At 60.9% G+C, this 461,373-nt stretch carries 397 protein-coding genes, 1 tRNA gene, 8 pseudogenes and 2 riboswitches (1 of these 408 cut by a window edge); of the genes and pseudogenes, 190 read left to right on the top strand and 216 right to left on the bottom strand.

The window, feature by feature from the left end:
- Positions 1-675 carry the 5' portion of an ABC transporter permease gene (locus tag ACI5GA_RS28525; RefSeq protein ID WP_421425298.1) on the bottom strand. It extends 315 nt beyond the left edge of the window, so only the first 675 of its 990 coding nucleotides appear in the window; the start codon lies at positions 673-675; its stop codon lies off the left edge, out of view.
- Positions 672-2,357, bottom strand: a complete 1,686-nt coding sequence (locus ACI5GA_RS28520; RefSeq protein WP_421425297.1) for an ABC transporter substrate-binding protein — start codon at positions 2,355-2,357, stop codon at positions 672-674. Before ACI5GA_RS28520 ends, ACI5GA_RS28525 begins: the two co-directional genes overlap by 4 nt.
- Positions 2,358-2,567: 210 nt before the next feature.
- Positions 2,568-2,782, top strand: a riboswitch (cobalamin riboswitch).
- A 96-nt stretch (positions 2,783-2,878) separates the two neighbouring features.
- Here ACI5GA_RS28520 and ACI5GA_RS28515 point away from each other — a divergent pair.
- The 4 genes from ACI5GA_RS28515 (at position 2,879) to cobM (ending at position 5,028) form a co-directional block, all read left to right on the top strand.
- Positions 2,879-3,064, top strand: a complete 186-nt coding sequence (locus ACI5GA_RS28515; RefSeq protein WP_404638162.1) for a CbtB domain-containing protein — start codon at positions 2,879-2,881, stop codon at positions 3,062-3,064.
- 11 nt (positions 3,065-3,075) lie between these two features.
- Positions 3,076-3,795: a CbtA family protein gene (locus ACI5GA_RS28510; RefSeq protein WP_404638164.1), complete on the top strand. Its 720-nt coding sequence runs from the start codon at positions 3,076-3,078 to the stop codon at positions 3,793-3,795.
- Positions 3,792-4,214, top strand: coding sequence for a cobalamin biosynthesis protein (locus tag ACI5GA_RS28505; RefSeq protein ID WP_404638166.1), 423 nt, complete (start codon positions 3,792-3,794; stop codon positions 4,212-4,214). Before ACI5GA_RS28510 ends, ACI5GA_RS28505 begins: the two co-directional genes overlap by 4 nt.
- A 67-nt stretch (positions 4,215-4,281) precedes the next feature.
- Entirely contained in the window at positions 4,282-5,028 is a 747-nt protein-coding gene (cobM, locus tag ACI5GA_RS28500; RefSeq protein WP_404638168.1) for a precorrin-4 C(11)-methyltransferase, read from the top strand.
- A 177-nt stretch (positions 5,029-5,205) separates the two neighbouring features.
- Here the strand turns inward: cobM and nfuA are convergent, their stop codons facing one another.
- The 3 genes from nfuA to ACI5GA_RS28485 all read right to left on the bottom strand — a co-directional run bounded on the left by nfuA (position 5,206) and on the right by ACI5GA_RS28485 (position 9,569).
- The gene (gene nfuA, locus ACI5GA_RS28495) at positions 5,206-5,799 is read right to left on the bottom strand and encodes a Fe-S biogenesis protein NfuA (RefSeq protein WP_404638170.1); all 594 of its coding nucleotides are present in this window, start codon (positions 5,797-5,799) and stop codon (positions 5,206-5,208) included.
- A gap of 97 nt (positions 5,800-5,896) precedes the next feature.
- Positions 5,897-6,919 (bottom strand): acyltransferase family protein, encoded by a 1,023-nt coding sequence (locus ACI5GA_RS28490; protein WP_421425293.1) that lies wholly within the window; start codon positions 6,917-6,919, stop codon positions 5,897-5,899.
- 334 nt (positions 6,920-7,253) lie between these two features.
- Positions 7,254-9,569 carry a fatty acid cis/trans isomerase gene (locus tag ACI5GA_RS28485; RefSeq protein ID WP_421425291.1) on the bottom strand — a complete coding sequence of 772 codons (2,316 nt, stop codon included), beginning with the start codon at positions 9,567-9,569 and terminating at the stop codon, positions 7,254-7,256.
- 172 nt (positions 9,570-9,741) lie between these two features.
- Between ACI5GA_RS28485 and metH the strand changes: the two genes are divergently transcribed.
- Positions 9,742-13,452 carry a methionine synthase gene (metH, locus tag ACI5GA_RS28480; RefSeq protein ID WP_421425288.1) on the top strand — a complete coding sequence of 1,237 codons (3,711 nt, stop codon included), beginning with the start codon at positions 9,742-9,744 and terminating at the stop codon, positions 13,450-13,452.
- Between the two features lie 137 nt (positions 13,453-13,589).
- Here the strand turns inward: metH and ACI5GA_RS28475 are convergent, their stop codons facing one another.
- Both ACI5GA_RS28475 and rlmKL read right to left on the bottom strand, forming a co-directional pair.
- Positions 13,590-15,599: a diguanylate cyclase gene (locus tag ACI5GA_RS28475; RefSeq protein WP_421425285.1), complete on the bottom strand. Its 2,010-nt coding sequence runs from the start codon at positions 15,597-15,599 to the stop codon at positions 13,590-13,592.
- Positions 15,600-15,745: 146 nt separating this feature from the next.
- Complete coding sequence (gene rlmKL, locus ACI5GA_RS28470) at positions 15,746-18,010, bottom strand: bifunctional 23S rRNA (guanine(2069)-N(7))-methyltransferase RlmK/23S rRNA (guanine(2445)-N(2))-methyltransferase RlmL (protein WP_404638180.1); 2,265 nt, start codon at positions 18,008-18,010, stop codon at positions 15,746-15,748.
- A gap of 589 nt (positions 18,011-18,599) precedes the next feature.
- On the opposite strand from rlmKL, the gene rmf reads away from it, so the two are divergent.
- A complete protein-coding gene (gene rmf, locus ACI5GA_RS28465; RefSeq protein ID WP_010223328.1) occupies positions 18,600-18,815 on the top strand; it encodes a ribosome modulation factor in 216 nt (71 codons plus the stop codon).
- A 156-nt stretch (positions 18,816-18,971) separates the two neighbouring features.
- Here the strand turns inward: rmf and ACI5GA_RS28460 are convergent, their stop codons facing one another.
- Entirely contained in the window at positions 18,972-19,994 is a 1,023-nt protein-coding gene (locus ACI5GA_RS28460; RefSeq protein WP_404638182.1) for a quinone-dependent dihydroorotate dehydrogenase, read from the bottom strand.
- A gap of 266 nt (positions 19,995-20,260) precedes the next feature.
- On the opposite strand from ACI5GA_RS28460, the gene ACI5GA_RS28455 reads away from it, so the two are divergent.
- From ACI5GA_RS28455 to ACI5GA_RS28440, 4 genes are all read left to right on the top strand, one after another.
- A complete protein-coding gene (locus ACI5GA_RS28455; protein WP_404638184.1) occupies positions 20,261-21,469 on the top strand; it encodes a CmpA/NrtA family ABC transporter substrate-binding protein in 1,209 nt (402 codons plus the stop codon).
- A 10-nt stretch (positions 21,470-21,479) separates the two neighbouring features.
- Entirely contained in the window at positions 21,480-22,055 is a 576-nt protein-coding gene (locus tag ACI5GA_RS28450) for an ANTAR domain-containing response regulator (RefSeq protein WP_404638186.1), read from the top strand.
- A 332-nt stretch (positions 22,056-22,387) separates the two neighbouring features.
- On the top strand, positions 22,388-23,599 hold the full coding sequence (locus tag ACI5GA_RS28445) for a nitrate/nitrite transporter (RefSeq protein WP_421425284.1): 1,212 nt from the start codon (positions 22,388-22,390) through the stop codon (positions 23,597-23,599).
- 10 nt (positions 23,600-23,609) lie between these two features.
- Positions 23,610-25,295, top strand: a complete 1,686-nt coding sequence (locus ACI5GA_RS28440; protein ID WP_421425282.1) for a protein kinase domain-containing protein — start codon at positions 23,610-23,612, stop codon at positions 25,293-25,295.
- 124 nt (positions 25,296-25,419) lie between these two features.
- On the opposite strand, the gene ACI5GA_RS28435 is transcribed toward ACI5GA_RS28440, so the two are convergent.
- From ACI5GA_RS28435 to ppsA, 8 genes are all read right to left on the bottom strand, one after another.
- Positions 25,420-26,454: an OmpA family protein gene (locus ACI5GA_RS28435; RefSeq protein ID WP_404638192.1), complete on the bottom strand. Its 1,035-nt coding sequence runs from the start codon at positions 26,452-26,454 to the stop codon at positions 25,420-25,422.
- A gap of 107 nt (positions 26,455-26,561) precedes the next feature.
- Positions 26,562-27,152, bottom strand: a complete 591-nt coding sequence (sigX, locus tag ACI5GA_RS28430) for an RNA polymerase sigma factor SigX (RefSeq protein WP_404638194.1) — start codon at positions 27,150-27,152, stop codon at positions 26,562-26,564.
- A gap of 89 nt (positions 27,153-27,241) precedes the next feature.
- Positions 27,242-28,066 carry a mechanosensitive ion channel family protein gene (locus tag ACI5GA_RS28425; protein ID WP_421425280.1) on the bottom strand — a complete coding sequence of 275 codons (825 nt, stop codon included), beginning with the start codon at positions 28,064-28,066 and terminating at the stop codon, positions 27,242-27,244.
- 2 nt (positions 28,067-28,068) lie between these two features.
- On the bottom strand, positions 28,069-28,332 hold the full coding sequence (locus ACI5GA_RS28420) for a CrfX protein (RefSeq protein ID WP_404638198.1): 264 nt from the start codon (positions 28,330-28,332) through the stop codon (positions 28,069-28,071).
- A gap of 86 nt (positions 28,333-28,418) precedes the next feature.
- Complete coding sequence (locus tag ACI5GA_RS28415; protein WP_421425277.1) at positions 28,419-29,414, bottom strand: zinc transporter ZntB; 996 nt, start codon at positions 29,412-29,414, stop codon at positions 28,419-28,421.
- A 37-nt stretch (positions 29,415-29,451) separates the two neighbouring features.
- Positions 29,452-29,940, bottom strand: coding sequence for a ribonuclease E activity regulator RraA (gene rraA, locus ACI5GA_RS28410; RefSeq protein WP_404638201.1), 489 nt, complete (start codon positions 29,938-29,940; stop codon positions 29,452-29,454).
- 218 nt (positions 29,941-30,158) lie between these two features.
- Positions 30,159-31,151, bottom strand: a complete 993-nt coding sequence (locus tag ACI5GA_RS28405) for an alpha/beta fold hydrolase (RefSeq protein WP_421425275.1) — start codon at positions 31,149-31,151, stop codon at positions 30,159-30,161.
- Between the two features lie 196 nt (positions 31,152-31,347).
- Positions 31,348-33,723, bottom strand: a complete 2,376-nt coding sequence (ppsA, locus tag ACI5GA_RS28400; protein WP_404638205.1) for a phosphoenolpyruvate synthase — start codon at positions 33,721-33,723, stop codon at positions 31,348-31,350.
- Between the two features lie 195 nt (positions 33,724-33,918).
- Here ppsA and ppsR point away from each other — a divergent pair, with 195 nt between their 5' ends.
- The gene (ppsR, locus tag ACI5GA_RS28395) at positions 33,919-34,737 is read left to right on the top strand and encodes a posphoenolpyruvate synthetase regulatory kinase/phosphorylase PpsR (RefSeq protein WP_108238036.1); all 819 of its coding nucleotides are present in this window, start codon (positions 33,919-33,921) and stop codon (positions 34,735-34,737) included.
- A gap of 109 nt (positions 34,738-34,846) precedes the next feature.
- Here ppsR and prpF read toward each other — a convergent pair whose 3' ends face one another.
- The 5 genes from prpF to ACI5GA_RS28370 all read right to left on the bottom strand — a co-directional run bounded on the left by prpF (position 34,847) and on the right by ACI5GA_RS28370 (position 42,020).
- Positions 34,847-36,037, bottom strand: coding sequence for a 2-methylaconitate cis-trans isomerase PrpF (prpF, locus tag ACI5GA_RS28390; RefSeq protein WP_421425271.1), 1,191 nt, complete (start codon positions 36,035-36,037; stop codon positions 34,847-34,849).
- 264 nt (positions 36,038-36,301) lie between these two features.
- On the bottom strand, positions 36,302-38,896 hold the full coding sequence (gene acnD, locus ACI5GA_RS28385; RefSeq protein ID WP_421425268.1) for a Fe/S-dependent 2-methylisocitrate dehydratase AcnD: 2,595 nt from the start codon (positions 38,894-38,896) through the stop codon (positions 36,302-36,304).
- A gap of 184 nt (positions 38,897-39,080) precedes the next feature.
- A complete protein-coding gene (gene prpC / locus ACI5GA_RS28380) occupies positions 39,081-40,208 on the bottom strand; it encodes a bifunctional 2-methylcitrate synthase/citrate synthase (protein WP_421425265.1) in 1,128 nt (375 codons plus the stop codon).
- Positions 40,209-40,425: 217 nt separating this feature from the next.
- Positions 40,426-41,316 carry a methylisocitrate lyase gene (gene prpB / locus ACI5GA_RS28375; protein WP_404638213.1) on the bottom strand — a complete coding sequence of 297 codons (891 nt, stop codon included), beginning with the start codon at positions 41,314-41,316 and terminating at the stop codon, positions 40,426-40,428.
- Positions 41,313-42,020, bottom strand: coding sequence for a GntR family transcriptional regulator (locus tag ACI5GA_RS28370; RefSeq protein ID WP_421425264.1), 708 nt, complete (start codon positions 42,018-42,020; stop codon positions 41,313-41,315). Before ACI5GA_RS28370 ends, prpB begins: the two co-directional genes overlap by 4 nt.
- A 301-nt stretch (positions 42,021-42,321) precedes the next feature.
- Here ACI5GA_RS28370 and ACI5GA_RS28365 point away from each other — a divergent pair, with 301 nt between their 5' ends.
- From ACI5GA_RS28365 to ACI5GA_RS28345, 5 genes are all read left to right on the top strand, one after another.
- The gene (locus tag ACI5GA_RS28365; RefSeq protein ID WP_404638217.1) at positions 42,322-42,870 is read left to right on the top strand and encodes an ATP-dependent zinc protease; all 549 of its coding nucleotides are present in this window, start codon (positions 42,322-42,324) and stop codon (positions 42,868-42,870) included.
- 4 nt (positions 42,871-42,874) lie between these two features.
- On the top strand, positions 42,875-44,425 hold the full coding sequence (locus tag ACI5GA_RS28360) for an inactive transglutaminase family protein (RefSeq protein ID WP_421425263.1): 1,551 nt from the start codon (positions 42,875-42,877) through the stop codon (positions 44,423-44,425).
- Positions 44,425-45,393 (top strand): alpha-L-glutamate ligase-like protein, encoded by a 969-nt coding sequence (locus ACI5GA_RS28355; protein ID WP_404638381.1) that lies wholly within the window; start codon positions 44,425-44,427, stop codon positions 45,391-45,393. The genes ACI5GA_RS28360 and ACI5GA_RS28355 overlap by 1 nt, the downstream gene beginning before the upstream one ends.
- A 274-nt stretch (positions 45,394-45,667) precedes the next feature.
- Positions 45,668-47,011, top strand: a complete 1,344-nt coding sequence (gene pabB, locus ACI5GA_RS28350; RefSeq protein ID WP_421425262.1) for an aminodeoxychorismate synthase component I — start codon at positions 45,668-45,670, stop codon at positions 47,009-47,011.
- A 119-nt stretch (positions 47,012-47,130) separates the two neighbouring features.
- On the top strand, positions 47,131-47,865 hold the full coding sequence (locus ACI5GA_RS28345) for a phosphoadenylyl-sulfate reductase (RefSeq protein WP_421425261.1): 735 nt from the start codon (positions 47,131-47,133) through the stop codon (positions 47,863-47,865).
- Positions 47,866-48,010: 145 nt separating this feature from the next.
- Here ACI5GA_RS28345 and cysB read toward each other — a convergent pair whose 3' ends face one another.
- The 5 genes from cysB to ACI5GA_RS28320 form a co-directional block, all read right to left on the bottom strand.
- Positions 48,011-48,985: an HTH-type transcriptional regulator CysB gene (gene cysB, locus ACI5GA_RS28340; protein WP_421425260.1), complete on the bottom strand. Its 975-nt coding sequence runs from the start codon at positions 48,983-48,985 to the stop codon at positions 48,011-48,013.
- 152 nt (positions 48,986-49,137) lie between these two features.
- The gene (locus ACI5GA_RS28335; RefSeq protein ID WP_404638227.1) at positions 49,138-49,632 is read right to left on the bottom strand and encodes a universal stress protein; all 495 of its coding nucleotides are present in this window, start codon (positions 49,630-49,632) and stop codon (positions 49,138-49,140) included.
- 96 nt (positions 49,633-49,728) lie between these two features.
- Positions 49,729-50,649 (bottom strand): 5'-nucleotidase, encoded by a 921-nt coding sequence (locus tag ACI5GA_RS28330; protein ID WP_404638229.1) that lies wholly within the window; start codon positions 50,647-50,649, stop codon positions 49,729-49,731.
- A gap of 39 nt (positions 50,650-50,688) precedes the next feature.
- A complete protein-coding gene (locus ACI5GA_RS28325) occupies positions 50,689-51,645 on the bottom strand; it encodes a putative 2-dehydropantoate 2-reductase (protein WP_421425257.1) in 957 nt (318 codons plus the stop codon).
- A gap of 30 nt (positions 51,646-51,675) precedes the next feature.
- Entirely contained in the window at positions 51,676-52,011 is a 336-nt protein-coding gene (locus ACI5GA_RS28320; RefSeq protein ID WP_421425254.1) for a thioredoxin family protein, read from the bottom strand.
- 238 nt (positions 52,012-52,249) lie between these two features.
- Between ACI5GA_RS28320 and ACI5GA_RS28315 the strand changes: the two genes are divergently transcribed.
- Positions 52,250-53,326, top strand: a complete 1,077-nt coding sequence (locus ACI5GA_RS28315) for a 3-deoxy-7-phosphoheptulonate synthase (RefSeq protein ID WP_421425252.1) — start codon at positions 52,250-52,252, stop codon at positions 53,324-53,326.
- Positions 53,327-53,393: 67 nt separating this feature from the next.
- Here the strand turns inward: ACI5GA_RS28315 and ACI5GA_RS28310 are convergent, their stop codons facing one another.
- On the bottom strand, positions 53,394-53,675 hold the full coding sequence (locus ACI5GA_RS28310) for a GNAT family N-acetyltransferase (protein WP_404638237.1): 282 nt from the start codon (positions 53,673-53,675) through the stop codon (positions 53,394-53,396).
- Positions 53,676-54,312: 637 nt separating this feature from the next.
- On the opposite strand from ACI5GA_RS28310, the gene oprI reads away from it, so the two are divergent.
- Entirely contained in the window at positions 54,313-54,564 is a 252-nt protein-coding gene (gene oprI, locus ACI5GA_RS28305; RefSeq protein ID WP_025113130.1) for an outer membrane lipoprotei OprI, read from the top strand.
- Between the two features lie 155 nt (positions 54,565-54,719).
- On the opposite strand, the gene ACI5GA_RS28300 is transcribed toward oprI, so the two are convergent.
- From ACI5GA_RS28300 to ACI5GA_RS28290, 3 genes are all read right to left on the bottom strand, one after another.
- Positions 54,720-55,688: a L,D-transpeptidase family protein gene (locus ACI5GA_RS28300; RefSeq protein ID WP_421425248.1), complete on the bottom strand. Its 969-nt coding sequence runs from the start codon at positions 55,686-55,688 to the stop codon at positions 54,720-54,722.
- A gap of 85 nt (positions 55,689-55,773) precedes the next feature.
- Entirely contained in the window at positions 55,774-56,067 is a 294-nt protein-coding gene (locus ACI5GA_RS28295; protein ID WP_421425246.1) for a hypothetical protein, read from the bottom strand.
- A 136-nt stretch (positions 56,068-56,203) separates the two neighbouring features.
- Positions 56,204-56,809 carry an arylesterase gene (locus ACI5GA_RS28290; RefSeq protein ID WP_404638243.1) on the bottom strand — a complete coding sequence of 202 codons (606 nt, stop codon included), beginning with the start codon at positions 56,807-56,809 and terminating at the stop codon, positions 56,204-56,206.
- Between the two features lie 10 nt (positions 56,810-56,819).
- On the opposite strand from ACI5GA_RS28290, the gene ACI5GA_RS28285 reads away from it, so the two are divergent.
- Together ACI5GA_RS28285 and ACI5GA_RS28280 are read left to right on the top strand one after the other, a co-directional pair.
- Positions 56,820-57,503 carry an ABC transporter ATP-binding protein gene (locus ACI5GA_RS28285; protein WP_404638245.1) on the top strand — a complete coding sequence of 228 codons (684 nt, stop codon included), beginning with the start codon at positions 56,820-56,822 and terminating at the stop codon, positions 57,501-57,503.
- Positions 57,503-60,013, top strand: a complete 2,511-nt coding sequence (locus ACI5GA_RS28280) for an ABC transporter permease (protein ID WP_421425243.1) — start codon at positions 57,503-57,505, stop codon at positions 60,011-60,013. The genes ACI5GA_RS28285 and ACI5GA_RS28280 overlap by 1 nt, the downstream gene beginning before the upstream one ends.
- A gap of 42 nt (positions 60,014-60,055) precedes the next feature.
- Here ACI5GA_RS28280 and greB read toward each other — a convergent pair whose 3' ends face one another.
- The 6 genes and pseudogenes from greB to ACI5GA_RS28250 form a co-directional block, all read right to left on the bottom strand.
- Positions 60,056-60,544 carry a transcription elongation factor GreB gene (greB, locus tag ACI5GA_RS28275; RefSeq protein WP_404638249.1) on the bottom strand — a complete coding sequence of 163 codons (489 nt, stop codon included), beginning with the start codon at positions 60,542-60,544 and terminating at the stop codon, positions 60,056-60,058.
- Positions 60,545-60,690: 146 nt separating this feature from the next.
- Positions 60,691-60,894: pseudogene (locus ACI5GA_RS28270) on the bottom strand (ATP-binding protein); the annotation flags it as partial.
- Positions 60,895-60,918: 24 nt separating this feature from the next.
- On the bottom strand, positions 60,919-61,710 hold the full coding sequence (locus ACI5GA_RS28265) for an ABC transporter ATP-binding protein (RefSeq protein WP_404638251.1): 792 nt from the start codon (positions 61,708-61,710) through the stop codon (positions 60,919-60,921).
- 17 nt (positions 61,711-61,727) lie between these two features.
- Positions 61,728-62,465, bottom strand: coding sequence for an ABC transporter permease (locus tag ACI5GA_RS28260; RefSeq protein ID WP_404638253.1), 738 nt, complete (start codon positions 62,463-62,465; stop codon positions 61,728-61,730).
- A gap of 13 nt (positions 62,466-62,478) precedes the next feature.
- Positions 62,479-63,198, bottom strand: a complete 720-nt coding sequence (locus ACI5GA_RS28255; RefSeq protein WP_404638255.1) for an ABC transporter permease — start codon at positions 63,196-63,198, stop codon at positions 62,479-62,481.
- Between the two features lie 275 nt (positions 63,199-63,473).
- The gene (locus tag ACI5GA_RS28250) at positions 63,474-64,370 is read right to left on the bottom strand and encodes a LysR substrate-binding domain-containing protein (RefSeq protein WP_404638257.1); all 897 of its coding nucleotides are present in this window, start codon (positions 64,368-64,370) and stop codon (positions 63,474-63,476) included.
- Positions 64,371-64,473: 103 nt separating this feature from the next.
- Between ACI5GA_RS28250 and ACI5GA_RS28245 the strand changes: the two genes are divergently transcribed.
- From ACI5GA_RS28245 to ACI5GA_RS28230, 4 genes are all read left to right on the top strand, one after another.
- Positions 64,474-65,289: a HalD/BesD family halogenase gene (locus tag ACI5GA_RS28245; RefSeq protein ID WP_404638259.1), complete on the top strand. Its 816-nt coding sequence runs from the start codon at positions 64,474-64,476 to the stop codon at positions 65,287-65,289.
- Between the two features lie 75 nt (positions 65,290-65,364).
- Complete coding sequence (locus tag ACI5GA_RS28240; protein ID WP_404638261.1) at positions 65,365-66,222, top strand: transporter substrate-binding domain-containing protein; 858 nt, start codon at positions 65,365-65,367, stop codon at positions 66,220-66,222.
- A 295-nt stretch (positions 66,223-66,517) separates the two neighbouring features.
- Positions 66,518-68,020, top strand: a complete 1,503-nt coding sequence (gene proP / locus ACI5GA_RS28235) for a glycine betaine/L-proline transporter ProP (protein ID WP_404638263.1) — start codon at positions 66,518-66,520, stop codon at positions 68,018-68,020.
- Between the two features lie 340 nt (positions 68,021-68,360).
- Entirely contained in the window at positions 68,361-68,852 is a 492-nt protein-coding gene (locus ACI5GA_RS28230; protein ID WP_404638265.1) for a GNAT family N-acetyltransferase, read from the top strand.
- Between the two features lie 12 nt (positions 68,853-68,864).
- Here ACI5GA_RS28230 and ACI5GA_RS28225 read toward each other — a convergent pair whose 3' ends face one another.
- On the bottom strand, positions 68,865-69,572 hold the full coding sequence (locus ACI5GA_RS28225) for a tRNA (adenine(22)-N(1))-methyltransferase (protein WP_421425240.1): 708 nt from the start codon (positions 69,570-69,572) through the stop codon (positions 68,865-68,867).
- Positions 69,573-69,774: 202 nt separating this feature from the next.
- Here ACI5GA_RS28225 and ACI5GA_RS28220 point away from each other — a divergent pair, with 202 nt between their 5' ends.
- From ACI5GA_RS28220 to ACI5GA_RS28185, 8 genes and pseudogenes are all read left to right on the top strand, one after another.
- Entirely contained in the window at positions 69,775-69,921 is a 147-nt protein-coding gene (locus ACI5GA_RS28220) for a FecR/PupR family sigma factor regulator (protein WP_421425556.1), read from the top strand.
- Positions 69,894-70,022, top strand: a pseudogene (locus ACI5GA_RS28215) (GNAT family N-acetyltransferase); the annotation flags it as partial. The gene ACI5GA_RS28220 and the pseudogene ACI5GA_RS28215, both read left to right, overlap by 28 nt.
- Positions 70,023-70,141: 119 nt before the next feature.
- Positions 70,142-70,465 (top strand): hypothetical protein, encoded by a 324-nt coding sequence (locus tag ACI5GA_RS28210; protein ID WP_404638269.1) that lies wholly within the window; start codon positions 70,142-70,144, stop codon positions 70,463-70,465.
- A gap of 447 nt (positions 70,466-70,912) precedes the next feature.
- Positions 70,913-72,316: a sodium:solute symporter family protein gene (locus ACI5GA_RS28205; RefSeq protein ID WP_404638271.1), complete on the top strand. Its 1,404-nt coding sequence runs from the start codon at positions 70,913-70,915 to the stop codon at positions 72,314-72,316.
- Positions 72,317-72,382: 66 nt separating this feature from the next.
- Positions 72,383-73,336: a 2-hydroxyacid dehydrogenase gene (locus ACI5GA_RS28200; RefSeq protein WP_404638273.1), complete on the top strand. Its 954-nt coding sequence runs from the start codon at positions 72,383-72,385 to the stop codon at positions 73,334-73,336.
- 287 nt (positions 73,337-73,623) lie between these two features.
- Positions 73,624-74,268, top strand: coding sequence for an HAD family hydrolase (locus tag ACI5GA_RS28195; protein WP_404638275.1), 645 nt, complete (start codon positions 73,624-73,626; stop codon positions 74,266-74,268).
- 82 nt (positions 74,269-74,350) lie between these two features.
- Complete coding sequence (locus tag ACI5GA_RS28190; RefSeq protein ID WP_404638277.1) at positions 74,351-75,571, top strand: putative DNA modification/repair radical SAM protein; 1,221 nt, start codon at positions 74,351-74,353, stop codon at positions 75,569-75,571.
- Complete coding sequence (locus ACI5GA_RS28185) at positions 75,568-76,431, top strand: TIGR03915 family putative DNA repair protein (protein WP_421425238.1); 864 nt, start codon at positions 75,568-75,570, stop codon at positions 76,429-76,431. Before ACI5GA_RS28190 ends, ACI5GA_RS28185 begins: the two co-directional genes overlap by 4 nt.
- 13 nt (positions 76,432-76,444) lie before the next feature.
- Here ACI5GA_RS28185 and ACI5GA_RS28180 read toward each other — a convergent pair whose 3' ends face one another.
- Positions 76,445-77,485, bottom strand: coding sequence for an alpha/beta hydrolase family protein (locus ACI5GA_RS28180; RefSeq protein WP_421425236.1), 1,041 nt, complete (start codon positions 77,483-77,485; stop codon positions 76,445-76,447).
- 409 nt (positions 77,486-77,894) lie between these two features.
- Positions 77,895-78,500, bottom strand: a complete 606-nt coding sequence (locus ACI5GA_RS28175; protein WP_421425235.1) for an FMN-dependent NADH-azoreductase — start codon at positions 78,498-78,500, stop codon at positions 77,895-77,897.
- Positions 78,501-78,833: 333 nt separating this feature from the next.
- On the opposite strand from ACI5GA_RS28175, the gene ACI5GA_RS28170 reads away from it, so the two are divergent.
- The gene (locus tag ACI5GA_RS28170) at positions 78,834-79,757 is read left to right on the top strand and encodes a LysR substrate-binding domain-containing protein (RefSeq protein WP_421425234.1); all 924 of its coding nucleotides are present in this window, start codon (positions 78,834-78,836) and stop codon (positions 79,755-79,757) included.
- Here ACI5GA_RS28170 and ACI5GA_RS28165 read toward each other — a convergent pair.
- A complete protein-coding gene (locus ACI5GA_RS28165) occupies positions 79,754-80,857 on the bottom strand; it encodes a hypothetical protein (RefSeq protein ID WP_421425232.1) in 1,104 nt (367 codons plus the stop codon). The genes ACI5GA_RS28170 and ACI5GA_RS28165 overlap by 4 nt on opposite strands.
- Positions 80,858-81,067: 210 nt before the next feature.
- Between ACI5GA_RS28165 and ACI5GA_RS28160 the strand changes: the two genes are divergently transcribed.
- Positions 81,068-81,412, top strand: coding sequence for an MmcQ/YjbR family DNA-binding protein (locus tag ACI5GA_RS28160; protein ID WP_404638289.1), 345 nt, complete (start codon positions 81,068-81,070; stop codon positions 81,410-81,412).
- A 41-nt stretch (positions 81,413-81,453) separates the two neighbouring features.
- Here ACI5GA_RS28160 and ACI5GA_RS28155 read toward each other — a convergent pair whose 3' ends face one another.
- Positions 81,454-81,906, bottom strand: coding sequence for a DUF1294 domain-containing protein (locus tag ACI5GA_RS28155; protein ID WP_421425230.1), 453 nt, complete (start codon positions 81,904-81,906; stop codon positions 81,454-81,456).
- Between the two features lie 4 nt (positions 81,907-81,910).
- A complete protein-coding gene (locus ACI5GA_RS28150) occupies positions 81,911-82,741 on the bottom strand; it encodes an undecaprenyl-diphosphate phosphatase (protein WP_421425229.1) in 831 nt (276 codons plus the stop codon).
- 325 nt (positions 82,742-83,066) lie between these two features.
- On the opposite strand from ACI5GA_RS28150, the gene pnuC reads away from it, so the two are divergent.
- Together pnuC and ACI5GA_RS28140 are read left to right on the top strand one after the other, a co-directional pair.
- On the top strand, positions 83,067-83,630 hold the full coding sequence (gene pnuC, locus ACI5GA_RS28145; RefSeq protein WP_421425227.1) for a nicotinamide riboside transporter PnuC: 564 nt from the start codon (positions 83,067-83,069) through the stop codon (positions 83,628-83,630).
- Positions 83,631-83,636: 6 nt separating this feature from the next.
- The gene (locus tag ACI5GA_RS28140) at positions 83,637-84,173 is read left to right on the top strand and encodes an AAA family ATPase (protein WP_421425226.1); all 537 of its coding nucleotides are present in this window, start codon (positions 83,637-83,639) and stop codon (positions 84,171-84,173) included.
- A 149-nt stretch (positions 84,174-84,322) separates the two neighbouring features.
- Here ACI5GA_RS28140 and ACI5GA_RS28135 read toward each other — a convergent pair whose 3' ends face one another.
- Positions 84,323-85,642, bottom strand: a complete 1,320-nt coding sequence (locus tag ACI5GA_RS28135) for a sigma 54-interacting transcriptional regulator (protein ID WP_421425225.1) — start codon at positions 85,640-85,642, stop codon at positions 84,323-84,325.
- Between the two features lie 390 nt (positions 85,643-86,032).
- Between ACI5GA_RS28135 and ACI5GA_RS28130 the strand changes: the two genes are divergently transcribed.
- Positions 86,033-86,299 carry a hypothetical protein gene (locus ACI5GA_RS28130; protein ID WP_404638301.1) on the top strand — a complete coding sequence of 89 codons (267 nt, stop codon included), beginning with the start codon at positions 86,033-86,035 and terminating at the stop codon, positions 86,297-86,299.
- Between the two features lie 50 nt (positions 86,300-86,349).
- On the opposite strand, the gene ACI5GA_RS28125 is transcribed toward ACI5GA_RS28130, so the two are convergent.
- From ACI5GA_RS28125 to ACI5GA_RS28100, 6 genes and pseudogenes are all read right to left on the bottom strand, one after another.
- Positions 86,350-86,898 (bottom strand): vWA domain-containing protein, encoded by a 549-nt coding sequence (locus ACI5GA_RS28125; protein ID WP_421425223.1) that lies wholly within the window; start codon positions 86,896-86,898, stop codon positions 86,350-86,352.
- A gap of 110 nt (positions 86,899-87,008) precedes the next feature.
- The gene (locus ACI5GA_RS28120) at positions 87,009-88,016 is read right to left on the bottom strand and encodes an ATP-binding protein (RefSeq protein ID WP_421425221.1); all 1,008 of its coding nucleotides are present in this window, start codon (positions 88,014-88,016) and stop codon (positions 87,009-87,011) included.
- A gap of 87 nt (positions 88,017-88,103) precedes the next feature.
- Positions 88,104-91,868, bottom strand: a complete 3,765-nt coding sequence (gene cobN, locus ACI5GA_RS28115; RefSeq protein ID WP_421425220.1) for a cobaltochelatase subunit CobN — start codon at positions 91,866-91,868, stop codon at positions 88,104-88,106.
- Between the two features lie 3 nt (positions 91,869-91,871).
- Entirely contained in the window at positions 91,872-92,936 is a 1,065-nt protein-coding gene (cobW, locus tag ACI5GA_RS28110) for a cobalamin biosynthesis protein CobW (RefSeq protein ID WP_421425218.1), read from the bottom strand.
- A 121-nt stretch (positions 92,937-93,057) separates the two neighbouring features.
- Positions 93,058-93,278, bottom strand: a riboswitch (cobalamin riboswitch).
- A gap of 51 nt (positions 93,279-93,329) precedes the next feature.
- Positions 93,330-93,674, bottom strand: a complete 345-nt coding sequence (locus ACI5GA_RS28105; protein WP_421425555.1) for a response regulator — start codon at positions 93,672-93,674, stop codon at positions 93,330-93,332.
- Positions 93,675-93,734: 60 nt separating this feature from the next.
- Positions 93,735-95,027: pseudogene (locus tag ACI5GA_RS28100) on the bottom strand (ATP-binding protein); the annotation flags it as partial.
- A 468-nt stretch (positions 95,028-95,495) separates the two neighbouring features.
- On the opposite strand from ACI5GA_RS28100, the gene ACI5GA_RS28095 reads away from it, so the two are divergent.
- Positions 95,496-96,323 carry a formate/nitrite transporter family protein gene (locus tag ACI5GA_RS28095; protein WP_421425217.1) on the top strand — a complete coding sequence of 276 codons (828 nt, stop codon included), beginning with the start codon at positions 95,496-95,498 and terminating at the stop codon, positions 96,321-96,323.
- A 76-nt stretch (positions 96,324-96,399) separates the two neighbouring features.
- Positions 96,400-97,398, top strand: a complete 999-nt coding sequence (gene moaA / locus ACI5GA_RS28090; RefSeq protein WP_421425216.1) for a GTP 3',8-cyclase MoaA — start codon at positions 96,400-96,402, stop codon at positions 97,396-97,398.
- A gap of 78 nt (positions 97,399-97,476) precedes the next feature.
- On the opposite strand, the gene ACI5GA_RS28085 is transcribed toward moaA (ACI5GA_RS28090), so the two are convergent.
- Together ACI5GA_RS28085 and ercA are read right to left on the bottom strand one after the other, a co-directional pair.
- On the bottom strand, positions 97,477-99,165 hold the full coding sequence (locus tag ACI5GA_RS28085) for a PAS domain-containing hybrid sensor histidine kinase/response regulator (protein WP_404638315.1): 1,689 nt from the start codon (positions 99,163-99,165) through the stop codon (positions 97,477-97,479).
- A complete protein-coding gene (gene ercA, locus ACI5GA_RS28080) occupies positions 99,149-100,312 on the bottom strand; it encodes an alcohol dehydrogenase-like regulatory protein ErcA (RefSeq protein WP_421425215.1) in 1,164 nt (387 codons plus the stop codon). Before ercA ends, ACI5GA_RS28085 begins: the two co-directional genes overlap by 17 nt.
- A gap of 380 nt (positions 100,313-100,692) precedes the next feature.
- On the opposite strand from ercA, the gene purU reads away from it, so the two are divergent.
- From purU to ACI5GA_RS28045, 7 genes are all read left to right on the top strand, one after another.
- Positions 100,693-101,559 (top strand): formyltetrahydrofolate deformylase, encoded by an 867-nt coding sequence (gene purU, locus ACI5GA_RS28075; RefSeq protein WP_404638319.1) that lies wholly within the window; start codon positions 100,693-100,695, stop codon positions 101,557-101,559.
- Complete coding sequence (gene folD / locus ACI5GA_RS28070; RefSeq protein ID WP_421425214.1) at positions 101,556-102,467, top strand: bifunctional methylenetetrahydrofolate dehydrogenase/methenyltetrahydrofolate cyclohydrolase FolD; 912 nt, start codon at positions 101,556-101,558, stop codon at positions 102,465-102,467. Before purU ends, folD begins: the two co-directional genes overlap by 4 nt.
- A complete protein-coding gene (locus ACI5GA_RS28065) occupies positions 102,449-103,690 on the top strand; it encodes an FAD-dependent oxidoreductase (protein ID WP_404638323.1) in 1,242 nt (413 codons plus the stop codon). Before folD ends, ACI5GA_RS28065 begins: the two co-directional genes overlap by 19 nt.
- Positions 103,691-103,702: 12 nt before the next feature.
- On the top strand, positions 103,703-104,005 hold the full coding sequence (locus ACI5GA_RS28060) for a sarcosine oxidase subunit delta (RefSeq protein ID WP_421425213.1): 303 nt from the start codon (positions 103,703-103,705) through the stop codon (positions 104,003-104,005).
- The gene (locus tag ACI5GA_RS28055; RefSeq protein WP_421425212.1) at positions 104,002-106,899 is read left to right on the top strand and encodes a 2Fe-2S iron-sulfur cluster-binding protein; all 2,898 of its coding nucleotides are present in this window, start codon (positions 104,002-104,004) and stop codon (positions 106,897-106,899) included. Before ACI5GA_RS28060 ends, ACI5GA_RS28055 begins: the two co-directional genes overlap by 4 nt.
- Position 106,900: 1 nt before the next feature.
- A complete protein-coding gene (locus tag ACI5GA_RS28050; RefSeq protein ID WP_421425210.1) occupies positions 106,901-107,476 on the top strand; it encodes a sarcosine oxidase subunit gamma in 576 nt (191 codons plus the stop codon).
- Positions 107,477-108,110: 634 nt separating this feature from the next.
- Entirely contained in the window at positions 108,111-108,890 is a 780-nt protein-coding gene (locus ACI5GA_RS28045; protein WP_404638330.1) for an IclR family transcriptional regulator, read from the top strand.
- A gap of 15 nt (positions 108,891-108,905) precedes the next feature.
- On the opposite strand, the gene ACI5GA_RS28040 is transcribed toward ACI5GA_RS28045, so the two are convergent.
- The 5 genes and pseudogenes from ACI5GA_RS28040 to ACI5GA_RS28020 all read right to left on the bottom strand — a co-directional run bounded on the left by ACI5GA_RS28040 (position 108,906) and on the right by ACI5GA_RS28020 (position 112,393).
- Entirely contained in the window at positions 108,906-109,445 is a 540-nt protein-coding gene (locus ACI5GA_RS28040) for a methylated-DNA--[protein]-cysteine S-methyltransferase (protein ID WP_421425209.1), read from the bottom strand.
- Between the two features lie 109 nt (positions 109,446-109,554).
- Positions 109,555-110,155, bottom strand: a pseudogene (locus tag ACI5GA_RS28035) (putative adenosine monophosphate-protein transferase Fic).
- On the bottom strand, positions 110,155-110,322 hold the full coding sequence (locus ACI5GA_RS28030) for a YhfG family protein (RefSeq protein WP_404638334.1): 168 nt from the start codon (positions 110,320-110,322) through the stop codon (positions 110,155-110,157). Before ACI5GA_RS28030 ends, ACI5GA_RS28035 begins: the two are co-directional and overlap by 1 nt.
- Before the next feature lie 45 nt (positions 110,323-110,367).
- A complete protein-coding gene (locus ACI5GA_RS28025) occupies positions 110,368-111,048 on the bottom strand; it encodes a hypothetical protein (RefSeq protein WP_421425208.1) in 681 nt (226 codons plus the stop codon).
- Between the two features lie 208 nt (positions 111,049-111,256).
- Positions 111,257-112,393, bottom strand: coding sequence for an MFS transporter (locus ACI5GA_RS28020; RefSeq protein ID WP_421425207.1), 1,137 nt, complete (start codon positions 112,391-112,393; stop codon positions 111,257-111,259).
- A gap of 373 nt (positions 112,394-112,766) precedes the next feature.
- On the opposite strand from ACI5GA_RS28020, the gene ACI5GA_RS28015 reads away from it, so the two are divergent.
- The 7 genes from ACI5GA_RS28015 (at position 112,767) to ACI5GA_RS27985 (ending at position 120,186) form a co-directional block, all read left to right on the top strand.
- Positions 112,767-113,750, top strand: coding sequence for an aliphatic sulfonate ABC transporter substrate-binding protein (locus ACI5GA_RS28015; protein ID WP_404638340.1), 984 nt, complete (start codon positions 112,767-112,769; stop codon positions 113,748-113,750).
- The gene (locus ACI5GA_RS28010; protein ID WP_404638342.1) at positions 113,747-114,571 is read left to right on the top strand and encodes an ABC transporter permease; all 825 of its coding nucleotides are present in this window, start codon (positions 113,747-113,749) and stop codon (positions 114,569-114,571) included. Before ACI5GA_RS28015 ends, ACI5GA_RS28010 begins: the two co-directional genes overlap by 4 nt.
- Before the next feature lie 333 nt (positions 114,572-114,904).
- Entirely contained in the window at positions 114,905-115,921 is a 1,017-nt protein-coding gene (locus tag ACI5GA_RS28005; RefSeq protein WP_404638344.1) for a LacI family DNA-binding transcriptional regulator, read from the top strand.
- 105 nt (positions 115,922-116,026) lie between these two features.
- Positions 116,027-116,824, top strand: coding sequence for a sugar phosphate isomerase/epimerase family protein (locus ACI5GA_RS28000; RefSeq protein WP_421425206.1), 798 nt, complete (start codon positions 116,027-116,029; stop codon positions 116,822-116,824).
- Complete coding sequence (locus ACI5GA_RS27995; protein WP_421425205.1) at positions 116,817-117,797, top strand: sugar kinase; 981 nt, start codon at positions 116,817-116,819, stop codon at positions 117,795-117,797. The genes ACI5GA_RS28000 and ACI5GA_RS27995 overlap by 8 nt, the downstream gene beginning before the upstream one ends.
- Before the next feature lie 74 nt (positions 117,798-117,871).
- Entirely contained in the window at positions 117,872-119,188 is a 1,317-nt protein-coding gene (locus ACI5GA_RS27990) for an MFS transporter (protein ID WP_404638350.1), read from the top strand.
- A 14-nt stretch (positions 119,189-119,202) separates the two neighbouring features.
- Positions 119,203-120,186, top strand: a complete 984-nt coding sequence (locus tag ACI5GA_RS27985) for a 2-hydroxyacid dehydrogenase (RefSeq protein ID WP_421425203.1) — start codon at positions 119,203-119,205, stop codon at positions 120,184-120,186.
- Between the two features lie 145 nt (positions 120,187-120,331).
- Here the strand turns inward: ACI5GA_RS27985 and ACI5GA_RS27980 are convergent, their stop codons facing one another.
- The 21 genes and pseudogenes from ACI5GA_RS27980 to ACI5GA_RS27880 all read right to left on the bottom strand — a co-directional run.
- Positions 120,332-121,204 carry a CsgG/HfaB family protein gene (locus ACI5GA_RS27980; protein ID WP_421425202.1) on the bottom strand — a complete coding sequence of 291 codons (873 nt, stop codon included), beginning with the start codon at positions 121,202-121,204 and terminating at the stop codon, positions 120,332-120,334.
- A 32-nt stretch (positions 121,205-121,236) separates the two neighbouring features.
- Positions 121,237-121,650, bottom strand: coding sequence for a curli assembly protein CsgF (locus ACI5GA_RS27975; protein ID WP_421425201.1), 414 nt, complete (start codon positions 121,648-121,650; stop codon positions 121,237-121,239).
- Positions 121,647-122,069 carry a curli production assembly/transport protein CsgE gene (gene csgE / locus ACI5GA_RS27970; RefSeq protein WP_421425200.1) on the bottom strand — a complete coding sequence of 141 codons (423 nt, stop codon included), beginning with the start codon at positions 122,067-122,069 and terminating at the stop codon, positions 121,647-121,649. Before csgE ends, ACI5GA_RS27975 begins: the two co-directional genes overlap by 4 nt.
- Positions 122,066-122,686: a type II secretion system protein gene (locus tag ACI5GA_RS27965; RefSeq protein ID WP_404638360.1), complete on the bottom strand. Its 621-nt coding sequence runs from the start codon at positions 122,684-122,686 to the stop codon at positions 122,066-122,068. Before ACI5GA_RS27965 ends, csgE begins: the two co-directional genes overlap by 4 nt.
- On the bottom strand, positions 122,661-123,044 hold the full coding sequence (locus ACI5GA_RS27960; protein ID WP_421425198.1) for a type II secretion system protein: 384 nt from the start codon (positions 123,042-123,044) through the stop codon (positions 122,661-122,663). Before ACI5GA_RS27960 ends, ACI5GA_RS27965 begins: the two co-directional genes overlap by 26 nt.
- Positions 123,045-123,047: 3 nt before the next feature.
- Positions 123,048-123,527: a type II secretion system protein gene (locus tag ACI5GA_RS27955; RefSeq protein WP_404638364.1), complete on the bottom strand. Its 480-nt coding sequence runs from the start codon at positions 123,525-123,527 to the stop codon at positions 123,048-123,050.
- Between the two features lie 2 nt (positions 123,528-123,529).
- Positions 123,530-125,356 carry a secretin N-terminal domain-containing protein gene (locus ACI5GA_RS27950; protein ID WP_404638387.1) on the bottom strand — a complete coding sequence of 609 codons (1,827 nt, stop codon included), beginning with the start codon at positions 125,354-125,356 and terminating at the stop codon, positions 123,530-123,532.
- 17 nt (positions 125,357-125,373) lie between these two features.
- On the bottom strand, positions 125,374-125,895 hold the full coding sequence (locus tag ACI5GA_RS27945; RefSeq protein WP_404638365.1) for a hypothetical protein: 522 nt from the start codon (positions 125,893-125,895) through the stop codon (positions 125,374-125,376).
- Between the two features lie 2 nt (positions 125,896-125,897).
- The gene (locus ACI5GA_RS27940) at positions 125,898-126,446 is read right to left on the bottom strand and encodes a GspMb/PilO family protein (protein WP_421425195.1); all 549 of its coding nucleotides are present in this window, start codon (positions 126,444-126,446) and stop codon (positions 125,898-125,900) included.
- Positions 126,433-126,978, bottom strand: a complete 546-nt coding sequence (locus ACI5GA_RS27935) for a pilus assembly protein (protein WP_404638369.1) — start codon at positions 126,976-126,978, stop codon at positions 126,433-126,435. Before ACI5GA_RS27935 ends, ACI5GA_RS27940 begins: the two co-directional genes overlap by 14 nt.
- Before the next feature lies 1 nt (position 126,979).
- Positions 126,980-127,783, bottom strand: a complete 804-nt coding sequence (locus ACI5GA_RS27930) for a hypothetical protein (RefSeq protein ID WP_421425193.1) — start codon at positions 127,781-127,783, stop codon at positions 126,980-126,982.
- Positions 127,764-129,479, bottom strand: a complete 1,716-nt coding sequence (locus ACI5GA_RS27925) for a GspE/PulE family protein (RefSeq protein WP_421425191.1) — start codon at positions 129,477-129,479, stop codon at positions 127,764-127,766. The genes ACI5GA_RS27930 and ACI5GA_RS27925 overlap by 20 nt, the downstream gene beginning before the upstream one ends.
- A 123-nt stretch (positions 129,480-129,602) precedes the next feature.
- A complete protein-coding gene (locus ACI5GA_RS27920) occupies positions 129,603-130,145 on the bottom strand; it encodes a response regulator (protein ID WP_421425189.1) in 543 nt (180 codons plus the stop codon).
- 229 nt (positions 130,146-130,374) lie between these two features.
- Entirely contained in the window at positions 130,375-131,346 is a 972-nt protein-coding gene (locus ACI5GA_RS27915; protein ID WP_421425187.1) for a peptidylprolyl isomerase, read from the bottom strand.
- A gap of 14 nt (positions 131,347-131,360) precedes the next feature.
- Complete coding sequence (locus ACI5GA_RS27910) at positions 131,361-132,932, bottom strand: ABC transporter substrate-binding protein (RefSeq protein ID WP_421425185.1); 1,572 nt, start codon at positions 132,930-132,932, stop codon at positions 131,361-131,363.
- An 11-nt stretch (positions 132,933-132,943) separates the two neighbouring features.
- A complete protein-coding gene (locus ACI5GA_RS27905; RefSeq protein ID WP_421425184.1) occupies positions 132,944-133,567 on the bottom strand; it encodes an SCO family protein in 624 nt (207 codons plus the stop codon).
- A gap of 122 nt (positions 133,568-133,689) precedes the next feature.
- Complete coding sequence (locus ACI5GA_RS27900) at positions 133,690-134,343, bottom strand: SCO family protein (RefSeq protein WP_421425183.1); 654 nt, start codon at positions 134,341-134,343, stop codon at positions 133,690-133,692.
- Positions 134,340-136,361 (bottom strand): cytochrome D1 domain-containing protein, encoded by a 2,022-nt coding sequence (locus ACI5GA_RS27895; protein ID WP_421425182.1) that lies wholly within the window; start codon positions 136,359-136,361, stop codon positions 134,340-134,342. The genes ACI5GA_RS27900 and ACI5GA_RS27895 overlap by 4 nt, the downstream gene beginning before the upstream one ends.
- 105 nt (positions 136,362-136,466) lie before the next feature.
- Positions 136,467-142,286 carry a manganese-oxidizing multicopper oxidase MnxG gene (gene mnxG, locus ACI5GA_RS27890; protein WP_421425181.1) on the bottom strand — a complete coding sequence of 1,940 codons (5,820 nt, stop codon included), beginning with the start codon at positions 142,284-142,286 and terminating at the stop codon, positions 136,467-136,469.
- Positions 142,287-142,578: 292 nt separating this feature from the next.
- Positions 142,579-143,442: a methyl-accepting chemotaxis protein gene (locus ACI5GA_RS27885; protein ID WP_421425554.1), complete on the bottom strand. Its 864-nt coding sequence runs from the start codon at positions 143,440-143,442 to the stop codon at positions 142,579-142,581.
- Positions 143,437-144,189 (bottom strand): annotated as a pseudogene (locus tag ACI5GA_RS27880) (MCP four helix bundle domain-containing protein); the annotation flags it as partial. The pseudogene ACI5GA_RS27880 and the gene ACI5GA_RS27885, both read right to left, overlap by 6 nt.
- Before the next feature lie 623 nt (positions 144,190-144,812).
- Here ACI5GA_RS27880 and ACI5GA_RS27875 point away from each other — a divergent pair.
- Complete coding sequence (locus ACI5GA_RS27875) at positions 144,813-145,091, top strand: DUF1652 domain-containing protein (protein ID WP_404638890.1); 279 nt, start codon at positions 144,813-144,815, stop codon at positions 145,089-145,091.
- A gap of 7 nt (positions 145,092-145,098) precedes the next feature.
- Here the strand turns inward: ACI5GA_RS27875 and ACI5GA_RS27870 are convergent.
- A pseudogene (locus ACI5GA_RS27870) lies at positions 145,099-147,594 on the bottom strand (UvrD-helicase domain-containing protein); the annotation flags it as partial.
- 269 nt (positions 147,595-147,863) lie between these two features.
- Between ACI5GA_RS27870 and ACI5GA_RS27865 the strand changes: the two are divergent.
- Positions 147,864-148,559, top strand: coding sequence for a pirin family protein (locus ACI5GA_RS27865; RefSeq protein WP_404638886.1), 696 nt, complete (start codon positions 147,864-147,866; stop codon positions 148,557-148,559).
- 64 nt (positions 148,560-148,623) lie between these two features.
- Here the strand turns inward: ACI5GA_RS27865 and cobF are convergent, their stop codons facing one another.
- The 3 genes from cobF to ACI5GA_RS27850 are packed head-to-tail and all read right to left on the bottom strand — an operon-like array spanning position 148,624 to position 150,023.
- Positions 148,624-149,385: a precorrin-6A synthase (deacetylating) gene (cobF, locus tag ACI5GA_RS27860; RefSeq protein WP_421425179.1), complete on the bottom strand. Its 762-nt coding sequence runs from the start codon at positions 149,383-149,385 to the stop codon at positions 148,624-148,626.
- 16 nt (positions 149,386-149,401) lie between these two features.
- Positions 149,402-149,803, bottom strand: coding sequence for a type II toxin-antitoxin system HicB family antitoxin (locus tag ACI5GA_RS27855; RefSeq protein WP_404638882.1), 402 nt, complete (start codon positions 149,801-149,803; stop codon positions 149,402-149,404).
- Between the two features lie 37 nt (positions 149,804-149,840).
- On the bottom strand, positions 149,841-150,023 hold the full coding sequence (locus ACI5GA_RS27850; protein ID WP_404638880.1) for a type II toxin-antitoxin system HicA family toxin: 183 nt from the start codon (positions 150,021-150,023) through the stop codon (positions 149,841-149,843).
- Between the two features lie 149 nt (positions 150,024-150,172).
- Here ACI5GA_RS27850 and ACI5GA_RS27845 point away from each other — a divergent pair, with 149 nt between their 5' ends.
- From ACI5GA_RS27845 to ACI5GA_RS27805, 9 genes are all read left to right on the top strand, one after another.
- Positions 150,173-151,078, top strand: coding sequence for an AraC family transcriptional regulator (locus ACI5GA_RS27845; RefSeq protein ID WP_404638878.1), 906 nt, complete (start codon positions 150,173-150,175; stop codon positions 151,076-151,078).
- A gap of 241 nt (positions 151,079-151,319) precedes the next feature.
- Positions 151,320-152,645 carry an ABC transporter substrate-binding protein gene (locus ACI5GA_RS27840; protein ID WP_404638876.1) on the top strand — a complete coding sequence of 442 codons (1,326 nt, stop codon included), beginning with the start codon at positions 151,320-151,322 and terminating at the stop codon, positions 152,643-152,645.
- A gap of 78 nt (positions 152,646-152,723) precedes the next feature.
- The gene (locus ACI5GA_RS27835; RefSeq protein ID WP_404638874.1) at positions 152,724-153,656 is read left to right on the top strand and encodes a carbohydrate ABC transporter permease; all 933 of its coding nucleotides are present in this window, start codon (positions 152,724-152,726) and stop codon (positions 153,654-153,656) included.
- 10 nt (positions 153,657-153,666) lie between these two features.
- Complete coding sequence (locus tag ACI5GA_RS27830; RefSeq protein WP_404638872.1) at positions 153,667-154,500, top strand: carbohydrate ABC transporter permease; 834 nt, start codon at positions 153,667-153,669, stop codon at positions 154,498-154,500.
- Positions 154,501-154,672: 172 nt separating this feature from the next.
- Entirely contained in the window at positions 154,673-155,776 is a 1,104-nt protein-coding gene (locus ACI5GA_RS27825) for an ABC transporter ATP-binding protein (protein WP_404638870.1), read from the top strand.
- A 33-nt stretch (positions 155,777-155,809) separates the two neighbouring features.
- Positions 155,810-157,327, top strand: coding sequence for a mannitol dehydrogenase family protein (locus tag ACI5GA_RS27820; RefSeq protein WP_421425173.1), 1,518 nt, complete (start codon positions 155,810-155,812; stop codon positions 157,325-157,327).
- Between the two features lie 15 nt (positions 157,328-157,342).
- Positions 157,343-158,824 (top strand): xylulokinase, encoded by a 1,482-nt coding sequence (xylB, locus tag ACI5GA_RS27815; RefSeq protein ID WP_421425553.1) that lies wholly within the window; start codon positions 157,343-157,345, stop codon positions 158,822-158,824.
- Positions 158,825-158,855: 31 nt separating this feature from the next.
- Positions 158,856-159,803, top strand: a complete 948-nt coding sequence (locus ACI5GA_RS27810) for a carbohydrate kinase family protein (RefSeq protein WP_421425172.1) — start codon at positions 158,856-158,858, stop codon at positions 159,801-159,803.
- Positions 159,804-159,972: 169 nt separating this feature from the next.
- On the top strand, positions 159,973-160,377 hold the full coding sequence (locus ACI5GA_RS27805; RefSeq protein WP_421425552.1) for a type II toxin-antitoxin system HicB family antitoxin: 405 nt from the start codon (positions 159,973-159,975) through the stop codon (positions 160,375-160,377).
- Between the two features lie 63 nt (positions 160,378-160,440).
- On the opposite strand, the gene ACI5GA_RS27800 is transcribed toward ACI5GA_RS27805, so the two are convergent.
- The 4 genes from ACI5GA_RS27800 to ACI5GA_RS27785 all read right to left on the bottom strand — a co-directional run bounded on the left by ACI5GA_RS27800 (position 160,441) and on the right by ACI5GA_RS27785 (position 165,928).
- Positions 160,441-161,055 (bottom strand): hypothetical protein, encoded by a 615-nt coding sequence (locus tag ACI5GA_RS27800; protein WP_421425171.1) that lies wholly within the window; start codon positions 161,053-161,055, stop codon positions 160,441-160,443.
- Positions 161,056-161,243: 188 nt separating this feature from the next.
- Positions 161,244-162,272 carry an alpha/beta fold hydrolase gene (locus tag ACI5GA_RS27795; protein WP_421425169.1) on the bottom strand — a complete coding sequence of 343 codons (1,029 nt, stop codon included), beginning with the start codon at positions 162,270-162,272 and terminating at the stop codon, positions 161,244-161,246.
- 284 nt (positions 162,273-162,556) lie between these two features.
- Entirely contained in the window at positions 162,557-162,916 is a 360-nt protein-coding gene (locus ACI5GA_RS27790) for a winged helix-turn-helix transcriptional regulator (RefSeq protein WP_404638860.1), read from the bottom strand.
- A gap of 126 nt (positions 162,917-163,042) precedes the next feature.
- On the bottom strand, positions 163,043-165,928 hold the full coding sequence (locus ACI5GA_RS27785) for a sensor domain-containing phosphodiesterase (protein ID WP_404638858.1): 2,886 nt from the start codon (positions 165,926-165,928) through the stop codon (positions 163,043-163,045).
- Positions 165,929-166,236: 308 nt separating this feature from the next.
- On the opposite strand from ACI5GA_RS27785, the gene ACI5GA_RS27780 reads away from it, so the two are divergent.
- On the top strand, positions 166,237-167,301 hold the full coding sequence (locus tag ACI5GA_RS27780; protein ID WP_421425167.1) for an NAD(P)-dependent alcohol dehydrogenase: 1,065 nt from the start codon (positions 166,237-166,239) through the stop codon (positions 167,299-167,301).
- A gap of 51 nt (positions 167,302-167,352) precedes the next feature.
- Here the strand turns inward: ACI5GA_RS27780 and ACI5GA_RS27775 are convergent, their stop codons facing one another.
- Positions 167,353-168,699, bottom strand: a complete 1,347-nt coding sequence (locus ACI5GA_RS27775) for an MFS transporter (RefSeq protein ID WP_404638854.1) — start codon at positions 168,697-168,699, stop codon at positions 167,353-167,355.
- Positions 168,700-168,830: 131 nt separating this feature from the next.
- Here ACI5GA_RS27775 and ACI5GA_RS27770 point away from each other — a divergent pair, with 131 nt between their 5' ends.
- Both ACI5GA_RS27770 and ACI5GA_RS27765 read left to right on the top strand, forming a co-directional pair.
- Complete coding sequence (locus ACI5GA_RS27770; RefSeq protein ID WP_421425165.1) at positions 168,831-169,757, top strand: LysR family transcriptional regulator; 927 nt, start codon at positions 168,831-168,833, stop codon at positions 169,755-169,757.
- A gap of 307 nt (positions 169,758-170,064) precedes the next feature.
- Entirely contained in the window at positions 170,065-171,291 is a 1,227-nt protein-coding gene (locus tag ACI5GA_RS27765) for a carbohydrate porin (RefSeq protein WP_421425551.1), read from the top strand.
- Between the two features lie 233 nt (positions 171,292-171,524).
- Here the strand turns inward: ACI5GA_RS27765 and ACI5GA_RS27760 are convergent, their stop codons facing one another.
- Positions 171,525-172,886, bottom strand: coding sequence for a 2-hydroxycarboxylate transporter family protein (locus tag ACI5GA_RS27760; protein WP_421425162.1), 1,362 nt, complete (start codon positions 172,884-172,886; stop codon positions 171,525-171,527).
- A gap of 56 nt (positions 172,887-172,942) precedes the next feature.
- Positions 172,943-173,806, bottom strand: coding sequence for an HpcH/HpaI aldolase/citrate lyase family protein (locus ACI5GA_RS27755; RefSeq protein WP_421425159.1), 864 nt, complete (start codon positions 173,804-173,806; stop codon positions 172,943-172,945).
- A 199-nt stretch (positions 173,807-174,005) separates the two neighbouring features.
- On the opposite strand from ACI5GA_RS27755, the gene ACI5GA_RS27750 reads away from it, so the two are divergent.
- The 4 genes from ACI5GA_RS27750 to ACI5GA_RS27735 all read left to right on the top strand — a co-directional run bounded on the left by ACI5GA_RS27750 (position 174,006) and on the right by ACI5GA_RS27735 (position 178,636).
- Positions 174,006-174,881, top strand: coding sequence for a LysR family transcriptional regulator (locus ACI5GA_RS27750; protein WP_421425157.1), 876 nt, complete (start codon positions 174,006-174,008; stop codon positions 174,879-174,881).
- A gap of 133 nt (positions 174,882-175,014) precedes the next feature.
- Positions 175,015-176,205 carry a CaiB/BaiF CoA transferase family protein gene (locus tag ACI5GA_RS27745; protein ID WP_404638844.1) on the top strand — a complete coding sequence of 397 codons (1,191 nt, stop codon included), beginning with the start codon at positions 175,015-175,017 and terminating at the stop codon, positions 176,203-176,205.
- 229 nt (positions 176,206-176,434) lie between these two features.
- Positions 176,435-177,799 carry a TIGR00366 family protein gene (locus ACI5GA_RS27740; protein WP_404638842.1) on the top strand — a complete coding sequence of 455 codons (1,365 nt, stop codon included), beginning with the start codon at positions 176,435-176,437 and terminating at the stop codon, positions 177,797-177,799.
- A 3-nt stretch (positions 177,800-177,802) separates the two neighbouring features.
- The gene (locus ACI5GA_RS27735) at positions 177,803-178,636 is read left to right on the top strand and encodes an amidohydrolase family protein (RefSeq protein WP_404638840.1); all 834 of its coding nucleotides are present in this window, start codon (positions 177,803-177,805) and stop codon (positions 178,634-178,636) included.
- A 100-nt stretch (positions 178,637-178,736) separates the two neighbouring features.
- On the opposite strand, the gene ACI5GA_RS27730 is transcribed toward ACI5GA_RS27735, so the two are convergent.
- Positions 178,737-179,621: a LysR family transcriptional regulator gene (locus ACI5GA_RS27730; RefSeq protein ID WP_404638838.1), complete on the bottom strand. Its 885-nt coding sequence runs from the start codon at positions 179,619-179,621 to the stop codon at positions 178,737-178,739.
- Positions 179,622-179,698: 77 nt separating this feature from the next.
- On the bottom strand, positions 179,699-180,355 hold the full coding sequence (locus ACI5GA_RS27725; protein WP_421425155.1) for a peroxiredoxin-like family protein: 657 nt from the start codon (positions 180,353-180,355) through the stop codon (positions 179,699-179,701).
- 249 nt (positions 180,356-180,604) lie between these two features.
- On the opposite strand from ACI5GA_RS27725, the gene ACI5GA_RS27720 reads away from it, so the two are divergent.
- Positions 180,605-181,456: a CAP domain-containing protein gene (locus ACI5GA_RS27720; protein ID WP_404638834.1), complete on the top strand. Its 852-nt coding sequence runs from the start codon at positions 180,605-180,607 to the stop codon at positions 181,454-181,456.
- Positions 181,457-181,597: 141 nt separating this feature from the next.
- On the opposite strand, the gene ACI5GA_RS27715 is transcribed toward ACI5GA_RS27720, so the two are convergent.
- From ACI5GA_RS27715 to ACI5GA_RS27705, 3 genes are all read right to left on the bottom strand, one after another.
- Positions 181,598-182,221, bottom strand: coding sequence for a cell wall hydrolase (locus ACI5GA_RS27715; protein WP_421425153.1), 624 nt, complete (start codon positions 182,219-182,221; stop codon positions 181,598-181,600).
- Positions 182,222-182,332: 111 nt separating this feature from the next.
- A complete protein-coding gene (locus ACI5GA_RS27710) occupies positions 182,333-183,676 on the bottom strand; it encodes a dicarboxylate/amino acid:cation symporter (protein ID WP_421425151.1) in 1,344 nt (447 codons plus the stop codon).
- A 102-nt stretch (positions 183,677-183,778) separates the two neighbouring features.
- Entirely contained in the window at positions 183,779-184,834 is a 1,056-nt protein-coding gene (locus tag ACI5GA_RS27705; protein ID WP_404638828.1) for a tartrate dehydrogenase, read from the bottom strand.
- Positions 184,835-184,971: 137 nt separating this feature from the next.
- Here ACI5GA_RS27705 and ACI5GA_RS27700 point away from each other — a divergent pair, with 137 nt between their 5' ends.
- Positions 184,972-185,895 carry a LysR family transcriptional regulator gene (locus ACI5GA_RS27700; protein ID WP_404638826.1) on the top strand — a complete coding sequence of 308 codons (924 nt, stop codon included), beginning with the start codon at positions 184,972-184,974 and terminating at the stop codon, positions 185,893-185,895.
- A 226-nt stretch (positions 185,896-186,121) separates the two neighbouring features.
- Here ACI5GA_RS27700 and ACI5GA_RS27695 read toward each other — a convergent pair whose 3' ends face one another.
- Together ACI5GA_RS27695 and ACI5GA_RS27690 are read right to left on the bottom strand one after the other, a co-directional pair.
- A complete protein-coding gene (locus tag ACI5GA_RS27695; protein WP_404638824.1) occupies positions 186,122-186,730 on the bottom strand; it encodes a hypothetical protein in 609 nt (202 codons plus the stop codon).
- A gap of 76 nt (positions 186,731-186,806) precedes the next feature.
- On the bottom strand, positions 186,807-187,955 hold the full coding sequence (locus tag ACI5GA_RS27690; protein WP_421425149.1) for an ABC transporter ATP-binding protein: 1,149 nt from the start codon (positions 187,953-187,955) through the stop codon (positions 186,807-186,809).
- Between the two features lie 141 nt (positions 187,956-188,096).
- Between ACI5GA_RS27690 and ACI5GA_RS27685 the strand changes: the two genes are divergently transcribed.
- The 6 genes from ACI5GA_RS27685 (at position 188,097) to ACI5GA_RS27660 (ending at position 194,215) form a co-directional block, all read left to right on the top strand.
- Positions 188,097-189,128, top strand: coding sequence for a zinc-dependent alcohol dehydrogenase (locus ACI5GA_RS27685; RefSeq protein ID WP_421425147.1), 1,032 nt, complete (start codon positions 188,097-188,099; stop codon positions 189,126-189,128).
- A 60-nt stretch (positions 189,129-189,188) separates the two neighbouring features.
- A complete protein-coding gene (locus ACI5GA_RS27680) occupies positions 189,189-190,535 on the top strand; it encodes an ABC transporter substrate-binding protein (protein WP_421425145.1) in 1,347 nt (448 codons plus the stop codon).
- Between the two features lie 152 nt (positions 190,536-190,687).
- Entirely contained in the window at positions 190,688-191,593 is a 906-nt protein-coding gene (locus ACI5GA_RS27675; RefSeq protein WP_404638816.1) for a carbohydrate ABC transporter permease, read from the top strand.
- Position 191,594: 1 nt separating this feature from the next.
- Positions 191,595-192,461 (top strand): carbohydrate ABC transporter permease, encoded by an 867-nt coding sequence (locus tag ACI5GA_RS27670; RefSeq protein WP_421425143.1) that lies wholly within the window; start codon positions 191,595-191,597, stop codon positions 192,459-192,461.
- 32 nt (positions 192,462-192,493) lie between these two features.
- A complete protein-coding gene (locus tag ACI5GA_RS27665) occupies positions 192,494-193,474 on the top strand; it encodes a sugar-binding transcriptional regulator (protein ID WP_421425141.1) in 981 nt (326 codons plus the stop codon).
- A gap of 21 nt (positions 193,475-193,495) precedes the next feature.
- Positions 193,496-194,215 (top strand): SDR family oxidoreductase, encoded by a 720-nt coding sequence (locus ACI5GA_RS27660; RefSeq protein WP_421425139.1) that lies wholly within the window; start codon positions 193,496-193,498, stop codon positions 194,213-194,215.
- On the opposite strand, the gene ACI5GA_RS27655 is transcribed toward ACI5GA_RS27660, so the two are convergent.
- Positions 194,202-195,722 carry a xylulokinase gene (locus tag ACI5GA_RS27655; RefSeq protein WP_421425136.1) on the bottom strand — a complete coding sequence of 507 codons (1,521 nt, stop codon included), beginning with the start codon at positions 195,720-195,722 and terminating at the stop codon, positions 194,202-194,204. The genes ACI5GA_RS27660 and ACI5GA_RS27655 overlap by 14 nt on opposite strands.
- Before the next feature lie 475 nt (positions 195,723-196,197).
- On the bottom strand, positions 196,198-198,132 hold the full coding sequence (mrdA, locus tag ACI5GA_RS27650) for a penicillin-binding protein 2 (protein WP_404638804.1): 1,935 nt from the start codon (positions 198,130-198,132) through the stop codon (positions 196,198-196,200).
- Positions 198,133-198,814: 682 nt separating this feature from the next.
- Here mrdA and ACI5GA_RS27645 point away from each other — a divergent pair.
- Genes ACI5GA_RS27645 through ACI5GA_RS27635 form a run of 3 tightly spaced genes read left to right on the top strand, consistent with a single transcriptional unit; the run spans position 198,815 to position 202,554 of the window.
- Entirely contained in the window at positions 198,815-199,561 is a 747-nt protein-coding gene (locus tag ACI5GA_RS27645; RefSeq protein ID WP_404638802.1) for a gluconate 2-dehydrogenase subunit 3 family protein, read from the top strand.
- Positions 199,562-199,567: 6 nt separating this feature from the next.
- Positions 199,568-201,331 (top strand): GMC family oxidoreductase, encoded by a 1,764-nt coding sequence (locus tag ACI5GA_RS27640; RefSeq protein WP_421425134.1) that lies wholly within the window; start codon positions 199,568-199,570, stop codon positions 201,329-201,331.
- Positions 201,328-202,554 carry a c-type cytochrome gene (locus ACI5GA_RS27635; protein WP_421425132.1) on the top strand — a complete coding sequence of 409 codons (1,227 nt, stop codon included), beginning with the start codon at positions 201,328-201,330 and terminating at the stop codon, positions 202,552-202,554. Before ACI5GA_RS27640 ends, ACI5GA_RS27635 begins: the two co-directional genes overlap by 4 nt.
- Positions 202,555-202,628: 74 nt before the next feature.
- On the opposite strand, the gene ACI5GA_RS27630 is transcribed toward ACI5GA_RS27635, so the two are convergent.
- The 13 genes from ACI5GA_RS27630 to ACI5GA_RS27570 form a co-directional block, all read right to left on the bottom strand.
- Positions 202,629-203,399 carry an ABC transporter ATP-binding protein gene (locus ACI5GA_RS27630; RefSeq protein WP_421425130.1) on the bottom strand — a complete coding sequence of 257 codons (771 nt, stop codon included), beginning with the start codon at positions 203,397-203,399 and terminating at the stop codon, positions 202,629-202,631.
- Positions 203,396-204,178, bottom strand: a complete 783-nt coding sequence (locus ACI5GA_RS27625) for an ABC transporter ATP-binding protein (RefSeq protein WP_421425128.1) — start codon at positions 204,176-204,178, stop codon at positions 203,396-203,398. Before ACI5GA_RS27625 ends, ACI5GA_RS27630 begins: the two co-directional genes overlap by 4 nt.
- Complete coding sequence (locus ACI5GA_RS27620; protein ID WP_404638792.1) at positions 204,175-206,121, bottom strand: ABC transporter permease; 1,947 nt, start codon at positions 206,119-206,121, stop codon at positions 204,175-204,177. The genes ACI5GA_RS27625 and ACI5GA_RS27620 overlap by 4 nt, the downstream gene beginning before the upstream one ends.
- Before the next feature lie 276 nt (positions 206,122-206,397).
- Positions 206,398-207,612 carry an ABC transporter substrate-binding protein gene (locus tag ACI5GA_RS27615; RefSeq protein WP_421425124.1) on the bottom strand — a complete coding sequence of 405 codons (1,215 nt, stop codon included), beginning with the start codon at positions 207,610-207,612 and terminating at the stop codon, positions 206,398-206,400.
- Positions 207,613-207,755: 143 nt separating this feature from the next.
- Entirely contained in the window at positions 207,756-208,376 is a 621-nt protein-coding gene (locus ACI5GA_RS27610; protein ID WP_404638788.1) for an isochorismatase family protein, read from the bottom strand.
- Positions 208,373-209,419 carry a 2,5-dihydroxypyridine 5,6-dioxygenase gene (locus ACI5GA_RS27605; protein ID WP_421425123.1) on the bottom strand — a complete coding sequence of 349 codons (1,047 nt, stop codon included), beginning with the start codon at positions 209,417-209,419 and terminating at the stop codon, positions 208,373-208,375. The genes ACI5GA_RS27610 and ACI5GA_RS27605 overlap by 4 nt, the downstream gene beginning before the upstream one ends.
- A complete protein-coding gene (locus tag ACI5GA_RS27600; RefSeq protein ID WP_421425121.1) occupies positions 209,406-210,257 on the bottom strand; it encodes an alpha/beta fold hydrolase in 852 nt (283 codons plus the stop codon). The genes ACI5GA_RS27605 and ACI5GA_RS27600 overlap by 14 nt, the downstream gene beginning before the upstream one ends.
- Positions 210,258-210,272: 15 nt before the next feature.
- Positions 210,273-211,508, bottom strand: coding sequence for an FAD-dependent monooxygenase (locus ACI5GA_RS27595; protein ID WP_404638782.1), 1,236 nt, complete (start codon positions 211,506-211,508; stop codon positions 210,273-210,275).
- Positions 211,509-211,609: 101 nt separating this feature from the next.
- Entirely contained in the window at positions 211,610-212,566 is a 957-nt protein-coding gene (locus ACI5GA_RS27590; RefSeq protein ID WP_421425119.1) for a PDR/VanB family oxidoreductase, read from the bottom strand.
- On the bottom strand, positions 212,553-213,611 hold the full coding sequence (locus tag ACI5GA_RS27585) for a Rieske 2Fe-2S domain-containing protein (protein ID WP_404638778.1): 1,059 nt from the start codon (positions 213,609-213,611) through the stop codon (positions 212,553-212,555). The genes ACI5GA_RS27590 and ACI5GA_RS27585 overlap by 14 nt, the downstream gene beginning before the upstream one ends.
- Before the next feature lie 212 nt (positions 213,612-213,823).
- Complete coding sequence (locus tag ACI5GA_RS27580; protein ID WP_404638776.1) at positions 213,824-214,525, bottom strand: TetR/AcrR family transcriptional regulator; 702 nt, start codon at positions 214,523-214,525, stop codon at positions 213,824-213,826.
- A 129-nt stretch (positions 214,526-214,654) separates the two neighbouring features.
- A complete protein-coding gene (locus tag ACI5GA_RS27575; protein ID WP_421425117.1) occupies positions 214,655-215,839 on the bottom strand; it encodes a DUF1615 domain-containing protein in 1,185 nt (394 codons plus the stop codon).
- Positions 215,840-215,842: 3 nt separating this feature from the next.
- Positions 215,843-216,844: a GlxA family transcriptional regulator gene (locus ACI5GA_RS27570; protein ID WP_421425115.1), complete on the bottom strand. Its 1,002-nt coding sequence runs from the start codon at positions 216,842-216,844 to the stop codon at positions 215,843-215,845.
- A gap of 103 nt (positions 216,845-216,947) precedes the next feature.
- Between ACI5GA_RS27570 and ACI5GA_RS27565 the strand changes: the two genes are divergently transcribed.
- Complete coding sequence (locus ACI5GA_RS27565) at positions 216,948-217,493, top strand: cysteine hydrolase family protein (RefSeq protein ID WP_421425114.1); 546 nt, start codon at positions 216,948-216,950, stop codon at positions 217,491-217,493.
- Between the two features lie 125 nt (positions 217,494-217,618).
- Here the strand turns inward: ACI5GA_RS27565 and ACI5GA_RS27560 are convergent, their stop codons facing one another.
- The 4 genes from ACI5GA_RS27560 to ACI5GA_RS27545 all read right to left on the bottom strand — a co-directional run bounded on the left by ACI5GA_RS27560 (position 217,619) and on the right by ACI5GA_RS27545 (position 221,784).
- The gene (locus tag ACI5GA_RS27560; RefSeq protein ID WP_404638768.1) at positions 217,619-218,953 is read right to left on the bottom strand and encodes an MFS transporter; all 1,335 of its coding nucleotides are present in this window, start codon (positions 218,951-218,953) and stop codon (positions 217,619-217,621) included.
- A gap of 95 nt (positions 218,954-219,048) precedes the next feature.
- Entirely contained in the window at positions 219,049-219,897 is an 849-nt protein-coding gene (locus ACI5GA_RS27555; RefSeq protein WP_404638766.1) for an NAD(P)-dependent oxidoreductase, read from the bottom strand.
- Between the two features lie 11 nt (positions 219,898-219,908).
- Positions 219,909-220,910: a transketolase family protein gene (locus ACI5GA_RS27550; protein ID WP_421425113.1), complete on the bottom strand. Its 1,002-nt coding sequence runs from the start codon at positions 220,908-220,910 to the stop codon at positions 219,909-219,911.
- A gap of 1 nt (position 220,911) precedes the next feature.
- Complete coding sequence (locus ACI5GA_RS27545) at positions 220,912-221,784, bottom strand: transketolase (RefSeq protein ID WP_404638762.1); 873 nt, start codon at positions 221,782-221,784, stop codon at positions 220,912-220,914.
- Positions 221,785-221,934: 150 nt separating this feature from the next.
- On the opposite strand from ACI5GA_RS27545, the gene ACI5GA_RS27540 reads away from it, so the two are divergent.
- Positions 221,935-222,864 (top strand): LysR substrate-binding domain-containing protein, encoded by a 930-nt coding sequence (locus ACI5GA_RS27540; RefSeq protein ID WP_421425111.1) that lies wholly within the window; start codon positions 221,935-221,937, stop codon positions 222,862-222,864.
- Positions 222,865-222,906: 42 nt separating this feature from the next.
- Here ACI5GA_RS27540 and ACI5GA_RS27535 read toward each other — a convergent pair whose 3' ends face one another.
- Positions 222,907-224,307 (bottom strand): hypothetical protein, encoded by a 1,401-nt coding sequence (locus ACI5GA_RS27535; RefSeq protein WP_404638758.1) that lies wholly within the window; start codon positions 224,305-224,307, stop codon positions 222,907-222,909.
- A gap of 201 nt (positions 224,308-224,508) precedes the next feature.
- On the opposite strand from ACI5GA_RS27535, the gene csgH reads away from it, so the two are divergent.
- Positions 224,509-224,817, top strand: coding sequence for a curli-like amyloid fiber formation chaperone CsgH (gene csgH / locus ACI5GA_RS27530; RefSeq protein ID WP_404638756.1), 309 nt, complete (start codon positions 224,509-224,511; stop codon positions 224,815-224,817).
- 43 nt (positions 224,818-224,860) lie between these two features.
- Here csgH and ACI5GA_RS27525 read toward each other — a convergent pair whose 3' ends face one another.
- Positions 224,861-225,385, bottom strand: a complete 525-nt coding sequence (locus tag ACI5GA_RS27525; protein WP_421425110.1) for a nuclear transport factor 2 family protein — start codon at positions 225,383-225,385, stop codon at positions 224,861-224,863.
- A 61-nt stretch (positions 225,386-225,446) separates the two neighbouring features.
- On the opposite strand from ACI5GA_RS27525, the gene ACI5GA_RS27520 reads away from it, so the two are divergent.
- The 4 genes from ACI5GA_RS27520 to ACI5GA_RS27505 are packed head-to-tail and all read left to right on the top strand — an operon-like array spanning position 225,447 to position 231,262.
- The gene (locus tag ACI5GA_RS27520; protein WP_404638752.1) at positions 225,447-226,634 is read left to right on the top strand and encodes an ABC transporter substrate-binding protein; all 1,188 of its coding nucleotides are present in this window, start codon (positions 225,447-225,449) and stop codon (positions 226,632-226,634) included.
- A 46-nt stretch (positions 226,635-226,680) separates the two neighbouring features.
- The gene (locus ACI5GA_RS27515; protein WP_421425109.1) at positions 226,681-227,550 is read left to right on the top strand and encodes a branched-chain amino acid ABC transporter permease; all 870 of its coding nucleotides are present in this window, start codon (positions 226,681-226,683) and stop codon (positions 227,548-227,550) included.
- Between the two features lie 5 nt (positions 227,551-227,555).
- Positions 227,556-230,039 carry an ATP-binding cassette domain-containing protein gene (locus tag ACI5GA_RS27510; protein WP_421425550.1) on the top strand — a complete coding sequence of 828 codons (2,484 nt, stop codon included), beginning with the start codon at positions 227,556-227,558 and terminating at the stop codon, positions 230,037-230,039.
- Positions 230,036-231,262 (top strand): amidohydrolase family protein, encoded by a 1,227-nt coding sequence (locus tag ACI5GA_RS27505; RefSeq protein ID WP_421425108.1) that lies wholly within the window; start codon positions 230,036-230,038, stop codon positions 231,260-231,262. The genes ACI5GA_RS27510 and ACI5GA_RS27505 overlap by 4 nt, the downstream gene beginning before the upstream one ends.
- Before the next feature lie 136 nt (positions 231,263-231,398).
- Here the strand turns inward: ACI5GA_RS27505 and ACI5GA_RS27500 are convergent, their stop codons facing one another.
- Both ACI5GA_RS27500 and ACI5GA_RS27495 read right to left on the bottom strand, forming a co-directional pair.
- Positions 231,399-232,091: a GntR family transcriptional regulator gene (locus tag ACI5GA_RS27500; RefSeq protein ID WP_404638744.1), complete on the bottom strand. Its 693-nt coding sequence runs from the start codon at positions 232,089-232,091 to the stop codon at positions 231,399-231,401.
- A gap of 113 nt (positions 232,092-232,204) precedes the next feature.
- Positions 232,205-233,776: a gamma-glutamyltransferase family protein gene (locus ACI5GA_RS27495; RefSeq protein ID WP_421425107.1), complete on the bottom strand. Its 1,572-nt coding sequence runs from the start codon at positions 233,774-233,776 to the stop codon at positions 232,205-232,207.
- 222 nt (positions 233,777-233,998) lie between these two features.
- Between ACI5GA_RS27495 and ACI5GA_RS27490 the strand changes: the two genes are divergently transcribed.
- Together ACI5GA_RS27490 and ACI5GA_RS27485 are read left to right on the top strand one after the other, a co-directional pair.
- Positions 233,999-234,922 (top strand): amidohydrolase family protein, encoded by a 924-nt coding sequence (locus tag ACI5GA_RS27490; RefSeq protein ID WP_404638740.1) that lies wholly within the window; start codon positions 233,999-234,001, stop codon positions 234,920-234,922.
- A gap of 63 nt (positions 234,923-234,985) precedes the next feature.
- The gene (locus tag ACI5GA_RS27485) at positions 234,986-236,317 is read left to right on the top strand and encodes an MFS transporter (RefSeq protein ID WP_421425105.1); all 1,332 of its coding nucleotides are present in this window, start codon (positions 234,986-234,988) and stop codon (positions 236,315-236,317) included.
- A 628-nt stretch (positions 236,318-236,945) separates the two neighbouring features.
- Here the strand turns inward: ACI5GA_RS27485 and ACI5GA_RS27480 are convergent.
- The 4 genes from ACI5GA_RS27480 to ACI5GA_RS27465 all read right to left on the bottom strand — a co-directional run bounded on the left by ACI5GA_RS27480 (position 236,946) and on the right by ACI5GA_RS27465 (position 243,707).
- A complete protein-coding gene (locus tag ACI5GA_RS27480; protein ID WP_421425104.1) occupies positions 236,946-239,309 on the bottom strand; it encodes a DNA polymerase II in 2,364 nt (787 codons plus the stop codon).
- An 83-nt stretch (positions 239,310-239,392) separates the two neighbouring features.
- Positions 239,393-240,790: a class II fumarate hydratase gene (locus tag ACI5GA_RS27475; protein ID WP_421425103.1), complete on the bottom strand. Its 1,398-nt coding sequence runs from the start codon at positions 240,788-240,790 to the stop codon at positions 239,393-239,395.
- Positions 240,787-242,088, bottom strand: a complete 1,302-nt coding sequence (locus ACI5GA_RS27470; RefSeq protein ID WP_404638732.1) for a cation:dicarboxylate symporter family transporter — start codon at positions 242,086-242,088, stop codon at positions 240,787-240,789. Before ACI5GA_RS27470 ends, ACI5GA_RS27475 begins: the two co-directional genes overlap by 4 nt.
- Positions 242,089-242,351: 263 nt before the next feature.
- Entirely contained in the window at positions 242,352-243,707 is a 1,356-nt protein-coding gene (locus ACI5GA_RS27465; protein ID WP_421425101.1) for a class-II fumarase/aspartase family protein, read from the bottom strand.
- A gap of 115 nt (positions 243,708-243,822) precedes the next feature.
- On the opposite strand from ACI5GA_RS27465, the gene ACI5GA_RS27460 reads away from it, so the two are divergent.
- Positions 243,823-244,572, top strand: a complete 750-nt coding sequence (locus ACI5GA_RS27460; RefSeq protein WP_404638908.1) for a GntR family transcriptional regulator — start codon at positions 243,823-243,825, stop codon at positions 244,570-244,572.
- 202 nt (positions 244,573-244,774) lie between these two features.
- Here the strand turns inward: ACI5GA_RS27460 and ACI5GA_RS27455 are convergent, their stop codons facing one another.
- Both ACI5GA_RS27455 and ACI5GA_RS27450 read right to left on the bottom strand, forming a co-directional pair.
- Positions 244,775-246,208, bottom strand: a complete 1,434-nt coding sequence (locus ACI5GA_RS27455; protein WP_421425100.1) for an NAD-dependent succinate-semialdehyde dehydrogenase — start codon at positions 246,206-246,208, stop codon at positions 244,775-244,777.
- A gap of 140 nt (positions 246,209-246,348) precedes the next feature.
- Complete coding sequence (locus tag ACI5GA_RS27450) at positions 246,349-246,642, bottom strand: ArsR/SmtB family transcription factor (protein ID WP_404638726.1); 294 nt, start codon at positions 246,640-246,642, stop codon at positions 246,349-246,351.
- Positions 246,643-247,004: 362 nt separating this feature from the next.
- Between ACI5GA_RS27450 and ACI5GA_RS27445 the strand changes: the two genes are divergently transcribed.
- Entirely contained in the window at positions 247,005-248,477 is a 1,473-nt protein-coding gene (locus tag ACI5GA_RS27445; RefSeq protein WP_404638724.1) for a nucleobase:cation symporter-2 family protein, read from the top strand.
- Between the two features lie 58 nt (positions 248,478-248,535).
- Positions 248,536-249,015: an LEA type 2 family protein gene (locus ACI5GA_RS27440; protein ID WP_421425099.1), complete on the top strand. Its 480-nt coding sequence runs from the start codon at positions 248,536-248,538 to the stop codon at positions 249,013-249,015.
- Positions 249,016-249,102: 87 nt separating this feature from the next.
- Here ACI5GA_RS27440 and ACI5GA_RS27435 read toward each other — a convergent pair whose 3' ends face one another.
- Complete coding sequence (locus tag ACI5GA_RS27435; protein ID WP_404638720.1) at positions 249,103-250,029, bottom strand: carbon-nitrogen hydrolase family protein; 927 nt, start codon at positions 250,027-250,029, stop codon at positions 249,103-249,105.
- A gap of 93 nt (positions 250,030-250,122) precedes the next feature.
- On the opposite strand from ACI5GA_RS27435, the gene ACI5GA_RS27430 reads away from it, so the two are divergent.
- On the top strand, positions 250,123-251,040 hold the full coding sequence (locus ACI5GA_RS27430) for a LysR substrate-binding domain-containing protein (RefSeq protein ID WP_421425098.1): 918 nt from the start codon (positions 250,123-250,125) through the stop codon (positions 251,038-251,040).
- 6 nt (positions 251,041-251,046) lie between these two features.
- Here the strand turns inward: ACI5GA_RS27430 and ACI5GA_RS27425 are convergent, their stop codons facing one another.
- Entirely contained in the window at positions 251,047-251,304 is a 258-nt protein-coding gene (locus ACI5GA_RS27425; RefSeq protein WP_404634799.1) for a hypothetical protein, read from the bottom strand.
- Between the two features lie 215 nt (positions 251,305-251,519).
- Between ACI5GA_RS27425 and ACI5GA_RS27420 the strand changes: the two genes are divergently transcribed.
- On the top strand, positions 251,520-251,837 hold the full coding sequence (locus ACI5GA_RS27420; RefSeq protein WP_166598242.1) for a DUF883 family protein: 318 nt from the start codon (positions 251,520-251,522) through the stop codon (positions 251,835-251,837).
- A gap of 242 nt (positions 251,838-252,079) precedes the next feature.
- On the opposite strand, the gene ACI5GA_RS27415 is transcribed toward ACI5GA_RS27420, so the two are convergent.
- From ACI5GA_RS27415 to ACI5GA_RS27405, 3 genes are all read right to left on the bottom strand, one after another.
- Positions 252,080-252,433, bottom strand: coding sequence for a hypothetical protein (locus ACI5GA_RS27415; RefSeq protein WP_421425097.1), 354 nt, complete (start codon positions 252,431-252,433; stop codon positions 252,080-252,082).
- A gap of 222 nt (positions 252,434-252,655) precedes the next feature.
- Positions 252,656-252,781, bottom strand: coding sequence for a hypothetical protein (locus tag ACI5GA_RS27410; protein ID WP_421425096.1), 126 nt, complete (start codon positions 252,779-252,781; stop codon positions 252,656-252,658).
- A 164-nt stretch (positions 252,782-252,945) separates the two neighbouring features.
- On the bottom strand, positions 252,946-254,118 hold the full coding sequence (locus ACI5GA_RS27405; RefSeq protein WP_404634793.1) for a mandelate racemase/muconate lactonizing enzyme family protein: 1,173 nt from the start codon (positions 254,116-254,118) through the stop codon (positions 252,946-252,948).
- A gap of 120 nt (positions 254,119-254,238) precedes the next feature.
- On the opposite strand from ACI5GA_RS27405, the gene ACI5GA_RS27400 reads away from it, so the two are divergent.
- Positions 254,239-255,108 carry a LysR family transcriptional regulator gene (locus ACI5GA_RS27400; protein WP_421425095.1) on the top strand — a complete coding sequence of 290 codons (870 nt, stop codon included), beginning with the start codon at positions 254,239-254,241 and terminating at the stop codon, positions 255,106-255,108.
- A gap of 194 nt (positions 255,109-255,302) precedes the next feature.
- Positions 255,303-257,252, top strand: coding sequence for a sigma-54-dependent Fis family transcriptional regulator (locus ACI5GA_RS27395; protein ID WP_421425094.1), 1,950 nt, complete (start codon positions 255,303-255,305; stop codon positions 257,250-257,252).
- Between the two features lie 241 nt (positions 257,253-257,493).
- Here ACI5GA_RS27395 and ACI5GA_RS27390 read toward each other — a convergent pair whose 3' ends face one another.
- The 3 genes and pseudogenes from ACI5GA_RS27390 to ACI5GA_RS27380 form a co-directional block, all read right to left on the bottom strand.
- A complete protein-coding gene (locus ACI5GA_RS27390) occupies positions 257,494-258,900 on the bottom strand; it encodes an NAD(P)/FAD-dependent oxidoreductase (RefSeq protein ID WP_421425093.1) in 1,407 nt (468 codons plus the stop codon).
- A gap of 141 nt (positions 258,901-259,041) precedes the next feature.
- A complete protein-coding gene (gene aldA, locus ACI5GA_RS27385; protein WP_404634785.1) occupies positions 259,042-260,484 on the bottom strand; it encodes an aldehyde dehydrogenase in 1,443 nt (480 codons plus the stop codon).
- 191 nt (positions 260,485-260,675) lie between these two features.
- Positions 260,676-262,805: pseudogene (locus ACI5GA_RS27380) on the bottom strand (PQQ-dependent dehydrogenase, methanol/ethanol family).
- Between the two features lie 344 nt (positions 262,806-263,149).
- Here ACI5GA_RS27380 and ACI5GA_RS27375 point away from each other — a divergent pair.
- The 5 genes from ACI5GA_RS27375 (at position 263,150) to ACI5GA_RS27355 (ending at position 267,499) form a co-directional block, all read left to right on the top strand.
- Positions 263,150-263,782, top strand: coding sequence for a paraquat-inducible protein A (locus ACI5GA_RS27375; protein ID WP_404634781.1), 633 nt, complete (start codon positions 263,150-263,152; stop codon positions 263,780-263,782).
- Positions 263,779-264,393, top strand: coding sequence for a paraquat-inducible protein A (locus ACI5GA_RS27370; protein ID WP_404634779.1), 615 nt, complete (start codon positions 263,779-263,781; stop codon positions 264,391-264,393). Before ACI5GA_RS27375 ends, ACI5GA_RS27370 begins: the two co-directional genes overlap by 4 nt.
- Positions 264,386-266,068, top strand: a complete 1,683-nt coding sequence (locus ACI5GA_RS27365) for an intermembrane transport protein PqiB (RefSeq protein WP_404634777.1) — start codon at positions 264,386-264,388, stop codon at positions 266,066-266,068. Before ACI5GA_RS27370 ends, ACI5GA_RS27365 begins: the two co-directional genes overlap by 8 nt.
- Positions 266,065-266,676, top strand: coding sequence for a PqiC family protein (locus ACI5GA_RS27360; RefSeq protein WP_421425091.1), 612 nt, complete (start codon positions 266,065-266,067; stop codon positions 266,674-266,676). The genes ACI5GA_RS27365 and ACI5GA_RS27360 overlap by 4 nt, the downstream gene beginning before the upstream one ends.
- A 358-nt stretch (positions 266,677-267,034) precedes the next feature.
- Positions 267,035-267,499 (top strand): helix-turn-helix domain-containing protein, encoded by a 465-nt coding sequence (locus ACI5GA_RS27355; RefSeq protein ID WP_421425090.1) that lies wholly within the window; start codon positions 267,035-267,037, stop codon positions 267,497-267,499.
- An 86-nt stretch (positions 267,500-267,585) separates the two neighbouring features.
- On the opposite strand, the gene araH is transcribed toward ACI5GA_RS27355, so the two are convergent.
- The 5 genes from araH to ACI5GA_RS27330 form a co-directional block, all read right to left on the bottom strand.
- The gene (araH, locus tag ACI5GA_RS27350; RefSeq protein ID WP_404634771.1) at positions 267,586-268,554 is read right to left on the bottom strand and encodes an L-arabinose ABC transporter permease AraH; all 969 of its coding nucleotides are present in this window, start codon (positions 268,552-268,554) and stop codon (positions 267,586-267,588) included.
- Positions 268,555-268,606: 52 nt separating this feature from the next.
- Positions 268,607-270,142 (bottom strand): L-arabinose ABC transporter ATP-binding protein AraG, encoded by a 1,536-nt coding sequence (gene araG / locus ACI5GA_RS27345; protein ID WP_421425089.1) that lies wholly within the window; start codon positions 270,140-270,142, stop codon positions 268,607-268,609.
- A gap of 63 nt (positions 270,143-270,205) precedes the next feature.
- Entirely contained in the window at positions 270,206-271,210 is a 1,005-nt protein-coding gene (locus tag ACI5GA_RS27340; protein ID WP_404634767.1) for a substrate-binding domain-containing protein, read from the bottom strand.
- Between the two features lie 156 nt (positions 271,211-271,366).
- The gene (locus tag ACI5GA_RS27335; protein ID WP_421425088.1) at positions 271,367-272,245 is read right to left on the bottom strand and encodes an SMP-30/gluconolactonase/LRE family protein; all 879 of its coding nucleotides are present in this window, start codon (positions 272,243-272,245) and stop codon (positions 271,367-271,369) included.
- Between the two features lie 70 nt (positions 272,246-272,315).
- Positions 272,316-273,008 carry a FadR/GntR family transcriptional regulator gene (locus ACI5GA_RS27330; RefSeq protein ID WP_421425086.1) on the bottom strand — a complete coding sequence of 231 codons (693 nt, stop codon included), beginning with the start codon at positions 273,006-273,008 and terminating at the stop codon, positions 272,316-272,318.
- Between the two features lie 262 nt (positions 273,009-273,270).
- On the opposite strand from ACI5GA_RS27330, the gene ACI5GA_RS27325 reads away from it, so the two are divergent.
- On the top strand, positions 273,271-274,416 hold the full coding sequence (locus ACI5GA_RS27325; protein WP_404634761.1) for an aldose epimerase family protein: 1,146 nt from the start codon (positions 273,271-273,273) through the stop codon (positions 274,414-274,416).
- Positions 274,417-274,615: 199 nt separating this feature from the next.
- Here ACI5GA_RS27325 and ACI5GA_RS27320 read toward each other — a convergent pair whose 3' ends face one another.
- Entirely contained in the window at positions 274,616-274,999 is a 384-nt protein-coding gene (locus ACI5GA_RS27320; RefSeq protein ID WP_404634759.1) for a MerR family transcriptional regulator, read from the bottom strand.
- A gap of 69 nt (positions 275,000-275,068) precedes the next feature.
- On the opposite strand from ACI5GA_RS27320, the gene ACI5GA_RS27315 reads away from it, so the two are divergent.
- The 5 genes from ACI5GA_RS27315 to ACI5GA_RS27295 all read left to right on the top strand — a co-directional run bounded on the left by ACI5GA_RS27315 (position 275,069) and on the right by ACI5GA_RS27295 (position 293,306).
- Positions 275,069-275,518: a hypothetical protein gene (locus ACI5GA_RS27315; RefSeq protein WP_404634757.1), complete on the top strand. Its 450-nt coding sequence runs from the start codon at positions 275,069-275,071 to the stop codon at positions 275,516-275,518.
- Positions 275,519-275,882: 364 nt separating this feature from the next.
- Complete coding sequence (locus tag ACI5GA_RS27310; protein WP_421425085.1) at positions 275,883-288,431, top strand: BapA/Bap/LapF family large adhesin; 12,549 nt, start codon at positions 275,883-275,885, stop codon at positions 288,429-288,431.
- Between the two features lie 77 nt (positions 288,432-288,508).
- A complete protein-coding gene (locus ACI5GA_RS27305) occupies positions 288,509-289,942 on the top strand; it encodes a TolC family outer membrane protein (RefSeq protein ID WP_421425549.1) in 1,434 nt (477 codons plus the stop codon).
- Positions 289,939-292,101: a type I secretion system permease/ATPase gene (locus tag ACI5GA_RS27300; protein ID WP_421425084.1), complete on the top strand. Its 2,163-nt coding sequence runs from the start codon at positions 289,939-289,941 to the stop codon at positions 292,099-292,101. Before ACI5GA_RS27305 ends, ACI5GA_RS27300 begins: the two co-directional genes overlap by 4 nt.
- Complete coding sequence (locus ACI5GA_RS27295; protein WP_404634751.1) at positions 292,098-293,306, top strand: HlyD family efflux transporter periplasmic adaptor subunit; 1,209 nt, start codon at positions 292,098-292,100, stop codon at positions 293,304-293,306. Before ACI5GA_RS27300 ends, ACI5GA_RS27295 begins: the two co-directional genes overlap by 4 nt.
- Before the next feature lie 15 nt (positions 293,307-293,321).
- Here ACI5GA_RS27295 and ACI5GA_RS27290 read toward each other — a convergent pair whose 3' ends face one another.
- Positions 293,322-293,975, bottom strand: a complete 654-nt coding sequence (locus ACI5GA_RS27290) for a trypsin-like peptidase domain-containing protein (RefSeq protein WP_421425083.1) — start codon at positions 293,973-293,975, stop codon at positions 293,322-293,324.
- A 293-nt stretch (positions 293,976-294,268) separates the two neighbouring features.
- Positions 294,269-294,345: transfer RNA gene (locus ACI5GA_RS27285), tRNA-Val, on the bottom strand.
- Positions 294,346-294,551: 206 nt separating this feature from the next.
- Here ACI5GA_RS27285 and ACI5GA_RS27280 point away from each other — a divergent pair.
- Positions 294,552-295,835, top strand: a complete 1,284-nt coding sequence (locus ACI5GA_RS27280) for an NAD(P)/FAD-dependent oxidoreductase (RefSeq protein ID WP_421425081.1) — start codon at positions 294,552-294,554, stop codon at positions 295,833-295,835.
- A gap of 210 nt (positions 295,836-296,045) precedes the next feature.
- On the opposite strand, the gene ACI5GA_RS27275 is transcribed toward ACI5GA_RS27280, so the two are convergent.
- Entirely contained in the window at positions 296,046-296,741 is a 696-nt protein-coding gene (locus ACI5GA_RS27275) for a peptidase C39 family protein (protein WP_421425080.1), read from the bottom strand.
- A gap of 217 nt (positions 296,742-296,958) precedes the next feature.
- Between ACI5GA_RS27275 and ACI5GA_RS27270 the strand changes: the two genes are divergently transcribed.
- Complete coding sequence (locus ACI5GA_RS27270; protein ID WP_404634743.1) at positions 296,959-297,135, top strand: hypothetical protein; 177 nt, start codon at positions 296,959-296,961, stop codon at positions 297,133-297,135.
- Positions 297,136-297,208: 73 nt separating this feature from the next.
- Here ACI5GA_RS27270 and ACI5GA_RS27265 read toward each other — a convergent pair whose 3' ends face one another.
- A complete protein-coding gene (locus tag ACI5GA_RS27265; RefSeq protein WP_421425078.1) occupies positions 297,209-297,973 on the bottom strand; it encodes a TerC family protein in 765 nt (254 codons plus the stop codon).
- Between the two features lie 127 nt (positions 297,974-298,100).
- On the opposite strand from ACI5GA_RS27265, the gene nhaR reads away from it, so the two are divergent.
- Positions 298,101-298,997: a transcriptional activator NhaR gene (gene nhaR, locus ACI5GA_RS27260; RefSeq protein ID WP_404634739.1), complete on the top strand. Its 897-nt coding sequence runs from the start codon at positions 298,101-298,103 to the stop codon at positions 298,995-298,997.
- Here nhaR and ACI5GA_RS27255 read toward each other — a convergent pair.
- Together ACI5GA_RS27255 and ACI5GA_RS27250 are read right to left on the bottom strand one after the other, a co-directional pair.
- A complete protein-coding gene (locus ACI5GA_RS27255; protein ID WP_421425076.1) occupies positions 298,994-300,151 on the bottom strand; it encodes an MFS transporter in 1,158 nt (385 codons plus the stop codon). The two genes, nhaR and ACI5GA_RS27255, sit on opposite strands and share 4 nt — an antisense overlap.
- A 202-nt stretch (positions 300,152-300,353) precedes the next feature.
- Positions 300,354-300,863 (bottom strand): DUF1993 domain-containing protein, encoded by a 510-nt coding sequence (locus ACI5GA_RS27250; protein WP_421425074.1) that lies wholly within the window; start codon positions 300,861-300,863, stop codon positions 300,354-300,356.
- Positions 300,864-300,980: 117 nt separating this feature from the next.
- Between ACI5GA_RS27250 and ACI5GA_RS27245 the strand changes: the two genes are divergently transcribed.
- Positions 300,981-301,661 carry a YceH family protein gene (locus ACI5GA_RS27245; protein ID WP_404634733.1) on the top strand — a complete coding sequence of 227 codons (681 nt, stop codon included), beginning with the start codon at positions 300,981-300,983 and terminating at the stop codon, positions 301,659-301,661.
- A gap of 58 nt (positions 301,662-301,719) precedes the next feature.
- Here ACI5GA_RS27245 and ACI5GA_RS27240 read toward each other — a convergent pair whose 3' ends face one another.
- Positions 301,720-302,532 carry a shikimate 5-dehydrogenase gene (locus tag ACI5GA_RS27240; RefSeq protein WP_421425073.1) on the bottom strand — a complete coding sequence of 271 codons (813 nt, stop codon included), beginning with the start codon at positions 302,530-302,532 and terminating at the stop codon, positions 301,720-301,722.
- A 225-nt stretch (positions 302,533-302,757) separates the two neighbouring features.
- On the opposite strand from ACI5GA_RS27240, the gene ACI5GA_RS27235 reads away from it, so the two are divergent.
- Together ACI5GA_RS27235 and ACI5GA_RS27230 are read left to right on the top strand one after the other, a co-directional pair.
- Positions 302,758-303,105, top strand: a complete 348-nt coding sequence (locus ACI5GA_RS27235) for a hypothetical protein (RefSeq protein WP_404634729.1) — start codon at positions 302,758-302,760, stop codon at positions 303,103-303,105.
- Between the two features lie 255 nt (positions 303,106-303,360).
- A complete protein-coding gene (locus ACI5GA_RS27230; protein WP_404634727.1) occupies positions 303,361-303,543 on the top strand; it encodes a hypothetical protein in 183 nt (60 codons plus the stop codon).
- 98 nt (positions 303,544-303,641) lie between these two features.
- On the opposite strand, the gene ACI5GA_RS27225 is transcribed toward ACI5GA_RS27230, so the two are convergent.
- Complete coding sequence (locus ACI5GA_RS27225) at positions 303,642-304,202, bottom strand: hypothetical protein (protein ID WP_404634725.1); 561 nt, start codon at positions 304,200-304,202, stop codon at positions 303,642-303,644.
- Between the two features lie 277 nt (positions 304,203-304,479).
- Between ACI5GA_RS27225 and pbpG the strand changes: the two genes are divergently transcribed.
- Together pbpG and ACI5GA_RS27215 are read left to right on the top strand one after the other, a co-directional pair.
- Positions 304,480-305,421 carry a D-alanyl-D-alanine endopeptidase gene (pbpG, locus tag ACI5GA_RS27220; RefSeq protein ID WP_404634723.1) on the top strand — a complete coding sequence of 314 codons (942 nt, stop codon included), beginning with the start codon at positions 304,480-304,482 and terminating at the stop codon, positions 305,419-305,421.
- 156 nt (positions 305,422-305,577) lie between these two features.
- Entirely contained in the window at positions 305,578-306,036 is a 459-nt protein-coding gene (locus ACI5GA_RS27215) for a DUF2214 family protein (RefSeq protein ID WP_404634721.1), read from the top strand.
- A 134-nt stretch (positions 306,037-306,170) separates the two neighbouring features.
- On the opposite strand, the gene ACI5GA_RS27210 is transcribed toward ACI5GA_RS27215, so the two are convergent.
- On the bottom strand, positions 306,171-307,490 hold the full coding sequence (locus ACI5GA_RS27210) for an Nramp family divalent metal transporter (protein ID WP_404634719.1): 1,320 nt from the start codon (positions 307,488-307,490) through the stop codon (positions 306,171-306,173).
- 115 nt (positions 307,491-307,605) lie between these two features.
- Between ACI5GA_RS27210 and ACI5GA_RS27205 the strand changes: the two genes are divergently transcribed.
- The 7 genes from ACI5GA_RS27205 to ACI5GA_RS27175 all read left to right on the top strand — a co-directional run bounded on the left by ACI5GA_RS27205 (position 307,606) and on the right by ACI5GA_RS27175 (position 316,924).
- A complete protein-coding gene (locus ACI5GA_RS27205) occupies positions 307,606-309,033 on the top strand; it encodes an MFS transporter (protein WP_421425070.1) in 1,428 nt (475 codons plus the stop codon).
- Between the two features lie 322 nt (positions 309,034-309,355).
- Positions 309,356-311,779 (top strand): glucose/quinate/shikimate family membrane-bound PQQ-dependent dehydrogenase, encoded by a 2,424-nt coding sequence (locus ACI5GA_RS27200; protein ID WP_421425069.1) that lies wholly within the window; start codon positions 309,356-309,358, stop codon positions 311,777-311,779.
- Positions 311,780-311,947: 168 nt separating this feature from the next.
- Positions 311,948-312,913, top strand: coding sequence for a D-2-hydroxyacid dehydrogenase family protein (locus ACI5GA_RS27195; protein WP_421425068.1), 966 nt, complete (start codon positions 311,948-311,950; stop codon positions 312,911-312,913).
- Positions 312,913-313,563: a bifunctional nicotinamidase/pyrazinamidase gene (gene pncA / locus ACI5GA_RS27190; RefSeq protein ID WP_421425067.1), complete on the top strand. Its 651-nt coding sequence runs from the start codon at positions 312,913-312,915 to the stop codon at positions 313,561-313,563. The genes ACI5GA_RS27195 and pncA overlap by 1 nt, the downstream gene beginning before the upstream one ends.
- Positions 313,564-313,749: 186 nt before the next feature.
- Complete coding sequence (locus ACI5GA_RS27185) at positions 313,750-314,691, top strand: formate/nitrite transporter family protein (RefSeq protein ID WP_404634709.1); 942 nt, start codon at positions 313,750-313,752, stop codon at positions 314,689-314,691.
- Positions 314,692-314,871: 180 nt separating this feature from the next.
- The gene (locus ACI5GA_RS27180) at positions 314,872-315,555 is read left to right on the top strand and encodes a response regulator transcription factor (protein ID WP_404634707.1); all 684 of its coding nucleotides are present in this window, start codon (positions 314,872-314,874) and stop codon (positions 315,553-315,555) included.
- The gene (locus tag ACI5GA_RS27175) at positions 315,533-316,924 is read left to right on the top strand and encodes a sensor histidine kinase (protein WP_404634705.1); all 1,392 of its coding nucleotides are present in this window, start codon (positions 315,533-315,535) and stop codon (positions 316,922-316,924) included. The genes ACI5GA_RS27180 and ACI5GA_RS27175 overlap by 23 nt, the downstream gene beginning before the upstream one ends.
- Positions 316,925-317,086: 162 nt before the next feature.
- Here the strand turns inward: ACI5GA_RS27175 and ACI5GA_RS27170 are convergent, their stop codons facing one another.
- Positions 317,087-317,497, bottom strand: coding sequence for a hypothetical protein (locus ACI5GA_RS27170; RefSeq protein WP_404634703.1), 411 nt, complete (start codon positions 317,495-317,497; stop codon positions 317,087-317,089).
- Positions 317,498-317,705: 208 nt separating this feature from the next.
- On the opposite strand from ACI5GA_RS27170, the gene ACI5GA_RS27165 reads away from it, so the two are divergent.
- Genes ACI5GA_RS27165 through ACI5GA_RS27155 form a run of 3 tightly spaced genes read left to right on the top strand, consistent with a single transcriptional unit; the run spans position 317,706 to position 323,506 of the window.
- Positions 317,706-320,942, top strand: coding sequence for an efflux RND transporter permease subunit (locus ACI5GA_RS27165; RefSeq protein WP_421425066.1), 3,237 nt, complete (start codon positions 317,706-317,708; stop codon positions 320,940-320,942).
- On the top strand, positions 320,932-322,098 hold the full coding sequence (locus ACI5GA_RS27160; RefSeq protein ID WP_421425065.1) for an efflux RND transporter periplasmic adaptor subunit: 1,167 nt from the start codon (positions 320,932-320,934) through the stop codon (positions 322,096-322,098). The genes ACI5GA_RS27165 and ACI5GA_RS27160 overlap by 11 nt, the downstream gene beginning before the upstream one ends.
- A complete protein-coding gene (locus ACI5GA_RS27155; protein ID WP_421425064.1) occupies positions 322,082-323,506 on the top strand; it encodes an efflux transporter outer membrane subunit in 1,425 nt (474 codons plus the stop codon). The genes ACI5GA_RS27160 and ACI5GA_RS27155 overlap by 17 nt, the downstream gene beginning before the upstream one ends.
- A 134-nt stretch (positions 323,507-323,640) precedes the next feature.
- On the opposite strand, the gene ACI5GA_RS27150 is transcribed toward ACI5GA_RS27155, so the two are convergent.
- From ACI5GA_RS27150 to ACI5GA_RS27105, 10 genes are all read right to left on the bottom strand, one after another.
- Entirely contained in the window at positions 323,641-324,486 is an 846-nt protein-coding gene (locus ACI5GA_RS27150; RefSeq protein ID WP_421425063.1) for an amidohydrolase family protein, read from the bottom strand.
- Positions 324,487-324,552: 66 nt separating this feature from the next.
- Positions 324,553-325,842 carry an MFS transporter gene (locus ACI5GA_RS27145; protein WP_404634693.1) on the bottom strand — a complete coding sequence of 430 codons (1,290 nt, stop codon included), beginning with the start codon at positions 325,840-325,842 and terminating at the stop codon, positions 324,553-324,555.
- 132 nt (positions 325,843-325,974) lie between these two features.
- Positions 325,975-326,706 carry a GntR family transcriptional regulator gene (locus ACI5GA_RS27140; RefSeq protein WP_404634691.1) on the bottom strand — a complete coding sequence of 244 codons (732 nt, stop codon included), beginning with the start codon at positions 326,704-326,706 and terminating at the stop codon, positions 325,975-325,977.
- Positions 326,707-326,925: 219 nt separating this feature from the next.
- Entirely contained in the window at positions 326,926-328,212 is a 1,287-nt protein-coding gene (locus ACI5GA_RS27135; RefSeq protein ID WP_404634689.1) for an MSMEG_0569 family flavin-dependent oxidoreductase, read from the bottom strand.
- Between the two features lie 173 nt (positions 328,213-328,385).
- A complete protein-coding gene (locus tag ACI5GA_RS27130; RefSeq protein WP_404634687.1) occupies positions 328,386-328,706 on the bottom strand; it encodes an MSMEG_0570 family nitrogen starvation response protein in 321 nt (106 codons plus the stop codon).
- Position 328,707: 1 nt separating this feature from the next.
- Positions 328,708-329,736 carry a sll0787 family AIR synthase-like protein gene (locus ACI5GA_RS27125; protein WP_404634685.1) on the bottom strand — a complete coding sequence of 343 codons (1,029 nt, stop codon included), beginning with the start codon at positions 329,734-329,736 and terminating at the stop codon, positions 328,708-328,710.
- Complete coding sequence (locus tag ACI5GA_RS27120) at positions 329,729-330,289, bottom strand: MSMEG_0567/Sll0786 family nitrogen starvation N-acetyltransferase (RefSeq protein WP_404634683.1); 561 nt, start codon at positions 330,287-330,289, stop codon at positions 329,729-329,731. Before ACI5GA_RS27120 ends, ACI5GA_RS27125 begins: the two co-directional genes overlap by 8 nt.
- A 26-nt stretch (positions 330,290-330,315) precedes the next feature.
- Complete coding sequence (locus ACI5GA_RS27115; RefSeq protein ID WP_404634681.1) at positions 330,316-331,398, bottom strand: MSMEG_0568 family radical SAM protein; 1,083 nt, start codon at positions 331,396-331,398, stop codon at positions 330,316-330,318.
- On the bottom strand, positions 331,385-332,362 hold the full coding sequence (locus ACI5GA_RS27110; RefSeq protein WP_404634679.1) for a Nit6803 family nitrilase: 978 nt from the start codon (positions 332,360-332,362) through the stop codon (positions 331,385-331,387). The genes ACI5GA_RS27115 and ACI5GA_RS27110 overlap by 14 nt, the downstream gene beginning before the upstream one ends.
- Before the next feature lie 203 nt (positions 332,363-332,565).
- On the bottom strand, positions 332,566-333,048 hold the full coding sequence (locus ACI5GA_RS27105) for an MSMEG_0572/Sll0783 family nitrogen starvation response protein (protein WP_062387355.1): 483 nt from the start codon (positions 333,046-333,048) through the stop codon (positions 332,566-332,568).
- Between the two features lie 239 nt (positions 333,049-333,287).
- Between ACI5GA_RS27105 and ACI5GA_RS27100 the strand changes: the two genes are divergently transcribed.
- Entirely contained in the window at positions 333,288-335,192 is a 1,905-nt protein-coding gene (locus ACI5GA_RS27100) for a sigma 54-interacting transcriptional regulator (protein ID WP_421425060.1), read from the top strand.
- An 18-nt stretch (positions 335,193-335,210) separates the two neighbouring features.
- On the opposite strand, the gene ACI5GA_RS27095 is transcribed toward ACI5GA_RS27100, so the two are convergent.
- The 6 genes from ACI5GA_RS27095 to ACI5GA_RS27070 all read right to left on the bottom strand — a co-directional run bounded on the left by ACI5GA_RS27095 (position 335,211) and on the right by ACI5GA_RS27070 (position 342,523).
- Positions 335,211-335,501: a helix-turn-helix domain-containing protein gene (locus ACI5GA_RS27095; RefSeq protein WP_421425548.1), complete on the bottom strand. Its 291-nt coding sequence runs from the start codon at positions 335,499-335,501 to the stop codon at positions 335,211-335,213.
- On the bottom strand, positions 335,501-335,815 hold the full coding sequence (locus ACI5GA_RS27090) for a hypothetical protein (RefSeq protein ID WP_421425059.1): 315 nt from the start codon (positions 335,813-335,815) through the stop codon (positions 335,501-335,503). Before ACI5GA_RS27090 ends, ACI5GA_RS27095 begins: the two co-directional genes overlap by 1 nt.
- A gap of 115 nt (positions 335,816-335,930) precedes the next feature.
- Positions 335,931-338,399, bottom strand: a complete 2,469-nt coding sequence (locus ACI5GA_RS27085) for a TonB-dependent siderophore receptor (protein WP_421425058.1) — start codon at positions 338,397-338,399, stop codon at positions 335,931-335,933.
- 108 nt (positions 338,400-338,507) lie between these two features.
- Positions 338,508-339,512, bottom strand: coding sequence for a FecR family protein (locus tag ACI5GA_RS27080; protein WP_421425056.1), 1,005 nt, complete (start codon positions 339,510-339,512; stop codon positions 338,508-338,510).
- Between the two features lie 49 nt (positions 339,513-339,561).
- The gene (locus ACI5GA_RS27075) at positions 339,562-340,065 is read right to left on the bottom strand and encodes a sigma-70 family RNA polymerase sigma factor (RefSeq protein WP_421425055.1); all 504 of its coding nucleotides are present in this window, start codon (positions 340,063-340,065) and stop codon (positions 339,562-339,564) included.
- Between the two features lie 130 nt (positions 340,066-340,195).
- Positions 340,196-342,523: an FdhF/YdeP family oxidoreductase gene (locus tag ACI5GA_RS27070; RefSeq protein ID WP_421425054.1), complete on the bottom strand. Its 2,328-nt coding sequence runs from the start codon at positions 342,521-342,523 to the stop codon at positions 340,196-340,198.
- Between the two features lie 351 nt (positions 342,524-342,874).
- Here ACI5GA_RS27070 and moaA (ACI5GA_RS27065) point away from each other — a divergent pair, with 351 nt between their 5' ends.
- Both moaA (ACI5GA_RS27065) and ACI5GA_RS27060 read left to right on the top strand, forming a co-directional pair.
- Entirely contained in the window at positions 342,875-343,873 is a 999-nt protein-coding gene (gene moaA / locus ACI5GA_RS27065) for a GTP 3',8-cyclase MoaA (protein ID WP_404634667.1), read from the top strand.
- A 45-nt stretch (positions 343,874-343,918) separates the two neighbouring features.
- A pseudogene (locus ACI5GA_RS27060) lies at positions 343,919-344,803 on the top strand (LysR family transcriptional regulator).
- A gap of 313 nt (positions 344,804-345,116) precedes the next feature.
- Here ACI5GA_RS27060 and ACI5GA_RS27055 read toward each other — a convergent pair.
- Positions 345,117-345,305, bottom strand: a complete 189-nt coding sequence (locus ACI5GA_RS27055) for a hypothetical protein (RefSeq protein ID WP_404634663.1) — start codon at positions 345,303-345,305, stop codon at positions 345,117-345,119.
- Between the two features lie 212 nt (positions 345,306-345,517).
- Here ACI5GA_RS27055 and ACI5GA_RS27050 point away from each other — a divergent pair, with 212 nt between their 5' ends.
- Positions 345,518-347,335, top strand: coding sequence for a monovalent cation:proton antiporter-2 (CPA2) family protein (locus ACI5GA_RS27050; protein ID WP_421425050.1), 1,818 nt, complete (start codon positions 345,518-345,520; stop codon positions 347,333-347,335).
- A 21-nt stretch (positions 347,336-347,356) separates the two neighbouring features.
- On the opposite strand, the gene ACI5GA_RS27045 is transcribed toward ACI5GA_RS27050, so the two are convergent.
- Entirely contained in the window at positions 347,357-348,262 is a 906-nt protein-coding gene (locus ACI5GA_RS27045) for a LysR family transcriptional regulator (RefSeq protein WP_421425048.1), read from the bottom strand.
- Positions 348,263-348,376: 114 nt separating this feature from the next.
- Here ACI5GA_RS27045 and ACI5GA_RS27040 point away from each other — a divergent pair, with 114 nt between their 5' ends.
- Positions 348,377-349,231 (top strand): NmrA family NAD(P)-binding protein, encoded by an 855-nt coding sequence (locus ACI5GA_RS27040; protein WP_421425046.1) that lies wholly within the window; start codon positions 348,377-348,379, stop codon positions 349,229-349,231.
- On the opposite strand, the gene ACI5GA_RS27035 is transcribed toward ACI5GA_RS27040, so the two are convergent.
- The gene (locus ACI5GA_RS27035; RefSeq protein ID WP_404634655.1) at positions 349,232-350,107 is read right to left on the bottom strand and encodes a LysR family transcriptional regulator; all 876 of its coding nucleotides are present in this window, start codon (positions 350,105-350,107) and stop codon (positions 349,232-349,234) included.
- Between the two features lie 227 nt (positions 350,108-350,334).
- On the opposite strand from ACI5GA_RS27035, the gene ACI5GA_RS27030 reads away from it, so the two are divergent.
- Positions 350,335-351,864 (top strand): MFS transporter, encoded by a 1,530-nt coding sequence (locus ACI5GA_RS27030; protein ID WP_404634653.1) that lies wholly within the window; start codon positions 350,335-350,337, stop codon positions 351,862-351,864.
- On the opposite strand, the gene ACI5GA_RS27025 is transcribed toward ACI5GA_RS27030, so the two are convergent.
- Positions 351,865-352,686 carry a helix-turn-helix domain-containing protein gene (locus ACI5GA_RS27025; protein WP_404634651.1) on the bottom strand — a complete coding sequence of 274 codons (822 nt, stop codon included), beginning with the start codon at positions 352,684-352,686 and terminating at the stop codon, positions 351,865-351,867. It lies immediately after the preceding gene.
- A gap of 142 nt (positions 352,687-352,828) precedes the next feature.
- Between ACI5GA_RS27025 and ACI5GA_RS27020 the strand changes: the two genes are divergently transcribed.
- Both ACI5GA_RS27020 and ACI5GA_RS27015 read left to right on the top strand, forming a co-directional pair.
- The gene (locus ACI5GA_RS27020; RefSeq protein ID WP_421425043.1) at positions 352,829-353,548 is read left to right on the top strand and encodes a cysteine hydrolase; all 720 of its coding nucleotides are present in this window, start codon (positions 352,829-352,831) and stop codon (positions 353,546-353,548) included.
- 323 nt (positions 353,549-353,871) lie between these two features.
- The gene (locus tag ACI5GA_RS27015) at positions 353,872-354,129 is read left to right on the top strand and encodes a DUF2790 domain-containing protein (RefSeq protein WP_404634647.1); all 258 of its coding nucleotides are present in this window, start codon (positions 353,872-353,874) and stop codon (positions 354,127-354,129) included.
- On the opposite strand, the gene ACI5GA_RS27010 is transcribed toward ACI5GA_RS27015, so the two are convergent.
- Positions 354,130-355,266, bottom strand: coding sequence for a glycerate kinase (locus tag ACI5GA_RS27010; RefSeq protein ID WP_421425041.1), 1,137 nt, complete (start codon positions 355,264-355,266; stop codon positions 354,130-354,132).
- Between the two features lie 297 nt (positions 355,267-355,563).
- Between ACI5GA_RS27010 and ACI5GA_RS27005 the strand changes: the two genes are divergently transcribed.
- Positions 355,564-356,769 carry a diguanylate cyclase gene (locus ACI5GA_RS27005; protein ID WP_421425039.1) on the top strand — a complete coding sequence of 402 codons (1,206 nt, stop codon included), beginning with the start codon at positions 355,564-355,566 and terminating at the stop codon, positions 356,767-356,769.
- 146 nt (positions 356,770-356,915) lie between these two features.
- Here the strand turns inward: ACI5GA_RS27005 and ACI5GA_RS27000 are convergent, their stop codons facing one another.
- A complete protein-coding gene (locus ACI5GA_RS27000) occupies positions 356,916-358,001 on the bottom strand; it encodes a CdaR family transcriptional regulator (protein ID WP_421425037.1) in 1,086 nt (361 codons plus the stop codon).
- 263 nt (positions 358,002-358,264) lie between these two features.
- Positions 358,265-358,978 (bottom strand): FadR/GntR family transcriptional regulator, encoded by a 714-nt coding sequence (locus tag ACI5GA_RS26995; protein ID WP_421425035.1) that lies wholly within the window; start codon positions 358,976-358,978, stop codon positions 358,265-358,267.
- 341 nt (positions 358,979-359,319) lie between these two features.
- Between ACI5GA_RS26995 and ACI5GA_RS26990 the strand changes: the two genes are divergently transcribed.
- The 3 genes from ACI5GA_RS26990 (at position 359,320) to ACI5GA_RS26980 (ending at position 362,873) form a co-directional block, all read left to right on the top strand.
- Positions 359,320-360,669, top strand: coding sequence for an MFS transporter (locus ACI5GA_RS26990; protein WP_421425033.1), 1,350 nt, complete (start codon positions 359,320-359,322; stop codon positions 360,667-360,669).
- 66 nt (positions 360,670-360,735) lie between these two features.
- Entirely contained in the window at positions 360,736-362,079 is a 1,344-nt protein-coding gene (gudD, locus tag ACI5GA_RS26985; protein WP_404634635.1) for a glucarate dehydratase, read from the top strand.
- 140 nt (positions 362,080-362,219) lie between these two features.
- Positions 362,220-362,873 carry a DUF1345 domain-containing protein gene (locus ACI5GA_RS26980; protein ID WP_421425031.1) on the top strand — a complete coding sequence of 218 codons (654 nt, stop codon included), beginning with the start codon at positions 362,220-362,222 and terminating at the stop codon, positions 362,871-362,873.
- Positions 362,874-362,936: 63 nt separating this feature from the next.
- Here ACI5GA_RS26980 and ACI5GA_RS26975 read toward each other — a convergent pair whose 3' ends face one another.
- Both ACI5GA_RS26975 and ACI5GA_RS26970 read right to left on the bottom strand, forming a co-directional pair.
- Complete coding sequence (locus ACI5GA_RS26975) at positions 362,937-363,620, bottom strand: ATPase (RefSeq protein WP_421425029.1); 684 nt, start codon at positions 363,618-363,620, stop codon at positions 362,937-362,939.
- Positions 363,621-363,795: 175 nt separating this feature from the next.
- Complete coding sequence (locus ACI5GA_RS26970; protein ID WP_421425547.1) at positions 363,796-365,130, bottom strand: PLP-dependent aminotransferase family protein; 1,335 nt, start codon at positions 365,128-365,130, stop codon at positions 363,796-363,798.
- Positions 365,131-365,217: 87 nt separating this feature from the next.
- On the opposite strand from ACI5GA_RS26970, the gene ACI5GA_RS26965 reads away from it, so the two are divergent.
- Positions 365,218-366,105: a DMT family transporter gene (locus ACI5GA_RS26965; RefSeq protein ID WP_421425027.1), complete on the top strand. Its 888-nt coding sequence runs from the start codon at positions 365,218-365,220 to the stop codon at positions 366,103-366,105.
- A gap of 14 nt (positions 366,106-366,119) precedes the next feature.
- On the opposite strand, the gene ACI5GA_RS26960 is transcribed toward ACI5GA_RS26965, so the two are convergent.
- On the bottom strand, positions 366,120-367,001 hold the full coding sequence (locus ACI5GA_RS26960) for a DMT family transporter (protein WP_421425024.1): 882 nt from the start codon (positions 366,999-367,001) through the stop codon (positions 366,120-366,122).
- Positions 367,002-367,308: 307 nt separating this feature from the next.
- Positions 367,309-368,646 (bottom strand): PQQ-dependent sugar dehydrogenase, encoded by a 1,338-nt coding sequence (locus ACI5GA_RS26955; protein ID WP_404634625.1) that lies wholly within the window; start codon positions 368,644-368,646, stop codon positions 367,309-367,311.
- Between the two features lie 229 nt (positions 368,647-368,875).
- On the opposite strand from ACI5GA_RS26955, the gene ACI5GA_RS26950 reads away from it, so the two are divergent.
- Positions 368,876-369,472, top strand: a complete 597-nt coding sequence (locus tag ACI5GA_RS26950) for a cupin (protein WP_421425022.1) — start codon at positions 368,876-368,878, stop codon at positions 369,470-369,472.
- A gap of 145 nt (positions 369,473-369,617) precedes the next feature.
- Here the strand turns inward: ACI5GA_RS26950 and ACI5GA_RS26945 are convergent, their stop codons facing one another.
- On the bottom strand, positions 369,618-370,511 hold the full coding sequence (locus tag ACI5GA_RS26945; RefSeq protein ID WP_421425021.1) for a pseudouridine synthase: 894 nt from the start codon (positions 370,509-370,511) through the stop codon (positions 369,618-369,620).
- 442 nt (positions 370,512-370,953) lie between these two features.
- On the opposite strand from ACI5GA_RS26945, the gene ACI5GA_RS26940 reads away from it, so the two are divergent.
- Positions 370,954-371,220: a hypothetical protein gene (locus ACI5GA_RS26940; RefSeq protein WP_404634619.1), complete on the top strand. Its 267-nt coding sequence runs from the start codon at positions 370,954-370,956 to the stop codon at positions 371,218-371,220.
- Between the two features lie 15 nt (positions 371,221-371,235).
- Here ACI5GA_RS26940 and ACI5GA_RS26935 read toward each other — a convergent pair whose 3' ends face one another.
- From ACI5GA_RS26935 to ACI5GA_RS26925, 3 genes are all read right to left on the bottom strand, one after another.
- Positions 371,236-371,475: a glutaredoxin family protein gene (locus ACI5GA_RS26935; RefSeq protein WP_404634617.1), complete on the bottom strand. Its 240-nt coding sequence runs from the start codon at positions 371,473-371,475 to the stop codon at positions 371,236-371,238.
- 42 nt (positions 371,476-371,517) lie between these two features.
- Entirely contained in the window at positions 371,518-372,603 is a 1,086-nt protein-coding gene (locus ACI5GA_RS26930) for an acyltransferase family protein (RefSeq protein WP_421425018.1), read from the bottom strand.
- Positions 372,604-372,776: 173 nt separating this feature from the next.
- Positions 372,777-373,985: an ammonium transporter gene (locus tag ACI5GA_RS26925; RefSeq protein WP_421425017.1), complete on the bottom strand. Its 1,209-nt coding sequence runs from the start codon at positions 373,983-373,985 to the stop codon at positions 372,777-372,779.
- A 355-nt stretch (positions 373,986-374,340) separates the two neighbouring features.
- Between ACI5GA_RS26925 and ACI5GA_RS26920 the strand changes: the two genes are divergently transcribed.
- From ACI5GA_RS26920 to ACI5GA_RS26835, 18 genes are all read left to right on the top strand, one after another.
- Positions 374,341-374,655 carry a DUF883 family protein gene (locus ACI5GA_RS26920; protein ID WP_404634611.1) on the top strand — a complete coding sequence of 105 codons (315 nt, stop codon included), beginning with the start codon at positions 374,341-374,343 and terminating at the stop codon, positions 374,653-374,655.
- Positions 374,656-374,660: 5 nt separating this feature from the next.
- Entirely contained in the window at positions 374,661-375,047 is a 387-nt protein-coding gene (locus ACI5GA_RS26915; protein WP_404634609.1) for a phage holin family protein, read from the top strand.
- Positions 375,044-375,385, top strand: coding sequence for a hypothetical protein (locus ACI5GA_RS26910; RefSeq protein ID WP_421425013.1), 342 nt, complete (start codon positions 375,044-375,046; stop codon positions 375,383-375,385). The genes ACI5GA_RS26915 and ACI5GA_RS26910 overlap by 4 nt, the downstream gene beginning before the upstream one ends.
- Positions 375,386-375,506: 121 nt before the next feature.
- Positions 375,507-376,670, top strand: coding sequence for an EAL domain-containing protein (locus ACI5GA_RS26905; protein ID WP_404634605.1), 1,164 nt, complete (start codon positions 375,507-375,509; stop codon positions 376,668-376,670).
- Between the two features lie 84 nt (positions 376,671-376,754).
- Positions 376,755-378,086, top strand: coding sequence for a deoxyguanosinetriphosphate triphosphohydrolase (locus ACI5GA_RS26900; RefSeq protein ID WP_421425010.1), 1,332 nt, complete (start codon positions 376,755-376,757; stop codon positions 378,084-378,086).
- A 274-nt stretch (positions 378,087-378,360) separates the two neighbouring features.
- Positions 378,361-378,759 carry a response regulator gene (locus ACI5GA_RS26895; protein WP_404634601.1) on the top strand — a complete coding sequence of 133 codons (399 nt, stop codon included), beginning with the start codon at positions 378,361-378,363 and terminating at the stop codon, positions 378,757-378,759.
- A gap of 381 nt (positions 378,760-379,140) precedes the next feature.
- Positions 379,141-379,767 (top strand): response regulator, encoded by a 627-nt coding sequence (locus ACI5GA_RS26890; RefSeq protein ID WP_404634599.1) that lies wholly within the window; start codon positions 379,141-379,143, stop codon positions 379,765-379,767.
- An 8-nt stretch (positions 379,768-379,775) separates the two neighbouring features.
- Positions 379,776-383,405, top strand: a complete 3,630-nt coding sequence (locus ACI5GA_RS26885; protein ID WP_421425008.1) for a transporter substrate-binding domain-containing protein — start codon at positions 379,776-379,778, stop codon at positions 383,403-383,405.
- Positions 383,406-383,496: 91 nt separating this feature from the next.
- Complete coding sequence (locus tag ACI5GA_RS26880; protein WP_404634595.1) at positions 383,497-384,177, top strand: GntR family transcriptional regulator; 681 nt, start codon at positions 383,497-383,499, stop codon at positions 384,175-384,177.
- Between the two features lie 82 nt (positions 384,178-384,259).
- Positions 384,260-384,994, top strand: a complete 735-nt coding sequence (locus ACI5GA_RS26875) for an SDR family NAD(P)-dependent oxidoreductase (RefSeq protein ID WP_421425006.1) — start codon at positions 384,260-384,262, stop codon at positions 384,992-384,994.
- Positions 384,987-386,051 carry a phosphotransferase gene (locus ACI5GA_RS26870; protein WP_421425004.1) on the top strand — a complete coding sequence of 355 codons (1,065 nt, stop codon included), beginning with the start codon at positions 384,987-384,989 and terminating at the stop codon, positions 386,049-386,051. The genes ACI5GA_RS26875 and ACI5GA_RS26870 overlap by 8 nt, the downstream gene beginning before the upstream one ends.
- Positions 386,048-387,307, top strand: coding sequence for an aspartate aminotransferase family protein (locus ACI5GA_RS26865; RefSeq protein WP_421425002.1), 1,260 nt, complete (start codon positions 386,048-386,050; stop codon positions 387,305-387,307). The genes ACI5GA_RS26870 and ACI5GA_RS26865 overlap by 4 nt, the downstream gene beginning before the upstream one ends.
- Positions 387,308-387,470: 163 nt before the next feature.
- Positions 387,471-388,571 carry an ABC transporter ATP-binding protein gene (locus ACI5GA_RS26860; RefSeq protein ID WP_404634587.1) on the top strand — a complete coding sequence of 367 codons (1,101 nt, stop codon included), beginning with the start codon at positions 387,471-387,473 and terminating at the stop codon, positions 388,569-388,571.
- Between the two features lie 32 nt (positions 388,572-388,603).
- Positions 388,604-389,623, top strand: a complete 1,020-nt coding sequence (locus ACI5GA_RS26855) for an ABC transporter substrate-binding protein (protein WP_421425000.1) — start codon at positions 388,604-388,606, stop codon at positions 389,621-389,623.
- Between the two features lie 36 nt (positions 389,624-389,659).
- Positions 389,660-390,907, top strand: coding sequence for an ABC transporter permease (locus ACI5GA_RS26850; RefSeq protein WP_421424998.1), 1,248 nt, complete (start codon positions 389,660-389,662; stop codon positions 390,905-390,907).
- Positions 390,908-390,941: 34 nt separating this feature from the next.
- Complete coding sequence (locus tag ACI5GA_RS26845; RefSeq protein WP_404635030.1) at positions 390,942-391,733, top strand: ABC transporter permease; 792 nt, start codon at positions 390,942-390,944, stop codon at positions 391,731-391,733.
- A gap of 23 nt (positions 391,734-391,756) precedes the next feature.
- Entirely contained in the window at positions 391,757-392,515 is a 759-nt protein-coding gene (locus ACI5GA_RS26840; RefSeq protein WP_404634581.1) for a class II aldolase/adducin family protein, read from the top strand.
- Positions 392,516-392,731: 216 nt separating this feature from the next.
- A complete protein-coding gene (locus ACI5GA_RS26835) occupies positions 392,732-393,076 on the top strand; it encodes a YggL family protein (protein WP_404634579.1) in 345 nt (114 codons plus the stop codon).
- A gap of 443 nt (positions 393,077-393,519) precedes the next feature.
- On the opposite strand, the gene map is transcribed toward ACI5GA_RS26835, so the two are convergent.
- The 4 genes from map to ACI5GA_RS26815 all read right to left on the bottom strand — a co-directional run bounded on the left by map (position 393,520) and on the right by ACI5GA_RS26815 (position 395,579).
- On the bottom strand, positions 393,520-394,305 hold the full coding sequence (gene map / locus ACI5GA_RS26830) for a type I methionyl aminopeptidase (protein ID WP_404634577.1): 786 nt from the start codon (positions 394,303-394,305) through the stop codon (positions 393,520-393,522).
- Positions 394,302-394,556, bottom strand: coding sequence for a ParD-like family protein (locus tag ACI5GA_RS26825; protein WP_421424997.1), 255 nt, complete (start codon positions 394,554-394,556; stop codon positions 394,302-394,304). The genes map and ACI5GA_RS26825 overlap by 4 nt, the downstream gene beginning before the upstream one ends.
- A gap of 74 nt (positions 394,557-394,630) precedes the next feature.
- A complete protein-coding gene (locus tag ACI5GA_RS26820; RefSeq protein ID WP_404634573.1) occupies positions 394,631-394,981 on the bottom strand; it encodes a helix-turn-helix domain-containing protein in 351 nt (116 codons plus the stop codon).
- A gap of 370 nt (positions 394,982-395,351) precedes the next feature.
- A complete protein-coding gene (locus tag ACI5GA_RS26815; RefSeq protein WP_421424995.1) occupies positions 395,352-395,579 on the bottom strand; it encodes a hypothetical protein in 228 nt (75 codons plus the stop codon).
- 211 nt (positions 395,580-395,790) lie between these two features.
- Here ACI5GA_RS26815 and ACI5GA_RS26810 point away from each other — a divergent pair, with 211 nt between their 5' ends.
- Entirely contained in the window at positions 395,791-395,988 is a 198-nt protein-coding gene (locus ACI5GA_RS26810; protein WP_404634569.1) for a hypothetical protein, read from the top strand.
- Here ACI5GA_RS26810 and ACI5GA_RS26805 read toward each other — a convergent pair.
- The 5 genes from ACI5GA_RS26805 to ACI5GA_RS26785 form a co-directional block, all read right to left on the bottom strand.
- Positions 395,985-397,016, bottom strand: a complete 1,032-nt coding sequence (locus ACI5GA_RS26805) for an Ldh family oxidoreductase (protein ID WP_404634567.1) — start codon at positions 397,014-397,016, stop codon at positions 395,985-395,987. The genes ACI5GA_RS26810 and ACI5GA_RS26805 overlap by 4 nt on opposite strands.
- Positions 397,017-397,168: 152 nt before the next feature.
- On the bottom strand, positions 397,169-397,606 hold the full coding sequence (locus ACI5GA_RS26800; RefSeq protein WP_404634565.1) for a GNAT family N-acetyltransferase: 438 nt from the start codon (positions 397,604-397,606) through the stop codon (positions 397,169-397,171).
- Between the two features lie 116 nt (positions 397,607-397,722).
- Positions 397,723-397,989 carry a PepSY domain-containing protein gene (locus tag ACI5GA_RS26795; RefSeq protein WP_404634563.1) on the bottom strand — a complete coding sequence of 89 codons (267 nt, stop codon included), beginning with the start codon at positions 397,987-397,989 and terminating at the stop codon, positions 397,723-397,725.
- A gap of 238 nt (positions 397,990-398,227) precedes the next feature.
- A complete protein-coding gene (gene yfcF, locus ACI5GA_RS26790) occupies positions 398,228-398,860 on the bottom strand; it encodes a glutathione transferase (protein ID WP_404634561.1) in 633 nt (210 codons plus the stop codon).
- A 108-nt stretch (positions 398,861-398,968) separates the two neighbouring features.
- Positions 398,969-399,868 carry a LysR family transcriptional regulator gene (locus tag ACI5GA_RS26785; RefSeq protein ID WP_404634559.1) on the bottom strand — a complete coding sequence of 300 codons (900 nt, stop codon included), beginning with the start codon at positions 399,866-399,868 and terminating at the stop codon, positions 398,969-398,971.
- 147 nt (positions 399,869-400,015) lie between these two features.
- Here ACI5GA_RS26785 and ACI5GA_RS26780 point away from each other — a divergent pair, with 147 nt between their 5' ends.
- Entirely contained in the window at positions 400,016-400,972 is a 957-nt protein-coding gene (locus ACI5GA_RS26780; protein ID WP_421424991.1) for an alpha/beta fold hydrolase, read from the top strand.
- Between the two features lie 195 nt (positions 400,973-401,167).
- Here the strand turns inward: ACI5GA_RS26780 and katG are convergent, their stop codons facing one another.
- A complete protein-coding gene (katG, locus tag ACI5GA_RS26775; protein WP_421424990.1) occupies positions 401,168-403,429 on the bottom strand; it encodes a catalase/peroxidase HPI in 2,262 nt (753 codons plus the stop codon).
- A 279-nt stretch (positions 403,430-403,708) separates the two neighbouring features.
- Here katG and ACI5GA_RS26770 point away from each other — a divergent pair, with 279 nt between their 5' ends.
- Complete coding sequence (locus tag ACI5GA_RS26770) at positions 403,709-404,143, top strand: GNAT family N-acetyltransferase (protein WP_404634553.1); 435 nt, start codon at positions 403,709-403,711, stop codon at positions 404,141-404,143.
- Positions 404,144-404,184: 41 nt separating this feature from the next.
- On the opposite strand, the gene ACI5GA_RS26765 is transcribed toward ACI5GA_RS26770, so the two are convergent.
- Positions 404,185-405,105 (bottom strand): LysR substrate-binding domain-containing protein, encoded by a 921-nt coding sequence (locus ACI5GA_RS26765; protein ID WP_404634551.1) that lies wholly within the window; start codon positions 405,103-405,105, stop codon positions 404,185-404,187.
- Positions 405,106-405,237: 132 nt separating this feature from the next.
- Between ACI5GA_RS26765 and ACI5GA_RS26760 the strand changes: the two genes are divergently transcribed.
- The gene (locus ACI5GA_RS26760; RefSeq protein ID WP_421424988.1) at positions 405,238-405,915 is read left to right on the top strand and encodes a type 1 glutamine amidotransferase domain-containing protein; all 678 of its coding nucleotides are present in this window, start codon (positions 405,238-405,240) and stop codon (positions 405,913-405,915) included.
- A gap of 74 nt (positions 405,916-405,989) precedes the next feature.
- Positions 405,990-406,292: a DUF1330 domain-containing protein gene (locus tag ACI5GA_RS26755; RefSeq protein WP_421424987.1), complete on the top strand. Its 303-nt coding sequence runs from the start codon at positions 405,990-405,992 to the stop codon at positions 406,290-406,292.
- A gap of 247 nt (positions 406,293-406,539) precedes the next feature.
- Here ACI5GA_RS26755 and ACI5GA_RS26750 read toward each other — a convergent pair whose 3' ends face one another.
- Positions 406,540-407,487 (bottom strand): DMT family transporter, encoded by a 948-nt coding sequence (locus tag ACI5GA_RS26750; RefSeq protein ID WP_404634545.1) that lies wholly within the window; start codon positions 407,485-407,487, stop codon positions 406,540-406,542.
- A 121-nt stretch (positions 407,488-407,608) separates the two neighbouring features.
- Between ACI5GA_RS26750 and ACI5GA_RS26745 the strand changes: the two genes are divergently transcribed.
- The 6 genes from ACI5GA_RS26745 (at position 407,609) to ACI5GA_RS26720 (ending at position 411,916) form a co-directional block, all read left to right on the top strand.
- A complete protein-coding gene (locus tag ACI5GA_RS26745) occupies positions 407,609-408,541 on the top strand; it encodes a LysR substrate-binding domain-containing protein (RefSeq protein WP_404635028.1) in 933 nt (310 codons plus the stop codon).
- Between the two features lie 131 nt (positions 408,542-408,672).
- Entirely contained in the window at positions 408,673-409,185 is a 513-nt protein-coding gene (locus tag ACI5GA_RS26740; RefSeq protein WP_404634543.1) for a thioredoxin family protein, read from the top strand.
- Positions 409,186-409,385: 200 nt separating this feature from the next.
- Positions 409,386-409,847 (top strand): Hsp20 family protein, encoded by a 462-nt coding sequence (locus ACI5GA_RS26735; protein ID WP_404634541.1) that lies wholly within the window; start codon positions 409,386-409,388, stop codon positions 409,845-409,847.
- Positions 409,848-409,987: 140 nt separating this feature from the next.
- Positions 409,988-410,341 carry a hypothetical protein gene (locus tag ACI5GA_RS26730; protein WP_404634539.1) on the top strand — a complete coding sequence of 118 codons (354 nt, stop codon included), beginning with the start codon at positions 409,988-409,990 and terminating at the stop codon, positions 410,339-410,341.
- A gap of 124 nt (positions 410,342-410,465) precedes the next feature.
- Positions 410,466-410,858, top strand: coding sequence for a VOC family protein (locus ACI5GA_RS26725; protein WP_404634537.1), 393 nt, complete (start codon positions 410,466-410,468; stop codon positions 410,856-410,858).
- A gap of 143 nt (positions 410,859-411,001) precedes the next feature.
- Complete coding sequence (locus ACI5GA_RS26720; RefSeq protein WP_421424984.1) at positions 411,002-411,916, top strand: LysR family transcriptional regulator; 915 nt, start codon at positions 411,002-411,004, stop codon at positions 411,914-411,916.
- 95 nt (positions 411,917-412,011) lie between these two features.
- Here the strand turns inward: ACI5GA_RS26720 and ACI5GA_RS26715 are convergent, their stop codons facing one another.
- The 5 genes from ACI5GA_RS26715 to ACI5GA_RS26695 all read right to left on the bottom strand — a co-directional run bounded on the left by ACI5GA_RS26715 (position 412,012) and on the right by ACI5GA_RS26695 (position 417,459).
- On the bottom strand, positions 412,012-412,743 hold the full coding sequence (locus tag ACI5GA_RS26715) for a class II aldolase and adducin N-terminal domain-containing protein (RefSeq protein ID WP_404634533.1): 732 nt from the start codon (positions 412,741-412,743) through the stop codon (positions 412,012-412,014).
- A 63-nt stretch (positions 412,744-412,806) separates the two neighbouring features.
- Positions 412,807-413,640 (bottom strand): ABC transporter substrate-binding protein, encoded by an 834-nt coding sequence (locus ACI5GA_RS26710; protein ID WP_421424983.1) that lies wholly within the window; start codon positions 413,638-413,640, stop codon positions 412,807-412,809.
- Positions 413,641-413,667: 27 nt separating this feature from the next.
- The gene (locus ACI5GA_RS26705; RefSeq protein WP_421424982.1) at positions 413,668-414,540 is read right to left on the bottom strand and encodes a phytanoyl-CoA dioxygenase family protein; all 873 of its coding nucleotides are present in this window, start codon (positions 414,538-414,540) and stop codon (positions 413,668-413,670) included.
- A 37-nt stretch (positions 414,541-414,577) separates the two neighbouring features.
- Entirely contained in the window at positions 414,578-416,101 is a 1,524-nt protein-coding gene (locus ACI5GA_RS26700; RefSeq protein WP_404634527.1) for an amino acid ABC transporter permease/ATP-binding protein, read from the bottom strand.
- A gap of 383 nt (positions 416,102-416,484) precedes the next feature.
- Entirely contained in the window at positions 416,485-417,459 is a 975-nt protein-coding gene (locus tag ACI5GA_RS26695; RefSeq protein ID WP_404634525.1) for a LysR family transcriptional regulator, read from the bottom strand.
- Between the two features lie 327 nt (positions 417,460-417,786).
- Here ACI5GA_RS26695 and ACI5GA_RS26690 point away from each other — a divergent pair, with 327 nt between their 5' ends.
- The 6 genes from ACI5GA_RS26690 (at position 417,787) to ACI5GA_RS26665 (ending at position 422,768) form a co-directional block, all read left to right on the top strand.
- Positions 417,787-419,037, top strand: coding sequence for a flavin-containing monooxygenase (locus ACI5GA_RS26690; protein WP_421424981.1), 1,251 nt, complete (start codon positions 417,787-417,789; stop codon positions 419,035-419,037).
- Positions 419,038-419,172: 135 nt separating this feature from the next.
- Complete coding sequence (locus ACI5GA_RS26685; RefSeq protein ID WP_404634521.1) at positions 419,173-419,598, top strand: RidA family protein; 426 nt, start codon at positions 419,173-419,175, stop codon at positions 419,596-419,598.
- A 40-nt stretch (positions 419,599-419,638) separates the two neighbouring features.
- The gene (locus ACI5GA_RS26680; RefSeq protein ID WP_404634519.1) at positions 419,639-420,598 is read left to right on the top strand and encodes an ABC transporter ATP-binding protein; all 960 of its coding nucleotides are present in this window, start codon (positions 419,639-419,641) and stop codon (positions 420,596-420,598) included.
- A gap of 43 nt (positions 420,599-420,641) precedes the next feature.
- A complete protein-coding gene (locus ACI5GA_RS26675; protein WP_421424979.1) occupies positions 420,642-421,664 on the top strand; it encodes an NAD(P)H-quinone oxidoreductase in 1,023 nt (340 codons plus the stop codon).
- Complete coding sequence (locus tag ACI5GA_RS26670) at positions 421,661-422,284, top strand: glutathione S-transferase (RefSeq protein ID WP_404634515.1); 624 nt, start codon at positions 421,661-421,663, stop codon at positions 422,282-422,284. The genes ACI5GA_RS26675 and ACI5GA_RS26670 overlap by 4 nt, the downstream gene beginning before the upstream one ends.
- 16 nt (positions 422,285-422,300) lie before the next feature.
- Positions 422,301-422,768: a type II 3-dehydroquinate dehydratase gene (locus tag ACI5GA_RS26665; protein WP_421424978.1), complete on the top strand. Its 468-nt coding sequence runs from the start codon at positions 422,301-422,303 to the stop codon at positions 422,766-422,768.
- Here the strand turns inward: ACI5GA_RS26665 and ACI5GA_RS26660 are convergent.
- The 4 genes from ACI5GA_RS26660 to yghU form a co-directional block, all read right to left on the bottom strand.
- Positions 422,749-422,913: a DUF2986 domain-containing protein gene (locus ACI5GA_RS26660; RefSeq protein WP_404634511.1), complete on the bottom strand. Its 165-nt coding sequence runs from the start codon at positions 422,911-422,913 to the stop codon at positions 422,749-422,751. The genes ACI5GA_RS26665 and ACI5GA_RS26660 overlap by 20 nt on opposite strands.
- Positions 422,914-423,090: 177 nt before the next feature.
- Positions 423,091-425,286 carry an OsmC domain/YcaO domain-containing protein gene (locus ACI5GA_RS26655; protein ID WP_421424976.1) on the bottom strand — a complete coding sequence of 732 codons (2,196 nt, stop codon included), beginning with the start codon at positions 425,284-425,286 and terminating at the stop codon, positions 423,091-423,093.
- A gap of 110 nt (positions 425,287-425,396) precedes the next feature.
- Positions 425,397-426,335 (bottom strand): Dyp-type peroxidase, encoded by a 939-nt coding sequence (locus ACI5GA_RS26650; RefSeq protein ID WP_404634507.1) that lies wholly within the window; start codon positions 426,333-426,335, stop codon positions 425,397-425,399.
- 108 nt (positions 426,336-426,443) lie between these two features.
- Positions 426,444-427,283 (bottom strand): glutathione-dependent disulfide-bond oxidoreductase, encoded by an 840-nt coding sequence (yghU, locus tag ACI5GA_RS26645; RefSeq protein ID WP_404634505.1) that lies wholly within the window; start codon positions 427,281-427,283, stop codon positions 426,444-426,446.
- A gap of 154 nt (positions 427,284-427,437) precedes the next feature.
- Between yghU and ACI5GA_RS26640 the strand changes: the two genes are divergently transcribed.
- A complete protein-coding gene (locus ACI5GA_RS26640; RefSeq protein WP_421424975.1) occupies positions 427,438-427,863 on the top strand; it encodes an NUDIX hydrolase in 426 nt (141 codons plus the stop codon).
- Here the strand turns inward: ACI5GA_RS26640 and ACI5GA_RS26635 are convergent.
- Both ACI5GA_RS26635 and ACI5GA_RS26630 read right to left on the bottom strand, forming a co-directional pair.
- Complete coding sequence (locus ACI5GA_RS26635) at positions 427,856-430,075, bottom strand: bifunctional diguanylate cyclase/phosphodiesterase (RefSeq protein WP_421424973.1); 2,220 nt, start codon at positions 430,073-430,075, stop codon at positions 427,856-427,858. The genes ACI5GA_RS26640 and ACI5GA_RS26635 overlap by 8 nt on opposite strands.
- 95 nt (positions 430,076-430,170) lie before the next feature.
- Positions 430,171-431,115 (bottom strand): LysR family transcriptional regulator, encoded by a 945-nt coding sequence (locus ACI5GA_RS26630; protein WP_404634499.1) that lies wholly within the window; start codon positions 431,113-431,115, stop codon positions 430,171-430,173.
- A gap of 243 nt (positions 431,116-431,358) precedes the next feature.
- On the opposite strand from ACI5GA_RS26630, the gene ACI5GA_RS26625 reads away from it, so the two are divergent.
- Together ACI5GA_RS26625 and ACI5GA_RS26620 are read left to right on the top strand one after the other, a co-directional pair.
- The gene (locus ACI5GA_RS26625; RefSeq protein WP_404634497.1) at positions 431,359-432,795 is read left to right on the top strand and encodes an NAD-dependent succinate-semialdehyde dehydrogenase; all 1,437 of its coding nucleotides are present in this window, start codon (positions 431,359-431,361) and stop codon (positions 432,793-432,795) included.
- Between the two features lie 25 nt (positions 432,796-432,820).
- Positions 432,821-433,822 carry an NAD(P)H-quinone oxidoreductase gene (locus tag ACI5GA_RS26620; RefSeq protein ID WP_421424970.1) on the top strand — a complete coding sequence of 334 codons (1,002 nt, stop codon included), beginning with the start codon at positions 432,821-432,823 and terminating at the stop codon, positions 433,820-433,822.
- 19 nt (positions 433,823-433,841) lie between these two features.
- Here the strand turns inward: ACI5GA_RS26620 and norR are convergent, their stop codons facing one another.
- Entirely contained in the window at positions 433,842-435,401 is a 1,560-nt protein-coding gene (gene norR / locus ACI5GA_RS26615; RefSeq protein WP_421424969.1) for a nitric oxide reductase transcriptional regulator NorR, read from the bottom strand.
- A 304-nt stretch (positions 435,402-435,705) separates the two neighbouring features.
- Here norR and ACI5GA_RS26610 point away from each other — a divergent pair, with 304 nt between their 5' ends.
- The 5 genes from ACI5GA_RS26610 to ACI5GA_RS26590 are packed head-to-tail and all read left to right on the top strand — an operon-like array spanning position 435,706 to position 441,664.
- A complete protein-coding gene (locus ACI5GA_RS26610; protein ID WP_404634491.1) occupies positions 435,706-437,157 on the top strand; it encodes a UbiA family prenyltransferase in 1,452 nt (483 codons plus the stop codon).
- Positions 437,154-438,470 carry an FAD-binding oxidoreductase gene (locus ACI5GA_RS26605; protein ID WP_404634489.1) on the top strand — a complete coding sequence of 439 codons (1,317 nt, stop codon included), beginning with the start codon at positions 437,154-437,156 and terminating at the stop codon, positions 438,468-438,470. Before ACI5GA_RS26610 ends, ACI5GA_RS26605 begins: the two co-directional genes overlap by 4 nt.
- Complete coding sequence (locus ACI5GA_RS26600) at positions 438,467-439,222, top strand: SDR family oxidoreductase (RefSeq protein ID WP_421424967.1); 756 nt, start codon at positions 438,467-438,469, stop codon at positions 439,220-439,222. Before ACI5GA_RS26605 ends, ACI5GA_RS26600 begins: the two co-directional genes overlap by 4 nt.
- Positions 439,223-439,275: 53 nt before the next feature.
- On the top strand, positions 439,276-440,202 hold the full coding sequence (locus ACI5GA_RS26595; protein WP_404635026.1) for a lysylphosphatidylglycerol synthase transmembrane domain-containing protein: 927 nt from the start codon (positions 439,276-439,278) through the stop codon (positions 440,200-440,202).
- Positions 440,203-440,239: 37 nt separating this feature from the next.
- Positions 440,240-441,664: a DUF2723 domain-containing protein gene (locus ACI5GA_RS26590; protein ID WP_421424965.1), complete on the top strand. Its 1,425-nt coding sequence runs from the start codon at positions 440,240-440,242 to the stop codon at positions 441,662-441,664.
- Between the two features lie 176 nt (positions 441,665-441,840).
- On the opposite strand, the gene ACI5GA_RS26585 is transcribed toward ACI5GA_RS26590, so the two are convergent.
- Together ACI5GA_RS26585 and ACI5GA_RS26580 are read right to left on the bottom strand one after the other, a co-directional pair.
- Entirely contained in the window at positions 441,841-443,664 is a 1,824-nt protein-coding gene (locus tag ACI5GA_RS26585) for a glycoside hydrolase family 15 protein (protein WP_421424964.1), read from the bottom strand.
- Positions 443,657-444,457, bottom strand: coding sequence for a glucose 1-dehydrogenase (locus ACI5GA_RS26580; RefSeq protein ID WP_421424962.1), 801 nt, complete (start codon positions 444,455-444,457; stop codon positions 443,657-443,659). Before ACI5GA_RS26580 ends, ACI5GA_RS26585 begins: the two co-directional genes overlap by 8 nt.
- Positions 444,458-444,685: 228 nt before the next feature.
- Between ACI5GA_RS26580 and ACI5GA_RS26575 the strand changes: the two genes are divergently transcribed.
- Entirely contained in the window at positions 444,686-445,618 is a 933-nt protein-coding gene (locus ACI5GA_RS26575; RefSeq protein WP_404634477.1) for a LysR substrate-binding domain-containing protein, read from the top strand.
- Between the two features lie 185 nt (positions 445,619-445,803).
- On the opposite strand, the gene pstB is transcribed toward ACI5GA_RS26575, so the two are convergent.
- The 7 genes from pstB to ACI5GA_RS26540 form a co-directional block, all read right to left on the bottom strand.
- Positions 445,804-446,583 carry a phosphate ABC transporter ATP-binding protein PstB gene (gene pstB, locus ACI5GA_RS26570; RefSeq protein WP_404634475.1) on the bottom strand — a complete coding sequence of 260 codons (780 nt, stop codon included), beginning with the start codon at positions 446,581-446,583 and terminating at the stop codon, positions 445,804-445,806.
- A complete protein-coding gene (pstA, locus tag ACI5GA_RS26565; protein ID WP_404634473.1) occupies positions 446,583-447,461 on the bottom strand; it encodes a phosphate ABC transporter permease PstA in 879 nt (292 codons plus the stop codon). Before pstA ends, pstB begins: the two co-directional genes overlap by 1 nt.
- Positions 447,458-448,453 carry a phosphate ABC transporter permease subunit PstC gene (gene pstC / locus ACI5GA_RS26560; RefSeq protein ID WP_421424959.1) on the bottom strand — a complete coding sequence of 332 codons (996 nt, stop codon included), beginning with the start codon at positions 448,451-448,453 and terminating at the stop codon, positions 447,458-447,460. Before pstC ends, pstA begins: the two co-directional genes overlap by 4 nt.
- 73 nt (positions 448,454-448,526) lie before the next feature.
- Positions 448,527-449,543 carry a phosphate ABC transporter substrate-binding protein PstS gene (gene pstS, locus ACI5GA_RS26555; protein WP_404634469.1) on the bottom strand — a complete coding sequence of 339 codons (1,017 nt, stop codon included), beginning with the start codon at positions 449,541-449,543 and terminating at the stop codon, positions 448,527-448,529.
- A gap of 315 nt (positions 449,544-449,858) precedes the next feature.
- The gene (locus ACI5GA_RS26550; protein ID WP_404634467.1) at positions 449,859-451,166 is read right to left on the bottom strand and encodes an MFS transporter; all 1,308 of its coding nucleotides are present in this window, start codon (positions 451,164-451,166) and stop codon (positions 449,859-449,861) included.
- Between the two features lie 59 nt (positions 451,167-451,225).
- Entirely contained in the window at positions 451,226-452,419 is a 1,194-nt protein-coding gene (locus ACI5GA_RS26545) for a CaiB/BaiF CoA transferase family protein (RefSeq protein WP_421424956.1), read from the bottom strand.
- A gap of 1 nt (position 452,420) precedes the next feature.
- Positions 452,421-453,218 carry an enoyl-CoA hydratase/isomerase family protein gene (locus ACI5GA_RS26540; RefSeq protein WP_421424953.1) on the bottom strand — a complete coding sequence of 266 codons (798 nt, stop codon included), beginning with the start codon at positions 453,216-453,218 and terminating at the stop codon, positions 452,421-452,423.
- Positions 453,219-453,468: 250 nt separating this feature from the next.
- Here ACI5GA_RS26540 and ACI5GA_RS26535 point away from each other — a divergent pair, with 250 nt between their 5' ends.
- Positions 453,469-454,152: a GntR family transcriptional regulator gene (locus ACI5GA_RS26535; RefSeq protein WP_404634461.1), complete on the top strand. Its 684-nt coding sequence runs from the start codon at positions 453,469-453,471 to the stop codon at positions 454,150-454,152.
- A gap of 97 nt (positions 454,153-454,249) precedes the next feature.
- Here ACI5GA_RS26535 and ACI5GA_RS26530 read toward each other — a convergent pair whose 3' ends face one another.
- The gene (locus ACI5GA_RS26530) at positions 454,250-454,720 is read right to left on the bottom strand and encodes a RidA family protein (RefSeq protein WP_404634459.1); all 471 of its coding nucleotides are present in this window, start codon (positions 454,718-454,720) and stop codon (positions 454,250-454,252) included.
- A 200-nt stretch (positions 454,721-454,920) separates the two neighbouring features.
- On the opposite strand from ACI5GA_RS26530, the gene ACI5GA_RS26525 reads away from it, so the two are divergent.
- Both ACI5GA_RS26525 and ACI5GA_RS26520 read left to right on the top strand, forming a co-directional pair.
- Positions 454,921-455,937 (top strand): zinc-dependent alcohol dehydrogenase family protein, encoded by a 1,017-nt coding sequence (locus ACI5GA_RS26525; RefSeq protein ID WP_421424950.1) that lies wholly within the window; start codon positions 454,921-454,923, stop codon positions 455,935-455,937.
- 254 nt (positions 455,938-456,191) lie between these two features.
- Positions 456,192-457,130, top strand: a complete 939-nt coding sequence (locus tag ACI5GA_RS26520; protein ID WP_421424948.1) for a hypothetical protein — start codon at positions 456,192-456,194, stop codon at positions 457,128-457,130.
- On the opposite strand, the gene ACI5GA_RS26515 is transcribed toward ACI5GA_RS26520, so the two are convergent.
- Positions 457,117-457,434, bottom strand: coding sequence for a class I SAM-dependent methyltransferase (locus ACI5GA_RS26515; RefSeq protein ID WP_404634453.1), 318 nt, complete (start codon positions 457,432-457,434; stop codon positions 457,117-457,119). The two genes, ACI5GA_RS26520 and ACI5GA_RS26515, sit on opposite strands and share 14 nt — an antisense overlap.
- A gap of 352 nt (positions 457,435-457,786) precedes the next feature.
- Between ACI5GA_RS26515 and ACI5GA_RS26510 the strand changes: the two genes are divergently transcribed.
- Positions 457,787-458,473, top strand: a complete 687-nt coding sequence (locus tag ACI5GA_RS26510) for a YoaK family protein (RefSeq protein WP_421424946.1) — start codon at positions 457,787-457,789, stop codon at positions 458,471-458,473.
- 21 nt (positions 458,474-458,494) lie between these two features.
- Here ACI5GA_RS26510 and ACI5GA_RS26505 read toward each other — a convergent pair whose 3' ends face one another.
- Entirely contained in the window at positions 458,495-460,213 is a 1,719-nt protein-coding gene (locus ACI5GA_RS26505) for a diguanylate cyclase domain-containing protein (protein ID WP_421424945.1), read from the bottom strand.
- Positions 460,210-461,250, bottom strand: a complete 1,041-nt coding sequence (locus ACI5GA_RS26500; RefSeq protein ID WP_421424943.1) for an ABC transporter substrate-binding protein — start codon at positions 461,248-461,250, stop codon at positions 460,210-460,212. Before ACI5GA_RS26500 ends, ACI5GA_RS26505 begins: the two co-directional genes overlap by 4 nt.
- Positions 461,251-461,373 lie beyond the last annotated feature (123 nt).

The raw sequence follows: 461,373 nt of genomic DNA, 5'->3' as shown, positions 1-461,373 counted from the left end.
GGGTTGATCGAGGGTCAGGTCCAGCGACTCGCGGGTGACCTGAGCGATGAAGCCCGCCAGCGGAATCGCCAGCGCGAAGGACGGCAGCACCAGCGTGCGCCAGCCGTCGCTGCCCGCCGGAGGAAACCAACGCAAGCCAAAGGCAAACACCGCCAGCAGCAGAATGCCCAGCCAGAAATGCGGCAATGCGGCGGACAGGGTTTCCGCCAGCGACGCCAGGCTGCCCACCCAGCGACGACGCCCGGCGGTCAGCACCGTCAATGCCAGTACCAGCAACCACGCCAGCGCCAACGAGCTGAACGTCAGTTCCAAAGTCGGCCAGGATTGCTCGGCCAGCACGCGTGTCACCGGCAAATGCTGGGAATAGGACACGCCGAGATCGCCCTGCACCAAGCGACCCAAGTACAGGCCGTATTGGGCCGCCAGCGGCTTGTCGAGGCCGTATTCACGGGTGGCTTCAGCAATGGCCTCCGGGGTCGGGTTGCCGCTGGGGCCACCCAGAATGGCCAGCACCGGATCACCCGGCATCAGGCGCAAGGCGAAGAAGGTCAGCGTTGCCACGGCCCACAACACCAGAATGCCCCCCGCCAGGCGCCATAACGCCCGCCGTCCCAGTTTGTGCAGCCGCTCGCGCCGGGGGCTGCTCAGTTCATTGCTCAAGACTGCGTGTGTCATTTGTTCACCCAGGCGTCGTAGAGGTAAGTCACCGCCAGCGAGGTCTCCAGACGCACACCTTGCGTGGTCTTGTAGATGCCCAGCCGTGTGCTTTGCGGGTAGGTGGTCAGTTGCAGGTATTGGCTCGACGCGATCTGCTGGGCCTTGTAGTACAACACCCGACGCTGATCCGGGTCCTGGGTGGCCAGGGCCTGCTGAATCAACGCATCGAAGGCCGGATCGCTGAAACCGGCGGTGTTCTGGTGATAGCCACCCACGCCTGCCGGACGAATGAATTCGCTGCCGAAGATAATCCGCAGCACGTCAGCGGTGTTGGTGTTCCAGTAGCCCAGACGAATGTCGTAATCCCAGTCCGCCTGGCGTTTGGTGGCTTGCACGTCACTCATCTGTTCGACGATCAGCTCGAAACCGGCTTGTCGAGTGGTGGCCTGGACCTGCTCCCACAGGGTGAATTCCGAAGGGGGTGTGCGGTTGCCCATCACCACATGGACTTGCAGGCGCTTGCCGTCCTTGGTCCGATAGCCGTCGCTGTCCCGGCCGGTCCAACCCGCCTGATCCAGCAACTGCGCGGCCTTGGCCGGGTCGTAATCCTGCGCATGCTGGAAGTCCGGGCTATAGAAACGCGTCGCCGGGCTCAGCGGACCGCCCGCCCTTGGAAACTCGTTGAAGTACACGCTCTTCAGCGCGCCTTCGATGTCGGCGCTGCGCACGAAGGCTTCACGCACCCGCAGATCATCGAACGGCGCGCGGGTGATGTTCAGCGTGCCGTTGGTAGGGTTGCCGGGGCGCTGAGCGATGATCAGTTGCAGGTCCGGATTGCGTCGGGCCGCTTCGTGGGATTCCGGCGGCAGCGCCTCGATCACGTCCACCTCGCCCGCCTGCAACGAGGCAAAGCGTACCGACGGCTCCTGAATGAACTTCCAGACGATGCGATCCAGCCACGCCGGTCCCTGATGTTTGGCCGTCGGCGGCGCCCAGTTGTAATCCGGGTTGCGCACCAGTTCGACCTGGCTCTGCCGATCCCAGCGCACCACCTTGAACGGGCCACTGCCGACCGGGCTTTCACAGTTCACGTCCCGCGGGCGCTGCAACGCTGTGGGCGATTCAATGCCGAGAAATCCTTGCGCCAATACCTCCAGAAACGCCGCGTAAGGCGTGGCCAGATGAACCACAGCGGTCTGATCATCGATCACATCAGTGCTGCGGTACTGGCGGATGTAACCGCCCGCCGTGCTCGACTGGGTTTTCGGGTTGGCCATGTGATCGAGGTTGGCCTTGACCGCCGCCGCGTTGAACGGCGTGCCGTCGGTGAAATGCACGTCATTGCGTAAATGGAAGGTGTAAGTCAGGCCGTCGTCCGAGACCTCCCACGATGTGGCCAGCCACGGGCCGATGCGCCCGTCGGCGTCCATCGACACCAACGAATCCAGATACTGCTGCCCGATGAACACCTGCGGCATGTCGCCCGCCACATGAGGATCGAGGCAGGTGGGTTCGCGATCAGTGGCGTACACCAGCGTGCCGCCACTGACGGGCTTGTCACTGCGCGCCACGGTGGACGTGCCTTGGCCGCAACCGATCAACAGGCCACACAACGCAGCGATGCCCACAATGGGCGGGGTCTTGAGCAGCGACCGTGATCGGCTGCCGGGGAGTCGCAAATACGGGGCGGGTTCTCGCATGGGTCCTGATGCCTCTAGTCCGGGAACAGGGCCATTGCACGAGGCATGCCGGGTTTGAACGCCCGTAAATACGGGGCTCAGGGACGAAACAGAGCCTCGGGGGCGACAATCTGTGTGTCGGGTGTTGGCTGAGCAACAGCCCGGGCGAGTGGCTAGCGGGGCGGCATCGAATCGGCAGCCGTAATTGACTACCGCCCTTCGCCATGCTCTCCTACACGCCTTGTTACGGGTGCCCTTCACAAGGTGAAACGGGAAACCGGTGCGTGCAGACCTTGAATCTGCGCAAGTCCGGCGCTGCCCCCGCAACGGTAAGCGAGCGAAGAGTCAGATCCACTGTGTCGGTCAGCGATATGGGAAGGCGATTCTTGCAGGCATGTTCAATGCCCCTCGCAAGCCCGGAGACCGGCCCGACAATTGACACCTAACAAACCCGCGGTGGGCGGGCGCTGTTGAGTTCGCGACTGACGTTCGTCAGTGGCCTGCTTGCGCCTTCCCCACGCCTCGATATCAAGGGAAGCGCCATGTCGATCAGCACAACCAGCCATACCGCCAGCACCACCCAGACTCAGACCCAGCGCCTGACCGCCGCGATCAGCGCGATGATTCTCGGCGCGTGTCTGGTCTACTTCGCCGGTTTCTCGCACATTGCCGCCGTGCACAACGCCGCGCACGACACCCGTCACAGCGCCGCTTTCCCTTGCCACTGAGGCCTGCCGTCATGTTCAAGCGCATCGCTCAAACGGCCGGATTCACCGGATTGCTCGCCGCCCTCCTGCTGACCCTGCTGCAAAGCTTCTGGGTCGCGCCGCTGATTCTTCAGGCCGAGACCTATGAAAAGGCCCCGGCGGCCGAAATGCACGAACACGCCGACGGTGCCATGGTCGGCCACGTCCACGACGAAGAAGCCTGGGAGCCAGAAGATGGCTGGCAGCGCGTGCTGTCTACCACGGGTGGCAACCTGGTGGTCGCGGTTGGTTTCTCGCTGATGCTGGCGGCCCTCTATACCTTGCGCGCGCCGGGCAGCGTGCGTCAGGGCGCATTGTGGGGGCTGGCCGGTTATGCGGTGTTCGTGCTGGCGCCCACCCTGGGCCTGCCGCCAGAGCTGCCGGGCACTGCGGCTGCCGACCTGACGCTTCGACAGACCTGGTGGATTGGCACCGCCGCCTCGACCGCCGTGGGGCTGGCGCTGATCGTGTTCGCTCACAACGCGCTGCTGAAAGTGTTGGGGGCAGCGATTCTGGTGGTGCCCCATCTGATCGGTGCGCCACAACCCGCGGTGCATTCGGCTTTGGCGCCTGAAGCACTGGAAGCGCAGTTCAAGATCGCTTCTCAACTCACCAACGCGGTGTTCTGGATAGCCATGGGCCTGATCAGCGCCTGGTTGTTCCGTCGTTACGATGCACGCCAAACCCAAGCCGGCCTCAATCACGCCGTATGAGTGCAGGCCGTCAACGGCCGATCCTCGTGATCGGCCTGGGTTGCCAAAGCGGCTGTCCGGTTTCGGTGCTGATGGGACTGATCGAGGTGACGCTGCTGGAGCATCGACTGGCCCTGTCCGACATTACCGCCCTGGCCTCCATTGACAGCAAGTCGAATGAGGCCGGGTTGCTGGAGCTGGCTGAACAACTGGCGTTGCCACTGACTTTTTTCAGCGCTGAGCAGTTGGCGGTGTTCGAGCCCCGGTTGAGTCATCGCTCGCAGATCGCTTTCGATAACACGGGGTGTTACGGCGTCGCGGAAAGCGCGGCGCTGGCGCTGGCGGCTCAGTTGGGTGACGGCGCTGCCACATTGATGATTGAACGGCGCAACAGTTCGCGCGCCACATTCGCCCTGGCCGGTAGCTTGCGCACCCTTTGATGGTTTGGTTATCCCTTTTTAAACGCACTCCCACAGGCCATCACCCGTTCTGAACTCCGGAGTTCTAATGACTGTCTTCTTCATCGGCGCAGGTCCCGGCGACCCTGACCTGATCACCGTCAAAGGTCAGCGTCTGATTCGCAATTGTCCGGTGATCATCTATGCAGGATCGCTGGTTCCGGAAGCCGTGCTTGAGGGGCATCACGCGCTGCAAGTGGTCAACAGCGCCGAATTGCACTTGGAACAGATCATCGCCTTGATGAAATCCGCTCATGCAAAAGGCCAGGATGTCGCTCGTGTGCACTCGGGCGATCCGAGCCTGTATGGCGCCATCGGTGAACAAATTCGCTGCCTGCGTGAGCTGAGCATCCCGTTCGAGATCATCCCCGGCGTCACTGCGACGGCAGCGTGCGCAGCCCTGCTCGGCACTGAACTGACCCTGCCGGATATCTCTCAGAGTGTGATCCTGACCCGCTACGCCGATAAGACGGCCATGCCCGAAGGCGAAGAACTGCACGAACTGGCGCGGCATAAAGCGACCATGGCGATTCACCTGGGGGTCAACCATCTGGGTAAGATCGTCGCCGAACTGACCCCGCACTACGGCGTGGATTGCCCGATTGCGGTGATCCATCGCGCCAGTTGGCCGGATCAGGACTGGGCGCTGGGGACGTTGGCTGATATTGAGGAGAAGGTGCGGAACAAAGGCTTTCGTCGCACGGCATTGATTCTGGTGGGGCGCGTGCTGGGGAATGATGTGTTTGGGGAGTCGTCGTTGTATCGGGCGGGTCATGCCCACATATTCCGCCCTTGAGCATGACGTACACCCTGTGGGAGCCGGCCTGCTGGCGAAAGCGGAGTGTCAGCCACCTCCAAGTCACTGATACACCGCATTCGCCAGCAAGCCGGCTCCCACAATTAACGCGCGCCGGATCCTGGGCCTCACAAAAAAGCCCCGAAAATTCGGGGCTTTTTGCTGAAACAGAAGCGCTTAGTAGTAAGCGTTCTCTTTCTGCGTGTGGTCGGTCACGTCACGCACGCCCGACAGCTCCGGGATGCGCTCAAGCAGAGTACGCTCGATGCCTTCCTTGAGGGTCACGTCGGCCTGACCGCAGCCTTGGCAACCACCACCGAATTGCAGCACGGCGATGTTCTGGTCGTCTTCCTCGACCACGTCGATCAGCGTGACCTGCCCGCCGTGGCTTGCCAGACCGGGGTTGATCTCGGTCTGCAGGTAGTAATTGATGCGCTCGTTGATCGGGCTGTCGGCGCTGACCATGGGCACTTTGGCGTTCGGTGCCTTGATCGTCAGTTGACCGCCCATGCGGTCCGTGGCGTAATCCACCACGGCGTCTTCCAGGAAGGCTTCGCTGAACGAGTCGATCCAGGCGGTGAAGCTCTTCAGGCCGATGGCCTTGTCTTCCGGTTTTTCTTCGCCCGGCTTGCAGTAAGCAATACAGGTTTCAGCGTATTGGGTGCCAGGTTGGGTAATAAACACGCGGATGCCGATGCCGGGGGTGTTCTGCTTTTGCAGCAGATCGGCCAGGTAATCGTGGGCGGCATCGGTAATAGTAATAGCGGTCATGAAAATTCCTCGCAGACGTGGGGCGGAGTTTACGCCATTCCACGGCAACTGACAAAGTCCTAGTAATTCACTCGGGTAATAACCCCGATAAAAAACCTCAGGACAGTGCCGCCTCTTCCTTCGCCGCCCGCCGATTGTCCAGCCAGCCTTTCATGCGCCGGTACAGCCCCTTCTCGATCCATTCGTAACTCAGCCAGGCGCCCAGCGCGATCACTGGCACGCAGACCGCAAACGCGACGTACGGATTCAGGCGATAACGTTCGCTCGCCAGCCAGCCGCCGTATAACACCAGCACGTGCAGCAGGTAGACCGAGTACGAACAGTCGCCCATGGTTTTCAGCAATTTGCTGCCACGCAAGTACGGCTCCAGTGAAATACACGCCACCACGATCACCGCGCTCGGCAAGCCCCAGTTGATGATGCGGATGTCGGGTGGCAATTGCTTGATCGCCAGCAGCGCGCCGCCGATGGCCAACAGCGGCAACCACAGCCGCTCGGTGATCCAGCCACGGCGATACATGACCCCGACGCCAATACCGAGCAGGAATTCGTACACGATGTCGTTGGCGTAGAACCGACTGACCAGCCCTGAACGCCCCAGTACGTCCGTCACCGCAAACAACGCGGCGGCGATGATCAGCGGACGCAAGCGTTGCTGGAACAGGAACACCATCGAAAACAGCACGTAGAACAGCATTTCGTAGTTCAGCGTCCAGCCGACGTTCAGCGTGGGGTACAGCCCATAACCGCCGGGGTTTTCCGAAGGGATGAACAACAACGAGAGAATGAAGCTTTGCCAGTCCACCACTTGATGGGGCAACAGTGGATGAGCGACCACCACCAACAGCCCCATCACCAGCGTGTACAGCCAGTACGCCGGGACGATCCGGATGATGCGATTGAGCATGAAGCGCCCGACGGGAATGTCCTTGTCCACGGTGGACAGGTAGATCACCAGGCCGCTGATGACGAAGAAGATGTCGACGCCCACGGCGCCTTTCTCGGTAAAAAAGCGGCCAATCGGGCCGCTGGGATGGAAGTCGAAAAAAATCTGCATGAAGTGGTGACACACAACGACCCACGCGGCGAGTGCCCGCAGGGCTTGAACCGAAATCAACATCTGCAACCTCTTGCTTACACCGGTTTGACCCACATTCCGGGCCTCAAAAAAGGCCTGGCATCGACGGGCGACTCACAGGGTCCGAGTCGGTGTTTGGCAAAAGGTTCGCGGGGACTGACGGGCTGCATAATGGCTGCAGGCCATGTTCTATAAGGGTTTTCGGGGTTTGACCCGTGTAGACAGGAGCGAGCGCTATGTACTGGCAGACACAAATCTTGTGGAAGTCGGCTTGTTGGCCAATGCATTCTGTCAGTTGACTCATTCGTCTCTGATCCAACGCGTTCGCCAGCAAGCCGGCTCCCACAAGGTGACCACGTACAGTCAATAGCTCCGCTTAAAGGTTCTCATACCGATTCATATCCAACACCCCCGCCTCCTGCGGTTCGGTCTCCTGAATGTAGCGGTCCAGATCATGGAAATACATCCAGAACTGCGGGTTGCTACGGCGAACACCCCAACGCTCGACGATTTTCTCGAACGCTTCCTTGTGATCGTGGGCTTTCTCCATCGCATCGACAAACGCGCTGACGTCATTGGCCGGAATGTTGAAGATAAAGTTCGGGTAACTGGTCAGCACGCCCGGATAGATGGTCAGGTTGTCCAGCCCCGGTTCATAGCGGTATGCCTCGCCCAGCAAGAACGCCACGTTGGTGTGGGCACGGTTGCGCAGCATGCTGTAGACGATCCGTCTGCCGTTGCCATCCTGAATCCGCAGCAGAGTGGCCTCCGGCAGTTGATTGATCACTTTCAGCCCCGCCGCCGGGCGCGACACCAGACGACTCAGTGCCTGTTCCACGTCGCTGAACACTGGTCCGATGCCCGGTCTGGAGCAGTAGGCACCCGAGCAACGGTTGATCGGGTCTGGCGCGACGTTGAGGGTCCCGGCGCGCTCGATCAATTTGCGCTGGAAGTCGCGTTCGGGGTCTTTCTCGTCCAGTTTCATGCCGGTCGGCGTGTCGTCGTCGATGGCCTGATAGTCCATCCACATCTTCACCTTGCCGCTGTTCTGGTACCAACTGCCCAAGATGTCATCCCGCTTGTCGGCCGGCATCAGGCGCAGGAAGTTGACCTCGGCGCCATTGCGGATCAGGTCGAAATACAGACGGGTCTGCACCTGATGCGAGACGTTGCCGTAGACGTCGAAGTTCACCACCAGCTGGTAATAGGTGCGCTCCAGCAGCGGGTAGTCGAACAGCCAGACTGTGGTCGGCAAATCGCCAATCAGCCCTTTGTTGACGGTCGCGCTGTCGAAGTGGCGGAAGATGGTCAGCAAGGCATTGTCGTTGCCCGCCCACAGCGTGGCCCAGCCCGGTGGCGGCATGTGCGCATAGGCGTCGCTGCGCAGGTCTTCATAGGCGTTGCGCTTGTTGCGGTAATCGAGCCATAGGCTCAGCACGCTGCCCACGTCGTCATTCTGCCCCGGCATCGCCAGCAAGGGCGTGGCCTTGGCGCGGTACGCCGCATCGGTGATGTAGCGGTCGTGGGCCGGCTCCTGGAACAGCGCCCAGAAGTGGTCGCGGATGACGTCGGTGGCGATCTGGCCACGGCACACCGGCCCGCGAATGAAAGTGCGCACGAAGTATTCGGCGTTATCCAGCATGAACTGGTAACGCGCCACTGCCGGGATTTCCTTGAAGGTGTCGAACGGGTTCGCACGGCGCTGCGGGCCGTAGCCCGGCAGTTCGGTGGCATGCCAGTCGCCGCTGTAGAACAGTTGCTTGACCCGCGCCAGCTTGTCCGGCCCCATTGGGTAAGTGATGTGGGTCTTGTGCACGATGACGCCCTGCACCGGCATCAGACGGTAGTAAAAGGTGGTGCCCGGGTCATCATCGGGGCGGCGGGTGGCGATCAGATCGACCGGCTGGCCACCTGGCGTGCGCGAACGCACCCACTGGAAGAAATGCCCCGGTTCGCCACCGGTGAAATAGATGTGGGCCAGGAACAGGTGCTCATACAGCCAGCGGGCGACCAGGGCCTCGGTCGAACCGGGACGGTTGAACAGGTTTTCCCACTCGGTGATTTGCGCCGCCTCGCCCGCACTGGGCTGCACCGGGGATTGCTCCACCGGTGCACCTGCCGCCAGCCAGCTTTGCAGGGTGTTGTATTGCGCCTCGGTCAGCCCAGTGACCGCCAGCGGCATGCCTTGGCGCGGGTGCGATGCAGCGTAGCCGTCGAACTCTTGCGGCAGTGGGCACATGTTCTCGCGATTGAGGCCCAGCACGATGTCATCCGGCAGCTTGGCGTTGGGCACCAGCGGGGTGCTGTGACCGAATTCCAGCATGCGGGCCATCAGCGCCGCCTGATTGCTCTGGCCGTCGAGCACCGAATAGAAGCCCTTCTTGCGCCATTCTTCCGGGCCTTCGGCGTCGTAAAAAATCCGCGTCGGGGCGATGGCCTTGCTGCGCTCGCCCTGATACACCGGCACCTTGGACGCCCCGCGCAACACACCCTCGCCACTGCCCAGATTCAACTGGCAGGCCGCATCATTGCAGGCATGGCAGGCCACACACTTCTCGGTGAAGATCGGTTGAATGTCACGGCTGTAGGAAATGGCCGGATGGGGAATGGTGGATGACGCAAGGGGTGACTGCGCGAACGCTGCACCGCAAAAGAAAACAGCCAAGGCTGTGGCGAACACGCGACGCAACATGGAACGGACGTCCTGAAGAGAAAAGACCGGAAACGATTCTACCCGTGGCGAGCGGCCATCAACATGAACAGAATTCATCTAAATCGCGCCACGGTTTAAAAGCGTACAGGTTTGGTATCATTTCGCACCTTTCATCGTCACCTTTTTCGTTTTTCTTCATCCGGGTAGCCCTATGTCAGATCGCAACGCGCGTCTTAAAGCACTTCATCAAGCACTCAAGGAGCGCATCCTGATCCTTGATGGCGGCATGGGCACCATGATCCAGAGCTTTCGTCTGGAGGAAGAAGACTACCGCGGCAAGCGCTTCGCTGACTGGCCGAGCGACCTCAAGGGCAACAACGATTTGCTGGTGCTGACCCGCCCCGACGTGATCGGCGCGATCGAAAAAGAGTACCTGGACGCGGGCGCCGACATTCTCGAAACCAACACCTTCAACGCCACGCAGGTGTCTCAGGCCGACTACGGCATGGAAGCGCTGGTGTACGAACTGAACGTCGAAGGCGCGCGCCTGGCCCGTCAGGTCGCCGACGCCAAGACCCTGGAAACCCCGGATCGTCCGCGCTTCGTCGCGGGCGTACTCGGTCCGACCAGCCGCACCTGCTCGCTGTCGCCTGACGTCAACAACCCCGGCTACCGCAACGTCACCTTCGATGAACTGGTGGAGAACTACACCGAGGCCACCAAGGGCCTGATCGAAGGCGGCGCGGACCTGATTCTCATCGAAACCATCTTCGACACCCTCAACGCCAAGGCCGCGATCTTCGCCGTGCAAGGCGTGTTCGAAGAAATCGGTTTCGAGCTGCCGATCATGATCTCCGGCACCATCACCGACGCCTCGGGCCGCACCCTCTCCGGCCAGACCACCGAAGCATTCTGGAACTCGGTGCGTCACGCCAAGCCGATTTCCGTGGGCCTGAACTGCGCCCTAGGCGCCAGCGAACTGCGTCCGTACCTCGAAGAACTGTCGAACAAAGCCGACACCCAGGTCTCCGCTCACCCGAACGCCGGTTTGCCGAACGAATTCGGTGAGTACGACGAATCTCCAGCGGAGATGGCCAAGGTCGTCGAAGAATTCGCCCAGAGTGGCTTCCTCAACATCGTCGGCGGTTGCTGCGGCACCACCCCTGCGCACATCAAGGCCATCGCCAACGCCGTGGCCAAGTACGCGCCGCGCGCCATTCCGGACATCCCGAAAGCCTGTCGCCTGTCGGGCCTTGAGCCGTTCACCATTGATCGCAGCTCGTTGTTCGTCAACGTCGGCGAGCGCACCAACATCACCGGTTCCGCCAAGTTCGCCCGCCTGATCCGTGAAGACAACTACACCGAAGCGCTGGAAGTCGCCCTGCAACAGGTCGAAGCCGGTGCCCAGGTGATCGACATCAACATGGACGAGGGCATGCTGGATTCGAAGAAGGCGATGATCACCTTCCTCAACCTGATTGCCGGTGAACCGGACATCTCCCGCGTGCCGATCATGATCGACTCCTCGAAATGGGATGTGATCGAAGCCGGCCTCAAGTGCATTCAAGGCAAGGGCATCGTCAACTCGATCAGCATGAAAGAAGGCGTCGAGCAGTTCATCCATCACGCCAAACTGTGCAAGCGCTACGGCGCGGCGGTGGTGGTGATGGCCTTCGACGAAGCCGGTCAGGCCGACACCGAAGCGCGCAAGAAGGAAATCTGCAAACGCTCCTACGACATTTTGGTCGATGAAGTGGGCTTCCCGCCGGAAGACATCATCTTCGACCCGAACATCTTCGCCATCGCCACCGGCATCGAAGAGCACGACAACTACGCCGTTGACTTCATCAATGCCTGTGCTTACATCCGCGACGAACTGCCCTACGCGCTGACCTCCGGCGGCGTGTCCAACGTGTCGTTTTCGTTCCGCGGCAACAACCCGGTGCGTGAAGCGATCCACTCGGTGTTCCTGCTGCACGCGATCCGCAACGGCCTGACGATGGGCATCGTCAACGCCGGTCAGCTGGAAATTTACGACGAGATCCCGGTCAAGCTGCGCGACGCCGTGGAAGACGTGGTGCTCAATCGCACTGACGACGGCACCGAGGTGCTGCTGGCCATCGCCGATGAGTTCAAGGGCGACGGCTCGGTCAAGGAAGCGGAAACCGAAGAGTGGCGCAACTGGGAGGTCAACGAGCGTCTCAAGCACGCGCTGGTCAAGGGCATCACCACCCACATCGTCGAAGACACCGAGGCGTCGCGCCTGACCTTCGCACGCCCGATCGAAGTGATCGAAGGCCCGTTGATGGCGGGCATGAACGTGGTGGGCGACCTGTTCGGCTCGGGCAAGATGTTCCTGCCGCAAGTGGTCAAATCCGCCCGCGTGATGAAACAGGCCGTGGCGCACTTGATTCCGTTCATCGAAGCGGAAAAAGGCGATAAGCCGGAAGCCAAGGGCAAGATCCTCATGGCCACGGTGAAGGGCGACGTGCACGACATCGGCAAGAACATCGTCGGCGTGGTGCTGGGCTGTAACGGCTACGACATCGTCGACCTGGGCGTCATGGTGCCTGCGGAGAAAATCCTGCAAGTGGCCAAGGAAGAGAAATGCGACATCATCGGCCTGTCCGGCCTGATCACCCCGTCGCTGGATGAGATGGTGCACGTGGCCCGCGAAATGCAGCGCCAGGACTTCCACCTGCCGTTGATGATCGGCGGTGCGACCACCTCCAAAGCCCACACGGCGGTGAAGATCGAGCCCAAATACAGCAACGACGCAGTGGTTTACGTCACCGACGCCTCCCGCGCCGTCGGTGTGGCCACGCAACTGCTGTCCAAGGACCTGAAAGCCGGTTTCATCGAGAAAACCCGCGCGGAATACATCGAAGTCCGCGAACGTACCTCAGCCCGCAGCGCCCGAACCGAGCGCTTGAGCTACAGCGCCGCCATCGCCAAGAAGCCGCAATTCGACTGGGCCAGCTATGCGCCGGTCAAACCGACCTTCACGGGCGCCAAAGTGCTGGAAGACATCGACCTGAACGTGCTGGTGGATTACATCGACTGGACGCCGTTCTTCATCTCCTGGGATCTGGCCGGCAAATACCCGCGCATCCTCACCGACGAAGTGGTGGGCGAAGCGGCGACCGTGCTGTTCCAGGACGCACAGGACATGCTGCGCAAGCTGATCGACGAAAAACTGATTCGCAGCCGCGCCGTATTTGGCTTCTGGCCGGCCCATCAGGTCGATCACGACGACATTCAACTGCTCGACGACAACGGCCAGCCGCTGGCGAAGCTGCACCACCTGCGCCAGCAGATCATCAAGACTGACGGCAAGCCGAACTTCTCGCTGGCCGACTTCGTGGCGCCGAAAGACAGTGGCGTGACCGACTACGTGGGCGGCTTCATCACCACAGCAGGCATTGGTGCCGAGGAAGTCGCCAAGGCCTATCAGGACAAGGGTGACGACTACAACGCGATCATGGTCAAAGCCTTGGCCGACCGCCTGGCCGAAGCCTGCGCCGAATGGCTGCACCAAGAAGTGCGCAAGACCTACTGGGGTTATGCCAAGGACGAGCACCTGGACAACGAAGCGCTGATCAAGGAGCAATACGTCGGCATCCGCCCTGCCCCCGGCTACCCGGCCTGCCCGGACCATACCGAGAAAGGTGTGCTGTTCGACCTGCTTGATCCGACCCAGGGCGATGGCAAACCCGGCATCAGTGGCGTGTTCCTCACCGAGCACTACGCGATGTTCCCGGCGGCAGCGGTCAGCGGCTGGTACTTCGCCCACCCACAGGCGCAATATTTCGCCGTGGGCAAGGTCGACAAGGACCAGGTGGAAAGCTACAACGCCCGCAAAGGCCAGGAAATGCGCGTGACCGAACGCTGGCTGGCGCCGAATCTGGGGTATGACGAGTAAGTCACGCCGCCGCCCCCTGTAGCCGTAAGGCCGGGCGGCGTTGCGCTTGTCGGCGGTGGCGACTTCATGAACGCCACCGCAGGCGAGCCATGCGGCAACGGCACATGGCCGCTTGCGGCCTGCATCGTTGATGAAAGTCAGGGCAGTTCAGGTTCGATCCGGTCTCGCCCACCCATCTTTGCGGCGTAGACCCCGGAATCGGCGCGCAGTAACAACGCATCGCCACCCTCGCCTTCACGCCAACTGGCAATTCCGAAACTGGCCGTGACCCGACCCACACCATCCACCGGTTCGGCGCGCAAGGCCGCCCACAGCTCGGCGGCCAGCGCGTAGGCCTGATCGCCGTCGGTGTCCGGACACAGCACCATGAACTCTTCGCCACCGAGCCGACAGAACACGTCACTGCGGCGCAGGCGATGACACAACCGCTGACAAATCGCTTGCAGCACGTGATCACCCACGGCGTGGCCCAGCTGGTCATTGATGCACTTGAAGTGATCGATATCGAGCATGACCACCGCGAAGGTCCCGCCGTGTCGCTCCACCCTCAGCATTTCGGTTTGCAGGCGTTCCTGAAAGTAGCGCCGGTTGTAGAGCCCGGTCAGCGCGTCGGTCACCGACATCGTGCGCAACTCCTCTTCCACGCGCTTGCGCTCGGTTATGTCCACGCACACCGCCAGATAGCCCACCCACTGGTTGTGCTCGTCCAGCACCGGGCTGACTTGCATGTTGACCCGCAGGTGGCTGCCGTCATGGCGCACGAACGTCCAGTCGTTGGCCTGATGGCTGTGCTCCTCGACCGCCTCGACCAGCATCGCGTCGCAGGTTTCGACCGGCCGCCCGTAGCGCTGACTCAGCTCGCAGACATGTTGCGCCAGCTCCGACGGCAGGTGCAACTGGCGCAACGTCAGGATGCCGCAGACGTCGGCGCTGTCGTAGCCGAGCATCTTTTCGGCGCCGATGTTGAACGTGGTGATCACACCATTGAGATCAGTGGCAATGATTGCCACCTGCGTCGTGGCGTCCAGCACGTTGCTCAACTGACTGTGAGCACTGCGCAGTTGTTGCTCGCGCTGGCGCAGTTGCAGCGTGCGCTGCTCGACCAGCCGAATGGCGCGCTGCCGCTGGCTGATCAGGACATACAACAAGGCGCTGAGCATGAAACTGAGCAGCGCGCCTAGGATCACCACGCTGTCGTTGGACGACGGATTGGCGCCGACGAACACCGCCGTGGGCCGCACCTGCAATTGATAACTGCGACCGGCAAAATTGAGGGTCTTGGTGATGAGCAGATCGCTGTCGACCGGCGCGGCGTCCGATTGATAAAGCGCTTCAGGCTCCTGCGCCAAGGTGATGTCCTGAAGGGTCAGCGCCAGGTTGTCCTGCTCGATGGGCGGCAAGCCTTCGGTCATCATCTTGCGCAGGCTGATCACCGCCATCAAGAAACCCTTCAGCGCACCCGGCTCGGCAATGCCTGCGTGGGCACGCAGAAACACCGGCGTCACCAGCAGCACCCCTTGGCGGTTTTCAGACTCCAGCCCCACCAATTCCATGCGCGGAGACGCGGCCATGCCACCGGAACGCAACGCCCGCTCCAAGGTCGTACGGCGCACGCTTTCAGAGTTCACGTCAAACCCCAAGGGCAATGGAACGGTGCTGCGGCTTTGGGTAAAACGCACCGGAAAATACACCGGGCGCACACTCGCCACCGCCAGCCCGCTGTCACCCTTGAGTTCGCGAACGGAATAATCGGCGTGCCCGCCATCACGGGCCTGTCGCTCGAACTGCGCGCGCTCGGCGTCGGCCAGTCTGGGCGCCCAGGAATAGGCTTGCGTGAGGATCAGCAGCGGATGAGCGAAGCCGTTGAATTCTTCTTCGGAGACATCATCGGAATAGACGAAGAACCGGCGCAGGCCGTCCAGGCGACGAATTTGCCCTTCCAGGCGATCCTGAATACGACTGACCCGCTCGGCCGCCAGCAACTCGAAACGCTGACGCAGCTGACGCTGATACACCTCGACATTGGCCAGCGCCAGCAATGCCGTCAGCATCGCGCCTGCGGAAAATACAAGCGCGGCCACCACCCAGGACGAGGTGTCTTCACTGATCAGGCCAAGGATCTTGGCATGGGTCCGGTTAGACGACATAAACAGCACTCAAGGCGCCACAGTGTTGCCGCGACACGTGGCCAGACTTCACTTATAGCCATTCGCCATTAGTTTGCCTAGTGCTACGTGTCGCCCGCTTCAGATGCCGCAGTCAACGGCCGGCTCTGAAGCGGTTTGCTTCTGGCTCAACGCGCGGTGATCTTCCAGGCGCGGTGAATCTTGCCATTGCGGGCGAAGTCCGGATCGATGGTCTGGGCAGTGATTTCCTCGACCGCGTAGCGCTGCGACAGGTTCTCTTCCAACTGGAACTTGCGGAAGTTGTTGGAGAAATACAGCACGCCGCCGCTGGCCAGACGCGCCATGGCCAGGTCGATCAATTGCACCTGATCACGCTGCACGTCGAACACCCCTTCCATGCGCTTGGAGTTGGAGAAGGTCGGCGGGTCGATGAAGATCAGGTCGTACTCGTCGCGGCTGCTTTCCAGCCAAGCCATCACGTCACCCTGTTCCAGACGGTTCTTGTCCGAAAATCCGTTGAGCGACAGGTTGCGACGTGCCCAATCCAGGTAGGTTTTGGACAGGTCGACGCTGGTGGTGCTGCGCGCGCCGCCCTTGGCCGCGTGCACCGAGGCGGTGGCCGTGTAGCAGAACAGGTTGAGGAAGCGCTTGCCTGCCGCTTCACGCTGAATACGCATGCGCATTGGGCGGTGATCGAGGAACAGACCGGTGTCGAGGTAATCGGTCAGGTTGACCAGCAGCTTGATGCCGCCTTCGCTGACCTCGTTGAACTTGCCCTGAGCGCTCTGACGCTCGTATTGCTTCGTCCCGCTCTGGCGCTCGCGGCGTTTGACGATTACGCGGCTCTTGTCGATGTTCAGCGCCTGAGGGATGGCCGCCAGCGCGTCGAACATGCGGATCGAGGCCTTTTCCGGGTCGACCGACTTGGGCGCTGCATACTCCTGAACATGAACCCAGTCGTGGTAGAGGTCGATGGCCATGGCGTACTCCGGCATGTCGGCATCGTAGACGCGATAGCAATCGATACCTTCGCGCTTGACCCACTTGCCCATGGCCTTGACGTTCTTTTGCAGGCGGTTGGCGAACATCTGCCCGCCTTCGCTCAAACGCGGCTGCTCGACCACCGGGGCCGGGGCTGGCTTGATCGGGTTGCCGTTCTTGTTGAGCTTGCGCTCCTGCGCCACGTCCGGCAGCTGGTCGTAGGCCGCCTGCTCACGCTCGGCCTGACGTTGTTCGGGGGTACGACGCTCGCCGGTCACGAATTGATCCGGTTGCACCTTGATCAGCAGCAGTTTGCACGGCAAGGCGCCGTTCCAGAACGCGTATTGTTTGTGGCTGCGGATGCCCATGCGCTTGCCCAGATCCGGCGCGCCAGTGAACACTGCCGCTTCCCAGTTCAGGCAGGCCTGACGCAGACGCTCGCCCAGGTTCTGATAGAGGTACAACAGGCTCGCTTCATCGCCCAGACGCTCGCCGTATGGCGGGTTGCAGATCACCAGGCCTTTCTGGTTCTGGTCCGGACGCGGCTCGAAGGTCGCGACTTCGCCTTGATAAATCTTGATCCATTCCGACAGCCCCGCGCGCTCGACGTTGTTGCGCCCCGGCTGAATCAGACGCGGATCGGCCTCGTAACCACGAATCCACAGCGGCGGCTTGGCAAGCCCCGCCTCGGCACGGGCCAGTGCTTCATCATGCAGCTTGCGCCACAGCGCCGGTACGTGACCGAGCCAGGCCGAAAAGCCCCAACGCTCGCGCTTGAGGTTCGGCGCGATATCGGCGGCGATCATCGCCGCTTCGACGAGGAACGTGCCCACGCCGCACATCGGGTCAGCCAGCGCCCCGCCTTCGGCAGCGATGCGCGGCCAGCCGGAACGAATGAGTACGGCAGCCGCGAGGTTTTCTTTCAACGGGGCGGCGCCCTGCTGCAAGCGATAGCCGCGCTGGTGCAGGCTGTGGCCGGACAGGTCCAGCGAGAGAATTGCCTCGCCCCGGTCCAGACGCAGATGAACCCGCAGGTCCGGGTTGAGCTTGTCGATGGAGGGTCGCGCCCCGTCAGGGGTGCGCAGCTTGTCGACGATGGCGTCCTTGACTTTCAACGCGCCGAAATGGGTGTTGTCGATCCCCGAGCCATGGCCGCTGAACTCCACGGCCAGGGTGCCGTCTGGTTCCAGATGGTCCGCCCAATCGATGTCGTGTACGCCGTGATACAGGTCCTCGGCATTCTTCATCGGGAAGCGCTTGAGCACCAACAGCACCCGGTTGGCCAGGCGCGACCACAGGCACAGCCGATAGGCGGTTTCCATGTCGGCGCTGCCCCGAATGGTCGAGGTGTGTTCGCGGGTGTCTTCGAGGCCAAGCGCAGTGGCTTCCTCGGCGAGCAGGCCTTCAAGGCCTTTGGGACAGGTGAGGAAGAGTTCGTAGCGGTCCGACATGAGGATTCCAGAGCCTTGGGCTTGTGTGGCGGGACAACGCATTGTCCGGCCCGATTCAAAACAGGCGTCTTTCGTGGAGAACGCCTGCGTGGCACACCGGTTGTGCCTATTCGCCGCAACGATACAAGTCGAAAGCGGCAGTAATGCCTGTCAGAACATTCCGACAGGCACATGGATGTTGAAAACTGATATTAAAAAACCACTATTCAGCACGACAACGGCGGTAATAAAAAGTCACATCACTGACCCTTCGTCGTTTTAAATCTGACGTCAATCAGCCATCAGCCGTTCATGAGAACGAGTCGCAAAATGCATGAAGACCCTCGTATCAGGGGCCTTCGCGAAAAAATTACACTCGAAACGCTTCAACGCTTATGGTCTTAAAGTTCCACCGGTTACGTTCTTATGACAAAACGGTCATTCACAGCGTCCGGTGCATTGGTTAGAAATCATCTCAGGCCACCGACGCAACGACGGTGGTACACGCCCGCGACGCCGGCAGCGGGCACCGAAACGGCAGAAGATTTCTGCCCGACCTCAACCTGAGGTCTCCAAGGACATAACAGTCAACAGACGAGGGCAACACCCTATGAGAAGACTTAAGCGTGATCCGTTGGAAAGAGCTTTTTCGCGCGGATATCAATACGGCGTAACTGGAAAATCCCGTGAGCTTTGCCCATTTACTCTACCGTCAGTACGTCAAGCCTGGATCAACGGCTGGCGAGAAGGACGCGGCGACAACTGGGACGGTATGACCGGCACTGCGGGTATCCACAGACTCAACGAACTTCACGCGGTCGGCTGACACACCACAACACAGGTAACCCGACTCAATAAGGTTTCTTACGAGAATTTACAAACAGATTCGCTTCACCACCGCACCATGCACGTCCCATCCGGACGGCGGGCAAGCGCCCAAAGAGGGGTTCCATTCCGGAACCCCTCTTTTTATTCGAGCGCCTTACCGGCCCATCGCCGCAATGGCATCGACCGACTCGCGAATCAGCGCCGGCCCCTTGTAGATAAAGCCCGAATACACCTGCACCAGACTGGCACCGGCCGCGATCTTCTCGGCAGCGTGCTTGCCTTCGGTGATCCCGCCTGCGGCGATGATCGGCAGTTTGCCGCCCAACTCTCCCGCCAGGACCTTGACGATGTGGGTGCTCTTCTCGCGCACCGGCGCACCCGACAGGCCGCCCGCCTCGTCGCCATGGGGCAGGCCTTCGACGCCTTCGCGGCTCAGGGTGGTGTTGGTGGCGATTACCGCGTCCATGCCCGATTCGAGCAGGGCGCTGGCCACCAGCGCCGTTTCTTCGTCGCTCATGTCCGGCGCGATCTTGATCGCCAGCGGTACGCGCTTGCCGTGAGTGTGGGTCAGGGCTTCCTGACGTACGCGCAGGGCTTCGAGCAATTGCTTGAGCGAATCACCGAATTGCAGGCTGCGCAGGCCCGGCGTGTTCGGCGAGCTGACGTTGACGGTGACATAGCTGGCGTGGGCGTAGACCTTGTCCAGACAAATGAGGTAGTCGTCCACGGCGCGCTCGACCGGCGTGTCGAAGTTCTTGCCGATGTTGATGCCCAGTACACCGTCATACTTGGCGGCCTGCACGCGGCTGACCAGATTGTCGACGCCCAGGTTGTTGAAGCCCATGCGGTTGATGATGCCCTCGACGTGAGGCAGACGGAAAATCCGTGGTTTTGGATTGCCCGGCTGTGGGCGTGGGGTCACGGTGCCAATCTCGACGAAGCCAAAACCCAACTGGGCAAAGCCGTCGATGGCCGCGCCGTTCTTGTCCAGACCGGCCGCCAACCCCACCGGGTTGGGAAACTGCAGGCCCATGACTGTCACCGGCAACCGCGCAGGCGCCTTGGTGAACAGGCTGTTGAGGCCCAGCCGACCACCCGCACCGATCAAGTCGATGGACAAATCGTGGGAGGTTTCCGGGGAGAGTTTGAACAGTAACTGGCGGGCCAGGTTATACATGGGCGGGCGCGGCTCGTTTGAGGCTGAAGTCAGCGGCGGATTATAGACGGGGGCAAGGGTGGAGCGCGAGGCATGTCGTGAAGTTTGCGCGAATGCACCGCTTCACTGGCATATGGCTTGCTTGAGTCAAGGTATAGCGTGCGGTCCAACGGCGGATCGCACCCGACAATGACGTCGTCACCGTCCTGGTCTGTACCCGGAGGGTTGCGGCGTTTTTTTATGGAAGGCCCAGTGCTTCGCACACGCCTTCATGCGGAACAACAACCATGAATGACAGCCTCAACACCTCACTGGCCTGGGTCAACGGCAGCGATGCGCCGGAACTGAGCAGTATCGATGTCGGCTTCATGCCGCTGACGGACAGCGCGTCTCTGATCGTCGCCGCCACCCAAGGCTTTTCTCAGCCTTATGGCCTGAACATCCAATTGCGTCGGCAAACCTCCTGGAGCAGCCTGCGCGACAACCTGGTCAATGGCGAACTGCACGCGGCGCACAGCCTGTACGGTCTGGTCTACGCCGCCCAACTGGGCCTAGGCGTGGCGGCCAAAGACATGGCCGTGCTCATGGGCCTGAACCAGAATGGCCAGAGCATCAACCTCTCCGCTGCACTGCAAGCGGCAGGTGTGGTCACTCCTGAAGCACTGGATCGATGCACGCACCAAAGCGGGACAAAACTGACGTTCGCCCAGACCCTGCCCACTGGCAACCACGCCATGTGGCTGTATTACTGGCTCGCGAGCCAGGGCATTCACCCGCTTCAGGACGTCAACAGCGTGGTCGTGCCGCCGCCGAAAATGGTCGAACACCTTGAGGCCGGGCGTATCGACGGCTATTGCGTCGGCGAACCATGGGGCGCCCGGGCCGTCAATCAGCGATTGGGCTTCACCCTGGCCACCAGCCAGACCATCTGGCCCGACCACCCGGAAAAAGTGCTGGGTTGCAGCCTGGAATTCGTCCAGCAATACCCCAATACCGCGCGGGCACTGGTGATGGCGGTCCTCGATGCCAGCCGTTTCATTGAAGAGAACCTCGACAACCGCCGCAGTGCCGCGCAGATGCTCGGCGGCAGTGAGTACGTCAACGCGCCAGTGGAGGACATCGAGGGCCGTCTGCTGGGACAGTACACCGACGGTTTGGGCCATCATTGGCAGGATCACCACGGGGTCAGCTTCCACCGTAACGGCGAGGTGAACATGCCGTACCTGTCCGACGGTATGTGGTTCATGACCCAGTTCCGTCGCTGGGGCCTGTTGCGCGAAGACCCGAACTATCACGCCATCGCACGTCAGGTGCAGCAACTCGATCTTTACCGCCAGGCCGCCGAAGCACTGAACATCAAGGTGCCTGCTTCGCCCATGCGCAGCAGCCAGTTGATCGACGGTAAGGTGTGGGACGGCAGTGACCCGGTGGGCTATGCCCACGGCTTCAAACTGCATGCGCTGGCCGACGCCGCGCCTGACATCAACCAAGGCTGAGGGGCGGGATATGTTGCGCATCCTGCTGATCAACGACACGCCGAAAAAAGTCGGCCGCCTGAAAGCTGCGCTGATTGAAGCGGGTTTCGAGGTGATCGACGAGTCCGGGCTGATCATCGACCTCCCCCAGCGGGTGCAAGCCGTGCGCCCGGACGTCATCCTCATCGACACCGAATCCCCTGGCCGCGACGTGATGGAACAGGTGGTGCTGGTCACCCGTGACCAACCCCGACCGATCGTGATGTTTACCGACGAGCATGATCCCGGCGTGATGCGCCAGGCGATCAAGTCCGGGGTCAGCGCCTACATCGTCGAAGGCATTCACGCACAGCGCTTACAGCCCATTCTCGACGTGGCCATGGCGCGTTTTGAAAGCGATCAGGACCTGCGCGCGCAACTGCACGCCCGGGATCAGCAACTGGCCGAACGCAAACGCATCGAGACGGCCAAAGGCCTGCTGATGAAAATGAAGAACTGCAACGAAGAAGAGGCCTACACCCTGATGCGCAGACAGGCCATGAGTCGTCAGCAAAAGCTGATTCAGGTGGCCGAGCAGATTATTGCGATGAATGAGTTGTTGGGCTGACCGCTCGTTAGCCCTGGCTTTTGATTCTGGGCAAGCGCCGCGCTTACGGCCTTCGGCCAGAAGCATAAACATGGACCTTCTGGCCCAGCTTTTGCTTATTCTGCTTATTGCAACACACAGGTAGCCAACGGCGGTTACCCCACTCACGACAAAGACGTCGCTCACCCTTTTTGCCCTGCGCGAATCGGGTGGCGACGTCTTTTCGTTTTGGCCCCGAAACGGGCCGGGTGGAGCGCCGTGGGCCGCTCCACCTGCAAGACCTGACCCGTGGAGGTACAAGCAGCTTCAGCGACTTGGCCACCGACAACGATTTCCTGCAGATGAGGTGCGACATGAATACGAGTTTCTGGAAGGCCGGCCACAAACCCACGCTCTTTGCAGCGTTCCTTTATTTCGACCTGAGCTTCATGGTCTGGTACTTGCTCGGCCCGCTGGCGGTGCAGATTGCCACCGACCTGCACCTGACCACCCAACAGCGCGGCCTGATGGTGGCTACGCCGATCCTGGCCGGGGCCTTTCTGCGCTTTTTGATGGGCATGCTGGCGGATCAACTGTCGCCCAAGACGGCAGGCATCATCGGCCAGATCATCGTCATTGTCGCCCTGTTCAGCGCCTGGCAACTGGGCATTCACAGCTATGAGCAGGCCCTGCTGCTGGGTGTATTCCTCGGCATGGCAGGCGCTTCGTTCGCCGTCGCCCTGCCGCTGGCCTCGCAATGGTACCCGCCGCAACACCAGGGCAAAGCCATGGGCATCGCGGGGGCCGGCAACTCAGGCACCGTATTCGCCGCATTGATCGCCCCCGTACTGGCCGCCAGTTTCGGTTGGGGCAACGTGTTCGGCTTTGCGGTCGCGCCGCTGGTGATCACCCTGATCGCCTTTTCTCTGATGGCCCGTAACGCACCAGAACGCCCAAAAGCCAAATCCATGGGCGACTACTTCAAGGCACTGGGGGACCGGGACAGCTGGTGGTTCATGTTTTTCTACAGCGTCACGTTCGGCGGGTTTATCGGCCTGGCCAGCGCCCTGCCCGGCTATTTCAATGATCAGTACGGCCTAAGCCCGGTCACGGCGGGTTACTACACCGCCGCCTGTGTGTTCGGCGGCAGTCTGATGCGTCCTTTGGGCGGCGCACTGGCGGATCGTTTTGGCGGCATCCGCACATTGTCGGGCATGTATGCCGTCGCTGCCGTCTGTATCGCAGCCGTTGGCTTCAACCTGCCCAGTTCATGGGCGGCGCTGGCACTGTTCGTTGCAGCCATGCTCGGTCTCGGGGCCGGCAATGGCGCCGTGTTCCAGTTGGTGCCACAGCGCTTTCGCAAGGAAATCGGCGTGATGACCGGTCTGATCGGCATGGCAGGCGGCATCGGCGGCTTCCTTCTCGCGGCGGGCTTGGGCGCAATCAAGCAAAATACCGGCGATTATCAGTTGGGGTTGTGGCTGTTCGCTTTGCTCGGCGTGCTGGCCTGGTTCGGCTTGATGAACGTCAAACGTCGCTGGAGAACCACGTGGGGTTCGGCAGCGGTCACCGCAGCCCGTGTCTGATCCGGCTTTCATGAACGTCCCCGTTTCGCAGAACGCGCCGCTGTTACAGCTGCGCTTCGCCGAACACAGCGCCAGCGGACCGAGGGCGGACAATCAGGACGCCACGCGATTGGTCACCCCTGCCCCCGCTCTGGCGGCCAGCAAAGGTTACCTGTTCGCACTGGCGGACGGCGTTAGCCAATGCGCGGATGGCGGTCTGGCGTCACGGGCGACAGTGCAGGCCCTGGCGCTCGACTATTACTCGACGCCAGAGACCTGGGGCATTTCCCAGGCGCTGGACCGCTTGCTGTCGGCGCAGAATCGCTGGCTGCAAGCCAACAACCTGTTGACCACCCTCAGCACGGTAGTCTTGCGCGGATGCCGCTTTACCCTCGCCCACATTGGCGACTGCCGTGTGTACCGATGGCTGGACGGCGATTTGCAACGCATCAGCGAGGATCATGTCTGGGACCAGCCCGACATGCAGCACGTCCTCAAACGTGCACTGGGGCTGGATCAACATGTGGTCATGGATTATGTCGACGGCCAACTGCGTGAAGGCGAACGCCTTCTGCTGGTCAGCGATGGCGTCTGGGCCACATTGGGTGACGAGCGAATCCGCTCGGTCCTCAACGAGCAGAATGATCTGGACAGCGCGGTGCGCGCGCTGGTCTCGGCAGCCCATCTGTCGGGCAGCCGGGACAACGCAACCGCCCTGCTGATTGAAGTCGAGCACTTGGGCGCCGATGGGCTGGGCGACACACTGGCCCAATTGCAACAATGGCCGACCCCGCCTGCACTCAAGGCAGGCCAGCGGTTCGAAGGCTGGCAGGTCGAGGCGAGACTGGGCGACTCACGGCAATCGCGGATGTACAGGGTGCATGACGCTCACGGGCAACCCTGGCGACTCAAGACCCTGCCCGAGGCGCGACAGGATGACCCTGCAGCAGGTTCGGCGCTGCTGATGGAAGAATGGTTTCTGCGTCGGGTCAGCGGGCGATTCTTTCCCGAAACCCACCCGCTGCCTGAACGTCAGCATCTTTACTACGTGATGCGCGAGTATCCAGGCCAGACGCTGGCACAGGTCTTTGCTCAGGGCGGTCCGATGGCGCTGAATCCTTGGTTGAGCCTGGCGCGCGACCTGATCGGCGCCATTGGCCTGCTGCACCGACGTAACATCGTGCACCGTGACATCAAGCCAGAAAATGTGCTGATCGAGGAAGACGGCGGGTTGCGGGTGCTGGATTTCGGTCTGGCATTCTGTCCCGGCCTGTCGTCCGACACCCCGGGGGATGTCCCCGGAACACCGAGCTATATCGCGCCGGAAGCCTTCGAAGGTGCAAGCCCCTCCCCGGCGCTGGACCTGTATGCCGCCAGCGCGACCCTGTATTTCTTGCTGTGCGGGCATTACCCCTACGGCGAAATCGAAGCCTTCCAGCATCGGCGCTATGCCAACCCGATCCCCGCGAGCCGCTATCGGCCGGACATGCCCGAATGGCTGGATCGACACCTGCAACAGGCTTTGCATGCCAATCCTGCAAAGCGTTTCGAGACCGCCGAAGAGTGGTTGCTGCAACTGCAGCAGGGCGAGCTGGCGACACTGAACACACGCCCCAAACCTTTGCTGGAGCGCGAACCCCTCAGGGTGTGGCGCGCGATTGCAGTGCTCTCTCTGGCGATCAATCTGTTGTTATGGATCTGGTTATTCAAGCACTGAAACGGCGTCGTTTAATCACATCCAACCGTATAAATCCCGCTCCACTCCCAATCTGCACCCTCACGGCGCACCGTGAAAAAGAAAAACCCGGCCTGGGCCGGGTTTTTCGCAAAGCATGGGCTAATTACTTAGCTTGGGCTTCGACTTGTGCTTCTACGCGACGGTTAACAGCGCGGCCAGCTTCAGTAGCGTTGTCAGCCACTGGGCGGGTTTCGCCGTAGCCAACCGAGTTCACGCGGTTAGCGCCAACACCGTACTGGTTAACCAGAACTTGTTTAACGGCGTTTGCACGACGCTCGGACAGTTTCTGGTTGTAAGCGTCAGGACCGACGGAGTCAGTGTGACCTTCAACAGTGGTGGTGGTTTGTGGGTACTGCTTCATGAAGTCAGCCAGGTTTTTAATGTCGCCGTAGCTGCTTGGCTTGACGACCGACTTGTCGAAGTCGAATTTCACGTCCAGCTCAACACGAACGACTTCAGCAACAGCTGGGCAGCCGTTGGCGTCAACAGTGACGTTAGCCGGGGTGTCCGGGCACTTGTCGACGTTGTCGCACACGCCGTCGTTGTCGCTGTCGGAGCACACTTCAGCCACAGGAGCTGGAGCTGCTTCAACTTTCTTCGAACCGCCGCCGAAGTTCACACCGATACCGACGCTTGGTGCCCACTCGGTGTCACCTTGGTCGATGTTGTACTGAGCTTCAACGCCAGCACGGGCGTAGAAGTTATCGGTGAAGTACAGCTTGGCACCAGCGCCCAGGTTGGCGAAGGTGGAGCGGTTACGGCCGCCACGGTCGTTTTGACCGATGCTTTGGTCAGAGAAACCAGCCGAAACGTACGGACGCAGCATGTCGCCCGGGTTGTTGAAGTGGTACAGAGCGTCCAGAGCAGTGTTGGCGCCCTTGATGTTACGGCCGCTGTCGCTGCGAACGTTGTGCACTTCGTCGTAACCCAGACGCAATTCAACGTCGTCGGTCAGGAAGTAGCCAACAGAACCGCCGAACAGGTTGCCGTTATTTTTAAAATCACGAGCGCTGTCGAACTGTTCTTTCTTGGCAAAGCCTTCGATTTCGACTGCGCCTTGGCCTTGTGCCAGCGCGCCGAACGAAGTTGCGGCAACAATAGTACCAATGGCCAAGCCCAAGGTGTTTTTCAGTTTCATCCGTTAAATCCCCATCTGGTGATTGTGAAGCAGTCTCCCTAATCGAGAGACAACTCATCGGCAAGTCTATCAGAACTTGCCTGCCCGTTAGAGATATTTGCTCCGAGTTAAGTTTCGGTAACGCCTGCAAATTTCTCACGTAGTTTATCGAGTGCCCGTTTGTAGCGCATTTTCGTGGCACTCAGGCCCATGTGCATTATGTCTGCGATCTCCTGAAATTCCAGTTCGGCGACGAATCGCAGCACCAGAATCTCCCTGTCAATCGGGTTCACGTGCACCAGCCAGCGATCGAGTCCACCCTTCTCTTCAGGCTTTGGCGTCTTCTCTTCCGACGCTTCCTCAAGAGGGTCAAGACTCAAAGCATCCATCAAGCGACGCTTTCGCCTCTCCTTTCGATACTGCGTGATGCATTCGTTGTAGGTGATGCTGTAGAGCCAGGTCTTGAATTTCGATTTCCCCTCGAAATTCTTCAAGCCATACAACACCTTAAGCATCACCTCCTGACAGACATCGTCAGCATCGCGATCGTTCCCTAAATAGCGTGCGCAGACATTAAAAAGTGTCCGCTGGTAGCGCCGCATCAGCTCCTCGTAGGCCCGAGTCACGTGAAACAACTCGGCGTGCGCGCGCGCCACCAGCTCCTCATCAGAGAGCTCGCGGGGGTCGTAACGCAGTGAGTGCGATTGGGGTTTGTTCAAAACAGAGTGTGCCGACAGTCAGTTCAATATCCGCCACATCCCGGCTTCACCGGGATTTTGCGGCGGCATACATTATCAGATTTGCCGGTTCAGCGGCTGCTGACGCGCTGTTCGAGCAGGATCCGGTTCGACAAGCTCACCAGTTCTCCCTCATCGGTCAGCAGCGTGGTTTTCACCGTGCCAATCTCTTCGATCTGCCCTTCGACCTCTCCAACCCGCACTTGTTGCCCTACCTGGTACAACTCCCGTACATAAATACCCGCCAGAATCTGACTCGCGATTTCGCGACTTCCCAGACCCATGGCCAGCGCAACCGCCAGACCAACGGTAATCAAACCGATGACGATGACGTGGTTCAGCAAGTCGGTTTTCACCTCCAATTGGCTGATCGCCACCGAAATGCTGATGATGATGACCAGCCACTGGGCCACACGCCCCAGGCCTGCTGCGTAATCAAGACCTACGCCTTCGGCTGCGCCACGCACGACACCATTGGCCACCTGAGCCAGCAGAACACCAACCAGCAGAACCAATGCTGCGCCGAAGACCTTCGGCAAGTACAACGCCAGCATGTCCAGGGTCGCGGAGACCCGTTCAAGGCCGAGGGATTCTGCCGCTGACACCAGGAAAATCAAGAGCACAAACCAATACACAATCTTTCCGATCAGGGTCGAGATGGGCACTTGAATGCCTGCGCGACTGATCAGTTTAGTCAGCCCGGTGCCGCCCATCAGACGGTCCAGACCCAGTTTTGCCAACAACTTGGACAACAGCGTATCGAGCAGCTTGGCGACCACGAAACCCAACAGAACAACCACCAGGGCCCCGAACAGGTTCGGGATGAAGTTCGCCACTTTGGTCCACAACGCAGTCATTGCGGTGACCAGACTCTGTGTCCAGAGATCCAATTCCATATTCAATCAGCCTTGTCTTGAGCACTGGAAACATCAGTGCCGGCAATCGTCGCCTTACGACGGGAAACAGGTGAAACGTGAGCCGAGCCGTTGTTCACGGCGATCATCAGGCCCTGCACACAGCGACCGAACAAGCTGAACAGGTCACCGGCACCGACCTGGCGGTTCGCCGTTTTCAGGACGCGCCCCAAAACCGCGTCGTCATCCCGGCTGGAGGACGACGAATTGAGCATGTCTCGCAGTGATTCTTCAAACGGGTCGTGCATGGGCACCTCACGTGATGTCACTGAAAGACGCCAACGTTTGTGCACGAGTCACACAACACCTCTGAGAAACGCCACTTTTTTACCCATTACATCCACCGCAGGCGCTTGAAGAGCCAGATTTGCCCGGCGGCGAGCGCGATCATCAAGCCACACGCCAGCATGAAGCCATGGGTATTGTCGGCGCCCGGAATGCCCCCGACATTGATCCCGAGCAACCCGGTAATGAAGCTCATCGGTAGGAAGATCCCGGTGATAATCCCAAAGCGATACATGGTTCGGTTCATGCGCTCATTGAGGCGTCGGTCTTCGGCCTCAAGCACCAGTCCCACACGCTCACGCGTCAGTTCCAGCTCTTCCAGATATCGCGTCAGGCTGTTGTTCAGCTCGTTCCAGTAATCCGCATCGTCCTCGACGAACCAGGGCATTTTGCTGCGGCTTAACTGCGCATAGATGTCTCGTTGCGGCGCAAGAAATCTGCGCATGCCGGCTGCCCGTCGGCGGATATGCACCATATTGCCATGCTCAGGCAGATACCGTTCGTCGGCATCTATGCGTTCTTCCATGTCGTCGGCCAGTTCCGTTAGCTCAGTAACAACGGCCTGGACCTTGTCGGTGAGTAACTGAGCCAGATAAACCAGCAATTCTGAGGCGGTTTTCGGCCCTCTGCCCTCAGTGAGCAGCCCGATCAACTCGTCAGTGGCACGCAGTGAGCGCAGACGCAGCGAAATCACCCGCTGGGCCTCGGCGAAAATCCGCACCGAGACCATGTCTTCCGGCTCGGCCCCCGGATTGAGGTTGACCCCGCGCAAAAACAGCAGCAGCTCGTTCTCCGGTAATGGCAACAGTCGTGGCCGGGTGTTTTCTTCCAGCATCAGGTCGCAGACGAATTCGCTCAGCCCACTGGACCTGCGCAACCACGTCTGCGTTTGAGGATGGCTGCGATCCCAGTGCAGCCACACGCTTTCGTGCGGCGCCAGTTGCAGCGTATCCAGATCAGTGCGAGCGATCGCGCGCGCCCCACCTTTTCCATCCAGCACCAGGGCGTGCACCAGGCCCCACTGCGCATTCGAATCATCAACCATTCACTTTCCTTGCTGTCCCGTACGGCGAAAACGCCGGTTACTCCGGCATTTTCAGGGGGCTTGGGGAGACAATGATGCCGTTGTTGTCGGCATACACATACTCACCCGGGCGGAACGTCACACCACCGAAGCTGACCACGACATTCAAATCGCCCAGTCCACGCTTGTCAGTTTTGAGTGGATGACTGGCCAATGCCTGCACACCGAGGTCGGTCTGTGCCAGGACATCGACATCACGCACACAGCCGTAGATCACCATGCCTTCCCAACCGTTTTTGGCCGCTTTTTCCGCCAGCATGTCGCCCAGCAATGCACGACGCAGCGAACCACCGCCGTCGACCACAAGGACCTTGCCTTTGCCATTCTGCTCGGCTTGTTCGCGCACCAGCGAGTTGTCCTCGAAACATTTGAGGGTGACGATTTCTCCCCCGAACGAATCACGACCACCAAAGTTGCTGAACATCGGCTCGACCACCTGAATCAGCTCAGGGTAGGCGTCGCACAGATCCGGCGTGATGTAATGCATGGTGAACTCCTGTCAGTGAGGCTGTTGCCCAAGGAAAACCCGCTTTCGGCAGGCTCGGATCGCTCGCACGTCTGACCGCGCAGCGCATCACAATGCTTCCTTATATAGAACAAAAACCTGACCGACGAGTATTGGAAGCCTCCCCGACCGTCGATCGCTCGACCAGTGCTAGCTTAGCCCCGCGCAACCGACAGAGGAACGCCTGAACAGTCGCGGACTCAGGAAGTTGCCAACATGTTCAGCGTTGATTCAGGCTGCACGGTGAGCATTCGCCGCTTGAGCCAGTCTTCGACACGCGGCCAGACCTGCGCTTGGGCGGCCTTGCTGACCAGCATTTGCACATGACCGAAGTCTTCGGTGAACCCTTGCTCACGCCCCAGCAGCAAAAATTCCTTTTCTTCAGCACCGATCTGTTCGAACAGCTCACGGCAGGCCCACTCCGGATCTTGCTGATCGCCCACAGCGCCAACGCACAGCGTCGGCACGTCGACATGGCGCAAGCCCGACCACCAGTCTTCCTTCTTGTCACCAAAACGGCCGAACAACCCGTGCCAGCGCATGTTTTCCAGAACGATCCCCATGGGCTCATCCTCGGGACCACGCTTGAAGCGCGCCCCGGAGACGTGGTCAAAGCGCTTGAGGATCAGGCGCGTGCTCCACGTCAACGGCGGCACTTTCAGGGGCCAGTAGGTGCGAGTGACCTGACTGCCAAACATCGCAACAGAGGCCGCCTGTTTCGTCGTCAGGTAATGACCGCCCAGCGCCGCCGCCAGAGTGGTGCCGCCCAGGGAATGGCCGATCCAGTGAGGCGTTTGCCCGGTCTGCTCAATGACAAAATCCGCAATGGCGGGCAAGTCGTAGCGCGCGTAGTCGGCCACACGATTGTGACGATAGGCCTCGTTGCGCGCCGACAGGCCATGGCCACGCATTTCGGGAATCCACACGTCGAACCCGGCGCGAGCCAGCCAGGCGCCCAGACCGATACCTTTCGGGGAATACCAGAAGCGGCGGTTGGCAAAACTGCCATGCAAAAGAATCACCGGCACGCCCCGGACATCCGGCGTCGCCACCAGGCCCAGCCGGGTCACGGCCAGCTCGACGGTGAAATCCAGGCTGTTGCCGGGCTTGAGACGGTACACGTCCTCGATCAGATCGCCGCGTCGTTCGGCGCTGATCAAGGCCACAGGAAAGAGGTTGCTGCTGCTCTGCATATCGCTTTTGCTTGACTCAAAATGGTTCATGACCCGAGAGAACCACGTCAGGTCTGTCTCGGTGATGAACTATTTGTCTGAATTTATCTGAACATTTGGCATAAAAAAGGGCGGAATCATTGAGACCGCCCTTTTCAAGAGAATCGGCCCGCCGAAACGGGCCAGCATCTTACTCGATTGTGTTACGCAACGAGAATCACTTTGGCGCATCCTGCTCGGACAGGAAGAACCAGGTCTCCAACACCGAGTCTGGGTTGAGCGAAACACTCTCGATGCCCTGTTCCATCAGCCAGCGCGCCAGATCCGGGTGGTCCGACGGGCCCTGTCCGCAGATGCCGATGTACTTACCGGCCTTGTTACAAGCCTGAATGGCGTTGGACAGCAGCTTCTTGACCGCCGGATTACGCTCATCGAACAGGTGCGCAATGATGCCGGAATCCCGGTCCAGACCGAGCGTCAGTTGGGTCAGGTCGTTGGAACCGATGGAGAAGCCGTCGAAGAATTCGAGGAATTCATCGGCCAGCAAGGCGTTGGACGGCAGTTCGCACATCATGATCACGCGCAGACCATTGTCGCCACGGGCCAGACCGTTTTCGGCCAACAGATCGACGACCTGGCTCGCCTCGCCCAAGGTGCGGACGAAAGGCACCATGATCTCGACGTTGGTCAGCCCCATCTCGTTGCGCACGCGCTTGAGCGCACGGCACTCCAGCTCGAAGCAGTCACGGAAGTTCTCGCTGATGTAACGCGACGCACCACGGAAGCCCAGCATCGGGTTTTCTTCTTCCGGCTCGTACAGCTTGCCGCCGATCAGGTTGGCGTATTCGTTGGACTTGAAGTCCGACAGGCGCACGATGACCTTTTTCGGGTAGAAAGCCGCCGCCAGGGTGCTGATGCCTTCCACCAGTTTGTCGACGTAGAAACCGACCGGGTCGTTGTAACCGGCGATGCGCTTGTCGACGCTTTCCTTGATATCCAGCGGCAGGTTCGGGTAGTTCAGCAGTGCTTTGGGGTGCACGCCGATCATGCGGTTGATGATGAACTCCAGACGCGCCAGACCGATACCGGCGTTGGGCAACTGGGCAAAATCGAATGCGCGATCCGGGTTACCGACGTTCATCATGATCTTGAACGGCAGCTCCGGCATGGCATCGACGGAGTTCTGCTTGACGTCGAAGCCCAGCTCGCCTTCGAAGATGTAGCCGGTGTCGCCTTCGGCACAGGAAACGGTCACGCCCTGGCCGTCTTTCAACAGCTCAGTGGCATTGCCGCAACCGACCACCGCAGGAATACCCAGCTCACGGGCGATGATCGCTGCGTGGCAGGTACGGCCGCCACGGTTGGTGACGATGGCGCTGGCGCGCTTCATCACCGGTTCCCAGTCCGGGTCGGTCATGTCGGAGACCAGCACGTCGCCGGCCTGAACCTTGTCCATCTCGGACACGTCCTTGATGATGCGCACCTTGCCCGCGCCGATGCGCTGACCGATGGCACGGCCTTCGGCCAGTACGGTGCCCTTCTCTTTCAGCAGGTAGCGCTCCATGACGTTAGCCGAGCTGCGGCTCTTCACGGTTTCAGGACGGGCCTGAACGATGTAAAGCTTGCCGTCGTCACCGTCCTTGGCCCACTCGATGTCCATCGGGCACTGATAGTGCTTCTCGATAATCATCGCCTGACGCGCCAGGTTGCTGACCTCTTCGTCGGAGAGGCAGAAACGCGCGCGGTCAGCGGCTTCGACGTCGATGACCTTGACCGACTTACCGGCCTTGGCTTCGTCGCCGTAGATCATCTTGATGGCTTTGCTGCCCAGGTTGCGACGCAGAATCGCAGGGCGACCAGCTTCGAGGGTGTTTTTGTGGACGTAGAACTCGTCCGGGTTCACCGCGCCTTGAACGACGGTTTCACCCAGGCCGTAAGCGCCGGTGATGAACACCACGTCACGGAAGCCCGACTCGGTGTCCAGGGTGAACATCACGCCTGCAGTGCCCGTCTCGGAACGGACCATGCGCTGAACACCAGCAGACAGGGCCACCAGCTTGTGGTCGAAACCCTGGTGCACGCGGTAGGAAATGGCGCGATCGTTGAACAGCGAGGCGAAGACTTCTTTCGCCGCGCGGATCACGTTGTCGACGCCGCGAATGTTGAGGAAGGTTTCCTGCTGACCGGCGAACGACGCGTCGGGCAGGTCTTCTGCGGTGGCGGAAGAACGCACGGCCACGGCGATATCCGGGTTGCCTGCCGACAGCGCAGCGAATGCCGTCCGGATTTCGGTGTTGAGCCGCTCGGGGAACTCGGCCTCCATGATCCACTGACGAATCTGCGCGCCCGTCTTGGCCAGCGCGTTGACGTCGTCGACATCCAGGGCATCGAGCGCCTTGTGAATCTGATCGTTAAGACCACTCTGCTCAAGAAAATCACGATAGGCCTGAGCTGTAGTGGCGAAGCCTCCGGGGACGGAAACGCCTGCGCCCGCCAGATTGCTGATCATCTCGCCGAGGGATGCGTTCTTGCCCCCCACATGCTCAACATCATGTTTGCCGAGCTTATCGAGGGAAACTACGTACTCTACCAAGGTGATCTCTCCACTAACCGGTTTGTTGTTGGGAAAAGCGTTGGCGCTGGAATCACAGGAAAAGCGGATTCTGCGCACGTGTGGTCTGGATCTTGAAGTCTGACGCGTAAAACTCGTTAGAATGCGGCCAGTCATGGCACGCAAGCGCGCCTATGATATCCAAGAATCGTCACCAGCTTAAGGCCCAAGGCGCAAATGAAACGATCCGCTTTCTTTATCTCCGACGGCACCGGCATCACTGCCGAAACCCTTGGCCAGAGCCTGCTAGCGCAGTTTGAAAACATAACCTTCAACAAGTTCACGAGGCCCTACATCGACAGCGTCGAGAAAGCCCGTGCCATGGTCGCGCAAATCAACAAGGCCGCCGAGAAGGACGAAGTGCGTCCGATCATCTTCGACACCATCGTCAATCAGGACATCCGCGAGATTCTGGCGACATCCGACGGTTTCATGATCGATATCTTCTCGACCTTTCTGGCCCCGCTGGAACAGGAGCTTAGTTCACACTCCTCCTACTCGGTGGGCAAATCCCACTCCATCGGTCACAACTCCAATTACATGGAGCGGATCGAAGCGGTGAACTTCGCACTGGACAACGACGACGGCGCCCGCACCCACTATTACGACAAGGCCGACATCATTCTGGTGGGTGTTTCGCGCTGCGGGAAGACGCCTACCTGTCTATACATGGCGATGCAATTCGGGATTCGCGCGGCCAACTACCCGCTGACCGAGGACGACATGGAGCGTCTGCAATTGCCGGCCGCGCTCAAACAACATCGGGCGAAGTTGTTCGGTTTGACGATTGACCCGGATCGCTTGACGGCCATACGTCATGAGCGCAAGCCGAACAGTCGTTACTCCAGCTTTGCGCAGTGTGAATTCGAAGTGAGAGAAGTGGAAAATCTGTTCCGCCGCGAGAACATTCCGCACATTAATTCCACACATTTTTCGGTCGAGGAAATCTCGGCGAAAGTGTTGGTGGAGAAAGGGGTTGAGCGGCGGTTCAAGTAATCTGCCAACTGCATCGCTATGCCCTTTTTAGCAGTCCGGCTTACCGGCGGTGGCGTCTCCACAATCGCTGCCGACGGCAAGACGGACTGCTACAGAGGTACGTGTGATATCAAAAAGAATCGCCCGGCACGCGCACCCAACCCTCCATCAACACCCGCGCACTGCGGCTCATGATGGCTTTCTTGACTTGCCATTCGCCTTCGACCAGAGCCGCTTCGGCGCCCACGCGCAGAGTGCCCGAGGGGTGCCCAAAGCGTACCGCGCTGCGTTCTCCGCCACCCGCCGCCAGATTGACCAGCGTCCCCGGAATCGCCGCCGCCGTGCCAATTGCCACAGCGGCAGTGCCCATCATCGCGTGGTGCAGTTTGCCCATGGACATCGCGCGGACCAGTAGATCGACGTCGTCCACTGACACGCGTTTGCCGCTGGACGATACGTACTCGCCGGGTTTTGCGACAAAAGCGACCTTCGGCGTGTGCTGACGCTTGGCGGCCTCATCGACATGAGCGATCAGGCCCATACGCACGGCACCATAGGCGCGGATCGTTTCAAAGCGGCTCAAGGCTGCCGAATCACCGTTGATGGCGTCCTGCAATTCGGTGCCGGTGTAGCCGATGTCGCTGGCATTGACGAAAATCGTCGGGATACCGGCGTTGATCATTGTTGCCTTGAGGGTCCCGATACCCGGCACCTCAAGGTTGTCCACGAGATTGCCAGTGGGGAACATGGAGCCGCCTGCACCCTCCTCTTCTGCGGCCGGGTCCATGAACTCAAGCTGGACTTCGGCCGCCGGAAAGGTCACGCCATCCAGTTCGAAATCGCCGGTCTCCTGCACTGCACCGTTCGTGATCGGCACGTGGGCGATGATGGTCTTGCCGATGTTGGCTTGCCAGATGCGTACCACGGCTACGCCGTTTTGCGGGACACGTGCCTCATCGACCAGCCCATTGCTGATCGCGAACGGCCCGACAGCGGCTGACAGGTTGCCGCAGTTGCCACTCCAATCGACGAACGGCTTGTCGATGGAGACTTGGCCAAACAGGTAGTCGACGTCGTGGTCGGCCTTGATGCTTTTCGACAGGATCACCGTTTTGCTCGTGCTGGATGTGGCGCCACCCATACCGTCGATCTGCTTGGCATAAGGATCGGGGCTACCGATCACCCGCAGCAACAGGGCATCGCGGGCCGGGCCTGGGACCTGCGCCGCGTCAGGCAGATCCTGAAGGCGAAAAAACACACCCTTGCTGGTGCCGCCACGCATGTAGGTGGCGGGGATTTTGATTTGTGCTGTGTGGGCCATGAAATAGATTTCCTTAAATGATGCGTGGCCGTATGGGAGATTCTGCGTTGACTGGTCAATTGCATTCGCCACCAAGGCGGCTCCGACAGTAGTTGCGTCGAATCCGGATTTTTCGTTCACACCGAACCTGTGGGAGCCGGCTTGCTGGCGAATGCGGTCTTTCAGTCAATCAGCCAGTTGCCGATCCACCGCATTCCCCAGTGAGCCAGCTCCGACACGGATGGCATTCAAAATCACAGACATACGCCGTACGACAGATTCCCCTCAAGCCACAGCGGACGATTCGAGGAAGTCTTGAGCGAAGCGCTGCAACACGCCGCCCGCTTCATAGATCGACACTTCTTCGCCCGTGTCCAACCGGCAGGTCACCGGCACCTCCAGGCGCTGACCATCCCTTCGCTGAATCACCAGTGTCAGCGTGGCGCGGGGGGTGCGTTCGCCGATCACGTCAAACGTTTCGGTGCCATCGATACCCAGCGTGGTGCGATTAGTGCCCGGCTTGAACTCCAGCGGCAACACGCCCATCCCCACCAGATTCGTCCGATGGATGCGTTCGAAGCCTTCAGCGACGATGGCCTCGACCCCTGCCAACCGCACGCCCTTGGCCGCCCAGTCTCGCGACGAACCTTGGCCGTAATCCGCACCAGCCACGATGATCAGCGGCTGTTTGCGGTCCATGTACGTCTCGATGGCCTCCCACATCCGGGTCACCTTGCCTTCCGGCTCAATCCGCGCCAGCGAACCCTGTTTGACCTTGCCGTTCTCCTGAACCATTTCATTGAACAGCTTCGGGTTGGCGAAGGTAGCGCGCTGGGCCGTCAGGTGATCGCCCCTATGGGTTGCGTAGGAGTTGAAGTCCTCTTCCGGCAGGCCCATTTTCGCCAGGTACTCGCCCGCCGCGCTGTCGAGCATGATCGCGTTGGACGGCGAGAGGTGGTCGGTGGTGATGTTGTCTGGCAATACCGCCAGAGGGCGCATGCCTTTGAGCGTGCGCTCGCCCGCCAGTGCGCCTTCCCAATACGGCGGACGACGAATGTAGGTACTCATCGGGCGCCAATCGTACAACGGCTCGACCTTCGGACCGGTGTCGTCATGCACCGCGAACATCGGGATGTACACCTGCCGGAACTGCTCGGGTTTGACCGACGCCTTGACCACTGCGTCGATTTCTTCGTCGCTGGGCCAGATGTCCTTCAGGCGGATTTCTTCGCCATTGGCGCCAATGCCCAGCACATCTTTCTCGATGTCGAAACGGATAGTGCCCGCGATGGCGTAGGCCACCACCAGCGGTGGCGAGGCGAGAAACGCCTGTTTGGCGTAGGGATGAATCCGCCCGTCGAAGTTGCGGTTGCCCGACAGTACAGCGGTGGCGTAAAGATCACGATCGATGATTTCCTGCTGAATCACCGGGTCCAGCGCCCCGGACATGCCATTGCAGGTAGTGCACGCGAACGCCACCACGCCGAAGCCCAGTTGTTCCAGTTCGTGAGTCAGCCCGGCTTCGTCGAGGTAAAGCGCCACCGCTTTGGAACCCGGTGCCAGCGAGGATTTCACCCACGGTTTGCGCGTCAGTCCGAGCCGATTGGCATTGCGCGCGATCAACCCCGCTGCGATCACGTTGCGCGGGTTGCTGGTATTGGTGCAACTGGTGATGGCGGCGATGATGACCGCACCGTCCGGCATTTGACCGGGGGTTTGCTCCCATGCGCTGGCAATACCCTTGGCTGCCAGATCCGAAGTCGCCACCCGGGCGTGCGGGTTGGAAGGCCCGGCCATATTGCGCACCACGCTGGACAGGTCGAAGCTCAGCACCCGTTCATATTCCACATCCGCGAGGCTGTCGGCCCATAGCCCGGTGTATCTGGCGTAGGTTTCCACCAATTTCACCTGCTGATCGTCACGACCGGTCAGGGTCAGGTAATCGATGGTCTGCTGATCGATGGAGAACATCGCCGCCGTCGCGCCGTATTCCGGAGCCATGTTGGAAATGGTCGCGCGGTCGCCGAGGGTCAACGCACGAGCGCCTTCGCCGTAAAACTCAAGATAAGCGCCGACAACCTTCTGTTTGCGCAGGTACTCGGTCAACGCCAACACGACGTCGGTGGCCGTGATACCCGCTTGCGGGCGGCCCGACAGTTCAACGCCGACGATGTCCGGCAGGCGCATCCATGACGCCCGGCCAAGCATGACGTTTTCCGCTTCCAGCCCGCCAACGCCAATGGCGATCACGCCCAGTGCGTCGACGTGTGGGGTGTGGCTGTCAGTGCCCACCAGCGTGTCAGGAAACGCCACGCCATTGAGGGTCTGAATGACTGGCGACATCCGCTCCAGGTTGATCTGGTGCATGATGCCGTTGCCCGGCGGGATCACCTCGACGTTCTTGAACGCCTGCTTGGTCCAGTTGATGAAGTGGAAGCGATCTTCGTTGCGCCGGTCCTCGATGGCGCGGTTCTTGGCGAAGGCATCCGGGTCGTAACCGCCACACTCCACGGCCAGCGAATGGTCGACAATCAATTGCACCGGCACCACCGGATTGACCTGCGCCGGGTCTCCGCCCATGTCAGCGATGGCATCACGCAAGCCTGCCAGATCCACCAGCGCGGTCTGGCCGAGAATGTCGTGACAGACCACACGGGCAGGAAACCACGGAAAATCGAGGTCACGCTTGCGTTCGATCAATTGGGTCAGCGAAGCCTTGAGGGTCGCCGGATCGCAGCGGCGCACCAGGTTTTCAGCCAGTACGCGTGAGGTGTACGGCAAGGTGGCGTACGCGCCCGGCTTGATGGCATCGACGGCCTCACGGGCGTCGAAATAATCCAGAGACGTGCCAGGCAATGGCTTGCGGTATTCAGTGTTCATCGTCAGAACTCGGTCACGGTTGGTTCAAAAAAAGCCGGGGCCTGAAGCCCCTCTCTCGTAGGAGCGCGCCTGCCCGCGATTGCGTTCTGCCTGATACAGAAGTGTTGAATGACACCACGCAATCGAGGGCAAGGTGGAACGCCACCCCGGACGCTCCTACAAGCGGCCGTCACCCTGGTCTTACTCAGCGTTGCTCGATTGGCACGAACTTGCGCTGTTCAACGCCGATGTACTCGGCGCTCGGTCGGATGATACGGTTGTTGGCACGCTGTTCGAACACGTGAGAGGCCCAGCCGGTCAGGCGCGAGCAAACAAAAATCGGCGTGAACAGCTTGGTCGGAATGCCCATGAAGTGGTACGCCGAGGCATGGTAGAAGTCCGCGTTAGGAAACAGTTTCTTCTGCTCCCACATCGTCTTGTCGATGGCCTCGGAGACCGGGAACAACACCGTGTCGCCCACTTCGTCAGCCAGTTTCTTCGACCAGCCCTTGATCACCTCATTGCGCGGGTCGTTGTCCTTATAGATCGCGTGGCCAAAGCCCATGATCTTGTCCTTGCGCTCCAGCATCCCCAGGGTGCCTTTCACGGCCTCTTCGGCAGACGAGAACTTCTCGATCATGTCCATCGCCGCCTCGTTGGCACCGCCGTGCAGCGGACCGCGCAGGCTGCCGATGGCGGCCGTGATGCAGGAAAACAAGTCCGACAGGGTCGAGGCGCACACCCGAGCGGTGAAGGTTGAGGCGTTGAATTCGTGCTCGGCGTAGAGGATCAGCGAAACGTCCATGACTTTGCGGTGCAGTTCACTTGGAGTCTTGTCCAGCAGCAGTTTAAGGAAGTGACCACCGATGGAAGCCTCGTCGGTGACGCAGTCGATGCGTTTGCCGTCGTGGCTGAAGCGATACCAGTAGCACATGATGGCCGGGAACGCCGCCAGCAGGCGGTCGGTGGAATCGCGTTGCTGGTCAAAACTGGTTTCAGGTTCCAGGTTGCCGAGCATCGAGCAGCCGGTGCGCATCACGTCCATCGGGTGCGCTTCGGCAGGGATGCGTTCCAGCACTTCCTTCAGGGCTTGCGGCAGGTCGCGCAGGCCCTGGAGTTTTTTCAGGTAAGCGTCCAGTTGCGCTTGCGTCGGCAATTCGCCGTACAGCAACAGGTACGCGACCTCTTCAAAGCGCGCGTCGGCAGCCAGCTCGCGCACGTCATAACCACGGTACGTCAACCCGGCACCGGCCTGGCCCACGGTCGACAAGGCAGTCTGTCCGGCGACCTGACCCCGAAGGCCTGCGCCGCTCAATACTTTTCCTTCAGCCATTGCTCTCTCCAATCTTGTAGTTTTTGGGGTATCGGCAATTCGTTAAGACCCACGCATACATCAGAACGGTGGCGATCCTGTGGGAGCGAATTCATTCGCGAGAGGCCGGTACATACGACATCGATTCCGTAGATGTACCACCGCATCGTCGGAGTGCCGCCCAGAATGAATTCGCTCCCACGGGGTTCGGTTATCACCCCATGATCCGGCGTGAATTTCAGCCCTTCTTCTGCGCAAACAGCGCATCCAGTTTCTGTTCGAAAGCGTGGTAATCGATGCGTTCATACAACTCCATGCGGGTCTGCATGGTGTCGACTACGTTCTTTTGCGTGCCGTCACGGCGAATCGCGGTGTAGACGTTTTCCGCCGCCTTGTTCATCGCGCGGAAGGCCGACAGCGGATAAAGCACCATCGCCACTTCGGCTGAAGCCAGTTCATCGGTGGTGAACAACGGCGTCGAGCCGAATTCCGTGATATTGGCCAGAATCGGTGCTTTCACCCGCGAGGCGAACAGTTTGTACATTTGCAGTTCAGTGATGGCTTCAGGGAAGACCATGTCCGCGCCTGCCTCGATACAGGCCGCCGCGCGGTCCAGCGCCGACTCCAGCCCTTCGACGGCCAGCGCGTCGGTGCGCGCCATGATCACGAAGCTGTCATCGGTGCGCGCATCGACGGCAGCCTTGATGCGGTCGACCATTTCCTGCTGCGAAACGATTTCCTTACCCGGACGATGGCCACAGCGCTTGGCGCCCACTTGGTCTTCGATGTGCATGGCCGCAGCACCGAACTTGATCATCGACTTGACGGTGCGTGCCACGTTGAATGCCGAAGCACCGAACCCGGTGTCCACGTCCACCAACAGCGGCAGATCGCACACATCGGTGATGCGGCGCACGTCGGTCAACACGTCGTCCAGCCCGGTGATGCCAAGATCCGGCACCCCCAGCGACCCCGCCGCCACACCGCCGCCAGACAGATAAATCGCCTTGAAACCGGCGCGCTGGGCGAGTAGCGCGTGGTTGGCGTTAATGGTGCCGACCACTTGCAGCGGATGCTCGCTGGCCACGGCGTCACGGAAGCGTTGGCCGGGAGTCGTTCTTGAAGTCATTGTTCACCTCGGTCAGAAGCACTTTGATAGCGCTGTTCGATGTTGCGTTTAGACGCGCCGATGTGGCGACGCATCAGCAGTTCCGCCAGCTCGCCGTCACGGTCGGCAATGGCGTCGAGAATACGATGGTGCTCGGTAAAGGCCTGACGTGGCCGATTCGGCGTGGTGGAGAACTGGATGCGGTACATGCGCACCAGTTGGTACAGCTCGCCACAGAGCATTTGGGTCAGCGTGCTGTTGCGTGCGCCGTGAATGATCCGGTAGTGGAAATCGAAGTCCCCTTCCTGCTGGTAGTAACCGACCCCGGCCTGAAACGCCGAGTCACGTTCGTGGGTATCCAGCACGTTGCGCAGTTCGTTGATTTCTTCGACGGTCATGCGCTCGGCGGCCAGGCGGCAGGCCATGCCTTCCAGCGACTCGCGAATTTCATAGAGTTCCACCAGCTCGGCATGACTCAGCGACACCACCCGCGCGCCAACATGGGGAACGCGCACCAACAGGCGCTGCCCTTCCAGCCGGTGGATCGCCTCACGCAACGGCCCACGACTGATGCCATAGGTGCGCGCCAGTTCAGGCTCGGAAATCTTGCTGCCAGGGGCGATCTCGCCTTTGACGATGGCAGCCTGAATGCGGCGGAACACGTTCTCGGACAACGTTTCCGAATCAACTGGAGCTGTGGGTGCAATCTCTGCGGCATCCAACATTGTCGACACCTTTTGCTTTAATATTCGTAAAGCTAGCGAAGGAAAGGCACTTTCGTCAAAGACATTTTCAAGACTGTCGACAATCGTCTAATAACCTCTCGGCATGAGACGTTTTCCTACGCATCAAGTCGGCACCACCGTTCGCTGGCGCCATAAAACCTTCATGCTAGAATGCCGACCGCATTTGCCTGCCCAGGCAGGCCCTTAAGGAAGTCCATATTGGTCTTGGCTCTTGGCGCGAACCAGATCCCCAAGCTGACGTCAAAGCCGCTCCTTGTATTCATTCACCACGCCAGGACCTATGAGCCGTCATCCCCTTTTCTGCCTTTTGTGCCTGTATTTGCCGGGCCTGTTCTTCAGCGATCTGTGCACGGCTGCGGGCAAGACCGTGTACGGCCTGAACGAGTACGCCGATCTGGCCGGGATCGATCTGCAAGTGGCGGCCAAACTCGACACCGGGGCCAAAACCGCCTCGCTCAGCGCCCGCGACATCAAGCGTTTCAAGCGCGATGGCGAATCCTGGGTGCGCTTTTACCTGGCCATCGACGATGCCCACGAACACCCTATCGAGCGGCCGCTGTCACGGGTCAGCAAGATCAAGCGCCGGGCGGGCGACGTCGACCCGGACGACGAAAAGAAATACACCTCACGACCGGTGATCAGCCTTGACGTGTGCATGGGCACGGTTTCTCGCACCATCGAAGTGAACTTGACCGACCGAAGTGCATTCCAATACCCACTTTTGATTGGCTCCGAAGCCCTCAAGCACTTCGACGCACTGGTCGATCCAAGCCTTAAATATGCTGCAGGCAAACCGGCCTGCATCACCGATGCTCAAACCGCAGAGTAACCAAATGCGCTCTCTCACCCTCCATCTGAAAATCCTGATCGCCACCCTGGTGACCCTGGGCATCGCGATCACGGCCTATCAGATACTGGTACTCGGCATCCCGGTGACCGAAGACGAAACAGACGACTTGTGGAACATCGACGCCAAGGTCGAGTTCGTCGCCAACCCGAAAGACTCGGTCAAGGTGCAGATGTACGTGCCACCGCTCTCGCGGGACTACATCAGCCTCAATGAAAGCTTCATTTCCAACAACTATGGCGTGAACGTCAACCGCGCGGACGGCAACCGCAAGGTCACCTGGTCCGCTCGCCGCGCCACCGGCAATCAGACGCTGTACTACCGCCTGGTACTGACCAAGCGCTACAGCGCCGAAACAGCCAAGGTCAAAGGCCCGATCTTCCGCGACAGCATCGCGGTCGAAGGCCCGGAAAAAATTGCCGCCGACGCCCTGCTCGCCCCCATTCGCCAGCACTCGGCGGACGTCGAGACCTTCGTCAGCGAAGCCATCCGACGTGTCAACAATCTGAGCGACGATAACGTCAAACTGCTGCTGGCGGGCGATCCTTCAGTGCAAAACAAGGCGCGGGTGACCGAAATACTGCTGTCCATCGCCCACGTGCCCGTGGAAAAGGTGCACACCATCCGTCTGGTCGCCGACCAGCCCCAGACCCCGGAGCTGTGGCTGCGCAGCTTCAATGGCAAGGACTGGCTGTATTTCAACCCGGAAACCGGTGAAGCCGGACTGCCTCAGGACCGTCTGTTGTGGTGGATCGGCGACGACAACCTCATCACCGTCGAAGGCGGCAAGAAGGCCATGGTCAGTTTCAGCCTGAACAACAGCGAGATGAATGCCATCCGCCTGGCCAAGCTGACGGACGAGAACACCGACGCCGATTTCCTTGAATACTCGCTGTACGGCCTGCCGCTACAGACCCAGCAGACCTTCATGATCATGGTGATGATCCCCATCGGCGTGCTGGTGATCCTGATCCTGCGCAACCTTGTCGGCCTGCAAACACTGGGCACCTTCACCCCGGTGTTGATCGCGCTGGCCTTCCGCGAAACACAGCTGGGTTTCGGCATCGTGCTGTTCACCATCATCACGGCGCTGGGCCTCTCGCTGCGTTCCTACCTTGAGCACCTGAAACTGCAGATGCTGCCGCGCCTGTCGGTAGTGCTGACCTTCGTGGTGGTGTTGATCGCCGCCATCAGCCTGTTCAGCCATAAACTCGGCCTGGAGCGCGGGCTGTCGGTGGCGCTGTTCCCGATGGTGATCCTGACCATGACCATCGAACGCCTGTCGATCACCTGGGAAGAGCGCGGCGGCGGTCATGCCATGAAAGTGGCCATCGGCACGCTGTTCGCCGCGTCGCTGGCGCACATCATCATGACCGTCCCGGAGCTGATCTACTTCGTGTTCACCTTCCCGGCCATTCTGCTGATCCTGGTGGGCTTCATGCTGGCCATGGGACGTTATCGCGGCTATCGCCTGACCGAGCTGGTGCGTTTCAAGGCCTTCCTCAAGGAAGACGCCGAACGGGAAAGCGCTCGATGATCGGCTGGTGGAAAACCTGGAAAGCGCTGGAAGCCAAGGGGATCATGGGCATCAACCGGCGTAATGCCGACTACGTGCTCAAGTACAACAAGCGCAGCCTGTACCCTATCGTGGATGACAAGATCATCACCAAGGAACGAGCCATCGCGGCGGGGATTCACGTCCCCGAAATGTACGGAATCATCTCCACCGAGAAGGAAATCGAGAAACTCGACGACATCATCGGCGGACGCAGCGACTTCGTGATCAAACCCGCTCAGGGCGCGGGTGGCGACGGTATTCTGGTGATCGCCGACCGCTTCGAAGAGCGCTTTCGCACGATTTCCGGCCGTATCATCAGCCATGACGAGATCGAGCATCAGATTTCCAGCATCCTCACCGGCCTGTACTCCTTGGGTGGGCACCGCGACCGGGCGTTGATCGAGTATCGGGTGACCCCCGACCAGATTTTCAAAAGCATCAGTTATGAAGGCGTACCCGACATCCGCGTGATCGTGCTGATGGGCTATCCGGTGATGGCCATGCTGCGTCTGCCGACCCGTCAGTCGGGTGGCAAGGCCAACCTTCACCAAGGCGCCATCGGCGTGGGCGTGGATCTGGCCACCGGCCTGACCTTGCGTGGCACCTGGCTGAACAACATCATCAGCAAACACCCGGACACCACCAACGCGGTGGACGGGGTGCAACTGCCCAACTGGGACGGCTTCATGAAGCTGGCCGCCGAATGCTACGAGCTATGTGGGCTGGGTTACATCGGCGTGGACATGGTGCTGGATCAGGATCGTGGCCCGCTGATCCTCGAACTCAACGCCCGCCCCGGCCTGAACATCCAGATCGCCAACGACTGCGGCCTGACGCATCGCACCCAGGCCGTTGAGAGTCGATTGGAGGAACTGGCTGCCGAAGGCCGTCATGACAGCCCGGAAGAACGGGTGAAGTTCGTGCAAGAGTTGTTCGGGCACGTCTGAAACCCAAGTTTGAAACCGACACTCCCCCCATAGCAGTCCGGCTTACGGACGGTGTTGATCGTACCCATGATCCGCGTAGGCATGCAGCCTTGGACGCTCCGCGTCCAGTGACGCGGAGCGTCGCACGATTCATTCCCACGCAGAGGGATCCTCGACTCACCCGTGTCGCATTCAGCAACAAGCGGCGCACAATCGCCGAATTCCGACATCCCCCTAGGAGTCAGGCCACCGGGGGACTACAATCGCCGTCCGCGCCACGACTGACCGTTTTCGCATGCCTATCTGCTCTATACACCCGATCGCCTATCACGCTGACCCGACCGGGTATTTTTCCCTGATTCGCCAGGCACCCGGAGCCGTGCTGCTGGACAGCGGCCGCCCGGAGGCGGACCGGGGTCGGTTTGACATCCTCAGTGCATGGCCTGTGAAAACGTTCGTTCCCGCTGCCAGCGAGTCAGGCTCCACCTTCCTGAGCCGCCTGCGCGCAAGCCTTGCGAATCTGGGCACCGCAACGTTACCGAACGATAGCCCCCTGCCATTCGCAGGCGGATTGATGGGGTATCTGGCCTACGATTTCGGCCGTTTGCTGGAGCCGATACCCAGTCACGCTGCCGATGACCTGCACCTGCCTTCGGCCCGCCTCGGGCTCTACAACTGGGCGCTGATCAGCGACCACCAGCACTGCACCTCGCAACTGGTCTTTCACCCTTCATTGGCCAGTGATGAACGCCAACGCCTGATCACGCTGTTCGCGCAAGCGCCCGCGACCGTCGACCCCGCGTTCGCCCTCACCCAACCCTTTGCCGCCGACACCAGCGCCGAACAGTATCGCCAGGCCATCGAACGCATCCACGCCTACATCCAGGCCGGTGATTGCTATCAAGTGAACTTCGCTCAACGCTTTCGCGCCCGTTACAGCGGCGAGCCTTGGGCCGCGTATCAAGCGCTGCGTGTCGCCTGCCCTACACCCTTCGCGGGCTATCTGACCCTGCCCGATGGCGACGCGATAGTGAGCCTGTCCCCCGAGCGCTTTATCAAAGTCAGCCAGCGCCAGGTGGAAACCCGCCCGATCAAGGGCACTCGCCCTCGCGGTCAGAACGCCGCCGAGGACACCGCCTACGCGAACGAATTGCTGGCCAGCAAAAAGGATCGCGCCGAGAACCTGATGATCGTCGACCTGCTGCGCAACGACCTGGGCCGCACGTGCCGGATCGGTTCAGTGCGCGTTCCCGAGCTGTTCAGCCTGGAGAGCTACCCCAACGTCCACCACCTGGTCAGCGCCGTGACCGGTGAGCTGGCCGAAGGGAAAGACGCGCTGGACCTCATTGGCGGCAGCTTCCCCGGTGGTTCGATCACGGGTGCGCCAAAAATCCGCTCGATGCAGATTATTGACGAGTTGGAACCGACCCGTCGTGCTCTGTATTGCGGCTCGTTGTTGTACCTGGACGTGCGCGGCGAAATGGACAGCTCCATCGCCATCCGCAGCCTGCTTGCTCAAAGAGGACAAATCGCTTGCTGGGGTGGCGGCGGCATCGTCGCCGATTCGGATTGGGAGGCGGAGTATCAGGAATCCATTACCAAGGTGCGGGTGTTGCTGCGCACGCTTGAGGCGTTATAACAAGATCGCGAGTGCAGCCCGCGCGCAAACGCAGGTTTCGGGCAAATCGACGACGGATTTTGTTACCATCTGCGCCATTACGAGCGCCTAAGCGCCACTCTTGATTAGGAAGCCGCCTGATGAGTCATCCGTTCGATGTCGCCGAAATCGCTGCGACTTATGCCAACAAGTCCGCTCAGGACATTCTCAAATTCGCCTTCCAGCACTTTGGCGACGAACTGTGGGTCTCCTTCAGTGGCGCCGAAGACGTGGTGCTGGTGGACATGGCGTGGAAGATCAACAAGAGCGTCAAGGTATTCAGCCTCGACACCGGCCGCTTGCACCCGGAAACCTACCGTTTCATCGACCAGGTCCGCGAGCAATACAAGATCGCCATCGACATCGTCTCCCCCGATCGCGAGAAGCTTGAGCCGTTCGTGAAGGAAAAAGGCCTGTTCAGTTTCTACAAGGACGGCCATGGCGAGTGCTGCGGGGTGCGCAAAATCGAACCCCTGCGCCGCAAATTGGTGGACGTGAAGGCCTGGGCCACCGGCCAGCGTCGCGACCAGAGTCCCGGCACCCGCAACAGCGTGGCCGTGGTGGAGATCGATGGCGCGTTCTCGACACCTGAGCGCCCGCTGTATAAATTCAACCCGCTGGCCCAGATGAGCAGCGCGGACATCTGGAATTACATCCGCATGCTGGAGCTGCCTTACAACAGCCTGCACGAACGGGGGTTCATCAGCATCGGCTGCGAGCCGTGCACCCGCCCTGTCCTGCCCAACCAGCACGAGCGCGAAGGCCGTTGGTGGTGGGAAGAAGCCACGCAGAAGGAATGCGGGCTGCATGCGGGGAATCTCATCTCCAAAGCCTGACGGCCAAGTCCCCCCCTTTGTAGCAGTCCGGCTTGTCGGCGGCAGCGATCTCAAGAACGCCACCGCCGACAAGCCGGACTGCTACAGCAATCGGGTGCATTCAGTCACACCAGCATCGCTCGGCCTATACAGCTACGCGCCGAGATCAATGCTCCGGCAGCACCACGCCCTCGAAGAGTTCTTCCAGCTCCTGCTTGTTATGGCACTGAATGGCCTTGGCCATGACGTCGCGAGTCAGGTGCGGGGCGAACTTCTCGATGAAGTCGCACATGAAGCCGCGCAGGAACGTGCCGCGACGGAAGCCGATCTTGGTTACGCTGGCCTCGAACAGTTCACTGGCGTCAAGCACCACCAAGTCGCTGTCCAGCGTCGGGTCCACCGCCATTTTCGCAACGATGCCCACCCCCAGCCCCAGGCGAACATACGTCTTGATGACGTCTGCGTCCGCGGCGGTGAACACCACTTTGGGCGTGAGGCCGCGATGGCTGAAAGCTTCGTCGAGTTTGGAACGGCCCGTGAAGCCGAACACGTAGGTCACGATCGGGTATTCGGCGAGGATGTCCAGGGTCAGCTTGGGCAGCTTGGTCAGCGGGTGCCCCTGTGGCACGACCACGCAGCGGTTCCATGTGTAGCACGGCATCATCACCAAATCGCCGAACAGCTCCAGCGCTTCGGTGGCGATGGCGAAATCCACGGTGCCGTCGGCGGCCATTTCGGCGATCTGCATCGGCGAGCCCTGGTGCATGTGCAGCGCCACGTCCGGGTATTGCTTGATGAAATTGCTGATCACTGGCGGCAGCGCATAACGCGCCTGGGTGTGCGTGGTGGCGATCGACAAGGTGCCTTTTTTCTCGTTGGAGAACTCTTGAGCGATCTGTTTGATGCTCTCGACCTTGCGCAGAATCTCGCCCGCCGTGGTGATGATCCGCTCCCCCGCAGGCGTAACGCGGGTCAGGTGCTTGCCACTGCGTGCAAACACCTCCACGCCCAGTTCGTCTTCAAGCAAACGGATCTGTTTGCTGATGCCCGGCTGCGAGGTGTACAGGCTCTGCGCCGTCGCCGAAACGTTGAGGTCGTGGTGCGCCACTTCCCAAATGTAGCGCAATTGTTGAAGCTTCATATGTATCCCTCAAAGCCGGTAGACGCCACGGGCATCAGCAACGGTATATAACTGGATTAATGGTCTGAAAGGCAAAGCTAGAACTTTTTATCATTTTTATTCGGTAATGGCACGCTGCTTTTAGCATCTGTCCCCATTTTTCCCCTGCACCCTTAGCGCCCGAATCGGTATTGCAGCATCGGCACCATGTACACCGGGACTTCCGAAAGCTGCAAAACCCGCGCAGCCGTACGACCAATCGGGGTGTCACCTTCAGCCCCATGACTGTGACTGCCCACCACCAGCAAATCGACTTCCAGCCGTTGCGCCTGCTCCAGAATCACGTTGGAGGGGTCCCCCTGCACCACGCGTACACTGCGAATCAGCTCAAGGTCCTGATTGTCCTCCCCCAACTCATCACGAAAACCTGCCAACACCCTTGATTCGATGCCCTCGATCACGGTGTTGACGCCCTCACTGTGCAGCTCGCGTAACACATCCTCGGCCAGATAGCTTTGCAGGACCGACTCGGCGAACAGCCCCATAGGCTCCACGACGTGAATCACGTGCAGTTCGGCGTTGAACGTTCTGGCGAGCGCCAGCGCATGTTGCAAGACAAACGGTGCATAAAGGCCGAGGTCCGTGGCGTACAGCATCGAGCGAATCATGTGACCTCCAGGCGACCCATGACAGGCGCAGACATCATGAGCGTAGCAGTGCGCAGACGATTCAGCCGGTTTGATACAGCTTTCCGGTCTAACGGTTCACGGTTTTAGCTCATTGCTGATGCCGTGAGGCACATGGCCAGTGGCGACGACCTCGCGAGCTTTCTCGCAATGGCCAGGCTGATCGTCAAAAAACACGTCTGCGGCGAACGCTTCCAAAAACGCGGCTTTGTCCAGACCGCCCAGAAACAATGATTCGTCCAGCCGAATGTCCCATTCGCGCAAGGTGCGAATCACCCTCTCATGGGCCGGAGCAGAGCGCGCCGTCACCAGCGCGGTACGAATCGGACACGCCTCTTCCGGGAACTCCCTCTGCAACAGGTTCAACGCGGCGAGAAACGGCTTGAACGGGCCACCGGGCAAAGGCTGCCGCGCCGCCTCACGCTCGCTGGCCTGAAAGGCCTCAAGGCCGCCCGTCTGGTAGATCCGCTCCGACTCATCGGAGAACAGCACCGCGTCGCCGTCGAACGCGATACGCAATTCGGCACTGGCCGCTCGCCGGGCACCACCAGACAGGATGGTCGCAGCGGCAAATCCGGCGTCCAGCGCGCTGCGCACGTCTTCGGCGTGGGTGGAGAGAAACAGATGACTGCCAAAGGCCGCCAGATAGGGAAAAGGGCTGCGACCGCCCACAAATGCGGCGCGAGAAATGTCCAGCCCGTAGTGCTGAATCGAGTTGAAGACACGCAGCCCGGTGTCGGCACTGTTGCGTGAAACCAGCACCACCTCGACGCGTGATGCCTTGAGACTGGCATTGAGGCTCAGCAGCTTCTCGACCAGCAGGAACGCATCCCCTGGCTCCAGCACCTCGTCTTCGTGGTCAATCTGGTACTTGCGGTAGGCCGCAACCCCGTCGGCCATGTAGATGGCGTGGCTTTCTCGCAGGTCGAACAGCGCCCGTGAAGAAATCGCCAGCACCAGCTTATTGCTGGCAGTTTTCAGGGTCAGGTCGTTGGCCATCGGTGATTTCCCTTTCCGGCGTCAGGTACAGCGCAGTGCTCAACGGTTGGCGCGATCAATGAACGCCAGACTCTGGAACAGGGCGCGAATCTTCGGCATGTCGCAGCCTCCTGCCAACGCTGCCGCCAGCGGACGGACGTAGATCGCGTCCAGCTCCAAAGGCCGCTTCTCGACGAAGTCGTGGTACATGCTGGGCCGATAGTCCGGCATCTTTTCGGTGATATTGAACAGATGCTGCGCATAGCCTTCCGGCAGTTCATGACCACAGGCCTCGGCACCTCGCACCACTTCAGCCATCAGCCCCTGAATCAGATCGCGGCTGTCGGGGTCAGCCATCAGCGGTGTGGTGCTGGCGCCGAGCAAGACCGACAGGCCGTTGTAAGGCACGTTCCACACCAGTTTCTGCCAGCGCGCTTTATCAAGGTTGTCCATCGCCACCGAATCGATCCCCGCCGCATGGAACAACGCAGCGCCCTCTTCGACAATCGCCAGACTGGCCGCCGCATCGGCTGCCGGGCCGCTGTAATAACCAATATTGACGGCGCCCAACGCCTGATGGGTGATCTGCCCCGGCCCGGTGCGATGAACACAGATAAAGCACAGACCGCCCAGCAAATGCAGCGAATCAGGCAGTAACGCGCGCAGCTCTTCCTCCACACCCAGCCCGTTTTGCAGGTTCAGCACTCTGGCGCCCGGCGCAGCGGCCTGAGCAATGGCGGGGGCTATGCCGTTGTTGCCGGTGGTCTTGGCACCGACCAACAGCCAGTCGCAAGGGGGCATGTCGGCCGCCGAGGAATAGGCCTGAACGTTATCGAGGGTCAACAAGCCATGGACATGACTGTCGATGCGCAAACCCTGCTGTGAAACGGTGCTGAACTCGCTGCGCAACAGAAAATGCACGTCATAGCCTGCGCGGGCCAGCATCAGGCCATAAAAGCCACCGATGGCGCCGGTGCCGATAATGCCGATGCGCGGTTGTTTAGGGGGTTCGCTCATGGATTCCTCATCAGTGACTGCAAGCAAGGTTCAGGGCAGATCGTCCGGGGCACGGCGCAGGGCCTGATTCAAGCCCTCATTGATAGCGTCTGCGGACAACTTGCTGCGCAACGCGCCATGGAACTGACCGTCACGGATCACGAACAACGACGGCAGATGGAAGACACTGTAACGCTGCACCGCACCGCCGTTCTCTTCGGCATCGATCCAGCACAAACGCTCGACCGGCAACCCCAGCTCCGGCAAATGATGGCGCGCCCAGCGGCAGCTGGAGCAACCCACGCTGGTAAAGATGAGCAGCGATGTGCCCGGCAGCGCCAGCAATTGCTGATCGACATCGAAATCCGTCAGTTGCAGTTGATCCACGCCGATCTCCCCAAGGTCTGGCACACACTATATCCGCAGATAGGCGCCGGTTTCCAAACTTCAGGCAGCCTCAGACATCCTTGAGGACCTGCACCCCGCCCCGCTGGGGGGACGAAAGCCACGTTTGCCCATTGTGGAAGTACGGGTTAACGCGCTAAGGTTCCGCTCCCCGCTGCCCTAACCCTGCTGGACCCCGACCTGAATTGGCGGCCAGCAACGTGACCTGATGAGTAACACGATGGCTGATTTACCGATTGACGACCTTAACGTCTCTTCTAACGAGACCCTGATCACTCCGGACCAGCTCAAGCGCGAAATTCCCCTCACCGCTGCCGCCCAGGCCACCGTGAGCAAGGGCCGCGAAGTGATCCGCAACATCCTTGATGGCAAGGACCACCGCCTGTTCATCGTGATCGGCCCGTGCTCGATCCACGACATCAAGGCCGCTCACGAATACGCGGAACGCCTGAAGGCACTGTCTGCCGAGCTGTCCGACACGCTGTATCTGGTCATGCGCGTGTACTTCGAGAAACCGCGCACCACTGTAGGCTGGAAAGGCCTGATCAACGACCCGTATCTGGACGATTCCTTCAAGATCCAGGACGGTCTGCACATCGGTCGCCAGTTGCTGCTGGATCTGGCCGAAAAAGGCCTGCCAACGGCGACCGAAGCGCTGGACCCGATCTCTCCGCAATACCTTCAGGACCTGATCAGTTGGTCGGCCATTGGCGCACGCACCACAGAATCCCAGACCCACCGCGAAATGGCCTCGGGCCTGTCTTCGGCGGTCGGCTTCAAAAACGGTACCGACGGCGGCCTGACCGTGGCGATCAACGCCCTGCAATCGGTGTCCAGTCCTCATCGCTTCCTGGGCATCAACCAGGAAGGCGGCGTGTCCATCGTCACCACCAAAGGCAACGCCTACGGTCACGTGGTGCTGCGCGGCGGCAATGGCAAGCCGAACTACGATTCGGTCAGCGTCGCCCTGTGCGAACAGGCGCTGGCCAAGGCCAAGGTCAAGCCGAACATCATGGTCGACGCCAGCCACGCCAACTCCAACAAGGATCCGGCGCTGCAACCGCTGGTCATGGAGAACGTTGCCAATCAGATCCTGGAAGGCAACGAGTCGATCATTGGCCTGATGGTCGAAAGCCACCTGAAATGGGGCGCGCAGTCGATTCCCAAGGATCTGGCCGATCTGGAATACGGCGTGTCGATCACCGACGCCTGCATCGACTGGGAAACCACCGAGAAAACCTTGCGCAGCATGCATGCCAAGCTCAAGGACGTGTTGCCCAAGCGCAAGCGCGGTTGATAAGGCCGGTTTGAAAACGACAACGCCGAGCATCTGCTCGGCGTTTTTCATTTCAGCGATGGAACAATCAGATCTTGGCGGCCTGGCGCTGGTGACGCTCCATGTAGCGCTCCACGTAGGAGCACGATGGAATCACGGTGTAGCCGTTGCTTTCAGCGAAATCGAGAGCCACTTCGGTGAGGGCCGCAGCGATGCCCCGTCCACGCAAGGCATTGGGAACGAATGTGCGATAGATGTCCAGGGTCTGCTTGCCCAGGTCCATGTAGGTCAGATAAGCACGATGACCGTCGATGTTGATTTCGAACTGGTGACCGGCCTTGTCATGGTGAATGGAAAACGCCTCGCTCATCACTACTCCTAGCGGGTCTTGGAATTGGACCCCTACCTTACCGATGTTTTCCCGGCGAAGGAACTGCAACGCCACCCCGTGCCTGATTTGGACACGGAGAAGGCCTCTGCTTCTCCCGCAAATGAGCACCTGCAAATAGTAGGCGCCATTTCCGGATCTGCTCAAGTGAATCAAGGTTAAATGCGCTGCCGCACATCTGACCGCTCTGTCCCGTTGAACCTGTCATCGCCGACGAATGTCCATTGAGACGCCGTCGGCTTGGCAAAGTCACTTAAAGCACAGCCGAACAAGCATCATCGCCGATCTTCGTCTATAAACAGAAAGCTGCAGTGTGGTTCATCCCGTGCAGGCGCAGCGGTGCAAAGGATGCGGTCAATGCGTTGCCTGGTGTTGAAAGCGTGCGCTTGCACTGAGCCTGCTCCCGACTCATTGGCAGACGTATTTGCCTGAGAGGGCTAGCTTTTCTCTGAAGAAAAAGCGTGAGGATTCGCACGGAACGCTTTCAAAGCAAAGAATTTTATGCGGTTCTTGCGCTTAGTCCGTTTACTTACTACAAACAATGGGTACTATGTACGCCGGTCATTTTCTCATTTTCGAGAGATGATTAACTTGAAAGAAGTCCTTTAAGGGGAACACGATGAACAACGTTCTGAAATTCTCTGCTCTGGCCCTGGCCGCCGTTCTGGCTACCGGTTGCAGCAGCGCATCCAAAGAAACCGAAGCTCGTCTGACTGCTACTGAAGACGCAGCTGCTCGTGCACAAGCTCGTGCTGACGAAGCCTACCGCAAGGCTGATGAAGCTCTGGCTGCTGCTCAGAAAGCTCAGCAAACTGCCGACGAAGCCAACGAGCGTGCTCTGCGCATGCTGGACAAGGCTAGCCGCAAGTAATAATCCCTCGGGGTTATTCATAAGCCGGTCCGATTTCGGACCGGCTTTTTTATTGCCTGCTTTTTGATGGACACCGATTCGGGGCAATAAAAAACCCGCTCGCAGCGCACTATTTCAAGCGCACAGCGAGCGGGTCTACCTCATGGAGCGATACGTTACTGCAGCGTCATCTGGGTCGCGGGCGCTGCCGGAGCGGCCACGCCAGGCACTGCGATCTCGACCGGCATGCCATCTTCAGCGGCGACGACGTCACGCACTTCATCCCAGTTGATGCGCAGGCTGTTGGCCAGGTCTTCGCGCTTGAGCAGCGCGTTGATCACGGCGGTGTGCTTGTCGACCACCGACGGGTTGCCGCTTTCATCCAGCGGTGTGTGAGCTTCCAGATAGACCTTGCCGCCACTGACACCGAATTTGTACGGCTCGTTGATGATGCGAACAGTGGTCCCCACCGGCACCATGTCGGCCATTTCCAGCACGTTATTGTTGTACATGCGGAAGCAACCGTGGCTGGTGCGCATGCCGATACCAAACTTCTTGTTCGAACCATGGATCAGGTAGCCCGGCAGGCCCAGCCCGAATTTGAACGGCCCCAGCGGGTTGTCGGGACCGGCTGGCACCACGTTGGGCAGAATGTCGCCATCAGCGGCGTGCTCAGCCTTGACCGATGCAGGTGGCGTCCAGGTCGGGTTAGGCGTCTTGGCGGTCACCTTGGTCGTGGAGATCGGCGAACCCCAGCCCTCGCGACCGATACCCAGCGGAAAGGTATAAACGACGTTCTTGCCTTTGGGGTAGTAATACAGACGGTACTCGGCCAGGTTGATTACGATGCCTTCGCGCGGGCCCGGCGGCAGAATGAAACGCGTAGGCAGGATCACCTGAGTACCGGCGCCTGGCAACCAGGCGTCGACGCCGGGGTTCGCTGCGATCATTTCCAGATAGCCCAGATCGTATTGGGTGCCCAGGTCAGCGAAGGTGTCTTCGTACTTGGCGGTGACAGTCTGGACCTGACCGATGATGTCTTCGCCGGGCGGCGGCAACGGAAACTCCAGAGCAGAAACAGGGCCGGCCGCACACAGTGCAGCGAGCGACAGACAGCGGGCGAAAGCTGGAATGCGCGACAACATCCGGGGAAATCCTTGGGTAAGCGAAAGGCAGGAATTAGCGCGATTGTACACGCCTGCCAGCGCCTTCGGGAGTAGGCGCGACGGCTTACGCCCCTGCGTGGATTTCCGGCCAGATCGGGTGCATGCCGCGACGTTGTGCGTCGATGATCGCGCGGCACAGCGGGCACAGCCGGTCATCCTGATAGATCGCCTGTTCAACCCCGGACCAGCGCGGTTGGGCGGGCAACAGCGTGCCGCAGAGCGTGCGGTCCGCAGAACCGGCTAGTTCCAGTTGCCGAGCGACCAGATGCACACGCACTTCCTGGCACGCGAACAGGTCCAGCTGCTCATCGGGCTCAATCAGTTGGTAGGCAAAAAGGGACCAGGCAGGGCGGCGCATCGAGGGGTTTCCAGAGAGGGGGCGCAACATTAGCGGAAAGGCGGCGTCTCGGAAAGAGCCGCAGCCCTTTAATTTTCAGGGTTTGGGTGTTTTTTTCAGGTTGGCTTTAGATCAGAGTAGCGATTCAAAACCGAACCTATAACAACCCCTTCAACACGGGCCAAACATTATCCAACAACCGCGGCTGCGCATTCGCTGCCGGGTGCAACCCATCCGCCTGCGTCAACTCAGGCACCCCTCCGACGCCTTCCAGCATGAAGGGCACCAGCGCCACCTTCTTTTCAGCCGCCAGATTGCCGTACACCGCTTTGAACGCGTCGGTATAACGCGCGCCGTAATTGGGCGGAATCTGCATTCCCAGCAGCAACACCTTCGCCCCAGCGGCGCGGGAGCTGTCAATCATCGATGCAAGATTTTGTTGCAATTGGGCGGGCGGCTGCCCACGCAGGCCATCATTACCCCCCAGTTCGAGGATCACCAGGTCCGGTTTGTGCGCTGCAAGCAGCGCAGGCAAACGCGCCAGGCCTCCGGCGCTGGTGTCGCCGCTGACCGACGCGTTGACCACTTTATCGGTGTAGCCCTGCTCTGCCATGCGCTTTTCCAGCAAGCTGACCCAGCCCACCCGGGTATCCAGGCCGAAAGCCGCGCTGATACTATCCCCAACAATCAGCACCGTGCCTGCCATCGCTCCTTGAGACAACAGCAGCAACCCCAGGCCAGTACTTAATAACCACGCACGCATCGGATTCTCCATGAGCGAAAGTATTCTCAGTGCCCGGAACCTCAGCAAAGTGGTTCCCAGCACCGAAGGCGACCTGACCATCCTGCACGAACTCTCGGTGGAACTGAACAAGGGCGACACACTGGCCATCGTCGGCGCCTCCGGTTCCGGCAAGTCCACGTTGCTGGGATTGCTGGCCGGGCTGGACTTGCCCAGCGCGGGTTCAGTCACATTGTCGGGGCGCAATCTGAGCGAGCTGGATGAAGACCAGCGCGCCCGCGTCCGCGCCGAGCACGTGGGCTTCGTATTCCAGTCGTTCCAGTTGCTGGACAGCCTCAATGCGCTGGAAAACGTCATGCTGCCCATGGAGCTTGAGGGCCGTAAAGACGCCCGGGAAGAGGCCCGTCATTTGCTGGAGCGGGTCGGACTGGGCAAGCGCCTGACTCACACCCCAAAACAATTGTCCGGTGGCGAACAACAGCGCGTGGCGATTGCCCGTGCCTTTGCCGCCGACCCCGACGTGCTGTTCGCCGACGAACCCACCGGCAACCTCGACAGCCATACGGGCGAGCGCATCAGTGACCTGCTTTTCGAACTCAATCAGGAACGTAATACCACCCTGGTGCTGGTGACCCACGATGAGCGTCTGGCCCATCGCTGCCGCCGCTTGATTCGTCTTGAAGGTGGCCGCCTGGTCACCCCCATGGAGCCTTGATGGCACGTCTGCCCTTCGTTCGCCTGCTGAGCCTGGCCGCCCGCCAGTTGCTGCGCGACGCCCGCGCCGGAGAGCTGCGGGTGCTGTTTTTCGCGCTGGTGGTCGCGGTCGCCGCGAGCACTGCCATCGGTTACTTCGGGTCACGGCTGAACAGCGCCATGCTGCTGCGCGCTACCGAGTTTCTTGGCGCCGACCTGATTCTCAGCGGCTCGACCCCGGCCAAGCCTGAGCAGATCGAGGCGGGGACGGCGCTCAAGCTCGATCACTCGCGCATCGTGATCTTCTCCAGCGTGGTCGCCACCGACAACGGCATCCAACTGGCCAGCGTCAAGGCGGTCGACGCGGCCTACCCGCTGCGTGGCGAGCTGAAAAGCGCTGCAGCGCCCTACCAGCCCGAAACCAGTGGCGGCGAGCCCGGCCCCGGCGAGGCCTGGGCGGAAACCCGCGTACTGGTAGCCCTGAACCTCAAGGTCGGCGACAGCATCGACGTCGGCTCGACCACCCTGAAACTCACCCGCGTATTGACCTACGAGCCTGATCGCGCCGGTAATTTCTACAGCCTGACACCACGCGTGATGATCAACATGGCCGATCTTGAGGCCACCAAAGTCGTGCAACCGGGTAGCCGGGTCTCGTTCCGTGACCTTTGGCGCGGCACGCCGGAAAATCTGGCCGCCTACCGCAAGGCCATCGAGCCGGATCTGGCGCCCAATCAAAAGATCGACGACGCCCGCGATGGCAATCAGCAAATTGGCGGCGCACTGGGCAAGGCCGAGCGTTACCTGAACATGGCCAGTCTGGTGGCCGTCCTGCTCGCCGGGGTGGCTGTGGCACTCTCGGCAGCGCGATTCGCGGTACGGCGTTTCGATGCCAGCGCCCTGTTGCGCTGTCTGGGCCTGTCACGCAACGAAGCGCTGGTGCTGTTCAGTCTGCAGTTGGCAATGCTCGGTATTGCAGCGAGCGTCACCGGCGCCCTGCTCGGCTGGTTCGCTCAGTTGGGCCTGTTCTACCTGCTGGAAAGCCTGCTGCCTGCGGCTGTCCCGCCTGGCGGCTGGCTCCCGGCACTGGCTGGCATCGGTACAGGGTTGGTGGCGCTGGCAGGATTTGCCCTGCCGCCATTGGCCGCGCTGGGCCGAGTACCGCCCTTGCGCGTGTTGCGCCGTGACATGCTGCCAATACCGGCGAGTACCTGGCTGGTCTACGGCGCTGCATTGTTGGCGCTAGGGCTGATCATGTGGCGTTTGAGTCTGGATCTGGTGCTGACTTTCGCCCTGCTCGGTGGCGGCCTGGTCGCGGCCACCGTGCTCGGTGGCATTCTGCTGCTGGCGCTGCAAAGCCTGCGTCGATTGCTGGCCGGGGCTTCGCTGCCGTGGCGCCTGGGTCTTGGGCAACTGTTGCGCCATCCCATGGCCGCTGCCGGGCAATCACTGGCGTTTGGCCTGATTCTGCTGTCCATGGGGCTGATCGCGCTGCTGCGCGGAGAATTGCTCGACACCTGGCAAAACCAGTTGCCCAAGGACGCACCGAATTATTTTGCCCTGAACATCCTGCCCACCGAGCGCGACCACTTCGCCCAGCGCATGAGCGAACTGTCCACCCACAGTGCCCCGCTGTACCCCATGATTCCGGGGCGGCTGATGAGCATCAACGGCGAGCCCGTAAGTAAATTCGTGACCAAGGACTCTCGTGGAGAAAACGCCACCCAGCGCGACCTCAACCTGACCTGGTCGGCCCACCTGCCCGAGGGTAACAGCATCACCGAAGGCCAATGGTGGAGCGACCAGCCGCCTGCCGCTGACGCGACTCCCGGCGTGTCGGTGGAAACCAAACTGGCGAAGAGCCTGAACATGAAGCTGGGCGACACCCTGAGTTTCGTGATCGGCGGCGCCAACCATGAGGTCAAGGTGACCAGCCTGCGGGACATCAACTGGGACACCTTCCAGCCGAACTTTTTCATGATTTTCCAGCCCGGCACGTTGCAGGACGTCCCGACGACTTACCTGACCAGCTTCTACCTGGCACCGGGGCACGATCAACAGATCGTCGAGCTGTCCCGCGCGTTCCCGGCGGTGACCATCCTTCAGGTGGAGGCCTTGCTGGAGCAACTGCGCAGCATCCTCGATCAAGTCACGCTGGCGGTTCAGTACGTGCTTCTCTTCGTATTGGCTGCCGGGTTGGCGGTGCTGTTTTCGGGCTTGCAGGCGACACTGGACGAACGCATTCGTCAGGGCGCACTCCTGCGAGCGCTGGGCGCCAACCGGGCTTTGCTGACCAAAGCGCGAAGGATCGAGTTTGGCCTGCTGGGGGCGGTCAGCGGCGTGTTGGCGGCGCTGGGCTGTGAGCTGGTGAGCTTTGCCCTGTACCGCTACGCGTTCAATCTGGAGTGGTCGCCACACCCGTGGCTGTTGCTGCTGCCGCTGATTGGCGCAGCATTGGTAGGTGGCGCGGGCGTGTTTGGCACTCGCCGGGCACTGAATGCAAGCCCACTGACGGTGCTGCGAGAAGGCTAGGGGTGAGCAGGCATCGCCGGAAAAAGGGCTTTCGGCGATGCCTCAATCAGCGACCTGATACTCGATCTTCGTCACCCACCACAGTTTTTCCCCGGCGGGCACGCGTACCGTCACCTCGTCGTCCACTTGCTTTTTGAGCAACGCACGAGCCATGGGCGAGTCGATGGAAATGTAATCCATGCGCCCGTAAATCTCGTCATAACCGACGATGCGAAAGCGCTTGGTCTCGCCTTCTTCGTCTTCGATTTCGACCCACGCACCGAAGAACACCCGCCCCTCCTGCTCAGGCGAGTACGCCACCACGCGCATGTCTTCCAGACGCTTGCGCAGGTAGCGAATGCGCCGGTCGATTTCCCGCAGCAGTTTCTTGTTGTACTGGTAGTCCGCGTTCTCACTGCGATCGCCTAGGGAGGCGGCCCAGGCCACTTTTTGCGTAATCTCCGGGCGATGTTCGCGCCACAGGTAATCCAGCTCTTTCTTCAGTGCTGCGTGGCCTTCGGTGGTGATGATTTTGGTGCTTGACTCGAACATCCGCAGCTTCCAGTTCACGGTGAGGCACAGGCCCGACTGAAGCGCCGGACCTGAAGGTGGCGCCCACTAAACTACACCGCCGCCCGGACGGCAACCCGTTGCCGGAAGAATCGTCGCGCTACAGCGTCGACGCCTCGCGCTCATGAGCGCGGCAGGTAGATCGACACCGTCGTGCCTTCGCCCACCACGGACTGAATTCGGACCTGCCCGCCTGACTGCTGAGCAAATCCATAAATCATCGACAGGCCGAGCCCCGTGCCTTTGCCAATGGGTTTGGGGGTGAAGAATGGCTCAAAGGCAAGGGCGATCACCTCAGGCGGCACGCCGCCGCCCGTATCGCTGACGCTCAGCCATCATCCAACGACCGCCCCCCATCACTCCGTGGTGCGTTGATGATGACTGGCGACAAATTGCCGGAAACGCTCCGTGGGCAGGCCTTCGAACAATTCATCGGGCGTACCCTGGGCGTCAATGAGTCCCTGCGCCATGAACACCACCCGGTTCGACACATGCCGGGCAAAGCCCATTTCGTGGGTGACCACCAGCATGGTTCGACCCTCTTCGGCCAACGAACGCATGACCCGCAAGACTTCGCCCACCAGCTCGGGGTCCAGCGCCGACGTGGGTTCGTCGAACAGCATCACTTGCGGGTTCATGGCCAGGGCGCGGGCGATGGCAACACGTTGCTGCTGACCACCGGACAGGTGCGCCGGGTAATAGTCACGACGGTCGTAGAGGCCAACCTTGTGCAGCAGTTGCTCGGCCTCTTCCACACATTCGGCCTTGGAGCGTTTCAGCACACGCATGGGGCCTTCGATGATGTTTTGCAGCACGGTCATGTGTGACCACAAATTGAAACTCTGAAACACCATGCCTAATTTGCTGCGCATCGCTTCGACCTGGCGCGTATTGCTCGGCAGCAAGCGCCCGTTGGCGTGATGCTTCATTTCGATGACTTCGCCATCCAGTACGATGCGCCCCTCGTCCGGCGATTCCAGCAGGTTGATGCAGCGCAGAAAGGTGCTTTTGCCCGACCCACTGGCGCCCAGGATCGAGATCACGTCGCCTCGGTGTGCCTCCAGCGAAATGCCCTTGAGTACCTGCACCGAACCGAAGGATTTACAGATATTGCTGACCGACAGCGCGGCCTGGCCTGGTTGATTCATGACTGTCTCCGCTGCATTCAAAGGGATGAAGGCGTTTCAGGGGCCGGATGGGCGACACGCTGCGCCGGGCGCTCGCGCAGGTGCGGCGAAAGCTGGTACTCGACCCATGCCATGAAGCGCACGATCAGGAAGTTGAGCACCAGATAAATCAACGCCGCGCAGAGGAACACCTCCATGGTGCGGTAGGTGCGTTGAATGATTTGCTGGGCGATGCCGGTGACGTCCCACACGGTAACAAGGCTGGCGATGGCCGTGGATTTGACCATCAACACCGCCTCGGTCGAATACGCGGGCAACGCCTGACGCAACGTGACCGGCGCGATGATCCGGCGCAGCAGCGTCCAGCGGCTCATGCCCACTGCCCGCCCGGCTTCGATCTGGCCGTGGGGGACGCTTTGCAGGCCGCCGCGAATGATTTCAGCGGAGTAACCCGCTGTGCACATGGCCAATGCAACGACAGCGCAGCCGTATGGCGAACGCAGGATTTCCCACATGAAGCTGCTGCGGATGGCCGTGAACTGACCCAGCCCGTAATAGATGAGGAACATCTGGATCAGCAACGGTGTGCCGCGAAACAGCCAGATGTAGAAACGTGCCGGGTAGCTAAGAAACGGCCAACGACTCACGCGCATAGCAGCGATGCCGATCGCCAGCAGCAGACCGATGCAGAGGCTGGAGAAAAACAGGCTCAAGGTGGTGGGCAGTGCCGCCAGCAGTTTGAGCATGGTGTCGCTGAGAAAGGCAAAATCGATCATGGGCGTTCCCCTCTCAGGCGTTCGGCGAGCGGCGCTGGGTGCGCTGCACGCGGCTTTCGGCAATGTTGAACAGGCGACCGGACAACCCGGTGAGTATCAGGTAGCAGGCGCCGCCGACGATGTAGAACGTGAAGTATTGCCGGGTGGAACCGGCCGCGACTTGGCTGGCGCGCATCAGCTCGACCAGGCCGATCACCGAGATCAGCGCCGAGTCCTTGAGGGTCATCTGCCAGACGTTACCCAGGCCCGGTAAGGCGTAGCGCCAGATTTGCGGGATCAGCACGCGACGAATTCGCATGCGCCTGGTCATGCCGATCGCCAGCGCAGCCTCCAGCTCGCCTTTGACGATCGCCAGATAAGCGCCGCGATAGACCTCTGCCTGATAGGAACCGGAAATCAGCCCCACCGCCAGCGCGCCCACCAGAAACGGTGGCGTATCGACGAAGCCTTCGCCGCCGAACCAGTGGTTGATCGCCCCCAGCACGGTGGCGCCACCGAAGTAGAATAGGTAGATCACCAGCAGCTCGGGAATCCCGCGAAACAGAATCGAGTAAGCATCGCCCAGATAACGCACCCCGCGACGTTTTGACAGCTTGGCCGCTGCCACGGCGCTCCCGGCCACCGCCCCCACCACCAGAGCCGACAGGGTCAGCAGCACCGTCATGCCCGCCGCCTTGAGCAAGGCTGCGCCCCACCCGTTGTTTCCGAAGCTGAGCAGTTGCAAGAGATCCATAGCGTTTTCCCGCCGCAAGCTGTGAAACGTCCGGCGCCTGACGGCACCACCCTACCCATACGTACTTGTCTGTACAAGCATATGCAATTTGATTGCCAGATCGTTTTTGAAATCTGAGAGGGCATCCGGAGAACCCTCTGTTCAGGCGATCCGCGCCAGTTAAGGTTCAATGGAATACCCGTGTAAGGTCGCGCTTGGATAGTTGTAGGACGCATCGCTTTGGGGCGGTGGGAAACATCCGACCCCATAGACGTGCGTTGCGCCGTAACAATCGCTCAGGCGTCGGTCAAGAGCGCAATGAGGCTTTGCACGTTGGCACGCTTGCGCTTTTCGGCGGGTACAAAGGCGCAATAGGGATGCCCGAGGGGCAAGGACCTCGACGACAGGACGATCAGCCGCCCCGCCGCCAGATCGGGTTGAGCAATGAGTTTCTGCCCCAGCGCAATCCCGCAGCCTTGCCGCGCCAGGGTGATCGACAGGCTGGACAAACCGGAGCGCCGTCCCAGTGCAGGGTCCGGTGGCGCTTGCCCCACTTCGCTGGCGTACCAGTCGCTCCAGGTCGGGTGGGACGCATAGTTCGCACCCCATTGCGTGTGAATGAACAGGCTTTGGTGAATCCGCGACAGATCAAAATCGCCGTTGCCGTGGCGATACCACAGTTCGGGTGCGCACAACGGCACCACATGATCGTGGGCCAACGGGATCGCCTCCAGCGCGGGGTAGTGGTAATCGCCGTAGCTGACGCGAATGTCGATGTCGTGCCGGGCCAGATCCACCGGGTCATCTTCGACACGCACGTCCACTGACAACTGCGGATGGCTCTCCAGCAACAGCGCCAGCTTCGGCGTCAGCCACACTTCGGCGAGAGAAAACGGCACGCTGACGATCAATCGCGTGCGCATCTCGCCCTCCAGCAACCGAACGGTCATGGCGGCAAGCTCACCAAGGGCGCGCGACGTCTGCGCAAAGACCGCCAGCCCGGCGTCGGTCAAGGACAGACGATTGCCGTTGCGCACGAACAGCTTCTTGCCGAAGTATTCCTCCAGATGGCGCACCTGCTGACTGACCGCCGCCGCAGACACCCCTAACTCCTTTCCAGCCGCCGCAAAGCTCGACAGGCGTGCAGCGACTTCGAAGGTTCGCACGGCATTCAGCGGCGGTAACGTGTTCACGGCGACCTTCCTTAAGTTTTGCTGTGGGGAGGCTAACAATTTTTGCCGTTGTTGCGAAGATTTACGCAGGTTAGGTTAATTCCACACCTAACAGGAGGCCAACATGGGCACCGTCATCAACCTGCAGCGCTATCCACTGGACCGACCTGACAGCGCTGAATGGCACGCGCTGGTAGAGGCGTCTCGCGCGGAACTGGCGCGCAATGGCATGTTCAGTCTTGAAGGCTTTATCCAGGCCGACGATGTCGCACAAGCCGCGCGACAGATTCAACCGACCATGGATGCCGAATCCCACACTCACAAGCGTTCCCACAACATCTACTTCAAACCGGACATTCCGGAACTCCCTGCCGGGCACCCCGCCTTGGCGAAGGTTGAAACGGTCAGCCACACCCTGTGTGCCGACCAGTTGAAGGACAGCCTGGTGACCGCGGTCTACGAGTACCCGCCGCTGGTGGCCTTTCTCAGCGCGGTGATGGACAAGCCCGCGCTGTACGTGATGGCCGACCCGTTGGCGCGGGTCAATGTGATGAGCTATCGCGAGGGCGAGACCCTGAACTGGCATTTCGACCGTTCGGAATTCACCACCACCTTGATGCTGCAATCGCCTGAAGCGGGCGGCGAGTTCGAATACCGCACAGACCTGCGCAGCACCGACGATCCCAATTACGACGGCGTGGCCGAACTGTTGCGCGGAAACGACCCCAAGGTGCAGAAACTGCGCCTGAGCGCTGGCACTCTGAATGTGTTTCGTGGGAAAAATACTGCGCACCGGGTGACACCGGTACAGGGTCAGCGGGAGCGCATGGTCGCGGTGTTTTCGTACTACGAGAAACCGGGCGTGGTCTTTTCGACCGAAGAACAGACCGGTTTTTATGGGCGCGCCGTGGCCCTGAGCACTGAAGAAACAGCGGCGTAACACATAACAATAACGCTCGGCTTTTGAGCTAGTTTGACCCTGCCAGTCCTTCCAAAACATGAATTGGGGAAACACATGGGCCACACCTGTAACGTCACTAAAAAAATCATCGCCTGTGCGGCACTGGGCAGTCTGCTGACCTTCGGCAGCACCGCATTCGCCAAAGAGTGGACGTCGGTTCGGGTCGCCACCGAAGGCGCTTACGAGCCGTGGAACATCACCCTCCCGGGCGGTGAAATTTCCGGCTTCGAGCCTGAATTGCTCAAGGATATCTGCGCGCGGATCAAGCTGGAGTGCAAGCTTCAGGCTCAGGACTGGGATGGCATGATCGAAGGCCTCAACCGGGGCAAGTTCGACGTGCTGATGGACGCCATCGTGATCACCCCGGAGCGTGAGCAGGTCGTCGCGTTTTCCATTCCTTACGCCAACACGCAAGCGGTGTTCGCCAGCGCCGACCCTGCGCTGATCAAGAGCATGCCCAGCAATGAAGTAATCAAACTCAGCGGCGATCCTGTGGCTGACAAAGCGGCTATCGACAAGATGAAGGCGCTGGTCAAGGGCAAGATTCTGGGGATTCAGTCGGGCACGGCCTACACCGACTTCGTGAAGAAGAACTTCGGTGACATCGCGGATATCCGCGAGTACAAAAAATCCGGTGAGCACTTGCTGGACCTGACCTCAGGCCGCATCGACTTCGCTTTTGACGACGTGACGTTCTTCACCTCCGCACTGGAAAGCCCCGATAACAAGGCCGTGCAGATGATCGGACCGAAAATCGGCGGGCAGATCTGGGGACCGGGTGAGGCGCTGGCGTTCCGCAAGGACGATAACGACCTGCGCGAAAAATTCAACGGCGCGCTTCAGGCGGCATTGGAAGACGGCACTGTGAAGCGTCTGTCGGAGAAGTGGTTCAAGGCCGATATCCGGCCTTGATGACTATCGACTGGCCAGGCGACTCAGTTCGCCAGGCCCGCCACATATTCCTGCCTGACACTGATGCCTTATGGGAGCGAATTCATTCGCGATAGCGGTTGTTCGGCCAGCAGATCTTCATCGACTCTACTGGCCGATCGCGAATGAATTCGCTACCACAGGACTTTGCCCGAACACTAAAACCGAGCTGCCACTGAATTTTTTCGTGTCGTTTTGTATCTGATCGAAAAGAACGATGCCATCACACCGACAGCATCGACGTCATGCAACACCGATCAGCAATCGAGTGACCCGAATGAAATCAGGCAAGAAAAAAGTCCAGCCCATCGGGCTGAAAGACATCACCATCGTCGACGACGCGAAGATGCGCAAAGCGATCACCGCTGCGGCGCTGGGCAATGCGATGGAGTGGTTCGACTTCGGCGTGTACGGCTTCGTCGCCTACGTGCTGGGTAAGGTATTTTTCCCGGACGCCAGCCCCGGCGTGCAAATGATCGCTGCACTGGCGACCTTCTCGGTGCCCTTCCTCATTCGTCCCTTGGGCGGTGTATTTTTCGGCGCGCTGGGAGACAAATACGGCCGACAGAAAGTCCTCGCCGCCACCATCGTGATCATGTCCCTGAGCACCACGGCCATCGGTCTGATCCCCTCCTACGCGTCCATTGGTATCTGGGCGCCGATTCTGTTGTTGTTGGCAAAAATGGCTCAAGGCTTTTCGGTCGGAGGCGAGTACACGGGCGCTTCGATTTTTGTCGCCGAATACGCACCTGACCGCAAACGCGGCTTTCTCGGCAGTTGGCTGGACTTCGGCTCCATCGCAGGTTTCGTCCTCGGCGCGGGCATTGTGGTACTGATTTCGGCAGTGATTGGCGAAGACAAGTTTCAGGAGTGGGGCTGGCGCCTGCCGTTTTTCCTGGCCCTCCCGCTGGGCATGCTCGGGCTGTACTTACGTAACGCGCTTGAGGAAACGCCTGCCTTCCAGCAGCACGTGGACAAACTCGAACAGGGCGACCGCGAAGGCCTGTCCGGCGGACCGAAAGTCTCGTTCAGGGAAGTCGCCACACAGCATTGGCGCAGCCTGATCACGTGTATTGGAATCGTGGTCGCGACCAATGTTACGTATTACATGTTGCTCACGTACATGCCGAGCTACCTGTCCCATAACCTGCACTACAGCGAGAACCACGGCGTGCTGATCATCATCGCGATCATGGTCGGCATGCTGTTCGTGCAGCCTCTGATCGGGTTCATCAGCGACAAGATCGGCCGCAAACCCTTTATCATCGTTGGCAGCATCGCGCTGTTCATTCTGTCGATTCCGGCGTTTCTGCTGATCACCAGCGGCAAGATCGGGTTGATCTTTGCAGGCCTGCTGATCCTCGCCGTGGTGCTCAACTTTTTCATTGGAGTGATGGCTTCCACCCTGCCCGCGATGTTTCCGACCCACATTCGCTACAGCGCGCTGGCCAGCGCCTTCAACGTCTCAGTGCTGATCGCCGGTTTGACGCCGACCCTTGCGGCATGGCTGGTGGAAACCACCGACAACCTGTACATGCCCGCGTATTACCTGATGGTCATCGCGGTGATCGGCCTGGTGACCGGCGTGACCATGAAGGAAACCGCCAACAGGCCTTTGCGCGGTGCGGCGCCAGCGGCTTCGGACATCGCAGAGGCCCGCGAACTGCTGCAAGAGCACCACGACAACATCGAACAGAAAATAGAAGATATCGACGCGCAGATTGCCGAGCTGGAAGCCAAGCGCAAAGAGCTGGCGCAGCAGCACCCGCGTATCGACTGATGCACCGTCGCACGGGCCACTTCATCCGGGTGTGCCCTGCGTCCCGTCGGGTTGGCGGCCAGGCATGCTGCGAAGGTTTCCAGGGTCTCGCGCTTGATCTGACCCCACACCCCGTCTTCGAAATCACATTGCCCGGCGACACCACGCTGACGCGAATACGGTCGCGGCATTGGGCATCGGCGGCCCGGCGGAGCATCTCCCGGTTCCACAGATGCCACGACGCGCCTCGTCCGTCATGCGCAAGCTGTTCGATGTCGCCAGGTGCTGAGCGGCTGTAAAAATCCAGCACAGCACCGAAGAGTTTTCTATCATGCGCTCCTGCCCACTCAACGAGACCGCCATGAATGCCCCCCTCTTCCGCACGGCTACCCTGGCCGACGTCGACCGCTGTTTCGAAATTGAAACCACCGCCTACGAAGGCGACGAGGCGGCCACCCGGGAAAAGATCGCCACCCGCATCGCGCAGTACCCCCAAGGCTTCCTGATCATGGCGCTGGAAGGCGAAGTGATTGGCTTCATCAACGGCGGCTGTGCCCATGAGGTGGTCATGTCCGACGAGGCGTTCAAGGAGCTGGTGGGTCATGACAGTGATGCGCCGAATGTGGTCATCATGTCGGTAGTCATCGACCCGGCGCATCAGGGCAAGGGCTACGCCAGCCTGATGATGCGCACCTTCATCGAACGCATGCGTGCGATGCACAAGCGCACCATTCACCTGATGTGCAAGGACCGCCATGTCGAGCTGTACGCGCGCATGGGCTATGAGTACGTGAAGCCTTCCGAGTCAGACCATGGCGGCATGGCGTGGCATGAGATGGTCATGACGCTCTGAAGCCGTTTGGCCTTATCGAGCAGCAGCGCCCAGCATGGCACTGATCGATTCGGCTTCTTGGACAATCGCCCGCACCTTGTCTGGCGGCACCGGCTGACGGGCGCGGGTGAAATCCTCCAGCGTCTGCTGCCTGCGCTTGAGCAGGCGCTGCCATTTGAGCAAAAACGCCGGGCTGCGAGACTTCAGAAGCAGCGGGCCGAAGTACAGTTCCTCGGCACTGTAGGTCACAGGCCCCGAACGTTCGGCAACGATGAGGTCGTAGTCGAAACGGTGCTCGTGTAGCACCTCCTCATGGACAATCCGATACCCATGATCCATCAGCCATTGGCGCAACGGCGGCTCACCTCCGTTGGCCTGAAGAATCAACGCTTCCTGCCCGCTCAAACGCTCTCGCCCACGGTTGAGAATGTCGCGAATGGTCTCGCCGCCCATGCCGCACATCGTGATCGCGTCGATGCGATCCCGCGGCTCGATGGCCGCCAGACCGTCGGCATGGCGCACAACGATTGACGTTTCAAAGCTGTTTTCGCGAACCGTGCGCAGTGCTGCATTGAACGGCGTCAGCGCCACCTCGCCTGCCACGGCAAATTCAATCAGCCCACGACGCATCAACGCCACCGGCAGGTAGGCGTGGTCGGAGCCGATGTCGGCAAGGCGCGCCCCCGCAGGCACGCGCGCGGCGACGCGCTCCAGGCGTGTGGATAAGGTGTGTGCGTTCAACGGCGATCTCTGACTGAAGGTCCGGCAAGGCGGCGGACCGGGGCGCGGAGTTTGGGTAACTTCCCGTGCTCGCGCAACCCTGCGATATCGACACGGTATTGATAATAATTATCAACAACTCTAGAGTCCCGCGCCTCAACCCTCTCGACGGACCTGTCATCAGACCCTTTTCTTTCAGGCGGCGCACCACCAGGATGAGGCTCTGGACTGGTTGCTGCGCTTGCAGCAGGCACCGGGGGACATGGCAGTGCGCAACGCATTCGAACAGTGGCGCGATACCGATGAAGCCAACGCCAAGGCCTTTCGCAAGGCTGAGCAGTCGCCATTCGCCGTTACACCCATGAGGTGATGACCGAGAACCTCGGGATCGACGGCACGCTTGGCTATCAGGAAACCCACCGCGCGACCCAGGATGGGTTCGCCCGGGTGTTCATGCGCAAGGCGTTGTGAAGCCTCGTTTGTAAAGTTGACCCTTTACTCAACTTTTACGGAACGCAGACCTTTCTTTACATCGATTCGGTGTTTCATAGCTCCATGGCGAACCCAAACACATCGCCTGAGGAGACACCATGATTTCGAAGATGACAAAAGCCTTGATCCTGTCCGGTTGCCTGGTCGCTGCGGGTGCCGCATCAGCCAGTGACCGCGACGTCGTTGTGCCAGTCATCGCCGGGGCCGCAGTGGGTGCGGTATTGGCCACGGTGATCAGCGGCGCGGGCCACGATCACCACCGCCCTGAGTATCGGGATTATCGACCACAACCGCGTTATCAGCCGGTGTATCAGCCCGTCGCTTACGTGCCGGTCCGTCCTCGCCACTACGCACCACCGCCTCCTCCACCACATGGCTATTACGACCGTGGTTGGGGCCATCGTGGAGAAGGTCGCTGGTAACCGCTCAGGCAGTGCCTCACAGACCGCCGTCCGCAATGACGGCGGTTTTTTTGCGCCTGAAAAGTCAACACGCCCCGCCTGAAATACGAAGGATTGACCAGCGGCCCTTGATTCACGTGCGCGCAAGCGTACGATTGCACTGCGTTGTACGATGACGTATAACGAATGCTTCGTATTGAGTTGCCCACCAACATTAATCACGAGCCTCTAATAAAAATGAAAAGACACACACCCCTCTCTTCTGCACCCTCAATCCAGCCTGATAACGCCTGCGCCCCGCGCTCTCACGGTTTCTCTCCGGGCAACTGACCGCGCCCATCGGCCTCATCTCGCCGGGCAACACCTCGCCCAAGCTTTTTGTGTCGTCATACAACGACCGCTCGCCGACCGGGCATCGGTTGCCCGAATCAGCCTTTCACGCCTTCCAGTAACGGAAACGGAGAGAACATGGACCCAAGAATAACAATCATCCTGTGCCTGACCGCAGGCTACTTCGTTGTCATGTCGTACATCGGTTATGCCGTTCGCAAACACGCCAAAAGTAGTGAAGGCTTCACCAGCGGCGGCCGCAGTTTTCCGCCCTTTCTGATCGGCGCCCTGCTGCTGTCTGAATTCATCGGCAGTTCGGTGAGCATCGGCACGGCGCAGAAAGGTTTTGAAGCCGGGATTTCCGCCGCGTGGAACCTGGTTGCCCTGTCGCTGGGCTTCCTGTTGCTCGCGCTGGTGCTGGCGAAGAAATACCGTGAGACCGGCCTGAACACGATTTCCGGCATCCTCGCGCAGAACTACGGCCAAGGCACCCGCTATGCGGCCTCAGTGCTGACCATCTGCGCCCTGAGCATTGTGTCGGTCGCGCTGTACGCCAGCGGCGGCGCCGTTCTGGCAGCGGTACTGAACATCGACAAGACCGTTGCAATCCTGCTGGTCGGCGTGGTCACGGTGTTTTACGTCAGCATCGGCGGCATGCGTTCGGTGGTCTACACCAACTTCGTGCACGCGGCGATCAAGTACATCGGCATTGTGCTGGCCTTGGCATTCGCCTTGAACGCCACGGGCGGCATCGGCGCCATGCAGGCCAAGCTGCCCGCCAACATGTTCGACACCACCGGTGTGGGCTGGGGCCAGATTTTCGCCTGGATGATCGGCGGCATCGGCTCGATCTTCGCCACTCAGTACGTGATTCAGGCGCTGGTAAGCACCCCGGACCACAAGACGGCCAAACGCGCCTGTTTCTACGTGTCGTCGCTGATGATCCCGTTCGGCATCATGGCGGCCCTGATCGGCATGGCCAGCGCTTATCTTTACCCCGGCATCAAATCCATCGACGCCTTCCCTGCGCTGATCGCTCACATGCCCACCTTCTCGGCCAGCATTGTGGTCATCGGCCTGGCCGGCGCGCTATTCGGTGGCATCTCGGCCAACACCATGGCCTCCGCCACGCTGGTGCTGAAGGACTTCTACGACCCCTTCTTCAACAAGGAAAAGAACGACCGCAAGTCGGTGATCTTCATCCGTACAGCCATCGTCGTCATCGGCTTCCTGCCGCTGATTCTGGCGCTGTTCGCCGACAAGATCCTGCTGATTGCCTTCCTCGGCAAAGCCCTGCGCGCCACCCTCGCGGTGATCGTGCTGATGTGCTTCTACGCACCGAAATTCGGCACTGGTCGCGGCGCGCTGGCGGGCGTGATTCTGTCGGTCATCTCCACCATCGGCTGGTTCCTGGCGGGTAACCCTTACGGCATCGACAGCTCGTACTTCGCGCTGTTCGCGCCCCTGCTGACCATGGCCATCGCCGAACTGCTCAAATCCGGGCGTTCCGAAGCCCAACCTGTGTTAAACAAGAACGGCTGACACGTCATTCGCGGCTGAAATCAAGGCGTGGTCCGATTGGCAGGGCCGCGCCGCAAGGAGGAAACAATGAGCGACAAGAAAGCCGAAGTGCTGGTCTGGGGCCCGATGCATGCCGCCCTGACCGAAAACCTGAATCGCGACTTCACCGTGCACAATCGCTGGGAAATCAAGGATATCGCCGCCTGGGCTGCCGAGCATGGCGCTAACGTGCGCGGCGTGGTCACCAGCGGCGTCTATGGCACCGACAACGCCGTACTGGATCGCCTGCCGAACCTGCAAGTGGTCAACAGCTTCGGCGTCGGCTATGACGCCGTCGACACCGCCTACCTCGCCCGGCGCGGCATCAAGCTGAGCAATACCCCCGACGTGCTGAACAACGCCGTGGCCGAAACCGCCATGGCCTTGATGCTCTGCGTCTCCCGCCGTATCAGCGAAGCCGAGCGCTTCGTCCGCGCCGGACAATGGGGCACCGGCAAATTCCCGCTGGGCAACGACCTGTGCGGCAAGACCTGCGGCATCGTCGGCCTGGGCAAAATCGGCAAAACCATCGCCAAACGCGTTGCAGCCTTCGACATGGACATCGCCTATTACCGTCGTGGCCAGGCGTATTCCGACGTTTCTTACACTCACTATGGCGACCTGATCGAACTGGCCAAGGCGTCGGACTACCTGATCGTCATCGTGCCAGGCGGCGCCGACACCCAGCACCTGATCAACCGTGACGTTCTCAAGGCGCTGGGGCCAAAGGGCTATCTGATCAACGTCGCTCGCGGCTCTGTGGTCGACGAACAGGCGCTGGTCTCCTCACTGCTGGAATCGGAAATCGCCGGAGCCGGGCTGGACGTGTTTGAAGACGAGCCGAATGTGCCCGCTGAACTGACTCGACTGGACAATGTGGTGTTGACGCCGCACATCGGCAGCGGCACGCATGAAACCCGTCAGGCGATGGCGGATCTGGTGTTTGCCAACGTCAGTCGGTTCTTTGATGAAGGTGGGTTGGTGACACCGGTTTCACTTTAAAGCTCGAACGCTCAGGCTGTGGCTGACTGCGACTGACTTGCCGATGGTGTTGGCTGGCCGATCGCTTTCGCCAGCAAGCCGGCTCCTACAACGATAGCGCCGGGTCCAGACCTCAGGTTCGACGCCTGACCTGTGGGAGCCGGCTTGCTGGCGAATACGATCTGTCATTCAGTCCATCTGTGACTGGTCCACCGCACTGACCACAGGTCAGCAACCTCCCCTCCCCGCCAACTTTTCGGGATAATGCCGGTCCAACCGCCCCGAACACGAGCACGGGAGAATCCTGTTTGAACATCGCTGGCGTCATTTTTGACTGCGACGGCACTCTGGTGGACAGCGAACGTCTCGCTGCCGGACTGCTGCGCGACATTTTGCAAGAACATCAGGTCATGCTGACCGTCGACGAGGTATTGGCACGCTTTCGTGGCGTACAGTTTGCGCTGTGCATGGAAGGCCTGTGCCGCGACTACCCGTGGTTGCCCAACATCGAGATCGTCAACAGTTTTCGGGCTCGCACGCTGCCGTTGCTTCAGGAGAAGCTGGAAGAAATGCCCGGTGCGGTGGAGTTCGTTCGAGGGCTGTCGCTGCCCAAGTGCGTGGCCTCCAACGGCCCACGCAGCAAGATCGAGACGTGCCTGAGCACAGTGGGTTTGCTGGATGTGTTTCACGGCCTGATCGTCAGCGCCTATGAAGTCGACGCGTGGAAGCCCTCTCCTGTTCTCATCGAACACGCAGCGGACCTGCTGGGCCTCAAACCCGATGAGTGTCTGTTGGTAGAGGACAGCATTCCGGGGGTTCAGGCGGGTCTTAGTGCGGGTGCTCAGGTGGCAGGTTATGGCGATACGGATTTTTCCGAGTTCGTCGATCACGCCAATTTTCATCCGGTGAAAAACTACGGCGAGCTGAGAGAACTGGTTCAGAGGATCAGTTAACGCCGCTGTCATCCATTCAATTGGCCCTTGTTCATCACGACCGAACTCGATACTGTATATAAAAACAGTATCGAGAAATGTCATGCAGCTGATCGACAAGCTGAGCATCCTCGCCGACGCGGCCAAGTACGACGCCTCCTGCGCCAGCAGCGCGGCCCCCAAGCGCAGCTCCGAAGGCAAATCCGGCATTGGCTCCAGTAACGGCATGGGTATTTGCCACAGCTATACGCCGGACGGACGCTGCGTTTCGCTGCTCAAGGTGCTGTTGACCAACTTCTGCCTGTACGACTGCCAATATTGCGTCAACCGCCGCTCCAGCGACGTGCCGCGGGCGCGTTTCAGCCCTGAAGAAGTGGTCACCCTGACCCTGGATTTCTACCGCCGCAATTGTGTCAGCGGGCTGTTTCTCAGTTCCGGGATCATTCGTTCAGCGGACTACACCATGGAACAACTGGTCCGAGTCGCCAGGCTGTTGCGCGAAGAGCATGAATTCCGCGGTTATATCCACCTCAAGACCATTCCCGAAGCGGATCCGGCGCTGATCGAAGAGGCCGGGCGTTATGCCGACCGGCTAAGTGTGAACATCGAACTGCCCACCCAGACCGGCCTGCAAACGCTGGCCCCAGAGAAAGAAATGGGGTCGATCAAACAGGCGATGAAGACCATCTACACCGGCCAGCAAACCGTGCTCAACGAGCCAAGAGCACCGCGCTTCACCCCGGCCGGTCAAAGCACACAGATGATCGTCGGCGCCGATGACACCGACGACAGCACCCTGCTGCACACCGCCGAGTCGCTGTACGGCGACTTTCGCCTCAAGCGCGTCTATTACTCGGCCTTCAGCCCCATTCCCAACAGTCCCAAGAGCGTGCCGCTGGCCGCGCCGCCGTTGCTGCGTGAACATCGGTTGTATCAGGCGGACTTTCTGCTGCGTGGGTATGGCTACAGCGCCCATGAACTGCTGTCGGGACCAGGGCATCTGGCGCTGGACATCGACCCGAAACTGGCCTGGGCGCTGGAACATCGCGACACCTTCCCGCTGGATCTCAACCGTGCGGAACCGGCGATGATCGCGCGCATTCCCGGAATCGGCATTCGCACCACGCAACGGCTGGTGGAATTGCGTCGTCAACGACGCATTCGCTATGAAGACCTGACCCGCCTGCGTTGTGTACTGAGCAAAGCCAAACCGTTCATCATCACCAGCGACTATCACCCACGTCAGGCGGAAACCTCCAGCGTGCATCTGCGCGAACAACTGCGGGACAAGCCTCAACCGCAACAGATGGCGTTGTGGGCATGATTACGCTCGATTGCGATGACCTTTTTGACACCTGGCGGCAACAGGCCCGATGGCTGCTGAGCCATCAGGTCAACCCGGATCAAGTCAGCTGGAGTGTGCGCGAAGACGCCGACTTGTTCGACAACGACGATCAATACCCGGCGCAGATGGGCCCATTCCAGGCGCGCGTGCCGCTGGCGTTACTGGAATTGCTGCAAAACGCCGCGCAGTATTGCGGCGCGCAACGCTGGAGCCTGCTGTATGAAGTACTGTGGCGGGTCAGCCATGGTGACCGCACGGCCATGTTGGCGGGGGACAAACTGGGCAGCGAGCTGCACCGACGCTTGAAACAGGTCAGCCGCGAAGCCCACCACTTGCATGCTTTTCTGCGCTTCATTGCCCTGCCCGTCGACCCCAACCCCAAAAATCTGGCGGTCAAGGCGGCATTGCTGGACATGCAGACGCTGCCCGAGTACGTCGCGTGGCACGAACCGGCTCACCACATCCTGCGCACCGCCAGCGAGCACTTTATCGGGCGTCTGGGGCGCCATCGCTGGATGATCGCCACGCCTGACGATGGCGTGTTTTACGACGGCCAGCAGCTCATTCACAAACGTCAGTGCCCGGAAGCGTGGAAAGCGCTGGCCCGCAATGCCGATGACCCGCATGGCGAACTGTGGCTGACCTACTACAGCCACATTTTCAACCCGGCGCGGCTCAATCCCAAGGTCATGCAGGGGCATTTGCCGACACGGTTCTGGAAAAACCTGCCGGAAGGCCCGCTGATCCCGGCGTTGATCAGCGAGGCACGCACGGGCAAGCAGCGGGATGGTCAGGCCCGGCAGATTGCCGAGCGGCGGGGCAAGGTGATTCGCAGGTAATTCAGCGCACGGTTTACTGGCGATGCAACGCCGTCTGCATGCCTGCGGTGTTCATTGGAGAGCCCAGCGCGGTGCCGAAAAACTCAACGGCGTCGTTGCTGAGGTTGCGGTGAATGTCTTCGCGGTCCACACCCATGGCGTCAGTACACAAGCCCGGCGTGGTCGCCCGTTGCATGTCATCGCACGGCGCCATGAACACGAAGTGCCCGGCTCCGGCGAGTAATTTGAAGTCAGTCACTTCCGGCAGCTTGCTTGCCAGCGCCTCGGCGTTCTTGTCGATGGCGAGGATTTCATCGCCGTCGCCGCTGTAGAGCAGCACCGGCACATGGATGTCTGACAGGGTATGGCGGCCGAACATCAGGCCTAGCGGCGCCATCAGCATCAGCGCACCGACCCGAGGGTCTGCTTGCGCATGCAGGTCGTCCCGGTCAGCCAGCAACTCGCCTTGAGTCTTGCAGGCATCGATATCCTGTGGTCGTTGCAGGCAGTAGTTGCGCAGCCGCTGCAGATCAGGCTGGGCGCCTGCGAGAATCAGCGCGGTCTCGCCGCCTGCCGAGTAGCCAATCACACCGACGCGCCGGGCACTGATGTAGGGCGACAGCATCGGATCGAGCAAGGCGGCACTGATCGCTTCGGAAATCTGCATCGGGCGCCCGTAAAGATTGCTCAGGCTGCCAAGACGGCTGTGGTCCAGGTAGTTGTCGCCGGGATGGAACACCGCCACGACAACGAAGCCGCGACGAGCGAGGGAAGTGGCAATATCATGCTGCGCCAAAGGCGTACCGGTGTTGCCGTGGGACAGCATCAACATCGGGAAACGGCCCATGGCGACGGTTGCATCTTCGGTGGCCTCGATCGGGTAGCCCTGAACGCGGGTGATCTTGTCCGGGTCCGTGGAAGGATAGAAGGCATAGGCGTGCATGGGCCGCGAATCCAGCGGATCGAGGAACGTCAGCTCATGAAACCCCACGTTCCAGTTCTGCCGTTCGCTGGCCTGCACCGAAATCAGGCTGCTTAACAGGCCAATCATCATCACTGCACAAAGACGCATCATTGCAATGCCCCTCACCCTTCCGATCCCTGCCTGCCCGTTCGGCCCCCATTGGCCTGAACGCCTTGTAAACCGTTGCCTGTGGCTATCTGACAACCCTTCATCGATAACATTCACAGCGCCACTTAGATCATTAGTGCACAAGACGGGCCAAACTCGAACACATCGGGAAAACTGGCCGAGCATCAAGCGACACTGGCTGAATCAGCGGCCATTTTACTGCCCTTCGCCAAAGGTTACGCGCAAAGTAACCGCAAAGCCTGTCGGCTGACTGAACACGTGTGAATCAATGCCCCGGAAAGCACGAAAGCCCCGTCACCTTTCGGCGCAAGGCCTTGGGTGACGGGGCTTTCGGTGTCACGGATCGCTACTGCTCACGCCACTCAACGGCTGGCAGGTGCGCCCGTTCGGCTCAGGCGAACAGGGTCTCTTCAATGTGTTTTTTCGCGGCACTCATCGCGTTGGCGCGAGGCTCGTCACCGTAGGCCAGGCCGTGGGCGAACACGAATTGCAGATCGGTCACGCCGATAAAACCGAACAGCACTTTGAGCAGGTCTTCGTGGCCGACGCTGGTCGGTTGGCCCTGATGCAAGCCACCAGCGGTGGATACGATGATCACCTTCTTGCCTTTGCACAGGCCTTCCGGGCCGCTTTCGGTGTAGCGGAAGGTGCGACCGGCGACAGTGATGCGGTCGATCCAGGCTTTCAACTGGCTTGGAATGGTGAAGTTGTACATCGGCGCGCCGATCACCACCACGTCCGAGGACAGAAACTCTTGCAGGGTGGCTTCGTTGGTTTCCACTTCCAGCTTCTGTGCTACATCGCGGCCTTCAGCCGGGGTGCCAGCGGCGGCCAGAGTGGCGGCGGAGAAGTGGCTCAGCGCATCGCTCGCCAGGTCGCGGTAAACCACTTCGGTGCCCGGTTGGGTGGCGACGAAAGACTGAACCACGCTGCTGCTCAGTTGGCGCGAAGCAGAGTGGTCGCCGAGAATGCTGGAGTCGATGTGCAAAAGTTTCATAACGTGCTTCCCAAGTGAGAATCGCCACGGGGCGATCAGATGGGGATCATCCTACCGTTCCAACCAATAACTGATTAGTCGGCAAAAATGCGATGCTTTGTCCTATCAGCAGGACAATCCAGTCTGCGCAGCCATGACACCTCATCGCAATGCATGGGCATCGATGCCCAGACGGATCATCTTGTTGTAGAAACCTCCCCGCGAAACATTGAGAATCTGCGCGGAAATGCGCACGAAGCGCTTGGATCGCACGCTGCTCACGCTAGCACCGCTTTTTGTCCATAATGGCGAGCCCCCCTATATTGACGTCACAGCGCTCTGGAATCCTGACCCGTGTCGAATGGCGACCCTCGAAACCTCAATGACCTGTTTTATTTCGCCAAAGTGGTCGAATCCGGCGGATTCGCTGCAGCAGGGCGTCTGCTGGGCATTCCCAAATCCCGGTTGTCCCGGCGTATCGCGGAGCTAGAGGAGCGCCTTGACACGCGACTGCTGCAACGTACGACGCGCAAGCTCCAACTCACGAGCCTCGGCGAGCGCTATTTGCGCCACTGCCAAGCCATGCTGCTGGAGGCGGATCTGGCAGACGAGATGGTGGCCAGCGCCGCCAGCGTGCCTCGTGGCCCGCTGCGCATCAGCAGCCCCGTCGGCCTGGCCAGCCAGTTTCTGACCCCGCTGGTGAGCGAGTTTCTGCTGAAATACCCGCAGGTCGAGCTGGATCTGCTGCTGGTGAACCGCCGCGTCGACCTGATCAACGAAGGCATCGATGTCGCACTGCGGGTACGGGAGGCGGAAGACGAAGAGCCCAACCTGATCACCCGACGCTTGCGTGAGGCCCGTACCGAAGTGGTGGCCTCTCCGGACTTCGCCGCGACGCTTGATTTGAAGCATCCGCGGGACTTGACCACGCTGCCCTTCCTAGGCGCGCTGGACCCGGACCGTTTAGCGCGAACCCGCCTGTATAACGACAACGGACAACGCTTTGAACTGGCCATGCCTGCACGGCTGGGGGTCGAGGATTTCGGCATGCGCAAGCACGCCGCGCTGGCCGGCCTGGGGTTTACCGTGCTGCCCATGATGTACTGCGAAAGCGAGCTGGCAAACGGCACGCTGGTACAGCTGTTGCCGGACTGGCACTGCCCGCCCGCCTGGCTGCAGGCCGTTTACCCTCATCGGCGTGGCGTATTGCCCGCCGTCAGGGCATGGCTGGAACACCTGGAACACGCGTTCAACCAATGCGGTGACCGCCCGCTCTAGGAAGAGGATAGCGACGCATTGGAGAGATCCAGCGGCGCAGCCCCGGTAAAGTGCCGATACAGCACCACTGAGCGCAGCATCAGGGCGACACGACGCTCGTAGGCACTGGGTGCGCATTTGGCGTACGCGTCCAGCTCGCGCCGGATCCGCCCTTCACTGTCGGTGACGACAGCCTGGGCGGCCCGGTCGGCGCAGGCAGGCAAGGAATTGCGAAGCCGCACGTTGATCAACAGCTCTTCCGCCATGCCCTCACCCGCAGGCACGACGGCCAGGCTTTTTTCCCAGTAAGTCTGTAACCAGGAGGCGAACAGCCAGCGCTGGCCAGCCTTGTTGCGCAACGCGACGCGAATCCAGGTCCTGAAGGTCTGCCAGTCCAGCGAGGTCAGCAACGGGTTACGGTATTTCTCGCAATAACCGACATTGTGCGAGTTGTTGAAGTGTTTGAAGGGTGCCCCTTCCAGATCGACATTGATTGCCATCGGCGCACAGAGGCCCGCCGCACGCAATTGGCCATAAATGCTATCGTTCCCCGGATACAGCGCCCGATCGGTCAGGCGCTGAAACGCAGCCTTGTGCTCAGTGGGCACCAGACCGCTGTTCAGTACATAGGCCATGAATGCAAACAGTTCATCGTTATCGATGTGCGCGATCCCTACACCACCGACCCCATAGCTCATCAGGTGCTTGCCCGTGTTTGCGCTGGTCTGGGCCTTCCAGTCGCTGCGCGCCGGATCGTCAGGCAGGCCCTGCGGGTTGTCGATCCCCCACTGTGCGACCCCCAACGTCAAGGCCAGCAGGCCCAAACCGAGTTGCGCGTTCCGGTCTTGAGGATGGTCGCGAAAGGCGAGCATCAGGTCTTTGACGAACCCGGCATCAAGGGACTCGCCCTGCGTATCGTCATCGGCAGTCGCCGACCAACGCCCTCGCTCAAGGATGTAGTCGAAAGCCGCGTCAGGGAGTGCCAGTTCCGCGGCACCCGCCTGCGGTAAAAGATTCACCCATTGCGCGCCTCGCCAGCTCAAACCGACAGCGGCCTCTGCCGCCCATGGCAGGCCCAGCGCTGCGCCGCCGAGAAGAATATCGCGTCGTGTCAGAGGCATCGCCTGTCTCCGGAATTCCTACTCTGTAGCGCCCCCTACACACGACATCAGTTGGCTCATTCGGGTGTATAGCAGAAGCTTCGAAGGAAAATACCGGGCTGTGCCATTCAAATGAAGGCAGCAGAGCAACACAGCGGGCCGGACAAGCGACAACGTCAGGTTTCTGTTAAAACGTCTCCACCAGCTGAACCTTATTCAACAGGATGCCGTATGGATATCGAGGACGTAGCGCGGTTTTGTCTGGCGCTGCCGGGAGCAAGGGAAGATTACAAATGGGGTGGTGTGCGAGTGTTTTCCATCTGCGAGACCAAGATGTTCGCCGTCATGGGTCTGGCGGGCAATGACCTGTCATTCAAAGTGGGGCCAGAGCTGTTTCTCGGTTACGTCGACCGCCCCGGCATACGCCCTGCCCCGTATCTGGCGCGGGCACACTGGATTACCCTCAGCGTGCCCTTCGCCATGGGGGACGAAGAGTTGCGCGGCCTGCTGACCCGCTCGCATCAACTGGTGGTGAGCAAACTGCCTAAAATCCGTCAGGTGGCGCTCAAGTTATGAGCGCACCCTCGATTTAACACAGGCGCATCTTCAGACACGCCTTAATAGAAGTGCCGCGCGAGAAAGTTGCCGCCCAACAGCACCCGGTCCAGCCAATACAACTCGTGCAATGACACGATCAGCCAGAACATCAGTTGATAGGACACTTTGCGGGTCTTGTGGCGAAACACTTGTTGCGCCAACAGCGCGCCGGGCCAGCCACCCAATACTTCCAGCCCGTGCAGCAGCTTTTCGGGCGTACGCGCCCCCTGCAAACGCGCCTGCTTCTTATCGTGGCCGTACAGCCCGAATGCGAGCAGGCTCATCACCGGGTACACCGCCAGCGCCAGCCATGAGCCGCCGCGCAGCGCATAAGCGATGACGCCGTACACCGGCAAGGCGCACAGCACGATCAGCACCGCCAGCTTGAATTTGAGAAACCGCACCGAGGTTTTCTCGCTGCGGCTTTGGGCACTGCCCTTGCGGTCAGGGCTATGGTTGAAACGTTGATTCATCGCCTCAGGCCTGCACGCTGGACCAGTCGACCCAACCGAAGCACCAGGTGGCAAGAATCAGCAGGCCGAAGGCAATACGGTACCAGGCGAACACGGCGTAGCTGTGGGTAGCGATGAATTTAAGCAGGCCGCGCACCGCAATCATCGCGAAGATGAATGAGGTGATGAACCCCACTGCAAACACCGAGAAATCCCCCGGCTGAAACAGATCGCGGTATTTGTAGCCCGAATAGACAGACGCGGCGACCATCGTCGGCATCGCGAGAAAGAACGAAAATTCGGTGGCCGCCTTGCGCGACAGGCCGAACAGCAAGCCGCCGATGATGGTCGAGCCAGAGCGCGAAGTGCCGGGAATCATCGCCAGGCATTGGGCGAAGCCAACCTTCAGCGCATCGCGCCAGGTCATTTCATCGACGGTTTCGGCATGAATCTCGTGCTCACGGCGCTCGGCCCACAGCATGATGAAACCGCCAATGACCAACGCCGCTGCAACCGTGATCGGATTGAACAGGTATTGGTGAATCAGATCGGAAAACATCAACCCCAACACCACCGCAGGCAAAACCCCGATAATCAGGTTCAGGGTAAAGCGCCGGGCCTGGGGCTGGGTCGTCAGTCCAGTGGTGACGCTGAGGATCTTGTTCCGGAACTCCCACATCACCGCCAGGATCGCACCCAACTGAATGATGATGTTGAACGCCATCGCCCGTTCACCACCAAAGCCGATGAGGTCGGCCACAATGATCTGGTGTCCGGTGCTGGAAATCGGCAAAAACTCCGTCAAACCCTCGACGACACCCAGTATCAACGCCTGTGCGGCGGTCCAAAAATCCATCATTCCCCCAAATGGAACCCGCTCATGGCAAGGCTCTCTTGATATGTTTCGAGCACTGTTCGGCGCACGATAAACCGTTGGATGTAAAAAACGCATGAACAGTCAAGACGACGTGCAGTAGCACGCAAGGGCGGCGATCCTACCAGACCGTCACAACGAAGGCTCTAGCACGGCCCCGGCCTCGCTGTCTTTGACCTTCGCGCCCCTCAGTGCGGCCACATTCGCCGCTGACAGGTCTGCGCCCGTCTTCGAATCCTCTCGCCACAACCGTGCATAAACCGCATACAATCGCCGCCCCAATACGTATCCCTTCACAGGAGTTTTCATGTCCGGCCTCGAACTGTTCGCCGCTGCACTCGGTGTGATTGCCGTCTGGCTGACGGTCAAGCAGAACCCGTGGTGCTGGCCGATCGGGCTGGTGATGGTGTTGCTCTACACCTGGATCTTCTTTGACGTAAAACTCTACTCGGACATGCTGCTGCAGGTTGTCTATGCGGTGTTGCAATTGTATGGCTGGTGGCAATGGACACGCCGTGGCGAGGTCGTCGACGGACGCCTGGTCACCTCGTTGAAGGGTGGCGCTCTGGCGCTGAGCCTGGTAATCGGCGCCATCGTCAGCCTGGCGTTGGGGGCAGCCATGGCCCATTTCACCGACGCTGCACAACCGTGGCTCGATGCCGCCCTGACCGGCTTCAGCCTCGTCGCACAGGTGTGGATGGCACAGAAACGCGTGCAGTGCTGGCCGCTGTGGATTGTGCTGGACGTCATCTTCGTGGGGCTCTTCCTTTATAAAGCCCTGTACCTGACAGCGGCCTTGTATGCATTGTTCACGCTGCTGGCCGTGCAAGGCTGGCGTGACTGGCGTGCAGACCCGGCACTGGCGCGCTGATCCCACATGAAAATTCTGGTGTTGGCAGGCCCCGAATCCAGCGGCAAGAGCTGGCTGGCCGAGCAGATTCAAACGCGCTTCGGCGGCGAACTGGTGAGCGAATACGTCCGGCATTTCATGGATCAGGAACAACGCGATACCTGCTATGCCGACATTCCGGTCATTGCACGGGGTCAACTGGCATGGGAAGACGAAGGCAGGTCCCATGCCCCTGAACTGCTGATTCTCGATACTCATCTGCTGAGCAACATCCTGTGGAGCCAGACGCTGTTCAACGACTGCCCGCCGTGGCTGGAAACCGAACTGCTCGCCCGCCATTACGACCTGCATCTCCTGCTCTCGCCGGACGGGGTCGACTGGGTTAGTGATGGCCAGCGATGCCAGCCCTTGCTGGCCGAACGTCAAGCATTCTTCAACGCCAGCCGGAACTGGCTGCAACGGCATCATCAGGTCTTTGAAGTGATCGACGGAAACTGGAGCTACCGCAGGGTCCGGGCATTTGAGGCGGTGGCGCGGTTGTTGGCTAGCCACACAACCTCATGATTGCTCTTGTGGGAGCCGGCTTGCTGGCGAATCCGGAAGATCAGTTAGCCAATCGTTGAATGACAGCCCCTTTCGCCAGCAAGCCGGCTCCCACAGAGATACGCGCTCAACTGGAACATTCGGCGCACGGAAAAACCCGCATAAGACGACTAGCGTATCTGATGCTTGTGCAACAACCGATAGAACGTCGGCCGTGAAATACCCAGTACCTTGGCCGCGACACTGAGATTGTCACTGTGCCGAGTCAACACATCGCACAGCGCCTGACGCTCGGCGCGGCACTTGTACTCATCCAGCGTGCCCATGCTGGAGCTGATCTCTTCTTCGCCCAACAACCCCAGATCGAACGCCTCGATTTGCCTGCCTTCGGCCAGCACCAGACCACGGCGCACGCGATTTTCCAGCTCGCGCACGTTACCCGGCCAGTCATGCTTGCCCATGGCCACCAGTGCATCCTGACTGAAATTGCGCGGACGACGCCCGGTTTCCTGGCTGTAGAAATGCGCGAAATGATTGGCCAGCAACGCCAGATCACCGTGCCGCTCGCGCAATGGAGCGGTTCCCACTTGCAGCACATTGAGGCGGTAGTACAGGTCCTCGCGAAAACGCTTTTTGCGAATGGCCGACTCCAGGTCGATATGGGTCGCAGCCAGAATGCGCACATCCACGGGCACTCGCCCCTGCGCCGTTTCGACGTGCCGGTCCTGAAGGAAACGCAGCAAGTTGGCCTGGACGTCCAGCGGCAGGTCACCGATTTCGTCGAGGAACAGCGTGCCCCCGTTGGCGGCCTCGATGCGCCCGGGCTTGCGTGGCTGGGCATCATTGAGGCTGTCGTCATCGTAACCAAACAGCTCGGCCTGCAATTGCTGCTCCGGGATGGCACTGCAATTGATCGACACGAACGGTTGGTTCCGCCGTTGGGATTGCTGGTGCAGAGTGCGCGCCACCAGCTCCTTGCCGGTGCCTGTTTCACCCCGGATCAGCACCGGAGACTCAGTGGGCGCCAGCTTGGTCAACAAGCGGCGCAATTCACGAATGGGTCGGCTCTCGCCCAGCATCTCGTGTTCAGGCCCGTTGCCATAACTGGCCCCTTGAGCGCGCAGTCGCGCCATGCCGTACGCCCGACCCAAGGTGACCTGCACGCGGGCGACGTCGAACGGCAAGGTGTGAAAATCGAAAAACCACTCACAGACGAAATCCCCGATCAGCTCCCGGCGCAGATCCTCAGCGGTCAGCACGGCGATCCATTCGGTGTTGCTGCGGGTGATCAAATCCTTGATGAGTTGCGGCTGCTCAAAATGCTGAGGCATCAGACGAATCAAACCAACGTCACAGGAATGAGACACTGCAACGTCCAGCGCGCAGCTGTCGACCTCCCAGCCCGCGATGCGCAGGCCGGGAATCAAACGCAGACATTCTTCGCACGGTTCGACAATTAACAGGCGACGGATCGATGCCAGTTCATGCATATGGAGTTCCTTGGCGCCAGGATTCGAAGAGTATTTCGCAGGGAAAATAGTTTTAGAAACAGTGTCTTGGCGACTCTGGTTGTTACATTAGCAAATATTTGACACGCGCTTGGACCGTTTCACTATAAGCCTAAGATCGAAACGTGCTTAGACCTGCCAAAAACGCATTAAAGAGGGAATCAAGCGGATGAATCAGCGCTGTAACACGTATTTGCGCCGCAACAGTGCAGTCATGGCGTGTCACGAAAGGCAGCGAAGATGTAAATAAATTGAAAAAAGTTGAAATCTCTTGTGACTTATCCCCCGGCGCAGGTCATCAGTACACGTATCCAACCGCTCGGGAAGCCCGCCGACGGGGATTGAATTGATACGGGCACTTGAGGACATTCCATGAACGCCCCTTTGCGCTTTAACGATGCTTTGCTGATCGCCGGTCACGCCTTCGAACCCTTCCAGTGCGTGGCATGGTCCCCACAGGATGGCAATGGCGAACTGAGCCTGACCGTGGTCGATCGCACCAGCACGCGTATTGGCCGCAAACAGATCCCGAGCAGCGCCTACTCCGATCCGAAGCAACTGGCTCATGCGCTGGAACAGGCCCGCGCTGAAATCAGTGACGAAGGCTACCGTCTGGAACCCTGGACCATGCCTGCCTGACTTGCCCTCTGCCTCGACGCGTCGTCCCTGCACCCGGCCGGGACGCGTCGTCAGAGCAGGTCGTCGATGTGCCGGTACTCGGCCTTGAGCTGATTGGCAACCTGCAACGCCCTGCCCAGCCTGATCGGCCCCCGCTCGATGTCGATCACCACGCTGAGGCTGCTCATCGGTTCGAGGGAGGGAACCTCCCTGACCCGGCCATCGGTGACGATCACCACGCGCTGCGTCTCACCGGGATATCGCGTGCGACGTTTGCCCAGCCACTGACTGGCCTGTTCGATGGCCTCGAACAACGGTGTTCCCCCACCAGCACCCAACGCTTCCAGCCAAGGCTGCAAGGCCGTCCCGGCTTTCAACCCCTGATGTTGCCAACGCGCTGCGCCGCCACTGGCCGTCAACAATGCCAATCGGGCACGCTGACGATAGGCATCGTCGAACAACTGCGCCAGCAGCCCTTTCGCCTGACTGAGCGCCTGATGACGCCGCGTTGACGCCGATGCATCGACGATGACCAGCCACAGCGTCTGCTCACGTCGGGTGCGGGGCTGCCGGGCCAGATCGGCACGACGCTGCGGGCGACCGCGCAACAGCGTTGGCAACCACGCGATCGCACCCTCGACGCCAGAACGGCACGCACCACTTTTACCGCCGCGGAGTCTGCCCGGTCGGGGACTGGCATCCGCCTCCTTCGGCTGGCGGGGGCGGATGCCTAGGGCTTTTTTGGCCAGACCGGCACTTCGCGACGAACGCCCGTACTCACGGCCTGCGCAGGCATCTCTCCCCATTGGCCCTCGCCCGGCGCCGACGATGAGGCCGGTGACGCTGACGGGCTCTGCGCAGGCGACGACGCGGGTGGCTGGGGCGCCTGCTCACGACGGCGGTGACGCAGGGCGAATTCGGCCACCGCATCGATATCGTCAAGGGCAATGGCCGACGCTCCGCGCCACGCTGCATGGGCGCGTGCAGCCCGCAGCCACACCAGATCCGCTCGCAGACCGTCGACACCCGCCGCAAAGCAGCGCTCAGTGATGATCGCCAGGCTCGTGTCATCCAGCGCAATACCCGACAACGCCCCCCGTGCGGTCTCGCAACGGGCCTTCAAGGCCTGCTGCTCGCCCGCCCACTGCTGACAGAACGCCTCGGGGGCCGCGTCGAAATCCAGCCGACGGCGAATGATCTGGCCACGTTCATGCGGCAACGTTTGCCCGCTCAACGCCACGTTCAGTCCGAAACGGTCCAGCAACTGCGGACGCAGTTCGCCTTCTTCGGGGTTCATGGTGCCAATCAGCACGAAACGCGCCGGATGGCGATGGGAGATACCGTCGCGCTCCACCTGATTGATTCCACTGGCCGCCACGTCCAGCAACAGGTCGACCAGATGGTCCGGCAGCAAGTTGACTTCGTCGACGTACAGCACGCCGCCATCGGCCTTGGCCAATACCCCCGGCGAAAACCGCGCACGGCCTTCGCCCAGCGCGGCATCCAGATCCAGCGTGCCGACCAGCCGTTCTTCGGTGGCCCCCAGTGGCAGCGTGACGAACGGCCCGCTGGCCAGCAGATCCGCCAGCCCTCGCGCCAGCGTGGACTTGGCCATGCCACGCGGTCCTTCGATCAGCACTCCGCCAATCTTCGGGTCGATGGCGGTCAGGCACAGCGCGAGTTTCAAGGCGTCTGCGCCAACGACTGCGGCAAGGGGGAAATGTGGGGTGTCGGTCATGGTTGGACTCGGTTGATGCATCATCAATCTGGGCTCACGCAGTACGCCTCTGCCTAAGCGGGCAGAATCGAACGAAGCGGCGCGATCTCATGTTTCTTCTATATCCAGCAGCAGGTTCTCCAGCGCCTGCCGGTACTCACCCGGCTCCTGCCACAACCCCCGCTGCTGCGCTTCGAGCATACGTTCGGTCATGTCCCGCAGGGCCTCGGGGTTGTGATGCTGGATGAACTCACGGGTTGAAGGGTCGAGCAAATAGGCGTCGGCCAGTAACGCGTACTGATGATCGTCAATCAGCTCGGTGGTCGCGTCGAAGCCAAACAGAAAGTCTACCGTCGCAGCCATTTCGAACGCGCCTTTATAGCCGTGACGCTTGACCCCTTCGATCCACTTCGGATTCGCCGCCCGCGAACGGACTACGCGGTTCAGCTCTTCCTTCAGGCTGCGCACCTTCGGCAAGTCGGGCTGGCTGTGGTCGCCATGGTAGCTGGCCACCTTCTCGCGGCCCAGGCTTTCCGCCGCCGCGAGCATGCCGCCCTGAAACTGGTAATAGTCGTTGGAATCCAGCAGATCGTGCTCGTGGTTGTCCTGATTCTGCACCACGGCCTGCACCTGGCTCAGACGCTTGGCGAAGTCCCGCCGAGCAGGCGTGCCTTCGTCCGCGGCGCCATAGGCATACCCCCCCCAATTCAAGTAGACCTCGGCCAGATCCTCGCGGCTTTGCCACAACCGTCCGTCGATCGCACCCTGCACCCCCGCACCGTACGCCCCCGGTTTGGCACCGAAGATCCGCCAGCCCGCCTGTCTGGCCGATTGTTCGGCGCTCAGCCCCTCGCGCGCGTATTGCTCGCGCTCCTGACGCACGCGGGCGGCCAGTGGGTTCATGTCATCGGGTTCATCCAGTGCCGCCACCGCTTGTACAGCGGCGTCGAAGAGACGAATCAGGTTGGCGAAGGCATCCCGGAAGAAACCGGACACCCGCAGCGTGACATCGACCCTGGGCCGGTCCAGCAGGCTCAGCGGCAGAATCTCGAAATCGTCGACCCGCTGGCTGCCCGTGGCCCACACCGGACGCACGCCCATCAACGCCATCGCTTGCGCGATGTCATCGCCACCGGTGCGCATGGTGGCGGTGCCCCAGACCGACAGGCCCAGCTGGCGCAGGTCATCACCGTGATCCTGCAAGTGCCGCTCCAGCAACAGGTTGGCCGACTGGAAGCCAATGCGCCAGGCGGTCATGGTCGGCAGGTTGCGCACGTCCACCGAGAAGAAGTTGCGCCCCGTCGGCAGCACGTCCAGACGCCCGCGACTCGGCGCGCCGCTCGGCCCCGCCGGGACGAAGCGCCCCTTCAATGCATCCAGCAGGCCCTGCATTTCGGCTGGTCCACAACCGTCCAGCCGGGGCGCCACGCTGTCTTTAATGGCCGCGACGATGAACGCCAAGTCAGCGTTTTCAAGGGAATCGACATCATGCGTGCCATCGAGCACGCGCTCGATCAAACGAGCGGCGTACAACTCCAATCGCTCGCGGGCATCCCCCAGCGTGCGCCAGGGATCCGCGCTGACGTCGCGTAAAACCTGCGGCTGATCGCCCTGCCACGGATCGCCCAGATTGCAGTCCAGCGGGTCGAAATCCAGCGCCAGCGCCTGAGCCAGCGCTCGCAACAGGCTCGCATTGGCGCCACGCCCATCCCCTCGGGGCACCCGCAAAATCGCCAGCAAGGTGTCGATGCGCAAGCGCCCGCTGGGGGATTCACCAAATACGTGCAGGCCATCGCGAATCTGCGATTCTTTCAGGTCGCACAAATAGGTATCGAGACGGGGCAACCAGATCGCCGCGTCAGTGTCGCTGTCGAGGTTTTCATCCAGCGCCAGTTCGCGGTCGATGTGGGTCTCGCGCACCAACGCCAGAATGTCCCGTTGCAGCTCGCGAGCACGCCGAGGATCCAGCAACTGCGCCTCGTAATACTCGTCGGCCAGCAGCTCCAGATTACGCAGCGGACCGTAGGTTTCGGCCCGAGTCAGCGGCGGCATCAAGTGATCGATGATCACCGCCTGCGTACGACGCTTGGCCTGCGCACCCTCGCCAGGATCGTTGACGATGAACGGGTAGACGTTCGGCAGCGGGCCAAGGATCGCGTCCGGCCAGCACTGCTCGGACAAACCGACGCCCTTGCCCGGCAGCCACTCCAGGTTGCCGTGCTTGCCGACATGAATCAGCGCATGGGCGCCGTAGCAGCGACGCAGCCAGAAATAGAACGCCAGATAGCCATGGGGCGGCACCAGATCCGGGTCGTGGTACATCGCGCTGTGATCGACGTGATACCCCCGCGCCGGTTGAATGCCGACGAAGGTCAGGCCAAAGCGCAGCCCGGCGATCATCATCCGGCCATTGCGGCACATTGGATCGTTATGCGGCAAACCCCAGCGCTCGATCACCGCATTGCGATTGGCTTCTGGCAACGCGTCAAACGCCGCGAGGTACTCGTCCATCGCCAGGCTTTGGTGGCACGGGCGTTGATCGAGGCTGTCGGGATCATTGGTGACACCGCCGAGCAAGCCGTGAATCAACGCCGTGCCGCTTTCCGGCAGCCCCTCGACGGGGTAGCCCTCATCCTGCAACGACCTGAGAATGTTCAGGGCCGCCGCCGGGGTGTCGAGCCCTACGCCATTGCCGATGCGGCCATCACGGGTCGGGTAGTTGGCCAGAATCAGCGCCACACGCTTGTCGGCATTGGCCGTGCGCGCCAGCAGCACCCAGCGCCGCGCCAACTCGGCGACGAAATCCATGCGCTCGGGCTGGGCGCGGTAGCACACCACGTCGGACTGGCTGCGCTCGCTGCGCCAGGCCAGGTCCTTGAAGCTGATCGGCCGACTGATGATGCGCCCGTCCAGCTCGGGCAGCGCGATGTGCATCGCCAGGTCGCGCGCGCCCAATCCTTGTTCGCTGGCCTGCCAGCCCGGTTCGTTGTCCTGGGCACAGATCGCCTGGATCACCGGGATATTTCGACGAAACGGTCGTAAATGCGGTGCCTCGGGCGTCGACTGGGCAAAACCGGTGGTGTTCAGGATGATTTCGCAGTCGACCTCATCCATCCAGTCCTGCACGGCATCGAGACAGGCAGGCTCTTTGAGGCTGGCGACAGCGATGGGTAACGGATTCAGCCCTTGGGCCATCAGTCGTTCGCAGAACACGTCGATGAACGCGGTGTTGGCCGCCTGCAAGTGCGAGCGATAGAACAACACAGCGGCCACGGGTCGACTGGCGTGCCATTCAGCCTGCCAGTCGCTGAGCGATGCATTGCCCTTACGCGGGTGATAGATCGCCACGCGGGGCAACGCCTGCGGCTCGTCCCAGGGGTACTCGCGCCCTAGCCACCGACTGGCCAGGCAATTGAAAAGCTGCAAGGCGTTGTACTTGCCGCCTTGGCGCAGGTAATGCCAGAGGCGCTCGCGGTCTTGCGCAGGTTCGGTGCTCAGGTCGCTGAGTTCAGGGTCCGGACGGTCATCACCGGGCACCAGAATCAGCTTGATGCCACGCGCGGCCAGTTCCACCAAGCGCTCCACGCCGTAGCGCCAATAACCGATCCCGCCGTGCAGCGAAATCAGAATGACCTTGGCATGACGCAGCACCTCGTCGACGTACAAATCGACCGAAGCGTGGTTCTGCACTTGCATGGGGTTGGCCAGGCGCAGACTGGGGTAATCGTCCGGCAACTGCTGCGCGGTCTCCGCGAGCAGCGCCAGATGGGAGTCACCGCTGCACAAAATAACCAGATCGGCAGGGGTCTGACCGAGGTCCGCGATGCTGTCGTCGGGGACGAAGCCACCGGGCTGGGTGCGCAGCAAATGCATGGGTTAACCCTGAATGGCTTCGCGCAGCTGGGCTTCGAGCACGGCGGCGTCCAGGTCCTGGCCGATCAGCACCAGACGGCTTTCGCGGGCCTCGTCGGCCTTCCAGGCGCGGTCGAAGTGCTTGTCGAAGCGCGTGCCGACGCCTTGCACCAACAGGCGCATTGGCTTGCCCGGAATCGCCACGAAGCCTTTGACCCGCAAAATGCCGTGCTGCACCACCGCCTGAGTCAGCGCATCGAGCAACAAGGCTTCGTCGGCTTGCGGCAGTGAGATGGAAATCGAATCGAAGGCGTCATGATCGTGATCGTCGTGGTCATCGCCATCGTGATGGTCGTGGTGAGTCTTGCGACCATCGATGTGCACTTCGGACTCTGCACCCAGGCCCAGCAATACGCTCAACGGCAACTGCCCTTTGCTGGCCTCGATGACTTTCACCGCAGGTGGCAGTTCTTCCGCGACCTCGGCACGCACGGCGGCCAGTGCATCGGCGTCCAGCATGTCGGCTTTGTTGAGGATGACCAGGTCGGCGCTGGCCAGTTGGTCGGCGAACAGCTCATGCAATGGCGACTCGTGGTCCAGGTTTGGGTCGAGCTTGCGCTGGGCGTCCACTTGATCCGGGAAAGCTGCGAATGTACCGGCCACGACGGCCGGGCTGTCGACCACCGTGATCACCGCGTCGACGGTGCAGGCGTTGCGGATTTCCGGCCACTGGAAGGCTTGAACCAGCGGCTTTGGCAGGGCCAGACCGGAGGTTTCGATGAGGATGTGATCCAGATCGCCGCGACGGGCGACCAGTTCCTGCATCACCGGGAAGAACTCTTCCTGAACGGTGCAGCACAGGCAACCGTTGGCCAACTCGTACACGCGGCCGGTGGCCTCTTCCTCGGTGCAACCGATGGTGCATTGCTTGAGGATTTCGCCGTCGATGCCCAACTCGCCGAACTCGTTGACGATCACCGCGATGCGACGCCCTTCGGCGTGGTCGAGCATGTGGCGCAGCAGCGTGGTCTTGCCCGAGCCGAGAAAGCCGGTGACGATGGTGACGGGAAGTTTGGCCAGTGATTTCATGGTTGCCCTCAGGCGCAGCGGCGGGCAAACAGGACGAGAACTGCAAGGCCGTCGCAGTCGACAGGCAAGCCGTTCGATTCGCCACCGGATCACCCCGCCCGGTTGTAATGAGAATACGTGGACGTGACGTCCGTTCGAGGCAGGTCTCCTGGCTCACGGTGGCGAATCGGCTGGCGGTTGCCAGTGATCACGCATTCATCGCGCCTTCCCGCTCGCGCAGTGGCTGTGCAATGAACATGACCGTTTACAGTTGCGGGGGCAGCTGTGGCTTGTACCACATTCCCTTCTTAGCGCCGACGCCTTGACAGAGCGGATCGGCGAACCTCAAGTGCGCAAGGCTACGCAGTGGCTTGACGAAGGTCAATGCGCAAGCGGAGCGAACCCGGCGCACCGCTAGTGCAATAACGCTTCAATCCCTTCGACCAGGCATTGCAGACTCACGGGCTTGTGCAGCACCACGGCGTCCGCCTGGCATTCAGCGCGCACCGATTCCAGGTCCGCATGGCCGGTGAGCAGCAAAATGGGCAGACCGGGCCTGATTTCCCGCAACACCCGAGACAACGCCACCCCGCTGAAATCTCCCATCGCGCAATCGCTGACCACGATATCCGGCGCGCGCTGGCGAATGGATTCGATCGCCTCAAAGCCACTGGACACCGACGCCACTGAATAACCTGCGTCGACCAACAGATGGGTCATGACCTCGCGCAAAGAAGCGTCATCGTCGACCAACAGCACGTTCGCACGGCTGGCCGGGATTTCGGTGCTGGCTTGCCCGGACGTCTGCACGATTGACTCATTCACGCCATCGCGAACCCTCAGCAGCAGGGTCACGGTGGTGCCACCGGCCATACCGCAATGGAGGGAAACGGTGCCACCCGCCTGCGCGGCAAAGGCTGACACCTGCGACAACCCCAGCCCGGTGCCCTTCCCCGCCTGTTTGGTTGTGAAGAAAGGTTCGAAGACCTGCCGGGCGATGGCTTCCGGAATGCCTGGCCCGTCATCTTCGACCGTCAATTGCAGGTACAGCCCATCGGCCAACGACTCATGCTCGGTCAGGGCCACCAGCGAAGTCGCCACACGAATGCTGCCCGCACCGCTCATCGCATCTCGCGCGTTGACCAGCAGATTGAGCACTGCGGCCTCCAGTTGCGTGGCATCGCACAAAACCAGCGCCGGCGCAGGCTCCAGTGCGAAGCGAAGGCTGACGTCCGGACTCAGGACACGGCCGAACAGCTCTTCGAGGTTGCGCAGTTGAGCGCTGACATCCAGCAACCTTAACGCCGATGAGTCCTCCCGCGTGAATGCCAGCAGTTGTGCGATCAGCGAAGCGCCCTTGCTCACCGCCTGAAGGCCCACCGAGGCCCAGCGGCGGACATCCGCGGGTTTTTCCGCCTTGCGTTCGACGAATTGCAGGCTGGCACTGATCGCCTGCAGCAGATTGTTGAAATCATGGGCAATGCCGCTGGTGAGCTGACCGATGGACGAAATCCGCTGGCTTTGACGCAGTCCGGCATGGACGTGCTGGTCATCGCCCAGCGCGTCGATAACCTTGCGACTCAAGCTGCGGGTCTGCTCGTCTTTCAAAAGGCTGAACTCACGCAACTGCATCAGCGCCGAGGTTTGCCGGGCCAGGGCTTTCAACGCAGACACCTGCCGAGCGTCCAGTGTGCGGGGCATCCTGTCGATGACGCACACGGTGCCCAACACGAACCCTTGATCCGTCACGATGGGCGCCCCGGCATAGAACCGTATGAACGGCTCGCCCAGCACCAACGGATTGTGGGCGAAGCGTTCATCCTGAGTGGCGTCCTCGACGATCAGCAATTGGTCGGGCTCAAGAATCGCGTGGGCACAGAACGCCTGGTCGCGGTGGGTTTCGCGCACTGGCAGGCCAACGCACGCCTTGAACCACTGGCGCTCTCGGTCGATCAGCGAGACGAGCGCGATGGGCGTGGCGCAAATCGTCGACGCCAGCGCAACGATGTCGTCGAAAGCCTGCTCCGGAAGGCTGTCCAGAATATGCAGACTCTCCAGTGCCTGGATACGTCGGGCTTCGTCAAGCGGTAGCGGCGCGGGGCGATGGGTCATGGGTTCACGCTGATCGGGGAAGTCTGGCGGGCGGCGGTACGGGATATCCGATCAATATTCGAGCAGCGGGTTCCGTACCGGATCGCATCATGCCCATTCGCCGCCAGTGCTGGCAAACCGGAGAAGTTCGGGGTCGATCCGTCGGCCACTCAGTGATTGATTCGACAGGCGCCATCGGTCGCGGAAAAAACAGCGCGCCCCTTTCGATAGAGCGCATCGATGAATTCATCGGAACAAGCGATTGGACGCTCTAGCATCGGATCGGTAGCTTGCTCATCAACTGATTACGTCTTTTTCGACGTTTCTGCGATGCGACCTGAAGTCGCACACCAACACCCTCAAATGGATTGGCGCCGTGCCCGCTGGCACGTTCGCGCATCAAGACCGGACGCTTGACCCCATCATTAATCGTTGCCTGACATGCGACCTCGTGTCGCGTTGTCGGCCATTGCGTGCGAGTTTGAAAACATGTCCATCAATACGCCCCAACAGATCGCCGAGATCACCATCGAAGCCGGGGTCAAGAAATCGCACTTGCCGATCGCCTCGATCCTGGTGCTGGGTTTCCTGGCCGGTGCCTTTATCGCATTGGGTTTTCTGCTGGACATCCACGTCAGCACCATGATTCCAGGTTCGTGGGCCTCGTTCGGCAACCTGCTGGGCGCGGCCGTGTTCCCGATTGGTCTGATCCTGACCATCCTGGCGGGCGGTGAATTGCTCACCGGCAACATGATGAGCCTGCCCACTGCGTTGTTCGCCGGGCGCATCACGCTGGGTGCTGTCGCCCGCAACTGGGCACTGGTGACCTTTGCCAACCTGCTGGGCGCGCTGTTCATCGCCTACTTCTTTGGCCACGTGCTGGGCCTCACCGAAGGCGCCTATCTGGCCAAGACCGTGGCCATCGCCAAAGCCAAGGCCAGCGCCGATTTTGGTCAGGCATTCATCTCCGGCATCGGCTGCAACTGGCTGGTGTGCCTGGCGGTCTGGCTGTCGTTCGCCAGCAAGGACGTGACCGGCAAGATCATCGGCATGTGGTTCCCGATCATGGCGTTCGTGGCCATCGGCTTCCAGCACGTGGTGGCCAACATGTTCGTGATTCCTGCGGCGATATTTGCCGACGCGTTGAGCTGGGGCGACTTCATCGAGAACTTCTGCGCCGTGTTCCTGGGCAACGCGGTGGGGGGTGCAATTTTCGTCGGTCTGGCGTATTACGTGTCTTATTCGAAGGCCGCACAGGCCTCACTGACCGGTGAAAACGCTGCTTCTGCCGAACAACCGGTCAGCCAGAAGATTTAACGATTCAGCGGCGAGCTTCGCCCTTCGTGAAGCACGCCATGAGCCTCTGCCACGCAACACGCTGCCGAGAACACACATGTCGAACCGGGTCCTGATTGACGGGTATTCACGCAAAGTCGATTACGTTCGGATGTCAGTGACTGATCGCTGCGACTTTCGCTGCGTGTACTGCATGGCCGAGGACATGACGTTCCTGCCACGCCAACAGATTCTCTCCCTCGAAGAAATCCAGCAAATCGCCGAGCGTTTCGTGGCGTTGGGCACGAAAAAGATTCGTCTGACCGGTGGCGAGCCGCTGGTGCGCGCCGGGATCGTCGGGTTGTGCAAAAACATCGCCGCCCTGCCCGGTCTGCGCGAACTGTGCATGACCACCAACGGTTCGCAACTGGAAAAACTCGCCGCCCCTTTGTTCGAGGCAGGACTCAAGCGCCTGAACATCAGCCTCGACAGCCTCGACCCCGCCCGTTTCAAGGAGCTGACCCGTACAGGGGATTTGAACAAGGTCATCGCCGGAATCGACGCGGCAAACGCGGCCGGATTCACCCACACCAAACTCAACTGCGTGGTGATGCAGGGCCGCAACGATCACGAGATCAATGACCTGGTGGCCTTCGCCATCGATCGTGGCCTGGACATCACGTTCATCGAAGAAATGCCGTTAGGCATTATCAGTGAACACAGCCGCGCCGAGTCGTTTTTCTCCAGTGAACAGGTGCGCGAGCGCATTGCCGAGCGTTACACCCTGGTCAACTCCGCCGAGTCGACCCAAGGTCCGTCGCGCTACTGGCGGCTGGCGGAAGCACCCGACATTCGCATCGGCTTCATCTCGCCTCACAGCCACAACTTCTGCGCCACCTGCAACCGGGTTCGGGTCACCGTTGAAGGGCGTTTGTTGCTGTGCCTGGGCAACGAGCATTCCGCCGACCTCAAAGCCGTGCTGCGTGCCAACCCCGGCCAACCGGAAAAACTGGAAAACGCCCTCATCGAAGCGATGAAGTTGAAGCCCTACCAGCACAACTTTGAGATCAGCGACGATGTGCAAGTGGTGCGGTTCATGAATATGACGGGTGGGTGAGCCCGCGTCACCTGCCTGCTTCTGATTCTGGGCGTAGCCCGTAGGAGCGTCGCTGCGCTCAGAATCCAAAGTCAACAACTACCCCAACAACTGACTCACCACCGCCCTCAACTTCCCCGGTTTCACCGGTTTGTTCAGCAGCGGCGCATTGAGCGCTTGCAGCGCGCGCCTACAGAGGTCGGTGCGGTCGGCGGTGATCATCACGCAAGGGATCTCGACAGCAAAGTGTTCGCGAAGGTTGGCCACGACGTCGCAGCCCAACACGCCATGGTCGAGGTGGAAGTCGAACAGGATCAACTCCGGCGCGCGTCCTCGCAGTACCTCCAGGCAAGAGACTTCATCAGTGGCGGTCAGCACTTCACACCCCCACTGCCCCAGCAACCCGGCCATGCTGTCGAGAATGCTGATTTCGTTGTCCAGCACCAGCAAGCGACGCCCCGGCAGCGGGTTGCCGATACTCGGCTGGTGCTGCACGACCACATTGACCGGCATCGGTTTTTCTTCGGACAGCGGCACGTCGAAGGCAAACACCGAGCCGCGGCCCGGCTGCGAGCGCACCTGCACGCGCCCGCCCAGAATACGCCCGATGCGCTCGACGATGGCCAGCCCCAGGCCCACCCCTTTTCGATCCGCGGCCCGCCCGACGTCCAACTGGTTGAACTCCAGAAAAATCGATTCCAATCGGTCGGCAGCAATACCGCGCCCCGTGTCCCAGACTTCAATCTGCAACCGCTCCCCACGCCTGCGCGCACCCAGCAGGATGCTGCCACGCTCGGTATAGCGACACGCATTGCTGAGGAAATTGCGCAGTATTCGGGTCAGCAGGCGGAGGTCGGTGCGAATCGCGAACTCACCCATGTGCGCGCGTAACGTGAGGCCTGCGGCGGCGGCCACCGGCTGAAACTCTGAAACCAGCGGCGCCATCACCTCGTCCAGCCGATACAGGTTGATGTCCGGCTGAATCGAGGCGCGGTCGAGCTTGGCGATATCCAGCAGATCGGTCAGCAGGTCTTCCGCGCCCTCAAGTGCCTGATGAGTACGTTCAACCAACACCCGCTCGGCATCCGGCAAGTGGCGCTCGCGCAACGTCGAAATCAGCAAACGCGCGGCATTCAGGGGTTGCAACAAGTCGTGGCTGGCGGCGGCGAGGTATTTGTCCTTGCTGTGGTTGGCGGCCTCTGCGGCGTCACGGGCATCACGCAGGTTGAGATTGGCTTCCAGCAGTTCATCGGTGCGCTCCGCGACTCGCATTTCCAGTTGATCGTTGAGTTCCTGCAACCGCTGTTGCGCCAGCTTGCGTTCCGTGATGTCGGCCACAAAGCCTTCGTACACCCCGTCTTCATCAGGCTTGAGCAACAGGTTCATCAGCACATCGACGTAACTGCCGTCCTTGCGTCGCAGGCGGGTTTCGTAGCCTTGCACGCTGTGTTCGCGCTTGAGCACCTCGGCGATCACGTCCATTTCGGCCTGCCCGCCGACAAACAACGTGCTGGCCAGATCATTGAGGGCCAGCAGTACATCGTGTGGGTCGCCGTAACCGAGCATGCGCGCCAGAGCTGGGTTGGCCGCCCGTACCCCCTCATGCAAGCGGGCCTGAAAAATGCCGTGCACCGCGTGTTCGAACAACCATTTATAGCGATTGCGCTCGTTTTCCAGCTCCGCCAGACGCAGGGTCAATTCCGGGTAGTGGCTCTTGCGCGTCGAGTGGTTGCCCAGCCCGAGCAGGGCCGTGAGCGCACCCTGGCGGGGATCAGAGGGCTTCGCCATACACCACTTCCACGTCACGCTGGCTGGAGGCACGGGGATTGGTCAGGATGCACGGATCGCCCATCGCATGCTGGGACAGAAACGGAATGTCACTGCTACGGACCCCATGCAGGCCCAGGGTTTGGTGGAAACCGATCTGATGCTTGAGCGCGATCAGGTGTTCCACCAACCGCTTGCTGATCGCCGCATGATTCAAGCCGCGGCAATCGATGCCCAGGGTTTCAGCAATCACTTTGAAACGGTCCGGTGCCGAGCTGTAGTTGAAGGCCACTACGTGCTCGACCAACACCGCGTTACACAGGCCGTGGGGCAAGTCGAGAAAACCGCCGAGGCTGTGGGACATGGCATGCACAGCCCCGAGAATTGCGTTGGAGAACGCCAGCCCCGCTTGCATGCTGCCGAGCATGATTTTCTCACGCAGGGCGATGTCGGCCGGATTGGCGATCATCTGCACCAGATTGCCGTTGATCAGGCGCATGGCTTCCAGTGCGTGGGGGTCGGTCAGCGGGCCATGACCGGTGGAGACGAACGCCTCGATGGCGTGAACCAGCGCGTCGATGCCGGTGCAGGCCGACAGGAACGGGTCCATGCTCAGGGTGGTTTCGGGGTCGATCAGCGCGACATCGGGCACCACCGCCTTGCTGACGATGGAAAACTTCATGCGTTCCTGTTGATCGGAAATGATCACGAACTGCGAAACATCCGCCGAGGTGCCTGCGGTGGTCGGGATCAGGATCAGCGGCGGGCTGGGCACACGAATGGTGTCCACGCCTTCGAACTCAAGAATGCTGCGCCCATGGGCCACGGCAATGCCGATGGCCTTGCCACAGTCCATGGGGCTGCCGCCGCCGACGGCCACGATCACGTCACAGCCGTGCTCGCGATAGAGGTCAGCACCGCGCATGACTTCCTCGACGCGAGGGTTGGGCGAGACCGCGCTGTACAGGAAGTAATCGAGACCTTGCTCTTGCAGACTGGCTTCGACATCGGCTACCCAACCGGCCCCGATCACGCCGGGGTCGCTGACCACCATGACTTTACGCGCGCCGAACGTGCGCGCGTAGTTGCCCACGCTGTGACGGCTTCCGGCACCGAAGATAATTTCCGGGGAGACGAATTTTCGCAGCAGGTTGAGGCTCTGGCTCATATCAGGCGCTTGCTTGTTTTTATTTGAATGAGAGCGCCAGCCTAGAGCATCTGCAAGGCAATGCAATACCACTTTGGTGCCCAAAAAGGCCGTACGCCAAATCCGTAGCATCATGGCTTGCCTGCGGCGGCATACGTGATGCCGCTGCTGTTGGCAAACCCTATGACTACAGCGGGCATGCGCGTCTAATTTTCCTGCCAGTTAAAAAACTTTCTAAATTTAGCTAGACGCGTCATTTTCTTTCGCCTATAAAACCTCCTTCGAGAATATTTAATTCCTGATGGGAATTTTTATTCACCCACGAAAACATCGTTCACCCCTGAATTTTTGCGCTGATCACCGCCCTGAACCGAACGGCCGCCACTTCCAGAGGAATTGCCATGCAACACGAAAAGAACCATTTCATTCTCAAGATCAGTTGCCCGGCCACCTCCGGCATCGTCGCAGCGGTCACTTCGTACCTGGCGGGCAACGCCTGCTACATCGGTGAAATGGCGCAGTTCGACGACGAATTCAGCGGCAAATTTTTCATGCGTGCCGTGTTCCGCTTCAACGACGGCCACACCGGCGACATCACCGCTCTGCAAAGCGGCTTCGAAGACGTCGCCAAAGCCTTCGATATGCAATGGGAGCTGCACGACACCCGCGAACCGATGCGCGTGCTGTTGATGGTGAGCAAGTTCGACCACTGCCTCACCGACCTGCTCTACCGCTACCACAAAGGCGAGATGGACATGACCATCACCGCCATCGTGTCCAACCACCTTGACCTGCGCCCCATGGCCGAGCGTGAAGGCATTCGCTTCATCTACCTGCCCGTGACCAAAGAAACCAAAGCCCAGCAGGAAGCGGCGCTGATGAAAGTGGTCGACGAAACCGGCACCGATCTGGTCGTGCTCGCGCGCTACATGCAAATCCTCTCGGACGACCTGTGCAAGCAGCTCTCGGGCCGTGCCATCAACATTCACCACTCCTTCCTCCCCGGTTTCAAAGGCGCCAAGCCCTATCACCAGGCTTACGAACGTGGCGTGAAGCTGATCGGCGCCACCGCCCATTACGTCACCAGCGATCTGGACGAGGGCCCGATCATCGAGCAGGAAGTGCAGCGCGTGGACCATGTCTACCTGCCGGATGATCTGGTCGCCACCGGCCGTGATACCGAAACCGTGGCGCTGTCCAAAGCCGTCAAATACCACCTGGAACATCGGGTCTTCCTCAACAACGACAGAACGGTGATCTTCCGGTGAACAGCTCAAAACTGATCGACGGCAAAGCCGTCGCTGCCCGCGTACTGGCGCAGGTCAAAAACGATGTGCAGGCGCTGAAGCGCGATGGCATCGAACCGGCGCTGGCGGTGATTCTGGTGGGTCAAGACCCGGCCAGTCAGGTGTATGTGCGCAACAAGATCCTGCGCGCCGAAGAGGCCGGGATTCGTTCACTGGAATATCGCTTGAGCGCGGACACCACTCAAGCGCAGTTGCTGAAACTGATTGCCGAGCTGAATGACGACGACAGCGTCAACGGCATCCTTCTGCAACTGCCGCTGCCCGCGCAGATCGAAGAAACCCGCGCCTTGCAGGCCATCGCGCCGGGCAAGGACGTCGATGGTTTTCACAGTGAAAACGTCGGCGGCCTGAGCCAGGGCCGCAACGTGCTGACACCGTGCACCCCCACCGGCTGCATGCAACTGCTTGAAGACACTTGCGGTGATCTGTCCGGCAAGCATGCGGTGGTCATTGGCCGCTCCAACATCGTTGGCAAACCCATGGCCGCGCTGCTGCTCAAGGCCCACTGCTCGGTGACCGTGGTGCATTCGCGCAGTGTCGACGCCCAGGCCTTGTGCCGTCAGGCCGACATCGTGGTCGCCGCCGTCGGTCGGCCACGTATGATCGACGCCCGTTGGCTCAAGCCCGGCGCGGTGGTGATTGACGTCGGTATCAACCGTATTGAAGAAGATGGCCGCAGCCGTCTGGTGGGCGATGTGGACTTCGACAGCGCCCTGCCCCACGTCTCGGCCATCACCCCGGTGCCCGGTGGCGTCGGCCCGATGACCATCGCCTTTCTGATGAAAAACACCCTGATCGCTGCCGTGCAGCAAGCCCACGCACAAGCCCAACCTGCGTCGTCGGAGGCCCCATGCCTTTCAATCTCCTGAAATACGGGCTCAGCGCGGAGTACCCGGTCGAGGTCGACCTGCCAGCGCCCAAAGAACTCAAATCCTCCTATGACGTGGTGATCATTGGCGGCGGTGGCCATGGCCTGGCCACGGCGTATTACCTGTCCAAGTACCACGGCATCACCCATATCGCGGTGTTGGAAAAGGGTTATCTGGGTGGCGGCAACACAGCGCGTAACACCGCCGTGATCCGCTCCAACTACCTGACCAGCGAGGGCGTGCGTTTCTACGCAGAATCGGTGCGGATGTTCGAAGGGCTGTCCAACGAGTTCGACTTCAACATCATGTACTCCCATCGCGGCCAACTGACCCTGGCTCACACCGACGCCACGGTGCGCTCGTTCCGCCAGCGCGCCGAAGTGAACAAGCATTTCGGTGGCCGCACCGAGATGATCGACCGCCAGCAAATTCGCGAACTGGTGCCGACCCTCAACCTCGACCCGGGCCACCTGCCAGTGATCGCAGGCCTCTGGCACATCGACGGCGCCACCGCACGCCACGACGCCGTGGCTTGGGGTTACGCCAAACAGGCCGCCAAGCGCGGCGTGGAAATTCATCAGCTCACCGAAGTGCAGGAACTGGTGATCGAGAACGGCAGCATCACCGCCGTGAAGACCAATCGCGGCACGATCAAATGCGGCTGCGCGGTACAGGCCGTCGCGGGCATGAGTTCGCAATTGATGAAGAAAGCCGGGATTCGCTCGCCGATCCAGACCTTCCCGCTGCAAGCCATGGTCACCCAGCCGTTCAAGCCGTTTCTCGACCCGCTGGTGAGTTCTTCTGCCCTGCACTGCTACGTGCAACAGACCAGTCGCGGCGAAGTCGTGTTCGGCGGCGGCTCCGACCCGTACCCGCTGTTCAACACCCGCTCCACGCTGGACTTGAAAGAAAGCCTGCTGGCCCACGCCATCGAGATGTTCCCGTTCCTGGCGAACGCCAAGCTGATGCGCCAGTGGGCCGGCATCACCGACATGACCCCGGACTACAGCCCGATCATGGGCCTGTCGCCGGTGAAGAATTACTACCTCGACGCAGGCTGGGGCACCTGGGGCTTCAAAGCCACGCCGATCTGCGGCAAGACCATGGCCGAACTGGTCGCCAGCGGCGGCACGGTGCCGGATCTGATCAAACCGTTCGGTCTGGAGCGTTTCTCGACCTTCCAGCAAGTCAACGAAATGGGCGCTACCGCGGCCAGCCACTGAGGAAAGCGGAATATGAAAGTCATGAATTGCCCGCTCAACGGGCCGCGCAACATCAGCGAGTTCACCTACGGCGGCGAGTTCAAGCAGATGCCTGATCCACAGACCTGCACCGACGCCGAATGGGCCGATTACGTGTTCAACAGCGAGGACATTCTGGGCGTGGTCCGCGAATGGTGGATGCACAACCCGTCCAGCTACTGGTTCCTCGCCGAACGCCACACCGGCAGTGACGAAATCCTGCGCACCTTCGACCCCAAAGAGCTGTTCACCGCTCGCGTCGACTTTACCCTCCCTGCCAGGGAGACCGCGCAATGAGCCGCCTCTCTGCTCCCATGGGCCTACTGATCGACCGCAATCAGCCCCTCACCTTCAGCTTCGACGGCAAGCCGTATCAGGGTTTTGCCGGGGACAGCATCGCCAGCGCCCTGCTCGCCAATGGCCGCTTTTTGCTGTCACGCTCGTTCAAGTATCACCGCCCGCGTGGCCCGTTGACCATGGCCGGGCAAGACGCCAACACCCTGGTGCAACTGCCGAGCGAGCCGAATGTGCTGGCCGACACACACCTGCTGGAAAACGGCGTGCAAGTGACCGGGCAAAACTTCAACGGCTCGCTGGACAACGACAAGGACGCCTACCTGGGCAAGTTCTCCAAGTTCATGCCGGTGGGCTTTTACTACCGCTCGTTCTACAAGCCCAAGGGCGCGTGGAAGCTGTGGGAGCCGATCATTCGCAAGAAAGCCGGGCTTGGCGTGCTGGACCTGAAATTCCAGCCCGAATATTACGACAAAGCCTATCTGTTCGCTGATCTGGCCGTGATAGGCGCAGGCCCTGCCGGTTTGCAAGCCGCGTTGACCGCTGCCAATGCGGGCGCGAAAGTGCTGCTGATCGAGCAACAACCGATTCTCGGCGGCTCGCTCACTTATGCGCGCTTCGACATCGAAGGCCAGCGCGCCGAAACCCTGCGTCGTGAACTGGTGGATGCCGTCGAAGGCCACGCCAACATTCAGGTGTTGAAAAAGGCCACCTGCAACGCCTGGTTCACCGACAACTACCTGCCGGTCATTCAAGGCAAGCGCATGTACAAGGTGCGCGCGACGCAATGCCTGATCGCGAGCGGCTCGTTCGACCAGCCGGTGATCTTCCGCAACAACGATTTGCCCGGCGTGATGCTGAGCAGCGCGGCTCAGCGCTTGATGAAGCTGTATGCAGTCAAGCCAGGCCGGCGCGCTGTGGTGTTGACCGGCAATGATGACGGCTATCTGGCTGCACTGGATTTGCATGATCAGGGTGTGGCCGTTGCTGCGGTGGTGGACATGCGCTCAGGCCCGTCAGACCGAGCGCTGTCGCCAGCCTTGGAAAAGCGCGGCATCCCTTGCCACCTCGGCAGCACGGTCTATGAGGCGCTGCACGAAAAAGGCATGCGCCACGTCAGCGGCGTCGACATTCGCAAAATCACCGGGCTGGGCCAGGTCGCCAACAGCGGCCTGATCCTCGATTGCGACCTGCTGTGCATGTCCGGCGGCTACATGCCGGTCTATCAATTGCTCTGTCAGGCAGGCGGCAAGCTGGCCTATGACGATCAACTGGCCGAGTTCACCCTGAGCGGTTTGCCGCAAAATCTTCGTGTAGCAGGCTCGGCCCATGGTTATCACGCGCTGGACAACGTGCTGGCGGACGGCATTCATGCCGCCGCCGAAATCGTCACCGCGCTGGATCTGGAACTGACCGCCAAGCCGCTGCCGATGCGCAGTGAAGCCCAAGTCAATTTCCCGTGGCCGATCTTCCCGCACCCCAAGGGCAAGGACTTCGTCGATTTCGATGAAGACCTGCAAGTGCGCGACATCATCAACGCCACCAAAATCGGCTACCGCGACGTGCAACTGGTCAAGCGCTACTCGACAGTGGGCATGGGACCGTCCCAAGGGCGCCACTCTGCCCTGCCCACCGCCCGGTTGGTGGCTTCGGCCACACAGCGCAGCGTCAGCGAAACCGGCGTGACCACCGCCCGTCCGCCATTCGAGGCCGAGAAGCTGGCCCACGTAGCCGGTCGCGCCTTCGACCCGTACCGCCAGACGCCGATGCACAAACGCCATCTGGACGCAGGCGCGAAAATGATGCCCGCCGGGATCTGGCAGCGCCCGGCCTACTACGGCAAGCCGAGTGAACGCGATAAGTGCATGCAGGCCGAAGCACTGCACGTGCGCAACAAGGTCGGCATCATCGACGTCTCGACCCTGGGTGGTCTGGACGTTCGCGGACCGGACGCCGCCGAACTGCTCAATCGCATGTACACCTTCGCCTTCCTCAAGCAGCCGGTAGGCCGCTCGCGCTATGCGCTGATGACTAACGAGCATGGCGTGGTGATCGACGACGGTGTCTGCGCCCGATTCGCCGAGAACCATTTCTACGTCACCGCCACCACCAGCGGCGTCGACCGCATCTACCAGCAGATGCTCAAGTGGAACGCGCAATGGCGCCTGAACGTCGACATCGCCAACGTCACCGCAGCCATCTCGGCAGTCAACGTGGCCGGTCCGGATTCGCGCAAGGTGCTGGAGAAAGTCTGCAGCGATCTGGACCTGTCCGCCGAGGGCTTCCCCTACCTGGCTGTGCGCCAGGGCACCGTGGCCGGGATCAAGGCGCGGCTGCTGCGAGTCGGTTTCGTCGGTGAGCTGGGCTATGAAATTCACGTCCCGGCGCGCCATGCACTGAACCTGTGGGACGCCTTGATGGAAGCGGGCAAAGCCTTCGACATCCGCCCGTTCGGTGTCGAAACTCAGCGCCTGCTGCGTCTGGAAAAAGGCCATGTGATCATCAGCCAGGACACCGACGGCATGACTCACCCGGCGGAAATCGACATGGGTTGGGCGGTCAGTCGCAGCAAGCCGTTCTTCGTCGGTCGGCGCTCGGTGGATATCCTCGAAGCCCAGCCGCAGAAGCGCAAACTGGTGGGGTTCGTACTGCCCAAAGCCAGCCCACAACCGCTGGAGGGGCACCTCGTGTTGAAGGGCCCGGACATCAGCGGCAATGTGACGTCCTGCGAATACTCACAATCCCTCGACCGCATCATTGGCCTGGCCTACGCCGCCTTCGATCAAAGCACGCCGGGGCAGCAGATTCCGATCCGTGTGGAAGATGGTGTGGTCGTCCAGGCCACCGTGGTGAAACTGCCGTTTTTCGACCCTGAAAACCAGCGCCAGGAGCTCTGACATGTCCAGTCTCAATACCGAACACCCTATCGCCCCGGCGCCGGTTCACGTCAGCTCGATGGCGCAATGCGTGCTGACCGATCTGACTGACCTGCCACGGGTTGGCTTTCGCGGCATGCAGAGCGCGGAGTACCTGCAAGGCCGCGGATTCGTTTTGCCAGACACGCCTAATCGGGCGGTGACGCAAGCCGACGGCAGCCACGTTGCGCGCCTGTCGCAGACTGAATACCTGATCCTCGGCAGCGTGCTGGACAGCGGCGAGCGCATCGCCGATGAAGAGGCGCGGTGGGAGCTGGACCACAGCGCCAACTATCTGCTGCCTCGACAGGACAGCCATGCCTGGCTGCAATTGAGTGGTGTGTGCATCGCTGACGTGATGGCCAAGCTGTGCGGCGTCGATTTGCGGCTCAAAGCGTTTGGGGCGGGTGCAGTGGCCCAGACCTCGGCGGCACGGATCAACGTGATCGTGGTGAATGTGGGCGGCGATTCGCAGCCTGCGTTCCAGATCCTGTTCGACCGTGCATCGTTGGACTACTTCAAAGGTGCAGTGCTGGATGCAATGGCGGAGTTTGGTTAAGCGCGAACGCCGTTGCCGTCGATTGTGATCCTGCTTTTGCTCTTGCTTTTGGGACGCGCCCTCGCAGTCGCCGCAAATCGCGACTTGGGTGCAGGCCGAGTGCAGGCGCCGCGGAGTGGGTCGAGCCGCAGGATGCGGCGAGAGCGCCGGGACAGGGACGTCCGTTTCGGCGCGTGCCCACGGAGCGGGGCCGGAGCGAGGGAACCCGACGAAGGAGGGCCAAACCAGGACCCAGACCTTTTGGTTACTTTTGGGGCGTTTGCCAAAAGTGACCCGCTGTAAGAGCGGAACCGATATCCGCACCGCCACTTAAACGGATATGCCCCCAATTTCGGTGTCGCCAACTACTCAGCTAATCGGTCCGAATTTCCATGGCGGATCCGTTCACGCGGTTGACGCTGATTCACCTTTCCGCCCTTACGGCGGGTCACTTTTTCCAGGAGCCGAAAAAGTAACCAAAAAGGCCCTGCTCCTGGTTGGGTTCCTCCTTCGTCGGAATACCCTTACTCCGGCCTGCACCCAAGTCGCGTTCGGCGGTGTCTGGACGTTTTGTGTACGAAGAGCAAAAGCAAGATCAAAAGCAAATGCGGCAGCGGCAGCGGCAGCGGCAGCAAAATTTGAGAGGGAATGCACCATGAACATCATCGAATCACCCGACAAAGACACCGACTACAGCGTCCCCGCCCTCGCCCGTGGCCTGAGCGTACTGGCCATGTTCGACGCTCGCACCCGCAGCCTGAGCATGCAGGAAATCGCCTCGCGCCTCGGCGTGACCCCCTCAGCGGTGTACCGCATTCTGTTCACCTTGACCGACATGGGTTACCTGAACAAACACAACACCCAATACGAACTTGGCGCCCGGGTGATCAGCGACGGCTTCAGCTACCTGGCCAGCCGCGACATCGTCGAGGTCGCCATGCCGCATCTCAACGACTTGCGAGACCGCACCTCACTGTCCTGCCACCTGAGCATTCGCGAGCAGACCGACAGCCTGTACCTCTACCGCGCATTCGCCGCCCAGCGCCTGTCGGTGAACATCCCGGTGGGCACCCGTATCGCCTGTCACTGCACGGCCATGGGCCGTATGTTATTAACGGCACTGAACGAGGCCGAATTGGGGGCGTTGTACCAGCACATCCGCCTGGATGACTACCCGACACCCGCTCCCCGAACCCTGCCCGAATTACAGGGGCTGATCGCCGAAGACCGGGCACAGGGCTGGGTGCTGCACCGCTCCGATTACTCGACCGCCATTGCCACATCGGTGAAAGATCACACGGGGTTGGTGACCGCCGCGATCAACCTCTCCGGCCCCGACGCGGTGATGGACCCGGACGGCGCTCGGGAGCGCTTTCTGGCGTTGCTGCTGGAATGCAGCATGAAGATCAGCCGGGATCTGGGCTTTCGCGATTGAGTACCGCGTTGCCCCTCAAAACAGTGAAGCCTGCCCTGCCTGTTCATTGCGACCACGTTTTTTCACTGGCTGCGGCATGCCCCCTTCCAGCGTCAACAACAACGCCTTGGCCTCAAGCCCCCCTGCGAATCCGGTCAACGAACCGGAGCTGCCAATCACCCGATGGCACGGCGTCACGATGGAAATCGGGTTCTTGCCATTAGCCGCCCCCACCGCGCGCACGGCCGCAGGATTGCCAATCTGCCTGGCAATGTCCAGGTAACTGCGGGTCTCGCCAAAGGGAATGGTCAGCAACGCTTGCCAGACCTGTTTCTGAAACTCGGTGCCATGAAAGTCCAACGGCAGATCGAACTGGTTGCGAGTACCCGCGAAATACTCGGCCAGTTGTTGCTCGGTCTGATTCAGAATCTCGCTGCCCTGATCCTCATCCATCTCGCCCAGCAGCACGCGGTCAGGCCGGTCGTTCTCCCAAAGAACAGCCGCCAGCGCCGGACCTTTGGCAATCAGCTTCAACTGCCCGACCGGGGAATCGATAAAACGGTATGTGAAGATCATGAACAGGCTCCTCTTGTCGCAATGGGAGCCATGTTACCGGGAGGTGGAGGGAAAGCCATCGGGTTCTTGCGGTGGAATTCTGCAACTGTCTACGCAGGACCGCTATTTTCTATCCGTCAGGCAACTGACCAACACATTGATCAAATATTTTTTTCGAGTCCCCGGTAATCACACATCACTGCCGCAACATTTGCAGGAATCCATTCACTCTCTTCGATCTGCCACCAGTCCACAGAAAAGCCGGCATTGATGATGATCTGCTCGAACAGAATCCGCTGGGCCCGCCCATTGCCTTCACGAAACGGGTGAATCACGTTCAGGTCACCGAAGGCTTCTGCAATACCGTTGATCAGCAACTCTCGCGAGCACCCAACGAACCAGCCAGACCTTTCCATTTGGCTGAAGATTTTGGTGGCTTCGGGAATGATACGATCGGGAGCGCAGAACAGCGTCTGGTCTTTGCGAATCTTCACCGATCGAATGTCACCGGCCCAGTCGTAAAGATCGGTAAACAGCGCTTGGTGAACGTGTTGAAGAGTCTCTAGCGAGTAGGGTGCAGGCTCAAAACCTATGGTGCTGGCAGCGATCTCAGACAGTTCACGCTCAGCCTGATCGAGAGTGGCCTCGTCTTTCAGCTCAAGCTTGTTTCGCAGAACAGTGGTACCTGGGTAGCAATAAGGGTCGTCCCCTACACCATACTTGTCAGTCATCAACCGGCTAGCTGGCGATACTTCGCCAACACCATTTCACGTGAAGGAAGCGGTTTGACCGCATCAGACGGCGCAGTATCGAACCCTTCCAGCCGGAGGCTGGCAAGGTAGTTGGAACGGCGTGCTTGCGCGTAACGTTCGCGTTTTTGCTGAAGGGTCTGGCTCATTGGATTGGCTCTGTGTGCGTCACGGACGGAGTGTAGCAGCCCCTCTCACGTCGGACACCCCACCGCGCCGTCGTTCAGGTTCTGTTTGTAATTCTCGTACTGCAGCGTGGCCTTGCCGTTGTTCCATTTCAGGGTCAGGACCAGCACGGAGTCGAAGTCGTCGCCGGTCCAGTCCTTCACCAGTTTCAAGTCCTTGCCCGAGGCCTCTCCGGCGACTTTATTGATCAGCTCGGGCAGGTAGCCGTGGGACCAGGCGGTGTAGATCGTGGCGTCGTGGTATTTGTCGCGCATCAGCTCGTCTGCCAGGTCGCTGGTGTCGTTGGCCGCAAAGTCGATGTTGACCGGCAGGCCGAGCTTGATCGCGCTGGGGCCGACGGTCATCAAGGGTCGCAGGTAGCTGTAGGAATGGTCGCCTTCCCCCTCTTCCACATGGCGGCTGGGATTGGCGGCGAAGATGAAATCGGCTTTGCCGAAGGTGTTCGGCAGCACCGTGGACAGGTCGATGGCGCGGTTCAAGCCCTGGCAGTTGAGTTGGCCGAGGCCCATGTCAGGTTTTTCCGCGTGGCGCAGAAACACCAGGGTTTGGGTGCCATTCTTGGGTTCGGCGTGCACGCCCTTGCCTGCTGCGAACCAGAACACCGCAGAGCCGAGCAGCAATAACGGCAGGGAGAAATAGGCAAGGCGTTGCAGAGGGGACGAGGAAGCAGCGGTTTTGAAAAAAGTCATGATGGCCCGGGTTCTGATGTGGAGAGCGTGTGCGCCCTGTGCAACATCCCTGTGAGCTGGCTTTTTGCTGGCGAAGGCAGCCTAGCGAAGCTTTATGTCCGTATGAAGAATGACCATCAGAGGGGAAATCGCTTGAGAGGTTGCATGCAACCCCATGATTTATCGGATCAATCGCCGAACGGTCGGTAAGCGAATGTTTCAGCAATGCTCATGCCGCGGCTTCGCTGGCCTTGTAACGGCTGCACACGATGGCGCTGATCACCACGGCAAGACCCGCCAGGCTGTACACCCACGACGGCGACGCCATGGGCAGCAAGACCCCGGCCAGCAACGGCCCGACACCCGCGCCAACATCACGCCAGACCGCGTTTCCCGCCAACGCCTGAACCCGCGCCGCGCCCGGGTTACGCTCAGCCACCAGAGTCGTTACCAGCGGCAATTGCAATGCCCGAAGAATCAACACACTTCCCGCGCCGATGATCAGCCAGTGGAAACCAAACGCTGTGAGCGCCAGCGTGGTCAACGCAGAAAACACCACCAGCATGCGCACAGCGCCATAAGCGGCAGCGGCGCGACCGCCCAGAGGACTCAACAGCATTTCCGAGGCGTAACGCAGGGCCAGCAAGACCCCGGCGATGAACACTGCGTTGCCCCCCAGAACCGACTGCGCCTGCAACGACAGACCGAAAATGAATAGCCCGTCCAGCGCGACGCCTTCAATGAATGACCACATGGCCACACTGTCCGGCGCCTTGAAACGTCGCCCGCCCGCACTGGGCATGGCGTGGGGAATGTTGGGCAAGCCTCTGGCGACCAGCAACGCAGCCAGCGAGAAGAACGCCAGAATCAGGAAAATCACCCGCGGGCCAAAATGCAGGCTGATCAGCGCCCCCAGCGGCAAGGCCAACATCGGGCCGATGGCAATGATGGCCCGGGACGTGCCCGATCGGCGTGCCGCTCCGCCCGGTTCGGAAGTCGCCAGCGCCTGAGTCGACAGGTTCAACGCGCCGAAGGTCAGGCCCCACCCAAGACGCAGGATCAATAACCACCAAAAACCCACGAAAAACGAGTTGCCGAAAGCGCACATTGCCGACACCAGCGCGGCCAGCATCACCGTAGGACGATCACCATGCCGGGCGTAGAAACGCACCACGTAGCTGTAGCCGAAAATACGCACCAGCCGGTTGGCCGCCAGCAGAATCCCCGCTTCCGGCAGGCTGATGCCGAATGCATCTGCATTCATGGGCAGCAGCAGGTACAACAGGACATCGCTGGGCAGGCACAGGCTGAGAACGGTCGCCGAACGGCGTGAGGCGGCGTCAGCATCTCGGGCAGTGGCAGACATGCGCAGAAAGGTCCTGTAACACAATTGAAAGATGCAGCATGCAGAACGCGGAGGGCTGCTGACAATGTTTATCTTGTGCGATTCCTGTAATCGTCCGACGTACCGGCAGCAGCGCTCTTAAGTACGCCACCGCAGACAAGCCATGCTGTTACATAAGGTCTACTCAGTGTTTGCCCAGCAACAGTTGCTCAGCAGATTGCTGTGTGAGCAGCGGCCGTTATTCGAAAAGCATCCCCAAATTCCCGCAAAGCACCGAAATTCGGTCATGGCACAGAGCCTGCAATATTCCGGTTAATGCAGGATGACTCGCGTTGACTGCTGATTTCGACATAAGCAGCCCTGTGCAGCTTCCGCCTCTCGACTGGACCTGATCATGACCGCGTTCCCACGTTTGCCCACCTCTCTGAAGCTTCTGGCCGGTGCGCTGGCCCTGACCCTGCAACCCTTTGCCCAAGCTGCCGAAACGCCGCCCGCAGAAGTGCACCTCGACTACGCCTACTACTCACCTGTCAGCCTTGTACTCAAACACTTTGGCTGGCTGGAAAAAGCCTTGCCCAACAGCAAAGTGACCTGGGTTTTCAGCCAGGGCAGCAACCGCTCGCTGGAATACCTGAACAGCGGCGGCGTGGACTTCGCCTCCTCCGCCAGCCTGTCCGCCGTGCTGGCCCGTGCCAATGGCAGTCCGATCAAGTCGGTGTACGTCTACAGCCGCGCCGAATGGACCGCTTTGGTGGTGCGCAAGGACTCGACACTTAAAACCGTCGCCGACCTCAAAGGCAAGAAGATCGCCGCCACCAAAGGCACCGACCCGTACCTCTTCACCCTGCGTGCCTTGCAGCAAGCCAAGCTCGGCAAGGACGACGTCGAACTGCTGCACCTGCAACACCCGGATGGCCGTATCGCTCTGGAGAAAGGCGATGTCGACGCTTGGGCCGGTCTCGATCCACACATGGCCGCCAGCGAGATTCAGGCCGGCTCGCGTCTGCTGTACCGCAACAAAGACTTCAACAGTTACGGCGTAGTTAGCGTCACCGAGCGCTATGCGAAAGAACACCCGGAAGCGATCAAAACCGTGCTCGGCGCGTACGAAAAAGCCCGCGAATGGTCGCTGAAAAACCCTGAAGAACTGGCGAAATTGCTGGCCAGCGAATCCGGCCTGCCACTGGACGTCGCCAAACTGCAATTGACCCGCACCGATATCAGCAGCCCGCAACTGACCGAGAAGGACGTCACCGCATCCAAGGCTGCTGCGCCGATTCTGCTGTCCGAAGAACTGGTGCGCAAAGGCACCAACGTCGACCAGGTCATTGATCAACTGATCGACCCGAGCTTTGGCAAGGCCGTTGTCCAGCCATGAGCAGCTCCCGCGTTGAAGCGCTGAAGACCAGCAATACAGAATCTGCCAGGCTGCCGGTCCGATGGCGCCCACGCCTCAAGGGCCTGGCCGTGCCGGTGGCGATTCTGGTGTTGCTGGAAATCGTTGTGCGCATCGGCTGGGTACAGTCTTATCAAATGCCCGCGCCCAGCGAAATCTTCAGCACCTTGACCGACCTCGCGAACGGGACGTTGTGGAAACACATCGGTGCCAGCGTGGTCCGGGTGTTCAGTGGCTTCGCCATCGGCGCGGGTCTGGGACTGCTTTTTGCCGCCTGGGTGGGCCTGAGTCGAGAAGCCGAAGCCTATCTGGAGCCAACGTTCGCTGGCCTGCGGTCGATCCCGAGCCTGGCGTGGGTGCCTCTGTTGCTGTTGTGGCTGGGGATCGGCGAGACATCGAAGATCGTGCTGATCGCCATTGGCGCATTCTTTCCGGTGTACTTGAACGGCGTCGCAGCCATTCGTGGCATCGACCGCAAGCTGGTGGAAGTGGGCCGGATGTACCGCTTCAGTCAGCGACAGATGATCGTCCACCTGTTCCTGCCTGCGGCGCTGCCCGGCCTGTTCACTGGTCTGCGCTCGGGGTTGAGCCTGGCGTGGATGTTTCTGGTGGCCGCCGAGCTGATCGCGGCCACCAAAGGGCTGGGTTATCTGCTCAGCGACGGCCGCGAAACCTCCCGCCCGGACATCGTGCTGGCGGCGATCATCGTGCTGGCCCTGCTGGGCAAGTTGAGCGATGGCGTGCTGGCGCTGCTGGAGAAACGCTTTCTGGCGTGGCGGGATACGTTCAAGGGCAACGCGTGATACCACGAACGCGATAACACCTGTGAGAAGTTGCCCGCTGTCCAAACACCGCGATAGCGCGCAGCAAACACCCTAGTCTGTGGGAGTGAGCTTGCTCACGATACGTTCTGGCCGTCACAACGGCAGCGACTGACCGAACGCTGTCGTGAGCAAGTTCACTCCCACGCATTGCTCCCGGCCACTACCCAGCATCTTACCCTCACCACCTTTCATCCGATCCCGAGTTGACGGCGCTCGTCGTTTGGTGTTTCCTGAAACCGGTTTCAGAGCAACGCATGCTCACCACCACACACGTGAAAAACGCCTGCTGACAACTCCAATAAGGGCCAGGCCATGAACAGCATTCCGACGCGCACCCGCGTTACCATGAACGACGTCGCCGACATGGCGGGTGTCTCCAAAGCCAGCGTCTCGCGTTTCATCGGCGAAGATCGCCAGCTTTTGTCCGAAGCCATCGCCCGGCGCATCGAACACGCCATCGAAACCCTCGGCTACCGCCCCAATCAGATGGCCCGCGGGCTGAAACGCGGCCGTACCCGCCTGATCGGCATGCTGGTGGCCGACATCCGCAACCCCTATTCCATTGCCGTGATGCACGGCGTCGAAACCGCCTGTCGCAAGCACGGTTACAGCCTGGTGGTGTGCAACACAGACCGCGACGACGAACAGGAACGCCTGCATCTGGCCGCTCTGCGTTCGTACAACATCGAAGGCCTGATCGTGAACACCCTCGGCCACCATCTGGACGAACTGCGCGAGCTTCACGACGAACTGCCCATGGTGCTGGTGGATCGCAAGGTGGATCAGTTGCAGAGCGATCTGGTGGGTCTGAACAACATCGGTGCCGTGAACCAGGCCCTCGATCATCTGCAACAGTCAGGCTACCGCGACATTCTCATGGTCACTGAACCTCAGGATGGCACCAGTTCGCGGACTGAACGCGTCGACGCCTTCAACGTCGGCATTGCCCAGCGCCCGAATCTGCGCGGCCAGGTGCGTGAGACCGGCGACGTGCTGGCCGACCACCTGCGCACCTTCCTCAACGATACCGGTCACGGCCCCAAGGCCCTGTTTACCGGCAACGGCGTCGCCACCCTCTGCGCGACCCGGCACTTGCACGATCTGGGCTGCCACCTGTTCGACGACATCGGCCTGATCGCCCTCGACGAACTGGACTGGTATCCACTGGTGGGCAGCGGTATCACCGCCCTCGCCCAACCGACTCACGAGATCGGCGTCACCGCCTTTGAGTGCCTGCTCAATCGCCTGCGCGGCGATCAGGAGCCGGTGCGGCTGTACGACTTCCCGGCTCAATTGATCGTGCGCGGCTCGACCCGCCAGCGATCCTGAATCTCTAACATCCCTACCGCAGGTCAGTCGCCCCGTCGATTTGAAGAACTTTGTTCGAACCCTTCATTCGAACAGAAATGAAACCGGTTTCAGAGGACAACAATAATGAACCGATTCCCCGTTGCCATCAGCCTGGGCGCCTACGGTGCCGACTTCGTCCGCGAGCGCGGCCAGGCCCATTTCATTCCGCTGCTCGCTGACGCTGGCGTGACTCGCATCGAGTTGCGCGAAGAGCTGTTCACCGGTCGCGAAGACTTCCCGGCGCTGGGCGAGGCAATTCGCACCCAAGGCCTGGAATGCCTGTATTCAGCCCCGCTGGAGCTGTGGCTGGAGGACCAGCATCAACCCAACCCAGAGCTGGAACCGACCCTGCAACGGGCGACCTTGTGTGGTGCGGCCTGGTTGAAGGTGTCACTGGGCCACCTCACCGACGACAGCGACGTCGCTGCGCTGGCTGATCGTCTGGCCCGTTACGACGTGCACCTGCTGGTGGAAAACGATCAGACCTCGCAAGGCGGCCGCATCGAGCCCTTCAGCCGTTTCTTCGCCCGGATCGACGCCCTGCAAATGCCCATCGGCATGACGTTCGACATCGGTAACTGGATGTGGCAGGCGCAATCGGCCAGCGCCGCCGCGCAGCAACTGGGACGCTACGTCGAGTACGTGCATTGCAAAGCCGTGGCGCGCAACGCGGCGGGCAAACTAATTGCCGTGCCACCGCGTCAGGCCGATCTGCACGTGTGGGAACAACTGCTCAAACACATGCCCGTCGGCTTGCCCCGCGCTGTGGAATATCCGCTGCAAGGCGATGACCTGCTGGAAGTGACCCGTGCTCAGGTCAACGCCCTCGCCCACCTCGGTCAGCCTCATATCCAACCGATGCAGGAGCTGAGCCATGTCTAGGATCGACATTCTGTCTTTCGGTGAAACCATGACCATGCTGGTGGCCGAGCAGACCGGTGATCTGGCCACGGTGCGCACCTATGAAAAGCGCATCGCAGGTGCCGACAGCAACGTCGCCATCGGCCTGTCGCGGCTGGGCTTCAACGTCGCGTGGCTGAGCCGCGTGGGCGATGACTCCATGGGGCGTTTCGTCACCGATAGCCTGCAAGGCGAAGGCGTGGATTGCCGTCATGTAACGGTCGATGCATCGCACCCCACCGGTTTTCAGTTCAAGTCACTGGAACTTGAAGGTGCGGACCCGGTGGTCGAATACTTCCGTCGCGGCTCGGCGGCCAGCCACCTGTCGGTCAACGACATCGTTCCCGAGCTGCTGAAAGCCCGGCACTTGCACGCCACCGGCATTCCGGCGGCGCTGTCCGGCACCTGCCGCGAACTGTCCCACGTGCTGATGACCCAGATGCGTGATGCCGGACGCAGCGTTTCTTTCGACCCCAATCTGCGACCTTCGCTGTGGTCGAACCAGACAACGATGATTCGTGAGGTCAATCACCTCGCCAGCCTCGCCCATTGGGTGCTGCCCGGCCTGGCCGAAGGCGAACTGCTGACCGGCTACGACACCCCCGGCGACATCGCGAAGTTCTACCTGGACGTGGGCGTTGAAGCCGTGGTGATCAAGCTCGGCGCGAAAGGCGCGTACTACCGCACTCACGACAACGAAGCCTTCGTGCCCGGCGTACCAGTGGCCAACGTCATCGACACCGTGGGCGCAGGCGACGGATTCGCGGTGGGCGTGATCAGCGCGTTGCTGGAAAACCTCGATTTCGCCCAGGCCACAGCCCGAGGCAACTGGATTGGTAGCCAGGCCGTGCAAAGCCGAGGCGACATGGAAGGCCTGCCGACCCGGGCCGCTTTGCAAGCAGCGCAAACCGAAGCCACCCAAGGCGCTGCGGCGCCGCGACGACAAACCGCCTGATTTTCCGTTAGTTGCTTGCACACACCCGTTCCATCACCTGCTGCGACAAAAACAACATGCTCAGGGAGCCCGATATGGACACACTCTTCAACACCGTGAAACACGCTGGCCTCAAACGCCGCTGGCTGCTGATCATGCCGATCGTGTTCATCACCTACAGCCTGGCCTACCTGGACCGGGCCAACTATGGCTTTGCCGCCGCCTCGGGCATGGCCGAAGACCTGCACATCACCCCCGGCATGTCGTCCTTGCTGGGGGCCCTGTTCTTTCTCGGTTACTTCTTTTTTCAAGTGCCGGGGGCGATCTACGCGCAAAAGCGCAGCGTGAAGAAGCTGATATTCGTCAGCCTCATCCTTTGGGGCGGCCTGGCCACGCTGACCGGTATCGTCTCCAACGCCTACATGTTGATCGGCATCCGCTTCATGCTCGGCGTGGTCGAAGCGGCGGTCATGCCCGCCATGCTGGTCTACCTCTGCTACTGGTTCACCAAGGCCGAGCGCTCCCGCGCCAACACCGTACTGATTCTCGGCAACCCGGTGACCATGCTCTGGATGTCGGTGGTCTCGGGTTATCTGGTGGCGCATTTCAGTTGGCGCTGGATGTTCATCATTGAAGGCCTGCCTGCGGTGATCTGGGCGTTCATCTGGTGGCGTCTGGTGGACGAACGTCCGGCTCAGGCCGACTGGCTGACAGCCGATGAAAAAACCGAACTGCAAGCCCGACTGGACGCCGAGCAGGTCGGCATCAAGCCGGTGAAAAACTACGCCGAAGCCTTCCGTTCGCCGAAAGTCCTGCTGCTGGCGGCGCAGTATTTCTGCTGGAGCATCGGCGTGTACGGCTTCGTGCTGTGGCTGCCGACCATTATCAAGAAAGGCATGCAGATGGACATGGTCCAGGCGGGCTGGCTGTCGGCCCTGCCGTATCTGGCGGCCGTGATCGGGATGGTCGTGGTCTCCTGGGCATCGGACAAGACCCAGAAGCGCAAACTGTTCGTCTGGCCTCCTCTGCTGCTGGCCGCCTTTGCGTTCTATGGCTCGTATGCGCTGGGCACGGAGCATTTCTGGTGGTCCTACTCCCTGTTGGTGATCGCCGGGGCCTGCATGTACGCGCCCTATGGGCCGTTCTTCGCGATCGTCCCGGAAATCCTTCCCGCCAATGTCGCCGGTGGCGCCATGGCCCTGATCAACAGCCTCGGTGCGCTGGGTTCGTTCGCCGGTTCCTATCTGGTGGGCTACCTCAATGGCGTTACCGGCACCTTGAGCGCGTCGTACCTGTTCATGAGTGGCGCGCTGCTGGTTTCGGTGGTGCTGACCCTGTTGCTCAAACCGGATGCTGCCGCAAAGCCCCTGCGCGATGAACCCAACGTTCGTCGCACACCTGCGCATTCCTGATCGGAACGTTTCTGATGAAAAAACACGTTGTGCTGTACAAATCCCTGTCCGCGCCGTTGATGGCGCGACTGGAGACCGTCGCTCGGGTGACCCTGATCGACAACCCGAAAACCGCCGATGGCATGGCCCGCCTGCGCGACGCCGTGCCTGACGCCGATGGCCTGTTGGGCGCCAGCCTCAAGCTGGATGCGTCGTTGCTGGACCTGGCGCCAAAACTGAAGGTGATTTCCAGCGTCTCGGTGGGCGTCGACAACTACGACATCGCCGACCTGACCCGCCGTGGCGTTCTACTGACCAACACCCCGGACGTGCTGACGCAAACCACCGCCGACACCGGCTTCGCGCTGATCATGGCCACGTCCCGGCGCGTGGTGGAGCTGGCCAGCATGGTGCGTGGCGGACAATGGAAACAGAACATCGGCCCCGCGCATTTCGGCACCGATGTGCACGGCAAGACCCTGGGCATCATCGGCATGGGCCGGATCGGCGAGGCACTCGCCCAGCGCGGGCATTTCGGCTTTGGCATGCCTGTGATCTACCACAGTCACTCGCCCAAGCCAGCCGTGGAAGCGCGCTTCGGCGCGCAATATCGAAGTCTGGAGGCGTTGTTGGGCGAAGCGGATTTCGTCTGCCTGACCTTGCCGCTGACCGCCGAAACCGAAGGTTTGATCGGCGCCAAACAGTTCGCTCAGATGCGTCCCGAGGCGATCTTCATCAACATCGCCCGAGGCAGGGTGGTGGATGAAAACGCGATGATCGAGGCGCTGCGTAACGGGCAGATTCGTGCGGCGGGGCTGGATGTCTTCGAACAGGAGCCGCTGCCTGCCGACTCGCCGTTACTGACGTTCGACAACGTGGTTGCTACACCGCACATGGGTTCCGCTACTCGCGAAACGCGAGAGGCCATGGCTCGGTGTGCGGTGGAGAACATGATCAGCGCGCTGAGAGGTGAACATCCCAAAGATCTCGTCAACCCTGAAGCTTGGCGCCGCGCCTGACCCTTCGGGAGACGCTATGATTGAGCGCATCGTTTGTGTCATGCGTGCGCCAGCTTTTGCTCTTCATATGCCCTTCATGCACAAGTAGCCCAGTCTGGACCATTGCGGATAGAGCAGGAGCAGGATCGGGCTCCATCAAGCCCTCCTACTCCTCTGCCGGTTTGTTCTGGCTCAAATACCGCTGCAACGTCTCATTAGGCGGGCTGTTATCACCTGCGGCTTGCCACATGTGCCGCTCGATCCCCTGCGCCACCAAATGCCCCACCGCCGCCTCGATCGCCGACAACACACACAACTGGGCAGGCTCGTTCGTGGTGTACCCCGCCTCCAGCTCCAACAACTTCTTGAACTCCACGAACTTGAACACCCCGGCGTTGTAGCTCGTCGAGTAAATGGTCTTGCTGGTCATCACATTGGCCAGCACCTGCCCGCTGCGCACATCGACAGCCCGAAGATTGATCGTCACCTGGTCCACCCGATACTCCTGAGCCCCCCCGATCCCCAAGTAGCGCGCGCCCTCCCCGCCGCTGCGCACGTTGGTGTCGTAGGCCACAATACCGCCTTCAAGCATCAGGTTGGCAGACTGCAACGGCGGCAGCTCGTTTGGCGACTGCACGGCGACCGGGTTGCCGTCAGGCCCCATGACTGCGGCCGGTTTCTTCTGCCCGGCGCGAATGATCTTGCGCTCGGTCAGCAGGTTCTGCAGCCCCTCGCGCTCCAGCACCACGAACCACCCGCTGGCCTGCATTGCGTCCATCAACATGCTCGCTGCACCCTGGGTGACGCTGGTGGAAAACGAACTGGCCGGCGTCGGTTTGTACTGCCCGGTCTGGTCGCGAAAACCATAGACCACCGCCACCAGACGCCCTTTGGGCCGGGGCATGGACAACAGGTCGTAATAGGTCGAGGCACGCGGCGTCAGGGTCGGGGTTTCCTTCGCCTGTTCGGCGGGCATGGGTTTGGTCACACAGCCCTGCAGTGCAGCGACCAGCATCAACAGCGCGATGCATTTGTTCATGGTCTATCGCTCCTCTGGAACTTCAGCAACCGTCAGTTGTTGATGAGTCCGTTGACGGTGACTTCCGATATTTCGCCGGTCGATCGATCGGTGATCTGAATGCTCAGGGCGCCGGAATCGTCGATCACATTGACGATGAAGGCGTCGGTGGTCAGGGTGCCGGTGTTGCCGTCACGGATGTTGGTCAGCACCTGGGACAGCAGGCTCGATTGCAGTTGCTGGCTGAAGCGCTCCAGCGCCGTGGTGCCCGTGACAGTGGATTTCTTCAGGCTCGGGTCTTTGAAGTCGTTCTGCGCCTGGGCCTCGTTGAGCAGCACGCTGCCATTGAGCGGGTTGCCGCCGAAGTTCGGATTGACCGGTGTGTAGACCAGCTCGGTGGCCTGACAGATCAGACTGAAACCGCTCAGGCACAGATAGGTCGAGACGGTGGTTATTCTTCTGTTCATAGTTCGTCCTTCCCCAGATCAGTGTTGTCCTGCAAGAGCACTTGCAGCTTGCGTTGAACCACGGCCGCACGAACCAGATCGGCAGCCTCGATGGCCAGGTCACGGGTTTGCGTGGCATTGGGCGCGATGAAACGGCGATACACGATGCGTTGGTCGTATTCGACCCAGATCAGGCTGCCCCAACGGGCGTCGGGCCGTTCACGCACCACCAGGTTGAAATCCAGCCGACTGGTGGCCCGCAGACGGTCGGTGAAGGCGTTGTAGAAGTTGTGGCCGACCAGCGAAATGCAGTCGTCGACGATAAAGCCCATCATTTCGTCTTCTTCGTCGGCGTGGCTGATGCCACGACTCAGCGCACCGATCAGCAACACGGCGCAAAGGTGTCTGAAAGCGGGGTGATGAGAGGCGTGCGCGTTCATTGGCTGGCGCCCCCCAGTGGCGTCCCCAATGAGGTTCCCGGCGAAACGCCAGACCCTGCACTGGGCGGCGCACCCGGCGTGCCGGGCGCACCTGCCGGACGATTGGAGGTCGACTCCAGAAAGGCTTTTTCGGCCACGAAACGCCAATCGGCGTAACGGGTCATGCTCTCGAACTCCTGCCATTGAGGCGGGAAGTTCGCGGTCTTCAGTGGGGTGTCTTTGGATAGGCTGTAGACTCCGGTGATGCGTCCGTCGACCGAAGTGGTCAGGCCCCAGTCGTCGCTGTTGGTCATCGGATCGGGGTAGAGCCTGCGGATGTGGCGCATGATCGTGGGGTAACGATGGTCTTCCAGCAGTTCATCCAGCGACTGCGGATACTGCGCCACGCCAGTGCCGCTGCGGTAGTAGCTGCGCAGCGCCTGAGCGTACTGAGTGCCGACCCAGATCAGTTGCAGCTCGCGCTCGCGCTTGCCCACCGTGGACCAGACTTGCCCCACCGCCGCCAATGCCGACCCCATCAGCACGATCAGCACCAGCGCGCCCATGTAGGTGAAACCCTGCTGGCGCCCGGAAAAACCGGCAATCGGGGCCTTACCATTCGCCGAAAAGACTGCCATCACGCGCCCTCCCGGTGGACCCGCTCTTGATGTCTGCCACCGACCCCTGCACGCCCTCTGGCGGTGGCACGATGACCCACATGTCGTTGCGCCCGGTGATCGGGTCTTGCGGCAACGCACGCAGATAACGGTGAGTGACCATGTCGTCCAGCGATTCCGGGTAGTGTCCGGTGTCGCCATAAAAGTGATCCAGCGCCTCGCGCATCACCGACAGGCTCTGACGCAGCGCGGTCTCCCGGGAGTTTTCCAGGCTGTTGAAATAGCGCGGCACGGCAATGGTCATCAGCGTGGCGATGATGGCCATGACCACCAGCAATTCGATCAACGTGAAGCCTTTTCCAGTGCGCTGCGTGCCCATGACTCACCACTCCGAATAGGCAATGCCGTTGAGGCCCTTGCCGCGCGTCTTCGAGTAGACATCGAACACGTCTTCGCCATCCCTCGGGTTCTGAGCAGGGCTGTCATAGGCGCGCAGTCCCCAGTCCTCTTCAGGCGCCCTTGTGGGCTTGGCGAACGGATCCCGAGGGATGCGCCGCAGGAAGTAAATCTTCACGCCCTTGGGGCTGCGCAGGTCGCGCGCGCCCTCCACCAGCACCTTGAGACTGGTCGGGTAGCCGTTGCTGGTGACCGATTTCTCGATACGCCCCGAATCCGCAGCCCGCTTGTAGGCATCCAGCGCATCGCGAATCTGGTACAGCGCGGTGCGCAGCTCCTGTTCCTTGCCCCGGCGGATCACCGTTTCAGTCAGCGGCGCGGCGATGCTCGCCAGCAGGCCGACGATGGCCAGGGTCACGACCATCTCGATCAGGGTGAAACCGCCGTGGCTGCGATAGACGTTCATGATCAAGGCTTCTCGACGACAGTTGCGGTGGCCAGCGGGGTCGATTTGCCACCGACCTCGACCGTCACCGGCACGCTGTCCGGGTTGACCGAGTTGATGTGCATGCTGGTCTCGGTCCCGGTGGGGAACTCCATGTCGCTCGGCGCCTGATACGGCAGATTGCGCACGATCCGGGGGGTGATCGACAGCACCAGCTCGGATTTACCGACCGAGTCCTTGTTGCTGCCGAATAGCCGACCCAGCCCCGGAATGTCGCCCAGCCCCGGAATCTTGTTGCCGCTGGATTGCGAGTCGTTGCGCACCAGCCCGGCGAGAATCTGGGTCTCACCATCGTGCAGACGCAGCGTGGTCTGGGCGTTGCGGGTGTCTACCTGAACCGGAATGGTGCCGTTGCGGGTCGCCTCCAGCGGGGTGGCGTTGCTCACTTCCAGCGCCACCTTGATTGCCACTTCGTTGTCCAGGTGCACGATGGGCGTCACCTCAAGCTTCAGACCGACATCCAGATACGTGATGCTTTCGGTGATGACCGGCCCTTGGGTGGACGGCACCGAGGTGGCGCTGATGATCGGCACCCGCTGGCCAATGTGGATACGCGCCTGCTCCCGGTTGCTGACGCGAATGGTCGGGCTGGCCAGGGTGTTGACGTCGTTGTCCTGGGCGTTGATTTTCAGTTGCGGCGAGGGCGAGAACGAAATCCGGCTCTGATTGATGCCGTGCAACTGGTTCAACACGCTGACCGCCGAACCGTCACTGTTGATGATGCCGAAGGTGCTGGGCCATTGCAGGCCAAGGTCCTGAATGCGCTGGCGTGAGACTTCCATCACCTCCACTTCCATCACCACTTCGGGGTTGGACTGGTCCTGGGAAAAGAACAGTTTCTCGGCCATGCGAATCACGTCCGGGGTATCGCGCATGGTCAGGGTGTTGAGGCGCTCGTCGATGAACACGTCGCGGGTCTTGAGCATGGTCTTGACCATGTTCAGCGCGGTGTTGGCGTCGGTATTGGTCAGATAGAAGGTGCGCATCACCAGCTCCTGATAATCCTTCACCTTTTGCGGCGAATCGGGGTAGATCAACAGGGTGTTGTCGTTCACCACTTTCTGGTGCAACTGGTTTTGTTGCAGCAGCAGGTCGATGGCGTCTTCGATGCGCACTTCGCGCACGAAGATGGTGGCCTTGAGGTCCGGGCGCAGGTCCTTGTCGAAGATGAAGTTCAACCCCGCCACTTGGGACAGCACCTCGAAAATCACCTTGAGGTTGGCGTCGCGAAATTCCAGGGTCACCGGTTTGTCCAGCCGGGTCTTGAGCTGCGGGTTGGACACCACGTTGCGCGCGCGCATCCGTTCGATGTCCTTTTGCAGTTGCTGCGCGCCCTCGTGCCGAGGGTCCATTGCCAGCACTTTGCGCGCCTGTTGTTCGGCGCCGGTCAGGTCGCCCCGGCGCAGGCTGGTCTGGCCCTGCACCAGCATGTCGTTGATGTTGCGCATCTGCTCCAGCAGGTACAACGCGTCGCGGGCGCGGCCGTTGTTCGGCTCGATGGCGATCACCCGCGAATAGTCGATGGCCGCACTGTTGAAGTCCCGCTGCGAGCGTTCGGAATCGGCCTTGGTCAGCAGGGTCTTGACCGCCCGCGCCTTGGCCGAGGTCAAGGCAATGCGCAGGGTCGCGTCGCGGGGTTTGGCATTGACCGCCTCCTGCAATTTGGCGATGCCCTCCTCGTAACGGCCATCGTCGATCATGTCTTGGCCGACGGCCCGGTTGATGTCCGAGGTACAGGACGCCAGGCTCACCCCCAGCATGACAGTGAAAGCCAGCAACAACGCGTTCAACGACAACCGCAGCGGACTCATGGTGCACTCCCCACAGACAAGGTCTGCGCAAACTTCATGGGCAGATAGACAAAGCTCATTTCAGTGGCCGAGATGCGATCGACCTTGTAGGTCTCATCGATCACATCACCGGCCCTAACCACATAGAGCCGTTCTCCGTTTTGCAGGAACACCTGCAACTGCTTGCTGTCTTCCAGCTTGCCAATGAACTGGAACGGAAGAGGCGGTGCAGTGGGCACCGTGGGGATCTCAGGCGCGTTGAGCGCGGCCTGCTGTTCAGCGGTCATCACCGGGGCGACGTACCAGCTTTGCGCGGCGAACAGGTCGACTTGCGGCACTGTCGCAGCAGTTGACGCGACGCTGCTTTGGGAAGCCGCGTTTTTGCCGGCGGCCACCGCGTCGCGCTGTTTGCTCGTCACCGGCCGGGCATCGCTGGCGACGTCCTGTGTCGGCTCACCGAAAAACTGCTCGGGCACCCAGGCGATCAGCCCACAAAGTCCGAGAAATGCCAGCCAGCCCACCACTCGACGGTTGTTCATGCTCATGACCTCGACAGGTAAAGGGTCATGCGGATGCGCCCGGTAAGCTCGGTGTCGGCGATTTTCTTGCGTTGAAAATCGACGTCTTCGAGCACCACGGCGGGCAACTCGGTCAGCAAGGCATGAAGAAAGCGCCGCAGTTGCGGGTAGCTGCCACGCACCGGGAGCAGAATCTGGTAGCGCGCCAGTTGGGTTTTCGGATCGATCCCCAGGGAATATTCGCCACGGGACAGGTTGATCTTCTGTTGACCGGCCATGGCGTAGATGCGGTCGATGGCGGAGGTGGCGTCAAGTTGGGTCGGCAGCGATTTATGGAAGTCATCCAGTTGCTGCGCGGGCATCACCGGCAAGGTCGCCGTGCCGTTGGCGACCTTTTCCAGAAACTCGCTGGCCTTCTGGCTGTTCTGCCGCAGGGTGTCCAGCGACTGCCAGTCCGGCAGCAGGCCAAACACGCCGTAGGCCAGCGCCAGCGCCAACAGCCCCGCGCCGCCCAGGCCGGGCCAGCCGGCCCGTTGCACATGCTCGCGCACAATCAGGCTAGGGACGGACATCGCTCACCTCCCAGGTGGCCAGCAGGTTGAACAGGATTGGTTTCTGCGGCGCGTTGGCGACGATTTCGTGGTTCACCAGCGAGACGTCGCGCAGCTCGGGGCTGCCTTGCAACTGCCGGTGGAACGCCAGCATCGCGTCCAGATCCCGCGCTTCGGCGCTGATGCGGATCTGCCCCTTGCGGGCGTCGGGACTCAGGCTAAGCAGCGCGATGTCGTTGCCGCGCAGGGTTTCCAGCGTTGCGAACAGCCGCTCCCAGGGGCGACGCAACTGAGCCGAAATCTGTTTCATCTCGCTCAGGCGAATCTCCTGTTCGCGCTGCTGAGCAGGCGTCAGGCCGGTGGTTGGCGCGGTGTGCACCTGCAACTTGCGCTGGGCGTGACCCAACTGCCCTTGCTGCTCATGAATGTCTTCACCGATGACATGGGCGGTGGCGGCCACCGACACGCCCAGCACCAGGCCGAGTCCGAGCAAGGCCCAGCCTGGTCGGCTGCCTCGGCGTTGCGGTTGAAATTCCAGATCGAGGGCGCGCATGTCAGTTCACCGCTCTGGCCATAAGGTGCAGCGGGTCCTGAACATCGCCCTCGACAACGGGCAGTTCCAGGGTTTGCACGCCGAGGATCATCGGGCCGTCGTTGTGACGAGCCGGTGCGTGAACGAACAGATCCACTGGTTTGTCGCCGTTCAGGCCATGCAGCTCGCTTTCCCGTGCAATCATCGAGGCCAGCGCCGCGTCGCTGTCGGCAATCCGCAACGAGCGCACCGCCGACCAGCGCCCTTCCCTGGCCAGCAACAAGGTGCTGCGACCGGGCTCGGCGACGACGAACAGAAAATCACGATCACCGAAGCTTTTCTGGAAGCGATTGAACGCCGCCATCAGGTAAGGCTGCACCGACACCAGTTGCAGGCCCAGCTCCTTGACCAGCGTGCGCAGGTGGTTGAGCAACGCTTGGGGCAAAGCAACGGCGATACGCGGCAGCCCGGCGTTTTCCGGCGACAGGCTCAAGGCCCACGCCTCACTGGATTTGCCGAACGTGTCGTCAAAACAGGCGCTGGCGTAGGCCTGCAATTCGGCCGGAGTGGTGATGTGCTCGCTCCACGGAATCAGCCCGAAGCGGCTGTAGTGGCTGGAAAACAGCACACTGAGCCGAGCGCGACGATGGATATGCTCGGCGAGCAGGCGTTGCAGGCTGTCCAGCGCCAGTGCGGGGGCTGACTGGCGGTCGGCGATGAACCCGGCGCTGCCCAGCCAGGTGCGGCCACGGGCGTCGCAGCGGGACAGGCCGACACCATTGGCGCCAATCACGGCCACATAATGCTCACGAAATGAAAGTGACACGATTGATCTCCTCCAGCGTGGTCCGACCGTCGCGCACCAGCTCCAGCGCCGAACCACGCAACAGGCGCAGGCCCCGGCTGCAGGCGTACTGCTTGATCTGGGAAATGGGTTGGCGCTCGACGATCATCTGGCGAATCTCGTCATCCAGGTGCAGGAGTTCGGCGATGGCGGTACGGCCGCGATACCCGGTGCCCCGACAACGCCCACATCCCGCGCCATGGACGAAGTGGTAATGGCTGCTGTTGTCCCGGGTCAGGCCGGACGCACTCAGCTCGGCGTCATCCGGGGTCACGCTGACAGCGCAGCCGCTGCACACCAGACGGATCAACCGCTGCGCCAGCACCGCGTTGAGCGCCGAGACGAAGCTGTAGGGGTCGACCTCCATCTGGGTAAAACGGCCAATCACGTCGAACACGTTGTTGGCGTGAATGGTGGTGAACACCAGGTGGCCGGTCAGCGCCGACTGCACGGCGATCTGTGCGGTGTCCGGGTCGCGAATCTCGCCCACCATGATCTTGTCCGGGTCGTGACGCAGGATCGAACGCAGGCCTCGGGCGAAGGTCAGGCCCTTTTTCTCGTTGACCGGGATCTGCAACACGCCCGGCAATTGATATTCCACCGGGTCTTCGATGGTGATGATCTTGTCCACGCCGTGGTTGATCTCGGTGATCATCGCGTACAGCGTGGTGGTCTTGCCGCTGCCGGTGGGACCGGTCACCAGCACCATGCCATACGGCTCGGCCGCCAGGCGCCGCAGGCTGAGCAAGGTGGCGTCTTCAAAGCCCAGCGCTTCCAGACGCACGCCGCTGACCCGGTCGGCCAGGTCCTGTTTGTCCAGCACCCGCAGCACGGCGTCTTCGCCAAAAATGCTGGGCATGATGGAAATCCGGAAGTCGATCTGCCGCCCGTTGATGCCAATCTTGAAGCGGCCATCCTGCGGCACGCGCTTCTCGCCGATGTCCAGTTCGGCCATGACCTTGATCCGCGAAATCACCTGATCGGCGAACTCGGCGCCCTGCACCTTGCTGATGTTGTTAAGCACGCCGTCGATGCGGTACTTGATCACCATCCCGCTGCCGGTCACCCCCAGATGAATGTCACTGGCGTGCATTTTCAGGGCGTCGTACAGCGTGGAGTTGACCAGCTTGACCACTGCGCTGGCGTCTTCGCTGATGCTGGTCAGCGACAGGGTCTCAAGGGTGTCGTATTCGTGGGCTTCGTCACCCTGGGTGTCGAGGGCGGCAACAGCGTGAAAACCCTCCTCCTGCCGCGCCAGGTACGCCGCCAGATCGGCGGCGTGGCACAGGTAGAGCCCGGCCCCTTGCAGGCATTCATCGATCCATGCCAGACGGGCATCATCGAAAGGGTCGGCGAACACCCCGATCAGGGCGTCCTCAAGGCGCAGCATCACGAATTCGCGCTTCAAGGCCTGGGCCAGGCTGACCTGATCGAATTCGGGGGTGCATTTGAACAGCGTCGCGGCGTCCAGCACCGGGTAGTGCAGGGTCACGCCGAGGGCGCGAACGAAGGCAAGGGGTTCAAGGGTTGAAAGGGCTTCGAGCGCCTCGACGGGGCGTTCGCCCTGTTCGTTGGCCCGATCTCTGGCGGCGGCCAGCAGGCTGCCGGGAAAACGTATTGGCAACTCGACTGGCTGCGCCAGCGGCGGTCTTTCGACTGCGAGCGTAAGACTTTCCATCGAATGCACTCCCGGACCCCAAAAAAGGAACCACACATTCGACGCGCCTGACCGTCCATGGCCGGTGTGCCGTTTCCAGCGTGATCAACACAGCCGTGGCGTGCTGATCCAGTCTGGTCCCGGCTAGAGTTTTCCCTCCCCATCCACAGTCACCGCATCGCTTTGGAGCGAGGGAGACTGTTTGTTGCCACGACGGTCGGAGTGAACCCAGGTACCGTCGTACAACTGCAACGGGAACTTCTCAGCCGGGCTGTGTCGCCGCTCGATGAACCCGGCCGCCTGTGGCGCCGAACCCGTCGACCGTCGCTCAGTACCCAACAAGTCACAGACAGCTCGGGCCAGTTCGGCCAGCGGAAACGGTTTGAACAGAATGTGGCTGACACCCAGATCGGTGGCCCGACCGCAGACTTCGCTGGTCGGATGGCCGGTCATCAGGATGAAGAAACAGTCCTTCTGTTTCCGTACCGCATCGAGTACCTGAAACCCTTCCATATCGGGTAAGCGAAAATCGAGGACTACCACGTCCGGCCCGAATCCTTCTGCGAGGTCGATGGCGCCAGCGCCATCGTTCGCGACCCGGACATCCAGACGCTTGGCCTCCAGATACGACTGAAGGTTCTGCGCCAGGATTTGCTCGTCCTCCACCACCAATACTTTGTTTAACAAGGGGGACTCCTGAAATCGGGACAGGTCCTGTGGCCCGGTCTGGGGATTATCGCCTTGCACAGGTACAAGAGCACTGTTCATGCCAGACCCTCCACGTCGAAAAACTCACGCCCATCCCACTGATTTTCTTCGACAAAACAGAAAATACATGGACTGAACCTCAACCCCACTGCTGGGGGCAGTTGCCATCGCTCACCGGTTTTGTCCCCACATTCGGGGAAAACCCGGGTCATCGCTCTGCCGCCCGTTCGATCAGGCTTGCCGCACGCAATCGCTGCAGAGCCGCTGCGGTCGCCTGCGCCTGGCGTTGCTGATCCAGCGCCCGACGCGCCATGGCCAACCCTTGGGCGTCGTCGATGACGCGGTCGGCCGCACCGTTGTCCACCTTGATCAGGTGCCATCCGTAGACGGTGCGGACCGGATCGCTGACTGCACCGGGTGCGAGGCTGAACGCGGCGTCGGCAAACTCGGACACCATGCTTTCACGAGAAAAATAGCCCAGATCGCCGCCTTCGGCTGACCGGCTGTCCTGAGAGTATTGCTGCGCAAGCCGCGAGAAGTCTTCCCCGGAGACGATCCGGGCGCGAAGTTGCAGGAGTTGCTGACGCACCGCTTCCACCACCGCCGGGTCTGCATTGGGGTCGACGGGCAGCAAAATGTGCCGCGCGTGGATGCGGGGGGACAGTTGCCGATAGAACGCCTCGACGTCCTTCTGCGTGGGGGGCTGCACCTGGCTCAGCTCAGCCAGCATGCGCTGACTGGTCAGCTCGCGGCGCAGGTAGTCGATGAAGGTGACGCTATTGAAACCCGCCTCCTCCAGACGACGATTGAAGACTTCATCCGAGGTGAACTCGGTGCGCAGGGCCGAATAATTGTCTTGAACGCTCTGTTCATCGACACGGATGCCGCGCTTGCCCGCCTCCTGCCACAGCAACTCTTTGTCGATCAGGTCATCCAGCGCGGCACGCCGCAGCCGGTCATAGGCCACCGGGTTGCGAATGGAACCCACCATCCGCCCCTGAGCCTGTAAATAATCGACGAAATAGTGCTCCAGTTGGAGTTGGCCGATCTCGACCCCATTGACCCGTGCCACGGCCATTTGCCCAAAGGTAGGCTCGGCCACGGCTTCGGTGCGGCCCACCGTCAGCAGCACGCCGGGTAACACGAACGCCAACATCATTAACATCAGCTTGAGCTTCATGGCGAATACTCACTTCAGTTAGCAGCACTGACCCGATTGACCTCGTTGTCAGTCCCAACCCGTTCGAAACGTTGTCGCTGCGCATCCACGGTCACCACTTGGGCGTCCGTCATCCCCACCCGTCGCCCGGGTCCGAACCCCAACATCGGGGTCAAGCCGGTCTGCACGTCATGCAATCCTTCCAGCGCCTGGATCAACGGCCCACGCGCCGGATTCCGACCGATCTGTCGCAACCCTTGTGCCAGTAGCAGCACCGAGCAATACGCATCGACCTGCAACACTGGGTATTGCCCCTTCAACCCGGTTCTTTCGCGGATACGGGCCAGAGCGCTTCTTCCCTGAGGCGTCCAGTCATCCGGCGTGAACGGGTACGCCAGAAACACCCGTCTGGAAAACGTGCCGGGGATGGACCATACATCCGCAGGCACGTGGGCCGAGGCGGCAAATACGTAGGGTGCATACGCAGCACCTTGCAATTGCAGTGCCCGAACCATGGCCCCAAAATCGGTGGGGCGACCCAGGAAAAACAGGGCTTTTGCCCCAATCATGGCGGTGTTGCCAGCCAGAGGGCGATCGGCCGGATAGCCGAGCAGCGAGACATCCCGCCAGCCTTGAGCGTTGAGGTCCTGTTTGAGTGTGTCGGCCTGATGCCGGTCGAGCGGGTTGTCCTGATAGACGATCAGCGTGCGTTGCCCTGACAGGTTCAGGCTGTTTGCGGCATAGCGACCCAACGTGCGCAATTGCTCGGCGGTGCCCGGCAACGGCTCGAACATCATCGGGCTGTCGGTGTCGCCGCCCAATAGCGACACCGACCCCACCAGCGGCACCTGAGCCTGTTCCAGCAACTCGCCCAGTTGCCCGTCCAGCGCGGGCACCAGTGGCGAAACCAGCGCAAACACCCCCTGCTCGCCGGTCAGCACTTGCAAGGCGGCCTTGGCGCTCTGGGCATCGGGACCGGGGTCGAGAATCTGCAGCTCCAGTTGGCGGCCATGAATGCCACCGTCTTCATTGATCCGGGCCAGTGAGCCTTTGAGGATGGCGGCGAGGGTATCGCCCAGTGCGGCCATCGGCCCCTGCGTGGGCAGCAGCGTGCCCAGACGCAGGGTCGAGGCGTGTACGCCGGGGTCGCGGTCGTCTTCCAGGCGTTTGAGGTAAGCGAGCAGATTGAGCTGATCCTGCGCCGACATCACAAAACGCGGCATCGCACTGTCGAGCCGGTTGCCGCCCGGATCGATGCCTTCGATGACCGCGTGAGACAGCGCGCTGTCGCTGTAAGGGGGATGGTTGCGCCCCCTGCTGAGTTGCTGACCGTAGGGCGTGCTGAGACGCCGCCAGGTAATGTCCGGCGGTCGCACGCCGCCTTCCGGTCGCCCACGGCCATCGGCGCCGTGGCAGCCGGCACAAGGCACGGTTGCGGCAGGCACGATCGCGCCGGACACCCCGATGCGCGCCGACACGTCCGCGCCACTGGCCGACAGGCCTTCGCGGTACAAACGTTTGCCTGCGGTTTCTGCCGGGGTCAGCTCGATGCCCTGAGCGATCCCGGTCAGGCAACACAACAGGCAAAACAGCGCCAGCGGCTTCATGGATGGCCCCCTCAACGTCCGGCAACCGGCAGTGTCAGAAATTGCAGGCGCTGAGCGATGGCGTCCACCGGTGCGTCCGGACGAATCTTCGCCCAGCGTTTGGTCGCTACATCGCCCACAATCAACTGCGTGGAGTGCTGTTCGGGGCTCGGGATCAGATGCCCCAGGCGCCCCAACACCAAGTCCATTTGCGCCTGGGTGCCGGTGAGGAATCGCCAGTTCGGGCCATCGACGCCATGCTTGGCGGCGAAGGTTTTGAGCACCTCCGGGGTGTCGTTTTTCGGATCGCTGGTCAGGGTGATGAACACCACCTGTTTCGCAACCCCCTCGCCCATGGCGTCACGCACCTCCTTGAGTTTGCGGGTGATCAGCGGGCAGGCGTCTTTGCAATGGGTGAAGACCACGTTGAGCAGCACCAGCCGATCCTTCAATACATCGCTGTAAAAGCGCACCTCGTTGCCATCCTGATCTTTGAGCAGGGTGTCGGTGAAATATTGTTGGGCGTCGTGAGTGCCCGTGGTGGGCGGCGCCCCTTGCACGGAGGCGGCTGTGGCCAGGGTTGAGGATTCGTGGGCCTGGGCGGCCGTCATGAATAACGCCAACCCTGCAAACACCCCGCCCCACCTACGCCACATCCCCTGTAGGAGCGAGCTTGCTCGCGATGAGGCCGGTACAGCCGACACATCTGCGCCTGCCGAAAAAACCTTCCTGAGCAAGCTCACTCCCACAGGACGCTTAACTGCCACAGCATCGGCTTTCATGGCTGCACCTCCCCCATCACATACACCCCATGACGCCCGCTTTTGGAGGCGCGGTCGCCACGCAATTGCTCCACCCGTTCCACCAGCAGCGCGGGGTCGGTGAAGCCGTTGAAGCGGGTCCAGTGGCTGCTGCGGCCATCGCCCACCAGAATCAATGGCGCATGGTTCTGCGGGTCGGCGCTCCAGGCGCCCAGCCCCTTGAGCGTGGCATCGATGGCCTGTGGGGTGCCGGTCAGCCAGGCCCAGCCGGGACCGTGCTGAAACGTGCGCGAATAGCTCAACAACCGAGGCGCGGTGTCACGCAGCGGGTCGACCGAAATCGAGACGATCTGCACCTCGGTCCCGACCTTCGCCCCTAGTTGCGCCTGCACCCTGGCCATGATCGACGAAATCACCGGGCACACCGTGGTGCAGGTGGTGTAGATGAAGCCCATGACCACAATGCGGTCGCCCACCAAGTCCCGCTTGAGGTTGACCGGATCGCCATGCTGGTTGGTCAGCGACACGTCAGCAAAATGCACCACGGTATTTTCCTGGGTCACCGCTGTTTTAGGCTGCCCATGGTCGGCCCCGCCATGGGCCTGCGTGGCGTTCGACACACTCAACCCCACCAACGATGCCAACAGCGAGACTGCAAGGGCGTATTTCATGGCGTTGTCCTGTCGGAAACAGCGGGACTCTGGTTACTCAGGTGCACCGGGGAATTGTCCACCGGCATCACCCGCAGACTGGCGTAAGACTGTTCATTGGCACGAATGCCCAAGGATTCAGAGCGCGCATGCAGGTAATACGCACCGGTTTCGCTGAGGTCGGCCTGGGCCTCATAGATACCCTCGCCCACTTCCACCGCCAGCACTTCCTTGGGCCGTGAACTGGGGGCCAGGAAGTAGCGCAGGTAAACATCCCTGGCGCCGGTCATGGGGGTGTTGTTGCGCCCCTGAACCAGACGAATGCGGATCGGCACCAGCTTGCCGACCGGCTCGAAACGCCGCTCCAGCAGGAAGGTTACCCGAGGAATGGCCAAGCGTTTTTCCAGCGCAGGATTGACCTCGATCTGCGCGGTGAAACAGTGAATGACCTGAGGCTGGTTGAGCATGAACGCCACATCGAAGTTGCCCGCGCTGGGCAGGCGCACCCGTGAGCTGTACACACCGGGTTCGACTTCTCGCAAGCTGCGGTCGATCACCCGCACCGCCCTCGCCGCATTGCCGCGGTTGGGGTAACCGGACATCGGCGCGTTCATGCCTTCGGCGTAGAAATACGTGGTGTTGTCCACCGGGTTGACCACGAACACCGCATCGTTGTCCCGCGCCGGACTCAAACCCGCCGCCAGCGGCAAATCCCCCGCCAGGCGCGGCGCCGCAGGCCCGGCTTCGAAGGATTGCAGGATCGGCTTGCGGTCCCGGCCAAGGCTTGACAGGTTGACCATGGTCACCCGCGACGAGGCCAGGCCGCGAATGTAGGCGTAGTTCTGGGTGACGGTGACCTGAAACGGCTCGGGCGACACCTCCAGATCGTGCAGCACGCTGTCGCTGGCACTGTCGATCACCAGCGCGTGGCTGTTCAGGGTGTTGAGTACAAAACCGTAACGCCCGTCCTCGGTGAAACTCATCGGACCCAGTCCTTGCTGCGCCGCGATGACCTTGCGCACGTCCAGCGAATGCGCGTCGATCACGGTGATGGTGCCATCCCGACCATCCGCCACGTACACCGCGTCTGACAATGGCGAATAGGCCAACGACAGCGGATGACTGCCGGTCTTCAAGGTTCTGGCAGAGGCCAGGGTCGCCACATCGAACACCTCGACGGTCCCTGCATCGCGGCTGCTGACGAAGGCGAAACGCGAATTCTTGCTGAAGGCAATTTCATGGTGGCCAGGGCCGGTGGGCAGGAATTTCAGGCGTTTGAGCGATTGTGCGTCGATCACCGTGACGCCGCTTTCGCCTTCGTTCGGCGCGTTATTGCCGACCCACAGATAGCGTTCGTCCGGCTGCAACGCGACACGCAGCGGCTGGCTGCCCGCCGGAATATTGTCCAGTACCTGGAATTTCTCGCCGTCGATCACCGCCACCTCACCCGCCGACGGCATCGAGACAAATACCCGTTTGTCGTCGTTGGTGCTGGTCCAGTCCATGCCCGGCTGCCTGAGCGCGATGCGGGTCAGGGTGCTGGTGATGCCGCCCACCGACACCGTCGGATCGATCACCGTGGCGCTGGCGTCCTTGTTCAGCACCATCAGGAAATAGCTGTTCAGGTCCAGCAACGGCCGGGCGCCAATGGTGCTTTTCAGGTACAGTCCGACCCGCGACTTGCACTGGGCATCGCGGGAAGTGCCCTTGTCATCGGCCACCATCGGATCGAGCCAGGCACCGGGTGCAACCCCCGCCAACGGCTGACCGGTGGCGCTGTCGGTGACGCTGAAGCGCACGTCGGCGAACATCCCTTCCATCAACGGGCCGCTGTTGAGCGGGCGAGCTTCGAACTTCACGATCACGCCATTTCTGACCCATTGCTGTCGGTCACTGGCAAGCCCTGGAAACGTCTGCGGCCCTTCGGTATCGCCCAACGCCAGATTGGCGTTCTTCACCGGCTCACCGGAATGCCCCATGACCACCAGCGCCGCCGCCAGCGCACCTCCCGCGAACACGCCTCTGATCCATCCATTCACACTGCACCCCCTGTGGACCCGATGCGAGCATCAGGTCCGATGAGTTGTGTCAGGTCCGCCCGCCTTGTTGTTATAGGGCAAACCGCTGTTCTGGCTATTCGTCCCCTACGGCGTGGCCGCGGGCTCCGGGTCGTTAGTCACCCGCAGGATGCCCCACAGCCCCGAGAGGTTGCCGAACCCTGCGTAATCGCGGAACAGGTAGTCACCCGGCACGGCATTGGTGCCCCCTGCACTGGGCAGCATGAAGCTGAAGTGCGCAGCCGGCAGGACGCTTTCCTGGGCGCCCACGTACGTCGACATCGGGTTGTAGGCGAACTTCACCGACCCCACGCCCGACGGTCCCATCGGGTAGCCGCCGCTGTCGGACTTCTCGGCCTGGAACGGATGGGTCGGCCAGAGGTGTCCGTCGAGCTGGAACGTGGTGCCACGGCTGCCGCCGCCCGGCAAGGTCACGTGAGCGCGGAACGGCTGGCCCGGTTTGGCGTAGAGCACGGGCGTTTGTGGATCGCCGCCCACCAGCGCGTTGCTATAGGCCATGTGGGCATTCGGGACATCAGCGAGTCCATGGCCATCGGCGTGGCCGAACGGCGCATCAGGCGCCTTGGCAAAGCGATACCACAAAGGCTCGCTGCGATAGTTGATCGCCATGCTGGAGTTGTCCTGCGGATCGGCGGGCGCGCCATTGCCTTCTGCAGCGATATTGGGCACCGGACGGCCATTGGCCCAGCGCATGTTCAGCGACTTTTGCATCACCAGCATGAAGTCCCGGTAGGCGGTCTGTCCGCTCACGGTGACCGTCGCGTTGGCTCTGGAGCGGGTGTCCTCGGTCCAGGTGGCGCCGAACGGCATGATCGCCATCGCCCCGCCCAGGCCTTTCTGTGGCTGTTTGATCGGGTCAGACGGTATCAGGTTAAAGCCGCCAAACTCGATGGGCGTGGCGTCGATGTTGTCCACCGCGCGGCCCAGTTGCGACACCGGTTTGCCTTCGCGCTCCAGATGCCCGGCGTAATACTGATAGGTGCGGGTCGGCCACGCCCCCGAGCTGCCAGCTCGCGGTGCGACGGTCTGGATCGGGTTGATGCCGACGTTGGCGCCGTCCGACTTGCTGATGTCATACGCCACCAACTGGGCGTGCAGGCCCACGTGGGACGACGGCCGCATCAGGTTGTTGTTGAAGGTGGTCGAGCCTTGCGCGCTGTTGCGATCACGCTTCACGGTCCCGGCCATCACCGCCACGTTGGGCAGGTCCGGCATGGCGGCGGGCAAGCGGTTTTCCAGCGTCACGTTGATGCAATCCCCGGCAGCGGCACGCAGCACCAACGGCTCGACCGGCACGCCCACCTTGAGTTTGCCGGTGGTGGCGTCGAGATCGGCTTTGCGCACGTACAGAATCGCGGTCGGATCATGCAGCGGTCCGGACTGCCCGCCAATGGTGAAACTGATGCCGTCTTCCGGATCGGTCACCGTGGCCTGCGGGATGGTCACCGCGCGCTTGTTGAACACCAGCGTGCCACCCGCCGGATTCAGCGCAGCGCCCACATGCTGCCCCTGCCCGGCCGCATCACCGATAGTCAGGTTCAACGGGTTGCTCAGGATGTCGTTGGCCAGCGCCGCGACCACCTCGAAATTGCGCTGCACCGTGGGTCGGGTGCCGACGCCACTGGCGTTGGTGGTGTAACGCGGGCACACGCCGTCGAACGCCGTGGTGTTGCGGGCGATCACCGGTTTCGGGTTGTTCGGCAGCGGGAACAGGTCGTTGCGTTGCGCGCCGTAGTTGCGCATCACGCCCCACATACCGTTCCAGTAGCCCTCCAGCGCGGCGTCCATGGCGTACAAGTAGTCGCCGGTATCGCTGGCGTTGCTGGACATAGTGGCAACCGGCGCGTTGAAGCCCATCTGCTCGGAGATGCCGACCATCTGCGAGGATTTCCACCCCGAGTTGGAGCTGCTGCCGAAGCCGGTACCCGATTGCAGCCATTTCACCCCGTGCAAGGTCACGTTGTGCTCTTCCTCATGGCCACCGGCGTGTACTCGCAGCCGCACGTTGTCGCCCGTGTAGGTGCGCAGCATCGGTGTGAACGGGTCACCCGGCAGGTCGCCACCCCGGTTGATGTGCGGCGGGAACAGCGTCACGCCGCCCGTTGGCCCGGTGGCCTGGGTGATCGCGCTGGGCGCCAGGTTCAACGCCGGGATCGCCCGATCGGTGCGGGTTTGCAGGGCATACGACAGATCCCCCGCCAGCCCGTTGGCCTGCATCCCCGGCTTGCCGTCCGGCGCCGTGCGCAGCGGGTCGAAGATGCGCAGGCCCAGAGGCTCGTTGCGGTAGTTGACGACGAACATGCCGGGATCTTCCACCGAGATGGCCTGCGGGCAAGGCCGTTGCGGGCACTTCTCCATCACGCCCCCGGCCACTTCCAGCACCGACTCCAGCAGGTTGTCCGCGTCCTTGCGTCCCGGCGGATTGATCGCGTAGCGGAAACTGTTGGCGGTGGCCGGGTACGCCTGGCCATTGGGCACGCCGTTGGGGCCTGCGCCCACGTAAACCCCGGCCTCGTAGGCGTGCACGAAATCGCTGTATTCGAGGAAGAACTCGCGGTAGCTGTCGTTCTTGCCATCGCCATCCAGATCGCCGGTATTGATCACCGCTTGCCACGAGGTCGGGCCACCGTCCTGACGAGCACTGCTGTAGAGCTGCTGGCCGGTCTCGGAGTGGAACCAGGTGGAACCGGCCGGTTCAGCCAATACGGTCGCATACAGCCCCAGTTGTTGATGGGTCGAGGGACCAAGGTGGTCGTGGGTGAAGATGGTGCCCAGCCCACGGTCGATGCCACGGGTGTTGACCACCGGATCCGCGAACCAGCGTTGCATGGCCGTGCGCGCACCGAGCCAGTCGGCCCGCCCGAACTGGCCGAAATACGGGTGTGCTTTGGCTTTCGGGCACGTCGGGGTGCCGTCACGCGGGTCGGCTTCGGTGCACTGGTTGAAACTGCGGATCGCATGCACCCGCTCCACTACGGTCGCAGGCGAAAGCAGGCCATCTTCATAGTTCCAGCCGTTGGCCGAGCCGTCGGCGGCGGTCAGGTCCCACTTGGGCAGGTGAATGTGCTGGCCGATGACGTCGGTCGGGGTGCGAATCTGGTAGTCGTCCAGTTCGTAGTAATTGGGGATCAGGTTGGTCTGCTGGTACATCACGCAGTCGAAGGTGTTGATGCGCATCACCAAGGGCTCAGGCGGACGCTGTTTGTTGATCACCGGCCAGACGTCCTCCCACAGCGCCAGGATGCGCGCCTGCGGGAAGTGGTAACCGACCTTGTTGTAGACCGCGTCGAATTGCAGGTTGGCGGCCTTGTACAGTCGCGGCTTGTCGGCGGTGTATTGGGAAGACCCGGTAAACGACATGCCGCCGGTGGTCTCGCCACTGTTGAAGGTGCCCAGACCCGCCATCGTGGTCAGGCGCTTGCCCCGGTCGTCCATGCACGGCTCGTAGAACGGCGCACCGGCCACCGGCAATGCGCCGTTGGTGCGGAAGGCCTTGGCCACGACCTGACTGCCGGGCAACGTGGCGAAGCTGGGGTGATCGGGCTTGGCGTGGAAGCGCATCGCCGCCTGTTCCACGTCGGTGCCCTCTTCCGGCATGTACACGGCTTTGGCCTTGTGCACGACTTTCGACAGATCGGTGGCCGTGGTCACCGTTTCCGCCTCACCACCCGCCGCCACGCCGTCCAGTGCATGACGCGGCAAGCCGCCGTCCCAGCCGCCGGACTGCAACGGGTCGAGGTTGGCCCACAGGGCATTGCCGCTGTCACGCAGGGCCTGTGCCTTGGCGGCGTCGAGCATGTCCAGCGGCGGTGTGGGCGGGCGCTGGCCGACGGTGCTTTCCATCCCGCCGATCCAGAACGGATAACCGGGATTCTTCAACGAGCCGTCGGCGTTGCGGTTGGCGTCGCTGCGGTCGACCAGCACCACCGAACCGATGACTTTCTGGCCACCTTCATCTGGATGATCGTCATCCTCTACATCATCATCGTCGTTGGCGGCGACCAGTTCGCCCAATTTGGGCACCACCGCCACCTTGCCGGGCATGGGCGCCATGGCCTTGCCCGGCAGCGGAACGATGGCAGGGATTGGTGTGCCCGCAACGATTTCACCGTCCGGCAATGCGCGGGCACCCGCAGCCGGCTTGCCGTTGCGCAGGGCGAACGGCGTGGTGTGGAACCCGTCATTGCTGGCCTGTGAGACCTCCAGCCGGGTGCCCTCTTCGAAGACGTCGTGAATCCGCCACATGGTCCACATGCCTTGGGCGAAGTGCGGATAGAAGTGGCAGTGATAGATCGCATCGCCTGACACCCGGTTGCGGTTGCCCGAGCCGCCATTGGCGATTTCATAGGTGTAACCGACGCCCGGCCCGATGCCTTGAGCGTCCATGTAATCGGAGTTGTCGTCGTTGGGGTTGAACAGCCACTGGTGCCCATGCAGGTGGAAGATGTGCTGTTCCTTGCCGTTGTGGGTGTTGCGGATCTTTACCATGTCGCCGATGTAGCTGTGATTGACATTGGACGGCTCGCCCGGGTACAGGGCCATGCTGGCCTTGATGCCGGTGGCATCTTTTGGCGGCACCTGACCCGGTACGACCTGCTCCAACCCGACGTTGGCGGGCACGTCCACCAGCATGCCGATGTCGCCCACGGTGTGAGAACTGAGGAAAAACTCCTCATAAGCACAGGACAAGCAATCGTGCATCGGCCCCACGCCTAGACGATTGGCGATCACTTCAGCACCAATGGCGCCAGAACCGTAGTTGATCATGAAGGTGTCGCGAGTCGGTTGCAGCATGTGGCCGAACACGGGGTCGGCGAAGTAACCGGGGAACGCTTGAGTCACCGCCGTTTCATCGTTGAACACCGCCGCGAAATCGCGAAACGGCTCCAGGCGGTTCGGGATCGCCGGGTTGCGCTTGCCAATGCTTTCCAGCGGATAGGTCGAGGGCGGGAAACTGCCGTCGGTGTTCGGCCCCATCACTACCGCATCGGTTTCGCTGTTGATGATCTCGTTGCCGTTGACCATGTTGATGATCGGCATCCCTGCCTTGCCTTCGGTGATCCAGGGCTGGCGTTGCGGGTAGCGCGCTTCGTAATCGATGATCGGCTGGCCGGTGGGCGCACGGCCATTGCTGGCCAGGCGCATTTCTTCTTCGGTGAGCACATTGCGATAGGCCCGCGCGCCCTTGGGCAGCACCACCACCTGGGCGAACAAGCCGTTGGCCATATTGCCGGAGGTGCCTTCACTGCCGAAGGTCGCCGCCTGGCTGTTGGCGTTGAACGCCCCTTCGCGTTCGGCATACAGGGTGTACGAGCGCGTGGCGCCGGGGGCCAGGAGGAAATTGCCGTTCTTGCCGACGTTGGAGGACATGTCGGCGATGCTGTTGACCGCCTGCATGCCGTTGACCGCAAAGCCTACATAGCGCTCGGCGACCTGGTCGTTGACCACGAATTCCTTGGGCATGTTGGCCTTTGGCCCGTCGCCTTCTTCGCCTTCGATTTCAGGCCCTTCTGCTTCGCTGTTGGGGTTGGCTTGCAGCGCGAGCAGATTTTGCACGGTCACGGTCAGGCAGTCCCCGGCGGCCACGCGCAACACCATGGGACGCGGGCGCTTGTCCGGGCGCAGCGTCACCCTGCCCGGCACCGCCGCACCACCCTGAGTGAGCAACACGTTGTTTTCATCCACCACATCGCGGCGCAAGGCGTAGATCATGCCGTTGGCATTCTGCGCGCCGAGCCGGTTGAACATCAGGGGTTGATCCAGCGCCACGACGTTGGCCACCAGGTTGCGTTCGCAACGGGCAGCGGCTTCGACCGTGTCCTCGAAGGCGAACAAGGCACCGAAGGACAGGCAAAGGTTGAGCAGACGAGAGGAATGGGGCTTCATCGTGACGGGTCCTCCGTAACGGGAATCTCACACAACTGCGTATAACGGCTCTGAGCAATGAGCGTGCCATACCATCAGTCGTTTAAAATCAGCCAGTTAGAGAGGACAGCAAGGGGAATTGGGGAAAGTCACAGCCCCCGAAACTGGGGCAACCCCCCAACAGGGCATTGACGAACATGGAGGTGCTGCATCACCGCCTCGCCACCAAGGCGGCTCCCACACACTGGGCGCCGATCATGTTTCCAAGGCTCGGCGCCTACAGGTTTTGAGCGCATTCAGCCAAGAAGTCCGCTCACACTTTGAACCGCGTCACCATCGCTTTCAGATCCACCGCCAGACGCGACAGCTCATGGCTGGCCGCGCTGGTCTGGTTGGCCCCCGCGGCCGATTGCGCGGCCAGATCACGAATGTTCACCAGATTGCGGTCCACTTCCCGCGACACTTGCGCCTGCTCTTCCGAAGCGCTGGCGATCACCAGATTGCGCTCGTTGATCTGGGCAATGGCCTCGGTAATGAGCTCCAGCGCATCCCCCGCCGAACTGGCCAGACTCAGGGTGTTGCGAGCACTTTCGGTGTTACGCGACATCGACTGCACCGCGTCCCCGGTGCGGGTCTGAATGCCCGCCACCATCTGCTCGATCTCAGTGGTCGATTGCGCCGTACGATGGGCCAGCGCCCGAACTTCATCCGCCACCACTGCAAAGCCACGCCCCGCTTCCCCCGCACGCGCCGCTTCGATGGCTGCGTTGAGCGCCAGCAGATTGGTCTGCTCGGCAATGGCGCGGATCACGTCAAGCACCTTGCCGATTTCCCGGCCCTGCTCCGCCAACCCTTCAACGACCGCCGTGGTGGACTGAATGCGTTGGCTCATGTCCTGAATCGACCGGACGGTTTCCACCACCTGATCCCGGCCCTGATGGGCCGTGCGGTTGGACTGCTGCGAAGCCTCTGACGTCGACACCGCATTGCGCGCGACCTCTTCTACCGCAGCGGTCATTTCGTTGACGGCGGTCGCTGCTTGTTCGATTTCGTTGTTCTGTTGCTGCAAGCCACGCGAAGACTCTTCGGTCACCGCGCTCAACTCTTCGGCCGCCGAGGCCAGTTGCGTGGCCGAACCGGAAATCAGCTCGATGGTCTTGCGTAAGTTTTGTTGCATGGTCACCAGCGACTTCAACAGTTGCGCGGCCTCGTCTTTGCCGTCCACTTCAATCGGACGCGTCAGATCGCCGCCTGCGATTTCCTCGGCGGCACGCACCGCTCTGGACAGCGGGTTAACGATACTTTTGGTCAGCATCCAGGCCAACAAAATGGTCATGAATGCAGCGATCACCGACACCGCGATCACACCCACGTTGGCGCCATCGTATTGCTGTTTCGATAAAACAGCGGCCGCCGACGCGTTGGCCTTGTTAATGGTGATGAGTTGGTTGATCTGCACGCCCATCAGGTCGGTGGCGTCTTTCATCTTTGTATTGATCAAGTTGCGCATCTCTTCGACTTTTTCCTGACGGGACAAGTCGAGCACCTGCGATTGCACATCCAGAAAGGTCGCCAGCGTCGCCTCGAACTGACGGTACGTGGCCAGTTCTTCACCTTCAGCGGGCAAGGCGGCATAGTTCTTCTTGGCCTCTTGCAACTTGCTGATCAGTTCGGCAATGCGGGTATCCGTTTCGCGCAGCGCCGCAGGCTCGCGGTTGACCAGCGTGCGGAACGAGGTGATGCGCAAACGCAGCGTGTTCTCCAGCATGTTGCCCAGAAACCCCACGCTGGGGAGCTGGTTGGTTTCCATGTCGGTGGTGGCCTGACGGATCACCGCCATGCGGTTGAGAGAGAAGAAGCCCAGCCCGATCACCAGAACGGCAATAAAGGCGAACCCGAGGAATGCACGCGGCGCGATGTTCATGTTTCTAATCGACATGGAATGTCTCTCTTTAAAAATCCGGCAGAGTGCGTCCATGCGAAGCTCAAGCATCCAACACTTAGAGGCTGCTGACTGATCATTGAGGGCGACAACACCTCCCCTATGAAAGGCTTATTGCACTTGCTCTTTTATCGGCCAGCACTCTGTATTTATTCAGCGGGCTTTACTGTTTTTTTAAAACATTTGTTTTTACGGATCCAATAAAGGCTCAACGAACGCTTACCTGTTAACTGTGTGTTACACCCCGTAAAAAATCTGTGAATTTTTAGGGTTTTTCAACCACGCTTTATCATTACCCCCTTAGCAGTGGCAAAGCGCCTTATTTCGAAATAACGTTTAAGCAACAGTCACAAATAGCCTTAAAGAATAAACAGGTACGACAGACATCAAGGAAACGTAAAAATGTTTCGCTTGTAGGAATTTTTTCTCATCTCTGTAAGAAGTCGGTGCTACTTTTACCTGACTCGTGATCTGCGAGGCCTCGCTTCGACCAACGAAGGATGAAAACAAAGCCACGCCCTGCTCTGGCACGCGCGTTGCGACGTTCCTCGACGCGAGATAGCAGACACTGTTTTCCTGCCCTGCGGAGCTTTGGAATTGCTCGATTGAACGAGGTGGGTCCCATGAATAAAGTCACGTTCCCTAACGCCTGCCAGCTGATGCGCTGGCATTTTCATCCAGTGGGCTTCGAAGCCACCATGGATGCACCCGGCAGTATGGTTGCACGCCTGTTCGACCGCGCCAGCGGTGAAACGGTGATTGCCATCGCCGGGATTCCCTGTGCGACGGTGATGAACGCAGTCGACGTGGAGACCATCATCGAGGCCATCGAACTGGAACTGGAGACGTTCGTGCCGCAGCAGTTGTATCTGCATCGGGCGTAGCTTGGCTTGCCGCCCCACGCCGATCCTCGAAAAACACCTTGTCCCCGGCAATCCGCGCCGACGCCTTGGGCACGTTGGCCTCATCATTACCACTCGCGTCGATGAACCAATAGCAATGCCGCACAGCGCGGGTGATAGCTACGTACGCCAGGCGCAGTACCTCATCTTTCTGGGCGTTGTCGAAGGCTTCCAGATCCCCTTCCTTACCCAGCCCGGCCAACTGATAAACCTGGTTTTTGTAGGGCGACTGGGTCAGGTGCTGGCAATCCCCCAGCAAAAACACCGCGTCGGCCTGCAAGCCCTTGGCGCTGTGGTAGGTCAATTGCTTGAGGCGCCGCGCTTGGGGAGGGAGTGCGTAATCGGCGTTGATCACCGCCTGCAAGGCGTCAGGCAACTTGTTGCGTTCACTGCCCTTGCGGTACAACAACAGCACCGAATCACCTGCGTTGTAATGCTCGACGAGGCTCGCCACCAGTTGTTCGTCATCGCGATCCAGCACCGTCACCGGCAGCAATTCCTGAACCGGACCGCTGGCCCTGGCCTTCTTGCCACTGATGGCCGGTGCGGCGCGGACGATGTGCTCGGCAGCGTCGATGATGTGCTGATGGCTACGGAAGTTGTCGCTGAGCATGACTTTGGTGGTCGACGGCGAAGGAAACTCCTTGGGGAATTCCATGAAGAACTTCGGCGAACTCCCACGCCAGCCATAGATCGACTGCCAGTCGTCGCCCACGCACAATAATGACGAACGCTGAGCGCCACGCCCGCTGTGCAACGACGATCCGCGGCTGCGCACTTCACGCAGACTCGCACGAATCCATGAGACGATTTGTGGCGACACGTCCTGAAATTCGTCGATCATCAGATGCGACAGCGGGCGCAAGCCCTCGTCGCTGACCAGTTTGAGATTTTCCGGCGAGTGTTCACCGAACAGCGCGAACATCCGGTTGTAGGTCATGACCGGCGGTGTCTGCGCCAGCAGATGGTCTTCAAACGCCTTCCAGAACAGACTCAAGGCTTCGAAGAAGAACCGGTCCGGGTCCTGATCGGAAAAGCTCATGCGCGACACCGCATCCGGCACATCAAGGCCCAGGTTTTCGATGAACCCGGCGGCCGCGACAAAGCAATCCAGCAACGGCGCAGCGCTCAGTTCACCCTTGACCTTGTAATCGAAGCCTGGCCCCGCCACGGCCGCACCCGACAACGACTGCATCATGCCGCGTGACGCCTCGTAGTTTTCCAGCCAGATCACCGGTTTGCGGCAGAACGCCTGAAACAGCGTGCGTTTGATCACCCACTCCGCCCAGACCGGCAGTTTGGCATCGGGGCGGCGCAGGTGCTGATCTTCGCTCGGGTCGAAGCCCAACACGATCCACGCATCGAGTTCAGCGGCATAACCGTGGACGTGAAACGCCAGGCCGCTGACTTCAACCGTCTGGCGCATCGGCTCCACGCCTTGAATCGGCCACATGCCCTTGCGAATCCACAGGTCTTCGATGACATCGCACAGTTCTTCATCGCGGGACGAAGACAGCCCCATCACGGTGATGCGCTTCTGCACATCCGGGTGGTCGCGGTCCAGTTCCTTGAGCTGAAGGGAATGCCGATACAGCGGCGCCATCACTTCACGAAAGCGCGGGTTGGCCGCGTACAGGTCGCGGTAGCAGAGGTTCATCTGCTGACGTTGCGTGTCGTTGATACGCAGGTCGAACGGGTTGCTGTCAGCGCCCATGTCCTGCGATGGATTGCCGAACAGGTCTTCGCTCTGACTGCTCAGGGTTTCGAACGCCTGCAGTTGCTCGAAGCCTGGCAGGCTGCGCACCAGCGGCAGAATCCGGGAGTGGAAAGTACGCACCACGTCGCGGGCCTGACGCAGCGACAGATCATGGCCCCACAGGCCCATGATCTCGATGAGTTTGTTGATGAAGTCCTTGCGTGACTCGCGGGTGAAGGTCACCACGGTCATCGCGTCCAGTTCGAACCCCAGATAGTGATGCAGCAACAGCACCCGCAGCACCAACGAAGTGGACTTCCCGGCCCCGGCCCCGGCGATGACGTAGGTGGACGGAGTGTCGCTGAAGATCATCTTCCATTGCGCGGTGGTCGGCTGAGCGTGGGCGGCAAGCTTTTGCGCAACATCGGCCTTGACGCGCTTTTTCAGTTCGTTTGTCAGCGGCAAACGCCAGTCATCGAACAGGTGGTCGTCCACCCGCGGCCCGCGATGCTCCTGCGGCCGGGTGTCGCGAATCACCAGCACGCGGCGCCCCTCTTCGATACCGTCCAGACGCCCTTCCGCGTACCCCTCGTCCATGCCTTCGGCGTGGCCATTGAGGAAACCGTCGGCATGGCCCTGCCGCCACGAGGGCACGTGTTGCGCCTGAAGACGCGACAGACCGCCGCCGATCAGACGCGCCAGCAGGCGCTTGAAGAACGGCAAACGATCCGGCGTGTTCAGGTCAGGGGGCAGCTCGTGAGGTGGCTCGGCGGAAAAATCGTGCGACACGCAGGCTCCGGGTATCAGCGGTGAACGAGAAAGCGCCTATGGTCGCCCCAATCGGCGCCAAGCTCCAGCGAAATGCTTTGCGGTCATGGGGTTAGCCGATCAATTGCAGCCATAACGGTAAATTACCCACCCCAAATACATTTAACATTTCGATCATAACCACGCAAAACTTACGCTTTTTATCGATATCAAATTGATAGATCATGGCCCCATCAACTAACAGCGGCGCCCACCTCAACGGCCCGGCACTGCTAACGGAGGAACTGATCATGCTGCAACTTCGCCCTTTCAAATCCCTTGGCGGCGCTGACCACGGCTGGCTGAACGCACATCACCACTTCTCGTTCGCCAACTATTACGACCCCGGCCGCATGAGCTGGGGCCAACTGCGGGTCTGGAACGATGACGTGATCGAAGCCGGTACTGGCTTCCCTCGCCACCCGCACCGCGACATGGAAATCATCACCTACGTTCGTGAAGGCGCGATCACCCACGAAGACAGCCTGGGTAACCGTGGCCGCACTGAAGCCGGTGATGTGCAAGTGATGAGCGCCGGGACCGGCGTGGCGCACAGCGAATACAACCTGGAAGCGAAAGACACCAAAATCTTCCAGATCTGGATCATGCCGGACGAAGTCGGTGCTCCGCCTTCATGGGGCGCCAAACCGTTCCCGAAAGGCAACCGCGAAGGCTTCGTGACCCTGGCCAGCGGCAAGGCAGACGACGACATCGAACTGCGTATCCGTGCCAACGCTCGACTGGTCGCCGCCAACCTGAAGGCCGGTGAAACCGCTGAATACGCACTGGATGAAGGTCGCCGGGCATACCTGGTACCGGCGACCGGCAGCATCGAGGTCAACGGCCTGCGTGCCGAAGCCCGCGACGGTGTGGCAGTCGCTGAAGAGCGCGTGTTGCGGGTGACCGCCATCGAAGACAGCGAAATCGTGCTGGTGGATGTCGCTTGATCCATACGGACGCGTAAAAACGAAAGCCCCGATTTCACTCGAAACCGGGGCTTTTTTGTCCTGCTCAATCCATCGGGCGACGCAACAGGTAGGTGTCCATGATCCAGCCCTTCTCGGCCCTCGCCGCTTCGCGGGTTTGCCTGATGCGCTCACTGACCTCGTTCAGCGGTCCGGCAATCAGGATTTCATCTGGCGTGCCCACGTACGCCCCCCAATAGATGTAAAGCCTCTGATCGACGAAGCGCTCGAAGGTGCAGTGCGCGTCGAGCATCACCCAGACATTGTCCAGCGCATCGGCCGAACCCTGTGCCAGACGCCGCCCGGTGGTGATGCGGATCGGCTCGCCAATGCGATTGAGCGGTATCCGGTGCTGCGCCGCCAGTGCCTGCACGCTGGTGATGCCGGGAATCACTTCGTAGTCGAAACACTGCCGACCACGCGCCAGCACCCGCTCCAGAACACGCAGCGTGCTGTCATACAATCCTGGATCACCCCACACCAGAAGACCGCCCACGTCGTCATCGCCCAGCTCATCGGCGATCAACTGCTCGAACAACGCTGCTCGCTGCTCATGCCAGTACTCGATGCCCTGCTGGTAAGAAGCAGGGTCATCTTCCCGTCGAGGATCACGCACCTGCACCAAACGGTAATCATCGCCCTCGATATAACGCTCGCACACCTCACGACGCAGCCGCAGCAGGTCGTCATTGGCGTAGCCCTTGTCGAGGATGAAAAAGACCTTCGCCCGGTTTAACGCCTTGACCGCCTGAATCGTCAAGTGCTCGGGGTTTCCGGGGCCAATGCCGATGAGGAGGAGTTTTTTCATGGGAAAGGCTTCCGGCCTATTCGTGTAGTTCGCGCAATGCGGCAGTCGCCAGGAATCCGGAGCGGGAGCTGTAGCGCCGGTCGGTTCTGACCCGGGCATCAATGCGCTCCAGAAGAAATTCGGGCAGCGTGGCGTTGAATCGAACGGCTTTGCCGAAATAAGGCGTTACATCAAACTCCACCACCGCCCACACGCCGCCTTGGTAGTCGGGGTTGCTGATATGGGTATCGATGTCATGGACAGCAGGCAACGGCTCGCCATCGGCCACCAGCCCCTCGAAATGCAAGGCAAGTGCTTCCTTGACGTTGTCCAGAGCCTCGCCGACCGACGCGCCCGCCGAAAAACAGCCGGGGATATCCGGGACCGTGACACCATAGTCGGAGTCAACGTCCTTGTGCAGCACCACAGGTAATTTCATGCTCGCTTCCTTCCAGGCTCAACAGCCGCTGTTGAACTCATTTGAGCCCCGCCTGCTTCAGAATGTTGTGAATCGTCCCTTTGGGTAAATCATCCTTGGGATGCGGAACGGTGACACGGCCCTTCTTGATCGGGTGCTTGTATTGACGATGGCTGCCACGCACCTCAATCAGAACCCAGCCATCGTCTTCTATCCTTCGAATCATCTCCCTGCTACGCATCAGCCTACCCCTGAATTGACCGATGTGTATAGTACACACCAGAATTCAATGAACCCGGCTACAACGAATGGTTTTATCAGACTGGATGTAACACACGTCGAAATTAGTGCACATTACCCGTAGGCCATTCTCGAAATCCCGGCAACAGCATGACCAAAACAACAAAAATCACCGATCCTTCCTACGAACTGATGGACGACCACAATGGCCTGTCGATCATCTACCGCGAGCATGGTTTCCCTTGCCCATTGGTGCGCTGGCACTTTCACAAGGAATACGAGCTGCACTTGATCATTGCCAGTTCGGGCAAGGTGTTCGTCGGTGATTACATCGGCAATTTCCATCCCGGCACGCTGTTTCTGACCGGCCCCAACCTGCCGCATAACTGGATCAGCCAGATCGGTGAAGACGAGGTCGTACCCAAGCGTGACATGCTGGTGAATTTCACTGAGGAGTTGCTGGAAAGCGGCAATCAGGTGTTCGCCGAACTCAAGACCCTCACGCCGCTGCTGGAACGGGCGCAATACGGCATCGAATTTCGCTGCAAGCGCACTGTTCGTCAGGCCATGAAGCTGATGCAGAAGATCGCTGACTCCACCGGCATGACTCGCCTGGGGCACTTTTTCATTCTCCTGGAGCTGTTGGCGGCCAGTGATGATTTCCAATTGTTGTCGGGCACCACCGCCTCACAACTGTCGGATGACCACGCCGTGGAGCGCACCAACAAGGCGGTGGATTACATTTTCACGCATTACGCTCGGGAGCTGACCCTCGAAGAGGTGGCGGATCATCTGGGGATGAAACCGACTTATTTCTCCCGCGTATTCAAACAAGCGACCGGTCGAACCTTCGTCGAGTTCGTCAATCGGTTGCGCATCAGCAAGTCCTGCGAGTTGCTTGCCGATGGTGAAAAACCGGTGACGGACGTGTGCTTCGAGTCCGGCTTCAACAACATTTCCAACTTCAACCGGCGTTTTCAGCAACTCAAAGGCATGACGCCGTCCCATTATCGTCGGCTTGCGGTGCAGCGGCTGACCGAGCAAAACCTGTACTGATTCGCTCCCCTCTCGCCCCCATCGACTACGCTGGAACTGCGCCACACCATGCTGGAACGCAGTTCTGGTGCGTTGCCGTCTGAACTCTCAGTGCAAGAAAGTATCAGTTCAAGTGTGTCGCAGGATTTGTCATCGTCTGTGCGGGCCGTTGTAATCAACGGACTTCTTCCAGGTCTTTTGGAAGGAACAAAAACAATAAACCAAGCTTCTGGCGCCGCGAGGCTCAGAAGAGGAGAGATACATGAAGACCTCTGCAAACGTTCTGCTTGCTTGCGCCTCTCTGTCACTCGGCCTGACCCTCTGCAACAGCGCCTCAGCGGGCGAGGTGACCATCGCCACCGTCAACAACAGCGACATGATCCGCATGCAGCGGCTGTCCAAGACCTTCGAAGAACAGCATCCCGACATCAAACTCAAGTGGGTGGTCCTTGAAGAGAACGTCCTGCGTCAACGCCTGACCACGGACATCGCCACCAAAGGCGGCCAGTTCGACGTACTGACCATCGGCATGTACGAGGCCTCGCTGTGGGGTGCCAAAGGCTGGCTGAAAGAAATGGACAACCTGCCAGCGTCCTACGCGCTGGACGACGTGTTCCCTTCGGTACGTGACGGCCTGTCCGTCGACGGCAAGTTGTTTGCCCTACCGTTCTACGCCGAAAGCTCGATCACCTATTACCGCAAAGACCTGTTCAAAGACGCTGGCCTGACCATGCCGGAGCGTCCGACCTGGACCCAGATTTCCGAATTCGCCGACAAACTCACCGACAAGTCCAAAGAGCAATACGGCATTTGCCTGCGCGGCAAGGCCGGTTGGGGTGAGAACATGGCGCTGATCACCACCGTCGCCAACGCCTTCGGTGCACGCTGGTTCGACGAACAGTGGAAACCGCAGTTCGATCAGCCAGAGTGGAAAAACGCGCTGACTTTCTACACCAACGTCATGAAAAAAGACGGCCCACCCGGCGCCTCCAGCAACGGCTTCAACGAAAACCTCGCGCTGTTCAACAGCGGCAAGTGCGCCATCTGGGTCGACGCCAGCGTGGCCGGCTCCTTCGTGACCGACAAATCTCAGAGCAAGGTCGCCGATAACGTCGGCTTCACCTACGCGCCTCACGAAGTCACCGACAAAGGCTCGGCCTGGCTGTACTCGTGGGCCCTGGCGATCCCGACCAGCGCCAAGAATGACAAGGACGCCCGCGCCTTCACTGAGTGGGCGACCTCCAAAGAGTACGCCGCGCTCGTCGCCGAGAAAGACGGCGTGTCCAACGTGCCGCCAGGCACCCGCGCTTCGACCTACACCGATGCGTACAAGAAAGCCGCGCCGTTTGCCGACATCACCCTGGAATCGCTCAAGGCGGTCACGCCGAAAGCGCCGACCCTCAAGCCTGTGCCTTACGTCGGCATCCAGTTGGTGACCATCCCTGAGTTCCAGTCGATCGGCACCTCGGTCGGCCAGCAGTTCTCGGCGGCATTGGTGGGCACCTCCTCGGTCGATCAGGCCCTGACCAACGCGCAAAGCGTATCCGAGCGTGAAATGAAGCGCGCGGGTTACCCGAAAAAGGGCTGATCCCGCTCGTCTCCGGGCAGCGACCGGCCTGATCGGGTCGCTGCCTTGCTCACGCTTTTGCCCCGGTTCGGAGTCATCATGAACACCTCAACCATTCCCCCTCGCGCGGCTCAGGTCGCCGAAAAAGACCCGAAAAAAGCCAGCGTCACCAAACCTGGCTGGTTTCTGGTCAGCCCCTCGGTGGCCCTGCTGCTGGTCTGGATGATCGTCCCGCTGGGCATGACCATCTATTTCTCGCTGATTCGCTATAACCTGCTCAATCCGGGTGAAAACGAATTCGTTGGCCTGGATAACTTTGAATTCTTTGTCACGGATTCAGGCTTCTTTCCCGGTGCGATGAACACCCTGTTGCTGGTCGGTAGCGTGTTGGCCATCAGCGTGATCCTGGGTGTACTGATTTCCGCACTGCTGGAAGCCACCGAGTTTTTCGGGCGCGGCATTGTGCGCGTGCTGTTGATTTCGCCGTTCTTCATCATGCCCACGGTCAGTGCGCTGATCTGGAAGAACCTGATTTTCCATCCGGTCTCGGGCATTCTCGCCTGGGTCTGGAAGTTGTTCGGCGCCCAGCCCGTGGACTGGCTGGCCAACTACCCGATGCTCTCGATCATCATCATTGTGTCGTGGCAGTGGCTGCCGTTCGCCATTCTGATCCTGATGACCGCCATGCAGTCGCTGGATCAGGAGCAGAAAGAAGCCGCACGTCTGGATGGCGCCGGTCCCATCGCCATCTTCTGGCACTTGACCCTGCCCCATCTGGCGCGGCCTATCGCGGTGGTGGTGATGATCGAGACCATCTTCCTGCTCTCGGTGTTCGCGGAAATCTTCACCACCACCAACGGCGGTCCGGGTTTCGCCTCCACCAACCTGGCCTACCTGATCTACAACCAGGCGCTGTTGCAGTTCGACGTGGGCATGGCCTCGGCGGGCGGCCTGATCGCGGTGGTCATTGCCAATATCGCCGCCATCATCCTGGTGCGGATGATCGGCAAAAACCTCACCGAAAAATCCTGAGGGCACGGACATGATGACGCTCAAACAATCCCGTCGCCTGCAAAGCCTGCTGCTCGGCAGCCTGTCATGGCTGGTCGCGGCGCTGATCTTCTTCCCGATCTTCTGGATGGTGCTGACCAGCTTCAAGACTGAACTGGACGCCTTCGCCACGCCGCCGCAGCTGTTCTTCACGCCGACGCTGGAAAACTATCTGCACATCCAGGAGCGCAGTGACTACTTCCACTTCGCCTGGAACTCGGTGTTGATTTCGTTCAGCGCGACGATTCTGTGCCTGTTGATCGCGGTTCCGGCGGCCTATTCCATGGCCTTCTTCGAAACCAAGCGCACCAAACAGACTCTGCTGTGGATGCTCTCGACCAAGATGCTGCCGCCAGTGGGCGTGCTGATGCCGATCTACCTGCTGGCCAAGACGTTCGGCTTGCTCGACTCGCGCATCGCACTGATCGTGATCTACACCCTGATCAACCTGCCGATCGTAGTCTGGATGATTTACACCTACTTCAAGGACATCCCCGGCGAAATCCTCGAAGCCTCGCGGCTGGACGGCGCAAGCACCGGGCAGGAAATCTTCAAGGTGCTGATCCCGATCTGCAAAGGCGGCCTGGCCTCAACGGCGCTGCTGTCGCTGATCCTGTGCTGGAACGAGGCGTTCTGGTCGCTGAACCTCACGTCCTCCAGCGCTGCGCCCCTGACGGCGTTGATCGCCTCGTATTCCAGCCCTGAAGGGCTGTTCTGGGCCAAATTGTCGGCAGTGTCGACGCTGGCCTGTGCGCCGATCCTGATCTTTGGCTGGATCAGTCAGAAACAGCTGGTCCGTGGGTTGTCGTTTGGTGCGGTGAAATGAATCACGCCACGATCTCACTTCGTGGGAGCCGGCTTGCTGGCGAAGGCGTCAGCCCCGTCACGTCGATGTCGCCCGACAAACCGGATTCGCCAGCAAGCCGGCTCCCACAGAACCGTAGCTTCGCACCCTGATCCTTCACAGCGATTCATGAAGAACAAAACTGGAGCCCCACATGGCTAACCTGACAATCAGAAATCTGCAAAAAGGCTTCGACGGCCACCAGATCATCAAAGGCATCGACCTGGACGTCAAAGACCGGGAGTTCGTGGTCTTCGTCGGTCCGTCCGGCTGCGGCAAGTCCACCCTGCTGCGCCTGATCGCGGGCCTTGAAGACGTCACCAGCGGCAGCATCGCCCTCGATGGCCGGGAAATCACCGAAGTCACTCCGGCAAAGCGCGACCTCGCGATGGTCTTTCAGACCTACGCCCTCTACCCGCACATGACGGTGAGCAAGAACCTCTCCTTCGCCCTGGACCTGGCCGGTACACCGAAAGCCGAAGTCGAGAAGAAAGTCGCCGAAGCTGCACGCATTCTGGAACTCGGCCCCTTGCTGGAGCGCAAACCCAAGCAACTCTCGGGCGGCCAGCGTCAGCGTGTGGCCATCGGCCGCGCCATCGTGCGCAACCCGAAAATCTTCCTGTTCGACGAGCCACTGTCCAACCTCGACGCTGCGCTGCGGGTGCAGACGCGCCTTGAGCTGTCGCGCCTGCACAAAGAGCTGGAAGCGACGATGATCTACGTCACCCACGATCAGGTCGAGGCCATGACCCTGGCCGACAAGGTGGTGGTGCTCAACGGCGGTCGCGTGGAACAGGTCGGCTCGCCGCTGGAGCTGTACCACCACCCGGCCAACCTATTCGTCGCGGGCTTTCTCGGCACACCGAAAATGGGCTTCCTCAAGGGGAAAGTCAGCCGCGTCGAGGCCACTGGCTGCGAAGTCACGCTGGACGCCGGTACCCAGATCAACCTGCCCTTCACCAATGCCCAGCAAAGCGTTGGCGACGCCGTGACGTTGGGTATTCGCCCTGAGCATCTGGAGATCGCCAAGCCCGGCGACTGCCAGTTGCAAGTGGTGGCCGATGTCAGCGAGCGACTGGGCAGCGACACCTATTGCCACGTGCGCACGCAATCCGGCGAGGCCCTGACCATGCGGATTCGCGGCGATCTGGCCAGCCAGTACGGCGAAACCCTGAACCTGCACCTGGACAGCGCCCATTGCCACCTGTTCGACGCCCAAGGCCAGGTCATTCGCAAAGCCATGCAAGCCGCGGCCTGAGTCCGCCGCGCTCACAGAATCGGGAATGCAGTCATGAAACTGAACAAACAGAACCTGTCGAATTTGGGTGACGGCATTGAATTGCCCGCCTACGCCCTCGAAAACCGCCGCCAGGGCATCGCCCACATCGGCGTCGGCGGTTTCCATCGTGCTCATCAGGCGTTTTACACCGATGCCTTGATGAACCTCGGCGCCAAGGAACAGACCGGCGAAGGCCTGGACTGGGCCTTCTGTGGGGTCAGCCTGCGTGAAGAAGACCGCGCCAATTTTGAGGCCTTGAAGGGGCAGGATTTCCTCTACACCCTGTTCGAACTGGGCGACACGCCGGACACCGAAACCCGCGTGATCGGCGCCATGAGCCAGATGCTGATGTCCACCGACAACGACCTGGCCCTGATCGACAAGCTGGCCAGCCCGGACATCCGCATCGTTTCGCTGACCATCACCGAAGGCGGCTACTGCATCGACGACAGCACCGGCGAGTTCATGAGCCACCTGCCACAGATCCAGCACGACCTCTCCCACCCGGCCACGCCGAAAACCGTGTTCGGCTACTTGTGTGCCGCGCTGGCCAAGCGCCGTGCACAAGGCATTCCGGCGTTCACGCTGATGTCCTGCGATAACCTGCCGCACAACGGCGCGGTCACCCGCAAGGCACTGCTGGCCTTCGCCAAACTGCGCGATGCCGAGCTGCATGACTGGATCGCCGCTAACGTCAGCTTCCCCAACGCCATGGTCGACCGCATCACGCCCATGACCAGCGCTGCCCATCGTCTGCAACTGCACGACGAGAAAGGCATCGATGACGCCTGGCCGGTGGTCTGCGAGCCGTTCGTGCAGTGGGTGCTGGAAGACAAATTCGTCAACGGCCGTCCCGCCTGGGAAAAGGTTGGTGTGCAATTCACCGACGACGTCACGCCCTACGAAGAGATGAAGATCAAGCTGCTCAACGGCAGCCACCTGGCATTGACCTACCTGGGCGCGCTGAAGGGCTATCGTTTCGTTCACGAAACCATGAACGACCCGTTGTTCGTGAAGTACATGCGCACTTACATGGATCTGGATGTCACCCCGCAACTGTCGCCGGTGCCAGGCATCGACCTGACGGATTACAAACAGACCCTGATCGACCGTTTCTCCAATCAGGCCATCGCCGACCAACTGGAGCGCGTGTGCTCGGACGGTTCGTCGAAATTCCCGAAATTCACCGTGCCGACCATCAACCGGCTGATCGTCGACAAGGGCAACATGGACCGCGCCTCGCTGGTGGTTGCGGCCTGGGCGCTGTACCTGCAAGGCAACAAGAATGGCAACTTCAAAGGCGAGAACGGCGTCGAGTACAGGGTGGTCGATCCCCGCGCCGACTTCTGCAAGGCGCTGGTCGCTGACGACGTGCTGGTGACGCAACGTTTGCTGGAGGTCGAAGAAATCTTCGGCGCGGCGATCCCGAAATCCGCTGAATTCGTCGCCTCATTCGAGCACAACCTGAACAGCCTGAAGCAGTTGGGCGTCAGCAAGACCCTGGAAAACCTGTTGGCGAAAGCCGTCTGAGGTGAAGAGGTGAGCATGTTTCTCGGCATCGATTGCGGCACCCAAGGCACCAAGGCGATTGTTCTGGATGCCGTCAGCGGCAAGGTTCTGGGCGAAGGCTCAGGTGCCCATCGCATGATCAGCGGCGCCAACGGGCGTCGCGAACAGGATGTGCAGGAGTGGCTGACAGCGTTCGAGCAGGCCACCGCAGCAGCGTTGAAGCAAGCGGGCATTTCCGGTGCGGAGATTCAGGGCATCGGCGTGTCCGGGCAGCAGCACGGGCTGGTGATGATCGACGAACATGGTCAGGTGTTGCGCCCGGCCAAACTCTGGTGCGACACCGAGTCAGCGCCCGAGAATGATCGCCTGCTGGACTATCTGGGCGGCGAAAAAGGCTCGCTGGAACGGCTGGGCATCGCCATCGCGCCGGGCTATACCGTCTCCAAACTGCTCTGGAGCAAAGAGCAGTTTCCCGAGCTGTTCGCCCGCATCGACAAAATCCTGCTGCCCCACGACTACCTCAACTACTGGCTGACCGGGCGTTGCTGCAGCGAATTCGGCGACGCGTCGGGCACCGGCTATTTCAACGTACGCACTCGCCAGTGGGATCTGGACATTCTCAACCACATCGATCCGAGCGGTCGGCTGGTCAAGGCCCTGCCAGAACTGCTGGAAGCCCATGCGCCCGTAGGCAAAATCCTGCCCGCGATTGCCGATCGTCTGGGCCTCAATCCCGACGCCCTCGTCTCCAGCGGTGGCGGTGACAACATGATGGGCGCCATTGGTACTGGCAACATCGTGCCTGGCTCGATCACCATGAGCCTGGGCTCGTCCGGCACGGTGTACGCCTATGCGGACGCGGGTAACGTCAGCGCTCAGCCCTCGGTCGCCACCTTCTGCTCGTCCTCGGGCGGCTGGCTGCCGCTGATCTGCACCATGAACCTGACCAACGCCACCAGTGCCATTCGCGAGCTGTTCGCGCTGGACATCGGCGCCTTCAACGCCGCCATCGCTTCGTCGCCCATCGGCGCGCAAGGGGTGCTGATGCTGCCATTCCTCAACGGTGAGCGGGTGCCCGCCCTGCCCCACGCCACCGGCAGTATTCTGGGGCTGGACAGCACCAACCTGACTCAGGCTAATCTTTGCCGGGCCGTGGTCGAAGGCACCACGTTCGGCTTGCGATACGGGCTGGACCTGCTGCGCGACAGCGGGATCAAGAGCGCCAACATTCGTTTGATCGGCGGCGGTGCGAAGAGCGCGGTCTGGCGGCAGATCGTCGCTGACATCATGGACACCCCGGTCATCTGCACCACCGGTACCGAAGCGGCTGCCTTGGGCGCGGCGATTCAAGCGGCCTGGTGTCATGCCCATGCCACAGGTGGCAACGAATCGTTGCAGACGTTGAGTGAGCGATGTGTCAGCCTCGATTCGGGAAGCGAAACGCGACCCATCGCCGAGCATGTGGCCGCGTATCAACAGGTTTATCAGCACTACCGCAATCAATTGCAGGGCATCTGACGGATCGCCGTCAGCCCTTAACGGAGCACCTATGTACCTGGTCTGTGGCGAAGCACTGTTCGACTTTTTCAGTCAATCGGACGACAACGGAGCCAACTCCAAGAGCAACAAAATCGGTTATCAAGCCGTCGCGGGCGGGTCGCCTTTCAACGTCGCCATCGGCTTGCGTCGGCTGGGCGTAGACGCCGGTTTCTTTGCCGGTATCTCCAACGACTACTTGGGCAAACGCCTGGAAACGGTCCTTGACGAAGAAGGCGTACGGGATGACTTCCTGATTCACTTCGATGCACCGACCACCCTTTCAATGGTCGCGGTAGGCGCTGACGGCTCGCCGAAGTACAGCTTTCGTGGCGAAGGCTGCGCCGACCGCCTGCTGCTGAGCAAGCACCTGCCGACACTCGACGCCAAGGTGCGCGGCCTGCACGTCGGCTCGTTCTCGCTGGTGGTGCAACCGGTGGCCGACACCCTGATGGCACTGGTGCAGCGAGAAAGTGGCCAGCGCCTGATCACCTTCGACCCCAACGTTCGGCTGAACCCGGCACCGAGTATCGACCTTTGGCGCAAACAGGTGGCGAAATTCGCCGAGCATGCGCACATCATCAAAGTCAGCGATGAAGACCTCCACCTGCTCTATTCCGACACCGACCCTGAAACCGTGGCGCAAGGCTGGCTACAAAACAACTGCCAACTGGTGATCATGACCCGTGGCCGCCAGGGCGCCACCGTCTTCACCCGCGAACTGGGCCACTGGTCCGTCCCGGCCCGCGAAGTCAAAACCGCCGACACCGTGGGCGCAGGCGACACCTTCCAGGCCGCGCTGATCACCTTTCTCACCGAACGCCAGCTCGATACGCCAGACAGCCTGCCAACCCTGAGCCGCGAGACGCTGACCGAAATGCTGAATTTTGCCGTGGCCGCAGCGGCAGTCACCTGCACGCGGGTGGGGCCGGATTTGCCGTATAGGGATCAGGTGGTTTGATTCGTCATTCATACCTCTAGATACATCTTCTCTTCTTGATCTAACATCACCCTCTCTCCACCATCAGCCCTCTTGCACATCAAAGGGATACTGATGGTGAAGAGTAGAGAAGGAGGCGCGCATGGCTAACGCCGTCCGTACCGCGCTGACTCTTTCGCAGGAGCACACTATGCAATATCCCATTGCTATCGAGTGGGGCAACGAAACCACTGCTACCGGCATTCATATTCCGGACATTCCCGGTGCAGTGACTGCAGGCGATACCTTTGAGGAAGCCTATAACGCGGCCATCGAAATCGCCCACATCATGCTTGAGGAGCAAGTGACCAGCGGGCACCCCTTGCCAATGCCGACCTGCGTCAAAAACCATCACGATCATCCGGACTACGCCGCAATGGGCTGGGGCATGCTGGAAATCGATATCACGCCTTATCTGGGCAAGACCGAAAAGGTCAATGTCACCCTGCCCGGTTTCGTTATCCAACGCATTGACCGCTACGTTCGTGATCACAACATCAAAAGCCGGTCATCATTTTTGGCCGATGCGGCGTTGGAAAAACTGGCCCGTCCATGAATGTCATAAAAAGGGGCAGCCGGTCGACACCGCTGCCCCTTCTCATGTACCGCCCACATCACATCAGGCCAGTTCCGCCTTCGCCATGGCGATCTTGGTCTTGACCTCTTGCTCGGCAATTTGCTGGTCAGTCTTTTGCTTTTGCAACTCGGCGACTTTCTTGTCCACTGCAGCCTGCTGCTCCGGCGTCATGTTGTCGTACTCTTCCTTCGAAACGCCGGTCAGTTGCTGACGCACCTTCTCGGCATCGGTCTGGTTCATGTACGCCAGAAAATCAGCCTGGGCAGACGTGGTGGCCGACGAGCTTGAGTCGCTGCTGTCTACCGCAGCGATTTCTTTATCGACGGTTTTGGTCACACTGTCCGACGCCGCGACCTGCTTGTCGGTGCTGGATGAGAACGCCGCAGCGGCAGCCGCCTTGTCATCGTCCGTCACTGAAGCCGTGGTGTTGGCCAGAGCAGCTTTGAGGTTCACCATCATTTTGGCGAAGGACTCGTCGTAGCTCTGGTCGGTGCTGCTTTGGGTCGAACCGTCGTTGCTGTTCGCGATAGCCGCGACCGGCGCCGACGAGCCCGCCATCGCGGCGGTGGTGTACGCATCCTTGTCTGTCGTGTCGTATTGCGTGTGAGCAACCGCTTTGGACACGAAGTGCTGGATGGCACTGTTACCAATAATCATCTTTCACCTCCTTATCAGGTCATCGATGCATCGGCTTGCGCAGCAAAAGCAGTGCCACATGAGGTTACATTAACTGTAGGCCACGTCCTACAAGGCTTCGTGGCTCAGCGACGTTGGCGTATGAGGCGGCAAACTCGACAGAAGCTTGCCGCATGCGGCAGTCACTGGCCGCTTCTTGACGCCTCACCTCATTTCAAGAAGGCCTTGACTGCCTCATCGACCCTGCCCATTTCACAGACTGGCGCCATGTGCCCGCAGTCGTTGTCCAGTACCAGCAATTTCGCACCTTTGGCGGCGGCCAATGCCTTGGCAGGCGCCGGGTCCACCAGCCGATCCTGCTCGGACACGATCACCAACAGGGGCGCCTTGATCTTCTTCGCCAGTGCTGCCATGTCGCCATCGCGGACCAGATCGAAGGTGGTCATGGCCTGCAATTGCCGATACCAGTCCACCGCGCTGAAACGCTGGCTGGTCTGGGTGGCGTGCAGACGGTCTTCGGTCGCACGCTTGCCCGCAACGGCCTTGGCGGCGCGGTGTTCGGGCGTCCAGAGGGATTCAGTGTGCAACGCGGTGAGTTTCTTGAACGCTGTGCCCGGTGGGTAGTTGCCGCTGTTCCAGCCAGGATTGCTCTCGATAGCGGCCAGTTCGGCTTTCCAGACCTTTAGATCCCGCATCGAGGGTTGCGGTGTGCCCACGATGGTCACCAGATGGCTGACGTAATCGGGGTACATCACGCCCCATTGCAGCGCCTGCATAGCGCCCATGGAAAAGCCGATGATCGCGTGGGCGTGGTCAATGCCCAGGGTCAGTGCCAACAAGCGATGCTGGGCCTTGACCATGTCACGGATGCCAAACTCGGGGAATTTCAACCCAGGGTGGGTTTTGCTGTTGGAGGGCGAACAGGACACGCCATTCCCCACCGCGTCCAGTGCAATGACGTACCAGCGGTCCGTGTCGATCAACTTGCCCGGTCCGATGAGGTCGATCTGATCAGCGGTGCGGCCGGTCAACCACGTCGGCACCAGCACCACGTTGCTCTGGTCCGCCGCCAATGTGCCGTAGGTCCGATAGCCCAATGAACATTGCTTGATCTTGCCCCCTACCATGCTCAGCGAGCCAATACTCGCCAACTGTTGTTCAGCGGCATTCGCCAGGCACACGCCCGTTATTGCCAGCCACGCACACAGCGCCTGGCGCGCCCATCGGCACAGATTCATGTGTCTTCCCCCAGACGATCAGACTTCAGTGTTGCGGCCGAGGAAAACCATGTACGTCTGACACCATGCCGTCGCGCGCAGGAATGAGCGTAGCCGGTTGGTCTGGCGGCGTTGGACGAGGGGATGAAATGCAGAGTGGAGACGATGTCGCCGCAGGACTTGTGGGAGCGAATTCATTCGCGAGAGGGCGACACATCCGATACATCTTCATCTGATGCACCGGCGCATCGCGAATGAATTCGCTCCCACAGGGTGATCTGCGCCGCAACAGGCGTGGCAGCGGCCTACTCTGGCGGATTCTGCGCTTGCAGCAGCAACCCCCAGTCACGCAACGAGGCCACCACCGGACCGACTTCACGGCCCTTGGCGGTCAGCAGGTATTCAAGCCGCGGCGGATGTTGTTCGTAGAGACGACGTTCAATCAGGCCGTTGGCCTCCAGTGCCTTGAGTCGCGTGGATAGCGTGCTTGGCGCGCAGCCCTTGAGCGAGTCCTGCAGGTCTTGAAAACGGCGCGTTGGATTGCGCAGCAGGTCTCGCAGGATGAGGATCACCCAGCGTTCTCCGATCACTTCCAGCGCGGTGATCACCGGGCAAAAGGCGTAGGTGGGAAAGGGTTCTGGGGATTCGGACTTGGTCTTTGACATGAGCGCGAGTCTAGCAAGGGGCTGTAGCGAGTCAATCTGAAAATCCGCGCCGTCTCTGTCTTCACCTCCCGTTCGCCTTTGATCCTGCTCTTCGTGCAAAGAACAAGATCCGCAGTACGGGACCGCTCAAACCAACGCACTCAAATCCAGCTTCTGCTGCGGCACCGGCATCGAGAAGTAGTACCCCTGCGCCTGCCCGGCGCCCATTTCCCTGAGCAATTGCAGGGTGTCGGCGTCTTCCACCCCTTCGGCAACCACGCTCAAACCCAGCGATTCGGCCATGCGCACGATGGCCCGGACGATGGCGCGGCTGCGGGAGCTGGTGGTCAGTTCAAGGGTGAAAGACTTGTCGATTTTCAACCCACTGAAATGGTACTGGTGCACGTAACTGAGGGACGAGAACCCGGCACCAAAATCGTCAAGCACGGTGGAAACGCCATTCTCTGCCAAGTGCTTCATGGCCTGACGCGCCAGTTCCGGCTCGGCCACCAATGCGCCTTCGGTCAGCTCCAGGCAGATACGTGACGGCGCCACATCATGCTGGGCAAGCAGCCCCAGAACCTCGCTGGCGAATTCCGGTCGGCTGATGCTGTAACTCGAACAGTTCACGTGCACGGTCGGCCAGTGGGCGTGGCTGGGCTGGGCGAGCATCGCCACCACCTGTTGCAACATGTAGAAATCCAGCCTGCCGATCAGGCGCAAGCCTTCCAGTGCGGGCAGAAATTGCCCCGGCGCGATGATCCGGCCATCGGGCTGGCGCCAGCGAATCAGGGCCTCCAGCGCGAGAATCTTGCCCGTTGCCACGTCAATGATCGGCTGGAAATACGGCAGCAATTCGTCGGTGCGCTTGAGCGCATTACGCAACGCGCCCTCCTGCTCCATCTGATCGGACACCTCACGCCGCACTTCCTGGTTGAACACCGCGTAGCTGTCACGCCCGGCATTCTTGACCCGATACATCGCGGTGTCGGCATCGCGCAGCAGGTCGGCGGGTTCGGTGTGAAACTGCAGGTCCGCGGCCACGACGCCGATGCTGCATGACGAAAACACCGCGTGGCCGTCAATATAAAAAGGCGCATCGAAGGCCAGCAAAATGCGCTCGGCGATGGCCACGGTCACGTCCGGCGGCGCGGCGTAGGCCAGCACCGCGAACTCGTCACCGCCGAGCCGCGCCAGCAGGTCGCTGTCGCGCATGCAACTGCGCAGGCGGTCGGCCGCTTGAATCAGCAATAAATCTCCGGAGTGATGCCCCAGGCTGTCGTTGACCATTTTGAAGCGATCGAGGTCGATGAACATCACCACCAACTCACGCCCCTTGTCGCAGAATTCTTGCCAGGCAAGTTGCAGACGGTGTTGCAGGTGGCTGCGATTGGGCAGACCGGTCAGGGAGTCGTGGGCGTTTTCGTGTTGCAGTTTGGCATTGGCGTAATCCAGCTCGCGCGTGCGGTCCTGTACCCGGGCTTCCAGTTGCAGGTTGGCGGCATGAATGGCCTCGGCGGCACTGCGCCGCGACAGGGCGGTGTCAATGTGGCGGGACACAAAGGTCAGCAGGTCCTGATCGCGCAGCGAATAGCTGACATGCGGTGAGTAACTCTGCACCGCCAGCACACCGCGCACGGTGTCGCCGTCGAACAAGGGGATGCCCAACCACGAACAAGACCGGTTGACGTCGTTTTGCAAGGTGATTTCGCCATTGCCTTCCAGACGCCGCGCTTCGGCGCTGTCGATCAGACAGGGGCGGCGCTGACGGATCACGTACTCGGTGAAGCCGCGCTCGCCACGACGCGGGTCGGGACGGCGGGTCAGGCGTTCGTCGACGTAGTACGGAAAGGTCACCTCGCCCGTGGTGTCGTCGAACAGCGCAATGTAGAAATTCAGGGCAAACAGCAACTCGCCGACGATCCCGTGCAGGCGCTTGAACAAGTCGGCCATGTCACCCTGCTGGCTCGACAGTTCGGTGATCTGGAACAGCGCCGTCTGCAAATGCTCGGCCCGCTCACGGTCCGCCACTTCGTTTCTCAGGGCGTCATTGAGCCGGGACAGCTCCAGGGTGCGGCGCACCACGGTTTCTTCCAGGTGCGCGCGGTGCAGAATGCGGTCCAGCGCCATGGCCACGTGACGCGCCACCACCAGAAACAACTCCTGATCCTCGACGCTGTAGACCCGCGATACGTCATAAACCTGCATCGCCAGCATGCCGAACACTTCGTCCGTGGCATTTTTCAGCGGCGCGCCCATCCAGAACTCCGGCCGATGGCCCACGCAATGGAAACGCTCCGAGGCCCGGGCGCGCTCGATGCCCGCCGCGTCCACGAACAGCGGCTGCTCAGTGGTCAAGACGTAACCGGTCATCGAAAGGCGTTCCGGGTCGAGAAACTCCTGTGTTTCGGCCTCCAGTGCGTCCACGTCGGTAATGTCGATGTAATACGGATAGGTGATCTTGCCGCTGTGGCTTTCGTACAGCGCCAGATAAAAGTTTTCCGCGTCGATCAGCGTCGCCAGTTGTTGGTGCACCCCTTGCAGAAACGCCGAACGGTCCCGGGTCGAACTGGCCAGTGAGCTGATTTCATACAACACGCGTTGCGTCGCTTGCGCTCGGGCCAAGGCAACGGTCTGCAAGCGCAGGCCCAGGCGGTTCGCCAGGCTCAGCAGAAACGGGTTGCCGGACTCCCGCTCCGGCGTCAGCAGCCAGCCCAACGGCGCCTCGCCGTGCCCGGTGACCCAGCGGTGCAAGTCATGGTCGCGACAAAAGGCGTCGAACCCTTCACGGGGAATCAGCGTCGGCCATTCGGTGGAGGCATCGCCCTGCCCCAGCAAATGCAGATGTCGATTAGCACGGTAGGCGGCCCAGCTCAGTTGTGGGGCTGCCGCGCTGGCCGCTTTCAATAACGCATCAAGGGAATGTTCGTCGGTCATCGATGAGGCGTTTTCCAATCCTGTATCACCGGTCAATAGTGCCTGTCCGTCGGCAAATGGCGAGCGCTGGGAGGGGTTCGACACGTGGGAATTCATGGGCGCTCCAACACCAGCGTGGGACTGGGCTATCTTCATGGGGTCTGACAGATGGTTGCAAGCGCCATATTCGTTTTTACTGCCTGTAAACGACCGAAAATCGAGATTTCACGACATTTCACCTGACATCTGTCTCGTTATCGGCAGGTCGCCCTCGAAATGAAAGCCTTTCGGCGCACGCCGGTCAGATTGTCCGACATCGCTCCGTTCACACCGATGCCGATCGACTTGCACTGACCTTTCACACCATCCGCCTGTCTCTGAATGCTGTGACTGAAACCTTTTAGCTCAACGCAGAGGATCGCAACATGATCAAGACTTACAGCTACGCCGCACAAAAACCCACGGACCGGCTGGCACCGTTCCAGATCGAGCGCCGCGATCCGGGCGCCGACGATGTCCAGATAGACATCCTGTATTGCGGGGTCTGCCACTCTGACCTGCACACCGCCCGCAATGAATGGAACAACACCCTGTACCCCTCGGTGCCGGGTCACGAAATCGTGGGCAAGGTCACGGCGGTTGGCGCCAACGTGACGCACTTCAAGGTGGGCGATCTGGCGGGTGTGGGGTGCATGGTCGACAGTTGCCAGCACTGCGCGTCCTGCGCCGAAGGTGACGAGCAGTACTGCGAAAACGGCTTCACCGGCACCTACAACGGCCCGGTCTTCGGCGGTGAAAACACCTTCGGCGGGTATTCCGACAAGATCGTGGTGAAAGAGAAGTTCGTCCTGAAAATCTCCCACAGCGACAACCTGGCTGCCGTCGCTCCGCTGCTCTGCGCCGGCATCACCACCTACTCGCCACTGCATCACTGGAACGTCGGCCCCGGAAAGAAAGTCGGCGTGGTCGGCCTAGGTGGTCTGGGCCACATGGCGGTGAAAATCGCCCACGCCATGGGCGCGCATGTAGTGCTGTTCACCACCTCGCCGAACAAACGCGAAGACGGCAAGCGGCTGGGTGCCGATGAGGTCGTGGTGTCGAAGAATGCCGATGAAATGGCCAAACAAGCCAACTCGCTGGACTTCATCCTCAACACCGTGGCCGCGCCCCACGATCTGGACGCCTTCCTCAACCTGCTCAAACGCGACGGCACCATGACCCTGGTGGGCGCGCCGGATCATCCGCACCCATCGCCTTCGGTGTTCAACCTGATCTTCAAGCGTCGCAGCCTGGCCGGTTCACTGATCGGCGGGATCAAGGAAACTCAGGAGATGCTGGATTTCTGCGCCAAACACGGCATCGTTTCGGACATCGAAATGATCCACATGAAGGACATCAACGAAGCCTACGAGCGCATGGTCAAGGGTGACGTGAAGTACCGCTTCGTCATTGACATGGCCACGCTCAAAGAGGAAGCCTCGGCAGCCTGAGGCGTTCCAGTCTCCGGCGCGAAGGGGTCGCTCCTTCGCGCCGGATCCGCATCAGCGCACTTGCAGTCGTTCGAAACGCCCCGCCAGTACACCGTAGGCAAACACACCCAGCAGCCCATGGGCCGCAACGAACCACAGGGCAATATTGAACGAGCCGGTGGCCGCGACGATGTAGCCAATCACTACCGGCGTGACGATCCCGGCAATGTTGCCGATGCCGTTGAACACGCCGCCACTCAGGCCGACCATGTTTTTCGGCGCCGTGTCAGACAGCACCGCCCACCCCACGGCAGCCAGCCCTTTGCCGAAGAAGGCGATGGCCATGAGGCTGATGACGATCCAGTTGGCGTCGACGAAGTTGGCCAGCACCAGAATCGTCGACATGATCATGCCGATCAAAAACGGCGTCTTGCGGGCAATGGACGGGTGCACGCCGCGACGGATCAGCAGATCGGAGAGCATGCCGCCCAACACCCCGCCGGAAAATCCACAGATGGCTGGCAGCGCCGCGACCCAACCCGCTTCCATGATGGTCATGCCGCGGCCTTTGATCAGGTAGATCGGGAACCAGGTGATGAAGAAGTAGGTCAACGCGGTGATGCAGTATTGCCCCATGTAGATCGCCCACAGGGTGCGGCTGGTGAACAGTTGCTTGATCTCGGCCCATGTGGCCTTGTTCTTTTTTTCTTTGCGGTTGAGTTCCAGGTCTACCAGCGCACCGCCTTCGCGCATGTAGTCCAGCTCCTTGGCGCTCAGGCGTTTGTCGCTGTGGGGCTCGCGATAAAGGGCGAACCAGAACACGCTCAGCACCAGCCCCAGCGCGCCCATCCACAGAAAGACGTGTTCCCAGCCCAGGGCGTGCGTCAACCAGGCCATCAACGGGGTGAACAGCACCACCGCCATGTACTGCGCCGAATTGAACAAGGCCGATGCCGTGCCGCGCTCGCTGGTGGGGAACCAGCAGGAGACGATGCGGTTGTTGGCCGGAAAGGCCGGGGACTCCACCAGGCCGAGCATGAAGCGCATGGCGAACAGGCTCATCGCCGCCGAAGCACCCATCAGGCCGAACCAGCCAACCGTGCCCTGAGCCATGGTGAACACCGACCACAGCACCAGACTGCACCCGTAAACGCGCCGAGCGCCAAAGCGGTCGAGCAGCCAGCCGCCGGGAATCTGCCCCAGCGCATAGGCCCAGGCGAACGCCGAAAAGATCATGCCGAGCATGATCGGGTCCAGCCCCAGGTCCTTGACCACCCCCGTGCCCGCAATCGACATGGTCGCGCGGTCGGCGTAGTTGATCACGGTGACGATGAAAATCATCGAAAGAATGAGGAAACGGTGGCGGCCAACCTTCGCTTGCGCGTCGGCGTAATCCGCAGGAAGGGATTTGCTGAGCATGGTGTGTCTCCTGGCCGCTGCGTGGCGGGCCTTTTGTTTTTGTTGTCGTACAACTTACGTCATGATCATAGGAGCCGAGGTCGATTCAGGTCTAACATAGAGACTGTATGGATTGATGCGGATTTTGAATCGTGGAATTGCACCAGTTGCGCTGTTTCGTGGCCGTCGCCGAAGAACTGCATTTCGGCCGCGCCGCCGCACGGATGTACATGACCCAACCGCCGCTGAGCCGTCAGGTGCAGTTGCTCGAACGCGCGCTGGACATTCAATTGCTGGAGCGCAACAACCGCTCGGTGAAATTGACGGCAGCCGGTCAGGGGTTTCTAAGGGATGCGCGGCACATTCTTGCGTTTTCGGATCAGGCAGCCGAGGGCGCACGGCGGCTGGCGCGGGGTGAAGCGGGCAGTCTGACGCTGGGCTTCACGGCGGTCAGTGCGTATCAAATGATCCCGCGCTTGCTGGCACAGGCCGCTGAAGGTCTGCCGGGCCTGCAATTCACCCTCAAGGAGATGGTCTCTGGCGCGCAACTCGACGCCTTGGCCGCCCACCGCATCGACGTTGGCTTCGTGCGCCAGGTCAATGACCGTGACACGCTGGACGCACAGTTGATCAGCCGCGAGCCGTTACTCGTGGCCCTGCCCCACCGCCACCCGCTGGCTGGGCAGGACTCCGTCGCCGTGCGCGATCTGGACCAGCAGCCGTTCGTGATGTACGCCGCCGATGAGGGTCGTTATTTCTACGATTGCATCGCCGGGCTGTTCGCCATGACCGGGGTGACGCCACGCTACGTGTATCACCTCGGCCAGACCCACACCGTGGTCAGCATGGTCAGGGCGGGGCTGGGTGTGGCGATCGTGCCCGCCTCGGCCATGCAACTGCACGGCGACAACCTGGCGTTCCGCCCGCTGCGCGATGCCGAACTGCATGCCGAACTGTACATGGTGTCGCGCCAGGACAACGACAACCCGGCGTTGCCTGCGTTCAAGGGGCTGGTACAAACCGCGCCGGTTCCAGATTCTGGCGTAGACCTCTGTAGCAGTCCGGCTTGCCGGCGGTAGCGATTTCGAATCCGCCACCGCCGGCAAGCCGGACTGCTACAGAAATCGCGACTATCGTCTTAGCCCGCTATGGCCTACGACGATAGTCGCAATCGTCAAAATGAATTAACCGGTCAGTACATAAATATGTTTTCATGCGCCCCGCTTGTGAGCGCCCCCGCGCGTGCCCCTCTTCTGCCGACCTCGCCTTGAGAGAACGGTCTTTCGCATTTCAGGTTCATTGATGAGCAATCCTTCGCAACACCCCGCAGACTCCCGCGCGCGCCGTGGTCTTTCCACTGCACTGGTCATCGGTTCCGTACTGGCAATGGCCGCCTCCACACCGACGCTGGCTGACGACTGGCTCGACCAGTCGACCATGACCGGCGACTGGAATGGCAGCCGTAGCCGACTGGCCGCGCAAGGCGTGAAGATCACTGGCGACTACAGCGGCGAGACCGTCTACAACGCCCACGGTGGCAAGCAGCGCGGCACGCGCTACTCGCAGAACATCAAGCTCGGCGCACAGTTCGATCTGGGCAAGCTGCTGGACCTGGAAAGCGGCGGCAAGGTGCAATTGACCATCAACGATCGACGCGGCAACGACGGCTCGGGCGATCTGGTGGGCAACCGCCTGCCGGTGCAGGAGAACTACGGCGGCCTGTACACGCGCCTCACCGAGCTGAGCTACGAAAATACCCTGTTCACCCCGGCGTTGAATGTCAAACTCGGCTACATGGCCATGGGCAACGACCTGGGCGGTTTGAGCACCGGCATTCTGTGCAACTTCATGAACGCCGGTTTCTGCGGCCACCCGCTGGCAATGTCCGGCGGCAGCGGCTGGAGCAACTACCCGAACGCACATTTGGGCGGCGTGGCCAAGTACCGCTTCAACCCGAACTTCGCCGTGCAGGTGGCTGCCTTCAAGGTCGACGCCGCGAGCAACGGCGACTCCAGCCGCGCCTGGCACGTCACGCCGAAAGACAGTACGGGCAATATCCTGCCCATCGAAGCCATCTACAACGTGCTTGGCGACATGCCTGGCGAATACCGCGTCGGCTATTACTACGACACCTCGGACGCGCCGCGCATCGGCACCAATAAGGAAGTGTCGGGCCGCGAAGGCTCGTATTTCCTGATGGATCAGGCGATCTGGAATTCCGCAGACGTCAGCGGGCGCAACCTGCACATGTTCGGCCAGTTCTCCAACGCCAGTGCAGCGGCGGCCCCGTTCCGTCGCTGGTACTCCGCCGGTTTCGCGCTGAAGAAGCCGTTCGTGTCTCGCCCGAACGACACGATTGCCATCGGTTATGGCCGCGCAGTGTTCAACTCACGCAGCCGCGATGTTCAAGAGAATGCCGCACAGGCCCGAGGGGATGACTTCCCGGATCTGGCCAGCGGCGAAGGTTTGGTGGAGATGACCTACGGCGCGCAAGTGGCGCCCTGGCTGACGATTCGCCCTTCGGTGCAGTACATCATCGAACCGGGGGCGTTTTATGGTGAGGACATCGACAACACGTTGATCGTCGGACTGCAGGTTAAAGCAACGTTGTAAACGCCGCGTGTAATGACCGTGTCGGAAATTCTATGTTGGCTGGTCAACACCATTTGCCACCAAGGCCGCTCCCACAGTGATTGCGTCGAATCCAAATCGTGTATTCAACGCTGAAACTGTGGGAGCCGGCTTGCTGGCGAAAGCAGTGGGTCAGCTAAGTATGAGCTGACTGACAGACCGCATTCGCCACCAAGGCGGCTCCCACGGGGCATTATCCACCTCTCGAGCCCTCTCTAAACCGGCGGCAGATTCGCCAGAATCAACAACGCCCCCATCACCGTGATCGCTCCGCCAATCCGCGTGGAAATCTGCGCGAACGGCAGCAGTTGCATGCGGTTGGCCGCCGTCAGGATCGCGATGTCCCCGGTGCCGCCCAACCCGCTGTGGCAGCCGTTCACAATGGCGGTTTCAATCGGGTACATGCCCATCTTGCGCGCAATCACCAACCCGGTCAGCACCAGCGTCAACACGGTGGTGACGATGGTCAGCACGTTGCCGACGTGGAAAGCCGCTGTCAGCTCGCTCCAGTGGGTCACCGCGATGGAGTTGGCGAACAGCAGCGGATAGGTCACGCACGTGGTGAAGAACTTGAACAATACCTGCGCCCCGGCTTCCAGACGTTCGGGCACGGCATTGAACAGCTTCAGCAACACCGCCAGAAACAGCATGCACACCGGCCCCGGCAACCCGAATAGCGCGTGCAACAGCACTCCGGCCAGGTACAGAGTGATCGCGCACATCCCTGCCGCAATCACTTGATTGACGGTCTGCCCATCGAATCTGGTTTCTTTCTCAACACCGACCTTGTCGCCATCCTGCGGCACTTCCAGCCTCTGCAAACGGCCATTACCGGTCAATTGCGGATAGCGTTTGCCTAACAAGTCCAACGCGCCACAGGCCAGGATCGCGCAAAGGTTGCCGAGCAAAATGATCGGCAGCAGTTGCGCCAGGATTTTCCCCGAGTCCATGCCCAGAATTTCGCCATAGCCCACCGACAGCGGAATCGCGCCCTCCCCCAGACCTCCGCCCATCACCGGCACGATGACGAAAAACAACACCTGACGCAGCTCCAGCCCACAGAGCATGCCCACCGCCACACCGGCGAACAGCGCCAGCACCGAACCCACCAACAAGGGCACAAAGATTTTGGCGAAGCCTTTGATGATCAGGTTGCGGTCCATGGTGAAGATGCTGCCGACCACCACCGAGGAGACGAACAGGTAGATGAAATTGCTCGACTTGGTGAAGGTGGTCACCGGGGCAATGATGTCCTGCGGCACCCAGCCGACGCTGACCAGATAGGAAGGCAGAAACGCCGAAACGATGGCCGCGCCGCCTATCTTGCCAAAGAACGGCAGACGCTTGCCGATCTCGCCACAGGTGGCCCCGCCCAAGCCGATGATCGCGACCATGGTCGGCAAATCGGCCTTGAGTTCCTTGGTGAGCGACAGCCCGGCCACCAGCGCCAACAGCACCAGGTAGACCGGCAAGGGGATGAAGCTGATGCGGATGTCCATCAGGCGCCCGAACAGCGCGCCGCGGTCCGCGCCTGGCGTAGCCACCGAGGGCTTGGCCAGCGAATCGGCGTTGTGCATGTGAACCTCGTCTTATTGTTGTAGATCGGGTTTGAAGCGGATGAATCAGATACAGGTCATGAGGTCAGCAAACCCGCCTGACGCGCCTGTTCCAGCACGGCTCGCGCACGCACCACGAACGGCGCGTCGACCATCTGGCCATCGACCTGATACGCGCCAACACCTGCGGCCTCGGCCTCATCGGCCGCAGCCACAAAACGCTGGGCGCGGTCGATCTCATCAGCCGACGGCATGAAGGCCTCGTTGGCCATGTCGATCTGGGTCGGGTGGATGCAGGATTTGCCGGTAAAACCCAGGCTGCGGGCATAGCGGGCTTCGTCGCGGTAGGCCTCCGGGTCCTTGATCGCAGCGAAGGCAGCGTCATAGGCCGCGATACCGGCTTCTCCGGCGGCCAGCCGGACGCTCAGTTGAATCTGGCGAATCACACTGACGTCGCGACGGTTGATGCCCAACGGCTCCAACAGATCGGCGAAACCCAGTTGCAAACCCATGACACGTGGGTGAGCACAGGCGATCTCAGCCGCCAGACGCAGGCCACGGGGCGATTCGATGTTGGCGAGAATGCGGATATTCGCGGCAGACGGCTGTTGTTGCTCCAACCGCTCCAAATCCGCCCCCAATTGCAGAATCTGCGAAGCGCTCTCCACTTTCGGCAGGTTGATGATGTCCAGTCGGGTGCCGATCAGGGCGTCGAGGTCGGCCTGGTAATGAGGAGAATCCTGGCCATTGACGCGTACCACGATGGTTTTATCGGTAGCAGGAAGGTGCTGGAGGAAGTTTGCCAACACGCCCCTCGCGTCGGCCTTGGCGCTTTCGGCCACGGCGTCTTCCAGATCGAAGCTGATGCCATCAGCGCGGGATGCCAGCGCTTTTTCGAAGAGTTCGGGGCGGGATCCAGGAACGAACAGTTTGCTGCGCATGGGCGGTTCACTCGATGACGACGCTCGCCCTCAAGGCATGCCGCGTCGCGCCGGATGACAGGATCGAGCCCATATCCGGCATTGTTCTTGGAAGCCGGATAGGTGAACCCGGCGGTCTTGCAAGCGGGCCCATATTGCAAAAGCGAAAAAGCTAACTAAAGTGCGTATTTCTACGTTTAGAATCCAGAATTTTTGGACTATGGACACTCGCTATCTGGACAGCTTCCTGCAAGTCGCTGAACTGGGCTCCACCGCAGCGGCGGCACGCAAGCTCAACCTGACCCCTACCGCCGTGGCGCAACGGATCAAGGCGCTGGAACATGAAATCGGCCAGCCGCTGCTCAGCCGTACCGGGCGCAACATGCAACTGACCGCCGCCGGATCAGCCTTGTTGGGGCCTGCCAGCGAATTGCTGGTGCGTGCCAAGGACCTGCGCGCCATCGCCGCGCTGGACGCGGTGGCCGGCGAGCTGCGCATCGGCTGTATCACCACGGCCCTCGCCTATCTGGTGCCCGACGTACTGGCCACGCTCATCGCCAATTACGAACACCTGCGTCCCCACGTCGAACCGGCGTTTTCCACCGACCTGTACCGCAAAGTGCTGTCCGGCGAGACCGATATCGCGATGATGGTCGCCCCGCAATTCGAACTGCCCAAGGAGTTCATCTGGCGCCCGGTCCGCGACGAACCGTTCGTGGTGCTGGCGCCGCCGCACCTCTCAAACGAGCATCCTCATGACGTGCTGCGCAGCCAGCCATTCATTCGCTATCACCGTCGTTCCTGGGGCGGTGTGTTGGCGGATCGATACCTGTTGCACGCAGCCATTCAGCCCCAGGAACGCTTCGAAATGGATGCGCTGGACGCCATCGCGGCGATGGTCAAAGGCAATCTCGGTGTGTCGCTGGTGCCGCAATGGCGGCCGATGCACGCCCAATTGCATGAACTGGCGCAGATTCCGTTGCCGGGCGCCGGGCTGTATCGGCCGATCGGTCTACTGTGGAAACGCAACTCGGCCAAAGAGCGCTTGATCGACGTGTTCTGCAAGGTGTTGTTCGAACAGATGACGCAACGGTAAATCCAGTTTTTCTGGACTTTAAAGCCAGTCAAAACGCATTTTATTTCTCGATCCCGCTGACCAGAATGGCGCCATGTGCTGCATCGGCGCCTGCCTTGGCCCGATCCGCGATAACAAGATCGGAGAAACACCCATGCCCCATTCCCGCCAGCCCACCGGCCCGCTTGCCGGGATCACCGTCCTTGACCTCAGCGCCTACATCGCCGGCCCTTACGGCTGCTCGTTGCTGGCCGATCAAGGCGCCACGGTGATCAAGATCGAGCCGCCGACCGGCGACAACCTGCGCAAATACCCCTCCACGCTGGCCGCTGAAAGCCGCGCGTTTCTGGGCGTCAATCGCAGCAAATCCGGCGTGGTGCTGGACCTCAAATCAGCGGGCGGACTGGACGCATTGCTGACACTGGTCCGCGAGGCTGACGTGCTGGTGCACAACTTCCGACCCGGCGTGCCGACCCGTCTGGGCATCGATTATGAGCAGTTGAAAGCGCTCAACCCACGGCTGATTTACTGCGCCGTCACCGGCTACGGCGAAAACGGCCCGCTGAAGGCCAAAGCCGGCTACGACCAGGTGTTGCAAACCATGACCGGCATGTGTGCTTCGCAAAGCAAGCCCGACGGTCCGCCCGAGATTCTCTACGGTTCGGTGGTCGACTACTACGCCGCCTCGTTGGTGGCGGGCGGTGTGTCGTCGGCGCTCTACGAGCGTGAACGTACGGGGTTGGGCCAGGAAGTCGGCGTGTCGCTGTTGCGCAGCGCGCTGGCCATGCAATCGGCGCGACTGATCTGGGCCGACAGCGAGCCGCGCTCACTGGACCGCGACATGCGTTCCGGTGGTATCACCGGCATTCACCCGACCCGCGAAGGCCATTTGTACATTTCGGCGAATACCCCGCACTTCTGGAATGCCCTGTGCGAACTGACCGGCCTGAGCCATCTGGCCCGCGATGAACGCTTCGACAGCGTGCGCAAACGGGCGATTCACCACGCGATCATCGTGCCGCAACTGCATGAAGCCTTGGCGCAGCACAGCGCGTTGGAGTGGGAAGCGATTTTTGGCGAAGCCGTGCCTTGCGCGGCTGCGCGTAAGGTGGAAGACATGTTTGACCATCCACAGTGCGAGGCCGAATCGATGATCACCGAATTCGAGCACCCGGTGGTGGGCCGCTATCAAGGGTTCACCCGGGCCGTCACCTTCAGCCGCACCCCCGGATCGGAACCGTTCGCCGCACCGGTATTCGGCGCCGATTCGGATCGAATCATGGCCGACTACGGGTTTAGCGACGAACAGATTGCGCAACTCAGGGCCAACGGCGCGCTGCACTGACCGAACCAGCGCACCACCCCTGTGGGAGCGAATTCATTCGCGAGGTGGCGTGACACCCGACAGATGTGCTTCGGATGCAGCGGCCAATCGCGAATGAATTCGCTCCCACAACGAACACCGCTTTCAGCCGATAGATCGTTATCAGGCCCGTTTCCCACAAACACAATAAAAGGGATCACTCCATGACCAGCACCACACCCCTACTCCGTCCGCACGGAGGGCTTCGCCCATGAGCACCGCCCTCACCGCACCGCGCACCCTGCGCACGCGCTTCACGGACAGCACCATCAGCCTGTTCGAGCGCACCATTCCCGATCCGTTCGTGCTTGCGATTTTCATCACCGCCATCGTCGCGGCGGCCTCCTGGCTCGTCGCGCCGAATGCCTCATTCGATGCAATATTGGGCGGCTGGTACAAAGGTTTCTGCAACATCTTCACCTTCGCCCTGCAAATCACCCTGGTGCTGGTGCTCGGCCACGCCTTGGCCCATGCCCCGATCGTGCAACGTTTCTTCACCCGTCTGGTGGCCCTGGCTCGCACGCCAGCCCAAGCGGGGGCGATGATCTTTTTGTGCGTGGCAATCACCTCGTTTTTCAACTGGGGCTTCGGCCTGGTGCTCAGCGCCCTGCTCGCCCGGGAAATCGCCAAGCGCATGCGCGTGGATTTCGCCTGGATCGTCGCGGCAGGCTTCTCCGGTTGGGTGGTCTGGGCAGGCGGTCTGTCCAGCTCCATCGTGCTGGCACAGACCACGCCGGGCAACCCGATGAACGTGGTGCAGAAACTCACCGGCCAAGTGCTGACCCTGGGTGACATGGTGTTCGTGCCCTACAACATGGTGCCGACCATCGCCCTGCTGGTGATCATGCCGTTCGTGCTCGCGGCCCTGCGTCCGAAAGACGAAGACGCGGTGTGCCTGGACATCAGCAAACACCCGGACCCAGAGCCTGCCAAACGCCCGCAAGGCAAACGCAGCTTCGCGCAATTACTCGAATATTCGCCGCTGGGCAGCGTGATCATGGGCGTGCTGGGCATTGCCGTGTTCGCGTACTCGTTCACCGGCCAGTTGCAGTTGTCCGGGGTCAACGGCGTGATCGTGATCATGTTTACCCTGGGCATCATCCTGCACGGCTACCCGCTGGCCTACGCCAACGCGGTCAAGGCGGCAGCCAGGCAAAGCGGCTCGATGATGCTGCAATACCCGCTCTACGGCGGAATCATGGGCATGATGGAAGCCACCGGTCTGCCGGGGGTGATCGCCAAGGTGTTCGTGGCCATTTCCACCACCCACACGCTGCCGTTCTGGAGTTATGTGTGTTCGCTGCTGGTGACCTTTTTGATTCCCAGCGGCGGCGGTCATTGGGCGGTGCAAGGCCCGTTTGCGATTCCGGCGGCGGTGGAGTTGCATGCCTCGCTGTCCGCCACCACCATGGCCGTGGCGATGGGTGAGCAGGTGTCGAACATGATGCAACCGTTCTGGGCCGCGCCGGTCGTGGCCATGGCTGGGGTCGGTGTGCAGCGGGTGCTGGGCTTCACTTTCGTGACCTTTCTGGTTGCTGCCGTGGCCTATGGCGCGGCGTTGTTACTGTTGGTGTAAATCATGAAAAGCCCAAACCTGAAAACCCCGGCCAACACCTGCGACGCGCACATCCACATCATTGATCCGCGTTTCGCCCCGGCTGATCCCTCAACCCCTGTGGCGCACGGGCAATCAATGGCTGATTACCGCAACGTGCAGACCCGTCTGGGCCTGCGTCGCGCGGTCATCGTGCAGGCCAAGTATTACGCCACCGACAACCGCTGCACCCTTGACGCCATCGCGCAGATGAACGGCCAGGCGCGGGGCATCGCAGTGGTGGACACCTCGGTCACTGAACAGGAACTGATTCGCCTGCATGAAGGCGGCATTCGCGGCCTGCGCTTCAGCCTGTGGAATGCGGGCAATCAGGTGGTCAGCGTGGACATGATCAAACCGCTGGCCGTGCGCATCGCGGAGTTCGGCTGGCATGCGCAGATTCACATGGGTGCCGAGCAGATTCTCGACCAGCAAACATTGTTGGCGAACCTGCCGGTGCCGCTGGTATTCGATCACATGGGGCGTCTGCCTGCGGGTGCGAATGTAAGTCATCCCGCGTTTCGGTTCATCGCCCGGCTGATCGATGCGGACAAGGCCTGGGTCAAGCTAAGCGGGCCTTACCTGAATACGGTCGAAGGCGGCCCGCGGTATGAGGATGTGCGCTCACTGGCGCAGGATTTTGCCACACTGGCGCCGCAGCGCATGGTCTGGGGCAGCGATTGGCCCCACGTCACCGAGGCCCATAAACCTGACGATGCCGACCTGCTGGACCTGTTGCTGGACTGGACCGGCAGCGATGCCGCGCGTCAGGCGATTCTGGCGGACAACCCGGCGCAGCTTTATGGGTTTGAAGATTGAAACGCTGAGCCGGTCTAACGCCTATCCCCTGTGGGAGCTAATCTGACTGGATTTCAGCGGCAACGCTCCCACAGGTAGTGTGCGGTGCTTATCCGCAGGATCAGTGATTCAACAACGCAGCGACATAATCAACGAACACCCGCGCCTTGGCGCTGGTCATGCGCCCGGCGGGGAATACGGCCCACAGGTCAACGGGCGGCAATGACCAGTCGTCCAGTGCCGTCACCACCTCGCCGCTGGCCAGTTCCGGGGCGAACATCCACTCCGAGGCCATCACCAGCCCAAGGTTGGCTTTCACGGCCGCACGCACACCTTCTGCCGCCGAAACCCGTAATCGTCCCTCGACCGAAACGGTGTGCAGCGCATCGCCCTTGCGCATGTCCCAGGTGTCCCCGCCCAGCCCACGGTTGTAAATGATCGCCTGATGGCCCGCCAACTCGTCGGGATGGGTCGGAATGCCCAGGCACTCGAAATACGCGGGCGTTGCGATGATGCGTCGGCGCCCTTGGGCGATCTTCCTCGCGGTCATGGATGAATCCGGCAGTTCTCCCATGCGCAGGGACACGTCGATTCCCTCTTCCACCAGATCGACACTGCGATCATCCAGCACCACCTCGATGTTCAACTGCGGGTGCTGTTTGAGCAGCGGCCCCAGATACGGCACCACATGCAAACTGGCGAAGGTCACGGCGGCACTGACCCGCAGCCGCCCGGTAAACCCTGAACCGGCCCCCCGCACGGCGGCGTCGGCTTCATCGGCCTGATCCAGCGTGCGTCGGGCCGCTTCGAAGTAGGTCTGCCCGGCCTCGGTGGGCGTCAGGCCTCGGGTGGTGCGCAGTAACAGACGTGTACCCAGCACCTCTTCCAGCGCGGCAATGGATTTCGACACCGCAGGCTGGCCCACACCCAGACGCTTGGCCGCCGCCGAAAACGACCCGGTTTCCACGGCGCAGATAAAGGTTTCCATTGCGGCCAGACGGTCCATGGAGGCTCCTTGTCAGTCAGAGAATTCAACGCACAAAGCCGCCACTAAAAAGTGGCGGCTTTCTTCACAGGCGAAGATCAGCCGCGCAGTGCAGGCAGCAGATCGGTCGGCTCAGGGCGCTGAGTGTAATCCGGATTGACCTCGGCATACTTGATCAGTCCGTCCTGACCGATGACAAAACGTGCTGGCATCGGCAGCACCCAGGCCGGGTCGTCGTTGAAGGTCGGCAGGTCGTTGCCAAAACCTTTGTACAGATCGATCAGATAATCCGGCAGGTTGAAGCGCAGACCAAACGCATCCGCCACTTCGCTTTTCGCGTCGCTGAGAATCGGAAAGGTCAGGTTGTTCTGGCGTACCGACTTGCGGCTGTTGGCTTTGACCTGAGGCGAGATCGCCACCAGGGTCGCGCCCAGTTCCCGGTACTGCGGCAGGGCCGCTTCGAGGGCTTGCAGTTCCATGTTGCAATACGGGCACCACACGCCCCGGTAGAAGCTGATGACCAACGGCCCTTTGGCCAACAGTTCGGTGGAGGACACCGGGTTGCCGTCCGGGTCGTTGAGGGTGAAAACCGGGGCCTTGTCGCCGACGTTCAGCGTGCGCTGGGCCTGGCCCGACGCGATCAGTTCATCCGTGGCGCGCTTCATGATGGCGTGGACTTGCGGTGGCGCGTTGTAAGGCGGTTTACCGGCAACGAAATCGGCTTTGAAGGCGTCAAGGGTGGCTTGCAGGGTCATGGCGGTGTTCCTTTTAGTGGATGAGCGATTCAGTGAGCTCATCCTCTCAATACCCGCCCAGCCTCAGTAGACAGGGCCTGGCGATAACTGCCATGCCTTGGGGGAATGGCCGACGCAGAGGTGCGTTTTTCATGAAAGCATTGCAAAAAGCTGTCATCGCATTGCAACCTCCTGCGATTCTTCGGCTCAGACTATGTCGATACCGGTAAATCGCGCATCATGGCCGCAGTCCGTTCAAGGGAGATCTTCATGCGCTTCACATCATTCACTCGCCTGGCCACGCTTTCGTGGCTGCTGATGGCGACCGGGACGGCGTTGGCCAGCGAAGAAACGCAGTTGATCCAGTCCATCAACACCTATCGTAGCGAGGCGCAGCCCTGCGCCAACGTGGTGTCTCAGGAACTCCCACCGCTGAACACCGACCCGCGTCTGAACCTGCCCGCCAGTGGCGCGGTGGATTTGCAGCCGATGCTGTCCCGCGCGGCATACCCGATGGTCTCGGTGCAGGCCATCAGTCTGTCTGGCCCGCGTGACGCGCAATCGGCGATGAAGGCGATTCAGGAAAGTTTCTGTCAGGTGGTGCTCAACCCGCAGTTCGTCGATGTGGGCGTGAGCCGCAACGACCGCGACTGGCGCATCGTGCTGGCGCGTCCGTTGCTGGCCGGTGGACTGGGCAACTCGCAGGCTGAAGGCCAGAAAATGCTCGGGCTGATCAACGCCGCCCGCAGCGTGCCTCACCAATGCGGCGGCCAGCCGTATGACCCGGCGTCGCCGCTGACCTGGAACGAGAGCCTGGCCACCGCCGCCGAAGGCCACACCCGCTCCATGGCCAACAACAACTACTTCGACCACAAGGGCCGCAACGGCGGCACGCCTGGCGACCGCGCAGAACTGGCGGGTTACATCGGTCAGGCGATCGGCGAAAACATCGCCGCCGGGCAAGACAGCGCGCGCAAGGTGGTGGAAGGCTGGCTCGCCAGCCCGGGGCATTGCGCCAATATCATGAACCCCTCGTTCAAGGAACTGGGCGCGGCGTACGCGGTGGACCCAAAGAGCGATGCGGGGATTTATTGGACAGCGATGTTTGGGGTGCAGCAGTAGGCGTGAGGCAGGTCCGAACTTCATGCCCCCCTGTGGGAGCCGGCTTGCTGGCGAATGCGTCACGTCAGCTACATTGATGTCGACTGACAGGACGCTTTCGCCAGCAAGCCGGCTCCCACAAGGGATTGTGTACTCCAGGCATCACTTCGCCTTGCCATCCTTGGGCTTGTAAAACAGAAACTTCTCGGTCTCGGCGGTCTTGATGTACTCCGACGCCCACGCCGGCTTCACGTTGCGGTCGTGGAAATACATCGCGCCTTTGGTACGGTCGGTCAGTTGTTGGTTGAGCGCCTTGCGCGCGATTTCCTTGGACGCGGCGTAGCGGTCGTCTTCCTTGACCTGATCGGACTTACCATCACACCACCAGGAAAACTGGCAGGCCTTTTTCTCCGAGCCCTGCTTCACCACGGCGCAAATGGTGTCCGGATAACCCTCGTGCCCCAAGCGATTGAGCACCACGTCCGCCACCCCTTCCATGTCGGTATCGGTGCCGCCCTTGGCTTCCCAATAAATCGTTCGCGACAGGCACACAAGCGCATCATCAACCGCATCCGCACCTGCGGGATCGACGGCCTGGGCCTCGGATTTAGTGATGGTTTCGCTCTTGGGAACCGCAGGCGTGGGGCCGTCTTTCCCGGCGGCTTTTTCTTCCAGCACCTGGGCTTTGCTGACCACCGCTTCAGGGGCTGAAGCGGCCTCGGCCGCGAATGCCGGAGCGGCCAACAGTGTCATGATCAGGCAGATCGAAAGGGAAACAGGGCGCATCGTCAAACCTTCTGCGTAAAGAGGGAACGTCGAGCCATAACAGCGCCTGAAATATGGCTCGACGAACCCAGCATAGTGGCCTTTTAACTTTGCGCAACGGTGCTGCTGAGGCTACCCCTGAGAAACACGGCCCAACGCCGGTCGCAGCCCCGAGGCAGAGGGCGCGCTCGCAACCGGTTGGTTGTCGGAGGGCACGACCGGTTCCGGCTGCCCGTTAAGTGCCCGGTTCATCTTTTCGGTGTCCAGCGCCCCGACCCACTTGGCGATGGCCATGGTGCCGACACCATTGCCAATGGTGTTGGTAATCGCCCGCGCCTCGGACATGAAACGGTCGACGCCCAACAACAAGACCATCCCTGCCACCGGAATCGTGCCCAGAGAGGCCAACGTTGCGGCGAGAATGATGAAGCCTGAGCCGGTCACCCCCGCCGAGCCTTTGGAAGTGAACATCAGCACCGCCAGCACGATCAGCTGGTCGGTCAGGGTCAGCGGCGTGTTGGTGGCCTGGGCGATGAAAATCGCCGCGATGGTGTAGTAAATCGCCTGGCCGTCCGGGTTGAAGGTCAGCCCCGAGGGAATGATCATCCCGGCCACCGGCTTGGACACGCCGGCCTTTTCCATCTTGGCGATCATCTGCGGCAGCACCGATTCCGACGAACTGGTGCCCAGCACAGTGAACAGCTCTTCCTTGATGAAGCGCAGGAACTTCCACAGGCTGAAACCGCTGTAACGGCAGATCGGCCCCAACACGAACATCACGAACAGCGCGCAGGTCAGGTACACGCAGGCCATCAACTTGCCCAGAGAGAAGAGCGAGCCGAAGCCGTACTTGCCAATGGTGAACGCAATCGCGCCAAAGGCCCCGATCGGCGCCAGACGCATGACCATGTTGACGATGCGAAACATCCCTTGCATCAGGCTGTCCAGCGCGTCGACGAAGAACTTCCCGCGCGGCCCGACCTGCGCCAGCGCCACACCCAACAAAATCGAGAACAGCAGGATTTGCAGCACGTTGCCCTTGGCGAAGGCGTCGACGATGGTGTCAGGGATGATGTTCATGACGAAATCCATGAACGAGTCGTGCTTCACCGCAGCGGTGTAGGTGGCCAGGCTTGAGGTATCGAGCGTCGCGGCGTTGATGTTCATTCCCGCGCCAGGCTTGAACACGTCGACCACGATCAGGCCAACCACCAGCGCCAGGGTCGATACCACCTCGAAATACAGCAGCGCGCGAAAGCCTACACGCCCCAGTTCTTTCATGCTTTCCATGCGCGCGATGCCCGAGACCACGGTGAGGAAGATCACCGGCGCCAGCAGCATCTTGATCAGTTTGATGAAGGCATCGCCCAGGGGTTTGAGCGAGGCCGCCGTGTCGGGCACCAGCACCCCGACGATGGCGCCGAGAATCACGGCGATGAGCACTTGTACGTAGAGCTTGGAGAGCATTTTTTTCATGACAGGGCCCTGATTTTTTATTGTTGTCAGGAAATACCGGAAGGTCGGGCTCTGGCCCGCCTCCCGGCGATGTGCTGCATGACGATTGTGTACGGAATAGGCTCAGCGGTTGATCAACGCCAATACCGCATCGGTGATCTGGCGTGTGGTGGCGGTGCCGCCGAGGTCCGGGGTGTGCAGTCCGCTCTCGGTGACCGCTTCGATGGCCGCCATCAGTTCCTTGGCCGCGGCAGGTTCGCCCAAATGCTCCAGCATCATGGCGGCAGTCCAGAAGGTCGCGACCGGGTTGGCCACGCCTTTGCCGGTGATGTCAAAGGCCGAGCCATGAATCGGCTCGAACATCGACGGGAAGTTGCGCGACGGATTGAGGTTGGCGGTTGGTGCGATGCCCAGGCTGCCGGACAGTGCAGCAGCCAGATCCGAGAGTATGTCGGCATGCAGGTTGGTGGCGACGATCACGTCCAGCGTCGACGGCTTGAGCACCATGCGCGTGGTCACCGCATCCACCAGTTCCTTGTCGATTTTGACGTCCGGGAAGTCCTTGGCCACCTCGTAGAAAATCTCGTCCCACAACACCATGCCGTGACGCTGGGCGTTGGATTTGGTGACCATCGTCAGGTGTTTGCGTGGACGACTTTGCGCCAGTTGGAAGGCGAAGCGATGAATGCGCTCGACCCCGGCGCGGGTGAACACCGACACCTCGGTCGCCACTTCTTCCGGCAAGCCGCGATGCACGCGGCCGCCATTGCCCGAATATTCGCCTTCGGAGTTCTCGCGCACCACCACCCAGTCAATCTGCTCGCCGTTGTGCAGCGGGCTTTTCACCCCCGGCAGGACTCGGGCCGGGCGCACGTTGGCGTACTGGTCAAAACCCTGGCAGATCGGCAGGCGCAGGCCCCACAGCGAAATGTGGTCGGGCACGTTCAGCGCACCGACGGCGCCGAAGAAAATCGCGTCGAAGGTTTTCAGTTCCGCCAGGCCGCCTTCGGGAATGTAGTAGCCATTTTTCAGGTAATTGTCGGAGTTCCAGTCGAAGTGCTTGAAATCCAGCGCGAAGCCGGACTTCTTCGACAGGGCCTGCAACACTTCCACGCCTGCCGCAATGACTTCCACACCGATGCCGTCGCCTGGGATCGCTGCAATTTTGTATGCGCTCATGATCAACTCCACTCTCTCTGCATTTTTGTTGTGCCGCTTGAGACGGGCTGTTCAAGCGGGGTGTGAGCGGAGTATATGTAGTGAAACCAACACGATGATTGACTCAAAATCACTACATCCATAACTCTGAGTTACGAATGAATCAGTCTCTGGATTTGCAGTTTTTCCACCTGCTGGCCAAGCAAGGCAGCCTCGCCGCCACCGCCCGTGAGCTGGGCGTAACGCCTCCGGCGGTGAGCAAACGCCTGAGTGCGCTGGAGGCCCGGCTGGGGATTCGTCTGGTCCATCGCACCACTCGCTCCATGAGCCTGACCGCCGAGGGCGAGGTGTACTTCTCCCACGCGGCGCGGATCCTCACGCAAATCGAAGAAGTGGAACAACTGGTCAGCAGCAGCCGCGCCACGCCCAAGGGGCTGATCCGGGTCAACGCGTCATTGGGGTTCGGGCGGCGCTACATTGGCCCGGCGCTGGCCGCGTTTTTTGCCCGCTATCCGGAGGTGGAAATTCAGCTGGAAATCAGCGACCACCCGCTGGACCTGGCCACCCATGGGTTCGATCTGGGCATCCGCTTCGGCACCCTCCCCGACGCCGCCTTTCATGCGCGCAAGATCGCCTCCAACCGCCGCCTGCTGTGCGCCTCGCCGTTGTACCTGGAAAAGCACGGCGTGCCGACGCGACTGGCGGACTTGCAAGATCACAACTGCATTTTCCTGCGCCAGAACGAAACACCTTATGGCGTGTGGAGCTTCACCAACGGCGGCAAGACACAGAACGTCAAGGTGCGCGGCGCGCTGGGCTGCAATGACGGCGAAGTGGCGCTGAACTGGGCGTTGGAGGGCTATGGGATTTTATTGCGGGCTGAGTGGGACATCGCCCGGTATGTGCGCAGCGGGCGGCTGAGGCTGGTGCTGGAAGACCAGACCCCGACCCGCGCCGACGTATACGCGGTGTATCCGCAGCAGTTGCACCTGTCGGCACGGGTGCGCAGCCTGATCGATTTTCTGGTGGAGCGGTTCAAGCACATCGATCATCTGGAGGAGACGGTTTCGGAGCGGGAGTGATATCTGCGCCCTGGAGCCTGCAGTGTCCAACTGGGTGGAAAAGGGGTCAGGTCAGCCACATCGATACCTGATGAAAGGACGCTTTCGCCAGCAAGCCGGCTCCCACAAGGTTTGCGCCGAATCCAAATCTCGTTTTCAACGCCGAAACTGTGGGAGCCGGCTTGCTGGCGAAAGCGGTTGACTGGCCAGCAAAGACGCCCCACAGGTCAACATTCACTCAAGCCGCTTACAGACCATCCGCCGCATGCAAGGTGCGCAGTTGCAGATCCGCCGCGCTCTTCTTCTGCCACTCCGGCCAGTATTCAGCACGCTTGGCTTCGACGGAGTTCTTGTTGCTTTCGAACCAGTTCAGGGACTTTGTCGAATTGGTCACTAGTTTGGTGTCAGCGATCCAGTCCTTGAAATCGCTGGACTGCGAGCTGTATTCGGCCTTTGGATCACGGGCCACCGGCCACATGGAGAAACGCGCTTTCCACATGCCCATGCGCGGGGTGACCAATGAGTAGTAGGTCTTGCCGGGAGCGAGGTCCGCTTCGAGAAAATCCGCTGCTTCCGACACCACCATGAAGGTGCGATGGCCCGGCGTAGTCGGGTAGGCGACTTTGGTGCCATTGGCCATGATGCCGATAAAACGGGTTTCGCCGCCGGTCACATCGTACAGCGACGCATCGATTGCCTTGGCGGTAAACGCACTGCGCATGAACACGACTTGGGCGCCGTCCTGCGCGCTTGGCTGAACGGTCTGGTTCTCGACCGGTTGCATCATCGACGAACAGCCGGTCAGCAGCAACGTGCCCATCAAACCCGCGAGGCCCAAAACACCTGAAATACGCATCTACAGCTCCTTGATAAAAATATCCGGCCCGACAACGCGTCGGGCTCAGGGCTGTATCGGCGCAAACGGCTGACGCTTAAGGAAAAACCGAATCCGAGTACTGTCGCGCCTCTTCCGGCACCTGCTCAGTGAAATGTCGCAGATGAGCGAACGCCTGCCCCTGTCCGTCGAACAGGTGACAACGCGCTCCCGACACCCCCACCGACAGCGGCTGCCCAGCCACCACCTGAGACATGCCGTCGCCCTTGATCATCAAGTCATGGCCATCGAGGGTTTCGGCATGAATGAACGTTTCTCCGCCCAAATGCTCGACGACCAGCGCCTTGACCGGGATCTGGGCATCGCCCTGCCCACGCTCGGACAGGTGCTCAGGGCGCAGGCCCAGGGTCAGCGCATCCCTGGCCTTGACCCCCTCGCCTTTGACCGGCACCCGTAATCGCCCGCCGCCCGGCAGCTCGACCTGCACGCCCTCGGCGCTGGCCGCAAGCGCCTGTACCGGCAGAAAACTCATCTGCGGCGAACCGATGAATCCCGCGACGAAACGGTTGCGCGGATGGTGATACAGCTCCAGTGGCGAGCCGACCTGTTCGATGGTGCCCTTGTTCAACACCACGATTTTGTCGGCCAGGGTCATGGCCTCGACCTGATCGTGAGTCACGTAAACCATGGTGGCTTGCAAATCGGCGTGCAGCTTGGCGATTTCGATGCGCATCTGCACCCGCAGGGAGGCATCGAGGTTGGACAGCGGTTCGTCGAACAAGAAGACTTCCGGCTCGTGCACAATGGCCCGACCAATCGCCACGCGCTGCCTTTGCCCGCCAGACAGGGCCTTTGGCTTGCGCGCCAGCAAGGGTTCCAGTTGCAGAATGCGCGCCGCATTTTGCACCTTGGCGTCGATCTGATCCTTGGGGGTCTTCTGCATCTTCAAGCCGAAGGCGATGTTGTCGTACACCGACATGTGCGGGTACAGCGCGTAGGACTGAAACACCATGGCCACGCCACGGTCGGCGGGCTCCAGGTAGGTCACGTCCCGAGAGCCGATACGGATTTGCCCCTGAGTGATGCTTTCCAGCCCCGCGATGCAGCGCAGCAGCGTCGACTTGCCGCAACCGGACGGCCCGACGAAGACCACGAATTCGCGGCTTTCGATACTCAGGTGGATGTCATGCAACACCTTGATGTCGCCGTAGGCTTTCTCGACGCCACTCAAACTGAGCTCAGTCAAAATCGTGTCCCCTGGATTTATTGTTGTTTGGGTCTTGCCAACACCGATCACTGTAGGAGTGAGCTTGATACTTGACAGCCAATCTTTTCGCTCTACGATCATTTGTAATTCTAAAAATACAAATGTCAAGGAGTGCACTGAATGCGGGCGGCTTACATCCATGGCATCCGCGACATCCGCATCGGCGAAAAGCCGAAACCGGTGCCGGTGGGCGACGAAATCCTGCTTCGCGTCAGCGCCGTCGGCGTCTGCGGCAGCGACCTGCACTATTTCAAGGAAGGCGCCATCGGCCATGCCCGCATCACCCAGCCGTTCATCGCCGGACACGAATTCGCCGCCCGTGTGGTCGAGGACCATCCAACGCTGGGCCTCAAGGCCGGGCAACTGGTAGCCGTCGACCCGGCCAAACCCTGCGGTCATTGCGAATGGTGCCATCGCGGCCATGTGAACCTCTGCCCTCACGTGCAATTCCTCGGTTCTCCACCTCACACCCACGGCGCCATGACCGAGTACATCGTGGTCTCGCCCAGCCAGATTTACACCGTGCCCGACCACTTTACGCCGGTGCAGGCAGTGATGCTGGAGCCGCTGGGCGTGGCGATTCATGCGATGGACCTGGCGGGCAGCAAAAAGCTTTTCGAGACCGTCGCCATCATCGGCTGCGGCCCCATCGGCCTGTGCCTGCTGCAATTGGCGAAAAGGCTCTGCAAGAAGGCCGTCTACGCCATCGACCCGATCAACTACCGCACCGAAAAAGCCCGGCAACTGGGCGCCGATCAAGTGGCCGCCGATCACGCCGCGATTGCCGAATGGACCGATGGCCGGGGCGTGGATCTGGTGCTGGAAGCCACCAACTCCCCCGAAGGTTTCCAGATCGCCGCGCAATCCGCGCGCATCGGCGGCCGGGTGGTGTTGGTGGGCATTCCCGATGGCGATCAGTACGCCCCGCTCAGTGCCTCATTACTGCGTCGCAAGGGCCTGGACATTCGCCTGTCGCGGCGCATGGGCCATGTCTACGACCGGGCGATTCAACTGGTGGCCCAAGGCTGGGTGGATGTCGACTGTCTGGTGACCCACCGCTTCGATTTGCAACAGGCCACTGAGGCCTTCAGCTACCCCTCGGAATTTCTCGACGGCGCCTTGAAGACGATCATCTTGCCCCACCCGGACTGAACACGCGCGTCAGCGCAGACACCGCGTAACCCTCACCAACAACAATAAAGAGGTCACGTAATGAAAAAGCTGGTATGGAATGCCCTCGCCCTGTCGGTCGCACTGGGCACTGCTCTGGGGTCTGCTCCCGCTCAGGCCTGGACCCTCGAAGAGGCCTCGGCGCCGTACAAAGGCACGGAGATCAAGGCGATTTTCCTCGACCGTCCGGGCTATGCGGCTGCCATCAAGCTGCTGCCGGAATTCGAGAAGAAAACTGGGATCAAGGTCAATTACGAAATCATCCCTTACGAGAACACCCGCGAGCAGGAAGTCCTGCGTTTCAGCAGCACCGAGCCGCTGGACGTGGTGCTGACCGATGTGGTGTGGATCGGCGAATTCGCGGGCAACGGCTGGCTGGAGCCAGTTACCACGTTCACCGAAGACCCCAAGCTGGCCGACCCGGACCTCAAGCTCGACGGCTTCTTCCCGATTCTGCTGGAATCCTTCGGCGGCTGGGACGGCAAGACCTACGGCCTGCCGTTCGATAACTACTCGGGCCTGCTGTTCTACAACAAATGCATGCTCAAGGATGCAGGCTTCGACAAGCCGCCAGCGACCTGGGATGAATTGCTGAAGGTCTACGCGCCCAAACTCACCGACAAGGCCAAGGATCGCTACGCCTACGCCCTGCAATCGCGCCGGGGTGAGACTCAGTCGGCGGACAGCTTCATGCGTTTCCTCTGGCCGTTCGGCGGCTCGTTGCTGGACGCCAATTTCAAATCCAACCTCAACGCCAAGGCGTCGCAAGAAGGCCTGCAATTCCGTCAGGACCTGATGAAATTCATGCCGCCGGGCATCGTCGACTACGACCACAACGAGGCGGTCAACGCCCTCGCTCAAGGCAAGGTGGCAATGATCACCGAATGGTCGGCGTTCTACAGCACCCTGGCCGATCCTGCGAAATCGAAGATCACTGATTGCCTGGCCGTGGCCACAGAACCGAAAGGCCCAGCAGGTCTGAAGCCTGCGCTGGGTGGTTTCTCCCTGGGGGTCAACGCCAACTCCGGGGACAAACAGAAAGCCGCCGCTTGGCTCTTCATTCAGTGGGTGACCTCCGAAGCCATGGCCAGGCCGTACCTGGAAGCCGGTGGCGTCAGTGGCCGGATGTCGGTGTACAAAGACCCCGAGGTGCAGAAGAAATACCCGTTCGTACAGCCGATGGTGACCTCGTGGGAAGGCGGCGTGCCTGACTACCGCCCGCGCTTCCCGCAGTGGCCTGAAATCTCTGAAGTGGTGGGTGAAAACGGCACCGCGATCATGCTCGGCAAGAGCAGCGTGACCGATGGCGCCAAGGCCATCGGAACGAAGATGGAGGACATCCTGAAGAAGGCCGGTTACTACGACGGCAAGGTGAAACTGCTGAAGTAATGCACGCGGGATCATTGTGGGAGCCGGCTTGCTGGCGAAAGCGGCGTGTCATTCACCAATGAGGTGTCTGATGTACCACATTCGCCAGCAAGCCGGCTCCCACCGGGATCGCAACATCACCCTACTGTGTATCCGTTTCGAGACTGACCGGCATGCCCACCCCAAAAAAACCGCTGTTCCCCACCCTGTGGAACAACACCCGCGCCGCGTTTTCCTTTCTGGCGCCTGCCACCGTGGCACTGGCGTTGATCGGGATCTTTCCGACCGTCTTTGCGCTGGTCAATTCCTTCCGCCAGTACAACCTCGCACGTCCCAAAGATGCGACGCCCTTCATCGGCTTCGATAACTACCTCAGCGTGCTCAGTGACGCCTCGTTCTGGGCGGCACTGGGCAGAACGGGGTTGTTTTTGATCACCGTGGTGCCCATTCAACTGGCCCTCGGCCTGATCATCGCCCTGCTGCTGCACAAACCCGGCCTGTCGGGCTTCAAGTTGCTGGCACGCATGAGTCTGGTGATACCGCTGGCCACCGCCCCTGCGGTCGCCGGACTGATTGGCCGCTTGATTTTCAACCGCGATTTCGGTGTGGCCAACGCGTTACTCGCGATGCTCAACGCCGGTCCCGTGGAATGGCTGGGCGACACCACCAACGCCTTCATCGCCGTGGCCTTGATGGACATCTGGCAATGGACGCCTTTCTGCGCGCTGGTGCTGCTGGCCGGGCTGACGATGGTGCCCAACGAGATCGAAGAAGCTGCGCGTCTGGAAACCCGCAGCCGCTGGCAGATCGTGCGCTACGTGCAACTGCCGTTCCTGCTGCCCAGCGCCACGGTGATCCTGATCCTGCGCACTGCCGACATCCTGAAAATGTTCGACACCGTGTTCACCATGACCCGTGGCGGACCGGGCGCGGCCACGGAGCTTGTGAGCGTGTACATCCAGCGCGTCGGGTTTCGCGTGTTCGATCAGGGCGTGGCTTCGGCGCAGGCGATTCTGCTGCTGATCCTGACCATCGTGCTGGCGCGGCTGTACATCAAATTCGTGTACCGGGAGATCTGACATGGCCACTGTTTTCGCTGCAAAAATCACGGCCGCACCCGAGCGCGTCCGACCCCGCACGAAGGTCAACGCCTGGCATTTGGTGGGGCTGTTGGCGATCTTTTTGTTCGCTGTGTTTCCCTTCTACTGGATGGTCGCCACCAGCCTCAAGACCCAGGCCGAAGCGCTGGCCTCGCCCCCGGTGTGGGCCTTCACGCCGCACCTGGATAACTACATCAAAGTGTTGTTCGAGCGCGACGTGCTGCACAGCCTCGGCAACTCGCTGATCGTCGCGGTGTGCACCACCTTGCTCGCCGTCGGGCTGGGCACGCCTGCCGCTTACGCACTGGCCCGCTTCGAATTCCGGGGCAAGGAAGATTTGTGGTTCTGGTTCATCACCAACCGCATGCTCAGCCCGATTGTCGTGGCCCTGCCAATTTTCCTGATGGCGCGCAACCTGAGCCTGATCGACACCCATCTGGTGCTGATCCTGATTTACCTGACGTTCAACCTGCCCATCGTGGTGTGGATCTGCACCGACCAGTTTCGTGGCGTGCCCAAGGATCTGGACGAAGCTGCGCGCCTGTCCGGGGCCTCGCGCTTCACCATCTTTTGGCGCATTGCCCTGCCGCTGGCCATGCCGGGGGTGGCGGTGTCGGCGATCTTCTCGTTCATCTTTTCCTGGAACGAGCTTTTGTACGCGCTCGTGCTCACCCGCAACGTCGCGCGCACCGCGCCAGTCACCGCCACCAGTTTCATGAGCGGTTATGACTTGCCTTGGGGCGAGATCATGGCCACCGGCACGCTGATCGTGTTCCCGGTGATCATTTTCGCGTTGATGGTTTCCAGGCATCTGGTACAAGGTCTGACCATGGGCGCCGTTAAATAGGCGCTGCCGTTTTCAGCGCCAAGGACACTGCCGTGCAGAATCGCTACCCGGACTTTCTCGCCGACGCCGAACCGGTGAACGCCGAGGATCAACTTAACATTCGCATCGCCTGGTATTACTACGTCAACAACATGACCCAGCAGCAGATCGCCGACCGTCTCGGCATCACCCGCGTACGGGTCAACAAAGCGCTGGCGACCTGCCGCGAAACCGGTGTGGTGCAGATCCGCATCAACTCGCCGCTGGCCTCTTGCGTCGAATTGGAAGAGCGCCTGCAAGCGCGGTTTGGACTGGAACGGGTCACCGTGGTGCCTTCGCCGGACGACCCTTCGAGCATCTTCCGAGTGCTGGGCGTCGGCGTGGCGCCCAGCATCGAGGAATACCTCAACGACGGTTGTAGCATCGCCGTGGGTTGGGGTCGCACCTTGCGTCAGGCGGTGCGCGAACTGCAAGGTCGTCCGTTGCCGAACATGACCGTGGTCTCGCTGCTGGGCGGGCTGCATTACGGCTCGGCAAACAACACGGTAGAGATTGCCTCCAGCCTCGCCACCCTGTTCGGCGGCTCCTACTACTACCTCGCCGCCCCGCTGTTCGCGCCGTCGGAAGCCTATCGTGGGATGATTCTGGAAGAAGCCTCGGTGCAGAACGTTCTGGGCAAGGCGCAGCACGCCGATGTGGCGCTGCTGACCGTGGGTGACTTGAGCGAACGCTCGCTGATGCTGGAGTTGGGGCTGGTCAATCCAGAGGATGCTCGCTCTCTGCGCGCTGCCGGTGCCGTGGGTGATTTGCTCGGGCACTGGCTGGACCGCGACGGCATCGAGGTCAACCACCCGCTGAACCGGCGGGCGATTTCGTTAAACCCGGAAGACCTGCGCAAGATCAAGAAGGTGGTACTGGTGTCGGGCGGGCCGTACAAGGCCGAGATCATTCGCGCCGTGCTGTTGCGCAATGTCGTGCATGAACTGGTGATCGACGAGAGCGCCGCCCTGGAATTGCTCGATCACGACAACTGATACGCCTATGGAGCCTGCCCTATGGCCACACACGACTTCCTCGGCAAACGCATTCTGGTCACCGGCGCAGGCAAAGGTATAGGCCGGGAAACCGTGCAGTGGCTGACCCGCTGCGGTGCCGAGGTGATCGCCTTGGGGCGCAATCCAGCGGACCTGACGTACTGCGAGCAAACGCTGATCGTCGATCTCGCCGACGCAACTGCAACTCAGGCGGCAGTCGCGAGTATGTTGCCCATCGACCTGCTGGTGAACTGCGCAGGCGTGGTGGAGCTGGAATCGGTGCTCGACACCACGATCGAGACCTTCGATTACCTGATGGCGGTCAACACCCGCGCGCCGATGGTGATCGCACAGGTGGTGGCTCGCGATCTGATCAAACGCGGCGTGCCCGGCGCCATCGTCAACGTCTCCAGCCTCGCCGCTGCGGTCGGCACACCCCATCATCTGGCGTACTGCGCCTCGAAAGCCGCATTGGATGCGATGACCCGGGTGATGGCCGTGGAACTGGGGCCGCATGGTATTCGGGTCAACAGCATCAACCCGGTGGTGACCCTGACGCCGATGGCTGAAAAAGCCTGGAGCGACCCGGCCAAGTCGGCGTCGATGCTGTCACGCATTCCATTGGGCCGCTTCGTGCAACCGAGCGAAATCGCCTCGACCATTGCGTTTTTGCTCAGCGATGACGCGGCCATGGTCAACGGCGTGACCCTGACCGTGGACGGCGGCTTCAGCGCGGGTTGAGTTTTGCGAGCCGTGGATAAAGATCACGCAGGCGCGGGTACAGCTCGCGATACAGCTCCCGCAGTTCACGATGAAATTCACGCAGCGCAGGGTTAGGCACAAAGCGCTCGCCGTCCTGCGTCATGGCCTGTGCAGCGCTGGCAAAATCCGTGTACCAACCGGCCCCCACCGCAGCGGCGATGCCTGCACCGAGGCTCGATGCCTCTTGAGTTGCCGCGCGAATCACCGGGCGATCCGTGATGTCAGCGATGATCTGGCACCACAGCCGACTGGCCGCCCCGCCCCCAATCGCAACGAAGGTGTTCACCGGCTCGCCCGTGGCTTCAACCATATGCTGGGTGGCGACGGCCTGCTCCAGCGCGATGCCTTCCAGCACCGCCCGGTAGATCTGAGCGCGGCCATGATCCGGCGACAGGCCCAGCAGACAACCCCGGGCATCCTGATCCCAATAGGGGTTCATCACGCCGTTCCAGTACGGCAAGAGGATCAGCCCCGCACTGCCCGGCGCCACACGGGAAGCCTCGATTTCCAGACGCAGCAGGCTGTCGGGCTGCGCGACCACGTCGATGTCGAAGAACTGCTTGAGCAGGCTGTTGATCAGCAGCGTGCCGGAGCGCAACGAGGTTTCCAGCACGTAACCCTGACGGTCGATGGCGCACAGGGTGCGAAAGGCATCGTTGACCTGCGCGTGCTCGGCGTAGACCCCGGAGACAATCGCGGTGCCCAGATTCAGGTATGCCGTGCCGGGGCTGACCACGCCGATGCCCAATCCACCGGCCTGTCCATCGCCGCCACCTGCCACCACCGGCGTGCCTGCGGGCAACCCGGTCAGTGCCGCCGCCCGCTCAGTGACGACGCCAAGCGACGAACCGGGTGCAAAGGCCGTCGGGAAACAGTCGGGCCGTAACGGGATGGGCAAGGCGTCGAGCACATCTTCCGCCCAGCGGTGCTGATGAATGTCGAAGGCGCCAAAGGGATCGGCGCTGGCCCAACTGGTGACGAATTGCCCGGTGAGTTGGCGCACCAGCCAGGCGTGGGGTTCGTAGACATGACGAATATGCCTGAACAGCGCTGGCTCGGCATCGGCCAGCCACGCCAGGCTGTAAATGGCAGGCGCCCAGTCGTGGGGTTTGCCGGTGATACGGTGCAGACGGTCATGGCCGACGCGCTGGCAAAGCGCGGCGACTTCGTCCTTACGACGTTCATCCAGCCATAGAATTGCCGGGCGAAGCAGCCGATCCTCCGCGTCGGTGACCGCCACCGTTTCCCGCTGATTGACGACGGCGACCGCCGCGATGGCGTCATCGGCGATCATCGGCAGCAGATTTCTCAGTGACGTCTGTGCGGCCTGCCACCAGTCATGGGGGTCCTGTTCATAGGCATTCGGTGCCGGACGAGACAACGTCAAAGGCGCCCGCGCCTGCGCTACCAGCGTCCCGCACTCATCCCAGGCAATGGCTTTACAGGTGGTCGTGGAGAGATCGATACCGATTACCCGCTTGCGCATGCGCCCCTGCCCTGTCATCGCCACCGTCCGTGGCTGCCGTTGAATCGAAGGGCAAGACTAGCCGAAATCAGATAAAAGATCGCCGTCACGTCGATTTTGATTCTGCCCGCAGGGCGTAGGAGCGTGATCCGGTATGGCGCCTATGCACTCCCGCACCAGACGTCCTCGCCCCCCAGCAATGCCGAACCGTCGCTCACACGTCCGTGCCACAGGTCGTGGCGCCACGGGAAGGTCTGTATGATGGCACCAATCGCTTTCCATTCCGGTGCACCATCTCCTTGAGCCTGTCGCCATGACTCGCCTGTCGCCCAAGCTCAGTGGCACCCCGGCCGAACTTTTTCATTTCGAACTCAGTGAAACCAGCGGCTACGTGCAGAACTGGCACACCCATGATTGCCACATGCTGCTACTGCCACGCCAGCGCGTTTGCCGACGACCAGATGCCGGGCGTGATGGCGCCGAAGGTCGAGCACCCCTAAACCGGCGGCTGAACCACCGGTTTGGCGGGTGCGGCAATCTGCACTTTCGGATTGACCGGCGGGGTGTTCGGCGTGGCGTACTGCGGCTTCAGATGCCCGTCCTGATCCAGCAGCCAGGCATCGAGAATCTGCCGCACCACCGGCCCCGCAACCCGACCGCCCGCCTCGCCGTTCTCGATCATCACTGCCACGGCGATTTTCGGATTGGCCGCCGGGGCGAAACCGACGAACAGGGCGTTGTCGCGATGCCGCTCAAGGGTCTTGTCGCGGTTGTAACGCTCGCCCTGCTTGATCGCCACTACCTGCGCCGTACCACTCTTCCCGGCAATGCGGTACTGCGCTCCTTGCGCCGCCGCGCGGGCGATGCCTCGTGGGTCATGCATCACCGACTGCATGCCGTTGTTGACCTGATCCCACTCGCGCGGATCACGCAGCACGATGTTCGGCATAGGATGTTCATCGACCGGCGGCACACCACCGATGTCCTTGGCCAGATGCGGCCGATTCCACACGCCCTTGTTGGCGATCAGCGTCGTGGCCTGGGCCAGTTGCAACGGGGTGACCTGCATGTAGCCCTGGCCAATGCCGAGAATCACGGTCTCGCCCGGGAACCACGCCTGACGTCGGGTAATGCGTTTCCATTCCTTGGACGGCATCAGCCCGGCAGACTCTTCGAACATGTCCAGCGAGACCTTCTGGCCAATGCCGAACATGGTCAGGTAATCGTGCAGGCGGTCGATGCCCAGCTTGTGCGCCAGGTCATAGAAATAGGTGTCGTTGGAGCGCATGATCGCCGCGTTCAGGTCCACCCAGCCGTCGCCGCTGTGGTTCCAGTTGCGGTATTTATGGTCGAAGTCCGGCAACTGGAAATAGCCCGGATCGAACACCCGGGTCGAAGGCGTGATGATGCCGCTGTCCAGTCCGGCAATCGCCACTTCCGGCTTGATGGTGGAGCCCGGCGCATAGAGACCGCGCAGCACGCGGTTGAACAACGGCCGATCCACCGAGTCGCGCAGCGCCGAATACTCCTTGAAGCTGATGCCCGTGACGAACAGGTTCGGGTCGAAACTCGGCTTGCTGACCATCGCCAACACTTCGCCCGTGGCCGGGTCGATCGCCACCACCGAGCCGCGACGGTCGCCCAGCGCTTCTTCGGCGGCTTCCTGCAACTTGACGTCCAGGCTCAACGTGATGCTCTTTCCCGCCACCGGGTCGTGGTGATTGAGCACCCGCAGCACGCGGCCCTGAGCGTTGGTCTCGACTTCTTCGTAGCCGACGTGACCATGCAATTCGTTTTCGTAGAAACGCTCGACGCCGGTCTTGCCGATGGACTGGGTGCCGCGATATTCCACCTGATCCAGTTGGCTGGCTTCTTTCTCGTTGATGCGCCCCACATAGCCGATGGAGTGCGCGAAATGCTCGGCCAGCGGGTAATGGCGGACGAATTGCGCCTCGACATCCAGCCCCGGCAGGCGGAACTGATTCACGGCCAGCAGGGCGATCTGCTCTTCGGTCAGCTCATACAGCAGCGTCACCGGGACGAAGCGATGGGGCGAGTTCTTCATCGCCTTGTCGAAGATGATGCGGTCCTCGTCCGGCAGGTTGAGGATCTGCATCAGGGTGTCGATCACTGCGTGCCAGTCCCCTGCCCGCTCACGGGTCATGGTCAGGTTGAAGCTGGGGCGGTTGTCGGCCAGGATCACGCCGTTGCGGTCGTAGATCAGCCCGCGTTCGGGCGGAATCGGCAGCACGTGGACGCGGTTGTTTTCGGAAATGGTCGAGTGATAGGCAAACTCGACGACCTGCAGAATATAAAGTCGGCAGACCAGGGCGACGCTGAGCAGGATCACGAACACGGCACAGGCGATCAGGCGGTTATTGACCAGCCGGGTCTCCTTTTCGTGATCCTTTAAAGGTATGGGATCGGGCATTTCTACAGCTACTCGGTGAACGGATAAACGGTGCAGACGACGTTCGGCTGGCTTCGCTGAACGCAAATGGCGTGCACCTTACCAAGAAGCGCCCCGTTCCATGGGCCGTTCTTCATGAAAATCCTGTCATGTTGGCGAAAAGCGACGAAGGGCACCGTCTTTCAAGCAAAAAAACAACGTGGCGATAACGCTTCGTTTGTTGCGAAACAAAGACAAATCCCGTCCACACCTTCGCATCAGATAAGCCATTGAAAAGCGGATCAGTTTTGCACCGCTTTTCACCGTGAACCCACTCAGTACAGAGCAATGCGCTGAAACAGGCTTTGCAGCGCTCCATCACCGGTGAGCCGCAAAGAGGCAACACTTCTAGCACGTCGAGACAAAAAATCAGACTGTTGCAAAAACGGTAACGGTTAATTACTGATTTCAGGGTGATGCAATAGTCCGTAACACATCTATCATTGCGTTTCGCGTGGAAAAGATGAACAGCGAGTCATGGCGTTCCCCCGCCTAGCGTGCACGCTTTGCAGGCTGGTGTGCCAGAGACCGGATGTCACACCCGCCGCCGCACCCGTTCGACACCTCTGACTGTCGAGCCAAACCGTGAAACTTACGATGCCGCCGCCCTCGAGGACCCTGCTCGTCATGGTCCCTTGAACCGGCGTGCTGGCAGGAGCCTTGAATGACAGAAAAATCCAGAGGCCTGACCCGCCGCCAGTTGCTGAAAGGATCGGCAACGACCCTGGCCGTGGGCGCTGCCGCAACCGCCAAAGCGGCCACCGTGGCAGGCGTTCCCCAGTGGATCCCCTTCGACCACAACGGCCCGATGCACTACGACACACCCGGCTGGCAGTTCTTCAGTGACGCTGAAGCCACCGCCGTAGAAGCCATCGTGGCACGCCTGATTCCTGCCGACGACCTGAGTGTCAGCGGCAAGGACGCCGGATGCGCGGTGTTCATCGACCGCCAGTTGGCAGGCGAATACGGCACCTTCAGCCGCCTGTACATGCAAGGCCCGTTCGAGAAAGGCACGCCCATGCAGGGCGATCAGTCGGAACTGGTGCCTCGTGACCGCTACCGTCTGGGTCTGGCCGGTCTCGAGACCTACTGCCAGAAGCAGTTCCAGAAGGGCTTCAGCGCCCTGGCCCCCGAGGTGCAGGACAAAGTGCTGACCGGCCTCGAGAAAGGCGAGATCACACTTGATGGCATCGACAGCAAGCTGTTCTTCCAGCAAGTGCTGGGCAACACCATGGAAGGCTTCTTCGCCGACCCGGTCTACGGCGGCAACCGCGACATGGTGTCGTGGAAGATGATCGGCTTTCCCGGTGCACGCTACGACTACCGCGAATACATCGGCAAGCACAACCAGAAGCTCGATCTGGTACCGCTCTCCATCTCCGGCAGCGCCGCCTGGACCAAGAAGGGTTAATTCGACATGGCCAAAAAACTACCTTCCACGGATGTCGTGGTTGTCGGACTCGGCTGGGCCGGATCCATCATCGCCAACGAACTGGCTGACGAAGGCCTGAGCATCATCGGCTTCGAACGCGGCCCATGGCGCGACACCGCAGCCGACTTCAACGTCGCTTCGGCAGCGGACGAACTGCGTTACAACCGCCGCCAGGACCTGATGGTGAGAACGCGGCAAAACACCACGACGATTCGCAACAGCGTCAACGAGACAGCGCTACCCATGCGCAGTTGGGGCTCGTTCCACCCCGGTAACGGCACTGGCGGCGCGGGTAACCACTGGGCGGGGATCACCTTCCGCTTTCAGCCTCACGAATTTCGGCTGCACAGCCACCTGACCGAGCGTTACGGCAAAGAGCTGTCCCCCGAGTTGACCCTGCAAGACTGGGGCACCGACTGGGAAGAAATGGAGCCGTTCTACACCAAGTTCGATCGTCTGGCGGGCATCTCAGGCAAGGCCGGCAACATCAAGGGCGTGATTCAGGAAGGCGGCAACCCGTTCGAAGGCGCGCGCTCCGAGGAATACCCGAACCCGCCGACCGAGCAGACCTACGCCCCGACGCTGTTCGCCGAAGCGGCCAGAAACCTGGGCTACAAACCGTTCCCGGTGCCCTCGGCGCTGGTCTCGCGCCCTTACGTCAACTCGCTGGGTGTGGCCATGGGGCCGTGCACCTATTGCGGTTTCTGCACCAACTACGGCTGCGCCAACTATTCCAAGGCCAGCGCCATCACCACGGTCCTGCCTGCGTTGATCCGCAAGCCGAACTTCAAGGCGATGACCAACTGCGAAGTGCTGCGCGTGACCATGGACAGCAGTGGCAAGAAAGCCACTGGCATCGTCTTCATGGATTCGAACGGCGAAGAGTGGGAACAGCCTGCCGAGCTGGTGGTGATCAGTGCGTTCATCTTTGAAAACGTGCGCCTGATGCTGCTGTCCGGCATTGGCAAGCCGTACGACCCGGTCACCAACACCGGCACCACGGGCCGTAACTACGCCTACCAGACCGCCAACAACGTGCGGCTGTTCTTCGATGACAAGAACTTCAACCCGTTCATCGGTGGCGGCGCCATCGGCATGGGCATCGACGAGTTCAACAACGACAACTTCGACCATTCGGGTCTGGGTTTCGTCGGCGGTGGCAGCACCCGCGTGACGCCGATTGGCGCTGCGCCCATCGACTCGCGCCCTCTCCCGCCCGGCACCCCGACCTGGGGTTCGGAATGGAAGAAGGCCACGGTCAAGAACTACGCCGCGACCATGTCCATCGGCTGCGAAGCCAGCAGCTATTCAACCCGCACCAACTACCTGTCTCTGGACCCGACCTACAAGGATCCGTTGGGCCGTCCACTGCTGCGCATCACCTTCGATTTCCCGGAGAACGACCGCAAAATGGCGGCGTACGTGACCGGCAAGGTCGATGAAATCGCCAAGAGCATGAACCCGCGTCAGAGGGTCCAAAGCTCCCAGCAAGGCCACTGGAACAGCGCGCCGTATCAGTCTTCGCACATTGTCGGCGGCTTCATCATGGGCGCCGACCCGAAGAACAGCTCGGTCAACAAATACCTGCAAGTGTGGGGCGTGCCGAACCTGTTCGTGGTGGGTTCCTCGGCCTTCCCGCAGAACCCCGGCTACAACCCGACCGGCACCGTCGCGGCGCTGGCCTTCAAAGCGGCGGATGCCATCCGCACCCGCTACCTCAAGCGTCCAGGGGAGATGATCAGCGTATGAAGACTCTTCTGACTGTTTGTGCGGGCGTTCTCGGACTGTCCGTGTCCATGGCCCATGGCGCCACCGGCGCCGATTCCTACAATCTCGTGGAAAAAGGCCGCTACCTGACCACTCTGGGCGACTGCACGGCGTGCCACACCCTGCCAGGCAAACCGCTGTTTTCCGGCGGTGTCATTCTCGACACGCCGTTCGGCAAGCTGGCAGGCGCCAACATTACTCCGGACCCGGTCAACGGCATCGGTCGCTGGAGTTTCGACGACTTCCAGAACGCCATGTCCAAGGGCCACGGCCTGGACGGCAAACGCCTATACGGCGCCATGCCGTTTACCGCGTACACCAAGGTCAAGCGTGAAGACAACCTGGCGATCTGGGCCTACCTGCGCACCGTCGACGCGTCGGACAACCACGTTGAAACCAATCAGTTGCCCTTCCCGTTCAACGTGCGTACCAGCCTGATCGGCTGGAACCTGATCAACTTCAAGGAAGGCGAATTCAAGGCCAACCCGCAGAAGTCCGAGCAGTGGAACCGTGGCGCGTATCTGGTGGAAGGTCTGGGCCACTGTGGCACCTGCCACACGCCGAAAAACCTGATTGGCGGTGACAAGAACGATCAGTTCCTGACCGGTGCCAACCTGCAGAACTGGGTCGCGCCGAACCTCACCTCCACCGGCCATGACGGCCTGGGGGCGTGGAACGAAGACGACATCGTCAAGTACCTGAAGACCGGTGCCAACCGCTTCGACATCGCTTCAGGCCCGATGGCCGAGGAAGTCGAGCACTCGTCCCAACACTGGACCGATCAGGACCTGATGGCCGTTGCGGTGTACCTCAAGGACGGCGCCAAGCCGGTGGAAGCGCCGAAGCCGGTCGCCGCCAATGACCCGGCGATGGTGGCGGGCAAGGCGATCTACGCGGACCGTTGCTCGGCGTGCCACACGCCGAACGGTGAAGGCGCAGCGAACCTGTTCCCGAAACTGGCCATGGCCCCGCTGATCAACAGCAACGACCCGTCGTCGCTGATCCGCGTGGTGCTGGCAGGCAGCCGCGCAGGCGCAACCGACGCAGCGCCAACGGCCCCGGCCATGCCTGCATTCGGCTGGAACCTCTCGGATGAAAACGTCGCTGACGTGCTGACCTACGTGCGCAACACTTGGGGCAACGCCGCGCCTGCGGTGTCCAGCGCCAGCGTCAAGGACGTGCGCGAGGCGTTGACGCCGAAGTAACACCCACAAAACGAGCGAAAAAAATGCCTGACGCCTGTAAAGGGGTCAGGCATTTTTCATGGAGTATCCACGAGCTACATCGTCAAATACGCCTTGCGCACGTCTTCGTTGGCCGCCAGTTCGGCCATGCTGCCCTCGTAGCGAATCAACCCCTTCTCCAGCACGTAGGCCCGGTCCGACACCAGCCCGGCAAAATGCAGGTTCTGTTCGGACAGCAAAATGCTCGCGCCTTTGGCTTTGAGCGCGAGGATCATGTGGGCCATCTGCTCGACGATCACCGGCGCGACGCCTTCCGAGGGTTCGTCGAGCAAAATCAGAAACGGATTGCCCATCAGGGTCCGCGCCACGGTCAGCATCTGCTGTTCGCCGCCGCTCATCTGCCCACCGGGTCGGTCCTGCATGGCGCCCAGGTTGGGAAAGAATTCATAGAGCTGCTCCGGCGTCCAGTTCAACGCCTGCGTGCCATCCGGCCAGCGACGATCAGGCTGGCGACCGACTTCGAGGTTTTCGGTGACGGTCAGGTGAGTGAACACGCGACGGTCCTCCGGCACGAAGCCCAGCCCCAGACGCGCCAACTGAAAGGGCTGCATCCCTGCCACGTCTCGCCCCATGAAGCGAACATCGCCCTGACGTCGCCCAAGCATGCCCATCAGCGCCTTGAAGGTGGTCGATTTGCCTGCGCCGTTGCGCCCCATCAGCGCAACGACCTCCCCTCGTCGAACGTTGAGGCTGACGTCGTACAGCACCTGTGCGGCGCCGTACCAGGCGTTGAGGCCGTTGACCTCCAGCAAGGTGTCTGCCGTTGGGGTTGCCATGGGTGTTTGCGTTGAAAGCACTGCGCTCATACCTGCACCTGCGCGTCGGTCGGTTCATTTTCGAAGGTCTTGCCGCTGCCGAAGTACACTTCCTGCACCTTGGGGTGATTGCGAATGTACTGCGCGTCCCCTTCGGCGATCAGGCGGCCACGGGCAAGCACGATCATCCGGTCGGCGTAGGCGAACACCACGTCCATGCTGTGCTCGGTGAACAGCACGGCCATCTTGCGCTCCACCACCAGCCGCTTGGTCAGGGCCATCAGGTCGTTGCGCTCTTCCGGCCCCATGCCTGCGGTGGGTTCATCCATCAGCAGCAGTTTGGGGTCGTTGGCCAGCCCCATCGCCAATTCCACCCGTTTGACGTCGCCATAAGCCAGTTCGCTGCACGGGCGCTCGGCGTGGCGCTGCATGCCGACTTGCGCCAACAGCGCCATCGCCTCGTCGCGGTAGCGCTTGCGGGCCGATCCGAACAGCGAAAAGCCCTCGCCATGATGGGAAATCAACGCCATCTGCACGTTTTCCACCACGCTCAGCGAGGCGAAGGTTTCGGCGATCTGAAAGGTGCGCCCGACCTGCATGCGGCAGATGTCGCGGGGCCGCTTGCCAACCAGCTCCTGCCCCAGCAACCGAATCGAGCCGCCGCTGGCCTTGAGCTGGCCGCCGACCATGTTGAAGGTGGTGGACTTGCCTGCGCCGTTAGGGCCGATCAGGGCCAGCAACTCGCCCTCGTGCAGATCGAAATTGATGCCATCGACCGCGCGCACGCCGCCGAAGGACTTGCTCAAATCACGGACTTCCAGAAGCGTCATGCCTGTTTCTCCACGGCGCGGGTCATTGATTGCACGGGCGACGACGAACGCGACCGCCAGCGCCGCCAGAGGTCGCCGACCTGTTGAAAGAACCCGGCGATGCCTTGAGGGAACGCCAGCACCAGCACCAGAATCACCCCGCCGAACACGGCTCGCCAGTAATCGGTGGCGCGCATGATCGAGTCCTGCAGCACGCTGAACACACTGGCCCCGGCCACCGGCCCCAGCAGGTTCTGTATGCCGCCCAGCAGCACCATCACCAGACCGTCCACCGATTTGCCGACGGCCATGGCATCTGGCGAGATGCTGCCCTTGGAGAAGATATACAGCGCGCCTGCCAGACCGGCGAAGACCCCGGCGATCACGAACGCCAGCCACTGCACGCGCTTGACGTCGATGCCGATGGCGTCCGCGCGCAAGGCCGAATCCCGTGCCGCACGCAGGCTGTAGCCGAATGGTGCGAAGAGAATCCGGCGCACCAGAAACACACTCAGCGAGACCAGCACCAGCGTCAGGTAGTAATACGCCGTGCCGTCCAGCCAGCTCGACGGCCAGATGCCGGTGATGCCGTTGGAGCCACCGGTCACGTCTTCCCACTGAAAGACCACGGACCAGACGATCTGCGAAAACGCCAGCGTCAACATCGCCAGGTAGACCCCGGACAAGCGCACGCAGAACCAGCCAAACAATAGCGCCCCTAACCCGGCCACCAACGGCGCGAGGGCAAAGGCCAGCGGCATGGGCATGGTCAGCACTTTGAACAGGATCGCGGCACCGTAAGCACCGAGACCGAAATAGGCCGCGTGACCGAACGACGACATCCCGCCCGGCCCCATGATGAAGTGCAGGCTCACGGCGAACAGCACCGCCACCAGCACGTCCTGGGTGAGAACGCTGGCGTAAGGCAGCCAGTCCGAGAGCAACGGCAGGATCGCCAGCACCACGAACAGTGCAGCCATCAACCCTTTGAAGGACGCGGACCCCGGACGTATCGGCGCTTCCACAGGCGCGGAGTTGCGGCTGCTGGCCTGGGGCTTGCCCATCAGGCCCCACGGGCGAACCACCAGCACCACGGCCATGACCAGAAACTCGATCACCAGCGTCAGCTTGGAGAACGACACCGGGATGCCGAACAGCGTGGTCGAACCCAACCCGATGCACAGCGCCTTGATTTCCGCGATCAGCAAGGCCGCCACGTAGGCGCCGGGCAACGACCCCATGCCGCCGACCACGACGATCACAAACGCTTCGCCGATGGTGCGCAAATCCAACGACAGGCTCGCCGGTTCGCGGGGCAACTGCACGGCACCGCCCAACCCGGCGAGCATCGCACCCAAAGCAAATACGCTGGTGAACAGCCACGCCTGATTGACGCCCAGCGCGCCGAGCATCTCGCGGTCCTGGGTCGCGGCACGCACCAGCACGCCCCAACGGGTGCGCACCAGCAGCAGCCAGACCAACCCCAGCACCGCCGGGCCAACGATGATCAGGAAAAAATTATAGGTGGGGAACTGACGCCCCAGAATGTCGATGGAGCCGGTCAAACCGGGTGCCCGACGGCCCAATAATTCCTCGGCGCCCCAATACCCCAATACGGCGTCGTTGATCACCAGCACCAACGCGAAGGTGGCCAACAACTGGAACAGTTCCGGCGCCTTGTAGATACGGCGCAGTAGGACAATCTCGACCAGTGCGCCGATCACACCGACTGAAATGGCGGCCAGCGCCAGCCCCAGCCAGAAACCCGCCCCGCCGAGCGCACCCATGAGGTGCTCGACGACGGAATAGCCGATGTACAGCCCCAGCATGTAAAACGAGCCGTGGGCGAAGTTGACGATGCGGGTCACACCGAAAATCAGCGACAACCCCGCGGCCACCAAAAACAACGACGAGGCTTCGGCCAGGCCGTTGAGCAACTGTGAAAATAACGCTGAAAAGTCCATGACGCCCTCGATCCAGACTTGCCCAGTCAACGCCGAACCCGTGGGAGATTCTATGTGGGTCGATCAACCGTCTTCGCCACCCAGTCGGCTCCCACATAATCGGCGCCAAGCAAAAATCCATGCTTCGACACGCATTACTGTGGGAGCCGGCTTGCGGGCGAATGCGGCGTATCAGTCGACATTTCAATTGCCTGACACGCCCTTTTCGCCAGCAAGCCGACTCCCACAGAAACGCATTTCAACCCGCACGACAGGTTGTATCCAATACCGCCGGAATTACTCTGCAGGCCGCAACTTGCGCACTTCATCATCCGAAGGCAGCAACGTCTGACCCGGCTTGAACTGGTAATCGACCATCACGCCCGAACCGTCCTTGACCGCCAGCTTGCCAACGTACAAACCCCACGTGGCCTGATGGTCGATCTTGCGGTATTCCAGCGGGCCGTCCGGGGTTTCGACTTTCAGGCCACTGAACGCGTTGACCATCGATTCGGAGTCGGTCTTGCCACCGGCCGCCTTGATGCCTGCGGCAATGGACTGAATCGCCGAGTAACCGATGATCGAACCGAAACGCATGTTTTCGGTGCCGTACTTGGCGTGGTAGGCGTCAACGAAGGCTTTGTGCGCCAGGGTATCGATGCTGTACCAGGGGTAGCCAGTGACGGTCCAGTTCGGCGGGATTTCATCCTTGAGCGGCTCCAGGTATTCCGGCTGACCCGTGATGATGCTCAGTACCGGCAGTTGCTCGCCGAAGAAACCACGGGTGGTGCCCTCGCGAATGAACTTGGCCAGGTCGGCGCCAAACAGCGCGTTGAACAGACCGTCCGGTTTGGCATCCACCAACGCCTGAACCACGCTGCCCGCGTCCACTTTGCCGAACGGCGGGGCCTGCTCGGTCACGAACTCGACATCAGGCTGGCGCGCCTTGAGCAGGGTCTTGAAAGCACTGGCCGCCGCCGTGCCGAACTCGTAGTTGGGGTACACCAGCGCCCAGCGCTTTTTGTGCAATTTGACCGCTTCGTCCACCAGCGACGAAGTCAGCATGTAGGTCGAGGCGTCAAGGCGGTAGGTGTAGCGGTTGCCCGCACTCCAGACGATGTTGTCGCTCAACGCTTCAGTGATCAGCACAAAGCGCTTCTTCTGTTTGGCGTAGTCCGAGAGCGCCGTGCCGATATGCGCGTAGAACGCACCGGCCAGCACATCGACGTGCTCGCGGTTGATCAGGTCTTCGGCCTGGCGAATGGCATCGCCAGGGTTGGCGTTGTCATCGCGGGTAATCAGCTCCAGCTTCTTGCCATCGACACCGCCTGCGGCGTTGATCTGCTCGACAGCCAGCTCCATGCCCTTCTTGTAGCCGTCGGTGAACACCGGCTGGGATTTGTAGCTGTTGATGTCGCCAATCTTGATCGTGTCGGCCGACCAGGCCGCGCCGCTGACGATTACGGCGATGGCGCCTGCCAACAGGTTCGACTTCGTAAAACGTGCACGCATGTGGGTGTTCTCCAAGCTGATCAGGTGAATGACTTGCACAGCATCAGGGCGCTCCAGACTCGGATCACCGTTATTAAACGGGCAGTTAATTAAATAGCAACGCGTGTGCCAGACAGGCTTGTAATTGAATGAAATCGTGCGAGCTAGACGCCTCGCAGCAGTGCCAGCGCTTCGCTCAGCGGTTTGACCACGGCGTATTTCTGCGCCATGTCGAACAGGTTCGCCTCATGCGGCCCCAGCGCCCGGTCGCCCACGCAATCGCTAACCACCAGCGGGCGGAAACCGTAATTCATGGCGTCCAGCACACTGGCACGTACGCAACCGCTGGTCACCGCGCCCGCCACCAGCACGGTGCGCACGCCATGAAAGGTCAGCCAGGCGGCCAGATCAGTACCGAAAAACGCCGAGGGCAAGGTTTTGCGCACCACCCGTTCGCCCTGCCGTGGGGCCAGTTGCGGGACGATGGCGCTGCGCGGTGCATGTTCGGTCAGGGTCAACATCGACGGAACCTTGAGCGAAAACACGTTGGCATCGGCGCCGTCGTCGGCGAACACGATGCGCGAATGAGCCACCGGCCAACCCTGCTCCCTGGCATGGGCCAGCAGATTTTCGGTCTGGGCGATGGCTTGGGGAATGTTGCCGCCGCCAAAAATCTCGGGGTCAGCGAAGCCTTCTACCAGATCGATGATCAGCAGCGCATAGGGCGCGGGAAGGTCCATGTCTGCGCCGAAACCCTGCCGTTGGTAGCTGTCCAGATCACTCATTGCGCGCCCTCCTCGTTAACCACTTTTCCGCCTTTGACCACGACCTGCTCATCCAGCATCACGGTGCAGCCGCGCAACGGAATGTCGATGTGACACGCCGTCGTCCGCGAACCACCGGCTTCATTGTTCGGACCGAGCGAGAACAGGAAATTGCCCTCATACGCCCGCGCGTCCATGCCGATGTGCGCTTCGCGATCCAGCAAGCCAAGGGTCGACCAGCGCGCCCGAGGTTGCAGGCCCCAACCGATGTGCGAAATGGCGTAGGCCTCGGGGTCATTGAAGCTTTCCATGTAGTCGCGCAGCAACGCCGCCTCGACACCACCCTCGATCTGCGTGGCAAAACCCTTCTCGACCGTGAGCACGATGGGGTCCTGGACGTAGCTTTTGTGCGGCAGCAGAATGTCACCGCGGTCGATGACGATAGTGCCGCTGGCTTGCAGCTCGTTCGGCCAGGTCAGGACGAAACCGCTGGGCCAATGGTCCCAACGCCCCGGCGTATCGACAAAGCCGTATTCGCTGATGGCCGGAAATTCGCCCAACGGGCAAGACAACGCAGTGCCCGCAGGCGAGGTCACGGTCATGCGCCCTGCCCGTTCGATCTTCGCCGCCGCACGCAACACACGGGCGCGATCAGCCTCGGTCGGCACCATGCGCGCCAGAATTTCCGGGGGCTCGACCGCCAGCAGGATTTTGGTCCCGCCCGCGAGGATGTCGTGCTGCTCGGGGGAGAACAGCAAGGTCATCAAATCCAGCACCAGATCGCTGGCTTTCAGCGCAGCAAGGGCTGGTTTGTTGCCGGTCAACGGTGTGGTGCCGAGGTAGGCCAGCGGGTCGCGGCTCAGGGCACGCTCGCCGTTGACGGGAGAAAGATCGAGGCGGCTGATCACCAACCCCAGCGACTGACAGGCCATCTGTGCCGTGCGCAGGGTCTGCGGGTGGGTGTCGGCGCCGGTCAGAATCGTCACCGACTGCCCCGCTTCGACATTTGAAAGGCGCAGGACTTGAGTCCACGCCTCGAACATCGTGAAATCACTGACGGCCATGGTCTGCCTCCTTTTCAGTGACCGACGCGCCGAGAAAATCCCCCAGCGCGGCATAAAATCCGGCTTCGTTGTCCCACGGGATCATGTGCCCGGCGTCCGCCACACGGGTGTGCGCCAAGGTCGGCAGCAGCGTCTGCATTTCCGCCACGTCCTCGTCCTTGACCACATCGCCTCGGGCGGCCGTGATCAGCAGCGTGGGGCACGTGACATTGACGACGCTTTCGATCACTGCGTCTTCGTGAAAGCCATTGAAGCTGGCGAGAATCGCCCGCTCGTCACAGGTGTGCAGCCACTGCGCCCGCAGTGCCCGTTGTTCCTCGGTCCAGGTCGGGCAGAAGGCGCGCATGTCTTCGGCGCTCATGCCGTGTCGGGCCTGACGAATCGAGTCGATGTACCACGACAGTTGCGCCGGATAGGCCCGACGCCCTGGCCCTGATACAGGCGGATCGACCCAGACCATTCGGGCCACAGCGACCGGACAGGACTGCGCAGCGCGAATGGCGATGCGCGCGCCCATCGAGTGGCCCAGCACGCTGTAGCGTTCCAGCCCCAGCGCAGCAGCGAAGGCCAGCACATCAGTGGCCTGGGCGTCGAGGCTGTAATCCAGATGCTCGCCAGACTCCGACAGCCCACGACCGCGCACATCCAGCACGTAAACCTCGAAACGCGTCGCCAATTGCTCGGCGACAAAGCCCCAGGTCACCGCCGGGCTGGTAATCCCCGGCACCAGAATGACCGGATCAAGACTCAGGTCAGCCGACTCGAGCGGCCCATAGCGCAGGTAATGCTGACGAATCCCGTTGGCGTGCACCTGCGCGCCATAACGAAGACGACTCATGACGTGACCTCCAACTCAGGCGGGAATTTTTTCGGCGTGAGGGAAGCGGGTTTCGCAGTCCCGCGCGTCGTACTCGTAGACCCAGTTGGCCTGAATGCCTACCGCGTTCGGGTTGAGCAACTGGCGCCAGCGGTAAGCCATGTCGCGTTTGAGCTGCGACCACGCCGACGGCAGGTGGTAGGTGCGTCCACGTTCACGGGCTTCCAGTTGCACACGACTGGTACGCGGCAGGCGTTCCAGTTCGTAAGCGCGCAAGGCTGACTGCAATTGCGGCAAACCGTGGTACGCCAGGGACTGCGCCAACACGTAGCCGTCTTCGATGGCCATGGCCGCGCCCTGAGAAAGAAACGGCAGCATCGGGTGCGCGGCGTCACCGAGCAGCGTGGCGTTGCCTTTGGACCAGGTTTTCATTGGGTCGCGATCGAACAGGCCCCACTTGTAGACGGCATCCGGATCGGTGCGCTTGAACAGCTCGATCAGGTTCGGGTGCCAGCCTTTGAACCCGTCCAGCAGCTCTTGCTGCGTGCTCTTGGCGTTCCACGATTCCTCGACCCAGGCCGGGCTTTCGTTGACGGCCACGATGTTCACCATCGAGCCGCCTTTGACGTAGTAGGTCACCACGTGGCCTTTGGGTCCCATCCAGAAATTCGAATCAGGGCTCACGAACGGCAGCGGGTGTTTGTCGACATTGACCAGCGCACGCCAGCACATGTGGCCGGTGTAGTTGGCCGCCTCTTTGCCCCACAACTGCTCGCGAATCACCGAGCGCACGCCGTCGGCGCCGACGATCAGGTCAGCCTCGTATTCCGAACCGTCGGCAAACTGCGCGACGGCGGTGTGCGCGTGCTGTTTCAAACCGGTGCAGTGCGCGCCGAACGTGGCCTGCGCGGGTTTGATGTCACTGGCCAGCGCAGCGTGCAGGTCAGCGCGATGGACGTGATAGAACGGCGCGCCATACAACTCGGGGCACGATTCTTTCAGTGGCGTGCGGAACAATTCCCGCGCCGTTTTCCAATTGCGCCCGACCATGCCCTGGGGCAGAAAGCCGATGGACTTCAGGCGCTCGTCCAGCCCCAATTCGGACAGAACCTTGACCGCGTTCGGGGTCATTTGCACCCCGGCGCCGACTTCACCGAACATCGCTGCCCGCTCGAAAATCCGCGCCTCGATGCCTCGTTGTTCCAGTGCCCGCGCAAGGGTCACTCCGCCGATCCCCGCGCCAATGATGCCAACCCGCAACGCTCTGCTCATGGGTGTTTCTCCTGCCGTTCGACGGTCAGCCGTTCGGCTCTCTGTAATAATTAATCAACCAATTAATTGTTGATCCAAAAAAAATATCGACACGCCTTTCGTCAAAGGTCCAGTACCAACCCTTCGCCCACGCCCCGCGAACAACAGATCATCATGCTTTCACTGCGCTGCCGTTGGCTTGGGGTGAGCACGGTGTCACGGTGTTCGACTTGCCCCGCCAACACCTTCACTTCACAGGCGCCGCACACGCCCTCTTCGCAGGAATACGCCACGTCCACACCCGCCGCCTCGCAGACTTGCAGCAGACTCAGTTCCGCAGGAACGGTAAGGGTCAGGCCAGAGCGCTGAAGCCTCACGCGGAAACTGTCCCCCGGCTGCAACGCATCGGTGGTGGCACTGAAACGTTCGCGATGGGTGTTGGCTTCCGGTCGTTCAAGGGTCAACTGGTCAAACTCATCGACCATGCCCTGCGGCCCACAACAGTAAAGCTGTGCGCTGTGCGGCAGTGTTTTCAGCACATCCTTGAGGCGCGGTGGCGTGTCTCCACAGCGGGTATGAAACAGGTGAACGTCATCCTGCTCGTCGCACAACTGATCATGAAACAGCATGTGTTGCGCACTGCTGGCCCAGTAATACAGCGTCACCTTGCGCCCGTTGGCCTTCAACTGGCGGTACATGGAAATGATCGGCGTGATGCCGATGCCACCGGCGAACAGGTGAAACGCATCGTCGCTGGGCTGCAACGGAAAGTGGTTGCGTGGCACTGACACCTCGTACTCCGCACCGACCACCGATTCGAAATGCAGCTTGCGCGAACCGCCCTTGCCCACTTGCGCCAACTGCACGGCAATCCGGTACTGCGCCGGATGGCTGGCAGGCCACAACAGCGAATACTGGCGCAGGAGGTCCGGCCCCATCGCCACATCGACATGCGCACCCGGCTCGTAAGACGGCAGCGCCAAGCCATCCAGCGATTCGAAGGTGTAGAAGTTGATGCCCGGCGCGCCGTACTCGATGGCCCGCAAACGCACCTTGAACACGCCGTCAGATAACGCCATAGCGAATGCCCTTGTTGCGCAGCCAGGTGCGGTAGCGCTGGCCCATGAGGTCGGTGCGGTGGTGCAGCTCGTAACGCAACTCGACCGGAATGCGTTCCGGGCGCTGGCTTTCAACGATGTCGCGGTCCTGACCGAACACCACGTCGGCGCGGGCGCGAACGGCATCCGGATCAGGGCGCGGGCTGACGTTCATCGCCGCACACACGCGCACGATGCAATTCACGGCATCCAGCGGTTGAACAGTGAACAAGGTGGCGAACGTGTCGGATTGATCGCTGACGATGTTGCCGTCGGCGTCGGCGTCCTGAGTACGTTTGGAGAAATAGCCCACCAGCGGGCGAAACGCATGGTAGGTGTAGAACGCCATCAGCGGTTTGCCCCGCGCATCGCCCCACGGCTGGAACACCTTGACCTCGGAGGAACGCAGGCCAGTGTCCACCTCTTCAACGGTGTAGGGTTCAAGGCGATCCGGATTGTCCATCACGCCGTTGAGGCCCGCGTGAACGAACGGAAAGTGCGAGGCATCAATGAAGTTTTCAACGGCCCGGAAACCGTTGGCGGCGTAGTTGTACGGGCCGCTGTGGACCTTCATGAACACCTCGTCGTCCCATTCCGGGAACACCGGAATATCTGACGCGGGCTCGCCCAGACACGTCCAGACGAAGCCGTAACGCTCCACCGCCGGGTACGGAAACGCCCGGGCTTTCTTCATCGGTTTTTCATCGGGCGCGGCGGGCATCAAGGTGCACGCGCCTTCGCCGTTGTATTCCCAGCCGTGGTACGGGCAGACCACCGAATCGTTCTTGATCCAGCCTTTGGACAAACGTGCACCACGGTGAATGCACAGGTCTTCCCAGACATGCACCTCGCCATCAGCGCTGCGCCAGACAATCAGCTCGCGTTCAAGCAGGCGCACCGGATAGATCGTACCCTCGGCGAAGTCGGTGCTGTAGCCCACGACGTGCCAGTCGTTGAGCAGGACCGGGTCCTGGCAGCCGTCGGCGGCGGTGACCGGTTGATGAGATGAAACGGCAATCAGGTTCATCACGACTCCTCTGCTTTCTCAGGTTCGCTCACTCAAGAGCACAATTAATTAATCAACCTTTTAATTAACGAATAGCAGAAGCCGTGCCAAATACAAGAAATAGCCATATCCCTATGATTTATCTGATTTTTTATTTCCAGTGCGCTTTACGCCCTTTCACCGTTGCGCACCATCCTGGTGAAGCCTTCTCCAATCTGGTGCTATTCGGTGCCTCAGGCCGACATGCCACCGACCACGAAGCTGGTGACTTGCTGAATCAGCGAATGCCAGTCTTCCGGGTTGTATTGCCCGTCCGGCAGGCGCTCTTCCATGCGATGGCTGTCCGAAAACGCATACAGGTAGGTGCCGACCATCAAGGTGATGCGCCAGTTGGCGTCCAGATCGCTCAGCCCCGGTACGGCTTCTTTCAGGGCATCGACGTAACGCTGAGTCGAGGTGCCGTAGGCCTTGTCACGCAATGCGTAGGAAATATTCGGCGGCTCAGTGTGCAGACGCGCCTGCAGGCGCAGGAAGTGCCGCCCTTGAATCGAAGTGCGCAGCACCACGGTGGGTAGAAGAAACGCCTCGACGATGGCACGTACGCCAGGGATCTGCCCCTGGGCCTGAAGCGTGTCGAGGTTTTTCAGGCGCTCGTCGGAAATCGCGCCGCCCCGCCGCAGAAACACCTCTTCAAACAGCCCGTATTTGGAGCCGAAGTAGTAGCTGATCAACGCCTGAGTCACGTTTGCGTGCTGCGACACTTCGCGCATGGTGGTGCCTGCGTACCCCAGATTGGCGAACAGCTCTTCGGCCGCATCCAGAATCTCGTCCCGCAAATTGCTGGCACCCTCCGGGCGTCCCGGCCCTTTTCTGCTGATCTTGCCCTTCCCTTCGGCGGGAGCGGCCTTGCCACGACGGCCCGTGATGGTCTGCATGAATAAACGTTACCTTGTGGTTCAAACCCTTCGTCATCCGCGATTTCGCCATCGAAATGCGCGAAAAACAAATTAATTGATTAGCTCTTTAATTCCTAGCAGCGATCATGCCAGCCCGTCGCGTGACGATTACTTCAGCTTTCCGGATGCCCGCGACATACAACGCACCCGCCGCTCCTCCACCCGTTGAGCGAACCAGGCAGTGGTCAGCTTGCGGGTGATTTTCGGGCTTTCCAGCACAATGCCCGGCAGAATCGCCCGAGGCAGCGGTTTGCCTGCGGCCTTGTCGGCCAGTGCGAACACCTGTTTGTAGAGGTCGGTGCTTTCAAACTCTGCCGTTTCGCCCTTTTCCAGCGCGCTGCGAATCGTCGTGTTGCGCATGCCCAGTTGCCCATGAAGGCTGCGAACAGCCAGTTCGGTCTGACCCAACGACGGGCCGAAGCTGTAACTGATCAAATCCCCGTCCAGCGCCAGACGCTTGCCAGACAGCCGAGCCACCGCGCTCTGGAACGCCGCGTTACGGCTGGCGTACCAACCGGCGTTGAAATCAGCAAAGCGATACAGCGGTTTGTCATAGCTCACCGGATAACCCAGCAAATGCACGATGCCGAAATACATCCCGCCTCGACGCGTGAACACCTCGTGACGAATGGATGCGTCCACGGGATACGGATAGTCCCGCGCCTGCCGTTCGGCAAATTCGATGCTGACCTGCATCGGGCCTGCGGTGTGCACCGGGTTGAAGCTGCCGAACAGCGTTTTGCCCAAAGGCACCATGCCAATGAAATCATCGAAAATGCCGCTCAGGTCCTTTTCCGTTCGAGCGGCGGCCAGACGCTCGTTGTAGGTCTTGCCGGTCGGCGAGCGGATATCCAGTGCGCTGCGCACCAGCAGATTGGGTATGTGGGCCTTGCTGGCGCGGCGGTCGATTTCATCCTGGGCGATCTTGCCCATCCCCGGCACAGCGGGATCGACCTGAAAATTGGACTCTTGCTCGGTCACCGCCAGCACCGAACACAGGTTTTCGACGCTGGGGGTGATCTTTTGCGTGTCGAACGCGGTGTAAATATCTGCCGCCCAGCCTTGCCGGTCAGACACATTGGCCGGCAGCAAGCGCACGATTTCACTGCGCACACGATCCGCTGGCGGTGGCGGCGTCTGCGGTGGGGAGGAACTGCAAGCGGCCAGCAGTGACAACAGCGTCACGCCGATAAAAGGCCGGATAGAGTGAAAACGTCCGTTCACGGGTAGGCAATCTCGATGTTCACGTCGGGGAATGGCGATATGGACCGCACCGTTTACCAAGCGACTCATGGCTCATCCTCGGGGCGCCACGACCGGCGTGCCGACGCCGAACTTGCTGCGATATTCGCTGGGGGCCAACCCGGTGATCTTCCTGAACGTGGCGCGAAAGGCCGCCGGATCCTGATAGCCCACGGACCAGGCAATGTGGTCGACGGTGCCATTGGTGAACTCCAGCAACTCCCGAGCCTTGCCCACACGCAGGTGCTGGCAGTATTCGGTCGGTCTCAGCCCTGTCGCGGCGCGAAAACGGCGCAGAAAGGTGCGTTCCTCCAGCCCGGCCCGCTGCGCCATCTGCGCGACCGACACCTCGACGGCCCCCGTGCTCTGTAACCAGTGCTGAGTCCTGAGCACCGCAGCGTCGCCATGACCGAGAATGGGCGCGAAATTGCTGCCACACGCGGCGGCGCTGTCGCTGTGTTCGATGACCAGAAAGCGGGCGGTACAGGTGGCGATACTCGGCCCCAACAGACGATCGACCAACCGCAACCCCAACTCGGACCAGGCCATCAATCCGGCGGTGGTGATGATGTCGCCGTCATCGATGATCGGTTTGTCGGCGTGTACCTTGATCTTCGGAAAGCGTTCGCTCAGGGGTTTGGCTTGCGTCCAGTGCGTGGTGGCGGCCCGCCCGTCAAGCAGACCGGTCTGCGCCAGCACGAAAGCCCCCAAACACACCGTGCCAATGGTTGCCCCCGCTGCGTGTTGCGCCAGTACCCAGCGCGACAGCCCTTCCATCGCCTCGGTGCCCGGCAGCCCCATGATTGACGGCGGAATCAACACCGCCGTCAGTGCTCCCGGCGCGTGCGAGGCCGCGGTGTCGAACACCCGTTGCGGCTCACATCGCGCATTCACCTGCCAATGGCTGACCCGCAGACGCGGCAAGTTCACCGACGGCTGTGCATCGACCATGCGATTGGCCACCTCGAACAGATCGGTCAAACCATGAACCGCCGCCGTCTGGGCGCCGGGGTAAATCAGCAGGCCGATCTCGGCGACTGCCCGTTCAACACCCATTGTCAGTTTTCCCTCGGTTAATGTCGGTGCAGCCAATCCTAGGACTGCGGCATGGAGCTGATACTGACCCCACACACGTTACAACTCAACCGAGGAAACAGACATGCACACATCAGCGCTCATCGTCGTCGACATTCAGAACGACTATTTCCCAGGCGGCAAATGGCCTTTGGTCGGCGCCGACGCCGCGGCGGACAACGCCGCGAAAGTGATCGACGCCTTCCGCAAGGCTGGCGATCTGGTGGTGCACATTCGCCACGAATTCAAAGACCCTGCCGCGCCGTTCTTCACCGAAGGTTCGGACGGTGCGAAGCTCCATGCCAAGGTGCTGAATCAACCCGATGAACCGGTGGTGCTGAAGCACTTCCCCAACGCGTTCAGGGAAACCGGACTCAAAGCCTTGCTGGACGAACACAGGATCGAAGCGTTGGTGATCATCGGTTCCATGAGCCACATGTGCATCGACGCCACGACCCGCGCGGCTGCGGACATGGGCTACCCGATAAAACTGATCCACGACGCCTGCGCCAGTCGCGACGTGGCGTTCAATGGCACCACCGTCCCTGCGGCCCAGGTGCATGCGGCATTCATGGCGGCGTTGGGGTTTGCCTATGCGAACGTGATATCGACCGAGGCGTTTCTGGGCTGACCGGTCTTGCGTGAGCAAACGCTGGGGCCTGAACGCCCCAGCGCCTCGCCCTCACCCCCTGACCGTCCACCCCACCAATCGCACCACGATGGGCCGCACCACCCACCGAAATTTGAGTCTGTCACTTACTGCAGCGCCTGTTTACCCACCGTCGCCGTACGCTCAACAGGCGGCAAATCCTGGGCCACCGCCGGTGCCGTCTCGCGCATTTTCAACGCGCACAAGGTCGAGACCACACCCAGCGAACTGAACAGAATCGCAGGCCCCATCCAGCCCACCTGCGCATACAGCGCCGTGGCAATGAACGGCAACGTACCGGCGATCAGCGACGCACAGTTGTAACCCAGCGAAATCCCCGAAGAACGCACGTTGGCCGGGAACTGCTCGGTAAACCAACTGGCTTCCACCGCAAAGATCGGATCGTGGCTGAGAATCAACGCCATGGCCACCGCGACCACGATCAACGGCACGATGCCGGTGTTGATCATCATGAACATCGGAATACCGAACACAATGGTGAACAGCGAGCCAATCAGAAACACCGGTTTACGCCCGATACGGTCACTCAGCGCGCCATAGAACAGGTGGCTGCCCAGACCAATGGCCGAACCGATCATGGTGCCCCAGAGCACGTTCTGCTTGGTCGCGATACCGGCCAGCAACACGTAGGACAACATGAAGCTGGTCGCCAGGTAGTAACCACCCGTTTCCGCCAGACGCAACCCGGCAATCTGCAACACCTTGCGCCAGTCCTTGCGAATCACTTCCAGCGCAGGCTGTTTGACCAGCGTATTTTCCGCCTTGGCCTTTTCGAACTCCGGCGACTCGCTGACGCTCAGGCGAATCCACATGCCCACCGCCACCATCACCAGCGAAGCCAGGAACGGCGCACGCCAGACCCAATCCCCTTCGAACAGCATGGCCGAGAGCAGGAACGCACCGTTGGCCATCAGCAACCCCATGGGGATGCCGATCTGCGGCACCGCGCCGAAGAAGCCGCGACGATGAGCCGGTGCGTGTTCGCAGGCCATTAGCACGGCACCGCCCCACTCCGCACCGAAACCGATGCCCTGGATCATGCGCAACAGGATCAACAAAATCGGCGCGATCACCCCGGCCTGTTCATAGGTCGGTAAAGCGCCAATCAACACCGTCGCCCCGCCCATGGCCAGCAACGACCAGAGCAGCACGGTCTTGCGCCCCAGACGGTCGCCATAGTGACCTGCGAGGTAGCCGCCCAAAGGCCGCATGAAGAAACCCACCGCCATGGTCGCGAACGCGGCCAGGATGCCGACAATCGGCTCGGTGGTGTGAAAGAAAACCTGGCCAAACCAGCCTGCGGCGGCGGTGCCATAGATGAAAAAGTCGTAGCTCTCTACGGCGGAGCCGATCATGGAGGCGAAGGAGACTTTACCCGCTTTGTTCTCTGTTTGTGCTGACGCTGTCGTGGATTCGCGCATGGCAAACTCCGGATTTTTATTGTTGTTGTGCCGGGCAGACGGTCGCCTGCCCTTATGTTGAAACGACGTTGAAACGGTGCTACTTGCTGTATCGGTTACCCCTGCCAGGTCTCGATGACCCGGCTGTCGTCACGCTTGCCGAGTCCGGCCTCGGCGGCCTTGCAAAAACGGGCGTGGGCGATGTCCAGCAACGGCACCGCCGCCTCACAGCCTTTTGCCGCGTGAGCGACCAGGCCACTGTCCTTGACGAAAATGTCGACCATGCTGGTGACTTGGGTGTCAGTGCCTTCGAGCATGCGTGGCCCGCGGTCAGACAGCATCCACGAGCCACCCGCGCCTTTCTGCACCAGATCGAGCACCCGCGCCGGGTCCAGCCCCAACGAGCGGGACAGGCTCAACGCCTCGGCCGCCGCCACCAGGTGCACCGAGCACAAGTGCTGGTTGACCACTTTGATGGCTTGGCCGTCGCCCACTTCCAGCCCGGCGTCCCTCACCTCGCCCATGCTCCGCAGCACGGGTTCGACACGGGCGACTGCCGCTTGCGGGCCAGCGGCGAAAATCAGCAGGCTGCCGGTCTGCGCACGCGCCACGCCGCCTGTGACGGGTGCATCGACCACCTGCACGCCTTTTTCCAACAAGCGCGCAGCCTGCTCGCACACGGAAGCCGGGCCGACGGTGCTCATCACCACCCAGTGCTGACCGGGTTTGAGTTCGGTGCACTGGCTGACCAGTGCATCGAGCTGCGCAGGTGTGGCAACCATCACCACCACCACGTCCGCGTCGCTGGCGACACGCCAGTCGGCGCTGGATTCGATGCCGTGGGTCAGCGCAAGCGCGCGGTTCACTTCACTCAATTCAACGCCGACCACCCTGTGGCCCGCCTGTTGGATCTGCCGGGCCATGGGCAGGCCAATGGCGCCAAGACCGATAAATGCAACGTTCATCTTCGCGCTCCTTATGCCAGCCACTGGCGGATGTTGGCCGCCATGACATGAGTGGAAATGCCATAGCGGTCATGCAGGGTCGGCAACGCGCCGGCGTCGAGGTAAGCGTCCGGCAAGGCGATCTGCTGGAACGCCGGGCTGACCCGCGCCTTCAACAAGGCCAGCGCCACGGCTTCACCCAAACCACCGACGGTGCTGTGGTTTTCGGCCACGACAACCAGGCGCCCACTACGACGGCACTCCTCGATGATCGTCGCGTCGTCCAGCGGTTTGATGGTCGGCACGTGCAGCACTGCGACGTCCGCGCTGCCGTCGCCCAGCAACTCGGCGACTTCCAGTGCACGCATGGTCATGATGCCGCTGGAGATGATCAGTACGTCCTTGCCGCTGCGCAGCAATTTGGCCTTGCCCAGCTCGAATTTATAGTCGTATTGGTCCAGCACCATCGGCACTTTGCCGCGCAACAGGCGCATGTACACCGGGCCGTTGTGTTCAGCCATGGCGGCCACGGCCTGAGTGGTGTCCAGCGCATCGCATGGGTCGATCACGGTCAGGCCCGGCACCGCGCGCATCAGCGCCAGGTCGTCAGTGGCCTGGTGGCTCGGGCCGTAACCCGTGGTCAGCCCTGGCAACGCCGCGCAGATTTTGACGTTGAGGTTTTCTTCGGCGATCACCTGATGGATGAAGTCATAGGCGCGGCGCGTGGCGAACACGGCATAGGTGGTGGCGAACGGGACCAACCCCTCTTTCGCCATTCCGCCTGCAGCGGCCATCAGCAGTTGCTCGGCCATGCCCATCTGGAAATGACGCTCGGGGAACTCACGACCAAAGATGTGCAGGTCGGTGTACTTGGACAGGTCGGCGGTCATGCCGACGATGCGTGAGTCTTTCTGCGCTGCAGCGACCAGCGCGTGGCCGAACGGTGCGGTTTCAGTGCGTTGCCCTTCGCTGGCAATCGAGGCGATCATCGCCGACGTCGTCAGCCGTGGTTTTTGAGCGGTTGGCGTATCCATATCAGCAGTTCCCTGAATCGTAGTGGGCATCAAGAACCTTGATCGCGGCCTGCCACTCATCGGGCTCGACGCGAATGAAGTGGTTCTTCTCACGGGTTTCAAGGAAATCCACGCCTTTGCCCATCAGGGTGTCGAACAGGATCACGCGGGGTTTGGCATCTGTCAGCGCCATGGCCTGATCGAACGCAGCGATCACCGCCGCCAGATCGTTGCCATCGACACGTTGCACGTGCCAGCCGAAGGCCTGCCATTTGTCGGCAAGCGGTTCGAAATCGAGGATCTCGTGGGAGTTGCCGTCGGCCTGCTGTTTATTGAGGTCGACCAGCGCAATCAGGTTGCCAAGCTTGTGGTGCGCCGCCGACATCGCCGCTTCCCAGGTCGAGCCTTCGTCCAGCTCGCCGTCAGACATCGAGTTGAAGACCCACGCGGGGTTGCCTTTCATGCGCAGCCCCAGTGCCATGCCCACGCCAATCGGCAGGCCCTGGCCCAACGAACCACCGGAAATTTCCATGCCTGGCGTGTAGCTCGCCATGCCCGACATCGGCAAACGACTGTCGTCGGAGCCGTACGTCTCCAGTTCGCTTTCGGGGATGATTTGCGCTTCGATCAACGCAGCATAGAGAGCGATTGCGTAGTGCCCGTGAGACAGCAGAAAGCGGTCGCGGCCTTCCCATTCGGGATCATTGGGGTGCACGTTCATGGCGTGGCAGTAAGCGGTGGCCAGCACATCGGCCCAGCCCAATGCCTGCCCGACATACCCTTGCCCTTGAACTTCACCCATGCGCAGGGCAAAACGGCGAATGCGCCAGGCATGATGGGCGACGCGCTGCAACGACGTCATGCCCGCATCGGCACGTGGAGAAATGGTTGTCATGCTTGAGTCCTGCTTATTTTTATCAAGAGGCGATACATGATCGAAAGCAGGCTAACTACTAATGTTTCGAATTCATCAAACGCCCTGCATTCAATCTGCAATCAAGCTACCATCGGCAAATAAACCCTTACAAAAGACATTTTTGCAGCAATGACTGAACAAAATTCACTAATTCAGCAGCTCCGCCGGGTACCGCTTTCATCGTTGCGGGTGTTCGAATCGGCGGGTCGCTCGGGGTCCTTCATTCAGGCGGCACAGGAGTTGGGGATCTCGGCGAGCGCGGTCAGTCATTCGATCCGCAAACTCGAAGAATCCATCGACATTCAACTGTTCGAGCGCACCACTCGCGAGGTCAACCTCACAGCGAAAGGCCGATTGTTGATGGAGCACGTGCAACGTGGGCTGGAGGAAATGCAGCGCGGGTTCGTCCTGGCCAAAACCGAGGACCCCCCGCCGCTACGCCTGCACACCGCGCCGAGTTTCGGCATGCAATGGCTGATGCCGCGCCTGTCGCGCTTCGTCCAGGCCTACCCGAGCATCGATCTGCGCTTTTCAGCGAGCACCGATTACGCCCAGTTCGAAAACGACGATTTCGACCTCGACATCGTCTACGGCGAGCCTCGCTCCAGCCTGATCGAAAAAGTGCCGCTGGCGGTGGAGCACCTGACCCCGCTGTGCAGCCCTGATCTGGCCAAAAGCATTCGCACGCCACAGGATTTGTACGAGCACCGGTTGATTCAGTGCGACGTGCAGATGCTGCAATGGAAAGGCTGGTTCGAGGCCAATCACCTGATGTCGCCCCACCATTACGCCCTGCGTTTCGACCGCAGCATCATGGCGATCGCCGCGGCCACCAGCGGCATGGGGGTGGTGCTGGAATCCACGCTGCTGGCCCAGACCGAACTGGAAAACGGTACGCTGGTGGCGCCGCTGAGAGCCGCGACCCATGACATTCAGTACATCGGTCATTACCTCGTCTACCCGAAACGGCGAACGCGGCATGAGGCGGCGGAGGTGTTCAAGAAGTGGCTGCTGGATGAGCTGGGGTTGCGGCCAACGAGTGTGACCGCACAGCCATAGAAAGGCCCTGTCTTGCAACAAGGCCTCGGGAGTTACACCCGCTTACTCCACCGACTCGATGCGATAGTCGTCGTAGAAAAAGCGGTTCTTGTCCGTGCTGCCATGGAAGAAGTAGCCGTAATCGGACAGGTAGTAGTCGTGGGTCACACGCTCGTATTGGTCCAGCGCCATGCTGCACGACAGCGCCTTGGCCTTGCCACTGAGCGCCGGGTTGAGTTCGCTGGCGTTCAGCTCGCGCTCGACTTTGCACTGGGTGGTTTTGGCCTTGTCGCCATACGTGCCGACAATGCTGTTGAGCGTCTGCGTGGTGACGGTGTAACTCACGGTCTGGCCCACGGGCAGGTTGTTCCAGTCGCCACTGAAGCTCAACTGGCTCGTACTGCGGCTTTCGGCCATACCGCGCCCACCACCGAAGGTGGCCTTGGAGACCAGCGGAATCAAACCACGCCAGCTCACCGACTGGCTCTCGTAGCCTTTGCCACGCGCCAGAATGCCCAACTGCCCGCTCGGAGCGTCGACACTGATGAACAGCTCCTCACCCGCCGTCCCCGGCTTGCCCTGGAAGTTCGACGTGCCCGTGCTGCGCAGGTATTTGAATGTCCGCTGCGGCGGCGGCAGGTTGAGCTGGCTGATCGCCGACAGCACAACCGGATTGACCGACTGCAAGGTAATGCTGACCGGCGCCTTGTGCCGAGGCTTGAACGGCTCCAGCCGCGCGATGGCGTCAGCGCTGCCACAGGCCAGGGCGAACACCGCCTGGTAATCGGCGTTGCTGCCCGAAACCGGTTGCGCGGTCGCGGCCTCGTCGACGCGGCCATCCGACACCCGGTTGCGTGCGTCCAGGTCGTACCCCGCCAGCAGTTTATAGCTGCCCGCTGCACAGTTCAGCGCGAACAACTCGCGTTTCTGCCCGTAGGGTGCGTTGTAGGGCATGTCATTGAGCACGGTCGGGTTGTCGAAAGCCGCCCACAGGCGCGTCTCACCGTTGACTGTCCGCACACTGTTGCGATCCAGCATGACCCAGTTGTTGCGGTCATCGGTCTTGACCATGCGCCAGTCAGGCTTTGCCACTTGGGCACAGGCCTGCACGAAGGTCGGGTTCGCGGCCAGCGCCTCATGCAGCTTCGTACTCAGCTCGCGCGCCGGGGTGTACAGCCGGGGCGCGCCGGGATAAACGCGCTGTGCGCCATCCAGATACAGCAGATAGAGACCGGGCGAGGAGCAATTCGCCTCGAACTGCGCCGACATGTTCACACCGTTGCGAGGGTTGGGGACCGGCACCTGAAAACTCAGCGCATCACCTTCACGCATGACGCTGTCGGAGACCAGCGGCTGGGCCAGCGTGCTTTGCAGGGTATTGTCCAGCGCGCTGTTGGGGTTGGTTGCACAACCGGAAAGAACCAGTGCACTGACGACAAGCAAAAACGGGGGGATGAAACGCACAGGGGACCTCTTCGCATCCATTCATTGAAAAATGCGTGTCGGCCTGAAAAACAGAATCTTTAGCGCCAGGGTGCAACCGGGCGGCGGTCTTTCAGGTCGGGGCCAACAACCCAGCCAACATCGTGCAGAGCGGTGCCTATAATCAGGCGTACGGCCATACGGCAGCAACACGAACGCCTCCGTCACTCAGAAGTGAGCCCCATGATCGATTTGTCGCAACTGGTCGTCGCCATCGATACCCACCGTGAAGGCGCGGCGGTGACGATCCGCCCGCGCATCGAAAATCCCACGCCGTTGACCTTGCGCTATCGCATGACCGTTCGCCAGAACAGCGCGGCGGGCACCTCCAGCATCAATCAGCAGGGAGACTTGCAGACCGGCGCCACTGGGCCGTTCGTGCAACTGAGCATTCCACCCGAAGCGAAGTGCAACATTCATCTTGAGTTGTTTCAGGAGGGGACGCTGGTCAAGGCCGTCGATCAGCGTTGTGATGAGACGGCCAGCAACTAAAGCAGGGGCAACAGCGGGAGCAGGAGCAGCGGATGTGCTGTCCTTACGCCTTTGCAATCTCCGGCGTCAGCATCCATTCCGCGCTGTCGTTCCACACATCCATGCGGGTGATTTTGCCGTTGCGTACTTCAAAGCGATCCAGATAACGGTTGCCCGAAAAACTGCGCCCATCCGGCCATTCGCCGTACAGCGTGCCGTTGGAATACACCACGGTGTGGTCGCCACGGTCCATCCAGTCAAAATGACCCAACGCCTTTTTCACCCACGCGTAACGGGCACCGTTGAACGCGGTGATGGTCTGTGGATCGGGCATCGCACGGCCGCCCGTAAAGGTGATCTTCACGTCGTCGCTCATGAAGGTCGCCGCCCGGACCGGATCGGGTGCCATAGACGCCTCCAGAAAATTGCTAACAATCTGAACATCTTTATTCATCTCGGACATGGTCGTTCTTCCTCGTTCGCTGAAGGTTCGTAGAAGGCTCAATGCTTCCGCGTGGTGCAGCACGCATTGTTTTGGAGCGAAATAACGGGCCACCCTACGCGCAAACCGCGCATTCAGGGCTGCCATGGACTGGCATCCTACTTGCTAGCAATAAATTTACAAGTGCTAGCAATCAGGAGTGTCATCCATGCCCTTCCGGTTTCCAAACGTGCAACGCCTGCTGTTTCCCGTGGCAGCGGCTTTCTCCCTTCAACTGGCCATCGGCCCCGGCGCCCAGGCTGCCGAGCCACCGATCAAGGTCGGTCTGGTCGCGGCACTCTCGGGACAATCGGCCAAATCCGGTGAAGCCCTGACCCGAGGCCTGACCATGGCCATCAACGAAGTCAACGCCAAAGGCGGCGTGCTCGGGCGACCGCTTGAGCTGGTGCGTCGTGATGACGAAAGCAACCCGTCCAAAGGCATGCTCGCCGCCCGCGAATTGATTCAGCGGGAAAAAGTCACCGTGCTGTTCGGGGGACTCGACACCCCAGTGTCATTGGCCATCGTGCCACTGGCCAACCAGTTGAAAGTGCCGTTCATGGGCATTTGGGCAGCGGGCACCAAAATCACTGAAAACGGAGCCGCAGATAACTACGTGTTCCGCGTTTCGGCCGTGGACGAATTGGTGGACGAAGCGCTGGTGAAATACGGCGCGGCCCAAGGCATGAAGAAGCCCGGCATGATCCTGATCAACAACCCGTGGGGCGAATCCAACGAAGCGGGCTTCAAGCGCGCACTGGAAAAACGCGGGCTGGAAAACGCCGGTGTCGAGCGTATTCAGGACAGCGATCTGGACGTGGTCCCGCAACTGACCCGCCTGAAAAACGCAGGTGCCGATACCCTGTTGATGGTCGGCAACGTCGGCCCGTCGGCGCAGGTGGTCAAATCCCTCGACCGCATGGGCTGGGACGTGCCGGTGGTGTCGCACTGGGGACCGGCAGGTGGCCGCTTCGGTGAGTTGGCCGGCCCCAGTGCCTCGCGCGTGCACTTCATTCAGACCTACGTGTTCACCGACCACAACAACCCGAAAGGCGACGCCCTGCTCGCTTCGTTGAAAACCGCCTACCCGCAGATCAAGACCCTCGCTGACGTGACACCTGCCGTCGGCATCGCCAACGCCTACGACGCGCTGCACCTGAGCGCGCTGGCCATCGCCAAAGCGGGTAATACCGATGGAAAGGCCGTGCGCGACGGGTTCTACGGCATCACTGAATACGACGGTTTGATCAAAGATTACAAACAGCCCTTCACCGCGCAGAAGCACGACGCACTGGGGCCTGACGACTACGTGTTCACCCATTTCGTGGGTGATCAGATCGTACCGCTCAAGCCCTGAATCACGCCGTCTCTTCAATCGTCAAGGTTCATCAAGGATCACGCCAATGTTCACCGCCGCCATCGTCACCGGCCTCGGGCTGGGCAGCATGTACGCCCTGCTGGCCCTGGGGTTTCACCTGACCTATGTGGTTTCGCGCACGGTCAATTTCGCTCAGGGCAGCGCCATGATGGTCGGCGCGGTGCTGGGCTACACGCTGTGCATCACCTGGGGGCTGTCGCTGTGGTTGGCGTTGCCGCTGACACTGTTGCTCAGCGCAGTTTACGGGTTGGCGATCGAGCGCTGGCTGGTGCGACCGTTTCACAGCCGTGGCTCGCAAGCATGGCTGCTGGCGACCGTGGCGGGCGGGATTCTGGTGGACAACCTGGCCCTGTTCACGTTTGGCAAGGAGCCACGTCAGTTCGAAAGCAGCCTGGTCAATCTGAAGGTTGAGTTGTTCGGCAACGGCATCGGCGCGCTGCAACTGCTGATTCCATTGGTGGGTGCGGCCATTGCGCTGGCCCTGTTTCTAATCCGTCGCTACACACGGCTGGGCAAGGTGCTGGAAGCCTGTGTGCAAAACCCCAAAGCCGCGATGCTCATGGGCATCAACGTCAACCGGGTGGTGGCCATCGCCTTCGCGTTGTCGACCGTGTTCGCGGCGGTCGCCGGTCTGCTGATCGCACCACTGTTCAGCGTGAATGCCGAGATGGGCATGCTGTTCGGCCTCAAGGCCTTTGCCGTGGCGATTCTCGGTGGCATTTCCAGCGCAGGCGGCGTGTTTGGCGCCGGGTTGCTGTTCGGCTTGACCGAAGCGTTGATCACCCTGTATTTCGGCTCGGCGTTTACCCAGATCTTCACCTTCGCCCTGGTGATTCTGGCCTTGGCGATCCGTCCCAACGGCCTGTTCGGTCGCGCTGCACTGGTGAAAGTATGAAAGACATGAAAACCCTGCTCGGCCCCGTTTCCATTACAACGCTGGCGCTGGTCAGCATCGTCGCCGCCTTTGTACTCGACAGCTATTCGCTGCTGGTCTTCACCCTGTGCGCACTGGCCGCCGTGGTCGGTGTCGGCCTTAACGTGTTGATCGGTTTAAGCGGCCAGATTTCGTTCGGCCACATCGCGTTTTATGCCATCGGCGCCTACCTCTCGGCGCTGATGACCCTCGCCGGAACGCCGCTGTGGCTGGCCGTCCCGGTGGCCGGTATCGCGGCGGGCGGCATCGGTGCCTTGTTGGCGATCCCCGCCTTGCGAGTGACCGGGCCGTACCTGGCGATGATCACCATTGCCTTCTCGTTCGTGGTGCATCACAGCCTGATCGAGTGGCGCGACGTGACCGGCGGCTCCAATGGCCTGATGGGCATTCCGCTGCCGGAATTCGCCGGGCTTGACCCTTCGATTTTGCTGGCGTTGATCGCCACAGCGCTGATGATCGGTGCGCTGGCGTTTTACCAGCGCCTGCATCACAGCGGCTGGGGCAAGGCAATGCGCGCGGTGAAGGCCTCAGAAATCGCCGCACGCTCGCTGGGTTTCAACCCGGTGCTGAGCAAAACCCTGGCCTTCGCCCTCTCGGCACTGCTGACGGGCCTGGCCGGTGCGTTGCTGGCGCCGCTGCTGATGTTCATCAACCCGGAATCCTTTCCCTTTTCGCAATCGATTCTGTTCGTGCTGGCGGTGATCGTCGGCGGCAGCGGCACGCTGTTCGGGCCAGTGCTGGGTGCGTTGTTGATCGTACTGGTGCCTGAGTTGCTGTCGGACTTCGCGGAGTACCGTCTGCTGATTTTCTCGGTGTTGCTGCTGGTGGTCTTGTGGATCGCCCCCAATGGCCTGCTGGGTGCCCTCGCCCGTCGCTGGATCAAACCTGCGCTGCTGACGCCGCCCAGCCAGATCGATCACGCGCGGATCGCTAAATATCTGAGCCAACGCACACACCGCGATGGCTTGCACATCCGCGACATCGGCATCCGCTTCGGTGGCGTGCAGGCGGCACAACACGTCAACTTGCACGCGCCGTCCGGCAGCATCACCAGCATCATCGGCCCCAACGGTGCCGGTAAAACCACAGTGCTGAACATGATCAGCGGGTTCTACAGCCCCGACAGCGGCCAGATCGAACTGGGCCAGCCATTGGCCGGTCTGCCCGCGTGGAAAACCGCTCGCGCCGGGATCGCCCGCACCTACCAGACCACCCAGTTATTCGGCGAAATGTCGGTACTGGACAACGTCCTGGTGGCGATGCAACAGGGCCGACTGGGCGGCATCTTCCGTCTCTGCACGAGTGAGCAACGCAGCCTTGCCCTGAACCTGCTGGCGTTGGTGGGCTATCGCGGCGCAGTCAACATTCCCGCTGATGATTTGCCCCACGTCGACCGGCGTCTGGTGGAAATTGCCCGGGCATTGGCCACCGCTCCGTCCGTGTTGTTGCTGGACGAACCCGCTGCGGGCCTGAGCCGACGGGACACCGATGCGCTCGCGGTTCTGTTGCGGCGACTGGCGGCGTTCGGCCTGACCGTCATCCTCGTGGAACACGACATGGCGTTGGTGATGGCCGTTTCCGAACGCCTGCTGGTACTCGACGCGGGCAAGCCGATCACCGTGGGCACGCCTGCCGAGGTTCAGCAGGACGAGCGCGTCATCGCGGCGTATCTGGGCGGCACCGAGTATCAGGCCACACCTCGCGATCAAGCGTGGGACGGCAGCCACGATGCGCGCCTCTACGTGAAGGATCTGGTCATCGACTACGGCGCAGCGCCCGTGGTGAACAGGGTCAATCTGGTGGTGAATCCGGGGGAACTGGTGGCGATTCTCGGTGCCAACGGCGCAGGCAAATCGAGCATCCTGCAATGCCTGGCGGGCCTGCATCGCGCGTCGGGGGGCAGCGTATTGCTGGACAACGAAAGCATCGAGCAGGCCAGCGCCAGCAGCATCGCGGCGCAAGGCCTGGCGCTGGTGCCGGAAGGACGCCAGGTGTTCCCTTACCTGAGCGTGCGCGACAACCTGCTGCTGGGCAGCTATTCCCGTCGCGACGCAGTGGATGCGGATGCTGAAATCGACGCCATTCTGCGCCGCTTCCCGCGCCTGCGGGATCGCATCGACAGCCCAGCGGGCCTGCTGTCCGGTGGCGAACAACAGATGGTCGCGGTGGGGCGCGGGCTGATGGCGAAACCGAAAATCCTGCTGCTGGATGAACCGTCTCTGGGCCTCTCGCCGTCGATGATCGGCGAGCTGTACGACGCCCTCGCCGCCTTGCGCGACGAAGGCGTGACCCTGCTGCTGGTGGATCAGATGGCCAATCTTGCCCTGCAAGTCGCCGACCGCGCCTATGTGCTGGAAACCGGTCAGGTGATCAAATCCGGCAGCGCGGCCGAGTTGCGGGAAGACAGCGATCTGGCAGCGGCCTACCTCGGTGAAGGGGCCTGCGCATGAGTGCCCTGATCATCCGCAATGCCCGGATGGGTAACGACGGTGCGTTGACGACGCTGCATGTCGAACACGGGCGCTTCGTCGAGGCGTTGAGTCGCAATGCCATCGTCAGCGAGACACTCGACCTCGAAGGCAAGCTGCTGCTCCCCGGCCTGATCGAAACCCACATTCATCTGGATAAGGCCTGCATCATGCAGCGCTGCCAGTTGCAGGCCGGAACGCTGGCCGAAGCGGTGCAGCAGACCCGCGCCGCCAAGGCGGAATTCACTGAAAACGACGTGTACCAACGGGGCTCGCGGGTGCTGGATAAAGCAATCCTGCAAGGCACCACTCACATGCGCACCCACGTTGAACTCGACCCGCAGATCGGCCTGATCGGTTTCAACGCCATTCGCCGTTTGCAGGCCGACTACGCGTGGGCGATCACTCTCGATATTTGCGTGTTTCCCCAAGAGGGTTTGCTCAACAATCCCGGCACCGAGGCGCTGTTGCGTCACGGGCTGGAGAACGGCGCGACGGTGCTGGGCGGTTGCCCCTACACCGACAGCGATCCGTTGGGGCAGATTGATCGACTGTTCGAACTGGCCGTCGACTACGACTGCGATCTGGACCTGCATCTGGATTTCGACCTCAACCCACAAGGCATGACCGTGGACCACGTGGTGCAGTGCACCGAACGCTACGGTTGGGCTGGCCGCGTGACCATCGGCCATGTGACCAAACTGTCGGCTTTGCCGATGGAGACGTTGTTAGCGCTGGGAATTCGACTGGCCGAAGCGGGCGTGCAGGTGACTTGCCTGCCGAGCACCGACCTGTTTCTGACCGGGCGCGAGCACTTCCACAACAAACCTCGCGGGCTGGCGCCGCTGGCGCATTTGCACGCCTGCGGGGTGACCTGCTCGCTGTCGACCAACAACCTCGGTAACCCGTTCACGCCCTATGGCGATGCGTCGCTGGTGCGTCAGGCCAATCTGTTCGCCAACGTCAGCCAGCTCGGCACGACCGCAGAACTGTTGCAATGCCTGGGCTGGGTTTCTCACGAATCAGCGCGCATGTTGCGTCTGCCCAACTACGGCCTGACGCCCGGCTGCCACGCCGATTTCATCGTTTTCGACGCCCCCTCACCCGCCGCCGTCATCGCCGAAATCAGCACGCCGTTGATGGGGTACAAACGGGGGAAGCGGACGTTTGAAAGGCCGGTCGGCAGGTTGTTGTGCCCTGATTGATCTTTTCAACCTGGCAAACGATGAAACCTTGTGGGAGTGAACTTGCTCACGATAACGGTGCGTCAGTCACGTTCAATGCGTCGGTTTAAACGCGTTCGTGAGCAAGCTCACTCCCACACACTGGGCATCGAACACATCAATCACTCAACGCCTGCCTGAGATTGAATTCCGCGGGCGCCTCGGCCTCCAGCGCCAACTGCCCTTCCAGTTCGTCCAGGTGCTCGATCATCACTGCCACGGCCTTCTCATGATCACCCTCCTCCAGCGCGGTGATGATCTGCTGGTGCTCATCCGACGCACAGGACGGCACGTCGTTGCGCTGGTACAAGGCGACGATCAGCGAGCTTCGCACCATCAGGTTGCCAAGGATGTCGCTCAGGACGGTATTCCCGCAAATCGCGCCGAGCATCAGGTGAAACTCGCTCAACTCGCGGACGATGGCCCGACGATCCGTGTCATTGGTCGCCTTGCGCTCGTTATTCATATGGGTGGCGATGCGCTGACGTTGCTTGCGCATGATCGCCGGGGTGATGGACTCGACGATCGCCCGCTCGATGGCCCGACGTGCGCTGAAAATATCCCGCGCTTCCTTGGCTGTCGGCTGCGACACCATGGCCCCGCGGTTGGCTTCGATGGTGACCACCTTCTGCAACGCCAGACGCTGCAACGCGGCCTGCACATGATTGCGGTTGGCACTCAGGGTCTCGACGATCTGCGCTTCGATCAAACGCGTGCCCGGCGGCAGGCGATGCTGCGCAATGGCCTTGTACAACGCATCGACGATACGTTGCACCTCCTGCTGTTTGGCGGTGACAGTGCTCAAGCCCATCCGGTCCTCGTTCTCGCAATCAATCGTTCACTGCCCGTGCAGCAAGGTCTGGCGGGCAACGGGCGGCATTATCCGCCAGCGCCCGAGACACGGCAAACCCGACGTGAAGCGTTTCAGTCACGCAGCCCCAACCCCAGGCCTTCGCCACGGGGATCGTGCATCGCGTGCAGAAAACCGTCGCGGTCCACGCTGATCACCCCGGCATGCCCGGTCATCGGGCTTAGCGATGGAATCATTTCCACTTCGTGGCCCAAATCAGCCAGTCCCACTGCAGTTTCAGGGCTGATGTCGCCTTCCAGCTTCAGGTTGTCAGTGCTGTCGAAAAAGCTGCGCCCCAATAGGAAACGCGGCATGCGCAGCGCCCGGTCGACGGGTTGACGGTAATCGATCAACTGGCTGGCCAGCACCATCTGGGTTTGCGGCTGACCATCGCCGCCCTGGGTGCCGAAAAAGAAACGGCGACCGTCGTCGGCCAGGTAGCAGGAAGGGTTGAGTGTGTGGGCCGGACGCTTGCCCGGCGCCCAGCCGTTGACGTGCGCAGGATCGGCGTTGAAACCGGCAGCGCGGTTCTGCCACAGCACCCCGGTGTCGCCCAGAATGCAGCCCGAGCCGAAGTCGTGAAACAGGCTCTGAATCAGGCACGCCGTGCGCCCCTCAGTATCGGTGGCGGCCATCCAGATGGTGTCGGCGGGTCGCCCCGGCTCGTTCCACGGTGCAGCGCGTTCATCATCGATGTGCGCGGCGTAACCTGCGAGGGCTTCGGGTGACAGGCTCGCAGCAAAATCCCAATCGGCACGGGCCGGATCGCACAGCTCGGCGTTGCGTCGCAACAGGCCCTGCTTGATGGCCTCGACCAGTCGGTGATAGTACGCCGCGCTGCCATTCTCGATGCCGTCGAACGGTTTGTGCTGCAACGCCCCCAAGGCCTGCAACGTATAGAGGCCCTGACTTGGCGGCGCGACGTTGAATAAGCGGCCCTCCCGATAACGCACGGAAATCGGCGCCACCTCTGGCGCTTGCGTGGCGCGCAAGTCCGCCGTGCTCAAACCACAACCCAAACGCACGAAAGCTTCGCCAAAGGCACTCGCCAGTTCACCCTGATAAAAGTCCCCCACGCCATGGCGCGCCAGGTGGCGAAGCGTGTTGGCCAGCTCCGGCTGACGCAGCACATCGCCCTCGCGCATCCAGCGTCCGTCGACTCGGCACAAGCGGTACACGTCCGGCAACTGCTCGATCAACGGCTGACGCAAGGTCTGCCAGAACAACTGCGACTGCGAAACCGTCACACCTGCATCGGCCACCTGCGCTGCGTCGCTCAACAGATCCGCCCAGCCGAATCGCGAACCCCACTGGTGCCGACTGATGTTCGCTGCTGTTTGCCAACTGGCCAAGGCGCCCGCAGTGCTAGCCACCGAACTCGGCCCGCGCACGCCAATGCTCCCTGCTTCAGGCAAGCGCATTCCCGCCTGCCCGATCCCCACGATGGTGCGTACTTCGCGCTCATGGATCATCCAGAGGGCATCGCCGCCCAGGCCCGTCATGTGCGGGAATACAGCACTCAGCATCGCACTGGCCGCCAGCATCGCATCGATCGCCGTTCCGCCCGCCTCCAGAATCCGCAGCCCGGCGGCACTGGCTTCGGTGTGAGGAGTGGTGATGACGGCGCGGCAGGACGTGGCGATCATGATTAGAGGTTCCTCTTTATATTGCTAGCCAAATAAAAATTATTAGCTAGCAAAGCAAGAGCTATGCCTAACCCGTTTGCGATAACCCACCGTTATCTATGGGTCGCAAATACTCATTGGTTCGACCTGACCACGCCCGCCATAGTGGGGCCATAACAACAAGTCAGCCATCGAGGCCCTTTCCATGCCCCGCTCTCCTTCTCGCACCGCTGCGTGCAGACCATGAACCTCGACCGCCGCGATCCGCGGGCCATTGAGGTGATCGACGCTCATCACCATTGTTGGGACTTGTCCCAAGGCAATTACCCCTGGTTGCAACAGGGCTATCTGGGCGAGCGTTTTTTTCTCGGGGCCTATGCACAGCTGCGACGTAATTATCTGCCTGACGATTATCGCGCCGACACCGAGGGTTATCGAATCGTCGGCACGGTGCACATCGAGGCCGAGCGCGCTCGGACACAACAAGTGGACGAAACCCGCTGGCTGCATCAGTTACGGTTGAGCAGTGGCCTGCCATCGGTGCTGGTCCCTCATGTCTCGTTTCTTCAGCCCGATCTGCTGGATGTGCTGATCGCGCACACCGCCTTTGCCGAGGTGCGCGGCATTCGCTCCAAGCCGGTGACGGCAGCCGATCCGGCGGGTTCGGTAAAAGGCCAATCCGGCTCGCTGCAGGACCCGGCCTGGCTTGACGGGCTGGCGAAGCTGGAGCGGTTTGGCTTGTCTTGGGATTTGCGTGTGCCGTTCTGGCACCTGCAGGAAGCCGCTGAAGTGGCGAAGCTGTTTCCCGGCATCGCGATCATGCTCAACCACACCGGCCTGCCACTGGATCGCTCCCCGTCAGGGCTGGCGCTGTGGCGCAAGGGCATGGAGGCACTGGCGGACGCGCCCAACGTTTACGTCAAGCTGTCGGAGTTGGGCCTGCGCGGCGGGCGCTGGGACCCGATTTCCAATGCTCAGGTATTGCGCGAGGCGGTGTCGATCTTCGGCACCGAGCGCGCAGTGTTCGCCAGCAACCTGCCGGTGTCCGGACTGAGCGCCTCGTTCGACACATTGTTCAATGGGGTACTGGCCGCCGTGAACGATCTGGACCAAACCGCCGTCGACGCCATTTTCGCCCACAACGCGCGCCGCTTTTATCGGATGTGACACTCCTCGCTCGCGGGATGCGAGCTTTCGACGCCCAATAACGCCAACAATAAAGGTCAAGACATGAACACCACACAAAGCGCGTCCCCCACCGTGGGGACGGTGGCCGGTGCTGCCACCTACGAAGACAGGCTGTTTCGCAAAATCGCCTGGCGCCTGCTGCCGATCCTGATGCTCGGTTATCTGGCAGCGTCGATTGATCGGGTCAACGTCGGTTTCGCCAAACTGCATATGGCTCAGGAGCTGGGCTTCAGCGATGCGGTATACGGGTTCGGCGCCGGGGTGTTCTTTCTCGGCTATTTCTTCTTCGAAGTCCCCAGCAGCGTGATTCTGCACAAGGTCGGCGCGAGACTGTGGATTGCCCGGATCATGGCGACCTGGGGCATCATTTCTGCGCTGACCATGTTCGTCAGTTCGCCGTGGCAATTCTATGTCGTGCGGTTTCTATTGGGGGTCGCCGAAGCGGGCTTCATCCCCGGCGTCATTTATTACCTGACCCTCTGGTTCCCGGCCCAGCGCCGTGGCCGGATCATGGGCGTCTTCTACATCGCTCTGGCGCTGGCCGGGTTCATCGGCGGGCCGGTGTCCGGCCTGATCCTGCAAACCATGCAAGGTGTCTGGGGCCTGGCCGCGTGGAAATGGCTGTTCATCATCGAAGCCATTCCCACCGTGCTGATCGCCGGGCTGGTGCTGACCAAGCTGGACAACAACGTGCAATCGGCCAAATGGCTCGACCCGCAAGAACGGCAGCACGTGCAAGGCCTCATCGATGCCGAGTCCGGTCAGAAGAGCCACATGCCACTGCGGGTACTGTTCGCTAACAGGCACGTGCAGGTGCTGAGCCTGATTTTCTTCTGCGACATCTTCGCGATGTACGGTCTGGGCTTCTGGATGCCGACGCTGATCAGCAACATGGGCGTGCACAACGACCTGACCATCGGCCTGATGTCCGCGTTGCCGAGTATTTTTGCCGTGATCAGCATGGTGCTGGTCAGCCGCAGTTCCGATCGCACGGGCGAGCGCCGCCTGCATCTGGTGCTGCTCTATGCGCTGGGTGCCATCGGCCTGGCGCTGTCGATCACTTGGCAGAAGGACCCGGTGCTGGGCATTCTGGCGCTGTGCATCGCCAACATGGGCATTCTCGCCACCCCGGCGTTGTTCTGGAACCTGCCCACCGCGATGCTGGGCGGCGCTGCGGCAGCGGCGGGGATTGCGCTGATCAATTCATTCGCCAACCTGGCCGGTTTTCTCGGACCGTATCTGGTGGGCTATGCCAAGCAGTTGAGTGGCAATACGGAGTCGGCGGTGTGGTTGATGGTGATTGTGTTGGTGGTGGGTGGGGCGTTGATTTTGACGGTGCCTGCGAAACTGGTGAATAAAGCCCCGGCACTGTGACGGGGCCGAAAAAGCTAACGTAGGCTCCAGGCACAATACGTGTGAGCAGGCTCCACAGTGATCGGGGCGGATCCATTCCATTCCTTTTGTTTGACACCGCACTTGTGGGAGCCGCCTTGGTGGCGAAGGCGGTGGGTCAGGCAACGCACTGATAACGCACCAGACGCTTTCGCCAGCAAGCCGGCTCCCACAGGGTTGCACAAATTTAACATTCGCTTCTGCTTCTGCTCTTGCTTCTGCCCTTCATACACAAATAGCCCAGACACCGCCGGACGCGACTTGGGTGCTGGCTGAGCGCTGGTGTCGTGGAGTGGGTTGAGCCGCATGGATGCGGCGAGAGCGAGGTGGCCATGGATGGCCATCCCTCGCGTGCCCACGGAGCGGCGCCGGAGTGAGGGGACCCGGCGCAGCCGGGCCAAACCAGGAGCAATGGTTTTTGGTGACTTTTTTCCGAAAGAAAAAGTTACCCGCTGTAAAAGCGGAAAGGTGATTAAGCGTCACCTACGCCAATGGATATGCCCCCATGCAAGGACCAAGTTTTTGTCAGCCTGCACCCAAGTCGCATTCGGCGGTGTTTGGGCTATTTGTGTATGAAGAGCAGAAGCAAGAGCCAAGCACCAAGCGCCGACTAGAACAACCCCATCTGCCCACCAATCAACGTACCGAAATCATCGTCGACAAAGGGCAAAATCGCATCCGCAATGGGCTGTAATTGCCGGGTGATGTAGTGGTCGTAATCGATCTGCGCGCTGCGGCATTCCAGCGGTTCGGGGCCCGCTACGGTGATGACGTAGCTGATCCAGCCCCGGTTCTGGTATTGCAGCGGGCGGCCCTGCTGGCGGTTGTGATCGTCGGCGATGCGAGCCGCGCGCACATGGGGCGGGACGTTGCGCTCGTAGTCGTCCAGCGCCCGGCGCAGGCGCTTGCGGTAGACCAACTGGTCGTCCATCTCCCCGGCCAACGTCTTGCGCACGTAATCGCGCACGTAATCCTGATAGGGGCGGCGCTGGAAGATGCGCTGATACAACTCCTTCTGAAACACCTGGGCCAGCGGCGACCAGTCGGTGCGCACGCTTTCAAGGCCCTTGTAGACCATTTCGTCCTCGCCGTTGGCGCGGGTGACCAACCCCGCATAACGCTTCTTGCTGCCCTCCTCCGCACCACGAATGGTCGGCATCAGGAAACGTTTGAAGTGGGTCTCGAATTGCAACTCCAGCGCGCTTTCCAGACGGTATGTGTCACGCAAGTGCTCGCGCCACCAGTCGTTGACGCCCTTGACCAACGCTTTGCCAATCTGCGCCGCTTCGTCCTGGCCGTGGGGTCGTTTCAGCCAGACAAAGGTGGAATCGGTGTCGCCGTAAATCACCTCGTACCCTTGTGCTTCGATGAGTTGGCGGGTCTGGCGCATGATCTGATGCCCGCGCATCGTGATCGACGACGCTAAACGGGTATCGAAGAAGCGGCAACCACTGGAACCCAGCACGCCGTAAAACGCGTTCATGATGATTTTCAGTGCCTGCGACAACGGCGCGTTGCGTTCACGCTTGGCCGCTTCGCGCCCTGCGGCCACCCGCGCGACGATGGACGGCAGGCAATGCCGGGTCCGGGAGAAACGACCGCCGCGAAAGCCTTCCACCGAATCGCGGTCGTCGGGGTGCTTCAGGCCCTCGATCAAACCCACCGGATCAATGAGAAAGCTGCGAATGATCGAGGGATACAGGCTCTTGTAATCCAGCACCAGGACCGACTCGTATAAACCAGGCCGCGAGTCCATGACAAACCCACCGGGACTCGCTTCCGGCATCCGCTCGCCCAGATTCGGCGCGACGAAGCCCTGGCGGTGCATCAGCGGCATGTACAAATGCTCGAACGCGGCCACCGAACCGCCGCTGCGATCGGCGGGCAGGCCGGTGACCGTCGCGCGCTCCAGAAGAAACGTCAGCAGTTCGGTCTTCTCGAAAATCCGCGTGACCAGCTCGCAATCCTTGAGGTTGTAGCGCGCCAGCGAGGGTTTGTCCTCGGCGAACATGCGATTGATTTCGTCCATGCGCTGGTAAGGGTTATCGATGGACTTGCCCTCGCCCAACAGGGTTTGCGCGACATTTTCCAGACTGAAGGAGGGAAAGCTCCAGGTCGCCGAACGCAAGGCCTCGATGCCATCGATGATCAAACGCCCTGCTGCCGAAGCGAAGAAATGGTTATTACGCGCCCCATGCTCGCGCCAGCCCATGGCCTCGCCATCGCGCCCCAGACGCAAGGGCACGTTGAGGCGTCGAGAATGCTCGTGCAGCACCCGCAAATCGAACTGCACGAGGTTCCAGCCGATGATCGCGTCAGGGTCATGCTGGGCCATCCAGTCGTTGAGGCGTTCCAGCAACGCTGCGCGGCTGTCGCAATAGTCGAACGAGAAATCTACCTTCGATGCATCGCCGTTAGGCGGGCCGAGCATGTACACCTGACGCTCGCCACAGCCTTCCAGAGCGATGGAATACAGCTCGCCGCGCTCGGTGGTTTCGATGTCCAGCGAGACCAGTTTCAATCGAGGGCGGTAATCAGGCGCAGGCTTCAAGTGTGCGTTGAGCCAGACCCCGCTGGCATCGGGCTGGCCGCTGAACTGCACGGGTGCGGTGATGAAGCGCTCCATGAGATAGCGCTCGGGCGGCCGCACGTCAGCCTCGTAGACATCGACGCTGGCTTTGCGCAGCTCTCGCTCCAGATTCATCAATTGCCGGTGCTGTCGGGTGTACAGCCCCAACACCGGCCGATGGCGGAAGTCACACAATTGCAGGGGCCTGAGCTCGACATGGCTCTCCTGACGCAACACCGCTTCGGCACGCTCGCGATGTAACGCCGGAATGAACGCCGTCGACGTCTGAAGCGGCAGGCGGACATGCCGCGGGCCGTCATCGGTGGCCAACCAGAAGTCGACCTCCGTGCCCGCGTCCGTGTCACGCCAATGCCGGGTCAGGACAAAGCCCTGCTGTACATCCACTGCTGCCGCCTCGAAAACTCAATCACCGAGGCGTGATTCTACGGGGATCGGCTCAGGAAAGCCCGCTATGTGCCTGAGCCGGGTCACTCGCCACTCGGTTGCACCATCAACTCGGGCCGCACACGACGGTCATACTCCTGCGCCGTCATGTAGCCCAGCGCCACCGCCGCCGCTTTGGGAGACAGCCCCTCATCGGCGGCCTTGCGGGTGATTTGTGCGACCCGGTCATAGCCCAGCACCGGGTTGAGCACCGTGGCCATGAGCAAGGCGTTTTCCACGTTCTGCGCGAGCTGGCGGCGATTGACCTCAAGCCCCTTGATCAGCTTCTCGGTGAAGATGCCGACGCAATGGGCCAACACGCCAATGGACTGCAGCAGGTTGTGAATCAGCACCGGTTTGGCGACGTTCAGCTCAAACGTGCTGGACGCCCCGGCGATGGTGATGGTCGTGTGATTGCCCATGACCTGCATCGCCGCCTGTACCAACACTTCGGCGAGGGTCGGATTGCGCTTGCCGGGCATGATCGACGAGGTCAGGCCATCGTCCGGCAACAGCAATTCGCCCAAACCGCAACGAGGGCCGGAGCCCAGCAGGCGGATGTCGTTGCCAATCTTGCTCAGCGACACCGCCAGCACGTTGAGTGCACCCGACACCTCGACCAACGCATCGTGGGTGCCCATGCCTTCGAACTTGCTCGGGTTGGGCGTAAACGGCTCGCCCGTGACGCGACTCAGCTCTTCACAGAACGCCTGATCGAACCCTTTCGGCGCATTGAGGCCCGATCCCACCGCCGTTCCACCCTGGGGCAGCACTCGCAGGCGAGGCAGACAGGCTTCGATACGCTCGATGCCGTGACCGATTTGCCGCGCGAAGGCATCGAACGCCTGGCCTTGGGTCATCGGCACCGCGTCCATCACGTGGGTGCGACCGATCTTCAGGACCTGCGCCCACGCCTCTGCTTTCTCAGCCAATGCCTCGTGCAACCCGGTTAGCGCGGGCAGCAGCCGGTCGCGCAGTTGCAACGTCGCCGCGACATGCATCACGGTGGGAAAGCTGTCATTGGACGACTGCGAACGGTTGACGTGGTCGTTGGGATGCACCGGGTGCTTGCTCCCCAACTCGCTCCCCAACGCAAGGTTGGCCAGGTTGGCGATCACTTCGTTGGCGTTCATGTTGGTCTGGGTACCAGAGCCGGTCTGCCAGACCGTCAGCGGAAAATGCGCGTCGAACGCTCCTTCACTGACCTGCACGGCGGCCTGCTCGATGGCCAGAGCAAGCTCATTGGGCAGCGTGCCGAGGCGCTTGTTGGCTCGCGCTGCCGCCAGCTTTTGCAGACCAAAGGCGTGAATCAGCCCCGGTGTGAAACGCTCGCCGTGTTCACCGAAGACCTCCAGCGCCCGTTGCGTCTGCGCCCCCCAATAACGCTCGGCGGGAATCTGCACCGGACCGAATGCATCGTGTTCCACACGCACGTCACTCATAGCGCGGCCCCCGGCGCACGGCCCAACTCGCGGCGGTATTCTTCGCGGGCGGTCTGCTCGGAGAACTCCCCTGCCCACTTGGCGACCACCACGGTGGCGACGCTGTTACCAATGGTGTTGCAGGTGGCGATGGCCATCGACATGAAGCGATACACACCGAACAGCAAGGCCAAGCCCTCAGCGGGCAACACGCCCACCGCTGTCACGGTCGCGGCGAACACCACGAAGCTGCCGCCCGACACCGCCGCTGCGCCCTTGGACGTCACCAGCATGATGGCGATGATCCCCAGTTGATGCTCCCAACTCAGCGGCACGCCGTAGGCATTGGCGATGAACAGGACGCACAGGGACATATAAATAGACGTGCCATCCAGGTTGAATGCATAACCGGTGGGCAGTACCAGGCCAACGCTCTGTTTGGAGCAGCCGAATTTCTCCAGCTTTTGCAGCAGACGTGGCAACGCGCTTTCAGAGGACGCGGTTCCCAATACGATGAAAATCTCGTCCTTGATGTAGCTCAGGAAACGCCACAGGCTGAAACCCGCCAGACGGCAGACGATGCCCAGCACCACAAAGATGAAGAAGAACACCGCGACGTAGAACATCAGCACCAGATTGGCCAGTGACATCAGTACCGCCGTACCGTTACTGCCCACTGCGTAGGCCACCGAGCCGAATGCCCCCAGCGGGGCGAACTTCATGATCAGGTTGATGAACTCGAAGAAGCATTCAGAGATGCGACTCAGGCCCTCTTCGATCACGGCACGTCGCTCAGGCTTGAGGGCCAGCAGCGCGAAACCGAACAGTACGGAAATCACCAACACCTGCAACAACTGACCACCGGCAAAGGCGCCGACGAAGTTGTCGGGAAAGATGCCGTAGATAAAGTCCATCGTCGAGGCCGGACCATGCCCTTTGGCGACGGCAGCACTGGCCGCAGCGGCTGTGGCGCTGCTCGGGTGAGCGTCGTGCATGCTCGAACCGATCTGCAGCACATTGCCCCAGATCAGACCGATGGCCAGAGCCACCGTGGACAGCACTTCGAAGTAGATCAAGGCGCGCAGGCCAACCTTGCCGACGCGCTTGATGTCGCCTGCCGAGGCGATGCCGTGGACCACCGTGAAGAACACCAGCGGCGCTACGGCAGTCTTGATCAGTTTGAGAAAGATATCGCCCAGGACCTTGAAGCTGGCCGCTGTTTCAGGGGCGATGAAGCCAAAGGCGATCCCGAGGAACATGGCCGCGACCACCTGAAAGGTCAGGTCGCGGTAAAACGGTTTTTTACCGGTAGAAGACATGTGTGCGCTCTCGTTGTTTTTATGAGGCAGAAGTCGAGCCGTTAAACAAGTTGTGGAAGATTCTATGTTGGTGGGTCAACCGCATTCGCCACCAGAGGCGGCTCCCACAATGATCGCGGCGAATCCAGACCTCTTGTTTAGCCACGGACCGGTGGGAGCCGGCTTGCTGGCGAATGCGGTGGGTCAGTCACCCAAGTTGTGGCTGATCTGACGCCTTCGCCAGCAAGCCGGCTCCTACAGGGTCTTGCGTGTGGCGCAATGAATCAGCGTTTGACCGAGCCTTCCTGGGCCAAGGCGCGATCAACCATTTGCGGCGCCAGGCCCAGGTAGTTGCACGGATCGGTCAGACGCTGCAGTTCGGCCAGATCAAGGCGCTCCGTGACCGCGCCTTGCGCGACCAAGGCGTCCAGCAAGCTGATGTTTTCGTCGTTGGCCACGCGGCAGGCGGCGTACACCACGTCGTGGGCCAACTGACGACCCAGTGCAGGTGCAAGCCCCATCATCACGGCTTCAGCGACGATCAGGCCCTGGGTCATGTTGAGGTTTTTCAGCATGCGCTCCGGGCGCACCTCCAGCCCGGCGAGCATGAATTTCGCCTGACCCAGCGAGGCAGCGCTCAGGGCGAAGGCTTCCGGGATGGCGATCCATTCGGCCTGCCACGGACCGGTGGAGCGCTCGAAGTCCTGAATCATGGCGTCGAGCATCAGGCCCGCCTGTTGACGTACGCCTTTGGCGGCGGCGTACATCAACTCGCAGGAAATCGGGTTGCGCTTCTGTGGCATGGTGCTGCTGGCGCCGCGGCCTTTGACGAACGGCTCGTAGGCTTCACCCAACTCGCTGGTCATCATCATCATGACGTCCAGTGCGACCTTGCCCAGCGACGCGGTGACCAGCCCGAGGAAGTTCAGGGTTTCAGCCAGACCGTCACGGGCCACGTGCCAGGTGGCTTGCGGCACGCCCAGGCCCAGTTCGGCCATCAACGCTTCCTGCACTTCCAGGCCTTTGTCGCCCAGCGAAGCCAGGGTCCCGGCGGCACCGGCGAACTGGCCCACCTCCACCCGTGGGCGCAGCTCCACCAGACGCTCGGCGTGACGGTCGAACATGCTCAGCCACACCGCGCACTTGTAGCCGAAGGTGATCGGCAAGGCGTGTTGCAGGTGGGTGCGACCCGCCATCGGCGTGTCGCGGTATTTCTGCGCAAGCCCCGCCAATAGTCCACGAACGGCCTGCACATCACGCTCGACCAGCTTCAACGCAGCGCGCACTTGCAGGACGACGGCGGTGTCCATGATGTCCTGCGTGGTGGCGCCCCAGTGCACGTAACGCCCGGCTTCGCCGCAGGTTTTCGACAATTGCTCGACCAGCGGCAGGATCGGGTAACCGACGATTTCGGTCTCGTGCTGCATCAGCGCCAGATCCAGCGATTCGAAGGTGGCCTTGGCGGCGATCTGTTCAGCGGCCTCGGCCGGGATCACGCCACAGCGGGCTTCGGCGCGGGCCAGCGCCACTTCGACTTCGATGTAACGCTCGATCAGCGCCTTGTCGGAGAACACGTCACGCATTTCGGCGGTACCGAACATGTCGCGGAACAGCGCAGAGTCAAAAACGGTAGTGGACATGGAAAGGGTCTCAAATGTTGTTATTGGCCGTACATATTAATTATGTCCGTACATAATTATTACCCGCTGCCCTGATACACTGTCAACTCGCTGTGGGGAGAGCTCGATGGAAGGCATCAATCAAACGCGTTACGCCGCGGTCGCCAGTGACCTGATGGAAAGGATCAGCAGCGGGCGCTACCCGGTGGGTTCCTTACTGCCCACGGAATTCGAGCTGTGCGAGCTGTATGACGTCAGCCGTCACACCGTGCGCGCGGCGATCACGCAGTTGCAGAATCAGGGAATGGTGTCGCGGCGCAAGCGGGTCGGCACCCGCGTCGAGGCCGCCACACCCAGCGGCGGCTACTCGCAATCACTGGCCTCGGTGGCCGATCTGGTGCACGTGGCCGAAACGCACATTCGTGACATTCAGGAGGTCCGGCATTTCGTCGCTGACATCGCCCAGGCGCGGCGTCTGGGGCTGGAACCGGGGTCGCACTGCTTTTGTATGTCGAGCATCAAGGTCGACGTGGGTCAGCGCAATGCGCCGTTGTGCTGGACCGATGTGTATGCCGATCAAATGTACGCCGAGGTCATTCCCCTGGCTGAGCAGTGCCCCGGTGAATTGATCGCAGCGTTGATCGAGCGGGAATTCGGGCGACGGATCGATGCGGTGGACCAGCAGGTCCGGCCTGTGCAACTGAATGGAGAATTGGCGGCGCGCTTGAATGCCGCAGCGGGGTCGCTGGGACTGAATATCGTGCGCCAGTATCGGGATGATCAGGGCGGGTTGATTGCCGTGTCAGAGACGGTATATCCGGATGACCGGTTTACCTTGGTGATGCAGATGAAGCGTGAGAAGCGTGGCGTATCGCTGGACCTGTAACAACCCGATGGCTGCTTAGATGTGTGGAAGATTCTATGTTGCCAAACAACTCAGTTGGCTCCCACAATGACCCGGTCGGACCCAAAAAATGCGCGGGGTGTCATTCACCCTCATCGCAAATGACTCATCGCTTTCGCCAGCAAGCCGGCTCCCACAATAATCGAGTGGACCCGAAAACGCCGGGGTCACCCTTACCGGATTATCAAAGGTTAAACACCGTCACCAACTTGGTGTTCAGATACGCCTCGATCGCTTCGGTACCCCCTTCCGAGCCATAGCCCGAATCCTTGATCCCGCCGAACGGCACTTCCACCAAACCAATGCCCTGGTGGTTGATCGACAGCATGCCCGCTTCGATGCGCGTACTGAGAATGTGCGCGGTTTTCATCGAGGTGGTGAACGCGTACGACGCCAGACCGAACGGCACACGGTTGGACTCTTTGACGGCGTCCTCAACGGTGTCGAACGGCACGATCAGCGCCAGCGGGCCAAACGGCTCTTCGCTCATCGCGCGCATGTCGGTGGTCAGGCCGCTGAGTACGGTCGGCTGGAAGAAATAACCAGGACCGTCCACCGCTTTGCCGCCCACTTCCAGTTTCGCGCCCTTGTCGCAGGCGTCCTTGACCAGTGCCGTCAGCGCCGGAGCACGGCGTTCGTTGGCCAGTGGCCCCATGGTCACGCCCTGCTCCAGACCGTTGCCGACCTTGACTTCATGGGTCAGGCCGACGAACTTCTCGATGAATTTCTCGTACACACCGCGCTGCACCAGAATCCGCGTCGGCGATACACAGACTTGCCCGGCGTTGCGGAATTTGGCACCTGCCAGCGTGCGCGCGGCCAGGTCCAGATCGGCGTCGTCGAACACCAGTGCCGGGGCATGGCCGCCGAGTTCCATCGTGGCGCGCTTCATGTGCTGACCGGCCAGCGCGGCCAATTGTTTGCCCACCGGGGTGGAGCCGGTGAAGGTGACTTTCTTGATGGTCGGGTGAGCGATCAGGTAGCTGGAGATCTGCGCCGGGTCACCAAACACCAGGCCGATCACACCGGCCGGAACGCCCGCATCGACGAACGCACGAATCAGTTCGGCAGGCGAGGCCGGGGTTTCTTCCGGGGCCTTGACGATGATCGAGCAACCGGCGGCCAGTGCCGACGACAGCTTGCGCACCACCTGGTTGATCGGGAAGTTCCACGGTGTGAACGCAGCAACGGGACCGACCGGCTCCTTGATCACTTTCTGTTCCACCGAGACATTGCGCGACGGCACCAGACGGCCATAGGCGCGACGCCCCTCTTCGGCCAGCCAGTCGACGATGTCGGCGGCAGACAGGGTTTCCATGCGCGCTTCGGCCAGCGGCTTGCCCTGTTCCTGGGTCATGATGCTGGCGATGCTGTCGACGCGCTCGCGCAGCAAGTTCGCGGCTTTCTGCATGATTTTGTAGCGATCATAGGCCGGGGTGTTGCGCCAGGTTTCGAAGCCGCGCTCGGCAGCGGCCAGGGCCTTGTCCAGATCGGCGATGTCGGCGTGGGCCACGTTGCCCAGCGTGTCGCCGGTTGCCGGGTTGATCACGTCAAGGGTGCGGCCGTTTTCACTGGCACGCCATTGGCCATCGATATACAGCTGAACGTCTGGGTACATAAAGAAAACTCCGAGTGCGCCTGCAGAAGACGGGAGAATGGGAAACGCGAGGGCAGCCAATTTATGGGCATATGCCAGTAAGGGTCAAGGCAATGTCGTACGATGTCTTATACATATAATTTAATAACGCAATCAGGCATTCATATCTGCATCAGTTGCTGCGCGTAGCGACGCAAGGTGTCGCGCTGAATCTTGAAACTGGCGTACTTGCCTTCGCGCAGCGTGGTGATCAGCCCTGCCCTTTCCAGCTCTTTGGTGTGATGGGACACCGTCGCGGCACTGACCGGGTGCACCTTGAGGATTTCTGCGCAGGGAACCGCTTCATGACTCGCACCGATCTGCATCAGGATCTGATAGCGCCGCTGGTCTGCCAGCGCCCGGGAAATGGCTGCCACTTGCAGATCAGTCATCGGAATGGGTTGTGCCGTGCTCATGTCAGGTCGATTCGCCTCAGTTAAAACCTCCATGTCTGAAAACAGACCCGCCGCGAACGGGAGTGCGAAAAACACGCGCCAGTTTCGACGCCCTTCGCTGTACGAAGGTTCACCGGCAACAGGATAAGCGTCTATCGCAGACCAACGAAACATTTTCTGGCATTCTGCGCGGCCTTTTTCAGACTGCTCGGCGCTGCGCCCATGCCTGCCTTTTGTACACAATTTTCAAATGAATTGTTTTTCATCCTGTCGACATGCTGTACAGTCGAAAAACCTGACCTGTTAGACAGCTTTTGTATACAGGTCAGCACCGCTTCAACTGCAAAGCCCATGACCGAATAAAAACAATTGGCAGGCTAAACATGACAACACCCCAAAGCAGTTCCTCAGCGCGTGCCGCTGCGCGCAAAACCGATCTGATCTACGGCCTCAACGACCGGCCGCACTTCACCGCCGCGATCTTCGCCGCCCTGCAACACGTGCTCGCCAGCTTCGTCGGCATCATCACCCCGACCCTGATCGTGGGCAGCGTGCTGGGACTGGACAGCGAAGTGCCCTACCTGATCAGCATGGCGCTGTTCGTGTCCGGGCTCGGCACCTTCGTTCAAGCCAAGCGTTTCGGGCCGATCGGCTCGGGATTGCTGTGTCTGCAAGGCACCAGTTTTTCCTTCCTCAGCGTCATTCTCAGTGCCGGTTTTCTGGTGAAGAGCCGTGGCGGCGGCACCGAGGAAATCCTCTCGACCATTTTTGGTGTGTGCTTCTGCGCCGCGTTCGTCGAAGTGGTGCTGAGCCAGTTCATCGGCAAACTGCGCAAGCTGATCACCCCCGTGGTCACCGGCACCATCATCACCTTGATGGGCCTGTCGCTGCTCAAGGTGGCGATGACCGACATGGCCGGTGGCTTCGGTGCGCCAGACATGGGCTCGGCCACGAACCTGGGGCTGGCCGCTCTGGTGCTGGGCACCATCGTGATCCTCAATCGTTTCAACATTCCGTTACTGCGCCTGAGCGCGATCATCATCGGCCTGACGCTGGGCTTTCTCGTCGCCTGGTACATGGGCCGCGTGGATTTCGCCCACATGCCGCAGGTGCCGGTGATGAGCATTCCGGTGCCGTTCAAATACGGATTTTCCTTCGATCTTTTAGCCTTCATTCCGATCGCGGTGATCTTTCTGGTCTCGCCGCTGGAAGCCGCCGGTGACCTGACCGCCAACTCGATGATCTCGCAGCAGCCAGTGAGCGGCCCGACTTACATTCGCCGGATCAAATCGGGCCTGCTCGCCGACGGCCTGAACTCGGCCATGGCCGCGACCTTCAACAGCCTTCCGATGGTGACCTTCGCCCAAAACAACGGGGTGATCCAGTTGACCGGCGTGGCCAGCCGCTTCGTGGCGTTCTTCATCGCCGGGATTCTGGTGCTGCTGGGGCTGTTTCCGATCATCGGGGCCGTGCTGCAACTGATGCCAAAACCGGTGCTCGGCGGCGCCACGTTGATCATGTTCGGCACGGTGGCGGTGGCCGGGATCAAGATTCTGTCCGAGGCCGGACTGCATCGGCGCAACATGCTGATCGTGGCCATCTCCCTCGGCATGGGGCTGGGCGTGGCGGCAGTGCCAGAGGTATTGCGTGAACTGCCCAAGGCGCTGCACAACATCTTTGAGTCGCCGATCACTGTGGGTGCGTTCTGCGCGATTCTTCTCAATATCTTCCTGCCAGAAGAGGCGATGGAAGAAGAACTGACCGAGTTCGATCCGGAAGCCTCCACCGTCAAGGTATTGCAAGATCCCGAGACCGAACCTCTGGCAACCCGCGCGGTCGCAGAACTGAACCGCTAGGCTTCAGAGGCAGGGGCCATTTCGCGCCCCTGCCCGACCTGGCCATCGGAGCACATTCATGCCGCGACACCCGATCCGTTTTCTGTTGCTCAGCCTGCTGATCCTGGCGCTCGGTGCCTGCGCCCTCTTCCCCAACCGTGACCCGCTGAACATCAACGTGGTGGGTATCGAGCCGCTGCCGGGGCAGGATCTGGAGATTCGCTTCGCCGTCAAACTGCGCCTGCAAAACCCCAATGACACCGACATTCAATACGACGGTGTCGCGTTGAATCTGGACGTCAACGGCAAGCTTCTGGCCTCAGGCGTCAGCGATCAAAAAGGCACCATCACCCGGTTTTCCGAAGGTGTGCTGACCGTGCCGGTCACCGTCTCGGCGTTTGCGGCCTTGCGTCAAGCGGTTGGGCTGACGGAGAAACAGAGCCTGGACAATCTGCCCTACGAGCTACACGGCAAGCTCGCGGGAGGGTTGTTCGGCACCATGCGGTTTCACGACAGTGGAACCTTGAGCCTGCCGCAGCCGGCAAGCGGAAGTTGGTGACACGCTGTAGCAGCACGGCTTACCGGCGGTGGCGATTTCACGGCCCCTGCCGCCGGCAAGCCGGACTGCTAAAGTGCATCTGCGATGTCAGTCTTTAACGAACCGCACCCCCGGCTTCACCCGTTCATCCACCACCAACTCGAACACATCCGGTCGCGCATAGTGACCAACCACATCAAAGTCATAGCGCGCACGCACCAGCTCATCCGTGTCGATTTCCGCTGTCAGCAACCCTTGCTCGCCCACCAAAGGCCCGGCCAGAACCTCGCCCATCGGGCTGACGATCACACTGCCGCCGTTGATCAACGGACGGTCGGATGGCCAATTCGCCACCTCAATACCCAGCGCTTGCGGTGATGCCTGAACCTGACAGGCGCTGATCAGAAAGACCCGTCCCTCCTGCGCGATGTGGCGCATGGTGCACTGCCACATTTCCCGCTCATCCACCGTCGGCGCACACCAGATTTGCACGCCCTTGGCGTACATCGCCGTGCGCAGCAACGGCATCTGGTTTTCCCAGCACACCGCCGCACCGATGCGCCCTGCCCTGGCGTCGATAACCGGCAGCGTCGAGCCATCGCCTTTGCCCCAGATCAGCCGTTCGGTGCCGGTGGGCATGAGTTTGCGATGTTTGGCGACCAGGCCGCCCTCCGGCTCGAAGAACAACACCGTACAGAACAGGCTGCTGCCCGAGCGCTCTATCACGCCAGTCACCAGACTGGCGCCGGTACGGGCCGACAATTGCGCCAACGCATCGGTCTCAGCACCGGGTACGTCGATCGCGTTCTCAAAGTAACGAGCGAACGCATCGCGCCCTTCCGGCAGCCGATAACCCAACTGCGTACCAAACATCTCGCCTTTCGGATAGCCGCCCAACAGCGCTTCGGGCATCACGACAACGCTGGCGCCCGCGTCGCGAATGGCCGACTCATAAGAGAGGATCTGCGCCAGGGTGTCGGCCTTGCCGCCGGGGAGCGCGCCAATCTGCAATGCGGCAACGATGGATTTGGCCATACGGGAAGCTCCTTAAACATGGTGTGAAGTGGCTGTTGCGGATTGTCTCCCCACCGGCCAACATGAATAAAGCCCGATTCAGTTGTGAATGATATGAACCAAATGAATATCGCAAACATCGACCTCAACTTGCTGAAAGTTTTCGAAGCCCTGCACGACGAAGCCAGCGCCAGCCGCGCCGCACTGCGTCTGGGGGTGACGCAGTCGGCGGTCAGCGCGGCGTTGCGGCGTTTGCGTGATGTGTACGGCGACCCGTTGTTCTTGCGCACGGGACGAGGGCTGGCGCCGACCTTGCGCGCCGATCAACTGAAACCGGTGATCACCGAAGCCCTGAACAAATGCCGCCAGAGCCTGGCGATGCTTGATCCAGCCGGTGGGCATTTCGAGGGACGCTCCATCGCCATTGGCCTTTCCGATGACTTTGAGATTGCCTTCGGCCAGCGCCTGATCGAATCGATACGTCAGCGTGCGCCGGGGTTGCGGCTGATTTTTCGCCAGACCCATAGCCAGATCGTCGGCACCGCGCTGATGGAGCGCAGCATCGACATCGCGATTGCGTCAGGCGGGTTTGCCGACCGCCTGCTGAGCCGACGGGTATTGGGGGAAGGCCATTATCTATGCCTGGCCGACCCGGCCAGTCTGAAACCGGATCAGCGACTGTTGAGCCTTGAAGAATTTGTGGCCCGCGAACAGATTCTGGTCTCGTCCGGGGGGTTCATTGGCATGGTGGATGAGGGCCTGTCGAGTCTGGGGCTGACACGCAAAGTCTGCGCTTCTACCACCCATTTCGCCGCCCTGCCCCATCTGCTCAAGGGGACTGACGCAGTGTCGACGATTCCAGGCCATGCGGCCGAGGCCATCGCGAATCTGACGGGGCTGGCGCTGTTGCCCTGTCCGCTGCCAATGCCGCGTTATCCGATCGAACTGGGCTGGCGAACACTGGCGCAAATGGACCCGGCGGTGCTGAAAGTCCGCGAGGCGATCGAGGCGCTGTTCCAGGCAGCGCCGTAGAAAGGCTCAGCCTCGGGCAGCGGCGACCAGGCGATTCACTTCGGCACGCACCATGTTGGCGTATTCGGGGGGCGACATCGCGTCCAGTTCCGCGCGCACCCACTCCGACCATTTGCCCTTGCGCTTGGCGCGCTCGCCCATCAGCCGGGCCGCCTCTCCCTTGGCCTTGCCCAGATTGCTCTGCCACAGTTCGAAGAGACGGGATTTTTCGTCTTCGATGGCGGCGCGCTCGGCAAGGGACTTGTTGGCCAGGTTGAAACTCATGACGTTACCTCTGTGTACAGGACGCGGTATGCAAAAACGGACGCTTCGTGACAGGCCGCAGCCCGCGACGAAGCGTCAGCATCTTACACCCCTCGCCCCGGATCCCCGATCACATTCGTCGCTCTTTTTGCGCCGCGCTGGAAATACGCTGCAACTTTTTCCGATCCGTGCGACTCCATTGCTCACTGCCATCATCAACTGAAAGGAAATTTGCCATGGCTCGTAAAACCGCTGCCCAAAACGCCGCCGAACAGATCCAGGATCAAGCATTCAGCGAATTGGCCGCCCTGATCGAAGAGTCCGACAAACTGCTCAAGGACAGCGCCTCGCTGGTAGGCGAAGAGGCAGAAACCGTGCGCGCGCAGCTGAGCCTGAAACTGAAGCAGGCGGTCGACTCGCTGGGCAGCGTGCGCGACAAGACCAAACCGGCGGTGCAAGCCACCGAAACCTACATCGGCGGCCACCCGTGGCAGACCGTTGCTGTCTCTGCCGGGTTTGGTCTGGTGGTGGGATTGTTGCTGGGACGTCGTTGATCTCCAGGCTTTAAACAGATCCAACAGTGTGGGAGCAGGCTTGCTGGCGACTGCGTCGAGTCAGTTGCAACATCTGTTACTGGTCCACCGCTTTCGCCAGCAAGCCGGCTCCCACAGGTTCAGCGTTCAACACGAAATTTGGATTCGACACGATCTTTGTGGGAGCCGCCTTGGTACGGGCGGCGTTCCGACGAATGCAGTCGACCCGACATCATAGAATCTCCCACAGGCCCGAGAGCCTCTCAGGATTTCGGCGCAATCACTTCCAACTGTGACAACCGGTGCCCCTTGACCAGCGCAGCATCGATGTCAGTCTTGGCTTTCTCGGCCGCTTCCTGGGACTCGAACGGCCCGATCATCACCACTTCCTTGCCCTCGACCTTGACCACGTAGGACGGGTAATGGTGTTCGACCAGCCAATAGGCCATGTCGCTCAAGGCTTCTTTCAAGTGAACGCGAATGGTCCACTGTGACGATGCCTGGGTCGGGGCCTCCGCGACCGAATCTGCGGCCGACACCTTGTGCGCCGGGGCCGGTTTCCCGCCATCGCAGCCTGCCAGCATCACTACCGCCACCATCATTGCCATCTTGCGCACGTCTGTCGCTCCTCGTTTGAAGTGGCGGGAGTCTACCACTGCGCGTCATGGCGAGTTGTAACGCAACTTGTCAGCGTAGCCGGACGGCCCGCGAAAATCCGCAGGCAGCCCACCTTTGCCCTTCAGACCTGCGACTTTCCGACGCGGGCTGTATTCAACGCTTCAGGGTTTCTTTCACCGCCTGCGCTCAGCGTTGCCAATTCTCGCGCCGCCTTGGCTTGGTCAAACGACCCGTCCCACTTGGCCATCGCGATGGTGCCAATACCGTTGCCGATCAAATTGGTTGGCGATGCCGATCAGCACTTGCACGTAGAGCTGGGAATACCAGCGGGTCGAAGCCTGTTCCATGGGATGCCTCACTGTTGTTTTTGTATGAGGGGAAAGGACTGTTCGTGACAGAAAAGTGATCTGTAGGAGTGAGCTTGCTCGCGATGGCGACGTAACAGTCATCACATCAGGTGTAGATACACCGTCATCGCGAGCAAGCTCACTCCTACAGGGGCCAACGGGACTTAGGCGCCCTCACCCAGCTCGCGCATCACCGCATACAGCGCCGACTTGGCTTCGAAGCCCACGCCCGGGATGTCCGGCAGGCCGACATAACCGTTCTCGACGCGAATGCCGTCGGCGAAACCGCCGAAAGGCTGGAAGACGTCCGGGTACGACTCGTTACCCCCCAAATGCAGGCCGGCTGCGATGTTCAGCGACATTTGATGGCCGCCGTGAGGGACGACGCGACGCGAGGACCAGCCCAGTTCCTTCATCACGTCCAACGTGCGCAGGTATTCCACCAGGCCGTAGGACAGCGCGCAGTCGAATTGCAGGAAATCGCGATCCGGGCGCATGCCACCGTGACGCAACAGGTTACGGGCGTCCTGATGGGAGAACAGGTTTTCTCCGGTGGCCATTGGCAAGTCGTAGTGGTTGGCCAGTTCCGCTTGCAGCGCGTAGTCCAGCGGGTCGCCGACTTCTTCGTACCAGAACAGGTTGTACGGCTTGATCGCTTCGGCATAGGCAATGCCGGTTTTCAGGTCGAAACGGCCATTGGCGTCCACCGCCAGGCGCTGACCATCACCTACCACTTCCAGCACCGCCTCGATACGGCGGATGTCTTCGGCCAGCGGCACGGCGCCGATTTTCATCTTCACCACGTCGTAGCCGCGGTCCAGGTAGCTCTGCATTTCTGCCTTGAGCTTGCTCTGGTCCTTGCCGGGGTAGTAATAGCCGCCCGCCGCGTAAACCCAGACCTTGTCGTCCGCCACACCGTCGCGATAACGGTCGGCCAGCAGGCGATACAGCGGCTTGCCTTCAATCTTGGCCACTGCGTCCCACACGGCCATGTCGATGGTGCCGACCGCGACCGAACGCTCACCGTGACCACCCGGCTTTTCGTTGGTCATCAGGGTCTTCCAGATGGCGAACGGGTCGAGGTTGTTGTGTTCCTTGTCGATCAGCGATTCAGGATTGGCTTCCAGCACACGGGCCAGGAAACGGTCGCGCATCAGCGCGCCTTGACCATAACGGCCGTTGGAGTTGAAGCCGTAGCCGATCACCGGCTTGCCGTCGCGAATGACATCGGTGACGACGGCGACCACCGAGCAAGTCATCTTGGAAAAATCGATGTAGGCGTTGGCAATGGGCGAGGCAATGGAAACCGTCTTTTCGCGAATATCGACGATACGCATGGGTGACTCCTGTGGTTTTTGGTAGAGAGGTGCAGCGCGTGCTGGGGCTCACTCTAGGGCTGGACCTTTCGCGGCGGCCAATGCTAAAAACGCGGCACTCAATGCGCGGACGGCATCACGATGGAACTGGTTTGGCTGGAAGACTTCAACGCGCTGGCGCAGAGCGGCAACTTCTCCCGCGCTGCAGAATTGCGCCACGTGACCCAACCGGCGTTCAGCCGCAGGATCCGCGCGCTGGAGACCTGGGTCGGGGTCGACCTGTTCGAGCGCACCACTCAGGGCGCGACCTTGACCGACGCCGGGCGGCACATGCTCGACAGCGCGCAGGAGATGACCCGCCGCCTGTATCAGATGCGCCATGAAGCGCGAGAAGTCGCCGGAAAGCAGGCACGTTCGCTGCATTTCGCCGCCACTCATTCGCTGTCGTTCACTTTCTTTCCAGGCTGGGTCAGGGCTGCCGAGCGCACCAGTCCGATCGAGGCGATACGCCTGCATTCGGACAACATGCGGATCTGCGAACAGATGCTGCTGGCGGGTGAAGTGCAGTTTTTGCTGTGCCATCAACACCCGGACGTGCCGCCGCAATTTCCGGCCGAATCCTTTCATTCCAAAGTGGTGGGCAGCGACCTGTTGATCCCGTTGCAGGGTCAGTCCGCCGAGATGACCGGAGCATCTGCCGAGTTGTCGCTGCTGGGCTACACCGCAGAATCGGGACTGGGGCGGATCGTCTCCGCGCGATTGCGCAAAGAAGCGCAGCCACCGAATCTGCACACCGTGTTCAGCTCACACCTGGCGGCGGTGCTGCTGTCGATGGCGCTGGAAGGAAAAGGCGTGGCCTGGCTGCCGAAGACGCTGGCGGAGCCGGAGATTGCCAGTAGCAAGCTGGTGCGGGCGCTGGATGCGCACTGGGACATTCCGGTGGAAATCCGCCTGTTCAGGCCGACCATGGCGCTGAGTGAGTTTGCCGAGGACTTGTGGGCGAAGCTCTAAAACGATGCTCTGTAACGGCCCAGCTTACCGGCGATGACGATCTTGAGAACGCCACCGCCGGCAAGCCGGACTGCTACAGATCGGATTGTGTAACGCACACTATTTTTCTCAGCAGCTAGTCTGAAGTTTCACACCCACCGCAGATGTCACTCCACATGCTTGGGTTACCAAAACAATAAAAAAGGAGATGCTTCATGTCGTTGCAGCGTTCAGAACAGGGGCCGACCGACCTCAAGGCGTTCGTCGGTGACTACTTCCCGGACCGCAGCCTCCCTTCCGACGGCCTGATCGTTCAGTCGTGGTATCGCAGCGTCGTAGAGCACGGTCTGGAACCTGCCGGGCGGGGCAACAAAGTGATCCTCAGTGCCGCCGAAATCCATCGGCATCAGGCTTTTCATCACGATTACATGTCCATCGCAGGCCAAGGCATCAGCGGGCTGGCCAAGCGCGTCGGCCAAGCGGGCTTTGCCGTGCTGCTCAGCGATGAACGGGGCATCACCCTGGACTCCCGCGTGCCCACCACCGGCAGCGATTACGTCGACTCGGGCCTGATCATCGGCTCGCGCTGGGATGAATCGCTGGTGGGTACCAACGGCATCGGTACGGGCCTGGCCTCGGGCAGCCCGTTGATCATCCATCGTGATGAACACTTTCTGCGCGAAAACGACCGCCTGAGCTGCTCGGTATCCCCCATCTTCGATTCCCTGGGCAACGTGCGCGGCTGCCTGAACGCCTCGTGCCTGAACAGCAACGGCCCGAAAGAGGCGCAATACCTGACGTTGCAACTGGTGATCATGTACGCGCGGATGATCGAAAACGCCTACTTTCGCCACAGCCATCGCAACACCCTGACGCTGATGATCAAGCCCTGCGAAGAGATCAGCGACCTGGCCAACGAACAATTGCTCGCACTGGACGATCAGGGCCGGGTGATCGGCGCCAACCGTGCCGCCTTCGTCGAACATGAAACCCATGGTCATGGCCTGTTGCTGGGGCGCAGGCTGAGTGAGCTGTTGTCGGTGGACGTCGACGAACTGCTGCGCCTGTGCAACGGCGGCGCCGATGCCACGCGGCTCGACAACGGGCAGCGGCGGGTGGAAATCGGCCTGCGCATGCCGGTCAAGGTAGGCGCAACCTCCACCGCCGAACCTCGCCGCGTTTCAACCGCGCATCCCGCGCCCACGCTGGACCAGCTCAGCGGCGCCGATCCGCGTCTACAACAGAGCGTGGCGCGCGTGTACAAGGTGCTGGACAAGGATTTGCCCATTCTGATCAACGGCGAAACCGGGACAGGCAAAGAGGCTTTCGCTCGCGCGATTCACCTGGCCAGCCGACGCCGCACAGGCCCTTTCGTGGCGCTCAACTGCGCGGCAATTCCAGAGACACTGATCGAAAGCGAGCTGTTTGGCTATCGCAGCGGCAGCTTTACCGGTGCCAGCAAAAAGGGCATGAAAGGCAAGCTGGAAATTGCCAATGGCGGCACCCTGTTTCTCGACGAAATCGGCGACATGCCCGCGCATTTGCAAACCCGCCTCTTACGCGTGCTGGCCGAACGGGAAATCTCTCCGTTGGGCGCCGATGCGCCGCTGCCGCTGGACATTCAGGTGATCTCTGCCACCCACCAGAATCTGGGACAGATGATCGCCACCAAGGCGTTTCGTGAAGACCTGTTCTACCGCCTCAATGGCATGAACCTGCACCTTCCTGCGCTCCGTGAACGCAGCGACATTCGCCAGGTGATCGAAGCCGTGCTGCGCGACCAGCCCGGTGGAGAAGATTGTCGTCTCGACAGTGCGAGCATGGGCTTGCTCAGTCGCTACCGCTGGCCAGGCAACATTCGGCAGTTGATCAATGTGCTGCGTTACGCCGTTGCATTGGCCGAGAACGGCTTGATTGACAGCGATTGCCTGCCTGCCGAGTTTCACGACCAGACGCTCTGCTCCACGAACGAATCGGCGTCTTTGATCGAGCGCCCGCCGCTGGCGCAACTGGCGGCAGACGACGAAGGCTTACGCCTGCTGGAGATGCTGCGTCGTCACCAATGGAACATCAGCGCCGTGGCCGACGAATGCTCAGTGGCGCGCTCGACCCTGTATCGGAAGATGAAGAAGTACGGGATCGTGCAGCCTAATCTCATGAATTGATCCGACAAGGACGCATCGTTGGAACTCCCCTTTTCCAATCGTCGTTGTGGGGGATTTTGTGGTGGCTGGTCAACTGCATTCGCCACCCAGTTGGCTCCCACAAGGTTTGCGGCGAATCCAGATCTTGATATCGACGCTAAAACTGTGGGAGCCGGCTTGTTGGCGAATACGGTCTGTCCGTCAACGTGATGTATCTGACCCGATGCTTTCGCCAGCGAGCCGGCTCCCACAACTGCGACGCTCACTTCATGAACCCCTCCATGAAATCCGCGATCCCGCTGGCAATCTTCCGTCTCCAGACCGGCGTCGCGGGATTGGCCAGCGTCTGATCTTCACTGACAAAACTGCGGATGATCGCGTTGTAGCCCAGCCAGCGACACGGCTCAGGCTCCCAGGCTTTGAGCCGATTCAGGCCGCCCTCGCGAATCACCCAAGGCTGATGAACCAGAGGGCTGTCGCGCTCCAGAATCAAGTCGGCCAGCGTGCGGCCGCCCAGGTTGCTCGCGCCAACCCCCTCTCCACCGTAACCACCCGACAGGGCAATCCCGTTGACCCGATCACAGAGCATGTGAGGATGGAAACGTCGCGACATGCCCAGGTTGCCGCCCCATGAGTGGGTAATGCGCACGTTCTTCAATTGCGGGAAAAGCTCACCGAACAGGTAGCGACGCAGTTGAACTTCACTGTCGGTCAGGTCGAAGTTTTCCCTCAGGCGCCCACCCAACTGATACCCCCCGCGCGCGCCGAAAATCAATCGGTTGTCCGCCGAGCGCTGACCATAGGTCACCTGTCGACTGCTCTCGCCGAACGCCTGGCCGTCGTTCAGACCGATTTCATCCCAAACGCTGTCCGACAATGGCTCTGTCGCGACAATCAGGCTTTGCACCGGCAACTGATAACGGCTCAGCGCAGGCATTGTCGCGGCATAGCCCTCGACAGCAGGAACCACCCAGCGGCAACGAATCTGACCCTGCGCCGTCGTCACGCGCCCTGTAGCCCAATCCGTCGCGGGAGTTCGTTCATAAATCGGCACGCCCACCTGCTCTACCGCCCGCGCCAGCCCCCGGACGAGCTTTGCAGGCTGGATCGTCGCCAAATGCGAAAAATGAATCGCGCCGTACGCTTTGGCAATGCGCAATTGGGTCCCCAATTGTCCGGGCGTCAGCCATCGGTAATCGGCCTCGGTCAACCCCTGCTTGTAGAGTTTTTCGAGGTACTCGCGCAGACCCCTTTCCTGCTCGGGGTATCGGGCCGCACAGTACAACGCCCCGCCTTTGCGGTAATCGCAGTCGATACCTTCACGGTCGATGACGCGCTTCACCTCATCGGGAATGTCGAACAGCAATTCATAAGAGGCTCGACGCGCATCGGCTGCCAATCCGGCGAGCAGGCGCTCATCGCCCAGCAGATTGCCCATTACCCAGCCGCCATTGCGCCCGGACGCGCCGAAACCTGCGGTCTGTGCTTCGACGATCACGACGTTCAGATTCGGGGCGTGCTGTTTGAGGTAGTAGGCGGTCCACAGCCCGGTGTAGCCCGCGCCGATGATGGCCACGTCGACATCGAGGTCGTGCTGCAATGAAGGCCGGGGCAACAGGGGTTCATTGAGTCGATCCATCCATAAACTGATCGTTTCCCACGCTGGCATCGCCACCCTCCATTGACCTCGGTTGAGGGTGTCGATGCTAGTCGGTAGTGACAGCATGTGAAAGCCGACGCATCAGTATCGCTTGGCGTAGCGTAATCGCGAATGAATTCACTCCCACATCGAGGGACTGAGTCGCTGCCATCAAATCTGGATATACACCACATGGGTATGGGTGAACTCATACACCCCATGCTTGCCATCCGCGCCGCCGATACCGGACTTTCGGATACCCGCGTGGAAACCCTGCATCGCTTCGAAGTTCTCGCGGTTGATGTAGGTTTCGCCGAAATCGATCTCGTTGCACGCCTTCAGCGCCGCGTTGAGGTCGCGGGTGTAGATCGACGACGTCAGGCCGTATTCGCAATCGTTGGCCAGCGCGATGGCTTCATCCAGGTCGTCGATGATCTGGATCGGCAAGACCGGCCCGAAGATCTCCTGACGCATGATGTCCATGTCCTGGCGGCAGTTGGCGAGCACCGTGGGCTGGTAGTGAAAGCCCTTGCCGCCCTTGTCCGCGACCGCGCCACCGGTAACGATCTGCGCGCCGCTGCCCACAGCCGTCTTCACCATCTGCGCCACTTTGTCGAGCCCTGCCTTGTTGACCAGCGGCCCCATGTCCAGCCCGTCTTCAGCCAGGGGGTCGCCATATCTGGTCGCTGCCATTGAGGCACTGACGCGCTCGATGAACCGATCGGCCACCTTGCGCTCGACGTACACCCGCTCGGCGCAGTTGCACACTTGCCCGGTGTTGATCACCCGCGAAGCCGTGATCGCTTTGACGGCCAGATCCAGATCGGCATCCGCCAGCACAATGGCCGGGGCCTTGCCGCCCAGTTCCAGATTGAGCTTGGTAATGTTGTGTGCCGCAGCCGCCATGATGCGCTGGCCCGTGGCAACGCTGCCGGTGAAGTTGACCATGTCCACGTTCGCACTGGCGCTCAAGGCATTGCCCACGGTGCCTCCTTTACCTGACACGATGTTGACCACGCCTTTGGGCAGATCGGTTTCGGCCAGCAATTTGGCGAACTCGAAACAGTTGATCGGGGTTTCTTCGCTGGGCTTGATGACGATGGTGTTGCCGGTGATCAGCGCCGGAGCGAGTTTGCGGGCGATGAGGAAGAACGGGAAGTTCCACGGCAGAATCCCGGCGACCACGCCCAGCGGCTTGCGGAACACGAAGATGTTTTCGCCGGGCCGGTCGCTGGTGAGGATTTCACCTTCCAGGCGGCGCCCCCACTCGGCCATGTAATCCAGATAGTCGGCGGTGAAGTTGACTTCCACCCGCGCCAGCCCCAGTACCTTGCCCTGCTCGGCGGTGATGATGCGAGCCAGACGCTCGGCGTTGTCACGCACCTTGCTGGCGATGCGACGCAGGTAACCGGCGCGTTCGTTGGCGGGTTTCTTCGCCCAGGTTTTCTGCGCCGAGCGCGCAGCGGCGATGGCCCGCTCGACCTCACTGAGGCTGGTTTCCGGCACTGAACCGAGCCGTTCGCCGTTGGCCGGGTTGAAGACGTCGATCAGGTTGTCGCCGGGAATGAACGCGCCGTCGATATAGCTTTGGTAGATCGGGTTTGAATCGCTCATGGGTACGCCTCTGCTGATAGATGTTCGTGAGCACAGTGTTTCTGAGGCACCTGATAATCCCTGTGGGAGCCGGCTTGCTGGCGAATGGGTTGGGTCAGTCACAGCAGAGTCGACTGACACGCCGCATTCGCCAGCAAGCCGGCTCCCACAGGTTTTGCACCACGGTTTTGTGCTGTCGCAATTGGATGCCTTTACTGATTCGCTGCCGTCCTCGCCGATGCCATCTCTTTCTTCAGGTCATTGGCGCGTTTGATGATGTACTGATGCACCAGCTCCACCTCCTCCGGCTTCAACTCCTCGGCAAACGACGGCATGCCATCATTGACCCGGCCGCCATAGACGATGCCAAGGAACATCTGGTGGTTTTCCTTGCTGAGCATGCGCAGATCCGGCAATACGCCGCCGCTGATGGCGTTGATGCCGTGACAGGTGTCGCAGTGGCCGTTGAACAGCGCGCGGCCTTTGTCCACCTGCTTTGTACGTTATTTGTATTTCAGGTCTGGCAGCTTCGCGGTGCCGCCGAGCTTGTACGTCAGCACTTGCGCGTTGGGCTTGACCCCGGCGCGCAACGACAAGGCCCCGGCGAAGGTCGAAAACGCCCCGCCCCACCCGGCCATGAACGTCACGTACTGCTCACCATCGACCTCGTACGTCACCGGCCCCGCCATCACGCCGGTGTTGGCCGGTTGCTCCCACAACACTTTGCCCTTGTCCGCCGAATAGGCGACGACGCGCCCGTCGGCGGTGCCCTCGAACAGCAGGTTGCCCGCCGTGCTCAGGGTGCCGCCGTTGAAGATGGTCGAGTACGGCACTTCCCAGCGCGCCTCTTGCTTGAGCGGGTCCCACGCGATCAGCTTGCCCGTCCAGGTGTCCGCCAGTTTGCGCAGACCGTCGGGGTCTTCGGGCATCATCCCGGTGTTGACCTGCAACTGGTACATGCTCTTGAACTTCTTGCGCGGCGGTTGGCCGTCGACGTCCTGATACAGCGCCGACATGATGTGCGCCGGGATATAGACCAGCCCGGTCTGCGGGTTGTAGGACATGGGCTGCCAGTCGTGGGCGCCCCAGAATGCGGGCTGCACCAGCAGCGCTTTCTTCTCCGGGTCGCGCCAGTAGACCGCCGCTTTCTCATCGACGATGGGCCGTCCGGTCTTCATGTCGACACCCGTCGCCCAGTTGATCGGGACGATGTTCTTGGCCGACAGCAATTCACCGGTCTTGCGGTCGATGACATAGAAGAAGCCGTTCTTCGGCGACTGCATCAGCACCTGGCGCACTTTGCCGTCGATCTTCAGGTCCGCGAGCATGATGTGGGCGGTGGCGGTGAAGTCCCATGCGTCGCCTGGCGTGGTCTGGTAATGCCAGACGTATTCGCCGTTGTCCGGATTAATGGCGACGATGGACGACAGAAACAGGTTGTCACCCTTGCCTTCCGAGCGCAGACGAGGATTCCACGACGAAGCGTTGCCGACGCCGATGTACAACAGGTTGAGTGTGGGGTCGTAGGACATCGAATCCCAGACCGTACCGCCGCCGCCCTGTTCGACGAACTTGTCGCCATACCAGGTCTTGCTGGCGATCTCCATGGCCTTGTTTTCCGGCGGCCGTTTCGGGTCACCCGGCACGGTGAAGAAGCGCCAGTCCTGTTTGCCGGTGTTGGCATCGTAGGCAGTGATGTAGCCGCGCACGCCGTATTCGGCGCCGCCGTTGCCAATGATCACCTTGCCTTTGACCACCCGAGGCGCGCCAGTGATGGTGATGCTGCGGTTGGGATCGGTGCGGGTGTCCACCGACCAGACCTTCTGCCCGGTCTTGGCGTCGATGGCCTCAAGGCGCCCGTCGAGCACGCCGACAAACACTTTGCCCCCCCACACCGCCACACCCCGGTTGACCGCGTCGCAACAGGCCTCGCCCGCGCGGCTGCGGTCAGACTGCGGATCGTACTTCCACAGCAGCTTGCCGTTGCGGGCATCCAGCGCGTACACCACGGAAAACGGCCCAGTGGTGTACATCACCCCATCGACCACAATGGGCGTGGCCTCCACGCCCCGGTCAATGTCCAGCTTGTAGGTCCAGGCCAGGCCCAACGTTGAAACGTTTTGATCGGTGATTTTTTTCAGCGGGCTGAAACGCTGTTCGTCGTAGGTTCTGCCGTGGCTCATCCAGTTGCCAGGCTCCTGATCGGCGGCACTGATGCGCGCACCATCCACGGCGGCGGTGTCGGCGGCATATGTCTGAGGCGCCAGGGCGATGCCCAGCGTCAGGGCCGTGAACAACAGCGAAGGGTGAGGAAGTCGAAGATTCAGACCAGATCGGTTCATGGGGCTCTCCGTTTCTTATTAGAACCGGACGCGTCTGTGCTCCGGCTGGAAAGCCTGAGAGCAAGCGCTGTGCCACGCCAATGAAACGTCGACTTTTCAGGGGTTTGTGCGTTTTTTCCCACACGCACATCTGGTTTATCGCGCTACACTTGTCGCGTTTTCAGCGACACACGTCGCAACACCTCATACACCGACGCCACAACAAACGTGCTTTCATTCAGTTGTTTTGCCTGACTCCTCGCTCAGCACCGAACGCGATGCTGGCATTGTGGTCAATGTCCTGACACGCACGCCTTTGAAGCCAGACTATCGTGAACACGCCCACCTCCCCGACGACGGCGCCGATGAGCAGTCGCCCGACACCGCTGACCGATCCTGCTCAGTGGATCATCTGCGAGCACTGCGATTCGCTGTACCACGCCCAGCCCCTGAACAAGGGCGAATCGGCCTATTGCCTGCGCTGTGCCGCCGTGCTGGATCGCGGGCATCGCATGAGCATCGAGCAGATGCTGGCGCTGAGCATTGCGGCGGGCATCATGTTCATTTTTGCCAACGTGTTCCCGGTGATCAGCATCAGCATGAAAGGCCTGCACAACGAAGTGACGTTGTGGGGGTCGGTGGAGGCGCTGGCTCAGGGACAGATCACGCTGATCGCACTGGTGGCCGGGCTGGCGATCATTCTGGCCCCCGCGCTGCAAATCGCCCTGCTGTTCTGGGTCTTGATCCACGCCCACCGCAACGAAATCGCCCCCGGTTTCAAGACCTGCATGCGCACCCTTGAACACTTGCGGCCCTGGAGCATGCTCGAAGTCTGTTTGCTGGGCATTCTGGTGGCCATCATCAAACTGGCGGGCATGCTCGACGTGCACCCCGGCGTGGGTCTTTGGGCGATGGCGATGCTGATGGTGTTGATCGTGCTGATTGCAGGCAAAGATATCCGGCGCCTGTGGAATGAATTGGGGGTAGAGCCGGAATGAACGGCATTCCCTATGCCCGCGAGCATAACGTCACACTGTGCCATGTGTGCAGTTACGTGTGTCCCGAAGACGCTCATGACTGCCCGCGCTGCGACTCCCCTGTTCACACCCGAAAGCCCGACAGTCTGGCCCGCACTTGGGCGTTTCTGATCGCGGGCCTGATTTTCTACATCCCGGCCAACGTCTTGCCGGTGATGTTCACCACGCTGCTGGGCAGCGCCAGCGAGAACACCATCATGAGCGGGGTCATCGAGTTCGCCGAAAGCGGCTCGTGGGACATCGCCATTCTGATTTTCATCGCCAGCGTGCTGGTGCCATGCATCAAGTTCGTGGTGCTCGGCATGCTGCTGGTGACCTGCCAGCGCCGTAGCCAGTGGGCCATGCGCGAGCGCTCGCGGCTTTATCGCTTCATCGAGCTGATCGGTTATTGGTCGATGCTCGATGTGCTGGTGGTCGCGTTGGTGGCGGCGCTGGTTCAGTTCCGCGGTCTGAGCACCATCGAGCCGCGTCTGGGCATTCTTTTTTTTGGTTTGGTGGTGGTGATGACGATGCTCGCCGCCATGAGTTTCGATCCCCGGTTGATCTGGGACGCAGAGGTTGAAGATGTCTGATAGCACCCTACCCCCATCGGCGCCCGAGCCGGTACGACCGAAGGTCAAGGCCCGAAAGGCGCGCATTTCACTGGTCTGGCTGGTGCCGATCGTCGCCGGTGTGATCGGCCTGTCGATGGTCATCCACGACTTTCTCAATGTCGGCCCCAAGGTCGTCGTCAGCTTCCTGACCGCCGAGGGTCTGGAAGCCAAGAAGACACAGGTCAAGTACAAGAACGTAGTGATCGGTACGGTCACCGACATCGCCCTGAGCGACGACCGCACTCATGTGCTGGCGACCATCGAACTGAATCAGTCGGCCGCCCAATTCACCCATGCGGATACGCAGTATTGGGTGGTCCGTCCACGCATCGGCGCCCACGGCGTTTCCGGGGTCGACACCCTGTTGTCCGGCGCTTTCATCAGCGCCGACCCCGGCAGTTCCGACAAGACCGAAAAAAACTTCACCGGTCTTGAAACCCCGCCACCAGTAACCTACGGCGACAAAGGTAAGCGGTTCATTCTGCACAACGACGACCTCGGCTCGCTGGACATCGGCTCGCCCGTGTATTTCCGCCGGATTCAAGTCGGCCAGGTGGTCGCCTATGAGCTGGCCAAAGATGGCAAGGGCGTCGATATCGAAATCTTCGTCAATGCCCCCAACGACGCGTTCGTGCTGACCGATTCGCGCTTCTGGAATGCCAGCGGCGTCGACGTCAGCCTGGGCGCAGCAGGACTGAAGGTTTCGACCCAGTCGCTGACCTCAATTCTTTCTGGCGGTATCGCCTTCCGCGAACCCAAGTACAGCCCGGACGCCAAACCGGCCGAGGCCAATACCGAATTCAAGCTGTTCGAAGATCAGGCCACCGCTCTGGCCCCACCCGATGGCGAACCCAAGTACATTCGCATGCGTTTCAACCAGTCACTAAGGGGATTGGTGGTCAACGCGCCGGTGGACTTTCTGGGCGTGAACATCGGCCGCGTAGTGTCGGTAGATTTGGATTACGACCCGGCCACGGGTACATTCCCCGGCGTCGTCGGCGCGGTGATTTACCCGCAACGTCTGGGAGCGGCCAACGACAAACTCAGGGAGCAGGCCGGGAGTGGCGATGAGGAAGAGCAAACGTCGCGCATTCTTGGGCGTTTCGTCGAGCGCGGCCTGCGGGCGCAGATCCGCACCGGCAACCTGCTGACCGGCCAGCTCTACGTGGCCATGGATTTCGACCCCAAAGCGCCAAAAATTGCTTACAACGCCAAGGCACGCCCGATGGAAATTCCGACTATCGCGGGCAGCTTCGACAAATTGCAGGAACAACTTCAGGCCTTCGTCGACAAACTGGGCAAGATCCCTATCGATGAACTGGCCAATAACCTCAACGGCAGTTTGGTCGAACTTCAGAAAACGATGAAAAACGTCAACGGCCAAGTGCTTCCGCAAGTGACCGGAACCTTGCAACAGGCACAGAAAACACTGGGCAACGCCAACGCTACACTGTCGGACGATTCGCCGGCCCGCCAACAATTGGGCCAAGCCATGGAGGAAGTGCAACGCACCGCCCGTTCAGTACGGGTGTTGACCGACTTCCTCAGCCGCCACCCAGAATCACTGATTCGGGGTCGTACCGGCGATGCAGCGCCCGGTTCGTATAAAGGTTCGTCTTCTTCCCGTGAAATTGCCCCGGAGCCCGCGCCATGACCGTGCGTACCCATCTTCTGACGCTGGCCTGCGCACTGGGCCTGGCCGCTTGTGCATCCACGCCGACCCACTACTACACCTTGATCGCTCCCGCCACTCAGGCACAGCCGTTGGCGGCGCAAGCGCCCTTTCAGTTCGAGATGCAGCCTGTGCTGATGGCAGTCCAGGTCGATCAGCCTCCGCTGGTCGTGCGCCAAGGCGACGGCAGTCTGGCAATCCTCGAAAATGAACGCTGGGGCGCGCCGCTGGGCGACGAGTTCCATGATGCGCTGACCGGCGAACTGGAACGCCGTTTTGGGACCCGCGATCTGGCGGGACTGCCCAAACAGGCCGATCAGCCAGTGCTCTCGATCCGAACGGATGTGCGGCGCTTTGAATCGGTGCTCAATCAATATGCCTTGATCGATGTGGTCTGGAACCTGAGCCTGCGAAGCAACGGCGCCCAACGCCAGAACCTGACCTGCAGCAGCGTCATACGTCAGCCTGCCGGGACCGGCATGGAAAATCTGGTACTGGCCCATCAGAAAGCCGTTGCGAGCCTGGCCAATACCATCGCTAAAACCGCCACTGACTGGAGCCATCAAACCCACTTGCGTTGCCCTTCCTGAATCCTTTTCCAATAACAGGGATTTAACAAGTTGAGGCATCTGTATACAGGTGCCTCAGCATGTATTACCCACTCAAATAACAACCCTCAATTGAATAGACCCCTAGGATAACCTTGTACATCTTTTTCGAACCCGTCCAGTTTTCGCCTTCCAAGTCATACAACTGTTTAATAGTAATTCAATCTCAATCGATTGGATCCCTTCCCACCCCAATCGGATATTCGCTATTGTCACGCCCATTACAGAACCTCCTCGCCGGGGGGGATGTGGTAATAACCAGGTGTTTGGGTTAATTGTTCATTCAGTGAAAGTCAGGGTGTGGTGTGGCGGCAGGGCGACAAGAAAAAAGGAGGCACACATGACAGGGATTGGTCCAAGACTCAGAGAAGAGCGCACACGCCTGAAATTGTCTCAAAGCGCATTGGGCGCAATCGGGGGTGTTGAAACCAATGCGCAGGGTAATTATGAAAGTGGGGCACGGTCACCAAAAGCCGATTATTTACTGCGTATCACGGGGGCTGGCGTAGATATCAATTATGTATTGACCGGTGTGCGCCAACGGGAAAATGATGGCACTTTGCCTTCGACTGTTCCTCATGATGCTGTTCACCATGAGCACTTTGAGAAAGTGACCCACCAACTGCATCGCAATCTCCATGGACTCATTGACGCGCTGTACCAGATGGCGCTGTTGATTGAACTGCGCGCCAACGACACTCAGGATGAGACCACGAAAACCGAGCTCGAAACGGTGCGTGCACAAGCACAAGAACTGGCCCAGGCTTCCGTACGATTGATTTTCGAGACCTCAAGACTGACCTGAATACCCAGCGGCGTCGACGATCAACAATACACGCGGGGTGAATGATTTCCTGAGTGAAACCACCCCCCGCCCCACTGCACCGCTGCCTAGCGACGCTTCAAACGGTCAATGATCACCGCCAACAACAGAATCGTCCCGCGAATCACGTACTGGTAGAACGTGTCGATATTTTTCAGGTTCATCGCGTTTTCGATGATCGCCAGAATCAACACGCCCGCGATTACGTGGCGAATCATGCCGATACCGCCGCTCAGCGAGACGCCACCCAGTACGCAGGCCGAGATCACGGTCAACTCGAAGCCCTGACCGATCATCGGTTGGCCCGAGGTCATCCGCGAAGCCAGCACCACGCCCGCCAGAGCACCGATCAGACCGTGAACCGCGAAAATGATGATCTTGGTCCGGTCGACGTGCACCCCTGCCAGCAGGGCGGCTTCCTGATTGCCACCGATGGCCAGCGAATTGCGGCCGTAGGTGGTGTAGTTGAGCAACCAGCCGAAGAACACGAAGCAGACGACGGTGATCAGAATCGGTACCGGCACGCCGAACAACTGACCGTTACCAAACACGAAGAACCCCTCGTCCCCTACCCCGACGGCCTTGCCGTTGGAGAAGATGTACGCCAGCCCGCGAACGATCTGCATGGTAGCCAACGTCGTGATCAGTGCGTTGATGCGCAGCTTGGCAATGACGATCCCGTTGATCAGGCCGACCAGCAGCCCCATGGCCAATGCGGCCGAAACGCCAAGAAACACGCTGTCGGTGTCGCGAATCACGATTCCGGCAATTACGCCAGAGCACGCCAGCACTGAACCGACCGAGAGGTCGAAATGCCCGGACGCCAGACAGAACAGCATGGTGCAGGCCGCAATCCCCACGGTGGAAATCGCCAGCCCCAGGCCGCGCATGTTCAACGGCGACATGAAGTTATCGATGAGTAAGGCACAGAGCACGAAAATGCCCAGTGCGGCCAGAAGCATGGCCCAATCGTCGAAGAACCGACGCAAGTTCATACCCTGACGGGGGGCCGTCAGACGGCTGGTTTCGGTAGACATACGCACCTCGTTTTTGTTTTTCACGTCGCTCACTAGGCTCGACTGACTCGTTTCAGCCGCGCGTGCGCGGCAGTGCCAATTGCAACAAGCGTTGTTCGTTGGCCTCGTCGCGAGACAACTCGCCGGTAATGGCGCCTTCGCTCATGACCAGAATGCGGTCGGAAATGCCCATGACTTCCATCAGGTCACTGGACACCACAATCACCGCGATGCCCTCTGCCGCCAGGTTATGGATGATCTGATAGATCTCCGATTTGGCACCGATGTCGATGCCCCGAGTCGGCTCATCCAGCAACAGCACTTTCATCGGCATCGACAGCCAGCGACCGAGAATCGCCTTTTGCTGGTTGCCACCGGACAGGAACAGCATCTGTTGTTCCGGCGACGGGGTTTTCACATTCATCGAGCGAATCTGGTGCCGGGCGTTTTCCCGCTCCCAGCGGCCCTGAATGAGACAGCCCAAATGTACGTGACGAGGTCGGGCGCCGATGTTGATGTTCTCGGCGACGCTGGACAGCGGCACGATGCCCTCTTTCTTGCGGTCTTCGGGGCACAGCAGAATCCCGGCGTCGATGGCGTCTCGCGGCGACCTCAGGCTCAGCGGTTTGCCGTCCAGTTGCAGGGTGCCTGCCTGGCTGCGAGTCAAGCCGGACAACAGGCGGAACAGCTCGGTACGCCCTGCACCCACCAGGCCAAAGAAGCCCAGCACTTCGCCCTTTTCCACAGCAAAACTGACCGGTTCCTGCAATCCCGGCCCCAACAATCCGGTCACCCGCAGGCTCGGCCCCTGTTGCTGGCGTGGACGGTAGTTGTAGATGTCCTGAATGTCGCGGCCGACCATGCACGTCACCAATCGGTCATGGTCCAGCTCAGCCATGTCTTCAAAGGTACGCACGAAGCGCCCGTCCTTGAACACGGTGACGGCATCACACACACGGAAAATCTCCTCCATGCGATGGGATACATACAGAATCACCCGACCTTCATCGCGCAGCTTGACGATAATCGCCATCAAGCGATCGATCTCCCGGGCCGACAGGCTGCTGGTGGGTTCGTCGAACGCGATGACGTGCGCGTTGCGCGACATCGCCTTGGCGATCTCCACCAGTTGCCGCTGGCCCAGCGACAGGTCGCCCAGCCGGGTGTTGGGGTCGATCTCGTCCGCCAGGCCCTTGAGCAGCTCGCGAGCGCGACGCACCATGGCCCGACGGTTGACCATGCCCCAGCGGTTGGGCATGTGACCCAGCAACAGGTTTTCGGCCACGGACATGTCCGGGACCAGATGCAGTTCCTGGTGAATAACCGCCACCCCCGCCGCGATACTGTCTGCGGTGGATTTGAACGCCAGGTGCTGATCGCCGATCTGCAGGTCGCCACTGTTGGGCTGGTAGGAACCACCGAGGATTTTCAGCAGGGTCGATTTCCCCGCGCCGTTTTCGCCCATCAGTGCATGAACACTGCCCGGCCGAGCTTCGAAATGGATGTCCGACAGCGCTTTCACGCCCGGAAAGGTCTTGCCGATGCCGTTGAAACGCAGACTGCCCCCTGCTCGGGGTCGCTGCGCCAGGGTTGCTGAAGCCTGTTGCATGAACCACCTCCTCCTCGCCCTACCCTGACGGTGGAGCGAGGCCTTGCCGATGTACGCTGCGGGTTACTTGTACAGACCGATCTTGGTCAGCACGTCCTTGAAGTTCTCGCGGGTGATCAGGGTCACGTCATCCATGGCGGTGTACTTCGGCGGTTCCTTGCCAGTGGAGATCCATTCGTACATTTGCAGTGCAGTGTTGTAGCCCTCTTTATCCGGGCTGGGCAGCATCGAACCGAAGAAGCCGCTTTTGGGCTTTTTCAGTTCGTCGATGGCATCGGTGCCATTGATGCCGATGCCGATCACGTTGTCCGGTGCGAAGCCTGCGCCTGCGGTGGCGCGTACGCCGCCCAGTACGGTGTTGTCGTTCATGCCGCCGACAATGAGGTTTTTCGCGCCGCTGGGCAGTTTGGGCAGGGCAGCGTTGGTGGCGTCCATGCTGCCCGGCACGTCGAGGGTTTTCTGTGGGGTGAAGAGGATGTGGTCTTCCGGCAGACCGGCCTTCTTCAGTGCATCCACCGAACCGTCCGTGCGCTTCTTGCCCGTGTCCAGCTCGTTGTAGGTGTTGATGATCGCGTAGGTTTCTTTCCAGTCCCACTTGCGGTTCTGGGCTTCGGTGGCCATGGCGGCGCCTTGTTTCTGGCCAACTTCGAAAGCGGCCATGCCCAGATACGGCACATCCTCCATGAACTTGCCTTTGGCGTCGACGAAGCGGTCGTCCACGGCCATGACTTTCAGGTCGTTAGCCTTGGCCTTGGCGACGATGGCCGGGCCGAGGGACACGTCAGGCGGGCAGATGACAAAGCCCTTGGCGCCATTGGCGGCCAGGTTGTCGATGGCGGTGAGGGTTTTCTCGCCGTCCGGTACGGCGATCTTGATGACTTCGAAACCGTGGTCCTTACCGGCCTTCTCGGCGAACTGCCATTCGGTCTGGAACCAGGGTTCTTCGGCCTGTTTGACAAGGAAACCGATCTTGACCGTGTCAGCGGCAAGGGCGCCGCCGCTCATTCCTACGATTGCAGTGGCAACAGCAGCACAGCACAGGGAGCGAATCCCGTGGCGACTCAACATAGCTAACTCCTTATTTTTATTGAATAGCTACAGCGTCCAGCAGTGAGTGTCGTGACAGCCTGAACGTGGAAGACGCGACAGGCTGATCGACTGAAAACAGTCATATCATATTATCAATGCGACCTATGTAACCGAGTGTCACACCCTCTCGAAGCATTAGCCGGCAAAGCAGTGTGAGGTCGTTCCACGAATGCCCGTTTCCGCTTGCAGCACCGCGCCGTCCAGCGGCAGGGCATCGTTCGACGGCCGGGCACTGGTGACGAACAGGGTGGTCATGCCCGGACCACCGAATACACAACTGGTCGGATGACTGACTGGCAATTCGATGATCCGATCGACGCTGCCATCCGGCGCAAAACGGATCAGACAGTGGCCGCCCCAACGGGCATTCCACACATAGCCTTCTGCGTCCATCGCCGAGCCGTCCGGCACGCCGCGCACATGCTGAGCCGCCCAGATACGGCGCTCGCCCAACGAACCGTCGGTTTGAATCGGGTAGCGATAAATCACGCCATCGAGGCTGTCGGCAGTCAGCAACGCAGCACCGCCGTCGGCCCAGAGCATCGTATTGACGATCCCTTGCCCGCCCAGCAACGGCGTGACATGAGCATTGGCGTCCACGCGAAACAGCCCCCCGGAGCGGCGCTCCAACGGCAAGTCCCCGCCCTCGGCGTCCAGATTGTTCTGCATGCTGCCCAGCCACAGTCGACCCTGACTGTCGCAACGGGCCTCATTGGCCCGATTGCCCTGGACAGGGTCGGCGATACACAACAACGACAGCGACGGGTGATCCGTCGGAGAATCAAGGTTCAGGCGATACACACCACTGGAAAGGGTGACAAGGGCATCCCCCCTGACGGTAGGAATGAAGGCGGAAACCGGCTCGTTGAACTGCCAGTGCCGCACCTGGCACTGTTGCCAGCGCAATGCGCGGAATCCGGCGATGTCCACCCAGTACAGGCCGTGTTGAACGTCGTCCCAGAACGGCCCTTCGGCCAATTTGAATCGCTGGTCGCTGACCGGCTGCCACTTCATAGCGAATATCCTGTTTTTTATTGTTGTTGGGGTTCAATGCCCCGGTGGTACTGGGTTTAGCTACTCGGTTTTACTGCGCCAGCGAACGGGAAATCACCTCGCAGGCGTTTTCAATCAGGCTCATGCAGGCCCAGACGCCACGGGCCGAATCCCGTGTGGCAATCGCGTCAGCCAGGTCCTTGTGCAAGGGCAACGTGCGCCCCAACTCTCCCGGCACGGCGGACGACACTTCGAACGAAATCGCCAGCAACGCCCCCATCGCCGGGAGCATTTGCTCGATGAACTGGTTGTGACTGGCCGCCAGCACTGCTTCGTGGAAACGCTGGTCGGCGTGGTTGTAATCCCCCTTGTCCGCCACACTCGCGGCCAACTGTTGATAAGCCGCCTGAATCTCGACGATCTGATCGGGGGTCGCCCGCTCACACGCCCAACGCACCGCCATCGGCTCGATGGCGCGGCGCAAATCCAGCAAATCCATCACAAAGCCCTTGGACAGCCCCTTGGCCGCCAGCCAGCCGACCACCTGCGGATCGAACAGGTTCCAGCCACGAATCGGCAACACCCGCGTCCCCACCTTCGGCCCGACTTCCAGCATGCCTTTGGCCACCAGTGTCTTGATGGCCTCGCGGATCACCGTCCGGCTGACGCCGAATTCCTCACACAGCGCGGCTTCGACCTTCAACGATTGACCTGGCGCCACATTGCCGTGAGCAATCCAGGCACCCAGACGATCCACCGTTGACGCGTGAAAACTGTTGCTCATTCATTCGCCTCTTTTTGCGGTGCTTTGCGCAAATCGAGGCTAATGATCATATGAATGAGAGTCAAACCCCTGTACAGCTACTCAAAGCTGGGCTACACCTCTTGGAAAACGAGCTGCACGGCAAATCTTTCGCAAATAGTATTACGATTAAATTCTAAATCGAGCTATTTTTCAAAAAAATATACTAAATAAGACAAAAAGCCATAAATTAGTAAGACCAAATCACCCATAGCGCCACTCATAACAAAAAAGGAAGGAAGTGATGAGAAAGACATTGGTCCCTGCCATCGGCCTGGCCGTATTGGCAACCGCCCTCCAGGCTCACGCCGCTACCGGCCTGACCAGCGAACAGGCCGCGTTTGGCCAGATGCCGGACGGCACTGCGGTTCAGAAGTTCACTCTGCGCAACAGCCACGGGATGCAAGCCTCGGTCATTACCTATGGCGGTACGCTGCAATCGCTGTTGGTCCCGGACAAGCACGGTAAGACTGAGGACGTGGTGCTGGGGTTCGATGATCTGGCGGGCTACCTCAGCGGCACCTCCTACTTCGGCGCCACCATCGGCCGCTTCGGCAATCGCCTGGCCAGTGGTCAATTCACCCTCGATGGCAAAACGTATCAAGTCCCGCAGAACGACAAGACCAATGCCCTGCATGGCGGCCCCAAGGGGTTCGACAAGCAGGTTTGGAAAGCCGAGCCCATCAAGGACAAGGGTTGGGTGGGCGTCAAGCTGAGCTACGTTTCCGTCGACGGCGAAATGGGTTTCCCTGGGACGTTGAAAACCGAAGTCACCTACAGCCTCAACGAGAAGAACGAGCTGCGCATTCAGTACCACGCCACCACCGACAAACCGACGGTGCTGAACCTGACCAACCACAGTTATTTCAACCTCGCGGGCGCGGGTAACGGGGACATCCTCGATCAAGTCGCCATCGTCCACGCCAGCCACTACACGCCGGTCAACGAGAAGCTGATCCCGACGGGTGAGCTGCCCTCCGTCACAGGCACGCCGCTGGACTTCCTCAAACCCGTGGCGTTTGGCAAACGCATTCGCGAGGACAATCCGCAACTCAAATTCGCCGAGCCGACACAGGGCGGCTATGACCATAACTGGGTGCTGGACAACAAAGGCAAAGTGTCGAACCTGGCAGCCGATGTCGTCGATCCCAAGTCAGGTCGCCGCCTGCAACTGTTCACCACCGAGCCGGGCGTACAGCTCTACACCGGCAATTTCCTGGACGGCACCGTGAAAGGCAAAGCCGGGAAAATCTACCCTCATTGGGGTGCGTTCACCTTGGAGACTCAGCATTATCCTGATTCGCCGAACCAGCCAAACTTCCCGTCGACACGCCTGGATCCGGGCAAGGCGTATAGCCAGACGACCGTGTTCAAGTTTTCCAGCCAGTAAACGCGACCGAGTCAATCCCGAAAAACGCCGAGCTTCTACTTCCGCCCTTGATCTTGATCTACGCGAAAGCCCAGACACCGCCGACCGCGACTTGCGTTCAGCCTGCACCCAAGTCGCGGTCGGCGGTGTCTGGGCCTTTTGTGTATTAAGAGCAGGAGCAGAATGTTGGCGGGCTCAGGCAACATCCGGTCGGCTCACCCTAGGCTTCGGTCTCAGGTGTTTGCATGATCCGCAGCGGGCAAATCTGCTTCGCTCGTGCCGCCAGCGCCTCCCGCAACCCCTGCATCTGGGTAATACGCTCATCGAGCAAGGCGATTTTTTCGGCGAACAATCGCGCCAGGACCTCAGTGGAGGCCGTTTGATCGTTCCACAACAGCGGCAGATTCTCTCCCATTTCCGCCAATGAAAAACCCAGTTGCTGGGCCAGTTTGATGTACCGAACCAAGTCAACGGTCTGCGCGGGGTAGAGTCGATAGCCATTGGCCGTGCGCTGAGGCTTGATCAAGCCTTTCTCTTCATAAAAGCGCAACGCATCCACGGAAACACCCGTGTGTTTCGCCACTTCGCCGATTCTCATACTCATCCTCGTTCACCTTGACTCTGGACCTTGCTCCAGGCTTTAGCCTGCCGGTTCAAACTGTGAGGGATCGACATGCTTAACGTAAACCGCAATTTGCGCATCGTCCGCGCCAGCGCCCTGTACGACCTGCTGGTCACGGCCCCCTTCATGACGCCGTGGACAGCAGCGCTGTGCCTGCAAGGCTTCGCGACACTCTCGAACGCGCTGGCGCTGGAACGCCCGGTGCCCATACCGGATGTCACGGCGATGCTTTTCGCCAATCTGTTGGGCAGCATTGTGGTGGTCTGGTCGATGTGGCGGCTCAAACAGCCGAGTCGACAGGTCGGGCTGTTCGACGCGGCAGCGCGCGTCCTGTTTGCGCTCTGGCAACTGTACGCGGTGAAACAAGGCGCGAGTTTTCTACTGCTCGGTTTCACCTTTTTCGAGGTGATATTTGCCGTGGCGCAGGCGCTCCCCATCCACACTGCGTCGACACGACAATCGGCCTCAGCGCCGTTGTCTCAGCCCTCTTCCGTCACCTGAATACGAAACTCTCCGGGTGCGCTACGTCGCACCCGCCCCTCCGTTCGAAGGGGTCGTGGAATTATTTTCACGCTATTCGACTACTGGCATTTTCATCATTCCCCCCAAGGACGCATTGCTGCTCAGTGAGTTGCAATCGCTCATTATCGCGTTTTGCCGAAACGTCAAAACCCCTGCATTGAACTCGCATGGATCCAAACTAAGGTTGGGGAATCCAACCGCATACAGGGGCAGGTACGCGCCTGCTTCGGCTCAACAAAACGCCGTTGGACGCAAGCGGTTTGCCGCTTTTGGAACACACCAACGCCCAAAGAATTGTCGCGTCGATGTTTCTTGAAAAAGCGAATAAAAAAGGGATTTGGAAATGGACAACATCGTCGTCGCGGACAAGATAACCTCTCAAATCGATGCCCGTGCCTGGGGCAATCTGCAACTCAAAGACCCCGCCGTCGTGCAAATGCCCGTGTCGCCCAGCCAGGTCGCGTCGGTCAGCCGCAACGGTCAGGACCTGATCGTCAACCTCAAGAATGGCGAGCAGATTCAGGTCTCCAATTTCTTCGTCAGAAACCCGCAAGGACTCACCAGCGATATGGTGTTTCAGGGAGAAGACGGGACGCTTTGGCAGGCGCAGTACAGCGCACAGTCGTTCAGCGGGTTCACGTTCGACGAAATCACCTCGATTGACGAATTGATTGCAGGGACTGGCGTAGTCAGCGGTGCAACGTCCGCTTGGGCGATCGCGGGCCTGGGCTTGTTGGGCGCGGGAGGTGCGGCAGCGGCGACGGGCGCCGCGAGTGGCGGCGGTGGTGGCGGCGGCGGCGGCGGAAGTGGCGACACGCCGAGCGACACCACAGCCCCGAATGCACCGACGGATCTGCTGATTTCGAGCAATGGCCTGTTGCTGAGCGGGTTTGGCGAAGTCGGCGCGCTGGTGACGATACGAGACGCCAACGGCAATGTGATCGGTACAGGTACAGTGGGCAGCGACGGCCGTTTCGACGTCCCGCTCAACACCCCGCAGACCAACGGCCAGACCGTCAACGTCACCCTCACCGATGCCGCCGGGAATACCTCCGCACCCGGCACGACGACCGCCAGTGACACCACGGCACCGGACGCCCCCGGCAACTTGCAGGTCAATGCCGACGGTACACAGCTCACCGGGACCGCAGAGCCGGGTGCGACCGTTCAAGTGCGCAGCGCCGACGGTACGCTCCTCGCCAGCGGGATCGTCGCGGCGGACGGCACGTTCACGCTGACCCTGAACCCCGCGCAAACCGACGGTCAGACACTGTCCGTGAGCGCCACTGACGCCGCTGGCAATCTTTCGTCAACGGCCCAGACCCAGGCTCCGGACATCGATACGCCGACCACGCCAGACCAGAGCCCTCCCGACGCACCGACAAATGTCGCGATCAACCACGGCGGCACACTGATTACCGGCCACGGCGAAGTCGGCGCCACAGCCACGGTCATCGATGCCAACGGCACCGTTCTTGGCACCACGGTCGTCGGGCAAGACGGAAATTTCAGTGTCACCCTCACCCCGGCGCAGGTCGGCGGCCAGCTGCTGCAAGTGACCCTGACCGACGCAGCGGGCAATGTGTCCCCCAATGTCGCGGTACAGGCTTACGACCTCGCGCCTCCCTCGGCGCCAACGGATCTGACGCTGTCGGCTGACGGCCTGACGTTGTCGGGTCATGCCGCCGCAGGGGTTCGGGTGTATGTGCGCAACGTGGCCGGCCGTGTCATCGGCGTAGGCCGCGCGGACACCCAGGGTAACTTCAGCCTGACGCTCGACTCACCGCAGATCAACGGTGAACATCTGGACGTCAGTGCTACCGACGCATCCGGCAACAACTCAGCGTCGGTGGTGTATACCGCCAACGACTCGCAGCCTCCGGCCGCCGTCAGTAACGTGGTGATTAGTGCCGATGGCTTGCAAATTTCGGGTCATGGCGAACCGCTCGCTACAGTCACTGTCGTCAGTGCGAATGGCACCCCGCTTGGCACCGCTATAGTGGCCGCTAACGGGACGTTCCAGACCACGTTGAACGCCGCTGTCAGCCCCGGTGACACCGTTGTCGTGACCCAGACCGATGCTCAGGGCAATCCGTCGCCGGACACACCCGTCATCGTGCCCAGCACTGCAGGCCCGGCCACACCGGCCAATCTGGCACTGGATGCCAGCGGTACCCACCTCACCGGCACCGCAACCCCCAACTCCACCATCGAAGTGCGTGACGCCAGCGGCAACGTCATCGGCAGCGCGACCACCGCACCCGATGGCTCGTTCACCGTGACCTTGTCGTCTGCACAGTTGGACGGTCAGGTCATTGACGTGGTGTCAATCGGCACCAACAACGTCAGTTCGGTCACCGTTCCGTTCACCGCAGCGGACATCACGCCCCCTGCCGAGGCCACTGATCTGGCGGTCGCCAACAATGGGCTGACCGTTTCTGGACGCGGCGAAGCGGGTGCGACGGTGACGGTCACCGACGCTCAGGGCAACGTGCTCGGCACCGCCATCGTGGCGGTGACCGGGAGCTTCACCGTTACGCTCTCCGCCGCACAAACCAACGGCCAGCCGCTGACCGTGGTGTTGACGGACACCGTGGGTAACGCATCGGCGGGCACCGGGGTCAGCGCACCCGATCTGGACGGCCCACTGCAGCCGGAAAATCTCAGTGTCAGCAGCAACGGTCTGGTCCTCAGCGGTCAGGGCGAAGCGGGTTCGACCATCACCGTCACCAGCGCTTCCGGCACCGTGCTCGGCACCGCCACCGTGGGCGCGGATGGGCATTTCAGCGTCAACCTCAGCAGCGCGCAGAACAATGGCCAGACTCTGCTGGTCAACGCCGCCGACGGGGCAGGTAATGCCGCGCCTGCGGTCAGTTTCATCACCCCCGACACCCAGGCGCCCGCGCCATTGACCGGCCTGGCGCTGGACGCGGCGGGCGTTGTCCTGACCGGTACGGGCGAGATCGGAGCGATCGTGACGGTACGCGATCCACTGGGCACCGTCATCGGGACCGGCCAAGTGCTGAGCGACGGTCATTTCTCAGTGACGCTCACCACGCCACAGACCGAATCGCAGATTCTGCAGGTGACCCAGACGGATGCAGCAGGCAACGTGTCCCCTTCCGCTGCTGTTGCGGCGCCCGACTTGTCGACGCCTGATCCGGTAACCGCCGTGACCGTGTCAGCCAACGGCCTGGTGGTCACCGGTAATGGTCAGGTGGGCGCTACGGTCACAGTCAGGGACGATCAAGGCCATGTGCTCGGCTCGGCAGTGGTGGGCGGCAATGGACGTTTTGAAGTCACGCTGACCGCCGCGCAAACCAACGGCCAGACCCTGAGCGTGAGTCAGGCAGATGGTGCGCCGGACAGCTCGGCCCCGGTGACCCTGACCGCACCTGACCTGCAAGCCCCTGCTGCACCAGGCAACCTGACGCTGAACAGCGCAGGTGACACCTTGAGCGGCACGGGCGAACCGGGTGCGACGGTGCATGTGTATGGGCCTGGGGGCGCGCTGTTGAACAGTGCGTTGGTGGACAGCACCGGGCACTTTTCCGTTTCACTGGGCTCGGTGTTCAACGATGGCCAGCTGCTGCAAGTCAATCAGAGCGACCCGGCCAACAATGTCTCGCCCAATACCCCATTCACCGCACCTGATACCACCGCACCACCGGCCTTGACCAACGTGGCCATCAGCAGCAATGGCGCTGTGGTCACCGGCAATGGGCAGGCGGGGGACACCGTCTCGGTGCACGACGCCAGCGGCAATCTGTTGGGCACCGCCGTGGTCGCCGCCAATGGCACGTTCAGTGTGAACCTGAGCACGCCCCAACTGGACGGCCAAGTGCTGAGCGTCACTCAGACCGATGCGAGCACCCTCTCCTCTCCGGTGAGCAATGTAACGGCACCGGACGTCACGGCACCGCCTACCCCCACCGGCGTCATCGTGGACGCCACCGGCACGACCGTTTCGGGTACGGCTCAGGCGGGCAGTATCGTTCACCTGCTCGACGCCAGCGGGACCGAACTGGACGTCGTCACCGTTGGTGCGGGTGGCACCTTCAGCTTCACGTTGACTCCCGCATTGACCAACGGTGAAACGCTACAGGTCGTGGCTTCTGACGGGGTCAATACGTCGCTGCCCTCGACGACGACCGCTCCAGACACCACTGCCCCCCTTCCCGTGAGTAATCTGGTTATCAACCCGGAAGGCACTAGCGTATCGGGCACCGCCGAACCCGGCACGACCGTGACCGTCCGCGACGGCAGCACCGTGCTCGGCAGCGGCCCCGTCGGCGCCGACGGCACGTTCGTCATCACCCTCACAACGCCTGCCGCCAACGGCAGCTCGCTGAGCGTGGTCAGCACCGACACGGCGGGCAACGGCTCACCGCCCGTCACGCTCCCTGGCCCGGACGGCACGCAGATCGCCACCCCGACCAGCCTGGCGCTGAGCACAGACGGCCTGACCCTGACCGGCGTCGGCACACCGGGCAGCACGATCACCGTCGTGGGCAGCAGCCCGGCCGAAACCGCCACCGTCGACAGTACGGGGCATTTCAGCATTCGCCTGAACTTCGCCCGACTGAATGCCGAAACCCTGCATGTCACCGCCAGCGATGGTGCTGGTCACACCTCGGTGCCTGCCACCGTCATTGCCGTTGACACCACGGCGCCGGACGCCTTGACCAACGTCACCCTCAATGGCATTGGCAGCGTAGTCTCGGGCCGAGGCGAAGTCGGTGCGACGGTGAGCATCACCAACAGCGCCGGGACCGTGCTGGGCACCGCGCTGGTGGCCAGCGATGGCAGCTTCAACGTGACGCTGAGCAGCCCGCAAAACAACGCGCAGGTACTGGTCGCGACCCAAAGCGACCCTGCCGGAAACGTGTCGCAACCCGTCAGCCTGATCGCACCGGATCTGATCGCCCCGCTTGCCGCAACCGGTTTGAGCATCAACGCGGTTGGCACTGTCGTCAGCGGCCTGGGCGAAGCCGGTGCTACCGTCACCCTTCGCGATGCGGCGGGCACGGTGCTTGCGACCGGGACGGTGGACCTGAGCGGCCATTTCCAGGTCACCCTTCCAGCAGCCCAAACCACGGGCGCGGCGCTGCACATCACCCTGACTGACGCGGCGGGCAACGTCTCGCCCGATGCCAGCCTGCTGACCACCGACAGCACCCCACCTACAGTGGTGCAGATCAGTCAGATCAGTGGCGACGGCACCAGTCTGAGCGGCACCGGGGAAGTCGGCGCCACGGTGAGAGTCACCGACACCAATGGCACATTGCTGGGCACGGCAGTGGTCGGCGCCGACGGGCATTTCATCGTATCGCTCGCGCCGCCACCGAATAACGGGCAAACCCTGGATGTCAACCAGACTGACCCAAGTGGCAATGTCTCACCGTCGATCACCGTCACGGCACCCGACATCAGCCCCCCAGCCACGCTCACCCAAGTGGCCGTCAACGCGGACGGCATCACCGTGACCGGCCATGGCGAGCCGGGGGCAACGGTGTCCGTGCGCAGTGTCGACGGCACCCTGCTGGGCACTGCCCAGGTGGCCAGCAACGGCGCCTTTACCCTGACCATGAACGCACCACAGCTCAACGCGCAGGTGCTGACGGTCACTCAGGAAGACCCACCGGGCAACGTCTCCACCGCCGTTACCGTGGTGTCCGTGGACCTCACGCCACCTGACGCGCCGGTCTCGCTACTCCTCAACGGCACCGGCCTGCAGCTGAGTGGCAGCGCGGAAGCGGGCAGCACCGTGACCGTTCGGGATGCGGCGGGTAACCTGCTGGGCACCGCCACCACGGCCACCAACGGCACCTTCCAGGTGACCCTGAGCAGTGCACAGCTCAACGGCCAGACCCTGAGCGTCACCGCCACTGACGCCGCGGGCAACCATTCCCCCGCCACAGCGATTGTCGCCGCAGACACCACCGCCCCGCTGGCGGTCAGCGACCTGGCGATCACCGCCGACGGCGCGACCCTGGCCGGGCATGGCGAGGTGGCTGCCACCGTCGTGGTACGCGATGCCAGCGGCAACGCGATCGGGACCGGCACCGTGGACGCCAACGGGCTTTTCAGCGTGACACTGTCACCCCCAGTCGCCACCGGGGTCGCGGTCAGCGTGATCCAGACCGACGCTGCCGGAAATGCCTCTCCGAGCGCATCGGTCACGGCCCCCGGCACCCTCGCCGAACCGGCACCGACCAACCTGACTCTGAGCGCCGACGGCCTGACCCTCACCGGCAACGCCACCGTTGGCAGTACCGTCACCGTGCGCAGCGCTTCAGGCGCGATACTCGGTAATGCGCTGGTGGGCAGCGACGGCATATTCGCTGTCACTTTGGGTGCGGCGCAGCTCAATGGCGAACACCTCTCGGCCATCGCGACGTCCAGCGATGGCATTCGCTCCATCGCTACCGGTTACGATGCGGCGGACATCACGCCGCCGTCTGCTCTGAGCAATCTGGTGCTGGCAGCCAATGGCCTCACCTTGACCGGGCGCGGTGAAGCAGGCGCCACCGTGACCGTCTCCAGCACTGGCGGCGTGGCCTTGGGCACCGCTGTGGTGGGCAGCAACGGCACGTTCACCGTGACCCTCGGCACCGCGCAAATCGCAGGCCAGACGCTCCACCTCAGTCAGACCGACGCCAGTGGAAATGAATCGCCCAGCGTGAACCTCACCGCGCCCGATCTTGTCGCGCCCAGTGCCCCGCTGGCACTGGCGGTCACCAGCGACGGTACGGTGTTGTCCGGTACCGGCGAAGCGGGGGCAATCGTCAACATCTACAACCCGGCTGGCCTGCTGGTGGGCACCGGGGTCGTGCGCATCGACGGCGGGTTCTCGGTCACCCTGACCACGCCACAGGCCAACGGCCAGATGCTGTCGGTGACCCTGACCGACGCGGCCGGCAACACCTCGGTGGCGGGCAACCTGACGTCGGTGGACACCACCGCCCCGACAGCGCTGACCCAGCTCGCCATTTCCAGCGACGGCCAGACCCTGACCGGGCACGGCGAAGCCGGCGCGACGGTGACGGTCACTGACAGCCTGGGCAATGCACTGGGTACGGCGACGGTCAATAGCACCGGGACGTTTACCTTGGTCCTGCCCACTCCACTGACCAACGCGCAACTGCTGACCCTGGTTCAGACCGACGCCGCGGGCAACGTGTCCCCCAGTGCAACCCTCAGCGCGCCGGACACCACCGCCCCCGACCCACTGAGCAACGTGGCGATCAACGGCACCGGCCTGACCGTCACCGGCAACGGCGAACCGGGGGCCACTGTCACGGTCAAGGACGCCAGTGGCACTCTTTTGGGGACCACGCTGGTGCTGGGCAATGGCACCTTTAGCGTGACCCTCAGCTCGGCCCAGCTCAATCATCAGGTGCTCAGCGTTCAGCAGGCCGATCCACCCGGCAACATCAGTGCACCGGTCACCGTGACCGCGCCGGACCTGACCCCGCCTTCAGCCGCTACCAACCTGTTGCTCAATACGGCGGGGGACGTTATCAGCGGCTCGGGGGAAGTGGGCGCAGCCGTGCGGATCACCTTGGCCGACGGCACCGTGATTGGCACCGGGACCGTCAGTGCGACGGGCACTTTCCTGATTAACCTGACACAAGGGCAACATAACGGCGAACAGGTCAACGTGGTGCTCACCGACGCCGCCGGGAATGCATCGGTTGCGGCCAGCGTGACAGCCCCGGACACCACCGCGCCTGCCCCGGTGGCACAACTGGCCCTGGACAGCACGGGCCTCATTCTCAGTGGCACGGGCGAGGTCGGCGCGCGCCTGCTGATCACCAACGCGGCGGGGGTGACCCTCGGCACCGGTACGGTCGGCGCCAATGGCAACTTCGTCGTCACCCTGAACACCGCCCAGCTCAACGGTCAGGTGCTGACCGTGGTGCAAAGCGATGCGGCAGGCAATGCCTCGTCCGCTGCCAGTGTGACCGCCGCCGACATGACCGCACCCGACCGGCCAGTGGTCACGCTGTTGACCCCTGATGGCCTGACCTTGAATGGCACCGGGGAAATCGGCGCCACGGTCCGCGTAACCAGCGCCAGCGGCACCCTGCTGGGCACCGCTACGGTGGGCATCGACGGCACGTTCAGCGTCAACCTGTCTTCCGCTCAACTGAACGGCCAGGTGCTGAGCCTGACCCAGACGGATGCGGCGACCAACCGCTCCGACATCCTCACTTACACCGTTCCCGACGTCACCGCGCCAGTCGCCGTGACCAATCTGGCGGTCAGCCTGAACGGCCTGACCCTGACCGGCAATGGCGAAGCGGGCGCCACGGTCACGGTCACCGGCCCGGGCGGTGCAGTCTTGGGCAGCGCAACCGTCGCCGCCAACGGCACGTTCAGCGTGCCCCTCTCCAGCGCCCAGCTCAACGGCCAGTCGCTGTCGGTGGTGCAAACGGATGCGGCGCTCCATGTTTCGCCCGCCACGCCGGTTCTCGCGCCGGACACCACGCCACCGGCACAGCCAACCAATCTGTCATTGACAAACGGAACGACGCTCACAGGCAACGCCGAAGCGGGCAGCAGCATCACCGTGACCTCGGCCAGCGGCGCGGTAATGGGCACGGGCAGCGCTGATGTAAACGGGTCATTCAGCATTACTCTCAACCCTGCGCAGGCAAACGGCGAACTGCTGACTATCGTGGCCAAAGACGGCGCGAACAACACATCGCCAATCCTGACGTATACCGCGCCTGACATCACCGCACCCGATGCCGTGACCGGGCTAGTGATCAACGCCGCGCACACCCAACTGGTGGGCCATGGCGAAGTCGGCGCGACCGTGCTCGTCACCGCTGGCGGCCTGCCGGTGGGCACAGGCACCGTCGGCGCCGATGGCACGTTCACCATCACCTTGACGGGCACCGTGAGCGCCAATCAGGTCCTCACGGTGATTCAGACCGACGCGGCCCTGCATGCCTCGCCAAGCGCCACCCTGACCGTGCCTACGACCCCAGCGCCGGATGCGCCTACCAACGTGGTGCTGTCCGCCAACGGCCTGACCCTCACCGGGACCGCAGCGGCCAGCACCGTCATCAATGTGTACGGCAGCGGCAATACCCTGCTCGGTACGGCCACCACCGACGGCACCGGGCACTTCAGCGTGACGTTGGGTACGGCGCAAACCAACGGCCAGAGCCTGCAAGTGACGGCAACGGCCACCATTGGCGGTGTCTCACTGCCGACCACCGTGGTGGCGGCCGACACCACACCGCCCGCAGCCCTCACCGATCTTGCAGTCAATGCCGTCGGCACACTGGTCACCGGGCGCGGTGAAGCCGGCGCGACTGTCACCATCAACGCAGCCGGCGGCGCGGTGCTGGGCACGGCCGTGGTGGGCGCCAACGGCACCTTCAGCGTGTTGCTCAATTCGCCGCAGATCAACGGCCAGATTCTCAGCGCGCACCAGACCGACGCCGCCAACAACGTCTCCGCTACGATCACCGTCCCCGCCCCGGACATCACCCCGCCTGCCGCGCCGACTGCGCTTGCGCTCAATACAGCCGGTCTGCTGCTCAGTGGTCTGGGTGAAGCCGGTGCGACAGTCACGGTCCGCAATGCTAGCGGTGCCAGTCTCGGCACCGCGCTGGTTGCGGCCAACGGGACCTTCTCGGTGAACCTCAGCGCGGCGCAGCTCAACGGCCAGGTCCTGAGCGTGACGCAAGCGGACGCAGCCGGAAACCTCTCGGCCGCCACCAACCTCACGGCAACCGACATCACACCGCCTGCCGCGCTGAGCAACCTGACCCTGACCGGCGCAGGGCTGCTCGTCAGCGGTACCGGCGAGGCCGGTGCAACCGTCAGAATCACCAACGCCGCCGGTACGTTGCTGGGCACCGCCGTGGTCAACGCGGCTGGCACCTTCACCGCCACCCTGAACAGCGCCCAGCTCAACGGCCAGGTGCTGAACATTCAGCAAAGCGATGCAGCGGGCAACTTGTCGCCCGTCGCTCACCTGACCGCCGGCGATGTCACCGCCCCGCTTGCTCCGACCGCGCTGTTGCTGGCCGCCAACGGCCTCACTCTGAGCGGGGTTGGCGAGGCCGGTGCGACGGTCAACGTGTACGGCCCGACCGGCACATTGCTGGGCACCACCACTGTCGGCCTGACCGGCACGTTCAGCTTCAACCTCAACAGCGCGCAACTCGATGGCCAGGCCCTGACCGTCAAGCTGGTGGACGCCGCAGGCAATGTCTCGGTGGCAGGCACTCTCACTGCACCGGACACCACGGCTCCGGCAGCACCGACTGGCGTTACGGTGAACGCCACCGGCACCGTGCTCACCGGCACCGGCGTCGCAGGTTCCACCGTCAGTGTGCGCAGCGCGGCAGGTCTGGTGCTGGGCACCGCAACCGTGGCCGCCAATGGCACCTTCTCGGTGGCCCTGTCGACGGCACAAATAAACAACGAAGTGCTCACCGTCACCCAGGCCGATGCGGCGGGCAACGTCTCAGTCAGCGCCAGCGCTACTGCACCGGACCTGACGCCACCGGCGGCGGCTGCGACACTCGTCGTCAGCGGCGATGGGCTGACCCTGAGCGGTACCGGCGAAGCGGGGGCAACGGTCACGGTCAAATCGGCCACTGGCGTGGTTCTGGGCACGGGCGTCGTCAGCGGGACCGGCGTCTTCAGCGTCACCCTGAATGCCGCGCAGATCAACGGCGAGAAACTGGTGGTCAGTCTTACTGACACCCATGGCAACGTCTCGGTAGGCGCCAACGTCACGGCCCCCGACATCGACGCCAACGCCCCCGTGACCGCCAGCGATAACCTCGCCGTCGCCACGGTGAACATTGCCCCGGCAGTCACGGCGCAGAACTACACCGATTCGTTCAGCTCACTGCTGCTGGGCGCGACCAAAACCTACAGTTTTACGGTCAACGCAGGAACCAGTGTTGACCCGACACTGTTCTTGAATTCGCCAAGCCTGGTCGGCGTGCTCAGCTCGCTCACCTACACCTTGCAAGTCAAGAACGCCAGCGGTGTCTGGGTCACGCTCGGCACCGGCGGCAGTGGCGGGTTGCTCGACGTCATCGGTCTCGCAGGCGTTGGCGTGCGCGTCAACCTGCCAGACTTGCTGAGCGGGGATTATCGACTGGTCGTCTCCAATACCGGGGTCAACATCCTGACGACGGTCAATACCACGCTGGAACTGGATATCACCAGCCTGACCCAATTCAACGGCACAGCCGGCGTCGCGACCACTGGCAACGTCATCACTGACGTTGGCACCAACGGCCAGGCCGACCAGACCGGTCCGGACAATGGCGCCGTGCTGCTGATCATGAAAGGCGGCAGTTACGTGGCGGCGGGCAGCGGCACCACGGTGCAAGGCCTGTACGGTACGCTGACCATCGATTCCACCGGCCATTACACCTACACCAGCAATGGCAGCGTCAGCAGTGTCGGCAAAGTCGATGTCTTCAGCTACGAATTGCTGCACGCCAACGGCCTGAGCGCGACCGCCAATCTCTATGTGCGCATCGACAGCCCGCAGGCCACCGAGATCTGGAGCGACAGTAACCTCGCCAGCCCTGCCAAGCTGGTCGACGCCACCGATGACGTCGCGCACTCGGCCATCACCCTGACCAACCTGGTCACCACCACCAACTCGACGCTGGGCAGCTTCAGCGTGTTGCTCGGCGGCGGCAGTGGCACCTACACCACCAGCGTCGCGGCCAACACCACCAGCAGCCTGACGGTGGTGCTCAACGCCAGCAACCTGTTGAGCCTGCTCGGCTCGATGACCATCGGCCTGTACAAGCTCAACACCACCACCGGCCAGTACGTGCTGGTGAAATCCTACGGCGGCGGTTCCCTGTTGAGCCTGGGCAGTGGCAACTACGGCATTAACTTCGACGGGCAAACCAGCGGGACCTATCAGGTGAAAGTCGTGGTCGGCGGTCTCGGCATATTGAGCACCGTCAACACCAGCCTGATCAACACGGCGACCTCCACCAACCAGTTCGTGGTCGGCAGCTACACACCGGTTGCAGGCAACCTGCTGACCGACACCGCAGGGGGTGGCGTCGACATGCTGGGCTCGCCGTACACCGTGCTCAGCGTGCTGGTGGCGGGCAGCTACGTGACGCCGGGCTACAACGGCACAACGATCACCGGAACCTACGGGTCGCTGCTGGTGCATGCCGACGGCAGCTACACGTACACCCTCAACAGCGGCCTGACCAGCGCTGTCGTCGGGCACGCCGACGTGTTCACCTATCAACTGACCCACCCTAACGGCACCACCGACACCGCGACCCTGACCATTGATCTCGATCAGGCCAGCGCCGTGGCGACCACGTCCTTCAGTGCGCTGTCAGCAGTCGCCACGACCACCACCGAGGATCACACCACCGCGCTGGTCGCCGCCACGACCACCAGCACCGAGACGATCCACGGCACCAATGGCAACGACACGCTGGACGGCTCCCACGGCGGCGCGATCACCCTCGACGGCGGTGCGGGCAACGACACGCTGATCATCGCCGACCAGACATTCGTCTCGGTGGACGGCGGCACCGGGACCGACACCCTGCTCTGGGCCGGGGGCGATGCGGCGATCAATCTGGGGGATCTGCAAAGCCGGATTCACAACATCGAGATCCTCGACCTGAACCACACCAGCTCAGTGGCGTTGACACTGAATCTGGCCGATGTGCTGGCCATCACCTCTTCGGACAACAACACCCTGGTGATCAAGGGCGACAGCAACGACAGCGTGCACATGACCGACACCTGGACCACCGACGGCACCCACCAATTGGATGGAATCGACTATACCCAATACAACTCACAGGAGGATCCGAGCCACCATTTGTGGGTACAGAACGGTGTACACGTCGTTTAAAGCAACGGACAGCCAGCAACCGACAGTAAGGGAATGATGTGAAGTCTGCTCGTCGTCGCACCTGGCCGTGGGTCGTCCTGACCCTCGGCCTGTATCAGGGAAGCATTACTGGAGCCTTGGCCGAGGATTACATCGATCCGGCATTGCGCAGCATTAGCCCTTCCCGGCTGCAAAGCCAGCCGGACAAGGCCCACGGCAACACTGTAAAGAAACGTTCGACAGCGGCCAGCGCCCCCTCGGTGTCGGGCAATGACGTCACTGGGCAAGGCGATGAAACCCTGGGGCTGCAACAGGCCGTGCGTCTGGCCGTGGACTGGCACCCGAGCATCGCCGAGGCCATCGGCACTCTGTACCAACAGGCCGAGGGCATCAACGTCGCCGAGGCCGGTTACTACCCGCAGATTTCCGGCGGCATCAAGGGCGGCTACAGCAGCGGGTACGGCAGCGATGCAGGGAGCCAGTCGGTGAGTATTTCCCTCAAACAGATGCTTTACGATTTCGGCAAGGTGTCCAACGCCGTAGAAGCGGCAAAGGCCAAAGCCGCGCGCAGTCAGGCGAGTATCCTGCTGGCCATCGACCAAGTGGGCCGCGACACCGCGTTCGCCTACATCGAAGTGCAACGCTACCAACGCCTACTGGACATCGCGCGGGAGCAGATCCAGGGCGTCGGTGACATCGTCGAGCTGGCCAAACAGCGAAGCGACATGGGCGCTAGCACCCGTTCCGACGTGGTTCAGGCGCAATCTCGGGTCGATGGCGCGATCGCCACCTTGCAGGAATACAAAGCGCAATACGCGCGCTGGCAGCAGACCCTGTCCAACCTGCTCGGGCGGCAGAGCACGCCACGGGTGACGGATGATTTCGCCACCTCGCTGAACCAGTCGTGCAACGCCCCGGTGATTACCGACGCCCTGCCGGGCGTGTTGCAAGCGGTGGCACAGCGGACCCAGGCTCAGGCCGAACTGGCGCAGGCCAAGGCCGAAGCTTATCCGACGCTGTCCTTGCAGCCCTCGCTCAACCAGTACCTGGACAACAACTACGACGACCAGAACCCGGCCATCGATCGCACTCAGGCGGCGATCTTCCTCAATCTGGAAGTGCCGATCTATCAGGGCGGCGCCATCAGCGCCCGCAGCCGCGCCGCCGGTTATGCCCTGACCGCAGCCGACTCCGCCGAAGACGCCGCCAAACTGCAAGCCCGTCAGGGGCTGACCGAAGCTCAGGCGCAAACTTCGGGTCTGACCCGTCGTCTCAACTCGCTGGAGTTTCGGCAGAACAGCATCACCGAAGCCCGCGAACTGTACGGCAAACAGTACCTGGAACTGGGCACCCGCCCGCTGCTCGACCTGCTTAACGCCGAGCAGGAAATCCACCAATCGCGTTTCGACCTGGCCAACACCCAGGCCGACCTGCGCCGCCTGCAAATCGATTGCCTCTACAGCAGCGGCGGCTTGCGTCGGGCCTTCGGCATCGACCACAGCACCATTCAGCACGTGGAGATCCTGCCATGAGCGATCCCATCGTCATCCCCCACGACGCCGCCAAAAACGGCAGCGCCCGGCAGGACTTCGCACCGTGGCTGGAGGCCGTGCTCAAGGTCGCCCGCCACTATCGACTGGACGTGTCGCCGGAAAGCATTCGTCTGGCCTCGTTGCAAAACGAAGGTCGGGTCGAAGAAGTGGTGCGGTACATGGCCCGTCAGGCCGGGTTGAGCGTGAAGTTCGCCACCTACGATCACAAAAGCCTGACCCGCTGGCGCACGCCGCTGGTGGTGCAGATGCGCGACGGCCAGGTCGGGGTGATCGAAAGCATCAGCGAGGCGGGCGAACTGGGCATCGCGTTCAGCGGCGATCAGGGCCTGCAAAGCAGTATCGAGCCCGCGACCCTGGCCGAACAGGCGCTGCGCACAGTGATTCTGCGCCCGACCCAGCCGCTAAGTGATATTCGCACCAACGACTACATCAAGCCCTACGACGAGCACTGGTTCCGGCGCATCGTACTCAGCGACCTGCGCGCTTACACCCACGTCATGATCGCCTCGCTGGTGGCCAACCTGCTGGGCATGGCCGGGGTGCTGTTTTCCATGCAGGTCTACGACCGGGTAATTCCCGCCGAATCGCTACCGACCCTGTATGTGCTGTTCGGCGGTGTGCTGCTGGCACTGCTGTTCGACTTCGTGATGCGCATCATGCGCCTGCGCATGACCGACGTGCTGGGCAAGCGCGCCGACCTGCGCGTGTCCGATCTGGTGTTTGGTCACGCCCTGCGCCTGCGCAACTCCGCTCGGCCGAAATCCACCGGCTCGTTCATTTCGCAGTTGCGGGAGCTGGAGCAGATCCGCGACCTGATCACCTCCAGCACCGCGACCGCGCTGGCCGACATGCCGTTTTTCCTGCTGTTTCTGCTGGTCTTCTATCTGATCGGCGGGCCGTTGGTGTTAGTGCCGCTATTGGCGGTGGTGCTGATGATACTGCCCGGCATTCTCTCGCAGCGGCGGCTGGCGCGACTGGCCAACGCCTCGATGCGCGAGGCGGCGCTGCGCAACGCCATGCTGGTGGAGAGCATACAAGGGCTGGACGACATCAAGGCCTTGCAGGCCGAGCCGCGCTTCCAGCAGCAATGGAACCAGTACAACGCGGCCTCTGCCGACAGCAGCCTGCGCCTGCGCACCTTGACCAACAGCCTGGTGGCCTGGACCCAAAGCGTACAGGGCGGGGTGTTCGCCGTGGTCATCGTGTTCGGCGCACCGATGGTCATTGCTGGAGACCTGACCACAGGCAGCCTGGTGGCAGCATCGATCCTGTCGTCGCGAATGATGGCGCCGCTGGCCCAAGTCACCCATGTACTGACCCGCTGGCAACAGGCCAAGGTGGCACTGGAAGGCTTGAACCGCATCATGCAGATGCCGGTGGATCACCCCGAAGGCAGCCAACGGGTGCACGTACCGGCGATTCGCGGCGAATTTCAACTGCGTCAGGCCGGCTTTCGCTACAACGAAGAAGCGGCGCCAGCGCTGAGCGACATCAACCTGAAAATCCGCCCCGGCGAGCGCATTGCCATTCTCGGTCGCAACGGCGCGGGCAAATCCACACTGCTCCACGCACTGGCCGGGGGCATGGACCTGGCCACTGGCGAAACCACGCTGGACGGTATCGCCCTCGCCCACCTTGACCCCGCTGACCTGCGCCGCGACGTCGGCCTGATGGCACAACAGGCGCGGCTGTTTCACGGCACCCTGCGCGACAACATCACCCTCGGCGCGGGCCAGGCCAGTGATCAGGAAATCATTGCGGCGCTGGCGGTCACCGGAGCCTTGGACTTTGTTCGCCAGTTGCCCAAGGGCATGGACCATCTGGTGCTCGAAGGCGGCCTTGGCCTGTCCGGCGGCCAGCGCCAAAGCCTGCTGCTGTCGCGGCTGTTGTTGCGCCAGCCGCAGGTGCTCTTGCTGGACGAACCCACCGCTTCGCTGGACGACATCACCGAACGTTTTCTGCTCGAAAAACTGGCGACCTGGTGTCAGGGCCGCACCTTGATCGTCGCTACACACCGGGTCAGCGTGCTGCAACTGGTGGAACGGATCATCGTGCTGGACAACGGCCGCATCGTCATCGATGACCACCGCGACGCCGCCCTCGCCCGGCTGCGTCAGCCACAGGGAGCACCGGCATGAACGCTGTGATCATCGACCAGACCCCGCGCCTGCCCGATCAGACTTCTTATCTGGATGGCAGCGACCAGCGCAGTCTCGTCGGCGGAACGCGAGTGATCTGGGGCTGCGCCGTGATGCTCGCCTGCTTTTTCGTCTGGGCCGCTTTTTTTGAGGTGGTGGAAGTGTCGACCGGCACCGGCAAGGTCATTCCCAGTTCGCGGGAACAGGTGATTCAATCGATGGAGGGCGGGATCATCCAGCAGATGAACGTCACCGAAGGCGCCATGGTTGAGCGTGGTCAGGTGCTGGCGCAACTGGACGCGGTGAAAAACGAATCCAACGTCGGCGAGAGCGAAGCCAAATACAAAGCTGCATTGGCCAGCGTCAACCGCTTGCAGGCGGAGGTCAGTGATCAGCCGCTGAAATTCGACCCGGCGCTGAACGATTCACCCGAGCTGATTCGCGCTGAAACCGAGCTGTACAAGACACGCCGCAAAGGGCTGGACGACACGCTGGCAGGCATTCAAAGCTCACTGAAGCTGGTGCGCAGCGAACTGGAGATCACGGAAAACCTGGCGAAGATCGGCGCCTCCAGCAAGGTCGAAGTGCTGCGTTTGAATCGCCAGCGTTCGGAACTGGAACTGAAAGCCACAGAGGCCCGTTCGGATTACATGGTGCGGGCGCGGGAGGATCTGGCCAAAGCCAACGCTGAAGCGCAGATGCTGGTGGCGGTGATCCGAGGACGCAACGACTCGCTGTCGCGTCTGACCCTCCGCTCGCCGGTGCGCGGCATCGTCAAGGACATCAAGGTGACCACCATTGGCGGCGTCATTCCGCCCAACGGCCAGTTGATGCAAATCGTGCCGCAGGACGAACAGTTGCTGATCGAGACCCGCATCTCGCCGCGGGACATCGCCTTCATTCATCCCGACCAGGCGGCCAAGGTGAAGATCACGGCCTATGACTATTCGATTTACGGCAGCCTCGACGGCAAGGTGGTGACCATCTCCCCGGACACGATTCAGGACGAGGCCAAACCGGAAGTTTTCTATTACCGGGTGTTCATCCGCACCGATTCCGACGTGCTGCGCAACAAGGCCGGGAAGACGTTCGCCATCGTCCCGGGGATGATCGCTACGGTGGACATCCGTACCGGTGAAAAAACCGTCCTCGACTACCTGATCAAACCCCTCAACCGCGCTCGCGAAGCCCTGCGCGAACGCTGATCGGCCGTGAGTGGATCAACGGCTGGCGAGGTGAATCGGCTCAGGCGTCGCGGGCTTGGCCTGGGCCAGATAACGGTTCCACTCGCGGTTGATCTCGGCGTAAGGCATGAAGATGCTGACCCGCGGCTGGTTGGCCAGGTCCGGACGCTTGATAGCGGCCAGATCGCTCTGGGTCAGAAACGCCACGGTGATCCCCACCACCTTGCCGTCTTCGGCGAACACCGGCCCGCCTGACATGCCCTTGGCCGTCGGGCCATCATGGGTGCCGTACATCACGTTGCCTTCTTTGGTGTCCAGACGCACCATCGCCGACATCGCGTGACCACTGCCCTTGACCGACATGTACAGCGAGTTGTAACCCACCGCCGTTACCGCTTCACCAGGCCGATACGTGCGCCACAATGGCACGCCATTGGCCTTGTGACGGAAGAACTGAACGTCGCCCTGGCCCTGAAAAACTGCGCCGGGAACGTAAGGAATGTGCTTGACGGTGACAGCGTAATCTTCGTTCCACTGCACGGCCGTGCCCATCAGCATATAGGGCAAGGGTCCACCCGAATGGATGAGGATGGCTTGATCGTAAACGGGGTCCTGGGTAAACGCGGTTGGCACTCCATTGCACCCGCTGAGCAGCGCACAGGCTGCAACGAGAGACAATATGGGTCGCATTTTTGCACACGGAGGGGCAGTGAATGACGGAGGAAATATGTCATTGTGATATCACCTTTTCAATAGACTCACACTACCGTCCGTCTAGTGGCGATGGAGTGAGCTTATTGGATCCAAGGCTAGGTTTAGTGGCCTCTGAGTCATTAAGCGGACACGTCTCAAGGCAATCGCAATGGCGGTTTCGCCGATGAAGTCGTGATCGGTCCGGTGGGGATAACCGGCAGCGCGAAACGAAAAGGGGCGACCCTCTCGGATCGCCCCTTTTCGTTACCGCCCAGCAGAGCGGATTTGTTTGGTAGGCACGATTGGACTCGAACCAACGACCCCCACCATGTCAAGGTGGTGCTCTAACCAACTGAGCTACGTGCCTGCTGTGGGGCGGCATTCTACGGATATTCAACAGCGTGTCAACCGGCTATTTTTCATAACCCACTGAAAATTCTGATCTTTTACAATCTCGCCCAACCAACCGATAAATATCTAAGACACCCACTCTCTACGATTCCGCTGGTGGCCGCGTTTTATCTCGGGTAGCATCGGCGCACTCGTCAAGAATATTAAACAAGGGCCTTCAGGATGACGAACACCGCATACCCGCAGTCTTATTACGCCGCATCAGCCAATCCCGCTCCTGCTCGCCCTGCCTTGCAAGGTGAGGTCGAAACGGATGTGTGCATTATCGGCGCCGGTTACACCGGACTGTCGAGCGCGTTGTTCCTGCTGGAGAACGGCTTCAAGGTCACGGTGCTGGAAGCGGCAAAAGTCGGTTTCGGTGCATCGGGTCGCAACGGCGGACAGATCGTTAATAGCTACAGCCGCGACATTGATGTCATCGAGCGCACCGTCGGCCCGAAACACGCGCAGTTGATGGGGCAAATGGCCTTTGAAGGCGGGCGCATTATCCGCGAACGCGTGGCCAAATATCAGATTCAATGCGACCTGAAGGAGGGCGGCGTATTTGCCGCGCTGACCAGCAAGCAGATGGGCCACCTGGAGTCGCAGAAGAAGCTTTGGGAGCGTTACGGTCATACGCAATCGGAACTGCTGGACCAACGGCGCATTCGTGAAGTGGTGGCGTGCGATCAATACATCGGTGGTGTGCTCGACATGAGCGGCGGCCATATTCACCCACTCAACCTTGCACTGGGCGAAGCCGCTGCGGTGGAATCGCTGGGCGGTACGATCTACGAGCAATCAGCGGCGATCAAGATCGATCGCGGCGCCAACCCGGTGGTGCATACCGCGCAAGGCAAGGTGCGGGCGAAATTCATCATCGTCGCGGGTAACGCGTATCTGGGCAATCTGGTGCCGGAACTGGCCGCCAAGTCGATGCCCTGCGGAACTCAAGTGATTACTACTGAGCCGCTGAGCGACGAACTGGCTCGCACGCTGCTGCCACAGGATTATTGCGTCGAGGATTGCAATTACCTGCTGGACTATTACCGCCTTTCGGGTGACAAGCGTCTGATCTTCGGCGGTGGCGTGGTCTACGGCGCGCGCGATCCGGCGAACATCGAGTCGATCATCCGTCCGAAAATGCTCAAGGCGTTTCCGCAGTTGAAAGACGTGAAAATCGACTACGCCTGGACCGGCAATTTCCTGCTGACCCTGTCGCGCCTGCCGCAAGTAGGCCGTTTGGGCGACAACATCTATTACTCGCAGGGTTGCAGCGGCCATGGCGTGACCTACACCCATCTGGCGGGCAAAGTGTTGGCCGAAGCCTTGCGCGGCCAGGCTGAACGGTTCGATGCGTTTGCCGGGTTGCCGCACTACCCGTTCCCCGGCGGCCAATTGCTGCGCACGCCGCTGACAGCATTGGGTGCGTGGTATTACAGCCTGCGGGACAAGTTGGGGTTTTGATTCTGCTGGTCAGCTACATTCAGCACACCCGCTGACTCCCGCAAATTCGGTATCGAAAACGAGATATGGATTCGGTGCTACCTCTGTGGGAGCCGGCTTGCTGGCGAAAGCGGTTTACCTGTGACATATGATTCGACTGACACTCCGCATTCGCCAGCAAGCCGGCTCCCACAAGGATTGAACCCGACGTGCAGCGTCGCACGAGCCGCCTCACCGTCCGTTATTGATCGCCTTCACCGCCTCGCCCGCTGCTTGCTCCTGACCGGCCTGGGCCAGATCATTCGCGGCCTTGAGCCAGCGCTCGCGATCCACAGGAGCAGGTAGTTGACGTGGACTCTGAACCAGCACCGCCCAATTACCCGCGCTGTTCCAGTCCGAGGTGAACTCATCGAAGCTGACCGTCAACCGACCCAACCCGCTGTAGATCAACACGGTACGCTTGTTCTGGTTGAAGCCGACCAACACGCCATAACGCTGCTCTTTCCACCATAGCGACCCGTCGTTGAAACGCACCAGCACGGGGTATCCGGCGGAGACCTGGGCCAGCAGGTCGGTGAATTGATGATCGACCGGGTAGACCACAAAGCCATATTCGCGGGCCAGATTCGGCATGCTCTGGTCGAGTTTGTCTTCGGCGCCCGGCAGTTTCAGCGGCTTTTCCAGTAACCCCGGCGTTGTTTGTACGCCGTGGACGGTCAGCATGCTGGCCAGCGCGTTCGGCGCGCTCTGAAAGTCCTTACCGCGAAAAAAAGGCACTGCGTTGATTTCGACCCGGTCCGGCAGGCTCTTGTACTGCGCCGGGTAACCGGGCTTGTAGGCGTGAGGATCCGCACACCCCGCCAACATGAGCGCCATCGCCAGCGCGTACCACTTCCGTTTGGTTCCAGAGAGGCCCAATCGAGACATTCTTCACTCACTTGTCTGGTGCCGGGCAACGCGCGACCCGGTCTGGACGCCGATCATAGAGCGGTCCTCACCTGCGGTATAGCCTCAATGCGCAGTTCGGTGCGCGCAATAGAACAAAACAGTCATGCTTTTATACCAACGGTCAATTTTCAGAAACATCCGACAGACTAGACTGTCGGTTACAAAGAGTACGAAGCGCGAAGAGCCGGAGGAACGTATGAGCCTCGGAATGACCATTGTGATGTTGATCGCTGCCTGGCTGGCCGTTGCCGGCGCCATGTTGTGGGGGGTGATGCGAATTTCCCGTCGTCACCATCCGCACTATCGGACCACCGAAACAGCGAAACCTGTCCGGCCCCACGGCCGTAAACAGCGTCATGCCGCTGCGCACTGACGCTTCTCACTGAGACAAAAAACGGTCGGTGATGGTGATCCCATTCCCGACCGTTTTCATGTGAAGCGTTGCGTCAGCCTTTTTGTGTACTCTCCTCGGCCGCCAAACGCTTTTGCTTCGAACGTCGGGCCATCATGTTCAACACCTCGATCAAGGCCGAGAACGCCATGGCGGTGTAGACGTAGCCTTTCGGTACGTGAGCGCCGAAGCCTTCGGCGATCAGGGTCATGCCGATCATGATCAGAAAGCCCAGCGCCAGCATGACCACCGTCGGGTTGTCATTGATGAATTTGGCCAAAGGCTCGGAAGCCACCAGCATCACGATCACCGCCGAGATCACCGCGATCACCATGATCGGCAAGTGTTCGGTCATGCCCACGGCGGTCACGATACTGTCGATCGAGAACACCAGGTCGAGCATCAGAATCTGACCGATTGCCGCCGCCATGCCCAGCGCGACAGTGTTGGAAACGGCCTTCTCCTCTTCACTCTTGGTGTCCATGCTGTGATGGATTTCCGTGGTGGCTTTCCACACCAGAAACAAGCCGCCGGCAATCAGGATCATGTCCTTCCAAGAGAACATCTGGCCGAAGACCTCAATGACCGGCTCGGTCAACTGGACGATCCAGGCCACCGTGGTCAACAGGCCCAGACGCAGGATCAACGCCATGCTGATACCGATGCGACGCGCCTTGGTGCGCTGATGCACGGGCAATTTGTTGGTCAGGATCGAGATAAAGATCAGGTTATCGATACCCAGGACGATTTCCATGACGACCAACGTCGCAAGAGCAATCCATGCCGTAGGGCTTACCGCCAGTTCTAAAAGGTATTCCATGGGTCGGTGATCCAGCGTCGTATTGGGGAGATAAGGCGGCATTCTAGAGACGGAAACACTTCAGTAAAATTCGTATTTTTCAGGCGTATACTTCGTTTTTACCGAAGTGTTTAAGCACGAGACCATCATGCTCAACTACCGACAACTGCACTATTTCTGGGTCGTGGCAAAGACCGGCAGCATCGTGCGCGCCTGTGAGCAACTGAACCTGACGCCACAAACCATCAGTGGTCAGCTTAGCCTGTTGGAGCAAACCTATGGCGTGGAGCTGTTCAAACGGGTCGGACGCCAACTGGAACTGACCGAAATGGGGCGCATTGCCTTGCCCTACGCCGAGCAGATGTTTCAACTGGGTGGCGAACTGGAAGCCCTGTTGCGTGCGCAGCCGGACGAACAACAGGTTCTGTTTCGCGTCGGTGTGGCGGACGTGGTACCCAAGTCGATTGTCTACCGACTGATCGCGCCGACCATGGAACTGAGCGAACCGATCCGCATTACCTGCCGTGAAGACCCACTGGAGCGTTTATTGGCGGATCTGGCGATCCAGCGGCTGGACCTGGTGATTTCCGACAGTCCCATGCCCTCCCATCTGGACATCAAGGGCTACAGCCAGAAACTGGGCGAATGCGGGATCAGCTTTTTTGCCACAGCCGCGCTGGCGCAAACCTACGGGCAGGATTTTCCCCATGGCATGCAAGGCGCACCGCTGTTGATCCCCGGCCAGCAGACCGTGGTGCGCGCCCGCCTGATGCGCTGGTTCGCCGAACAGAACGTACAGCCGAAGATTGTCGGCGAGTTCGATGACAGTGCCTTGATGAAAGCCTTCGGCAAGTCCGGCAGCGGCATTTTCATTGCGCCGAGCGTGATTGCCGACGAAGTGATGGCGCAATACGACGTCGAGCTGATCGGCCAGACCGATGCAGTGACCGAGTCGTTCTACGCCATCTCCGTGGAGCGCAAGGTCAAGCACCCCGGTATCGTCGCCATCGCCGAGGGCGCACGACGCCAGTTGTTCACGGATTAGGCATTACAGGCTGGCTGACGGGGTCTGGCGGCCATCAACATCAACGCCAGCAGGATCGACAGCAAGATGATACCTGCGGCGGCAAAGCCCAGATTGCCCAGCCCCAAATGATCGATCACCCGCCCACCGATGATTGCGCCGATACCGATGCCCAGGTTGGCGCCAGCGATGTTCAGCGAAGCGGCAAACGCCGGAGCCTGAGGCGCGGCTTTCATCAAACGCACATGACTGACCAGAAACAAGGCGGCCTGCGTGACGCCCCACACCGTCAACGCCAACGCCAGCGCGGGCAGCGAATGCATGCTCGGCACCACCATCACCATGCCACCGATCATGAAGGTGCAGAACGTCAGACTCGCGATCAGCGGATGCCGGTCCACCAGACGACCGCCCAGCGAGTTGCCCAACAAACCGACGGCGCCGAAACCCATCAGGCACCATCCCACTACCGTACCGTTGAAACCGGCCAGACGCTCGAGCATGTCCGCCAGATAGGTGTAGGCCGTGAACATGCCACTAAACACAAGCACCGACAGCAGCACATGGCCTTGCATCAACCGGCTGCGCAGGATGCCGAACTGGCTGCTGAACGAGGCCTGATGCTTGTGCACGCTCTGCGGCAGATAAATGAACAGCAGCAACGCCTTGGCGAAGGCCACCACCGACAGAATGGCAAACGCGCTGCGCCAGCCGAACGCGTCGGAAATCAGCGTACCCACCGGAATGCCGAACACCGTGGCGCAGACGATGCCAAAGCCGATTTTGGCGATGGCGCGCCCGGCGTGGTCAGGGCCGACGATGTCCACTGCCGTTTCGCTGGCCAGCGCCCAGAACACCGGTAAGCCCAGCGCCGGGATCAGCCGGGCAATGGCCATCACACCGATGTTCGGCGCCAGCGCTGCGACGGCGTTGGCCACGCCGAACATGATCAACACCGAAATGAACAGGCGCTTGCGCTCGAAGCGGGAAAAATACGCCGTCAGAAATGGGCCGAAGCAGGCCACGGTGAAGGCGAACAACGTCACCAACAGGCCCGCCTGAGGGATGGTCACCGCCAGATCACGGGCAATGGCAGGCAACAGGCCGACGATGACGAACTCTGTGGTCAGGACCGTGAAACCGGCGGCTGACAACAGGTAGATGGGGAAAAACATGAAATCTCCAGAGAACGACGAAACGACCGGTCCTTGCGGAGCGGCCAATCGGGGTGCATTGAGCGAGGGACGGATGGTAACAGACAAAGGGCGTTCGACTGCCCTTGAAAGCGAAACCGCCGTCCGAGCCATTCGGACGGCGCTGTGAATCAGGCGTTCATTCTTATCCGACGATCAGCCCGTCGCGATCGGAACATGCCGATCAGAAACTGCCGATGTAGTCGCGCTTGCCGACTTCTACGCCGTTATGGCGCAGCAGGTCATAAGCGGTAGTGACGTGGAAGAAGAATTGCGGCAGGGAATAATGCAGCAGATAGGCTTGGGTGTTCAGGCGCTTCTCTTTATCCGTGCCCGGACGCAGCACGATCTCACGGTCTTCGTGGCCGTTGACCTGCTCAGGCTGGATGGTGTCAAGGAAGGCCAGAACCTTGCTCAACAGCGTTTGCAGCTCGGCAAAGGTGGTTTCGGTGTCTTCGTATTTCGGCGCCTCGATACCCGACAGACGCGCCCCCGCGCCTTTGGCGAAGTCGACAGCGATCTGTACCTGACGCACCAGCGGGAACATGTCCGGGTACAGGCGCGCCTGCAGCAATGCATCAGGCTGGATGTTTTTGGCGGTGGCGTGGGCTTCGCCCTTGGCCAGCACGGCGCTCAGCGCGGTAAGCATTTGTTTGAAGACAGGAATCGAAGCGGCGTACAGAGAAATGGTCATGGCAGTTCCTGATTGAGTGAGTCGCATTGATAGGCATGATGAGCATGCGAACGCGGCTTGTCTTTTACCTCATCCAGCCCCTACCCTCATAGCCTTTTCAACACGTAGGGATAGGTCATGTCCACCGAGCTGGATTCTGATAACAATGGCGAGAACAACGCCGACAACGAAGACACCCTGCAACTGAACAGCACTGAAGTCCGTATTCTGGGCTGCCTGATCGAGAAACAGGCCACCAACCCCGAAACCTATCCCCTGACCCTCAATGCGCTGGTACTGGCCTGCAACCAGAAAACCAGCCGCGAGCCGGTGATGAACCTCACACCTGGCCAGGTCGGTCAGAGCCTGCGGGCACTGGAAAGTCTGGAACTGGCGCGTCTGGTCATGGGCAGCCGTGCCGATCGCTGGGAACAACGGGTCGACAAGGCACTGGAGCTGGTTCCGGCGCAGTTGATTCTCACCGGACTGTTGCTGTTGCGCGGTCCGCAGACAGTCAACGAACTGCTGACCCGCAGCAGCCGCATGCACGATTTCGACGACGCTGATGCCGTGGTTCACCAGCTTGAACGGCTGATCGGGCGCGGCTTGGCGGTGCTGATTCCGAAACAGGCCGGCCAGCGTGAAGACCGTTACACTCACGCCATGGGCGATCCGGCCGACCTCGAAGCGATTCTGGCAGCGCGACAGAACCCGGTCGAGCGCTCCAGTGGTGGCAGTTCGGCGTTGGCTGAGCGGGTTGAGGAGCTGGAGGCCAGAATTGCGGCGCTGGAAGAGCGGTTGGCGAGATTGGAGGGGTAATGCCCCATCCCTGTAGCAGTCCGGCTTGCCAGACTGCTACAGGCCCAGTGTGAATCTCTTAACCTCGGGCAAACGCTGCCGCTGCCTGGTATTGCTCTTGGGTCGGCGTCACCCCGGTGTACAGAATGAACTGCTCAAGGGCCTGAATAGCGGCCACTTGGTCGCCTGTGATCACACGCTTGCCGTGTTTCTCGGCATGCACGACGAACGGTGTGCGCGCAGGCGTTGCGACGACGTCGAACGCGGTGTCGGCCGCTTCGATCGCCGATGCTTCGAACGCCAGCGTATCGGCCTGATCGCCCGCCATGCCCAACGGCGTCACGTTCACCAACAACGGCGGCTTCTCTGCGCCCAAGTCAGACTGCCACTCAAACCCACAGGTTTTCGCCAGCGCCCTGCCTGCCGCTTCATTACGGGCAATGATCAAGCCATCGGTAAACCCGGCATCACGCAGGGCGCAGGCCACGGCCTTGGCCATGCCGCCACTGCCACGCAAAGCAAACCGCGTGCGAGGCACAGCATGGGTTTGCATCAATTGAGCCACGGCGATGTAGTCAGTGTTGTAGGCCTTCAGATGGCCGTCGGTGTTGACGATGGTGTTGATCGACTCGATGGCCGCTGCTGAGGGGTCCATTTCATCAATCAAAGGAATGCAGGCCTCCTTGAACGGCATCGAAACGCCACAGCCACGAATGCCCAACGAGCGCATCCCGGCGATCGCCACTGCAAGATCACTCGGCGAAAAGGCTTTGTAATAGAAGTTCAGCCCCAATTGCTGATACAGATGATTATGAAAACGCACACCAAAGTTGCCAGGGCGTCCTGCCAGGGACATACAAAGCAGGGTTTCTTTGCTGGGTGTCACGAACATGAAATCTCCCGAACGGTATTAGGTAACGCCCCGAGAAAGGCGTAGAATTCAGGTGCTTGCGGCTGTAAGCGCAGCCATCTTCATCAAAATTATCGAATACCTTACACAAAATTTACGCAACGGCTTCGCAGATTTCCGAAATTCGTTGTCTGATCAGTTATCCCGTGGCAGTGCCTGAGCGTAACGCAGGCCCGCGACAACGGGACTGAACACCGAGGAACAGTCATGATTCGTCACATCCCCAAGGTTGCCTTGTTGTTAGGTGCCCTCGCCCTCGCAGGCCAGGCTGAAGCCCATGGCGGCGGTCCAGGCTGGGGTGGAGCGGCAGTAATTGGTGCAGTCGTCGGCGGCGTAGTGGGTGCGGCCGTGGCTTCCGGCCCGACTTATGTGGCACCGGCTCCGGTGTATGCGGCGCCCGCCCCGGTATACTACGCACCGCCACCACCACCGCCCGTGTACGTCCAACCGGCTTATGTGGTTGAGCGTCCAGTCGTGTACGGCCCCCGCTACTATGGCCCGCCACGCTACTACGGCCCACCACCAGGCTACTACCATGGTGGCGGTCGCTGGTAACAGCAGGCCTTGCCTGAATCCACTGAATAAAAAACCCCGCTCAACAGGCGGGGTTTTCGTTTGGGACTCACACTCGTCGCCTTGACGGGTTTCTTGAGGCCGAGACTGCTCAGAATATGAAGCCCTGAACACTTCCTGCCTTTTTTCCGTGCAAAACCCCAACCCCTGCACCATCAATGACGACTATCGAGAGCAGTGATTTCTGCCCGTTGTCATCGCGCCGTAAAGTAGCGCCATAGATTGATGGAGGCACTTATGACCAAGGTTCAAATCATGTCGGTAGTCGGCAGCGCAGTCCCCGCACAGCTTCGTGAGCGCGGCCTGCTGGCATGCTGGTATCTGATGCAGGACGGCGAACCGGTCAGCGGTCCTCTGTCGTCGCTGCCAGCGGCCCAGGCCCTGTCGCAGCAGCTGGAATCCCGCAAATTCAACAGCTGAGACCCTATTCGCTCTTCCCTGTAATCGTGCGTTGCTCCGCACTTCCCTTTGCCCGCATCCCCTGACGCGGGCTTTTTTTTGCCTGCCGTCAGCCCTTGCTAGATCCGTTCGGCCTGAGTGGCGTTAACCTGGCAACGATGGGCCAGTTTCTGCAGACGCTTTTCCAAAGCGCCCAGCACCACGCGATCAGAACGGCCGCTTTCCAGCTCTTCAATCAAGTCGTTGGCCACCAGACGCAGCTCATGCGCGATCACCACACGATCATCGTTCTGGTCCAGTTTGTGGGATTCGAACAGTCGGTGCAGATAGTCTTCCAGCGTGCGCTGCAAACGGTGCCGGTCGGCGGCGCGCAGGTGCACCAGATTGACCGTGATCTTGGCCAGCAATTCGTTGAGCTCACCGCACAGGTATTGCATGCGTCGCGCATAACCGGTTTCACGATCGCGCACCTGCTTTTGCTGAAACGCCAGGTCCTGACGTTTTTGAACGGCGGGTACGGCAATCGCCATCATCAGGCCGACGATCAGGCCAATCGCCTGAATCCAGCCGGCCCAGTCCGAGGGCCGAACGAACAAGCCCGCCACGAGCAAGAGCACCGCAACGACTGCCGCGACGAACACCACCGAAGCGTAGTCCTTGCTGATAAACCCTTTGGGCATTGCGCAACTCCTAGGTCAATTCAAATGAAGGGTATCGATGGCGTGGAATGCTAATCGGTGGCGGGTCGGAGTGCTATGAATATCGACACCACCCATTTAAATACAGGCTTTTTGGATCTTTAACCTGAACGAATGCCATACAAGCTGCTTTTATTACGGAAACGTCCTACAAACCCCATCGACACGCCTAGAAACATGCTCCTAAAATGCGCCGATCTTGTTGTCGTTCTTGAAGAAAGCCCGACATTCCCTGCGCTATTTAATCCATAAGTGAGCTTTGCTCTTGAACATTCGCACATCCCTCATCAGCCTGTTTTTTGCCTTCGCAGGCGCGGCACTTTCCACCGGTGCCCTTGCGAACGAAGCTGCCGCTTTCAATCGTGACCCGGCCAATCTTCATCTGGCCTCCGGCAGCGCCATGATTACTGACCTGCAAACCGGCCAGGTCCTCTACTCCAGCAACCCGGACGTCGTCGTGCCCATCGCCTCGGTGACCAAGTTGATGACCGCCATGGTCACCCTCGACGCCAAGCTGCCGATGGACGAGATGATCAAGGTCGACATCTCCCAGACCGCCGAAATGAAAGGCGTGTTTTCCCGAGTCAAGCTGGGCAGCGAGCTGAATCGTCACGACATGCTGCTGATCACCCTGATGTCCTCGGAAAACCGCGCGGCCGCCAGCCTGGCCCACAGTTATCCGGGCGGCTATCCGGCGTTCATCAAGGCCATGAACGCCAAAGCCAAGGCGCTGGGCATGAGCCATACCGTGTACATGGAGCCTACGGGCCTTTCGGTGTACAACGTTTCGACCGCCCGCGACCTGACCAAACTGGCGCTGGCGGCACGCAACTACCCGATGCTGCGCGAACTGAGCACCACCCCGGAAAAGACTGTGACCTTCCGCAAACCCACCTACACCCTGGGGTTCAGCAACACTGATCATCTGGTGCGTAAATCCAATTGGGACATCAAGCTGACCAAAACCGGCTTCACCAACCAGGCCGGCCATTGCCTGGTGCTGCTGACCAGCATGGCCAACCGTCAGGTGTCGGTGGTGATTCTGGATGCTTTCGGCAAGTACACCCACTTCGCCGACGCCAGCCGCATGCGCCTGTGGATGGAGACCGGCAAAAGCGGCCCTGCGCCGGAAGTCGCGTTGCAATACAAGAAGGAAAAAAATCTGGTGATGAAACAGAAAGGCCTGCAAGCCTCGGAATGACCCTCGCCTGACTGTCCCCCGGCTGGCCATCCATTCAGATGGCCAGCCCTCCGCTCCCTGACAACAGTTTCATCCTTGCCACACAGCAGAACCCCGACGACCCGCTAAGCTTGCAGTGTTGACGCTCGCTTCAGACACGCTCGGGGGAGTTGAACCATGGTCGTCAAGTGGATACTGGCTGCGCTGCATTTACTGGCTTTCGGCTTTGCGTTGGCGGCGATTTTGGCTCGGGGGCGAGCGTTGCGGCGGTTGCGCACGGACGACCCGCGCTCGTTCCGCGATGTGTTCGTGGTCGACAATATCTGGGGCGTTTCAGCAGGGATTCTGCTGATTACCGGCGCCTTTCGCGCGTTTGGCGGGTTTGAAAAAGGCTCGTTCTACTACCTGCATCAGCCCCTCTTTCACCTCAAGATGACCGCGTTCGTGGCGATTCTCGCCCTGGAAGTGGTGCCAATGTTCGCCCTGATCAAATGGCGCATCGCGTTCAAGAAGCAACAGACCTTCGACACCTCCCTCTCCCGCCGCTTTGCGCGGATCAGCCACATGGAGGCGGCGTTGATGGTGATTATCGTCGTCGCCGCCACGGGTATGGCGCGGGGGATATTGATTAGCTGAACGAAGCCATGAACCCAACGCAGTGAGTGTGGGAGCCGGCTTGCTGGCGAAGGCGGCGTGTCAGAAACATACAGGGTGGCTGACACACCGTTTTCGCCAGCAAGCCGGCTCCCACAACATCGAGAGCGTTTGCCTCACATCACCCAGAACACCATCAACGTCACGTTCGCTGCCGAGATCAAGCCAAACAGCCCCCAGGCCAGCACCTTGGTCACGGTGTTGTTGGCGAACGGCCCCATCAACTGTTTGTCACTGGTAAAGCGAATCAATGGCCACAGGGCGAACGGCAGTTGCAGGCTGAGCACCACCTGGCTGAGCACCAGCATCTTGCCCACCGCCCCGTCGCCGAACCAGATCACCCCGACCAACGCCGGGATCAATGCCAATGCTCGGGTAATCAGGCGGCGCTGCCAGCAGGGGATCTTGGCATTGAGAAACCCCTCCAGCACCACCTGACCGGCGATGGTCCCGGTGAACGTCGAACTCTGCCCCGCCGCCAATAGCGCGATGCCGAACAGCACACTGGCCAAGGCCCCGCCCACCAGCGGATCGAGCAAGTGATAAGCGTCCTGGATTTCCACCACATCCGCGTGGCCCGTGCCATGAAAAGCAGCCGCCGCAAGAATCAGAATCGCCGCGTTGATCACCAGCGCCATACTCAGGGAGGCAATGGTGTCGATCCGCGCGTAGCGAATCGCGCTGGCCTTGCTTTCTAGGGAAGTGCCATTGACCCGCGTCTGCACCACCGAGGAATGCAGGTACAGGTTATGGGGCATGACCGTCGCGCCGAGAATACCGATGGCGATGTACAGCGGCTCCTGCTGGCTGAGCACGTCCCACGACGGTTTGAGGCCCGCCGCCACGTCCGGCCAGAACGGTTTGATCAGCACCAGCTCAATGAAGAAACAGGTGGCAATGGTGGCGATCAACCCTAGCACGATGGCTTCCAGACGCCGAAAATTGGCGCCTTGCAAGGCGAGCACGATCACCGTATCGAAGGCGGTCAGGGCCACCCCGGTGGTGATCGAGACACCGAGCAATAAATGAAAAGCCAGTGCCGCCCCCAGCACTTCAGCAAGATCGGTGGCCAGAATCGACAATTCGGCAAGGATCCACTGCCCCATGCCCACCCGATGGCTGTAGCGCTCGGCGGACAGTTGCGCCAGATCGCGCCCGGTAGCGATGCCCAGCCGTGAACACAGGTTTTGCAGGACCATGCCCGACAGGCTCGCCAGCACCACCACGAACAGCAACGCATAACCAAAGCGCGACCCGGCCTCGATGGCGGTGGCCCAGTTGCCGGGGTCCATGTAGCCGATGGAAATCAACAAGCCGGGGCCTACGAACAACATCAGCTTGCGCAGGAACGAGGCATTGGCCGGAATCGCGACACTGTCGGTCACGGCAGAGGGGCAGAACGGCGCGGTGGCCGTGGTCGGGAGTCTGTATTTCACGGAAATCCGGCGGGTGGTTGCGAACAGCCATGAAGCTTAATCGCATGGAAATATTTTGTCTTGAATCTCTGCAAAAGCTCTACCATGCGTCGTTCCTCGCCAACGGAAAACAATAATGTCCTCGCTTTCCCCTACGACTGACGCCCCGCTCGACGGCGTCGACCCGCTCCGCGCCGCGCACATTTCCGCACGTATTGACCGCCTGCCCGCTGTTGCCACGATCTGGAAGCTGGTGGCGCTGTTGTCGATTGGCGGCTTTTTCGAGCTCTACGACCTGTTTCAGACCGCCTACATCAGCCCCGGGCTGATTCGCGATGGTCTGTTCGCCACGGGTGCGCAGGGCGTGTTCGGGTTCTCCGATCAGGCCGCATTCGCCTCTGCGACCTTTCTCGGTCTGTTTCTCGGCGCCAGCCTGCTCAGTCCGATTGCCGATCGCTTTGGACGCCGCGCGATTTTCACCTTCGCGCTGGTCTGGTACACCATCGCCACTGTCCTGATGGGCCTGCAAACCTCGGCGCTGGGCATCATCTGCATGCGCTTTCTGGTGGGGATCGGCCTGGGCATCGAACTGGTGACCATCGACGCCTACCTCTCGGAACTGGTGCCCAAGCGCATGCGCAGCTCGGCGTTCGCCTTCGCGTTCTTCGTGCAATTTCTCTCGGTGCCGTCGGTGGCGCTGATGTCCTGCTGGCTGGTGCCACAGGACCCATTCGGCGTTGCTGGTTGGCGTTGGGTGGTGATTGCCAGCGCGGTGTTCGCACTGTTCATCTGGTGGCTGCGCTCTCGCCTGCCTGAATCACCACGCTGGCTGGCACAGCACGGACGTTTCGCCGAGGCCGAGAAGATCATGGACGACCTGGAGGCGCGCTGTGTAAAGGACCATGGCAAACCGCTCGACGCGCCGCAAACCCATGATGTGGCCGTCGAAGGCAAAGGCCGCTTTGCCGACATCTGGCAGCCTCCCTATCGCCGCCGGGCGCTGATGCTGATTGTGTTCCATGTGTTCCAGGCCATCGGCTTTTTCGGCTTCGGCAACTGGCTGCCTGCGTTGCTGTCGGGCCAAGGGGTCAGCGTCACTCACAGCCTAGCCTACGCGTTCATCATCACCCTCGCCTATCCGCTGGGGCCGCTGTTGTTCGTGAAATTCGCCAACCGCTTCGAGAACAAATGGCAGATCGTCGGCTCGGCCCTTGGCGCGATGATCTTCGGCACCCTGTTCGCCCAACAGAGCACCGCTGCGGGTCTGATTGTCTGCGGAGTGATGATCACATTCTGCAACGCCTGGCTCAGCTTCAGTTATCACTCCTACCAGAGCGAGTTGTTCCCCACCAATATCCGCGCCCGAGCGGTGGGTTTCTGCTATTCGTTCAGTCGTTTGTCGACGGTGTTCAGCAGCCTGCTGATCGGCCTGTTCCTCGACCACTTCGGAACCCCGGGGGTATTGACGTTCATCGTCATCAGCATGTTGATCGTGATGATCACCATCGGCGGGTTCGGGCCGAAAACGCGAAATCTTGCGCTGGAAGACATCGCCCACCGCTGACGCCCTCACCTCGCCAAAGGCAAAACGATGTGACCGACGGACACATCGTTTTGCGCCACCGAAGCAGGCTGTGCTCCCGCGTGTTCTCGGCGCGCTCGCCTGAATTGTTACCAATCCCACAACAGTGTTTATCCTTTCTGTCGCAGGACAATTTGCCGCAGCGACGGGATTTTTTGGTATCGTTGCGCAATTAACTAACTGGTTAATTACGTATTCGACAGTGCCGCACTCTCTGGCTTGCGGGACCGTCGTTTGGCAAACCGTTCTTTCCCACCCACGCCACGCGTTCGCACAACGTTCGGCGTCAGCAGGATCACGCAACATGACAACGTCTCGACCTACGGCATCCGTCAGCCGCTGGCCCATTTGGGTCGTCGCGCTCGGCGTGCTGGTTTTCGGCCTGTTTTTCGCAGCGGGCGGCGGCTACCTCGTCACCCTCGGCGGCAGCTGGTACTTTCTGCTCGCAGGCCTGGGGCTGATCGCCTCGTCCGCCCTGCTCTTCAAACGACGCCTGATCGGCGCCTGGCTGTTCACCGCCGTCATGGTGCTGACCCTGATCTGGGCCATCGTCGACGCCGGTCTGGTGTTCTGGCCATTGGTGTCCCGCCTGTTTGCCCTCGGCGTATTGAGCCTGCTGGTGGCGCTGGTCTACCCGACACTGCGCAAGGCCAATGGCCTGGCAGCCGGTCGCGGTGGCTACGCCCTGAGTGCCGTGCTCGCAGTGGCCATGGCCGCTGGCTTCTGGGGCATGTTCCAGCCCCACGCGTCGGTCTCGCCAACCGGTAACGGCCCGGAGCTGACCAAGGTCGATCCGGCCAAGGCGCAAAAAGACTGGGCGCACTACGGCAACGACGAAGGCGGCGGCCGCTTTGCCGCGCTGGATCAGATCAATCGCAGCAACGTGTCGAAGCTGGTGCCGGTATGGACCTATCACACCGGTGACGTCGCGATCAGTGACGGCAACGGCGCCGAAGACCAGATGACCCCGCTGCAAATCGGCGACAAAGTGTTCATCTGCACCCCGCACAACAACGTCATCGCACTGGACGCCGACACCGGCAAACAGCTGTGGAAGCACGAGACCAACGCCAAGTCTGCCGTCTGGCAGCGCTGCCGTGGTCTGGCGTACTTCGACGCCACCGCCGCCGTCGCCCAGCCGACGGATGGCAGCACCCCGGCGGCTCCGGTCAGTGTGCCTGCGGGCGCCAACTGCCAGCGTCGCCTGCTGACCAACACCATCGACGCGCGCCTGATTGCCGTCGACGCCGACACCGGCGAGCTGTGTCAAGGCTTCGGCAAAAACGGTGAAGTCGACCTGAAAGCCGGTTTGGGTAACGTGCCGGATTCTTACTATCAACTGTCGTCGGCACCGCTGATGGCGGGGACCACCGTTGTGGTCGGCGGCCGTGTGGCGGATAACGTGCAAACCGACATGCCTGGCGGCGTGATTCGTGGTTTCGACGTGGTGACCGGTGAAATGCGCTGGGCCTTCGACCCAGGCAACCCCGAAGACAAGAAAGCCCCGGCCGATGGCAGCACCTACGTGCGCAGCACGCCGAACAGCTGGGCGCCGATGTCCTACGATCCGGCGATGAACACCGTATTCCTGCCGATGGGCAGTTCGTCCACCGACATCTACGGCGTTGAACGCACCAAGCTCGATCACACCTATGGCGCCTCGGTGCTGGCGCTGAACGCGACCACCGGCGTACAGAAGTGGGTCTATCAGACCGTGCACAACGACCTGTGGGACTTCGACCTGCCGATGCAGCCAAGCCTGATCGATTTCACCAAGAAGGACGGCAGCAGCGTTCCAGCCGTGGTGATCGGCACCAAGGCTGGCCAGATCTACGTGCTGGACCGCCACACTGGTCAACCGCTGACCGAGGTCAAGGAAGTGCCGGTCAAGGCTTCGAACATCCCGAACGAGCCGTACTCGCCGACCCAACCCAAATCGGTGGGCATGCCGGAAATCGGCGCGCAGACCCTGACCGAATCGGACATGTGGGGCGCCACGCCGTTCGACCAGTTGCTGTGCCGGATTTCGTTCAAGAAAATGCGCTATGACGGCCTGTACACCGCGCCTGGCACGGACGTTTCGCTGAGTTTCCCCGGTTCGCTGGGTGGCATGAACTGGGGCAGCCTGTCGACCGACCCGGTACACGGCTTCATCTTCGTCAACGACATGCGTCTGGGCCTGTGGAGCCAGATGGTGCCGCAGCAGAAAGATGCCAAGGCATCGAGCGGTGGCGAAGCGCTGAACACCGGTATGGGCGCAGTGCCGCTCAAAGGCACGCCGTATGCGGTCAACAAAAACCGCTTCCTGTCGGTCGCCGGTATTCCGTGCCAGGCCCCGCCGTTCGGCACCCTGACCGCCATCGACATGAAAACCCAGAAGATCGCCTGGCAAGTGCCGGTCGGCACCGTGCAGGACACCGGCCCTCTGGGCATCAAGATGCACATGCAGTTGCCGATCGGCATGCCAACTCTGGGTGGCACGCTTTCCACCCAGGGCGGCCTGATTTTCATCGCCGGTACTCAGGACTACTACCTGCGCGCCTTCAACAGCGCCAACGGTGAAGAAGCCTGGAAAGCCCGTCTGCCGGTCGGCAGCCAGGGCGGCCCGATGACCTTCGTCTCGCCGAAGACTGGCAAACAGTACATCGTCATCACCGCAGGCGGCGCTCGCCAGTCTGCAGACCGTGGCGACTACGTGATCGCTTACGCGCTGCCTGACAGCAAGTAAAACGGCCACACCCAAAAAGCCGCTGCCACCTCATGGGGTGACAGCGGCTTTTTTTTGCCTGCCGGGATCCCGGCGAGTGCGTCGCGTCTCAGGGTTCCACTCTGCCCCGGGCAAGCGTATGTTGGCGCCCACAAATCCAATGTGCTCCTTGAACGAGGCCTGACTGACATGACCCAGGGTTCCGTGCTGAAAATCGCCGTGCTCGATGACTGGCAATCCGTTGCCCAAAACGTGGTGGACTGGACCGCCCTCGACCCGATTGGCAGCGTCAGCTTTCTTCATGACTACCCGGCCGACACCGCGACCCTGGTCGCGCGTCTGAAAGACTTCAACGTGATCTGCGTGATGCGCGAACGCACGATCTTCGACGACGCCCTGCTCAGCCAGTTGCCCAACCTCAAGCTGCTGGTCACTGGCGGCATGCGCAATGCGGCGCTGGACCTCAAGGCGGCGGCGCGCCTGGGCATCACGGTCGTCGGCACCGACAGCTATAAATATGCAGCCCCCGAACTGACCTGGGCGCTGATCATGGGCGTCACCCGCAACATCGTCGATGAAGCCAACTCCCTGCGCGCGGGCAACTGGCAGATCGGCATCGGCAGCGACCTGTACGGCAAGACCCTGGGCATTGTCGGCCTGGGCAGCATTGGCCAGAAGATCGCACGCTACGCGCTGGCGTTCGACATGAAGGTCATCGCCTGGAGCGAAAACCTCACGGCTGAACGCGCCGCCGAGCATGGCGCCACCTACGTCAGCAAACAGGAACTGTTCGAGCAATCGGACATCATCTCGGTCAACCTGGTGCTCAGCGACCGCAGCCGAGGGTTGGTGGACGCTGACTCGTTGAACCGCATGAAGCCCACCGCGTACCTGGTCAACACCGCGCGCGGGCCGATTGTCGATGAAGACGCGTTGGTCGAGGTGCTCAAACAGAAGAAAATCGCCGGTGCCGCACTGGACGTCTACAGCGTCGAACCTCTGCCCGCCGAGCATCCGTTCCGTACGCTGCCCAACCTGCTGGCCACGCCGCACGTGGGCTACGTCACTGAAAACAACTACCGCATGTTCTTCAGTCAGATGATCGAGGACATCCAGGCCTGGTACGCGGGCACGCCGATTCGGGTGTTCGCCTGATGACCGCGCCTCTCACTCGGCAGCCCTCTGACCCGCGTTCAGTTCTGCTGGTCATCGACATGCAGTACGACTTCATGCCTGGCGGCGCGCTGGCGGTGGCAGAAGGGGATGCGTTGGTGCCGTTGATCAACCGGCTGGGCGCGCAGTTTCGCAATGTGGTCATTACGCAGGACTGGCACCCGGCCGGGCACATTTCGTTCGCCTCAAGCCATGCGGGGCGAGCGCCGTTCGACAGCATCACGCTGCCCTACGGCCCGCAAACCCTCTGGCCGGACCACTGCATTCAGGGCAGTCATGGCGCTGAACTGCATGCCGATCTCGACCTTCCCCATGCGCAGTTGGTGCTGCGCAAAGGCTGCAACGCCGGGATCGACAGCTACTCGGCGTTCGTCGAAGCCGACCGCACGACCCAGACCGGGTTGGCGGGCTACCTCAAAGAGCGTGGCATCGACAGTGTGTTTGTGGTCGGTCTGGCACTGGACTTCTGCGTGGCCTGGTCCGCGCTGGATGCGCGGGCGGCGGGGTTCAACACCTGGATCATCGCTGACGCCTGCAAAGCCATCGACCTGGGTGGATCGCTGGAGAAGGCGTGGCAGGATCTGGCGGCAGCCGGTGTCGTGCGCATCGATAGCGCCGATCTGACAGCCTGACCGCCGAGCCCTTGTAGGAGTGAGCTTGCTCGCGATAACGGTACATCAGCGCCGCAGGTGTTGACTGACACACCGCCATCGCGAGCAAGCTCACTCCTAAAGGGAATCGTGGTTAGACCTACCCATCGAACGACCGCCATCGCCGCGTGTCTCAAGCATCAGCACGACACTGCGCGAGATCCCGCCATGAGCATCGAACACGAAGACGGCAAGACCCCCGGCCTCACCCCCGAAGAAGAGCGCGACATCGACGAAAACCAGCCCCCTCGCGCTGCGGTGTTGCACGAGACCATTCGCATGCAGGGCGATCAGGAGCTGGAGCGCAACGTGGCGGCGCTGTTCTGGTCGGCGCTGGCCGCCGGGTTGACCATGGGCCTGTCGCTGATGGCCATGGGGTTGCTCAACTCCCGACTGCCCGATGGCGAAGCGTTCAAGGTGATTGCCAGCGTCGGCTACAGCGCGGGCTTTCTCGCCGTGATTCTGGCCCGCCAGCAACTGTTCACCGAAAACACCCTGACCGCTGTTTTGCCGGTGATGACCAAACCGACCCTGAACAACTTCGGTCGCCTGCTGCGGCTGTGGACCACGGTGCTGGTCGGTAACCTGTGCGGCACGCTCCTAGTGGCCTACGTGATGCTGGAGCTGCCGATTTTTGACACAAAAACCGACGCAGCTTTTCTGGAAATTGGCCGCAAGGTCATGGAAAACGACACCACCCAGATGTTCGCCAAGGGCATCGTCTCCGGCTGGATGATCGCGACCATGGTGTGGATGATCCCGTCCATGGAAAACGCGAAAATGTGGATCATCCTGATGATCACCTACCTGATGGCCTTGGGGGACTTCACCCACATCGTCGTCGGATCGGCCGAGGTCTCTTATCTGGTGTTCGCCGGGGAACTGACCTGGCGCGAGTTCTGGCAGGTGTTTGCCGGGCCGACGCTGGCGGGGAACATCATCGGCGGCAGCTTTATCTTCGCGCTGATCAGTCATGCGCAGATTCGCAGTGAGAGCGGGGTGCCGAAGAAATCAGGCGATACACGTACACCTGCTGTGGGAGCGAATTCATTCGCGAAAAATCGTATACCTGACAGAAATGCGTCTGAAATGCCTGCCAATCGCGAATGAATTCGCGCCCACAGGAGATTCGTGCATGAGTCGGTTCCAGCGGCGAAGCAAACCCCACGGGGGCCACAACCGTGTGCACGAATCAAAGCAGACGGGTGTACTTAAATTATTTTTAAGAAATTCCGGCTAAATTTAAAGGCAGAATAAAGTCTCCCGCCGCAACATGGTTCAGGTAATCCAATGACCCGAATTCTGACAATCGAAGACGATGCCGTCACCGCCAAGGAAATCGTCGCCGAGTTAAGCAGTCATGGCCTTTCCGTCGATTGGGTCGACAATGGCCGCGAAGGCCTGGTACGCGCCGTCAGTGGCGATTACGACCTGATCACCCTGGACCGCATGCTGCCGGAAGTCGACGGTCTGGCGATTGTCACCACCATGCGCGCGCTGGGCATTGCCACGCCGATCCTGATGATCAGCGCCCTGTCCGATGTCGACGAACGCGTTCGCGGCCTGCGCGCAGGTGGCGACGATTATCTGTCCAAACCCTTTGCGTCCGACGAAATGGCCGCGCGGGTCGAAGTCCTGCTCCGCCGCAGCAACCCTGTCACCCAGGCGGAAACCATGCTCAAGGTCAGTGACCTGGAACTGAACCTCATCACCCGCGAAGCCAGCCGTGCCGGTCAGCCACTCAATCTGCTGCCCACCGAATACAAATTGCTGGAATTCCTGATGCGCAACAGCGGGCAGATCATCACCCGCATGATGATTTTCGAGGAAGTCTGGGGCTATCACTTCGACCCCGGCACCAACCTCATCGACGTGCACATCGGCCGCTTGCGCAAGAAAATCGATCCCCCTACCCTGACGCCGCTGATACGTACCGTTCGAGGCTCAGGTTATGTCATTGCCGAACCCGTCTAAGGGCTGGCGCTCCTCCAGCAGCCGTCTGCTGGCGCTCTACAGTTTCTTGTTCGTTGCCTGGAGCAGCATTCTGTTGGGGGTGCTGTATTGGGAAGTCACCAGTTACCTCAACACCCTCGCCCGCCACTCGCTGATGCAGCGCCAACAGTTGTTTTCGCGCTTCGAAGGCGCGCAACTGGATGACGCCCTGCGCACCAGCGACAAGTTCGACATCCGTTCGGTCGATGCCTACGGCCTGTTCGACAAGGACCTCAAGCCCATCAGCGGGCCGGTGCGCGAGATCCCGGACGGCATGAAGCTGACCGGGGAAATTCAGGAACTGGACACCTGCATCGACACCGACGATCCCAGTCTGCCTCGCGCCAGTTGCGACGCGGTGGCCATTCATACCCTCGATAACCGCTGGCTGATCCTGGTGCGCGACAATGGCTCGCTGTTCGCAGTGACCACCCTGATCCTGCGCGCGCTGTTGTGGGGCATCTCGCTGACCATCATTCCCGGCGCCTTCGGCTGGCACTTGCTACGTCGTCGCCCGTTGCAGCGCATCGGTGCGATTCAGGCCAGCGCCGAAGCCATCGTGACCGGCGATCTGACCAAGCGCCTGCCGGTGTCGGACCGTCGGGACGAAATCGACATGCTGGCGGACATCGTCAACGCCATGCTCGACCGCATCGAACGGCTGATGAATGAGGTCAAAGGCGTCTGTGACAATATCGCCCATGACCTGCGCACACCCCTGACCCGCCTGCGCGCGCAGCTGTACCGCATTCAGCAGCAATCGCCGGAGGACTCGCCGCAAGGGGAGCAGATGGCACAGGTCATTGCCGACGCTGACACATTAATGGCGCGCTTTCGTGGGCTGTTGCGGATTTCCGAACTGGAAGACCATCAACGGCGCTCTGCTTTTGGCCAGCTTGATCCAAAGCCCTTGCTGCAAGAGCTTCACGACTTCTATTTGCCATTGGCCGAGGAAGGCGGTGTTTCGATGCAGTTGAAGGTCGCGGATGACCTTCCGCCACTGGTGGGCGACCGGGCGCTGCTGTTCGAAGCACTGTCGAACCTGTTGAGCAATTCGATCAAATTCACCCCGCCGGGCGGCCAGGTCCTGATGATCGCCCGCGCCGAGGGCGACACCACGTTCCTGGAAGTGCAGGACACCGGTCCCGGCATCCCAGACGCCGAGCGCGAAGCGGTGTTCAAACGGTTCTATCGCAGCGAAACCGGCAACCAGCAAAGCGGTTTCGGCCTGGGATTGTCGATCGTTGCGGCCATCGTCAACCTGCACGGGTTCAAGCTGCGCATCGGTAACAGCCCTTCTGGCGGCGCGAGCCTGGTGCTGGAGTGTCGGCAGGTGTTGGCGCTGGGGTGAGTCGCAGGCTGTCGATTCTGCCCAACGAACGCAGGAGCGTGGTTTGCCCGCGATCTGGTGTGAAGCGCCAGCAACGGCCACCGCAAGCGTTTGACACAAAAAAAAACCACGGTCTTTCAACCGTGGGCTTCAACAGAAGACGTTGATGAAGGGAGGTTCGGTTCAACCGGGCATGCAGGTGAAATCCTTGCTGTGGCCCAACTGATGGCCCTGAGAGTCCTCAAGTTTCACGCTGTACTCTTCGCCCAGGCTCGATTCCACCAATTTGTAATGCTCGCCCGCCTTGAACTGGTTGAACTTGATGCCCGCCTCACAGTTCATCTGCCCATCATCACCGCTGCCTTCGACGATCAGATCGACATCGAGTTTATGAGCGCCAGGTTTGACGTCGAAATAACGGCCGTCATTCAGGCGGTGACCGTCCACGTCTTCGGCCATCAACACCCCGGACGGCTCTTCTTGCAAGCCGATCCACGCTTCGGCGGGGTCGGCTTTGGGCATCGGGCCTGCGCAGGCCGACAACACGGCGACTACCCCCAACATGGGTACCAGCAATAACGATTTGGCGTTCATGACACGATCCTCAGCGAGTTGAAAAGATCCCCGTTATGCAGGGTGGTTTTCGATGGATTCAGCGTGCGCCCGCCCCAGGTGAACAACAAATGAATCCCCCATGAAAGCTCCTTGTGCACCTCACTAACGATTTGTTCATTTAGGTGAAAGCTGCCTGTTATGTCCCGGCCCCAAGACTGCCTCTCATTCGAAATAGGAGGCTGTCGGCATGCTCGGGCTGGTCAAGACTGCATTGCTCAAACCATATACGTTCATCGTGTTGGCGATTTTCATCTGTATCGTCGGGCCATTGGCGGCGCTCAAGACGCCCACCGACGTGTTTCCGGACATCGGCATTCCCGTGGTAGCAGTGGTCTGGCAGTACGCCGGGCTGTCACCGGACGCCATGGCCGGGCGTGTGATCTACACCTATGAGCGCTCGCTCAGCACGACGGTCAACGACATCGAGCACATCGAGTCGCAATCGCTGCCCGGCATGGGCATCGTCAAGATCTTCTTTCAGCCCGGTGTCGACATCCGCACCGCCAACGCCCAAGTGACGGCGGTGTCACAAACCGTGCTGAAACAGATGCCCGCCGGGATCACCCCACCGTTGATCCTCAACTACAGCGCCTCGACCGTGCCGATCCTGCAAATGGCCTTCTCCAGCCCGACCCTGTCGGAAGCGCGGATTCGCGACCTGGTGCAAAACAGCATTCGCCTGCCTTTGAGCGCGGTACCGGGCCTGGCCATGCCGACGCCGATGGGCGGCAAGCAGCGCCAAATTACCCTCGACCTTGACCCGCAGGCGCTGGCCGCGAAGGGCCTGTCCGCGCAAGATGTCGGCAACGCGCTGGCGGCGGGCAACCAGATCATCCCGGTGGGCACCGCCAAAATGGGCACCGACGAATACACGGTGCTGCTGAACAACAGCCCGCAGGCCATCGACGAGCTCAATGACCTGCCGATCAAGAACGTCGACGGCGCGCTGATCACCATCGGCCAGGTGGCGCACGTGCGCGACGGCTCGCCGCCGCAGACCAACATCGTGCGGGTCGATGGGCGTCGTGCGGTGCTGATGCCTGCCCTGAAGAACGGCAACATTTCCACCCTGTCGATCGTCGATGACATCCGCAACATGCTGCCGCTGATCAACGAAACCCTGCCGCCGGAGCTTAAAACCTCGCTGCTGGGCGATGCCTCGGTGTTCGTCAAGGAATCCGTGGGCAGCGTGGCGCGGGAAGGCATCATCGCAGCCCTGCTGACCAGCGTGATGATCCTGCTGTTCCTCGGCAGTTGGCGCTCGACGTTGATCATCGCCGCCTCGATTCCGCTGGCAGTGCTGTCAGCGATTGCCCTGCTTGCGCTCACCGGCCAGACGCTTAACGTCATGACCCTCGGCGGGCTGGCGCTGGCGGTGGGGATTCTGGTGGACGACGCCACGGTGACCATCGAGAACATCAACTGGCACCTGGAACAAGGCAAGGTAGTGAAGGACGCGATCATGGACGGTGCGCGGCAAATCGTCGGCCCGGCGTTCGTCTCGCTGCTGTGTATCTGCATCGTTTTCGTGCCGATGTTCATGCTGCAAGGCATCGCCGGTTACCTGTTCCGGCCGATGGCGCTGGCGGTGATCTTCGCCATGGGCAGCTCGTTCCTGCTGTCGCGCACCTTGGTGCCAACGCTGGCGATGTTTCTGCTCAAACCCCACGGCCTGGAAAGCGGCCCCGGCCATCACCCGGAAGACGCCTTCATCAACCACCATGAAGGCGATCAGCATGATCGCCAGCGCAATCCAATCCTGCGCGCGGCGTTGAGTTTCCAACAGGGTTTCGAAAAACGCTTCTCGGCCATTCGCGACGTGTATCACGGGCTGCTGGGGCTGGCGCTGAAACGCCGTAAAGCCTTCCTGCTGGGCTTCCTCGCCTGCGTATTGGCCAGCTTCGCGCTGCTGCCGAGCCTGGGCGAAGACTTCTTCCCGGCCACCGACGCTGGCGCCCTGTCGATGCACGTGCGTCTACCGCTGGGCACACGCATCGAGGAAAGCGCCGCCGCGTTCGACCGCATCGAGCAACGCATCCGCGAGATCATCCCGGCCAATGAACTGGACACGGTGATTGACAACATTGGCATCCCGCTCAGTGGCATCGACATGGCCTACAGCAGCAGCGGCACCGTTGGCCCACAGGATGGCGACATTCAGGTGACGCTCAAAGAAAGCCACGCGCCCACCGCCGATTACGTCAAACGCCTGCGCGAAGCCCTGCCGCAAAGCTTCCCCGGCAGTCAGTTCGCGTTCCTGCCTGCGGACATCAGCAGCCAGATCCTCAACTTCGGCAACCCGGCGCCGCTGGACGTGAAGATTTCCGGCCACGACGATGCCGCCAACCGCGCTTACGCGCTGGAATTGCAGCGCCGTCTGCAACACGTTGCCGGGATCACCGACCTGCGCATTCAGCAGTCCACTGGTTACCCGTCGTTGCAAGTGAACGTCGATCGCCTGCGCGCCAAACAACTGGGCATCACCGAAAAAGACGTGACCACCAGCCTCGGCGCCTCGCTCGCCGGGACTTCGCAAGTGGCGCCGACCTACTGGCTGAACCCGAAAAACGGCGTGTCGTATTCGGTGGTCGCAGCGACCCCGCAATACCGTCTCGACAGCCTGCCGACGCTGGAAGCCCTGCCGATCACCGGCAGCGATGGCCAGTCGCAGATCCTCGGCGGCCTGGCGACCATCAAGCGGGTCGACAGCCCGGCCGTGGTCACGCACTACAACATCCAGCCGACCCTGGACCTGTTCGCCAACGTGCAGGGCCGCGACCTCGGCGGTGTGGCCAGGGACGTGCAAAAGGTCATCGACGGCATGGCCCACTTGCGTCCCAAAGGCGCGGTGATCAGCCTGCACGGCCAGATCGATGCGTTGCACGAAGCCTTCAGCGGCCTGAGCTTCGGCCTGCTCGGCGCCGTGGTGCTGATTTACCTGCTGATCGTGATCAACTTCCAGTCGTGGATCGATCCGTTCGTGATCATCACCGCCCTGCCCGCCGCCCTGGCCGGGATTGTCTGGATGCTGTTCCTCAGTGGCACCTCATTGTCGGTGCCTGCGCTGACCGGCGCGATCCTGTGCATGGGGGTGGCCACCGCCAACTCGATTCTGGTGGTGAGCTTCTGCCGGGAGCGTCTGGCCGAACACGGCGACGCTCTGCTCGCGGCACTGGAAGGCGGCTATACGCGCTTCCGTCCGGTGTGCATGACCGCGTTGGCGATGATCATCGGCATGCTGCCGCTGGCCCTCTCTCAAGAACAAAACGCGCCGCTGGGCCGTGCGGTGATCGGTGGGCTGATTTTCGCCACCACCGCCACCCTGCTGTTCGTGCCAGTCGTGTTCAGCCTCGTGCACCGTCATTCGAAACCTCAAGCTGCCGCCACACGTGCAATGGATGGAGAAACACCCCATGTCGTCTGAAAACACCCCTTCGCGCAAACGCCTGATGCTGACCGGCGTCGGCGGCCTGACCCTGGCGGCGCTGCTGGTCGCCAACGGTCTGGCGGCACGCACCCGTCATAGCCACGACGTCGCGGCCTGGACCGAAAGCCAGTCCGTGCCGGTCGTCACCGTGGTCTCGCCATCACAGAATGCCCAAGGCGATACGTTGCAACTGCCCGCCCGTCTCGACGCCTGGAGCAAGGCATCGATCAACGCCCGGGTCAGCGGCTACCTGAAAGACTGGACTGCGGATATCGGTACACAGGTAAAGGCCGGCCAGGTCCTGGCCCACATCGACAGCCCGGAACTGGACCAGCAACTGGCGCAGACCCGCGCTCATCTGGCCCAGCAACAGGCCAACGCGCGCATCGCCCAGACCACCGCCGAGCGCTGGCAACACCTGCTCGCCACGCACTCGGTGTCACAGCAGGAAGTGGACGAAAAAGTCGCCGCCGCCACTGCGGCGAAGGCGAATGTGCAGGCCGCCGAAGCGGACTATCAGCGCCTGACCGATCTGGCTGCGTACAAGACCATTCGCGCACCGTTCAGCGGCACCATCACCGCGCGCAACACTGACATCGGCCAGTTGATCAAGGCCGACGATGGCGGCGGCACGCCGTTGTTTAGCATGGCCGACACCCATCGTTTGCGGCTCTATGTACCGATTCCGCAGAACTACGCCAGCGTCATTCATCCCGGCATGTCGGTGCAGTTGAGCGTACCCGAGCACGCGGGCCAATCCTACAAAGCCACGCTGCTGGGCGATTCCACGGCAGTCGATCCGCGCTCGGGCACACTGCTGGCACAGTTCGTTGCCGACAATCCCGATGGCGCCCTGCTCCCCGGCGATTACGCCGACGCCACCTTGCCGGTCGCGGCGGGCAGCCACGGTGTGAGCATTCCGGCCAGCGCGCTGATTTTCCGGGCCAAGGGCACGCAGGTCGCAACCATGGACAGCAGCGGTCACGTGCACCTACGTAACATCCACATCGCCATGGATCTGGGCGACCGGTTGGTGATTGATCAAGGCCTGCAAGCGGCGGACAAGGTGATCGACAACCCGCCCGATGCGCTGCGTGAAAACGATCCGGTGCAACTGGCCGATGCCGGAGGTGCCCATGCGCCCAAGGCTTGAAGGTTTGGCGCTCGCGCTGGTCATGGCGGGCGCACTGACGTTGCAAGGCTGCTCGCTGGCGCCAACGTACAAGGTGCCCGCCGTGCCGATGCCTGAGCACTTCAAGGAAGACCCCGGGCCGTGGCATCCGGCGAAACCTGCTGATCAGTTGCAACGCCAATGGTGGAGCGTGCTTCAGGACAAACAGCTCAATGACCTGCAACAGCGCTTGCTTAAGGCCAACCCCGATCTCGCCGCCGCGCTGGCCCACTACGATGCGTCGGTGGCCTACGCCAGCCAGTTGCACGCCGGGCTGTTCCCGCAGATCAACGCCAGTGTCGCGCCGGTGCGCCAGCGCCAGTCGGATCGCAGGCCATTACGCGGCGACACTCAACCGTCGGTGTACAACAGCGACACCGCCGGTTTCAGCCTGAGTTTCGACCCGGACCTGTGGGGGAAGATTCGCAACCAGGTCGCCGCCGGAGAGGCACAGGCCCAAGCCTCGGCAGACGATCTGGCCGTCGCGCGCCTGAGCCTGCAAAAGCAACTGGCGACGCTGTATGTGCAGGCGCGCGGATTGGATGCCCAGAGCCGGATTCTGCAAACCTCGCTGGACGACTACACCCAGGCCCTGCAACTGACCCGCGACCGCTACGAAGGCAAGATCGCCTCGGAACTGGACCTGACCCGTGCCCAGAGCCAACTGGCCGAAGCCCAGGCGCAACTGGACGACGTGAAGGCCCAGAGCAACCTGAGTGAGCATGCCATCGCCGAACTGGTGGGCGTGCTGCCGAGCGATTTCGCTCTCGTCCATGACGCCGAACCCTTGAAGCAGCCGGACATTCCCCAGGCACTGCCCGGCAGTCTGCTGCAACAGCGGCCCGACGTCGCCGCCGCCGAACGTCGCATGTTCGCCGCCAACGCCAACATTGGCGTGGCAAAAGCGGCGTGGTATCCCGATTTCAGCCTGACCGGCCTGCTCGGCGGCCAGACTCAAGGCAGCGGCAACCTGCTGGCGGCGGCCAACCGCTATTGGGCGCTGGGGCCGCTGGTCAACCTGCCGATCTTCGACGGCGGCCGCCGCAGCGCCAACGAGCGTCAAGCCAAGGCCGAGTTCGAAGAAGCCGCCGCGCAATACCACAGTCAGGTGCTCAAAGCCGTGCGTGAAGTGGAAGACAACCTGGGCCAGTTGCGTGACTTGCAGCAGGAATCTCAGGACCAGCAAGCCGCCGTGGAGGCCGCGCAAAGCGCCGAACGCATGGCCACCAGCAGCTATGAAGCGGGTGCTGTGAATTATCTGGACGTGGTGACGGCGCAGACCAATGCGTTGCAGGCGCAGCGGCGGTTGCAGGAAGTCGACACCAGTCGGTTGCAGGCCAGCGTCGGGTTGGCGGTGGCGTTGGGTGGGGGGTGGAAATCCGGCGGTTGAATGAATTGATCAGCCTTGCGGAAGCCGGCTTGCTGGCGAAGGCGGGGGGTCAGTCAATGCAGCGATGTCTGACACACCGCCTTCGCCAGCAAGCCGGCTCCAACGGGCTTTTGCGTTGTTCGAGAGGTTTTATCTCAAGCCTCAACCACCGAAAAATCAAACAGCACCTGCGGCGATTCGATCAGCAGCGAGCGCATCACTTGCGGCGTGCAGCCCAACGCCTGCAACTGCTTGACCACCGATGTATAGGTGATTCGCTGTTCATGCTGGGTGTGCGGCCAGTCGCTGCCCCACACCAGACGCTGCGGCCCGAAGCTTTCGACCAGCAATGGCAACAGGTCACAGGCGAAGTCGAGGTTTTCCTGCTCGCTGCCTTCCAGCCGATAAATGCCCGAGACCTTCGCCCACACCTGACCGCCCAGACCCAGCTCCAGCATCTCGCGCAGGCCCGATTGATCGAGGCCCAGACGCGCATCAGGGCGACCGAAGTGGTCGATAACGATCTTCACGCCAAACGGCATCAGGCCGCGAATCAGGGTCGGGATGTCGGCCACATGGCGATGCAGCTCGACATGCCAATCCAGTTCAGCGATATGCCCGAACAGTACTGTCCATTCAGGCTCGGAAAAATCCGGCAGCGCCTTGCCCATCAGGTTCAGACGAATGCCGACCACGCCCGATCGATCCATCGCGTCCAGCTCGGCGCGGCTGATGTCACGCTCGACCACCACCACACCCCGTAACTGCTGCGGCGCCTGCTTCAACGCGTCGAGCAGGTAGCTGTTGTCGGTGCCGAGGAAGCTCGGCTGCACCAGCACGCCGTGGCTCAAACCGTGGCTTTGCAGGTTGTGCTGATACATCGCCAGGGTGGCGTCGTAATCCGGTGAATAGCGTCGTGCCGATGTCAGATCCAGCTCCCTGCTGAATACGTGTGCGTGGCCGTCGATACCGAGGATCGACGCGGGAAAAGTGTCGGACATGGGACTCATCTGTCGAGAAAAACGCGCGGAAGCCCTGGACTCCGGGGCCGCCGCGCTGGAAAAACATCAGGCGCTGGCGGTCTCGTTGCGCGAGGTCGAGCTCTGCGCCGCCGAGGCGCTGCTTTCGAGGCTGCGACCACGGGTTTCCGGCAGGCACAGGGCAGCGATCACCGCGACGCCGTAGGCAATACCGGCATCGATGCCGATGGCCGAACCGAGGGACATCGACTCGCTCATGTGGCCCACCAGGAACGGGAACACCGAGGACAGCACGCGGCCGAAGTTGTAGCAGAAGCCCACCCCTGCCCCGCGCACGTCAGCCGGGTACAGTTCGTTGAACAACGCACCGAGGCTGGCCGGAATACCGGCGGCGAAGAAACCCAGCGGGAAACCGAGGAACAACATCTGGGTGTTGGTCAGCGGCAGGAACACGTAGCACTGCACGGTGATCACGCAGCACAGGGCGAACAGCACGATGTTCATGCGACGACCAATGCGGTCGATCATGAAACCGCTGGCCACACAGCCACACCAAAAGGCGAAGATGATCACTGCCAGGTAGCCGCCGGAGTTGAGCACCGACAGGTTACGTTCGGTTTTGAGGAAGGTCGGCAGCCAGGTCATGACCGCGTGGTAACCGCCGTGGGCGCCGAGGCCCAGCAGGCCACCGAGCAGAGTCACACGCAGCAGTTCCGGACGGAAGATACCGGCCAGGGATTTGAAGAAGCTCTGCGGGATGGCGTTGTTCTTTTGCAGACGCTGGAAGCTGTCCGGCTCCTCGACGTTACGGCGCACCCAGATGATCAGCAGCGACGGCAACAGCCCCACCAGGAACATCACGCGCCAGGCGATATCGGCAGGCACGAACGAATAAATCAGGGTGAACACACCGACCGCCAGCCCCCAGCCCACGGCCCAGGCGCTCTGCACGGTGCCCATGACCTTGCCGCGGTATTTCGGGTTAATGGTCTCGGCCATCAACACCGCACCGGCCGCCCATTCACCACCGATACCGAAGCCTTGCAGCGCCTTGACGATCAGCAGCGGGTAAAACCCGGTGACGAATGCCGACAGGAAGGTGAACGCGGAGAACCAGAGGATCATCCATTGCAGGGTGCGCACGCGACCGTAGCGGTCCGACAGCGTACCGCCGAGCCAGCCGCCCAGTGCCGAGGTGACCAGCGTCACACCACTGATCAGGCCCGCGTCGCTTTTGCTCAACGCGAAGGCGGCGATCAGCGCCGGGATGGCCAGACCGAACATCTGGACTTCAAGGGCATCCAGCGACCATCCGCCGAAACAGGCCCAGAACGTTTTGCGCTCCTTGGGAGTGACTTGGCGATACCAATTGAACATGCTTCTTGTCCTTATACGTGTGTGCGGCAGTTGTTGTGAGGCCTGCTCTGGTTGGCGGGCTTGGCTGAATCTGTTCTTGCGAATACCGCCGCTCCCACAGGGGATCAGCGGCGGGCGATAAATCGTGTCGAGCTAGCGAATATCCACGCTGTACCGGAAATGGCTGGCATGCCCTCGCGAACGGCGCCATTCCAGCGGCTGCCCGGCGTAATTGCGGGCGAGGCGCTCGATCACCACCACCGGGCTGCCCACCGGCACTTGCAGCAGGCGCGCATGCACGTCGCTGATGGCTTCGGCGGTGAGGGTTTCTTCGGCGTAGGCCACGACCTGACCACACAGCTCTTCATAGATCGGGTACAGCAGCGGGCCCTGTTTGCTCAGATCGGTTTCCAGCAAGGTCTGGAACTGCACCTGCGGCAGCCAGATTTCTTCGGCGAGCACCGGCTGGGCATCGAGCAGACGCAGGCGAATCAGGCGAATCACTGGCGCATCCAGTGGCAGCCCCAAGGCCTGGGAGACAGCGGACGGCGCGCTGACCGGCTCGATGGACAAAATGCGGCTTTCCGGCACCTGACGCTCGCCGGACACGCTTTGAAAACGGAAAAAACGGAACAGCGAAGACTGGAACTGCGGACGGCGAATGAAGGTCCCACGTCCCTGTTGGCGCTCTAAAATGTTCTCGCTGACCAACATGTCGATGGCCTTGCGCACGGTGCCCGTGGACAGGCAATACTCGCTGGACAACGCAGCTTCGGTGGGAATGGCTTCGCCCGGACGCCAACGGTTATTGGCGATCTGTTCGGCCAATTGATCGCGCAAACGTTGATAAAGCGGCAGGCGGACATCGCTGGAGAGTCGGTTCATGTCGGTGCTTCGCTGTTGTAGTTATCTAGTCATCTATATGAATCTGAGCGAAGTATTGTCCCGTTACATTTGATCGTCAAGGGTGAGGAGCGAGGTTGTCTGATGAGCGGTGCCGCCCCTCACCTCTCTGTAGCTCTTGTCCGTAGCAGTCCGGCTTGCCGGCGGTGGCGTCCGTAAGGTCGCTGCCGCCGGCAAGCCGGACTGCTACAGAAACTGGGTTTACCGCATGGCCAATTTCCGTGCCATCGACGCCCCCACAATATGCTCCACCACATATTCCGCATCCCGCGCCACGCCCGAGAAACGCCCCGATCCCCAGGTGTACAGCCACGGCAGGCCCAGAAAGTACAAGCCAGGTTGTGTCGTGACCCCGCGCACATGGCCCGGATGGCCACGACCGTTGAACACCGGCGCATCGACCCAACTGAAATCCGGGGTGAAGCCGATGCACCAGATGATGCTGGTGATGCCCGCCTCAGCCAGATTCAACTCGCCGCGCTCTTGAGTCGGCGTCCAGACAGGCTCATAGCGTTCACCCGCAGGCGCGTCGATGCCCTGCTCGGCGATGTACTTGTCGATAGAGCCGTTGATCCGGTTGTAGACCGCATCGGCGCTGTCGAGGCTGTCGCTCAGGTTGCCAGAGAATTGCAGCACATCGCCCGAAAGCCCCTCCAGACGCCCGAACAACTCCATGCCCTCCAACGCGAATTTGCGCAGATCGATGTCGCGCCCGCCATCGCGCCCGGTGACGTAATGGTTGGTGTTATCCCGCACCCCTTCACGCAGCGGATGGGTATCGACGCCGATCTGGTAGTAGCCCATCTCGGCGAGCCAGTCGACCACGTCCTTGCCACGATAAAAACGGGCACAGCGCGGCGCGTCGCCCACGGCCAGATAGACCTTGCGCCCGGCCAGATGCAGGTCTTCGGCGATCTGCGCACCGGATTGCCCGGAGCCGACCACCAGCACGTTGCCTTGCGGTAGCGCCTGGGGATTGCGGTATTGCTCGGAATGAATCTGGGTGATCCCGGCAGGCAGACGTTCGGCAAGACGCGGAATGATCGGCGTGTGATAACCACCCGAGGCGCAGATCACTTGATCGGCGGTGAAATCGCCCTGGGAAGTATGCACCTCGAAACCACCCACTGCGCGCGGCACCACGCGCTTGACCGACACGCCCTCACGCACCGGGGCATTGACGGCTTTGACGAAGCCTGCGAGGTAGTCGTTGATTTCGTCCTTTTTCATGAAGCCGTGAGGGTCTTGGCCGCCATGCTCTTCGCTGTAGCGATAACCCGGCAATGCGCATTGCCAGTTCGGCGTGACCAGACTGAACGCATCCCAACGCTGGTTGCGCCAAGTGTGGGTGACGCTGTGTTTTTCCAGCACCAGATGGTCGACGCCCTGCTGTTGCAGGTAATGACTGGCCGACAGACCGGCCTGCCCGCCGCCGACGATGATGACGCTGTGGTGCGGGGTTTTGATGGGGGTGATTGAGCTGGGCATGACGAAGTCTCCGGTGGTGCATGCAGATAGATTTCTGTAGCAGCCCGGCTTGCCGGCGGTGGCGGTGTGTCAGCCATACATCAACACCTGATAAGCCGCTGCCGCCGGCAAGCCGGACTGCTACAGGGGGGTTCGCGTTTCAATGTTTGAATCAGTGTCGTGTCGGCGTTGAATCAAAAAGAACTCCACCCGGCCCCGGTCACCCGGCCACCGCCTTCGGTGCGCATACTGAGCACTTCCACCGCCCCCTCCTCCTGAACCTGCGCCTGGCCCTTGAGCATGCCGAGGGTGTCCATCGCCGAGCTGCAGTAGAAGCCTTTGACCTGCTTCACCCGCTCCGAGGCGTTGTTCAATCCGCCTTCCACACGCTGAAGGAAATCAGCCAGCGGGTAACTCGCACCTTCCTGTAAATGCTCATAGATCACGGTCGAGGGCGAGTAGCAGGCGGCCTCTTTGCCGTTGGGCCAGCGAATCCTGAAATTGACGGCGGGCATGTCAGTGCTCCTTGTGTGCGGACAAAGGTGAAAGGTCGAGATGGGAATAGCTGAATCCGGTGAAGGGCTGCGCGTTGAGATCCCAGAAGGTGCGCCGTTGCAGGCCATGTTGAACGCTGAGTTCGGCGCTGTCGGTGACCCGGCCGATGCGCTCGCAGCGCAGGCCTTCAAAGGCGAACGCGGCCTGCACGTTGGGCCAGTCGGCTTCGTCCAGAGTCATGAGGAAGCCGTAGCTGGGGAACACCTGAAGCCAGCGCGAAAGATCGGCGTCTGAGGGGCACGGCAGCTGTTGCAGATCGATGTCGGCGCCACAGCCGGTGGTTTCTAGCAGCATCAACAGGCTGCCCAACACTCCGGCGTTGCTGATGTCTTTGGCCGCGTGCAGCCACTGCGCCTCGGCCAGACGCGGCAGGACCTCCAGCTTGCTGCGCAGACGTTCGGCGGGCACGCCTTCGAAGGCTTTCCAGTAGGCGGTGTCAGCATGCCAATACCCTTCAAGGTCAACGGCCATGGCGATGACCTGGCCCGGTTTGACGTGCAGGGTCGACAGCAGACGGCTTGCCACACCCGTGATCGCCACTGCCAGCGCGGTCGGGTTCTGCGCCGCCAGACTGGTGTGCCCGCCCGCCAGCATCAGGCCGTAGGCATCACAGGCTGCGCGAATCCCGGACAGGATTTCCTGCGCCTGCGCGTCGTCGTGGTGCCAATAGGCGTTGACCACCGCCGTCGCCCGTCCGCCCATGGCGGTGATGTCGCTGACATTGGCCATTACCGCTGACCAGCCTGCGAACCACGGGGCGGCTTTGACGAAGCCGGGCAACATGCCCTCGATGGCCAGCAACTGGAAGTGATCGCCACAGGCAATCGCCGCCGTGTCGTCACCGGGCAAAGCGTAGAGTTCGGCCCGGGTCAGCGGCTTTTCAATCGCGCCAATGACCTTGGCGGGCTGCTGAATCGCCTGTTTGGACCGCATCGCCGGGGTGTTGCGCAGGGTGTCGAGCAGCGCATTCAGATCGATGACATCAGCCATGACGGGCCACCTTCAACGGGCGCAGCGACACTTGGCGGGGCATCAACGGGTAACTCGCCAGATCCGCCTGCATCAAGCAGTGCGGTTGGCCCAATAGCTCCAGTTGGTCGAGGGTTTGCCAGTGCAGGCCATGGAAATAGGCTTCGTTGGGCGCCTGCACGGTGGCACGGAAGGTTTCGCAGCCAAGGTCTTTGGCCCGCGACACCGCTTCGTTGACCAGTGCTTTGCCGATCATGCTGTGACGCCGGTACGCCTGAGCCACGCACAAACGGCCGCCGAACCACAGGCCCGGTTCCGGCTGGTAGATGCGCACGGCGCCCACCACCTGATCGGCCATCCCGCAACTGCCCGCCAGCGCAACAATGGCGATGGCCTGAAAGTCATGGCTGTCCTTGTCCTGGGGCAGCAGGTGTTGCTCATCGGAGAACACCGCGCGGCGCAAGGCAAAGTACGCCTGCTTCTCCCAGTTTTCCGTGGCCGGTTTGACCACCAGGTCACCGGCACGAAAGGGCTCGAAGGTGCTATCGACGAGGGCAAAGGCCAGGTTTTGCATGATCCGTCTCCCGTGAGCCAGAAGGCTCACTCATGATTCTTCAACGCGGAACACGCGCCGCATTTCGCACAGCCCGCATTGATGTTTTCCGAGTGCAACCCGTGGCGGCGCAGGCTGGCACCGATCTGCGGGTAGAGCCGAGCCATCATGGCGCTGTCGGGTTTGGGGTGATGGGCCAGTGGCGTGCCGTCGATGGGCACGAACGGCACCACGAACGGGTACACACCCATGGCACTCAGGCGCTCGCTCATGTCGGTGATCGCCTGTTCGCTGTCGCCCAACCCGGCGAGGATGTAGGTGCTCACCTGCCCCCGACCGAACACCTTGACCGCCGCTTCGAAGGCCTCGAAATAGCGACTCAACGGCACCTCGGCCTTGCCCGGCATGATGCGCTGGCGCACCTCGTCGGTGACCGCCTCCAGGTGCATGCCCAACGAAACGACGCCGCTGTCGGCTAGACGCTGAAACCAGATGTCGTCATCCGGTGGCTCGCATTGGGCCTGAATGGGCAGGTCGACCGCTGCGGTCACCGCCGCCGCTGATTCACACAGAATCGCCGCGCCCCGGTCCGGGGTCTGCGGGGTGCCGGTGGTCATCACCATGTGCTTCACGCCGTCCAGTTCCACAGCTGCCTTCGCCACTTCGGCCAGTTGCTGCGGGCGTTTGCGGGCGATGGTCTTGCCCGCCGCCAGCGACTGACCAATGGCGCAGAACTGGCAAGACGTGCTGCGATCATTGAAACGAATGCAGTGCTGCAACACCGTGGTCGCCAGCACATCGGCGCTGTGCAGCGTGGCGATCTTCCAGTAGGGGATGCCGTCGGCGGTGCTGCGGCTGTAAAAATTCGGCACCCCGGGCATCTTCACCTGACCGACTTGCAGGCCTTCGCGAAAGATCAACGCCAGACTGCCATCGGCGCTGGGTTGCGCCTGATAGGGCGAGCTTTGCGAGGCCTGATTGAGGATTGGCACCATCATGGTCCGACCGCCCACGGTCAGCGCCTTGTGATCCGACGGACCTGCCCCACCCTTGCGCGACAGGCCATTTTGCGCGGCGGGCCAGCGCACGCCGTGGCATTGCAGTTCGGCAAGCAGCTCATTGGTTTGCATGGGTCAACTCCTCACGAACCGGCAGCATCGGGTGTGCGCTGCGCTCATGCAGCGTGGCGGTGGGCGTGCGGTCGATCAGCAGGCTGAGCAATTCGGGGCGGCTGTAATGGCCGACCGAATCCATCATGCGTTTGCGTTTGTCGATGAGTTTCAAATCCAGATCGGCGATGACCCAGCCCTCACCCTTGCGCAGCGGCTCGCCCAGTAACTTGCCTTCCGGCGAGACGATGGCGGTGAAACAGCCACCGGAAATCGGCCCCAGCGCGCAGCCGGTGTCCTGCATGATCTGGCCTTGCTGATCGGCGTCGAGCCAGGCGGTGGCGTTGACCACGAAGCAGCCTGATTCCAGGGCGTGATGGCGAATGGTGACTTCGATCTGTTCAGCGAAAATGTCGCCCACCAGTGAGCCAGGGAACATCGCCACGTGGATCTGTTCGCCGTCGGCCATCAAGGCGTAGCGCGCTAGCGGGTTGTAATGCTCCCAGCAGGCCAACGAGCCGATGCGGCCCACCGCGCTGTCGACGGCGCGCAGGCCCGCCCCGTCGCCCTGCCCCCAGACCATGCGCTCGTGGTAGGTCGGGGTGATCTTGCGGCGGTGTTGGATCAGCGTGCCGTCAGCATCGAACAGCAGTTGCGCGTTGTAGATCGTGCCACCCTCGCGCTCGTTGACGCCGATGGAGGCGACGATGCCCGCTTCACGGCAAGCCTCGCTGATCTGCCGGGTCACATCGGATGGCACGACGACGGATTGCTCCAGCAATTGCAGGTGCTCCTTGCCCATGGCGAACGGCGCCTGAACGAAGGAAAAATAGGGGTAGTACGGCACCACGGTTTCCGGAAAAACCGCAAATTGCACCCCCTCGCGACCCAGATCGAGCAAGGTGCGGCACAGCTTGGCGACGGTGGCTTCGCGGGAATACAGCACGGGGCTGAACTGAACGGCGGCGGCGCGGATGGTGGTCATTTCGGGGTGTCCTGATAGTACGTTGATCGTTGGCACCGGGCGTGCATCGATGTGTCGCCGGACGCGATCGCTGTGGGAGCCGGCTTGCTGGCGAAGGCGGAGTGTCAGGCAATCAAGCAGTGACTGACCCACCGCCTTCGCCAGCAAGCCGGCTCCCACAATGGATATGCGTTAGCCTGCAGGGTCGGGGTTGAACACCTGCCTTACGCCGTCCAGGTATCGATGATCATCGCGCCCTCGCGGCGCATCAGCAGGCGCAGGTCCATCACGTCCAACGGGTTGATCGGGCGGATGCCTTCGATCAGGGCCTTTTCGGTCTGGCCGTACAGCGCCTGAAGAGCGAAGCGGCAGGCATACACCTCACCGCCTTCAGCCATGAACGCCTTAATCTGGTTATTGACGGCCAGATGGCCCGGAAACGCTTCGGCGCCCAGGGTCGGGAAGCCGCGCTGCACACCCAGTTGCACGCCCGGTCCGTAGAGCAGCACTTTGGTCTCGAAGCCCTTGCGCAGCAGGCGCTTGGCCTGAAGCATGTTGACCAGACCGATCGACCCTTCGAACGCGATGGTGTGAAAGGTCAGCAGGGCTTTCTCACCCGGCTCGGCTTTGACGTCCTCGAAGACCTTCTCTTCGTAATTGACCAGGAAGTCGCCGTCTTGATAGTGGTTGATGTCTACGCTTGGCATATCGTCGCTCCGTTCTAGGGTGTGTTCGGTGGTCTGAATCGATCACCGGGTGACGCAAGGACAGGAGCGAACGCCGTGCCAGAAATAAAAACTGTTTTGACTCAAAGCCTAACCTGTTGATTTCGCAGAAGATCATTATCTGATCCGGCTTTTTGGCGACCGTCTGATGCTTTGCGAGCACTACGCATTCCCGTAGAACTACGAATATTCGTACCGATAAACCACGAGATTTCGTAGTCATGAACGAACCGGACTCGCTGATTGGCTGGGCCGACCTGGCCTACTCCTCGCGGCACATGGTGTTCGAGCATTGTGCGGAAGCCATCGCGCTGCTCGACCCGTTCTCCGACCATTTTGGCGACCTCAACATCGCCACCTGCAAGCTGCTCGGCTACCCGCGTCAGGAGTTGCTGGAGTTGCCAGTGAGCAAGCTGTTCGGTCATCAACTGCCGGACCTGATCGTGTTCACTCAAGCGGTCATGGACAAGGGCCGCGGCTGGACCGATGACTTGAGCTGCAACATCAAGACCGGCGAGCGCATCGAGCTGGAAATTTCCGCCACCACCTTGCAGATCAAGGGCGGTCCGCAACTGATTCTGGTGATGCGCGAAGCCAGTCAGCAGAAATACCAGCAAGACCAGGCACACACCGAGCGCACCATGCGTGGCGGGCTGATCGAGTGGCGCAACATCCTCAACCTGTTCCAGGAGTCCGAGCGCGACAATCAGCTGCTGCTCAGCTCGGTGGGCGACGGCATCTACGCCATCGACAGCGAGGGGCTGGCCACCTTCGTCAACCCGGCCGGGGCGCGCATGCTGGGGTGGGAAGTGAAAGACATGATCGGCAAGAACATCCACCGCATTCATCACCATAGCCATGAAGATGGCAGCCACTACCCGGTGGAAGATTGCCCCATCTACAAGGCCGTGCACGACGGTGTGGTGCATGAAGGTCGTCAGGAAGTGTTCTGGCGCCGCGACGGCAGTTTCTTCCCGGTGGAATTCACCAGCACCCCGGTGATTGCCGATGGACGCATTGCGGGCGCGGTGGTGGTGTTTCGCGACATCACCGAACGGCGCAGCACCGAATCCCAACTGCAAACCGCGCTGGACGAACTGAAGGTGCTCAAACAGCGCCTGGAAGACCAGAACGCCTATTTGCAGGAAGAGATTCACATCGAGCACAACTTCCGAGAAATCGTCGGCCAGAGCGCGCCGATCCTGAAAATCATCAAACAGATCGACGTGGTCGCGCCCACCGACGCCAGCGTGTTGATCAACGGTGAGTCCGGCACCGGCAAAGAGCTGATCGCCCGCGCCATTCACCAGGCCAGCCGTCGCAGCGCGCACCCGCTGATTCGGGTCAACTGCGCGGCGATTCCCACTGAACTGTTCGAGAGCGAATTCTTCGGCCACATTCGCGGCGCGTTCACCGGCGCCGTCAGGGATCGCGTCGGACGCTTCGAGCTGGCCGATGGCGGGACGCTGTTTCTCGACGAGATCGGCGAAATCCCGCTGGAGCTGCAAAGCAAATTGCTGAGGGTGTTGCAGGAGGGGCAATTCGAGCGGGTGGGCGAAGAGCGTACGCGCAAGGTGGACGTGCGCATCATCGCCGCGACCAACCGCGATTTGCGGCAGGAAGTCGGGGCCAAACATTTTCGTGAGGACCTGTACTTTCGCCTCAACGTTTTTCCGATCCAGTCCCCCGCCCTGCGCGACCGGCCAATGGACATCGCCCCATTGGCGGCGCACTTTCTCAAACAGGTGGGCAAGCGCCTGAACATGCCGGGGCGGCGACTGCGTAACAGTGACATCGAGCGGCTGCAAAACTATTCATGGCCGGGCAACATTCGGGAATTGCAGAACGTGATCGAGCGCGGGCTGATCACCTCAACCGGCGCGGATTTGAACCTGGATTTGCCCGACGAGCCAAAAACCGCCAATGCCTCATCGGGCAGTTCCTTGCCGGGCGATGGCTTTCTCACCGAATCGCAGATGCACGACCTGGAAAGGAACAACGTGCAGGCGGCGCTCAAGGCCGCCAAAGGCAAGTTGTTTGGCAAAGGCGGCGCGGCGGAGTTGCTGGGCGTGAAGCCGACGACCTTGGCGTCGCGGCTCAAGCGGTTGGGGATTGAGGTGAACTGAAAACACCCACGGTCTGATTCATTGTTTCAAGGCAGCCAACACATGGACTGGATCATTATGGATGGCACGCAACAGCGCTTTGGCGGGCCCCTCAGGCTCTCGACGCCCCTGCTCCCAATTGCGCAACGTGCCTACCGCAACATCAATGGTTTGCGCGAAACGCGCTTGCGACAGGCCCGTGGCTTGCCGGATTTCCTTGACCTTGAGCGCATCGACATGGAATTCGCGAGAGGGCTGACGCTCGCCTCTGACGATCTCGCCCATCTCGGTCATGCTCTCGACCAGACGATTGAACAGTTCCTTCTCCATCATTCCCACCCGTTGTTCAATTCTTTCAAGACCTTGCGCTCGTGCGCGTCCAGATCATCCTTGAGGCCTTTACGGTAGATCAGGATCAGTCGGATCTGAGAAGCGAGCGTGACGTGGTAATAAATCACCCGTACGCCAGAACGCTTACCCTTGTCCTGACTCGACCATCTGATTTTCCGCAGGCCGCCGGTGCCCTGGATGACATCCCCCGCCAATGGATTGCGGGCAAGAAACACCTGAAAAGCGCTGTATTCTTCATCGTTCAATAATGCGTGGAGATCCTGCGTGAAAATCCGTGTCTCGATGAAGATCATTCCCTTCCCTAGTGCGCCAATGGCGCAGTCGATAGCGTAATCACACCCTAGGTCAGTTGCAATCGAAAAAAAAGAGCGCCCGAAGGCGCTCTTGGTTACACGGTATGACGAGGATCTAAAACCCCACACTCGCCTGCACAAAGAACGTCCTTGGCTGGCCCAGGTAAATCCCCGAGTTGTTGTCGCTGGAACGGGTGAAGTACTGGTGATCGAAGACGTTCTTCACCCCCGCACCCAGTTTCAGGTTGGACATCTGTTTGCCGAAGTCATAGGCGCCGCGCAGGTTCCAGGTGACGTAACCGGGAATGTTGCCGTACTGGCCATCGGCAGACGGTTCGGTGATGTAGTTGCCGTTGAAGCTGCCATCGGCGTTGGTGCCGGTGCCCGGTGCGCGTTGTTTGGACTGGGCGTAGCCGTCGATGTTGTAGGTCCAGCGGTCCACTTCATAACGCAGGCCAACCGTCGCCACCTGGCGGGAATAGAACGGCAGATCACGGCCTTTGAAGCCCGGAATATCACCCTCATACGTGGCGCGGGTGTAGGTGAACCCGGCGTTGGCGGTCAGACCGGCCAAACGCGCGTCCAGCGCACTCAGGTCGTAATGCGCCGAGGCCTCGATGCCCTGGTGTTTAGTGGCACCCAGATTGGTCCAGCCCACGTCGTTGCTGATGTATTGCAGTTCGTCGTCGAAGTCGATGTAAAACGCTGTCAGCTCGCCACCCCAGGTGCCGTTGTCATAGCGGGTGCCCAGTTCATAGGTCTTGGCCTTTTCCGGTTGCAGGCCGTTGGCGGTGTCATTGCCGATGCCGCCCTGTGCCACCTGGAAGTATTGAAGGCTGCCGAACGAGGTCTCGTAGTTGGCGAACAGTTTCCACTCGTCCGACAGGTGATACATCACGCTCAGCGCAGGCAACGGCTCGTTGTTGTTGACGCTGCGGTCCTTCTCCTGCACCCGCACGCCGTTGGTGCCCAGCACCGGGCGCTCGTGCCAGTCGGTGCTGATGCGCTCGAAGCGAATGCCCGGCGTGATGGTCCACTTGCCCACGTCGATTTTGTCGTCGATGTAGAACGCCGTGGCTTCGGTGCCGCCGGTACGGTCTTGATAGACATGGCCATCGGAACCCGGAATAGATACCGGCGTGTTGTTGACCAGCCCCAGACGCGACGCCTGTTCGTGCATGGCTTCTTTCAAGTAACGCGCGCCGACGCTGACTTCTTGAGTGGTCGGCCCCAGGTCCAGCACGTGGGACACACGCGGTTCAATGCCAAAGGTGTGGTAACTGCGCGGGAATGAGCCCAGGGTTTTCTGATCGCGGGCGGCGATGTTGCTGCCGCGGAAGCTGTCGGTGTAGTAGGTCAGCACTTCGGCCTGGGTCGATTCGTCGATCTGACGTTTGTACTTGATCGACACGTCCTTGCGGCGCCCGGTGAAGTTGTCGTAATCGCGATCCGACTGGTAAGGGTTGGCGTCGAACTGCTTCTGGGTCAGACCGCCCGGCATGTCCGCCGTGGCGTCGTAGTAGTGGAAGTTCACCGACAGGTCGTCCTGCTCGGTCAGCGCCCAGTGGGTCTTGAGCAGCACGTCGTCGATGTCGTTGTCATTGTTGCTGGAGCGATAGCCGTTGCCATTGACGGTGGAGTACAGCAGTGCGGCGCCAAGACCGTTGTCAGCGGTGCCGCCGATGAACATCGTCTCCATGTTCTTGTAACCACCGTGACGGCTGGTTTCGAGGGTGCTGGACAGGTCGCCCGTGAGTTTTTCCGGGATGGCGCGGGTCACGAAGTTGATCACCCCACCCACGTTCTGTGGCCCGTAACGCACCGAGCCTGCACCGCGCACCACGTCGATGCTGTCCAGGTTGCCCGAGGAAATCGGCGCCATCGACAACTGCGGCTGGCCGTACGGCGCAAATGCGGCGGGCACGCCGTCGATCAAGACAGTGGAGCGTGGCGACAGGCGCGACGTCAGGCCGCGCACGCCGACGTTGAGGGAAATGTCACTGCCACCGGTGCCGTTGGACTCCTGCACCTGCACGCCGGGCACACGGCGCAACACGTCGCCCACATTCTGCGCGCCCTGCTCGACCATCGCCTGACGGCGCACGACTGTCCGCGCACCGGGGTGATTCTGCACCACCGCCTGATCGGCATCGGCGAGCCAGTCGCCCACCACTTTGACTTCCATCGGTGCGATTTCAAGGCTGCCTGGCGTGGCCGACGCACTCACGCCCGCAGGCTTTAGCACCACGGTGTCCGCCGAGATTTCGTAATCCAGTCCGCTGCCCTTGAGCAGTGAGCGCAAGGCCTCTTCCGGCGACAGGTTGCCATCCACCGCCGGAGCCTGCTTGCCCGCGACCAGATCAGGGCTGAAGAACAATTGCAGGGAAGTCTGCTGGCCCAATTGACTCAACGCGGCGCCCAGCGATTGCGCCTGAATGTGAATGGCCGTTGGCGCGCCTTCGGCGTGGGCATGGCTGACGCCCGCACTGACGGCCAGGGCCAGTGCCCAGGGCAACCAGCGGGAGGAAGGCGGCAGCGTCTGGCTGACAGCCAGGGAGAGCGTGTTGAGTCTATTGTTTTTCACGTCGAGTCTTGTCCTGAGGGTTCCAGAATGCGGGCACTGCGTCGCTGTTCTGAATGCTAAGCAATCGCAGTTGGACAAGAAGACGAAGGGCTGACAAAAAACCTGAATCTATTTTGAAAAAATTTCCTGACTGCCATCCGGCAAGGTCCGCACGGCCACCGGCAAGATGCTCGGCAAGGCCCGGAGCAGCGCGTCCGTGTCGTCGGATTTGAACACGCTGGTCAAGCGCAGATTGGCGGTCTTGCCTTCCGCCACGCGCAGCGGCTTTTCACGGTAGCGAGACACTTCCAGCGCCACGTCACGCAGGGACGCGTCGTTGAACACCAGTTTGCCGCCGCGCCAGGCCGTAATGGCAGCGGTGTTCACGGCCGATGCCGGAGTCACCTTGCCGCTGACGTCGATGCTCGACCCCAGCCCGGCTGTCAGGGTGACCAGATTGCCCTGCTCATCCGCCTTGCCCTTGACCTTCACCGTCCCGGATTCCACCGCCACCAGCGTCCGGGTCGGGTCGCAGCGCACGTCGAAGCGGGTGCCGGTGACCGTGACCGAACCGTTGCCGGTCTGCACCACGAACGGCTTGGAGGTGTCGTGCTGGACGCTGAACATGGCTTCGCCTTCGACCAATTCCACTTGTCGACTGGCGTCGTAGAAATGCACGTTGAGGCGCGTGCGCCCGTTGAGGTCGATCACCGAGCCGTCCGGCAGCGCGACCTGGCGGCGCTCGCCCAGCACGGTGGCGAATTCGGCGCTGTATTCAGGGCCGCGCTCAAGGCCGAAGTAAAAACCACCGCCCACCATCATGGCCACCAGACTCGCCGCCACCGCATAACGCAGCAACGTCCGACGGACGGTGAACGGCGGTGCTTTCAACGGCGTCGCGGCGTCAGGTTCAAGCAGCGCCTCAAGGCGCGCCTTGGGCAGAAGGTCCGCGGCGCCCCAGAGGTTCTGGAGCAGACGGAATTCATGGGCGTGCTGGTCATGCTCGGCCAGCCATGTTTCAAAGTCGGCGCGCTGCGCGGCGGGCAGATCACTGTCCCGCGAACGGGCAAACCACAAGGCCGCCTGATCCCGTACAGCTTCGGTGCCACATGAGCATTCACGGTCCGTCGTCATGAAAATTCCTGAGCAGAAAGTGGGCGGGCCTGTTCCCGATAACGAAGCTTCATGGCGCCGAATCATCCAGTCGGTCGCGCAAATGGCGAAGCGTTCGAATCATATACTTTTCCACCATGTTCTTGCTCAACCCCAGGCGCTCGGCAATCTCCAGTTGCGTCAGCCCTTCGAGTTTCTGCCAGACGAACACCTTGCGACAATTGAGCGGCAACTCGGCCAGCGCACGCTCGATGGAATCAGCCAGTTGAACGGCATGCATGAACGCCTCCGGGTCACCCGCGTGGCCGGCTGTGCTGTCGATGGATTCGAGTTCAAGTTCCGCGCGGCGGTCTTCGCGCCGCCAGGTGTCGACGGCAATGTTGCGGGCCGTCTGGTGCAAATACGCCCGTGGCTGCTCGATTTCTGCCCCTCCCGGTGATTCAAGCACCCGCACGAAGGCATCGTGGGTCAGGTCCTCGGCCTGATGACGATTCTTCAGACGGCGGGTCCAGGTGCCCACGAGCTCTTCGTAATGATCAAGAAAGCCTTTGCTTCGCGGCAGCTTGAGCGACATGGGGAATGGGAATGAGGGGGGAAGGAGTCGCGAATAGTAATGATTCTTACTATTTGGCGCAATCTACCATCCCGGCTCAGCCGTCGCCCACATTTCAGGGGACGGCCTTACCGAACGAGTGCCCGCTGCGTCAGGCCACAGCGGAGGTAATCAAACGGCTATCGAGGGTCGCCTTGGCGAACTTGATGGCAATGAACTTCGAGGTGGGCGTGAAGGTACGGTCGCCGTAGCTGTCCAGCGGCACCAGCGGGTTGGTCTCCGGGTAATACGCCGCGGCCTGCCCTTTGGGAATGTCGTAGGCCAGCAGCGTGAAGCCGCTCACCCGACGCTCGCGCCCGTCGTCCCAGAGCGAAATCATGTCGACCTTGTCACCCGGCTCATACCCCAGGCGGCGAATGTCTTCCTCGTTGGCGAACACCACCTCACGCACGCCGTACACCCCGCGATAGCGGTCATCGAGGCCGTACAACGTGGTGTTGTACTGGTCGTGGGAACGCATGGTTTGCAGGATCAGGTCCGGGGTCTCTTTCAGGCTGCGAATCGCGGCGTTGACCAGCTGTTCAGGCAAACGGCTGGGGATGAAGCGCGCTTTCTGCGTAGTGGTTTTCCAGATTCGGTCAGCTGCACTGTTGCCCAGGTGAAAGCCACCCGGATTGAGCAGGCGCTGATTGAAGTTCTTGAAGCCGGGGATCACGTCGGCAATCAGGTTGCGGATACGGCTGTAGTCCTCGATGACCCAATTCCAGTCGATGGGATGATCGCCCAATGTCGCGTGGGCGATGCCCGCGATGATGGCCGGTTCCGAGCGCAGGTGTTTCGATCTCGGGCGCAACTGGCCGTGTGAGATGTGCACCATGCTGAAGGTGTCTTCGACGGTGATGCCCTGCGGGCCGGTGGCCTGCATGTCGATGTCGGTGCGGCCCAGGCACGGCAGGATCAGCGCGTCCTTGCCAGTCACCAGATGGCTGCGGTTGAGTTTGGTGGCGATGTGCACGGTCAGGTCGCAACGGCGCAGCGCGGCGTGGGTGCGTGGCGTGTCCGGTGTCGCTTGCGCGAAGTTGCCACCCAGGCCGATGAAGACCTTCGAGCGGCCGTCTTCCATCGCCTTGATGGCAGTCACGGTGTTGTGGCCTTCTTCCCGAGGCACCTTGAACGCAAAGCGGTTTTCCAATGCATCAAGCAGCGCCTTGGACGGCACCTCGTTGATGCCCATGGTGCGGTCGCCCTGCACGTTGCTGTGGCCGCGCACGGGCGACACCCCTGCCCCCTCACGGCCCATGTTGCCGCGCAGCAGTTGCAGGTTGATCACCTCCTGAATCGTCGGCACCGAATGGGTGTGCTGAGTCAGGCCCATGGCCCAGCACATGATCACGTTCTTCGCCTTGCAGTACATGCGCGCCGCCAGTTCGATGTCGGCCAGCGTCATGCCGGATTGCTCGACGATCTGCTCCCAGGGCGTGGCTTCCACCGCGCTCAGGTATTGCTCAAGCCCGGAGGTGTGTTCGGCGATGAAGGTGCGGTCGAAGACCGCTTCGCCGCCGGTGGCCAGCGCTTCCATTTCCCATTGCAGAACAAATTTGGCCATGCCGCGGATCGCAGCCATGTCGCCACCCAGCGCCGGACGGAAGTACGCGGTGTTGGTGGGTTCAGAGCCGTTGCTGAGCATTTCCAGTGGGTGCTGCGGGTGTTGAAAACGCTCCAGACCGCGCTCTTTCAGCGGGTTGAAAACAATCACCTGAGCGCCGCGCTTGACCGCTTCGCGCAGCGGTTCCAGCATCCGCGGGTGGTTGGTGCCGGGGTTCTGGCCGATGACGAAGATCGCGTCGGCCTTCTCCAGATCGTGAAACACCACGGTGCCCTTGCCCACGCCGATGGATTCGAACATCCCCACCGCGCTGGCCTCATGGCACATGTTCGAGCAGTCGGGGAAGTTGTTGGTGCCGTAGGCGCGGACGAACAACTGATACAGAAACGCGGCTTCGTTGCTGGCCCGGCCCGAGGTGTAGAACTCGGCCTGATCGGGTGAGTCCAGTTGCTTGAGGTGACGGGCGATCAGCGCGAAGGCCTCGTCCCAGCTGGTTTCCACGTAATGATCGGTGGCGGCGTCGTAGCGCATCGGATGGCTCAGGCGGCCTTGGTATTCAAGCCAGTAATCGGTCTGCTCCAGCAGCGCGCTGACGCTGTGTTTCGCGAAGAATGCCGGATCGACATGACGCCCGGTCGCCTCCCAGTTCACTGCCTTGGCGCCGTTCTCGCAGAACTTGACCATGCCGTTTTCCGGCGACTCGCCCCACGCACAACCGGGGCAGTCGAAGCCACCGTTCTGGTTGGTCTTGAGCATCGCGCGAATGTTCTTGAAGGCGTTCTTGCTGCCGACCCAGTTTTTGGTCACGGCAATCAACGCCCCCCAACCGGCGGCAGCGCCTTTGTAGGGCTTGTAACGTTCGACCTGGCTCATCTTGATTCTCCATGGCCACGGACATGTGCTCAACGCAGCCACTTTCAAAGGGATACATCACGGTAGGAATAACTCAGCGATATTCGAGAAATACGGAATATCTGCGGTGTGCCAAAAACACTAAGCCCCGTTGAAAAGACTGTCCAATCGCTATTAACGACCAGACGATAAGCGATATCGATCATCACCTGACACCTATACATCGGGATGAGTCGCTATATATAAATGTTTATATTGATAGCGTGATAGATGTTACTTATCGTCCAGTCATTCGTAGTGATTGGACGCGCCTGCACCCCCTGATTATTCTGAACGCCTGATCCATCTTTCCGGCATCACCGAGAGGCGGCCATGTCTCATCCCACGCTCACCGATACGTTCGCTCGCAAGGTCGACTACTTGCGAATGTCGGTCACTGACCGCTGCGATTTTCGCTGCGTGTACTGCATGGCCGAGGACATGACATTTCTGCCGCGCCAGCAAGTACTCAGCACGGATGAACTGTTCCAGGTGGCGCAAAGCTTCGTCGCACTGGGCACCCGCAAAATCCGTCTGACCGGGGGTGAGCCGCTGGTACGGCCGGGCATCGTCGAACTGTGCGAACGCATCGCCGCCCTGCCCGGCCTACAGGAACTGTGCATGACCACCAACGGTTCGCAGCTGGAAAAACTGGCCGGGTCGCTGAAAGAAGCAGGCGTCAAACGCCTGAACGTCAGCCTGGACAGCCTGAACCCTGCGCGCTTTCGCGAGTTGACCCGCACGGGTGACTTGCACAAGGTCATCGCCGGGCTGGACGCCGCGTGGGATGCGGGCTTCCGGCAGACCAAGCTCAACTGCGTGGTGATGAAAGGCCGCAACGATGACGAGATCATCGACCTGATCGAGTTCGCCATCGACCGACATCTGGACATCACCTTCATCGAGGAAATGCCGCTGGGCATCATCCACGAACACAGCCGTAAAGAAGCATTTTTCTCCAGTGATCAGGTTCGTCTATCAATTGAGCAGAAATACCCTCTGCTTGACTCCGCTGAAACCACTCGCGGTCCGTCCCGTTATTGTCGCCCTGCCGATGCGCCGCATATTCGAATCGGTTTCATTTCGCCCCACAGTCATAACTTTTGCGCCACGTGCAACCGTGTTCGTTTAACCGTTGAAGGTCGCCTGTTGTTATGCCTTGGCAATGAACACTCTGCCGACCTTAAACAGGTACTTCGCAACTTTCCTCATCAACCGGAACCGCTTGAGCGGGCGATCATAGAAGCCATGAAACTCAAACCGTATCGTCATGACTTCAAACTCAATGATGAGGTGCAACTGGTTCGTTTCATGAACATGACCGGTGGCTGATCCCGACACCCCGCGACAACTCCCCCCTTTCCAGACAGGCTCCGCATGGACATCAAACAGCTCAAATTCCTGCTTGCGCTGGAAGAGACGCGGCATTTCGGGCAGGCCGCTGCGCGCTGCAATATCACTCAACCGACCCTGTCCATGCGCTTGCGCAATCTGGAATAGGAACTGGACGTGGTGCTGGTCAATCGCGGCCAGCGTTTCGAAGGGTTTACCGAAACCGGTGAACGGGTGCTGGCCTGGGCGCGAACGCTGCTCGCCGCGCATGACGGCCTGTTCGCCGAAGTCGCGGCCTGTCGCGGGCAACTGGTGGGCAACGTGCGGATCGGCATGGTGCCGCTGAGCAGCTTCAACCCGACCGGCTGCATGCAACACCTGGCGTCGGTGTTCCCGGAGCTGACGTTTTCGGTGTCATCGCTGAGCAGCGACGAGATCATCGAAGGGCTGGCCAACAACCAGCTCGATCTGGGGATCTGCTACCTGGACCGGGTCAATCGCAACTACTTTGCGTTCTTCGAAGCGGGTTCGACCCAAGTGGGCTTGCTGTATGACCAGCGCCATTTCCAGTTCGAGGGCAACGAAATCACCTGGCAGGCCGCCGCCGAACTGCCACTGGGGATGATCACCGATGGCATGCACTACCGAAAATCCATCGACCTGAGCTTCCACAGCCGCAGTTTGCATCCGCGCGCCGTGTTGCAAAGCGACTCGACGTTCCAGCTGCTGCAAGCGGTGAGCGCGGGCTTTTGTTGCGCAGTCATGCCGATGGACAGCGGTATCGAAACCGGTGACAACCACCTGGCGTTCATGAAACTGCCCGACGCGGGCATTCTCACGCCGCTAGGGATCGTCATGCGCGCCACCGAACCGCGCTCGGCCATTGCCGAACAGTGCTATGCCGAGGCGCGCGCGTTTTACCAAAAGTGAAGCGCGTTCGGGTCCGTGCTCGTCAGCCCGGCGGAATGGTCGCCAGCAGGCCGATGGAGATGGTCAGCGCCAGAAAGCCCAGTAGAAACAGCGTCATCTTGCCCATGAAAATCACCTCTCAAGGTTCGCGATACAGACGACTCAATCGTCCGACTGCGTTGGCCCGCCTCGTGATTGAGGCTGGGGATGGCGTTCATTGTGGGCTTTCGGTCTGTTTCAATACAGCGCCAGATATTGGAGAAAAATACGGATCAGATGCCTGTTTGCCTCTCTGATCGGCGCACACATGACGCCGATCAGCGAGGTTCAGTGTTCAGCGCTTGACCTTGCGCCGCAGAATGCCGTTGAGCACCACCACGACGACGGCGATGAACATGGCGATGTACTGGAAAGTCTTTTGGTCCAGCACACCAATGGTTTGTAGGTGCGACAGGCCAAGCATGATCACCAGAACGCTCAGGGCGATGGCGATCGAATAAATAAGACGCTGTTTGTGGGTCATTGCGGGGTCCTGAAAACGGGTAAAGATCATTTGCACGAGGGCAAATGCGTGCGCCATCTTACGCCGTCACAAAGGTGATAGCACCCCGCTCATGCAGACCCGATACTGCGACGAAGCGTCTCGCCTGCGAAACCTTGACACATCGCCGTGGTTTAATACCGGCACATTACGCTTCACGTATGAAATTTCCCTGTCGTTGAAAGGAGTCCCCAATGCCCCATGAAGGCAGCCTGCTACAGGCCGCAGTCGTGTTTCTGCTCGCCGCCGTTTTGACCGTCCCGCTGGCCAAGCGCCTGCAACTGGGAGCGGTGATCGGCTATCTGATTGCGGGGGTCATCATCGGCCCGTCAGGCCTGGGTCTGATCGGCAACCCGCAGAGCGTCGCTCACATTTCCGAACTCGGCGTGGTCCTGCTGCTGTTCATCATTGGCCTTGAGCTGTCGCCGAAACGCCTGTGGGTGATGCGCAAATCGGTGTTTGGCGTGGGTCTGGCGCAGGTGCTGCTGACCGGATTGGTGATCGGCACCGTGGCCCTGCTCGGTTTTGGCCAGCCGCTGAACAGCGCGGTGATTCTGGGCCTGGGTCTGGCGCTGTCTTCCACGGCGTTTGGCTTGCAGAGCCTGGCCGAGCGCAAGGAATTGAACGCGCCCCATGGCCGTCTGGCGTTTGCCATTCTGCTGTTTCAGGACATCGCCGCAATCCCGCTGATTGCGTTGGTCCCGATGCTTGCCGGTGGTGACCACGACGCGTCGTCCAGCGATTCGCTGCGTCACGGTCTGCAAGTGCTCGGTGGCATCGCGGTGGTGGTGATCGGCGGACGCTATCTGCTGCGCCCCGTGTTTCGTATCGTCGCCAAGACCAAGCTGCAGGAAGTGTCCACCGCCACCGCGTTGCTGGTGGTGATCGGCACCGCCTGGCTGATGGATCTGGTGGGCGTGTCGATGGCCCTGGGCGCCTTCCTCGCCGGTTTGCTGCTGGCGGATTCGGAATACCGCCATGAGCTGGAATCGCAGATCGAGCCATTCAAAGGCTTGCTGCTGGGCCTGTTCTTCATCAGCGTGGGCATGGGCGCCAACCTCGACCTGCTGCTGAGTTCTCCCGTGACAGTGCTGGCGCTGACGGTGCTGTTGATCGCGCTGAAATTGCCGCTGCTGTTCTTCGTTGGCCGCATGGCCGGTGGGCTGGGCGCGCAAAGTGCGTTGCGTCTGGGCCTGGTGCTGGCCGCGGGCGGTGAATTCGCCTTCGTGGTGTTCAAGATCGGTCGCGATCAGGGCCTGTTCGACGCCGGTCTGTACGACACGCTGGTGCTGACGATCACCCTGTCCATGGCCCTGACGCCACCTCTGTTGCTGATCATGTCGCGCTGGCTGAAACCCAAGCCGGTGGTCAAGGAAGTGCCCGACGAATACAAGGAGATCGAGTCTGACGATCCGCGTGTGGTCATCGCGGGCATGGGCCGGATGGGGCAAATCGTGGCGCGTATCCTGCGTGCGCAGAAGATCCCGTTCATTGCGCTGGACACCTCGGTGGAAACCATCGAGTTCACCCGCAGTTTCGGTAATGTGCCGGTGTTCTACGGCGACCCGCTGCGCCCGGAAATCCTGCGCGCAGCCAAGGTCGATCAGGCCGAGTACTTCGTGATTGCCACGGATGACCCGGACACCAACATCAAGACCGCCGAGCTGGTGCGCAAGTTGTACCCGCACCTGAAGATCATCGCCCGCGCCCGTAACCGTCAACACGTGCATCGCCTGATGGACCTGGATGCGCAAGCCGTGCGGGAAACCTTCTACTCCAGCCTTGAGATGACCCGTCGCACGCTGATCGGGCTGGGCCTGAGCGAAGCCCAGGCCGCGGCGCGGATCAACCGCTTCAAGCGTCACGACGAGCAGGTGCTCAATCGCCAGCACGTGATCTACGACGACGCCGCGAAGGTCATGCAAAGTGCGCTGGAGGCGCGCAAGGAATTGGCCGAACTGTTCGAGTCCGACCGCATGGACGAGGAAGCCGAGCAGGCCGCCAAAGGCTGACAGGCGTTTCGACCGCTCGGTCTAACGGCTGAGCGCGACGACAAACTCAAGAAACGCCCTCACCTTCGCCGGGGGCAAGTGCCGGGACGGGTACACCGCGTACAGCGCAAAGTGCTCGTCCTGCCAGTCTGGAAACAGCTCCACCAGACGCCCGTCGCGAATCGCCGCTTCCACGCCCAGTTCCAGCACCTGCGCCACCGCCTGCCCCTGCTCGCAGATGCGATGCATGGTGCCTACATCGTTGACCATCAAGCGCCCACGGGTGTTAACGAATAATCGCTCACTGCCGCGATGAAACTCCCACGCGAAGGGACGCCCGCTCTGCGGGTCACGGAAATCGATGCAGACATGCTCAGGGCTCTCCAGCTCGCTCGGGTGCTGCGGTCTGCCGTGTTTTTTCAAGTACGCCGGGGACGCGACAGTCAGCACACGGGTCTTGAGCAATTGGCGCCCCACCAATGACGACGAGGGCTGTTCACCAAAGCGGACGGCCAGATCGACCCCGTCGGCGATGAGGTCGCCCATCTGCTCACGGGTGATCAGGTCCAGCTCAAGCTCTGGGTAGGTCGCCATGAAATCCCCCAGCGCCGGGGCCAGGATCAGGCGTGAGAAATACGGATCGACATTGACCCGCAAACGCCCGCGCACCGCTGCGGCGCTGCCGGATGCCGACGTTGCGGCGTCCTCCAGCCCCGCGAGCAGAGGGGCGATTTGTTCGTAAAGACGCCGCCCTTCATCGGTCAACTTGACCGAGCGCGTGGTGCGATCGAACAGACGAATGCCCAACCGCGATTCAAGACGACTCACCGCGCGGCTGACCCCGGACGGGGTCATGTCCAGCGCATCGGCGGCCTTGGCAAAACTGCCCGTATCGACCACCGCCGACAGCACGCCCATACCACTGACCAAACGTCCATCGACACTCATTGATGATTCTCCGGCATGAATGCAATGACACTCATGCTATCGAAGAATCGTCAGTGCTGACGCACTCTTTCTGCAACGGCGACACACGGTCGCCTCAGACTGAGGAACGGGTTCATGTACACGATCATGGGTGTGACCGGACAGGTGGGCAGCGCAGTGGCGCACCAATTGTTGGCCGCGGGCAAGCCGGTGCGCGCGGTGGTGCGCAGTACCGAGAAAGGCCAGGTGTGGGCAGAACGTGGCTGTGAGGTGGCCATTGCTGACGTGAACGATGTGTCGGCGCTGACCGAGGCGTTTCAGAACAGTACGGCGATGTTCATTCTCCTGCCGCCCAATTTTTCCCCGTCCGAAGGTTTCCCGGAAACCCGTCAGGTGATCGCCCATCTGCACGAAGCGCTGGCCACGGCGCAGCCCGGCAAAGTGGTGTGCATTTCGACCATTGGCGCCCAGGCCACGCAGCCGAATCTGCTCAACCAACTGCAACTGCTGGAAAACAGCCTGAGCACGTTGGCATTGCCGGTGACCTTTCTGCGCCCCGGCTGGTTCATGGAGAACTGCCTGTGGGACATCGAGCCTGCCGTGCGCGAAGGTGTGATTCCCAGCTTCCTCCAGCCCCTCGACAAAGCCGTGCCGATGATCGCCACCGCCGACGTTGGACGGGTGGCCGCTGAATTGTTGCAGGAACACTGGTTCGGCAAACGCATCGTCGAACTGGAGGGTGAACACGTGACGCCGCTGCACATCGCCAACACCTTCAGCGAACTGCTGGGCAAACCGGTGACCACTGAAGCGGTGCCGCGTGAGACGTGGCAGGCGCTGTTCACGGCTCAGGGCATGAGCAATCCCTTGCCACGCATGCAAATGCTCGACGGTTTCAACGAAGGCTGGATTCGTTTCGAAGGCGTGCCCCGCCAGGGCAAGGTCGGCTTGAAGACCGTGTTGCAGGGCTTGCTGGCGCGACAGACGTGATCACGCCTCCCGCGACTGTTTTACGTGCTCGATGAAACGCATCACCACGGGTGCCTTTTCGTAACGGCGGTGGATCAGCGACAGGTAGGAGGTGGGCTGGCAGTCATCGATGCGCCGGTACAGCACGTTGCGCAAGCGGATGTGGTCGACCACCGATTCGGGCACCACGGCCACGCCCTGCCCCAGACTGACCAAGGCCACAACCGAGACCAGACTGCCCGGTTGTGGCCCCAGGGTCGGGGCAAACCCGCCCTGGGCCGCGACATCCAGCGTGCCGGAAATCTGCTCGGGCAGGATGAACGTCTCGTTTTGCAGGTGCACGGCGTTGATGCTGACCAGCTTGCACAGCCAGGACGTGTCCGGCAGCGCGAGGGCGAAGCCTTCGGTCAGCAGCTTCACGGCGCTGACTGAATCCGGCAGGGTCATGGGCGAACGAATGAAGCCCACGTCCAGCCGTCCCTCTTCGATCATCCGGGGCAACGACGGCATCAACTGTTCGGTGATGGCGAAATCCACGTCGGGATGGCGCTGGCGAAAGTCGCCGACCTGGCGCTGCAACACCCCGGAAAACACCGCTGACGCCACGTACCCCAATTCGATTTTCCCCGCTTCGCCACGCCCGGCGCGCTGCACGTTGTACTGCGCGGTCTCGAATTGGCGGACGGCCAGCTCAGCCTCGATTTGTAAGGCCCGGCCCGCGTCGGTCAAACGCACCTCTCGCTGCTCACGCACGAACAGCCGCGTGCCCAATGCACTTTCCAGGTCCTGGATCTGCCGTGTCAGCGTGGGCGGCGCAATGCCCAGCTGTTCAGCGGCACGGGTGAAATGCCGGTGTCGGGCGACGGCGAGGAAGTAGCGGAAATGGCGGATTTCCATGATGCGTTACCTTTCAGGTAATGAATTCGTTCAGGTCGGCTAACGAAGCATACGCCTTCCGGCGATATTCTGAAGCCTCAACAAACCCTCTGTAGGAGCGAGCTTGCTCGCGATCGCGATCGATCCGTCACACGTCTATCGACTGACACACCGCCATCGCGAGCAAGCTCGCTCCTACAGGTTTGCGGTTTCCATTAGTTTTGATCTAACGCTTGCCGGAGCCTGCCATGTCATCTCCTTCCCCCCGCATGACCTTGCTCACCGCCTCTGGCGTGTGCTCGCTGATCGTGCTCGACACCAACATCGTCGCGGTGACCTTGCCCAGTATCGCCCGGGACCTGGGTGCCGGTTTCGCCGACATCGAGTGGGTGGTCAGCGCCTACATGCTGGCCTTTGCTGCACTGTTGTTGCCCGCAGGCAGCCTGGCTGACCGCTTCGGCCGCAAGAAAATGCTGCTCACAGGCCTGGTGCTGTTCATTCTCGCGTCCATCGGCTGCGGGGCCGCGCCGAATATCCTGTTTCTCGACATCGCCCGGGCCATCAAGGGCGTCGGGGCGGCGTTGCTGTTGACCTCGGCACTGGCAACCATCGGCCATGTCTTTCATGACGAAACCGAGCGGGCCAAGGCCTGGGCGTTCTGGGGTGCGTGCATGGGCGTGGCCATGACCGCTGCACCCACCATCGGCGGCCTGATCGCTGAAGGGGTGGGCTGGCGCTGGATTTTCTTTCTCAACTTGCCGGTCGGTCTGGCGCTGTTGGGCCTGGTGATGCGCCACATCGGCGAGTCGCGTAATGAACAGTCAGCGCGTCTTGATCCGGCGGGCAGCCTGTTTTTCAGCGCCAGCCTGTTGAGCCTGATCTGGGGCCTGATCGAAGCCAACCGCATTGGCTGGGACAACCCGCTGACCTTCACCCGGCTGGCAGGCGGCGCACTGTTGCTGGGCCTGTTTGTGCTGGCGGAACGTGTGCAGCGTCGCCCGATGGTGGATCTGCACCTATTCAAATACCCGCGTTTCATTGGCGCCCTGCTGGGCATGTTCGCCTACGCAGGCTGCGCGCAAGTGATGATGACGTTGCTGCCGTTCTACCTGCAAAACGGTCTGGGTTTCAGCGCCATCGGTTCGGGACTGGGGATGCTGCCCTTCGCGATCACCATGCTGCTGTGCCCGCGCCTGGGGCCACGGCTGTCTCGGCATCTCTCGCCTGCGGCCATGATGGCGTTGGGGCTGACGCTGGTCAGTCTGGGCAATCTGCTGTGCGCGTGGGCCACGGCCATCGGCGGCTATCCCGCTTTTGCGCTGGCCATGGCGATCACGGGCGCAGGCGCCGGGTTGCTCAATGGCGACACCCAGAAAAACATCATGGCCTGCGTGCCTCGCGAGCGCACCGGCATGGCGTCGGGCATGAGCACCACCATGCGGTTCAGCTCGATCATGCTGGCGGTGGGCGTCTACGGCGCGCTGCTGGCCAGCCACACCCTCAGCGCGTTGAACGTCAATCTGCGACATGACGCGCCTGAATGGCTGGACCGCGCTGAATACATGGCCTCGCGGGTGGTGGCCGGGGACATGACAGCCGCCCTGCAAACCCTGGACGTCAGCGCTCGCCAGGTCGTCCAGCCACTGGCGCAGCAGGCGTTTGTCAGCGGTTTCGGTTCGGTGCTGTGGGTGGCCGGGTGTGTCGGCCTGCTGGCCGCGCTGGTGGTGGGGACGTTGATGCGCAAACCGATCCCTGTGGTGCGCTTGCAGGCCGCCTGATCAGTTCTGCCGCTTGAGCCACTCGCCGGGCGGCAGTCCCATTTCCTGAGTGAACGCCTTGCTCAACGCGGCCTGGGAGCTGTAGCCCACCGAAGCAGCGACGATCTTGAGTTTCACTCCTTGCTTCATCAAGTCCCGGGCCAGCTTCATGCGCCAGGCGGTGAGGTAGGCAATCGGTGAAACGCCCACCACCTTGAGAAACTGCGCGGAAAATTTGCTGCGCGACATGCAGGCCAGTTCCGCCAGTTGCTTGAGGGTCCATTCCTGATCCGGATTGAGATGAATGGCGTTGATCGCCTTGCCCAATTGCGGGTCGAGGATCGCGCTCAACCCGCCACGGGCGATCATGCCCTCTTCGATTGCACGCCGGACCAGCACAATCAAGATGTACTCAAAGAGCACGCTCAGTCCCTTGCGATGCCCCGCGCCCCGTGTGCGGTATTCGGCGAGCAATGCCTGAATCACCGGCACCAGCGGATCGATGTCCCGAAACGGGAACACCAGCGTGTCAGTGACGCCCAGCGGAAAGGAACGGCTCAGGCTCACACCGAACTCGAAGGTGGCGCAGATGATGTCGGCGCCCTGCTCGGTCGTGGGCTGCAACGCGTAGCGACAGGTGCTCGGACAGAGCAGCACGGTCGGCCCGTCCAGTTCGATGCGCGGGTGGCCGGGGCGGATCAGGTCCAGCCCGCCGTTCTCCACGATGTGAATGAACGCCGTGCCGTCCGGCTTGTTGATGTCCAGGGTGTCAAACACCGTCCCGGCGTAAAACAGTCGACCGTTCATGTGAATGCGTTCGAAAAACTCAGATAACGCGTCCATTGAGTCTCTTCAGGCAAAAAAGGCGGACGCCGGGACAAAACCGCATCGGCGCAAAGGACGAGGATAGCCTCACTTGCAGGCCACCCGGCGCACCCCGCAGGCCGCGCCCGCAAGAGATTATTCCAATCCGAGGAGCGTCACAATGAGCACCGATTCGAGCATCAAAGCGATTTATCGCGACCCTGAAAACGCCGTACTGCCTGACGTCGGCCTGAAGCTGGACCTGTCACGCACAGCGTTGGTGGTGATCGACCCGCAAGTGGATTTTCTCAGCCCCAACGGCGTGACGTGGGCATTGGTGGGCAACAGCGTCACAGAAAACGGCGTTGTCGGCCATCTGGGGCAGTTGTTCGAGGCCGCGAAAAATGCCGGCATTACCGTAGCCGTCTCACCTCATTATTACTACCCCTGCGATCACCAGTGGGAGCACGGCGGGCCGCTGGAAAAAATGATGCACGACATCGGCATGTTCGACCGAGTCTCGCCACTGGACCTGAGCGGGTTCGACGGCTCCGGCGCCGACTTCATGCCGCAGTACAAGCCGTTCATCCTCGATGGCAAGACCATCATCTGCTCACCGCACAAGGTCTACGGCCCGCAAACCAATGACCTGACCTTGCAGTTGCGCAAAAAAGGCGTGTCGCAGGTGATTCTGGCGGGCATGGCGGCCAACTTGTGCGTCGAGTCGCACTTGCGGGATCTGGTGGAACAGGGTTTCGAGGTGATCGTGGTGCGTGATGCGACGGCGGCGCCGCAGATTCCCGAGGGCGATGGCTATCACGCGGCGCTGATCAACTATCGGTTCATTGCCAGTGCGCTGTGGACGACTGAGCAGGTAGTGGAGCGGTTGCAGAATCCGTAACAGCCTTTGGCGGTTGACCATGCCTGTGGGAGTCGGCCGCTGGCGAAAGCGGTCTCTCAGCAAACAATGGCGGCGTCTTGCCCTACGCTTTCGCCACCAAGGCGGCTCCCACTGGTTAAGCGTCGAACAGAGGAATTGAACTCGATGCAATTCTTGTGGGAGCCGCCTTGGTGGCGAAAGCGGTTGCCAACCAGAATAGAATTTCCCAAAGGCTCTGCGCAGGACGTGGCCTGGCTGAATTTTCCAGGCCGAGGGAATAACCTTCCCCGGGCTTCGTCATACGGGCTCAAGAAAGTCATTGACCCGTTATGAGGAAGCCCACCATGAAAACCACCCTGATCGCCCTGACCCTGGCCGCCCTGAGCAGTGTTGCCCTGACCGCCCACGCCGGGACAAAAAACATGCCGCAGGTCGAGGAATACACCTACGGCAGCAAGGTCGACATCGCAGAAGTCACCAAGACCCCGAACCTGAACTTCTGCGGCGTGCGCCCGGTCGATCTCGGTTATGTCGATCATATGGGCAAAGCCCACACTTTGCGTTACGAAACCAGCGGCAACACCTGTCTGGGCGACAACTGATCAGCGCGCTGCCAGTTGCCACACCCGCGCCAGATCCCGCGCGCGGTCATGCAACAGCGACGCCGCATTCTGACAGGCCTGTTCCAGTGTCATTGGTCCGCTGGCCAACGCGAAGGCAGCACTGATGCCGTGCTCATAGAGCTCGGCATAACCGTCGCCCAACGTCCCGGCCAGCACGATCACCGGCACGCCCTTGCGACGAGCAATCTTCGCCACGCCGAAGGGGGTTTTGCCACGCAGGGTCTGAGCGTCGAAACGGCCCTCGCCCGTGATCACCAGATCAGCGTCTTCCAGCGCTTCGGCCAGCCCCGTGAGATCGGCAACGACCTCGACGCCGGGACGGAATGAAGCGTTGAGGTAAGCCTTGGCCGCAAAGCCCATTCCGCCAGCCGCGCCACTGCCAGGGTGTTCGCTGTCGTCCTTGCCCAGCACCTGGGCGGACACGTCGGCGAAGTGCCCCAGCGCAGCGTCCAGCGCCAGCACTTGTTCAGGGGAAGCGCCCTTCTGCGGGCCGAAGATATGCGATGCGCCTTGAGGGCCGCACAGCGGGTTGTTGACGTCGGCGGCGACTTCGAACTGCACGTCGCTCAAGCGGCTGTCCAGTTTCGTCAGGTCGATGTGCGCAACACGCGCCAGCGCCAGTCCGCCCGGTGGCAGTGACTGGCCGTCGGCATCCAGAAAGCGCGCACCCAACGCTGACAGCATGCCCGTGCCCGCATCGTTGGTGGCACTGCCGCCGATGGCGAGAATGATGCGTTGCGCGCCCGCGTCCAGCGCGGCGGCGATCAATTGTCCGGTGCCGTAAGTCGTGGTGATGGTGGCGTCACGCTGCTCCAGGGTCAGCATTTGCAGGCCGCTGGCCATGGCCATTTCGATGATTGCGGTGCGGGTGTCGGCCAGCCAGCCCCATTGCGCCTGAGCCGGCTGCCCCAGTGGGCCACTGACCGAATTCGTCATCCATTGCCCGCCACAGGCCGCCAGCACCGCTTCGATGGTGCCCTCGCCGCCATCAGCCATCGGGCACTCCACCAACCGCGCATCGGGCCAGACGTCGCGCAGACCACTGGCAATCGCCTGAGCCACCCCTTGGGCGCTGAGGCTGTCCTTGAAGGAATCCGGGGCGATGACGATATTCATGGTTATTCTCCTTGTTCGATAGTCGCGATCTTCGCACGGCTGTCGGGATTTTCCGCCAGCCCTTCGCACAATCGCACCCGCCACGGGTTGTTCATCCGAACAAAAACGCGGCGGGTCATGGACGGCGGTCGACGGTTTGGGCGCGGTTCTCTATAACGTCATCTGTGGCGCGGACGATTCAGCCACCTGCCCCGGCAAATATGACACTATATAGCCACTATTTTTTTAGGGTCTATGGCGATTGCGTGACCGCTGCCCACGTCGGTCGTCGCCCCTCATGATGAAAGCCGCAGTCCTATGCTTCTGAACGATCCGGTCACCCTGCTTTTCATCATCATCCCCTTCGGGCTCATGACCACGCTGATGCTGTGCCTGTCGTATGTGGGTACCCGCCGTCACCGTGCGCCGCTGCATTGGTGGATCGCCGGAGACCTGGTGCTGGCCGCCTATCGTGCCGTCGATCTGCTGCAACCGGGTGTCGTTTCCCCAGGTTATGAGTGGCTGGGGCTGCTGGCCCCGCAGACGGCGTTCATTGCCAACACGGGCGGCCTGTTGCTGGCCATCAGTTGCCATACCCTGGCGCTGCATCAATTGGCCAACCGCCGACGGAGCATCGCGTGGCACCTGCGCATGCTGTTGACGCCCGTGCTGGCCTACGCCATGGGTGCCAGTGTGCTGTTGCACAACGTCTACATGCTGTCGTGGTTCTTCCTGTTCTGCGTCTTGACCATCGGCCTGCAATGTTGCGTGACCTGGCCACTGCGTCGGCGTTTTCGCGGCGCCTGGGCGCTGTTGGCCGGGCATGTCGCGCTGCTGATTTTCCACGCCGACAACGCGATCACTCTCGCACTCGCCCCTCCGCCGCCCTTGAGCTTCGATGAACCGGACATGTTCTCCCTGCCCGCGCTGGCGATGGATTTCATGGTTTCGTTTCTCTTCACCCTGAGCTTTGCCCTGATGCTGCAAGAACAGTTGCGCCAGCAAGTGGTGCAACTGAGCATCACCGACACCCTGACCGGCGCGCTGAACCGGCGCGGCGCGGTGTCGACCATTCTTCAGGAAGAGCGGCGCCAGAGCGGTTCACAGCGTTACCCGCTGTCCGTGGCGATGGTCGATCTGGACAATTTCAAGCGCATCAACGATCAATATGGGCATTCAGTGGGCGACACCGCGCTGCAAGTGTTTGCCCAGACCGTGACGCGCCTGATGCGCAAGGACGATGTGTTCGTGCGCTGGGGTGGCGAGGAGTTTTTGCTGGTGTTCCCCGGCACGGACGTGCAGCAGGCGCAGGCCTTCATGAAGCGCTTGCGCGACGCCCTCGATAACCGGCCTCGCACCGCTGAGCTGCCCTTTCAGATCGGGTTCAGTGCCGGGCTCGTGCAAACCGCAGCCATGAACAGCCGCGAGGATTTCGAGACATTATTGCGCGCCGTCGACAAAGCGCTGTACCGGGCCAAGCAGGTGCGTGGCCGGGTTGAGGTGGTTGAGGCGGTGGACCTTTAATCTTTGCTTGAGACCACCACTGCCCCTGTGGGAGCGAATTCATTCGCGAAAAATCGTCCAGGCGACAGAGATGCATCGCCGATACAACCGCATCGCGAATGAATTCGTTCCCACAGGGTTGAAACCCGACCGCTACTGATAAAACGCTATCGCGGCATCATCTGCATCCCCAGATACAGGCGCAGCAACTCGTCCGTCCGGTAAGGATCACAACCGCTGAGTTCGGCGATCTTTTCCAGCCGGTAGCGCAAGCTGTTGCGATGAATGCCCAACGCGTCGGCGCAGGCCTGGCTCTCGCCGCTGTAATCGAACCAGGCGCGCAAGGTCTCGAGCAATTGCCCCTGCCCTTGCAGCCCCAGCAGCGGTTGGGCGACGCCTTCGGCCAGCCAGTCATGCCGGTTGCGCCAGAACAACACCGCCAGACGATGATTCGCCAGCCGCAGCAGCCGCTGTTGCGGTTGCACCTGACGGGCGTAATCCAGCAGATCCCGTGCTGCCGCGCAGGCATGGCGCAGGTCGCTCAAATCGCTGGACGGATCAACCGTCGCCATGCGCACCACCGGCCACCCCTGTTCGTCAAACTGATCCAGCAGCAACGCATCATCACGGTCCTTGCCCGCCGCCCGGCACCAGTGAATCAGACGAGGCTCGCACGACACGCACCAACTGTTGGCGTAGCGCCCGTTCAGCCACGCCGCCAACTGCCCGGCGTATGCGGCATCGTCAGGCAGTTCGATCAACACGGCCTGACGCGGCAAATGTGGCTGCAAGCCCAATTTCTCGGCCTCATCGATCAAATGCCCGGCGCTGTCACCCAACAACAGGCGCGCCAGCAAATCCTCACTGCGCTGATGCCGCCAATGCTGATCGGCCTGCTGACGACGATGCTCCATCAACATTTCGGCGGTCATCTTCACCAACTCGGCATAGACCCGCACCTGCTCCGGATCGCCGGTAATGCCCAGGACGCCGACCAGTTGCTGATCCAGCATCAACGGCAGGTTCACCCCCGGCCGCACGCCGTTCAGTTGTTTGGCGGTATGGGAGTCGATTTCCACCACCCGACGGTTGGCCAGCACCAGTTGCGCACCTTCGTGCCGGGTATACAGGCGCTCGGCCTCGCCACTGCCGATGATGATGCCCAGGTAATCCATCACGTTGACGTTGCAGGGCAAAATCGCCATCGCGCGGTCAACGATGTCTTGGGCCAGCGCGTGATCAAAGGCGAACATAGGGGACGTCCGAAAGCTGGGGAATAAGAAGAGGCATACACATCACGTATTGTTTTTTTAGGTAACGGGAGTCTGCCTGATTTTTGCGCTGGGTTCTCCCATGGCGATGGGTATGGTGATGCCCTGGTGACGCCCACAGGGTGAGCATTCGCTTTTTTTAGCTCCTGCTTTTGCTCTTCATACGCAAATAGCCCAAGCACCTGCTCTTCATGATTTGTGTATGAAGAGCAAAAGCAAGAGCGCGCGTGACACAAAAGCACGTTTCAATCCCCCGGCGCCAGCCGCTCGCGGCTGTTGCTCAGGTGGGTCCACATTGCCGCGCGGGCGGCGTCGGGGTCCTGGCGTCGGATCGCAGCCAGAATCGCTTCGTGCTCCAGATTTGCCAGATACGCGTGGTGGGTCAGGCTCGCCCCCGCCCGCTCGCTGGACGCAATGCGGCTGCGCGGGATCACCGCTTGCCCCAGGTTTTGCAGGATGTCGAGGAAGTACGGGTTGCCCGTCGCCTCGGCAATGAGCAGGTGAAAACGCCGGTCGGCCTCGACACAACTGTCCTCCTTGGCCAAAAGATCCTGGTAGTCATCAAGGGCCAGGCGCATGGCGGTGAGGTGCTCGGGCGTGCGCCGCAACGCCGCCAACGCCACGGCCTGGGTTTCCAGCCCCATGCGCAACTCGATGATGTGGCGCACGCTGAACACCGTTTCGACCTTCAAGTGCAACCCGCTGGATTCCGAACGCGGCAACACAAACGTGCCTTTGCCCTGATGCGTCTCCACCAGCCCCGACGCCTGCAACTTTGAAATGGCCTCACGCACCACGGTGCGGCTGACGCCGTGCTCGCGGACGATTTCGTTCTCCGACGGCAGCTTGTCCCCCACCGCGATATGCCCGGAAAGGATGCGCTGGCTCAGGTCTGTCACAAGGTCCGTGGCCAGGTTGTGCTGGCGTCGTTTGCTCGGGGCACGTGCAGGTGCCTGCATGGGGAAGTTGTCCTATCAGTGGTGAATGCCGAGGGTCGTCTTCGTCCATCGGCACTTGTATTTTTAGCCTCGACAGGTCGAGCGCTGCAGCCATCAATCGCATCAACGCAACCCGGATGCCCGCTTCATGCCTCGACAATTCCCGGCTTCGGTGAGGATAAACACACTCATCCAACTTGTCATACAAGCTAGCTTATGCTGCTGAAAATTTTCCTACAAGCCCAGCAAAACCAGTTGCGGACGTCATCATTACTTGTATGATGACTGGCAACAGGGTGCGACACCCTGTCACACACACAAGCAACAACCCGCATAAAAATAATCAGTGGGAGTCAACCAGAGTGAACACATCCTCATCACGAGTGGATGACGCCAGCGATTCCGTCTTGCAGTCGGCGGTGTCCAAGGTCAAACGTCATATCCTGCCCCTGTTCGTCATCATGTTCATCGTCAACTACATCGACCGGGTCAACATCGGTTTCGTGCGTAGTCACATGGAGCATGATCTGGGCATCGGCGCAGCCGCCTACGGCTTCGGCGCCGGGCTGTTCTTCGTTGCGTACGCGCTGTTCGAAGTCCCTTCCAACATCCTCATGCAGAAAGTCGGTGCACGGCTCTGGCTGACCCGCATCATGTTCACCTGGGGCCTGGTCGCCGCCGGCATGGCGTTCATCCAGACCGAAACCCACTTCTATATCCTGCGTTTCCTGTTGGGTGTGGCGGAGGCCGGTTTCTTCCCAGGCGTGATTTACTACTTCACCCGCTGGTTGCCAGGCGTCGAGCGCGGTAAAGCCATTGCCATTTTCCTCAGCGGCTCGGCATTCGCCTCGCTGATCTCCGGCCCCCTTTCCGGCCTGCTGTTGCAGATCGAAGGCTTGGGCATGCATGGCTGGCAGTGGATGTACTTCATCGAAGGCATGTTCTCGGTGGGCCTGTGCTTCTTTGTCTGGTTCTGGCTGGACTCAAAACCCCAGGACGCCAAGTGGCTGACTCAGGCCGAGAAAGATGCGCTGAACACCGCCATAGACGACGAGCAGCGTGCCCGTGAAGCGGCCAGTCCGGTGAAACTGTCCATCGGCCAATTGCTCAAGGACCCGCAGATCATCCTGTTCTGCCTGATGTACTTCTTCATTCAATTGACGATCTACGCCGCCACCTTCTGGCTGCCGAGCATCATCAAGAAGATGGGCGACCTCACCGACTTCCAGGTGGGTCTGTTCAACTCGATCCCGTGGTTCATCGCCATCGTGGCCATGTACGGCTTCGCTTCGGTCTCGGCCAAGTGGAAGCATCAACAAGCGTGGGTCGCCTGCGCCCTGCTCATCGCCGCAGCGGGCATGTTCATGTCTACCACGGGCGGTCCGGTGTTCGCTTTTGTCGCCATTTGCTTCGCGGCGCTGGGCTTCAAATCCGCTTCGTCGCTGTTCTGGCCGATCCCGCAGGGCTATCTGGACGCGCGCATCGCGGCCGGTGTCATCGCCCTGATCAACTCGCTGGGCAACCTCGGCGGCTTCGTGGCACCGACCGCGTTCGGCATCCTCGAACAACAGACCGGCTCGATTCAGGGCGGCCTGTATGGCTTGACCGCCACGTCAATCATCGCTGCGATTCTGGTGTTCACCGTGCGTACGACCCGCAAGCCGGGTGCCGTCCCTGTCACCAGCGCCGATGTCACCCACAGCCACTCCTGAACACTTCAGCCCCTACCTTTCATTCGGCGCTGCATGGCGGCGCCTCGTAAACGCAAGGATTGAGTCATGAGCACACAACATTCCGGCAGCACCCCCGTCATCACGGACATGCAGGTCATCCCGGTCGCCGGCCACGACGACATGCTGCTCAACCTGAGCGGCGCCCACGGCCCGTACTTCACCCGCAACATCGTGATCCTGAAAGACAACGCCGGTCACACCGGTGTCGGTGAGATCCCGGGCGGCGAGAAGATCCGCCAGACCCTGGAAGACGCCCGCTCGCTGGTGGTCGGCAGCACCATCGGCAACTACCAGAAGATCCTCAACGATGTACGCCGCACCTTCGCCGAGCGTGATGCGGGGGGCCGTGGTCTGCAAACGTTCGATTTGCGCATCACCATCCACGCCGTCACCGGCATCGAAGCCGCTGTGCTCGACCTGCTTGGCCAGCACCTGGAAGTGCCCGTTGCCGCCCTGCTCGGCGAAGGCCAGCAGCGTGACGAAGTGAAGATGCTCGGTTATCTGTTCTATGTCGGCGACCAGAAGAAAACCAACCTGCCCTACCGCACCGAGGAAGACGCCGACAACGACTGGTTCCGCGTCCGTCATGAGGAAGCGCTGACGCCTGAGCGTGTCGTGCGTCTGGCTGAAGCTGCGTTCGAGCGTTACGGCTTCGAAGACTTCAAACTCAAGGGCGGCGCACTGAGTGGCGATGCCGAAATCGAAGCGGTCACCGCGCTGGCCGAACGCTTTCCGAAAGCGCGCATCACCCTGGACCCGAACGGCGCCTGGTCGCTGAAAGAAGCGATCCGTCTGTGCCGTGACCAGCACAAAGTGCTGGCTTACGCTGAAGATCCATGCGGCGCCGAAAACGGCTACTCGGGCCGCGAAGTGATGGCCGAATTCCGTCGCGCCACCGGTTTGCGCACCGCCACCAACATGATCGCCACCGACTGGCGTGAAATGGGCCATTCGATCCAGCTGCAATCGGTGGACATCCCACTGGCCGACCCACACTTCTGGACCATGCAGGGTTCGGTGCGTGTGGCGCAGATGTGCAACGAGTGGGGCCTGACCTGGGGTTCGCATTCGAACAACCATTTCGACATCTCGCTGGCCATGTTCACCCACGCCGCCGCTGCGGCACCGGGCAACATCACCGCCATCGACACCCACTGGATCTGGCAGGACGGCCAGCGCCTGACCAAGGCGCCTCTGCAAATCGTCGGCGGCAACGTGAAGGTGCCGAAGAAGCCGGGGCTGGGCATCGAGATCGACATGGATCAAGTGGCCAAGGCCCACGAGCTGTACAAAGGCATGGGCCTGGGGGCGCGGGATGACAGCGTCGCCATGCAGTTCCTGATCCCGAACTGGAAGTTCAACAACAAGCAGCCTTGCCTCGTTCGGTAAGCGCGAGCTGCTTGAACAGAACCACGTAAATTGCCAACTGGCGACCGGCGCGTAACCCCTTGCGCGCCGTTTTTCTTCCTTCCGCTTTATTCATGACGCCGTGCTAGGCTCTGCCCATCTTCGTGCAGTGAAGCCCACCCATGACGCGCCTGACCCAGACCCACCCTCGCCTGACCATCGCCATCGCCCTGGGCCTTGTCGCCGGTATTGCCGCCGCCCTGCTCGCCCCCGCCATCACCCTGACCAGCAAATGCCTGATCGCCTGGAACGTCGCGGGCTGGATCTACATGGTGCTGATCATGTTGCGCACCACCAACTCCAACGCCGAAGACGTGCGACGCATTGCCGAGGTCGAGGATGAGAACGCCGGGCTGGTGCTGATGCTGGTGTGCGTGGCGGCGATTGCCAGCCTTGCGGCCATCGTGCTGGAGCTGGCGGGCATCAAGGACATGGCACCCAGTGACAAGGCGCTGCATTACGCGTTCACCGGCCTGACCATCGTCGGTTCATGGTTGTTGATCGGGGTGATTTTCAGCCTGCATTACGCGCGGATGTTCTACACGTGGGACGGGGAGGAATCGGCATTGCGTTTTGCCGATGGCGAGCAGAACCCGGATTATTGGGACTTTCTGTACTTCTCGTTCACCATCAGCGTGGCAGTACAGACGTCAGACGTGGGCGTGGCAACCCGCAACCTGCGCAAAGTGGTCTTGGCCCAGTCGTTGATTGGCTTTCTGTTCAACACGTCGATTCTGGGGTTTTCCATCAATATTGCGGCGGGGTTGTTTAACTGAAAGCACATCGGCGAGGCCATCTGATTGACCTCGCCTTTTTCGATCAAGCCAACAGTGCCCGTGTCAGTTGCCTGCTACTTGCGCCACTTCACCGGACGTCACCAGCGCTTTGAGTGACATGTCGAACTGTTTCAGCGCATCGACTTGCAGGTCGCGTTGCTGGTTGATCTGTGCCGCGATTTCAGGGGCCGCCTTGTCATGGACCCAGACCGAATTCAGCTCTTTGGCACCCAGGCCTTCGGCCTTGCCGATGTATTGCAGATTCGCGTCATAGAACTTGGCGACGAACCGCGCTTCGACCTTGTTATTACGTTGAGTCACCAGTTGGCTGTAAGTGTCCAGCATGACCACCACATCGGGTTTGGCCTGCATCAAGGCGTCGAGGTTGTCGTACACCGTGACCGAGGCAAATTCTTTGGCGATCGAGCCTTTGAGCCAGTCAATGGCCAGTTTTGGATCGGAGCTGTTGACGAAAGCTTCGCGAATCCGCGAGTCCAGTGCGCCATTCTTCACGCCTTTCAATGCAACCGCGTGGTACTGCTCCAGATACTGCAGGGTGCTGACGGTGTTTTCACTGTAGAGCACACCCACGGACTGCGACTTTCTCAGGCCCATGCTGCTGTCAGCCATCGGCATGAAGTGGCACACCGGCTCCTCGGCAGCGGAGGCGGCGGCAAAGGCAGGAGCAGCAGCGATGAGACCACCGGTCAGTACGGCGACAAGCGTCAGCAGGGTTGAAATTCTCATCGCGGGCGTCCTTCTAAAGCCAATTCGGTATGGCTCTATCCTGCTCCTTTACTGAAAAAAAAGAACTCTCGATTGATGATGTTAACTATCGATTTCACGAATGGTGTGTGCACCGAAAGAGTCCTTTACCGATTATTGAATAAAACAACTTTCCCATAGGCTTAATCCGACTAATTCAGCCCCCATAGTTACCAATAACCTGGCGGACTTTATGCAGCGCATCGTACAAGGTCACGGCGTCTACCGACCCCAGCGCCAGCCGGATCGCATGGGGGACAGGGTTTGAAATGGCAAAGGGTTCTGCGGTCGACACCGCGACATTCAGGGCCAGCAATTCCATGGCCACCTGATCGGCTCGGGCGTCTTCGGGCAGCACCACCCACAGGAAGTAAGAGGCGGGATGACCAATGATGCTCAGCCCGGCCAGCACCTTGCGCGCAAGTGTCTGGCGCTGCATGGCGTCCTGACGTTTTTCGGCCTCAAGCCGGGCCACAGTGCCGTCTTCGATCCAGTTGCACACCAGCGCCGTCATCACGCCCGGTGTATTCCAGGTGGTCGCTCTGATGGCGCGCTCGATGGCGGGCACCCACGGCATCGGCGCGACGACAAATCCCACCCGCAGCCCCGTGGCCACGTTCTTGGAAAAGCCAGACACATACACCGTCAATTCTGGCGCCAGCGTGCGCAACGGCGTCGGCGGTTCGCTGGCCAGAAAAGCGTAGGCGGCGTCCTCGATCAACATCAGGTCATGCTCCCGCGCGATGACCACCAGACGCTCACGCCATGGCAAACCCAGCACCCAGCCCATAGGGTTGTGCAAGGTCGGCATCGCATAAACCGCCTTGACCCGGCGCGTTCGACAAAGCTTTTCCAGCGCATCGAGATCGGGGCCTGCGTCGGTCAATGGGATGGGCAACATCTCCAGCCGGTGTGCTTCAGCGATCACCTTGAACCCCGAATACGTCAGCGCGTCGACGGCGATCACATCACCCGGTTTGAGCAGCGCAGAGGCCGTAACCGCCAGACCGTGCTGTGCACCGCTGACAATCAGCAGCTCATCTGAATTGACCTGCAACCCACGCTCCCGCACATGCCGGGCCATACAGGCCCGTTCATGGCCGCGTCCCGCATGGGGCTGATAGCGCAGCAGGGCCTCCAGATCGCCTGAAAGCGCCAGTTGACGCAGCCCGGTGCGCAGCGTTTCCGCCTGCCCCGGCAACGCGGGGTAATTGAAATTCAGGTCCAGCACGCCTGCGACGGCCGCTTGCTGATCGACGCCATGACTGAGGGGCAAGGCGATTTCTCGCACGAAGGTGCCTCGCCCGGTTTCGCCACTGATCAACCCCATCGTCTCCAGTTCGGCGTAGACGCGGGACGCCGTCACCAGCGCCAGCCCCTCCTGCTCGGCCAGTTGCCGGTGAGTGGGCAAGCGGGTGCCGGGCGGCAGCGCCCCCGAGGCAATGTCGTTGGCGAAACGGTCGACCAGCGTCTTGTAGCGCGCACGGGGCATGCTGAATGTATCCATGACAATTCTTTGATTGTCTTGATTCTGCGCTCTAGGATTCGCTCAACGCAACGACTGGACGGACGCAACGCCATGGAACACACCTCGCCCCTGCTCCAACGACACGCTGCCAATGGCTGGCTCAATGGTCTCATCGGCGTGGTGATCTTTAGCGGTTCCCTGCCCGCGACGCGCATCGCAGTACAGGACATCGCGCCGCTCTTCCTCACCGTCGCCCGCGCCTCCATTGCCGCAGTTGTGGCGTTGTGCTTGCTCTGGCTACTCAAAGAACGACGCCCGACCCGCGCTCAGCTATGGCCGCTGTGCATCGTCGCCCTTGGCGTCGTGATCGGCTTTCCACTGCTCACGGCACTGGCTCTGCAATACGTGACCTCCGCCCACTCCATCGTCTTCGTCGGTCTGCTGCCACTGGCCACGGCCACGTTTGCCGTGTGGCGCGGCGGTGAGCGGCCTCGCCCGGCATTCTGGATGTTCTCGTTGCTGGGCAGCTCGCTGGTGGCGGGCTTTGCCGTGTCTCAGGGCCTGAGCGCCTCACCGATGGGCGATCTGCTGATGCTGCTGGCCATTCTGGCGTGTGGCCTGGGTTACGCCGAAGGAGCGAAATTGTCCCGCACATTGGGGGGCTGGCAGGTCATCTGCTGGGCGTTGGTGCTGGCGCTGCCGCTGATGCTGGGGCTGACGTGGTTCAGCGCCCCGCCCTCTTTCGCTCACATCGGTGTACCGGCGTGGATCAGCCTCGGTTACGTCTCGCTGTTCAGTATGCTGATCGGCTTCGTCTTCTGGTATCGCGGGCTGGTGCAGGGCGGGATCGCAGCGGTCGGTCAGCTTCAGTTACTGCAACCGTTCTTCGGACTGGCGCTGGCCGCGTCCCTGCTGCACGAGCAGGTCAGCATCGGCATGCTGGGGGTGACCCTGGCGGTCATCCTGTGCGTGGTGGGCGCGCGACGGTTTTCTCGCTGATGGCGCCCCCGCCGTCACTCCGCCACAGCTATCGGAGGACGCTTGAGGTAAACCAACAGCCCGCTCAGGCAAATCAGCGCCATGCCCAGTGTCGACGACAACACGGGGTAACTGTCGAAAAACAGCACCCCGTACACCGCCGCGAAGAGGATCTGCAGATAGCCCAATGGCGCAAGCACCGAGGACGAGGCATAGACATAGGATTTGGAAATCAACAGGTGCGCTGACATGCCCATCCCGCCCAGCACCAACAACATCCCCCACTGAAGCAGCGTCGGTGAAGCCCAGTAGAACGGCACCACCAGGCTCAGCAACGCGGTGCTGAACACACCCACGTAAAAACTGCACACCGACGGGCTGTCCGATTCTCCGGCCAGTTGTGTCAGTAATTGATAGACCGCAAAGCAGAACGCCGAAGCGAGCGGAAACAGCATCCACAGCGAAAAGCCGTCGCTGGTCGGGTTGATCACCACCAGCACACCGATGAAACCGACGATCACCGATAACCACTGCAACCGGTCTGCGCGGATGCCAAACAGCAGCGGCGACAGCAGGGTGACGAAGGCCGGGGCTAGAAACACCAGGGCGGTCGACTCTGCCAGCGGCACGTGGGTCAGGCCAAAAAGAAAGGTCAGGCTGTCGCCCAGCAGAAACACCGCCCGCAGCAGGTGCAGCCAGGGCCGCTGGGTGCGGAAGGCATTTTCGCGTTTTTCCCGAACGATCACCCGCGTGACGATCACGGTATGAATCAGATAGCGCGCCCAGGCCACGAAAATGACCGGCAGCGTGAGAATCAGGGTTTTCGACAACGCATCATGGCTGGCGAATACGAAAGCCACACCGACCATCAGCCACATGCCGATCACATGGCTGTGGGAACGGGAAGAAACACTCATGGGGTTATCCGGTGACGAGGATGAAGGACAACAGGCACGCCGCGCAGTACAGCACAAGTTGCCCTCGCCTCCAATGTGCCGGTGCGACGACGACAGCCCCAAGCGCGCCGCCGAACGATGAAACTACGACGGGCTCGCTGCGTCACCAGAACGCCCAAAGGGTGACAGACTCAAAATGCGTTGATCCTGATTTTGATCTTCCAACGCGGTGTCTGGACTGTCGCGTATGAAGAGCAAAAGCAGGAGCGAGAGCGAGAGCGAGAGCGAGAGCACACATGATAAAAACGGGGCGCTCGACCATTGACTTCTAATGAGCCTTGCTCACCCGCCACACCTTGTTCCCCACATCATCAGCCACCAGCAACGCACCCTGCTGATCGAGGATCACCCCCACCGGACGCCCCTGAGCCTCACCGTCCTTGTTCAGAAAACCGGTAAGAAAATCAATCGGCATGCCCGTCGGCTGCCCGTTCTCGAATCCGATGAACACCACTTTGTAGCCCGATTGCGGGTTGCGATTCCACGATCCGTGCTCGCCGATGAACACCCCATTGGAGAAGTTCTCCGGCATGCCGCGCGCATCGGAAAACGTCAGCCCCAGCGGTGCGACGTGCGTACCGAGCGCGTAATCCGGTGCAATCGCCTTGGCCACCTTGTCCGGACGCGGCGGCTGTACGCGTACGTCGACATGGTTGCCGTAATAGCTCCATGGCCAGCCGTAGAACGCCCCATCCTTCACCGACGTCAGGTAATCCGGTACCAGATCGCTACCGATCTCATCCCGTTCGTTGACCACCGTCCACAGCTCGGTACTGCCCGGTTTCCAGGCCAGACCATTCGGGTTGCGCAGCCCACTGGCAAACAGGCGTTTCTGCCCGGTTTTCGCGTCAACCTCCCAGATCGCCGCCCGCCCCTCTTCGGCTTCCAGACCGTTTTCACCCACGTTACTGTTGGAGCCTACGGTCACGTACAGCTTGCTGCCGTCGCTGTTGGCGATGATGTTCTTGGTCCAGTGATGGTTGAGGCCCGCAGGCAGGTCCGTCACCTTGACCGGCGTGGCCGTGATTTCGGTCTGGCCCTCGCTGTACGGCACTTTGACCACCGCGTCGGCGTTGGCGATGAATAAATCGTTGCCCACCAACACCATGCCAAACGGTGAAGTCAGCCCGCTGATGAACACCTTGTGGACTTCGGCCTTGCCATCGCCGTCAGCGTCACGCAGCAATGTGATGCGGTTGGCACTCTCCGCCTTGGCGCCCGCGCGGCTCATGACGATCCCCGATGCCGTGCGTTTGGCCCACGCCATCAACCCCGTGCCGCCATCGGTAGCGCCCTCGGGCTTGGGCGGCGTGTTGCTTTCGGCCACCAACACATCGCCGTTTGGCAGCTTGTACAACCAGCGCGGGTGTTGAAGGTTCTCGGCCAGGGCCTGAACCTTGAAGCCCTCCGGGGCTTTGGGCATGTCGTTGCCCGTCCAGCCCACTGCCTTGGAAATCTTTAGCGTCGGAATCAGCGTCGTGGTCGGTTCTGGCAATTGCGGCTTGGGGCCCACACCGGCCTGAAACGGCAACTTGGAATTTTCACCGCAGGCACTGAGCAAGGCCGCGGCGGTCATCAGCAGGGCAACGCGTTGCAACACCATCATTGTTCTAACCTCGTGTCAGCCTTCCATGGGCCGAATCTGGACACACAAAAATCGTCGAAATTATCGATGTGTCGCCCAACGCCGAACAGCATGGCAGGCACAAATGACCTTTGTTCTGCGGGCACGAATTAACCGACCGTCGCGGGCGTTCAAGGTTTCAATCAAACGGGATTCGGGGGAACGGCAACAGGCAACCTGAGGTCAGGTTAGCCAAAGGGAGGGAATCAGCATGACGAGATTGAACAGGCGCCATCTCATCAATGGAGCATTGATCATCGGCGCAGGCGCACTGATATTGCCGACCCATCGTGCAGAGGCCAACACCATGGAATCACCCAGAACACTGCTCCTGCAACGCAATGGCTGGGTGCCCAACAACCCGCGCCTGCCCGTGCTGCATTACCGCGACGTGATCACCGAGGGCGACGTTGCGTCGGCCGTGGAAGCGCTGTTCACGCAGAATGGCTGGAAACCGGCCTGGCGCGACGGGGTGTTCGACTATCACCACTACCACTCCACCGCCCACGAGGTACTCGGCTTTGCCGCAGGCAGCGTGCGTTTGATGCTGGGCGGGCCGAATGGGCATGAAGTCACTGTTAAAAAAGGCGATGTGGTGCTCCTGCCTGCGGGAACCGGCCATTGTCGTCTGTCGGCCAGCAGCGATTTTCTGGTGGTGGGCGGCTACCCGCCGGGTCAGAACTGGGACATCTGCCGAGAAGCCCCCACCGAAGCCATGATCGAACGCATGGCCACATTGCCCTTTCCGGAGAGCGACCCGGTGACTGGGCGCCATCCGCCGTTAACGACGTATTGGCCTAAGGGTTGAGGGGACGCTGGGAGGAAACGCCAGACGTTGCTACTACAGCGTGAACACCCCACTCCCGTAGCTGTCCGGCTTGCCGGCGGTAGCGATCTTTCGTACGCCACCGCAGGCACGTCATACGGCTACAACGAGGGCACCGCGTGAGCGCTCACGTCCACGCAAGCGTGATGCTGCTTTCAAAGGATCGCTCCTGGCCCGTCACCGGATCAATGAAACGCAAGCCCTGCGCCAGCAGTTTGAGTGGCTTGTCATAATCATCGACCGCATCCCTGACCACGTCGGGGTAAAACGGATCGTTACAGATCGCGGCCCCGAGCGCTGCCATGTGCACCCGCAACTGGTGCTTTTTGCCCGTGACGGGATAAAGCCCGTAGCGCCACAGGTCACCGTTGCGCTCACACACCTCGATCCGGGTTTCGGTATTGGCTGGCCCTTCCCCCTCTTGCATGCGAAAGAACGGCTCACCGTCCACCAGGCGACTTTTATGCACCCGCGCAAACTCAAGATCAGGCAATGCGCGGGCGATCGCCTCGTAGCGTTTATCGATCTGCCGGGTCGGAAACAGCGACTGATAAGCCGAGCGACTGTCCTTGTTGGCCGAAAACAGCACCAGCCCTGCGGTGTGACGGTCGATACGATGCAGGGGCACCAGATGCGGGTTGTCGAGCGTACGAATCAAACGCCGCAGCAGCGTCTGCTCGACGTATTCCCCTGACGGCGTGACCGGCAAGAAATGCGGCTTGTCGGCGACCACCAAATGCTCGTCGGCGTACAGGATCTGCTCCTGCACCGGAATCGGCTTCTCATCGGGCACTTCGCGGAAATAATGAATCCGCATCCCCTCGCGGTACGCCCGATCCAGCGCAACAGGCCGCCCTTCGCCATCCAGCACGCGCCCTCGCGCAAACCGGTCCACCCACTGATCGCGGCTGATGGCGCTGAAACGCTCGCACAGGCAGTCAAGTACCGTCAGCCAGGTGCCTGGCGGCAAATACAGAGTACTGGCCTGACTGTTGGCGGGAATGAAGGCAGAATCGGACATGGGTCACTCAGGGTCGGATGCAACAAGGACGGCATTATCGCTCAGGGTCTATTCGTGCGCGAGGAGCATGATCATGAGCGCGAAAGGCTCTGTTCCGGTCGTTACACGATCACGCGACGTTTTGTCGCACGCCACCGATGTACCAGTTGTCTGACATCTACATGACAGCAGTAGAAGCTGAAAATGATTTGTTCTAAAATGTTACGAAATCGGCAAGCAGGCGCGAATCCGAACCGACACGAAATGCTTCGTGATCGAACTCGAAAACGTCTGCCAGACCTGAACTCATAAAAAGAAAGCCCGTCCTCGACGGGCTTTTTTCGTTTTCAGCGTTTGTAACGCGCCTCCAGGCGCAATCGCCGGACATGCAACGTCGGCCCTGTTGGCGCGGATCAGCCCACGGCCCACGACAGATTTCGTTTTTCAAACTTGAGGTTACGCCATGCTGGTTCAACTGTTTCAATGGATCAAACGCCTGTCCACCGGCACCCCCGCCGAAAGCGAAGACAGCTATTCGCAATCGTTCTCGGATGACGAGCACGATGTCGGTCGCTGGACGTTCATGTCGGTGTTCATCGTTTTCACGTTGAGCCTGTACATCGTCGCGGGCCTTGGCTACTACGCCAAAGTCCACGTCTGGGACGGCATGACCGAAGCGCAGAAAGAAGCCGTCGCCAAAGCGATGGTCGTTGACACGCAATACCTCTGAAGACTGCGACTGCGCTCAGTCACACAAGAACGTCACCACCTGCCCGGTGTCGAACGGCCAGTCCAGTTCGGCCCCGGTGTCAGTGCGCCGCAACACCGGGATGCGCAACCCATAGGCATCGGCCAGCGCTTCACTCTGGGCAATATCCACCAGCTCGATCAGCAGGCCATGCTCGACCAGCGGCATCAACTCGGCTTCGGCCACCTCACATAAATGACACCCCACAGTGCTGAATAGCTGACATTCCGGCGGCATGGCGCAGACCTCCGTTGGCAGATTTCGGAACGTGCGGCCAGTTTAGGCCCGTCCGGAAATACCGTCGAGCCGGAAGCGGCGCCGGGAAAAATCGTTGGAGCGGTCCAGAATCGGCTTCTCGAAACAGCGATAGCCGACCCAGCCGTAACACAGCACAGCCATCATCATCAGCAACGCGAACAGCACGTTGTCCAGTAGGCTGCTTGACCAACTGCCGAACACCTGCCAGAAACGCCCGATTACACCCAGCACCAGCAGGTGCGAGAGGTACACGGTGTAGGACATATCGCCAACAGCGACAAGAAACGGCGGCATGTGCAAATAGTGGCGTCGCTCCAGTAACGCCAACCCCAGCACCAGCACGCCGAACACCGCCCCCACCGAGAACATGCGTACCAGCCCCTGGTCATCGAACAGCTGGTAGTAACCGATCAGCCCCACCCCTGGAATCAGCGCCACCGCCAGTGCCACGAAAATCATCGGCGTCGAAATCCGCGCGCAATGGCGGCTATAGAACAACAGCGCCAATGCCACACCGATGATGAACTCCAGCGAATAGGGATGAAGAATAATGCGTAACGCGGCGTTGTAGTCCTGCCAGTTTTCAACGCTATTGAACGCCACCAGCAGCACCGCCCAGAGCGCGAGAAACGCGGGCAACCAGCGCTCGCGGAACAGCATCAGCCCGGTGAACACCAAATAAAACCAAAGCTCGAACACTAATGACCAGGCCACCATCACCAGCAGCACCTTGTCATTGGGCAGCAACAGGAACGACATCAGCAGGTTTGACGAGCCGTGCGTGCTGTTGACCATATTTGGCTGCACCAGCACCACCGCCAGGGTCAGACCGTAGTACAGCCAGTAAGTGGGATAGATCCGCGATACGCGGTTGAACAGGAAGCGCTTGGATTCAGCGATCTTCCGGAAGCGACCACGACTGACGATCACCATCACGAAACCGCTGATGATGAAAAACAGATCGACCCCGAGCTGGAAGAAATCCAGCAATGGCGGCAACAGAATGTCACCGCCCGAATACTTGTGCTCTACGGCGGTCATGTGAAAAAGCACCACCCCTAGCACCGCCACGCCCCTCAGCCCCTGAAGGGAATAGATACGCTCCATCGACTTCTCCCACAGCAGACGTCGACCCAAGGGTGACGACAAGACAGGAAAGTCGAGGGGCATGCACAACGTCAGCCATGCCCACTCGGTTGCGAGTAAGCATAGCCAACGGTTGACGACGAATGAGGCCGGTCAGCAAGTTGCTAAAACCAGCGCCCAACCTGCATCACCCCTCAATCGTGGCTGACCGCCCCGATCTTGTGAATCGACAGGTCGGCGCCGTAATACTCCTGCTCTTGATTCAGGCGCAGGCCCAGGCACCGCTTGACCACGCCATACACAAGAAAGCCGCCCGCCAGCGCAATGACCACGCCCAACGCGCTACCTATCAACTGACTGATCAGACTGACCCCGCCCATGCCGCCGAACGCGGTCTGGCCGAAAATGCCACAGGCGATTCCCCCCCAAACGCCACAGAGGCCGTGGAGCGGCCAGACACCCAATACATCGTCGATCTTCCAGCGCACTTGCGCCGCCGTAAAACACCAGACGAACAAGGCGCCTGCGATCACGCCCGTCACCAACGCCCCCACCGGATGCATCAGGTCGGAACCCGCGCAAACTGCCACCAGTCCGGCCAGCGGGCCGTTGTGCAGAAACCCCGGGTCGTTGCGCCCGACAATCAACGCTGCCACCGTGCCGCCCACCATGGCCATCAGCGAGTTGACGGCCACCAGGCCGCTGACGCCATCCAGCGTCTGGGCGCTCATCACGTTGAAGCCGAACCAGCCGACGATGAGGATCCACGACCCCAATGCCAGAAACGGAATGCTCGAAGGCGGATAGGCAATCAACTTGCCGTCGCGATATCGACCATTGCGCGCGCCGAGCAACGTCACGGCCGCCAGGGCCAGCCAGCCGCCCATGGCGTGTACTACCACCGACCCGGCGAAGTCATGAAAACTTGCCCCAAAGGACTTGAGCAGCCAGGACTGAAAACCGAAATTGCCGTTCCACACCATGCCTTCAAAGAACGGGTAAATGAAAGCGACAATCAGCACCGTTGCACATAGTTGGGGGGCAAACTTCGCGCGCTCGGCAACACCGCCGGAAATGATGGCCGGAATGGCCGCCGCGAACGTCAGCAGGAAAAAGAATTTCACCAACCCGTAGCCGTGGTCAGTCGCTAACACACTGGCAGGCTGCAAAAAGCTGACACCATAGGAAATCCAGTACCCCACGAAAAAATACGCAAGGGTCGAGACAGCAAAGTCACTGAGGATTTTCGATAACGCGTTGACCTGATTTTTCTGCCGGACCGTGCCGACTTCCAGAAACGCGAAACCGGCGTGCATGGCCAGAACCATGACAGCACCGATCAGGATAAACAGGGTATTGGAGCTATGGACCAAGGTGTCCACCGCACTTTGCACATTTTCCATCGACGGGCAGGCCTGCAAGTGATGAAAAGCACCAAAGCAGGACAAGCCTTCTGACCGCTCACGACAAAAGCACCAAACAGGCGCAAGACGAGACTGCGCGAACCAATTTGGCGCACACAGACAGGCAGAAAAGCTGAACGCCTAGGCGTTTTTCTCGGTTTTATGGTTTTAGATCAAGGTTTCGGCGTGTTCGCCGACATGCACGCTCCGCATTGGAGCGCTCCGCCTCTCTGGCGCACCACTACAAAGCAAAACCTGTACCAGCCATTCCCGTCATCTGTTACAGCAATTGGAATGAACCTTCATTAATAGGCCATACTCGAAACCCATTATTGCCACCCCTACGGAGAACACCATGGCTCGCCCGACAGCAGAGAAAGCCCAGGACATTTTGATGGCAGACTTCCAGACACTGGTCGCAGACACGGAAAAACTGCTGGCGCACACGGCGTCTCTGGCCGGAGACCAAGCCGACGAACTGCGCGACCAGATTCAGGACAGCCTGTTGCGTGCCCGGGAAACCCTGGCCCTGGCCGAAGCCGCCCTGCGTGAGCGCGGCAAGGAAGCGGTGGTCGCGACCGAGGAATACGTGCAAAACAACCCATGGCAGTCGGTGGGCATCGCCGCTGGCGTGGGCTTCCTGCTGGGTCTGCTGGCTACAAGGCGCTGACTGATATGACGTTGGAAACAGGTCCGTCCGAGAGCGATCACACCTCATCGCCGCGCCGTCTGGGTGCCGCGTTTCTTGGGTTGCTGCACAGCCACGTCGAGTTGTTCGGTATTGAACTGCAAGAGCAGAAAGCCCGCACCGTCAGCCTGTTGCTGTTCGCCGGCCTGGCACTGGTCTTTGCCCTGCTTCTGCTCATCGGCCTTTCCGCATTGCTATTGATCGTGATGTGGGACAGCTACCGCCTGACGGGCATTATCGGGCTGTGCGTGTTCTATACCCTGGCCGCGCTGTTCTGCGCTCTGCGGCTGAGGTCCGCGATCTTCGATGAATCTTCGCCGTTTCATTCCACCCTGGAAGAACTGGCCAATGATCGTGAGCGACTGATGCCATGAGCCACCCTGATTCGCCTCAAACCCATAATCGCCGCGAGTTGCGCAAGGCACTGATCCGTCTGCGCATGGAAATGCATCGCCAAGAGATTCGTCACGAATCCGCCCAGCTGATGCGCCCTCTGCACCGCGTGCGCGGCATGGCCCACGATTTCCCCGGCTCGCTGGGCATCAAACACGCGCCGCTCTGGGGGATCGGTATCGTTTCGCTGCTGGGATTTCTCACCGGCAAAGGCGCGCGCAGCAAGCGCAGCGGCAGCGTCACACGGCTGATCAAACTGAGCGCAAGCCTCATGCCCATCATTAGATTGATTCTGCAAACGTCCGGTCGCCGCCCCTGAGCTGGCCATTTGGCTGCATTCTTGCAAACAAACCTGCCCGCGCCCTGACTCGATAGTCACACCGAGTCAGGGCGCGTTTTTTTGCTTGAACAACAAAGCCAATAATTTCTGAGGAGGCCATGTGATCGATGGGCAACCGCTAGCGTGCTTTCAGCCGTTCATCGATACCGCCACCGGCCGTATTGCAGGTATAGAAGCGCTGGGCCGCCTGTTTCAGGAGGACGGTCGCTTGCTGTCTGTCGGTCCCCTGTTCGCTGACCCCAAGCGCCCGGCCATCGAACTGCGCCGCCTGGATCGTCTGATTCGTGACGATGCGCTCAGTCGCTTGCACGAAGCACCGAGCGACTGGTTTTTAAGTCTGAATATTTCTCCACGTTGGATCAGCCGCCTGCGTCCGGGCCAATCGCTGCCCAGTCTCAAGCAGTTGCAACAGCATGGCATTCCCGCACAACGTATCGTGTTCGAGATCACCGAACTGGGCGGCGACAGCCAGCGCCTGAGCGACGTCGTTGCTCGCTATCGCGAAGCTGGCGCACGAATCGCCATCGACGACTTTGGGGCGGGGTACTCCCAACTCGATCGCGTCCTTGCGTTGCAGCCGGACATTCTCAAACTCGACATGCGGCTGTTTCAGGCCGCGGCCAGAGGCGGCCCCAGCAGCGACGTTGTCAAGGCGCTGGCGCAGATGGCCGAAAAAACCGGCTGCTGGATCATCGCTGAAGGCGTCGAGACCGAAGCCGAGCTGCATTTCGCGCTGGAGTGCGGCTCGCGCTATGTACAGGGATTCCTCTTTGCCCAGGCCGAGCAGGACTTTTTTGCGGCCGACGCGTTCGTCGACCGCTTCGCTGAATTACGCGACCGGTACGTGATGCAGAAAGTCGTGGAACGAGAGCGCCTGATGAACCTGCGCAAGCAGTTGAGTCAGCTCATGCATCGGCTGCAAGGCTGGGCCGAGGGCGAAGCTCCGCTGAGCGACTTGCCGGACGTGCAGGACTACCCTTGGTTGCTGCGCTTCTATCAATGCGATCGTCACGGCACCCAACTCACCCCCAATCTGGAGTGGCGCAACGGGGCCTGGCTCGCGGATACCCGCTATCTGGGCCACAACTGGTCATGGCGCCCCTACTTCTATCACCTGCTCGCCGAAGGCTGGCATGAGCGCCGCCTCACGCTGTCCAACACCTACCGTGATGCCACCAGCAACCAGTATTGCCTGACGGCAGGGCAGTTTTTCGACAACGGCAAACGCCTGCTGCTGATTGACGTTGACGCTGCAGGCTTTTGACGGCGCGAGACCGACATCTTCTGCTTGCAGCGCGCGGAGCTAAACGGGAAGCTAGGCCAGTAATCACCCGATGGAGTACCGGCCTTGGATTGGCAAACCCTGCTCACCCGCGAGCGCCTCGGCAAAACCCTGCACAGCCCAGAAGAACTCGGGCGCAGCCCGTTTCACAAGGACCACGACCGCATCATTTTTTCCGGTGCGTTTCGTCGTCTCGGGCGCAAGACGCAAGTCCACCCGGTCACCAGCAACGATCACATTCACACACGCCTGACCCATTCACTGGAAGTCAGCTGTGTCGGTCGCTCGCTGGGCATGCGCGTCGGCGAAACCCTGCGCAGTGCCCTGCCCGACTGGTGCGATCCCAGTGACCTGGGCATGGTCGTACAGTCTGCCTGCCTGGCTCATGACATCGGCAACCCACCGTTTGGCCACTCTGGCGAAGACGCGATCCGAAACTGGTTCAAGCAGGCTGCCGGGCGCGGCTGGCTCGACGCGATGAGCGACGTCGAGCGCAATGATTTCCTCAACTTCGAAGGCAACGCCCAAGGCTTTCGCGTGCTGACACAACTGGAATATCACCAGTTCGAAGGCGGTACACGCTTGACCTACGCCACGCTCGGCACCTACCTCAAATACCCGTGGACCGCTCGCCACGCCGACTCACTGGGCTACAAAAAGCATAAATTCGGCTGTTACCAGAGCGAGCTGCCCATTCTTGAACAGATCGCAACCAAACTCGGCCTGCCGCAAATCGAAGAACAACGCTGGGCTCGCCATCCTCTGGTGTACTTGATGGAGGCGGCGGATGACATCTGCTACGCGCTGATCGACCTCGAAGACGGCCTGGAAATGGAGCTGCTGAACTACCCGGAGGTCGAGTCGCTGCTTCTGGGGCTGGTGGGAGACGACCTGCCGGACACCTACCGCCAACTCGGGCCAGACGATTCTCGTCGCCGCAAACTCGCCATCCTGCGGGGCAAAGCCATCGAGCACCTGACCAATGCAGCCGCCCGGGCTTTCGTCGAGCAACAGGACGCCTTGCTCGCCGGCACCCTGCAGGGTGATCTGGTGGAGCACATGCACGGCCCGGCCAAGCGATGTGTCTTGAGCGCCAAGGACATGGCGCGAAAGAAAATCTTTCAGGACAAGCGCAAAACGCTGCACGAAATCGGCGCCTACACCACGCTGGAAATCCTGCTTAACGCGTTCTGTGGTGCCGCACTGGAGCAATACGGCGGACATACCCCGTCGTTCAAGAGCCGACGCATCCTGGACCTGCTCGGGAACAATGCGCCCGATCCCGGATGGCCACTGCACACGTCGTTTCTGCGGGTCATCGACTTCATCGCAGGCATGACCGACAGCTACGCCAGCGAGATGGCCCGAGAGATGACCGGCCGTTCAAGCCCAGTCTGAGCGAATTTACCTAATGCGACAGGCCCGAAATCCCAAGGGTGATCGGGCTTTTCTTTTCAGCGCTTCCGGAAAAGAAAACAGCATCTTCAGAAACGTCCTACACGCGACCAAGACAAGTCCTATCGCCCCCTCCGGGCCTCTAACGAATAATCCGCCCGTCCCATCGCGGCGCAGGCCCATCCGTCAACCGCCCAGCAGCCGCCCTTCACTGCATACGCCGAGCGCCTCACCCTGCACAAGCGCCCGGCCCTTTCGCCTCGCCTGGAACCTGCCGATGCCCAAAGACATGCTTCGAATTCTACTGGTAGAGGATCATCCCTTTCAGCTCATCGCATTGCAGATCCTGCTCAACAACCACGGATTGTACCGGGTGACCCCCGCCCTGAATGCCGAGGACGCCCTGACGGCCATGGAGCGAAGCGAACAGCCTTACGATGTGCTCCTCTGCGATCAGCGTTTGCCAGACATGAAAGGCATCGAACTGATCGAGATCGCCAGTCGACGCAATCTCGTACGCCAAGCGGTGTTACTCAGTGGCCTTGAGGACGCTCAATTGGTCGATATCCAGCGGGAAGCGTTCGAAAGAGGCCTCCCATTACTGGGGTGCCTGAGCAAACCATTGAATACACTTGAACTATTGCGGCTTATTTCATTCTCACCAAGTGACTGCTGAGTCCTGCCTGACATCTCATAGCCAGTTGCAATGCAACCGCGACAATTAATGATGCCTTTATTCCTAATAAAATGCCGTTAGCAGCGGCAGGGTTCATCGCATCAAAAAAACGCCGCGTTTATTACGTGTAGTACCAAACTGATGTAAACGTAGGAATATTCCCAATCGAAATAAACGCACTTTATCTTATAACTTTTTTCGCTCAGAATCGGTGCCGCTTTTTAAACACTCAGTGAACGGGCCGAGTATTGGCGTACGGCAATACTCTGATTTTTGTAGGATGTTTCCTATATATAACCACTGCATCGTTCTGCTCATGTGCACCTTCACGCTTCTGGGATAAGGTGCGCGTCTTCTTCGCTGCCTGCTATGGATTGAATTATGAACTCAGTTTTTATCATCGATGATCATCCTGTCATTCGCCTCGCGATCCGTATGCTGCTCGAGAATGAAAACTACGAGATCGTCGGCGAAACGGATAACGGCGTGGACGCGATGCAGATGGTGCGCGAGTGCATGCCTGACCTGATCATTCTCGATATCAGCATCCCGAAACTGGACGGACTCGAAGTACTGGCCCGATTTAACGCCATGAATCTTCCGTCGAAGATTCTGGTACTCACAGCGCAGGCGCCCAGTTTATTTGCAATACGCTGTATGCAATCGGGGGCCGCGGGATATGTATGCAAACAGGAAGATCTCAGCGAACTGGTCAGTTCGGTCAAAGCTGTCCTCTCTGGCTACAATTACTTCCCGAGCCAGGCACTGGGTGCGTCCGCACATCAGGGTGGCGACCCCAGCGAGCTGGAGCGTTTCAAACTGGTCAATGACCGTGAACTGATGGTCCTTCAGCTCTTCGCCCAAGGACGAACAAACAAGGAAATCGCCAAGGGAATGTTTCTCAGCAACAAAACCGTCAGTACGTATAAGACTCGCCTGATGCATAAACTGAAAGCCAGAACGTTGGTAGAACTTATCGAGATGGCAAAACGCAACTCGCTAGTGTGAGAAAGAGGATGCCGAAAGGGTTAAAGGACTACGGGACACTGGTCGTACTGGCATGTTTGAGCCTCGGCGCTCAGGCAGAAACCGGTGCGACCGAACGCTATACCCTGCTGAGCCGCTCCAATCCTGCGCACATGGAGGTGACGCTGGATCGGGTTCAGTGGCAGTGGGTACGCAGCAAGCGCGAATTGATTCTGGGCACTTCCGCACCGGATTATCCGCCGTTCGACATGACCCTGACCGGTCGCGATTACGAGGGCTTCACGGCTGATTACATCGGTATCGTCGCCCGGGCGCTGGATCTTCCAGTCAAGGTGCTGCGCTACGACACGCGAGATCAGGCCATCGAAGCACTGCTCAAGGGCGACATTGACCTGCTCGGCAGTGCCAATGGCTACGAAGCCGCCGCCCAGAAAATCAGGCTTTCATCACCCTACGCCGTGGATCAGCCCGTTCTGGTGACCCGAACCGGTGAAACGCGCGGACTGAATGATGGCCTCAACGGTCTGCGCCTGAGCATGGTTTACCATTACCTTCCCCCCGAGGAGATCAGCACCCTCTATCCCAAGGCTCGACTTCAAACGTTCCCCTCATTTCAGAGCGCCATCAACGCTGTAGCATTCAATCAGGCCGACGTATTCCTGGGCGACGCGATTTCGACACACTATGTGATCAGCAAGGGTTACCTGAATAACGTACAGATGGCCAACTTCGGCAAACACGAACCCAACGGGTTCAGTTTTGCCGTGAAAGCCGATAACACCCAACTCCTGGACATCATCAATCAGGTACTCAAAGGCATCCCCATCGAAGAACGCATTGCGATCTCCAAACGCTGGGGTGCCGGTGCAGACATGTTGCTCACCGATCAGAAACTGCAACTGACCCAACGCGAGGAACGCTGGATCGCTCAGCATCCGACCGTTCGCGTGGTGATCAATGACGCGTACGCGCCCTTGACCTTCTTCGATGCCAGCGGCAACTTTCGCGGCGTGACAGCCGACCTTTTGGACCTGATCCGGCTGCGAACCGGACTTCGCTTCGACGTCCGCCATGCACCCAGCATGGCGGACATGATGAATCGGCTCAATCAGGGGCAAGCCGATCTGATCGGCGCCATGGTGCCCAGCGACGAGCGTGAAAACCGGTTCAGCTTCAGCCGCCCTTACATGGACAATGCCTTCGTCCTGGTGACACGCAAGGAACCTTCAGGCCCGTCCAACCTGGACCAACTGGAAGGCAAACGCGTCGCGCTCACCCTCGGCAGCCCGATCCTGGAAACCCTGCAACAGAACCATCCGCGCATTTATCCCGTGGAGGTAGACAACCCCGCCCAGGCCCTGGACATGCTCGCCCACGGACGAGTCGAAGGGGCAATTACCTCCTTGTTCAGCGCCAGCTACTTCATCGCTTCCCGTGCCGCGCAGGATACGCTGCAAATGCGTGTCACCGTGGGCCGTGACCCTGCCCGAATCGCCATGGCGACGTCCCGCAACGCCACCGAACTGAGCAGCATCATCGACAAGGCGCTGTCGAGCATTGCGCCGGAAGACCTCGCCGTCATCAACAATCGTTGGCGCACCTACATGCCCGCCGGTAGCGGCGCCTGGCAGGATTACCAACTGCTGGTCTATCAGATCGTCATCGGTGCCGGCCTGCTCCTGCTGGGTTCGCTGGCATGGAACGCCTGGATGCGGCGCCAGATCAAGCAGCGCGAAAAGGCCGAACGGGCGTTGAACGATCAGTTCGAGTTCATGAGCGCGCTGGTCAATGGCACGCCCCATCCGATCTACGTCCGGGATCGCGAAGGCCTGTTGCAAATGTGCAACGAGAGCTACCTGACCGCGTTTTCCGCACAGCGTGAAGCGGTGATCGGAAAAAGCATTCTCGATGGGGTCCTGAGTGATGCCCAGGAGGCCAGAGAATATGTCGAGGACTATCACCAGGTCATGGCCGACGGGGAACCACTGATTCTCGACCGTTCTCTCCACATCGGCGAGCGGTCGCTGACGATTTACCACTGGATCCTGCCTTTCAAGGATTCGCTCGGCAAGGTACAGGGCATCATCGGCGGCTGGATCGACATCAGTGAGCGCCGACAACTGATCGAGGAACTGCAAACGGCCAAGCAGCAGGCCGACGACGCCAACCGTGCAAAAAGTACCTTTCTGGCGACCATGAGCCATGAAATCCGTACCCCGATGAACGCTGTCATCGGCATGCTGGAGCTGGCGCTCAAGCGCGCCGATCAGGGCCAACTGGACCGTCCTGCCATCGAGGTTGCCTACAGCTCGGCCAAGGATCTGCTGGAACTGATTGGCGACATCCTCGACATCGCACGGATTGAATCAGGTCGCCTCACCCTAAGCCCCGAACGGGCCAATCTGCGACAACTCGTGGAGTCGGTGGTCCGAGTATTCGACGGATTGGCGCGTCAAAAAGGCCTGACGCTGCAACTGGACCTGGACAGCCGAATCAATCTCGACGTCCTGATCGACCCGCTGCGGTTCAAGCAGATCCTCTCCAACCTGATCAGCAATGCCATCAAATTTACCCCTAGCGGGCAGGTCCGCATCACGCTCCAGGCCGATGACGCTGCGACCGACCAACACATTCGGCTATATGTCGTCATCCAGGACAGCGGTATCGGCATCAGTCACGAGGATCAGGCGCGGTTGTTCGCCCCCTTTGCCCAGGCCGACCACGGCGGGCAACTGGCGCGAACCGGCGCCGGCTTAGGCCTGGTCATCTGCCGCAGCCTGTGCGAGATGATGGGAGGAACCCTGACCCTCGACAGCCAGCCTGGCGACGGTACTCGGGTAGAGATGACGTTCGATCTGACCTCACTGGAACCACTGGTCAGCACACCCGTCACGAAGGATCCTACCGATGACCACGAAGGCGCACTCGATATTCTGGTCGTCGACGATCACCCCGCCAACCGTCTGCTGCTGTGTCAACAACTGGAGTTTCTCGGGCATCGCTGCGAAGTGGCCGAACAAGGCGCTCAGGGGCTGGAGCGCTGGCAGGCGCGGCATTTCGATCTGGTCATCGTGGACTGCAACATGCCCGTGATGAACGGTTACGACCTGACGCGGGCGATCCGCGCACACGAGCGCCACATCGGGCAGACGCCCTGCTCGATACTGGGGTTTACCGCCAACGCTCAACCCGAGGAAAAACAACGTTGTCGCGAAGCGGGCATGGATGACTGCCTGTTCAAGCCCATCAGCCTGACCGCCCTCAACGAGCGCCTGTCTCGCATCGCACTCCTCCCCTCGAAAAAGGAGACCACCGTGACACCTTCCCCCTTTGAAATGGACAGTATTCTGGCATTGACAGGGGACAGGCCGGAAATGATCGAACACCTGATCACGCAACTGATCAGCAGTTGCCGAGACGATGCGAAAGAACTGGACGAGGTCATTGCACGCGCAAACCGTCAGGAGATCCACGACATCGCTCACAAGATCAAGGGCGCGGCACGGATCATCAGCGCCAACGAAGTCATCGAGTTATGCACGCAGCTTGAACAAGGGTGTGACAACGGCGTGCCTGCAGCTGTTATCGAGCAATGTGCGCAGGCGTTGAAAGCCGCCATGCTGACGTTGGAACAGGCACTGTTGCACAAGCCTCGTTGACCGGCACAACGCTCGTCAGCCCGGGTGGTTCAATGGTTAATGCATCATGTTGTATAGTCCCCCGAGAAATGCCTACTCCTCTCGGTGAACCATGTCCTACCCACTCGATGCCATCAATCACACCTATCTGGGTAGCAACGTATACGCCCAGTTGCGTAATGCGCTGATCACGGGAGGGCTCAAGCCCGACGACCGATTGCGCATTCGCGAACTGGCCAGCCAGTTGGGAACCAGTGTGACGCCGGTGCGGGATGCCATCCTGCAACTGGCCAAGGAAAAGGCACTGGTGCTGAAAACCCCGAAAGACATCCGCGTACCGGTGTTGGACAGCGCCGCCTATCTGGAAATCCGCACACTGCGTCTTAACCTTGAGGGGCTCGGGGCCGAAACGGCTGCCCGCACTGCGACCAGCGCGGACATTCAACGCGTCGAGTCCAACATCCAGTTGAACCTTGAAGCCATCAACAACAATGACCTGACCGAGGCGCTGCGCCTTAACAGCGATTTCCATTTCCTCATCGCCGATACCGCCCGCATGCCGGTGCTGCGTGGCTACATTGACAGCCTGTGGATGCGCGCCGGTCCCCTGATCGCCCAGGCTTACGCACACTTCTCGCTGACAATGGCCATCGAACACCATCAAGAAGTGCTTCACGCCCTGCGCAATCAGGACCCGGCGGCGGCACGGCACGCGATCCAGACCGACATCCTTGATGGCAATCAGAAGATGCTCGAATTCATCGCCGTCAGTCAGGAAGCCCTCTGCGAATAAACGTCCCCTTGCTCTACCCTATTGACACCGAGCACTTACAAAAAACATGATGCATCAAACTTCACAATCAGTGAGTGTGCTCATGAGCGACAAAAAGAAGCTGTTGCTGACCGGTGCCAGCCGAGGCATCGGTCATGCCACCGTCAAGCATTTCAATGCAGCAGGCTGGGAAGTGTTTACCGCTTCACGGCACGACTGGGTGAGCGAGTGCCCTTGGGCTGAAGGCTTGCTGAACCACATCCACCTGGACCTGGAGAACATCCAGAGCGTCAGCGACAGCCTCGCCGATATCAAGGAAAGGCTGGGAGGACGACTGGACGCACTGGTGAACAACGCCGGGGTCTCGCCCAAAGGTCCGGAAGGCAGCCGATTGGGTGTGCTGGAAACCGATTATGCGACGTGGGTGCAGGTGTTCAACGTCAACCTGTTTTCCACGGCACTCCTTGCCCGAGGCCTGTTCGATGAATTGAAAGCCACCAAGGGCAGCATCATTAACGTGACCTCCATCGCGGGTACAAAGGTCCACCCATTCGCGGGTGCCGCCTACTCCACCTCCAAGGCTGCCCTTTCAGCGCTGACTCGGGAAATGGCCTACGATTTCGGACGCCATGACATACGCGTCAATGCCATTGCCCCCGGCGAAATCGACACCTCGATCCTCTCCCCTGGCACCGCAGAGATGGTCGAGCGGCTGGTGCCAATGCACCGCCTGGGCAAACCCGAAGAAGTCGCATCACTGGTCTATTTCTTGTGCACCAGCGGTGCGTCCTACGTGAACGGCGCAGAAATCCATGTCAACGGTGGTCAGCATGTCTGAGACGGCATCATCGACACCCCATTGCACAAAGCTCATGACCACCGAAGTGCCGGAAGTCAGCCTCCAGCAAGCGCAGGAGATCGCCCTGACGCAGTACAGTCTGAGAGGTCCGATCAAGCAGCTCAATGGCGAGCGCGATCTGAATTTCCTGATCCGCGATGACCGTGGCGCCTTCGTGATGAAGTTCGTGAACCCGGCCGAAGCCTCCGAGGTGACGCGGTTTCAGACTGAAGCGCTGTTGTTCATCGAGCAGCACGGCAACCACTTGCCTGTTCCCCGCGTGCTGGCGGCACACACCGGAGCGTTCGAACCCAAGGTGCAAGTCGGGGAACAGATCCTTACGTTGCGAACGGTCAGCTATCTGGACGGCATCTCGCAAAATCTCGGCACCCCCAGCGTGGCGCTGATGCATCAACTGGGCAGCACGCTGGCACAAGTCAACCTTGCCTTGAACGGCTTTCATCACCCCGCCGCCCACCGATATCTGCTGTGGGACGTGGGCCACGCCGAGCGTGTACGCCCGCACCTGCAGTGCCTGGACGATGAGCAACGCCCACTTGTCACCACCCTCCTTGACCGCTATGAGGCGCAGATCAAGCCATTGCTGCCCACCCTCAGAAGCCAGGTGATTCACAACGATCTGAATCCGCACAACGTGATCCTCGACCCCGAGACCGGCACCCGCGTGGCCGCCATCATCGACTTTGGCGACGCACTGCATGCGCCGCTGGTCAATGAACTGGGCACTGCGCTGTCCTATCAGTTCGACGCCAGCGCGCCGGATCCGCTGTGGCAAATCAAGGCGTTCATCGCAGCCTATAACGCCCACATCCCGCTGCTACAGCAGGAGCTGGACATACTGGGCGACCTGATCGCCATGCGCATGGCCATGGCGATCACCATCGCCCAATGGCGCGCTTCGCTTTACCCACAGAACCGCGAGTATGTGCTGCGCAACCTGCCCGTCACCTGGCGCAACCTGCAACGGCTGATGGCCCTGCCGGACGGCGTGCTGACCCAAAGCCTGATCGATGCTTGCAAACCGGAGGCCCTGTGAACCCTGACACCACCCAGCTTCTCGCCCGTCGCCAACAGGCATTGGGCGCCAGTTATCGACTGTTCTATGAGGAACCGTTTGCGCCGGTCCGTGGCGAAGGGGTCTGGCTGTACGACCAACACGGCACCCCCTACCTCGACGCTTACAACAACGTGGCGTCCATCGGCCATTGCCACCCGGCCGTGGTGCAGGCCATCGCCGAACAAAGCGCGCAACTCAACACCCACACCCGTTACCTGCACCCGTCCATCGTCGATTACGCGGAGGACCTGCTCAGCGAATTTCCTGCGCCGCTGAACAACCTGACCATGACCTGCACCGGCAGCGAAGCCAACGATCTGGCGCTGCGCATTGCCCAGTGCGTGACCGGCGGAACCGGCGTGCTGGTCACCCGCTGGGCCTACCACGGCGTGTCCAGCGTGCTGGCCCAACTTTCCCCGTCTTTAGCCACCAGTTTGCCCACCGCGCCTCATGTACGGCTGGTGGATGCACCGGACGCGTATCGGGGCAACACCTTCGTGCACAGTGTGAAGTCGGCACTGGCCGACCTTCAGGCACACGGAATCAGACCCGCCGCATTGCTGGTGGACGGCATTTTCTCCAGCGACGGCGTGTTCAGCCCGGTCAACGGCGAGTTGGCGCAGGCCGCACAACTCATGCGCGAAGCCGGTGGGCTGTATATCGCCGACGAAGTGCAACCGGGGTTCGGTCGCACAGGGGCACAACGCTGGGGTTTCCAATGCGACACCGTGATCCCTGATCTGGTGACCCTCGGCAAACCCATGGGCAACGGCCATCCGGTCGCAGGCGTGGTGGGCCGCTCCGAGCTATTCGATGTATTCGGTCGCCAGCAGCGCTATTTCAATACCTACGGCGGCAACCCGGTGTCCTGCAAAGCAGCCCAGGCCGTGCTGAATGTGCTTCGCGAGGAAAACTTGCAAGCCAATGCACAAACGATTGGCGAATACCTCAGACACGGGCTGCGAACACTTGCCGCACGTTATCCGGCCATCGGCGATGTGCGTGGTCAAGGTCTGTTCATCGGCGTCGAACTGATCGACTCCCCCGCTACACGCGCTCCGGCGACCCAGATTACAACGGCCGTGGTCAACGGCATGCGCCGCAGACAGGTGTTGATCAGTGCCACCGGCCCGCGCGGCAACGTCCTGAAGATTCGCCCGCCACTGGTGTTCAACCGTGAGCACGCCGATCTGTTGCTTGAGCGGCTGGACGCGACCCTGACCGACCTGCACTGAACCCGCCCGCGCGTCCCGAACTGGGGCGCACGGCACAGCGGCGGTGCACGGCAACGACCGAAAACACCAAAGCAACGCAGATAACGACGCAAAAATCAGTGGCACAGTTCCTGCTTTAAACATGATGCATCATGTTTTTAAAAGCTAAAGGGGAGAATGTGAGATGACCCATAGCAGCGCAGACGCCTTTGTCAGTTTCCGGGGCGTGGAGAAAAGTTACGACGGTTTCAAGACCGTGGTGAAGCACCTCGATCTGGACGTGGCGCAAGGTGAATTTCTGACCCTGCTCGGCCCGTCAGGCTCCGGCAAGACCACCAGCCTGATGATGCTCGCCGGTTTCGAAAGCCCCACCCAAGGCAAGATTTACCTGGAAGGCAAGGCGATCGAGAGCGTCCCTGCCCATCTGCGTGGCATCGGCATGGTGTTTCAGAACTACGCACTGTTCCCGCACATGACCGTCGCCCAGAACATGGCCTTCCCGCTGGAGGTACGGCGGATGAATCGCCACGACATCCAGTTCAAGGTCAAACAGGCGCTGGAGATGGTACGTCTCTCGGACCTCGCCAACCGCTACCCCGCCCAGCTTTCTGGCGGTCAGCAACAACGCATCGCGCTGGCCAGGGCACTGGTGTTCGAACCCAAGCTGGTGCTGATGGATGAACCGCTGGGTGCACTGGACAAACAACTGCGCGAACAAATGCAGCTGGAAATTCGCCGCCTGCACCGCGAACTCGGCCTGACCGTGGTGTTCGTGACCCATGATCAGTCCGAAGCCCTGACCCTGTCCGACCGTGTCGCGATCTTCAACGATGGCGTAATTCAGCAGGTCGACACTCCACAGGCGCTGTACGAGCGCCCGGCCAACACCTTCGTTGCCACGTTCATGGGCGACACCAACGTCTTGCCCGGCAGCCTTGATTCGCTGGGCGCCGAACGCTGCCAGGTCAGGCTGGATGCCGGTCAGCAGGTCTTCGCCCGCAGCACGCCTGGTCTCGTAAAAGGCAACCGCACTTCGCTGTCGATCCGTTCGGAGCGGGTCATCCTCGACGGCGACACCCGTTATGACAGCCGCCTGCCCGGCCGCATCGAAGAATGCATCTACCTGGGCGACCACGTGCGCATTCGATTGCAGGTCGGCGACAACAACGATTTCAACGTCAAGGTCCCGATCGCCCAGATGCAACCGGTCTGGTGTGAAGGCCACCACCTTTCTGTCTGCTGGCATAGCGCTGATGCATCAGCGCTGGACGCCTTGCCTGCGTAAACCCTCAACCTCGATGCCTCAGGAAATTCGCCATGCTCAAGCCATTCGCTGCAATGACCGTACTGATCGCTCTCGGTGGCCCCGTGAGTGCTGCTGAACCGTTGACCGTTATTTCGTTTGGTGGCGCCGCCAAGGTCGCTCAGGACAAAGCGTTCTACCAACCCTTCAACGCCACCGGCAAAGGCACGATCCAGGCTGGGGAATACAACGGTGAGATGTCCAAGATCCGCGCCATGGTCGAGACCGGGCAAGTGAGCTGGGACGTGGTGGAAGTGGAAAGCCCGGACCTGGTGCGTGGCTGTGCCGAAGGCCTGTTCGAGCCGCTGGACTGGAGCAAGATCGGCGACCCTGCACAGTTCGAAAAAAGCGCCGTCAGTGAGTGCGGTATTGGCATGTACTTCTGGTCGACGGTGCTGACCTACAACGCCGACAAACTGAAAACTGCCCCCACCGGCTGGGCCGCATACTGGGACACAAAGAACTTCCCCGGCAAACGCGGGCTGCGCAAGAGCGCCAAATTCACCCTGGAAATCGCCCTGCTCGCCGACGGTGTGAAACCGCAAGATCTGTACACCGTGCTGGCGACCCCAGAGGGCGTGGACCGTGCGTTCAAGAAGCTTGACGTGATCAAGCACGACATTCAGTGGTGGGAAGCCGGCGCGCAGCCGTTGCAATGGCTGGTGGCCGGTGACGTGGTCATGACCACCGCCTACAACGGTCGCGTGACCAGTGCCCAGAACGAAGGTCACGCCTTCAACATTGTCTGGGACCAGAGCCTCTACGACCTCGACAGCTGGGCCATCGTCAAGGGCTCGCCTCATAAGGCGGTGGGCGAGCAATACATCGCCTTCGTCAGCCAGGCCGAGCAGCAGAAAGTGTTCTCGGAAACCATCCCTTACGGCCCGACCAACAAAGGCGCCCTGGCGCTGCTGGACGCAAACACCAAGAAGAACCTGCCGGACATCGTGAAAGGCCTGCAAGTGAGCACGCAGTTCTGGATCGACCACGGGGAAGAACTGGAACAGCGCTTCAACGCCTGGGCCGCTCGTTGATTTGTCCCTGACCGCCGTTGCCACAAGGAGCACCCCATGCCCGACGCTCTGACTCTGGACACCCCGGCCTCCGCCCCGCCGCCACGCGATCTCGCCTGGCGCTTGCAGGCCGCCCGGCGCGCCTACACTCGGCGCTCGATCATGCTTCTCCTGCCGCTGTTGATAGTGCTGATCGTGGGTTTTCTGGCGCCCATCGGCGGCTTGCTGACCCGCAGCATCGACAACCCGGAAGTGGCGACGGCACTGCCCAAGACCCTGCAATTACTGGAGCAGTGGGATGGCCAGTCAGTGCCGGGCGAACCTGTATTCGCCGCAATGGCCGATGACCTTCGTGAAGCCCGCAGCACCGGGCAACTGTTCGCTCTGAACCGTCGACTGGGTTATGAAAGTTCAATGCTGCGCAGTATCCCGACCGCTGTATTGAGTAAATTGCCACCGCGCGGCGAGCCGGTTCGTGAACGCTTGTTGAGCGGCATTCCCGCGCTCAACGACGTGCAAACCTGGACCACCCTCAAAACGTTGGGCAGCCCCTACACCAGCTTGTACTGGTTATCGGCGTTCGACCTGAAGATGGACGCCGGTCAACTCCACTACGTCGGCCCAGGCAAAGCGTTGTATCTGGATGTGCTGCAACGCTCGCTGGTCATCGCCGGGCTGGTTACGCTCTTCTGCGTATTGCTCGGTTATCCGCTGGCCTATTGGCTCTCCCGGCAACCGCCGCGACGGGCGAATCTGTTGCTGATTTTCGTGTTGCTGCCCTTCTGGACGTCACTGATCGTGCGCACTGCCAGTTGGATCGTGATGTTGCAATCCGGCGGCCTGGTCAACGACACGCTGATGAGCCTGCACATCTTGGAAAAACCGCTGGAACTGGTGTTCAACCGCACCGGCGTGTTGATTTCGATGACCCATATTCTGCTGCCTTTTCTGATCCTGCCGCTGTACGCGGTGATGAAAGGCATCGACCCGCGTTATGAAAATGCGGCCATTTCACTGGGCGCTCACCCACTCACTGCCTTTCGCCGGGTTTACCTGCCGCAGACCTACGCGGGTGTCACCGCGGGTGCCTTGCTGGTGTTCATCATGGCCATCGGTTACTACATCACCCCGGCGCTGCTGGGTGGTCCTGGCGACCAGATGATCAGCTACTTCGTGGCCTATTACACCAACACCACCATCAACTGGGGCATGGCCACCGCGCTGAGCAGCCAACTGCTGATTATCGTGCTGTTGCTGTACTGGGTGTACGCCAGAGTTTCACGCCCTGCTAACCGGCCAGCCTGAGGAGCCACTGATGAAGAACGTCGACCCGTGGGAAATGCGCCTGCTACGTCCGTTGCTGAGCGTGTACAGCCTGGCGCTGCTGGTGTTTCTGATCGTGCCGATTCTGGTGATCGTGCCGCTGTCCTTCAATGAAGGCTCGTTTCTGAGCTACCCCCTCAGTGGCTTCTCGCTGCGCTGGTACGAGGAGTTCTTTGGCTCTGGCGACTGGATGCAAGCCGTGGGCAACAGCCTGAAAATCGCCCCCGCCGCCACCTTGCTGGCGAGCGTATTGGGCACCCTGGCGTCAGTGGGTCTGTCTCGTGGCGAGTTCAAGGGCAAGGCGCTGGTGATGGCGATCCTGATCTCGCCGATGGTGGCGCCAGTCGTGATCGTGGCAGTCGGGCTGTACTTCTTTTTCGCCCGCCTGGGCTTGCTCAACACCTACGCAGGGTTGGTGATTGCTCACGCGGTACTGGGCGCGCCGTTCGTGCTGATCACCGTGAATGCCACACTGGAGGGCTATAACCGCAACTTCACCCGCGCCGCCACCAGCCTGGGCGCCTCACCGTGGTATGGTTTCCGCCGCGTCACCCTGCCCCTGATCGCCCCCGGTGTGCTGAGCGGTGCACTTCTGGCCTTCGCCACCTCTTTTGACGAAGTGGTGGTGACCCTGTTTCTATCGACACCGGCCCAGAAGACATTGCCCATTCAGATGTTCGCCGGTATCAAGGAGAACCTGAACCCGACCATCGCGGCGGCAGCGACCATGATGGTGCTCAGCGCCCTGCTATTGCTGCTGACGATGGAAGCATTGCGTCGGCGCGGCGAACGTACCCGGGGCCCGTGACCCCACTGCCACAGGAGACTTACATGCAAGGCCCGAGTCTGTTTTCCCCAGAAGAATGGGCGCTGCGCTGCGAACTGGCGGCGCTGTACCGGATGATTGCGCACTTTCGCATGACCGACCTGATCGACACCCATATCAGCCTGCGGGTGCCCGGTCCCGAGCCACGTTTTCTGATCAACCGCTACGGCGTCCTGTTCGATCACATGAAGGCCAGTGACCTGGTGCTGATCGACCATCAAGGCAAGGTCGTCGACCCTCGTGGGCACACCCACGAAGTCAATGCCGCCGGGTTTACCATTCATTCGGCAATCCACATGGCGCGCCATGACTTGAACTGCGTCATCCATACCCACACCGCAGCGGGTATTGCGGTCTCGGCGCAGGAACAAGGGTTGCTGCCGATCTCCCAGCATGCGCTGAAGTTCTACGGCAAGCTGGCGTATCACAGCTATGAAGGGGTCGCGCTGGATCTGGGTGAGCGCGAACGGTTGGTCGCCGACCTTGGGCCTCATCGGGCGATGATCCTGCGCAATCACGGCCTGCTGGCCGGTGGGCGCAACGTTGCTGAAGCCTTCCACGAGATCCATTTTCTGGAGCGCGCCTGCCAGGCCCAGGTGGCGGCGCTGGCGGGTGGCAGCAAGTTGATTTATCCGTCCGAAGAAGTCTGCCAACTCACGGCGAGTCAGTTCACCGATGACGAGGAAGGCCTGCGGGTGATCCAACTGGCGTGGGATGCGGCGCTGAAACTGATCGAGGGCCAGCGCGCGGATTATTGCTCGTAGCGATTCGCCCAACAGATGGCCGCCTTGATGAAAATCCCTGTAGCGGCTTGGTTGGCTGACGGCGGTGTCTTCGAAATTGCTGCCGCCGGCAAGCCGGACTGCTGCAGATTTCCCATACGCCGCGGGGGCGTTGCCAAACGCTGATCACTATGGGAGAGGCGATCATCGGGGTTAGCTGGTAGACTGCGCCCCGAAATTACCTAAGAGGATTGCTTCATGGCCACTAACCGCTCCCGTCGTCTGCGCAAAAAGCTCTGTGTTGACGAGTTTCAGGAATTGGGCTTCGAGCTCAATCTGGAATTCAAAGAGGGTCTGGACGATCAGGCCATCGACGGTTTCCTCGACGCGTTCCTGACCGACGCCATGGACGCCAACGGTCTGGACTATGTCGGCGGCGACGACTACGGCCTGGTTTGCCTGGCTGAGCGCGGTTCAGTCACCGAAGAACAGCGCGCCACTGTCGAAGCCTGGCTCAAGGGCCGCAGCGAAGTGACCAAAGTCGAAGTCGGCCCGCTGATCGACGCCTGGTACCCGGAAAAGCCGATCAACACGGCTTCCTGATTGCACGGCTGTACGTTGTCAATGAAAAACCGCCCTTTGGCGAATGCCAGTCAATCAAGACTGGCGTCATTGACGATTAGCCTGTAAACCGCAAAATCCGATGCCTGGAAACGAGCATCGGATTTTTTATGCGTCTGTCAAAAGCCTTGTCCCATCGGCGACCTGACAGATGAGGCCCCAGAGTGATGAAGCAGTAGCCTGCGGAGTATCCGACCCGAAAACAAAAATGCCAGTCGACTTGACTGACTGGCATTAGGCTCAGGCCGGCTGTTTAATCGCCGTGCGCGAAGCTTTCTGGTGTTCTCCCCAAGTGCTGTTTGCCTGATCATCCTTGAGCCGGTCAGGCAGCAGCACTACAGGGGAACGGGACAGATCCTACAAGCTCAATCCAGATTTCGTCACTTGCTCAATTGTGACTTTGTTCGTCCAGACGGTAGAACGCCCTACACCGAAGGGTACTCACCCGTTCCGTCAGGCCAGGGCGTGAGCAATTCGAAGCCCGTCTGGGTGACCGCTACCATGTGCTCCCATTGCGCAGACAGGGACTGATCCCGAGTCAGAACCGTCCAGCCGTCATCCAGCACGTGGGTCCCGGGCTTGCCGGCGTTGATCATCGGTTCGATGGTGAACACCATACCCGGTTTGAGCTTCAGTCCCTTGCCCGCCGCGCCGTAGTGCAGCACCTGAGGTTCTTCATGGTATTTGCGGCCAATGCCATGACCGCAATACTCCCGCACCACGCTGAAGCCTTCCCGGTAGGCCACGGTCTGGATGGCATTTCCAATGTCGCCCAATGTCGCGCCGGGGCGTACCGCATGAATCCCTGCCAGCGTGGCTTCATAAGTGGTCTCGACCAGACGTCTGGCCAGCGGACTGACCTCACCGACGTAATACATGCGACTGGTGTCGCCGTACCAGCCATCCTTGATGACGGCCACGTCGATATTGACGATGTCACCGTCCTTGAGAATGTCATCGGGAGACGGAATGCCGTGGCACACCACGGTGTTGGGCGATATACAGGTGGTCTTGGTAAAACCGTGATAACCCACGTTGGCAGGCGTGACTTTCAAGACATTGACGATGTAGTCGTTGCAGATGTCGTCCAGCGCCTCGGTGCTGACACCCGGTTTGACGTGTGGGGCGATCATCGCCAGCACATCTGCCGCCAGACGCCCCGCAACGCGCAGCCCCACCAGATCGGCTTCGCTCTTGATGCTGATGCTCATCGCGACACCGCCCGGACCTTGAGTTCATTGGTGTCCGACACGTCAGGCAAGGCCTCCAGTAACGAATCCCCCGCGGCTTCTGCACGAATCAGCAATTGACAAATGTCGCTGTAATTCAGGCCCGGATTAAGTTCGGCCAGCATGCCAACACGCATCCAGTGTTCAGCCTGCGCGTTGATCGAACGGCTCAGCGCAGCGCTGGCAGAGCGAATATTGGCGTGCATCTGTTCGGAAATCTTGACCAGCCCCATGGGTTGTCCTCGCTATGAATATACGAAGCATATACGTTTCATATATTCACTCGCAAGCCAGCCTTGATCGCCTGTCAAGCGGAAGCCTGCCCCGCGGCGTCCATGGCGCATTCCGACAGCGAATTGGCCAGTTGAGAAATCGCGTCCTGGTCGTCCTCGCTCAACGCGCGGTAATGAGTGATGATCGCCCGCTCGGCATCGTTAAGGGAGTCAGCCGCCATGGGTGTGCGTTTGCCCGACAGCACGTAAAGCACGTCGACGCCTTTTTTCTCCAGAGCGGCGAGGTAGTCGGAACGTGGAATACGCTCTCCGCTCTCATACTTGCCCTGGGCGTTGGCCTCAACCCCGCCAATGGCACCGAACTCCTGCTGGGACAGGCCGAGGCTTTTGCGTTCTTCCTTCAAGCGTGAACCGATATCTTTCATGAACAGGGGCCTCGAACGTGATCTGTTAAATGCAAGACCCCATCGGTCCGGGGGAGTTGCGATTCGACCGACAATTGTTCAAGATTCGCGCGTCAGGCCTCAGGATGCAGTCAACACGGCCGATAGATTCGGATGGAACGTTTGCCTGTTAACGGGCAACCCGATTGTGCAGTTCGGAGAACCAGACGTGATCACATTTATTCTGGCCTGGTGCGCTTTGTCGCTCGTGGGCACCCTGTTCGCACTCAGCCTGATCAGAACCGGCAAACAGCGTCAGCCTGACACCGATGAAACTCGGGCTGCCCCCCTGTCTGTGCCTGTCACGTACAAACCCTGATTCCGGCCGAAACCGCGTTTTCTCGGCTGTTCCTCAATCCGCGACAGCCTGTGGCTGCTCGCTGCCTGCACGCTGCGCGCCCAATACATTCGAAACAAAGTCCAATTCGGCCATTTCAAGGCTAAACTGGCGCACGCCTGCTGCCAGTGCCAGAAAATCCTCTCGCTGCATGGCGTTGCCCCAGATACTGTCGAACGTGACCTCTGCAACCTCGGCAGCGAATGAATGAGCGGTTTGAGCGTGATTTACCTGCATGGCCATTCTCTCTTTCTCGAATACTGTTTAAACATACAGTATTTTTATCCCCTCCCGAACGCAAGTGCCGTTTCGACGAACGGTCGCTCTCTCGTCGGTTTCCGAGGCAGACAGCATCAGGCAATTTCTCGACAGGAATGGAGTAACGTCGTTGTCAGCAGCGGACGTAGCCTGCGGTGATGGAGCCTCGACTCCCTCCCACTTGTGAGGCACGACCATGAAAACACTCATAGCCTTTTTGATCACGCTGGTGCTGGCCGCCATAAGTGCGAGTGCCCTAGCGATGCCCTGTGGACAGAAAACCCGGTCGACGGATGAAGCACAAGACAGCCAGCACCTGATGCGCCTGCACGTCGCCCGGCAGAATCCAGTGGGACTGAAACTGCCGGGAAGGCTTCCCAGGCTCGACGTTTAGCCGTTGGCGAGCGCGTTGAGATGTGCCAGATCCGCAGTTGAAAGCACGATACCTTCAGCCAGGGACTTTTCGCGCTGACGATAGCGGCGGTCTCCCGGCATCCGCTCCTGCCCTACACCTTGCATCTGCCGAACCAGTTCCTCACTGCGTTGCGCGAAGGACTGACCACTGCCCTTGTCAGGATCGATGACGATAATCATCTGACCAGTCCAGGGTGTCTGCGCGCCCGGCTTGCAGGACAAATCGAATTCGAATGAGAAGTTGCCCCCGGTCAGCGCGGCCGACAGCAGCTCGACCATCATCGACAGCGCCGAGCCTTTGTAGCCGCCAAACGGCAGCAGCGCGCCGCCATCGAGAATCGCCTTGGGGTCTTCCGTAGGCTGACCCGCCCGATCCACGCCCATGCCGGGGGGTAACATACGCCCTTCCCTCGCCGCGATCTGGACATCCCCATGGGCGATGGCGCTGGTGGCCATGTCAAAGACGATGGGTTGCCCGTCGGCACGGGGCGCGGCGAAGGCAATCGGATTGGTGCCGAACAACGGCTTTTGCGCATCATGAGGCACCACACAGGTCATGCTGTTGACCACGCTCAGTGCCACCAGCCCTTCTTGCGCGAAAGGCTCTACATCGGGCCATAGCGCCGCGAAATGGTGCGAATTGCGGATCGCCAGGATTGCGATGCCCGCGTTGCGGGCTTTCTCGATGAGCAGCGCTTTGGCGGCCTGCAACGCTGGCTGAGCGAATCCACCGCCCGCATCGACCCGCACAAAACCGGCACCGACGTCTTCGACCTTTGGCACTGCCTGGCCGTCCACCCAACCTGCCCCCAACGACGCCAGATAACCCTTGATGCGAAAGATCCCATGGCTGTGGGAGCCGTCGCGCTCGGCGCTGGCGCAGTTTTCGGCCAGCACCTCAGCCACTGCTGCCGAGGTGCCATGGCGCAGAAAAATCCGCCGCAGCACATCGGTGAGTTCGGGAAAGGAAATCGTTTGGGTGTCAGCGGGGTCGCGGGGTGAAGACATCTGAAGCTCCGGTGTGATTATTGGAGGTATGGAAGCCGAACAGAACGTGAATACGCGTCCGGAGATTACTGTGCGCGGCCCTTTCGGTAAACCGCACACCGGCTTGCATTCCCACCACTAGGCAAGTCTCGCGCCAACGACCCAAGCCAAATTCAGGCTTGCGCCGATGTCAGGCGTTTCTGAAAAAACAGGCGATGATGCCCAGGCGGATAGTCATCCAGTTGGCCGAACGCTTGATAGCCGTGCTTGCGGTAGAAATCCGGGGCCTGAAAATCGAAGGTGTCCAGCCAGACGCCGACGCAATCGCGCTCACGCGCGAGATCCTCGGCCATGGCCATCAATTGACTGCCCATACGCTGCCCTCTTGCCTGCTCGGGCACCACCAGCAGCTCGATGAACATCCAGCGATAGAGAATGCGCCCGTGCAATCCCCCGAGCACCGCATCGGAGTTCTCGTCACGCACAAAAAACGCGAATTTTTCTGACAGCCCATCGCCCGCTTTCTCGGCGTTGTAGGCCCTCAGCGGTTCCAGAATCTGCAGACGCTCATCTTCGCTGGGGTTGCTTTTGAACTCGATCCGCACGCTCATGCATCGCTTCCTGCTGACATGGAAAAGGATGGCAAGGGTGTCGGATTCGGCGAAATGAGTAAAGGGAGACATGAAGAAGGAGCGCTTCAATCAGCGCTCCTGATGGGTAGGAAAAATCAGTCTTTCTGGTCTCGCAGGATGTTGCCGGACGTGCCGTCGATGCGGAACTCATAGGTCAGGCTGTCGGCCTTGCGTCCTTCACCTTCCCAGTAGCCTTTGTCATCCGCCTCAATCTTGTAGATCTCCGTGTAGCCCGCCGATTTGGCTTTTTCGATGGCCTTCTCGATGGTGATCCAGCCCGGGCCGGGCTTGTCCGCGAGTGCGAACGGTGCGGTGGCCAGAGCGGCAGTGGCGAGGATGGCGGCAGTCAGTGTCTTGATCATTTCAGAACTCCTTTTCCCTGTGCGGGCTTTGTACGTGCGGGGTGTTGGAGCGCGCAGGAAAAACAATAGTTCAGACGAGCTTCTGTTACGAAGTGATGCGGTGGTGAGGGTCGTCAGCACATGAAGCCCTGTGGCTGGGCGACCCCACCCTCACGCACGCTGATTTCTCACGCCTGCCACCGGGTGCATGGCTGCGCCGGTTTGGGTGAGCCCACCCATGACAGATCCGAGGGGTGAATCAAAGGGGTGGACGCTGCAGATTCAACCATGCTTGCACGCTTGGCCGCTGCCACTGCCGATGGGCATAGCGCACCAGGGTTTCGGGCATCTCATCGCCATTGAGCACCAGACGATTGAGCATCAGCGCCAGATCGACATCGGCAATCGACCACGCTCCCGACAGGTATTCACGCCCATCCGCCAACAGCGCCTTGGCCGCAGCGATCAACTTGGCCGCAGCGGCTTTGCCTTCCGAGGTCAATGGCCCGACTTTCTTCCCGTAGAAAATCACCAGCGTAGAGCGCTCTTCCCGAATCGGCATCAGGTCGCTGCGCAGCCAGGCCTGTACCTGGCGGGCTCGGGCCTTCTGTCGCAGGTCCTGCGGGTAGACCGGCGTCTCGGGAAAGCGCTCTTCGAGGTATTCAGTGATCGCCGACGACTCCGACACGGCAAAGCCACCCTGCTCCAGCGTCGGCACCCGTTGGGTCAAAGACAATTCGGCATAGCCTTGCGCGTGCTGTTCCTGCGCCCCCAGGTTCACGGGAATCAGCTCGAAATCGATGCCCTTCTCTTTCAGTGTGACAAACACTGACATCGCATAAGGGCTGGTAAAACGGGCGTCGACATACAGGCGCAGCGGGGCATCGTTCACAGCATGATCTCCATGTTCAAGGGTGGGAAACGCCACGCTACGAGAATGCCCGGCACAAGGGAAATTCGGCTTTTTTATGGGGCCATTCCCGTCGGGAATGCGGCGTGTTCAGCCCAACAGTTCTCGTAGCCTGGGCGCGGCGAAATCCAGAAAGCAGCGCATCTTCAGCGGCATGTTTCCCCGCGAAGCATGAAGCAGATGAATCGGCGACGGGTCCAGCTCGAATGCCTCCAGCAGCGGTTGCAGCAGGCCGGCTTCGATGGCGTCCACCAGTTGATAGCGCATCAGATTGACCACCCCGACACCGCGAATCGCCGCCTGCAACGCGGCCTCGGCGGTAGACACTGCCAAGCGGGGCGCTATGGGAATCTCGACGACGCTGCTGAAGTCCGGCGAACGAAACCGCCAGCCTGGCGTCGGCACCGGCATCACCACGCGCACGAAAGGAAACCGTCGCAGGTCGTCCGGCACCTGCGGCACCCCATGCTGCGCCAACAGTTGCGGGCTGGCGCAGACCATCGAGCGCATCGAGCCAACGTGGGTGGCGTACATCGCGCTGTCGGGCAACTTGCCGATGCGCACCGCCATGTCCACGTGCTCGTCGATCAGGTGCATATTGTGGTCGACCAGCAGCAAACGAATATTGATCTCAGGGTAAAGCGCCAAAAAATCCGTGACCACTGGCAGCACATGCAGACGGCCGAAGAACACGGGCGCGGTAATCACCAGTTCGCCTTTAGGGACCTGAAATTCACCCGCCGCTTCACGTTCGGCATCGTCGACCTGCTCCAGAATTCTTCGCGCCGCCGCAACGTAGGCCACACCCGCATCGGTCAGGGTCAACTTGCGCGTGCCGCGAATCAACAAGCGTGTGCCCAATCGGGTCTCCAGATCAGTGATTTTCCGACTCAGCGTCGCCAGCGGCACGTGCAGTGCGCGCCCTGCGGCCGAAAGGCTGCCGTTCTCGATTGCCGCCACGAGCATTTCCATCGATTCGAAACGGTCCATTCACCCTTCCATTTTTTGGTAAGCCGGTTATCAAGATTACTGGATTCTGCAAATTAATGGATACCTGCAATATCGCTTTCAACGAGCCAGCCTGGCTTGAACACTTGAACCGGCCATCGCCGAACCTTTATTTGCAGGAGCATGACCATGACCTTGAATCGCTTGCTGGCCGCCACCGCGCTGACCGCCGCCACTCTCTTCGGCACATCCGCCCAGGCAGCCACTGCCCCGCAGCCGGCCGTCAGCCACCACTACGTTGATGTGCAAGGGGTGAAGATTTTCTACCGCGAAGCCGGTGATCCCTCGAAACCGACCGTTCTGTTGATGCACGGTTTCCCGACGTCCTCGTTCATGTACCGCGAACTGATCCCGAAACTGGCGGACCGCTACCACGTCGTGGCCCCGGACATGCCCGGTTTCGGTTTCTCTGACAGTCCGGACCGTTCGCAATACGCGTACACCTTCGACAACCTGGCGAAAACCATGGACGGCTTCACCGAAGCGCTGTCACTGAAACGCTACGCCATCGAAGTGTTCGACTATGGCGCCCCCGTGGGCTGGCGCATGGCCTCGGCGCACCCCGAGCGCATCACGGCGATCATCAGCCAGAACGGCAACGCGTACGAAGAAGGCTTGAGCAGCGGCTGGAACCCGATCCGGGGCTACTGGAATGAGCCGACACAAGCCAATCGCGATGCATTGCGCGACATGCTGACGCTGCAATCGATCAAGTGGCAGTACACCCATGGCGTCAAAGACCCGGATCGTGTCGCCCCCGAGGCCTATACGCTGGACGCCGCCCTCGTGGCGCGGCCAGGCAACGACGAGATCCAGTTGGACCTGTTCAAGGATTACGCCAACAACGTGAAACGCTACCCGGAATTCCAGGCGTATTTCCGTAAACACCAACCGCCGCTGCTCGCGGTGTGGGGCAAGAATGACCCGTTCTTCCTGCCACCGGGTGCAGAGGCCTTCAAACGCGACATTGCCAAGGCGCAGGTGTATTTCTACGACACCGGGCATTTCGCACTGGAAACCCATGTCGAGGAAATCGGCGAACAGATTCATCGTTTCCTGGACGCCAATGTTGCGCAGAAACACTGACACCGCAGCGGACCAAGGCCTCTCAGGAGGCCTGATTCCCCACTGTTTCAAACCGCACATGGCGCGACGTCAGCGCCCCCGTGTGGAAGCGAATTCATTCGCGATTCGATGTTTCAGGCGACGACGTTGTATCCTCTGTCACGCCGCCATCGCGAACGAGTTCGCTCCCACAGGAGGGGTTGCGTTATCGTCAGATCAACGCAGGTCGAACCGGTCCAGGTTCATCACTTTCGTCCAGGCCGCCACGAAATCCTTCACGAATTTCTCATGGGCATCGTCGCTGCCATACACCTCCGAAATGGCGCGCAGTTGAGCATGGGAGCCAAACACCAGATCCACCCGCGTCCCCGTCCATTTCACCGCACCGGTCTTGCGGTCCCGTCCCTCAAAGGTATCGTTGCTGGCCGAGGTAGGCCTCCACTCCACGCTCATGTCCAGCAGGTTTTTGAAGAAGTCGTTGGTCAGCACTTCGGGACGCGTGGTGAACACCCCATGCTTGCTCTGATCGACATTCGCCCCCAACACCCGCAGACCGCCCAGCAGCACGGTCATCTCCGGTGCCGACAGCGTCAGCAGTTGCGCCTTGTCCACCAGCAGCTTTTCCGCTGAAACCTTGTACGTGCCCTTGAGGTAGTTGCGGAAGCCGTCGGCAATGGGCTCAAGAAAGCCAAACGACTCAACATCGGTCTGCTCCTGGGACGCATCCACCCGACCTGGCGCAAACGGCACGGTCACGGTTTGCCCGGCCGCTTGCGCCGCCTTTTCAACCCCAGCATTACCGGCGATCACGATCAGGTCGGCAAGCGATAGGTGCTTGCCCTGCCCGCCATTGAACTCGCCCTGAATACGTTCCAGCACCTGCAATACGTTCGCCAGTTGTGCAGGCTGGTTGGCAGGCCAGTCTTTCTGCGGCGCAAGGCGCAAACGCCCGCCATTGGCGCCACCGCGCTTATCCGAACCACGGAATGTGGAGGCCGCCGCCCACGCTGCGGACACCAGTTGTGAGACCGTCAGCCCCGACTCCAGCACCTTGTTTTTGAGCGCAGCCACGTCGCTGTCATCCACTGATGGACCTTTCGGCGCAGGCAACGGGTCTTGCCAGAGCAGCTCTTCGGTCGGCGTTTCCGGGCCCAGATAACGCGCCAGTGGTCCCATGTCGCGGTGCGTCAACTTGAACCAGGCGCGGGCGAAGGCATCGGCCAATTGATCGGGATTGTCCTTGAAGCGTCGGGAAATTTTCTCGTACGCCGGATCGAAACGCAGCGCCAGATCCGAGGTGAGCATGCGCGGTTCCTGGCGTTTGCTCGGGTCGTGGGCGTGAGGAATGGTGTTCGCGCCTGCGCCATTTTTGGGCTTCCACTGATGGGCGCCCGCCGGGCTTTTGGTCAGCTCCCAGTCGAAATTGAACAGGTTTTCCAGGTACTCGTTGCTCCATTTCGTTGGGGTCGAGGTCCAGGTCACCTCCAGTCCGCTGGTGATCGTGTCGCCCCCCTTGCCGCTGCCGAACTTATTGCGCCAGCCAAAGCCTTGCTCTTCCAGCCCTGCCGCCTCCGGCTCCGGCCCGACGTTATCTGCCGGGCCTGCACCGTGGGTTTTTCCGAAAGCGTGTCCACCGGCGATCAACGCGACGGTTTCCTCATCGTTCATCGCCATGCGACCAAAGGTTTCACGGATGTCGAACGCGGACTTGACCGGATCGGGGTTGCCATCCGGACCTTCCGGGTTGACGTAAATCAGCCCCATCTGCACGGCAGCCAGCGGATTTTCCAGATTGCGCTCGCCATCCGTGCGGCTTTTTTCTTCGCCATGCTTGGCCGGTTCGGCGACCAGATCCCCCTGTCCGGGTTGCTCCATGTCCTTGTGCGCGCCGTAGCGCTCTTCGCCGCCGAGCCAAGTGGTTTCGGTGCCCCAATACACGTCTTGATCAGGCTCCCACACGTCCCGGCGCCCACCGGAAAAACCAAAGGTTTTGAAGCCCATGGACTCCAGCGCCACGTTGCCGGTGAGCACGATAAGGTCCGCCCAGGAAATCTTGTTGCCATATTTCTGTTTGACCGGCCAGATCAGCCGTCGGGCCTTGTCCAGACTGACGTTGTCCGGCCAGCTATTGAGAGGAGCAAAGCGTTGCTGCCCCGACCCCGCCCCTCCGCGCCCGTCCCCGGTGCGATACGTCCCGGCGCTGTGCCAGGCCATGCGAATGAACAACGGGCCGTAGTGACCGAAATCAGCAGGCCACCAGTCCTGCGAGTTCGTCATCACCGCTTCCAGGTCTTTCTTGACCGCCGCAAAATCCAGGCTCTTGTACGCCTTGGCGTAATCGAAGCCTTCGCCCATGGGGTCGGACAGTGAGGAGTGTTGATGGAGGATGTTCAGATTCAGTTGGTTCGGCCACCAGTCGCGGTTCGTCGTACCGCCGCCAGCAGCGTGGTTGAACGGGCATTTCGATTCAGTTGCCATGTTGATCTACCTTTGATCGGAATCATCCCGTTGCCGAGCCCACGCAGGATTCAGGCCGGAATGAAGGAGCTCAGGAGCACAGGGTGCTTATTGTTATCGCCTTATCAGGGTTCAGCGGCACGGCGTTCGCCGATGCTAGATCAAGGGTAGCCCTGATCGGCGCAAGGTCTAATAGGCGGAGCATTGGGGGGTGATAGACGGAGACTGTCAGCATCGCTGTTACAGCGTTCTCAATCAGCTCTGTTACCCTGCCGAATTCGCCAGACCACAGGCCTGCCCATGATCAACATTCGTGTCATGACGATGGACGACTACGACGCCGTTCTCGCATTGATGAGTAACACGCCCGGCATTTCAATTCGTGACGCCGACTCTCGCGAGGCCACCGCCCGCTACCTGCAACGCAATCCCGGCATGAGCTTTGTCGCCGAAAACGAGTCAGGCCTGTGCGGTTGTGTGATGTGCGGGCACGACGGGCGTCGGGGCTATTTACAGCATTTGCTGGTGTTGCCTGAGTTCCGGCAGATGGGGATCGCCAATGAACTGGTGCAACGCTGCCTGTCGAGCCTGGAAGCGCTGGGTATTGGCAAATGCCATCTGGACGTGCTCAAGGGCAACGAGACCGCCGCCCGCTATTGGCGAAACCGCGGCTGGCAGTTACGGCAGGACATCGATCGTTATTCGTTTACCCGGCCGGGAAATGAGAACGCTTGAGATAACGCCGCCGACTAGCGGAGCGCCGCCCGGCCGGACCGCTACAGGGGGTGGTGTTCTGCTCCGCTCAGCCCTGCCGCCGTTTCGATGAGCAACTGGCGCAACCATTGGTGCGCGGGGTCGTTGCGATAGCGCACGTGCCAGGCCATGTCCACGGGGAACGTACCCAGATCCACCGGCGCGGCCAGGACCTTGAGCCGTGTGTCTCTGGCGATCTGGTTGCAGATCAGCCGTGGCAATGTCGCGCAATAGTCGGTGGCGGCAATGATTTCGGGGACGGCCAGAAAATGCGTCACCGAAATCGCCAGTTCCCGACGCAGTCCTTGCCGTTCCAGCGCCTGAAACAGCCCCACCCGCAGACGCCCCGGCGGCAGCACGTTGACGTGGCGCAGCGCTTCGTATTGTTCGCGAGAAAGGCTGTCGCCGATTTCAGGATGGTCGGCGCGCACGACACACGCCAGGCCGTCATCCAGAACGTGTTGAAGGATCAGGTTATCAGGCGGATCGACGATACGTCCCAGCACCATGTCTGTGGTGCCCGACACCAGACCGGTTTCCGTCAGGTCGCTGCCGAACGGCACCAGCGAGACCTTGATCCCCGGCGCCAATTCACGCAGGCGGGCGATGACGCTGGGCATCAGCACGATTTCCACATAACTGTTCGGCGCAATCTGAAACTGGCGCGCAGACGTGGCCGGGTCGAACGCCTGCCTGCCAAGAATCAAGTCATCGAGCCGAGTCAGGGTCTCGCTGATGCCCGGTGCGATCTCCTCGGCGAACGGCGTCGGTTTGATGCCATAACGTTCGCGGATGAACAGTGGGTCACGCAGGGTGTCGCGCAGCCGGTTCAAGGCGTTGGACAGCGCAGGCTGGGTGATCCCCAGGCGCGCAGCGGCGCGGGTGACGCTACGCTCCTCCATCAGCGCAAGGAAAACGGGCAACAGGTTGAGGTCGTATCGCATGGCTCATAACGCTCTGTGAATATCTGAAATCAGATAAGTAAATTTCTCGAATATCTGGGCGTGGGGCAAAGTTACCCCAACCAACGGAATCCGCCAATTCAAGCGCCAACCCACTGTTACGAGGAACTTGCCATGTCGATCAAACACGTTCTGTTCATCCTGACCAACGCCGCTGAAATCGGCCCGAACAAACGCCCTACCGGCTATTTTTTCCCGGAAGTCGCGCACCCTTATGAAGTGTTCTCTGAAGCAGGTGTGGCCGTGGAATACGCCTCGCCGCTGGGCGGCACCCCGCCGGAAGACGGCTACGACGACAGCGACCCGGCGCAACTGGCCTTCCGCAACAGCAACGCCATTCGCCGCATGGCCCACAGCCGCAAACTGTCGGAAGTCGATGTGCTGGATTACGACGCGATTTTCTTCCCCGGCGGCCTCGGCCCGATGGTCGACATCGCCCATGATCCGGAAGTGAAACGTGCCGTGGAGCGCGCCTGGAATGGCGGCAAGATCGTCGCTGCTGTGTGCCACGGGCCTGCCGCATTCCTCGGCGCCAAACTGAAAGACGGCACCCCGCTGGTCAGTGGTCGCAAGCTGACCTCGTTCTCCAACGACGAAGAATCCGGTTACGCCCAGGCCGATGTGCCGTTCCTGCTGGAGAGCGCATTGCGTGAAGAAGGCGCGGACTATTCGTCAACGGATGTCTGGCAGGAAAAAGTCGTGGTCGATGGTCGCCTGTTCACGGGGCAGAACCCGGCCTCCGGTGGTCCACTGGCCAAAGCGATCGTCGAGGCGCTGCGCCAAGGTGCCTGAAACCAATGGCCCGGCCTTACTGCCGGGCTATTGCATCACCTAACCCCTTCAATCGATTCGATCAGGAGTTAAACATGTCCGCTTACGTGATTTTTATCCGCGACAACACCACCGACCCGACAGCGTTACAGCAGTATGCCGACATGGCGCCTGCCGCCCGTGCAGGCCATGACATCACGCGCGTGGCATTCTATGGCGCGCTCGACGTCCTCGAAGGCCCCGCTGCTGAAGGCGCGGCGATCCTGCGCTTTCCCGACATGGCCGCCGCCCGCGCCTGGTACGACAGCCCGGCCTATCAGGCAGCGCGTGAGCACCGCCTCAAAGGAGCGCAATACCGGATGTTGTTAGTGGAAGGCAGTGATGTAGTGCCTGTTTGAATCCGCGGAGCAGTGCGGATATGAAATGAAGCGATCGCTCGCGTAACTGTAGAAGCCGGCTGCTGGCGAGATCGGTGTGTCAGACGCGAAAAGGCGGCTGGCACATCGCATTCGCCAGCAAGCCGGCTCCCACAGATTCTCCGTCGATCCAAAGTCTTCTGTCCGGCGCGATCTTTGTGGGAGCCGCCTTGATGGCGAATGCAGTTTGTCAGCCCACATGGAATCTGTCGCAGCTTGAGTGCCTCCCTCAACACCTCGGCTGATCCAGCTTCACCACCGGTACCTGATGGCGCCGCGCTGACCAGACCACGCCGCCGACCAGTAAGAGGATCGATGCCACTTCCACGAAGCCAGGGAAATGCCGGGTGTAGATGAATCCGTAGACGCAGGCGAACACGGTTTCAAACACGATCATCTGCCCGCTCAGGGATGCCGCCATGCGCCGTGAACAGGCGTTCCACAAACCGTTGGCCAGCCAGGACCCGCAAAACGCCAGGAACAGGCACACCCAGAGGAAGGTTTCCCAACGGCCACTGTCGATGTTCGTCGGAATCAGGTTGGGGAACAGCATCAACGCCAGCAGGCCGAAGACGATAGCCACCGCGCCCGTGACGATCCCCAGCAAGGTCGACCACTCACTACTGTTGAAGCTGCTTTGCTTGAGATAGCGGCTGTTGCGGGTGGCGTACCAGGACCAGCTCACCACGCCAGACAGTCCGCAGGCCAGGCCGAGCATTTGCGACGACAGTGACATCCCGGTTGCAGGCTGGACCGCGTGCTGCAAACAGATCGATACGATCCCGAGGAATACCATCAACAACGGCAGCTTGAGTTTCGAGATCGGCAGCGAGCCTGCGTCATGGCGGCCCTGAAAGGTGATCGCAATCGGCATCATGCCGTTGATGAGTGCAGCCGCCGTCACCCCGGTGAGCTGGATCGAGGCGCCCAGCAGGGCGTAGTTCAAAACATTACCGGTCAGGGACAACCGCAGCAGCATGCCCAGGTCCGTGCGGGTCACTCGGGAGAACAGGCGAGACGCGAACGGCAGCGCAATCAGCAGCGATACCGCCCCGTACAGGGCAAACCGCGCACTGCTGATCAGCACCGCGTTGAACTCCGGCAACAAAGAGGGCGCCATGATCACCCCGGCCCAGATCGCCCCTGCCAACAGCGCGTACGCCATCCCACCGTTCATTTCATCGACCCCCTGATTGTTTGGCGAGATTCTAGCGATGGCCAATACTCCCCACATGCGATAAAAAGTCAGCGACCCATTCCCCAGTGGAATGTCGTACCACCTCTGAAGGAGAACCGTCATCAACCGCTACCTGCGCACCCTGCCCCCGCTGGAAACGCTGATCACGTTCGAGGCCGTCGGACGCCATAACAGCTTCACGGCTGCGGCCTCCGAGCTGTTTCTGACCCAGAGCGCCGTGAGCAAACAGATGCGCCAATTGGAGGACTGCGTCGGCGTACCGCTGTTCGAGCGCAAGCCCCGAGGCGTTGCCCTGACCCGTGCGGGGGAGGAATTGCTGATGACGGTCAACGTGATGCTGACGACGATGTACCAGAGCGTCACGCGCATCCGTAACGTGCACCAGTCCAACGCCGTCTCGGTACTGGCAACCCACGCACTGGCGCAGTTCTGGCTGTTCCCCAAGCTGATCGAGTTCAACAAGGCCTATCCGGACATCGCTGTACACGTCCACGCCATCAATGAAATCGACGACGCCAGCCTCAACGATTTCGACCTTGGCGTGCTGTACGGGGCGGGCGAATGGGCGTCACTGGACAGCGACTTCCTGTTGCCGGAAATCGTCTACCCCGCAGCTCATCCGGATTTCGACACCTCAGGTATCAAGACCCTGGATGACCTGGCCAACGCCAATCTGGTGCAGATCGACACCTCCGCCTGGCACTGCCTGGACTGGCAACAATGGTTCGATTACTTGGGCCACGACTATTCGCCCCCGGACAAAGCCCCGGTGTTCAACCAGTTGACCCTGGCCTACCGCGCCGTGCTGCAAGGCATGGGCATCGGCATGGCCTGGACCTTCATGGCCGACGAAGCCGTGGCCAAGGGCGAATTGCAGCGGGTCACTGATTTTCAGTGCATCACAGGCCTGGGCGAATTTCTGGTGTCGGTGAAGCACCGCCAGTTGTCGCCCTGCGCCGAGGTGTTTCGCCGGTGGTTGCTGGCCTCGGCGCAGGAAGATGCGCTTCGTTCGGGGTACAGTCGGGTTCAATGAAAGGCCCGGGTCGGGCGAACGGCGACTTCCCACAGGGTAATCACGGTGGACCGACGGACGCCGTTCGTGATTGCAGCCGACGCAGGTTTCTGCTGGGATTCCTCATCAGATTGACCACAGAGCCTCTCATCATGACCACCTATCAGGACCTCTTCGCCATCGGCCAGACCTTCGATGATTTCGTCAGCCATGGTCTGCCCGCAGAAATCGACGCAGTGCGTAGCATTCAGCAAAAACTGGCTGCGCCGAATGCGCTCAGCGCGGCCACACAGCAACGACTGGAAACGCTGAAAAGCCGTTTCCATCTGCTGGCCGCCGCAGAGATGTGGTGCCCCGATTGCCAGATCAATCTGGCTGCAATGGACGCGTTGCAGCGCCTGAATCCTTTCATCGATCTGGCGCTCATCACCAAAAGCCGCGCCGAGGACGCGTTGAAAGGCCCTTTGGCCCTGGAGCGGATTTCAATCCCGTTGGTGTTGGTGCTCGATCAGGATTTCCAGTTGATCGGCCGTTTCATCGAACGCCCACACGCAGTGGCGCAAGGTGGCGATGCGTTGAAAGCGGATTATCGAGCAGGTCTTTATCTGGAAAGCACCATTCAGGACCTGCTGGCAATTTTCGAAGCCCCCAACAACCAGAACTGACACCCCGCCCTGTAGCAGCATGGCTTGCCTGCGGTGGCGTCCGCCGTGCCGCTGCCGCCGACAATCCGGACCGCCAACGGGCTGATTGAAATACTTGGCGTTGCGCTTGTTTTTTTCTGGCGGTGAGCCTAACTGCATAGTGTGCGAAGCCGATCTGCGACTCGCGTCTCGATCACCGGAAATCGTCAGGAGATTCGGACATGGCCACTGCAAGCTCACTGGCTCCGCTGTTCCGCCAATCGGTGGGATTCGATCGGTTCAACGATTTCTTCGAGTCAGCGCTGCACAGCGAAACAGCCACGGGCTACCCCCCTCACAACGTCGAACGTTATGGCGACGATCATTATCGTGTGGTCATTGCCGCTGCCGGGCTGTCCGCCGACGACCTGGACCTGCAGGTCGAAAAAGGCGTGCTCACCGTCTGCGGCGGCGAGCGCGACACGGACGCAGGCGCGACCTACCTGCATCAAGGCATCGCCCACGGTGCGTTTCGCATGGTCTTTCATCTGGCGGACCACATCGAAGTGCAAGGTGCGACCTTCGAAAACGGCCTGTTGATCGTGTTTCTGCTGCGGGTCGTGCCCGATGAGAGCCAGTCTCGGCACATTCGCATTCACACCCCCGGCAGCGGGCCGGACCGACGGCAAGTCAATCGGCATTGAAGCGCGAGCAGCTTTTCCAACCTTAATCCGATGGAACTCCGCCGAGCAGCCTTGGCCCTAGTAGATGTACGACGCTGCAACAGAGGACAGGCTCTGGCAAACCGCCGGGCCGTGCAATCCATTCGCATACAGGTGATGCCGTGAATACATTCGTACCGTTGGAAAAACTCAAAAAAACCAACCTTCACGACTTCCACGAAGTCTGGCTGACCACTTCCGAAACCTGGCCTCAGGACCCCGAGACCTCGCAGCGCGAATGCCTCTGGCGGATGGATCGGGAATTGACCCAGGACGTCAAGATCGACGACGCCTACTTTCAGAATCTGCCTCGGTTGTGGCTGCTGGTCGATGATCTGCATGACCGAGCTGCGGTCAATGACATCGAGCAGGTCCTGACCCAGCGCTTGAGCGAGCAGCACCTCACAGGTGAATTCCACCCTGATGAAAAGCCGAAAATGCCCTGCGGTGACAAGAAGACTGATTTGAGAAGCTGACATTCGCACAATCGTGGCGGGCGGCGCTTCCGGCCGCCACGTTCTCATGCTTCACTCTCTCCCGACTGAACAGTTTCCCTGGGGTGCCTCCGTACCTCAGCCCGAATCCGCACCCGAGCCCATCATGATCGACCACCTTGATCACCTCGTTCTGACTACTGTCGACATACACGCCTGCAAAGACTTCTACGTGCGCGTCATGGGCATGCAGCCTGAAACTTTCGGCAATGGCCGTCTGGCGTTTCGTTTCGGCCAGCAGAAAATCAACGTCCATGAACGTGGCCGGGAGTTCGAACCCAAGGCGCACCTGCCGGTGCCGGGGGCACTGGATTTGTGTTTTATCGCCAGCATCGGCCTTGAAGCGGTGATCGAACGCCTGAACGCCGAGCAATGGCCCATCATCGAAGGCCCGGTCCAGCGCACGGGCGCTACGGGGCCGATCCGTTCGGTGTATGTACGCGATCCGGACTTGAACCTGATCGAGATTTCCGAATTGCTTGCTGCGCCCACACGCTGAGTTTCTGGGGCCAGCGACCTGATTGCCCGAGATTGATGAGCCTCACTCATGAGAGCATTCGCAACAACCCCATTATCAGGTTCGGCCTAGTCCCTTAGCCTCTCCCGCGTGCTAACCCTCCTCTCCAGCTTGCGGAGCCCCGAATGCACCTCAGCCGTGCCAATCTGGCAGACATCGTTTATTTCCTCGCCATCGCCCGGCATCGCAGCTTCAGCCGCGCGGGTCTCGACGTGGGGATCAGTGCGTCCGCCCTGAGCCACGCCATGAAGGGGCTGGAAGAACGACTTGGCGTGCGGTTGCTGAATCGCACCACCCGCAGCGTGACATTGACCGCCGCGGGCGAAGAACTGGAAAACCTGATCAGCACGCCAGTCCACGACATCGGCCAGGCGCTGGAGGCCCTGAACCGTCTGCGTGACGAACCGGCCGGACGCATCCGGCTCAATGTCCTGAGCGACGGCGCCGAATTGCTGCTGGGGCCTGTGCTGCCGGAGTTCATCGAACGCTATCCCGCCATCGAAATCGAGCTGACCGTCACCAACAAAATGGTCGACGTGATCGGCGACGGCCATGACGCAGGCATCCGCATCGGCGGTACGGTGCCAGTGGACATGATCGCTCAACGCCTGTCGCCGGACATTCGCTGGTCAGTCGTGGCCTCACCGCAATACCTGGAACGTTTCGGCACCCCGCTGCACCCCCAAGACCTCATGCAACACCGCTGCCTGCGTATTCGCCTGGGCAATGGCAAGACCTACCACTGGCAGTTCATGAAAGACGATGAAGTGCTGGAAGTCGACGTACCCGGCACCATCATGCTCGACGAAAGCCGCATCGGGCTGACGCTGGCAACACGGGGCGCGGGCGTTCTGTACGTCCCCGCCGCCGTCGCCGCGCCCTATCTGGCCGACGACAGGTTGCGTGAAGTGCTGGCGGACTGGGCCCATATCGATCCGGGGTTTCATCTGTACTACGCGAACTTCCGGCAACTGCCGGTCGGCCTTCGCCTGCTCGTGGAGCTGATCAGGGAATTGCAACCGATGGGGCCATTGCCGTGAACAGCAACAAACACGCAATCCTGCGGGGGATTCTATAGTTGCACACTCCCCGTGAGCGCGCGTCAGCGTGAGCCATTGAGCGCACCGCAATCGGCTCAATCCAGCAGCGACGGATCGGCGTCGATCATCAACTGCTTCATTTCCTCGAAATGACGACGGGAGAAGTCGGTGATTTTTTCCCAGCCTTTCGCCGTTTTTTCAGCCACCTCGTCTGACAGCACCCGCAGGGGCTGTCCAGTGGACCAGGCGGTGACGAGGATCTGGCAGGCCCGTTCCAGGGTCCAGATGTCGTCGAACGCTTCGCCGATGTCCGGGGCAATGACCATCACGCCGTGGTTGCCCATCAGCAGGCGACGCTTGCCATCCAGCAACCCGGCCAGGCGTGCGCCTTCGGCTTCGGTGTCCGCCATACCGCCATACATTTCATCCACTGCCACGCGATTGAAATAACGCGCGGTGTTCTGGTCCACCGGCAGCACTTGCGGCTTGGCCAGGCACGCCACGGCGGTGGTGTAGACCGGGTGCAAATGCAGCACCGCACGCGCTTCCGGCAGGCGTTGGTGAATCTGCCCGTGAATCGACCACGCGGTCGAATCCACATCAGGATGTTCGGCGCAGGCCGGATCATCGGCGTTCAGCAGCAACAGGTCACTGGCACGAATGCGCGAGAAGTGTTTCCACTTCGGGTTGATCAGAAACTGTTTGCCATCGGCTGAGACTGCCGCACTGAAGTGGTTGGCCACCGCTTCGTGCATCCCCAGATGGGCGACGATGCGAAAGGTGGCGGCCAGATCGATGCGCGCCTGCTCTTCAATTGATAACGCCATGAATCGCTCTCCGACGTGCCGCGCCTACTGAGAAGCCAGGCGCGGCACGCACTTCAGGTCCGGTCAGGGTTTAGGCATCAGCTCGGCGATGTCTGCATCGGTCGGGGCTTCGAAGTTGTACTTCTTCAGCAGCGCGGTGTATTCCGGGGTGGCCCGGTACTTGGCCATGGCGTCAACCAACGCGGCCTTGATGTCGTCGTTGCCCTTCTTCACGCCGAAGCCGTTGAGCACCGGGTAGATCAGGGTGTCGGAAGAAATCACCACGCGGCTGCCGAGTTTTTCGACCACACCACGGGCCACGGCGGCGTCGGTGATTTGCGCTTCAACCGCGTGAGCGAGCATCGCTTGAGTGGTTTGCGGGTCGGTGGCGTACTCGCTGATCGCGATCGGCTTCAGGCCGTTCTTGACGCAATACTCTTGCGACAATTTGTTCATCTGTGCCAGCCAGGAGGTGGCAGCCATGGAGCCGATCTTGTGGCCGCAGAAATCTTCAGGACGCTTGGGCTGGTAGTCGCTGCCCTTGACCGAAAGAATCGATTCGCCGCTTTTCAGGTACGGAATCATGTCGATGACTTTCACGCGCTCGGCGGTGATGTACATCGACGAGTTGGTGACGTCGAAACGACCGCCCTGAAGGCCAGTGATCAGGTTAGGGAAGCGCGTGTCGACGGTCTCGACCTTACGCCCCATGATCTTGCCCAGGCCCTCCATGTACTCGATGTCGAAACCGGCCGGGGTGTTATTGTCCATGTATTCGTAGGGGAAGAAGGTCACGTCGGAACCGGCGATGATCGTGCCGTCTTTCTGGAAAGCCGACGCAGCCAACGAGGTCATGGCGACCGCTGCGCCAACCAGACTCAAAGCAATTGGGCGAACAAACTTGTGCAACGCTGTCATGGTAAATCCCCGCAAGGTTAAGAGTAGTTAGGCAGAAGCTTGGTCTTGTCCGGCCTGTTGCACGAAGAAAGAGGCGCCACGCGGCTTTTGCGGCAGACGCACCTGATTGGCCGTGGAGCGCACGAGGCCACTTTCTTCACCGGCCACCATCAGGCCGGAATGCTCACTGGGCAGAGGGTTTTCGCCGAATGGCAGCGCGTCTTCCGCGGCGTAGACGCCGATGAACAGAGTGCGCGGCAGCTCGGTCTCGTTAGGGCTTGAAGCGTGCAGCAAACGGGTGTGCATGAAGCACACGGAGCCAGCCGGACCGAAGCAGGCAACCGGGGTCTGGCAATGCTCGGCGACCACTTGATCATCCACCGCTCCCGTAAAACGCTGGTCATGCCAGTGCGACCACAGCGGGCCTTTGTGGCTGCCGGGGATCACGTTCAGGGGACCGTTTTCCGGGGTCACGTCACTGACCATCAACAGCGCGGTGACGATGTCGTCGTTGCTGTGTGGGGTGAACAGGAAATCCTGGTGCCACTTCACCTGGGTCGCGGTGTGCGGCAGCTTGGAGTTGATCTTGCTGTGGTGAAAGCGCGTGCCGTTGCCACCGATCAACTGCGCGGCGATCTGCGCCATGCGCGATTGCAGCGCGATTTGGTAGTACGCCCTGGAAATTTCGGTCGGCGAACTGACCCGGCGCAGAGACGGGTGATCCGCACGGTGGTCGCCTTCAAGGTCAAAACGTGCGCGGCCATCGATGGTCTCGCCCCAGCCTTTTTCGTGGCTGCGGCTCTCTTCCACCCACTGATCGAAGTCGTGTTGCAGCGCCGCCACTTCCTCTGCCGAGAGGACCCCTTCCACCACCAGAACGCCGTCCCGGTGGAACTGCTCAATCTGCGCTTGCTCGATCATGTGCTTACCTTTTCCAAAACTTGAACAATGAGAGGGGTCACGCCAGCGAGACATCCTTGAGGAAGGCTTCGACGCGTGGGTTATGGCCGTTGCGCAGCACCTGGGGTTTGTCGTCACACACCACGCGGCCCTTCTCCATGAAAACGATCCGGTCGGACACCTTGAAGGCGAAGTTCATTTCGTGGGTGACGATCACCATGGTGATGCCTTCTTGCGCGAGGGCTTCGATGACTTGCAGCACCTCGTTGACCTTTTCCGGGTCCAGCGCCGAGGTCGGCTCGTCGAACAACATGATTTGCGGGCGCATCATCAACGCTCGGGCAATCGCCACGCGTTGCTGTTGGCCACCGGAAAGCTGGCTCGGGTATTTCCAGGCGTGATCGAGCATTCCCACCTTGTGCAGCAGCGCGTAGGCCTCTTGCTTGAGATCGGCCAGCGCGCCCATGCGGTGGTAACGCGGCGCCATAAGGAGGTTGTCGAGCACGTTCAGGTGCGGGAACAGGTTGAAGCTCTGGAACACCATGCCGATGCTCAGGCGGTGCTCGGCGTGTTCGATGTACTCGGCTTTCTGCGCGCCCTGCTTGTTCAGGTGAATGAACGGCTGGCCGTTGATCTGGATGTCGCCGTTGTCGATCTGCTCAAGGCCGTTGAGCAGGCGAATCAGGGTTGTTTTGCCCGAGCCTGACGGCCCGATCACCGACACCACCTCACCCGGTTGAATCTTCAGGCTGACCGCGCCCAACACCTCGACGTTGTTGTAGGCCTTGTGCAAACGGTTGGCCTGCAATGCGGGCGCTTCGACCCCGGCAGGCGCCTGACGCGGCTCGGCCTTGCGCGGTTGCGTGGCCAAGGCCAGTACTTCAGCGTCGGGCTTGCGCGAAACATTGCGCTGGTTGACGTCCAGGTACTTTTCCAGACGCTTGAGCAGGTAATCGAACACCGTGACGATCAGCACGTAGTAGAACGCGACCGCCGCCATGGTCTCCATCACCAGGAAATTCTGCGAGTACAGGCGCTGGCCGACCATGAGGATTTCGGTCAGCGAGATCACCGACACCAGCGAGCTGAGCTTGACGATGGAGATGTATTCGTTGGCCAGCGACGGCAAGGCCACACGCAGCGCCTGAGGAATGACCACCCGCCATTGCGTACCCATGAAGCGCAGGCCCAGCGCACGCGCCGCTTCGGTCTGGCCCTTGTGAATCGACAGCAGGCCGCCGCGATGAATCTCGGCGACGTAAGCGGTTTCGCACATCACCATCGCCAGCAGACCGGCCCAGAATGGGTCGCCCAGCACCACCGAGGCCGCCGGAAACGCCTGCGGCACGTTGTAGACGAAGATCAGCAGCACCAGCAGCGGAATGCTGCGGAACAACCAGATGTAGGCCCGCGCCGGACCGTTCAACACTGGGCGCTTCGACTGCTTGGCCAATGCCACGAAGAAGCCGAACACGATGCTGAGGATCCAAGTGGCAAAACTGAGCTTGATGACGGTCCATGTCGCACGCCAAAACTCGGCGTCGAGAAACAAACCAAACATGTAATTCCAGTCGAAGGTCATCGTCGCCGCGCTCAACTAATCAAATCTGAATGTGCAACCGCGAGAGGCCCGTTCGACCCCATTTCCACGGCTGCACCGTTGAAACGAGATTCATGGAGAGGGTCGCTCCCGGTCAATTAGGATTAACCGCGCCAGTGAGTAGGCAGAACCGATGCAAGGTCGCGCCGGGCCTGACCCGCACCACAAGAGTGCTCTGGCCGATCCGCAATCCGGCGGGCGCCACATTTCAGTGCGGCGTGTCCGTGGTCGTCCCTGGGTGTGTCCGATGGCTGCAGTCTGCAGGCCCGGTGCGGGCGGTTAAATTCGTTTCTGATTTACGACTGGGGCGAGAAAAACCGAAGCAGCGCTGGCCGCCACAGATGATCAACCGTGGTGCGCCGGCGTCACTGCGCCTGGGTGCCCGCCTTGACGGTATGGGGGTCGAAGAAGCTCGGCGCGGCCATGCCTGGGATGTATTGGTCCGAGACGAACATCCGGCAGCGCTCGGTGAAGGCCGACACCACCCGCGACAATTGCGCATTGCTGGCCGTGGCATAGCCCAGTTGCAAAGGGTGAAGGCCGCCTGCCATGCGAATGCGCACGAGGCGTTTACCGTCCTGAGAAATGTTGCCCTTGGGCCGAGCGTTGGCGATGGTGTAACCGATGCCGTTGCCGACCATGGCGCGCACGGTTTCCAGGTTGCTGGAGCGCATCACGATGTTCGGCGTGATGCCCGCGGGTATGAACAGGCTGAGGAAATACTCCCGGCTCCAGGGGATGTCGAGCAGCACCATGGGGTGGTTTTCCAGATCCTGCACACTGACTGCCGGAAGATGGGCCAGCGGGTGATGCTCGCCCACCATGACGTAGGGCGGAAGTTTCGCCAGCGGCTGGAAATCGATGTCGGGGCTGCTGGCCAGGTCGTACGTCAGTGCGATGTCAATCTCCGAACTGCGCAGCTTTTCCAGCAACTGCTCGTGGTCGCCTTCGACCTGGGAAATACGCACGCCGGGAAAGGCCCGACCGAAACCGAACACCAGTTCGGGGGTGATCATCGGCGCCAGCGAATGCAGGCAACCGACCCGCAACGGGCCACGCACGGTGTTCAGGGACTCCGAAGCAATGGTGTAGAGGTTGCTCATCTGTTCGAGGATGAGTTTGGCCTCCTGCATCACTTGCCGTCCCACCGCCGTCAGCGAGATGCCCTGGGCGTGATGGCGGACGAACAGCTGAATCCCTAACTCGGCCTCCATATGGGTGATGGCCGCCGAAATCGACGGCGATGACACGTGAATGCGCTCTGACGCTGCGCTGATGCTGCCCGCTTCTCCTGAGGCGACGAAATATTCCAGTTGGCGTTGGGTAATACGACTGAGCATCACGCCCTCCACAGCTTTGGCAGGTGAGCGAACAACTGCGCCCACCTTTTAAATAGCGACCGATGTCATCGGTTGCAGGGTTCATGCCGGTCAATGGCCGTCATCACACCCCTGCGACGAATTGCCATCATCGGGTTTCGGGCGCCGAAGCAGGGTTCGGTTTTTCCTAAGCTCTACGTTCAAAAAGCAGAATTCCTATACGAGACCCCCTTGAGCACACTGGCGCCGTGGATGAATGAAGTCGGCAAGGCGCCTGTGCCTTCGACTGCCGTCGGTGCATGGGCATCGACGAAACCGATCAGGGTCGATTCTCTTTAGGAAACTCAAATGGCAGTGGAAACAATCAACACCTTGGTGGTCGGTGCAGGCCAGGCCGGTGTCGCCATGAGCGAACACCTCTCGCTCATGGGCGTGCCGCATGTCGTGCTGGAACGAAACCGCATCGCCGAACGCTGGCGCTCCGAACGCTGGGACTCGCTGGTCGCCAACGGCCCGGCCTGGCATGACCGTTTTCCGAGCCTGAAATTCGAGAACATCTCGCCCGAGGCCTTCCCGCCCAAAGAGCGCATGGCCGACTATTTCGAAGCCTATGTCGACATGCTCAAGGCGCCCGTGCGCACCGGCGTGGAAGTGCTCAAGGTCGAACGTCACAGCGGGCGCCCGGGCTTCAAGGTCACCACTTCCGAGGGCGTGATCGAAGCGCGCAACGTGGTCGCCGCCACCGGTCCGTTCCAGCGTCCGGCCGTGCCGAACATCGTGCCGGAGCACGCCAACGTTCAGCAGCTGCACTCCTCTGCGTACAAGAACCCGAGCCAGTTGGCCGAGGGCGCGGTGCTGGTGGTCGGCGCGGGCGCCTCAGGTTCGCAGATCGCCGAAGAACTGCAACGCGCAGGCAAAAAGGTCTATCTGTCGGTGGGCGAACACTACCGCCCGCCCCGCGCCTATCGCGGTCGCGATTACTGCTGGTGGCTGGGCGCGCTGGGCCTGTGGGACGAAGTGCGCATCACCCCGAAAAAGAAACACGTGGCCTTTGCCGTCAGCGGCTATGAAGGCGGCAAGACCGTCGATTTCCGTCGTCTGGCTCATCAGGGCATTACCCTGGTCGGGCTGACCAAGACCTACAACGACGGCGTGATGACCTTCGAACCGGGCCTGGCTGAAAACGTGGCCGAAGGCGATCGCGCCTACTTCGACGTGCTGCGTGATGCTGACGCCTACATCGAACAGAACGGCCTGCCCTTCCCGCCCGAACCCTCGGCGTGGGAGCTGTTGCCCGACCCGGAATGCCTGATCGATCCGCTGCTGAGCCTCGATCTGCAACAGGCCGGTATCACTACGATTCTGTGGGCCACCGGCTTCAAGTTCGACTTCCACTGGTTGCAGGTCAACGCCTTCGATGACAAGGGCGAGCCGTTCCACAAGCGCGGCATCTGCGCTGAAAGCGGGATCTACTTCCTCGGCCTGCCGAACCTGGTCAACCGCGCCTCGTCGTTCATTTATGGCGTGTGGCACGACGCGAAATACATCGCCGACCACATCGTGCTGCAAAACGATTACATGGCGTACGAGCCGTCCTGATCCGGATACGCCCAGGACAGCCCATGGCTGTCCCGGCCTTCGGTTTTTCCTAATCACTACCCCACGCAAATGCTGGTTTATCCCGTCAGGGGCCGGTGTGAAGCTGGGGCAAACATTGTTCAAGAGGCTGTCACCATGCCGACCCACACCCGCATTCGCATGTTCAACACCAAGGAAACCTATCCCAACCAGTCGCTGGACAACGACCTCTGCCAAGCCGTGCGCGCAGGCAACACGGTCTACGTTCGCGGGCAGATTGGCACCGATTTCGCCGGCAATCTTGTGGGCTTGGGCGACCCTCGGGCGCAAGCCGAACAGGCCATGAAAAACGTCAAGCAACTGCTGGAAGAAGCCGGTTCCGACCTCTCCCACATCGTCAAGACCACCACCTACATCATCGACCCACGCTACCGCGAGCCGGTGTACCGCGAAATCGGCAAGTGGCTCAAAGGTGTGTTCCCGATTTCCACCGGCCTGGTGATTTCCGGCCTCGGCCAGCCTGAATGGCTGATGGAAATCGACGTGATTGCGGTCATCCCGGACGACTGGACTGCGGCCTGACCTCAGCGCCTGATCTCGCCCCCCTGCAAGCGGAGTGTCCATGGCCCCCTTCCCGATCAAGCCCATTGAAATCGCCACCGTGACGGCGTCGAGTGCGCCTGTCGCGATTCAACTGGACAAGGTGAGCAAGCGCTTCGGCGATTCGCAGGCCTTGCACGACGTCTCGCTGAAGATTCACCAGGGCGAGTTCGTGACCCTGATCGGGCCTTCAGGCTGTGGCAAGACCACCCTGCTCAATCTGCTGGCAGGTGTCGTCCAGTCCGATCAGGGTGAAATCCTGATCGACGGCCAACAGGTGGGCGGAACCTCCTCGTCAGCGTGCGAGGTCAGCCTGGTGAGCGAAAGTGCTTCGCTGGCCCGGGCGCTGTCTCATCGTCCCTACGTTCTGCTGCTCGACGAGCCTTTTTCGGGGCTGGAAAAAACGTTGCGCCTGGCCATGCAGGCCGAACTCAAAGACCTTCAACGCAGGCTGGACGTGACCACGGTGCTGGTGACCCACGACCAGAGCGAAGCGCTGAGCCTGAGCGACCGCCTGGTGGTCATGTGTGCCGGACGCGTGCATCAAATCGGCCCGCCCGACGCGATCTATCGTCATCCGCAAGATCCGTTCGTGGCCCGCTTCGTCGGTGACGTCAACGTGCTGCCGGGGCGTTACCTGAGCCGTGACGAGCGTGCCGTCGTGGCATTGGGCGGGACTGTCTTGCGCATGCCCAGTGATCGGGTCCAGGCCGAGATCGGCGCGCGCGTGGACGTCTATTTGCGCCCGGAGCATATCCAGCTTGAAGCCTTGGGACCTGACATCCGCCTCAGTGCAACCGTCGTTGCGCATGTCTTCCAAGGCGACCATACCGACGTTCACCTCGACGCACCGGCGCTGGGCCCTGATCGCCTGCGAGTTCGACTCCCCGGTGCCGAAGCCCTGACCCGTTGGCCCGTGGGCGCGGTCGCCGGGCTGCACATCGACAGCGACGACATCTGCGCCTTCGCCAGCGAGCTGTAACGTCAGCCGCAGGCGCCACCTCCTATCTGATTTCGAGACTGTCATGACCGCTTTATCCCGCGTTAACGCTCTGCCCGACACGACCCTTGCGATCATCGCTCGTCAACCCGGCGGCCCCGATGTATTGCAGTGCGTCGAGCGCCCGATGCCCATGCCGCAATCCGGTGAAGTGCTCATACGGGTCGACGCTGCGGGCGTCAATCGCCCGGACCTGATGCAACGCAGCGGCATGCCCTTGCCCTCTGGCGTAACTGACGTGCTGGGCCTTGAAGCGGCGGGTGTCGTGGTGGCCGTGGGCGAAGGTGTCAACGCGTTTTCCGTCGGCGACCGGATCATGGCGCTGCTCAATGGCGGGGGCTATGCGCAGTATTGCGTGGCACTGGCCGATCACTGCTTGCCAGTGCCTGCCGGACTGTCACTGGCGGACGCTGCCGGGGTGCCGGAAGCCGCGTTTACCGTGTGGCATAACCTGTTTGAACTGGGCCGCCTCAACGCCGGGGACGTGGTGCTGATCCATGGCGCGGCCAGCGGTGTCGGCAGCTTTGCCGTGCAGTGCGCCCACGCCGCCGGGGCACGGGTCATCGCCACGGCGGGCGGCGCGGAAAAGGTCGCGCTGCTGGAGCGTCTTGGGGTCTGGCGTGCGATCGATCGCCATCAGGAAGACTTCGTGGCGGTGGTCGCCCAGTGCACCGAGGGGCGCGGCGTGGACGTGGTGCTGGACAACGTCGGCGGCCCTTATGTGGCGCGCAATCTGGAAGCGCTGGCGTACGGCGGCCGTCACGTCAGCCTGTCGTTTCTGCAAGGGGCGAAGATCGAGCTGGACTTGCAGACCGTGATGCGCAAAAGCCTGACACTCACCTCTTCCACCCTTCGCCCCAAAAGCCGCGAAGAGAAGGCTCGTCTGGCGGCGTGCCTTCGCGAGCATCTGCTGCCTTGGCTGGCGAACGCGCAGGTACGACCGCTGATTCATGCCCGCTTGCCCCTGAGCGAAGCCGCCGACGCCCATCGTCTGCTGGAAAGCAACGCCAATCTGGGCAAGGTGCTGTTGATCATGGGGGCGGCATGATGGAAACCTTCAAGCTGTATTACGCATCAACCTCGCCTTACGTGCGCAAAGTGATGGTCGTCGCGCACTGCCTCGGACTGGCCGAGCGAATCGAAAAGCTCGACTCCGCTGCCCACCCGGTCAAACGCGACGAACGCATCGCCCGCTTCAATCCGCTGGCCAAGGTGCCTGCGCTGCAAACGCCTGAAGGTTTGGCGCTGTTCGACAGCCGGGTGATCTGCGAGTACCTCGACACGGCTTCCGGTGGCACGTTGTTCCCGCGTGAAGGCGAACGACGTTGGGTCAGTCTGGTGCGTCAGGCGCTGGGCGACGGCCTGCTGGACGCCGCGATGCTGGCCCGCTACGAAGCCGTGGCGCGCCCCGTCGACAAACAGTGGGATGACTGGACCGATGGGCAATTGACCAAGATTTACGCTGTGCTGGCTGATGTTGAACGGCAGGCAGCGACCTTCAGCGTCCAGCCCGACGACATCGGGCTGATCACCCTCGGCTGCGCGCTGGGCTATCTGGATTTTCGCTTCGCCCACCTCGACTGGCGCGCCGATCACCCGGCCTTAGCGGCCTGGTTCGCGATGTTCGATCAACACCCGGCGATGCTCGCCACCCGCCCCTTTGCATGACACTCAGGAGTCAACCATGCCGCGCACGGTCTTTTTTCTGAACGGCCCCAACGCCAACCTCTACGGGCTGGACAAGAACGGTACTTATGGCAGCGAGAGCTTCGCCAGCATCGAAACGGGTTGTCAGGCCCACGCCACCGAACTGGGGCTGGCGCTGGAGTTTCGCCAGAGCAACCACGAAGGCGTGCTGGTGGACTGGATTCAGGAGGCGCGCCTGCGGGCCGATGCGCTGATCATCAACGCCGCGGGCCTGAGTTACAGCTCGGTGCCGATCCTCGATGCACTGCTGGCCTTCGACGGCCCGATCATCGAAGCGCACATGAGCAACATCTGGAAGCGTGAGAGCTTTCGGCATCACTCGTATGTGTCCAAGGCAGCCACCGGGGTGATTGCCGGATTGGGTGCGCGGGGTTATCGGCTGGCGTTGACGGCGGTGGCGCAGATGCTGGAAGAGGCTGAGGAGGTCAAATCTCAGGCGTCGTGACCGGTGCCTGAGCGGCTTCGGCTTCCATCTTCGCCCGATCGGCTTTGCTGATGTATTTGGGTTTGTTGCTCTTCGGCGCCAGTTTGGCGTTGGCCTTTTTGGCATGAGCCTTGAGCAGTTGGACGATTTTCTTGCGACGGTTCATGGTTTTTACTCGTCTTAAACGTTAAATGCAGACCCAGAGATGAGCGCGCCCTGTAGGAGCGAATTCATTCTGGGCGGCATTCCGACGAGGGGCCGGGACATTCGATACACATGCATCGACCGAACGATTGCATTGCGAATGAATTCGCTCCCACAGGGCCCCTGCTATGCCACCCAACTACAGGATTGCCTTCGCCCGCGCCGCATGCAGCTTCTTGTAGCTTTCAATCAAACGCAGGTGACGGTCCAGCCCTTCGAGCTTCATGCTGGTCGGCGTCAGGCCGTAGAAACGCACGCTGCCTTCCACCGAACCGATCGCCGCGTCCATGCGCTCGTTACCGAACATGCGACGGAAATTGACTTCGTAATCGGCCAGTTCCAGGTCCTCGTCCAGCTGCATTTCCAACACCACGTTCACCGCCTGATAGAACAGGCCGCGCTCGACGGTGTTGTCGTTGTATTGCAGGAACGCCTCCACCAGATCCTTGGCTTTCTCGTACTTCTGCAAGGCGAGGTAGATCAGCAGCTTGAGTTCCAGAATCGTCAACTGGCCCCACGCGGTGTTGTCGTCGAATTCGATGCCGATCAACGTGGTGATGTCGGTGTAATCGTCCAGTTCGCTGGCTTCCAGACCTTGCACCAGGTTTCTGAGGCCGACCTTGCTCAGGCTGTGCAGGTTCAGAATATCGGCGCGGAACTGCAAAGCCTTGTTGGTGTTGTCCCAGATCAGGTCTTCGACCGGATAGATCTCTGAATAACCCGGCACCAGAATCCGGCAGGCGTTAGCGCCCAGGTCGTCGTACACGGCCATGTACGCTTCTTTGCCCATGTCTTCGAGGATGCCGAACAGGGTTGCAGCCTCTTGAGCGTTGGCGTCTTCACCTTCGCTTGAGAAATCCCACTCAACGAATTCATAGTCCGCCGCCGCGCTGAAGAAGCGCCATGACACCACGCCGCTGGAGTCGATGAAATGCTCGACGAAGTTGTTCGGCTCGATCACCGCCTGACCTTCGAAAGTCGGCTGCGGCAGGTCGTTCAGGCCTTCAAAACTACGACCTTGCAGCAACTCGGTGAGGCTGCGCTCCAGCGCCACTTCGAAGCTCGGGTGGGCGCCGAACGAGGCGAACACGCCTCCCGTGCGCGGGTTCATCAGGGTCACGCACATGACCGGGAATTCGCCCCCCAGCGAGGCATCTTTCACCAGCACCGGGAAGCCCTGCTCTTCCAGCCCCTGAATCCCGGCGAGGATGCCCGGGTACTTGGCGATCACGTCTTGCGGCACGTCCGGCAACGCAATTTCGCCTTCCAGAATCTCGCGCTTGACCGCCCGCTCGAAAATCTCCGACAGGCACTGCACCTGCGCTTCGGCCAGGGTGTTGCCCGCGCTCATGCCGTTGCTCAGGTACAGGTTTTCGATCAGGTTGGACGGGAAATACACCGTCTCACCGTCCGACTGACGCACGAAGGGCAACGACACGATGCCGCGCTGGGTGTTGCCGGAGTTCGTGTCGTACAGGTGCGAACCGCGCAGCTCGCCGTCGCGGTTGAAGATCTTCAGGCAATAGTCGTCGAGGATCTCGCTGGGCAGCTCGTCATTCGGGCCCGGCTTGAACCAGCGCTCATTGGGGTAATGCACAAACTCGGCAGTGGCGACGTCTTCGCCCCAGAACTGGTCGTTGTAGAAGAAATTGCAGTTCAGCCGCTCGATGAATTCGCCCAGCGCCGAGGCCAGCGCGCTTTCCTTGGTCGAGCCCTTGCCGTTGGTGAAGCACATGGGTGAATGGGCGTCGCGAATGTGCAGCGACCAGACGTTGGGCACGATGTTGCGCCAGGAGGCGATTTCGATCTTCATGCCCAGGTCCGCCAGCAGGCCGGACATATTGGCGATGGTCTGCTCCAGCGGCAGGTCTTTACCGAGAATGTAGGTGTTGGCGCCGTCCACCGAGTCGGGCATCAACAGCGCCTGGGCGTCGGCATCAAGGTTTTCGACTTCTTCGATGACGAACTCAGGGCCGGCCTGCACCACTTTCTTCACGGTGCAACGATCGATCGAACGCAGGATGCCCTGACGGTCCTTCTCGGAAATGTCGGCAGGCAGCTCGACCTGAATCTTGAAAATCTGGTTGTAGCGGTTTTCCGGGTCAACGATGTTGTTCTGCGACAGCCGGATGTTTTCGGTCGGGATGTTGCGCGTCTGGCAGTACAGTTTGACGAAGTACGCCGCACACAAGGCCGACGACGCCAGGAAGTAGTCGAACGGCCCCGGCGCCGAACCATCACCCTTGTAACGGATGGGCTGATCGGCGATCACCGTGAAGTCGTCGAACTTGGCTTCAAGTCGCAGGTTGTCGAGAAAGTTGACCTTGATTTCCATGGGGGTACCGGCAGCGAGAAAAACGAATGGCGGCCATTATCCGGTTTTTCAGCGGAAAGTCTCGCGAGGCCGACAGAGTCACCCGATCGGCCAGTCCCCCCTCGCTCGCCTCAGTCGCCGAGCGAGGCCATGAAATCGGTCGATGGCACGAAGAACAACCCGCCGCTGACGGCCTTGCTGAAATCCAGCAAGCGGTCGTAATTGCCGGCCGGACGGCCGACGAACATGTTTTCAAGCATCTGCTCCAGCGGCTCGGGGGAGCGCGCGTAACCGATGAAATAAGTGCCGAACTCCCGTGCTCCCGGTCGGCCGAACGGCATGTTATGGCGCAGGATCTTCACTTCCTTGCCGTCCTTTTCGATGACGGTCAGAGCGCTGTGGGAATTGCTCGGTTTGACCTCGTCGTCCAGCTCGATGTCCGAGAGTTTCTTGCGGCCGATGACCAGCTCTTGCTGTTCAACGGTCAAGCGGTTCCAGGCGGCCATGTCGTGCAGGTACTTCTGCACGATCACATAGCTGCCACCGGCGAACGCCGGGTCTTCATCACCCACAATCGTGGCATCGACGGCGCGCTTGCCTTCCGGGTTCTCAGTGCCGTCGACGAAACCGATGATGGCGCGCATGTCGAAGTTGCGAAAACCATGGACCTCCTCGACCACCGTGACCGCATCGCCCAATGGCTCCAGCAACTGGGTCGCCAGTTCGAAACACAGGTCCATACGCTCGGCCCGGATGTGCATCAGAATGTCACCGGGAGTGGCCACCGCGCGCCGCTCCTCAGGGCCGAATTCGCGGAAATTGTGCAGCGCTGCGGGGCGCGTGGTGCCAAACAGCGAATCCCAGGCGTTGAAGCTGAAACCGCAGATGCAGGACAGATTGCCGTCGGGAATCCGCTTGCCCACCGAGCGCACCAGACCGGCAATGTCACCGCACCATGCGCGGACCTTTTCGGCAGCTTCAGCACCGGGGGCGATGGTCGCCACCATGAAAATCGCGCTGCGGGTGATCGGCGTGTCAATGCCCTGGGCGTATGGGGTGTCGTTCATCATGAAGCGGATTGATCCTTCATTTGTATTTTGATTCTGGTCACGATCAGTGTGGGAGCCGGCCGGGCGGCTCCCACACGTTCTATGTTGACCAGGAATACCGGGGGTGAATCAGCGAATATCCGCCGCCGAATGCCGCTCCGGCACCTGTTTGTCCTCATCGCCCCAGGTGCGGTTGACCCGCAGCCCGCGCACGACTGCCGGACGGTTGGCGATTTCTTCGGCCCAGCGCTGCACATGGGTGTAGCTCTTGGCATCGAGGAACTCGGCCGAATTGTACACGGTGCCCCGCACCACCTGACCGTACCAGGACCACACCGCGATATCCGCGATGGTATAGCTGTCGCCTGCCAGATACGGGCTTTCGGCCAGACGACGGTCCAGCACGTCAAGCTGACGCTTGGCTTCCATGGTGAAGCGGTTGATGGCGTACTCGAACTTCTCCGGAGCGTACACGTAGAAGTGGCCGAAACCACCGCCCAGGTATGGCGCCGAGCCCATTTGCCAGAACAGCCAGTTCAGAGTTTCTGTGCGGCCCGCCGGGTCGGTCGGCAGCAGCGCGCCAAATTTTTCAGCGAGGTACAGCAGGATCGAACCGGATTCGAACACGCGAATCGGTGGCTCTACACTGCGGTCCACCAATGCCGGGATCTTGGAGTTGGGGTTGATGTCGACGAAACCGCTGGAGAACTGGTCGCCTTCGCCGATGCGAATCAGCCAGGCGTCGTATTCGGCGTCGGTCTTGCCCAGCGCCAGCAGCTCTTCGAGCATGATGGTGACTTTCACACCGTTGGGGGTCGCCAACGAATAGAGTTGCAGCGGCTGCTTGCCCACGGGCAGGGTTTTCTCATGGGTCGGGCCTGCCACCGGGCGGTTGATGCTGGCGAACTGGCCACCGGAGGCTGCTTCGTTTTTCCAGACCTTGGGCGGAACGTATGCTTCTTTCGACATGAAACAAACCTCTAGAGTGAGTCACTGATGGTGATTCATGGCGCGCGGCCGTGTCGTGCCGCGGGTCATGACGGGACCTGCGTGATATCAGAACGGTTCAGGGTATGCGGTTACCTTGGGGCGGCTCAACCACATTTCAATTGCAGAGAAGACCATGCACCCTCCCTTTTCCGGCGCCAAGATCGCCTTGCTGTGCGACGACCAGGTGCTGATTTACCAGCGCGACGACACACCGACTATTCCCTGGCCGGGCCTGTGGGACCTGCCCGGAGGTGGCCGCGAAGGCGATGAAACGCCCGCGCAATGCGCCCTGCGGGAAACCCATGAAGAATTCGGCCTGACCCTGGACCCGGCGTGGATCGTTTGCCAGCGGGTCTACATCGGTCAGGGCATGAACGGGCTGGACACCTGGTTTCTGGTGGCCGACGTGCCGTCCGGGACGTTCGATCAGGTGGTGTTCGGCGATGAGGGGCAGCGCTGGCAGGTCAGCACGGTCAAGGCGTTTCTGGCCATGGACGACGCCATCCCGCGCCTGCAAGACCGGCTGCGTGAGTGGCTGACGTCCAGATCCGCTAGCTGAGCGGGGGCCGTGCCTCACGGACGAACAGCGCCGCCAGTTCCTCCGCTGGCAGCGCTCGGCTGAAGTGAAAGCCCTGCACTTCATCGCAGGGATGGCGTTGCAGGCACTCCAGTTGGGCCTGGGTTTCCACGCCCTCGGCGGTGACCGTCATGCCCAGCGAGCGCCCCAGATCGATCATCGCCTGCACGATGGCCTGATCGTTACCGCGCTCGGTCATGTTGGAAATGAAGCTGCGGTCGATCTTGATCCCGTCCAGCGGGTATTTGCGCAGATACGCCAGCGACGAAAAACCGGTGCCGAAATCGTCCAGACTCAAACGCACGCCCAGCGTTCGCAACGCCGTCAACGCCGACACGGCGCCCTGAGCGTGATCGAGCAGCACGCGCTCGGTGATTTCCAGCTCAAGGCGTCTGGCAGGCAGGCCGCTGCTGTGCAAGGCCTGCGCGACCACCGCCACAATGTCTTCATTTTCCGCCAGTTGCCCCGGTGAGAGGTTGACCGACAGGCCCACATCGTCTGGCCAGTTCATGGCTTCACGGCAAGCGGTCTCCAGCACCCAGCGCCCCAGCGGCTGGATAAGCCCGGTGTCCTCGGCCAGCGTGATGAACGTGTCCGGCGGCAACAGGCCGCGCTGCGGGTGTTGCCAGCGCACCAGCGCTTCGAAACTGCGCAGCGCGCCGCCGACGGTGGCGTAACGGGGCTGGTAATGCAGGCGCAACTGGTCGTGCAGCAAGGCCGCGCGCAGCTCGTGCTCCAGTTGCCGACGGGCCAGCAACTGAGTCTTCATGCTGTCGGCGTAAAAACGCCAGGTATTACGACCGGCCGCCTTGGCCTGATACAGCGCGATATCGCCCATGCTCAGCAAGTCGGCGGCGCTGTTGCCGTGGATCGGCGCCTGCGCGATGCCGATGCTGGTGCCGATGAAGACCGTCTGCCCCTCGACCTCGATGGGCCGACAGATGTCCGCGATCAGGCCATTGCACAACCCCACCACATCCTGCTCTCCGACCTCGCCCACCAGCACCACGATGAACTCGTCGCCGCCTAGCCGCGCCACCATGTCGCCGTCCTGCACATGGGTCTTCAGGCGTTGCGCCACGGTGTGCAGCACCTGATCGCCAATGGCGTGGCCCAGCGCGTCGTTGATCGGTTTGAAACGGTCCAGGTCCAGGCTCAATACCGTCAACGGCCAGGTCACCGGACGGCCCAGGTGCTCGTCGAGAAACTGATGCAGACGAAAGCGGTTGGACAGGCCGGTCAGCGAGTCATGCAACGACAACTGGCGAAAACGCTGTTCGCTGCCGCTCAACTCCTGCTGGCTGGTATGCAAGGCCTGAAACTGAGCGTCGATCTGCCGCGCCAGCGTCAAGGCATAACGCACCAGCATGGCCAACACGATGGCCAGCACCAGTACGCCTGAGATGAACAGCGGCAAGGTCTGTTTGAGCAAGGCCATGCCCGGTGTCGGCGGCATCCAGCTCAGCTGAATCGTCGAACCCAGTAGCGGCATGGTGTCGTAGCCGGGCTGCGGGCCTTGATACACGGCAATGTTCGGCAAGCCGTAGGTGTCGCTCAGATGAATGAGCTTGGCGGGGTCGAGAATCGTGACGAACATCATCACCGAGGCAGGGCCAGGCACAGGCTGAATGAGCGGATCGGTCTCGGGGCTGATGGTCGCCGCCGCCACCAGCGCTGGAACGCCCGCGACTTTGAAGGCGCGTACCAGGCCATCATTTTCCAGCGTCGATTGCCGCGCGTCGCTGATCAGGGCGTCCAGATCGCCTTCCAGCCAGTCGCTGGCCTGAATCATCGAAGGCTTGCCGTCGATCACCGCGTAGCTGGTCCGGTCCTGCGCGTCGATGACCAACACACCGTTGTAGCCGTACAACTCGTAGGGAATGGGGCCTACATTGCGCTGCTCGTCCGCCCAGACCTTGTCCACCGTCATGTGCAGGTGTTTATAGGCCTCGCCCCATTTGGCGTAGTTGATGATGTTGCGCCCCACCTCGTTGCGCACCTGCTCCAGCGTCCGCGCGATGAAAATGCGCGATCGCTGCTGAACGTCCCGGTCCTGATTCAACGCGTTCTGCACCAGCAGATAGCCGCTCAGGCCGATCAGCAACAGCAGCGCGCAAATCGCCGGAGAAAGGCGCAGGATCAACTGACGACTGCGTCGGGTCGCGGCCCAGTCGGCGAGGTTGGGTTTGAACATCAAGACACCTGATTGCGTCGGTAACAACAGCGGGTCGCAACGACCGATGATTGCGAATGGCTATCCTAACCGTCTGTTTATTCAGGGGCCAGCGATCATTCGGCGATTCCCGCCGGGCCGACCAGCTCTAGCCTGCACGCATCGAGAGCGCCTCCCACCTGCGTTTTCAGCACGTCGATGAAACGCTTGATCTTCGCATCGACAAACTGCCGGGAGGTGTACACCGCATACACATTACGCGCTTCGGTGAAGTAACCCGGCAACACCCGCACCAGCCGCCCGGCGCGCAGGTCATCGATGGCCGCGAACCCGGCCAGCAGACCGATTCCCGCGCCCTCGCGCAGCGCCACGGCCATGGCCTCCATGTCGTTGACGCTCAGGTGCGCACCTGTGGGACGAAAGCTCGACGCCCCCGTCTTGCTGAACAACTGCCATTCATCGGGGGTGTAATCCACCGTGCCCAGCCGCACGCACAGGTGATCGGCCAGTTCCTCGGGGGTCGACGGCGCGGGATGCTGCGCCAGGTAATCGGGGGATGCCGCCAGTACGCAGTGGCTGATGCCGATTTTCTGGCTGACGTACGCCGAGTCCGGCAGCGTGCGGGCGATCAGCACCGACACGTCGAGCTGGTCTTCCAGCAGGTTGGGCATGCGCTGAGACAACAGCAACTCCACGGTCACTTCGGGAAACTCGGCACGAAACGCCAGAATCGCCTGGGTCACCAGATGCCGCGCCAAGCCCGGCACACAGTGCACGCGCAAAGTGCCGCGTGGGGCGAGCAAGGTGTCTCGGGCCTCGGCCTCGGCGTTTTCCAGGTCCGCCAGAATCGAGGTGCAGCGCTCATAAAAGCGCCGACCGGCGTCGGTCACGCTCAAACGCCGCGTGCTGCGGTGCAGCAGCTTGGTGTTGAGCAGCTCTTCGAGGGTCGACACCGCCCGCGACACGTTGCCCACGGTGGAGTCCAGGTGATTGGCCACAGCGGTGAAGCTGCCCATTTCCACGACTTTGGCGAACACCGACATGTTGGAGAGTTTGTCCATGCATCCTTCCGGGGGCGCGTTGATCAGGGCGCCCATGATCCATGGCCCATTGGCATCGGGCAATCGCTATCCCGCCGATTCTCCCCCTGGGCACAACATTGATTGCCATTTGCACGGCTAAATCATCGAAGCCGGTCTCCATAGACTTCATCGCAACCGGTGTTAAGCAAAGTGGCTAAGCAACGTGGCTAAGCCCCGCACTTGACGCCAAAAGCCCTGCAAGTCCGAACGAAAGGTGACCCCATGAACGCTTCCTACGATTCGCTCTCCCTGTTCATCAACGGCCAATGGCTGTCCGCCGAAGGACGCGCCACCGCCACCGTGATCAACCCGGCCACCCAACAACCGCTGGGGCAAGTGCCACTGGCCAGCGAGGCCGATCTGGATCAGGCACTTGAAGTGTCCCGCCACGCCTTCGACGTCTGGCGCCACACCGTTCCCGCGGAGCGCGCCCGTGTTCTCAAGCGCGCTGCCGATCTGATCCGCGAACGCTCGGCGCATATCGCCACACAAATGACCCTCGAAGAAGGCAAGCCGCTGGCTGAAAGCCGCGATGAGGTGCTGCGTGCTGCCGAATACTTCGAATGGTTCGCCGAAAGCGCCCGCCGCATCGACGGCCGCGTGGTGCCGTCCAACCGACCCGGCGTGCTGCAACTGGTCAAGCGTCAGCCGATTGGCCCGGTGGCCGCGTTTACCCCTTGGAACTTCCCGGCCATCACCCCGGCCCGCAAACTCTCCGCCGCGCTGGCCGCCGGTTGCAGCGTGATCATAAAACCGGGTGAAGAAAGCCCTTCCACCGCACTGGCCCTGGCCCGCGCACTGGATGACGCAGGCCTGCCAAAAGGCGTGTTGCAAGTGGTGTTTGGCGTGCCGGATCAGGTCTCGAAACACCTGATCGCCTCGCCGATCATTCGCAAAGTGACGTTCACCGGGTCGGTGCCCATTGGCCGCCTGCTGTCGGCCCGCGCCGCCGAAGGCGTCAAGCCGATCACGCTGGAGCTGGGCGGCCATGGCCCGGTGCTGGTGTTCAACGACGCTGACGTGGAAAAGGCCGCGGTGGAAGGCGTTGCCAACCGCTTCCGGGGCACCGGTCAGGTGTGCATTTCCTCCACCCGCTTCCTGATTCAACGGGCGGTGTACGACACCTTCGTCGAGCACTTCGTCGAGGCCACACTCGCCCTGAAAATCGGCAACGGCCTGGACGCCGGGGTGCAAGTCGGCCCGCTGGCCAACCCTCGGCAACTGGCCAAGATGGAAGAACTGGTGGCCGACGCCGTGGCCTGTGGAGCGCGGGTGCTGGCCGGTGGCAAACGCATCGAGGGTGACGGCTTCTTCTTCGAGCCAACGGTGCTGGCCGATGTGCCGATGAACGCGCGTGTCATGCATGAAGAACCCTTCGGCCCGATTGCCGTGCTGATGCCGTTCGACACACTGGCCGGTGGCCTGGCCGAAGCCAATCGCCTGCCCTACGGCCTCTCCGCCTACGCCTTCACCTCAAGCGCACGCACCGCTATCGACGTGGCCGACGGGCTGGAAGCCGGAATGATCGGCATCAACCAATACCGCATCGTCGCCACCGAACTGCCCTTTGGCGGCATGAAGGAAAGCGGCCACGGCTCCGAGGGCGGCGTCGAAGGCATCGAGCATTACTTGACGAACAAATTCATCAGCCAGATCTGATCCCCCCTTTTTTGGAGAACACCCCATGAAAGCCATTACTTTCAAAGCGTTTGGCGATGCCGATGTCTTGACCCTCAACGAAGTGCCTGCGCCTGAAGTTCGCGCTGCCGACCTGTTGGTTCGGGTGTACGCGGCAGGCGTAAACCGCGCCGACCTCACCCACCGCACCGGCGGCTACGGCTGGCCGGACTTCGGTGACTCAACGATCATCGGTCTGGAAATCGCCGGGGAAGTGATCGCCAAGGGCAACGACGTTACCGGCTACGAGGTCGGCGACCGGGTCATGGGCGTGGTCGGCGGCGGTGCCTACGCCGAGGTGGCGCGGATCGACTACCGCATGGCGATGCCGATTCCCGATCAACTGGATTACGTGCATGCGGCGGCCATTCCTGAAGTGTTCGTCACCGCCCATGAAGCGATGATGCATCTGGGCCGCCTCTCGGCCGGCGACTCGGTGTTGATCCACGCAGCCGCAGGCGGCGTGGGTTCGGCGGCGGTGCAACTGGCCCGGGCGACTGGGGCGCTGGTCTTCGCCACCACAGAAGCGAGCAAGCGAGAGAAAGTCTCACGACTGGGCGCTGACGTGGTGATCGACTACAAGACGGAAGACTTCGCCCAGGTCATCGCCGACAAGACCGAAGGCCGGGGGGTGGATGTGGTGGTCGACTTTGTCGGCGAACCCTACTTCGCCCGCAATTTTGCCTCGCTGGCCAAGGGTGGGCGACTGATTCAGGTAGGGATTCTGGGCGGTGGCGGCCCGGTGACGGTGGCACTGGAACAGATCCTGTATCGCCACGTGCAAATCATCGGCACGGTCATGAAGTCCCGTCCTCAGGCCGAAAAGCACCAGATGATCAAGCGCTTTAGCGAGCACTGGCTGGAACATTTCAACGGCAGCGCGACGTTGTTGCCGGTGGTCGACAGCACCTTCGCCCTCTCGCACGCGGCGGATGCCCATCGGCGGATGGAGTCGTCAGCGAATGTCGGGAAAATCATTCTGACGATGGCGGATGGGGATCTCGTTTGATCAGCCAGCGCTCAGGCGTCTAACGAATCCCCAACCGCCGGGCCAATCGACTGAGGTTGGCCCGGTCCAGATTCAACTCCCGGGCCACGTCGGCCCATTTGCCCTGATGCCGACTCAAGGCATCGATGATCACGCCCTTCTGAAATCCGTCGACCGCCTCCTTCAGTCCTTCGCCCGGCTGGATCACGGAAGGAGACACCACCGCGACAGGCTCATGCCGCTCAGGGGTCGACGCGTTCTCATCGATCCCCAACGCCCCCGGTTCGATGGTCAGGATCTTCGGCCTCTCGGCCTGGGACGACAAGGCCTTGAGCACTGCACGGCTGATCAAATGCTCCAACTCACGCACATTCCCCGGCCAGGCATAACCCAGCAGTACCTTCTGCGCCTCCAGGCTCATGCGCAAGCTGCGCAGCCCCATCCGTGCACGGTTTTCCTCAAGGAAATAACCGGCCAACAGCAGCACGTCCTTGCCCCGCTCACGCAGCGGCGGCACCACCAGCGGATACACACTCAGGCGATGATAAAGGTCGGCGCGAAAGCGTCCGGCGCGCACCTCCTCCGCCAGATCACGATTGGTCGCAGCGATGATGCGCACGTCCACGCGGTGCTCCTGATCGGAACCGACCCGCTGCAACTGTCCGCTCTGCAACACCCGCAGCAGTTTCGACTGCACCGGCAGCGGCAGTTCACCCACTTCATCGAGGAAGATCGTGCCGCCGTCGGCCAGTTCGAATTTGCCACTGCGCCCGCTCACAGCCCCCGAAAACGCACCTTTGACGTGGCCGAACAGCTCACTCTCCACCAGCAAATCCGGCAACGCCGCACAATTGAGGCTGATCAACGGCTTTTGCGCCCGGGGCGACTGCATATGAATGGCCTCGGCGACGAGTTCCTTGCCCACCCCGGTTTCGCCAGTGATCAACACCGTTAGCGGGCTGTTGCCCACCAGTTGAATCTCCTGCTGCAAACGCCGATGCACGGCACTCTGACCAATCAACTCCCGAGGCCCGCGCCCGCCGGCTGCACGCTTGTAGACTTCCGCCAGTTGCCGCTGATCTTCGAAGCTGCGGGCCAGATGGTTGATCCGGTCGCTGGCCATGACGGTGGCCGCCGCCAGGCTGGCGAAGGCCTGCAGGTTGCCCAGGTCGACGCTGCCGAAGCGCGACGGGTCCAGCGAATCGAGGGTGATGACGCCCCAGAGCGTGTCTTGCACGTAGAGCGGACAGCCGAGGCAATCGTGTACTTCCAGATGACCGTGAACCTCATCCACCAGACCGTCGTAAGGGTCCGGCAGCTGGCAATCGGTGGAAAACCGCGTCGGCTCGCGGTTCTGCACAATGATGTCCAATCGCGGATGCTCGCCCAGCCTGAAACGACGCCCCAAGGTATCCGGGCTGAGGCCTTCGACCGAGAGCGGCACCAGCACATCGTCTTCCAGCCTGAGCAACGCCACCGCATCGCAGGGCAGCAACTGGCGCAGGGAACGCAACAGGCGCCGATAGCGCTCATCGTCCGGAAGGTCGCGGGAAAGGTCGGCCACCAGTGGCACCAGCGCCAAGAGCAAAGGGTGGGTCATGGAGGCTCCTGGTCCGTGAAAAGTGGTCATTATGACCACACATCAGGCGCAAGTGACAGCCTGCGCGTCAATGAAAGACCGCACAAAAACCGTCGCGCCAATTTTCGGTTCACGCCCCATCGCCAATTAACCGACAGCGGAATGTTTCAACCCTGAAACGGCGCACTTAAAAGTGCGCGCTTAGTTGCCTTGAAACTTCTGACGCCAACACGCCGACGGCATTGACCACGGCGTTTAATTTAAATGAAGTTGTGAAAATTTTATTTTGTTTATAGTCGAGTGGTCCCCGAAAGGAGCACTCGATATGGCAAGAATTCAGGGAAGAGTTCTCGAAACATTCCCCCCTCTGGTCGTGGATCTGGATGGCACGCTGTTGCGTTCGGACCTGCTGATGGAAACCGCCATGGCCTTCGTCAGAAGCAAGCCATTGCAGGTCTTCAAAATGCTGGGCTGGCTGCTCAAGGGCAAGGCCGCACTCAAGGAAGGTCTGGCGCAGGAGACCGAGATAGACGTCTCGGTACTGCCTTACGACCCGCAGATCATCGAGATGATCCAGGCCGAGAAAGCCAGTGGTCGGCTGATCGTACTGGCCACCGCCAGCCATGTCAGCCTGGCCGAACGCATTGCCGAACACTTGCAGTTATTCGACCTGGTGCTGGCCTCCAATGCCAATCGCAACTTGTCCGGTAATAACAAGCGCGACCTGTTAGTGGCCCACTACGGCGAAGGCGGTTTCGACTATATCGGCAACTCAACGGATGATTTACCGATCTGGAAAGTGTCGCGACAGGCTTATGTCGTGAATCCTGATTCGGGTGTCGAATCCCGGGTGCAGGCCCTCCGCCAGGTCGAGCCGACGATCCGCACCAACACCTCAAGTTTCCGCGACTGGCGCAAGGCCTTGCGCATGCACCAGTGGTTGAAAAACGCGCTGATTTTCGTGCCACTGCTGGCGTCTCATCGTTTCGTGCAAGTGGACTTGCTGCGCGACGGGGTATTCGCGTTCTTCTGCTTCGGCCTGTGCGCCTCCAGCGTCTACATCCTCAATGACCTGCTGGATCTCTGCGACGACCGCCACCACAAAAGCAAATGCCATCGACCGTTCGCCAGCGGACGCCTGTCGATCAAGGCCGGGCTGATTCTGGTGCCAACGCTGCTGTTCACCGCCTTCGGCGCGGCCCTCCTTTTATTACCCTGGCAATTCTCGGCGGTCATGGCGGCCTATTACGGCCTGACCCTCGCCTACTCGCTGCAACTCAAGCGGCTGATGGCCTGGGACGTGATCGCCCTGGCCATGCTCTACACCGCTCGCATCATCGCCGGGGTCGCCGCGTTCAACCTGACGCTGACGTTCTGGATTCTCGCCTTCTCGATGTTCATCTTCCTCAGCCTGGCCATGGTCAAGCGCTACGCCGAACTGCGCGACGCCCGCGCCCGGGAGGTGAACACCTTCGCCCGAGGGCGCGGCTATTACCCCGGCGATCTGGACATGATCGCCTCGTTGGGCGCCTCGTCCGGGTATCTGGCGGTGATGGTGCTGGCGCTGTACATCCAGGACGCCAAAACCACCGCGCTGTACGTCACGCCCCATGTGATCTGGCTGGCCTGCCCGCTGATGCTGTTCTGGGTCACCCGCGTGTGGATGCTCACCCACCGCGGGCAGATGAACGAAGACCCGGTGGTGTTCGCCATCCGCGATCGCACCAGCCAGTTGATCGGCGCGATTTTCCTGCTGATGTTCTGGATCGCCGCATGAGCACGCCGTTGTATTCCTGGGGACGGTTTCCTCATACCCCGCAGCGCGGTCATCGCTGCGTCTGGCTCGACGAGCTGCCCGCCCATCTGGATCGGGTGATCGACGCGCACCACAGCAGCCTGCCCTACGGCAACGGCCGCAGCTACGGCGACAGTTGCCTGGCAGCGAGCGATCAGGTGCTGCACATGCGCTCGCTGGATCGGCTGATCGAGGCCGACTGGGACAACGGCGTGCTCAAGGTCGAAGCCGGTATTACCCTGGCCGAGGTGCTGACCATCACGATTCCGCGCGGCTGGTTTCTGCCGGTAACGCCAGGCACGCAATTCGCCACGGTGGGCGGTGCCATCGCCAATGACGTGCACGGCAAGAACCACCACGTGCGGGGCACCTTCGGCCGCCATGTCCGCAGCTTCGGCCTGTTGCGCCATGGCCAGCCAGAGATCACCTGCTCGCCCAGCGTCAACGCCTCACTGTTTTGCGCGAGCATTGGCGGCCTCGGTCTGACCGGGATCATCCATTGGGCGCAGATTCAGTTGATGCCGATCCGCACCAGCCAGATCGACACCACGACCGTGCGCTTCGCGAACCTCGCGGAGTTTTTCGCACTGGCGGACGAACTCGATGAGCAGCATGAATACAGCGTGGCCTGGGTCGACTGTCTGGCCAAAGGCGCTGACACCGGTCGCGGCGTGTTCATCGTTGGCGACCACGCACAGTACGGCTCGCTCGATATCGGTCATCGTGCGAGGCTGAGCGTGCCGGTCACGCCACCGGTGTCGCTGATCAACAAGCTCTCTCTCAGTGCCTTCAACAGCCTGTACTGGCGCGTGCACCCGCGCCAGCGCACGAAAGGCCGCAGCGCCTATGAACCCTTCTTCTACCCACTCGACCGCATTCTGCACTGGAACCGCATCTACGGGCGGCGCGGTTTCCAGCAGTACCAGTGCGTGATTCCCAGCGCCAACGCCGAAGCGGCGATGGGTGAGCTACTACGGGCCATTGCCGAGGCCGGGCAAGGCTCTTTTCTGGCGGTGCTCAAGCGTTGCGGCGATGTGCGCTCGCCGGGCCTGTTGTCATTCCCGATGCCGGGCACCTCGCTGGCGCTGGACTTCGCGCAAAGCGAACACCTGGAAAACATCGTGTTTCCCCGGCTGGACGACATCGTTCGTGCTGCGGGGGGCCGCCTGTATCCGGCCAAGGATGCCCATATGAGCGGCGCCGACTTTCGTCAGGCCTACCCTGACTGGGAGCGACTGGAAGCGCTGCGCGATCCCTCTCTGATGTCCCGTTTCTGGAGCCGCGTGCTGTCATGACTACTCCCAGCGTAAAAAAAGTGCTGATCATCGGCGCGACTTCCGCCATCGCCACCGCCTGCGCCCGTCTGTGGGCCAGCGAAGGCAGTGATTTCTTCCTCGTGGGGCGCAACGTCGACAAGCTTCAGCAGACCGCCGCCGACCTCAAGGCCCGGGGCGCGAAAAACGTGACGTTGCATGAAATGGACGCCAACGACATCGACGCCCACCCGCTGATGCTCGGTCGCTGCCTGACCGCATTGGGCCAGATCGACATCGCCCTGATTGCCCACGGCACCCTGCCCGACCAGAAAGCCTGCGAGCGCGACGTGCACCTGGCCCTGCGCGAGTTCGCCAACAACGGCACCTCGGTGATCGCCCTGCTGACGCTTCTCGCCGGACAATTCGAAACCCAGCGTTGCGGCAGCCTGGCGATCATTTCGTCGGTGGCGGCGGATCGCGGTCGACCCTCGAATTACCTGTACGGCAGCGCCAAGGCAGCAGTCTCGACCTATTGCGAAGGCTTGCAGGCGCGGCTGTTCAAAGTCGGCGTGCACGTCACCACCATCAAACCGGGCTTCGTTGACACGCCGATGACCCAAGGCCTGTCGCTGCCCGCCGCACTGCTGGCGCAACCGGCGCAGGTCGCGCAACGCATCGTCAAAGGCATCGCGCAGAAGGTGCCGACCCTCTACGCGCCGGGCTTCTGGGGCCTGATCATGTTGATCATCCGCGCCATCCCGCAGCCCGTGTTCAAGAGGCTGAACCTGTGAATCCCGCCTTGAATGAACCGGTGCTGTTGTCCGGCTGGCGCTATCGGGCCGTGATGCTCTCGGTGGTCGGTTCGGCGCTGGGCTATCTGGCCTTCTCGCTATGGGGGGGATGGCACGCCGTGGGCGCGGCCGTGGGCGAGGTCGGGCTGGTGGGGATCGTCATCGCGCTGCTCATGTCTTTGGTGAATTACGGCCTGCGTTTTTTGCGCTGGCAGTCTTACCTCAAGGTACTGGGCCACCCGATTCCGTGGCGCCCGAGCCTGAACATTTATCTGGCAGGCTTCGCCCTGACCACTACCCCCGGAAAAGCCGGTGAGGCCTTGCGCGGCGTACTGCTCAAACGTTGGGGCGTGCCGTACCCGCAAAGCTTCGCGGCGTTCTTCAGCGAGCGCCTGTCGGACCTGTTCGCCGTGGTGCTGCTGACCTTGTTCGGTCTGTCGCTGTACCCCGAGGCGATGCCGATGATCGTGGTGGGCGTGGCGCTGGTGCTGGTCGGCCTGCTGGTGCTGTCCCAGCGTCGCTTGCTGGAACGCCTGATGGGCGCCGTGCCCAGCGACGGCGGCAAATTGATCGGGCTGTTGCGTCATCTGTTGCAGGTGCTGGTGCATGCCCAACAGTGCCACCGCTTGCGTTTGATGCTGGGCCTGACCGTGCTCAGCGTAGTGGCCTGGAGCGCTGAAGCCTTGGCCTTCGACTGGATTCTGGGCTGGATGGGCGCCGACATTCCGCTGACCTTTGCGGTGTTCGTCTACGCCCTGGCGATGCTCGCCGGGGCGATCAGCTTCATGCCCGGCGGGCTGGGCGGTGCCGAGGCGGTGATGGTCGGCCTGCTGGTGTGGAAAGGCATGAACAGCGCCGACGCCGTGGCCGCCACCGTGCTGATTCGCCTGGCCACGCTGTGGTTCGCGGTCGCCATCGGCGCGTTGATGCTGCTGCGGCTCAAGGGTGAAACGGCGTCCGGGCGCGAAGCCCTTCAATAACGTGGCTCACGAGAAAACAGGGACAGGAGTGCAGTTCATGGCGGCAGTGCATTATCGAGCTTCAGTGGTGATTCCCCTGCTGTTGGTGGTCGGGGCGATCCTGGCCAGCTTTCTGGCGTCGAGCGGGCCGATCCAGTGGATGGACAACGGCATGTTCCTGGCCGATGCCGCGCAGGGCCAATATTTCAGCCAGACCCTGACCCCACTGGACCATCCGCTCTACCTGTTCGTCACCACCGCGTTGTTCGCCGCGTTCGGCCCCCTTGTGCTGAGCTTCATGAACTCGCTGCTGCTGATCCCCCTGGCCTGGGCGATTTTTCGTCTGGCCCGAGGCGCGGGCGCCACGGTATCCCAGGCGCTGCTGGCCATTGCCGCTGCCGTGTTGTGCCATAGCGTGTTCTGGGTCTCGACCAAGGCCGAAGTGTACGTACTGCACACGCTGCTGGTGACGCTGGCCTACATGGTTCAGTTCAACGACAAACCGCGTTTGGGCGTAATGCCCGCGCTGTTCCTCATCGGCGTGCTCACCGGCATGGCTGCTGCGATTCATCAGCTGACCTTCATTGTGCTGTTCCCGCTCTACGTACAGATGCTGTGGCAACACAAGGCGCGAATCCTGATCACCCTGCCCGGTTTTGCCATGGGTTTTTCCGTGGCATTTCCGGGCATCAGCAACGAATTGCACAGCGGCATGAACCTGATCGACATCGGCCATCGCTACCTGATCGGCATCCCCGACACCTCCACCGAACAAAGCTGGCAGGGAGCACTGTTCCGCTTCGACGACATGTGGCACGAAAAGAACTCGGTGGGGCTGCTGTTGCTGTCGCTGATCGGCCCACAACTGGTCGGCCTGTTGCTGTTCCCGAAAAGCCCGACGCTGCGAGTGCTGTGGTGCGCGGCCATGATGAACTTCATCTTCGCGGTCTCTTACAACGTTACCGACCGCTTCACCTTCTTCCTGCCGGGCGCCGTGCTGCTGAGCATCGTCGGCGTGATCCAGCTTCAGGCCTTGTTGCCGCGCAAGGCATCAGGCCTTGTGACGGCGTCTCCCCTTGCCGCCCCGATGACCATACTCGCCGTCTACACCGTGTACGCCAGCGGCGCGATTCAGCTACCGGTGCACAAGGAAACCCTGCCCTTTCGCGACGACATCCACTACTTCATGGCGCCCTACCTGAGCGACCGTTCTGCCGAAGCCTTCGTGCGCAGCTACGAGCAATCGACGCCTGAAGGTTCGCTCATCATCGCCGACTGGACCCCCAACGGCGCCCTGCGCTCGGCCCAGGCCAGCGGTTTGCTCAAGGGCCGCACGTTTGAACTGTGCGAAGAGGTGCAAAACATCGACGGGTATCTGAACGGGCCGGGAGCCTATTTGGCGCGGACCAGTTATTGCGATGCGATTGGTGAGCGGTTTGCGCTGGAGACGCTGCCGTTGGGGTATGAGTTGCGGGTGAAGTAGTGCGCGAGTGCAAGAACGGCATGAATCCTCTGTAGCAGTCCGGCTTGCCGGCGGTGGCGTAGTTGAAATCGCTGCCGCCGACAAGCAGGACTGCTACAGAGGAACGCGCAAGGCTCGAAGACCGGCGCCGCTCCCACAGCGAATCCGCGTAAGACACGATGATCGACTCGAACACCTCAAGGCTGCCAAAGGGTCTGTTTCCCCTCCAACTTCCGATCCAGAAAACTTGCCGCACTGATCAGCGCCAGATGGCTCAACGCCTGGGGTGTATTACCCAGATGATGACCGTGAGTGTCGAACTCTTCGGCGTACAAACCCAAGGGGTTGGCATAGCGCAGCAGTTGTTCGAACTCCAGGTGGGCCTGTTCGACACGGCCTGCCCGGGCCAGGCACTCGACGTACCAGAACGAACAGGCTACGAACGCGCCTTCGTCGCCGTTCAACCCGTCGCCATAGCTGTCGTCGTTGCGGTAGCGGAAGACCATGCCGTCGCGCACGAGGGTGCGTTCGATCGCGTCAAGGGTCTGTAGCCATTTCGGGTCGCTGGCGCCGACGAAGCGCACCAGTGGCATCAGCAGCATGGAGGCGTCGAGGTTTTTGCTGCCTTTGTGCTGGACGAAATGACCCAGTTCGGGGTCCCAGAAATTCTCCCAGATGTCGTCGTAGATGGCCTGGCGTTCCTTGTCCCAACGCTCGAACGGCGCGGGCAGTGAACGTTTGAAGGACAGCCGCAGGGCACGGTCCAAAGCGACCCAACACATCAGCCGCGAGTGCAGAAAATGTCGATCTTCGCCACGCATTTCCCAGATGCCGACGTCGGGACTGCGCCAGTTTTCGCACAACTCGTTGACCAGCCGTGTCGTGTGTTTCCAGCCTTCGTGAGAAATCGCGTCGCCGTATTTGTTGGCCAGGTAAACGGCATCCAGCAGTTCGCCGTAGATGTCCAGTTGTGTCTGCTTGTACGCTTCGTTGCCGATGCGAACCGGGGTCGCACCACCATAACCGGCCAGGTGGGTGAGGTTTTCTTCCGGCAGTTCCTCGCGACCATCCAGTGCATAAAGTATCCCGAGTTTGTTGGCCTCTTCACAGCAATCGCCCATACGCTCGCGTACCCAGTGCATGAACGCGTTGGCTTCCTCGGTGTAGCCCAGACGCATGAAGGCGTAGACGGTAAACGAGGCGTCGCGGATCCAGGTGTAGCGGTAGTCCCAGTTGCGCTCGCCACCCTCTTCCTCCGGCAGGCCGAAGGTGGCTGCCGCGACGATGCCACCGTGCTTGCGCGAGGTCAGCAGTTTGAGGGCCAACGCCGAGCGATTGACCGTTTCGCGCCAGCGGCCTCGGTAGTTGGAATGGCGGCTCCAGTGTTGCCAGAAGTCGACGGTGCTTTTCAGGTCGCCGTCGCATTGGCTGGCTTTGACCTGTTCGTCGTCCGCACCGCCGAGCATGAATTCGACAGTATCGCCCTGCTTCATCTGGAACTCGGCAATGGCCGCGTGGCCTTCCAATGCCAATGCCGTGGTGGCCGACAAACGCAAGGCGGGTTGACCGACGGCCTCGAAACGCACGTCTTGGTTGTCCATGCTCGCGCGGGTGTCGGCGCGGCTGTAGTCGTGACGCACGCGGCAGTGCATACGCACCCTCGTCGTGCCGTGACGCGCATGAATGCGCCGCACCAGCCGCGGCAGGTCATCGACGTCAGAGGCAATGGGCATCAGGTCGGTGACTTCAACCACGGCCTCTTCGGCAATCCAGCGGGTCATCAAGACATTGGTTTCAGGCAGGTAAAGTTGCTGGCGCCGTGCATCGGGCAGGATCGGCGCCAACTGGAAGATACCTGCATCCGGGGTGTCGACCAGCGCACTGAAAATGCTCGGGCTGTCGAAATCCGGCCAGCAGCAGAAGTCGATGCTGCCGGTGTCTGCCACCAACGCGGCACTGCGCATGTCGCCAATGATGCCGTGGTTTTCGATGGCGCTTTGTGGCTCTGCTCGTTCAACCATTGTGACGAAACTCCGGATAGAGGCTCATGCCGCCGTCGATGAACAACGTGGTGCCGTGGACGTAATCCGAGGCATCGGAGGCCAGCCACACGACCGCGTTGGCGACGTCTTCGGCCTCGCCCACACGCCCATAGGGAATCAGTTGCAGCAGTTTTTTCTCGGCCTCCCCAGTGGTGGCCTTGGTATTGATCGCCGTGCGAATGGCCCCCGGCGCGATGCTGTTGACGCGAATCCGCTGCTCGCCGACTTCTTGAGCAATGCTGCGCATCAACAGATCGACCCCGCCCTTGGACGCGGCGTAGTTCACGTGCCCTGCCCAGGGAATGACCTGATGCACCGAACTCATGTGAATGATCTTGCCCAGCGCACGGGAAATTTCCGGGCGGACCTGCTGCCTGGCGAATTGGCGCAACGCAGCGCGCGCACACAGGAACTGGCCGGTCAGGTTGACGTTGATGACGGTGTTCCAGTCGTCGAGGGTCAGTTCGGCGATGGGGGCGTCTTTTTGTAAACCGGAGTTGGCCACCAGAATGTCGAGCCTGCCAAAGGCCTTGAGGGTCTCGGCGAACAGTCTTTCGACGTCTTCTTCTTTCGAAACGTCGGCGCCCACAGCGAGGGCCTGACCACCCGCAGCGCGGATCTCGTCGGCCAGTTGCTCGGCAGGTTCGGGTTGTGAGTGGTAGTTGATGACCACCGCAGCACCGGATGCGGCCAGGCCTTTGGCGGCGCCTGCGCCCAGGCCGGAGCTGGCGCCAGTGACCAGCGCGACCTGGCCTTTGAGGGAAATCAGCATGGGAAGTCGAGCCTCTGGATGAGCGTTTCAATGCTGACTGATGGGGGTTGGAGTAAGTTCAGAAAACCCCTCTCGACGCTCCTACGCCTTCGCAGAGGCAATTTAACCGCCCTGTCCACGAAACATCCGCTTACGCTGGACGTCAGACAATCGTGATCCATAAACTGTTGCCCATCATTTCTCAGGCTTTGAAGCAGGGTGACGAATGTTGGGCTACGGGGGCGACGCATGAACCGCAATGAACTGCGCAAGGCGGATATCAACCTGATGGTGGTGTTCGAGACCTTGATGCAAGAGCGCAACGTGACCCGTGCCGCCGAGAAGCTGTTCCTCGGGCAGCCCACCATCAGCGCCGCGCTGAACCGGCTGCGGGCGTTGTTCAATGACCCGCTGTTCATTCGCGTCGGCCATCGCATGGAGCCGACGGCGCGGGCCAACGAGATCATTCATCACCTCTCCCCCGCGCTGGACGCCATGTCGGTGGCCCTGAGCCTGACGCGGGAATTCGACCCCGCCAGCAGTGACATGACCTTCCGCATTGGCCTGTCCGATGACGTCGAGTACAGCCTGTTACCTCCGCTACTGCGGGCGATTCGCGAAGAGGCGCCGGGCATCATCATCGTGATCAAGCAGTGCAACTACTGGAATATCTCCGAGCTGTTGATGTCCGGCGAGATCACTGTCGGGGTGTGCCTGACCCGCGAGCTGCCCGCCAATGCCAAGCGCAAATTGCTGCGCAGCATTCAGCCGATGGTGGTGCGGGCCGATGATCGCGCCGAGCCTCTGACCCTCGACGAATACTGCTCGCGGCCTCACGTGGTGGTGTCCCACGTGGCAAACATTTCGAGTTTTGCCGATGAATGGCTGGCCGCAATCGGACGCAAGCGGCAGGCCGTGTTGTCAGTGCCGCAGTACAGCACCCTGCCCGCCTTGATGGCCGGAACGGATTTGCTGTGCAACCTGCCCGATCATTTGACGCTGGCGATGGGCAAGACGGGGTTGTTGCGAGGAGAGCCTTTGCCGTTCATCACGCCGAACCTCGAATTGTCGATGGTCTGGTTGAGCGTGATGGATACCGACCCGGCCGAGCGATGGCTGCGCAAGCGGCTGGAGCAGTTCATGGGGGATCACAGCACGATACCGCCGGTGCCGTTGGGTTGAGAGCCCCTTTCGCCACCCGGTTGGCTCCCACGAAAACTGAGGCAGACTGAGCATTCACGCCCAACGCAGAACACTGTGGGGAGCCGGCTTGCTGGCGAAAGCGTAGCGTCAGTCAACGGCGAAGTATCTGAACGGACGCTTTTGCCAGCAAGCCGGCTCCCACGGTTGTTACCGCTGCCAGCGGATCAACCAAAACGACCGGTGATGTAGTCTTCGGTCTGGGTCTTGGTCGGCTTGGTGAAGATAGTGTCGGTGTCACCGTGTTCGATCAGTTCACCCAGGAACATGAACGCGGTGTAGTCCGAGCAACGTGCGGCCTGTTGCATGTTGTGGGTGACGATGACCACGGTGAACTGCTCTTTCAGTTCAGTGATCAACTGCTCGATACGACCGGTGGAGATCGGGTCGAGTGCCGAGGTCGGTTCGTCCAGCAGCAGCACTTGCGGACGCAGCGCGATGGTACGGGCAATGCACAGACGCTGCTGCTGACCACCCGACAGACCCTGGGCGTTCTTGTCCAGCTTGTCCTTCACTTCATCCCACAACGCCGCGCCGCGCAGGGCCTCTTCAACACGGTCTTCCATCTCGCGACGGTTGAGCTTTTCATGGTGTTTGACCGCGTAGGAGATGTTGTCCTTGATGGTCATCGGGAACGGCACCGGCTTCTGGAACACCATGCCGACATGGCTGCGCAGGCGGTTCATCGAGTAGCCCGGCGCCAGGATGTTTTCGCCGTTGAGCAGCACTTCGCCCTTGGCTTCCAGTTTCGGGTACATCGAATAGATGCGGTTGAACACGCGCAACATGGTCGACTTGCCACAACCCGACGGCCCGATGATCGCGGTAATGCGTTTTTCGGGAATGGTCATGTTGATGTTCTTCAACGACTGGTGGCCGTTGTAGAAGAAGTCGAGGTTGCGTACCTGGATCTTGGTTTTTTCGTCGGCAAGAGAAAGATTGTTCATCAGGACGCCTTATTGCGCAGAAGAATGAGACGGGAGCTGAGGCTCAGCACCAGTACGAACAGAGTCATGATCAAAGCACCGGCCCAAGCCAGGGAATGCCAATCATCGAACGGGCTCATGGCGTACTGGAAGATCACGACCGGAATGCTGGCGATCGGTTTGAGCAAATCGCCGCTCCAGAATTGGTTACCGAAGGCGGTGAACAGCAGCGGCGCGGTTTCACCGGTGATGCGCGCCAGTGCCAGCAGCACACCCGTGACCACACCGGCCCGGGCGGCACGCAGAACGATTTGCAGGGTCAGTTTCCACTGGGGCACCCCCAGTGCCAGCGCCGCTTCACGCATGGTGGCTGGCTGCAGTTGCAGCATTTCATCGGTGGTGCGCACCACGACCGGAATCACCAGCAACGCCAAGGCCAGAGCACCCGCGAACGCCGAGAAGCCGACACGATGATCGGTCAGTGCACTGACCGGCAAAATCACGGCGGTGTACACGAACAGACCGAGCACGATCGAAGGGGCGGACAGCAGAATGTCGTTGATGAAACGAACCGCGTTACCCAGTTTGGTGTGGCGGGCGAATTCAGCCAGCCAGATCCCGGCCATCAGACCGATAGGCGTACCGATCACCAGGCCCAGGCCCGACATCAGGATGCTGCCGTAAAAGGCGTTGGCCAGACCACCCGCAGCGCCCGGCGGTGGGGTCATCTCGACGAACAGGCGCAGGTTCAGCGCCTCGAAGCCATTGATGATGGTGGTGATCAGAATCCACACCAGCCACAGCAGACCGAACACCGTCGCGCCACAACTGAGCACCATGGCGAGCTTGTTTTTCAGCGCCCGCATCCGGTACAGGTTTTCGTTGTCGACCTTACTCATACACCCTCCTTGCGCGACAGACGAGACAGCATCAGACGGGCGATTGCCAGCACGATGAAGGTGACGACAAACAACAGGAAGCCCAGCGCGATCAGCGACGAGCGATGCAGGTCGGTGTACGCCTCACTGAACTCGTTGGCGATCACCGATGCGATCGAGCTGCTCGGCATCATCAGCGAGGCCGAGAACTGGTGGGCGTTACCCAGAACGAAGGTCACTGCCATGGTTTCACCCAGTGCGCGCCCCAGCCCGAGGAAAATACCGCCGACCACCGCCGTGCGCGTATAAGGCAGGACGATGTCCCAGACCACTTCCCAGGTGGTGCCGCCCAGTGCGTAGGCCGACTCTTTCAGCGCCACCGGAACGGTGCGGAACACTTCGGTCATGACCGAGGTAATGAACGGGATGATCATGATCGCCAGCACGATACCGGCGGTCAGCATGCCAATACCCAGTGGCGGCCCTTGAAACACCGGACCGATCAACGGCAGCGCGCCGAGGTTGTCGTTGATCCACGGGGCCAGGTAGGCCGCCATGAACGGGCCGAACACGAACAGGCCCCACATGCCGTAGATGATCGAAGGGATACCCGCCAGCAGTTCGACCGCTGACGCGATGGGGGTGCGCAACCAAGGAGGGGCTACTTCAGTCAGAAAAATCGCGATGCCGAAGCTCACCGGAACGGCGATCAGCAACGCGAGAGAGGAGGTGACAAGCGTGCCGTAGATCGGGACCAACGCACCGAAATGGCCGTTCACCGCATCCCATTCGGTACTGGTAAGAAATTCGAAACCAAAGGTCTTGAACGCCAGGGCTCCGCCCCACAGCGTCGAACCGGCGATACACGCCAGCAACAGCAGAACCAACAAAGCCGCGCCCAGCATGATGCGCCGGAACCAGGCATCGTGTCGGTGATCGCGGGCCGCTCGTTTTTCGCTCTCGGATTCCACATCCGGAATGACAGCGGACATATATTGGGTGTTCTCAGTCATGTTGGGTCCACTCGAAAAGAAACCCTGTCACCGAGCGCTCGGTGACAGGGGTAAGCCGGATGACGTCGAGTCGTTACTTGAACTCGGCTTTCCAGTAAGTTTCGATCTTGGCAACCAGCTCTTTAGGCAGTGGAACGTAGTCCAGCGACTCGGCGTGAGCCTGGCCGTTTTCCAGGGACCATTTGAAGAAGTCGAAAGCAGCCTTGCTTTCGTCAGCCTTCTTCGGCGTCTTGTACATGATGATCCAGGTGGTCGCAGTGATCGGCCATGCTTCAGCGCCCGGGGCGTTGGTCATGATCAGGTTGAAGTCCTTGGCGCTGGCCCAGTCTGCGGTTGCAGCGGCAGCGGCGAAGGTCTTGGCGCTAGGCTCAACCACTTTGCCTGCAGCGTTCTGCATTTTGGCGTAGGCAATGTTGTTGGTCTTGGCGTAGGCGAATTCCACGTAGCCGATCGAACCTTTGATCTGCTTCACGTAGGCAGCCACACCTTCGTTACCTTTGCCACCCACACCGACAGGCCACTGAACGGCAGAACCTTCGCCAACGGCGGATTTCCACTCTGGGCTGACTTTGCTCAGGTAGTTGGTGAAGTTGAAGGAAGTGCCCGAGCCGTCCGAACGGTGAACGACGGTGATGTTGGTTTCAGGCAGTTTCAGGCCCGAGTTCAGCTTGGCGATCGCTGGATCGTTCCACTTGGTGATTTTGCCCTGGAAGATGTCGGCCAGGGTCTTGCCGTCCAGCTCCAGTTTGCCGCCTTCAACGCCTTCGACGTTCAGGACCGGAACGATACCGCCGATCACGCTCGGAAACTGGCCCAGGCCGCTGGCCTGCAGGTCTTCAGCTTTCAGAGGGGCGTCGGAAGCACCGAAATCAACGGTAGCGGCCTTGATTTGAGCGATACCACCACCGGAACCGATGGACTGGTAGTTAACTTTGTTGCCGGATTTTGTGCTGTACTCGGTCGCCCATTTGGAGATGACTGGGTAGACGAAGCTCGAACCAGCACCAGTGACGTCCGTAGCGTGTGCCATTCCGGTCAGGGCCATCGAAGCCAGCAGGAGCGACAGGCGTGTTTTTGTCAGCAGATTCACGGCAATACCTCAACAAGAGAGTGTGTGTTTGTGGTCGCAGTTGAAGACCCGATGCAGATTTAAAACCCCAAACATTTCTGTTTGATGACAGTCTCTAGACAGCCGCGAAAAACGACCGGGTTTTGCAGGTATCCGCCTACACGCTGTAAACGCAAAACCCCCGAATTCATTGGGGAATCCGGGGGTTGTCTACTTTTTCCGAAATTAATATCAATGCGCCACATCACGACTGAAAAAAGGCCTTCCCAGCCCGCTTTCAGCCTGTTTTGTGACAGTTACATGTCATACGGATCGCTGTTTCAGGCGCCAGCGCAATCATTTGACAGCCACCTCGCTCGCCTCATGTGTTTCGAAGTTTTGCACCGGTGCTTTCTCCTCTGTCACGAAGCTTTTCTGCGGCTGCATGGTGAAGGTCATCAACACGCCGAAGGCAAGTACGCCAATGGAGATCAGGAACGGCAACGCCCAGTTGCCGGTCTGGTCGATCAGGTAACCGGCCAGCACCGGGCTGATGATGGTCGCGGTGGCCGCCGTGCCGTTCATGATGCCGCTGGCGGTTCCGGCGCGATCCGAGGCGATGTCCATGGGCACGGCCCACATCGGCCCGACCGTCATCTCGTTGAAGAACAGCGCCATGGCCAGGAACACCAGCGAATACATCGGTTCGTGGAACATCAGCACCGGAATCAGCGACAACCCGGTACAGGCCATGCACACCGCGACCAGGTAGCTGCGGGCAATTTTCACGTTGCCGGTCTTGTGCAGCAGCTTGTCGCTGATCATTCCGCCGAGCAGGTCGCCCACCACGCCAGCAAAAAACACCCCGGAGGTGAACAGCACCGCGTTTTTGATGTTCATCTGGTAGTTGTGCATGAAGTACATCGGAATCCAGCTGAGCATCAGCCAGAGGATCCAGTTGTAGCAGAAGTACACGCTGGAAACCGGCAACATGCGGCGGAACAGTCGGCCATAGGTGCCCGGCGCATCGACACGACGGGGTTTGGGTGCAGGCAGTACCGCCAGTTCCTGTTGGGTGATACGCGGATGATCGGCGGGCTTTTCGGTATACGTGACGTACCACAACACCACCCAGCCGAAACTCAGCGCGCCCAATAGATAGAACGAGAAGCGCCAGTCGTAGGCCGTCATCAACGCCGCGACGATCAACGGTGCGCAGGCGTTACCCAACCGCGCCGCCGCGTGGGTGATGCCTTGCGCGAAACCGCGCCGTTCTTTCGAGACCCAGGCGGCCATGGCGCTGGTCGACGCCGGAAAGGTTGCGCCCTCCCCCAGCCCCAACAACATGCGGGCCGCCACCAGACTGAGGAAACCGCCCGCCATGCCAGTCAGCACCGTCGCCGCCGCCCATATAAAGGCACAGACGATGAGCGTGCGTTTGGCGCCATAGCGGTCACTGACCCAGCCGCCAATGAACTGAAACACCATGTACGGGTAAGCGAATGCCGAGAAGATGAAACCCAGTTGTGTGTTGCTCAAGCCCAGCTCGCTGCTGAATTGCCCGGCGGCCGTGCTGACGTTGACACGGTCGACGTAGGTGATGAAGTACATCAGGCACAGCATCGCCATGACGATGGTGGTGGCCTTGGGTTTTAACCTGTTCATGATTGCGGTCCTCAGTGTTCTTTTTGTAGTTGTTCACTTCACTCACGCGCGTATCAGGTTTACAGATCGAGAATCGCTCCCTCGCGATGCAATTCGGCGATCTGCCCAGCGTCGTAGCCATATTCCGCGAGGATTTCCAGGGTGTGTTCGCCCAGTAACGGAGACGGGCGATTGACCTGTTTGGGCGTCTCGGAGAAGCGGATCGGCAACGCGATGCTGCGCGCCGGGCCGGTGACCGGATGATGGGTTTCGACGATCATTTCCCGTTCGAGAATCTGCGGGTGCTCAACCGCCTGTGAGATGTCCAGCACCGCGCCCACGGGCAATCCGGCGACATCCAGCCGCGCGACCCAGTTGTCCGTGGTGTCTTGCACCAGGCATTCGGTGATCAGATCGACCAGCGCCTCGCGGTTGTTCATGCGCAGCACGTTGGTGGCAAACCGCGGGTCTTCGCTGATGTGCGGCGCATTCAGCACCTGCAGCAAACGCTCGTAGTTGCCTTGGTTGGCCGCGCCGATGTTGATCCAGCCATCTTGAGTTCTGAACGCCTGATACGGGGTGCTGGTGGAGTTGGCCGAGCCCATCTTCGGCAGAATCACGCCCTCGGAGAAGTAGTTCGCGGCGGGCCAGTACATTTGCTGAAAGCCCGCTTCCAACAACGAGGTGTCGACCACCTGACCCAGTCCGGTCTTCTGTTTATGGGCGTAGGCCGCCGCGATGCCCAGTGCGGCAAGAATACCGGCGTTGATGTCGGCGATCGGCGAACCCGCCTTGATCGGCGCCTGGCCCGGTTCACCGGTCGAACTCATCAGTCCCGACAGGCCTTGGGCGATGAGGTCGAACCCGCCCTTGTCCGCATACGGCCCGGTGCGACCGTAGCCGGATACCGAGCAATAAATCAGCCCCGGATTGAGCTTTTTCAGGGTGTCATAGCCCAGCCCGAGCTTTTCCATGGTGCCCTTGCGATAGTTCTCGGTGACCACATCGGCATCGCTGAGCATACGTCGCAGTACGTCTTTGCCGCCGTCGGTTTTAAGGTTCAGGGCGATGTCGCGCTTGTTGCGGTTGAGGATCATGAACGACGCGGACTCGCCATGCTCCAGGATCGGCGCGAAGCGGCGGCAGTCGTCACCGTCCATTTTCTCGACCTTGATCACGTCGGCGCCCATGTCGGCCAGCATCATCCCGCAGATGGGGCCGGACATGATGTGCGACAGCTCGATGACTTTCATGCCCTGCAATGGACCGGCCATGTCATTTGCCTCCGAAAACAGGGGTGCGTTTGGCCAGAAAGGCCTGGTAACCGATCTGAAAATCCTCGGTGGCGAAGCAGTCGAAAGCCTCGTCGTATTCCTCGGCGCTCAGCGGCGCGGGGTCGAGGCTGCGCTCGACGAACTGCTTGTGCCAACGGGCCACCCGCGGCGCGCCGTCAGCGATGCGGCGAGCGGCGGCCATGGCCTCTTCCTCGACATCGGCATCTGCCACGACCCGACTGACGATGCGTTTGTCCAGCGCTTCGGCAGCACCGAACACGCGGCCTTCAAGCAGCATCTCCAAGGTCACGTCAGGGCCTGCGATGCGTATCAGGCCGCTCATTTCATCGTGGGACATGGCAAGCCCCAGCTTGTTGACCGGCACCCCGAAACGACTCGACTCGCCGCAGATCCGCACGTTGCACAGCGACGCAATGCCCAACCCGCCGCCCACACAAATGCCATGAATCATCGCCACCAGCGGGTGACGACAGTGAGCGATGGTACGCAAGGCGCTGTGCATCACCGGCCCGTAACGCCGAGCCAGCGCCTGATTGCCGCGGTGGGTTTCGAATTCGGAGATGTCATTGCCGGGACCGAAGGCCTTGGTCCCGGCGCCTCGGATCACGATGCAGCGCACGCTGTCGTCGGCGTCGAGGCGGCTGATGGTGTCATCCAGCAGCTTCCACATCGACAGCGTGGTGGCGTTAAGTTTTTCCGGGCGGTTGAGAATGACCGTGGCAATGCCGCCGTCGCGCTGCAAAAGCACTTCCGGCGCAGGGGAAACCTGGCTGTTCATACGAGCACCTTATTATTTTTGGGATACCATTTTGTGTGTTTGGTATCCCAAATATAGGCGTCGATTTTTTATGTGCAAGCGGTTTTTGCAGAAAAATGACACGTCAGCCGAAATGAAGCAGGCGCCATATGCCCATAAATACGGAGCAAAAACCTAATAAAGCGCGTTGTCGTGGAAAAAAATCGGATTCACCCCGATAATCCAGTTCAGCCCGCACTGGCAAAGACGGGATACCGATGGAGAGGGACGGATGTCCGAGAACAACAATCTGACGAACATCAACGAAGCCGCGTATGCCGCCCTGCGCGAACGCATCATCAGCGGCGAACTGATGCCGGGCGCGCCGCTGTCCGAGCGGGCCTTGTGCGAAGAACTGGACGTGTCGCGCACGCCATTGCGGGAGGCGATAAAAGTGCTGGCCCGTGAAGGCCTCGTGGAAATTTCGGCCACGCGCCGGGCGCGAGTGGCCAGTGTCAGCCTGGAAGAAGCGGCGAACATGCTGACCCTGCTGGCGGCGCTGGAAGGCCTGTCAGGCGAACAGGCGTGTCAGAAAATTTCGGCCGCCGACATCGCCGAACTGGAAGCCCTGCAAGCGGCGATGCGCCTGACCCATGAACAGAATGACTTGAGCAGCTACTTCAACCTGAATCAGCAGATTCACTTGAAAATTCTGCAAGTGGCCGACAACCGGGTGCTGTCGGAAATGTTCAACAACCTCAACGCCCGGCTGCGTCATGTCCGTCGCCGCCTCAACCCGACACCGGGGCGCTGGCAGCAGGCGATCAACGAACATGAGCAAATGCTGACGTACCTGAAAAAAGGCGAGAGCAAAAAGCTCCGCGCGCTGATGGAAGACCACCTGCGCAACAAGATCGACGTGTTTCTGGCCACTATGCTCGAACACGGGATTGTGAGCGTACAGCGCTCGGCGTGAATGCTCGCGGTGAGCATTGACTTTGGGCGCTGTACGAACAGTTTGAAGACGAAAGTAAGCCTGTTTTCAAGTCAGCATGGCCGAGTATCAAGACTTTTCACTCGCCTGCTGCAATCAGGTCCATTTCCACCGTCGCATTCTTTGGCAGTTGATAAACCCCCACCGAACTGCGGGTGTGAGCGCCCGCTTCACCGAACACAAAAAACAGCAGCTCGGACGCGCCGTCCGCCACTTCGCTCTGCTGGGTAAAACTGTCGGTGCATTGCACGAACAGGGTCATGCGCAACACGCGCTTGATCCTATCGAGGCTGCCCAGACTGCGCTGCAACAGCGCCATGGCCCTCAGGGCGCTGATTTTTGCCCCCAGTTGCGCCCGTTCCAGCGTGACATCGGCCCCTGCCCGGCCTGTCACGACCACCGTGTCGCCCACCCGCGGGATTTGCCCGCTGATATACAACTGATCCTCATGGCGCACCAGTGGCACATAGTTGCCGCCGATCTTGATCTCGCCATCGAAGTCGTAACCCAACTGCTCACACGCCTGCTTGAAACGAACATCACACGACATTGCCAGCCCCTGTCATTGGAAATCATTGAGTGAGTGTCTGCGCAGTTTCCCCGCGTATTCAACAACCTGCGTTCCCGGCCGCGAGTTCCCCAAACCCCAATTGATAGCAGGCATGTCGGGTATCGACAGACAGAAATAGTGCACAGCGCCCGGCGCCCGTAAAGTTTTCTCAACCCTAAACAAATGAGTCGAGGTTGGAAATGTCCCGCGCCATCAAATTTCATCGCTTCGGCAAAGCCGATGTGCTCAGTTGCGAGGAGCAGCCTGACCGCTTACCCGGTCCACAGGAAGTGCTGGTTCGTGCCGAGGCCATCGGCATCAGCTGGGACGATGTGTTGTGGCGCCAGAACCTGGCCCTGGCCCCGGTGCAGTTGCCCGCCGGTATCGGCAGCGAAATGGCCGGTGTCGTCGAGGCGGTCGGCGCAGGCGTGACAGATCTGCACGTGGGTGACAAGGTCGCCAGCTTCAAGGCCATGAGCGCCAACGATTACCCGGTGTGTGGCGACCACGTCATCGTGCCGCGCAATGCCCTGACCCGCTACCCCGATGTGCTCACGCCCATCGAAGCCAGCGTGCACTACACGCCCATGCTGCTGGCGTACTTTGCCTTCGCCGACCTGGCCAAGGTTCAGGCGGGCCAGACCGTGCTGGTCACCGACGCCGCCTACAGCCCCGGTATCGCCTTCGTGCAATTGGGCAAGGCGCTTGGCCTGCACGTGATCGCTGCGACGCAACACGCCGAAGACCGCGAATACCTGCTGGCCAACGGTGCCGAACGGGTGATCGTGACGGAGGAAGACGACATTTGCCTGCGCATCCAGGCGTTGACCAAAGGCCAAGGCATCGAAGCGGTTTTCGACGGTTTTGGCGGTCGCCAACTGTCACTGTTGGGCGACGTGCTGGCGCCCCGCGGCAGTCTGGTGCTCTACGGCCTGCGCGGTGGTAACACCACGCCCTTCCCCGCCATGCAGGCGTTCAGGAAGAACATGCGCTTCTTCGTGCATTGCCTTGAGAACTTCACAGGCAAGCCCGAGTTGGGCATCGAGCAGGACAGCGCCGCGATGAAGCGTGCACTGGACGTCATCAATGATCTGACGGTCAGAGGACTGCTCAAGCCAGACATTCATCGCACCTGGCCGTTCGAACAGTTCGGCAAGGCGCACAACCACCTGGACGAAGACCCCGTGCGCGGTCGCGTGGTGCTGAGGGTCCGTTGACGATCGAGGGCATATTGAAACGTGACGTGTCGACAGCACGCTGTGTGCGTGATCCACAACCTCGCTGGCGTTTATTGAAACCGGAGGTAAACGCCTGACCGTGTTTTCTCCCTACATATAGGGTAACGGTTCACCTCGCGCGCCCCCATTGACCATGCCCGGACAACACGCAAATCTGCCTGCCGACGTCCGAAGTGAGCATTCGCAGAATGACGTCATTTGCACCGGCCTATTCACAGTCAAGGATTGACGCCATGAGTCATACGTCTCAACACCCCGACACGCCCATTCATATGAGATGGATGGCCGAAACAACCCGCCTTCAGCACCTGCGCATCGACGAACTGATCCTGCCCGGCGCGCATAACTCAGGCAGCGACAAGCAATCCCCCAATCTGGGATTGCCTCAGGAATGCGCTCAGGATGTCTCGCCTCACGAGCAACTTCGTCACGGCATCCGCGTGCTGGACTTGCGCATCGCATTCTACAAAAAACATCCCTTGGGCAGTCCGCAGCGCTTTCAGCTGTACCACCTGACCTCTTCGGGCAGAACCGTTGCGGTCGACGTCATTCAGAAGGTCCAGGCCTTCTATCGGGAACTGGAAAGCCACGGTGTTCCGGCAAAGGAAATCATCGTGCTGGATTTTCATCAGTTCGACAAATTTCCCCCCGAGGCCCACGCCGAACTGCAGGCGTTGTTGCTCAACGAGCTGGAACCCCGTCTGGTTCCCTATACCTTGCGCGGCCTCACGCTGAGTCGACTCTGGGCCGACCATCCCGGTCGCAACGTCGTCATCGCGTACAACCATGGCAGTGGGGGCTACGAGTTCTGGTATGGCGTCGATCAGCGCTGGCCGGGGGAGAACCTCTTCAACACCAACACCCTGAAAGGGTTCATTGACAAAACGGCGCAGGAGACCAAGACGCCTCATCGCCTGACAGCGGTGCAATGCGCCAAATACTCATTGCCATTCCATGCGGCCACCGACCTGTCAGACAAGATCAACCAATGGTTTGCTTCGGTGGACGAACAGAGCTACATCCAGAACTTCTACATCATCAACACAGACTGGTCGTTGCGCAGCGATCTTATCCAGCAATGCCGCCACGCCAACGATATCCGCGGTCAGCGCAAACTCGATCATCCCGAGGCGCCCTTACAGCCCGCGTTGCGCCTGATCAGCACCGAGTGATCAACCCCTGACGGGCGATGCGTGTGAGGTGGCGGATCACCGCATCCGCCCGTTCAGCGGAAGGTGCCTGCACGACGGCCAGGTCGAACTGGTCATTGCTGAAGCGCTCCAGCGACTCCTCGGCGGCGATGAACTGAATCAGAAAGGCATGGGGGCCGTGCTGACGACGAGGTCGTCCATCCAGATAACGCAACAGCGTCGGCTGATGGGAACCGGCGAGAAGAATCTTTGGGTTGCGACGATTGAACGGGCTGGCCAGGGGGCTCAGACGAATCAACGGGCGTGGGCTGGACGTGTTGCTCATGGTGCTTTTTCTCCGCCTCAGTGTTCCGCTGGGCAGCGGTGAGAGGCAACACCGAACCAGCGCTTTAGCGGTATTTCGGTGACGCATTCGTGACACCCGGCGCCCCGCAAGTAGCTGTTTAAATCGGCGCATGAGCGGCATCCTAGATAAGCGGCACCGGGCTTGTCAATTGGCGGCAGTCACCATGATCTGACGCAACGCCCGTCTCGGCCCCATAGTCCCCGTCCAGGAAACAATGAGTCCTCGTTTCACCTGATTGTTCGGCTCGTGATCTTTCCTTAGATTGATCGCCAAGCCTGCCATTCAGCGTTGCTGATGGCCTTCAGCGCACACCCGTTCAAGGACGCCATCCATGCCTTCCATTCACCGCTCCATGGCCCCGGCCCTCAGCTTCAACGGCGGTTTCGTCGACACCATTGGCTTTCTGGCCCTGCAAGGACTGTTCACCGCTCACGTGACCGGCAACTTCGTTACGCTGGGCGTAAGCATCGTTCACGGCACCTCAGGCGCACTGGCCAAGTTGCTCGCGTTGCCGGTGTTCGCGCTGGTCGTCGGCCTGACCCATATCGCCGCCGTGTCGATTCACCAGCGCGGCCTGGTGCCTTTGCGTCCACTGTTGATTCTGCACACGGTCCTGCAGGCTCTGTTCGGCGTGCTGGCCATCGAGTTGGGGCCATTCAGTGACGGCGACAGCACCGCAGCGCTGATCACCGGCATGACGGGCGTGGCCGCCATGGCCATTCAGAACGCGATTTCGCGTCAGCACCTCAAGGGCGCGCCACCGACCACCCTGATGACGGGCAATGTGACGCAAGGCGCCATCGACGTCTTCGCCCTCGTCGGACTGCGCGACGAAAAGGAGCGTGCGGCGATCAAGCAGCGACTCAAACCGATCGGCCTGAACCTGCTGGGTTTCACCGTCGGCTGTATCGGTGCGGCGCTGCTGTACCTTGCGGTCGGGCTGTGGTGTCTGGTGTTGCCAGTGCTGGTCGCGGTCTGGACCTGTGTGCGCACCTTTGGCTCGGACGAAAACCTCTGATCGCCAACACATCACATGGCCTCACTCTTCCTGCATCTCGAAGGAATAGCAGTTGCGGCCTGCACTCTTGGCCTTGTACATCGCGTGGTCGGCGTGCTGGATCAGCGTGCCGATGTCGTTGCCGTCACGCGGGAACAGGCTGACGCCCATGCTGGCGTGAATCTGCACCCGATGCCCGTCGATGAACAGCGGCAACTGGAAGCACTGGTGGAGCTTTTCCAGCAGGCCGACGATCTTTTGCGGGTCTTTCACGTCGTTGAAGCACACCACGAATTCATCGCCCCCCAGACGCGCGACGCAATCCGCGCCATCGCTGGCTGAGGTCAGCAACTTGGCCACGGCCTGCAACACCTGATCGCCGAAGCGATGGCCGTACTGATCATTCATCTCCTTGAAATGATCGAGGTCGACGAACAGCAACGCCATCTTCTGTCCCTTCGCCCGCGCGTCCAGCAACGCCTGTTCCAACACTTCGAAGCACATGCGCCGGTTGGGCAACTCGGTCAGCGGATCGTGACGCGCCAAATGTTCGAACGCCGCGCGGCTGCTGGTCAGGTCGTCGAGCTGCGTCAGAATTTCCTGCTTCATCGACTGGAATCGGCGCGCAAGCACGCCCAATTCATCTTCGCGAGGCGACAGATCGCTGATCTTGCGCTCACGGGAAAACAGCTCGACCGCGTCGGTCATGCTGCGCAACGGACGAATCAGCGCGCGCGAGGCAATTACCGCCGCCAACAACGCCAACGCGCTGAACAGCAGCGCAATCTGCATGATGTTGGTGCCCGCCCGTGACGCCTGAGCCAGCACATGACTCTGTGGCTGCCCCAAACCCAGCACCACGAACGGCTCGGAGCCGTCGCTGTGGGACAACCTGACGAATGCGGCGACCAGACGGTCCTGCTGCCCCTGCTCGACGCTGCGGCTGATCAAGGCGTTCGGGCCGCTCTCGGCGAGCATGCGCGACACTTCGGGGAATTCGTCCTGCAGGAACAGACGGCGGCCCTGATCGAAGCCGAACGTGCGGCGGTGGTCCGGGTGCACCAGCAAATCGCCCCAGCGATTGCTCAGGTACACCTGATATTCCTTGGGCAGATCACTTTGCAACTGGCTGAACAACTGATCGAGGTCGACGTTGATCACCAACAGCGCGAATACCTTGCCCGAGGGGTCCGCCACTGGGGTCGACACGTGCAGCGTCGGCTTGCCCAGCCCCGAGTGCGCGCCTTGTTCATGGTTGATGACAATGGGCGAAATCCGCACCTCACCCGGCGCCAGACGCAATGTTTCGAAGACGTAGGCGTAGTGAGCTTTCTCTTGAAGGTCTTCGCCCTCGACCCGAACGATGTTCGGGCCATCCCGGTCCTGGCGCACCAGTTCCAGCCCATGATCGGTGGCGCTGATCAGACGAATCTGCATGTAATCGGGATGCGCCAGCAGCATGGCGCGAAACGACGCCGCGAGATTGCTTTGAACGGCGTTACGCAGTGCTGGATCATCGATATCGCCCAGCTCGTGGACCTGTGGGCCATTGGTCAACACCGCAGCATCCAGCGAAATATTGCGCAAACTGGCGTGCAGGTTGCGCCCCAGGACTTGCACCGACGTCAGCAAATCACGCTCGGCAGCGCGCAGGAGCATCTCCCGGCAGCTGTTGTAGATGTAATAACCCGCCAGCCCCGTGGGCAGCATGCCGAACAGGGCCATCAGACAGCCCAGCTTGAACGCGATACCGAATTTCACCGCGATTCCCCCAACGGCGGACGCTCACCGGACACAATGCGCTGCCACAACGCCGCGCGGCGTTCATCGTCCTCCACCGGCCTTAGCCAGATCAAGCGGCTGGACGGGCTGGCATCGGCCGGCTCCTGCAAGGTGTTGGACAGATCCTGCCGCTCGGTAATGGCCCGACTGACCTCAGGTTCAAGCATGTAATTGATCCACGCCGTGGCCAGCGCGGGGTCATGAGCCCCCTTGCTGATCGCCCAGCAGTCGAGCCACGCCAGCGCGCCCTCTTTGGGCACCACATAGCCCACATCGGCGCCCGCGTCACGCAATTGCTTGAGTTGCTGGCGGCCATAGTTGGCGAAAATCAGCGCCACCGAGTGGCTGCGAAACAGCTCCGCCGCCTCTTCTGGCAGCGAGTAAAACGTCAGGACATTACGCCGCAACGCCACCAGCTTGGCAGTGACTCGGGGGAAGTCATCGGGTTTGATATTGAACGGATCGCTCCCCATCGCCAGGCTCGCCAGGGAAAAATTGTGATTGCTGGTATTGAACGCCAGCACGCGGCCCTGAAACTGCGGGTTCCACATGCTTTCGACGGATTCCGGAGGCTGCGTGAATTGCTTGCGATCATAGATCAGCCCCATGTCGGACCAGACATAGGGAACGGCATACACCTGGCCGGCAACGACGATGTCGGGGATGCGCGAGTAATCGCGAAAACGCGGGAGTTGGCGCGCGGTGTTGGCGATACGTTCCGGCAACAACGGCTGTAACAGGCCCTGATTCACGTAGTTGTGAACCTCGGCGGTGTTGGCGGCGATCACATCGAAGTCGCCGCCCTTGTTCTCGGCCAGCTTGCTGCGCAGCACTTCATCGCTGCCCACCAGGGTGACCTCGACCTTGACCTTGTAGCGTTTCTCGAAAACGCTCACCAGATCGCTGTCCGCATACCCCGGCCACGCGAGCACGCGCAGCGTCTGCTCGGCCGCACTGCCCTGCCCGGAGACGAAGAGGCAGCAAATGACAAACCACAATGGGCACAGGAGCTTCATGGATAATGCCCAGTACAGGGGATCACGCCGCCACTATACAGATGGCGATGTGCCGTTGCTTGATCTCCTCGTTTCAGCCGCGATACCTCCGGTCGGAAACGTCGTTTGCATCACAGATCGTTC

It is taken from the genome of Pseudomonas sp. Pseu.R1, assembly GCF_045764065.1.
Classification (GTDB): Bacteria; Pseudomonadota; Gammaproteobacteria; order Pseudomonadales; family Pseudomonadaceae; genus Aquipseudomonas.
This window is presented reverse-complemented; position numbering and strand designations above follow the sequence as displayed.

Excerpts from the sequence above, each read along its gene's own strand:
- ACI5GA_RS26895 (WP_404634601.1), top strand. The coding sequence starts at position 378,361 with ATGCCCAAAGACATGCTTCGAATTCTACTGGTAGAGGATCATCCCTTT.
- ACI5GA_RS27780 (WP_421425167.1), top strand. The coding sequence starts at position 166,237 with ATGATCAAGACTTACAGCTACGCCGCACAAAAACCCACGGACCGGCTG.
- ACI5GA_RS26960 (WP_421425024.1), bottom strand. The coding sequence starts at position 367,001 with ATGAGTGTTTCTTCCCGTTCCCACAGCCATGTGATCGGCATGTGGCTG.
- ACI5GA_RS28280 (WP_421425243.1), top strand. The coding sequence starts at position 57,503 with ATGGCACGTCTGCCCTTCGTTCGCCTGCTGAGCCTGGCCGCCCGCCAG.
- ACI5GA_RS27645 (WP_404638802.1), top strand. The coding sequence starts at position 198,815 with ATGACAGAAAAATCCAGAGGCCTGACCCGCCGCCAGTTGCTGAAAGGA.
- ACI5GA_RS27715 (WP_421425153.1), bottom strand. The coding sequence starts at position 182,221 with ATGCGCCCTGTTTCCCTTTCGATCTGCCTGATCATGACACTGTTGGCC.
- ACI5GA_RS27180 (WP_404634707.1), top strand. The coding sequence starts at position 314,872 with ATGACCCGAATTCTGACAATCGAAGACGATGCCGTCACCGCCAAGGAA.
- ACI5GA_RS27940 (WP_421425195.1), bottom strand. The coding sequence starts at position 126,446 with ATGTCCGTCCCTAGCCTGATTGTGCGCGAGCATGTGCAACGGGCCGGC.
- ACI5GA_RS27980 (WP_421425202.1), bottom strand. The coding sequence starts at position 121,204 with ATGAACAAATGCATCGCGCTGTTGATGCTGGTCGCTGCACTGCAGGGC.
- ACI5GA_RS26655 (WP_421424976.1), bottom strand. The coding sequence starts at position 425,286 with ATGGAAATCAAGGTCAACTTTCTCGACAACCTGCGACTTGAAGCCAAG.
- ACI5GA_RS27540 (WP_421425111.1), top strand. The coding sequence starts at position 221,935 with ATGACTGAACAAAATTCACTAATTCAGCAGCTCCGCCGGGTACCGCTT.
- ACI5GA_RS27230 (WP_404634727.1), top strand. The coding sequence starts at position 303,361 with ATGACCAAGGTTCAAATCATGTCGGTAGTCGGCAGCGCAGTCCCCGCA.
- ACI5GA_RS26590 (WP_421424965.1), top strand. The coding sequence starts at position 440,240 with ATGGCGGCAGTGCATTATCGAGCTTCAGTGGTGATTCCCCTGCTGTTG.
- pstC (WP_421424959.1), bottom strand. The coding sequence starts at position 448,453 with ATGACTGAGAACACCCAATATATGTCCGCTGTCATTCCGGATGTGGAA.
- ACI5GA_RS28180 (WP_421425236.1), bottom strand. The coding sequence starts at position 77,485 with ATGATGCGTCTTTGTGCAGTGATGATGATTGGCCTGTTAAGCAGCCTG.
- ACI5GA_RS28295 (WP_421425246.1), bottom strand. The coding sequence starts at position 56,067 with ATGCGCCGCCCTGCCTGGTCCCTTTTTGCCTACCAACTGATTGAGCCC.
- ACI5GA_RS27365 (WP_404634777.1), top strand. The coding sequence starts at position 264,386 with ATGTCTGATAGCACCCTACCCCCATCGGCGCCCGAGCCGGTACGACCG.
- ACI5GA_RS27280 (WP_421425081.1), top strand. The coding sequence starts at position 294,552 with ATGACGAACACCGCATACCCGCAGTCTTATTACGCCGCATCAGCCAAT.
- ACI5GA_RS27135 (WP_404634689.1), bottom strand. The coding sequence starts at position 328,212 with ATGCCCAGCTCAATCACCCCCATCAAAACCCCGCACCACAGCGTCATC.
- cobF (WP_421425179.1), bottom strand. The coding sequence starts at position 149,385 with ATGAAAAAACTCCTCCTCATCGGCATTGGCCCCGGAAACCCCGAGCAC.
- ppsR (WP_108238036.1), top strand. The coding sequence starts at position 33,919 with ATGAAACGATCCGCTTTCTTTATCTCCGACGGCACCGGCATCACTGCC.
- ACI5GA_RS27295 (WP_404634751.1), top strand. The coding sequence starts at position 292,098 with ATGAACGCTGTGATCATCGACCAGACCCCGCGCCTGCCCGATCAGACT.
- ACI5GA_RS26735 (WP_404634541.1), top strand. The coding sequence starts at position 409,386 with ATGGCCACTGCAAGCTCACTGGCTCCGCTGTTCCGCCAATCGGTGGGA.
- ACI5GA_RS27765 (WP_421425551.1), top strand. The coding sequence starts at position 170,065 with ATGGCCGCCTCCACACCGACGCTGGCTGACGACTGGCTCGACCAGTCG.
- ACI5GA_RS27725 (WP_421425155.1), bottom strand. The coding sequence starts at position 180,355 with ATGACCCTGCAAGCCACCCTTGACGCCTTCAAAGCCGATTTCGTTGCC.
- ACI5GA_RS27595 (WP_404638782.1), bottom strand. The coding sequence starts at position 211,508 with ATGAGCAGAGCGTTGCGGGTTGGCATCATTGGCGCGGGGATCGGCGGA.
- rmf (WP_010223328.1), top strand. The coding sequence starts at position 18,600 with ATGAGAAGACTTAAGCGTGATCCGTTGGAAAGAGCTTTTTCGCGCGGA.
- ACI5GA_RS27035 (WP_404634655.1), bottom strand. The coding sequence starts at position 350,107 with ATGGAAATCCGCCATTTCCGCTACTTCCTCGCCGTCGCCCGACACCGG.
- ACI5GA_RS26965 (WP_421425027.1), top strand. The coding sequence starts at position 365,218 with ATGGAACACACCTCGCCCCTGCTCCAACGACACGCTGCCAATGGCTGG.
- ACI5GA_RS26525 (WP_421424950.1), top strand. The coding sequence starts at position 454,921 with ATGTCCCGCGCCATCAAATTTCATCGCTTCGGCAAAGCCGATGTGCTC.
- ACI5GA_RS26500 (WP_421424943.1), bottom strand. The coding sequence starts at position 461,250 with ATGAAGCTCCTGTGCCCATTGTGGTTTGTCATTTGCTGCCTCTTCGTC.
- ACI5GA_RS27435 (WP_404638720.1), bottom strand. The coding sequence starts at position 250,029 with ATGGCCAAATCCATCGTTGCCGCATTGCAGATTGGCGCGCTCCCCGGC.
- ACI5GA_RS27805 (WP_421425552.1), top strand. The coding sequence starts at position 159,973 with ATGCAATATCCCATTGCTATCGAGTGGGGCAACGAAACCACTGCTACC.
- ACI5GA_RS28505 (WP_404638166.1), top strand. The coding sequence starts at position 3,792 with ATGAGTGCAGGCCGTCAACGGCCGATCCTCGTGATCGGCCTGGGTTGC.
- ACI5GA_RS27855 (WP_404638882.1), bottom strand. The coding sequence starts at position 149,803 with ATGAAATTACCTGTGGTGCTGCACAAGGACGTTGACTCCGACTATGGT.
- ACI5GA_RS26820 (WP_404634573.1), bottom strand. The coding sequence starts at position 394,981 with ATGAAAGATATCGGTTCACGCTTGAAGGAAGAACGCAAAAGCCTCGGC.
- ACI5GA_RS27150 (WP_421425063.1), bottom strand. The coding sequence starts at position 324,486 with ATGTCCGACACTTTTCCCGCGTCGATCCTCGGTATCGACGGCCACGCA.
- ACI5GA_RS28520 (WP_421425297.1), bottom strand. The coding sequence starts at position 2,357 with ATGCGAGAACCCGCCCCGTATTTGCGACTCCCCGGCAGCCGATCACGG.
- ACI5GA_RS27045 (WP_421425048.1), bottom strand. The coding sequence starts at position 348,262 with ATGAGTGTCGATGGACGTTTGGTCAGTGGTATGGGCGTGCTGTCGGCG.
- ACI5GA_RS26980 (WP_421425031.1), top strand. The coding sequence starts at position 362,220 with ATGACGCGCCTGACCCAGACCCACCCTCGCCTGACCATCGCCATCGCC.
- ACI5GA_RS28445 (WP_421425284.1), top strand. The coding sequence starts at position 22,388 with ATGAATACGAGTTTCTGGAAGGCCGGCCACAAACCCACGCTCTTTGCA.
- ACI5GA_RS27240 (WP_421425073.1), bottom strand. The coding sequence starts at position 302,532 with ATGTTCGTGACACCCAGCAAAGAAACCCTGCTTTGTATGTCCCTGGCA.
- ACI5GA_RS27015 (WP_404634647.1), top strand. The coding sequence starts at position 353,872 with ATGAAAACCACCCTGATCGCCCTGACCCTGGCCGCCCTGAGCAGTGTT.
- ACI5GA_RS28325 (WP_421425257.1), bottom strand. The coding sequence starts at position 51,645 with ATGAGCGAACCCCCTAAACAACCGCGCATCGGCATTATCGGCACCGGC.
- ACI5GA_RS27465 (WP_421425101.1), bottom strand. The coding sequence starts at position 243,707 with ATGTCCACTACCGTTTTTGACTCTGCGCTGTTCCGCGACATGTTCGGT.
- ACI5GA_RS27030 (WP_404634653.1), top strand. The coding sequence starts at position 350,335 with ATGTCATCTCCTTCCCCCCGCATGACCTTGCTCACCGCCTCTGGCGTG.
- ACI5GA_RS27615 (WP_421425124.1), bottom strand. The coding sequence starts at position 207,612 with ATGCGTGCACGTTTTACGAAGTCGAACCTGTTGGCAGGCGCCATCGCC.
- ACI5GA_RS27825 (WP_404638870.1), top strand. The coding sequence starts at position 154,673 with ATGGCTAACCTGACAATCAGAAATCTGCAAAAAGGCTTCGACGGCCAC.
- ACI5GA_RS27330 (WP_421425086.1), bottom strand. The coding sequence starts at position 273,008 with ATGAGCAACAGTTTTCACGCGTCAACGGTGGATCGTCTGGGTGCCTGG.
- acnD (WP_421425268.1), bottom strand. The coding sequence starts at position 38,896 with ATGAACACTGAATACCGCAAGCCATTGCCTGGCACGTCTCTGGATTAT.
- ACI5GA_RS27735 (WP_404638840.1), top strand. The coding sequence starts at position 177,803 with ATGAAAAGCCCAAACCTGAAAACCCCGGCCAACACCTGCGACGCGCAC.
- ACI5GA_RS27885 (WP_421425554.1), bottom strand. The coding sequence starts at position 143,442 with ATGCAACAAAACTTACGCAAGACCATCGAGCTGATTTCCGGTTCGGCC.
- ACI5GA_RS26540 (WP_421424953.1), bottom strand. The coding sequence starts at position 453,218 with ATGAACAGCCAGGTTTCCCCTGCGCCGGAAGTGCTTTTGCAGCGCGAC.
- ACI5GA_RS26660 (WP_404634511.1), bottom strand. The coding sequence starts at position 422,913 with ATGAACCGTCGCAAGAAAATCGTCCAACTGCTCAAGGCTCATGCCAAA.
- ACI5GA_RS26510 (WP_421424946.1), top strand. The coding sequence starts at position 457,787 with ATGCCTTCCATTCACCGCTCCATGGCCCCGGCCCTCAGCTTCAACGGC.
- ACI5GA_RS27600 (WP_421425121.1), bottom strand. The coding sequence starts at position 210,257 with ATGAGTCGTCTTCGTTATGGCGCGCAGGTGCACGCCAACGGGATTCGT.
- ACI5GA_RS28120 (WP_421425221.1), bottom strand. The coding sequence starts at position 88,016 with ATGACCGACACCCCACATTTCCCCCTTGCCGCAGTCGTTGGCGCAGAC.
- ACI5GA_RS26600 (WP_421424967.1), top strand. The coding sequence starts at position 438,467 with ATGACTACTCCCAGCGTAAAAAAAGTGCTGATCATCGGCGCGACTTCC.
- ACI5GA_RS26750 (WP_404634545.1), bottom strand. The coding sequence starts at position 407,487 with ATGAACGGTGGGATGGCGTACGCGCTGTTGGCAGGGGCGATCTGGGCC.
- ACI5GA_RS26915 (WP_404634609.1), top strand. The coding sequence starts at position 374,661 with ATGACGTTGGAAACAGGTCCGTCCGAGAGCGATCACACCTCATCGCCG.
- ACI5GA_RS27080 (WP_421425056.1), bottom strand. The coding sequence starts at position 339,512 with ATGACGACGGACCGTGAATGCTCATGTGGCACCGAAGCTGTACGGGAT.
- ACI5GA_RS26720 (WP_421424984.1), top strand. The coding sequence starts at position 411,002 with ATGCACCTCAGCCGTGCCAATCTGGCAGACATCGTTTATTTCCTCGCC.
- ACI5GA_RS27585 (WP_404638778.1), bottom strand. The coding sequence starts at position 213,611 with ATGAACCTGATTGCCGTTTCATCTCATCAACCGGTCACCGCCGCCGAC.
- ACI5GA_RS27140 (WP_404634691.1), bottom strand. The coding sequence starts at position 326,706 with ATGAACCGACTCTCCAGCGATGTCCGCCTGCCGCTTTATCAACGTTTG.
- ACI5GA_RS26825 (WP_421424997.1), bottom strand. The coding sequence starts at position 394,556 with ATGGGGCTGGTCAAGATTTCCGAACAGATGCACGCCAATATTCGCTCT.
- ACI5GA_RS28030 (WP_404638334.1), bottom strand. The coding sequence starts at position 110,322 with ATGAGCCAGACCCTTCAGCAAAAACGCGAACGTTACGCGCAAGCACGC.
- ACI5GA_RS28140 (WP_421425226.1), top strand. The coding sequence starts at position 83,637 with ATGAAAATTCTGGTGTTGGCAGGCCCCGAATCCAGCGGCAAGAGCTGG.
- ACI5GA_RS26670 (WP_404634515.1), top strand. The coding sequence starts at position 421,661 with ATGATGGAAACCTTCAAGCTGTATTACGCATCAACCTCGCCTTACGTG.
- ACI5GA_RS27760 (WP_421425162.1), bottom strand. The coding sequence starts at position 172,886 with ATGCACAACGCCGATTCGCTGGCCAAGCCCTCGGTGGCTACGCCAGGC.
- ACI5GA_RS27090 (WP_421425059.1), bottom strand. The coding sequence starts at position 335,815 with ATGATCTTCATCGAGACACGGATTTTCACGCAGGATCTCCACGCATTA.
- ACI5GA_RS26970 (WP_421425547.1), bottom strand. The coding sequence starts at position 365,130 with ATGCCCCGTGCGCGCTACAAGACGCTGGTCGACCGTTTCGCCAACGAC.
- ACI5GA_RS26760 (WP_421424988.1), top strand. The coding sequence starts at position 405,238 with ATGTCGATCAAACACGTTCTGTTCATCCTGACCAACGCCGCTGAAATC.
- ACI5GA_RS26855 (WP_421425000.1), top strand. The coding sequence starts at position 388,604 with ATGCTCAAGCCATTCGCTGCAATGACCGTACTGATCGCTCTCGGTGGC.
- ACI5GA_RS28065 (WP_404638323.1), top strand. The coding sequence starts at position 102,449 with ATGCCTTTCAATCTCCTGAAATACGGGCTCAGCGCGGAGTACCCGGTC.
- ACI5GA_RS26675 (WP_421424979.1), top strand. The coding sequence starts at position 420,642 with ATGACCGCTTTATCCCGCGTTAACGCTCTGCCCGACACGACCCTTGCG.
- ACI5GA_RS27075 (WP_421425055.1), bottom strand. The coding sequence starts at position 340,065 with ATGTCGCTCAAGCTGCCGCGAAGCAAAGGCTTTCTTGATCATTACGAA.
- ACI5GA_RS26740 (WP_404634543.1), top strand. The coding sequence starts at position 408,673 with ATGACCACCTATCAGGACCTCTTCGCCATCGGCCAGACCTTCGATGAT.
- ACI5GA_RS27390 (WP_421425093.1), bottom strand. The coding sequence starts at position 258,900 with ATGCCAGCGTGGGAAACGATCAGTTTATGGATGGATCGACTCAATGAA.
- ACI5GA_RS26535 (WP_404634461.1), top strand. The coding sequence starts at position 453,469 with ATGTCCGAGAACAACAATCTGACGAACATCAACGAAGCCGCGTATGCC.
- ACI5GA_RS26550 (WP_404634467.1), bottom strand. The coding sequence starts at position 451,166 with ATGAACAGGTTAAAACCCAAGGCCACCACCATCGTCATGGCGATGCTG.
- ACI5GA_RS28475 (WP_421425285.1), bottom strand. The coding sequence starts at position 15,599 with ATGTCGTCTAACCGGACCCATGCCAAGATCCTTGGCCTGATCAGTGAA.
- ACI5GA_RS27830 (WP_404638872.1), top strand. The coding sequence starts at position 153,667 with ATGATGACGCTCAAACAATCCCGTCGCCTGCAAAGCCTGCTGCTCGGC.
- moaA (WP_421425216.1), top strand. The coding sequence starts at position 96,400 with ATGTCGAACCGGGTCCTGATTGACGGGTATTCACGCAAAGTCGATTAC.
- ACI5GA_RS26770 (WP_404634553.1), top strand. The coding sequence starts at position 403,709 with ATGATCAACATTCGTGTCATGACGATGGACGACTACGACGCCGTTCTC.
- ACI5GA_RS28045 (WP_404638330.1), top strand. The coding sequence starts at position 108,111 with ATGAACATCATCGAATCACCCGACAAAGACACCGACTACAGCGTCCCC.
- ACI5GA_RS28265 (WP_404638251.1), bottom strand. The coding sequence starts at position 61,710 with ATGAATCAACCAGGCCAGGCCGCGCTGTCGGTCAGCAATATCTGTAAA.
- ACI5GA_RS28010 (WP_404638342.1), top strand. The coding sequence starts at position 113,747 with ATGAGCAGCTCCCGCGTTGAAGCGCTGAAGACCAGCAATACAGAATCT.
- map (WP_404634577.1), bottom strand. The coding sequence starts at position 394,305 with ATGAGCATCAGCATCAAGAGCGAAGCCGATCTGGTGGGGCTGCGCGTT.
- ACI5GA_RS27070 (WP_421425054.1), bottom strand. The coding sequence starts at position 342,523 with ATGAGCCAGGTCGAACGTTACAAGCCCTACAAAGGCGCTGCCGCCGGT.
- moaA (WP_404634667.1), top strand. The coding sequence starts at position 342,875 with ATGTCTCATCCCACGCTCACCGATACGTTCGCTCGCAAGGTCGACTAC.
- ACI5GA_RS28025 (WP_421425208.1), bottom strand. The coding sequence starts at position 111,048 with ATGACTTTTTTCAAAACCGCTGCTTCCTCGTCCCCTCTGCAACGCCTT.
- ACI5GA_RS28405 (WP_421425275.1), bottom strand. The coding sequence starts at position 31,151 with ATGCAGAGCAGCAGCAACCTCTTTCCTGTGGCCTTGATCAGCGCCGAA.
- ACI5GA_RS27185 (WP_404634709.1), top strand. The coding sequence starts at position 313,750 with ATGAGCATCGAACACGAAGACGGCAAGACCCCCGGCCTCACCCCCGAA.
- ACI5GA_RS27750 (WP_421425157.1), top strand. The coding sequence starts at position 174,006 with ATGGACACTCGCTATCTGGACAGCTTCCTGCAAGTCGCTGAACTGGGC.
- pstB (WP_404634475.1), bottom strand. The coding sequence starts at position 446,583 with ATGAACAATCTTTCTCTTGCCGACGAAAAAACCAAGATCCAGGTACGC.
- ACI5GA_RS28425 (WP_421425280.1), bottom strand. The coding sequence starts at position 28,066 with ATGGAATTGGATCTCTGGACACAGAGTCTGGTCACCGCAATGACTGCG.
- ACI5GA_RS27495 (WP_421425107.1), bottom strand. The coding sequence starts at position 233,776 with ATGATCGCCACGTCCTGCCGCGCCGTCATCACCACTCCTCACACCGAA.
- cobW (WP_421425218.1), bottom strand. The coding sequence starts at position 92,936 with ATGAAATCACTGGCCAAACTTCCCGTCACCATCGTCACCGGCTTTCTC.
- ACI5GA_RS26875 (WP_421425006.1), top strand. The coding sequence starts at position 384,260 with ATGAGCGACAAAAAGAAGCTGTTGCTGACCGGTGCCAGCCGAGGCATC.
- ACI5GA_RS27095 (WP_421425548.1), bottom strand. The coding sequence starts at position 335,501 with ATGGAGAAGGAACTGTTCAATCGTCTGGTCGAGAGCATGACCGAGATG.
- ACI5GA_RS27235 (WP_404634729.1), top strand. The coding sequence starts at position 302,758 with ATGATTCGTCACATCCCCAAGGTTGCCTTGTTGTTAGGTGCCCTCGCC.
- ACI5GA_RS27200 (WP_421425069.1), top strand. The coding sequence starts at position 309,356 with ATGACAACGTCTCGACCTACGGCATCCGTCAGCCGCTGGCCCATTTGG.
- ACI5GA_RS28345 (WP_421425261.1), top strand. The coding sequence starts at position 47,131 with ATGAGTCATCCGTTCGATGTCGCCGAAATCGCTGCGACTTATGCCAAC.
- ACI5GA_RS28255 (WP_404638255.1), bottom strand. The coding sequence starts at position 63,198 with ATGGATCTCTTGCAACTGCTCAGCTTCGGAAACAACGGGTGGGGCGCA.
- ACI5GA_RS27500 (WP_404638744.1), bottom strand. The coding sequence starts at position 232,091 with ATGGGCTTGAGCACTGTCACCGCCAAACAGCAGGAGGTGCAACGTATC.
- ACI5GA_RS27105 (WP_062387355.1), bottom strand. The coding sequence starts at position 333,048 with ATGCCAAGCGTAGACATCAACCACTATCAAGACGGCGACTTCCTGGTC.
- ACI5GA_RS27850 (WP_404638880.1), bottom strand. The coding sequence starts at position 150,023 with ATGCGTAGCAGGGAGATGATTCGAAGGATAGAAGACGATGGCTGGGTT.
- ACI5GA_RS27525 (WP_421425110.1), bottom strand. The coding sequence starts at position 225,385 with ATGGCAGCCCTGAATGCGCGGTTTGCGCGTAGGGTGGCCCGTTATTTC.
- ACI5GA_RS27695 (WP_404638824.1), bottom strand. The coding sequence starts at position 186,730 with ATGCGTATTTCAGGTGTTTTGGGCCTCGCGGGTTTGATGGGCACGTTG.
- ACI5GA_RS27935 (WP_404638369.1), bottom strand. The coding sequence starts at position 126,978 with ATGCGCGCCCTCGATCTGGAATTTCAACCGCAACGCCGAGGCAGCCGA.
- ACI5GA_RS27925 (WP_421425191.1), bottom strand. The coding sequence starts at position 129,479 with ATGGAAAGTCTTACGCTCGCAGTCGAAAGACCGCCGCTGGCGCAGCCA.
- ACI5GA_RS27655 (WP_421425136.1), bottom strand. The coding sequence starts at position 195,722 with ATGCGCAAGCGGGTAATCGGTATCGATCTCTCCACGACCACCTGTAAA.
- ACI5GA_RS26725 (WP_404634537.1), top strand. The coding sequence starts at position 410,466 with ATGATCGACCACCTTGATCACCTCGTTCTGACTACTGTCGACATACAC.
- norR (WP_421424969.1), bottom strand. The coding sequence starts at position 435,401 with ATGACCCACCCTTTGCTCTTGGCGCTGGTGCCACTGGTGGCCGACCTT.
- ACI5GA_RS27010 (WP_421425041.1), bottom strand. The coding sequence starts at position 355,266 with ATGAATATCGTCATCGCCCCGGATTCCTTCAAGGACAGCCTCAGCGCC.
- ACI5GA_RS27290 (WP_421425083.1), bottom strand. The coding sequence starts at position 293,975 with ATGCGACCCATATTGTCTCTCGTTGCAGCCTGTGCGCTGCTCAGCGGG.
- prpF (WP_421425271.1), bottom strand. The coding sequence starts at position 36,037 with ATGGCCCACACAGCACAAATCAAAATCCCCGCCACCTACATGCGTGGC.
- ACI5GA_RS28155 (WP_421425230.1), bottom strand. The coding sequence starts at position 81,906 with ATGAATCAACGTTTCAACCATAGCCCTGACCGCAAGGGCAGTGCCCAA.
- ACI5GA_RS27325 (WP_404634761.1), top strand. The coding sequence starts at position 273,271 with ATGAGAAAGACATTGGTCCCTGCCATCGGCCTGGCCGTATTGGCAACC.
- ACI5GA_RS28245 (WP_404638259.1), top strand. The coding sequence starts at position 64,474 with ATGGGCACCGTCATCAACCTGCAGCGCTATCCACTGGACCGACCTGAC.
- ercA (WP_421425215.1), bottom strand. The coding sequence starts at position 100,312 with ATGAGCCAGAGCCTCAACCTGCTGCGAAAATTCGTCTCCCCGGAAATT.
- oprI (WP_025113130.1), top strand. The coding sequence starts at position 54,313 with ATGAACAACGTTCTGAAATTCTCTGCTCTGGCCCTGGCCGCCGTTCTG.
- ACI5GA_RS27100 (WP_421425060.1), top strand. The coding sequence starts at position 333,288 with ATGAACGAACCGGACTCGCTGATTGGCTGGGCCGACCTGGCCTACTCC.
- ACI5GA_RS27865 (WP_404638886.1), top strand. The coding sequence starts at position 147,864 with ATGCTGCAACTTCGCCCTTTCAAATCCCTTGGCGGCGCTGACCACGGC.
- ACI5GA_RS28060 (WP_421425213.1), top strand. The coding sequence starts at position 103,703 with ATGAAAGTCATGAATTGCCCGCTCAACGGGCCGCGCAACATCAGCGAG.
- ACI5GA_RS28240 (WP_404638261.1), top strand. The coding sequence starts at position 65,365 with ATGGGCCACACCTGTAACGTCACTAAAAAAATCATCGCCTGTGCGGCA.
- ACI5GA_RS26995 (WP_421425035.1), bottom strand. The coding sequence starts at position 358,978 with ATGCAGGCACCTGCACGTGCCCCGAGCAAACGACGCCAGCACAACCTG.
- ACI5GA_RS26585 (WP_421424964.1), bottom strand. The coding sequence starts at position 443,664 with ATGGTTGAACGAGCAGAGCCACAAAGCGCCATCGAAAACCACGGCATC.
- ACI5GA_RS27355 (WP_421425090.1), top strand. The coding sequence starts at position 267,035 with ATGACAGGGATTGGTCCAAGACTCAGAGAAGAGCGCACACGCCTGAAA.
- ACI5GA_RS27250 (WP_421425074.1), bottom strand. The coding sequence starts at position 300,863 with ATGACCATTTCTCTGTACGCCGCTTCGATTCCTGTCTTCAAACAAATG.
- ACI5GA_RS27905 (WP_421425184.1), bottom strand. The coding sequence starts at position 133,567 with ATGTGGCGTAGGTGGGGCGGGGTGTTTGCAGGGTTGGCGTTATTCATG.
- ACI5GA_RS26845 (WP_404635030.1), top strand. The coding sequence starts at position 390,942 with ATGCGCCTGCTACGTCCGTTGCTGAGCGTGTACAGCCTGGCGCTGCTG.
- ACI5GA_RS27740 (WP_404638842.1), top strand. The coding sequence starts at position 176,435 with ATGAGCACCGCCCTCACCGCACCGCGCACCCTGCGCACGCGCTTCACG.
- ACI5GA_RS27910 (WP_421425185.1), bottom strand. The coding sequence starts at position 132,932 with ATGAAGCCGCTGGCGCTGTTTTGCCTGTTGTGTTGCCTGACCGGGATC.
- xylB (WP_421425553.1), top strand. The coding sequence starts at position 157,343 with ATGTTTCTCGGCATCGATTGCGGCACCCAAGGCACCAAGGCGATTGTT.
- ACI5GA_RS26605 (WP_404634489.1), top strand. The coding sequence starts at position 437,154 with ATGAGCACGCCGTTGTATTCCTGGGGACGGTTTCCTCATACCCCGCAG.
- ACI5GA_RS27960 (WP_421425198.1), bottom strand. The coding sequence starts at position 123,044 with ATGGGCACGCAGCGCACTGGAAAAGGCTTCACGTTGATCGAATTGCTG.
- ACI5GA_RS26890 (WP_404634599.1), top strand. The coding sequence starts at position 379,141 with ATGAACTCAGTTTTTATCATCGATGATCATCCTGTCATTCGCCTCGCG.
- ACI5GA_RS28440 (WP_421425282.1), top strand. The coding sequence starts at position 23,610 with ATGAACGTCCCCGTTTCGCAGAACGCGCCGCTGTTACAGCTGCGCTTC.
- mrdA (WP_404638804.1), bottom strand. The coding sequence starts at position 198,132 with ATGCCCGATCCCATACCTTTAAAGGATCACGAAAAGGAGACCCGGCTG.
- ACI5GA_RS28200 (WP_404638273.1), top strand. The coding sequence starts at position 72,383 with ATGAGCGACAAGAAAGCCGAAGTGCTGGTCTGGGGCCCGATGCATGCC.
- ACI5GA_RS27440 (WP_421425099.1), top strand. The coding sequence starts at position 248,536 with ATGCCGCGACACCCGATCCGTTTTCTGTTGCTCAGCCTGCTGATCCTG.
- ACI5GA_RS28300 (WP_421425248.1), bottom strand. The coding sequence starts at position 55,688 with ATGTTGTCGCGCATTCCAGCTTTCGCCCGCTGTCTGTCGCTCGCTGCA.
- ACI5GA_RS27055 (WP_404634663.1), bottom strand. The coding sequence starts at position 345,305 with ATGACCCACAAACAGCGTCTTATTTATTCGATCGCCATCGCCCTGAGC.
- ACI5GA_RS28435 (WP_404638192.1), bottom strand. The coding sequence starts at position 26,454 with ATGAAACTGAAAAACACCTTGGGCTTGGCCATTGGTACTATTGTTGCC.
- ACI5GA_RS27320 (WP_404634759.1), bottom strand. The coding sequence starts at position 274,999 with ATGAGTATGAGAATCGGCGAAGTGGCGAAACACACGGGTGTTTCCGTG.
- araG (WP_421425089.1), bottom strand. The coding sequence starts at position 270,142 with ATGCAACAGGCTTCAGCAACCCTGGCGCAGCGACCCCGAGCAGGGGGC.
- csgE (WP_421425200.1), bottom strand. The coding sequence starts at position 122,069 with ATGAACGCGCACGCCTCTCATCACCCCGCTTTCAGACACCTTTGCGCC.
- ACI5GA_RS26755 (WP_421424987.1), top strand. The coding sequence starts at position 405,990 with ATGTCCGCTTACGTGATTTTTATCCGCGACAACACCACCGACCCGACA.
- ACI5GA_RS26595 (WP_404635026.1), top strand. The coding sequence starts at position 439,276 with ATGCTCTCGGTGGTCGGTTCGGCGCTGGGCTATCTGGCCTTCTCGCTA.
- ACI5GA_RS27975 (WP_421425201.1), bottom strand. The coding sequence starts at position 121,650 with ATGAACAGAAGAATAACCACCGTCTCGACCTATCTGTGCCTGAGCGGT.
- ACI5GA_RS26635 (WP_421424973.1), bottom strand. The coding sequence starts at position 430,075 with ATGTTCAAACCCAACCTCGCCGACTGGGCCGCGACCCGACGCAGTCGT.
- ACI5GA_RS26850 (WP_421424998.1), top strand. The coding sequence starts at position 389,660 with ATGCCCGACGCTCTGACTCTGGACACCCCGGCCTCCGCCCCGCCGCCA.
- ACI5GA_RS27455 (WP_421425100.1), bottom strand. The coding sequence starts at position 246,208 with ATGTACCCAGACGTTCAGCTGTATATCGATGGCCAATGGCGTGCCAGT.
- gudD (WP_404634635.1), top strand. The coding sequence starts at position 360,736 with ATGAGCACACAACATTCCGGCAGCACCCCCGTCATCACGGACATGCAG.
- ACI5GA_RS26545 (WP_421424956.1), bottom strand. The coding sequence starts at position 452,419 with ATGGCCGGTCCATTGCAGGGCATGAAAGTCATCGAGCTGTCGCACATC.
- pnuC (WP_421425227.1), top strand. The coding sequence starts at position 83,067 with ATGTCCGGCCTCGAACTGTTCGCCGCTGCACTCGGTGTGATTGCCGTC.
- mnxG (WP_421425181.1), bottom strand. The coding sequence starts at position 142,286 with ATGAAGCCCCATTCCTCTCGTCTGCTCAACCTTTGCCTGTCCTTCGGT.
- ACI5GA_RS27395 (WP_421425094.1), top strand. The coding sequence starts at position 255,303 with ATGTCGTTGCAGCGTTCAGAACAGGGGCCGACCGACCTCAAGGCGTTC.
- ACI5GA_RS28455 (WP_404638184.1), top strand. The coding sequence starts at position 20,261 with ATGAATGACAGCCTCAACACCTCACTGGCCTGGGTCAACGGCAGCGAT.
- ACI5GA_RS28515 (WP_404638162.1), top strand. The coding sequence starts at position 2,879 with ATGTCGATCAGCACAACCAGCCATACCGCCAGCACCACCCAGACTCAG.
- yghU (WP_404634505.1), bottom strand. The coding sequence starts at position 427,283 with ATGTCGAAAGAAGCATACGTTCCGCCCAAGGTCTGGAAAAACGAAGCA.
- ACI5GA_RS27225 (WP_404634725.1), bottom strand. The coding sequence starts at position 304,202 with ATGCCCAAAGGGTTTATCAGCAAGGACTACGCTTCGGTGGTGTTCGTC.
- ACI5GA_RS27995 (WP_421425205.1), top strand. The coding sequence starts at position 116,817 with ATGTCTAGGATCGACATTCTGTCTTTCGGTGAAACCATGACCATGCTG.
- ACI5GA_RS27775 (WP_404638854.1), bottom strand. The coding sequence starts at position 168,699 with ATGCTCAGCAAATCCCTTCCTGCGGATTACGCCGACGCGCAAGCGAAG.
- ACI5GA_RS27700 (WP_404638826.1), top strand. The coding sequence starts at position 184,972 with ATGAATCAGTCTCTGGATTTGCAGTTTTTCCACCTGCTGGCCAAGCAA.
- ACI5GA_RS26695 (WP_404634525.1), bottom strand. The coding sequence starts at position 417,459 with ATGCTCAGTCGTATTACCCAACGCCAACTGGAATATTTCGTCGCCTCA.
- ACI5GA_RS27915 (WP_421425187.1), bottom strand. The coding sequence starts at position 131,346 with ATGAAGCTCAAGCTGATGTTAATGATGTTGGCGTTCGTGTTACCCGGC.
- ACI5GA_RS27165 (WP_421425066.1), top strand. The coding sequence starts at position 317,706 with ATGCTCGGGCTGGTCAAGACTGCATTGCTCAAACCATATACGTTCATC.
- ACI5GA_RS26680 (WP_404634519.1), top strand. The coding sequence starts at position 419,639 with ATGGCCCCCTTCCCGATCAAGCCCATTGAAATCGCCACCGTGACGGCG.
- ACI5GA_RS26800 (WP_404634565.1), bottom strand. The coding sequence starts at position 397,606 with ATGAGCGTGCGGATCGAGTTCAAAAGCAACCCCAGCGAAGATGAGCGT.
- ACI5GA_RS28285 (WP_404638245.1), top strand. The coding sequence starts at position 56,820 with ATGAGCGAAAGTATTCTCAGTGCCCGGAACCTCAGCAAAGTGGTTCCC.
- ACI5GA_RS28150 (WP_421425229.1), bottom strand. The coding sequence starts at position 82,741 with ATGGATTTTTGGACCGCCGCACAGGCGTTGATACTGGGTGTCGTCGAG.
- ACI5GA_RS26795 (WP_404634563.1), bottom strand. The coding sequence starts at position 397,989 with ATGATCAAGACACTGACTGCCGCCATCCTCGCCACTGCCGCTCTGGCC.
- ACI5GA_RS27450 (WP_404638726.1), bottom strand. The coding sequence starts at position 246,642 with ATGAGCACGGCACAACCCATTCCGATGACTGATCTGCAAGTGGCAGCC.
- ACI5GA_RS28020 (WP_421425207.1), bottom strand. The coding sequence starts at position 112,393 with ATGTCTGCCACTGCCCGAGATGCTGACGCCGCCTCACGCCGTTCGGCG.
- ACI5GA_RS27610 (WP_404638788.1), bottom strand. The coding sequence starts at position 208,376 with ATGAGTGATCTGGACAGCTACCAACGGCAGGGTTTCGGCGCAGACATG.
- ACI5GA_RS27485 (WP_421425105.1), top strand. The coding sequence starts at position 234,986 with ATGAACACCACACAAAGCGCGTCCCCCACCGTGGGGACGGTGGCCGGT.
- ACI5GA_RS27475 (WP_421425103.1), bottom strand. The coding sequence starts at position 240,790 with ATGAGTGACGTGCGTGTGGAACACGATGCATTCGGTCCGGTGCAGATT.
- ACI5GA_RS27705 (WP_404638828.1), bottom strand. The coding sequence starts at position 184,834 with ATGAGCGCATACAAAATTGCAGCGATCCCAGGCGACGGCATCGGTGTG.
- ACI5GA_RS26940 (WP_404634619.1), top strand. The coding sequence starts at position 370,954 with ATGCTGGTTCAACTGTTTCAATGGATCAAACGCCTGTCCACCGGCACC.
- ACI5GA_RS27160 (WP_421425065.1), top strand. The coding sequence starts at position 320,932 with ATGTCGTCTGAAAACACCCCTTCGCGCAAACGCCTGATGCTGACCGGC.
- pncA (WP_421425067.1), top strand. The coding sequence starts at position 312,913 with ATGACCGCGCCTCTCACTCGGCAGCCCTCTGACCCGCGTTCAGTTCTG.
- ACI5GA_RS26935 (WP_404634617.1), bottom strand. The coding sequence starts at position 371,475 with ATGCCGCCGGAATGTCAGCTATTCAGCACTGTGGGGTGTCATTTATGT.
- ACI5GA_RS27205 (WP_421425070.1), top strand. The coding sequence starts at position 307,606 with ATGTCCTCGCTTTCCCCTACGACTGACGCCCCGCTCGACGGCGTCGAC.
- ACI5GA_RS27470 (WP_404638732.1), bottom strand. The coding sequence starts at position 242,088 with ATGTCTTCTACCGGTAAAAAACCGTTTTACCGCGACCTGACCTTTCAG.
- ACI5GA_RS26920 (WP_404634611.1), top strand. The coding sequence starts at position 374,341 with ATGGCTCGCCCGACAGCAGAGAAAGCCCAGGACATTTTGATGGCAGAC.
- ACI5GA_RS26870 (WP_421425004.1), top strand. The coding sequence starts at position 384,987 with ATGTCTGAGACGGCATCATCGACACCCCATTGCACAAAGCTCATGACC.
- ACI5GA_RS27270 (WP_404634743.1), top strand. The coding sequence starts at position 296,959 with ATGAGCCTCGGAATGACCATTGTGATGTTGATCGCTGCCTGGCTGGCC.
- ACI5GA_RS27490 (WP_404638740.1), top strand. The coding sequence starts at position 233,999 with ATGAACCTCGACCGCCGCGATCCGCGGGCCATTGAGGTGATCGACGCT.
- ACI5GA_RS28210 (WP_404638269.1), top strand. The coding sequence starts at position 70,142 with ATGATTTCGAAGATGACAAAAGCCTTGATCCTGTCCGGTTGCCTGGTC.
- ACI5GA_RS26860 (WP_404634587.1), top strand. The coding sequence starts at position 387,471 with ATGACCCATAGCAGCGCAGACGCCTTTGTCAGTTTCCGGGGCGTGGAG.
- ACI5GA_RS26780 (WP_421424991.1), top strand. The coding sequence starts at position 400,016 with ATGACCTTGAATCGCTTGCTGGCCGCCACCGCGCTGACCGCCGCCACT.
- ACI5GA_RS28460 (WP_404638182.1), bottom strand. The coding sequence starts at position 19,994 with ATGTATAACCTGGCCCGCCAGTTACTGTTCAAACTCTCCCCGGAAACC.
- ACI5GA_RS28230 (WP_404638265.1), top strand. The coding sequence starts at position 68,361 with ATGAATGCCCCCCTCTTCCGCACGGCTACCCTGGCCGACGTCGACCGC.
- ACI5GA_RS26630 (WP_404634499.1), bottom strand. The coding sequence starts at position 431,115 with ATGGACAAACTCTCCAACATGTCGGTGTTCGCCAAAGTCGTGGAAATG.
- ACI5GA_RS26910 (WP_421425013.1), top strand. The coding sequence starts at position 375,044 with ATGAGCCACCCTGATTCGCCTCAAACCCATAATCGCCGCGAGTTGCGC.
- ACI5GA_RS27990 (WP_404638350.1), top strand. The coding sequence starts at position 117,872 with ATGGACACACTCTTCAACACCGTGAAACACGCTGGCCTCAAACGCCGC.
- ACI5GA_RS28000 (WP_421425206.1), top strand. The coding sequence starts at position 116,027 with ATGAACCGATTCCCCGTTGCCATCAGCCTGGGCGCCTACGGTGCCGAC.
- ACI5GA_RS28415 (WP_421425277.1), bottom strand. The coding sequence starts at position 29,414 with ATGGTTGATGATTCGAATGCGCAGTGGGGCCTGGTGCACGCCCTGGTG.
- ACI5GA_RS28160 (WP_404638289.1), top strand. The coding sequence starts at position 81,068 with ATGGATATCGAGGACGTAGCGCGGTTTTGTCTGGCGCTGCCGGGAGCA.
- ACI5GA_RS28420 (WP_404638198.1), bottom strand. The coding sequence starts at position 28,332 with ATGCACGACCCGTTTGAAGAATCACTGCGAGACATGCTCAATTCGTCG.
- araH (WP_404634771.1), bottom strand. The coding sequence starts at position 268,554 with ATGTCTACCGAAACCAGCCGTCTGACGGCCCCCCGTCAGGGTATGAAC.
- ACI5GA_RS27620 (WP_404638792.1), bottom strand. The coding sequence starts at position 206,121 with ATGGACTTTTCAGCGTTATTTTCACAGTTGCTCAACGGCCTGGCCGAA.
- ACI5GA_RS28335 (WP_404638227.1), bottom strand. The coding sequence starts at position 49,632 with ATGATTCGCTCGATGCTGTACGCCACGGACCTCGGCCTTTATGCACCG.
- ACI5GA_RS27560 (WP_404638768.1), bottom strand. The coding sequence starts at position 218,953 with ATGCGCGAATCCACGACAGCGTCAGCACAAACAGAGAACAAAGCGGGT.
- ACI5GA_RS27195 (WP_421425068.1), top strand. The coding sequence starts at position 311,948 with ATGACCCAGGGTTCCGTGCTGAAAATCGCCGTGCTCGATGACTGGCAA.
- ACI5GA_RS27845 (WP_404638878.1), top strand. The coding sequence starts at position 150,173 with ATGACCAAAACAACAAAAATCACCGATCCTTCCTACGAACTGATGGAC.
- ACI5GA_RS27755 (WP_421425159.1), bottom strand. The coding sequence starts at position 173,806 with ATGCGCAGCAAACTGTTCGTTCCTGGATCCCGCCCCGAACTCTTCGAA.
- ACI5GA_RS27300 (WP_421425084.1), top strand. The coding sequence starts at position 289,939 with ATGAGCGATCCCATCGTCATCCCCCACGACGCCGCCAAAAACGGCAGC.
- ACI5GA_RS26580 (WP_421424962.1), bottom strand. The coding sequence starts at position 444,457 with ATGCTGATTTCCCTCAAAGGCCAGGTCGCGCTGGTCACTGGCGCCAGC.
- cobN (WP_421425220.1), bottom strand. The coding sequence starts at position 91,868 with ATGCATTTGCTGCGCACCCAGCCCGGTGGCTTCGTCCCCGACGACAGC.
- ACI5GA_RS26785 (WP_404634559.1), bottom strand. The coding sequence starts at position 399,868 with ATGGACCGTTTCGAATCGATGGAAATGCTCGTGGCGGCAATCGAGAAC.
- ACI5GA_RS27245 (WP_404634733.1), top strand. The coding sequence starts at position 300,981 with ATGTCCACCGAGCTGGATTCTGATAACAATGGCGAGAACAACGCCGAC.
- ACI5GA_RS26705 (WP_421424982.1), bottom strand. The coding sequence starts at position 414,540 with ATGATCGAGCAAGCGCAGATTGAGCAGTTCCACCGGGACGGCGTTCTG.
- ACI5GA_RS28205 (WP_404638271.1), top strand. The coding sequence starts at position 70,913 with ATGGACCCAAGAATAACAATCATCCTGTGCCTGACCGCAGGCTACTTC.
- ACI5GA_RS27400 (WP_421425095.1), top strand. The coding sequence starts at position 254,239 with ATGGAACTGGTTTGGCTGGAAGACTTCAACGCGCTGGCGCAGAGCGGC.
- proP (WP_404638263.1), top strand. The coding sequence starts at position 66,518 with ATGAAATCAGGCAAGAAAAAAGTCCAGCCCATCGGGCTGAAAGACATC.
- ACI5GA_RS27565 (WP_421425114.1), top strand. The coding sequence starts at position 216,948 with ATGCACACATCAGCGCTCATCGTCGTCGACATTCAGAACGACTATTTC.
- ACI5GA_RS27255 (WP_421425076.1), bottom strand. The coding sequence starts at position 300,151 with ATGTTTTTCCCCATCTACCTGTTGTCAGCCGCCGGTTTCACGGTCCTG.
- ACI5GA_RS27660 (WP_421425139.1), top strand. The coding sequence starts at position 193,496 with ATGGCCACACACGACTTCCTCGGCAAACGCATTCTGGTCACCGGCGCA.
- ACI5GA_RS26810 (WP_404634569.1), top strand. The coding sequence starts at position 395,791 with ATGAAAACACTCATAGCCTTTTTGATCACGCTGGTGCTGGCCGCCATA.
- ACI5GA_RS27020 (WP_421425043.1), top strand. The coding sequence starts at position 352,829 with ATGAGCACCGATTCGAGCATCAAAGCGATTTATCGCGACCCTGAAAAC.
- cysB (WP_421425260.1), bottom strand. The coding sequence starts at position 48,985 with ATGAAGCTTCAACAATTGCGCTACATTTGGGAAGTGGCGCACCACGAC.
- ACI5GA_RS26805 (WP_404634567.1), bottom strand. The coding sequence starts at position 397,016 with ATGTCTTCACCCCGCGACCCCGCTGACACCCAAACGATTTCCTTTCCC.
- ACI5GA_RS27175 (WP_404634705.1), top strand. The coding sequence starts at position 315,533 with ATGTCATTGCCGAACCCGTCTAAGGGCTGGCGCTCCTCCAGCAGCCGT.
- ACI5GA_RS28360 (WP_421425263.1), top strand. The coding sequence starts at position 42,875 with ATGCGCTCTCTCACCCTCCATCTGAAAATCCTGATCGCCACCCTGGTG.
- ACI5GA_RS28490 (WP_421425293.1), bottom strand. The coding sequence starts at position 6,919 with ATGTTGATTTCGGTTCAAGCCCTGCGGGCACTCGCCGCGTGGGTCGTT.
- ACI5GA_RS28310 (WP_404638237.1), bottom strand. The coding sequence starts at position 53,675 with ATGAGCGAGGCGTTTTCCATTCACCATGACAAGGCCGGTCACCAGTTC.
- ACI5GA_RS27130 (WP_404634687.1), bottom strand. The coding sequence starts at position 328,706 with ATGCCCGCCGTCAATTTCAGGATTCGCTGGCCCAACGGCAAAGAGGCC.
- ACI5GA_RS27945 (WP_404638365.1), bottom strand. The coding sequence starts at position 125,895 with ATGAACAACCGTCGAGTGGTGGGCTGGCTGGCATTTCTCGGACTTTGT.
- ACI5GA_RS27955 (WP_404638364.1), bottom strand. The coding sequence starts at position 123,527 with ATGAACGTCTATCGCAGCCACGGCGGTTTCACCCTGATCGAGATGGTC.
- ACI5GA_RS27730 (WP_404638838.1), bottom strand. The coding sequence starts at position 179,621 with ATGGACCGTCTGGCCGCAATGGAAACCTTTATCTGCGCCGTGGAAACC.
- ACI5GA_RS27505 (WP_421425108.1), top strand. The coding sequence starts at position 230,036 with ATGAGTGCCCTGATCATCCGCAATGCCCGGATGGGTAACGACGGTGCG.
- ACI5GA_RS27040 (WP_421425046.1), top strand. The coding sequence starts at position 348,377 with ATGTACACGATCATGGGTGTGACCGGACAGGTGGGCAGCGCAGTGGCG.
- ACI5GA_RS27050 (WP_421425050.1), top strand. The coding sequence starts at position 345,518 with ATGCCCCATGAAGGCAGCCTGCTACAGGCCGCAGTCGTGTTTCTGCTC.
- ACI5GA_RS26885 (WP_421425008.1), top strand. The coding sequence starts at position 379,776 with ATGCCGAAAGGGTTAAAGGACTACGGGACACTGGTCGTACTGGCATGT.
- ACI5GA_RS27425 (WP_404634799.1), bottom strand. The coding sequence starts at position 251,304 with ATGAGTTTCAACCTGGCCAACAAGTCCCTTGCCGAGCGCGCCGCCATC.
- ACI5GA_RS28085 (WP_404638315.1), bottom strand. The coding sequence starts at position 99,165 with ATGGCGAAGCCCTCTGATCCCCGCCAGGGTGCGCTCACGGCCCTGCTC.
- ACI5GA_RS26925 (WP_421425017.1), bottom strand. The coding sequence starts at position 373,985 with ATGGAAAATGTGCAAAGTGCGGTGGACACCTTGGTCCATAGCTCCAAT.
- ACI5GA_RS27520 (WP_404638752.1), top strand. The coding sequence starts at position 225,447 with ATGCCCTTCCGGTTTCCAAACGTGCAACGCCTGCTGTTTCCCGTGGCA.
- metH (WP_421425288.1), top strand. The coding sequence starts at position 9,742 with ATGTCAGATCGCAACGCGCGTCTTAAAGCACTTCATCAAGCACTCAAG.
- ACI5GA_RS27575 (WP_421425117.1), bottom strand. The coding sequence starts at position 215,839 with ATGAGTCGCTTGGTAAACGGTGCGGTCCATATCGCCATTCCCCGACGT.
- ACI5GA_RS27840 (WP_404638876.1), top strand. The coding sequence starts at position 151,320 with ATGAAGACCTCTGCAAACGTTCTGCTTGCTTGCGCCTCTCTGTCACTC.
- ACI5GA_RS26640 (WP_421424975.1), top strand. The coding sequence starts at position 427,438 with ATGCACCCTCCCTTTTCCGGCGCCAAGATCGCCTTGCTGTGCGACGAC.
- prpB (WP_404638213.1), bottom strand. The coding sequence starts at position 41,316 with ATGACTTCAAGAACGACTCCCGGCCAACGCTTCCGTGACGCCGTGGCC.
- ACI5GA_RS28050 (WP_421425210.1), top strand. The coding sequence starts at position 106,901 with ATGTCCAGTCTCAATACCGAACACCCTATCGCCCCGGCGCCGGTTCAC.
- ACI5GA_RS27445 (WP_404638724.1), top strand. The coding sequence starts at position 247,005 with ATGACAACACCCCAAAGCAGTTCCTCAGCGCGTGCCGCTGCGCGCAAA.
- ACI5GA_RS27335 (WP_421425088.1), bottom strand. The coding sequence starts at position 272,245 with ATGAAGTGGCAGCCGGTCAGCGACCAGCGATTCAAATTGGCCGAAGGG.
- ACI5GA_RS27360 (WP_421425091.1), top strand. The coding sequence starts at position 266,065 with ATGACCGTGCGTACCCATCTTCTGACGCTGGCCTGCGCACTGGGCCTG.
- ACI5GA_RS27410 (WP_421425096.1), bottom strand. The coding sequence starts at position 252,781 with ATGGAACAGGCTTCGACCCGCTGGTATTCCCAGCTCTACGTGCAAGTG.
- ACI5GA_RS26685 (WP_404634521.1), top strand. The coding sequence starts at position 419,173 with ATGCCGACCCACACCCGCATTCGCATGTTCAACACCAAGGAAACCTAT.
- ACI5GA_RS26715 (WP_404634533.1), bottom strand. The coding sequence starts at position 412,743 with ATGGCGTTATCAATTGAAGAGCAGGCGCGCATCGATCTGGCCGCCACC.
- ACI5GA_RS27605 (WP_421425123.1), bottom strand. The coding sequence starts at position 209,419 with ATGGCCGTCAGTGATTTCACGATGTTCGAGGCGTGGACTCAAGTCCTG.
- ACI5GA_RS28015 (WP_404638340.1), top strand. The coding sequence starts at position 112,767 with ATGACCGCGTTCCCACGTTTGCCCACCTCTCTGAAGCTTCTGGCCGGT.
- aldA (WP_404634785.1), bottom strand. The coding sequence starts at position 260,484 with ATGAGCGATTCAAACCCGATCTACCAAAGCTATATCGACGGCGCGTTC.
- ACI5GA_RS26665 (WP_421424978.1), top strand. The coding sequence starts at position 422,301 with ATGCCGCGCACGGTCTTTTTTCTGAACGGCCCCAACGCCAACCTCTAC.
- ACI5GA_RS27155 (WP_421425064.1), top strand. The coding sequence starts at position 322,082 with ATGCGCCCAAGGCTTGAAGGTTTGGCGCTCGCGCTGGTCATGGCGGGC.
- cobM (WP_404638168.1), top strand. The coding sequence starts at position 4,282 with ATGACTGTCTTCTTCATCGGCGCAGGTCCCGGCGACCCTGACCTGATC.
- ACI5GA_RS26840 (WP_404634581.1), top strand. The coding sequence starts at position 391,757 with ATGCAAGGCCCGAGTCTGTTTTCCCCAGAAGAATGGGCGCTGCGCTGC.
- ACI5GA_RS27000 (WP_421425037.1), bottom strand. The coding sequence starts at position 358,001 with ATGTTCGCCTTTGATCACGCGCTGGCCCAAGACATCGTTGACCGCGCG.
- ACI5GA_RS26690 (WP_421424981.1), top strand. The coding sequence starts at position 417,787 with ATGGCAGTGGAAACAATCAACACCTTGGTGGTCGGTGCAGGCCAGGCC.
- ACI5GA_RS26610 (WP_404634491.1), top strand. The coding sequence starts at position 435,706 with ATGGCAAGAATTCAGGGAAGAGTTCTCGAAACATTCCCCCCTCTGGTC.
- ACI5GA_RS27215 (WP_404634721.1), top strand. The coding sequence starts at position 305,578 with ATGGTCGTCAAGTGGATACTGGCTGCGCTGCATTTACTGGCTTTCGGC.
- ACI5GA_RS27125 (WP_404634685.1), bottom strand. The coding sequence starts at position 329,736 with ATGGCTGATGTCATCGATCTGAATGCGCTGCTCGACACCCTGCGCAAC.
- ACI5GA_RS27370 (WP_404634779.1), top strand. The coding sequence starts at position 263,779 with ATGAACGGCATTCCCTATGCCCGCGAGCATAACGTCACACTGTGCCAT.
- ACI5GA_RS27835 (WP_404638874.1), top strand. The coding sequence starts at position 152,724 with ATGAACACCTCAACCATTCCCCCTCGCGCGGCTCAGGTCGCCGAAAAA.
- ACI5GA_RS27985 (WP_421425203.1), top strand. The coding sequence starts at position 119,203 with ATGAAAAAACACGTTGTGCTGTACAAATCCCTGTCCGCGCCGTTGATG.
- ACI5GA_RS27580 (WP_404638776.1), bottom strand. The coding sequence starts at position 214,525 with ATGCAGACCATCACGGGCCGTCGTGGCAAGGCCGCTCCCGCCGAAGGG.
- ACI5GA_RS27170 (WP_404634703.1), bottom strand. The coding sequence starts at position 317,497 with ATGAACGCCAAATCGTTATTGCTGGTACCCATGTTGGGGGTAGTCGCC.
- ACI5GA_RS27145 (WP_404634693.1), bottom strand. The coding sequence starts at position 325,842 with ATGTTCAATTGGTATCGCCAAGTCACTCCCAAGGAGCGCAAAACGTTC.
- ACI5GA_RS28370 (WP_421425264.1), bottom strand. The coding sequence starts at position 42,020 with ATGTTGGATGCCGCAGAGATTGCACCCACAGCTCCAGTTGATTCGGAA.
- ACI5GA_RS27680 (WP_421425145.1), top strand. The coding sequence starts at position 189,189 with ATGAAAAAGCTGGTATGGAATGCCCTCGCCCTGTCGGTCGCACTGGGC.
- ACI5GA_RS28005 (WP_404638344.1), top strand. The coding sequence starts at position 114,905 with ATGAACAGCATTCCGACGCGCACCCGCGTTACCATGAACGACGTCGCC.
- ACI5GA_RS28290 (WP_404638243.1), bottom strand. The coding sequence starts at position 56,809 with ATGCGTGCGTGGTTATTAAGTACTGGCCTGGGGTTGCTGCTGTTGTCT.
- ACI5GA_RS26710 (WP_421424983.1), bottom strand. The coding sequence starts at position 413,640 with ATGACAGCGTTGCACAAGTTTGTTCGCCCAATTGCTTTGAGTCTGGTT.
- ACI5GA_RS27510 (WP_421425550.1), top strand. The coding sequence starts at position 227,556 with ATGAAAACCCTGCTCGGCCCCGTTTCCATTACAACGCTGGCGCTGGTC.
- ACI5GA_RS27785 (WP_404638858.1), bottom strand. The coding sequence starts at position 165,928 with ATGAATTCCCACGTGTCGAACCCCTCCCAGCGCTCGCCATTTGCCGAC.
- ACI5GA_RS26620 (WP_421424970.1), top strand. The coding sequence starts at position 432,821 with ATGAAAGCCATTACTTTCAAAGCGTTTGGCGATGCCGATGTCTTGACC.
- ACI5GA_RS27745 (WP_404638844.1), top strand. The coding sequence starts at position 175,015 with ATGCCCCATTCCCGCCAGCCCACCGGCCCGCTTGCCGGGATCACCGTC.
- ACI5GA_RS28040 (WP_421425209.1), bottom strand. The coding sequence starts at position 109,445 with ATGATCTTCACATACCGTTTTATCGATTCCCCGGTCGGGCAGTTGAAG.
- ACI5GA_RS26650 (WP_404634507.1), bottom strand. The coding sequence starts at position 426,335 with ATGATGAACGACACCCCATACGCCCAGGGCATTGACACGCCGATCACC.
- ACI5GA_RS27635 (WP_421425132.1), top strand. The coding sequence starts at position 201,328 with ATGAAGACTCTTCTGACTGTTTGTGCGGGCGTTCTCGGACTGTCCGTG.
- greB (WP_404638249.1), bottom strand. The coding sequence starts at position 60,544 with ATGTTCGAGTCAAGCACCAAAATCATCACCACCGAAGGCCACGCAGCA.
- ACI5GA_RS28315 (WP_421425252.1), top strand. The coding sequence starts at position 52,250 with ATGGCTGATTTACCGATTGACGACCTTAACGTCTCTTCTAACGAGACC.
- ACI5GA_RS28330 (WP_404638229.1), bottom strand. The coding sequence starts at position 50,649 with ATGGCCAACGACCTGACCCTGAAAACTGCCAGCAATAAGCTGGTGCTG.
- ACI5GA_RS27640 (WP_421425134.1), top strand. The coding sequence starts at position 199,568 with ATGGCCAAAAAACTACCTTCCACGGATGTCGTGGTTGTCGGACTCGGC.
- ACI5GA_RS26765 (WP_404634551.1), bottom strand. The coding sequence starts at position 405,105 with ATGCGATACGACCTCAACCTGTTGCCCGTTTTCCTTGCGCTGATGGAG.
- ACI5GA_RS27795 (WP_421425169.1), bottom strand. The coding sequence starts at position 162,272 with ATGAATCTGTGCCGATGGGCGCGCCAGGCGCTGTGTGCGTGGCTGGCA.
- ACI5GA_RS26950 (WP_421425022.1), top strand. The coding sequence starts at position 368,876 with ATGACGAGATTGAACAGGCGCCATCTCATCAATGGAGCATTGATCATC.
- ACI5GA_RS27675 (WP_404638816.1), top strand. The coding sequence starts at position 190,688 with ATGCCCACCCCAAAAAAACCGCTGTTCCCCACCCTGTGGAACAACACC.
- ACI5GA_RS26930 (WP_421425018.1), bottom strand. The coding sequence starts at position 372,603 with ATGGAGCGTATCTATTCCCTTCAGGGGCTGAGGGGCGTGGCGGTGCTA.
- ACI5GA_RS28095 (WP_421425217.1), top strand. The coding sequence starts at position 95,496 with ATGTCCATCAATACGCCCCAACAGATCGCCGAGATCACCATCGAAGCC.
- ACI5GA_RS26815 (WP_421424995.1), bottom strand. The coding sequence starts at position 395,579 with ATGGCCATGCAGGTAAATCACGCTCAAACCGCTCATTCATTCGCTGCC.
- ACI5GA_RS28130 (WP_404638301.1), top strand. The coding sequence starts at position 86,033 with ATGAACGCCCCTTTGCGCTTTAACGATGCTTTGCTGATCGCCGGTCAC.
- ACI5GA_RS27555 (WP_404638766.1), bottom strand. The coding sequence starts at position 219,897 with ATGAACGTTGCATTTATCGGTCTTGGCGCCATTGGCCTGCCCATGGCC.
- ACI5GA_RS27810 (WP_421425172.1), top strand. The coding sequence starts at position 158,856 with ATGTACCTGGTCTGTGGCGAAGCACTGTTCGACTTTTTCAGTCAATCG.
- ACI5GA_RS28135 (WP_421425225.1), bottom strand. The coding sequence starts at position 85,642 with ATGCATGAACTGGCATCGATCCGTCGCCTGTTAATTGTCGAACCGTGC.
- ACI5GA_RS26975 (WP_421425029.1), bottom strand. The coding sequence starts at position 363,620 with ATGAGAATTTCAACCCTGCTGACGCTTGTCGCCGTACTGACCGGTGGT.
- ACI5GA_RS27265 (WP_421425078.1), bottom strand. The coding sequence starts at position 297,973 with ATGGAATACCTTTTAGAACTGGCGGTAAGCCCTACGGCATGGATTGCT.
- ACI5GA_RS26575 (WP_404634477.1), top strand. The coding sequence starts at position 444,686 with ATGAACCGCAATGAACTGCGCAAGGCGGATATCAACCTGATGGTGGTG.
- ACI5GA_RS27550 (WP_421425113.1), bottom strand. The coding sequence starts at position 220,910 with ATGGATACGCCAACCGCTCAAAAACCACGGCTGACGACGTCGGCGATG.
- ACI5GA_RS27965 (WP_404638360.1), bottom strand. The coding sequence starts at position 122,686 with ATGGCAGTCTTTTCGGCGAATGGTAAGGCCCCGATTGCCGGTTTTTCC.
- ACI5GA_RS27315 (WP_404634757.1), top strand. The coding sequence starts at position 275,069 with ATGCTTAACGTAAACCGCAATTTGCGCATCGTCCGCGCCAGCGCCCTG.
- ACI5GA_RS27720 (WP_404638834.1), top strand. The coding sequence starts at position 180,605 with ATGCGCTTCACATCATTCACTCGCCTGGCCACGCTTTCGTGGCTGCTG.
- nhaR (WP_404634739.1), top strand. The coding sequence starts at position 298,101 with ATGCTCAACTACCGACAACTGCACTATTTCTGGGTCGTGGCAAAGACC.
- ACI5GA_RS26515 (WP_404634453.1), bottom strand. The coding sequence starts at position 457,434 with ATGAGCAACACGTCCAGCCCACGCCCGTTGATTCGTCTGAGCCCCCTG.
- ACI5GA_RS26945 (WP_421425021.1), bottom strand. The coding sequence starts at position 370,511 with ATGTCCGATTCTGCCTTCATTCCCGCCAACAGTCAGGCCAGTACTCTG.
- ACI5GA_RS27710 (WP_421425151.1), bottom strand. The coding sequence starts at position 183,676 with ATGAAAAAAATGCTCTCCAAGCTCTACGTACAAGTGCTCATCGCCGTG.
- ACI5GA_RS27630 (WP_421425130.1), bottom strand. The coding sequence starts at position 203,399 with ATGAGCGCAGTGCTTTCAACGCAAACACCCATGGCAACCCCAACGGCA.
- ACI5GA_RS27570 (WP_421425115.1), bottom strand. The coding sequence starts at position 216,844 with ATGGGTGTTGAACGGGCAGTCGCCGAGATCGGCCTGCTGATTTACCCC.
- ACI5GA_RS27790 (WP_404638860.1), bottom strand. The coding sequence starts at position 162,916 with ATGTCAAAGACCAAGTCCGAATCCCCAGAACCCTTTCCCACCTACGCC.
- purU (WP_404638319.1), top strand. The coding sequence starts at position 100,693 with ATGCAACACGAAAAGAACCATTTCATTCTCAAGATCAGTTGCCCGGCC.
- ACI5GA_RS27590 (WP_421425119.1), bottom strand. The coding sequence starts at position 212,566 with ATGGCGTTATCTGACGGCGTGTTCAAGGTGCGTTTGCGGGCCATCGAG.
- ACI5GA_RS27375 (WP_404634781.1), top strand. The coding sequence starts at position 263,150 with ATGAGCAGTCGCCCGACACCGCTGACCGATCCTGCTCAGTGGATCATC.
- rraA (WP_404638201.1), bottom strand. The coding sequence starts at position 29,940 with ATGCATTACATCACGCCGGATCTGTGCGACGCCTACCCTGAGCTGATT.
- ACI5GA_RS26880 (WP_404634595.1), top strand. The coding sequence starts at position 383,497 with ATGTCCTACCCACTCGATGCCATCAATCACACCTATCTGGGTAGCAAC.
- ACI5GA_RS27685 (WP_421425147.1), top strand. The coding sequence starts at position 188,097 with ATGCGGGCGGCTTACATCCATGGCATCCGCGACATCCGCATCGGCGAA.
- ACI5GA_RS27900 (WP_421425183.1), bottom strand. The coding sequence starts at position 134,343 with ATGAAATACGCCCTTGCAGTCTCGCTGTTGGCATCGTTGGTGGGGTTG.
- ACI5GA_RS27310 (WP_421425085.1), top strand. The coding sequence starts at position 275,883 with ATGGACAACATCGTCGTCGCGGACAAGATAACCTCTCAAATCGATGCC.
- ACI5GA_RS27820 (WP_421425173.1), top strand. The coding sequence starts at position 155,810 with ATGAAACTGAACAAACAGAACCTGTCGAATTTGGGTGACGGCATTGAA.
- ACI5GA_RS28260 (WP_404638253.1), bottom strand. The coding sequence starts at position 62,465 with ATGATCGATTTTGCCTTTCTCAGCGACACCATGCTCAAACTGCTGGCG.
- ACI5GA_RS28055 (WP_421425212.1), top strand. The coding sequence starts at position 104,002 with ATGAGCCGCCTCTCTGCTCCCATGGGCCTACTGATCGACCGCAATCAG.
- ACI5GA_RS26625 (WP_404634497.1), top strand. The coding sequence starts at position 431,359 with ATGAACGCTTCCTACGATTCGCTCTCCCTGTTCATCAACGGCCAATGG.
- ACI5GA_RS26520 (WP_421424948.1), top strand. The coding sequence starts at position 456,192 with ATGAGTCATACGTCTCAACACCCCGACACGCCCATTCATATGAGATGG.
- ACI5GA_RS26700 (WP_404634527.1), bottom strand. The coding sequence starts at position 416,101 with ATGACCTTCGACTGGAATTACATGTTTGGTTTGTTTCTCGACGCCGAG.
- ACI5GA_RS27800 (WP_421425171.1), bottom strand. The coding sequence starts at position 161,055 with ATGATTATTGGTAACAGTGCCATCCAGCACTTCGTGTCCAAAGCGGTT.
- csgH (WP_404638756.1), top strand. The coding sequence starts at position 224,509 with ATGATCGATTTGTCGCAACTGGTCGTCGCCATCGATACCCACCGTGAA.
- ACI5GA_RS27625 (WP_421425128.1), bottom strand. The coding sequence starts at position 204,178 with ATGACGCTTCTGGAAGTCCGTGATTTGAGCAAGTCCTTCGGCGGCGTG.
- ACI5GA_RS26530 (WP_404634459.1), bottom strand. The coding sequence starts at position 454,720 with ATGTCGTGTGATGTTCGTTTCAAGCAGGCGTGTGAGCAGTTGGGTTAC.
- ACI5GA_RS27120 (WP_404634683.1), bottom strand. The coding sequence starts at position 330,289 with ATGCAAAACCTGGCCTTTGCCCTCGTCGATAGCACCTTCGAGCCCTTT.
- prpC (WP_421425265.1), bottom strand. The coding sequence starts at position 40,208 with ATGGCTGAAGGAAAAGTATTGAGCGGCGCAGGCCTTCGGGGTCAGGTC.
- ACI5GA_RS28365 (WP_404638217.1), top strand. The coding sequence starts at position 42,322 with ATGAGCCGTCATCCCCTTTTCTGCCTTTTGTGCCTGTATTTGCCGGGC.
- ACI5GA_RS28185 (WP_421425238.1), top strand. The coding sequence starts at position 75,568 with ATGATTACGCTCGATTGCGATGACCTTTTTGACACCTGGCGGCAACAG.
- ACI5GA_RS27340 (WP_404634767.1), bottom strand. The coding sequence starts at position 271,210 with ATGTTGAGTCGCCACGGGATTCGCTCCCTGTGCTGTGCTGCTGTTGCC.
- ACI5GA_RS26835 (WP_404634579.1), top strand. The coding sequence starts at position 392,732 with ATGGCCACTAACCGCTCCCGTCGTCTGCGCAAAAAGCTCTGTGTTGAC.
- ACI5GA_RS27405 (WP_404634793.1), bottom strand. The coding sequence starts at position 254,118 with ATGCGTATCGTCGATATTCGCGAAAAGACGGTTTCCATTGCCTCGCCC.
- ACI5GA_RS28165 (WP_421425232.1), bottom strand. The coding sequence starts at position 80,857 with ATGCCTCTGACACGACGCGATATTCTTCTCGGCGGCGCAGCGCTGGGC.
- ACI5GA_RS27005 (WP_421425039.1), top strand. The coding sequence starts at position 355,564 with ATGCTTCTGAACGATCCGGTCACCCTGCTTTTCATCATCATCCCCTTC.
- ACI5GA_RS27110 (WP_404634679.1), bottom strand. The coding sequence starts at position 332,362 with ATGACCACCATCCGCGCCGCCGCCGTTCAGTTCAGCCCCGTGCTGTAT.
- ACI5GA_RS27515 (WP_421425109.1), top strand. The coding sequence starts at position 226,681 with ATGTTCACCGCCGCCATCGTCACCGGCCTCGGGCTGGGCAGCATGTAC.
- ACI5GA_RS28510 (WP_404638164.1), top strand. The coding sequence starts at position 3,076 with ATGTTCAAGCGCATCGCTCAAACGGCCGGATTCACCGGATTGCTCGCC.
- rlmKL (WP_404638180.1), bottom strand. The coding sequence starts at position 18,010 with ATGTCGGACCGCTACGAACTCTTCCTCACCTGTCCCAAAGGCCTTGAA.
- ACI5GA_RS28190 (WP_404638277.1), top strand. The coding sequence starts at position 74,351 with ATGCAGCTGATCGACAAGCTGAGCATCCTCGCCGACGCGGCCAAGTAC.
- ACI5GA_RS26955 (WP_404634625.1), bottom strand. The coding sequence starts at position 368,646 with ATGATGGTGTTGCAACGCGTTGCCCTGCTGATGACCGCCGCGGCCTTG.
- ACI5GA_RS27670 (WP_421425143.1), top strand. The coding sequence starts at position 191,595 with ATGGCCACTGTTTTCGCTGCAAAAATCACGGCCGCACCCGAGCGCGTC.
- ACI5GA_RS27545 (WP_404638762.1), bottom strand. The coding sequence starts at position 221,784 with ATGACAACCATTTCTCCACGTGCCGATGCGGGCATGACGTCGTTGCAG.
- ACI5GA_RS28175 (WP_421425235.1), bottom strand. The coding sequence starts at position 78,500 with ATGAAACTTTTGCACATCGACTCCAGCATTCTCGGCGACCACTCTGCT.
- pabB (WP_421425262.1), top strand. The coding sequence starts at position 45,668 with ATGCCTATCTGCTCTATACACCCGATCGCCTATCACGCTGACCCGACC.
- katG (WP_421424990.1), bottom strand. The coding sequence starts at position 403,429 with ATGGCAACTGAATCGAAATGCCCGTTCAACCACGCTGCTGGCGGCGGT.
- ACI5GA_RS27430 (WP_421425098.1), top strand. The coding sequence starts at position 250,123 with ATGAACCAAATGAATATCGCAAACATCGACCTCAACTTGCTGAAAGTT.
- ACI5GA_RS27420 (WP_166598242.1), top strand. The coding sequence starts at position 251,520 with ATGGCTCGTAAAACCGCTGCCCAAAACGCCGCCGAACAGATCCAGGAT.
- ACI5GA_RS28450 (WP_404638186.1), top strand. The coding sequence starts at position 21,480 with ATGTTGCGCATCCTGCTGATCAACGACACGCCGAAAAAAGTCGGCCGC.
- ACI5GA_RS28485 (WP_421425291.1), bottom strand. The coding sequence starts at position 9,569 with ATGTTGCGTCGCGTGTTCGCCACAGCCTTGGCTGTTTTCTTTTGCGGT.
- ACI5GA_RS27275 (WP_421425080.1), bottom strand. The coding sequence starts at position 296,741 with ATGTCTCGATTGGGCCTCTCTGGAACCAAACGGAAGTGGTACGCGCTG.
- ACI5GA_RS27025 (WP_404634651.1), bottom strand. The coding sequence starts at position 352,686 with ATGGACGCGTTATCTGAGTTTTTCGAACGCATTCACATGAACGGTCGA.
- pstA (WP_404634473.1), bottom strand. The coding sequence starts at position 447,461 with ATGAGTAAGGTCGACAACGAAAACCTGTACCGGATGCGGGCGCTGAAA.
- nfuA (WP_404638170.1), bottom strand. The coding sequence starts at position 5,799 with ATGACCGCTATTACTATTACCGATGCCGCCCACGATTACCTGGCCGAT.
- ACI5GA_RS27115 (WP_404634681.1), bottom strand. The coding sequence starts at position 331,398 with ATGCAAACCAATGAGCTGCTTGCCGAACTGCAATGCCACGGCGTGCGC.